The sequence below is a fragment of the Pseudomonas lini genome (genome assembly GCF_964063345.1).
Lineage (GTDB): Bacteria > Pseudomonadota > Gammaproteobacteria > Pseudomonadales > Pseudomonadaceae > Aquipseudomonas > Aquipseudomonas lini_B.
The window spans coordinates 4301086-4762458 of record NZ_OZ061318.1 but is presented as its reverse complement, the minus strand read 5'-3'; the positions used below and the strand labels follow the sequence as shown (position 1 = coordinate 4762458).

Annotated in this window: 422 protein-coding genes, 7 tRNA genes, 3 rRNA genes and 6 pseudogenes (2 of these 438 cut by a window edge); 176 read left to right on the top strand and 262 right to left on the bottom strand. The window is 58.6% G+C overall.

Annotation, left to right across the window (positions count from 1 at the left end):
- The 5 genes in view from AB3226_RS21545 to AB3226_RS21525 are tightly spaced (at most 9 nt apart) and all read right to left on the bottom strand, a layout consistent with a single transcriptional unit that may run on beyond the window.
- On the bottom strand, positions 1 to 229 hold the 5' end (the start) of the coding sequence (locus tag AB3226_RS21545) for an aspartate aminotransferase family protein (RefSeq protein WP_367374532.1). The gene continues 1112 nt to the left of window position 1, outside the view; 229 of the gene's 1341 nt are visible here — the first part of the coding sequence; its start codon is at positions 227 to 229; its stop codon lies off the left edge, out of view.
- Positions 207 to 1334, bottom strand: a complete 1128-nt coding sequence (locus AB3226_RS21540) for an aminotransferase class III-fold pyridoxal phosphate-dependent enzyme (protein WP_367374531.1) — start codon at positions 1332 to 1334, stop codon at positions 207 to 209. Before AB3226_RS21540 ends, AB3226_RS21545 begins: the two co-directional genes overlap by 23 nt.
- 9 nt (positions 1335 to 1343) lie before the next feature.
- Positions 1344 to 2225 carry a TauD/TfdA family dioxygenase gene (locus tag AB3226_RS21535; protein ID WP_367374530.1) on the bottom strand — a complete coding sequence of 294 codons (882 nt, stop codon included), beginning with the start codon at positions 2223 to 2225 and terminating at the stop codon, positions 1344 to 1346.
- On the bottom strand, positions 2200 to 3768 hold the full coding sequence (locus AB3226_RS21530) for an AMP-binding protein (RefSeq protein WP_367374529.1): 1569 nt from the start codon (positions 3766 to 3768) through the stop codon (positions 2200 to 2202). The genes AB3226_RS21535 and AB3226_RS21530 overlap by 26 nt, the downstream gene beginning before the upstream one ends.
- The gene (locus AB3226_RS21525) at positions 3765 to 4382 is read right to left on the bottom strand and encodes a thermostable hemolysin (RefSeq protein ID WP_367374528.1); all 618 of its coding nucleotides are present in this window, start codon (positions 4380 to 4382) and stop codon (positions 3765 to 3767) included. The genes AB3226_RS21530 and AB3226_RS21525 overlap by 4 nt, the downstream gene beginning before the upstream one ends.
- A gap of 172 nt (positions 4383 to 4554) precedes the next feature.
- On the opposite strand from AB3226_RS21525, the gene AB3226_RS21520 reads away from it, so the two are divergent.
- Together AB3226_RS21520 and AB3226_RS21515 are read left to right on the top strand one after the other, a co-directional pair.
- Positions 4555 to 5490 (top strand): LysR substrate-binding domain-containing protein, encoded by a 936-nt coding sequence (locus AB3226_RS21520; protein ID WP_367374527.1) that lies wholly within the window; start codon positions 4555 to 4557, stop codon positions 5488 to 5490.
- Between the two features lie 329 nt (positions 5491 to 5819).
- Positions 5820 to 6734, top strand: a complete 915-nt coding sequence (locus AB3226_RS21515; protein WP_367374526.1) for a LysR family transcriptional regulator — start codon at positions 5820 to 5822, stop codon at positions 6732 to 6734.
- A gap of 17 nt (positions 6735 to 6751) precedes the next feature.
- On the opposite strand, the gene AB3226_RS21510 is transcribed toward AB3226_RS21515, so the two are convergent.
- From AB3226_RS21510 to AB3226_RS21500, 3 genes are all read right to left on the bottom strand, one after another.
- Positions 6752 to 7117 carry a 5-carboxymethyl-2-hydroxymuconate Delta-isomerase gene (locus tag AB3226_RS21510; protein WP_123721939.1) on the bottom strand — a complete coding sequence of 122 codons (366 nt, stop codon included), beginning with the start codon at positions 7115 to 7117 and terminating at the stop codon, positions 6752 to 6754.
- Between the two features lie 60 nt (positions 7118 to 7177).
- Entirely contained in the window at positions 7178 to 8104 is a 927-nt protein-coding gene (locus AB3226_RS21505) for a LysR family transcriptional regulator (protein ID WP_367374525.1), read from the bottom strand.
- A 151-nt stretch (positions 8105 to 8255) separates the two neighbouring features.
- On the bottom strand, positions 8256 to 8447 hold the full coding sequence (locus AB3226_RS21500) for a YegP family protein (RefSeq protein ID WP_367374524.1): 192 nt from the start codon (positions 8445 to 8447) through the stop codon (positions 8256 to 8258).
- Positions 8448 to 8897: 450 nt separating this feature from the next.
- Here AB3226_RS21500 and AB3226_RS21495 point away from each other — a divergent pair, with 450 nt between their 5' ends.
- Positions 8898 to 9491, top strand: a complete 594-nt coding sequence (locus tag AB3226_RS21495) for a hypothetical protein (RefSeq protein ID WP_367374523.1) — start codon at positions 8898 to 8900, stop codon at positions 9489 to 9491.
- A 530-nt stretch (positions 9492 to 10021) separates the two neighbouring features.
- A complete protein-coding gene (locus AB3226_RS21490) occupies positions 10022 to 10489 on the top strand; it encodes a hypothetical protein (protein WP_367374522.1) in 468 nt (155 codons plus the stop codon).
- A gap of 84 nt (positions 10490 to 10573) precedes the next feature.
- On the opposite strand, the pseudogene AB3226_RS21485 reads toward AB3226_RS21490, so the two are convergent.
- From AB3226_RS21485 to dapA, 15 genes and pseudogenes are all read right to left on the bottom strand, one after another.
- Positions 10574 to 11125: pseudogene (locus AB3226_RS21485) on the bottom strand (IS66 family transposase); the annotation flags it as partial.
- Positions 11126 to 11271: 146 nt separating this feature from the next.
- A complete protein-coding gene (locus AB3226_RS21480; RefSeq protein WP_367374521.1) occupies positions 11272 to 11787 on the bottom strand; it encodes a hypothetical protein in 516 nt (171 codons plus the stop codon).
- A gap of 169 nt (positions 11788 to 11956) precedes the next feature.
- The gene (locus tag AB3226_RS21475) at positions 11957 to 12532 is read right to left on the bottom strand and encodes a hypothetical protein (RefSeq protein WP_367374520.1); all 576 of its coding nucleotides are present in this window, start codon (positions 12530 to 12532) and stop codon (positions 11957 to 11959) included.
- A gap of 244 nt (positions 12533 to 12776) precedes the next feature.
- Positions 12777 to 13199, bottom strand: coding sequence for an RDD family protein (locus tag AB3226_RS21470; protein WP_367374519.1), 423 nt, complete (start codon positions 13197 to 13199; stop codon positions 12777 to 12779).
- A 35-nt stretch (positions 13200 to 13234) separates the two neighbouring features.
- Positions 13235 to 13789, bottom strand: a complete 555-nt coding sequence (locus AB3226_RS21465; protein WP_367374518.1) for a hypothetical protein — start codon at positions 13787 to 13789, stop codon at positions 13235 to 13237.
- A gap of 347 nt (positions 13790 to 14136) precedes the next feature.
- Entirely contained in the window at positions 14137 to 14433 is a 297-nt protein-coding gene (locus AB3226_RS21460) for a hypothetical protein (protein ID WP_367374517.1), read from the bottom strand.
- Position 14434: 1 nt separating this feature from the next.
- Positions 14435 to 16237 carry a VENN motif pre-toxin domain-containing protein gene (locus AB3226_RS21455; RefSeq protein WP_367374516.1) on the bottom strand — a complete coding sequence of 601 codons (1803 nt, stop codon included), beginning with the start codon at positions 16235 to 16237 and terminating at the stop codon, positions 14435 to 14437.
- A 109-nt stretch (positions 16238 to 16346) separates the two neighbouring features.
- A complete protein-coding gene (locus AB3226_RS21450; RefSeq protein WP_367374515.1) occupies positions 16347 to 17162 on the bottom strand; it encodes a hypothetical protein in 816 nt (271 codons plus the stop codon).
- Between the two features lie 4 nt (positions 17163 to 17166).
- Positions 17167 to 26004 carry a hemagglutinin repeat-containing protein gene (locus AB3226_RS21445; protein WP_367374514.1) on the bottom strand — a complete coding sequence of 2946 codons (8838 nt, stop codon included), beginning with the start codon at positions 26002 to 26004 and terminating at the stop codon, positions 17167 to 17169.
- A gap of 25 nt (positions 26005 to 26029) precedes the next feature.
- On the bottom strand, positions 26030 to 27736 hold the full coding sequence (locus tag AB3226_RS21440) for a ShlB/FhaC/HecB family hemolysin secretion/activation protein (protein WP_367374513.1): 1707 nt from the start codon (positions 27734 to 27736) through the stop codon (positions 26030 to 26032).
- Positions 27737 to 28253: 517 nt separating this feature from the next.
- A tRNA-Ser gene (locus AB3226_RS21435) sits at positions 28254 to 28343 on the bottom strand.
- 83 nt (positions 28344 to 28426) lie between these two features.
- Positions 28427 to 29140: a phosphoribosylaminoimidazolesuccinocarboxamide synthase gene (gene purC / locus AB3226_RS21430; protein WP_007898671.1), complete on the bottom strand. Its 714-nt coding sequence runs from the start codon at positions 29138 to 29140 to the stop codon at positions 28427 to 28429.
- Between the two features lie 28 nt (positions 29141 to 29168).
- Positions 29169 to 29927 carry an MBL fold metallo-hydrolase gene (locus AB3226_RS21425; protein WP_038979338.1) on the bottom strand — a complete coding sequence of 253 codons (759 nt, stop codon included), beginning with the start codon at positions 29925 to 29927 and terminating at the stop codon, positions 29169 to 29171.
- A 4-nt stretch (positions 29928 to 29931) separates the two neighbouring features.
- Positions 29932 to 31047: an outer membrane protein assembly factor BamC gene (bamC, locus tag AB3226_RS21420; RefSeq protein WP_367374512.1), complete on the bottom strand. Its 1116-nt coding sequence runs from the start codon at positions 31045 to 31047 to the stop codon at positions 29932 to 29934.
- A 17-nt stretch (positions 31048 to 31064) separates the two neighbouring features.
- A complete protein-coding gene (gene dapA, locus AB3226_RS21415; protein ID WP_367374511.1) occupies positions 31065 to 31943 on the bottom strand; it encodes a 4-hydroxy-tetrahydrodipicolinate synthase in 879 nt (292 codons plus the stop codon).
- Between the two features lie 326 nt (positions 31944 to 32269).
- Here dapA and AB3226_RS21410 point away from each other — a divergent pair, with 326 nt between their 5' ends.
- The gene (locus tag AB3226_RS21410) at positions 32270 to 32830 is read left to right on the top strand and encodes a glycine cleavage system protein R (protein ID WP_367374510.1); all 561 of its coding nucleotides are present in this window, start codon (positions 32270 to 32272) and stop codon (positions 32828 to 32830) included.
- A 10-nt stretch (positions 32831 to 32840) separates the two neighbouring features.
- The gene (locus AB3226_RS21405; RefSeq protein ID WP_367374509.1) at positions 32841 to 33314 is read left to right on the top strand and encodes a peroxiredoxin; all 474 of its coding nucleotides are present in this window, start codon (positions 32841 to 32843) and stop codon (positions 33312 to 33314) included.
- Positions 33315 to 33438: 124 nt separating this feature from the next.
- Here the strand turns inward: AB3226_RS21405 and AB3226_RS21400 are convergent, their stop codons facing one another.
- Both AB3226_RS21400 and AB3226_RS21395 read right to left on the bottom strand, forming a co-directional pair.
- Positions 33439 to 34509 carry an AI-2E family transporter gene (locus tag AB3226_RS21400; protein ID WP_123360414.1) on the bottom strand — a complete coding sequence of 357 codons (1071 nt, stop codon included), beginning with the start codon at positions 34507 to 34509 and terminating at the stop codon, positions 33439 to 33441.
- Between the two features lie 31 nt (positions 34510 to 34540).
- Positions 34541 to 34780, bottom strand: a complete 240-nt coding sequence (locus AB3226_RS21395; RefSeq protein WP_007898654.1) for a sulfurtransferase TusA family protein — start codon at positions 34778 to 34780, stop codon at positions 34541 to 34543.
- A gap of 98 nt (positions 34781 to 34878) precedes the next feature.
- Between AB3226_RS21395 and AB3226_RS21390 the strand changes: the two genes are divergently transcribed.
- Positions 34879 to 36312: a M48 family metalloprotease gene (locus AB3226_RS21390; protein WP_123721944.1), complete on the top strand. Its 1434-nt coding sequence runs from the start codon at positions 34879 to 34881 to the stop codon at positions 36310 to 36312.
- Between the two features lie 89 nt (positions 36313 to 36401).
- On the opposite strand, the gene AB3226_RS21385 is transcribed toward AB3226_RS21390, so the two are convergent.
- Positions 36402 to 37832 (bottom strand): DegQ family serine endoprotease, encoded by a 1431-nt coding sequence (locus AB3226_RS21385; protein ID WP_367374508.1) that lies wholly within the window; start codon positions 37830 to 37832, stop codon positions 36402 to 36404.
- Positions 37833 to 37866: 34 nt separating this feature from the next.
- Here AB3226_RS21385 and AB3226_RS21380 point away from each other — a divergent pair, with 34 nt between their 5' ends.
- The gene (locus tag AB3226_RS21380) at positions 37867 to 38061 is read left to right on the top strand and encodes a hypothetical protein (protein WP_367374507.1); all 195 of its coding nucleotides are present in this window, start codon (positions 37867 to 37869) and stop codon (positions 38059 to 38061) included.
- An 18-nt stretch (positions 38062 to 38079) separates the two neighbouring features.
- On the opposite strand, the gene AB3226_RS21375 is transcribed toward AB3226_RS21380, so the two are convergent.
- From AB3226_RS21375 to rpoE, 3 genes are read right to left on the bottom strand one after another with little or no spacing between them, the layout of a single operon-like run.
- Positions 38080 to 39042, bottom strand: a complete 963-nt coding sequence (locus tag AB3226_RS21375) for a MucB/RseB C-terminal domain-containing protein (RefSeq protein ID WP_367374506.1) — start codon at positions 39040 to 39042, stop codon at positions 38080 to 38082.
- A gap of 8 nt (positions 39043 to 39050) precedes the next feature.
- Positions 39051 to 39638 carry a sigma-E factor negative regulatory protein gene (locus AB3226_RS21370; RefSeq protein ID WP_038979331.1) on the bottom strand — a complete coding sequence of 196 codons (588 nt, stop codon included), beginning with the start codon at positions 39636 to 39638 and terminating at the stop codon, positions 39051 to 39053.
- A 30-nt stretch (positions 39639 to 39668) separates the two neighbouring features.
- The gene (rpoE, locus tag AB3226_RS21365; RefSeq protein WP_003172477.1) at positions 39669 to 40250 is read right to left on the bottom strand and encodes an RNA polymerase sigma factor RpoE; all 582 of its coding nucleotides are present in this window, start codon (positions 40248 to 40250) and stop codon (positions 39669 to 39671) included.
- A gap of 557 nt (positions 40251 to 40807) precedes the next feature.
- Between rpoE and nadB the strand changes: the two genes are divergently transcribed.
- A complete protein-coding gene (nadB, locus tag AB3226_RS21360) occupies positions 40808 to 42424 on the top strand; it encodes an L-aspartate oxidase (RefSeq protein ID WP_367374505.1) in 1617 nt (538 codons plus the stop codon).
- Here nadB and AB3226_RS21355 read toward each other — a convergent pair.
- Positions 42393 to 42845: a protein YgfX gene (locus AB3226_RS21355; protein ID WP_367374504.1), complete on the bottom strand. Its 453-nt coding sequence runs from the start codon at positions 42843 to 42845 to the stop codon at positions 42393 to 42395. The genes nadB and AB3226_RS21355 overlap by 32 nt on opposite strands.
- Complete coding sequence (locus AB3226_RS21350; RefSeq protein WP_217856610.1) at positions 42829 to 43083, bottom strand: succinate dehydrogenase assembly factor 2; 255 nt, start codon at positions 43081 to 43083, stop codon at positions 42829 to 42831. The genes AB3226_RS21355 and AB3226_RS21350 overlap by 17 nt, the downstream gene beginning before the upstream one ends.
- A gap of 148 nt (positions 43084 to 43231) precedes the next feature.
- Here AB3226_RS21350 and AB3226_RS21345 point away from each other — a divergent pair, with 148 nt between their 5' ends.
- Positions 43232 to 44173, top strand: a complete 942-nt coding sequence (locus AB3226_RS21345) for a folate-binding protein YgfZ (protein WP_367374503.1) — start codon at positions 43232 to 43234, stop codon at positions 44171 to 44173.
- Positions 44174 to 44208: 35 nt separating this feature from the next.
- A complete protein-coding gene (locus AB3226_RS21340) occupies positions 44209 to 45030 on the top strand; it encodes an HDOD domain-containing protein (RefSeq protein ID WP_367374502.1) in 822 nt (273 codons plus the stop codon).
- Positions 45031 to 45206: 176 nt separating this feature from the next.
- On the opposite strand, the gene AB3226_RS21335 is transcribed toward AB3226_RS21340, so the two are convergent.
- Together AB3226_RS21335 and AB3226_RS21330 are read right to left on the bottom strand one after the other, a co-directional pair.
- On the bottom strand, positions 45207 to 46595 hold the full coding sequence (locus AB3226_RS21335; protein ID WP_367374501.1) for a sensor histidine kinase: 1389 nt from the start codon (positions 46593 to 46595) through the stop codon (positions 45207 to 45209).
- Positions 46588 to 47259: a response regulator gene (locus AB3226_RS21330; RefSeq protein ID WP_007898613.1), complete on the bottom strand. Its 672-nt coding sequence runs from the start codon at positions 47257 to 47259 to the stop codon at positions 46588 to 46590. The genes AB3226_RS21335 and AB3226_RS21330 overlap by 8 nt, the downstream gene beginning before the upstream one ends.
- A 234-nt stretch (positions 47260 to 47493) precedes the next feature.
- Between AB3226_RS21330 and AB3226_RS21325 the strand changes: the two genes are divergently transcribed.
- The 5 genes from AB3226_RS21325 to AB3226_RS21305 all read left to right on the top strand — a co-directional run bounded on the left by AB3226_RS21325 (position 47494) and on the right by AB3226_RS21305 (position 52869).
- Positions 47494 to 48786 carry an OprD family porin gene (locus tag AB3226_RS21325; RefSeq protein ID WP_367374500.1) on the top strand — a complete coding sequence of 431 codons (1293 nt, stop codon included), beginning with the start codon at positions 47494 to 47496 and terminating at the stop codon, positions 48784 to 48786.
- Positions 48787 to 48867: 81 nt separating this feature from the next.
- On the top strand, positions 48868 to 49803 hold the full coding sequence (locus AB3226_RS21320; protein ID WP_367375826.1) for a Bug family tripartite tricarboxylate transporter substrate binding protein: 936 nt from the start codon (positions 48868 to 48870) through the stop codon (positions 49801 to 49803).
- A gap of 58 nt (positions 49804 to 49861) precedes the next feature.
- Positions 49862 to 50320, top strand: a complete 459-nt coding sequence (locus AB3226_RS21315) for a tripartite tricarboxylate transporter TctB family protein (RefSeq protein ID WP_367374499.1) — start codon at positions 49862 to 49864, stop codon at positions 50318 to 50320.
- Position 50321: 1 nt separating this feature from the next.
- Positions 50322 to 51836: a tripartite tricarboxylate transporter permease gene (locus tag AB3226_RS21310; RefSeq protein ID WP_367374498.1), complete on the top strand. Its 1515-nt coding sequence runs from the start codon at positions 50322 to 50324 to the stop codon at positions 51834 to 51836.
- Positions 51829 to 52869 carry an AbrB family transcriptional regulator gene (locus tag AB3226_RS21305; protein ID WP_367374497.1) on the top strand — a complete coding sequence of 347 codons (1041 nt, stop codon included), beginning with the start codon at positions 51829 to 51831 and terminating at the stop codon, positions 52867 to 52869. Before AB3226_RS21310 ends, AB3226_RS21305 begins: the two co-directional genes overlap by 8 nt.
- Positions 52870 to 52971: 102 nt before the next feature.
- Here AB3226_RS21305 and ung read toward each other — a convergent pair whose 3' ends face one another.
- Positions 52972 to 53664, bottom strand: coding sequence for a uracil-DNA glycosylase (gene ung, locus AB3226_RS21300; RefSeq protein ID WP_008074486.1), 693 nt, complete (start codon positions 53662 to 53664; stop codon positions 52972 to 52974).
- Positions 53665 to 53796: 132 nt separating this feature from the next.
- Here ung and AB3226_RS21295 point away from each other — a divergent pair, with 132 nt between their 5' ends.
- Positions 53797 to 54909 carry an enoyl-CoA hydratase/isomerase family protein gene (locus tag AB3226_RS21295; RefSeq protein WP_367374496.1) on the top strand — a complete coding sequence of 371 codons (1113 nt, stop codon included), beginning with the start codon at positions 53797 to 53799 and terminating at the stop codon, positions 54907 to 54909.
- A 53-nt stretch (positions 54910 to 54962) separates the two neighbouring features.
- On the opposite strand, the gene AB3226_RS21290 is transcribed toward AB3226_RS21295, so the two are convergent.
- Positions 54963 to 55418 (bottom strand): hypothetical protein, encoded by a 456-nt coding sequence (locus AB3226_RS21290; protein ID WP_367374495.1) that lies wholly within the window; start codon positions 55416 to 55418, stop codon positions 54963 to 54965.
- Between the two features lie 211 nt (positions 55419 to 55629).
- Positions 55630 to 55866 (bottom strand): hypothetical protein, encoded by a 237-nt coding sequence (locus AB3226_RS21285; protein WP_367374494.1) that lies wholly within the window; start codon positions 55864 to 55866, stop codon positions 55630 to 55632.
- A gap of 202 nt (positions 55867 to 56068) precedes the next feature.
- Here AB3226_RS21285 and AB3226_RS21280 point away from each other — a divergent pair, with 202 nt between their 5' ends.
- The 6 genes from AB3226_RS21280 (at position 56069) to AB3226_RS21255 (ending at position 61139) form a co-directional block, all read left to right on the top strand.
- The gene (locus tag AB3226_RS21280; protein ID WP_367374493.1) at positions 56069 to 56287 is read left to right on the top strand and encodes a cysteine-rich CWC family protein; all 219 of its coding nucleotides are present in this window, start codon (positions 56069 to 56071) and stop codon (positions 56285 to 56287) included.
- A 45-nt stretch (positions 56288 to 56332) separates the two neighbouring features.
- Positions 56333 to 57025: a pseudouridine synthase gene (locus AB3226_RS21275; RefSeq protein ID WP_367374492.1), complete on the top strand. Its 693-nt coding sequence runs from the start codon at positions 56333 to 56335 to the stop codon at positions 57023 to 57025.
- A 316-nt stretch (positions 57026 to 57341) separates the two neighbouring features.
- Positions 57342 to 58226: an alpha/beta fold hydrolase gene (locus AB3226_RS21270; protein ID WP_367374491.1), complete on the top strand. Its 885-nt coding sequence runs from the start codon at positions 57342 to 57344 to the stop codon at positions 58224 to 58226.
- Between the two features lie 181 nt (positions 58227 to 58407).
- Positions 58408 to 58481: transfer RNA gene (locus AB3226_RS21265), tRNA-Gly, on the top strand.
- Positions 58482 to 58808: 327 nt separating this feature from the next.
- Positions 58809 to 60353, top strand: a complete 1545-nt coding sequence (locus AB3226_RS21260) for a Fic family protein (protein ID WP_367374490.1) — start codon at positions 58809 to 58811, stop codon at positions 60351 to 60353.
- 225 nt (positions 60354 to 60578) lie between these two features.
- The gene (locus AB3226_RS21255; protein WP_367374489.1) at positions 60579 to 61139 is read left to right on the top strand and encodes a magnesium transporter; all 561 of its coding nucleotides are present in this window, start codon (positions 60579 to 60581) and stop codon (positions 61137 to 61139) included.
- A 31-nt stretch (positions 61140 to 61170) separates the two neighbouring features.
- On the opposite strand, the gene AB3226_RS21250 is transcribed toward AB3226_RS21255, so the two are convergent.
- Genes AB3226_RS21250 through AB3226_RS21230 form a run of 5 tightly spaced genes read right to left on the bottom strand, consistent with a single transcriptional unit; the run spans position 61171 to position 66200 of the window.
- Positions 61171 to 61488, bottom strand: a complete 318-nt coding sequence (locus tag AB3226_RS21250; RefSeq protein WP_123499130.1) for a cytochrome C oxidase subunit IV family protein — start codon at positions 61486 to 61488, stop codon at positions 61171 to 61173.
- Positions 61489 to 61501: 13 nt separating this feature from the next.
- Entirely contained in the window at positions 61502 to 62215 is a 714-nt protein-coding gene (locus AB3226_RS21245; protein WP_367374488.1) for a heme-copper oxidase subunit III family protein, read from the bottom strand.
- Between the two features lie 6 nt (positions 62216 to 62221).
- The gene (locus AB3226_RS21240; protein ID WP_367374487.1) at positions 62222 to 62911 is read right to left on the bottom strand and encodes a cytochrome c oxidase subunit 3; all 690 of its coding nucleotides are present in this window, start codon (positions 62909 to 62911) and stop codon (positions 62222 to 62224) included.
- Positions 62908 to 64683 (bottom strand): cytochrome c oxidase subunit I, encoded by a 1776-nt coding sequence (gene ctaD, locus AB3226_RS21235; protein ID WP_367375825.1) that lies wholly within the window; start codon positions 64681 to 64683, stop codon positions 62908 to 62910. Before ctaD ends, AB3226_RS21240 begins: the two co-directional genes overlap by 4 nt.
- Before the next feature lie 50 nt (positions 64684 to 64733).
- Positions 64734 to 66200 carry a c-type cytochrome gene (locus AB3226_RS21230; protein WP_367374486.1) on the bottom strand — a complete coding sequence of 489 codons (1467 nt, stop codon included), beginning with the start codon at positions 66198 to 66200 and terminating at the stop codon, positions 64734 to 64736.
- Positions 66201 to 66599: 399 nt separating this feature from the next.
- On the opposite strand from AB3226_RS21230, the gene AB3226_RS21225 reads away from it, so the two are divergent.
- A complete protein-coding gene (locus AB3226_RS21225; protein WP_367374485.1) occupies positions 66600 to 66935 on the top strand; it encodes a hypothetical protein in 336 nt (111 codons plus the stop codon).
- 276 nt (positions 66936 to 67211) lie between these two features.
- Here AB3226_RS21225 and tam read toward each other — a convergent pair whose 3' ends face one another.
- Entirely contained in the window at positions 67212 to 67982 is a 771-nt protein-coding gene (tam, locus tag AB3226_RS21220; RefSeq protein ID WP_367374484.1) for a trans-aconitate 2-methyltransferase, read from the bottom strand.
- Positions 67983 to 68052: 70 nt separating this feature from the next.
- Positions 68053 to 68382, bottom strand: coding sequence for a YXWGXW repeat-containing protein (locus AB3226_RS21215; RefSeq protein ID WP_123721976.1), 330 nt, complete (start codon positions 68380 to 68382; stop codon positions 68053 to 68055).
- A 445-nt stretch (positions 68383 to 68827) separates the two neighbouring features.
- Between AB3226_RS21215 and AB3226_RS21210 the strand changes: the two genes are divergently transcribed.
- Complete coding sequence (locus tag AB3226_RS21210) at positions 68828 to 69331, top strand: inclusion body family protein (protein WP_367374483.1); 504 nt, start codon at positions 68828 to 68830, stop codon at positions 69329 to 69331.
- A gap of 124 nt (positions 69332 to 69455) precedes the next feature.
- Positions 69456 to 69995 carry an AidA/PixA family protein gene (locus AB3226_RS21205; RefSeq protein WP_367375824.1) on the top strand — a complete coding sequence of 180 codons (540 nt, stop codon included), beginning with the start codon at positions 69456 to 69458 and terminating at the stop codon, positions 69993 to 69995.
- Positions 69996 to 70057: 62 nt separating this feature from the next.
- On the opposite strand, the gene AB3226_RS21200 is transcribed toward AB3226_RS21205, so the two are convergent.
- Complete coding sequence (locus AB3226_RS21200; protein ID WP_123360466.1) at positions 70058 to 71143, bottom strand: type I restriction endonuclease; 1086 nt, start codon at positions 71141 to 71143, stop codon at positions 70058 to 70060.
- A 175-nt stretch (positions 71144 to 71318) separates the two neighbouring features.
- The gene (locus AB3226_RS21195; RefSeq protein ID WP_367374482.1) at positions 71319 to 71465 is read right to left on the bottom strand and encodes a hypothetical protein; all 147 of its coding nucleotides are present in this window, start codon (positions 71463 to 71465) and stop codon (positions 71319 to 71321) included.
- A 195-nt stretch (positions 71466 to 71660) separates the two neighbouring features.
- Here AB3226_RS21195 and AB3226_RS21190 point away from each other — a divergent pair, with 195 nt between their 5' ends.
- Positions 71661 to 72059, top strand: coding sequence for a low affinity iron permease family protein (locus tag AB3226_RS21190; RefSeq protein ID WP_367374481.1), 399 nt, complete (start codon positions 71661 to 71663; stop codon positions 72057 to 72059).
- A 55-nt stretch (positions 72060 to 72114) separates the two neighbouring features.
- On the opposite strand, the gene AB3226_RS21185 is transcribed toward AB3226_RS21190, so the two are convergent.
- From AB3226_RS21185 to AB3226_RS21145, 9 genes are all read right to left on the bottom strand, one after another.
- The gene (locus tag AB3226_RS21185; protein WP_367374480.1) at positions 72115 to 72618 is read right to left on the bottom strand and encodes a DUF4142 domain-containing protein; all 504 of its coding nucleotides are present in this window, start codon (positions 72616 to 72618) and stop codon (positions 72115 to 72117) included.
- 73 nt (positions 72619 to 72691) lie between these two features.
- The gene (locus tag AB3226_RS21180) at positions 72692 to 72847 is read right to left on the bottom strand and encodes a KGG domain-containing protein (protein ID WP_008014777.1); all 156 of its coding nucleotides are present in this window, start codon (positions 72845 to 72847) and stop codon (positions 72692 to 72694) included.
- 110 nt (positions 72848 to 72957) lie between these two features.
- Positions 72958 to 74307 carry a diguanylate cyclase domain-containing protein gene (locus tag AB3226_RS21175; protein WP_367374479.1) on the bottom strand — a complete coding sequence of 450 codons (1350 nt, stop codon included), beginning with the start codon at positions 74305 to 74307 and terminating at the stop codon, positions 72958 to 72960.
- A gap of 103 nt (positions 74308 to 74410) precedes the next feature.
- Positions 74411 to 75049 (bottom strand): LysE family translocator, encoded by a 639-nt coding sequence (locus tag AB3226_RS21170; protein ID WP_052964797.1) that lies wholly within the window; start codon positions 75047 to 75049, stop codon positions 74411 to 74413.
- Between the two features lie 64 nt (positions 75050 to 75113).
- Positions 75114 to 75530, bottom strand: a complete 417-nt coding sequence (fos, locus tag AB3226_RS21165; RefSeq protein ID WP_367374478.1) for a fosfomycin resistance glutathione transferase — start codon at positions 75528 to 75530, stop codon at positions 75114 to 75116.
- 212 nt (positions 75531 to 75742) lie between these two features.
- Positions 75743 to 77074: an MFS transporter gene (locus AB3226_RS21160; RefSeq protein ID WP_367374477.1), complete on the bottom strand. Its 1332-nt coding sequence runs from the start codon at positions 77072 to 77074 to the stop codon at positions 75743 to 75745.
- A 185-nt stretch (positions 77075 to 77259) separates the two neighbouring features.
- On the bottom strand, positions 77260 to 78186 hold the full coding sequence (locus AB3226_RS21155) for a hydroxymethylglutaryl-CoA lyase (RefSeq protein WP_367374476.1): 927 nt from the start codon (positions 78184 to 78186) through the stop codon (positions 77260 to 77262).
- Entirely contained in the window at positions 78183 to 79376 is a 1194-nt protein-coding gene (locus tag AB3226_RS21150; protein ID WP_367374475.1) for a CaiB/BaiF CoA transferase family protein, read from the bottom strand. The genes AB3226_RS21155 and AB3226_RS21150 overlap by 4 nt, the downstream gene beginning before the upstream one ends.
- 235 nt (positions 79377 to 79611) lie before the next feature.
- Complete coding sequence (locus tag AB3226_RS21145) at positions 79612 to 80520, bottom strand: LysR family transcriptional regulator (protein ID WP_367374474.1); 909 nt, start codon at positions 80518 to 80520, stop codon at positions 79612 to 79614.
- 159 nt (positions 80521 to 80679) lie between these two features.
- Here AB3226_RS21145 and AB3226_RS21140 point away from each other — a divergent pair.
- Positions 80680 to 80835, top strand: a pseudogene (locus AB3226_RS21140) (2-amino-3-ketobutyrate CoA ligase); the annotation flags it as partial.
- Between the two features lie 17 nt (positions 80836 to 80852).
- Entirely contained in the window at positions 80853 to 82019 is a 1167-nt protein-coding gene (locus tag AB3226_RS21135) for a multidrug effflux MFS transporter (protein WP_367374473.1), read from the top strand.
- On the opposite strand, the gene yiaY is transcribed toward AB3226_RS21135, so the two are convergent.
- Positions 82016 to 83164 (bottom strand): L-threonine dehydrogenase, encoded by a 1149-nt coding sequence (gene yiaY, locus AB3226_RS21130; RefSeq protein WP_367374472.1) that lies wholly within the window; start codon positions 83162 to 83164, stop codon positions 82016 to 82018. The genes AB3226_RS21135 and yiaY overlap by 4 nt on opposite strands.
- 156 nt (positions 83165 to 83320) lie before the next feature.
- Here yiaY and AB3226_RS21125 point away from each other — a divergent pair, with 156 nt between their 5' ends.
- Positions 83321 to 84340 (top strand): DUF4917 family protein, encoded by a 1020-nt coding sequence (locus AB3226_RS21125; protein WP_367374471.1) that lies wholly within the window; start codon positions 83321 to 83323, stop codon positions 84338 to 84340.
- 222 nt (positions 84341 to 84562) lie between these two features.
- Here AB3226_RS21125 and AB3226_RS21120 read toward each other — a convergent pair whose 3' ends face one another.
- The 3 genes from AB3226_RS21120 to AB3226_RS21110 form a co-directional block, all read right to left on the bottom strand.
- The gene (locus tag AB3226_RS21120) at positions 84563 to 84907 is read right to left on the bottom strand and encodes a YegP family protein (protein ID WP_367374470.1); all 345 of its coding nucleotides are present in this window, start codon (positions 84905 to 84907) and stop codon (positions 84563 to 84565) included.
- A 231-nt stretch (positions 84908 to 85138) separates the two neighbouring features.
- Positions 85139 to 85444: a ribbon-helix-helix domain-containing protein gene (locus AB3226_RS21115; RefSeq protein ID WP_367374469.1), complete on the bottom strand. Its 306-nt coding sequence runs from the start codon at positions 85442 to 85444 to the stop codon at positions 85139 to 85141.
- Between the two features lie 14 nt (positions 85445 to 85458).
- On the bottom strand, positions 85459 to 86040 hold the full coding sequence (locus AB3226_RS21110) for a DJ-1/PfpI family protein (RefSeq protein WP_095051422.1): 582 nt from the start codon (positions 86038 to 86040) through the stop codon (positions 85459 to 85461).
- 305 nt (positions 86041 to 86345) lie between these two features.
- On the opposite strand from AB3226_RS21110, the gene AB3226_RS21105 reads away from it, so the two are divergent.
- Positions 86346 to 87266 (top strand): DMT family transporter, encoded by a 921-nt coding sequence (locus tag AB3226_RS21105; RefSeq protein ID WP_367374468.1) that lies wholly within the window; start codon positions 86346 to 86348, stop codon positions 87264 to 87266.
- A gap of 59 nt (positions 87267 to 87325) precedes the next feature.
- On the opposite strand, the gene AB3226_RS21100 is transcribed toward AB3226_RS21105, so the two are convergent.
- The 4 genes from AB3226_RS21100 to AB3226_RS21085 form a co-directional block, all read right to left on the bottom strand.
- A complete protein-coding gene (locus AB3226_RS21100; RefSeq protein WP_367374467.1) occupies positions 87326 to 88540 on the bottom strand; it encodes an SAM-dependent methyltransferase in 1215 nt (404 codons plus the stop codon).
- A 268-nt stretch (positions 88541 to 88808) separates the two neighbouring features.
- Positions 88809 to 89426, bottom strand: coding sequence for a TPM domain-containing protein (locus AB3226_RS21095; RefSeq protein WP_367374466.1), 618 nt, complete (start codon positions 89424 to 89426; stop codon positions 88809 to 88811).
- Positions 89427 to 89472: 46 nt separating this feature from the next.
- The gene (locus AB3226_RS21090) at positions 89473 to 90222 is read right to left on the bottom strand and encodes a YgcG family protein (protein WP_367374465.1); all 750 of its coding nucleotides are present in this window, start codon (positions 90220 to 90222) and stop codon (positions 89473 to 89475) included.
- 43 nt (positions 90223 to 90265) lie between these two features.
- Entirely contained in the window at positions 90266 to 90877 is a 612-nt protein-coding gene (locus tag AB3226_RS21085) for a LemA family protein (protein ID WP_367374464.1), read from the bottom strand.
- Positions 90878 to 91115: 238 nt separating this feature from the next.
- Between AB3226_RS21085 and bglX the strand changes: the two genes are divergently transcribed.
- Complete coding sequence (bglX, locus tag AB3226_RS21080; protein ID WP_367374463.1) at positions 91116 to 93407, top strand: beta-glucosidase BglX; 2292 nt, start codon at positions 91116 to 91118, stop codon at positions 93405 to 93407.
- Between the two features lie 131 nt (positions 93408 to 93538).
- Here bglX and AB3226_RS21075 read toward each other — a convergent pair whose 3' ends face one another.
- From AB3226_RS21075 to AB3226_RS21055, 5 genes are all read right to left on the bottom strand, one after another.
- The gene (locus AB3226_RS21075) at positions 93539 to 94696 is read right to left on the bottom strand and encodes a phosphatidylserine/phosphatidylglycerophosphate/cardiolipin synthase family protein (protein WP_367374462.1); all 1158 of its coding nucleotides are present in this window, start codon (positions 94694 to 94696) and stop codon (positions 93539 to 93541) included.
- 1 nt (position 94697) lies between these two features.
- A complete protein-coding gene (locus AB3226_RS21070) occupies positions 94698 to 95288 on the bottom strand; it encodes a YceI family protein (RefSeq protein WP_367374461.1) in 591 nt (196 codons plus the stop codon).
- A gap of 232 nt (positions 95289 to 95520) precedes the next feature.
- Positions 95521 to 95850 (bottom strand): amidase, encoded by a 330-nt coding sequence (locus AB3226_RS21065; protein ID WP_367374460.1) that lies wholly within the window; start codon positions 95848 to 95850, stop codon positions 95521 to 95523.
- Complete coding sequence (locus AB3226_RS21060) at positions 95847 to 96941, bottom strand: serine hydrolase domain-containing protein (protein WP_367374459.1); 1095 nt, start codon at positions 96939 to 96941, stop codon at positions 95847 to 95849. The genes AB3226_RS21065 and AB3226_RS21060 overlap by 4 nt, the downstream gene beginning before the upstream one ends.
- 185 nt (positions 96942 to 97126) lie before the next feature.
- Positions 97127 to 98008 carry an acyl-CoA dehydrogenase gene (locus tag AB3226_RS21055; protein ID WP_367374458.1) on the bottom strand — a complete coding sequence of 294 codons (882 nt, stop codon included), beginning with the start codon at positions 98006 to 98008 and terminating at the stop codon, positions 97127 to 97129.
- A 154-nt stretch (positions 98009 to 98162) separates the two neighbouring features.
- On the opposite strand from AB3226_RS21055, the gene olsB reads away from it, so the two are divergent.
- Both olsB and AB3226_RS21045 read left to right on the top strand, forming a co-directional pair.
- Complete coding sequence (olsB, locus tag AB3226_RS21050; protein WP_367374457.1) at positions 98163 to 98918, top strand: L-ornithine N(alpha)-acyltransferase; 756 nt, start codon at positions 98163 to 98165, stop codon at positions 98916 to 98918.
- A complete protein-coding gene (locus tag AB3226_RS21045) occupies positions 98918 to 99709 on the top strand; it encodes a lysophospholipid acyltransferase family protein (RefSeq protein WP_367374456.1) in 792 nt (263 codons plus the stop codon). Before olsB ends, AB3226_RS21045 begins: the two co-directional genes overlap by 1 nt.
- A gap of 106 nt (positions 99710 to 99815) precedes the next feature.
- On the opposite strand, the gene AB3226_RS21040 is transcribed toward AB3226_RS21045, so the two are convergent.
- Complete coding sequence (locus AB3226_RS21040; RefSeq protein ID WP_367374455.1) at positions 99816 to 100394, bottom strand: ACP phosphodiesterase; 579 nt, start codon at positions 100392 to 100394, stop codon at positions 99816 to 99818.
- A 154-nt stretch (positions 100395 to 100548) separates the two neighbouring features.
- Between AB3226_RS21040 and AB3226_RS21035 the strand changes: the two genes are divergently transcribed.
- From AB3226_RS21035 to AB3226_RS21025, 3 genes are read left to right on the top strand one after another with little or no spacing between them, the layout of a single operon-like run.
- Complete coding sequence (locus AB3226_RS21035) at positions 100549 to 100869, top strand: helix-turn-helix transcriptional regulator (protein ID WP_007903797.1); 321 nt, start codon at positions 100549 to 100551, stop codon at positions 100867 to 100869.
- A gap of 2 nt (positions 100870 to 100871) precedes the next feature.
- Positions 100872 to 102038, top strand: a complete 1167-nt coding sequence (locus AB3226_RS21030; RefSeq protein WP_367374454.1) for an MFS transporter — start codon at positions 100872 to 100874, stop codon at positions 102036 to 102038.
- A gap of 22 nt (positions 102039 to 102060) precedes the next feature.
- Complete coding sequence (locus AB3226_RS21025; RefSeq protein WP_367374453.1) at positions 102061 to 103110, top strand: alkene reductase; 1050 nt, start codon at positions 102061 to 102063, stop codon at positions 103108 to 103110.
- A gap of 124 nt (positions 103111 to 103234) precedes the next feature.
- Here the strand turns inward: AB3226_RS21025 and AB3226_RS21020 are convergent, their stop codons facing one another.
- Both AB3226_RS21020 and emhR read right to left on the bottom strand, forming a co-directional pair.
- Positions 103235 to 104119: a DMT family transporter gene (locus tag AB3226_RS21020; RefSeq protein WP_367374452.1), complete on the bottom strand. Its 885-nt coding sequence runs from the start codon at positions 104117 to 104119 to the stop codon at positions 103235 to 103237.
- Between the two features lie 163 nt (positions 104120 to 104282).
- Positions 104283 to 104915 carry an efflux system transcriptional repressor EmhR gene (gene emhR, locus AB3226_RS21015; protein ID WP_038979269.1) on the bottom strand — a complete coding sequence of 211 codons (633 nt, stop codon included), beginning with the start codon at positions 104913 to 104915 and terminating at the stop codon, positions 104283 to 104285.
- A 266-nt stretch (positions 104916 to 105181) separates the two neighbouring features.
- Here emhR and emhA point away from each other — a divergent pair, with 266 nt between their 5' ends.
- The 4 genes from emhA to AB3226_RS20995 all read left to right on the top strand — a co-directional run bounded on the left by emhA (position 105182) and on the right by AB3226_RS20995 (position 113072).
- Entirely contained in the window at positions 105182 to 106339 is a 1158-nt protein-coding gene (gene emhA, locus AB3226_RS21010) for an efflux RND transporter periplasmic adaptor subunit EmhA (protein WP_367374451.1), read from the top strand.
- Positions 106340 to 106342: 3 nt separating this feature from the next.
- A complete protein-coding gene (gene emhB, locus AB3226_RS21005) occupies positions 106343 to 109504 on the top strand; it encodes an efflux RND transporter permease subunit EmhB (protein ID WP_367374450.1) in 3162 nt (1053 codons plus the stop codon).
- The gene (gene emhC, locus AB3226_RS21000; RefSeq protein WP_367374449.1) at positions 109504 to 110964 is read left to right on the top strand and encodes an efflux RND transporter outer membrane subunit EmhC; all 1461 of its coding nucleotides are present in this window, start codon (positions 109504 to 109506) and stop codon (positions 110962 to 110964) included. Before emhB ends, emhC begins: the two co-directional genes overlap by 1 nt.
- Before the next feature lie 851 nt (positions 110965 to 111815).
- Complete coding sequence (locus tag AB3226_RS20995) at positions 111816 to 113072, top strand: OprD family porin (RefSeq protein ID WP_367374448.1); 1257 nt, start codon at positions 111816 to 111818, stop codon at positions 113070 to 113072.
- 332 nt (positions 113073 to 113404) lie between these two features.
- Here AB3226_RS20995 and pcaC read toward each other — a convergent pair whose 3' ends face one another.
- The 11 genes from pcaC to pcaR all read right to left on the bottom strand — a co-directional run bounded on the left by pcaC (position 113405) and on the right by pcaR (position 124428).
- Positions 113405 to 113797: a 4-carboxymuconolactone decarboxylase gene (gene pcaC, locus AB3226_RS20990; RefSeq protein ID WP_008147336.1), complete on the bottom strand. Its 393-nt coding sequence runs from the start codon at positions 113795 to 113797 to the stop codon at positions 113405 to 113407.
- A 10-nt stretch (positions 113798 to 113807) separates the two neighbouring features.
- Positions 113808 to 114614 (bottom strand): 3-oxoadipate enol-lactonase, encoded by an 807-nt coding sequence (gene pcaD / locus AB3226_RS20985; protein ID WP_367374447.1) that lies wholly within the window; start codon positions 114612 to 114614, stop codon positions 113808 to 113810.
- 11 nt (positions 114615 to 114625) lie between these two features.
- Positions 114626 to 115990: a 3-carboxy-cis,cis-muconate cycloisomerase gene (locus AB3226_RS20980; protein WP_367374446.1), complete on the bottom strand. Its 1365-nt coding sequence runs from the start codon at positions 115988 to 115990 to the stop codon at positions 114626 to 114628.
- Between the two features lie 45 nt (positions 115991 to 116035).
- Positions 116036 to 117331, bottom strand: coding sequence for an MFS family transporter (locus AB3226_RS20975; protein ID WP_367374445.1), 1296 nt, complete (start codon positions 117329 to 117331; stop codon positions 116036 to 116038).
- A 186-nt stretch (positions 117332 to 117517) separates the two neighbouring features.
- A complete protein-coding gene (pcaG, locus tag AB3226_RS20970; RefSeq protein WP_367374444.1) occupies positions 117518 to 118084 on the bottom strand; it encodes a protocatechuate 3,4-dioxygenase subunit alpha in 567 nt (188 codons plus the stop codon).
- A 1-nt stretch (position 118085) separates the two neighbouring features.
- A complete protein-coding gene (gene pcaH, locus AB3226_RS20965) occupies positions 118086 to 118790 on the bottom strand; it encodes a protocatechuate 3,4-dioxygenase subunit beta (protein WP_367374443.1) in 705 nt (234 codons plus the stop codon).
- Between the two features lie 37 nt (positions 118791 to 118827).
- Positions 118828 to 120033: a 3-oxoadipyl-CoA thiolase gene (gene pcaF, locus AB3226_RS20960; protein WP_367375823.1), complete on the bottom strand. Its 1206-nt coding sequence runs from the start codon at positions 120031 to 120033 to the stop codon at positions 118828 to 118830.
- Entirely contained in the window at positions 120030 to 120809 is a 780-nt protein-coding gene (locus AB3226_RS20955) for a CoA-transferase subunit beta (RefSeq protein ID WP_008005876.1), read from the bottom strand. Before AB3226_RS20955 ends, pcaF begins: the two co-directional genes overlap by 4 nt.
- The gene (locus tag AB3226_RS20950) at positions 120809 to 121666 is read right to left on the bottom strand and encodes a CoA transferase subunit A (protein ID WP_367374442.1); all 858 of its coding nucleotides are present in this window, start codon (positions 121664 to 121666) and stop codon (positions 120809 to 120811) included. Before AB3226_RS20950 ends, AB3226_RS20955 begins: the two co-directional genes overlap by 1 nt.
- A gap of 285 nt (positions 121667 to 121951) precedes the next feature.
- Positions 121952 to 123298 (bottom strand): MFS transporter, encoded by a 1347-nt coding sequence (locus tag AB3226_RS20945; RefSeq protein WP_367374441.1) that lies wholly within the window; start codon positions 123296 to 123298, stop codon positions 121952 to 121954.
- Positions 123299 to 123585: 287 nt separating this feature from the next.
- Positions 123586 to 124428 (bottom strand): pca regulon transcriptional regulator PcaR, encoded by an 843-nt coding sequence (gene pcaR, locus AB3226_RS20940; RefSeq protein ID WP_007903845.1) that lies wholly within the window; start codon positions 124426 to 124428, stop codon positions 123586 to 123588.
- Positions 124429 to 125097: 669 nt separating this feature from the next.
- On the opposite strand from pcaR, the gene AB3226_RS20935 reads away from it, so the two are divergent.
- The gene (locus AB3226_RS20935; RefSeq protein WP_007903846.1) at positions 125098 to 125298 is read left to right on the top strand and encodes a hypothetical protein; all 201 of its coding nucleotides are present in this window, start codon (positions 125098 to 125100) and stop codon (positions 125296 to 125298) included.
- 377 nt (positions 125299 to 125675) lie between these two features.
- Positions 125676 to 127151, top strand: a complete 1476-nt coding sequence (locus tag AB3226_RS20930; protein ID WP_367374440.1) for an inorganic phosphate transporter — start codon at positions 125676 to 125678, stop codon at positions 127149 to 127151.
- Between the two features lie 271 nt (positions 127152 to 127422).
- Here the strand turns inward: AB3226_RS20930 and ccoM are convergent, their stop codons facing one another.
- The 3 genes from ccoM to AB3226_RS20915 all read right to left on the bottom strand — a co-directional run bounded on the left by ccoM (position 127423) and on the right by AB3226_RS20915 (position 128285).
- Positions 127423 to 127533 carry a cytochrome c oxidase subunit CcoM gene (gene ccoM / locus AB3226_RS20925; protein ID WP_277397045.1) on the bottom strand — a complete coding sequence of 37 codons (111 nt, stop codon included), beginning with the start codon at positions 127531 to 127533 and terminating at the stop codon, positions 127423 to 127425.
- Between the two features lie 144 nt (positions 127534 to 127677).
- Positions 127678 to 127839 (bottom strand): hypothetical protein, encoded by a 162-nt coding sequence (locus tag AB3226_RS20920; protein ID WP_007906621.1) that lies wholly within the window; start codon positions 127837 to 127839, stop codon positions 127678 to 127680.
- A gap of 104 nt (positions 127840 to 127943) precedes the next feature.
- Positions 127944 to 128285 carry a hypothetical protein gene (locus AB3226_RS20915; protein WP_052966937.1) on the bottom strand — a complete coding sequence of 114 codons (342 nt, stop codon included), beginning with the start codon at positions 128283 to 128285 and terminating at the stop codon, positions 127944 to 127946.
- 229 nt (positions 128286 to 128514) lie between these two features.
- On the opposite strand from AB3226_RS20915, the gene rapA reads away from it, so the two are divergent.
- Positions 128515 to 131361, top strand: coding sequence for an RNA polymerase-associated protein RapA (gene rapA / locus AB3226_RS20910; protein WP_367374439.1), 2847 nt, complete (start codon positions 128515 to 128517; stop codon positions 131359 to 131361).
- Between the two features lie 183 nt (positions 131362 to 131544).
- Here rapA and AB3226_RS20905 read toward each other — a convergent pair whose 3' ends face one another.
- The gene (locus AB3226_RS20905) at positions 131545 to 132894 is read right to left on the bottom strand and encodes a spinster family MFS transporter (RefSeq protein ID WP_367374438.1); all 1350 of its coding nucleotides are present in this window, start codon (positions 132892 to 132894) and stop codon (positions 131545 to 131547) included.
- Between the two features lie 286 nt (positions 132895 to 133180).
- Between AB3226_RS20905 and AB3226_RS20900 the strand changes: the two genes are divergently transcribed.
- Positions 133181 to 135463, top strand: coding sequence for a putative bifunctional diguanylate cyclase/phosphodiesterase (locus AB3226_RS20900; RefSeq protein WP_367374437.1), 2283 nt, complete (start codon positions 133181 to 133183; stop codon positions 135461 to 135463).
- On the opposite strand, the gene AB3226_RS20895 is transcribed toward AB3226_RS20900, so the two are convergent.
- Positions 135354 to 136250, bottom strand: a complete 897-nt coding sequence (locus AB3226_RS20895; RefSeq protein ID WP_367374436.1) for an NAD(P)-dependent oxidoreductase — start codon at positions 136248 to 136250, stop codon at positions 135354 to 135356. The genes AB3226_RS20900 and AB3226_RS20895 overlap by 110 nt on opposite strands.
- A 196-nt stretch (positions 136251 to 136446) precedes the next feature.
- Between AB3226_RS20895 and AB3226_RS20890 the strand changes: the two genes are divergently transcribed.
- Entirely contained in the window at positions 136447 to 138642 is a 2196-nt protein-coding gene (locus AB3226_RS20890; protein WP_367374435.1) for a hypothetical protein, read from the top strand.
- Between the two features lie 296 nt (positions 138643 to 138938).
- Here AB3226_RS20890 and AB3226_RS20885 read toward each other — a convergent pair whose 3' ends face one another.
- On the bottom strand, positions 138939 to 139244 hold the full coding sequence (locus AB3226_RS20885; protein ID WP_367374434.1) for a DUF2288 domain-containing protein: 306 nt from the start codon (positions 139242 to 139244) through the stop codon (positions 138939 to 138941).
- Between the two features lie 350 nt (positions 139245 to 139594).
- On the opposite strand from AB3226_RS20885, the gene AB3226_RS20880 reads away from it, so the two are divergent.
- The 9 genes from AB3226_RS20880 (at position 139595) to AB3226_RS20840 (ending at position 147230) form a co-directional block, all read left to right on the top strand.
- Positions 139595 to 140722: a branched-chain amino acid ABC transporter substrate-binding protein gene (locus AB3226_RS20880; protein WP_367374433.1), complete on the top strand. Its 1128-nt coding sequence runs from the start codon at positions 139595 to 139597 to the stop codon at positions 140720 to 140722.
- A gap of 232 nt (positions 140723 to 140954) precedes the next feature.
- Positions 140955 to 141878, top strand: coding sequence for a high-affinity branched-chain amino acid ABC transporter permease LivH (gene livH / locus AB3226_RS20875; RefSeq protein WP_008005854.1), 924 nt, complete (start codon positions 140955 to 140957; stop codon positions 141876 to 141878).
- A complete protein-coding gene (locus AB3226_RS20870; RefSeq protein WP_367374432.1) occupies positions 141875 to 143143 on the top strand; it encodes a high-affinity branched-chain amino acid ABC transporter permease LivM in 1269 nt (422 codons plus the stop codon). The genes livH and AB3226_RS20870 overlap by 4 nt, the downstream gene beginning before the upstream one ends.
- Positions 143140 to 143907, top strand: a complete 768-nt coding sequence (gene livG / locus AB3226_RS20865; RefSeq protein WP_367374431.1) for a high-affinity branched-chain amino acid ABC transporter ATP-binding protein LivG — start codon at positions 143140 to 143142, stop codon at positions 143905 to 143907. The genes AB3226_RS20870 and livG overlap by 4 nt, the downstream gene beginning before the upstream one ends.
- On the top strand, positions 143908 to 144609 hold the full coding sequence (locus AB3226_RS20860) for an ABC transporter ATP-binding protein (protein WP_367374430.1): 702 nt from the start codon (positions 143908 to 143910) through the stop codon (positions 144607 to 144609).
- Positions 144610 to 144795: 186 nt separating this feature from the next.
- The gene (locus tag AB3226_RS20855) at positions 144796 to 145101 is read left to right on the top strand and encodes a DUF2282 domain-containing protein (protein WP_367374429.1); all 306 of its coding nucleotides are present in this window, start codon (positions 144796 to 144798) and stop codon (positions 145099 to 145101) included.
- A 25-nt stretch (positions 145102 to 145126) separates the two neighbouring features.
- The gene (locus AB3226_RS20850; protein WP_367374428.1) at positions 145127 to 145981 is read left to right on the top strand and encodes a DUF692 domain-containing protein; all 855 of its coding nucleotides are present in this window, start codon (positions 145127 to 145129) and stop codon (positions 145979 to 145981) included.
- Positions 145978 to 146739 (top strand): DUF2063 domain-containing protein, encoded by a 762-nt coding sequence (locus AB3226_RS20845; RefSeq protein WP_367374427.1) that lies wholly within the window; start codon positions 145978 to 145980, stop codon positions 146737 to 146739. Before AB3226_RS20850 ends, AB3226_RS20845 begins: the two co-directional genes overlap by 4 nt.
- Complete coding sequence (locus AB3226_RS20840; protein ID WP_367374426.1) at positions 146736 to 147230, top strand: DoxX family protein; 495 nt, start codon at positions 146736 to 146738, stop codon at positions 147228 to 147230. The genes AB3226_RS20845 and AB3226_RS20840 overlap by 4 nt, the downstream gene beginning before the upstream one ends.
- A 153-nt stretch (positions 147231 to 147383) precedes the next feature.
- On the opposite strand, the gene AB3226_RS20835 is transcribed toward AB3226_RS20840, so the two are convergent.
- The gene (locus AB3226_RS20835) at positions 147384 to 148298 is read right to left on the bottom strand and encodes a LysR family transcriptional regulator (RefSeq protein ID WP_367374425.1); all 915 of its coding nucleotides are present in this window, start codon (positions 148296 to 148298) and stop codon (positions 147384 to 147386) included.
- 105 nt (positions 148299 to 148403) lie between these two features.
- Here AB3226_RS20835 and AB3226_RS20830 point away from each other — a divergent pair, with 105 nt between their 5' ends.
- Positions 148404 to 149003: a short chain dehydrogenase gene (locus AB3226_RS20830; RefSeq protein WP_007906681.1), complete on the top strand. Its 600-nt coding sequence runs from the start codon at positions 148404 to 148406 to the stop codon at positions 149001 to 149003.
- A 16-nt stretch (positions 149004 to 149019) separates the two neighbouring features.
- Here the strand turns inward: AB3226_RS20830 and AB3226_RS20825 are convergent, their stop codons facing one another.
- Positions 149020 to 150120: an acyltransferase family protein gene (locus AB3226_RS20825; protein WP_367374424.1), complete on the bottom strand. Its 1101-nt coding sequence runs from the start codon at positions 150118 to 150120 to the stop codon at positions 149020 to 149022.
- A gap of 134 nt (positions 150121 to 150254) precedes the next feature.
- Between AB3226_RS20825 and AB3226_RS20820 the strand changes: the two genes are divergently transcribed.
- Both AB3226_RS20820 and AB3226_RS20815 read left to right on the top strand, forming a co-directional pair.
- Positions 150255 to 150917, top strand: a complete 663-nt coding sequence (locus AB3226_RS20820; protein WP_367374423.1) for a COG3650 family protein — start codon at positions 150255 to 150257, stop codon at positions 150915 to 150917.
- A gap of 95 nt (positions 150918 to 151012) precedes the next feature.
- Positions 151013 to 152626, top strand: coding sequence for an NAD(P)/FAD-dependent oxidoreductase (locus AB3226_RS20815; RefSeq protein WP_367374422.1), 1614 nt, complete (start codon positions 151013 to 151015; stop codon positions 152624 to 152626).
- A 144-nt stretch (positions 152627 to 152770) separates the two neighbouring features.
- Here AB3226_RS20815 and AB3226_RS20810 read toward each other — a convergent pair whose 3' ends face one another.
- Positions 152771 to 153868, bottom strand: a complete 1098-nt coding sequence (locus AB3226_RS20810) for a PLP-dependent cysteine synthase family protein (protein ID WP_367375822.1) — start codon at positions 153866 to 153868, stop codon at positions 152771 to 152773.
- A 247-nt stretch (positions 153869 to 154115) separates the two neighbouring features.
- Between AB3226_RS20810 and nhaA the strand changes: the two genes are divergently transcribed.
- From nhaA to AB3226_RS20790, 4 genes and pseudogenes are all read left to right on the top strand, one after another.
- Positions 154116 to 155324: a Na+/H+ antiporter NhaA gene (nhaA, locus tag AB3226_RS20805; protein WP_367374421.1), complete on the top strand. Its 1209-nt coding sequence runs from the start codon at positions 154116 to 154118 to the stop codon at positions 155322 to 155324.
- Between the two features lie 100 nt (positions 155325 to 155424).
- Positions 155425 to 156648, top strand: a pseudogene (locus tag AB3226_RS20800) (colicin E3/pyocin S6 family cytotoxin).
- Between the two features lie 7 nt (positions 156649 to 156655).
- Positions 156656 to 156910, top strand: coding sequence for a colicin E3-like toxin immunity protein (locus AB3226_RS20795; protein ID WP_367374420.1), 255 nt, complete (start codon positions 156656 to 156658; stop codon positions 156908 to 156910).
- A gap of 116 nt (positions 156911 to 157026) precedes the next feature.
- A complete protein-coding gene (locus tag AB3226_RS20790) occupies positions 157027 to 157272 on the top strand; it encodes a pyocin S6 family toxin immunity protein (protein ID WP_367374419.1) in 246 nt (81 codons plus the stop codon).
- Positions 157273 to 157360: 88 nt separating this feature from the next.
- Here the strand turns inward: AB3226_RS20790 and AB3226_RS20785 are convergent, their stop codons facing one another.
- Complete coding sequence (locus tag AB3226_RS20785) at positions 157361 to 157825, bottom strand: glycine zipper 2TM domain-containing protein (protein WP_123360562.1); 465 nt, start codon at positions 157823 to 157825, stop codon at positions 157361 to 157363.
- Positions 157826 to 157993: 168 nt separating this feature from the next.
- On the opposite strand from AB3226_RS20785, the gene AB3226_RS20780 reads away from it, so the two are divergent.
- Positions 157994 to 158230, top strand: a complete 237-nt coding sequence (locus tag AB3226_RS20780) for a hypothetical protein (protein WP_052966960.1) — start codon at positions 157994 to 157996, stop codon at positions 158228 to 158230.
- Between the two features lie 5 nt (positions 158231 to 158235).
- On the opposite strand, the gene pdxH is transcribed toward AB3226_RS20780, so the two are convergent.
- The 5 genes from pdxH to dinG form a co-directional block, all read right to left on the bottom strand.
- Positions 158236 to 158883 (bottom strand): pyridoxamine 5'-phosphate oxidase, encoded by a 648-nt coding sequence (gene pdxH, locus AB3226_RS20775; protein WP_367374418.1) that lies wholly within the window; start codon positions 158881 to 158883, stop codon positions 158236 to 158238.
- Between the two features lie 24 nt (positions 158884 to 158907).
- Positions 158908 to 160005, bottom strand: a complete 1098-nt coding sequence (locus AB3226_RS20770) for an OmpA family protein (protein ID WP_367374417.1) — start codon at positions 160003 to 160005, stop codon at positions 158908 to 158910.
- A 112-nt stretch (positions 160006 to 160117) separates the two neighbouring features.
- Positions 160118 to 161263 (bottom strand): serine hydrolase domain-containing protein, encoded by a 1146-nt coding sequence (locus AB3226_RS20765; RefSeq protein WP_367374416.1) that lies wholly within the window; start codon positions 161261 to 161263, stop codon positions 160118 to 160120.
- A gap of 235 nt (positions 161264 to 161498) precedes the next feature.
- Positions 161499 to 164021 (bottom strand): beta-galactosidase, encoded by a 2523-nt coding sequence (locus AB3226_RS20760; RefSeq protein WP_367374415.1) that lies wholly within the window; start codon positions 164019 to 164021, stop codon positions 161499 to 161501.
- A 96-nt stretch (positions 164022 to 164117) separates the two neighbouring features.
- Positions 164118 to 166262 (bottom strand): ATP-dependent DNA helicase DinG, encoded by a 2145-nt coding sequence (gene dinG / locus AB3226_RS20755; RefSeq protein WP_008005800.1) that lies wholly within the window; start codon positions 166260 to 166262, stop codon positions 164118 to 164120.
- Between the two features lie 86 nt (positions 166263 to 166348).
- Between dinG and AB3226_RS20750 the strand changes: the two genes are divergently transcribed.
- The gene (locus AB3226_RS20750; protein WP_367374414.1) at positions 166349 to 166807 is read left to right on the top strand and encodes a CopD family protein; all 459 of its coding nucleotides are present in this window, start codon (positions 166349 to 166351) and stop codon (positions 166805 to 166807) included.
- A gap of 110 nt (positions 166808 to 166917) precedes the next feature.
- On the opposite strand, the gene AB3226_RS20745 is transcribed toward AB3226_RS20750, so the two are convergent.
- The 4 genes from AB3226_RS20745 to AB3226_RS20730 form a co-directional block, all read right to left on the bottom strand.
- On the bottom strand, positions 166918 to 167676 hold the full coding sequence (locus tag AB3226_RS20745; protein WP_367374413.1) for a collagen-like protein: 759 nt from the start codon (positions 167674 to 167676) through the stop codon (positions 166918 to 166920).
- On the bottom strand, positions 167669 to 167947 hold the full coding sequence (locus AB3226_RS20740) for a DUF1145 domain-containing protein (protein WP_367374412.1): 279 nt from the start codon (positions 167945 to 167947) through the stop codon (positions 167669 to 167671). Before AB3226_RS20740 ends, AB3226_RS20745 begins: the two co-directional genes overlap by 8 nt.
- Positions 167948 to 168095: 148 nt before the next feature.
- Complete coding sequence (locus tag AB3226_RS20735; protein ID WP_367374411.1) at positions 168096 to 168809, bottom strand: OmpA family protein; 714 nt, start codon at positions 168807 to 168809, stop codon at positions 168096 to 168098.
- 90 nt (positions 168810 to 168899) lie between these two features.
- The gene (locus AB3226_RS20730; RefSeq protein WP_367374410.1) at positions 168900 to 169595 is read right to left on the bottom strand and encodes an OmpA family protein; all 696 of its coding nucleotides are present in this window, start codon (positions 169593 to 169595) and stop codon (positions 168900 to 168902) included.
- Between the two features lie 199 nt (positions 169596 to 169794).
- On the opposite strand from AB3226_RS20730, the gene AB3226_RS20725 reads away from it, so the two are divergent.
- The 4 genes from AB3226_RS20725 (at position 169795) to AB3226_RS20710 (ending at position 171594) form a co-directional block, all read left to right on the top strand.
- On the top strand, positions 169795 to 170292 hold the full coding sequence (locus tag AB3226_RS20725) for a DUF6231 family protein (protein WP_367374409.1): 498 nt from the start codon (positions 169795 to 169797) through the stop codon (positions 170290 to 170292).
- A 4-nt stretch (positions 170293 to 170296) separates the two neighbouring features.
- Positions 170297 to 170773: a YchJ family protein gene (locus AB3226_RS20720; protein WP_367374408.1), complete on the top strand. Its 477-nt coding sequence runs from the start codon at positions 170297 to 170299 to the stop codon at positions 170771 to 170773.
- 114 nt (positions 170774 to 170887) lie between these two features.
- Positions 170888 to 171379, top strand: a complete 492-nt coding sequence (locus AB3226_RS20715; RefSeq protein ID WP_367374407.1) for an LEA type 2 family protein — start codon at positions 170888 to 170890, stop codon at positions 171377 to 171379.
- Between the two features lie 5 nt (positions 171380 to 171384).
- Entirely contained in the window at positions 171385 to 171594 is a 210-nt protein-coding gene (locus AB3226_RS20710; RefSeq protein WP_007906737.1) for an SEC-C metal-binding domain-containing protein, read from the top strand.
- 178 nt (positions 171595 to 171772) lie between these two features.
- On the opposite strand, the gene AB3226_RS20705 is transcribed toward AB3226_RS20710, so the two are convergent.
- A complete protein-coding gene (locus tag AB3226_RS20705; RefSeq protein ID WP_367374406.1) occupies positions 171773 to 172330 on the bottom strand; it encodes a cysteine hydrolase family protein in 558 nt (185 codons plus the stop codon).
- Positions 172331 to 172715: 385 nt separating this feature from the next.
- On the opposite strand from AB3226_RS20705, the gene AB3226_RS20700 reads away from it, so the two are divergent.
- The 8 genes from AB3226_RS20700 (at position 172716) to AB3226_RS20665 (ending at position 182723) form a co-directional block, all read left to right on the top strand.
- On the top strand, positions 172716 to 175166 hold the full coding sequence (locus AB3226_RS20700; protein ID WP_367374405.1) for a penicillin acylase family protein: 2451 nt from the start codon (positions 172716 to 172718) through the stop codon (positions 175164 to 175166).
- Between the two features lie 342 nt (positions 175167 to 175508).
- Complete coding sequence (locus tag AB3226_RS20695; RefSeq protein WP_367374404.1) at positions 175509 to 176540, top strand: ligase-associated DNA damage response exonuclease; 1032 nt, start codon at positions 175509 to 175511, stop codon at positions 176538 to 176540.
- Positions 176537 to 178225 carry an ATP-dependent DNA ligase gene (locus AB3226_RS20690; protein ID WP_367374403.1) on the top strand — a complete coding sequence of 563 codons (1689 nt, stop codon included), beginning with the start codon at positions 176537 to 176539 and terminating at the stop codon, positions 178223 to 178225. Before AB3226_RS20695 ends, AB3226_RS20690 begins: the two co-directional genes overlap by 4 nt.
- A gap of 314 nt (positions 178226 to 178539) precedes the next feature.
- Positions 178540 to 179322, top strand: coding sequence for a transporter substrate-binding domain-containing protein (locus tag AB3226_RS20685; protein ID WP_367374402.1), 783 nt, complete (start codon positions 178540 to 178542; stop codon positions 179320 to 179322).
- 56 nt (positions 179323 to 179378) lie between these two features.
- Positions 179379 to 180107 (top strand): ABC transporter permease, encoded by a 729-nt coding sequence (locus tag AB3226_RS20680; RefSeq protein ID WP_367374401.1) that lies wholly within the window; start codon positions 179379 to 179381, stop codon positions 180105 to 180107.
- Positions 180104 to 180814, top strand: a complete 711-nt coding sequence (locus AB3226_RS20675; protein WP_367374400.1) for an ABC transporter permease — start codon at positions 180104 to 180106, stop codon at positions 180812 to 180814. Before AB3226_RS20680 ends, AB3226_RS20675 begins: the two co-directional genes overlap by 4 nt.
- Positions 180815 to 180826: 12 nt before the next feature.
- A complete protein-coding gene (locus AB3226_RS20670) occupies positions 180827 to 181945 on the top strand; it encodes a succinylglutamate desuccinylase/aspartoacylase family protein (RefSeq protein WP_367374399.1) in 1119 nt (372 codons plus the stop codon).
- 13 nt (positions 181946 to 181958) lie between these two features.
- A complete protein-coding gene (locus tag AB3226_RS20665) occupies positions 181959 to 182723 on the top strand; it encodes an ABC transporter ATP-binding protein (protein ID WP_253553416.1) in 765 nt (254 codons plus the stop codon).
- 453 nt (positions 182724 to 183176) lie between these two features.
- Here AB3226_RS20665 and AB3226_RS20660 read toward each other — a convergent pair whose 3' ends face one another.
- Both AB3226_RS20660 and dcd read right to left on the bottom strand, forming a co-directional pair.
- Positions 183177 to 183386: a hypothetical protein gene (locus AB3226_RS20660; RefSeq protein WP_008060697.1), complete on the bottom strand. Its 210-nt coding sequence runs from the start codon at positions 183384 to 183386 to the stop codon at positions 183177 to 183179.
- Between the two features lie 107 nt (positions 183387 to 183493).
- Positions 183494 to 184060 (bottom strand): dCTP deaminase, encoded by a 567-nt coding sequence (dcd, locus tag AB3226_RS20655; protein WP_007904652.1) that lies wholly within the window; start codon positions 184058 to 184060, stop codon positions 183494 to 183496.
- A gap of 354 nt (positions 184061 to 184414) precedes the next feature.
- Here dcd and AB3226_RS20650 point away from each other — a divergent pair, with 354 nt between their 5' ends.
- Both AB3226_RS20650 and AB3226_RS20645 read left to right on the top strand, forming a co-directional pair.
- A complete protein-coding gene (locus AB3226_RS20650) occupies positions 184415 to 184624 on the top strand; it encodes a cold-shock protein (RefSeq protein WP_002554837.1) in 210 nt (69 codons plus the stop codon).
- 132 nt (positions 184625 to 184756) lie between these two features.
- Positions 184757 to 186190: a toxin-antitoxin system YwqK family antitoxin gene (locus AB3226_RS20645; RefSeq protein WP_367374398.1), complete on the top strand. Its 1434-nt coding sequence runs from the start codon at positions 184757 to 184759 to the stop codon at positions 186188 to 186190.
- 146 nt (positions 186191 to 186336) lie between these two features.
- Here AB3226_RS20645 and AB3226_RS20640 read toward each other — a convergent pair whose 3' ends face one another.
- Positions 186337 to 187344, bottom strand: a complete 1008-nt coding sequence (locus AB3226_RS20640) for a DUF481 domain-containing protein (protein WP_367374397.1) — start codon at positions 187342 to 187344, stop codon at positions 186337 to 186339.
- A gap of 166 nt (positions 187345 to 187510) precedes the next feature.
- On the opposite strand from AB3226_RS20640, the gene AB3226_RS20635 reads away from it, so the two are divergent.
- The 4 genes from AB3226_RS20635 to AB3226_RS20620 all read left to right on the top strand — a co-directional run bounded on the left by AB3226_RS20635 (position 187511) and on the right by AB3226_RS20620 (position 192298).
- Positions 187511 to 187864, top strand: coding sequence for an MGMT family protein (locus AB3226_RS20635; protein ID WP_367374396.1), 354 nt, complete (start codon positions 187511 to 187513; stop codon positions 187862 to 187864).
- Between the two features lie 44 nt (positions 187865 to 187908).
- A complete protein-coding gene (locus AB3226_RS20630; protein WP_367374395.1) occupies positions 187909 to 189468 on the top strand; it encodes an AmpG family muropeptide MFS transporter in 1560 nt (519 codons plus the stop codon).
- 143 nt (positions 189469 to 189611) lie between these two features.
- A complete protein-coding gene (locus tag AB3226_RS20625; protein ID WP_367374394.1) occupies positions 189612 to 191327 on the top strand; it encodes a proline--tRNA ligase in 1716 nt (571 codons plus the stop codon).
- 17 nt (positions 191328 to 191344) lie between these two features.
- Positions 191345 to 192298 (top strand): hypothetical protein, encoded by a 954-nt coding sequence (locus AB3226_RS20620; RefSeq protein ID WP_367374393.1) that lies wholly within the window; start codon positions 191345 to 191347, stop codon positions 192296 to 192298.
- Between the two features lie 100 nt (positions 192299 to 192398).
- On the opposite strand, the gene dinB is transcribed toward AB3226_RS20620, so the two are convergent.
- On the bottom strand, positions 192399 to 193460 hold the full coding sequence (gene dinB, locus AB3226_RS20615; RefSeq protein ID WP_367374392.1) for a DNA polymerase IV: 1062 nt from the start codon (positions 193458 to 193460) through the stop codon (positions 192399 to 192401).
- 301 nt (positions 193461 to 193761) lie between these two features.
- Here dinB and AB3226_RS20610 point away from each other — a divergent pair.
- The 5 genes from AB3226_RS20610 to AB3226_RS20590 all read left to right on the top strand — a co-directional run bounded on the left by AB3226_RS20610 (position 193762) and on the right by AB3226_RS20590 (position 199343).
- Positions 193762 to 193838: transfer RNA gene (locus AB3226_RS20610), tRNA-Met, on the top strand.
- A 221-nt stretch (positions 193839 to 194059) separates the two neighbouring features.
- Positions 194060 to 194136, top strand: a tRNA-Met gene (locus AB3226_RS20605).
- Positions 194137 to 194413: 277 nt separating this feature from the next.
- A complete protein-coding gene (gene mprF / locus AB3226_RS20600) occupies positions 194414 to 197056 on the top strand; it encodes a bifunctional lysylphosphatidylglycerol flippase/synthetase MprF (RefSeq protein ID WP_367374391.1) in 2643 nt (880 codons plus the stop codon).
- Positions 197056 to 198354 carry an AcvB/VirJ family lysyl-phosphatidylglycerol hydrolase gene (locus tag AB3226_RS20595; RefSeq protein ID WP_367374390.1) on the top strand — a complete coding sequence of 433 codons (1299 nt, stop codon included), beginning with the start codon at positions 197056 to 197058 and terminating at the stop codon, positions 198352 to 198354. Before mprF ends, AB3226_RS20595 begins: the two co-directional genes overlap by 1 nt.
- A 677-nt stretch (positions 198355 to 199031) precedes the next feature.
- Positions 199032 to 199343 (top strand): DUF3077 domain-containing protein, encoded by a 312-nt coding sequence (locus AB3226_RS20590; RefSeq protein ID WP_367374389.1) that lies wholly within the window; start codon positions 199032 to 199034, stop codon positions 199341 to 199343.
- A gap of 209 nt (positions 199344 to 199552) precedes the next feature.
- On the opposite strand, the gene AB3226_RS20585 is transcribed toward AB3226_RS20590, so the two are convergent.
- Entirely contained in the window at positions 199553 to 201454 is a 1902-nt protein-coding gene (locus AB3226_RS20585; protein WP_367374388.1) for a potassium transporter Kup, read from the bottom strand.
- Between the two features lie 360 nt (positions 201455 to 201814).
- Here AB3226_RS20585 and rimO point away from each other — a divergent pair, with 360 nt between their 5' ends.
- From rimO to tsaA, 6 genes are all read left to right on the top strand, one after another.
- Positions 201815 to 203152 carry a 30S ribosomal protein S12 methylthiotransferase RimO gene (gene rimO, locus AB3226_RS20580; RefSeq protein WP_367374387.1) on the top strand — a complete coding sequence of 446 codons (1338 nt, stop codon included), beginning with the start codon at positions 201815 to 201817 and terminating at the stop codon, positions 203150 to 203152.
- A gap of 112 nt (positions 203153 to 203264) precedes the next feature.
- Entirely contained in the window at positions 203265 to 203738 is a 474-nt protein-coding gene (locus AB3226_RS20575; protein WP_367374386.1) for a GNAT family N-acetyltransferase, read from the top strand.
- 208 nt (positions 203739 to 203946) lie between these two features.
- On the top strand, positions 203947 to 204657 hold the full coding sequence (locus AB3226_RS20570; RefSeq protein ID WP_123719810.1) for an rRNA pseudouridine synthase: 711 nt from the start codon (positions 203947 to 203949) through the stop codon (positions 204655 to 204657).
- Between the two features lie 75 nt (positions 204658 to 204732).
- Positions 204733 to 205203 carry a DUF1456 family protein gene (locus AB3226_RS20565; protein WP_008010137.1) on the top strand — a complete coding sequence of 157 codons (471 nt, stop codon included), beginning with the start codon at positions 204733 to 204735 and terminating at the stop codon, positions 205201 to 205203.
- A 194-nt stretch (positions 205204 to 205397) separates the two neighbouring features.
- On the top strand, positions 205398 to 206168 hold the full coding sequence (locus AB3226_RS20560) for an SDR family oxidoreductase (protein WP_367374385.1): 771 nt from the start codon (positions 205398 to 205400) through the stop codon (positions 206166 to 206168).
- A gap of 285 nt (positions 206169 to 206453) precedes the next feature.
- The gene (tsaA, locus tag AB3226_RS20555; protein WP_367374384.1) at positions 206454 to 207155 is read left to right on the top strand and encodes a tRNA (N6-threonylcarbamoyladenosine(37)-N6)-methyltransferase TrmO; all 702 of its coding nucleotides are present in this window, start codon (positions 206454 to 206456) and stop codon (positions 207153 to 207155) included.
- Between the two features lie 187 nt (positions 207156 to 207342).
- Here the strand turns inward: tsaA and fpr are convergent, their stop codons facing one another.
- Entirely contained in the window at positions 207343 to 208122 is a 780-nt protein-coding gene (gene fpr, locus AB3226_RS20550) for a ferredoxin-NADP reductase (protein ID WP_003443014.1), read from the bottom strand.
- 121 nt (positions 208123 to 208243) lie between these two features.
- Here fpr and AB3226_RS20545 point away from each other — a divergent pair, with 121 nt between their 5' ends.
- A complete protein-coding gene (locus tag AB3226_RS20545; RefSeq protein WP_007907288.1) occupies positions 208244 to 209170 on the top strand; it encodes a LysR family transcriptional regulator in 927 nt (308 codons plus the stop codon).
- On the opposite strand, the gene AB3226_RS20540 is transcribed toward AB3226_RS20545, so the two are convergent.
- The 3 genes from AB3226_RS20540 to AB3226_RS20530 all read right to left on the bottom strand — a co-directional run bounded on the left by AB3226_RS20540 (position 209167) and on the right by AB3226_RS20530 (position 211237).
- Positions 209167 to 209529 carry a diacylglycerol kinase gene (locus tag AB3226_RS20540; protein ID WP_367374383.1) on the bottom strand — a complete coding sequence of 121 codons (363 nt, stop codon included), beginning with the start codon at positions 209527 to 209529 and terminating at the stop codon, positions 209167 to 209169. The genes AB3226_RS20545 and AB3226_RS20540 overlap by 4 nt on opposite strands.
- A gap of 74 nt (positions 209530 to 209603) precedes the next feature.
- Positions 209604 to 210254, bottom strand: coding sequence for a response regulator transcription factor ErdR (gene erdR, locus AB3226_RS20535; protein ID WP_052966391.1), 651 nt, complete (start codon positions 210252 to 210254; stop codon positions 209604 to 209606).
- A gap of 239 nt (positions 210255 to 210493) precedes the next feature.
- On the bottom strand, positions 210494 to 211237 hold the full coding sequence (locus AB3226_RS20530) for a tRNA-uridine aminocarboxypropyltransferase (protein WP_367374382.1): 744 nt from the start codon (positions 211235 to 211237) through the stop codon (positions 210494 to 210496).
- A gap of 189 nt (positions 211238 to 211426) precedes the next feature.
- Between AB3226_RS20530 and AB3226_RS20525 the strand changes: the two genes are divergently transcribed.
- On the top strand, positions 211427 to 211852 hold the full coding sequence (locus AB3226_RS20525; RefSeq protein ID WP_367374381.1) for a PA3611 family quorum-sensing-regulated virulence factor: 426 nt from the start codon (positions 211427 to 211429) through the stop codon (positions 211850 to 211852).
- Here AB3226_RS20525 and AB3226_RS20520 read toward each other — a convergent pair whose 3' ends face one another.
- Entirely contained in the window at positions 211853 to 212047 is a 195-nt protein-coding gene (locus AB3226_RS20520; RefSeq protein ID WP_007907277.1) for a hypothetical protein, read from the bottom strand.
- Between the two features lie 489 nt (positions 212048 to 212536).
- On the opposite strand from AB3226_RS20520, the gene AB3226_RS20515 reads away from it, so the two are divergent.
- On the top strand, positions 212537 to 213655 hold the full coding sequence (locus tag AB3226_RS20515) for a TIGR00730 family Rossman fold protein (RefSeq protein ID WP_367374380.1): 1119 nt from the start codon (positions 212537 to 212539) through the stop codon (positions 213653 to 213655).
- Positions 213656 to 213698: 43 nt separating this feature from the next.
- On the opposite strand, the gene recX is transcribed toward AB3226_RS20515, so the two are convergent.
- The 32 genes from recX to AB3226_RS20355 all read right to left on the bottom strand — a co-directional run bounded on the left by recX (position 213699) and on the right by AB3226_RS20355 (position 239784).
- Entirely contained in the window at positions 213699 to 214166 is a 468-nt protein-coding gene (gene recX / locus AB3226_RS20510) for a recombination regulator RecX (RefSeq protein ID WP_008010154.1), read from the bottom strand.
- Between the two features lie 8 nt (positions 214167 to 214174).
- On the bottom strand, positions 214175 to 215227 hold the full coding sequence (gene recA, locus AB3226_RS20505) for a recombinase RecA (RefSeq protein WP_007907270.1): 1053 nt from the start codon (positions 215225 to 215227) through the stop codon (positions 214175 to 214177).
- Positions 215228 to 215310: 83 nt separating this feature from the next.
- A complete protein-coding gene (locus AB3226_RS20500) occupies positions 215311 to 215811 on the bottom strand; it encodes a CinA family protein (RefSeq protein WP_367374379.1) in 501 nt (166 codons plus the stop codon).
- 80 nt (positions 215812 to 215891) lie between these two features.
- Entirely contained in the window at positions 215892 to 216410 is a 519-nt protein-coding gene (locus tag AB3226_RS20495; protein ID WP_367374378.1) for a lysis system i-spanin subunit Rz, read from the bottom strand.
- Entirely contained in the window at positions 216392 to 216955 is a 564-nt protein-coding gene (locus AB3226_RS20490) for a glycoside hydrolase family 19 protein (protein WP_367374377.1), read from the bottom strand. Before AB3226_RS20490 ends, AB3226_RS20495 begins: the two co-directional genes overlap by 19 nt.
- Before the next feature lie 20 nt (positions 216956 to 216975).
- The gene (locus AB3226_RS20485; RefSeq protein WP_367374376.1) at positions 216976 to 217578 is read right to left on the bottom strand and encodes a tail fiber assembly protein; all 603 of its coding nucleotides are present in this window, start codon (positions 217576 to 217578) and stop codon (positions 216976 to 216978) included.
- Positions 217579 to 217585: 7 nt separating this feature from the next.
- On the bottom strand, positions 217586 to 218659 hold the full coding sequence (locus tag AB3226_RS20480; protein WP_367374375.1) for a phage tail protein: 1074 nt from the start codon (positions 218657 to 218659) through the stop codon (positions 217586 to 217588).
- Between the two features lie 132 nt (positions 218660 to 218791).
- Positions 218792 to 219304 (bottom strand): phage tail protein, encoded by a 513-nt coding sequence (locus tag AB3226_RS20475; RefSeq protein ID WP_367374374.1) that lies wholly within the window; start codon positions 219302 to 219304, stop codon positions 218792 to 218794.
- Complete coding sequence (locus tag AB3226_RS20470) at positions 219301 to 220449, bottom strand: phage tail protein (RefSeq protein ID WP_367374373.1); 1149 nt, start codon at positions 220447 to 220449, stop codon at positions 219301 to 219303. The genes AB3226_RS20475 and AB3226_RS20470 overlap by 4 nt, the downstream gene beginning before the upstream one ends.
- Positions 220450 to 220460: 11 nt before the next feature.
- Positions 220461 to 221060 (bottom strand): YmfQ family protein, encoded by a 600-nt coding sequence (locus AB3226_RS20465; protein ID WP_007907236.1) that lies wholly within the window; start codon positions 221058 to 221060, stop codon positions 220461 to 220463.
- The gene (locus tag AB3226_RS20460; RefSeq protein WP_367374372.1) at positions 221048 to 222091 is read right to left on the bottom strand and encodes a baseplate J/gp47 family protein; all 1044 of its coding nucleotides are present in this window, start codon (positions 222089 to 222091) and stop codon (positions 221048 to 221050) included. Before AB3226_RS20460 ends, AB3226_RS20465 begins: the two co-directional genes overlap by 13 nt.
- Entirely contained in the window at positions 222081 to 222479 is a 399-nt protein-coding gene (locus AB3226_RS20455) for a phage GP46 family protein (RefSeq protein ID WP_038979177.1), read from the bottom strand. The genes AB3226_RS20460 and AB3226_RS20455 overlap by 11 nt, the downstream gene beginning before the upstream one ends.
- Complete coding sequence (locus AB3226_RS20450; protein ID WP_367374371.1) at positions 222479 to 222988, bottom strand: phage baseplate assembly protein V; 510 nt, start codon at positions 222986 to 222988, stop codon at positions 222479 to 222481. Before AB3226_RS20450 ends, AB3226_RS20455 begins: the two co-directional genes overlap by 1 nt.
- 185 nt (positions 222989 to 223173) lie before the next feature.
- Positions 223174 to 224217, bottom strand: coding sequence for a phage baseplate assembly protein (locus tag AB3226_RS20445; protein WP_367374370.1), 1044 nt, complete (start codon positions 224215 to 224217; stop codon positions 223174 to 223176).
- Positions 224218 to 224220: 3 nt separating this feature from the next.
- Positions 224221 to 225459 carry a DNA circularization protein gene (locus AB3226_RS20440; RefSeq protein ID WP_367374369.1) on the bottom strand — a complete coding sequence of 413 codons (1239 nt, stop codon included), beginning with the start codon at positions 225457 to 225459 and terminating at the stop codon, positions 224221 to 224223.
- Positions 225446 to 226945 (bottom strand): phage tail protein, encoded by a 1500-nt coding sequence (locus AB3226_RS20435; RefSeq protein WP_367374368.1) that lies wholly within the window; start codon positions 226943 to 226945, stop codon positions 225446 to 225448. Before AB3226_RS20435 ends, AB3226_RS20440 begins: the two co-directional genes overlap by 14 nt.
- Before the next feature lie 127 nt (positions 226946 to 227072).
- Complete coding sequence (locus tag AB3226_RS20430) at positions 227073 to 227369, bottom strand: phage tail assembly protein (RefSeq protein WP_038979172.1); 297 nt, start codon at positions 227367 to 227369, stop codon at positions 227073 to 227075.
- Positions 227366 to 227713, bottom strand: a complete 348-nt coding sequence (locus AB3226_RS20425) for a phage tail tube protein (protein ID WP_007907215.1) — start codon at positions 227711 to 227713, stop codon at positions 227366 to 227368. Before AB3226_RS20425 ends, AB3226_RS20430 begins: the two co-directional genes overlap by 4 nt.
- Positions 227714 to 227780: 67 nt before the next feature.
- Positions 227781 to 229277, bottom strand: a complete 1497-nt coding sequence (locus AB3226_RS20420; protein ID WP_367374367.1) for a phage tail sheath subtilisin-like domain-containing protein — start codon at positions 229275 to 229277, stop codon at positions 227781 to 227783.
- Entirely contained in the window at positions 229277 to 229459 is a 183-nt protein-coding gene (locus AB3226_RS20415) for a DUF2635 domain-containing protein (protein ID WP_007907211.1), read from the bottom strand. The genes AB3226_RS20420 and AB3226_RS20415 overlap by 1 nt, the downstream gene beginning before the upstream one ends.
- The gene (locus AB3226_RS20410) at positions 229456 to 230040 is read right to left on the bottom strand and encodes a hypothetical protein (RefSeq protein WP_367374366.1); all 585 of its coding nucleotides are present in this window, start codon (positions 230038 to 230040) and stop codon (positions 229456 to 229458) included. Before AB3226_RS20410 ends, AB3226_RS20415 begins: the two co-directional genes overlap by 4 nt.
- 128 nt (positions 230041 to 230168) lie before the next feature.
- Positions 230169 to 230516: a phage holin family protein gene (locus AB3226_RS20405; RefSeq protein ID WP_038979169.1), complete on the bottom strand. Its 348-nt coding sequence runs from the start codon at positions 230514 to 230516 to the stop codon at positions 230169 to 230171.
- A 123-nt stretch (positions 230517 to 230639) separates the two neighbouring features.
- Complete coding sequence (locus AB3226_RS20400) at positions 230640 to 231200, bottom strand: DUF642 domain-containing protein (RefSeq protein WP_367374365.1); 561 nt, start codon at positions 231198 to 231200, stop codon at positions 230640 to 230642.
- Between the two features lie 7 nt (positions 231201 to 231207).
- Positions 231208 to 231396 carry a Com family DNA-binding transcriptional regulator gene (locus AB3226_RS20395; protein ID WP_367374364.1) on the bottom strand — a complete coding sequence of 63 codons (189 nt, stop codon included), beginning with the start codon at positions 231394 to 231396 and terminating at the stop codon, positions 231208 to 231210.
- Between the two features lie 541 nt (positions 231397 to 231937).
- Entirely contained in the window at positions 231938 to 232672 is a 735-nt protein-coding gene (locus AB3226_RS20390; RefSeq protein WP_367375821.1) for a helix-turn-helix transcriptional regulator, read from the bottom strand.
- A 221-nt stretch (positions 232673 to 232893) separates the two neighbouring features.
- Positions 232894 to 234681: a hypothetical protein gene (locus tag AB3226_RS20385; protein ID WP_367374363.1), complete on the bottom strand. Its 1788-nt coding sequence runs from the start codon at positions 234679 to 234681 to the stop codon at positions 232894 to 232896.
- Between the two features lie 139 nt (positions 234682 to 234820).
- Positions 234821 to 235633 carry a glycosyltransferase family 2 protein gene (locus AB3226_RS20380; protein ID WP_367374362.1) on the bottom strand — a complete coding sequence of 271 codons (813 nt, stop codon included), beginning with the start codon at positions 235631 to 235633 and terminating at the stop codon, positions 234821 to 234823.
- An 11-nt stretch (positions 235634 to 235644) separates the two neighbouring features.
- Entirely contained in the window at positions 235645 to 236001 is a 357-nt protein-coding gene (locus AB3226_RS20375; RefSeq protein ID WP_367374361.1) for a multidrug transporter, read from the bottom strand.
- A complete protein-coding gene (locus AB3226_RS20370) occupies positions 235998 to 236834 on the bottom strand; it encodes a sugar phosphate isomerase/epimerase family protein (RefSeq protein ID WP_367374360.1) in 837 nt (278 codons plus the stop codon). The genes AB3226_RS20375 and AB3226_RS20370 overlap by 4 nt, the downstream gene beginning before the upstream one ends.
- Positions 236831 to 237610 (bottom strand): pyridine nucleotide transhydrogenase, encoded by a 780-nt coding sequence (locus AB3226_RS20365; RefSeq protein WP_367374359.1) that lies wholly within the window; start codon positions 237608 to 237610, stop codon positions 236831 to 236833. The genes AB3226_RS20370 and AB3226_RS20365 overlap by 4 nt, the downstream gene beginning before the upstream one ends.
- A complete protein-coding gene (locus AB3226_RS20360) occupies positions 237611 to 238768 on the bottom strand; it encodes an NAD(P)/FAD-dependent oxidoreductase (RefSeq protein ID WP_367374358.1) in 1158 nt (385 codons plus the stop codon). It abuts the gene before it with no gap.
- The gene (locus tag AB3226_RS20355) at positions 238768 to 239784 is read right to left on the bottom strand and encodes a glycosyltransferase family 2 protein (protein WP_367374357.1); all 1017 of its coding nucleotides are present in this window, start codon (positions 239782 to 239784) and stop codon (positions 238768 to 238770) included. The genes AB3226_RS20360 and AB3226_RS20355 overlap by 1 nt, the downstream gene beginning before the upstream one ends.
- 319 nt (positions 239785 to 240103) lie before the next feature.
- Between AB3226_RS20355 and mutS the strand changes: the two genes are divergently transcribed.
- Positions 240104 to 242671, top strand: coding sequence for a DNA mismatch repair protein MutS (mutS, locus tag AB3226_RS20350; protein ID WP_367375820.1), 2568 nt, complete (start codon positions 240104 to 240106; stop codon positions 242669 to 242671).
- A 142-nt stretch (positions 242672 to 242813) separates the two neighbouring features.
- On the top strand, positions 242814 to 243137 hold the full coding sequence (fdxA, locus tag AB3226_RS20345) for a ferredoxin FdxA (RefSeq protein ID WP_003222178.1): 324 nt from the start codon (positions 242814 to 242816) through the stop codon (positions 243135 to 243137).
- A gap of 483 nt (positions 243138 to 243620) precedes the next feature.
- Here the strand turns inward: fdxA and rpoS are convergent, their stop codons facing one another.
- The 8 genes from rpoS to AB3226_RS20305 form a co-directional block, all read right to left on the bottom strand.
- Positions 243621 to 244628: an RNA polymerase sigma factor RpoS gene (gene rpoS, locus AB3226_RS20340; protein ID WP_007907200.1), complete on the bottom strand. Its 1008-nt coding sequence runs from the start codon at positions 244626 to 244628 to the stop codon at positions 243621 to 243623.
- 106 nt (positions 244629 to 244734) lie between these two features.
- Positions 244735 to 245592, bottom strand: coding sequence for a peptidoglycan DD-metalloendopeptidase family protein (locus AB3226_RS20335; RefSeq protein WP_367374356.1), 858 nt, complete (start codon positions 245590 to 245592; stop codon positions 244735 to 244737).
- Between the two features lie 211 nt (positions 245593 to 245803).
- Positions 245804 to 246439, bottom strand: a complete 636-nt coding sequence (locus tag AB3226_RS20330) for a protein-L-isoaspartate(D-aspartate) O-methyltransferase (protein ID WP_177318845.1) — start codon at positions 246437 to 246439, stop codon at positions 245804 to 245806.
- A 41-nt stretch (positions 246440 to 246480) separates the two neighbouring features.
- On the bottom strand, positions 246481 to 247230 hold the full coding sequence (gene surE / locus AB3226_RS20325) for a 5'/3'-nucleotidase SurE (RefSeq protein WP_367374355.1): 750 nt from the start codon (positions 247228 to 247230) through the stop codon (positions 246481 to 246483).
- A complete protein-coding gene (truD, locus tag AB3226_RS20320; protein ID WP_367374354.1) occupies positions 247218 to 248276 on the bottom strand; it encodes a tRNA pseudouridine(13) synthase TruD in 1059 nt (352 codons plus the stop codon). The genes surE and truD overlap by 13 nt, the downstream gene beginning before the upstream one ends.
- Positions 248273 to 248746 carry a 2-C-methyl-D-erythritol 2,4-cyclodiphosphate synthase gene (ispF, locus tag AB3226_RS20315; RefSeq protein WP_038979164.1) on the bottom strand — a complete coding sequence of 158 codons (474 nt, stop codon included), beginning with the start codon at positions 248744 to 248746 and terminating at the stop codon, positions 248273 to 248275. Before ispF ends, truD begins: the two co-directional genes overlap by 4 nt.
- Before the next feature lie 43 nt (positions 248747 to 248789).
- Complete coding sequence (gene fghA / locus AB3226_RS20310) at positions 248790 to 249635, bottom strand: S-formylglutathione hydrolase (RefSeq protein WP_367374353.1); 846 nt, start codon at positions 249633 to 249635, stop codon at positions 248790 to 248792.
- A gap of 8 nt (positions 249636 to 249643) precedes the next feature.
- Complete coding sequence (locus AB3226_RS20305) at positions 249644 to 250756, bottom strand: S-(hydroxymethyl)glutathione dehydrogenase/class III alcohol dehydrogenase (protein ID WP_367374352.1); 1113 nt, start codon at positions 250754 to 250756, stop codon at positions 249644 to 249646.
- 106 nt (positions 250757 to 250862) lie between these two features.
- Here AB3226_RS20305 and AB3226_RS20300 point away from each other — a divergent pair, with 106 nt between their 5' ends.
- Entirely contained in the window at positions 250863 to 251759 is an 897-nt protein-coding gene (locus AB3226_RS20300) for a LysR substrate-binding domain-containing protein (RefSeq protein ID WP_305423195.1), read from the top strand.
- Between the two features lie 164 nt (positions 251760 to 251923).
- Here AB3226_RS20300 and ispD read toward each other — a convergent pair whose 3' ends face one another.
- From ispD to rpsB, 23 genes are all read right to left on the bottom strand, one after another.
- Entirely contained in the window at positions 251924 to 252631 is a 708-nt protein-coding gene (gene ispD, locus AB3226_RS20295) for a 2-C-methyl-D-erythritol 4-phosphate cytidylyltransferase (RefSeq protein WP_367374351.1), read from the bottom strand.
- Positions 252628 to 252906, bottom strand: a complete 279-nt coding sequence (ftsB, locus tag AB3226_RS20290) for a cell division protein FtsB (protein ID WP_192344221.1) — start codon at positions 252904 to 252906, stop codon at positions 252628 to 252630. Before ftsB ends, ispD begins: the two co-directional genes overlap by 4 nt.
- Positions 252907 to 253148: 242 nt before the next feature.
- Positions 253149 to 254438, bottom strand: coding sequence for a phosphopyruvate hydratase (eno, locus tag AB3226_RS20285; protein WP_030127977.1), 1290 nt, complete (start codon positions 254436 to 254438; stop codon positions 253149 to 253151).
- Between the two features lie 156 nt (positions 254439 to 254594).
- Complete coding sequence (gene kdsA / locus AB3226_RS20280) at positions 254595 to 255440, bottom strand: 3-deoxy-8-phosphooctulonate synthase (RefSeq protein WP_367374350.1); 846 nt, start codon at positions 255438 to 255440, stop codon at positions 254595 to 254597.
- A 5-nt stretch (positions 255441 to 255445) separates the two neighbouring features.
- Entirely contained in the window at positions 255446 to 257077 is a 1632-nt protein-coding gene (locus AB3226_RS20275; protein ID WP_030127979.1) for a CTP synthase, read from the bottom strand.
- A 274-nt stretch (positions 257078 to 257351) separates the two neighbouring features.
- Positions 257352 to 258680, bottom strand: a complete 1329-nt coding sequence (gene tilS / locus AB3226_RS20270) for a tRNA lysidine(34) synthetase TilS (protein ID WP_367374349.1) — start codon at positions 258678 to 258680, stop codon at positions 257352 to 257354.
- An 86-nt stretch (positions 258681 to 258766) separates the two neighbouring features.
- The gene (locus AB3226_RS20265; RefSeq protein WP_038979157.1) at positions 258767 to 259714 is read right to left on the bottom strand and encodes an acetyl-CoA carboxylase carboxyltransferase subunit alpha; all 948 of its coding nucleotides are present in this window, start codon (positions 259712 to 259714) and stop codon (positions 258767 to 258769) included.
- Positions 259715 to 259866: 152 nt separating this feature from the next.
- Positions 259867 to 263388, bottom strand: coding sequence for a DNA polymerase III subunit alpha (gene dnaE / locus AB3226_RS20260; protein WP_367374348.1), 3522 nt, complete (start codon positions 263386 to 263388; stop codon positions 259867 to 259869).
- Positions 263389 to 263471: 83 nt separating this feature from the next.
- Positions 263472 to 264113: a ribonuclease HII gene (rnhB, locus tag AB3226_RS20255; protein ID WP_008072671.1), complete on the bottom strand. Its 642-nt coding sequence runs from the start codon at positions 264111 to 264113 to the stop codon at positions 263472 to 263474.
- The gene (gene lpxB / locus AB3226_RS20250) at positions 264113 to 265240 is read right to left on the bottom strand and encodes a lipid-A-disaccharide synthase (protein ID WP_367374347.1); all 1128 of its coding nucleotides are present in this window, start codon (positions 265238 to 265240) and stop codon (positions 264113 to 264115) included. Before lpxB ends, rnhB begins: the two co-directional genes overlap by 1 nt.
- 2 nt (positions 265241 to 265242) lie before the next feature.
- A complete protein-coding gene (lpxA, locus tag AB3226_RS20245; protein WP_008010226.1) occupies positions 265243 to 266019 on the bottom strand; it encodes an acyl-ACP--UDP-N-acetylglucosamine O-acyltransferase in 777 nt (258 codons plus the stop codon).
- Positions 266016 to 266456, bottom strand: a complete 441-nt coding sequence (gene fabZ, locus AB3226_RS20240) for a 3-hydroxyacyl-ACP dehydratase FabZ (RefSeq protein WP_007907157.1) — start codon at positions 266454 to 266456, stop codon at positions 266016 to 266018. The genes lpxA and fabZ overlap by 4 nt, the downstream gene beginning before the upstream one ends.
- Before the next feature lie 109 nt (positions 266457 to 266565).
- The gene (gene lpxD, locus AB3226_RS20235; RefSeq protein WP_367374346.1) at positions 266566 to 267621 is read right to left on the bottom strand and encodes a UDP-3-O-(3-hydroxymyristoyl)glucosamine N-acyltransferase; all 1056 of its coding nucleotides are present in this window, start codon (positions 267619 to 267621) and stop codon (positions 266566 to 266568) included.
- Positions 267622 to 267624: 3 nt separating this feature from the next.
- The gene (locus tag AB3226_RS20230; protein WP_007907155.1) at positions 267625 to 268128 is read right to left on the bottom strand and encodes an OmpH family outer membrane protein; all 504 of its coding nucleotides are present in this window, start codon (positions 268126 to 268128) and stop codon (positions 267625 to 267627) included.
- A gap of 45 nt (positions 268129 to 268173) precedes the next feature.
- Entirely contained in the window at positions 268174 to 270564 is a 2391-nt protein-coding gene (gene bamA / locus AB3226_RS20225; protein WP_030127987.1) for an outer membrane protein assembly factor BamA, read from the bottom strand.
- Between the two features lie 72 nt (positions 270565 to 270636).
- Entirely contained in the window at positions 270637 to 271989 is a 1353-nt protein-coding gene (gene rseP, locus AB3226_RS20220) for an RIP metalloprotease RseP (RefSeq protein WP_367374345.1), read from the bottom strand.
- A gap of 50 nt (positions 271990 to 272039) precedes the next feature.
- Entirely contained in the window at positions 272040 to 273230 is a 1191-nt protein-coding gene (ispC, locus tag AB3226_RS20215; RefSeq protein WP_367374344.1) for a 1-deoxy-D-xylulose-5-phosphate reductoisomerase, read from the bottom strand.
- Entirely contained in the window at positions 273227 to 274030 is an 804-nt protein-coding gene (locus tag AB3226_RS20210) for a phosphatidate cytidylyltransferase (protein WP_367374343.1), read from the bottom strand. Before AB3226_RS20210 ends, ispC begins: the two co-directional genes overlap by 4 nt.
- Positions 274030 to 274785 carry a polyprenyl diphosphate synthase gene (uppS, locus tag AB3226_RS20205; protein WP_367374342.1) on the bottom strand — a complete coding sequence of 252 codons (756 nt, stop codon included), beginning with the start codon at positions 274783 to 274785 and terminating at the stop codon, positions 274030 to 274032. The genes AB3226_RS20210 and uppS overlap by 1 nt, the downstream gene beginning before the upstream one ends.
- A gap of 13 nt (positions 274786 to 274798) precedes the next feature.
- Positions 274799 to 275356, bottom strand: coding sequence for a ribosome recycling factor (frr, locus tag AB3226_RS20200; protein ID WP_007907979.1), 558 nt, complete (start codon positions 275354 to 275356; stop codon positions 274799 to 274801).
- Positions 275353 to 276096: a UMP kinase gene (gene pyrH / locus AB3226_RS20195; protein WP_003172271.1), complete on the bottom strand. Its 744-nt coding sequence runs from the start codon at positions 276094 to 276096 to the stop codon at positions 275353 to 275355. Before pyrH ends, frr begins: the two co-directional genes overlap by 4 nt.
- A gap of 210 nt (positions 276097 to 276306) precedes the next feature.
- Positions 276307 to 277170: a translation elongation factor Ts gene (gene tsf, locus AB3226_RS20190; RefSeq protein WP_367374341.1), complete on the bottom strand. Its 864-nt coding sequence runs from the start codon at positions 277168 to 277170 to the stop codon at positions 276307 to 276309.
- A 193-nt stretch (positions 277171 to 277363) separates the two neighbouring features.
- Positions 277364 to 278101: a 30S ribosomal protein S2 gene (rpsB, locus tag AB3226_RS20185; RefSeq protein ID WP_007907989.1), complete on the bottom strand. Its 738-nt coding sequence runs from the start codon at positions 278099 to 278101 to the stop codon at positions 277364 to 277366.
- A gap of 373 nt (positions 278102 to 278474) precedes the next feature.
- Here rpsB and map point away from each other — a divergent pair, with 373 nt between their 5' ends.
- The 9 genes from map to AB3226_RS20140 all read left to right on the top strand — a co-directional run bounded on the left by map (position 278475) and on the right by AB3226_RS20140 (position 288497).
- Positions 278475 to 279257, top strand: coding sequence for a type I methionyl aminopeptidase (gene map / locus AB3226_RS20180; RefSeq protein WP_030127993.1), 783 nt, complete (start codon positions 278475 to 278477; stop codon positions 279255 to 279257).
- Positions 279258 to 279302: 45 nt separating this feature from the next.
- Positions 279303 to 282005 (top strand): [protein-PII] uridylyltransferase, encoded by a 2703-nt coding sequence (locus AB3226_RS20175; RefSeq protein WP_367374340.1) that lies wholly within the window; start codon positions 279303 to 279305, stop codon positions 282003 to 282005.
- Positions 282006 to 282216: 211 nt separating this feature from the next.
- Complete coding sequence (gene dapC / locus AB3226_RS20170; RefSeq protein WP_367374339.1) at positions 282217 to 283416, top strand: succinyldiaminopimelate transaminase; 1200 nt, start codon at positions 282217 to 282219, stop codon at positions 283414 to 283416.
- A 166-nt stretch (positions 283417 to 283582) separates the two neighbouring features.
- The gene (locus tag AB3226_RS20165; protein ID WP_367374338.1) at positions 283583 to 284314 is read left to right on the top strand and encodes a M12 family metallopeptidase; all 732 of its coding nucleotides are present in this window, start codon (positions 283583 to 283585) and stop codon (positions 284312 to 284314) included.
- 352 nt (positions 284315 to 284666) lie between these two features.
- Positions 284667 to 285167, top strand: coding sequence for a hypothetical protein (locus tag AB3226_RS20160; protein WP_367374337.1), 501 nt, complete (start codon positions 284667 to 284669; stop codon positions 285165 to 285167).
- Between the two features lie 147 nt (positions 285168 to 285314).
- Entirely contained in the window at positions 285315 to 285677 is a 363-nt protein-coding gene (locus AB3226_RS20155; RefSeq protein WP_201059898.1) for an ArsC family reductase, read from the top strand.
- A 34-nt stretch (positions 285678 to 285711) separates the two neighbouring features.
- Positions 285712 to 286746 (top strand): 2,3,4,5-tetrahydropyridine-2,6-dicarboxylate N-succinyltransferase, encoded by a 1035-nt coding sequence (dapD, locus tag AB3226_RS20150; RefSeq protein ID WP_367374336.1) that lies wholly within the window; start codon positions 285712 to 285714, stop codon positions 286744 to 286746.
- A gap of 144 nt (positions 286747 to 286890) precedes the next feature.
- Positions 286891 to 288096 (top strand): aminotransferase class V-fold PLP-dependent enzyme, encoded by a 1206-nt coding sequence (locus AB3226_RS20145; protein WP_367374335.1) that lies wholly within the window; start codon positions 286891 to 286893, stop codon positions 288094 to 288096.
- The gene (locus AB3226_RS20140; protein ID WP_367374334.1) at positions 288093 to 288497 is read left to right on the top strand and encodes a SufE family protein; all 405 of its coding nucleotides are present in this window, start codon (positions 288093 to 288095) and stop codon (positions 288495 to 288497) included. Before AB3226_RS20145 ends, AB3226_RS20140 begins: the two co-directional genes overlap by 4 nt.
- A 125-nt stretch (positions 288498 to 288622) precedes the next feature.
- Here AB3226_RS20140 and tcdA read toward each other — a convergent pair whose 3' ends face one another.
- Complete coding sequence (tcdA, locus tag AB3226_RS20135) at positions 288623 to 289432, bottom strand: tRNA cyclic N6-threonylcarbamoyladenosine(37) synthase TcdA (protein ID WP_187326390.1); 810 nt, start codon at positions 289430 to 289432, stop codon at positions 288623 to 288625.
- Positions 289433 to 289719: 287 nt separating this feature from the next.
- On the opposite strand from tcdA, the gene AB3226_RS20130 reads away from it, so the two are divergent.
- The 4 genes from AB3226_RS20130 (at position 289720) to AB3226_RS20115 (ending at position 294953) form a co-directional block, all read left to right on the top strand.
- Complete coding sequence (locus AB3226_RS20130) at positions 289720 to 292311, top strand: glycosyltransferase (RefSeq protein WP_367374333.1); 2592 nt, start codon at positions 289720 to 289722, stop codon at positions 292309 to 292311.
- A 219-nt stretch (positions 292312 to 292530) separates the two neighbouring features.
- The gene (gene dapE / locus AB3226_RS20125) at positions 292531 to 293682 is read left to right on the top strand and encodes a succinyl-diaminopimelate desuccinylase (protein WP_367374332.1); all 1152 of its coding nucleotides are present in this window, start codon (positions 292531 to 292533) and stop codon (positions 293680 to 293682) included.
- The gene (locus AB3226_RS20120) at positions 293682 to 294491 is read left to right on the top strand and encodes a putative RNA methyltransferase (RefSeq protein WP_367374331.1); all 810 of its coding nucleotides are present in this window, start codon (positions 293682 to 293684) and stop codon (positions 294489 to 294491) included. Before dapE ends, AB3226_RS20120 begins: the two co-directional genes overlap by 1 nt.
- Positions 294492 to 294575: 84 nt before the next feature.
- Entirely contained in the window at positions 294576 to 294953 is a 378-nt protein-coding gene (locus tag AB3226_RS20115) for a hypothetical protein (protein ID WP_007897129.1), read from the top strand.
- 135 nt (positions 294954 to 295088) lie between these two features.
- On the opposite strand, the gene AB3226_RS20110 is transcribed toward AB3226_RS20115, so the two are convergent.
- Positions 295089 to 295298, bottom strand: coding sequence for a cold-shock protein (locus AB3226_RS20110; RefSeq protein ID WP_010462862.1), 210 nt, complete (start codon positions 295296 to 295298; stop codon positions 295089 to 295091).
- 165 nt (positions 295299 to 295463) lie between these two features.
- Between AB3226_RS20110 and plsB the strand changes: the two genes are divergently transcribed.
- From plsB to AB3226_RS20090, 4 genes are all read left to right on the top strand, one after another.
- Positions 295464 to 297962: a glycerol-3-phosphate 1-O-acyltransferase PlsB gene (plsB, locus tag AB3226_RS20105; RefSeq protein WP_367374330.1), complete on the top strand. Its 2499-nt coding sequence runs from the start codon at positions 295464 to 295466 to the stop codon at positions 297960 to 297962.
- 97 nt (positions 297963 to 298059) lie between these two features.
- The gene (locus tag AB3226_RS20100) at positions 298060 to 298746 is read left to right on the top strand and encodes a hypothetical protein (protein ID WP_367374329.1); all 687 of its coding nucleotides are present in this window, start codon (positions 298060 to 298062) and stop codon (positions 298744 to 298746) included.
- A 51-nt stretch (positions 298747 to 298797) separates the two neighbouring features.
- Positions 298798 to 299196, top strand: a complete 399-nt coding sequence (locus tag AB3226_RS20095) for a YbaY family lipoprotein (RefSeq protein WP_123719863.1) — start codon at positions 298798 to 298800, stop codon at positions 299194 to 299196.
- Positions 299197 to 299251: 55 nt separating this feature from the next.
- Positions 299252 to 299941, top strand: a complete 690-nt coding sequence (locus AB3226_RS20090; RefSeq protein ID WP_367374328.1) for a DUF4197 domain-containing protein — start codon at positions 299252 to 299254, stop codon at positions 299939 to 299941.
- A gap of 69 nt (positions 299942 to 300010) precedes the next feature.
- Here AB3226_RS20090 and AB3226_RS20085 read toward each other — a convergent pair whose 3' ends face one another.
- From AB3226_RS20085 to AB3226_RS20075, 3 genes are all read right to left on the bottom strand, one after another.
- Positions 300011 to 300394: a DUF6124 family protein gene (locus AB3226_RS20085; protein WP_367374327.1), complete on the bottom strand. Its 384-nt coding sequence runs from the start codon at positions 300392 to 300394 to the stop codon at positions 300011 to 300013.
- 801 nt (positions 300395 to 301195) lie between these two features.
- Complete coding sequence (locus tag AB3226_RS20080; RefSeq protein ID WP_367374326.1) at positions 301196 to 304267, bottom strand: efflux RND transporter permease subunit; 3072 nt, start codon at positions 304265 to 304267, stop codon at positions 301196 to 301198.
- A gap of 6 nt (positions 304268 to 304273) precedes the next feature.
- Positions 304274 to 305374 (bottom strand): efflux RND transporter periplasmic adaptor subunit, encoded by a 1101-nt coding sequence (locus AB3226_RS20075; protein WP_367374325.1) that lies wholly within the window; start codon positions 305372 to 305374, stop codon positions 304274 to 304276.
- 93 nt (positions 305375 to 305467) lie between these two features.
- Between AB3226_RS20075 and AB3226_RS20070 the strand changes: the two genes are divergently transcribed.
- A complete protein-coding gene (locus AB3226_RS20070; RefSeq protein ID WP_367374324.1) occupies positions 305468 to 306112 on the top strand; it encodes a TetR/AcrR family transcriptional regulator in 645 nt (214 codons plus the stop codon).
- Between the two features lie 133 nt (positions 306113 to 306245).
- Here the strand turns inward: AB3226_RS20070 and AB3226_RS20065 are convergent, their stop codons facing one another.
- Entirely contained in the window at positions 306246 to 307025 is a 780-nt protein-coding gene (locus tag AB3226_RS20065; protein ID WP_177319038.1) for a class I SAM-dependent methyltransferase, read from the bottom strand.
- 96 nt (positions 307026 to 307121) lie between these two features.
- Here AB3226_RS20065 and AB3226_RS20060 point away from each other — a divergent pair, with 96 nt between their 5' ends.
- Positions 307122 to 307742: an energy transducer TonB gene (locus AB3226_RS20060; RefSeq protein WP_367374323.1), complete on the top strand. Its 621-nt coding sequence runs from the start codon at positions 307122 to 307124 to the stop codon at positions 307740 to 307742.
- Between the two features lie 3 nt (positions 307743 to 307745).
- On the opposite strand, the gene AB3226_RS20055 is transcribed toward AB3226_RS20060, so the two are convergent.
- From AB3226_RS20055 to ppc, 7 genes are all read right to left on the bottom strand, one after another.
- A complete protein-coding gene (locus tag AB3226_RS20055; protein ID WP_367374322.1) occupies positions 307746 to 308441 on the bottom strand; it encodes an extensin family protein in 696 nt (231 codons plus the stop codon).
- Between the two features lie 2 nt (positions 308442 to 308443).
- Positions 308444 to 309265, bottom strand: a complete 822-nt coding sequence (locus AB3226_RS20050; RefSeq protein WP_367374321.1) for an oxaloacetate decarboxylase — start codon at positions 309263 to 309265, stop codon at positions 308444 to 308446.
- A 141-nt stretch (positions 309266 to 309406) separates the two neighbouring features.
- On the bottom strand, positions 309407 to 310267 hold the full coding sequence (locus tag AB3226_RS20045) for a DUF72 domain-containing protein (protein WP_367374320.1): 861 nt from the start codon (positions 310265 to 310267) through the stop codon (positions 309407 to 309409).
- Positions 310267 to 310572 carry a hypothetical protein gene (locus AB3226_RS20040; RefSeq protein WP_123719873.1) on the bottom strand — a complete coding sequence of 102 codons (306 nt, stop codon included), beginning with the start codon at positions 310570 to 310572 and terminating at the stop codon, positions 310267 to 310269. The genes AB3226_RS20045 and AB3226_RS20040 overlap by 1 nt, the downstream gene beginning before the upstream one ends.
- Positions 310573 to 310804: 232 nt before the next feature.
- On the bottom strand, positions 310805 to 311479 hold the full coding sequence (gene tsaB / locus AB3226_RS20035; protein ID WP_367374319.1) for a tRNA (adenosine(37)-N6)-threonylcarbamoyltransferase complex dimerization subunit type 1 TsaB: 675 nt from the start codon (positions 311477 to 311479) through the stop codon (positions 310805 to 310807).
- Positions 311480 to 311572: 93 nt separating this feature from the next.
- Positions 311573 to 312220: an adenylate kinase gene (adk, locus tag AB3226_RS20030; RefSeq protein ID WP_007906266.1), complete on the bottom strand. Its 648-nt coding sequence runs from the start codon at positions 312218 to 312220 to the stop codon at positions 311573 to 311575.
- 289 nt (positions 312221 to 312509) lie between these two features.
- Positions 312510 to 315140 (bottom strand): phosphoenolpyruvate carboxylase, encoded by a 2631-nt coding sequence (ppc, locus tag AB3226_RS20025; protein ID WP_367374318.1) that lies wholly within the window; start codon positions 315138 to 315140, stop codon positions 312510 to 312512.
- Between the two features lie 285 nt (positions 315141 to 315425).
- Between ppc and AB3226_RS20020 the strand changes: the two genes are divergently transcribed.
- From AB3226_RS20020 to AB3226_RS20010, 3 genes are all read left to right on the top strand, one after another.
- On the top strand, positions 315426 to 315752 hold the full coding sequence (locus tag AB3226_RS20020) for a hypothetical protein (RefSeq protein ID WP_038979122.1): 327 nt from the start codon (positions 315426 to 315428) through the stop codon (positions 315750 to 315752).
- A 392-nt stretch (positions 315753 to 316144) separates the two neighbouring features.
- Positions 316145 to 316558, top strand: coding sequence for a DUF4398 domain-containing protein (locus AB3226_RS20015; protein WP_052967474.1), 414 nt, complete (start codon positions 316145 to 316147; stop codon positions 316556 to 316558).
- 56 nt (positions 316559 to 316614) lie between these two features.
- Complete coding sequence (locus AB3226_RS20010) at positions 316615 to 317403, top strand: OmpA family protein (RefSeq protein WP_367374317.1); 789 nt, start codon at positions 316615 to 316617, stop codon at positions 317401 to 317403.
- A 252-nt stretch (positions 317404 to 317655) separates the two neighbouring features.
- Here the strand turns inward: AB3226_RS20010 and AB3226_RS20005 are convergent, their stop codons facing one another.
- The 15 genes from AB3226_RS20005 to AB3226_RS19935 form a co-directional block, all read right to left on the bottom strand.
- Complete coding sequence (locus AB3226_RS20005) at positions 317656 to 317985, bottom strand: hypothetical protein (RefSeq protein WP_367374316.1); 330 nt, start codon at positions 317983 to 317985, stop codon at positions 317656 to 317658.
- On the bottom strand, positions 317982 to 318896 hold the full coding sequence (locus tag AB3226_RS20000) for an alpha/beta hydrolase (protein WP_367374315.1): 915 nt from the start codon (positions 318894 to 318896) through the stop codon (positions 317982 to 317984). The genes AB3226_RS20005 and AB3226_RS20000 overlap by 4 nt, the downstream gene beginning before the upstream one ends.
- Before the next feature lie 163 nt (positions 318897 to 319059).
- Complete coding sequence (locus AB3226_RS19995; RefSeq protein ID WP_367374314.1) at positions 319060 to 320337, bottom strand: flavohemoglobin expression-modulating QEGLA motif protein; 1278 nt, start codon at positions 320335 to 320337, stop codon at positions 319060 to 319062.
- Between the two features lie 36 nt (positions 320338 to 320373).
- The gene (locus tag AB3226_RS19990; RefSeq protein ID WP_367374313.1) at positions 320374 to 320928 is read right to left on the bottom strand and encodes a hypothetical protein; all 555 of its coding nucleotides are present in this window, start codon (positions 320926 to 320928) and stop codon (positions 320374 to 320376) included.
- Between the two features lie 160 nt (positions 320929 to 321088).
- Positions 321089 to 321805, bottom strand: coding sequence for a TetR/AcrR family transcriptional regulator (locus tag AB3226_RS19985; RefSeq protein WP_367374312.1), 717 nt, complete (start codon positions 321803 to 321805; stop codon positions 321089 to 321091).
- Positions 321806 to 321908: 103 nt separating this feature from the next.
- The gene (gene lysS / locus AB3226_RS19980) at positions 321909 to 323411 is read right to left on the bottom strand and encodes a lysine--tRNA ligase (protein ID WP_367374311.1); all 1503 of its coding nucleotides are present in this window, start codon (positions 323409 to 323411) and stop codon (positions 321909 to 321911) included.
- Positions 323412 to 323522: 111 nt separating this feature from the next.
- A protein-coding gene (gene prfB, locus AB3226_RS19975) for a peptide chain release factor 2 (RefSeq protein ID WP_095920368.1) occupies positions 323523 to 324618 on the bottom strand; the annotation gives its coding sequence in 2 pieces (ribosomal slippage) (positions 323523 to 324545 and positions 324547 to 324618; 1095 coding nt in all).
- Between the two features lie 106 nt (positions 324619 to 324724).
- Positions 324725 to 325726, bottom strand: a complete 1002-nt coding sequence (locus AB3226_RS19970) for a diguanylate cyclase domain-containing protein (protein WP_367374310.1) — start codon at positions 325724 to 325726, stop codon at positions 324725 to 324727.
- A gap of 48 nt (positions 325727 to 325774) precedes the next feature.
- A complete protein-coding gene (locus AB3226_RS19965; protein ID WP_367374309.1) occupies positions 325775 to 326785 on the bottom strand; it encodes a chemotaxis response regulator protein-glutamate methylesterase in 1011 nt (336 codons plus the stop codon).
- Positions 326782 to 329070 carry a hybrid sensor histidine kinase/response regulator gene (locus AB3226_RS19960; RefSeq protein ID WP_367374308.1) on the bottom strand — a complete coding sequence of 763 codons (2289 nt, stop codon included), beginning with the start codon at positions 329068 to 329070 and terminating at the stop codon, positions 326782 to 326784. The genes AB3226_RS19965 and AB3226_RS19960 overlap by 4 nt, the downstream gene beginning before the upstream one ends.
- On the bottom strand, positions 329067 to 329750 hold the full coding sequence (locus tag AB3226_RS19955) for a chemotaxis protein CheW (RefSeq protein ID WP_367374307.1): 684 nt from the start codon (positions 329748 to 329750) through the stop codon (positions 329067 to 329069). Before AB3226_RS19955 ends, AB3226_RS19960 begins: the two co-directional genes overlap by 4 nt.
- On the bottom strand, positions 329747 to 331030 hold the full coding sequence (locus tag AB3226_RS19950; protein ID WP_367374306.1) for a CheR family methyltransferase: 1284 nt from the start codon (positions 331028 to 331030) through the stop codon (positions 329747 to 329749). Before AB3226_RS19950 ends, AB3226_RS19955 begins: the two co-directional genes overlap by 4 nt.
- On the bottom strand, positions 331027 to 331563 hold the full coding sequence (locus AB3226_RS19945) for a chemotaxis protein CheW (protein WP_123360665.1): 537 nt from the start codon (positions 331561 to 331563) through the stop codon (positions 331027 to 331029). Before AB3226_RS19945 ends, AB3226_RS19950 begins: the two co-directional genes overlap by 4 nt.
- Positions 331563 to 333185, bottom strand: a complete 1623-nt coding sequence (locus tag AB3226_RS19940) for a methyl-accepting chemotaxis protein (protein ID WP_367374305.1) — start codon at positions 333183 to 333185, stop codon at positions 331563 to 331565. Before AB3226_RS19940 ends, AB3226_RS19945 begins: the two co-directional genes overlap by 1 nt.
- A 381-nt stretch (positions 333186 to 333566) precedes the next feature.
- On the bottom strand, positions 333567 to 334289 hold the full coding sequence (locus tag AB3226_RS19935) for a tellurite resistance TerB family protein (protein WP_367374304.1): 723 nt from the start codon (positions 334287 to 334289) through the stop codon (positions 333567 to 333569).
- A gap of 324 nt (positions 334290 to 334613) precedes the next feature.
- Here AB3226_RS19935 and ydcS point away from each other — a divergent pair, with 324 nt between their 5' ends.
- The 5 genes from ydcS (at position 334614) to AB3226_RS19910 (ending at position 340399) form a co-directional block, all read left to right on the top strand.
- Positions 334614 to 335765, top strand: a complete 1152-nt coding sequence (gene ydcS / locus AB3226_RS19930; RefSeq protein ID WP_367374303.1) for a putative ABC transporter substrate-binding protein YdcS — start codon at positions 334614 to 334616, stop codon at positions 335763 to 335765.
- A 233-nt stretch (positions 335766 to 335998) separates the two neighbouring features.
- Positions 335999 to 337036: an ABC transporter ATP-binding protein gene (locus tag AB3226_RS19925; RefSeq protein WP_367374302.1), complete on the top strand. Its 1038-nt coding sequence runs from the start codon at positions 335999 to 336001 to the stop codon at positions 337034 to 337036.
- 1 nt (position 337037) lies between these two features.
- Complete coding sequence (locus tag AB3226_RS19920) at positions 337038 to 337985, top strand: ABC transporter permease (RefSeq protein ID WP_367374301.1); 948 nt, start codon at positions 337038 to 337040, stop codon at positions 337983 to 337985.
- The gene (locus tag AB3226_RS19915; RefSeq protein ID WP_048393715.1) at positions 337975 to 338799 is read left to right on the top strand and encodes an ABC transporter permease; all 825 of its coding nucleotides are present in this window, start codon (positions 337975 to 337977) and stop codon (positions 338797 to 338799) included. The genes AB3226_RS19920 and AB3226_RS19915 overlap by 11 nt, the downstream gene beginning before the upstream one ends.
- A 175-nt stretch (positions 338800 to 338974) precedes the next feature.
- Positions 338975 to 340399 carry a gamma-aminobutyraldehyde dehydrogenase gene (locus AB3226_RS19910; protein WP_367374300.1) on the top strand — a complete coding sequence of 475 codons (1425 nt, stop codon included), beginning with the start codon at positions 338975 to 338977 and terminating at the stop codon, positions 340397 to 340399.
- 187 nt (positions 340400 to 340586) lie between these two features.
- Here the strand turns inward: AB3226_RS19910 and AB3226_RS19905 are convergent, their stop codons facing one another.
- A complete protein-coding gene (locus AB3226_RS19905) occupies positions 340587 to 341213 on the bottom strand; it encodes an RloB family protein (RefSeq protein WP_367374299.1) in 627 nt (208 codons plus the stop codon).
- Between the two features lie 3 nt (positions 341214 to 341216).
- Positions 341217 to 342470: an ATP/GTP-binding protein gene (locus AB3226_RS19900; RefSeq protein WP_367374298.1), complete on the bottom strand. Its 1254-nt coding sequence runs from the start codon at positions 342468 to 342470 to the stop codon at positions 341217 to 341219.
- A gap of 501 nt (positions 342471 to 342971) precedes the next feature.
- Between AB3226_RS19900 and AB3226_RS19895 the strand changes: the two genes are divergently transcribed.
- On the top strand, positions 342972 to 343451 hold the full coding sequence (locus AB3226_RS19895) for a Bro-N domain-containing protein (RefSeq protein ID WP_367374297.1): 480 nt from the start codon (positions 342972 to 342974) through the stop codon (positions 343449 to 343451).
- A gap of 71 nt (positions 343452 to 343522) precedes the next feature.
- Here AB3226_RS19895 and AB3226_RS19890 read toward each other — a convergent pair whose 3' ends face one another.
- Positions 343523 to 343708, bottom strand: a complete 186-nt coding sequence (locus AB3226_RS19890; protein ID WP_123360676.1) for a hypothetical protein — start codon at positions 343706 to 343708, stop codon at positions 343523 to 343525.
- A 410-nt stretch (positions 343709 to 344118) separates the two neighbouring features.
- On the opposite strand from AB3226_RS19890, the gene AB3226_RS19885 reads away from it, so the two are divergent.
- Positions 344119 to 345744, top strand: coding sequence for a glucan biosynthesis protein D (locus AB3226_RS19885; protein ID WP_367374296.1), 1626 nt, complete (start codon positions 344119 to 344121; stop codon positions 345742 to 345744).
- A 205-nt stretch (positions 345745 to 345949) separates the two neighbouring features.
- Here AB3226_RS19885 and AB3226_RS19880 read toward each other — a convergent pair whose 3' ends face one another.
- The 3 genes from AB3226_RS19880 to AB3226_RS19870 form a co-directional block, all read right to left on the bottom strand.
- Positions 345950 to 347056 (bottom strand): NADH:flavin oxidoreductase/NADH oxidase, encoded by a 1107-nt coding sequence (locus AB3226_RS19880; RefSeq protein ID WP_367374295.1) that lies wholly within the window; start codon positions 347054 to 347056, stop codon positions 345950 to 345952.
- Positions 347057 to 347324: 268 nt separating this feature from the next.
- Complete coding sequence (gene recJ, locus AB3226_RS19875; protein WP_367374294.1) at positions 347325 to 349034, bottom strand: single-stranded-DNA-specific exonuclease RecJ; 1710 nt, start codon at positions 349032 to 349034, stop codon at positions 347325 to 347327.
- Between the two features lie 66 nt (positions 349035 to 349100).
- Positions 349101 to 349643 carry a YaeQ family protein gene (locus AB3226_RS19870; RefSeq protein WP_007897614.1) on the bottom strand — a complete coding sequence of 181 codons (543 nt, stop codon included), beginning with the start codon at positions 349641 to 349643 and terminating at the stop codon, positions 349101 to 349103.
- A 147-nt stretch (positions 349644 to 349790) separates the two neighbouring features.
- Between AB3226_RS19870 and AB3226_RS19865 the strand changes: the two genes are divergently transcribed.
- Positions 349791 to 350990, top strand: a complete 1200-nt coding sequence (locus AB3226_RS19865; protein ID WP_367374293.1) for a CaiB/BaiF CoA transferase family protein — start codon at positions 349791 to 349793, stop codon at positions 350988 to 350990.
- Positions 350971 to 351897, top strand: a complete 927-nt coding sequence (locus tag AB3226_RS19860; RefSeq protein WP_367374292.1) for a TIGR02285 family protein — start codon at positions 350971 to 350973, stop codon at positions 351895 to 351897. Before AB3226_RS19865 ends, AB3226_RS19860 begins: the two co-directional genes overlap by 20 nt.
- Before the next feature lie 170 nt (positions 351898 to 352067).
- Here the strand turns inward: AB3226_RS19860 and AB3226_RS19855 are convergent, their stop codons facing one another.
- The 13 genes from AB3226_RS19855 to queA all read right to left on the bottom strand — a co-directional run bounded on the left by AB3226_RS19855 (position 352068) and on the right by queA (position 367081).
- Positions 352068 to 352355: a DUF3509 domain-containing protein gene (locus AB3226_RS19855; RefSeq protein ID WP_367374291.1), complete on the bottom strand. Its 288-nt coding sequence runs from the start codon at positions 352353 to 352355 to the stop codon at positions 352068 to 352070.
- 236 nt (positions 352356 to 352591) lie between these two features.
- Entirely contained in the window at positions 352592 to 353947 is a 1356-nt protein-coding gene (locus AB3226_RS19850; RefSeq protein WP_367374290.1) for a transporter substrate-binding domain-containing protein, read from the bottom strand.
- A 133-nt stretch (positions 353948 to 354080) separates the two neighbouring features.
- Complete coding sequence (gene thrC, locus AB3226_RS19845; protein ID WP_367374289.1) at positions 354081 to 355505, bottom strand: threonine synthase; 1425 nt, start codon at positions 355503 to 355505, stop codon at positions 354081 to 354083.
- Positions 355506 to 355571: 66 nt separating this feature from the next.
- The gene (locus AB3226_RS19840; RefSeq protein WP_052964768.1) at positions 355572 to 356876 is read right to left on the bottom strand and encodes a homoserine dehydrogenase; all 1305 of its coding nucleotides are present in this window, start codon (positions 356874 to 356876) and stop codon (positions 355572 to 355574) included.
- A 133-nt stretch (positions 356877 to 357009) separates the two neighbouring features.
- Complete coding sequence (gene dsbC / locus AB3226_RS19835; RefSeq protein WP_123719896.1) at positions 357010 to 357741, bottom strand: bifunctional protein-disulfide isomerase/oxidoreductase DsbC; 732 nt, start codon at positions 357739 to 357741, stop codon at positions 357010 to 357012.
- A gap of 282 nt (positions 357742 to 358023) precedes the next feature.
- Positions 358024 to 358920, bottom strand: coding sequence for a site-specific tyrosine recombinase XerD (gene xerD, locus AB3226_RS19830; RefSeq protein WP_019651849.1), 897 nt, complete (start codon positions 358918 to 358920; stop codon positions 358024 to 358026).
- 152 nt (positions 358921 to 359072) lie between these two features.
- A complete protein-coding gene (gene ltrA / locus AB3226_RS19825; protein ID WP_367372100.1) occupies positions 359073 to 360494 on the bottom strand; it encodes a group II intron reverse transcriptase/maturase in 1422 nt (473 codons plus the stop codon).
- A 481-nt stretch (positions 360495 to 360975) separates the two neighbouring features.
- Positions 360976 to 361530, bottom strand: a complete 555-nt coding sequence (locus tag AB3226_RS19820; protein ID WP_038979087.1) for a glycine zipper 2TM domain-containing protein — start codon at positions 361528 to 361530, stop codon at positions 360976 to 360978.
- A 121-nt stretch (positions 361531 to 361651) separates the two neighbouring features.
- A complete protein-coding gene (gene secF / locus AB3226_RS19815; RefSeq protein WP_367374288.1) occupies positions 361652 to 362566 on the bottom strand; it encodes a protein translocase subunit SecF in 915 nt (304 codons plus the stop codon).
- Between the two features lie 9 nt (positions 362567 to 362575).
- Entirely contained in the window at positions 362576 to 364444 is a 1869-nt protein-coding gene (gene secD / locus AB3226_RS19810; RefSeq protein WP_367374287.1) for a protein translocase subunit SecD, read from the bottom strand.
- Between the two features lie 63 nt (positions 364445 to 364507).
- Complete coding sequence (gene yajC / locus AB3226_RS19805; RefSeq protein ID WP_008014002.1) at positions 364508 to 364843, bottom strand: preprotein translocase subunit YajC; 336 nt, start codon at positions 364841 to 364843, stop codon at positions 364508 to 364510.
- Between the two features lie 43 nt (positions 364844 to 364886).
- A complete protein-coding gene (gene tgt, locus AB3226_RS19800) occupies positions 364887 to 366002 on the bottom strand; it encodes a tRNA guanosine(34) transglycosylase Tgt (RefSeq protein ID WP_162130630.1) in 1116 nt (371 codons plus the stop codon).
- 14 nt (positions 366003 to 366016) lie between these two features.
- Entirely contained in the window at positions 366017 to 367081 is a 1065-nt protein-coding gene (queA, locus tag AB3226_RS19795; RefSeq protein ID WP_367374286.1) for a tRNA preQ1(34) S-adenosylmethionine ribosyltransferase-isomerase QueA, read from the bottom strand.
- A gap of 107 nt (positions 367082 to 367188) precedes the next feature.
- Here queA and AB3226_RS19790 point away from each other — a divergent pair.
- Together AB3226_RS19790 and AB3226_RS19785 are read left to right on the top strand one after the other, a co-directional pair.
- Positions 367189 to 367273: transfer RNA gene (locus AB3226_RS19790), tRNA-Leu, on the top strand.
- A 164-nt stretch (positions 367274 to 367437) separates the two neighbouring features.
- A complete protein-coding gene (locus AB3226_RS19785) occupies positions 367438 to 367767 on the top strand; it encodes a hypothetical protein (RefSeq protein ID WP_367374285.1) in 330 nt (109 codons plus the stop codon).
- A gap of 100 nt (positions 367768 to 367867) precedes the next feature.
- On the opposite strand, the gene AB3226_RS19780 is transcribed toward AB3226_RS19785, so the two are convergent.
- Both AB3226_RS19780 and AB3226_RS19775 read right to left on the bottom strand, forming a co-directional pair.
- A complete protein-coding gene (locus AB3226_RS19780; protein ID WP_367374284.1) occupies positions 367868 to 369277 on the bottom strand; it encodes an SH3 domain-containing protein in 1410 nt (469 codons plus the stop codon).
- Positions 369278 to 369888: 611 nt separating this feature from the next.
- Positions 369889 to 370004 (bottom strand): annotated as a pseudogene (locus AB3226_RS19775) (PH domain-containing protein); the annotation flags it as partial.
- A 126-nt stretch (positions 370005 to 370130) separates the two neighbouring features.
- Between AB3226_RS19775 and AB3226_RS19770 the strand changes: the two are divergent.
- From AB3226_RS19770 to AB3226_RS19750, 5 genes are all read left to right on the top strand, one after another.
- A complete protein-coding gene (locus tag AB3226_RS19770; protein ID WP_367374283.1) occupies positions 370131 to 370508 on the top strand; it encodes a hypothetical protein in 378 nt (125 codons plus the stop codon).
- Positions 370509 to 370845: 337 nt separating this feature from the next.
- The gene (locus AB3226_RS19765; RefSeq protein ID WP_258620220.1) at positions 370846 to 371322 is read left to right on the top strand and encodes a formate dehydrogenase subunit gamma; all 477 of its coding nucleotides are present in this window, start codon (positions 370846 to 370848) and stop codon (positions 371320 to 371322) included.
- Positions 371319 to 372881, top strand: a complete 1563-nt coding sequence (locus AB3226_RS19760; protein WP_367374282.1) for a formate dehydrogenase beta subunit — start codon at positions 371319 to 371321, stop codon at positions 372879 to 372881. Before AB3226_RS19765 ends, AB3226_RS19760 begins: the two co-directional genes overlap by 4 nt.
- Complete coding sequence (gene fdhF, locus AB3226_RS19755) at positions 372878 to 375766, top strand: formate dehydrogenase subunit alpha (RefSeq protein ID WP_367374281.1); 2889 nt, start codon at positions 372878 to 372880, stop codon at positions 375764 to 375766. Before AB3226_RS19760 ends, fdhF begins: the two co-directional genes overlap by 4 nt.
- Entirely contained in the window at positions 375763 to 375984 is a 222-nt protein-coding gene (locus AB3226_RS19750; protein ID WP_367374280.1) for a formate dehydrogenase subunit delta, read from the top strand. Before fdhF ends, AB3226_RS19750 begins: the two co-directional genes overlap by 4 nt.
- 176 nt (positions 375985 to 376160) lie before the next feature.
- On the opposite strand, the gene AB3226_RS19745 is transcribed toward AB3226_RS19750, so the two are convergent.
- Both AB3226_RS19745 and AB3226_RS19740 read right to left on the bottom strand, forming a co-directional pair.
- The gene (locus AB3226_RS19745) at positions 376161 to 377513 is read right to left on the bottom strand and encodes an ATP-binding protein (protein WP_367374279.1); all 1353 of its coding nucleotides are present in this window, start codon (positions 377511 to 377513) and stop codon (positions 376161 to 376163) included.
- On the bottom strand, positions 377510 to 378220 hold the full coding sequence (locus AB3226_RS19740) for a response regulator (protein ID WP_367374278.1): 711 nt from the start codon (positions 378218 to 378220) through the stop codon (positions 377510 to 377512). The genes AB3226_RS19745 and AB3226_RS19740 overlap by 4 nt, the downstream gene beginning before the upstream one ends.
- A gap of 166 nt (positions 378221 to 378386) precedes the next feature.
- Between AB3226_RS19740 and AB3226_RS19735 the strand changes: the two genes are divergently transcribed.
- Together AB3226_RS19735 and AB3226_RS19730 are read left to right on the top strand one after the other, a co-directional pair.
- On the top strand, positions 378387 to 379178 hold the full coding sequence (locus AB3226_RS19735; RefSeq protein ID WP_367374277.1) for a VacJ family lipoprotein: 792 nt from the start codon (positions 378387 to 378389) through the stop codon (positions 379176 to 379178).
- A complete protein-coding gene (locus AB3226_RS19730) occupies positions 379168 to 379437 on the top strand; it encodes a hypothetical protein (protein WP_367374276.1) in 270 nt (89 codons plus the stop codon). Before AB3226_RS19735 ends, AB3226_RS19730 begins: the two co-directional genes overlap by 11 nt.
- 404 nt (positions 379438 to 379841) lie before the next feature.
- Here the strand turns inward: AB3226_RS19730 and rrf are convergent.
- The 5 genes from rrf to AB3226_RS19705 all read right to left on the bottom strand — a co-directional run bounded on the left by rrf (position 379842) and on the right by AB3226_RS19705 (position 385050).
- A 5S ribosomal RNA gene (gene rrf / locus AB3226_RS19725) occupies positions 379842 to 379957 on the bottom strand.
- Between the two features lie 161 nt (positions 379958 to 380118).
- Positions 380119 to 383010, bottom strand: a 23S ribosomal RNA gene (locus AB3226_RS19720).
- A gap of 236 nt (positions 383011 to 383246) precedes the next feature.
- A tRNA-Ala gene (locus AB3226_RS19715) sits at positions 383247 to 383322 on the bottom strand.
- 30 nt (positions 383323 to 383352) lie between these two features.
- Positions 383353 to 383429: transfer RNA gene (locus tag AB3226_RS19710), tRNA-Ile, on the bottom strand.
- An 82-nt stretch (positions 383430 to 383511) separates the two neighbouring features.
- Positions 383512 to 385050: ribosomal RNA gene (locus AB3226_RS19705) — 16S ribosomal RNA — on the bottom strand.
- Together the 16S, 23S and 5S rRNA genes with 2 tRNA genes alongside form the textbook arrangement of a ribosomal RNA operon.
- 708 nt (positions 385051 to 385758) lie before the next feature.
- On the opposite strand from AB3226_RS19705, the gene AB3226_RS19700 reads away from it, so the two are divergent.
- Both AB3226_RS19700 and AB3226_RS19695 read left to right on the top strand, forming a co-directional pair.
- Positions 385759 to 387696 carry an alkaline phosphatase D family protein gene (locus AB3226_RS19700; protein ID WP_367374275.1) on the top strand — a complete coding sequence of 646 codons (1938 nt, stop codon included), beginning with the start codon at positions 385759 to 385761 and terminating at the stop codon, positions 387694 to 387696.
- A gap of 16 nt (positions 387697 to 387712) precedes the next feature.
- Entirely contained in the window at positions 387713 to 388240 is a 528-nt protein-coding gene (locus AB3226_RS19695) for an adenylate kinase (protein WP_367374274.1), read from the top strand.
- A gap of 88 nt (positions 388241 to 388328) precedes the next feature.
- Here AB3226_RS19695 and AB3226_RS19690 read toward each other — a convergent pair whose 3' ends face one another.
- Positions 388329 to 389504, bottom strand: a complete 1176-nt coding sequence (locus tag AB3226_RS19690) for an aspartate aminotransferase family protein (protein ID WP_367374273.1) — start codon at positions 389502 to 389504, stop codon at positions 388329 to 388331.
- 102 nt (positions 389505 to 389606) lie between these two features.
- Between AB3226_RS19690 and AB3226_RS19685 the strand changes: the two genes are divergently transcribed.
- From AB3226_RS19685 to AB3226_RS19675, 3 genes are all read left to right on the top strand, one after another.
- Positions 389607 to 390512, top strand: a complete 906-nt coding sequence (locus AB3226_RS19685; protein WP_367374272.1) for a LysR family transcriptional regulator — start codon at positions 389607 to 389609, stop codon at positions 390510 to 390512.
- 75 nt (positions 390513 to 390587) lie between these two features.
- Complete coding sequence (locus AB3226_RS19680; protein WP_367374271.1) at positions 390588 to 391598, top strand: diguanylate cyclase domain-containing protein; 1011 nt, start codon at positions 390588 to 390590, stop codon at positions 391596 to 391598.
- A 12-nt stretch (positions 391599 to 391610) separates the two neighbouring features.
- Complete coding sequence (locus AB3226_RS19675; RefSeq protein WP_367374270.1) at positions 391611 to 392003, top strand: GNAT family N-acetyltransferase; 393 nt, start codon at positions 391611 to 391613, stop codon at positions 392001 to 392003.
- Positions 392004 to 392011: 8 nt separating this feature from the next.
- Here AB3226_RS19675 and msrA read toward each other — a convergent pair whose 3' ends face one another.
- The 3 genes from msrA to msrB are packed head-to-tail and all read right to left on the bottom strand — an operon-like array spanning position 392012 to position 395093.
- Positions 392012 to 392719 (bottom strand): peptide-methionine (S)-S-oxide reductase MsrA, encoded by a 708-nt coding sequence (gene msrA / locus AB3226_RS19670; protein ID WP_367374269.1) that lies wholly within the window; start codon positions 392717 to 392719, stop codon positions 392012 to 392014.
- 27 nt (positions 392720 to 392746) lie between these two features.
- Positions 392747 to 394534, bottom strand: coding sequence for a cytochrome c biogenesis protein DipZ (locus tag AB3226_RS19665; protein WP_367374268.1), 1788 nt, complete (start codon positions 394532 to 394534; stop codon positions 392747 to 392749).
- Positions 394535 to 394577: 43 nt separating this feature from the next.
- Positions 394578 to 395093, bottom strand: coding sequence for a peptide-methionine (R)-S-oxide reductase MsrB (gene msrB / locus AB3226_RS19660; RefSeq protein WP_367374267.1), 516 nt, complete (start codon positions 395091 to 395093; stop codon positions 394578 to 394580).
- A gap of 153 nt (positions 395094 to 395246) precedes the next feature.
- On the opposite strand from msrB, the gene AB3226_RS19655 reads away from it, so the two are divergent.
- From AB3226_RS19655 to AB3226_RS19645, 3 genes are all read left to right on the top strand, one after another.
- Complete coding sequence (locus AB3226_RS19655; protein WP_367374266.1) at positions 395247 to 395963, top strand: response regulator transcription factor; 717 nt, start codon at positions 395247 to 395249, stop codon at positions 395961 to 395963.
- Positions 395960 to 397486 (top strand): sensor histidine kinase, encoded by a 1527-nt coding sequence (locus AB3226_RS19650; protein WP_367374265.1) that lies wholly within the window; start codon positions 395960 to 395962, stop codon positions 397484 to 397486. Before AB3226_RS19655 ends, AB3226_RS19650 begins: the two co-directional genes overlap by 4 nt.
- A 137-nt stretch (positions 397487 to 397623) precedes the next feature.
- A complete protein-coding gene (locus tag AB3226_RS19645; protein ID WP_367374264.1) occupies positions 397624 to 398328 on the top strand; it encodes a hypothetical protein in 705 nt (234 codons plus the stop codon).
- A 275-nt stretch (positions 398329 to 398603) separates the two neighbouring features.
- Here AB3226_RS19645 and cyoE read toward each other — a convergent pair whose 3' ends face one another.
- From cyoE to AB3226_RS19585, 12 genes and pseudogenes are all read right to left on the bottom strand, one after another.
- On the bottom strand, positions 398604 to 399491 hold the full coding sequence (cyoE, locus tag AB3226_RS19640) for a heme o synthase (RefSeq protein WP_095055612.1): 888 nt from the start codon (positions 399489 to 399491) through the stop codon (positions 398604 to 398606).
- 11 nt (positions 399492 to 399502) lie between these two features.
- Positions 399503 to 399838, bottom strand: coding sequence for a cytochrome o ubiquinol oxidase subunit IV (gene cyoD, locus AB3226_RS19635; RefSeq protein ID WP_008025399.1), 336 nt, complete (start codon positions 399836 to 399838; stop codon positions 399503 to 399505).
- Complete coding sequence (locus tag AB3226_RS19630) at positions 399839 to 400465, bottom strand: cytochrome o ubiquinol oxidase subunit III (protein WP_367374263.1); 627 nt, start codon at positions 400463 to 400465, stop codon at positions 399839 to 399841.
- A 3-nt stretch (positions 400466 to 400468) separates the two neighbouring features.
- Entirely contained in the window at positions 400469 to 402499 is a 2031-nt protein-coding gene (gene cyoB / locus AB3226_RS19625) for a cytochrome o ubiquinol oxidase subunit I (protein WP_123358547.1), read from the bottom strand.
- A 3-nt stretch (positions 402500 to 402502) separates the two neighbouring features.
- A complete protein-coding gene (gene cyoA / locus AB3226_RS19620; protein ID WP_367374262.1) occupies positions 402503 to 403447 on the bottom strand; it encodes a ubiquinol oxidase subunit II in 945 nt (314 codons plus the stop codon).
- An 828-nt stretch (positions 403448 to 404275) separates the two neighbouring features.
- Positions 404276 to 404785 (bottom strand): disulfide bond formation protein B, encoded by a 510-nt coding sequence (locus AB3226_RS19615; protein ID WP_367374261.1) that lies wholly within the window; start codon positions 404783 to 404785, stop codon positions 404276 to 404278.
- A gap of 25 nt (positions 404786 to 404810) precedes the next feature.
- Positions 404811 to 404947, bottom strand: a pseudogene (locus AB3226_RS19610) (ester cyclase); the annotation flags it as partial.
- Positions 404948 to 405082: 135 nt separating this feature from the next.
- Positions 405083 to 405535: a molybdopterin synthase catalytic subunit MoaE gene (gene moaE, locus AB3226_RS19605; protein ID WP_367374260.1), complete on the bottom strand. Its 453-nt coding sequence runs from the start codon at positions 405533 to 405535 to the stop codon at positions 405083 to 405085.
- 3 nt (positions 405536 to 405538) lie between these two features.
- Entirely contained in the window at positions 405539 to 405781 is a 243-nt protein-coding gene (gene moaD, locus AB3226_RS19600) for a molybdopterin converting factor subunit 1 (RefSeq protein WP_123719936.1), read from the bottom strand.
- Positions 405778 to 406251 carry a cyclic pyranopterin monophosphate synthase MoaC gene (moaC, locus tag AB3226_RS19595; protein ID WP_367374259.1) on the bottom strand — a complete coding sequence of 158 codons (474 nt, stop codon included), beginning with the start codon at positions 406249 to 406251 and terminating at the stop codon, positions 405778 to 405780. The genes moaD and moaC overlap by 4 nt, the downstream gene beginning before the upstream one ends.
- A 232-nt stretch (positions 406252 to 406483) precedes the next feature.
- Positions 406484 to 407878, bottom strand: a complete 1395-nt coding sequence (locus AB3226_RS19590) for a PhoH family protein (RefSeq protein WP_367374258.1) — start codon at positions 407876 to 407878, stop codon at positions 406484 to 406486.
- A gap of 337 nt (positions 407879 to 408215) precedes the next feature.
- Positions 408216 to 409340: a polysaccharide deacetylase family protein gene (locus AB3226_RS19585; RefSeq protein WP_367374257.1), complete on the bottom strand. Its 1125-nt coding sequence runs from the start codon at positions 409338 to 409340 to the stop codon at positions 408216 to 408218.
- Positions 409341 to 409601: 261 nt separating this feature from the next.
- On the opposite strand from AB3226_RS19585, the gene yaaA reads away from it, so the two are divergent.
- The 13 genes from yaaA to AB3226_RS19520 all read left to right on the top strand — a co-directional run bounded on the left by yaaA (position 409602) and on the right by AB3226_RS19520 (position 427954).
- On the top strand, positions 409602 to 410381 hold the full coding sequence (gene yaaA, locus AB3226_RS19580) for a peroxide stress protein YaaA (RefSeq protein WP_367374256.1): 780 nt from the start codon (positions 409602 to 409604) through the stop codon (positions 410379 to 410381).
- Positions 410382 to 411200: 819 nt separating this feature from the next.
- On the top strand, positions 411201 to 412517 hold the full coding sequence (locus tag AB3226_RS19575) for a nucleotide sugar dehydrogenase (protein WP_123358540.1): 1317 nt from the start codon (positions 411201 to 411203) through the stop codon (positions 412515 to 412517).
- Between the two features lie 200 nt (positions 412518 to 412717).
- Entirely contained in the window at positions 412718 to 414202 is a 1485-nt protein-coding gene (alg8, locus tag AB3226_RS19570; RefSeq protein ID WP_367375819.1) for a mannuronan synthase, read from the top strand.
- A gap of 35 nt (positions 414203 to 414237) precedes the next feature.
- Positions 414238 to 415407 (top strand): PilZ domain-containing protein, encoded by a 1170-nt coding sequence (locus tag AB3226_RS19565; protein WP_367374255.1) that lies wholly within the window; start codon positions 414238 to 414240, stop codon positions 415405 to 415407.
- Positions 415408 to 415422: 15 nt separating this feature from the next.
- Positions 415423 to 416928 (top strand): alginate biosynthesis TPR repeat lipoprotein AlgK, encoded by a 1506-nt coding sequence (gene algK / locus AB3226_RS19560; protein ID WP_367374254.1) that lies wholly within the window; start codon positions 415423 to 415425, stop codon positions 416926 to 416928.
- Complete coding sequence (locus AB3226_RS19555; protein WP_367374253.1) at positions 416925 to 418412, top strand: alginate export family protein; 1488 nt, start codon at positions 416925 to 416927, stop codon at positions 418410 to 418412. Before algK ends, AB3226_RS19555 begins: the two co-directional genes overlap by 4 nt.
- 26 nt (positions 418413 to 418438) lie before the next feature.
- On the top strand, positions 418439 to 420028 hold the full coding sequence (algG, locus tag AB3226_RS19550; protein WP_367374252.1) for a mannuronan 5-epimerase AlgG: 1590 nt from the start codon (positions 418439 to 418441) through the stop codon (positions 420026 to 420028).
- A 10-nt stretch (positions 420029 to 420038) separates the two neighbouring features.
- Entirely contained in the window at positions 420039 to 421502 is a 1464-nt protein-coding gene (locus AB3226_RS19545) for an alginate O-acetyltransferase (RefSeq protein WP_367374251.1), read from the top strand.
- An 11-nt stretch (positions 421503 to 421513) separates the two neighbouring features.
- Positions 421514 to 422644 (top strand): mannuronate-specific alginate lyase, encoded by a 1131-nt coding sequence (locus tag AB3226_RS19540; RefSeq protein WP_367374250.1) that lies wholly within the window; start codon positions 421514 to 421516, stop codon positions 422642 to 422644.
- 212 nt (positions 422645 to 422856) lie between these two features.
- Entirely contained in the window at positions 422857 to 424422 is a 1566-nt protein-coding gene (locus AB3226_RS19535) for an MBOAT family protein (RefSeq protein WP_192346116.1), read from the top strand.
- Between the two features lie 11 nt (positions 424423 to 424433).
- Positions 424434 to 425609: an alginate O-acetyltransferase gene (locus tag AB3226_RS19530; protein ID WP_367374249.1), complete on the top strand. Its 1176-nt coding sequence runs from the start codon at positions 424434 to 424436 to the stop codon at positions 425607 to 425609.
- A 14-nt stretch (positions 425610 to 425623) separates the two neighbouring features.
- Positions 425624 to 426277 (top strand): alginate O-acetyltransferase AlgF, encoded by a 654-nt coding sequence (locus tag AB3226_RS19525; protein ID WP_367374248.1) that lies wholly within the window; start codon positions 425624 to 425626, stop codon positions 426275 to 426277.
- A 225-nt stretch (positions 426278 to 426502) separates the two neighbouring features.
- The gene (locus AB3226_RS19520) at positions 426503 to 427954 is read left to right on the top strand and encodes a mannose-1-phosphate guanylyltransferase/mannose-6-phosphate isomerase (protein ID WP_367374247.1); all 1452 of its coding nucleotides are present in this window, start codon (positions 426503 to 426505) and stop codon (positions 427952 to 427954) included.
- A gap of 82 nt (positions 427955 to 428036) precedes the next feature.
- On the opposite strand, the gene AB3226_RS19515 is transcribed toward AB3226_RS19520, so the two are convergent.
- Positions 428037 to 430769 (bottom strand): RHS repeat domain-containing protein, encoded by a 2733-nt coding sequence (locus AB3226_RS19515; protein ID WP_367374246.1) that lies wholly within the window; start codon positions 430767 to 430769, stop codon positions 428037 to 428039.
- Positions 430770 to 430943: 174 nt separating this feature from the next.
- On the opposite strand from AB3226_RS19515, the gene AB3226_RS19510 reads away from it, so the two are divergent.
- The 3 genes from AB3226_RS19510 (at position 430944) to AB3226_RS19500 (ending at position 432781) form a co-directional block, all read left to right on the top strand.
- The gene (locus tag AB3226_RS19510) at positions 430944 to 431408 is read left to right on the top strand and encodes a multidrug transporter (protein ID WP_367374245.1); all 465 of its coding nucleotides are present in this window, start codon (positions 430944 to 430946) and stop codon (positions 431406 to 431408) included.
- Between the two features lie 30 nt (positions 431409 to 431438).
- On the top strand, positions 431439 to 432263 hold the full coding sequence (locus AB3226_RS19505) for an SDR family oxidoreductase (RefSeq protein ID WP_367374244.1): 825 nt from the start codon (positions 431439 to 431441) through the stop codon (positions 432261 to 432263).
- 119 nt (positions 432264 to 432382) lie between these two features.
- Entirely contained in the window at positions 432383 to 432781 is a 399-nt protein-coding gene (locus AB3226_RS19500; protein ID WP_367374243.1) for a DUF4440 domain-containing protein, read from the top strand.
- 147 nt (positions 432782 to 432928) lie between these two features.
- Here AB3226_RS19500 and AB3226_RS19495 read toward each other — a convergent pair whose 3' ends face one another.
- The 4 genes from AB3226_RS19495 to AB3226_RS19480 all read right to left on the bottom strand — a co-directional run bounded on the left by AB3226_RS19495 (position 432929) and on the right by AB3226_RS19480 (position 437863).
- Positions 432929 to 433792: an efflux RND transporter periplasmic adaptor subunit gene (locus AB3226_RS19495; RefSeq protein ID WP_367374242.1), complete on the bottom strand. Its 864-nt coding sequence runs from the start codon at positions 433790 to 433792 to the stop codon at positions 432929 to 432931.
- 10 nt (positions 433793 to 433802) lie between these two features.
- Positions 433803 to 434003, bottom strand: coding sequence for a DUF1656 domain-containing protein (locus AB3226_RS19490; protein ID WP_367374241.1), 201 nt, complete (start codon positions 434001 to 434003; stop codon positions 433803 to 433805).
- Positions 433993 to 436209 (bottom strand): FUSC family protein, encoded by a 2217-nt coding sequence (locus tag AB3226_RS19485; RefSeq protein WP_367374240.1) that lies wholly within the window; start codon positions 436207 to 436209, stop codon positions 433993 to 433995. The genes AB3226_RS19490 and AB3226_RS19485 overlap by 11 nt, the downstream gene beginning before the upstream one ends.
- Positions 436210 to 436363: 154 nt before the next feature.
- A complete protein-coding gene (locus AB3226_RS19480; RefSeq protein WP_367374239.1) occupies positions 436364 to 437863 on the bottom strand; it encodes an efflux transporter outer membrane subunit in 1500 nt (499 codons plus the stop codon).
- Between the two features lie 362 nt (positions 437864 to 438225).
- Between AB3226_RS19480 and AB3226_RS19475 the strand changes: the two genes are divergently transcribed.
- The 4 genes from AB3226_RS19475 (at position 438226) to AB3226_RS19460 (ending at position 441674) form a co-directional block, all read left to right on the top strand.
- Complete coding sequence (locus tag AB3226_RS19475) at positions 438226 to 439194, top strand: LysR family transcriptional regulator (protein ID WP_038979032.1); 969 nt, start codon at positions 438226 to 438228, stop codon at positions 439192 to 439194.
- A 334-nt stretch (positions 439195 to 439528) separates the two neighbouring features.
- On the top strand, positions 439529 to 439792 hold the full coding sequence (locus tag AB3226_RS19470; RefSeq protein WP_367374238.1) for a DUF6124 family protein: 264 nt from the start codon (positions 439529 to 439531) through the stop codon (positions 439790 to 439792).
- A gap of 255 nt (positions 439793 to 440047) precedes the next feature.
- Complete coding sequence (locus tag AB3226_RS19465) at positions 440048 to 441022, top strand: D-glycerate dehydrogenase (protein WP_063341505.1); 975 nt, start codon at positions 440048 to 440050, stop codon at positions 441020 to 441022.
- Between the two features lie 142 nt (positions 441023 to 441164).
- Positions 441165 to 441674: a DUF2165 family protein gene (locus AB3226_RS19460; protein ID WP_367374237.1), complete on the top strand. Its 510-nt coding sequence runs from the start codon at positions 441165 to 441167 to the stop codon at positions 441672 to 441674.
- Between the two features lie 27 nt (positions 441675 to 441701).
- Here the strand turns inward: AB3226_RS19460 and AB3226_RS19455 are convergent, their stop codons facing one another.
- Positions 441702 to 442604: a DMT family transporter gene (locus tag AB3226_RS19455; protein WP_367374236.1), complete on the bottom strand. Its 903-nt coding sequence runs from the start codon at positions 442602 to 442604 to the stop codon at positions 441702 to 441704.
- A gap of 295 nt (positions 442605 to 442899) precedes the next feature.
- On the opposite strand from AB3226_RS19455, the gene AB3226_RS19450 reads away from it, so the two are divergent.
- The 4 genes from AB3226_RS19450 (at position 442900) to fecA (ending at position 448081) form a co-directional block, all read left to right on the top strand.
- Positions 442900 to 443784 carry a helix-turn-helix transcriptional regulator gene (locus AB3226_RS19450; RefSeq protein ID WP_367374235.1) on the top strand — a complete coding sequence of 295 codons (885 nt, stop codon included), beginning with the start codon at positions 442900 to 442902 and terminating at the stop codon, positions 443782 to 443784.
- Between the two features lie 271 nt (positions 443785 to 444055).
- Positions 444056 to 444544: a sigma-70 family RNA polymerase sigma factor gene (locus tag AB3226_RS19445; RefSeq protein WP_367374234.1), complete on the top strand. Its 489-nt coding sequence runs from the start codon at positions 444056 to 444058 to the stop codon at positions 444542 to 444544.
- A complete protein-coding gene (locus AB3226_RS19440; protein WP_367374233.1) occupies positions 444541 to 445479 on the top strand; it encodes a FecR domain-containing protein in 939 nt (312 codons plus the stop codon). The genes AB3226_RS19445 and AB3226_RS19440 overlap by 4 nt, the downstream gene beginning before the upstream one ends.
- A 268-nt stretch (positions 445480 to 445747) precedes the next feature.
- Positions 445748 to 448081 carry a TonB-dependent Fe(3+) dicitrate receptor FecA gene (gene fecA, locus AB3226_RS19435; RefSeq protein WP_367374232.1) on the top strand — a complete coding sequence of 778 codons (2334 nt, stop codon included), beginning with the start codon at positions 445748 to 445750 and terminating at the stop codon, positions 448079 to 448081.
- 415 nt (positions 448082 to 448496) lie between these two features.
- On the opposite strand, the gene AB3226_RS19430 is transcribed toward fecA, so the two are convergent.
- On the bottom strand, positions 448497 to 448904 hold the full coding sequence (locus AB3226_RS19430) for an HPF/RaiA family ribosome-associated protein (RefSeq protein ID WP_008070486.1): 408 nt from the start codon (positions 448902 to 448904) through the stop codon (positions 448497 to 448499).
- A 214-nt stretch (positions 448905 to 449118) separates the two neighbouring features.
- Entirely contained in the window at positions 449119 to 450066 is a 948-nt protein-coding gene (locus AB3226_RS19425; protein WP_367374231.1) for a LysR substrate-binding domain-containing protein, read from the bottom strand.
- A 135-nt stretch (positions 450067 to 450201) separates the two neighbouring features.
- Between AB3226_RS19425 and AB3226_RS19420 the strand changes: the two genes are divergently transcribed.
- Together AB3226_RS19420 and AB3226_RS19415 are read left to right on the top strand one after the other, a co-directional pair.
- Positions 450202 to 451578, top strand: a complete 1377-nt coding sequence (locus AB3226_RS19420; RefSeq protein ID WP_367374230.1) for an L-serine ammonia-lyase — start codon at positions 450202 to 450204, stop codon at positions 451576 to 451578.
- A gap of 63 nt (positions 451579 to 451641) precedes the next feature.
- Complete coding sequence (locus tag AB3226_RS19415) at positions 451642 to 452943, top strand: serine/threonine transporter (RefSeq protein WP_367374229.1); 1302 nt, start codon at positions 451642 to 451644, stop codon at positions 452941 to 452943.
- Here the strand turns inward: AB3226_RS19415 and AB3226_RS19410 are convergent.
- Positions 452925 to 453086, bottom strand: coding sequence for a hypothetical protein (locus AB3226_RS19410; RefSeq protein ID WP_367374228.1), 162 nt, complete (start codon positions 453084 to 453086; stop codon positions 452925 to 452927). The two genes, AB3226_RS19415 and AB3226_RS19410, sit on opposite strands and share 19 nt — an antisense overlap.
- Positions 453087 to 453232: 146 nt before the next feature.
- Between AB3226_RS19410 and AB3226_RS19405 the strand changes: the two genes are divergently transcribed.
- The gene (locus AB3226_RS19405) at positions 453233 to 453550 is read left to right on the top strand and encodes a DUF3509 domain-containing protein (protein WP_367374227.1); all 318 of its coding nucleotides are present in this window, start codon (positions 453233 to 453235) and stop codon (positions 453548 to 453550) included.
- Here AB3226_RS19405 and AB3226_RS19400 read toward each other — a convergent pair.
- Positions 453547 to 454047 carry a phosphate-starvation-inducible protein PsiE gene (locus tag AB3226_RS19400; protein WP_367374226.1) on the bottom strand — a complete coding sequence of 167 codons (501 nt, stop codon included), beginning with the start codon at positions 454045 to 454047 and terminating at the stop codon, positions 453547 to 453549. The genes AB3226_RS19405 and AB3226_RS19400 overlap by 4 nt on opposite strands.
- 359 nt (positions 454048 to 454406) lie before the next feature.
- Here AB3226_RS19400 and AB3226_RS19395 point away from each other — a divergent pair.
- Positions 454407 to 454646 (top strand): annotated as a pseudogene (locus AB3226_RS19395) (YebG family protein); the annotation flags it as partial.
- A 174-nt stretch (positions 454647 to 454820) separates the two neighbouring features.
- Here the strand turns inward: AB3226_RS19395 and AB3226_RS19390 are convergent.
- The 4 genes from AB3226_RS19390 to AB3226_RS19375 form a co-directional block, all read right to left on the bottom strand.
- Positions 454821 to 455930 carry a dihydrolipoamide acetyltransferase family protein gene (locus AB3226_RS19390; RefSeq protein ID WP_367374225.1) on the bottom strand — a complete coding sequence of 370 codons (1110 nt, stop codon included), beginning with the start codon at positions 455928 to 455930 and terminating at the stop codon, positions 454821 to 454823.
- A gap of 14 nt (positions 455931 to 455944) precedes the next feature.
- The gene (locus tag AB3226_RS19385) at positions 455945 to 456931 is read right to left on the bottom strand and encodes an alpha-ketoacid dehydrogenase subunit beta (protein WP_367374224.1); all 987 of its coding nucleotides are present in this window, start codon (positions 456929 to 456931) and stop codon (positions 455945 to 455947) included.
- Positions 456924 to 458018: a pyruvate dehydrogenase (acetyl-transferring) E1 component subunit alpha gene (pdhA, locus tag AB3226_RS19380; RefSeq protein WP_367374223.1), complete on the bottom strand. Its 1095-nt coding sequence runs from the start codon at positions 458016 to 458018 to the stop codon at positions 456924 to 456926. Before pdhA ends, AB3226_RS19385 begins: the two co-directional genes overlap by 8 nt.
- 122 nt (positions 458019 to 458140) lie before the next feature.
- Positions 458141 to 459160 carry a Glu/Leu/Phe/Val dehydrogenase dimerization domain-containing protein gene (locus tag AB3226_RS19375; protein WP_367374222.1) on the bottom strand — a complete coding sequence of 340 codons (1020 nt, stop codon included), beginning with the start codon at positions 459158 to 459160 and terminating at the stop codon, positions 458141 to 458143.
- 183 nt (positions 459161 to 459343) lie between these two features.
- Between AB3226_RS19375 and AB3226_RS19370 the strand changes: the two genes are divergently transcribed.
- The gene (locus tag AB3226_RS19370; RefSeq protein WP_367374221.1) at positions 459344 to 460147 is read left to right on the top strand and encodes a SirB1 family protein; all 804 of its coding nucleotides are present in this window, start codon (positions 459344 to 459346) and stop codon (positions 460145 to 460147) included.
- Positions 460148 to 460259: 112 nt separating this feature from the next.
- On the opposite strand, the gene maiA is transcribed toward AB3226_RS19370, so the two are convergent.
- Positions 460260 to 460895 (bottom strand): maleylacetoacetate isomerase, encoded by a 636-nt coding sequence (gene maiA / locus AB3226_RS19365; RefSeq protein WP_367374220.1) that lies wholly within the window; start codon positions 460893 to 460895, stop codon positions 460260 to 460262.
- A gap of 12 nt (positions 460896 to 460907) precedes the next feature.
- Positions 460908 to 461373, bottom strand: partial view of a fumarylacetoacetase gene (gene fahA / locus AB3226_RS19360; protein ID WP_367374219.1) — the 3' end only. 839 nt of this gene lie beyond the right edge of the window; the window shows 466 of its 1305 coding nt (coding positions 840-1305); its start codon lies beyond the right edge, outside the window — the gene reads right to left on this strand; the stop codon is at positions 460908 to 460910.

Here is a 461373-nt window from a genome sequence, read left to right as displayed (position 1 = left end):
ACTGGGTCTGTACCTGCTCACGCACCATCGCATTGCGATGACCGACGATAAACACCCCATAGCTGCATGCACAGTCGATAAAGCGCTTGCCGGCATGGTCGGTGACATAGATGCCATCGGCTTCCTTTTCGACGCTGGTTTTACCCAAGCGATAGAGCTTGGCCGCCGAGGCACTCCAATGCCGCTGGCAATCATCCAGCAGTTGTTCATGCGATAGGGTTAAAGACATGGCTCAAAATCTCCTTGATGATCCGGGATGCGCGCTGGATGTGTTCGGCTCGTGCGGTGATCGGGCAACGCAGAATCAACTCGCGGCCACGGGGTGCACTGACATAGACGCCACGCTGATAAAGCTCCTCGCACAATTCGGCGGGTTTAAGGTCGTCTGGCAGCGGCAGGCTGACCCAGGCACCGCAGGCGACAGCGCCGAATGAGGCGAGCGCTTGCGCCAGAATCTGGCCATTACTGAGGCACTGCCTGGGGAGGTCATGTGCCTGCACATAATCCAGTGCCGCCATGGCGGCCACACAAGCCATCGGGTTGCCGGCGGTGGTACTGCCATGTTTCGCCGGGCTGCTGCGTCCATAGACCTGATACGCCATCTGTTCGCTGCAGGTATAGGTGCCGATAGGAATCGCGCTGCCGCCCAGTGGGCCGCCCAACACCACAATGTCCGGGGTATTGCGATAACGCTGGAAACCAAACAGCGTGCCCAGGCTCCCCAGACAACTTTGCACATCAACCGCGATGACCGGCACCGACGCATTGGCCGCCGCGACATACAAGTGATCGAGTAGCACCTGCTCTATCAGGCGCAAGCGACCGTCTCCATCAATCACGGTGCTGGTGTGGCAAACCGCGAAGCAATCGTTCCAGTTCACTTTATCCAGGTCGCGGACATGCCTGATCGCCACGAGCTCGAAGCCCAGGAAACGCTGCATTTCCAGATAGCCTTGCGGCGTGCTGAGGCAACGTCCATAACTCAGCGAGCCATAGTCGCCGCCCTGGACAACGACAATGGTTTTACCCTTGGGCTTGAGGCCTTTGCACAGCTTCAAGGCGCCTTCGAATGCTTCATCGCCGGAGCTGCACACATAAGAGCTGACCAGCGGCTGCGGTAGCAACTCGGCCAAGCGACGGCACAAAGCGATCAGTGGGTCGGACATCAGCACCCGATTGGACAGCCCCATGCTTTGCGCCTGAAGGCTGACCGCCTCGATCACCGCTGGCACCTGAAAGCCAAACCCGCCGGCCAGATCGATTATCTGGCGACCGTCACCGTCGATATACGTCTCGTACTGACCAGAAATGATCTGTTTGTTATGGGTCTTCATAAATAGGTCTCAGCGGTAGCTCAGGGCATTGAAGATACGGCGGCGCTCGTCAACGATGGCCTCACGACCATGCATGACCCGACGGTTGTCGATCATCACCATGTCATGGTCACGCCAGCCGACGGGGTAGGTGTATTGCGCGGAAACCTCGGCGATTTCGTGCAGGAACTCGCCGGGAATGGGCTGCCCGGACGACGTATCGATCACCGGCACTTCATAGTTGAAGGACGGCCCGAGAATGCTGTTGGCAAACGCTGGGCGCTGGCTGAATTCGGAGACCAGAATCGCCGGGGTACTGAAGGCGTAATGAATCGAATCATCAAACGCATTGAAGGAGATCTGTGTCTGCGGATCGTCGCCGATGATCTGCATCAGATCTTCGATCCCGACCGCCGCCGGGTCCGAGAGCGCAGGCGAATAGTGGCAAACCAGCCGGCGCCATTTGTCGCCGGCAACGGTGCGGCTGTAGCGAATCGGGTTGTTCTCGAAAAATGTACGGCAGGCGGGTGACAGCTTCGCCAGTACTTTCTCACCGTCGCACAAGGTGGTTTGCGAGCCTGTGCGCGGTGCTTCCTGGCAATAGAACCAGGTGATGTCCGGCCAGAACGGCGAGTTACCATTCTCGCAATGCAGACCGATCGCCTGGCGGCCCGCATCCACCAGCTGCGCGGCTCCACCGACCATGACCCGAGCCGGGTCGAGGCTCAGCCGCGAGCTGTTCTGCTTCACATAGGCGCTGAAATCCTCGGCATTGTGGATGCAGTTACGTAACACGACGACACCGTAATGCCCCAGCAAGTCGTACAGCTCGGCCTTGCCCAGGCTTGCGAAATGGCGCGGTTCAATAATGGATACGTCGGGGTTTTCACAGTGATAGGCAGGTGTGTTCATCAGATGCATTCCCTTGCAGATTGGCGAAAACAGTAGCGATATCGGCGCGTTTGGGACGGCCGGTGACGGTATAGAGTTGTTCGAGCAATGGATCGTCCTTGGTCAACAACCACAGGCGGCTCGGTCGCTCGATATCGGAAAAGCGCCGGGCTGACCAACTGGCCAGCTCATCGCGATCCGGTGCCGACTCAACACACAACAATGCCACCAGACCATGAGCCTCATCGAAAAACACAGCGGCATCGCGCACACCGGGATATTCGCGGTACTCCAACTCGACCTGCTCCGGGCTGACGTTGCGGCCATTGGGCAGGCAGATCACATTTTTCTTGCGACCGCGAACATAGAGAAAGCCATCAGCATCCAGCTCCCCCAGATCCCCGGTGTCCATCCAGCCATCGTCGGACATCGAACAGGCGCTCGGGTCTTTGCCCGAGTAGCCGCTGAACAACGAACTGCTCTTGACCTCAATGGTCTGGTCAGCGCCGATGCGCACCTGAACATGCGGCAACGGCCTGCCCACACTGCCCAGACGTTGGTGCTGCACGGTATTCATACTGACGACCGAGGCGTTCTCGGAGAGCCCGTAACCCTGGAACACCGGGATACCGTCCTCGGCGAGGGCATGCAGGATATCGATGCTGACGGCCGCGCCGCCGCAAGTGATATGCACCCCCGAATGCAGGTAACGAGACAGGCGCTCACCCTGCGCTCCACCTTCGGTCAAGAGTTCGTGAAAGCGATTGAGCATCACCGGTGGTACCGTCAAGGCCGTCGGTTCGACCCGCAGAATCCATTCGATCAAACGCTGCGGTGACGTTCCCGGCTCCCCCAGCAGCGCCTCGCCTTCAGGCAGAAAATGTACGATCCCACCGGCCAGCAGCGGTAAATACGCGGCAGTCACTTGCTCCAGCAGCAGGCTCAATGGCACCAGTGACAGGTAGCTGCGATGGGCATCGACCGGCATCCACTGGCGCAGTGAAGCCAACACCGCCCCCACCGCCGCCGTGCTCAGGCGCACGCCCTTGGGTCGGCTGGTAGTCCCAGAGGTATGAATGATTTTGCAGATCCAGGCGCTATCGCCGTCCGGCTCTCGCAACAACGGCTGCTCCAGGGCAGGTTCGCCGATACGTCTGAGGCGGCTGTCGGGAAAGTCCAGCATCCACCGTTCAGCCAGCGTCCGCTCGCCCGCGGCATCCACCAGAAATCCGTCACAACGCTCGGCAAGGTGCTCGGCCTGGGACTGACTGAATGCCAGCGGCAAAGGCAGTGCGGTAATTCCGGCAAACAGGCAAGCCAGATCGGCAATCAGCCAGTCACTGCTGTTACGCGTCGCAATTCCCAGTACAACGTGGTCGCCGTGAGCCGCCGTGGAGAAACGTCGCTGCAGTTCTGCCGCCAGATTCAGCGCCCGGGACTCCAGCTCACCATAGGTCATGACAGCGGCGTGTTCCAGGCCGCTCGGAGCACAATCGATAGCACAGACCTTCTGGCGATTGACCTGCAACGCAAGCCGCAAATCGGCAATGAAACGACCGCTCATGACTGCGCCCTCGCCGGCAAATTGCTCGGCAACTGAGTGAACAAAGTACCGAGGGTCATAGCGGCGAATCGCGAACGTTTCGGGTCCACACGGATAAAACCGGTGACGGGTAATTTCGAGTAGTAGGTACCCCAGTTCTTGCCACCATCGTCGGCCAGACGCTGAGGGTCCGCCGTGAGTAGTGGTTCGAAATCGATCTGGCAGCTTTCCATCATTTTCCGGACCCGGGGTGTAACGGTGCAGAGCAAATATTGAGCCCCCATGCACCAGGACAACAGCGGAACCATGTTGACCATGATCATTCCGGCCGTCAGATGATGAGAAATCAAACTGCCTATCTCAGCAATAACTGACCGATCAATCATCTTTTCAAAACGCTGGGACAGAATCGTTTCTATCGGTTGCGACAGGTATTGCTCCGAGAACAGTGTGCGGTCATCCGCAAAAGTTATACCGGCGCAAGAAAGAATCCGTTCCTCACTGTCCTGGGTGACCGCAAAATACTGCGGGCTCGGTTCTACGGATGCCTTATAAGAGCTGCGAAACTTTTCTTTCACAACTTCAGTCGCCTGCATCCATAACGGCGTTTGACTTTCCGTGACGCGTACCAACACTTCGCCCTCCTATCCCTGCTCAGGGTTCTCTGTAAGTGAAATGAGAATATATGAGGAAATTTCCGACAGACTATTTAAAAAACCAATTGCTTCCACTAATATATAAATAAACAACCCTGTCACAAAACACGACGTAAAGTGACACACATGGATTTTCACCGAGAAGGATTTTATGCTTAATAGCAATCTGCTAAGAAAACTGGATATGCAGGATCTTATGGTTTTCGTGGCTGTGTATGAACAAAGAAGCGTCACCGAGGTCTCCGAAACCCTTTGCGTCAGCCAGTCCACGGTGAGTTACTGCCTGAAAAAGCTGCGCACGAGTTTCGACGACGAGCTCTTCATCAATACCCGCAATGGCATGTGGCCAACACACAAGGCCGCCACGATGTACAGCCATGTTCTCAAAATCCTGAAATCCATAAACATATGCCATTCCGGATTCCACTCATTCGACCCAGCGCAAAAAGAGATCACCTTTAACATTTGCGCCCCTGAATATTTTGAACTTCTGATACTGCCAAACTTATTAAAACGTTTTATCGGCAGTAGCTTTCCGGTCATTGTAAACATCCAGAAATTCCACAGAGATATTCCTAATGAAGAACTTATGGATGGCCGCTTCGATCTGGTTATTTGTTTCGGCCCCAACTTTCATCACGGCGCTAAAAACCTGAAATCACAAGTACTGCTGGAAGATGACCTGGTCTGCGTCGTCGATAAAAACTTCGCGCCTCCAGAGGGCGAGTTCAGCCTGGACACCTTTGTCGCACGCCAGCATATCTTCCCGACACCATGGACTTCAGACACCAATATGGTGGATGGCTGGCTCAGCAAATGGGACTACACCCGCCAAATTGTGGCACGGGCCAATAGTTACGTTGCGGCACTCAACATGATCCCCGGGACCGATTTCGTTCTCACTCTGCCTCGGCGCATCCAGATGCTGATCAGTAATGAAGCCAGATTCAGCCACTGCAAACCGCCGACGGGTTTACCGAACTTCACGCTGGACATGTTATGGAGCGAGAAACCAGGTCAAGACAGCGCCAATAACTGGTTTCGCGAACAAATTGTCAGCGTGTGTGCACAAGACGGCTTTCTGTAATAAGAATTACTAACATATAGCTTTACTGGACCCGACCGCAGCCAAGTGTCCGGGTGTAACTTCAGCGCTTGGGTGGTGGGTATTCAGTGCCTGGCAGCTGATACCGATCACTTTCAAGCCGTGCGCGCTGATCCAGAAAATCCCGGAAAGCCCCTCCGGGCCAGAACTCGCTGGGCGATTGAGTGCTCAGGTCGTGTTACCTACACGTTGTGTCCCACATCTGACAATGAAGCTTCCTACAAGGCATTCTCCTGGCACTATCGTTCCGTTATCCTTTTATGGATAGATCTCGTTCAAAACAGAACAGGGAGTTCATCGAGATGGGGCAGATGCTTAACAGCAATTTACTTAGAAAGCTCGATATGCAGGACCTCATGGTGTTCGTCGCCGTGTATGAACAAAGCAGCGTCACCGCCGTCTCCGAAACCCTCGGGGTCAGCCAGTCCACCGTCAGCTATTCGCTGAAAAAGCTGCGCACCGGCTTCGAAGATGATTTGTTCATCAACACCCGATCAGGAATGCGTCCAACCTACAAAGCCACCACCATACACGAGCATGTGCTGAAGATTCTGGAAGGCATCAACTTCTGCCATTCCGGAGCTCAAGCCTTTGATCCGACTCTAAAAGCAGTCACCTTCAACATTTGCGTATCGGAATACTTCGAACTGCTGGTATTGCCGCGGCTGTTGAGGAACTTCGACTTCGCCAACCTGCCAGTGATCGTCAATGTGCAAAAACTCGATACCGCCCTGCCCGTCGATGAACTGCGCGAGGGCAGCCTCGATCTGGTGATCTGCTTCGGTTCCGATTCTCAACACAGCCACACTGGCTTCAAATCCCGCAGGCTGGTTGAAGACGAGCTGGTTTACGTCTTCGATAAACGCGCAACACCGCCGCAATTGCGCCCAAGTTTGCGATCGTTCATGGAACATCGTCACGTGCTCCCTCCGCACAGGACTTTCGACACCCATAGAGTCGATCACAAACGACAGCTTATCGAGCGATCCAACAGCTACAGAGCAGCCCTCAAGATGATCACCGGCACCGACCTCATCCTGACGCTACCGCGGCGCATTCAAACGCTGCTGGCCAATGAGGCGGTATTCAGTCATTGCGAAGCACCGAATGGCTTGCCAGCACTTACTCTCGACATGCAATGGAGCGAAGCCAGCGATCAGAACAGCGCCAATACCTGGCTTCGCGAGCAAGTGATCAAAGCCTGTGGGGAACAAGGTTTGCTCTGAATCCGAAACCTGGCCTGTCAGAGGCCAATGGCAGTCTTGGTGTAGGACTCACGATCAATATCCAGAATTTCCGCACACAACTGCACTTCTACGTTGGCCGGCCATTCGCACAAGTCCTGCAACACTGCCAACAGGCTTTGCGACAACTGCTTCTTGATCTCCGCCGAACGCCCGCTCAACAGTGCCAGCTTGATATGCACAAAAGCCCGCTCGCCCAGTGCGGTGCCAACCTTGAAGCTTTCGACCTTCACTGCACGACTTTTGATATCGAACTCGGCCGCAAACTGACCGGAAGCCATCAACGCATTGTTGAGTCGCATTAACGCCACGTCGGCATTCAGTTCGGGCAAGTTGGCGGTGTATTCCATGTGCAGGTGAGGCATAGAGGGGCTCCTGAAGATTGGCAGAAAGGTTGTACATATAACACAGCGCCGCTGCCCTACTCACTGGGACAGCGGAAGAATCGGACGCTCACTCATGAACGCCTCCAGTCTCGAGCGCAGCCAGCGTTCGGCCGGATCGTTATCGACATGACTGAGCCAGACCATGGAAAGGTCCAGAGTTGGCGTCTTGAACGGAAACGGCTCCTTGAACAACTGACCGGACGCGGCCATCGCTTCGGCCGTGTAATCGGGCAGGCTGGCGATCAGATCGGTGCCGGCGAGCAAGGCTGGCAACGAGCTGTATTGCGGGACAGACAACACTACCTGGCGCGTACGACCGATCTCTGCCAGCCACTCATCGGCATAGCCACTGACATTGGCGGTGTGAGATACCAACACATGCGGCCGCGAACAATATTCATCGAGGGTCAGCGGTGTATCTGATGCATCTGCACGCAAAATACTGGGCTGGATGTGTCGCAGCAATTTGCGCTTGGCGTTGGCCGGCAGGCCGCGGGTCTGGCTGATACCAACGGTGATATCACCAGAGGCCAGCAGGTCAGGAATGCGCCAGTAGTCGACATGCTGGACCACGAACACCACCTTCGGCGCTTCCTGGCGCAAAGCCCGCAGCAGCGGCGGCAACAGGCCGAACTCGACATCGTCCGACAGCCCGATGCGAAAAGTCATGGTACTGCTGAGTGGATCGAAATCGTGGGTCAGGCTCAAGGCCACCGACAGCGAATCCAGCGCCGGTGACAAGTGCTGAATAATTTCCTCGGCCCGCGCCGTCGGCTCCATACGGTGGCCAACCCGAATAAACAGCGGATCATTGAACATCGTCCGCAAACGATTCAACGCCGCACTGATGGTCGGCTGACCGAGGAACAGCTTCTCCGCCACCCGCGTGACGTTGCGTTCGAGCATCAACGTCTCGAACACCACCATCAGGTTGATGTCGGCCTTGCGCAGTTCGTTGCGATTCATCCCTTGCACCCCGGTCCCCAAGACTTGGGGGACAGTTTAGGGAGGTGTCGTAATCGGCGTCTATGCAGGCTGGCAAATGACCTGATCGATAAAAACAGGGAGCCCGAAAAAACGAAGCTGCTCCGACTGAGCAGCTTCACCGCCCTGGAGCTTATATCTCCTTGACCGGGGTCTGATCATGAGTCCCTTTGATCAAACTGATGGCGTGCACGCAATCAGACTTGTTGAGGTAAGCCTCCCCACTGGCAATCGTTTCATGATTCCCCGCCCGCAAACGCCAGCGCCATTGGCCCTTGCCAGTTTGTGCGATACCACGGGTTTGCCTGTAAATCTCAAAATACATTGATCGCTCCTTGCGACTGCTGATTACGACAGATCAGTGATCTGCGAAACCAGAGTAGATGAGGAATTTCTGAGGCAATGGCTTTCAATGTGAGGGGATATTTCGAAGAAAAAACCTTTATTCGCGGGACGATCAATAGATACGGGGGGCGGTAATTAAAGAGACTCGTCGGAGTCAGTTTTCCCGTGAATATGCATATTTTTCTTACGCTGCTATGCCGATACATCCGACACTGGAAGCAAGCGTGGGCTTGGGCGAGCGCGCTGTGTAGTACATGAAAACGGGCGACTATAAGGTCGCCCGATTCACGCTCCAATAGAGACAGTGCCGCTAATACCCTCCGTGGAAGGATCCCGGATTGACTCGCATCGCCCCAGCCATTGGTTCTCTGGATATACTGGGCCTGCTTCACAAGCCCAAATATCCACCCACATTCAGTTCATGGATCGAATGAAAAAACATCTCACTCTTCCGTTAGCAATGACTCTCGCTTTTGTAATGACCGGTTGTGGCAGCCGCCAAGTGAGTGTTCAACCCTCCTCCAAGCCGGTGGCCCCACTGGCATCGGATGAGCATCATGCAAGCCTTACCTTCCGCACCCTCGGCGGCGCAGGTGATCATCCGGTCAGCTATTCCCTGGGGGCTGCCGACGCGAGTGAGTACGCCATGTCTTCCGCTGGCGAGCCTGTCTACGATGCAAATTACTTCCAGCGCATACCGGGTTACCTGAAGAAAATAGCAGGTGGCACAGACAGTATTGATAAGTTGGTAGAGGCCGAAAAAACCCTGAAAGTGAATGCGGCGGTGAAAAGGCAGATAGCCACCCTCAACGGTATTCCCATGCATTCATTGTTCGGCTACTCCATAACGCCACAGCCAGCCCCACTGCTATTCACACCGAAACCGCATAAGAACTACCTCGTTGAAACGGTGATCGCGGATAACTACATCATGAAGGTTTATGAGATTTCCACGACGGGTGAGCGCCAAGAGGTGAGTGTGACTGTTGGTGCTGATGGAGACCTGACCCAACCTGCCGATTGAAATCTAACTCAGAGAGAAAGGGTACATAGGACAAACGGGGGTAGGCCATATTTTATCGAAGAGGCAATGCCACTTACTCAAAAAAACCTGGTCTGCCCCCGCCTCTCATTTTTGTAAAGGAGTAGTGTGATGTTTCCACGATATTTCCGCTGGATTTCGGTATTGGGTGCTCTCGCAGCCCTAGCAGTGTTCATATTTTTCGGCCTTCGAGTGTTTACCAGTCAGGCGCCAGCTACGGATCTAATCCGACCAGTAATTGCGGTTATCGTATTTGCTTGGGCTTTCACTCAATCGACCAAACCCTAACTGGGCTTGATCTCGCCGCCAGATGAAAGAGGAATAGATTTGAACGGCACTTAGTTAGTGAAGTCAGTTCAGGCCTGGGCAGACAGCTCACGCAGTGCTCGCCCTGATAACCACCCCGGATTGGCCGAGTGCTCCCCCGGGGTATTGTGTCAGGCTATGCCGTTTTCACCCGTAGCTCCTAGTTTCGCTAGGGGCTTTTTCATGCTCAGGACGAGTCATTCAAGATGTTGATGAAGCTGGCGCCGAAGAAGCGGCGCAACCCGCGTAATTTCTATCTGGGTATCGCTGCGGTGGTACTGATTGCCGGGATTGGACGCTATTTCGCGCTCAAGGCCGAGCAGGAGAAGGTGGCCCAACAGGCGCTGCTGGTCGAGCGCCTCGCCCAGTTGAACGCGACCCTGCCAAAGCAACTGGATGCAATTACCACCCTTGAGTACGTCGGTTTGACGTACGGTGACACGATCTTCTACCGCTACAGGATCGACTTAGCAGCGAGCAGCCTCTCCGAGGAACGCAAGGTCAGCATGGAGGCGAGAATACGCCGTGATCTGGAGCAACTGGCCTGCAAGGAACCGCAGTTGCTGGCGATGATGCGCAGGTTCAAGTTTCACCAGGAGCATTACTACCTGGCCAGGAACAGCACACTCTTTTCCATTGAGCTTCACCCTGAACAGTTGAGCTGCCCAGGATGATGCAGATAAGGTGGGCGCCGTCGCTCGTTCATCGCCTCAGGCCATTCCCTAGACCGCAAGCGTCCAGCCAATCGTCTCGCATGACTAGGCCGGCATCCACTTATGCGGCAGCAGTTGATCAATCTCACTTGCCTGCTGTGTCGGCAGACGAGTCAAAACGTCCTTGATGTAAGCATACGGATCAAGCCCATTCATACGCGCCGACTGGATCAAGCTCATGATCGCAGCGGCCCGTTTGCCACTGCGCAGCGATCCAGCAAATAACCAGTTCGAGCGTCTAAGTGCCCATGGTCGGATCTGGTTTTCGACTGGATTGTTGTCGATGGGCACAGCTCCATCTTCTAGGTAGCGCGTCAGCGCTACCCAGCGTTTAAGGGTGTAATCTAAGGCTTTGGCCGTCGCTGATCCGTTGGGAACAAGATCGCACTGGGTCAACATCCAATCGTGCAGGGCTTTCACTAACGGCGCCGCTTTTTCTTGCCGTATCCGCAAGCGATCCTCATCACTCATGTCCCGCGCTTGGCGTTCAACTTTGGACAAACCGCCAATCGAGTGCAGCGCCTGTTCTGCCAACTGACTTTTATTCGCCACGTGCTGATCGAAAAACTTGCGCCGGGCGTGGGTCATGCAGCCGACTTAAAAAAGACTAAAAAAGGGGACAGATTTATTTAAGAACTGAGCAAACAAATAAATCTGTCCCCCTTTTCACTTCACCTATTAAATCCCCCCTTTCTCGACTTGTCCCTTTATCCACTATTTTTAGGTTCGGCAGGCTGTTGCGTCTATGCCGGTGCGCTGTAAGAAACATCTGCCGAGTCGCGCCAAACTCCATTCGCAAAGCTCACTGGCCGCTGTGGGTAACAAACCAGCAGCCCTTCGACGAACTGACAAAAAGACAAGTCAAGTCGCGTTATCCAACGCATATTGTCGATTTCCAACAGTCGCCAGTTGTCTCCGCTGTCGAAACCGAAAGCAGTCCCGGTGCTATCCCAGCCGAACAGCCACACCTCTCCCTTCGCGCCCGGCTCATAGGGCCCGTCTTTATAAATCCCATCATCACCGAAGTAGTCTGCCGCAGCAGGACGCAACATCGGTAGCATCGTCAAAAGCGGCAGCGCGCAGTCGTCCTCCTTGATTTCACCGTGCCCCCGCTCCTGCATAAAAGCAAAGTACTCCTCGGGAGCCGCCGGCCACCGACGCCGCATCGTACTCACTTCCCCTGAAGAAACAGGAGTCAGCCGCCCCAATAGCGCGCATCCCAGTGCATTAAAGGTTTCTAAATTTTCGTACATGTTCATGGTAGCCTCGGGGGTGCTGCGGAAACGCTGTGTAGTTGGACTTGATGGGGCATGGACGTCGCCTTGGTGAGCACTTCCACCCGGAACCGGATGCAAATTTCACCACTGGTTAGATCCCCTTTTTTCCCATATCGGTGGCTCTAGTTTCTTTTGGACCACCGGACTAGAATCAATTTATTGCCAAATCACTTATCATTTTCATCCAGCAATCATAAGTTTCTCGGAGCCGACTACCGACTCTAGAGCCGTCAGCGATACCCCAAGCAAACGCATTGGCGACCCTCACAGGATTGGTTGGAATAATACTTGGACCGGCTACTACAGGCTGCCCGTAATCAGCAAGTTTTTTACTGCCCTTTAATTGCATCCAACTTAGTGACGGGTGATTTCTAATTGCGACCTCTCCATAGTACATACCAACTTTTACTGCCAAAGTTTTTTCCTCATCGGCCAAGTCCCTGGCGTCAAGACTTATCTGACCTACTGTCGAGCATGTTACTCCCTCTGAACTCAAATCTCTTTTTTGAATTTTCGTTGCAAACCACTCACCCAGTACATCCAACGATTCCGGCGAGAAGTCTGCGTTCCAGCTTTCAAATCCGCGGGTCTGCCAAACAGCCTGAATCAACTCATCCAAACAGTAAGGCAGGTTTAATACAAATCCGCCATAAAAATCACGCAGCTCTTTTTTAGTCATCGACGCAAAAGCTGTGGTGACCGGGGTATAAGTTGTTGTGAAACTCATAGTTAATGCACCTCTACCTTAATACCTGCGTAGGAAAGTGTCTTTAGCAACGCGGGCGCCGGGCCAACACGACCTGTAACAGGACTCATTAGAAAAACGAAAAAACGGGGACAGACAACGTTTTCCATAATAAATCGCATAAAAAACGTGATCTGCCCCCACCTACCTTTAAGAATGGACACCCAAAGAAAGTTAAATAAGTGCCATTCGAATCCGTCCCCTTCTCTCGCTACAGCAGTCGCCCTTACTTGGATCGGATCACAATCGTAGATGCAAGCATGTCGCCAAGTCGTTTCCGCGAGCCAAAGAAAATAAATATCCAATCTAAGATATTCAGAAACGGCGTGGTGATGTTGCGCATAAAAGATTGGTAGAGGCTACAGTTAAGGTGGCTGCGCTCATCGATTACAGACATCCCCAACAGCTTCTTACCCAGGCTTTGACCGTTCGGCATTGCATCGGAAAACAAGTAATATGCCGCAGCAGAGCCTAAAGCCAGAAAGGCGACCACGTTGGGTGAAGAACCAACAAACTCAGCTGTTCGCCCTACGAGGAAGAACAGAAAAAAAGTGACCAGAGAGTCAATCATTTGCCCTCCCCACCGATGCCCCAAGCCCGCTAGGTTACTGGGCTTCCGATACTCGCTCTGAGTATTGCTGATTTCCATGTGTTATCAATCCTTTGGTATATAGCGGGATAGGCCTAACGCACGCTCGCCACAGGAATACGCTCCTGCGGCTGGGTGACATCGTAGACATGCTGTTCACAACGATCACCCACAAACTGAAACTCCACCAGATAGACCTTGCTTCGTTCCGGTGTAAAAGTGCTTCTGATCGGACCACAGCGGTACCCAGTCCCGATGCTCTCGCCGCTGGCGTAGCCCGACACCTCAAACGGCTGATCAGGGTCAGCTTGTACTTCCAACTGCGGGAAGTGTTTCAAGGTAGCGCTGTGAACCGTTTCGTTGACCTTGGCAATCCAGCCAAACACCTTGCCCCGGCCGGTATCCACTACGGTTCCCTGCAGATCCATACGCTGGTCAGGATCGGCTGCGCGTCTGATCGAGAACTCCACCGGATAGGTGGCACCCGACGCTTTCATGATGACCTTGGCGTGCTGGGCATCAACGGTCACTTTGTTTTGGTGCAGTTGGATGCCGTCGTTGAGCACGGTGGGGGAAGAGTCTCTGACGTGGGATTTACAGCCTGGTAATGTCAGAATTAAGACCAACATTAGTAGTGAGGTTTTTTTCATGAAAAACTCCAAGTAGATAAATTAAAAACAACTTTTTTCTGCCCCCTCTCATGCCCAGGAACAGATCCAGATAAATTATTCAAAGCTCACTCAAGTCGCACATAGAAACAAAGTCAACAAAAAAGTGGACAGATCTATTTATATGCTTCGAAAACAGGCGCCAGCGCCGTTTACGCTTCGAAAATAATTTTGTCCCCTTTTTCGTTCTTGGAAAAAAATGGGACAGATTTATTTAAGAACTGAGCAAACAAATAAATCTGTCTCCTTTTTCGCGCGTTGCGAGCCGAGGTACATCAACAGGCGCAGGTTCTGGAGTAGATTTGTGGGGATCCCTCAGGGTCTGCCCCCTATTTCCACCTAAAAACCTCGTTAGAATTCACGTGATGATAAATTCTTTCCATAATTTCATCCAATACATCCCCTTCGAGCTGCCGATCTTCTATCATCCGAAAATCCATCATCAGATGATCTTTCACGTTTTTCATCCCTTTACTATCTTTCGCCCTTAAGATATTTCTAACTTTATTAAGATAGACATAACAAGTATTTGTATCCTCCCCCAGTTGATCTAGAGCCAAAAATAGCTCATCGACCATTTCAGAAAGCTGTGAAATTAATTCCTGATTAGTATCTGAAAACACCATTTTATTTACCCCGACTCACTTGATCTTGAAACGCAGCCTTAAATTCATCAAGTGTATAAACCACACCTGTTTTCCCATCTCTAACAGACTTAACCCAATCCATAGGATAATTTCTAGGTAGCAATACTTGATCCGCCCCACCTCGATACTTTGGCGTCAAACTAGATGACGGCTGCTGACCAACGGCGCCAATATTTAGCTTCTGACCAGCTGGTATTTCTATTTCGGCCTCAAATCGACTACTACTCCACTTAGGATAAACAGCAGTCTCTTGTCGCCCAGCATTTTTAACAGTAGAAGCAAACCCACCATCCAACTTGGCTTGAGCTGCCCCTCCACCAAACTTCCTATACAAAATAACTGACTCAGTTGTTTCAGCCGTAACATACTGGCCATTTCGGAATGTTTCAATCGTACCCGGTCGTAATTTTTCTGTTTCCAGCAGCCTGACCTTGTCATCAATTAGGGTGCCGATTGAAGGACGCACTAAATTGTTGTTTTGAACAAGATACCCACCCTGCGCCGCACTCGCCTGGCCTGTTCCTTTTGCACCCCTAGCTACCCCGGACCCCGCAACGTTTAGCGTCCCCATCACAATATTGCCAGCTGCCGCCCACGCGTCTCCTTTATAGGCCTGTACCCCACCATACGCGATCTGAAGCGCTCCGCTTTCGGCGGAGAGCAGGCGGATACCCGCACCCAAACTGCCGCTCATCACATACAGTGCAGGAGTCCCAACATCAGCGAGCTCTTGGTAGTTCTGGTTGATACGCAGCGTGCCAAGTGAACCGAGATACAGCTGCTCATTTTGACCCAACGGACGATTCATCTGATCAGAGATCCCGCCCGGGTACAGCCTATCCAATGAAGCCTGCTTATCCGCACTGTAGCTCGCATAAGCAACGGTATCGCTTTGCTTTAACGGCACTCTTCGTGTCATCGCATTGATTTTTGCTTGCGCCGCTTCTGGGCCATAAGCATCTATCAGGGCGTAGGCATACTCCTGCAGGTAGGCGTTGAGCTGTGCCTTGTCAGCATCGGACATCGTGTCACTGTGCCGACGATAACGTTCCATCAGCGCATTTGAAATGTGATCCAACTTATCCAGTTCGACCAGCTTCTTGGCAACCGAGACGCGGGTATCTCCGCTTAACCTTTGCTGCCGTAGTTGATCCAGCAACGTCTGATCAGCAGGGCTCAGGAAATTGTTTTCTACCGCATTTTTCCCGACCTGAGCCGACGCCACGGCAGACAGAGCATCCTTGCCTGTGACTGCTCCGCCAACGCCGGCAGCCAATGTAGCTAATGCAGAAATGGTTTGTTTCTGCTCTTGCGTCAGCTCTTCGTCGCTGAGTCCGCCATAGAGTTCTTCTCTGATAAGGCGTGCTGTTACCTCGGCAGCGACCGCGCCAGTCGCCCCCGCTAAAGCAGAATTGCCACCTGCTCTCGCGATTACTGCACCTAGAACCGCATGAGCCATCAAGTTGGCTGTTGCGTCCCCATCGGTCATGTCCTTGACCGTTTGCGCCAGATAGGGCGCCGCCGCCCCCCCTATAGCGCCGCCAATATTTCCACCGATTAATCCTTGAACGATTGCGGACACCGCCTGGCTGGCTTTTTGGAAACTGCTGCCAACGCCATAGTCACTCTGAACCTGTTTGGCGACTTGCTCGCGGCTCGGATCAGCAACTCCGTTGTCGAGTAACTTCTGGCGCGCCGCCTTAAAGGCCTCACTATTCTGATCTTTCGCCTCGTCGATCTTAGCCGCCGCGACTGCATCTCCAACTCCCTTCACCAACTCCACCGAGCTCCGTGAGAAAAGTGGACAGACCACGCGCTATAGAAAAATTTCATTTATGAAAATAACGTAACCCACCCCACCTCCCGTCTCTTTTCTCAGGGTTTCAGCGCACTCAATAACTTCCAGCACTATCATCAGCAAACGATAGCCAAGACGCAGCAACACAACCGAAAACCTCATCGCTGGTGCGAGCTTGCAGTTCTATAATCGCCCGTCTTGCATCAGCAATTAACCAGCCCGTCGAGTTCAATGTCAGCCAGGCATAGTCCAAACGACCCGCCGACATAAAACTTTCGAATAGCGTCGTTTTTACCTGAGCAGGATCAAACCAGCCAGGCAAATTCGCGCTCTCTGGCATTCGCATATTCTTATTGAGAACCTCAAAGGAACAGCTAGTTTCCCACCAGTTCCCTCTGGAAAACTCACTGGGAAAGTCTCCCATATATGGATTGCCGTCATAGGAAATACAGTCAAGAGGGGTTAATGTTCTAAACAGCTCTGCCTTGGGAAACCCCTTTGGATCGTCACCTGTTTTCAGAGAGACCGCATCAAGTTCCGATAAGCTTTCAAGCCCTACCCTCGCCGCAAACTGTTCAAGATCTAACGTCACCCCATCATCCAAACTGATCGCCATCATCGCGATTACTCCAAACAATTGTGAAGGAGTTCTGGCGATCTCAGTCGTCATGCGATCGGAGCTTACGAACATCTTTACAAAACAAGGCTCCCGCTCCACGAACCAGTGCTTCCAATATCCAATATAGGTAGGACGAGAGCCGTCACTCCAGATTGGGACCAGCGCAGGTGGAAAACCAAACCATTGAGCAGGTGCCTCTAGAGTGCAAATAGGTGACCTGATTCTTCCGGCAGCACACGCTACCACTGCATCCGACAGACTGAGAGCTTTAAGCGCGGTTTCAAAGTTCATGTTCTTACCGTTTTGGTGCCAGAGGAGTGGACCATTCAGGAATTTCTATTCTGTGCAAAGGTGAGATGGGGCCAACCCAAATATTGGTGGTCTCGCTAGTTTGCTGGTGGATCAGAAGGTGGGCCTCGCGTGAAGGTACGGGCACCAAGTGTCGGGGGTCAACGATCTGTGTTGGGAAATCCGTTTTGCCGAAATTCCAGTGATGAACTTGTGCGATTTCTTGTCCGGCATTGCGGGCGGATTTAACAAAGCGGCTATTAACGGCACTGAATGCATCCTCCAGTATTTGCTGGCTGGGATTTTGTCCGCTGGCAAGGGTATCAAGGTATCGCGTATATCCATTAGGACGGCTGGCGCTAGCAGCGGAACGCATCGCATCGTTCCACATCTTAAGCGATTGAGGGTCGTCCGCAACGGTTGAAAAGCCAAAACTTTGGGGGGTGAGGCGGACTACCACCTCATCACTGGCAACCGTTCCACTCCCGGTTTTCCCTAAAGCGCTCCCCAACATCTCTGAGGTGATTTTTTTCCCCGTCTGCGTTTCAATCACCATCAAAGCGCGAGCATCACTCAGCTGCTCCGCACTTAACTTGGCAGCACCTCCCACCACAAGCCCCGCGGGCAAGGCCTCACTGGCGGCCATTTCCGCTAGCCACACTGTCGTTTCGTTGGCGCACAAAACTGGGTTAGCCGAGCAAGCCCGAGCAGCAGCTTGAGCGACGGCGATTACTTCAGGTGTCGCGACGGCACCGACCGTCGCAGCTAACATGGCACCGGAAACAAGCACACCACCTTCTGCCGTCTGTTTCGCAATGTCGGCTTTACAAGCGCTGTCACACCCCTTTACGTCAGCAAGCCAGAACCCAAGATCGCCACCAGCCATCATGCCCATAGCATTGTTCTCGACGGCATTTCTGGCCGCTCCGGCGCCTGCTACGGCATTCGCAGAATCCCCTCCAACGAGCCCTCCTGCCAAGCCACCGGCCATCGTCGAAAGCGCCGAAATCATTTCCTTATCAGCTTCACTCAGTTGATCACGGCTTTTCCCTGGAAAAAGCTTATTAGCAATCAACTCACCGAGGCTTGCTCCTGCTGCCCCTGCAAGCGCCGAACCCTGCTGAGTTTTAGCCAATACAGCACCCAGCACGGCATGCGCCATCAAGTTCGCAGCGTCATCTCCTTCTGTCAGCTGTTTCACAGCCTGAGCCAGGTAAGGCGCTGCGCCCCCACCCACGGCAGCTCCAATATCTCCACTGAGGATACCCTGGACAATCCCAGTTACTGCCTGGCTGGCTTTTTGGAAACTGCTGCCAACGCCATAGTCACTCTGAACCTGTTTGGCGACTTGCTCGCGGCTCGGATCAGCAACTCCGTTGTCGAGCAACTTCTGGCGTGCCGCCTTAAAGGCCTCACTATTCTGATCTTTCGCCTCGTCGATCTTAGCCGTCGCGACCGCGTCCCCTACTCCTTTCACCAATTCGATCGAGCTTTTCACCAGCTCGACGCGCTCGTTCATCGCCTCTTCGTCAGGCTTGTCCAGATGCTCGTTGGCATTTTTCGTATCGCGATTCAGGCCGACAGTATCCTGAGCTCCCTCTGGATTACGGACGATGATCGTGCCTTCGCTCACCGCACTGCGTGTGTGGCTCTTGTCGGATTCGCTTAGAGCGATACCGTACAAGCCGCCCACCGAGGCGGTTGCGCCAGCGCCACCGTAACTGGCCGATACGCTGATACCTGCAGACTGAGCCTCGATTTCGCTGACGTTCTTGATATCGCGCGCGATGAGCCGGTCAGTGATCAACAGGTTTTTGTCCGCCGAGGCGTCGCTGGCAATCACACCACCTTCCAAGGTGGTGGTTTTGCCGACATCGACGGTGTAGCCACCCGTTCCGGCGAAGAGACCGGTCTGGTCCGTGACGCCTTTGTATTCGCTGTTCATGTTGCCGGCAGCCAGGTTGGCTGAAGCAGCGACAGGTGTGCCATAGCAGATCGGTGGGATGCAGATGCTGGCACCGAAACCGCCGCTACCCTGCTTGCTCTTCTGATCCTGGGTGTCCTGACGGGAAATGATGTTGAGGTTGCCATCGATCAGCGCGTTGATTTCATCAGCGCGAACCTGAGCGCCCGCCAGCGTCGTGTCACCACCGCTGCGCAGCAACAGCGAACCGGTCTCTACCGTACTGTTGACCTGCGTGACGGAACTGCCGTTACCCATACCTTTTGCGAGTTGGGCACCGAGGTCCAGGGTGAAGCCGTTCTGCTGGCCAATGTTGAAGCTGGCGCCAATAGCGGTTCTGTTGTTGCTGTTATGATTGGACCACTCAGCGGTGTTTTGCGCGCTCTCCAGGATGATGTTGTTGTTGGCAAGCAACGACATGTTGGCCGCTTTGAGGCTGCTGCCGATGACGTGCAAATCACCATCGTTTTCCGCCGCGTTGCCATTGGCAATGATGGACAAGTTAGTACCTGCATTGAGGGTACTTTGCTTGGCGGTCTGGCTGGTGTAGTCGCTGGTGCTTTTGCTGTGGGTATTGGCCAGCTCGGTGCCGATTTTGATCAGCGAGCCATTGCTTGCGGTGCCGCCCTGTTTGTCGGCGAAGCCGGTTTTTTGGGCATTGGCGTCTGAAGCCATTCCCCCGAGGTTGTACGCCGCGAGGGCGGCCTGGGCCAGTTTCACAGCCTTGAGCCGAGGATCATCCGCATCCTTTGCGGCCTCGACCGACGAGCGAATGGTTTTAGCCGTATCGATGATCGCACCACCGATGACGCGACCTACGGCCAAGCTGTTGGCTTTATCAACGGTGCCTTGCGTTGCCGTTTCCATGCCCGCAGCGATGGTGACGTTCGAGCCGCGCAGGCTCATGTCCTTGGTGCTGACCAAGTCACTGGCGATGACATTGAGGTCTGCACCGGCGACGAGGCTGACGTTGCCTTTACTAGAGCCAATGGTGCTGCCGGTCAGGGTGGTTTGCGATGCCGTGCCGTTGTGTTTCTGGTCGCTGATCGACAGGTGCTGGTTGCCCGTGATGTCGTCAAGACCCAGGTTGTTACCCGTCAATACGCCCGTAAAGTCGCGGTTTTTCTCCTTGTGCATTTGAGTGCGGGAGAAGGTGTTTTCTGCCGCGTCGATGGTCAAGTCGCGTCCCGCACGCACTGCCAGGTCGTTGGTGCTGACCAAAGCCGAGCCGGTGACGGTGGCATCGCGTTTGGCGCTGACGGCGATGGTGTCGCCAGAGATCAGGCTACCCACGGCGGTGGTCTGAGTTTCAGCCAACTGATCCTGGACCTTGCTCGACTTGAACCCACCCCAACTACTCTTGCTTTGGCTGCGCTCATGGCGCGCGCTATTGGAGTCGGTAACCGCGACGATTTCCACGTCATTGCCGGCACCCAATCCGACGCTGCCTTTTTCGGAAGAGACATCGCTGCCCTTGATCACCAGATCATTGCCGGCGGTCAGTACGTTGTTGCCTCCGGACGTGACCGAGCTGGCAACGTTGGTGACAGAGCTTGTTTCGTCGAGACGGAACTTCTTCCCGGAAGAAGACTTCTTGGTCTTGCTATAGAAGCTGTAATCCGAATCCTCAGCCGATTGCAGCAGCAGATTCGAACCCGCTACCAGATAAGCCTCATCCCCAGCGTTTACCCGGCTCGCAATCAGCCCCAGATCCTTCCCCGCACTCAACGCCACATTCCCACCTGCCGTCACGACAGTGGAAACCTGGTTCACATGATCCTCCTGAGCCTTGACCTTCTTGCTCTTGCCATACGAATGCTGTTCATCCGCCGCCGACGCCAGGGTCAGGTCGCCGACAGCGCTCATGCCCACATCACGCTTGGCCTCGATCTGGCTAGCAACCACCTTGAGGTCGCCGCCCGCAGTGGCCTGAAGATCCCGCCCAGCAGTAACGCTGGAGCCATGCTGAGTGATGTTCGAATCGCGATGATTGGCGCCCCGAGTGTTGCTGTCCGATTGCTCGGCGGCAGTGATCTTCAGGCCCCGGGCAGCGCGTAATGTGGTGTCGTTACCGCTCTTGAGCACACCACCGGTGTTGGCGATGTCCCGCCCCGCGCCCAGCGTCAGGTCATTGCTGGCCTCGATCCGCGCCGCGTTGTCGGTAAAGTCGCGTTGTTCGGTCTTGTAGCCGGTGCTGCTGGCGTGGCGGGTGATGGTGCGTTCATTGCTCACGTCACCGGCCAGGGCGACGACGTTGACATCCCGCCCAGCAATAATGCCGCCGGCCCGGTTAGTGAGGTTATTGCTCGCCAGCGCCTCAAGCCGATTGCCCGCTTCCAGCAAGCCGCTGTTAACCAGACTGTCGCCAGCCGTGGCCCTCAGGTTGCTGGAGGCGCGCAGGGTGCCAACGTTGTTCAGGTTTTTACCGGCGATCAGGCTCACATCGGCGCCCTGGATCAACGCGCCATTGGCCGCCAGGCGGTGATTGGCCTGGGCCATGTACAACACCGGTACCAGAACCTGTTCGTTGTTCACGGTCCGGGTTTCCATCCAGACGATATCGTGGGTCAGGGCCGCGACCTGTTCGGCGGTCAGACTGACGCCCAGGGACAGGTGGAGGGCGTCCTTGCTGGCGATGGCGTTGTTCATCAGGTACTTGAACATGCCGTCGTCGGAGGTCTGGCCGTCGAGGAAACGTTGGCCGGTGCGGGCGATCACCGCCTGTTGGATCAGGCGTTGTTCGTAGAAGCCATCCCCCAGGCGCTTGGCGGCGAGGTCCGGATCGTAGCCCAGGTTTGTCAGCAGGTAATCCGAGCTCATGAACCGGCGCATGTCGGTCAGCGCCGGGTTGGTCTCGATCAGGTACTTGTGCGGATTGGACCTGATCGACCTGTCAGCCAGCCCGCGCACCTGCAGCAGGCCGGCGCCCTGGGTCGGCGTGGTCGAGCCGTCGCCGCTCATACGGAACAGGCCGTTTTGCCCGGTTGGCAAGTCAAAACCCGGCAAGGCCAGCGGATCGACCTGCTGTTGGGTCAGGTTCGGGGCTAGCTGCCGATTGACGCTGATGCGGGTCGAGAAGGCATTGTCGGACTGGGTGTCGGTACGCGGCCCGGCGCCGACGTAGTTGTAGCCGCCACGCACGACGCGGTTGTCGACGTTGCCCTGGGTGCGGATATCGACCGCGCCGCCAGCCTGGATAATGGCCGCGTAGGTCTGGCTATCGGTGGAGGCCGTTTGAGTGCGAAGCGAAGGGATTTCGCGCTCGGTCATGCCGATGAAGCGGCTCATCGCCGCTTCGAGGCCGCCCAGGTCGTTGGCGTTGTAACCGGGGCTCTGCAGCCAGTATTTGTTGGTGAAGTCATTCGCGGCGGCGCGCCAGCCACCCGGGCTGCGCGTGCGCTCAGAACGGAAGGTACGCGAGGTTTCGATCTCGCCGGTCTCAATGCCGATGTTGTTCAGGCTGACCAGATTGGCGGTCAATGCACCGCCGACGCCGATGCTGCTGCTCCGGTTGGTCAGGGTGTCGCCCTGGATATCCAGGTTGCCGCCGGTGGTGACGCTGGAGGCCGCGCTGGCCGCGGTGACTTCGAACTTGTCGCGCTGGACGATCTGCCAGACGTGGTTTTCCTTGCCACCGCTGCAATCACCGGCATTGACCCCTTCGATACAGGCCACTTCCCTAATCGAGGCGGTGTAGATGCCCGCGTCGTGGGTGGTCAAGACCTCGCGGACGTTGTCGATGGTGCTGGCCGCCAGACGCATATTGCCGTCGCTTTGCAGCGAGCCGGAACTGTTGAGGATGCTGCGGGCACGGGTGCCGAGGCCGTCGCGATCAATGCTCAGATCACCCAGGCTGTAGATATCGGCATAACGATTAGTCAGGCTATCGACACGCAGGCTTGTATTGCCGCCACTGAAAATCAATCCGCGCTGGTTGAGCAGGGCGCCGGTCGATACGCCCAGTGCCTCGGCACTGCCCAGCGTGCCGTAGTTGTTAATCGCTGCGGCGCCGATGCTCATGTCGGCCGCCGAGGTCAGGCGTCCGTAGTTGTTGAGTACACCATCGACCCGGACGGTCGTGGTGCCCCCGCCAGCGATACTGCCGTTTTTTTCCAGATTGATCAGCGCGGCCTTGAGCCCCAGGGTACCGAGACTGCTCAAGCGGCCGCTGCCTGCATATTCGCCGGTCAGTTGCAGGTCGATGGCTCCATCGCTGCCGATCAGTCCGTCGACACGCCAATCGATACCACGGCCCACCATGCTGTCAGTACTGAGCAACTTGCCCGTGGCAGTCTGGGTCAAGTGGTCGACATCCACGACCAGGTGTCCGGCCTGGATCTCGGTGCTGTTTGTCCAGCTGTCGGCCTTCACGTTCAAGTTGCCGTAGGTCACCAGACGGCCACCGGCCTTCCCCAGGTTGGCCTGGCTGATGCCAAACAATCCCAGGCCGGTGTGCAACAGCTTGCCGCCCACGTTCTGGATGCTGCCGGTGTCCAGGCCCACATCCTGGCTGGCGGTTTCCAGGGTGCCATCACTGTTATCGAACAGGCCACCGATGTTGAACGTCGTAGTGCTGTTCTTGCCCAGTGTGCGCAGTTGGCCTTTATGGTTGCTCAGACTGGCGGCGAGAATATCCAGGCTGTCCTGGCTTTCGATAATGCCCGCGTTGTTGTTCAGTGCGCCCGAAAGGTCAAAGTCGATGCGATTGGCACTGACCTGCCCGCCGCTGCTGTTGTCCATATCCCGGCCAATGACCCGGACCTTGCCCGTGGCATATATACCGCCGTTGCGATTATTGATATCCGCAGCCGCGTTGCTGATCACGACATCGCCGGCTTGTGCGGCCAGGCGCCCGCCGTCGTTGAACAGCCCAGCCAAGGCTTTGATGTTCAGTCCTTGAGCCTGGATCGTGCCGCCCTGACGGTTCACGTCATAGCCGTTTTTCAGCACACCCGTGGCCCGCGCCTCCAGCGCGGCCTTGACGCTGGACAGCACGCCACCCCGGTTGTCCAGGTTGGTCGCGAAGACATTCAGGTTGGCGTCCCGGGCGATGATGCTGCCGCCCTGGTTATCGATATCGCCCGATACATCCACGGTTACCAGGCCCTTGCCTTGCAGCGTGCCCCTGGCGTTGTCCAGGCTGGCGGCATGGAGCTCGACGCCGGCACTGCGGCTGGCGATCAGGCCCTTGTCGGCGTTGTTTACCTTGCCTGTCGCCGTGACCAGCAGCTTGCCATTGGCAGCTACAGTGCCTTTGTTGCTGTTGTCCAGGCTGCCAGTGCGCACGCTCATGACGCCTTGGCTGGACAACTCGCCGCCCTGGTTATTGATTACGCCCTTGTTGGTGATGTCGAGATTTTTGCCGGCCATGACCAGGCCGGTCAGGTTGTCCAGGCTGCCGAGGATCAGGGTCGCGCTGTTCAGGCTGGATAATTCGCCTGCATTGTTTTCCAGATGGCCCAGGTTGGCAGTCAGAATGCCCTGGCTATTGATCAGGCCACCTTGGGCGTTCAGTACCTGGTTGGCGTTCAGATGCAGTTCGGTGTTGCCAAGAATTCGGCCTTTGTTGCGGTTATCCACAACGTTGGCTGTGACCATGGTCTTGCGCTGCCCACTGAGCGTACCGCCCTGGTTGTTCAGCGCAGCGGTGGTCGTGACATTCAGGTCGCGACTGGCAACCACCGTTTTGCCGCCGTTATTCAGCTGTTTTGCAGTAAGAGTGATATCGCCCGATGTGTTGCGGCTGTTGTCGGCATTGACCCCGGCTTCGATGATGCCGTTGTTGCTCAGCGTGCCGCCGCTGTCCAGGCGAATGCTGTCGCGCGCCACCAGGTTGTTGTGGCTGGTCAGGTCGCCTTGGGTCTGGACGTGCAGGGTGGTGCCGGCATAGACCGGTCCCCGGGCGTCGAGGCTAGCGGCTTTGACGTTAATGGCACCGGCAGTAGTAGCAGTCTCGGCCAAACTCAAATGACCGTTGGCATCCAGCTGGATATCACCGCCACTGGCGACCATCTTGCCATCGAGTTTTACGCCGACCCCCGCCTCCGTGCCCACCAGTTTGATCGACCCGGCGTACATGCCACCGAGAGCCGAAGAGTCGATGGCCAACCCCGGTTTGGCGCTGCCGTCATCGGGGCGTGCGGTCGTGTTGAGGGTGTCGGCGTTGACGTCGTTACGCCCGGCGATGATGGTCAGATTCTTGGCCTGGATCTCGGCGTTGATCCTGGCGCTGCGGGTGATGATTTCGAAGCGGTCGACGTTGCTGGCGTTCAGCCCGTCGCCTTCGATGGCGATGCTACCCTGATCGACCTGAAAGCGATCCAGCCGACCGTTATCCAGCACCGGTTTGCCGGTGGTCAACGTGACTCGCGGGGTGTTGATGAAGCCGCAACCGTTGCAGCTGATGCCGTACGGGTTGGCGACGATCACTCGCGCCGATTGCCCCGCGACTTCGGTATAACCGCGCAACTGGCTGGGATTGCCGCCATTGACTTCGTTGAGGATGGTTTGCGCGGCGGTGCCGTTGAGGTTCCGGTTACCGAGGATGATCCCGCCCAGTTGTGTGGGCTGGGCGGCGTTAGTGGCGTTGTTGAGGATCACGCCGTTGTTGCCAACGTTGTAATCCTTGAACTGGTTGTGGGACAGGCCACTGCCGTTGGGCTTGGCGATGTTGACGATGGGCACGCCATTGCCGGCCTGGCCGAGGCTGGTGCCCGGCGCGCTGACCACGATGCCGTCCGCCTGGGCCCACATCGGTTGCCAGAACATGACATTGGCCAACAGGAACGCAAGGCCGCGCTTGGGCATGCCCCAGAAGTGCTCGCGTTTTTTGACCGCAGCAGAGGGCTGGCCAGCGAGGAAGGCGTAGTGGCGAACGTCCATGATCGAATCTCGTTTAAAGCAGAATTTAGAGGAAGAAATCCACGCGGAAGTAGATCGGCGCTTCGCGCTCGCTCAGGGCATCCGGGCGTTCCAGGGAATGGGCGAAAGTGACGCTGGCGCTCAGGTGCTCACCACGGGCAAACAACTCCAGCGAGTTGCTCGACATGCGCCCGTGCTGATCGCCGTTGTAGCGATCGCCACGAATCACGCCCTGGTCGTAACCGAGGCTGGTGCCGTATTCGGCGAACACCGGGCGTAGCCATTCCAGTGTCACGGGACGGCTCCAGCGCAGATCATTGCGCCAGTAGCCACCGCTGTCGCCGGACAAGGACTGGTCCTTGTAACCACGGATCGACGATTGCCCGCCCAAGCTCATGCGCTGCGGGCTGAACAGCACGTCTTCGCTGCGCTGGCCGGTCATCAGGCTGCTGAAACTGAAGGACTCGCCACCCAGCACAAAGGGCTGCAGATAGCTGAGGGTGGCGGTGTATTTGCGATAGCGCGCATCCGGCAGCCCAGGCCCCGGCTCGTGATCGCCCTGGGCGTCAAGAGCACCGATGCCGTTTTGCAGGCCCAGGTCGAGGTTGACGAAGGCATTGCCAACCCGTCGCCCATGGTTGATGCCGAACTGCGCCTCGCTGATGCGATTGCTGCTTTCAGCGAGTTTGCTGTCTTCAATGAAGTTGTTGGTGCGCAGGTAAGCCAGCCCGGTGTTGAGCGAGGTTTTGCTCACCGAATCGCGATGGATCACCCGCTCCAGGCGCAACTGATGGTTCTGGCTATCACCGCTCTGCTTGAAATTGAAGCCGTTGGCCTGGCCCAGCGCCCGGTACTCGCTCTGGCTGTAGGTGTAGCTCAGGTTCCACCAGCCAAAGGGCAGGTTGTAATAGAGCATGCCATTGCGCGAGGTTTTCTGATGGTCGCTGATGGCATCGTGGCCGCCGCGCAAGGCCAATTGATCGGCCAGGCCCAAGGGACTGTCCCAGTCGAAGGCGGTGCCCCATTGCTGCTCGCCAGTACTCTTCTGGCCATCGTTATGCCGCGACAAGCCGACGCGCCAGGGTTTCTGCGGGGTGTTTTTGACCAGCACTTCGCTGCCACCGATGTTCTGCCCCGGCGTCAGCTCCATCTGCGCATCGTTGGATGGCAAACGGTTCAGTTGATCGACCATCTGTTCGATCTCCCGCAGGTTGACCAAGTCGCCGGCCTTACCGGGAAACGCCATCGCTAACTCGCGGTCCGACAGTTTGCTGTTTTCGGCGCCTTTCAAGCCTTCGAGTCGCCCTTCCACTACCAGCACACTCAAATGCCCGCCGGACAAATCCTGCTGCGGTAGATAAGCGCGGCTGGTGACCAGGTCTTTTTCGAGATAGTGGTTGGTGATGACCTTGAGCAACTGGTTAAGCTGCGGCACGCCCAGGCACTGGTTGAGAAAGGGCTTGAGCAGGCGTTGACGCTCGCCCTCGGACAGGGCATCGGCGCCCTTGAGCTCAATGGTCTTGATCGGGAAGCAACGGCTGTCGGTAGGGGCCGTCGGCTGGGTAGGCTTCGCCTCCTTGCCGGGCAGGTCCTTGAGCTCCTCAAGACGTCGGCGCTGTTCTTCGAGCAGGCGGTCCTGACGCTCACGGATCAGGTCCGTGTCACCGGGGGTTGGCGCAGCATAGGCGAGCGTTAGCGGAGAGAGGCACAGCAAAGCCAGGCACAACCTCGCCCAATGGGCGGGTGAGAACATGTTCGATCCCTCGATACGGAAATGACAGCAAGCTCGCGAGCGGACGAATAGCCATATACCGGCTTACTCCCACCAAACACTCACGTTGCTGATGCGCAAAACTACGCGCACACCAGACCCCGCATATCGTTTTCGGTTCAAGAGAGCGGAAACTTTCTTACAAAAAAAAGAGACGTATCTCACAGGACGCGTCTGAAATTACGACAGAAACGACTTTTCAGACTGAACAAGGCCGATCTTTTCACGGCGGCTGAGCTGCCGCTCCAGGCGTGACATTTGAATTGGTGGCAGGGATGTAGAAGGGATGATTTCAAAACGCAAGAAGGTTCTGCTGCGATCACGGTCGTACACGAATACCCAAGAGCCCGCCATCAAGCGGGCCTTTCTGTACCTGATTTGCTCATGCCAACAGTGCCGTATCGCCTCAAAACAGCATGGCTTGAGTAGTACAATCGAGTAGTACAACCGGAAAACAAAAAGCCCCGTAGCTTATTCAGCTACGGGGCTTTTCTATGTATGGCGGAGAGATAGGGATTCGAACCCTAGGTACCGGTGAAGGTACAACGGATTTCGAATCCGTCCCATTCGGCCACTCTGGCATCTCTCCAACGGCGCGCATCATAACAACACTTTTGCCGGAAGCGAACCCCCTAAGCGAAATTTTTCCGTGCTATCAGATGCTTGCGTCGATTACAGCGGTACGCCCAGACGGTTGGCGACTTCTTCGTAGGCTTCGATGACGTCACCGAGGCCCTGACGGAAGCGGTCCTTGTCCATTTTCTTGCCGGTGGCCTTGTCCCACAGACGGCAGCCGTCCGGGCTGAACTCGTCGCCCAGGACGATGGAGCCGTCGGAGAACACGCCGAATTCCAGTTTGAAGTCGACCAGCAGCAGGCCAGCGTCGTCGAACAGTTTGCTCAGGACTTCGTTGACCTTGAGCGACAGTTCTTTCATGCGAACCAGTTGCTCGGCGGTGCCCCAACCGAATGCCACGACGTGGGATTCGTTGATGAACGGGTCGCCCTTGGCGTCGTCCTTCAGGAACAGTTCGAAGGTGTAAGGGTTGAGCTTCATGCCTTCTTCGACGCCCAGACGCTTGACCAGGCTGCCGGCGGCGTAGTTACGCACGACGCACTCGACCGGGATCATGTCGAGTTTCTTCACCAGGCATTCGTTGTCGCCCAGCAGTTTGTCGAATTGAGTCGGCACGCCGGCTGCTTCGAGTTTCTGCATGATGAAGGCGTTGAACTTGTTGTTCACCATGCCTTTGCGGTCGAGCTGCTCGATGCGCTTGCCGTCGAACGCCGAGGTGTCGTTGCGAAACAGCAGGATCAAGCGGTCAGCGTCATCGGTCTTGTAAACCGATTTGGCTTTGCCGCGGTAGAGTTCTTCACGTTTTTCCATGATGGGCTCCGCTTGCTAAGTAGGTGGGCTAGGCGATGTGTCGCCAGTCGAGCCCTGAATCTTGATCGGCCAGTTGCAGCCAGTCCGGGTCGCACCCGAGGGTGTCGACAAAACATTGCCGGGCCAGCTGCGGCAGGTTGTTCTTGCTGCTCAGATGGGCCAGGACCAGATGTTGCAGGCCCTGCCAGCCCAACTCGGCCACCAGGAATGCCGCCTGATGGTTGTTCAAATGTCCCAATTCACCGCCCACCCGCTGCTTGAGAAAGTACGGGTAATGACCGCGAGCCAGCATGTCACGGCAATGGTTGGACTCGATCATCAATGCATCGAGATCCCGGTAGCCATCCAGCACCGTGTTGCAATACGAGCCCAGGTCGGTCAACAGGCCGAAACGCCGCTGACCGTCGCTGAAGACATACTGCGTCGGCTCCTGCGCATCATGCGCCACGGCAATGACGCCGATGCTCAGGTTGCCGATTTGCAGTTGCTCGCCGCCAGCCAGAAAGCCTGCGGGTTCAATCGGTTTGCGCATCCCGCGCAGGGTCCCGCGACTGAGGTAGACAGGCAGATTGTAACGCCGAGACAGCAAACCCACGCCATGCACATGGTCGGCATGTTCGTGGGTCACGAGTATCGCGCTCAGCTGCGAAGGGTTCACACCCAGTCGCAGCAGGCGTTTTTCGGTTTCCCGCAGGGAGAAACCACAATCCACCAGTACATACGTGTCATCGCTGGCTATCAGCGTGCCGTTCCCTTGGCTACCGCTGCCGAGAACGGCAAAACGCATGTGATCAGCCCAGGTTGTCCTGAATCACGCTCAACACCTTACGCGCCACATCAGCTGGCGCCACGGTGTTGATGTTTTTCTCGACGGTGACTTGGACGTTCTCGCCAACCTTGCTCAGGCGAACCTGATAACGCTCGGCGCGAGCTTCAACTTCTTCCTTGCTCGGCGCGCTGCCGAACAGGCTGCTGAAGAAGCCAGGCTTCTCGTCTTTCTTCTCGGCTTTTTCGGCGAGGTTGATGTAGTACAGGCCCAGGCTGCGGTTGATGTCTTCAACACGCCATTCGCCTTGCTCCAGCGCACGACCGACACTCGACCAGGCACGATCCAGATCGGAACCGACGTTGAGCACCGGGTTGCCGCTGCCATCTTCGGTCAGGCTGACACGACTTGGCGTATCGAAATCACGAGAGGCCAGCATGGAGACCGAACCGCCCTTCTCCGAGGTGCGGCTCATGCTCGCGAGCATGTCGTCGACCAGTGCTGCGTCCAGGCCGGTGTTGACCGAACGATTGGTGAAATCCACATTGGCGGTGCTGCCGGCAGGACGCTCGGCGCTGACCACGTAGACTTCACTGGTGTTGCGCTGCACGCCCGGCTCGATACGCACCCGCACACGGCTTTCACTGTCGGCGCCGACACCGGCCGCGCTCAGACGCTTGGCCATTGCTGCGGACAGTTCGTCGGAATGCTGCCAGGTGGTGGTGAATTCACCGGTTTGCGGGCGTTGCTCATCCAGACGGAAACCGTTGTCCTGGAAGAACTGCACGGCCACGGGCCAGACTTCGGCCGGCGGGGTCTGAGCCAGGATCGAACGCGAGTCGCCGCTCTTTTGCAGAGAGTAGGCACTGGCGTCAGCCGATGCCGACAGCGGTTGTGGACGAGGCACGATGTATTCGCCCTTGGCGGTGTCGTCGGCCACGTTGCGCGGGATCGGCAACAGCGGATCCAGACGCTTGGCGGTGCTGACCTCTGGTGGCAGTTGCATCGGTGCAGTCTGTTGCGCTTCCAGGTAATCGCTACCACGGTCACGGAAGTAACCTTCCGGGCCCCAGATCCATCCGCAGCCACTGGTGCTGGAGATAATCAAGGCAAGTGCGGAAAGTCCGGCCATTCGCTTCATGCGTAGTACTTCCTCAATTAAACCAGGACGCCGGACTGGCGCATGGCCTGTCGCAGCGGTTCGTGACAGGCAGCACTGAGCCAGGTGAGCGGCAGACGGATACCGTCCGGCATCAAGCCCATTTCATGCAGAGCCCATTTCACGGGGATAGGGTTGGATTCGATAAACAGGGTTTTATTGAGCGGCATCAGCTTTTCGTGGATCGCTCGGGCTTTGACGGCATCGCCGGCCATGGCCGCGGCGCACAGGTCGCTCATGGCACGCGGTGCGACGTTGGCGGTCACCGAAATGTTGCCCTTGCCACCCAGCAGCATCAGCTCGACCGCAGTTGCGTCGTCGCCGGAATAAACCAGGAAGTCGCTGCTCACGCCGGCCAGGATGTCCTTGGCGCGCTGCAGGTCACCCGTGGCTTCCTTGATGCCGATAATGTTTTTCACGGTCGACAGGCGGATCACCGTCTCGGCCTGCATGTCGCATGCGGTACGGCCCGGCACATTGTAGAGAATCTGCGGGATGTCGACGGCTTCGGCGATGGCCTTGAAGTGCAAGTACAGGCCTTCTTGCGTCGGCTTGTTGTAATAAGGGGTTACCAGCAGGCACGCGTCGGCGCCGGCGTTCTTCGCGTTGGTCGTCAGTTCGATCGCTTCGCGCGTCGAATTGGCGCCCGTACCGGCGATTACCGGAATACGCCCTGCAACCTGGGCAACCACGCGACGAATCACTTCGATGTGCTCGTTCACGTCAAGCGTGGCCGACTCACCTGTAGTGCCGACCGCCACGATGGCGTTGGTGCCCTCTTGCAGGTGGAAGTCCACCAGTTTGCTCAGGCTGTCCCAGTCGAGACGACCCTGTGCATCCATGGGTGTGACCAGTGCCACCATACTGCCCGCAATCATGCAACCGCTCCTGCCGGAAAAAGAGAGCGGTAATGGTACTGGCGCCAAGATGCTTGTACAAGCGAAGTACTGCGCTGCCGCCATTCCCCTTGGCGCTGCTTTTCGCTACCCTTCAGACTTTGATCGGTACTGATAAGCTCGTACGCCGTGTTCCAGCCTCCATTTTCGGCATCACAAGCCCCGATCCAGCGTTGCCACCCCTCGCTCCTGCCATACTGGAGCATGTTGCAACCTTCGGCCGGGTTTTCTGAATTCGCATCCGCAGGCTCGTCCCGGTAAAAAAAGCCCATAAAGGTATCGACCGCTCATCGCTTTAGGAATGCTGCATGTCCACCCCCACAGTTCGCGAACAATTCCTTGTCATCAGTGCCCTCGGCGCCAACCCCATGGAGCTGACTAACGTCCTGTGCCGCGCCAGCCATGAAAACCGCTGCGCCGTGGTCACCTCTCGGCTGACGCGCCATGGCGAATGCAGTGCGTTGATCCTTGAAATCTCGGGCAGCTGGGACGCCCTGGCGCGCCTCGAAGGCAGCCTGCCAGTGCTGGCCAAACGGCACGCCTTCACCGTTAACGTGGTCCGCAGCGGTGCCCTGGAGAACCGTCCCCAGGCCCTGCCGTACGTTGCCTACGTCAGCTCGGCCTACCGCCCGGACATCATCAACGAGCTGTGCCAGTTCTTCATGGATCACAACGTCGAGCTGGAAAACCTGACCTGCGACACCTACCAGGCTCCACAGACCGGCGGCACCATGCTTAACGCCACGTTCACCGTGACCTTGCCGGCCGGCACCCAGATCAGCTGGTTGCGTGACCAGTTCCTGGATTTCGCCGATGCCATGAACCTGGACGCACTGATTGAACCGTGGCGCCCACAAAACCCAATGTAAGGAAGCTTTCATGGCCGTAGCCATCGACCAACCGGTTGCCGACTTCGAAGCACCCGCCACCAGCGGGCAATCCGTCAGCCTCGCGGGCCTCAAAGGCAAGCAAGTGGTGATTTACTTCTATCCGAAGGACAGCACGCCGGGCTGCACCACCCAGGGTCAGGGTTTTCGTGATCAGCTTGAAGCCTTTAAAGCTGCCAACACCGAAGTCTTCGGCGTGTCTCGCGACAGCCTGAAATCCCACGAAAACTTCAAGGCCAAGCAGTCGTTTACCTTCGAACTGATCAGTGACAAGGAAGAAGCGCTGTGCCAGCTGTTCGACGTGATCAAACTGAAAAAGCTCTACGGCAAGGAATATATGGGCGTTGATCGCAGCACGTTCCTGATCGACAAGAACGGCGTGCTGCGTCAGGAATGGCGCGGCGTGAAGGTGCCGGGGCATGTGGATGCGGTTTTGGCTGCGGCTCAGGCCCTCAATAAAGCCTGATTCATCTAGCCCGTTCGGACGCCATCGCGAGCAGGCTCGCGCCCACAGGATTTGCGCAAACCCTGTGGGACCGAGCCTGCTCGGGATGAGGCCATCAGCCTCACCGCATAACGAGCACTGACCATTAAAGCAGCGGCGCCACCATCGGCTCCTTGCGCGGCCAGGCATCCAGCACAGCCTTGAACAGCGTCGCCAGGGGAATCGCAAAGAACACACCCCAGAAACCCCACAACCCGCCAAACAACAGCACCGCGCAAATGATCGCCACCGGATGCAGGTTGACCGCTTCCGAGAACAGCAGCGGCACCAGCACGTTGCCATCAAGTGTCTGGATGATCCCGTAGACCGCCATCAAATAGATGAACTGATCGCTCCAGCCCCACTGGAACAGCGCAATCAGCAGCACTGGCACGGTCACCACCACCGCCCCGACGTAAGGCACCACCACCGAAACACCCACCAGCAACGCCAGCAGCGCCGAATAGTTGAGCCCCAGGGCCACGAACGCAATGTAAGTCACGCCACCGCAAATGAAGATTTCGATGACCTTGCCGCGAATGTAATTGGCGATCTGCCGATTCATTTCCTGGGCGACCCGGGTGATCAGCGCCCGCTCGCGCGGCAGATAACCTCGCACCCACTGGCCGATCATCTCCCGGTCCTTGAGAAAGAAGAACACCAGGATCGGCACCAGCACCAGGTAGATCATGATGTTCACCAGCAGCGGCAGACTCGACAACGAGAATGTCAGCGCCCACTGACCGAATTTGCCGATCTCGCCCCGCGCCACTTCGATCGCCTGCAGCACTTGCTCGTCCGACACCAGGTGCGGATAGCGCTCGGGCAGCAACAACAGCAGTGACTGCCACTTGGCGAGCATGCCGGGCAACTCGTTGAACAGCGTGATCAGTTGATGCCAGAGCAGTGGCACCACGATGATGATAAAGACCAGCAACAACCCCATGAATAACGCGAAGACCAGCCCCACGGCCACGCCACCCGGCACGCGTAGGCGTTCGAGGGTCACCACCAGCCCCTGCATCAGATACGCCAGCACCATACCGGCCAGTACCGGCGCGAGCATTCCACCCAGGGTGAGCACCGCGGTAAATGCCAGAAACAGCAGCACCGCCAGCACCACGGCCTCTTCATCCGAGAAGTAGCGCTGAATCCAGTCGCGTAACACCTTGAACATCAATAATCCTTAGAAACGAACGCAGCAGGTTTCAGGCTTTTTTCAACCAATAGCGGTAAACGCCCGCCTCATCTTCTTCACGAAGCAGCGTATGACCGGCCAATCGGGCAAAGGTGCGAAAGTCGCGCTGGGAACCTGCATCGGTAGCGATTACCTTGAGTACCGCACCGCTGGCCAGTCGGTTGAGTTCCAGTTTGGCCTTCAGCAACGGCAACGGACAATTCAGACCGCTGGCGTCCAGTTCGGCGTCGTGAGTTACAGCATCAGTCATCGAATCACTCCGGGGCAGGGGGTTAAGCCGCTTAGAATATCTGGTCCCAAGCGTAGTGTCCGGCTACAGTAAGGTCTTTGTCGACTAAGGCTTTGTGCATGACTTTTTTGCGCCCTACCCTGCTGACGCTCGCTTGCCTGCTCGCCTCACCGGGCTTCGCCGACGACTTGCCGTCACTCGGTGACGCCAGTTCTGCCATCGTCTCGCCGCAACAGGAACACCAACTGGGCCGTGCGTGGCTGGCGCTGTTGCGCAGCCAGGTGTCGCAGCTCAACGATCCGCAACTCAAGGATTACGTCGAATCCAGCGTCTACCGGCTGGTGGAGACCAGCCAGGTCAATGACCGGCGCCTGGAATTCATCCTGATCAACAGCCCGCAGCTCAACGCTTTTGCTGCGCCAGGCGGGATCGTCGGCGTCAATGGTGGCTTGTTCCTCAATGCCCAGACCGAAGGTGAATATGCCTCGGTACTGGCCCACGAACTGGCTCACTTGTCGCAGCGTCACTTCGCCCGCGGTGTCGAAGCGTCGCAACGCATGCAAGTGCCCATGATGGCTGCGCTGCTGGCCGGCATCGTGATTGCCGCGGCCGGTGCAGGCGATGCCGGGATCGCGGCCATTGCCGGTACTCAGGCGGCGGCGATTCAGGAACAACGACGCTTCTCGCGCCAGAACGAACAGGAAGCCGACCGTATCGGCATCATGAATCTGGAAAAGGCCGGTTACGATCCGCGTTCGATGCCGACCATGTTCGAACGGCTGATGCGCCAGTACCGCTTCGACGCCAAGCCACCGGAATTCCTGCTGACTCACCCGGTGACCGAATCGCGGATCGCCGACACCCGCAACCGCGCCGAACAGGCCAAACCGGGCGGTATTGAAGACAGCATGCGTTACCAGCTGATTCGGGCACGCGTGCAGCTGATCTATGAAGAAACCCCAGGCCTGGGCGCCAAGCGCTTCCGGGCCCAACTCGATGAAAACCCGAAAAATGACGTCGCGCGCTATGGCCTCGCGATCGCCCAGATCAAGGGCGGCCAGCTGAATGAGGCTCGGGAGAACCTCAAGCTGCTGCTGGCCAAATCACCGAACGAGATCATCTACAACCTGGCGCAGGTCGATCTCGACATCACCAATAATCGTCTGCCCGATGCTCAATCACGGGTCGACCGGATGCTCACTCAATATCCCGGCAACTACCCGCTGAATCAGGTGCGTGTCGATCTGCTGCTCAAGCAGAATCGAGCCGCCGAAGCGGAAAAAGCGCTGGAGAACCTGCTCAAGAGCCGACCCGATGATCCGGACGTCTGGTACATGGTGGCCGAGACTCGCGGTCTGTCGGGCAACATCATCGGCCTGCATCAGGCGCGCGCGGAGTACTTTGCGCTGGTCGGCGACTATCGCCAGGCGATCCAGCAACTGGACTTCGCCAAACGCAAGGCTGGCAGCAACTTCCCGCTGTCATCGCGCATCGACGCACGGCAACGTGAGTTGATGGAGCAGGAACGTATGGTCAAGGACATGATGGGCTGACGCCTTCAGAAAAAAGCACAAACACAAAAAATCCAGGTACAAAAAAACCGCCTCTTTCGAGGCGGTTTTTTATTCAGCCGACAACCGGTTTATTCAGCCAGTTTGAAGGTGATGAAGCTGGCGCGACCTTGACGCAGAACCCGCATCGACACCGAGCGGTTCTTCGGCAGCGCCTTGGCAATGTCCGTGAACTCCTTGGAGGAGCCGATCGCCTGGTTGTTCAGGTGAGTAATCACATCGCCCGGCTGCAAGCCGATCAAGGCAGCAGGACCGTCCTGAACTTCCTTGATAACCACACCACCCTTGAGGTCGAGGGTTTTCTTCTGCTCCTCGGTCAGCTCGGCCACGGAAACACCCAGGCGATTGCTGCTGCGCTCGACGCTGGATTTAGGCAGGGCTTCCAACTCTTTGCCTTCTTCGGGGATAGCCCCGACGGTCAACTCAACGTTCTTGCGCTTGCCTTCGCGGATCACTTCAAGATCGGCTTTCGCGCCAGCCTTCAGCGCGCCCACCAGATGCGGCAGATCGGCGGACATGACGATCGGTTGACCGTTCATGCTGAGGATCACGTCGCCCACTTGCAGGCCACCCTTGGCAGCCGGACCGTCATCCTGGATCTGAGCCACCAGCGCACCGGCCGGCTTCTCGAGACCGAACGACTCGGCCAGATCCTTGTTCACTTCCTGGATCACTACGCCCAACCAGCCACGGCTGACTTTACCGCCGCTTTTCAGCTGATTGGAAACGTCCATCGCCACATCGATAGGGATTGCGAAGGACACGCCCATGAAGCCGCCGGAGCGGGTGTAGATCTGCGAGTTGATGCCGACCACTTCACCGGCCAGGTTGAACAGCGGACCACCGGAGTTGCCCGGGTTGATCGGCACGTCGGTCTGGATGAACGGCACATAGTTTTCGTTCGGCAGGCTGCGGCCGATGGCGCTGACAATACCTTGGGTCACCGTGTGATCAAAGCCGAACGGCGAACCGATGGCCACGACCCACTGACCGGCTTTCAGGTCTTGCGACTTGCCAAGCTTCAGAACCGGCAGGTCCTTGCCTTCGATTTTCAGCAAAGCGACGTCAGAGCGCGGATCGGTACCGATCAGCTTGGCCTTCAACTCACTGCGATCGGCGAGGCGCACGAGAATCTCGTCCGCATCGGCAATCACATGGTTGTTAGTCAGGATGTAGCCGTCGGACGAAATGATAAAGCCCGAGCCCAGGGATTGCGCTTCACGCTGACGATCGCCACGAGGGGAACGTGGCTGCTGCGGCATGCCCCGCTCAAAGAATTCGCGCAGCATTGGCGGCAAACCTTCAAGGTCAGGCATTTGCTCGCTGGACACCTTACGGTCCGGCAGCTTCTGGGTAGTACTGATGTTAACCACCGCGGGCGAGGCTTGCTCGACCAACTGCGTGAAATCAGGCAACTCGACCGCTTGCGCAGCGACCGCCTGACCGAGCACCAGCACGGTGGCAAAAATGGAGAGATAAGACTTCAAGCGTGGTATCGACATACGGCTCCCGTTACGACGAGCATGGTTAAGCGATATGGAGCAAGGAACACCGGAAACGATACGCCGGTATTTTTGTTCCGGGAACAACAAACAAGGCCAGAGCCGAGGGGTTCTGACCTATAAAAAATTTTGGGGATATTTGCAAATGAAAATGCTCGGCAAAACATTTCGAGGCGTCAATGGCGGGATAGGCATTGCTGACCTCCCGCACAATCAAAAGCCCGATTGAGGAGCATGGCTGATCAGCTCACTGCTTGCTGGTAGCCGCGGCATCGTTGCGCATGGACAGCGCAATCCGTTCGGCGGTGCCAATCGGTATTTCACCGACCACGGTCACCATCATCTCGCCTTGCGGAGTAGTCAATCGCCGGGAGACAGCAACGGTCGGCCCCAACTGGGTGCGCGTGTCAGTGACTGTTGCGCCATTCAACGGCTCAAGGAACACCGAGAATCGGGCCAGACCGTCGTCGAACATCAGACTGTTGACCTGGGCTTTGGTCTCCGGGTCCTTGTGAGAGGTACTGCTGGTCAGCTCGAAACCTGGCGGCAACCAGTCGGAATGCCAGACCTGCGCAGTTTTGACGGCGGAAGCCTTATCACTGTCGAGGGTAACGGGTTTGCAATCAGAACCGGCCTGCAAATCGCTGTCGGAAGGCACCTCGACAGTATCCAGTCGGGTGAACTGGAACCGCTCCAGCAGTTGCCCTTTGTCATTGAGCAACAATGACTTCAACGGCAAACCGGTTTCCTTGTCCAGATGCAATTCAAAACCGTAGCGATGCTGATCGCGAGGCGTCAACGACACAATCACTGCCGCACGCCCGGCCACACGCGACTTGCCAATGACGGCAAGGTCGTACCAATTCTTTAGCTTTTGTGGATCGAGTGCACGAGCGGTGGAGTTGGGTGAGTCCCCCAGCCCTGCTATCAGGGTGCCGCTCACGCATTGAGTATGCCCATCAATGCGCACGACTTCCTGTGCCGAGCCGTCGAGCTGGAGTAAACGCTCGCGGACCTTGCCATCCTGGACGCGATGCCAGATGTTATGGGTAGAGAAACTACCGTTACGCTCGTAGACGAAAGTACCGTGAAAGCTCTGCGTTTGCTCGGCCTGTCCCAGACGCTTCAGCCAGTCCTGGGCTTCATCGGCGTGGGCTGGAACAACAAACCAGCCACTGAGCAGAAGCGTAAGTAGAGGTATGGCGCGCATGATCCTCCTTAGCGATTTTCCAGGCTTGCTGCACGAGCGTAAGGCAGAGCGCTCTCAGTACCTTTCAGTGCAGCCTGTTGAGCATGTTGGCGCAAGTAGCCTGGCAGACGCTGATCGTGCCAGCCTGGTTGACCTTGCAATACGCCGTTGGCCATAGGGCCAGTGGCTTCCGAACTCTCATTGTAGCCTGCCAATACAGCGGGGCCCTTGACCTGAGGAGCGGCCAGACCCGGTTGACTGGATTGCTGAGCCAACTCGACACCGGCGATCTCGTCCTGGTTGTACAGACGAACACCCGCCAGCACGGCAACGGTCACCGAAGCAGCGACTGCCAGACGACCCAGGCTGCGCCATGGACCGCGAGAGGCTTTTGCCGGTACGGCTTCGTCAGCCAGCGCAGCAGAGACTGCCGCAGCGATGTCCAGACGAGGAAGCAACAAATCCTTGTGCATAACTGCCCGAGCGATCTGGTAACGAGCCCAGGTATCGCGGGTTTCAACATCGTCGAAGGCATTCAACACCCGACGCAATTCCAATTCGTCCGCTTCGTTATCCATCACTGCGGACAGCGATTCCTGCAGGGCTTCACGACTCATGGCGTTCCTCTCTTGGCTGTCGCCGCTGTCTCAGTTTTCCTGCAACAACGGCTGCAGGGCTTTATCGATGGCCTCCCGAGCGCGGAAAATCCGGGAGCGCACGGTACCCACCGGACACTGCATGACGCTGGCAATGTCCTCGTAACTCAGACCATCGAATTCACGTAAAGTTAAAGCCGTACGCAAATCTTCTGGCAGTTGCTGAATGGTTCGATGGACGGTGCCTTCGATCTCATCCCGCAGCAATGCACGTTCTGGCGACTCGAGATCCTTGAGGCCATGATCGCCATCGTAGAACTCTGCATCCTCGGAGCTGACATCGCTATCCGGCGGCCGGCGGCCGCGTGAAACCAGATAGTTTTTCGCCGTGTTGATGGCGATGCGGTAAAGCCACGTATAAAACGCGCTGTCTCCGCGAAAATTACCAAGTGCACGGTATGCCTTGATAAAGGCTTCCTGTGCGACATCCTGGGCTTCATGGGTGTCGTGCACGAACCGCACGATCAACCCGAGAATTTTGTGCTGGTATTTCAGCACTAGCAGATCGAACGCTCGCTTGTCGCCGCGTTGAACGCGCTCGACCAGCTGCTGATCCTCTTCCTGGGTTAGCATGAACACTCCTCGATAAGCTCGAAGGAGGCTTGCATTACTGAACGACCAGACTTGCAAACATAGACTCGGGCTTTTCGCAAAAGTTCTCCCCCTTCAAGCAAGTTTCCTGCGCGCTCTGATTTGGCACGCACGAAAAGCGCAGCGCGGGATAACCCGGCTGCGCGAATAATCTTGTCATCGGATTCGTCAGCAAGGACCCAACCGCAAGTCCCGCACCGAAGCCGACACTGTCCCTTGTTTCAGGCAACCTTCTATTGATCTTGAGCCTTTGGCAAAAGTTCCATATTTATAGCTGCCCGAAACCGACATTGTGCAACTGTGAAGAGAAAAAGACTGTTAAATCCACGATACAGTCACCTTGTCGCCGAAGCCCTCAAAAAAACTTCCGACGAAGCGTCCAGCCTTTTCCGTCACAGTAGTTTCACAATGCCATGCTGGCCCGGCTATTGTGCCGATCCCCCCCTCTATATACTAGTGGGCTGTGTGGCTGTCTTGACTCGCCGATCCAGCTGTCTTGCGCCAACCCCGTCCCGGGTCGCTTTGAGCGGAATCCTGAAATGAGCCAACAGTTTCAACACGATGTTCTGGTAATTGGCAGCGGCGCTGCCGGCTTGAGCCTTGCGCTGACCTTGCCCGGTCATTTGCGCATCGCCGTATTGAGCAAAGGCGACCTCGCCAATGGCTCAACCTTCTGGGCCCAGGGCGGTGTCGCTGCCGTTCTGGATGACACCGACACTGTCGAATCCCACGTCGATGACACCCTCAATGCCGGTGGTGGCCTGTGCCATGAAGACGCGGTGCGCTTTACGGTCGAGCACAGCAGAGAGGCTATCCAATGGCTGATCGACCAAGGCGTACCCTTTACCCGCGATGAACAGTCGGGCACCGAAGACGGTGGCTTCGAGTTTCACCTGACCCGCGAAGGCGGTCATAGCCACCGGCGCATCATCCATGCCGCCGACGCGACGGGCGCGGCGATCTTCAGAACCCTGCTCGATCAGGCCAAACAGCGTCCCAACATCGAACTGCTGGAGCAGCGAGTCGCGGTCGACCTGATCACCGAAAAGCGCCTCGGCCTTGAAGGCGATCGTTGCCTCGGCGCCTATGTGCTCAACCGTAGCACCGGTGAAGTCGATACCTACGGCGCGCGCTTCGTGATCCTTGCCTCGGGCGGCGCGGCAAAAGTCTACCTCTATACCAGCAACCCCGACGGCGCCTGCGGTGATGGCATTGCCATGGCTTGGCGTTCGGGCTGCCGGGTGGCGAACCTGGAATTCAACCAGTTCCATCCCACCTGCCTTTATCACCCGCAAGCCAAGAGTTTCCTGATCACCGAAGCCCTGCGCGGCGAAGGTGGCCACCTGAAGCTGCCCAATGGCGAACGCTTCATGCAGCGCTTCGACCCACGGGCCGAGCTGGCACCACGGGACATCGTCGCCCGCGCCATCGACCATGAGATGAAGCGCTTGGGTATCGACTGCGTCTACCTGGACATCAGCCACAAACCCGAAGACTTCATCAAGACGCACTTCCCGACGGTCTATGAACGCTGCCTGGAATTCTCCATCGACATCACCAAACAACCGATCCCGGTGGTGCCAGCGGCGCACTACACCTGCGGCGGCGTGATGGTCGATCAGCGGGGCCGCACCGACGTGCCGGGCCTGTATGCAATTGGTGAAACCAGCTTCACCGGCCTGCATGGCGCCAACCGCATGGCCAGCAACTCGCTGCTGGAATGTTTCGTTTACGCCCGTTCGGCTGCAGCGGACATTCTTGAGCAGTTGCCAGACGTGTCGATTCCGACCGCCCTGCCCGTTTGGGATGCGAGCCAGGTTACTGATTCTGACGAAGACGTGATCATTGCGCACAACTGGGACGAACTGCGGCGATTCATGTGGGACTACGTCGGCATCGTGCGCACCAACAAGCGTTTGCAACGGGCTCAGCACCGGGTGCGTCTGTTGCTGGACGAAATCGACGAGTTCTACAGTAATTACAAGGTCAGTCGGGATTTGATCGAGCTGCGTAACCTGGCGCAGGTAGCCGAGCTGATGATTCAGTCAGCCATGGAGCGCAAGGAAAGTCGCGGCCTGCATTACACCCTCGATTACCCGAACATGCTGCCGGTCGCCCTGGACACTATTCTGGTGCCGCCCACCTACGCCGACTGAACTTGAGCCGAACCCGCAGGCGTCGGTGCACATCCGCCGCCTGCGAATCGCGCGGCACACAGATCGACTTGACCCGCCGCTCATCGCGCAGACGAAACCGCAGTACCACAATCAATGGCAACGCCAGACTGTCCGGTCGCAGTTGCACGGGCTGCCAACCCACCGCTTGATTCCACAACTGCCAACCATCGGCATCGCGACGCAAGCCGCGAAACGCCTGCGGGTGTGTCAGCAGAATCTGTCGCGGCAATGCCCAGACGCCATGAGCCAGACAGCAAAAAGCGCCGAGCAAACTGGCCCAGACCGGTGGGGAAAGAAGAAACAACGAACCCAGCGCGAATAGCTGAGCCAAAAGATACGCCGCCAGCAACTGCCGTGAGGCATGCCAGCGGCATTCGAACGCGTTACTTGGGCTGGACACGATCCAGGATCATGCGAACCATGCGCTGCAGCTCCGGATCTTCCGATTCAGCACGTTCCATGAACCAGCCGAACATGTCCTGATCCTCACACGTCAGCAGACGGACGTACAGATCACGATCCACCTGGTTGAGGTGCGGATAAACCTCTTTCACAAACGGCACCAGCAACACGTCAAGCTCAAGCATGCCGCGGCGACTGTGCCAGTAGAGGCGATTCAGTTCAACTTGTTCGACCATGGAGCGCTCCTCAAATAGGCGGCAAGTATACAGCCCCGGGCCTGCTCGAACAGTCGGCTTTGGTCGCCCCCGACGAACCTTTGTGAACTACCCATTTCATGGGCGCCCCCTTATGATGTCCCTTGGACTCTTTACCCTGCGATGACCCATGGCCGATTCTGCTTTTTTCTGCACCCTGTCTCACGAAGGCGTTCTCGCGGTACGCGGCGCGGATGCCGGCAAATTCCTGCAAGGCCAATTGACTTGCAACCTTGATTATCTGAGCGATACCCGGGCCAGCCTTGGCGCGCGTTGCACGCAAAAAGGCCGGATGCAGTCGAGTTTCCGCATTCTGCTGGAAGGCGACGGTGTACTCATGGCGATGGCCAGCGAACTGCTGGAGCCGCAACTGGCGGACCTGAAAAAGTACGCGGTGTTCTCCAAATCGAAACTGACCGATGAAAGTACCAGCTGGGTTCGCTTTGGCCTTGAGCATGGCGATGCGGCTCTGACCAGCCTGGGCCTGGAACTACCGGCAGAAACCGACAGCGTGGTGCGCAATGACGGCCTGATCGCCCTTCGCGTGTCGCCTGACCGCGCTGAACTCTGGGTTCGCGCCGATCAAGCCGACACCATCAAAGGCAAGCTGTCCGCTCTGTTGGCCGAAGGTGAATTGAATCAATGGCTGCTGGGCCAGATCCGCGCCGGGATCGGTCAGGTCATGCCGAGCACTCGCGAGCTGTTCATCCCGCAGATGCTCAATCTGCAAGCCGTCGGTGGTGTGAGCTTCAAGAAAGGTTGCTACACCGGCCAGGAAATCGTCGCGCGCATGCAGTACCTGGGCAAACTAAAGCGCCGGTTGTATCGCCTGCAACTGGAGGCCAGCGAATTACCGGAGCCCGGCACCCAATTGTTCTCCCCGACCCACGGCAGTTCGATCGGTGAAGTGGTGCTGGCCGCCCGCGCCGGGCAAAACATTGAACTCCTTGCGGTGCTGCAAGCCGAAGCGGCAGAAGATGGCAACCTGCACCTTGGCGCACTTGAAGGTCCTGGCCTGCATCTGCTCGACCTGCCTTACCAACTGGATCGTGATCGCGAAATCCAGCGTTAACAGCAGCACTTGTCGCAATACCCTAGAGAAAAGAAATGATCGAGCTGGCGGATAAGGTCCAACAGGATTTGGTTGAGGCCATCGATAACGATGACCTGGTTCTGCCAACGTTACCGGAAGTGGCCCTGCAGATTCGCAAGGCCGCTGAAGACCCGGAAATCAGTGTCAGCACACTGAGCAAAGTGATTGGCCGCGATACCGCGTTGTCGGCGCGCCTGATCAAAGTGGTCAATAGCCCATTGCTGCGCGCAACCCAGGAAGTGACTGACCTGCACACGGCCATCACCCGGCTGGGCGTCAATTACAGTAGCAACCTGGCCATTGGCCTGGTGATGGAACAGATCTTCAATGCCCGTTCCGAAGTGGTGGAACAGAAAATGCGCGAAGTCTGGCGCAAAAGCCTGGAAATCGCCGGCGTCAGTTACGCGTTGTGCCGCAGTTATACGCAACTCAAGCCTGATCAGGCGGCGCTCGGCGGTCTGGTGCATCAGATTGGCGTGCTGCCGATTCTGACCTACGCCGAAGATCACTACGAATTGCTGTCTGACCCGATCAGCCTCAACCATGTGATCGACCGGATTCATCCGCTACTCGGCGATAAATTGCTCAGGGTCTGGGAATTTCCGGAAATGCTGGTGCAAGTGCCGGGGCGGTATCTGGATTTCAAGCGGCAATCGGAACGGGTCGATTATGTCGATCTGGTGCAAGTGGCCAGCCTGTATTGCCACAAGGACACCGATCATCCACTGGCTCGTATTGATCCATCCAGCGTACCGGCCTTCAAGAAGCTGGGGATCGATCCGGAGAACGAGGCGATGTGCAAAGATCTGGAAGAGTCGCGCTCGATGTTTTACTGATTGTGAACACAAGCAACTGTGGCGAGGGAGCTTGCTCCCGCTCGACTGCGCAGCAATCGTAAACCCGATAAATAGGGTTTAACTGAAATACTGCGGCGTATGGTTTTGGGGCTGCTTCGCCGCCCAGCGGGAGCAAGCTCCCTCGCCACAAAAGCCTCTGTGCCACAGGGTTGTCGTCACTCTCCCGCGATAAAACTCACCCGCACCTTCAGCCCCGCCTGCTCGCCATCGTGCAGGCTGATCTGCGCCAGGTGGGCGCGGCAGATCTCGCCGACGATGGCCAACCCCAGTCCCGATCCAGCCACCTGCTGGTTACGCCGATAAAAACGCTCGAACACCCGCTCCCGTTCTTCAAGAGGAATCCCCGGGCCATCGTCTTCGACCTCCAGCACCGCCGGCGCCATGACCCGCAGGATCACATTGCCGCCCGGTGGCGTGTGGGCCAGCGCGTTGTCCACCAGGTTGCTCAACAGTTCATTCAACAACGTCGGTTCGCCGCGCAGCCACACCGGTTCGTCAGCTTCCAGCGCCAACGCCACGCCACGTGCATGGGCCAGCGGCGCCATGGCCATACCCAGTTCCCGGGCCAACTGACTGAGGTCGAGCAATTGTGCACCGCCCTCGGCGATTGCCCGGGCACCATTCTCGACCCGTGCCAGTGAGAGCAATTGATTGGCCAGGTGAGTCAGGCGATCTGTGTTCTGGGCGGCGGTTTCAAGGGTGTTGCGCCAGGTTTCAGGTTCGTTCGACCGCATGCCCAGTTCGAGTCGTGCCTTGAGCGCCGCCAACGGGGTACGCAATTCGTGGGCGGCGTCGGCGATGAACTGCGCCTGACGCTCGAACTGCCCGCGCAAACGTTCGGTAAAGTGATTGAGCGCACGCACCAGCGGCCCCAACTCATGCTGCACTTCTACCAACGGCAAGGGCCGCAAGTCATCGGGCTGACGCTCTTCCACCGCCGTGCGCAAGCGCTCCAACGGGCGTAGCGCCGCACTGACCGCAAACCACACCATCAGCAACGCACCGATCGCCAACATGCCCAGACGCAACAAAGTGTCAGCCATCAGGCTGCGAGCCATGCGGACCCGCGCCTCATCGGTTTCCGCCACGCGGATTTCCGCCATGCCGTTCATGTTCGGCTCGCTGACCGCTTTGAGCAGGCTGACCACTCGCACATTCTGGCCTTGATAACTGGCGTTATAGAAACGCGCCAGCGCCGGATAATCATCGGTACGTGGCGTTCCCGGCGGCGGCGGTGGCAGGTTTTCGTAGCCCGAAATCAGCTTCTGATTGATGTCATTAACCAGGTAAAAAATCCGTCCGGCACTGTCGTAGGCGAACGTATCGAGGGCCACGTAAGGCACGTTGGCACTGAGGCTGCCATCGCGCTGGGACAGGCCCGCGGCGATGGTCCGCGCCGAAGCCAGCAAGGTCCGGTCATACGCGGTGTCGGCAGCTTCGCGGCCGTTCCAGTACGCGCTCAAACCACTGGCGAGCATCAACACCACCAGCAACAGCGCGAGGTTCCACAGCAACCGCCAACGCAGGCTGCTGAGCTTATGCATCGCGACTTTCCAGCAGGTAGCCAAGGCCGCGGAAGGTCACGATGGCTACTGGTTGACCATCGAGTTTCTTGCGCAAGCGGTGAACGTAGATTTCGATGGCATCGGGACTCGCCTCCTCGTCCAGGCCGAAAACCTGGGCGGCTAGTTGCTCCTTGCTCATCACCCGACCGGGACGGGCGATCAGGGCTTCGAGCACCGCCTGCTCGCGGGAAGTCAGGGTCAGCAATTCTTCGCCGAGGGTGAAGCGCCGGGTGTCCAGGTCATAGGCCAGCACACCACAACGCTGCTGGCGTTCACCGCCGAGCACACTGCGGCGCAGCAAGGCTTTGACCCGGGCCTCGAGCTCTGTCAGCTCGAAGGGTTTGGCCAGGTAATCGTCAGCCCCAAGGTTCAGGCCATGGACCCGATCCTTGACGTCGCTGCGGGCAGTCAGCATCAGCACCGGCAGGTTCTTGCCCCGGGCCCGCAGGCGCGCCAGCACTTCGAAGCCATCCATGCGCGGCAAGCCGACATCGAGGATCGCCACGGCGTATTCCTCGCTGCTCAAGGCCAGGTCGGCCGCCACACCGTCGTGCAGCACATCCACGGTCAGGCCGGTGCTCTTGAGCGCCTGAGCGACACTTTCGGCAAGCTGCAGGTGGTCTTCGACGAGCAGAACACGCATGGATCTTTACCTCATTCAGGGATGGTCGACGCCATTCTTTGGCGCGGAGTTTACAGCCGCATCCGTCGCTGTGAAGCCCGAAAACCGCGAAAGTAAGCTGAAAGGTTAGCGAAAGGTTGGCCAGTTAGAGTCCAGCCACGGACAGTTTCGACTGCCGTTGCTAGTGCCCATAGCAGTACGAGAAACGCCTCGAAGCGTTTTCGCCAATAAGAACAATAAACGGAGTACGTCACCATGCTGTCGATGCAGCTTCAGGCTCGCCCGCCTGCGCGTTTTTCCCGCCTCAGCCACACCGCCCTTGCCAGTGCCGCCGCCCTCGCCGGCTTTTCGCCGTTGAGCCAGGCTGCCTTCTTCGAAGACAGTACGGCAACCTTCGAAACCCGCAACATGTATTTCAACCGCGACTTTCGCGACGGCACCAGCGCCCAGCAATCCAAGCGGGACGAATGGGCCCAGGGGTTCATGCTCAATCTGCAATCGGGTTACACCGACGGCACCGTGGGGTTCGGTGTCGATGCGTTGGGCATGCTGGGGGTAAAACTCGATTCAAGTCCGGATCGCACCGGCACCGGTTTGTTGCCGACCCATGACGACGGTCGCGCGGCGGATGAGTATTCCAAGCTCGGCCTGACCGGCAAAGTGAAAATCTCCGCCACGGAGCTGAAAATCGGCAGCCTGATTCCGGAATTGCCGATCCTCAAGCCCAACGACGGGCGCATCCTGCCGCAGACCTTTGAAGGCGGCCTGCTGACCTCCAAAGAGATCAAGAACCTGACCTTCACCGGCGGGCGCCTGGAGAAATCCAAGGACCGCGACAGCACCGACTTCGAGGACATCGCCCTCAACAACAAGAACAGCCGCTTCGCCGGCACCGTGGCCGGCAAGCACTTTGACTTTGGCGGCGTAGACTACAAGTTCACCGACAAGATCACCGGCAGTTACCACTTCGCCCAACTCGATGAAGTCTACAACCAGCACTTCCTCGGCGTTGTCGCGTCGCAACCGTTCGGTCCCGGCACATTCGGCACCGACCTGCGACTGGCCATCAGTGACGACGAGGGCGCAACCCGTGGCGGTCCAATCGATAACAAATCCCTGAACGGTCTGGTGAGCTACGCCTTGAACGGGCATAAACTCAGCGCCGGCTATCAACACATGTCCGGTGACAGCGCTTTTCCCTACGTCGACGGCAGCGATCCGTACCTGGTCAACTTCGTGCAGATCAATGACTTTGCCGGCGCCGAAGAACACTCCTGGCAGGCACGTTACGATTACGATTTCTCCAAACTCGGCATTCCCGGCCTGAGCTTCATGAGCCGTTACGTAAGCGGTGACAACATCAAGCTCAAGAACGGTGATGAAGGCAAGGAGTGGGAACGCAACACCGAGATCAAATACGTCGTACAAAGCGGCACCCTGAAAGATGTCGCCGTACGCCTGCGCAATGCCACCTACCGTTCCAACTACTCTGCTCGCGATGCCGATGAAGTGCGTCTGCTGGTGAGCTATAGCGTTGCCCTTTGGTAATTCAGTACGTCCATAACAAAAACTCTTAAGGAGACTTGAATGAACTTATCACTGCGTAAAGTTGCTCTGGCTACCGGCATCATGCTGTTTGCCAGCCAATTGATGGCCGAACCCAAACGCCCGGAATGCATCGCCCCGGCCTCGCCGGGCGGCGGTTTCGACCTCACCTGCAAATTGGCGCAAAGCGCGCTGGTGAACGAAAAACTGCTGACCAAACCGATGCGCGTGACCTACATGCCCGGCGGTGTCGGCGCGGTGGCGTACAACGCGGTGGTCGCTCAGCGCCCGGCCGATGCCGGCACGCTGGTGGCGTGGTCCAGCGGTTCGCTGCTGAACCTGGCGCAAGGCAAGTTCGGTCGCTTCGATGAAACCAACGTCCGCTGGCTTGCCGCCGTCGGCACAAGCTATGGCGCCATCGCGGTGAAAAGCGATTCGCCTTACAAGACCCTGGACGACCTGGTTCAAGCGCTGAAGAAAGATCCGAGCAAAGTGGTGATCGGTTCCGGCGGCACCGTCGGCAGCCAGGACTGGATGCAAACCGCACTGATCGCCAAGGCAGCCGGGATCAACCCACGCGACCTGCGTTATGTCGCCCTCGAAGGCGGCGGTGAAATTGCCACTGCCCTGCTCGGTGGCCACATCCAGGTCGGCAGCACCGACATCTCCGACTCCATGCCACACATCCAGAGTGGCGACATGCGCCTGCTCGCGGTGTTCTCCGAGAAGCGTCTGGACGAGCCGGAAATGAAAGACATTCCGACCGCTAAAGAGCAAGGCTACGACATCGTCTGGCCAGTGGTTCGCGGTTTCTACCTTGGGCCAAAAGTCAGCGACGAAGACTACGCCTGGTGGAAAAACGCCTTCGACAAACTGCTGGCCTCCGAGGATTTCGCCAAGCTGCGCGATCAGCGTGAACTGTTCCCGTTCGCCATGACCGGCCCGGAGCTGGACACCTACGTGAAGAAGCAGGTCGCGGACTACAAAGTGCTGGCCAAAGAGTTCGGCCTGATCCAGTGATCGCCTCTGTCTAGCGGCCACGACCCCGGTTCTCGGGGTCGTGGCCCAGGAGTTCCTCATGCTCATACAACGCATTTTCGCTTCGGTGCTGTTGCTGGCCTGTATCGGCCTGGCGCTGATGGCGTGGCCGTATCAAGCGGCTTTTTCCTACGAACCGGTCGGGCCTCGGGCCTTCCCTCTGCTGATGCTCGGCCTGATGGGCCTGGCGTTGCTGTACATGGTGTTTCGACCGGCGCCGATCGTGCACAGCGACGATGACCCGAAACTGGACCGCGAAACCCTGACCAAAATCGGCATCTGCGTGCTGCTGTTGCTGGTGTTCGCCGGGACCTTCGAACCTCTGGGTTTCATCGTCGCCAGCATTCTGATCGGAGTCCCGATGGCACGCCTGTATGGCGGCCGCTGGCTACCCAGCGCGGTGATCATCAGCCTGATGGCTATCGGTCTTTATCTGCTGTTCGACAAGTTGATGGACGTGCCACTGCCGCTGGGCGTGCTCGACGTTCTGGAGAACTGACATGGATACTCTTGGCTATTTGGGTCAGGGCTTCGGCGTCGCGCTGAGCCCGTACAACCTGGTGACCGCGCTGTGCGGCACCCTGATCGGCACCGTCGTCGGGCTGTTGCCGGGGCTGGGTCCGATCAACGGCGTGGCGTTGCTGATTCCCATCGCGTTCGCCCTCGGCCTGCCACCGGAGTCGGCGCTGATCCTGCTGGCGGCGGTGTACCTGGGTTGCGAGTACGGCGGCCGGATCAGCTCGATCCTGCTGAACATTCCGGGCGAAGCCTCCACCGTCATGACCACCCTCGACGGTTACCCGATGGCCCGCAAAGGCCTGGCCGGTGTAGCGCTGTCGCTGTCAGCGTGGAGTTCGTTCATCGGTGCATTCATCGCAACGTGCGGCATGGTGCTGTTCGCCCCGCTGCTGGCGAAATGGGCGATTGCCTTCGGACCGGCGGAGTATTTCGTGCTGATGGTGTTTGCGATTGTCTGTCTCGGCGGCATGGCCGGCGACCGACCGCTCAAGACCTTCATTGCGGCGCTGATCGGTCTGTTTCTGTCGAGCGTCGGGATCGACGCCAACAGCGGCGTGTACCGTTTCACCGGGGATAACATTCACCTGACGGACGGCATTCAGTTCGTCGTACTGGTATTGGGTCTGTTCTCCATCAGCGAAATCCTCCTGCTGCTGGAAAAAACCCACCGCGGTCAGGAAGCGGTGAAAGCCACCGGGCGCATGATGTTTAACTTCAAGGAAGCTTCGGCGGTGTTCGTAGTGAACATCCGTTGCGGTTTGCTGGGCTTCATCATGGGCGTGTTGCCGGGTGCCGGTGCGACGTTGGCCAGCGCTGTGGCCTACATGACCGAGAAACGTATCGCCGGCGCCAAGGGCACGTTCGGACAAGGCGACATGCGCGGCCTCGCGGCTCCGGAAACCGCCATCGGTGGCGCCGCCTGCGGTGCACTGGTGCCGATGCTGACCCTCGGCGTTCCAGGTTCGGGTACCACGGCGGTGATGATCGGCGCACTGTCGCTGTACAACATCACTCCGGGCCCGCTGTTGTTCCAGCAACAACCGGACATCGTCTGGGGCCTGATCGCGTCGTTGTTCGTCGCCAACGTGATGCTGGTGATCCTCAACATTCCGATGATCCGCATCTTTACCCGCATCCTCGCCGTGCCAAACTGGGCGTTGGTGCCGGTGATCGCGATCATCACCGGGATCGGTGTCTACGCGGTGCATGCCACCACGTTCGACCTGTTCCTGATGATCGGCATCGGTATTTTCGGCTACATCCTGCGCAAGCTGGACTTCCCGTTGTCGCCGGTACTGCTGGGTTTCATCCTTGGTGGTCTGATGGAGCAAAACCTGCGTCGCGCGCTGTCGATTTCCAACGGTGCGCTGGAAATCCTCTGGTCGAGCCCGATCACGTTCGGTTGCTGGGTACTGACTGCAATCATGCTGCTGATGCCGCTGCTGCGCATCTGGCGCAAACGTTCGGTCGCCCGGCGCGCTATCGTCGATGTCTGATCGGCCCCCCTTCAAAAGCTGGTGGGGAACCCCGCTGGTCGGTCTGCTGGGCGGTTACCTCGCCAGCCAGATCGGCTGGCCATTGCCGTGGATGGTCGGCTCGTTGCTGGCGATCATCCTGGTGCGCTGTTTGACTCCCTGGCAATTGGCGGAAATCCCTGGCGGCCGCAAGTGCGGCCAGTGGATCGTCGGCATCGGCATCGGTCTGCATTTCACCCCGGTGGTGATGGAACAGGTGCTGAGCCACTTCGGTTTGATCTTCTTCGGTGCGTTGGTCACCAGCCTGTCCGCAGTGGTCGGGGTCTGGTTGATGCGGCGCACCGGGGAAGATCGCGCCACCGCATTCTTTTCCAGCATGCCCGGCGGCTCCGGGGAGATGGTCAACCTCGGCGCCCGCAACGGCGCGGTGCTCAGCCGTGTCGCGGCGGGGCAGAGTTTGCGGGTGTTGGTGGTGGTGCTGTGTGTGCCGGCGGCGTTCAAGTATCTGTTAGGCGACGGTGCGCCGGTCTTGCATCCAACGACCGTCGACTGGTGGTGGCTGGCCATTCTGTTCCCGGCGGGCGCCCTTGCCGCCTGGATCTGGGAGCGGCTGCGACAACCCAATCCCTGGCTGTTCGGACCGTTGCTGGTGAGTGCGACGGTGAGCATTGCTTGGGACCTGCACATCGGTCTGCCCAACGGCGGCAGTCAGATTGGCCAGTGGCTGATTGGCAGCGGGTTGGGGTGTCACTTCAATCGGCAGTTCTTCCGCCGGGCGCCGTCGTTCATGGGCCGAACCCTGCTCGGCACGGCGTTAACCATGTTGATCGCAACCTTGGCGGCATTGGGGTTGAGTGCGCTGACCCGTCTGGATCTGCGTTCGCTGACCTTGGGCATGATGCCCGGTGGAATTGCCGAGATGAGCCTGACGGCGGAGACCCTGCAATTGTCGGTGCCGCTGGTGACGGCGATGCAGGTGATGCGGTTGTTGTTTGTATTGTTTCTGGCGGAGCCGTTGTTTCGGTATTGGAACCGGGGGCCAGATTCTCCCTGATAGACCGAGTCGCTTTCATCGCGGGCAAGCCCGCTCCCACAGGGTCCGCGTAGTCCTTGTGGGAGCGGGCTTGCCCGCGATGGGGCCTTCACGGTCAACGCATCAAACCGACGGCAATCGCCACTCGATCGGCGTCTCGCCATTCTGCTCCAGAAACTTGTTCGCCCGGCTGAAGTGCCCGCAGCCGAGGAAGCCGCGATAAGCGGACAACGGCGACGGGTGGACCGAGGTCAGCACCAGGTGTTTGGTGGCGTCGATGAGTTTCTGCTTGCTCTGGGCATGCGCACCCCATAGCAGGAACACCAAATGTGGCTGATGTTCGCTGACCACTTCGATAATCCGGTCGGTAAAATATTGCCAGCCCTTGCCCGCATGGGCGTTGGCATTCGCGCGTTCCACGGTCATGGTGGTGTTGAGCATCAACACGCCCTGCTCTGCCCAACTCTGCAGGTAGCCATGGTTGGGAATATCGATGTTCAGGTCGCGCTTCAACTCTTTATAGATGTTCACCAGCGACGGCGGTGCCGGAACCCCTGGTTGCACCGAGAAGCACAACCCATGGGCCTGGCCCGGGCCGTGGTAAGGGTCTTGACCAAGGATGACCACTTTGACCTTGTCCAGCGGCGTGGAATTGAGCGCGTTGAAAATCATCGGTCCGGGTGGATAGATCTCTTTGCCCGCCGCGCGTTCCTGTTGCAGGAATGTGCGCAACTCTGCCATGTAAGGCTGGTCGAATTCGGCACGCAGTGCCTCCTTCCAGCTCGGTTCGAGTTTGATACGGTCGTCAGCAGTCATGGTTACATCCGGCAAAAACAATGGGGCGAACCCTAGGAAAGCTGACCATGCTTGTCAATTGATCTGACGCAGATCCGGCACTTTCCTATGGAGCGATCATACTGAACGCTCAATTTCCCGATCGAGGTCACGATGAATCTGCACTTCGAAGAACTCACCGGCACCGACGGCGCACGCATCGGCATCGCCAGCCTGGATGCCGAAAAGTCCCTCAACGCTCTCTCCTTGCCGATGATCAATGCCCTGCGCGATCAACTGGACGTCTGGGCCAAGGAGCCACAGATCGTTTGCGTGCTGCTGCGCGGCAATGGCGCCAAGGCTTTTTGCGCCGGCGGTGAAGTACGCAGCCTGGTGGAGGCGTGTCGCGCCCACCCCGGCGAAGTGCCGCCCTTGGCTGCAAACTTCTTTGCGGCAGAATATCGCCTCGACTTCAACCTGCACACCTACCCCAAACCGCTGATCTGCTGGGGTCATGGGTACGTGCTGGGTGGCGGCATGGGGCTGCTGCAAGGGGCGAGCATTCGGATTGTCACGCCGAGCAGCCGGTTGGCGATGCCGGAGATCGGCATCGGCTTGTACCCGGACGTCGGCGCCAGTTGGTTTCTGTCGCGGTTGCCCGGCAAGCTCGGATTGTTTCTCGGCCTGACCGGCGCCCAGATGAACGGTCGTGATGCAATCGATCTGGACCTCGCCGACCGCTTCCTGCGCGATGATCAACAGCATGAGCTGCTCGAAGGTTTGCTGCAATTGAACTGGCAGGAACAGACAGCCATGCAGCTCAACAGCCTGCTCAAGGCCTTGCAGCAGGAAGCGATCACGCAACTGCCCGAAGCGCAGTGGCTGCCTCGACGCGAGCAGATCGACGAACTATTGGATGTCAGCGACGTTCAATGCGCCTGGAAGGCCATCAGTGCGCTGCACGATCATTCTGATCCGCTGCTTGTTCGTGCCGCCAAAACCATGACTGAAGGCTCGCCCCTGACCGCCCATCTGGTGTGGGAACAGATCGATCGCGCCCGGCATCTATCGTTGGCTCAAGTCTTTCAGATGGAATACACCATCAGTCTCAACTGCTGCCGTCATCCGGAGTTCAGCGAAGGCGTGCGAGCGCGGTTGATCGACAAGGACCAGAAACCTCACTGGCACTGGCCAGACATCAACAATGTGCCGGAGGCGGCGGTGGAGGCGCATTTCCATAAGGTCTGGGAAGGCCGGCATCCTCTGGCTGACCTGTCGGAGTACTGAGTTTCGGGCACAAAAAAAGCGGCGCTTCATGCGCCGCTTTTTTATTGGGTGGTTTATCGGCGGTGGCCTCGGCCATCGTTATCGCCGCGACCGCGGTGATCACCCCATCCGCCACGCTGATCCCGCCCACTGTGGCCTCGATAGTTATCATTGCGGCCGCCTCGGTTATGGCTGTCCCAACCACCGCGGTCATGACGGTCCCATCCGCGATTCTGGTAGCCGCGGTAGTCGTAATAGCGAGGTGCCGATTGATAAACCCGCGGTTGGTGGTAATAACGCGGCGTTGGCTGGTAATACCGTGCAGGCGGTGAGTAATACCTGCGCGGGGCCGAGTAGTAACCACCATCGGAGTAGTAAGACCTGCCGCCGGAGTAATACGGCGCTGGGGACGTGTAGACCTCGGAACGGTAGTAGCTGTCTCCTCCATCGGAATAGGGTACGCACGCACCAAGAAACAATCCCGATAGAGCAATCAGCAGAATTTGGTGGAGCTTTTTTTGACAGAGCATGGCGGCCTCCTGGACCGCGAGTGAGCCATACCAGCGACGCTGGCAGGCGACAGTCAATTGTTCACAACTGTCGAAAGATCAGACAGTGAAATCGGAATCTGGTGCGTTCCTGCAACACTCTGAAACAAGTAGCCGATGAAAGGTTTTTCATCTACCCAGAAGAAAACGGCGCGCTCGTGAGGCCGGGCGCGCCGTTGTCTTCGTGAGTTGGTTAACGGTGTCCGCGATGGTGGCCACCATGGTAATGACGGGGCCCACTGAAATAATAGTAGCGATAGCCCCCGTAAAAACGCGGACCGCCGTAGTAGTAAGGAGAGTAGTTATAGCCGGGATAGTAATAAGGTGCCGGATAAACATCGGCACCACCTGCGTAGTAATAGCAGCCGGACAAGCCCAAACCAAAAAACACACAGAGCAGTATTCGACGGAGCTTTTTCTGACAAAGCATGGCGGCCTCCTGGAAGACCCGCAAACAACAGTCGGCACAGGCCGGCTGACACCTGTTTTGACTTTCAAACCGGCACCGAGTGCCAGATAGCACCTGGCCTTCAGATCAGCGGCCAGCTCAAGCTGGCTTGCGCATGGCTGCCAGCCGACCGATCATGCGCGGTCTCGGGCCAACAAACCGGCCGTAACCGAATTGCTCCTTCATGAATAAACCTGATCTCTGCCCGGCTTGCGGTGCCTCCAACGACTGCAGCCTGGCTGACCCGCGAACCGTCGATTGTGCCTGCTGGTGCTACGGCGTCAGCATCGATCCGGCGGTGCTCCAGGCACTGCCAGTCGAACTGCGCAACAAGTCCTGCCTGTGCCCGGCCTGCGCCCAGGTCGAGATGCAGTTGCAAGCAGCCGCTTGGCCGATCACGTAAGATGCGCGGCGCTCTTCCATCGAATCCTCCCACCGAAGCCTAGCCATGCGCGTTGACCGCTTCCTCAGCAACCTGCCTCGCTTCAACCGTAAGCAGGTACGCCTGTTGCTGGTAGAAAAGCGCGTCAGGGTCGACGGAGAAGTCGTCAGCGACCCTCACGCCGAGGTACTTGAGTTCAGCCGCGTGGAAGTCGACGACGAGGTGCTGCAAGTTGGCAAACCGGCCCGCTACTTCATGCTGCACAAACCACCCGGTTGCGTCAGTGCCACCCGCGACCCGCAACACCCGACGGTGCTCGAACTGATCGATGAACCGGATAAGGAAGACCTGCACATCGCCGGCCGTCTGGATTTCAACACCACCGGCCTGATGCTGATCACCAACGATGGCAGCTGGTCGCGACGCCTGACGCAACCGCAGACCAAACTGCCCAAGATCTACCACGTCGAGACGGAGCAGGACATCACTGCCGAATACGCGATCACCTTTGCCAAAGGGCTGTATTTCGCCTTCGAAGACCTCACCACACAACCTGCCGAACTGGTCGTACTCGGGCCAAAATCTGCGCGCCTGAGCATCGTCGAGGGCCGCTATCATCAGGTTAAACGGATGTTCGGCCACTTCGACAACAAGGTGTTGCGCCTGCACCGCGAACGCATGGGACCGCTGGTGCTCGACGACACGTTGAAGCCCGGCGAGTACCGGCCGTTGAGCAGCGATGAGATCCGATTGATCTAAGCAGGCGACCGCTCAGCAGAAGTCGCTAAAAATTTTACGAAAGATACTTGCGCGATGACGTGACCCCTGCTTGAATCAGGACGTCGGCGCGAAATGTGACCGGCGAGTCACCAAAACTACTCTAAGAAACTTTTTGCCGGCAGAGAACCCTCAGGTTCCGCCTTCCCCCGGCAAACTGCCCGCTTATAACAATACCCGTCGACCGGCCAGTAATGGATCGACATGGGCCTTCAAAAATTCCAGGCGTATGCCTACCTGTCACAAAGCTCGTGCAATCTGATTTGCGCGCATACCCGCTTGCCAGGAGTCTTATGTCATGAGGCCAGAAATCGCTGTGCTGGATATACAGGGTCAGTATCGGGTCTACACGGAGTTCTATCGCGCAGACGCCGCAGAGAAGACCATCATTCTGGTCAACGGCTCGATGTCCACGACTGCGTCGTTTGCACAGACCGTGAAAAACCTTTACCCAGAGTTCAATGTGGTGTGCTACGACCAGCCCTATGCGGGCAAGTCCAAGGCTCACAACCTGCATGAAAAAATGCTCACCAAGGAAATCGAAGGGCAGATCCTCCTTGAGCTGATCGACCACTTCGCCGCCGAACACGTGCTGTCGTTTTCCTTTGGTGGCGCCGCCACTCTCGTCGCCCTCGCCCAGCGGCCACGGCGCATCGAAAAGGCCGTGATCAGCTCGTTCTCGCCGGTGGTCAACGAGCACATGCTCGACTACCTCGAGCGCGGTGTCGATTATCTCGGCAGCCGGGACGGTAACCGGGTCGGTGACTTGGTGAACAGCACCATCGGCAAACACCTGCCCTCGCTGTTCAAGCGTTTCAACTACCGTCACGTCAGTTCGTTGGCCGAACATGAATACGGGCAGATGCATTTTCACATCAGCGACGTGCTCAACAGCGATCGTCAGTGCTACCTGAACGCGGCGAAGAAAATCAACGTGCCGGTGCTGTTCATGAACGGCGAATGGGACGAGTACACCGCCGCCGACGATGCCAAGCTGTTCGCCGGCCACGTGCAGCACAGCACCTTCAGCACCCTGCAGGCCACCGGCCACTTTCTCGACATGGAGCACAAAGCCGCCTGCCGAGACAGCCGCAACGCACTGCTGGGTTTCCTGAAACCGGCGCAACACGAAAGCCGGCCGCGTTACCAGTACGTCCAGGACCACCATGCATTGGCAATCTGAAACAGAGTCATCGCGAGCAAGCCCCGCCCTACATCGTTGAACGCACTCCTGTAGGAGCGAGGCTTGCCCGCGAATGACCGCTACGCGGTCGATGCTTTCGTTTCACCCGTGCTAAAGCCATCGCGCGCAAAGAAAAACTTCATTTTCACGCGCACATCTGGTACAAAGTCAGCCGCTCTGAGCGGGTGTCGTATAATGGCATTACTCCAGCTTCCCAAGCTGATAACGAGGGTTCGATTCCCTTCACCCGCTCCAATCGAATTTTTGTCTCACGTCAGTTTTTGACGGGGGATGCAGGAATAAAAAAACCGGCCTCAATGGCCGGTTTTTTTGTGTCTGGGGTTTGGTGGAATCGGGCTCTAAAACATCCCCAAATTTTCGTCCATTATTCGCTGATCGATGAGTAAGTGCTCTCGGGCGTTAACGACTACCCTGAAGTCCGTTAGCGTTTTTTTCGAAAAGCACGGATTTATTATCAAATTTCATCAAGCGTTAATGTTTTCACATCTATGAAAATTAGCGTTTTCGCATATGATCGATCTTCTGTTAGCGTTTTTCTTGCCCCAGTAAAGGATTTCGTCAATGCAAGTCGGTTTCAAGACACTCGCAAACCGTTACGACATCGCACTGGCACAGCCTCTACGAGTCGACTCGATGATCGGCACTATACGTGTCAGTCGCGAAAGTGACGGAAATGTGGAGAACCGGTATCCGGCAAGCTATCGGCCCGCAGACGATTTCGCAGGACATTTCGAATTCGGCCTCAAGTACGAAGAGATCCATCTCGAGTTCTTCGCCCGCCTGTTTGCGGCCATAGGTCCGCAGCCAGTCGAAGACTGGTGTCGACGGGAGCCATTCGGCCAGTACGCCCGTCGCACGGGATTCCTCTACGAATGGCTGACAGGGCAACGTCTGGATGTGCCAGACGTGACCAATGGCGGCTATGTTGATGTACTTTCGTCAAAAGATTACCTGACGCGTCGCGATGCACTGAGAACGCGACGTTGGCGAATCAATAACAATCTGCCGGGGACGGCTGGGTTCTGCCCCTTGGTTCGTCGTACGGCGCCAGTGCAGGACGCTCTGCAATTCGATCTGCGCGAGGCATTGGATGAATTGGATCAGGCCTTTGGCCCCGACATCCTGATGCGTACCGCCAGCTGGCTGACGCTCAAGGAATCGCGCGCGAGCTTTCTCATTGAAAAGGAAGCCGACCAGGCCGATCGTATCCAGCGGTTTGCCCATGTCATTGCCCAGTACTGCGGACATATTGAAGACCCGTTGAGCGACGATAGCCTGCATTCCCTGCAAGCAGGCATTCTGGGGCGCGACGCCATTGGACTGGGCTTGCGGCGCTCCCCTGTGTTTGTGGGGCAGGCCACGATGCGCGAGGACATCGTGCATTACATTGCCCCCCATTTCGCGGATCTTGCGCTGCTATTGGCAGGACTCAACGAGTTTGAGGTCGCAACGCGTGGTGCGGAATCAGTGGCACGTGCCGCTGTGTTGGCATTTGGCTTCGTGTACATCCATCCCATGCGCGATGGCAATGGCCGGATTCACCGCTTCCTTATTAACGACACCCTGATTCGAGATAACGCAGTGCCCGACGGCGTAATACTGCCGGTGTCAGCCACAATCACGAGTTCGATCGACTTCAGGGCCGGCTACGACCGTACGCTCGAAGTGTTCTCGCGACCGTTCATGCGACGTTACGCTGCGGCCTATAGGTTCGGCGAACTCGTGACCTATGAGGACGGGACTCGCAGCAACTTCATTTTCGATGAATACGAGGACGCGTGTTTTGCCTGGCGGTATCCCGATCTGACCGAACATGTCCTGTACACCGCACGCGTCGTCGAGCACACGATTCGAAAGGAAATGGCGGATGAAGCCAGAGTACTGGTGATCTTTCAGCGAGCTCAGGAGCAGCTGAAAGAGGTACTGGAAATGCCAGACCTGGATGCGAACCGCATCATCCGTTCCATCAAGGAGAACGGCTGGGTGGTGTCCGGCAAGCTAAAGAAAGGGTACCCGCAGCTTGAAGATGAGCGCATGGCGGGACGCGTCGTGGAGGCCGTGCGTTCTGCGTTTGAGGATCGAGAGATGGGTGCAGGCGAAGAGTAATTCTTCGGCGGCTTCGGATAAGCCTTTGATCCCCCGTTTTTCACACCCCTAATGCTGCCGCTGAATCTTGACACTGACAATCCTGCATGCTAGCGAATGCTATACTTCCAACGAATTGCATAAAGTGTGCAACGTTCCCCATGGACAAAGATACCGACTGCAAATCTCAGTTAAAGGCTGCCGGACAGAGGAGGTCTACAGCCAACACGAGATGGGAGGTGTGGCATGAATCGGCACTATTACATCAGTGACAATCTCGACGATCTCGAAGCCGTTGAAAATGAACTGGAAGCCAACGGCATCAATACCGAACAAATTCATGTGCTCAGTGAACAAGTGGCTGATGTTGAAGAACATCACCTCCACGAGGTTAACTCGTTAATGAAACAGGATGTTGTTCACTCTGGCGAGATAGGTGCGTTGGTCGGCGTGCCACTCGCGGCGCTGGTCCTTGGCGGCGCCTATTGGATGGGCTGGACCGAATCCGCCGCAGGGTGGGTGCCTTTTATCTTCCTGGCCATTGTTATATTTGGCTTCTGCATCTGGGAAGGCGGTTTTTTTGGTATCCAGGTGCCGAATGCTCACTTCCGCAATTTTAAACAGATGGTAGAAGAGGGAAAACATATCTTCTTCGTGGATGTTGAACCGAATCAGGAATCGGTATTGGACCGGGTAATCGAACATCATCCAGCGCTGACGATCGCCGGCACGGGAACGGCAGCTCCCCACTGGACAGTGGCCTGGCAGCACAAATGGCATCAGTTCAAGCGAGTGATATCGGGTTAACCCTGAAGACTCATGGCCATTCGGAAGCGGCTTATTGGCCGAAGGAAATGACCCGGCTGAGGAAAACATAGTCTGCCTCGGTGGCCATCAGTCCGACGAGCACCAGTAAACATAAAGGTGGCAACAGTATGGCGTAGACCATGGCCAACCGTTCCCAGGCCATATGCATGAAGATGGAGACAATCAAACCTGCCTTCAACAACATGAAAGTGATAATCAGGGACCACCGAAGGTAGCCATGGAAGTGGAAATAGTCGACAAGGTACGACAGCGTGCTGAGGACGAATAACAGCCCCCAGATTTTCAGGTACAAACTGATTGGATGTTGCTGACCCTGAGCATGTGCCATCACCCGTGCTCCTCTACCATAAATAGAAGAAAGCAAAAATAAACACCCACACCAAATCCACGAAGTGCCAGTAAAGCCCGGCTATCTCGACGTTCTGATAATTGCCGGAGCGTTCATAATCTCCCCGCAATACTTTCATCGCCACAATGCTGAGGTAGATGGCTCCGATTGACACATGCAGTCCGTGGAAACCGGTAATCATGAAAAAGCTGGCACCAAACTGCGCCGCCCCCATGGGGTTCCCCCAGGGACGCACTCCTTCCGCGATGAGCTTGGTCCATTCAAATGCCTGCATGCCGACGAAGGTCACTCCCAAGGCAGCGGTCGCCAGCATCAGGGCAGTAGTTTTCGCGCGATCACGGCGATAGGCGAAATTAACGGCCATGGCCATGGTGCCGCTGCTACTGATCAGCACAAAGGTCATGATGGCGATCAGAATAAGCGGGATTTCTCTGCCGCCGATCGTCAATGCGAACACTTCACTGGGGTTCGGCCAAGCGGTGGTGATGGTCATGCGTACCGACATGTAGCCGGTTAAAAAACAGGTGAATATAAACGTATCGCTGAGCAGGAATATCCACATCATCGCCTTGCCCCAAGGGACCTGCTTGAAGACCTCTCTATCTGAGGACCAGTCGCTGGCGATGCCCTGCCATCCCGGTGCAGGCGATGAGTCTGGTGGATTGGATGAACTGGATTCGCCTGGGGCAAGTGGGTGCGATGCCATGGCTTTTTACCTCAGGCCGCAGAATCTGGCGATGGCTTCATAGGTCTCCGGCGTGCTGGCCAGCAAAGCGAATAGCACGAACCAAAGACCCAGTAAGTAGTGCCAATAGGTGGTACAGAGCTCTACGCTGACGCTGAGTTGCGCCAACGGCACGCGACGCAGGAATTTAGCGACGATTATGCTCCAGGCTATCAGCCCGCCCAGCAGGTGGAGCCCATGCAGGCCGGTCAACAAGTAGAAGAAACTGTTGGCCGGATTGCTGGCGACAAAGTAGCCCCAGGCGACAAACTGCTGCCAGACCCAGAATTGCCCCACCAGAAAGGCAATGGCAAATACGCCCCCCAATGCAAAACCAATGACCGTAGCGTCCGGTCGAGCCTGCCGGGCGGCCATACGCGACCACTGCAGTGCGATGCAACTCAATACCAGAAAAGCCGAATTCAGCCATAACTGCCGGAGACTGGCTAACGGCGCCAAGGGGTCTGTCAGGGGGAGCCAGTCGGCCATTTGTGAACGGGCAATAAAGGCGATCAGGAAGAGAAAGAATAACGAACTCACCACGACCAGAAACAAGCGCAGGCCCACTCTTGCGATTTGGCTTCTATCAGCCTCGGTGGCCTGAATACCCCCAGGGTCGCGACTCCAACTGCCACCGGGGTCAGCACCGTCGGCGTTTCTCAATAGCAGCCTTTTCATGTTTTAACGTCCGCTATCTTGGTTCCGGCACTCAGTTGCCGCATCTGCTCCAGCTCCTCGGCGGAGACGGTTTGCGGAACGAAATCCTGTTCTATCCCCGGCACACTGTAGTCATAGGCCCAGCGATGCACGACCGGCAGCTTCGCTCCCCAGTTACCGTGTACCGGCGGGGTGTTCGGCGTTTGCCATTCCAGACTGGCCGCGCCCCACGGGTTACTGCCTGCGGGCTTGCCCTTGAATGCACTCCAGGCCAGGTTGAACAGGAACAGCAGCTGGGAAACGCCGACGGTCAATGCGATCACCGTAATGAAGGCATTCAACTCTTGCGCCGACTGCGGGATGAACGCGTAGTTTTCATAGGCGTAGTAACGGCGTGGCATGCCCTGGAAACCCAGATAGTGCATGGGGAAAAAGATGGCGTAGGTACCCAGAAAGGTAATCCAGAAATGCAACTTGCCCAGGGTGTCATTCAACAGGCGCCCGGTGACTTTCGGGAACCAATGATAGATGCCGCCGAACACCACCAATACAGGTGCGACCCCCATGACCATATGAAAATGGGCTACGACGAAATAGGTGTCCGAGAGCGGAATATCCACGATCACATTGCCGAGAAACAACCCGGTCAGACCGCCGACCAGGAAGGTGACGATAAAGGCCAGGGCAAACAGCATCGGCACGGTCAGATGGATATCGCCCCGCCACAGGGTCAGCACCCAGTTGTAGACTTTCAGTGCGGTCGGCACCGCGATGATCAAGGTGGTGACGGCGAAGAAAAAGCCAAAGTACGGGTTCATTCCGCTGACATACATATGGTGTGCCCAGACCACAAAGCTGAGTACGCCAATCGCAATAATGGCCCACACCATCATTCGGTAGCCGAAGATATTTTTACGTGCATGCGTGCTGATCAAGTCGGAGACCAGGCCAAACGCAGGCAGAGCAACGATGTAGACCTCCGGGTGGCCGAAGAACCAGAACAGGTGCTGGAATAATATTGGGCTACCACCCTGGTGATCGATCTGCTGCCCCAGCGAGATCATCGCCGGCATAAAGAAGCTGGTGCCCAACAGCTTGTCAAACAGCATCATGACCGCACTGACGAACAATGCCGGGAAGGCCAGCAAGGCCATAATCGAGGCCATGAAGATTCCCCATACGGAGAGCGGCATGCGAAACAATGTCATGCCGTGCGTGCGTGCCTGCAACACCGTGGTGACGTAGTTCAACCCGCCCATCGTGGCTGCAACAATAAAAATCGCCAGGGAGACGAGCATCAGGACGATGCCCCACTCGACCCCCGGTGTCCCCTGAGAAATGGACTGTGGCGGATAGAGCGTCCAGCCCGAACCAGTGGGGCCGCCGGGGACAAAGAAACTGGAGAGCAACACCACTACCGCTAGCAGGTAGAACCAGTAACTCAGCATGTTGACATAGGGGAAGACCATGTCGCGGGCCCCCACCATCAGCGGGATCAGATAGTTGCCAAAGCCACCCAGAAACAAGGCCGTCAGCAAGTAAATGACCATGATCATGCCGTGCATGGTCATCGCCTGATAGTAAGCACTGGCGTCCATGAACTCCAAAGCGCCGGGGAAGCCAATCTGTATGCGCATCAAGCCAGACAACACCACGGCGATAACGCCCACGAAAATAGCCGTCAAGGAATATTGAATGGCTATGACCTTGTGGTCCTGACTCCAGATATATTTGGTCAGGAAGCTTTTGGGTTCGTGTAGTGCTTCTGTTTCGGCTTGCTCCGCATAGGCCATCACGTCATCCTCCTGTTCGAAGTTTCGGTGCATTCCTGGCTGCTTTACGGCTACTTCCCTGGCTCCGCCTTGCTCGCATCAGCGTCGGCATTCGCTTTGGATTTGATAAAAGCGATCAGTGCGTTCAACTCCTGATCAGTCGGAGCCAAGGCCGGCATGACGGCTGCATAGCCTTTGACGATTTTGGCGCCGGGATTAAGAACCGAATCCTTTATATAGCCCTCATCGACCTTGATACTCGTACCGTCGGCCAGGGTTTCTGTCTTGCCATACAGACCCTGCCAGCTGGGGCCGACACTCTTGCTACCATCGACACTGTGGCAGGCCAGACAGCCGAGCGACTCGGCCAGCCGCTGCCCCTGCGTCGCCAAGTCGTCACCTCTGTCCAGTTTTTCGCTGGCAGAAGGTTCTTGCTGCGCGGCACCCAGTGATTTGATCAGGGCGACGACAGCACCCAGTTCATCTTCAGTGAGAGTATAGGCCACCATGACCGGCGGGTAGCCCTGTACCAGTCGGGCCTTCGGATCGAGGATCGACTCTTTCAGGTAGGCCTCATCGACCTGCACACTGGTGCCATCGGCAAACTGTTCAGTGCGGCCGTACAACCCCTTCCATCCCGGGCCGAGACTGCTACTGCCATCCTGGCTATGGCAGGCACCGCAGCCGTATTTCTCGGCCAACAAGCGACCTTTTTCCACCACGCTGTCCTGACTGGGTTTGGCTGCTGTCGTTAATGTCTGCGCAAAAGTCGGTTGGCTGTTCAGCCATTGATCGAAGGCGCCCCGCTCTTCCACGATCATCTGGCCGCGCATGTTGTAATGACCTACACCACAATATTCAGCGCAAAGGATTTCATACTTCCCGGTTTTAGTCGGCGTAAACCAAAAGTACGACACCATCCCCGGCACCATGTCCATCTTGCTGCGAATTTGCGGGATATAGAAGTTGTGCAGCACATCTTTAGAGCGCAGTAAAACTTTCACTGGCTGATCAAGCGGAAGGCGAACTTCATTGTTTTTTATAAGTACATCGTCCTGACCCACAGGATCCCTGGGATCAAGGCCGAGGGGATTGGCGGCATCAACAAACTTGATATCCGACTTGCCCAGCTTCCCGTCCTGGCCGGGAAAACGAAAGGCCCACTGCCACTGCTGGGCGACCACTTCAAGTTCATAAGCATTTTTCGGCACCCGGATGAAATCACTGTAAACCACCAGACCTGGCGCCAACATCGCGGCAATACCTATCGAGGTCACGATAATCAACCATGTTTCCAGTTTTTTATTTTCTGGCTGATAGTGCGCCCTGGAGCCCTCCTTGTGACGATAACGCATCACGGCCACCGCCATAAATACCGTGATGGCGATGAAAAATATTCCGCTAATGATCAGGGTGATGAACAGGGTGGTGTCTATTGACCCCCAGTTGGAAGCTGCCGGAGTCGCATGCCAAGGCGCTAGTATATGGAACAACACTGATGCAATAACGATTAGTATCAAGATAATTGCTATTGCCATTTTCTCTTCATCCTATTCCTGTTGTTCACTGGTTATGCAAACGCATCGCCACTGACGTCCAAGCAGGGCAGACAAGTACCATCCATTCCGACGGTAAAGTCAGCGAGAAGTATAGTGCATGGACGGAACAAGCGCATTTTCTGAAAAACCTGCTGGCCAGATATTCCAATTCGAACATTAAGTTAATCGTTTAAAGCTATTCGCTACATATAACTATGGATATTCAGCATTACGTCTCTGGGGACTAAATGGGCGTAGCGAATTGACGCGGGTACAGCAAGCGAGGCTGGGTTGCCTATACTCAATTCTGATGACGGGATGGCAGAACTGGCCAGAAGCGGATGGCTTGAGAAGAGACAAGAGCTATAGAGTCCAGCAGTCCACGACGGAGGTTTCGTCATGAGTAACCTGACGATCGAAGGCTGGTGCAAACCCAGCGGCGCCCCAAAGTCCACCCCGGTGGGTGAGATCAGCTTTGATGTTGATGGCCCCCTCCATCTGCGTCTGGAGCAAGCTGAAGAACGCTTACAGAAAACCCATGAGCGTGAAGCCATGGTTGATGTCGACATGAGCTCAATGGAGTTGGTCTTGCCAGAGGGATACGACCCCTTGTCCGACTGCCAAATGCGCGTCTACTTGCAGCACGGGCGCGGTCAGTTCCATTTGGTCGGGCATCGAGCGAGCGATGGAAGCTTGGTCTATACCAATGCGGTTTTGATTGATCAGCTGCTTTAGAAGCTATTACGTGATGCTCGGCATCGGTGAAAATTCACCTTTTCCCTTCGCCTGCTCTGCTCAATTTCAGTCTCACGTCAGGGGGAATGCAGAAATCAAGAAACCAAACCGCTTTTCATAGGAGCCAGGCTTGCCAGCGAAAGCGCTCTCAAGGACGCGTTCGCCGGCAAGCCTGGCTCCTACATGTCCGAGCGGCCCTTAAACTGACTGGCATTGATCCGAAGTAGAAGGTTGGTCAACCAAAGGGACAAACGACCACGCATGTCCCTTTGTAGGTCAACGCGTCGCCACCATGAACAACCGCGGAAACGGCAACAGCACTGAACCATCGCTCTGCGCCGGATAGGCCTGCCCGATCGCCGTCAGATACTGCTTGAGATACTGCACCCGCTCCGCTTCATTCAGCGGCTCAAGGAAAGGCCGTAAACCGCTGCCCTTGAACCACTCGACCACGCCCGATGCGCCGTCCGCGAGCGAATGATAGTAAGTGGTGCGCCATACATCGACGCGGGTGCAGTGGGCACGCAGCATCGAGTAGTAACCACCCGCATCCTCCATTTCCGTTCGCAGGCCAGCCGCTCTTGCCAGTTTTTCCGCCCAAGGGCCGTTCGCTGCAACCTCGCGCATCAACCTGTGCGACGGTTCGTTGAGGTTGTCGGGCATCTGAATCGCCAGGCTACCACCGGGGGCAAGCCTGGCCACCAATGACGGCAACAACCGGGCGTGATCGGGCAGCCACTGCAACACCGCGTTAGCGAAAATCACGTCGAACGGGCCGGTCTCGTTCCAGGTATCAATGTCAGCAATGTCGAAACGCAGGTGAGGCAAGCGCTTGCGAGCGGCCTCGACCATATTGGGTGAACTGTCCACCCCACGCACCGCGGCATTGGGAAAGCGCTGCACCAGCAACTCGGTGGAATTACCCGGGCCGCAACCGATGTCGATTGCCGATTGGACGTCCATTGTGGGGATGGCGGCCAGCAAGTCACGCGCCGGGCGCGTGCGCTCATCTTCAAACGCTACGTATTGTTTGGCGGACCAACTCATATCGCTCTCCTGTCGGTGCATGGTCGTAGCCAGAGGCAGACAACCGGTTCGCTACGATACATTGACCGCGTCAGTTAACCCACGCCCCCACCCGCCAATGCCAGCCATCGTTACGTTGCTCCCAGTGCGGATGCACATAACGATACCCCGGCCGTTCCGGGACCCAATGGCCATGAACCGCGACATAACGCCCACCTTCCCAACGCCAGTACCCCCTGGACCAGAGATAACCCGGCCGCCCCGCAGGCTCTACCTCAACAACGCGTTCCGGTGGCGGCTGCGGTGCGATGATCTCAACATATTCACGCTGCACCGGACGCCGGTCATGAACAACCCGTTCCTGCACACAACCCGCTGCGGTAACCACCACCGCCAGCAACACCATGTAACGTAACAACATGCCGCCTCCTCAGGCTTGAAAGCCAAATCGAGTGAACCAGCAAAAAAACAGCCCCCTTTTCCAACCATGCTCCTGCCTGGTTCATTACTCTTTTAACAGGCCTTGTCTGTCTATTACCTGAACCCGGATCACTTGACGATTGAAAAACACAGGGGATCTGAATGAGCCTTTTCTTATCGCAAAACCATTGAAAGCCATAACCAAAACGACCGTTCGTCGACCGACCAGCAAAGCAGTTTTGACAGTATAAAAATGGCATCTATAGTCCTATCGCGGCCTGTTGGAAGGAACCCGACTCGTCATTTCAAGGCAAGGAGCAAGGCCAGCTCATACCCCGTGATCGAGTGGGTTCCCCAGTAGTGTGTTCGCAACGGCCGCAAGGCAAACAAGCGTTGTCGTGCCTGGCAGGTAGCCAGGTAATCACTATGTTCAAAGGAGCTTTACTATGTCTCGAGTCACGGATGTACTTGTTTCCATCGACACCGAAACCATTCTGAAGAACTACCCGAACATCAGCACAAACCCTGCTGCGCCGACGATGATCGACGTCAATCATGTGTACATGGTGACCAATCAGAACAACGTGGTGAGCGGCCAGGCCGGTGGCGAGCTCAACTTGAAAGCCCAGGTAGGCGATTTGATTCGCTGGCGTGAAACCAGCCTGTCGCTGGGCTTCGAGCAAGCAGTGATTTTCTACAAGTTCGTCGGCAACGCAGGCAACGAGTTGATCTCTACGCCCACGCCACGCAAGGCTACCGCCTCCTTTGCAGTCCCGAACACCAGCAATCCGTCGGTGCCCAGCTGCCAGAAGGTCGATAACCACTACTGGTCTTCGGAAACCCTTGCCTGCGGCAGCGTGACCTATCACTTCCAGTTTCTGATCGTGAATCGCGACTGCCAGATCATCGGCTGCTGCACATGGGATCCGTTCATTACCATCCGTAACTGATGCTGGGCCGGGCCCCTTGGTAACGAGGGGCCTACCGAGCTCGTTGCCGCCTCGGCTGGAACAGGATGTCTCGCTTGAACCGAAGCGGTTACCGTTTTGCGTCAACATCATGAAAGGATCCATGATGACTTCCGAACCGATTACCTCCCCTTCGGCGGGCGCCGTGATAGCCAGTAGTGTGCTTCTGATTGTCGATGCCGAATCGTTGCTTTCACACTATCCGCAACCCAGTCTTGAATTGCAGAACCCGACTGTGATTGAAGATGGTTTCATCTTCCCCGTGACTAGTAGCACGACGACACAAAGTACTGAAAATGACAGTAAAATAACGCTGACAGCCAGCAACGGAAAGATCTTCCATATCCGCGGTAGAACCGTCAGCCTGCTGGCCGAACATACGGTGGTATTTCACGACCTGACGGTGGACGATGCCGGGGCCCTTTCGCCGCCCAAACTGATAGTTCACAGCGGCCAGACAGTCCCCGCGCCCGACCCCGCCAACCCGACCCAGCCTGGCAGCCACAGCGCCGATGATCATTATTGGGAGTGTTCGCAACTGAGCACGGGCGTGACAGCCTGCGAACTGAACTTCATGCTGATCAACCAGCGCTGTGAAGTGTTGGGGTACTTCAGCTGGAAGACTGAGGTGACGTTGTCGGCATGAATAGATATGTAAAAAACCGGCCTCAAGGGGCCGGTTCTTTGTATGCCGTTTACCCAACACGGTCAGTCGTAGTACCCAACTGTCTTCTTCAAGTGATCCGAATAATCGTAAATCTCATCAACCGAGCCAATCGGATGCCGCGTTTCATTTTTTTCTTCGTCAAAAATCCCAATGTACTTTTGTGAACGATTGAAATGAAGGCGACAAATCGGCTTGCGATTATTGTCATCAAGCAAGATCCCAAAATAGCTTTGCGTATCGCGCTGCACTATCCGTTTTGCGTCTACAACCGAACGAACCACCGCACGGACAATGTGATAACCCTCCAATTCTTCCAGGGTCGTCAGCACTTTATCCTCTGATTCGTCACGCTGATCTGTCGGATCACTGCCGCCGGCAGGAACCGATCTCGATGCCAGCGCAGGCTGAATGGCACCACTCATAGCTGATTTGAGTCGGTCATTGATCTGATCATTGAGAAACTGCACGACTGCTTTCCTCGTCAGCTCGTGGAACTGCTCACGGACTTTCTGAGTTATGACCCCGTCGTACACTCGGGAGGCGAAGACTTTTACAAAGTCGTCATCAGGTTTGATGACCTGCGAAGCAATGACCTTTTTGATCTGACTGACATATTTCAGCTCACCTGCAGCATTGATGATCGAATCCACGTCGAATGCAGACTTGGTGAGCTTGATCAGTTCGGGGACGGAGTACTCATCGATGTCCAGAAGATCGAGTTCAAGAAACGGTTTCTCATCCATCTTGTTGGGCGCATCCAGGTCGGTGAAAAATTTATAGACCTGGCCGTTGGTGAGAATAGAGATTCGTGCGCTGGTGACATGAAAATAGCGAAATAGCTGGGAGGCGTGATTGATGTGTAGCGACTCGCCTATTTTTTTGCACTCGATGAGAATCTGTACCTCTCCTTCCTTCATGATTGCGTAGTCAATTTTTTCTCCTTTTTTCGTTCCAATATCGCAAACGAATTCTGGAGTCACTTCACTTGGATCAAAGACATCGTAGCCCAGCACCGTACTGATGAAGGGCATGACGAAAGCATTCTTGGTCGCCTCCTCCGTCTGAATTGCAGCGCTTTGCAAACGAACCTTGGCGGCTAGGCTCGCTAACTTCTCAAAGAATTCCATGAGTGACCTCTTACTTGGTTTCGATCCGTGTGTTTGCATGCTGGCAAATTGACTACCATTTGATACTAGACACAAACCGGCACAAAGAAAGATTCCAATCAAAGATTCCCGACGCAGCAAGGCATAAGCCACATTTCTATGAAGAGCGCGAGCGATTAACTCACAGGACAGTCATTCACTGCTTATCCGCCCCCTTCTCCTGCATCTGCACCGAAGACTTGGTGCCATCAGTGTTGTCTTTGGTCTCGTTATCCGAGTTATCGAAACAGCCCTGCAACGCCATCAGGCAACAACAAAGGTAAAACGTGCGAGCGAGGTTCATGCTGTTCTCCAGTTCAGGGGCTTGAAGTAGTGACCCATGTCGGTGGAAATGGTTGCGACTTTCTCGGCCCCGAACGATGAGCGCTGACAGAGGCTTCAGCGCACCGGCTTTTCATCCCGCAGGCAATATTCAGCAGAATTTTCGTCATGCCCGTGCTGTCTGAAAATCAGGCGCATCCCTATAAGGAGCACGGCAATGAAATTCGCAAAAATTGCACAGAAACTCTCCCTGTGGGCCGGCCTGCCCCGGACATTTCTGGGGGCGATCATTCTGATTATCCTGTGGGGTTTGAGCGGGCCGATTTTTCATTTCAACGATACCTGGCAGCTAATCATCAACACGTCGACCACCATCATCACCTTCCTGATGGTGTTCCTGATCCAGAACACCCAGAACCGCGACACGGACATTTTGCACTTGAAGATCGATGAGTTATTGCGAGTAACGAAAGAAGCGCAGAACGCTATGCTGGGGCTCGAATCGCTGGATCTCAAACAGTTGGAAGAATTGAGAAAGAAATATCGCCAACTCGGCGAGGGCGAGAAGATTCCCCTGGACGGCACTGTTGTCCCGGAAACAAAGAAACAGGATTGATGAATGTTGATCCATGCCTCGCGGGTGACCGGCGACGTCACCCGCGCCATGAGTGCTAGCGACTGGCTTGCAGGGCCCTGGCCATTTGCAGATGGTTTTGCAGTTTGGGCAGGGTTTCTTCGGCGAACGCTTTGATTTGCGGCACGTCCGTGGTCTGCGCTTGTTGTTGAAGCTGCTCGATGGTTTCTTGGGTGGTTTTCACCTGACTGGCGGCGTACGCCTGATCGAAGGACGCATCGTCCTTCACCTCCGGCATCAAGGCTTTGGCCTTGTCCATCACCTCTTCGCGTGGCGCGACCGGTAAATCGAGTTGCTTGGCAATTTTCGCCAGATGCTGGTTGGCGGTGGTGAGGTCGTTGATTACCACGATGGTGTAATCCTTGACCTCCTTGGACTCGGTTTTCTGGTGCGCCAGGCGACTGGCTTCGATGTCGGCCATGCCTTTGGCCGACGCCTCGTTGATGAATTCGGCGGCTGACTGGGCAAAGGCACTGTTGGCAAACAGACCCAGCAACGTGACAAAACTGGCATTGCGTAAACGGGTGGCCATCCGGCTCATGGTCGCGCCCTCCTTCTTTGAAAATTCAAACGGGAGCTTGCGCCCCCGTCTTTTAATAAAACCACCGTCACTATTACCGGGATTTCTGACCACCTTTGCGGCCCATGCCGCCTTTCGCGGAGTCTTTATCAACGGTCGTCGTGGTGGTTTTCCCACCTTTGCGACCGGCTTCAGACGCCTTCGTTCGATCATGGGCACTACCCGGACTCGGATTTTTTGAAGTTGGCATGGTTTTCATCCTCTTGATGATGATCACAGCGAGCAGCCGCCCGCATAGAATAAGAATTTCCATCGTCAAAAAGGTTTAGAAAAACTGGCAACGCTGCGACGAACGGACTTTCAGGCCTCGAAGCGCAGGTGCTGTTGGCGTTTGGCGCTGTACATCGCCTCATCGGCATGCCTGAACAACTGATTTTCTTCGGTCCCATGTTCGGGGTAGCGCGCAACGCCGATGCTCGGTTGAATATTCAGGTTATGCCCATCCAGGCGCAGGGGCTGAACCAGTACCTGGCGGATTTTACCCGCCACTTTCTCGGCGTCTTCCGCGGCGTGGAGGCTGTGCAACAACACGACAAATTCATCACCGCCGATACGCGCCACAGTGTCGGTTTCGCGCACGCAGCCCTTGATTCGATTGGCGACCGCTTGCAGCAGCATGTCGCCGACCGCATGACCGTGGGTATCGTTGACTTGCTTGAAGCGGTCAAGGTCGACGTAGAGCAACGCCATTCGACCGGAATCTTCCCGGGCCAGCGCCAGTGAGGCCTTGAGGCGTTCGCGCAGTAATTCGCGATTGGGCAACTGAGTCAGTTGGTCGTACTGGGCCATGCGCTGGAGCCGGGCATGCAATTGCTTGCGCTCGATAGCGGTCGCGACCTGAGCGCAAACATACTGCAGCAGTTCCTTGTCTTGCTCGGTGTAACGCTCGCCGCCCGGTACGCTTTTAACGATCAGCGCGCCAATGGTGCCGTTCTGCGAACTCAATGGCACGCCCAGCCAGCAGGGCGAATCCTGGCCCGCGACCAGCGCCGCAAATCCCGCCGGCGGATTGTCCTGATCCGGGGTCAGCAGAATCGGCAAGCCGCTGCGAATCACTTCACTGCAAAGACGCCCGGTCACCGTCCCGGGCTCCTCGGGTTGCGGTTCACAGTCGTCGACGTGATAGGGAAAATTCAGCTGCGCGCAGTGCTCGTCATACAGCGCCACAGAGAAATTCAACGCTGGGAGCCATTCGCCGATGATCGAATGGATGCGTTTGAACAGCGCCAGCAGATCTTCCGCCGCGTGGGCTGCTTCGGAGATTGCGTACAGCGCCGCTTGCCGGGACTCGGCCTGTTTGCGCTCGGTGATGTCGCGCGCCACGGCAATGCGCAGCTGATCGACCTCCGACCAGCGCGCCGACCAAAGAATATGCACCACCCGGCCGTCCTTGCGCAGGTAACGATTTTCAAAGTTGAGCTTGGGCTCGCCCTCCATGATCTCCCGCGCGGCGTCGAGGGTGCGCTGTCGGTCGGCGGGATGCACCAGGTCGATCATCGGCTGACCGATCAGCTCGTCGGGGGTGTAACCGAAAATACGCTCGCAGGCCGCGCTGACAAATACGAAGCGACCTTGTTTGTCCACCGCACAGACGGCGTCCAGCAAGAGGTCGATGTAGCTCGCCAGTGGGGCGGAATTTCTGCTTTCCATGATGCCGAGAGCGTGTCCGGACAATGCAACATTGAACAACCCTCCCTGACCGGTCATACGCCCGAGCGATGACTGTGCAGCTGACGCTTCCCTGCGATCAGCCTCAAGCCTTGTTCGTCACCAGCCCCGGCAGCGCATGCACCAGGGCATTGATGGCAAAACCGATGAACATTACCCCGCACAACCGGGTAATCGCCAGTTCATGGCGCTGATACAACGTGCGCACCTGACGCGCACCGACGATGCCTATGAGGATAGCGTAGGCCATAAGGCCACCAATGAAGCTCAAGACGATCAACCATGGCAGCATCGACCAATGCAGCAATTCTGCACGGCTGGACAGCAGCGCAGTAAAGGTCGCCACCGCCACCGGATATGCCTTGGGGTTGGTCAAACCGAACATGATGCCGTGCCAGAACGGCTGCCGCGCCGGGCCTTGAGGAGCTTCGGCACTGCCGCGGCGAGCCCGAACCGCCCGCAGGCCCAGCCAGAACAGGTACAGCCCACTGAATACGCCCAGCACATCGAACGCGGTGCTGCCGATTTCCCGCGCACCGACAATCGCGATCAGCGCCGTACTGCACCAGACCACGTCGCCCAGCAAATGCCCGCACAGAAACCCCGCTCCGGCCCGCCGCCCGCGCGCCGCGCCGATGCCAAACACCGCCAGCACACCCGGCCCCGGCGTGATGCCATAAATGAAGCCCGAGGCAAGAACGGCCATTAGCAGCGATGGAGTCATGGGAATTCCTGTTGAAACGCCGGATGAATGGACGCAAGTCTATCCCAGGACCTCGAGCATCGACTTAACGATCGTCGAAGAACTTCATCCCCGCATACGGCCGTTGCCGACACGCCGCTAGCCGCGACGCCATATCCCCGACATGCGCCTCAAGCTTGTGCCCGTCCGGATCAAGAAAATAGAACGACGAGCCTTCGCTGCGGTTGTCCCGCCATTCCTGCACGTTGGCAGATCGCAGGCGTTCGACGAACAACGGGAAGTCCGTAGCGCCAATACTGAAGGCGTAATGGGTGTAGTCAGCGGCGGGCGTGGATTCGCGTAGCGGATCGAGAGAAAGGCACAGCCACAGACCGGGTAATGAGAGATAGGCGCCGGTGTCCCACGTGGTTTCTAGCTGGAGTTGCAGCAGATCTTGATAGAACGCCACGCTGCGGTTCAGGTCGGTGACGGCGAGGGTCAGGTGGTTGAGGCCGGTTAGCATGGGTTAAGTAACCTTTGAGGCTGGGTCCGACCGGAGCGTACAACTTAAACGTCCTTGAGCGTATAGCCGCTGGGGGTTTGTTGGCTGTGAGTCAGTCATCGCGAGCAGGCTCGCTCCCACAAGGGTTGGCGTCGGACACAAATCCTGTGCCCGACGCAGTCAATATGGGAGCGAGCCTGCTCGCGATGGCGTCCGGTCCGGCACCGCAGATTTCAGAACTTATCGAGCGTACGCAGCTTCTGCGGCAACCCCCACAGCAACAACGCAGCGGCGATCAGCGCGGCAACGCCGATGACGTACAGGGCCGGGGTGGTGCTGCCGGTCAGGTCCTTGATTCGCCCGACCATGACCGGGCTGACGATCCCACCGAACTGGCCGAGGGTGTTGATCACCGCGATCCCGCCAGCGGCACCTGCGCCCGCACCGGCCAGCAGTTTTGGCGGCAGGGTCCAGAAGCTGGGGATCGAGGCGATGATTCCGGCACCGAGCAACCCCAGAGCGACAATCAGGAAAGTCGTGTGGTTAGCGAAGATCCCTGCGCTGAAGAACCCCACCGCGCCCACCGCCACCAGACCTGCAACAAACTTACGCCGCTCGCCGGTGGCATCGGACAACCGCCCGATCACCACCATGCTGATGGCGCCGCAGATGTAGGGGATGGCGGTCAACAAACCGATCATCACCGGACTCTCGGTGCCGGCACTGCGGATCAGTTGCGGTGCCCAGAAATTCAGGCCGTAAGACGCTACTTGAATCAGAAAGTAGATCAACCCCAGCATCAGGAAACCTGGAATTCGCAGCGCAGCCAGCAAGGAACCTCCGCTCTTGTGGGGTTCGTGGTGAGCGATACGGCTGGCGAGCAGTGTCTTCTCCGACGACGTCAGCCAATGGGCGTCTTCGATGCGGTCCTTGAGCAAGGTCAGCACCAACAAACCGAGGCCGATGCAAGGCACGCCACCGAGCAGAAACAGCCAATGCCAGCCGCGCATATCAAGGACGCCATCCAGGTGTTGCAGCACCAGCCCGGAGAACGGTGCGCCAACCAGCCCGGCAAACGCCGACGCGAGAAACAGCATCGAGGTGATGCGCCCGCGGTAGTGCTGCGGGAACCACAGCGTCAGGTAGTACAGCACGCCCGGCGCGAAACCCGCTTCCATCGCACCGATCACAAAGCGCAGAGCGTAGAACTGCCATTCGCTGTTGACGAAGACCATGGCCGCGGTGGCGATACCCCAAGACATCATGATCCGGGCGATCCAGCGCCGCGCCCCGACCTTGTAGAGCATCATGTTGCTCGGCACTTCGAAGATCACGTAACCGACCACAAACAGCCCGGCGCCGAGGCCATAAGCGGTGTCGCTCAGGCTCAGGTCGGTCTGCAACTGGAACTTGGCAAAGCTGATGTTGATGCGGTCGAAAAACGCGAACAGATAGCAAACCATGATCAGCGGCATCAGTCGCCAGGCGACTTTGCGGACCAGGGCTTTTTCGGCATCGTGGCTAACGGACGGGCTCGCGCCCGCCTCCAGTACATTGAGGCTCATAGTATTTCTCCAGATGGACTTCACGAGGGAGTCCCGATTGTTTTTGTTGTCTGGTTGAGATGGTCTTGTGGACGCTTTTTTGTGGGAGCGGGCTTGCCCGCGATTGCGGTGCACCAGTCGACATCTCTCTTGGATGTGACTCAGTCATCGCGGGCAAGCCCGCTCCCACAGGATTCGTGATGGATTCAGGAAGGTGTCGGGTGCAGGTCGCAATTGCGTCCGGCCTTGGCAAGTTGCCCGGGCACTTCGTGGCCCAACAACTCCGGTAACCCTCGGGACAACTTCAGCAACAACGGCAGATCGATGCCGGTGTGAATACCGATTTCATCGCACAGGTTGACCAGGTCTTCAGTGCAGATATTGCCCGAAGCACCCGGCGCAAACGGGCAACCGCCAAGACCGCCGAGGGCCGCGTCGAAGCGTCGGGCACCGGCCTCGTAGGCGGCCAGTACGTTGCACAGACCGAGGCCGCGAGTGTTGTGAAAATGCAGGGTCAGATCCGCCGGCGAAACCCCCTGCAAGACTCTGCGCACCAGCCGATCGACCTGACGTGGATTAGCCATGCCGGTGGTGTCGGCCAAGGTAATGCCTTGGATCCCGAGTTCTTGATAGGCGTCGACGATCTGCAGCACTCGGTCCTCATCGATCCTGCCTTCGAACGGGCAACCGAAGGTCGTGGCGATGCTGCCGTTGAGCCGCACCTGCGTGCCGCGAACGAATTCGACGATTTCGCCAAACGCCGCCAATGACGCCTCGCAGCTCATCCGCATATTCGCCAGGTTGTGGGTCTGGCTGGCGGACATCACCAGGTTCAGCTCATCAGCCCCCGAGTCCAACGCTCGTTGTGCGCCTTTGAGGTTGGGGATCAATGCGACATAGATCACGCCCGGCCGTCGTGCGATGCCCTTGAACACTTGCTCGCCATCACGCAGCGCTGGAATGGCCTTGGGCGAAACGAACGAGCCTGCTTCGATACGGCTGAACCCCGCCAGCGACAACTGATCGATCAGCGCAATCTTGTCGACGGTTTCGACCCAGGTCGGCTCGATCTGCAAGCCGTCACGAGGGGAGACTTCCTGAACGATCAGCGTCTCGGAATAATCGGTAATCATTGCACCACCCCCTCAGCTTTCAGCCGTTCGATGTCCTGGTCAGTCAGGCCCAGCCCCGCGAGGATGCCGTCGGTGTGCTGACCCAGACTCGGTCCCGACCAGTTCACGCCGCCGGGGGTCTCGGACATTTTCGGCACGATGCCCGGCATCTTCACCGTGGCGCCGCCGGGCAGTTTGGCGCTGAGCAACATGCCCCGTGCCTGGTAATGCGGATCGGCAACAATGTCGGCTACCGAGTAGATGCGTCCGGCCGGGACTTCCGCAGCTTCCAGTGCAAACAACACCTCATCGATGGGCAGGCTGCTGGTCCAGTGAGTGATGGCGGCGTCGAGCACATTACTTTTGGCGGCTCGGCCATCGTTATGCGCAAACTCCGGCGCTTCGGCCAGATCGACCCGACCGATCACCGCCATCAGGCGCTTATAGATCGGGTCACTGTTGCCGGCGATCACCACATAGGCACCGTCAGCCGTCAGGTAAGTATTGGACGGCGCGATGCCCGGCAATGCCCCGCCGCTGCGCTCACGAACATGGCCCAGCATGTCGTATTCCGGCACCAGACTTTCCATCACGTTGAACACGCTTTCGGCCAAAGACACATCCACCACTTGCCCGCCACCCTGCCCGGTCTTGACTCGCAGCAGCGACATCAAGGCGCCGATCACCGCATGCAGCGAAGCCAGCGAATCGCCGAGGCTGACACCAACCCGAGCCGGCGGTGAACCGGGGGTGCCGGTGGTGTAGCGAATCCCGCCCATGGCCTCGCCGATTGCACCGAAACCCGGACGATCACGGTACGGGCCGGTCTGGCCATAACCGGAAATACGCACCAGCGTCAGATTGGGATTGAGGGCATGCAACACGTCCCAGCCCAAGCCAAGTTTTTCCAGGGTACCGGGGCGCAGGTTTTCGATCAGCACATCGGCGTCGGTCGCCAGTAGCTTGACCAGTTCGATGCCTTCGGGGGATTTCAGATTCAGCGCCAGGGACTTCTTGTTTCGCGATTGCAGGTACCACCACAGCGAAGTGCCTTCGTGCAGCTTGCGCCATTTGCGCAGGGGATCGCCCTGGCCCATGGCTTCAATCTTGATTACTTCGGCGCCGAACTCGGCGAGTATGCGCGCCGCGAACGGCGCGGCGATCAGGGTGCCGATCTCGATCACTTTGATTGCACTCAAGGGGGCAGTCATCGCGTGGGTACCTCTTGTTCTTGGAATATGAGCCAAGGCTAGAGGACCGAGGGGCAAGGAATCCAATCTTCAGTTGGCAACGACCATTCGCGAAACGCGAATGCATGGCGAGTTCACCACGACCTAAGGTCAGCCATCGCGGGCAAGCCCGCTCCCACAGGGATTTGTGAACGCCGCAGATCAATGTGGGAGCGGGCTTGCCCGCGATGAGGCCCGCACATCCAATCGAGAATGTTCAGACCACCCCGCGCAACTGCTCAAACAACATCCGGCTCACCGGCGACAGTCTCGCTTCATCACGCACCACCAGAATCAATGCACGATCCGACCAGTCATCCGTCAGCGGCACCGCGTGCAAACCCAACGCCCGGCCAAACAGTTCGTAAGCCTTTTGCGGCAGGATGCCGATGCCCATGTTGGCCTGGACCATCCGGCACATGGCGTCGAACCCCGGCACATGAATCCGCAGCCTCAGCACCTTCCCAGCCTTGCGCGCGGCCGCATGGGTGCGCATGTTGATGGAACTGGCGGCATGCAAGCCGACATAATCGCTGCCCAGCGTGTCGGCAAACGCCAGGGTCGAACGACTCGCCAGCGGATGATCGGCCGGCATCAGCACCATCAGTTTGTCCCGGCGATAAAGAACACTGTGCAGACCTTTGACGTCACTGTCGCTGGAGCAAATCCCGAGGTCCGCCACGCCATCGAGCACGCCCTGAATCACCCCACTGCTGGGGCGTTCTTCGAGGTCGGTCTTGACCTGCGGATGGCGCTCGGAAAAGTCTCTCAAGTCTTCAGGCAGGAACTGAATGATCGCCGACAGGTTGGCAAGCATCCGCACATAACCCCGTACACCATGGCTATGCTCGCCCAGTTCGAGGCCCATTTTCTCGACGTTGAACAGCATCTGCCGGGCGTGGTGCAGCAGGGTTTCTCCGGCCGGCGTCAGGGTCATGCCCTTGGCCTGGCGCACGAACAGGCTGATACCAAACGCCTCCTCCAACTCCATCAAGCGCTTGCTGGCCGCCGACACCGCGATCGCTTCGCGAGCGGCGGCACGGGTCAAGGTGCCCTCTTCATGGACGGCCACGAACAGTTGGAGAGTGATCAGGTCGAGGCGGCGGATCAGGCTTTTTTGCAGCATGGGAGGGCTCGATGATTTCGGTTCGACTGAGTCGGCAGGATAGCCCGGTTTCGTTTCGTCCCCGCCATCCAATTGCCCGACAACACTTCAGGGCAGTTCACCGCACTCTGGAATTGCGTCGCGTTGAAGGAAAAGCTTTACGTTAATATCCGCCAGGTTTTTTTCACTTCGGCAGTGTTTTCCCCGATGGTCGCACAAGGCAAGGCAGCCATCAGAATCATGTTACGCGCCGACATGGAGACGACGCTGATACGCCATTTCTGCGAACTCATCAGCGAGCTTTTACGCACTCACGGCCGGGACATCGGCAGCTGAAACTCAGGGAAGATCAAATGAAGAGCAGCACCACCCTCCTCATCACCTGCTGCACGGTTTTTCTCGCTCAATTGGGTATGAGCATTTATCTGTCGGCGCTGCCGGAAATTGCCCGGGATTTAACCGCCGATGCTTCGCAGGTTTCATGGGGGCTGGCGGTGTATCTGATCGGCATGGCGTTGCCGATGCTGTTCTGGGGCAGCCTCGGTCAGCGCATTGGCCGCAAACCGGTGCTGCTCGCGGCACTCGGTATCTATGGGGTGGGTAACCTGGCCCTGCCCCTGGGCCAGACGCTTGAATCGTTCCTGATTTTTCGACTGATTCAGGGTGTAGGCGCCAGCGGAATTTCGGTCATGGCCCGGGTGCTGATCCGCGACAGTTTTCGCGGCGACCTGCTGGCCAAGGCATTGTCCTGGATATCGATTTCCTTTGTGGTGGCGCTGGGTATCGGCCAATACCTGGGGTCGATTATCCAAGTGGCGCTGGGTTGGCCGATGATCTTCTACTTGTTGGGTGGCGTGAGCCTGTTGATGGCGGTGGTGGTGGCGCGGGTCACGTTCCCGGTGCTGGCAGCAGAAAACACACTGTCATCCGCCTGGACGAGTTACTGGCACATTCTGGGTCATCGGGCCTTCCTGTTGCCGGCCCTTGTCGGCGGCTTGGGGTACGGGGTGATCGTCGCATTCAACACCGCGGCGCCGTTGATTCTGCAAGGCCCCTTCAACTGGTCGTCAGTGGAATACGGATTGTTGGGTTGGCCAATCAGCGCGGCCTATTTTCTCGGGGCTGTGGCGGTCAATCGCTTTGTGTTGCGCATCGGTCAGCGCCAGCTGATCACAGCAGGCGTTGGGCTGGTACTGGCCGGCAGCGCAGTCATGTTGCTGGGTAGCATCGCCGGTACGTCGATAGCGCTGCTGTTCTGGTTGCCCTATTGTTTTGCGGTGTTTGGCCAATCGCTGAATTACCCGATCAGCCTGTCCCTGGCCAACGAAGGTTCGCCAGTCGGCGGCGCTTATGCGATGGCATTGAGCGGTTTCATTCACCAACTGATGGCCGCCATTATCGGCGGTATCGCCAGCCTGATAGCGAGCCAGCAGGCATGGCCATTGTCGCTGTTATGCACCTTGCTGGCCGTGGGCGCGCTGCTTTGCGTAATGTTCGCGCCCGGCCGTCGAACCACTTAAAACGCGCTGCGGAAAATCTCCTCGATCTGCCGCTGATCTGCCTTCCGTGGATTGGTCAGTCCACAGGCGTCTTTCATGGCATTGCTGGCAAGCACCGGGATGTCGTTGAGCTTGGCACCGAGCTCGCGCAAACCGCCGGGAATCTCCACATCCCTGGCCAGGTTGCGAATGGCCGCGATCGCTGCCTGAGCGCCCTCCTCCGGGCTGAACCCGCGAACGTCGGCGCCCATCGCGCGGGCAACATCGGTCAGGCGGTCGGCGCACACCAGCGCGTTGAAACTTTGCACATGAGGCAGCAGCACCGCGTTGCACACACCATGGGGCAAGTCGTAGAACCCACCTAACTGGTGAGCCATCGCGTGAACGTAGCCAAGGGACGCGTTGTTGAACGCCATACCCGCCATGAATTGCGCGTAAGCCATGTTTTCCCGCGCGACCATGTCACTGCCGTCGCGTACGGCCAGGCGCAGGTTATTGCTGATTAACGTGATGGCTTTCAGTGCACAGGCATCGGTAATCGGATTGGCCGCCGTGGAGACGTAGGCTTCGATGGCGTGGGTCAGAGCGTCCATGCCAGTGGCGGCAGTCAGGCCCTTGGGCATGGCGACCATCAGCGCCGGATCGTTGACTGACAGCAGTGGCGTGACGTTGCGATCGACGATGGCCATTTTCACGTGACGGGATTCGTCGGTGATGATGCAAAAACGGGTCATTTCGCTGGCAGTGCCGGCGGTGGTGTTGATCGCGATCAGCGGCAGTTGCGGTTTGGCCGACTGATCGACACCTTCATAGTCACGAATCGTCCCACCGTTTGTGGCGCACAAGGCGATGCCCTTGGCGCAGTCGTGAGGCGAACCGCCGCCCAGAGACACCACGAAATCACAGCGACTTTCCTTGAGCAGGCCCAGGCCAAGTTCGACATTGGCGATGCTCGGATTCGGCTTCGCGCCGTCGAAGATCACCGAGTCGATGTCCTGGATCGCCAGTTTCTCGGCAATCATCGTCGCCACGCCAGCCTTGGCCAATCCGGTGTCGGTGACGATCAGCGCCTTGCGAAAACCATACTTGCGAATGGCGTCCATGGCTTCGTCGAGGCAACCGGTGCCCATGATGTTCACAGCGGGGATGAAAAACGTACTGCTCATGCGCGAGTCTCCTGGCTGAAGCCGAATCAACAGCACCGATCCGGCGGGTGCGCACAGGATCGACCCATTAGTCGTGCGGTAACTTGATCTGGCTCAAGGCCGGGGCGTGATAAAGTCGCCGTCCATCAGACCTTTTGCTTTGAGACAACGAACGCAATGACCGATTTCCAGGATGTCGATGCCCAACTTGAAGACTGGAACGCCTTGCGCACCACCGCCTCTTTCGGCGGCCTGCTGGTGGGTAACGGTGCCAGTCGTGCGGTATGGGACGACTTCGGCTATGACTCGCTGTTCGAAAACGCCCGCACGGTCGAAGAGAAGCCTCTGAGCCAATCCGAACTGAGCGTGTTCGACGCGATGCAGACGCGCAGTTTCGAACAAGTGCTTGGGGCGCTGAAAACCACCAGCCGGGTCAACAAGGCGTTGGCCGTCAGCTCTGCCGCGCCGCGCAATCGCTATTACGCGATCAAGGAAGCGCTGATCAACACCGTGCATGCGGTGCACATCCCTTGGCGGTTGGTGGTGCCCTCGACGCTGGCGACGATCAATCAGGAGCTGGGCAGCTATCGAACGGTGTTCACCACCAATTATGACTTGCTCAACTATTGGGCGGTCCAGCACCGGCCTGACGCTATTACCGATCTGTTTCAGGGCACCGAACCGCGTTTTGATCTGAGTCTCACCGCAACAGATAAAACCCGGCTGCTGTATCTGCACGGCGGCCTGCATCTGGTGCGTAATCAGGACGGTACGGCGCGTAAATTGATGTCGACCGAGGGTACGTTGCTGGGCAGTTTCGCCATCAACAATACGATCAAGACCCTCGACGATGTACCGCTGTTCGTCAATGAAGGTCCGACCCAGGACAAGCTCAAGACCATTCGCAGCTCGGATTACCTGTCGTTTTGCTACGACCAGTTACTGGGCCATGGCGATGGGTTGTGCATCTTCGGTCACGCCCTTGGCGAGCAGGACAGTCACATCATTCATGCATTGCGCCAGGCAAAGCCGAAGACAGTGGCGATCTCGATTTACCCGCGCAGCAAGGCATTCATCCAGCATCAGAAGCGGCATTACGCGAAGGTGTTTGAGGGGACGGGGGTAGAGCTGCGTTTTTTTGATTCGAAGACGCATGCGCTCGGTAGCCCCAAGCTGACCGTACCGGTCGAAGTTTAGTAGCGCCGAGGCCGGCCCCTTCGCGGGCAAGTCGAATCGTCGCACCGCCGCTCCCACAGGGATTTGTAAACGCCGCCGAACCTATGTGGGAGTGGGCTTGCTCGCGAAGGGGACTTAACATTCAACGAAGATGCTGAATGTCAGACCGCTTTCGCGAGCAAGTCGAATCGTCGCACCGCCACTCCCACACTGGCTTTGTATTGGACTTATCAAGCGGTGTGTTTAGAGTACCGGCAAGGTTTTGTCCTTGATCACCGTGGTCGGGCCGTTGGCTTTAACGCTGGCGATGCCTTTATCCCTCGCGGCATCCGATGAGTAGGATTCGCTGCTGCCGATGACCTGATGGTTGGCAGCCTTGAGGTTGAAGTAAGGATGACCGTCCTTGGTGGTTTTTTTCTCGTAGCGTTCGTCCAGCGGGCTGTTGGCCTGAACCGAGGCGATACCGCTATCGGCCGCACCGCGAGAGGTATACAGCTCACTGGTCAGAATGGTTTCGGCATTGGCCGCTTTCAATACAAACCTGAATTGACCGTTGCTGGTTTTGCTCACTTCGTACCATCCAGACATGCTTTTTCTCCTTGGCGATTGAGAGGATCCGCGCTTCAGAGTAAAGACCAAGTCAGGATTTCTGTCGCCTGTACCGGCCCCTTCGCGGGCGAGCCTCGCTCCTACAGGTTTTGGGACGATCGCGAATTCGCGGTCAATGGATTGGGCCGGTCGCAAAACTGCGGTCAACCGAAATCCTGTAGGAGCGAGGCTTGCCCGCGAAGAGGCCGGTAAGGTCTAAACAAAACCGTTCTACTTCACCATCGCCCGCACCACCGACAACTCCGGCGCCTGCACCCGACGCTGACTCAGGTAGCGCATGCAGCTGACCCGCAAGAACGAGGCGAAATTCACCACTTCGCCGCGGTAGTCCATCACCTCTTCATACAGCTTGGCGATCAACTGATTGGTGGTCATGCCGTCGACCTCGGCGATTTCGCTGAGGATGTCCCAGAACTGATTCTCCAGCCGCAGGGTGGTCACCACCCCGCAGATGCGCAGCGAGCGGGAACGCGACTCGTAGAGAATCGGATCGGCCTTGACGTAGAGCTCGCACATGGAAACGTCCCTCGTTACAGCGTGATTTTGGTGCCAAGCAACCCGAGGAAACCGGCCAGCCAGCTCGGGTGTGCCGGCCAGGCCGGTGCAGTGGCCAGATTGCCTTGAACGTGACCTTCCGTCACCGGGATATCGATGAACGTACCGCCAGCCAGGCGCACTTCCGGAGCACATGCTGGATAGGCGCTGCACTCGCGACCTTCAAGAATGCCTGCCGCCGCCAACAGTTGCGCACCGTGACACACGGCGGCGATCGGTTTGCCGGCCTTGTCGAACGCTCGCACCAGGTCCAGGACTTTTTCGTTCAGGCGCAGGTACTCCGGCGCACGACCGCCCGGCACCAGCAGCGCGTCGTAGTCCGCGGCGTCTACCTTGGCGAAATCGAAGTTCAGGGCAAACAGGTGACCGGGTTTTTCGCTGTAGGTCTGGTCGCCTTCGAAGTCATGGATCGCTGTGCGCACGGTCTGGCCGGCGGTTTTGTCCGGGCAAACGGCGTGTACCGTATGGCCGACCATCAGCAGCGCCTGGAACGGCACCATCACTTCGTAGTCTTCGACGTAATCGCCGACCAGCATCAGAATTTTTTTAGCCGCCATGGGGAGGACTCCTCTGGAAAATGCGTGGGCATGCAGGAGTATTCAAGGTAGTCCTTATCCGGCGGGGTGGGTAATAACCAGTTACTACCTGATGGACCGCGTTATCGTTCATCGCGGGCAAGCCACGCTCCCACAGGTCCTGTATCGATCTTGCGGTCAGTGCAAAACCTGTGGGAGCGTGGCTTGCCCGCGATGGCGTCCTCAAACTGTACGGATAACTCTGCGCCTATCTGTAACAGAGCAACGCCTGCGGTTTATGGCTAGATAAAGAAACTTCCCGCCATCCTGAATTCTGGTCACCCATCATGTCCTCGCGCGAAAACACTGGCATGGCCCTCGGCCTGCTCGGCGTCGTTATCTTCAGCCTGACCCTGCCCTTCACACGGATCGTCGTGCAGGAACTTCATCCGCTGCTCAACGGCCTTGGCCGGGCGCTGTTCGCGGCGATTCCGGCAGCGCTTTTATTGCTGTGGCACCGTGAAAAATGGCCTACGTGGAAACAGGTCAAGGGCCTGACGCTGGTGATCGCCGGGGTCATCCTCGGCTTCCCGGTGCTGTCGGCCTGGGCCATGCAGACGCTACCCGCCTCCCATGGCGCACTGGTCAACGGCTTGCAACCGCTGTGTGTGGCGCTGTATGCCGCATGGCTGTCCCATGAGCGTCCGTCAAAAGCCTTCTGGGCCTGCGCCGCGTTGGGCAGTGCGTTGGTGCTCGGTTATGCGCTGATCAGCGGCGCGGGCAGTATTCAGGCCGGTGATTTGCTGATGCTCGGCGCGATTGCCGTGGGTGGGTTGGGTTATGCCGAAGGTGGCCGGTTGGCCAAGGAGATGGGCGGCTGGCAGGTGATCTGCTGGGCGCTGGTGTTGTCGACGCCGCTGCTGATCGGGCCGGTGGTGTATCTGGCGCTGCAACATCAGGGCGAGATTTCAGCCAAAACCTGGTGGGCGTTTAGTTACGTCTCGCTGTTTTCGCAGTTCATCGGGTTCTTTGCCTGGTACGCCGGGTTGGCCATGGGCGGCATTGCCCGGGTCAGTCAGATCCAGCTGCTGCAGATCTTCTTCACCATCGCGTTTTCGGCGTTGTTCTTCGGTGAACATGTCGAGCCGATTACCTGGCTGTTTGCGGCCGGGGTGATCGTGACGGTGATGTTGGGGCGCAAGACCGCAATCAAACCAAATGTGGGAGCGGCGGTGCGGCGATCCGACTTGCTCGCGAAGGGGGCTTAATATTCAACGAAGATGTTGAATGTCAAACCGCTTTCGCGAGCAAGCCCGCTCCCACAGGTTTAGAGAAGGCCGTCAGCCCGTAGCAGGGTTTCCAGGCAATGTTCGCTGATGTGGTAGAAGTCCTTCAGTTCCTGAATCTTCACCAACAGCTGAGCCGGGTCCACCGGCTCGGCGCGTTTGACCGCCAGGATCATCTTGTTCTTGTTGGTGTGGTCCAGTGAGATGAACTCAAAGACCTTGGTCTCGTAACCACAGGCTTCCAGGAACAGTGCACGCAAACTGTCGGTAACCATTTCCGCCTGCTGGCCCAAGTGCAGGCCGTATTGCAACATCGGCTTGAGCAGCGCCGGGCTCTGGATCTGCAGGCGGATCTGTTTGTGGCAGCACGGCGAGCACATGATGATCGAAGCGCCGGAACGAATGCCGGTGTGAATTGCATAGTCGGTGGCGATGTCGCAGGCATGCAGGGCGATCATCACGTCCAGCTCGCTCGGCGCGACGCTGCGCACGTCACCGCATTTGAACACCAGCCCCGGATGCTCCAGCTTCGCAGCGGCGGTGTTGCACAGGTTGACCATGTCTTCGCGCAGCTCGACGCCAGTCACTTCGCCTTCGGCCTTCAAGGTGTTGCGCAAGTAGTCGTGGATCGCGAACGTCAGGTAGCCCTTGCCCGAACCGAAATCCGCCACCCGCACCGGTTTGTCCAGCGCCAGCGGCGACGAGGTCAGCGCATGGCTGAAGACTTCGATGAACTTGTTGATCTGCTTCCACTTGCGTGACATCGCCGGGATCAGCTCATGCTGCGCGTTGGTCACGCCAAGGTCTTTGAGAAACGGCCGGCTCAGGTCAAGGAAACGGTTCTTCTCGCGGTTGTGCTCGGCGGACGGCACTTCACGCAATTGCTGAGGTTTGCTCTTGAACAGCGAAGATTTGCCCTTTTTGCTGTATTCGAGCTGGGCTTCGTCGGTCAATGACAGTAAATGCGCGTTTTTGAACGAGGCCGGCAACAGTGCGGCGATGGTCGCCACACCGTCGGCAAGCGGCAGGTTTTTGGTGATGTCGCGGGTCTTGTAGCGGTAGACGAAGGACAGGCATGGCTGATCCTTGACCGTCAGTTGCTTGATGATCAGCCGCTGCAAATCCGCCTCTATACCGACGTACTTGGCCAGCACCAGTTTGATGAAGGCGTTCTGGTCGAGGCTGGTTTGCAGCAGGTCGATGAACTGGGCGTGGTGATCCGGCGCGAGGCTGGCGGGAGTGGCGGTGACAGACATGGAAAAAACGGCCTCGGGCGGTGCGAATCGGGAATGGTGGGTATTTTAGGGGGGATGGAGTTCAGGAACACTGTTATTTGCCAAACGGCAAATATTCTGTGGCGAGGGAGCTTGCTCCCGCTCGGCTGCGCAGCAGTCGCAAAGCAGACAACGTGGTTTATCTGACAGGGTGCGTTTACCGATTTTGGGGCTGCTTCGCAGCCCAGCGGGAGCAAGCTCCCTCGCCACAAAAGCATGTAGGAGCTGCCGAAGGCTGCGATCTTTTGATTTAGCTCAACACCACCAACCGATTCGGCAATTCATTGCGCACATGGGTCACCGGCACATGCACCTTGAGCAACTCGCCGCACGCCTCGATGCACGTCACAAACCCCTGCAATGTCTGCCCCTGTTTCACCTGCTGCGTAAACGCCGCCACAATCGCGTCCCAGTTTTTGTTGTCCAGCCGTTTGGAAATCCCTTCATCCACCAGAATCTCCACATAGCGCTCGGCCTCGGAGACGAAAATCAGCATGCCGGTGCTGCCCACCGTGTGGTGCAGGTTTTGCTCCAGGAACTGCCGGCGCGCCAGGTTCGACGCGCGCCAATGACGCACCGAGCGCGGGATCAGGCGCGTGGTGACTTTCGGAATCCGGAACGCCAGGCACAACACGATGAAACTGAGCCATTGCACCAGCAACAGGCTGTGCAGGGTCAGCCAGCCCGTCAGGTAATGCACGATACCCGGCACCACCAGCGCCAGCAGACTGGCCCAGAGCAGCGGGATATACGCGTAATCGTCGGCGCGGGCCGCCAGCACCGTCACCAGTTCGGCGTCGGTGTCGCGCTCGACCCGGGCAATTGCCTCGGCGACTTTGCGTTGTTCGTGTTCAGTCAGTAATGCCATGTTTATGAATGCCTGCTCGCTATTGTTGTTTTTACCTGCAGTGTTATCACCAGCCGCCCGATGAACCGCCGCCCCCGAAACTGCCCCCGCCGCCGCTGAAGCCCCCGCCGCCACCGCCGCCAAAACCTCCGCCGCCGAAACCGCCTCCCGAGCCGCCACGGCCTCCTCCGCTTGGCAGAATACCGAACATCTGGCCGATGAAGATCGTCAGGATAAACAGCAACACCAGAAACACGAACAACCCCGGGTGCCGCCCAACGAAATCGCTCTCCTGATCACCACGCGGTTCATACACCGTCGACGGTTCATCCAGCGGATTGCCGCCCAGCACCACCAGCATCGCCGCGACGCCATCGCTGATGCCTTTACTGAAGTTGCCGGCCTTGAATGCGGGCGTGATCACCTGATTGATGATCACCGAACTTTGCGCATCGGTCAGGCGACCTTCCAGGCCATAACCGACTTCGATCCGCAGCTTGCGCTCGGCACGCGCGACGATCAGCAACGCACCGTTGTTCTTGTCCTTCTGGCCGATGCCCCAGTAGCGTCCCAGCTGATAACCGAAATCCGCGATGTCGGTGCCCTGCAAGTCCGGCAACGTCACCACCACCAATTGCTCGCCGGTGGTTTTTTCATGGGCGTTAAGCTGCTGAACAAGCTGCTCGCGCACCGCAGGCTCGATCATCTGGGCGTTGTCCACCACCCGCCCGGTCAATTCCGGGAACTTCAACTCGGCCTGGGCCGTCAGGGCAAACACCCAGAACATCAGCACCAGGCCCACTTTCAACACGCGCATTGGCAACCTCATCCTTGGTGACGCTTCAAGCCCGTTCCGGCGCTTACTGGAACTTCACTTCAGGCGCTTTTTCGGCGCCGGGGCTGGTGGCCTCGAAGGTTTCGCGGATTGGCAGATCGCTGTACATCACGGTGTGCCACAGGCGACCGGGAAAGGTGCGAAGCTCGGTATTGTATTTCTGCACCGCCAGGATGAAGTCGCGACGCGCCACGGCGATGCGGTTCTCGGTGCCTTCAAGTTGCGATTGCAGCGCCAGGAAGTTCTGGTTGGCCTTGAGGTCCGGGTAGCGCTCGGACACCACCATCAACCGACTCAACGCGCCGGTCAGCTGATTCTGCGCCTGCTCGTATTGTTTGAGTTTTTCCGGATTGTCCAGCGTGCTGGCATCCACCTGAATCGACGTCGCCTTGGCGCGGGCTTCGATCACCGCAGTCAGGGTTTCTTGCTCATGCCGGGCATAACCCTTGACGGTTTCCACTAGATTGGGAATCAGGTCGGCGCGACGCTGGTACTGGTTCTGCACCTGGCCCCAGGCGCCCTTGGCTTGTTCGTCCAGGGTCGGGATATTGTTGATGCCGCAGCCGGCCAGCAGTGCTGTCAGCCACATCAAGGCTGCAACCTGCAGGCTCGACCGATAGTGATGTCGTACATTCATCGGGTTGATGCTCCCTTGCTTATTCCGTTGATGAAACAACCTGCGAACCCTGAACCCGGCTCTTGGGGCATAATCTGCGCCGCTACTGGATTGCATCGAGCCAATGGGCTAAAAGATGGCCCTGCGCAGACACACTGCGCAAGTGTCTCTGCATTTACCTGAACAACAATAGTCGCTCCCAAAATTTTGGCTGACCGGCGTGTATTCACTGCCGTTTTGGCTTATGAGAAAACCATTCATGAAGAAGCTGTGTTTGCTGGGCCTGTTCGTCAGCCTGGCCAGTCATACCGTATTGGCCGCCACGACGCCCGCACCTATAGAGAACAAGGACGCCTTCATCAGCCACCTGATGAAGCAAATGACCCTCGATGAAAAGATCGGCCAGTTACGCCTGATCAGCATCGGCCCGGAAATGCCGCGGGAGATGATCCGCAAGGAGATCGCTGCCGGCAATATCGGCGGCACCTTCAACTCGATCACTCGCGCCGAAAACCGTCCGATGCAGGACGCGGCCATGCGCAGCCGGTTGAAGATCCCGATGTTCTTCGCCTATGACGTGATCCACGGCCACCGCACCATTTTCCCGATTCCGCTGGCCCTGGCCTCGAGCTGGGACATGGACGCCATCGGTCGCTCCGGGCGCATTGCCGCCCAGGAAGCGGCGGCTGACAGCCTCGACATCACCTTCGCGCCAATGGTCGATATCTCCCGCGATCCACGCTGGGGCCGCACGTCCGAAGGCTTCGGCGAAGACACCTACCTGGTTTCGCGGATCGCCGGTGTAATGGTCAAGGCCTTCCAGGGCACCGGCGCGAACGCGGCCGACAGCATCATGGCCAGCGTCAAGCATTTTGCCTTGTACGGCGCGGTCGAGGGCGGTCGCGACTACAACGTCGTCGACATGAGCCCGGTCAAGATGTACCAGGATTACCTGCCACCGTACCGCGCCGCCATTGACGCCGGTGCCGGCGGGGTGATGGTTGCGTTGAACTCGATCAACGGCGTGCCGGCCACCGCCAACACCTGGCTGATGAACGACCTGCTGCGCAAGGAATGGGGCTTCAAAGGCCTGGCGGTCAGTGATCACGGGGCGATTTTCGAGCTGATCAAGCACGGTGTCGCCGCTGACGGTCGCGAAGCCGCGAAGCTGGCAATCAAGGCCGGCATCGACATGAGCATGAACGACACCCTCTATGGCAAGGAATTGCCAGGGCTGTTGAAGGCCGGTGAGATCGAACAGAAAGACATCGACAACGCCGTGCGCGAAGTGCTCGCCGCCAAGTACGACATGGGCCTGTTCAAGGACCCGTACCTGCGCATCGGCAAGGCCGAGGATGACCCGGCCGACACCTACGCCGAAAGCCGCCTGCACCGCGCCGAGGCCCGTGATGTAGCACGCCGCAGCCTGGTGTTGCTGAAGAACCAGGGCGACACCCTGCCGCTGAAGAAAACCGCGAAAATCGCTTTGGTCGGTCCACTGGCCAAGGCGCCGATCGACATGATGGGCAGTTGGGCCGCTGCTGGCCGTCCCGAGCAATCGGTGACCTTGTTCGACGGCATGACCAGTGCGCTTGGCGCGCAGTCGACGCTGATCTATGCCCGTGGCGCGAACATCACCAGCGACAAGAAAATCCTCGATTACCTGAACTTCCTCAACTTCGACGCGCCGGAAGTGGTGGATGATCCGCGCTCGGCCAATGTGTTGATCGATGAAGCGGTCAAGGCTGCCAAGCAAGCGGACGTGGTGGTGGCAGCGGTGGGCGAATCCCGTGGCATGTCCCACGAATCGTCGAGCCGCACCGACCTGAACATCCCGGCTGCCCAGCGCGAGCTGATCAAGGCGTTGAAAGCCACCGGCAAACCGCTGGTGCTGGTGTTGATGAATGGCCGTCCGCTGTCGATTCTCGAAGAGAACGAGCAGGCTGACGCGATTCTGGAAACCTGGTTCAGCGGCACCGAAGGCGGCAACGCTATCGCTGACGTGCTGTTCGGCGACTACAACCCGTCGGGCAAACTGCCGATCACCGTCCCGCGCTCGGTGGGTCAGATTCCGACCTACTACAACCACCTGAGCATTGGCCGGCCGTTCACTCCGGGCAAACCGGGCAACTACACCTCGCAGTATTTCGAAGACACCACCGGGCCGCTGTTCCCGTTCGGCTTCGGCCTGAGCTACACCCAGTTCAGCCTGACTGATATGGCGCTGTCGTCGACCACACTGAACAAGACCGGCAAGCTCGACGCCAGCGTCGTGGTGAAGAACACCGGCAAGCGTGACGGCGAAACCGTGGTGCAGCTGTACATCCAGGACGTGACCGGTTCGATGATCCGCCCGGTCAAGGAACTGAAGAACTTCCAGAAAGTATTGGTCAAGGCCGGCGAACAGAAAGTCGTGCACTTCACCATCACCGAGGATGACCTGAAGTTCTACAACGCCCAACTCAAGTACGCCGCGGAACCGGGCAAGTTCAACGTGCAGATCGGCCTGGACTCCCAGGACGTGACGCAGCAGAGCTTTGAGTTGCTGTAATCCCTCAACCACTGCATGTACCTGTGGGAGCGGGCTTGCCCGCGATGAGGCCATAACATTCAACATCTATGTCGAATGTGAGGCCGCCATCGCGGGCAAGCCCGCTCCCACAGTGTTTTGTAGTGTGACGACTATCCTCGCCGATCCAGCAAGTTCACCACCAGTCGATCCACCCATCCCCATACCCTCTGCTTGACCCGCCGCCACAACGGTCGGCGCTTCCATGCTTCGAGGCTGACTTCCTGGCTCAAGGCAAAATCATTCTCGAAACTCGCCGCCACCGCCCGGGTCAGTCCGGGGTCCAGCGCTTCGAGGTTGGCTTCCAGATTGAAACGCAAATTCCAGTGATCGAAGTTGCACGAACCAATGCTCACCCAGTCATCGACCAACACCATTTTCAGGTGCAAGAAACACGGCTGGTATTCGAAGATTTTCACCCCGGCCCTGAGCAGACGCGGGTAGTAGCGATGTCCGGCGTAGCGCACCGACGGGTGATCGGTGCGCGGCCCGGTCAGCAGCAGGCGCACATCCAGGCCACGAGCCGCCGCCCGGCGCAGTGAGCGACGGACTTTCCAGGTCGGCAGGAAATACGGCGTGGCCAGCCAGATTCGGCGTTGGCCACTGTTCAGCGCGCGAACCAGCGACTGCAAAATATCGCGGTGTTGGCGGGCGTCGGCATAGGCGACCCGGCCCATGCCCTCGCCCATGGCCGGCACTCGCGGCAAGCGCGGCAAACCGAAGTGCGCAGTGGGTTTCCAGGCACGCCGATGGCGGTTGGCGATCCATTGGCGGTCGAACAGCAACTGCCAGTCGAGTACCAGCGGGCCGTTGATTTCCACCATCACTTCGTGCCATTCGCTGGTGTCTTCGCCTGGCGTCCAGAACTCATCGGTGACCCCGGTGCCGCCGACTACCGCCAGGCATTGATCCACGAGCAACAGCTTGCGGTGATCGCGATAAAAGTTGCCCACCCAACGGCGCCAGCTCAGGCGATTGTAGAAACGCAACTCGACACCGGCGGCCATCAAGCGCTTACGCAAGGTCAGGGTAAAGGCCAGGCTGCCGTAGTCATCGAACAGGCAGCGCACCCGCACGCCGCGTTCGGCAGCCTGGACCAGCGCCTGAACCATGGCCTCGGCGCAGGCGCCCGCCTCCACCAGGTACAGTTCCAGTTCGACTTGTTCTTCGGCGCGGGCAATGGCCACCAGCATTCGCGGAAAAAACTGCGGGCCGTCGATCAGCAGTTCAAAGCGATTGCCTTCACGCCACGGGAAAATTGCGCCGCGCATCTCAGCGCGCCGTGAAAATCAGCACCGCACCCACCGGCACCGACAGACTGATGGCCGACAAACCGGCCACCTTGCGCAAGCTTTCCAGGCCCGGGGCCAGGTCGAAATCCTCAGCGCTGATCACCAAAGGCTCAAGGGTCACCACTTGAAAGCGCCGGTCATCCAATCGGGTCGCCAGCAGTTCGGCGTTGTATTGGTGTTGTTTGCCGTGCAGGTTGACGGTCAGCGGCAAACGCAGCTCCAGTTGCGCACCCGGCGCCAGGTCGTTGATCGGCCGCAGATCGATTTGCGTGGTGATCAGCGCTTCGGGAAACGTCTGGATCTCGAACAGCTCCTTGCGCATGCGTTCGTCGCGCAACGGAATGCCGCTGTTGACCGACTCCATTTCAACCTCCACCTGCGCCAGGCCCTTGGGATCGACCTTGCCGTGCAGCACCAGAAAGCGCTGCACTTCGGAGATGTTGGCGTTTTTAGTGCTGATGAACGACAGCCGCGAGGACTCGCCATCCAGATACCAATTGGCCTGGGCCGACACGGTGACACCGGCCAGCAGCAGGAAAGCGAGGGTTTTGCAGAAGGACCGCTTGAACATAGAAACTCGGGGGCAGATAAACCTGAGCGAACCTTAACCGCCCTGAGGCAGGTTGCAAACTTTCTGTTACTGCGACCCAACTTTGTGGCGAGGAAGCTTGCTCCCGCTGGAGTGCGAAGCGCTCCCAAAATCAGACGATGAGTTCTTCCAGTCAGACCTCGGCCGCTGGCATTACGACTGCTTCGCAGCCGAGCGGGAGCAAGCTCCCTCGCCACAAAAAAACTGACCACTGTCAGGGTTGCAGGCGACAGCCTTGGCGTTCACCAACCCAAACAGCGCTGTTGCTACGCCCCATACCACCAACCGTCACCCGCTTGTTCGCGGCGTCATCGACGAACCCGCTGGTGGGCAAATACTGCTTCACATAACTCTGGCAATACTCGGCCGAATTATTCATCACATAACGGCACGAGCAGTATTCCTTGGCGGTGTAGGCGCTGATGATGTCCGGGAAAGCCCATAGCGCCACCCGCTCCTGCCAGGTCCAGCCAAGCAAGGCGATCAGCAGCACCAGCAACAGCGTGCTGAACGGTCGACGGCGAATAAAACGGTGATGGCTCATGGCTGCACCTTCATGGCAAACGCCTTGAGCGCACGTTTGAGCAATTCGTTGTGCCGATAACTCCCATCGCGATCATCGCCATAGCGCACGATCACCAGCTTCTCGCTGGGAATCACGTACATCGCCTGGCCCCAATGGCCCAGCGCGGCGAAGGTGTCGGCAGGTGCATCGGGCCAAGGCTGTGTCGCGTCACCTACCGCGCGATTGAGCCACCAATGCCCGCCGGGCACTGCTTCATCCTGGTTGGCTTGATAGCGGGCGAAAGGCTCACGACTGAAGTCGACCCAATCCTTGGGCAGCAATTGCCGCTCACGCCAACGACCGTCACGCGCCATTAACAGGCCGACCCGCGCCAGATCCCGGGCGGTGAGGTAGGCATAGGACGATGCGACAAACGTCCCCGTGGCATCCGTTTCCCACACCGCACTGCGAATCCCCAAGGGTTCGAACAGCGCAGTCCATGGATAATCAGGATAACGGGCTGGGCCGACGATGGTTTTAAGCGCAGCGGACAGCAGGTTGCTGTCGCCGCCGGAGTAGCGGAATGCCTGACCGGGTTTGGCGTACTCGTCGTGGTCGGCAGTGAACGCGGCCATGTCGCGGTGACCACGGGTGTAAAGCATGGCCACCACCGAGGACTTCAATGGTGCGTATTCGTAGTCTTCCTGCCAGTCCAGACCCGAGGCCCAGTGCAGCAGATCGGCCATGGTCATGGCGGGGTGTTTTTCCAGCGGTGGATAGAACTTCACCGCCGGGTCCTGCAGTTTGAACAGCCCTTCGCCATAGGCGACGCCGAGTACCGTGGCCATCAGGCTTTTGCTGATCGACCAGGTCAGGTGCAGCGTTTGGGCAGTGGTCGGGCCGGCGTAGCGTTCGTAGACGAGTTGGCCGTCGCGGATCACCAGCAAGGCATCGGTGCGAATGCCTTGGTGAGTGGCATCGTCGCGGGGTGGGAAGGCGTAGTTTTCCAGGGCCTGAAGTGTCGGGCCGGTGACTTTCGGGCCGGGCGACCATTGCTCGGCCGGCCAGTTTTCAGCGTGGGCCGCGAGGCTGAGCAACAGCATGACAATCAGGGACAAGCCTTTGAACATGGGGGGCGCTCGGAGGGATGAACCTGCAGAGCCTAGTCGAGGTTGATGACAGTTCTGGGATTTGCGTCGCCCATTAGGCCGCCATCGCGGGCAAGCCCGCTCCCACAAGGATCTCTGGTGTGCAAATATTGTGTACGGCGCAGATCATGTGGGAGCGGGCTTGCCCGCGAAGGGTCCCTCCAACCTTACAACAATCCCGCCAACGCCTTGGCCAACCGCTTGCCCCGCGCCCCTGCCGCCAGGTCCATTACGGCCTGATCGCGCTGCCACATCGCCGCCCATTCTGGCGGGCCATCGGCCAGGGCCTGATTCACTTCAGTCTTGAGCCCATCGAACTGCGCAAACAACCCGCCCAGCAACACATGCCCGGCCGGATTGTTCGGCGCCTGGCGGCTGACTTCCGCACATCCGGCCAGCAGCGCCAGCAAGCGCAGTTGCAAGGTTTGCGGCCAGTCGCTGTCTTGACCCACGCCGTACATCCAGGCGGTCATGGCGCTCAGCACATAGATGTCTTCCAGAGTGCGGAACGGTCTGACGTATGCGTCCCAGCCATCCCCCGCCAGCAATTCACACAGTGCGTTGTCGAGAAACAGCCGGCCGTGGCCTATGTCTGGCATCAGTGGCATCGGCGCGAGCTTTTCCAGACGCACACCCGGTTCGCCGGGGTAAACCACCGCAAGGTTCAAGCGCGGCACTTCGCCGGGTTCTTCACTGCGAGCAGCGACCAATAGCCAGTCGGCGGCATCGCCGGCGGTGACGAAATCCTTGCGCCCGCTCAGGCGCAAATCGCGCAGCCGGGTCTGCATGTCTGCCACTCGCAAGCTGCGCTGCTCAGTCGCGCACAACGCGCCGAGGCTCAGCGGCGCGCTCGGCCAGAGCATGCGCAACGCCGCCTGATAACCCACCAGAAACGCCAGCCCCGGTGTCGCCATCAGCCGTCCACCGACCACCGCCAATTCGAACGGCGACACCGCTCCCAACTGTTGCAACAAGGCTGCAAAGCCTTCGCCCAGGTCCGGGTTGGCGGGCAGACGATCGCGGCGTTTCAACAGGGTTTGCCAGGGCATAAGAGGCTCCTTGTGGGCTGTCATATAAGCATCACCAAAGCTTCATGGCGATGACACCGGGGCTACATAGCCTGACTTTGCACAACACGGCTGCATAAAGAAAGTCGATCGGCTGCAACCCAAGACGGGTGGCCAGCCCGTACGGAGACTCACAATGACTCAGATCGCCCGCATCAGCGACACCGGCAATGAACGCCGCCTGCAAGCCGAACGCCTGGTGGGCGCCGAGGCGTTGCAGGAAGCCCAGGCCTTGCGCTTCAACGTGTTCAGCGGCGAATTCAACGCCAGGCTGAAAGGCGCGGAGCTGGGTCTGGACATGGATGACTACGATGTTCACTGCGCCCACATCGGCGTGCGTGACTTGAACACCGGGCGCCTGGTGGCGACCACCCGTTTGCTCGACCACACAGCCGCCAGCAGCCTTGGCAAGTTCTATAGCGAAGAAGAATTCAGCCTGCATGGCCTGGTCCATTTGAAAGGTCCGATCCTGGAAATCGGTCGCACCTGCGTCGACCCGGCCTACCGCAACGGCGGCACTATCGCCGTGCTCTGGGGTGAACTGGCCGAAGTGCTGAACCAGGGCAGCTACAGCTATTTGATGGGGTGCGCGAGCATTCCGATGCAGGACGGCGGCATTCAGGCCCACGCGATCATGCAGCGCCTGCGCGAACGCTACTTGTGCACCGAACACCTGCGCGCCGAGCCGAAAAAACCACTACCAACGCTGGATATTCCGTCCAACGTCATCGCCGAAATGCCGCCGCTGCTCAAGGCCTACATGCGCCTGGGCGCGAAAATCTGTGGCGAGCCCTGCTGGGACGAAGACTTCCAGGTGGCCGACGTGTTCATCCTGCTCAAGCGCGACGAGCTCTGCCCGCGTTATGCCAAGCACTTCAAGGCGGCTGTGTAATGAGCCGCTTGCGGGTGTACGCGCGAATTGCGCGAGTGCTTTTGGTGGTGACGTTGGGCTTGAGCATGGCCAGTGTGTTCGGATTATTCGAGCGACTGGGGATTGCCCATTCGATGGTCCGTCGCCAGCGCTGGTCGCGGTTTTTCATGGCGCGGCTGAGCAATGCCCTGCCCTTTCGTGTGACCGTGCACGGTGAATTGCCGAAGGCGCCGATGCTCTGGGTCAGCAATCACGTGTCCTGGACCGACATTCCGCTGCTGGGCATGCTCACGCCGCTGTCGTTCCTGTCCAAGGCCGAAGTGCGCACCTGGCCGGTGGCGGGCTGGTTGGCGGCCAAGGCCGGCAGCCTGTTTATCCGTCGCGGGTCGGGCGACAGCCAGTTGATCCGTAAACAAATGACCCGTCATCTGGAGCAGGAACATCCGCTGCTGATGTTCCCGGAAGGCACCACCACCGATGGCCGCTCACTGCGTACGTTTCATGGTCGTTTGCTGTCAGCGGCGATCGATTCCGAAGTGGCGCTGCAACCGGTAGCGATTCGTTATCTGCGCGATGGCGAACTCGATGCCCTGGCACCGTTCATTGGCGATGATGATTTGCTGTCGCACCTGATGCGCTTGTTCGCCAATGATCGGGGTGAGGTGGAAATTCATCTGCTCAAACCGATCGAGTGCCAGGACCGGGAACGCGCGGCGCTGGCGTTCGAAGCGCAGCAGGCGGTGCAGAAGGCGTTGTTTGGGGCGATTCCGGAAATGCAGCAAATCCCGATGCGCCCGGCTATTGCTGCTTAATCACAAATCCCTGTGGGAGCGGGCTTGCCCGCGATTGCGGTATGTCATTCAACATTACCGTTGAATGTTAAGCCGCCATCGCGGGCAAGCCCGCTCCTACAGTTATTTATGTAGCTGGGTAGTTTTGGGCAAAGTCCTGCAACTCGGGATAGAACAACCGGAAATCCTCGCTCAACGGTTCATACAATCGTCGCAATTCCTGCATCGCCCCGGCTAACTCCTCCGGCCGGGTCAATCTGCGCGAAATCCCCCGCAGTACCTGCTCCAGTACCGCGAATTCCCGGTAAGACCCCAACCAGTCATTGGCCACCATGTGCGGCGCAATCATCGCCAAGCGCTCCGGCAATTGCGACTCGGTGGACAGCACCCTGTACACGTCCGAAGTGAACTGCTCCAGTGGCTGATCCGAGTAAAGCGTCCAGTCCCGCGCCAGGCAGTGGTCGAAAAACACATCGAGCACGATCCCGGCGTAACGCCTGCGCGTGAGGGAAAACCGCGACAAGGCGATGTCCACCAGCGGATGACGGTCGGTAAACACGTCGATGCTGCGATGCAACTGAATGGCCGCTTCAATCTCCGGATCGAACTGCCCTTGCAGCCGCCCTTTGACGAAATCGCCATACAGACTGCCGAGCATTTGACCGGGGCGCTGGCCACCGAGGTGCAGATGTGCGAGATAGTTCATGCGCGCAGCTTAACACTGCGACATCCATATCGTTATAACCCGATATACCGATTTACACGGCCATCAGACCAAAATCATATTGGTATATCGCGAAGTACCGATTTAAAGTTCGCCTCATCGCGATATAGCGTTTTACTCATCACGAGCCCAAACCATGACCATCGACCTCGACGAAATAATAAAAGCGCTGGCACACCCAGTACGCCGAGACATCCTCATCTGGCTGAAAGACCCCAAGGTCCAGTTCCCGGAACAGCTCCACAACCATGAGTACGGCATTTGCGCCGGACAGATCGATCAACGCTGCGGCCTATCGCAGTCGACCGTGTCCGCCCATTTGGCGACCTTGCAACGGGCGGGACTGATCAGCAGCCAGAAGGCCGGTCAATGGCACTTCTTCAAACGCAACGAGGACGTGATTCAGGCGTTCCTCGATGCCATCGACAAGGAGCTCCGCGCTCCGACAAGGAACTGACAATGCCCCTCTCGCTACTCATTCTGGCTTTGAGCGCCTTCGCCATCGGCACCACCGAGTTCGTCATCATGGGCCTGTTGCCCGAGGTGGCGGCCGATCTCGGTGTGTCGATCCCCGGCGCCGGCTGGCTGGTGACCGGTTACGCCCTGGGCGTGGCCATCGGTGCACCGTTCATGGCACTGGCCACCGCCAGACTGCCGCGCAAGGCCGCATTGGTAGCGTTGATGGGCATCTTCATCATCGGCAATCTGCTCTGCGCCCTGGCCAGTGACTACAACGTTTTGATGTTTGCCCGTGTGGTCACCGCGCTGTGTCATGGCGCCTTCTTCGGCATCGGTTCGGTGGTAGCGGCAGGTCTGGTGCCGGCCAACAAACGTGCATCGGCCGTGGCTTTGATGTTCACCGGCCTGACCCTGGCCAATGTCCTCGGCGTGCCGCTGGGCACCGCGCTCGGTCAGGAAGCCGGTTGGCGTTCAACCTTCTGGGCGGTGACCGTGATTGGTGTGATTGCGCTGATCGGCCTGATCCGCTTCCTGCCGGCCAAGCGCGATGAAGAGAAACTCGACATGCGCGCCGAACTGCGCGCCCTCAAAGGCGCCGGCATCTGGCTGTCGTTGAGCATGACCGCATTGTTCGCCGCCTCGGTCTTCACCTTGTTCACCTATGTCGCCCCGCTGTTGGGCGAGGTCACCGGCGTCTCGCCACGCGGCGTGACCTGGACCTTGATGCTCATCGGCCTGGGCCTGACGGTCGGCAACATCATCGGCGGCAAGCTGGCAGACAAAAGCATGGCTGCGACGCTGATCGGTGTGTTCATCACCATGGCGGTCGTGTCCACCGTACTGACCTGGACCAGCATTGCCGTGATTCCAACCGAAATCACCCTGTTCCTCTGGGCCACCGCGTGCTTCGCCGCCGTACCCGCCCTGCAAGTGAACGTTGTGACCTACGGCAAAGCGGCTCCGAACCTGGTGTCGACCCTGAACATCGGCGCTTTCAACGTCGGCAACGCACTCGGGGCGTGGGTCGGCGGCAGCGTCATCGCCCACGGCTTCGGTCTCACCAGCGTGCCGCTCGCGGCAGCCGCACTGGCGGTACTCGCCCTGCTGGTGACCCTGATTACTTTCCGTCAGAGCGGCAATGCCGAACTGGCCCCTGCTACTAACTGATCTTTAACGAGGGTTGTATTTCATGACGACTATTTTCGATCCGATCAAACTGGGCGACCTCGAGTTGGCCAACCGCATCATCATGGCGCCGCTGACCCGTTGCCGCGCCGACGAAGGCCGTGTGCCGAACGCGCTGATGGCCGAGTACTACGTGCAACGCGCCTCTGCCGGCCTGATCCTCAGCGAAGCGACGTCGGTCACGCCAATCGGCGTGGGCTATCCGGACACTCCCGGTATCTGGTCCAACGATCAGGTGCGCGGCTGGAGCAACGTGACCAAGGCAATCCACGGCGCGGGCGGCAAAATCTTCCTGCAACTGTGGCACGTGGGCCGGATTTCCCACCCCTTGTACCTGAACGGCGAAGCACCGGTCGCGCCGAGTGCTATCCAGCCTAAGGGTCATGTCAGCCTGGTACGTCCATTGGCCGACTTCCCAACTCCGCGCGCCCTGGAAACCGCTGAAATCGCCGACATCATCGACGCTTACCGCGTGGGTGCCGAGAACGCCAAGGCTGCCGGTTTCGACGGTGTGGAAATCCACGGCGCCAACGGCTACCTGCTCGACCAGTTCCTGCAAAGCAGCACCAACCAGCGCACCGACAACTACGGCGGCTCCCTGGAAAACCGTGCGCGCCTGTTGCTGGAGGTGACCGACGTCGCCATTGAAATCTGGGGCGCAGGCCGCGTAGGTGTGCACCTGTCACCACGCGCGGATCTCCATGACATGGGCGACGAAAACCTGTCCGAAACCTTCACCTATGTCGCTCGCGAATTGGGCAAGCGTGGTATCGCCTTCATCTGCTCGCGCGAGAAAGAAGCCGGCGACAGCCTCGGCCCACAACTGAAGGAAGCCTTCGGCGGCCCATACATCGCCAACGAACGCTTCACCAAGGACAGCGCCAATGAGTGGCTGGCCAGCGGCAAGGCTGACGCGGTGGCGTTCGGTGTACCGTTCATCGCCAACCCAGATCTGCCGGCGCGTTTGAAGGCTGATGCGCCGTTGAACGAGGCGCGTCCGGAATTGTTCTATGCGAAGGGGCCGGTCGGTTACATCGACTACCCCGCGCTGTAAACGTCCGCCGTTGAAACGCAAAAGCCCCGACTCGAAAGAGCCGGGGCTTTTGCGTATGGAAGATCAAAGGATCGCAGCCTTCGGCAGCTCCTACAGGGGGACGCCATTCGAATCCAGACGTTTGTCAGCGCTTGCGCTGTCCCCAGGCGACCGCAAGACCGCTGAGGCAAATCACCGTGATACCGATCACGCCAAAGCTGTCCGGGGTATGGTCGAAGATCAAATACCCATATATCCCGGCAAACAGAATCTGCCCGTAACTGAAAGGGGCCAGCATCGCCGGCGCCGCATGGCGGAAGGCCTGGGTCAGCAACATGTGACCAAGCATGCCGCAGGTGCCCAGGCCAATCATGAACAGGCCATGCAGCACCGTCGGCGTGCTCCAGAAGAACGGCAACAGCGCAGTCATGATCAGGCTATTGAGAATGCCGGTGAGAAAGTTGCTGGTGGTCGGGCTGTCGATACCGCTGAGCAAGCGGGTGAGCAATTGATAGAAGCCAAAACACAGCGCCGAACACAGCGGCAGCAGAATCGCCGGGGTGAACAGCGCACCGCCGGGCCGCACGACGATCAACACGCCGACAAATCCACCCAGCACCGCCAGCCACTGATTGCGGGTTACCCGCTCATGCAGCAACGGTACGGACAGCGCGGTCACCAATAAAGGAGCAAGAAAGGTGACGGCGGTGGCTTCAGCCAAGGGGATGTAACGCAGGCCGGTAGTGAAAAACAGGCTGGTGCCGATCAGGCATAGGGCGCGTAATAACTGCAAACCCGGACGCTTGGTGCGCACTACCACCGAAAAACCACTGCGAGGCACGAAAATCACCAGCATCAACAAGGTGTGCACCACGTAGCGTGCCCAAACCACCATAACAATCGGATAGAACCCGGACAGGTACTTGGACAACGTGTCGTGACTGGCGAACAACAAAACCGCCAGGCAGATCAGCGCGATACCCTTTATCGGCTGCTCGGCGCCCTTGTAGCCCGGGTTGTTAACATTCATTCACAGACTCGACACAATATTCCTACAAAATACGTAGCTCGCTATCTATCAACCTGGCAAACGTACGTATATAAAAGCACCCCATTACAGAAAGGCGAGCGAAGCAGGGACATTGCCCCCGCTTCAAGTCTTGACACAAACGGATCCAATTACGCATTTTGTTTCAATTGCGCAGGCTCGGACTCAAGCGCAGCATATCCAACCCTGTATCGACGCAACGCTCGGCTTCGGTGTGCAGTTGAAAACTGTCGGGAGCCAGCAGCCACTGATACAGGATGCCATCGATATACGCATGCAGGCTGATGGCCGCGCGGGCAGTGTCGAGGTTTTCCGGCAACTGCCCGCGATTCACCGCATTACTCAGGGCCAGAGCAATTCGCACATTGCAATCGAGACTGGCCGTTCGGCGCTGCTGGCGCAGATCGCACATTTCATCGGTGAACTCGCACTTATGAAACAGAATCTCGTTGATGCGTCGGGTTTTCGGGTCCAGGGCAACTTGATGAAACAGATGAATCAGCAGCTTGCGCATGCAGCCCAGCGGATCGAGTTCATCTTCGCTTTCACTGGCCTTGGCCATTTCATCCAGCGGCTCATGCAAGGTATCGAGCATCGCCTGCACCAGATCCGCCTTGTTACTGAAATGCCAGTAGATAGCCCCACGAGTCACACCGGCCAGGGTAGCGATGTCCGCCAGCGTCGTGCGGGCCACGCCCCTCTCGTAAAAGGCTTTTTCCGCCGCTTCGAGTATCTGGCTTCGGGTTTCTTGAGCTTCCTCTTTGGTACGACGGACCATGGCAGTAAAACCTCAATCAGGGGTGCGTCAGCGATGTCTGAATATCAGCTGAATAAAAGTGGGGCGAGCGCTCTTGGGCTTCGTCTCCGGCCTACAATTCCAACCTTTGAACGGCTTTTGTAACCGGGTGGGTACACCGCCAAGGCCTTTACAAACAACCATGAACGTAAGTATATTCCTTAGCAAGCTACTTATCCACCCGGCAAAAATTTTTTACCCTTCCACATTTCTTGTGCGCAATTTGCGCGCCTGACCCGAGGATCTTCATGCAATTCAAGCCAGCTGTTACCGCTCTGGTTACTGCCGTCGCCCTGGCATCGCTGCTCAGCGGATGTAAAAAGGAAGAGGCGGCACCTGCCGCACCCACCCCTCAGGTCGGCGTCGTAACCCTGCAACCACAAGCCTTCACCCTGACATCCGAACTTCCGGGGCGCACCAGTGCGTTCCGCATCGCCGAAGTTCGCCCACAGGTCAACGGCATCATTCTCAAGCGACTGTTCAAGGAAGGCGGCGACGTCAAGGCCGGTCAGCAGCTCTATCAGATCGACCCATCGGTCTATGACGCCACCCTGAAAAGCGCCGAAGCCAACCTGCGTTCGACCAAGTCGATCTCCGACCGCTACAAGCAACTGGTCGACGAACAGGCTGTCAGCCGTCAGGAATACGACACCGCGCTGGCCAACCGCCTGCAATCGGAAGCGTCCCTGCAGACCGCCCAGATCAACGTGCGCTACACCAAGGTTTACGCACCGATCTCCGGTCGCATCGGCCGCTCGTCGGTGACCGAAGGCGCGCTGGTCAGCAGTGGCCAGACCGACGCGATGGCCGTCATCCAGCAACTGGACCCGATCTACGTCGACGTCACTCAGTCTTCGGTGGAGCTGCTTGAGCTGCGCCGCGAACTGGAAAGCGGTCGTCTGCAAAAGGCTGGCGATAATGCCGCCGCGGTCAAGCTGACTCTCGAAGACGGCAGCCAGTACAAGGTGGACGGCAAGCTTGAGTTCTCCGAAGTTTCGGTTGACCAGACCACCGGTTCCGTGACCCTGCGTGCCGTGTTCCCGAACCCTGATCACACTTTGCTGCCGGGCATGTTCGTTCACGCCCAGTTGCAGGCCGGTGTGGACAGCGCGGCGATTCTGGCCCCGCAACAAGGCGTGACCCGCGACCTCAAAGGCTCTCCGACCGCGCTGGTCGTCGGTCCGGACAACAAGGTCGAACTGCGTCAGCTCAAGGCCAGCCGCACTGTCGGTAACCAATGGCTGATTGAAGACGGTCTGAAGGCAGGCGATCGCGTAATCACCGAAGGGCTGCAATTCGTCAGACCTGGCGTTGAAGTGAAAGCCACTGAAGCCACTAACGTTGGCGCAAAGAGCCCGGCCCCCGCACAGGCAGCTAACACAGCTGTCGGCGGCAAAGGGGAGTAAACCATGTCGAAATTTTTTATCGACCGTCCGATTTTCGCCTGGGTGATTGCCCTGGTGATTATGCTGGTCGGGGCTCTATCGATCCTCAAACTGCCGATCAACCAATACCCGAGCATTGCGCCTCCAGCCATTGCCATCTCGGTGACCTACCCAGGCGCGTCTGCACAAACCGTGCAAGACACCGTGGTGCAGGTGATCGAGCAACAGCTCAACGGTATCGACAACCTGCGTTATGTCTCGTCGGAAAGTAACTCCGACGGCAACATGACCATTACCGCGACCTTCGAGCAGGGCACCAGCTCCGATACCGCGCAGGTTCAGGTCCAGAACAAGCTGAACCTGGCCACCCCGCTGCTGCCGCAAGAAGTGCAGCAACAGGGTATCCGCGTGACCAAGTCGGTGAAGAACTTCCTGATGGTCATCGGCGTGGTATCGCGCGACGGCAGCATGACCAAGGACGACCTGTCCAACTACATCGTGTCGAACATGCAGGACCCGATCTCGCGCACAGCCGGTGTCGGTGACTTCCAGGTCTTCGGTGCCCAGTATGCAATGCGGATCTGGCTCGACCCGGCCAAGTTGAACAACTACAACCTGACCCCGGTAGATGTGAAAACCGCCATCGCGGCGCAGAACGTCCAGGTATCGTCCGGTCAACTCGGCGGCTTGCCTGCCCTGCCCGGCCAGCAACTGAACGCTACGATCATCGGCAAGACCCGTCTGCAGACTGCCGAGCAGTTCAAGGCGATTCTGTTGAAGGTCAACAAGGACGGCTCGCAAGTGCGTGTCGGCGACGTTGCGGAAGTCGGTCTGGGCGGTGAAAACTACTCGATCAGCGCCCAGTTCAACGGCGCCCCGGCCTCCGGTCTGGCGGTGAAACTGGCCAACGGCGCCAACGCCCTCGACACCGCAAAAGCCCTGCGCAATACCATTGACACCCTCAAGCCCTTCTTCCCGGAAGGGATGGAAGTGGTGTTCCCGTACGACACCACCCCGGTGGTGACCGAGTCTATCAAGGGTGTGGTTGAAACCCTGGTCGAAGCGATCGTGCTGGTGTTCCTGGTGATGTTCCTGTTCCTGCAAAACTTCCGCGCCACCGTCATCACCACGATGACCGTGCCGGTGGTATTGCTGGGTACGTTCGGGATCCTCGCGGCGTTCGGTTTCAGCATCAACACCCTGACCATGTTCGGTATGGTGTTGGCCATCGGCTTGCTGGTGGACGATGCCATCGTCGTGGTGGAAAACGTCGAACGGGTCATGAGCGAAGAAGGCTTGTCACCCAAGGAGGCCACCAAGAAATCCATGGGGCAGATCCAGGGTGCCCTGGTCGGTATCGCCCTGGTTCTGTCGGCGGTACTGCTGCCGATGGCGTTCTTCAGTGGCTCCACCGGTGTGATCTACAAGCAGTTCTCGATCACCATCGTTTCGGCCATGGCCTTGTCGGTATTGGTGGCGTTGATCTTCACCCCGGCGCTCTGCGCGACCATGCTCAAGGCGATTCCGAAAGGTGAGCACGGCACGCCGAAACGTGGCTTCTTCGGCTGGTTCAACCGCAGCTTCGACCGTGGCGTCAAAAGCTACGAGCGCGGTGTGGGCAACATGCTCGCGCACAAGGCTCCGTACCTGCTGGCGTACCTGATCATCGTGGTTGGCATGATCTGGCTGTTCACCCGTATTCCAACGGCGTTCCTGCCGGAAGAAGACCAGGGCGTACTGTTTGCTCAAGTGCAGACCCCGGCCGGTTCCAGCTCCCAGCGCACGCAAGTGGTCGTGGACGAAATGCGCGAATTCCTGCTGCGTCCGAGCAAGGAAGGCGGCGAAGGCGACGCGGTGGCCTCGGTGTTTACCGTGACCGGCTTCAACTTCGCCGGCCGAGGTCAGAGTTCGGGTATGGCGTTCATCATGCTCAAACCATGGGAAGAACGTAACGCCGACAACAGCGTGTTCAAACTGGCGGCCCGTGCCCAACAGCACTTCTTTACCTTCCGCGACGCCATGGTGTTTGCCTTCGCGCCACCGGCGGTACTGGAACTGGGGAACGCCACCGGTTTCGACGTGTTCCTGCAGGACCGCGCCGGTATCGGTCACGAAAAGCTGATGGCGGCACGCAATCAGTTCCTCGGCATGGCAGCGCAAAGCAAGGTCCTGTCGCAAGTCCGCCCTAACGGCCTGAACGACGAGCCGCAATACCAGCTGGAAATCGACGACGAGAAGGCCAGCGCCCTGGGCGTGACCCTCACCGACATCAACAACACCCTGTCGATTGCCCTGGGCAGTAGCTATGTGAACGACTTCATCGACCGCGGTCGAGTGAAGAAGGTTTACATACAAGGCCTGCCTGGCGCTCGCATGAGCCCCGAAGACCTGAAGAAGTGGTACGTGCGCAACAGCGCCGGCACCATGGTTCCGTTCTCGACGTTCGCCAAGGGTGAGTGGATCTACGGTTCGCCGAAACTGGCCCGTTACAACGGCGTAGAAGCGATGGAAATCCTCGGTGCCCCGGCGCCAGGTTATTCCACCGGTGAAGCGATGGCCGAAGTCGAAGCCCTGGCGAAGAAACTGCCGGCCGGTGTCGGTATTTCCTGGACCGGTCTGTCCTACGAGGAACGTTTGTCCGGCTCGCAAGCACCAGCGTTGTACGCCTTGTCGCTGCTGATGGTGTTCCTGTGTCTGGCGGCGCTGTATGAAAGCTGGTCGATCCCGATCGCGGTGATGCTGGTGGTGCCGCTGGGGATTATCGGTGCACTGATGGCGACCAGCTTGCGCGGTCTGTCCAACGACGTGTACTTCCAGGTGGGGCTGTTGACCACGATCGGTCTGGCGGCGAAAAACGCCATTCTGATCGTCGAGTTCGCCAAGGAACTGCATGAGCAAGGACGTAGCCTGCGCGATGCAGCAATCGAAGCCTGCCGGATGCGTCTGCGACCGATCATCATGACCTCGCTCGCGTTCGTGCTCGGTGTGGTTCCACTGGCCATTTCCACGGGCGCAGGTTCGGGTAGCCAACATGCGATCGGTACCGGGGTGATTGGCGGTATGATCACAGCCACTGTGCTGGCGATCTTCTGGGTTCCATTGTTCTTCGTCACTGTGTCGTCCATGGGCCAGCGCAAAGTCGCCGACCAGGATGACGCCATTGAACCTTCTAAAGAGGCTGGCTAATGAGCAAGTCGCTACTCTCCATCGCAGTCGCCGCCTTCGTGCTGAGCGGCTGCTCGCTGATACCCGATTATCAGCAGCCTGAAGCCCCGGTGGCGGGCCAATACCCGCAAGGCCCGGCGTATTCGCCGGCCCAGGCGCCTAACCAGGCCGCCGCCGAACAGGGCTGGAAGCAGTTTTTCCACGACCCGGCGCTGCAACAGATGATTCAGACCGCGCTGGAGAACAACCGTGACCTGCGCGTCGCGGCGCTGAACATCGACGCTTATGCGGCTCAATACCGCATCCAGCGCGCCGATCTGTTCCCGGCCGTTTCGGCCAACGGCAGCGGCAGCCGTCAGCGAGTTCCGGCACGGGCCTCGCAAACCGGTGAAGCGGCCATCAGCAGTTCCTACTCGGCCACCGTCGGCATCAGTGCCTATGAACTCGACCTGTTCGGTCGGGTTCGCAGCCTGAGCGAAGAAGCCCTGCAGAAGTACTTCGCCACTGAAGAAGCACGCCGCAGTACGCAGATCAGCCTGGTGGCCAGCGTGGCCAATGCCTACCTGACCTGGCAGGCTGACAAGGAACTGCTGAAACTCACCCAGGAAACCCTTGGGGCCTTCGAAGAGAGCTACAAGCTCACCTCGCGCAGCAACGAAGTGGGTGTAGCCTCGGCGCTGGATCTGGCCCAGTCGCGTACCTCGGTGGAAAACGCCCGCGCACAACAGGCCAAATACACCCGTCAGGTCGCTCAGGATGAAAACAGCCTGGTGCTGCTGCTCGGCACCGGTATCCCGGCCAATCTGCAAGCGGCCAAGCCACTGTCGGACGACCTGCTGAGCGAAGTGCCGGCCGGTCTGCCGTCGGACTTGCTGCAACGTCGTCCGGATATCCTTCAGGCCGAGTACAACCTCAAGGCTGCCAACGCCAACATCGGCGCGGCACGGGCTGCGTTCTTCCCGAGCATCAGCCTGACCGCCAATGCCGGCTCCCTGAGCCCGGACCTGTCCGGTCTGTTCAAGGGCGGTTCGGGCACTTGGTTGTTCCAGCCGCAAATCAACCTGCCGATCTTCAACGCCGGCAGCCTGCGCGCCAGCCTGGATTACTCCAAGATCCAGAAAGACATCGGCGTGGCGAACTACGAGAAGTCCATTCAAACGGCCTTCCAGGAAGTCGCCGATGGCCTGGCCGCACGCCAGACTTACACCGAGCAATTGCAGGCCCAGCGTGACTTCGTCAGCGCCAACCAGGACTACTACCGTCTGGCCGAGCGTCGCTACCGCATCGGTGTCGACAGCAACCTGACCTTCCTCGATGCCCAGCGTCAGCTGTTCAGTGCCCAACAAGCGCTGATCACCGACCGTCTGGCGCAGCTGGTCAGCGCGGTCAATCTGTACAAGGCGTTGGGTGGTGGCTGGAATGAACAGACGGCGAAGAACGAGCCGTTGAAAGAAGAAGCGCCGAAGATGAAGTTGTTCTGATAGCGCGGTAAACACGAAGCCCACCGATTGGTGGGCTTTTTGTTGGCCATCGGAAAAGTTGTATTGGCCATGCTGTCCCAATCGCGGGCAAGCCCGCTCCCACAGGTTCAGCGGGAGCCCACAAATTTTGTGTTCGATACGGACACCACTCCTACAGACTCAGCGGGGACTCACAGAATCTGGGTTCGACACGGACACTGTAGGGCCCATTCCTACAGGCTCAGCGAGGCCCACAGAATCTGGGTTCGACACGGACACTGTAGGGCCCATTCCTACAGGCTCAGCGAGGCCCACAGAATCTGGGTTCGATACGGACACTGTAGGGCCCATTCCTACAGACTCAGCGGGGACTCACAGAATCTGGGTTCGACACGGACACTGTAGGGCCCATTCCTACAGGCTCAGCGAGGCCCACAGAATCTGGGTTCGATACGGACACTGTAGGGCCCATTCCTACAGGCTCAGCGAGGCCCACAGAATCTGGGTTCGACACGGACACTGTAGGGCCCATTCCTACAGGCTCAGCGAGGCCCACAGAATCTGGGTTCGATACGGACACTGTGGGAGCGGGCTTGCCCGCGATGGGGACGGTCCCGACACCACAAAGTCCGGATCAATCTTACGTTCGATAATCGCCCAGAACCCGCCCTCCCCCGATTGAACCATTTAGTCCGTTTCCCTCACCATCTGTCGTACAAAACCAATAACAACAGGTTCGACACCATGCCCCCGCGCCCTGCCCTGTCTGGCTGACTTCTCCCCCGCTTTTCTGAATTCGAATCTTTTGTCTGCAACCCGAACGTTGCGGCATCGCCCTGTTTCACCTCCAGGAATTAGAGAGACCCGAGCCCATGACGCCTTCCACGCAGTATTTCTTTCCCAGCCTGATCGCCATCGCCCTAGCCGGCGCGGCCCTGCCCGCCATGGCCGAGGAAGCCGGTTTTGTCGAAGGTACCAAGGTCAACCTGAACCTGCGCAATTTCTACATCAACCGTAACTTCACCAACCCGACCAAGAACCAGGGCAAGGCAGAAGAGTGGACGCAAAGCTTCATCCTGGACGCTAAATCCGGGCTCACCCAAGGCACCGTCGGGTTCGGCATGGACGTGCTGGGTTTGTATTCGGTCAAGCTCGACGGAGGCAAAGGCACTGGTGGTACGCAGTTGTTGCCGCTGGACCACGATGGTCGCCCGGCGGATAACTTCGGTCGCACCAACGTGGCGTTCAAGGCCAAGCTGTCCCAGACCGAAGTGAAGGTCGGCGAATGGATGCCGGTATTGCCGATCCTGCGTTCGGACGACGGTCGCTCGCTGCCGCAAACCTTCCGTGGCGGCCAGATCACCTCGAAGGAAATCGACGGCCTGACCCTCTACGGCGGTCAGTTCCGCGCCAACAGCCCGCGCGACGACAGCAGCATGAATGACATGTCGATGACCGGCAAAGCGGCGTTCACCTCAGACCGCTTCAACTTCCAGGGCGGCGAATACGCCTTCAACGGCAAGCGCACTCAAATCGGCCTATGGAACGCTGAACTCAAGGACATCTACAGCCAGCAATACGTCAACCTGATCCACACCCAACCGCTGGGCGACTGGACATTCGGCGCCAATTTGGGGTTTTTCTACGGCAAGGATGACGGCAGCGCCCGGGCGGGTGAGTTGGACAACAAGACCTGGTCGGGCCTGTTCTCGGCCAAATATGGCGGCAACACCTTCTACGTCGGCCTGCAAAAACTTACCGGCGACAGTGCCTGGATGCGGGTCAATGGCACCAGCGGCGGCACCCTGGCCAACGACAGCTACAACGCCAGCTACGACAACGCGAAGGAAAAATCCTGGCAACTGCGCCACGACTACAACTTCGCCGCCCTTGGCGTGCCAGGCCTGACCCTGATGAACCGCTACATCAGCGGCGACAACGTACACACCGCAACCACCACCGACGGCAAGGAATGGGGCCGCGAAAGCGAACTGGGCTACACAGTGCAGAGCGGCACGCTCAAAGACCTCAACGTCAAGTGGCGCAACTCGACCATTCGCCGCGACTTCAGCAACAACGAGTTCGACGAGAACCGGTTGATCGTCAGCTATCCGATCAGCCTGCTGTAAACACAGACCAAATGTGGGAGCGGGCTTGCCCGCGATGGCAATCTTCCAATCACATCAATATTGAATGCACTGCCGCCATCGCGGGCAAGCCCGGCTCCCACAGGGATCTTCGGTGAACACAAAATTGGCGTTCATGCCGGACAACTGTGGGAGGGGGCTTGCCCGCGATGGCAATCTTCCAATCACATCAATATTGAATGCTCTGCCGCCATCGCGGGCAAGCCCGGCTCCCACAGGGATCTTCGGTGAACACAAAATTAGCGTCACGCCGCACACCTGTAGGAGCGAGGCTTGCCCGCGAAGGCGTCAGCTCAGGCAACAACTTTCGCGGATCACTCCCGGGACTCAACCCCCAACTCATCCCACACCGATTCAGCCAGGTGGAAGGTCGCGTTGGCCGCCGGGATGCCGCAGTAGATCGCGCTCTGCATGATCACTTCCTTGATCTCGCCGCGGGTCACACCGTTGTTGGCGGCGGCGCGCAGGTGCAGTTTGAGTTCTTCGTTGCGGTTCATGCCGATCAGCATGGCGATGGTGATCAGGCTGCGGGTGTGGCGCGGCAGGCCCGGGCGGGTCCAGATATCGCCCCAGGCGTGGCGGGTGATCATCTCCTGGAACTCCGAGTTGAATTCGGTCAGCGCGTTCAGGCTGCGGTCGACATGGGCGTCGCCGAGGACTGCACGGCGGACTTTCAGCCCTTCGTCGTAACGTTGTTTCTCATCCACGAAAGAACCCTCAATGAGCCGACAGAAACGCCAGCACCCGCTTGCTGAACGCAGCGCCGGCCTGGACGTTGGACAGGTGCGCGGCGTAGAACTCGGCGTACTCGGCTCCTTGCACATGCTCCTGAATGAATCGCCCACCGGACGGCGGCGTCACCGCATCTTCAGTGCCGGCGATCACCAGCAGCGGCACCTGAATCGAGGACAACTGATCGCGGAAATCGGCATCACGTACCGCCGCGCAATTGGCCGCGTAACCTTCAGGCGAAGTCGCCGCGAGCATGTCGGTAATCCGCTTCACCACTGCCGGATTAGCCTCGGAAAAATCCGCGGTAAACCAGCGCGCAATCGATGCATCGCGCAGGGCAACCATTGCCGCCGCGCCGTCACGCAGCACAGTTTCGATCCGTGGATTCCACACCGACGGATCGCCGATTTTCGCCGCTGTGTTGCACACGATCAGTGTGTTCAAACGTTGACCGGCATTGATCCCCAGCCACTGACCGATCAACCCGCCCATGGACAGTCCACAGAAATGTGCGCGTTCGATGTGCAAGGCATCCAGCAGCGCCAGCACGTCGCGGCCCAGTTGCTCGATGCTGTACGGCCCCGGCGTCACCAACGATTGGCCGTGACCACGGGTATCAAAACGCAGCACGCGAAAATGCTCGGTGAGCGCCGGGATCTGCGCGTCCCACATATGCAAGTCGGTGCCCAGTGAGTTGGACAGCACCAGCACCGGCGCCTCGACCGGGCCATCGAGTTGCGGCCCTTGAATTAGGTAGTGCAGTTCGCCCTCGGCGAGTTGTACGAATGCCACAGCAGTCTCCTTCAAGCGGTCAACGCAAAATGTTCAGCCACCGCTCGCTCGACCCAAGTATGGGCCTGACCGAGGTAATGGGCGGGGTCCAGCAGACGATCGAGTTCAGCGTCCGACAGCTCGGCAGTCACCTGCGGCTCGTCGCCGAGTACCGCGCGCAGATGACGTTGTTCGGCCACTGCGCGCTTGCAGCATTGCTCCAGCAGATGGTGCGCGGTGTCGCGACCGACTCGTTGCGCCAGCACGATGCTCACGGCTTCGGCCAGCACCAGGCCCTGGGTCAGGTCGAGGTTGCGCGTCATTCGGTCGGCGTCCACTTCCAGTCCGTCGGCCACCTGCAGCGCTTGCTGCAGGCTGCCTGACACCAAACAGCAGATCTCCGGCAGGGTTTCCCATTCGGCATGCCACAGGCCCAGACTGCGTTCGTGCTCCTGCGGCATGGCGCTGAACAAGGTCGAGAGCAAACCCGGCACCCGCGTCGCCGCGCCGATCAGCACCGCTGCGCCCACCGGGTTGCGTTTGTGCGGCATGGTCGAGGAACCGCCCTTGCCCGGCGCCGACGGCTCGAACACTTCGCCGGCCTCGGTCTGCATCAACAGGCTGATATCGCGGCCGAGTTTGCCGAGGCTGCCGGCGATCAATCCAAGCACCGCGCCGAACTCCACCAGACGATCACGCTGGGTGTGCCAGGGTTGATCCGGCAAGGTCAGTTGCAGTTCTGCGGCCAAGGCTTCGGCAATCGGCATCGCCTGCTCGCCGAGGGCCGCGAGGGTGCCGGAGGCGCCACCGAATTGCAGCACCAGCAGGCGCGGTTTGAGCTCCAGCAGGCGCTGACGGCTGCGCGTCACCGCCCCCAACCAACCGGCGATTTTCATGCCGAGGGTGACGGGCGTCGCGTGTTGCAACCAGGTGCGCCCGGCCAACGGCGTGGCGACGTAACGCCAGGCCTGGGTCGCGAGGGTTTCCCCCAGTTGCGCCAGATCAGCTTCGATCAGTTCCAGCGCGCGGCGCATTTGCAGCACCAGGCCGGTGTCCATTACATCCTGGCTGGTCGCGCCCAGATGCACGTAACGCTCGGCTTCGGCATCGCTCTTGGCGATCTGCTTGCCCAATGCCTTGACCAGTGGAATCGCCGAATTCCCTGCCGTGGCAATCGCCTCACCAAGCGCGACGAAGTCGTAATGCTCAGCCCGACATGCCGCTTCGATAGACGCGACAGCCGTCTGCGGAATCAGCCCGACCCGCGCCTCGGCCCGAGCCAGTGCTGCTTCGAAATCAAGCATGGCCTGAACCCGGCCCTGATCGCAGAACACCTCACGCATGTCGCGTGCGGTGAAGTAGGCATCGAACAATTGATTGCCCGGTCGCTGGTTCATAAACAGTCCTTGCAGGCGCGGGCCGGTCAGGCCCCCGCGTAAAGATCAAAGGTCGTTTTGCAAATACTTCGCCTGTTTCGGCAGACGCAGGCTGAACAGGAACGCGACCGCCATCATCACCGTCACGTACCAATAGAACGAGTTTTCCATGCCGCCGGCTTTGAGACTCAGCGCCACATACTCCGCCGAACCGCCGAAGATTGCATTGGCCACCGCATACGCCAGGCCGACGCCCAAGGCGCGCACCTCTGGCGGGAACATTTCGGCTTTCACCAGACCGCTGATAGAGGTGTAGAAACTCACGATCGCCAGCGCCAGTGTAATCAGGACAAAGGCCAGGAACGGACTGCTGACACTTTTCAGGCTCAACAGGATCGGTACGGTGAACAACGTCCCGAGGGCGCCGAACCACAGCATCGAATTGCGCCGGCCGATCTTGTCGGCGAGCATGCCGAAGAACGGTTGCATGCACATATATAGGAACAGCGCGCCGGTCATGATGTAGCTCGCGGTCTTGGCGTGCATGCCGGCGGTATTCACCAGGTACTTCTGCATGTACGTGGTGAAGGTGTAGAAAATCAGCGAACCACCGGCGGTATAACCCAGCACGGTAATGAAGGCAGCCTTGTGATCGCGGAACAGCGCACGGATGCTGCCGGCGTCCTTGTTTTCACGCATTTCCTTGCTACTGGTTTCCTTGAGCGCACGACGCAGGAACAACGAAATCAACGCAGCGGCCGCACCGACCATGAACGGAATTCGCCAGCCATAGGCACGCAATTCATCCTCGCTGAGGAACTGTTGCAGGATCACCACCAGCGACACCGCCAGCAGCTGCCCGCCAATCAGCGTGACGTACTGGAATGAGGCAAAGAAACCGCGCTGGCCCTTGAGGGCCACTTCGCTCATGTAGGTCGCGGTGGTGCCGTACTCGCCGCCCACCGACAAGCCCTGCAGCAAGCGCGCGAACAACAGCATGATCGGCGCCCAGACCCCGATGCTGTCGTAGGTCGGCAGGCAGGCGATGAGCAACGACCCGAAGCACATCATCAGAATCGAGATCAACATCGAATTCTTGCGCCCGTGTTTGTCCGCCACTCGACCGAAGATCCAGCCGCCGATAGGCCGCATCAGAAACCCGGCAGCGAATACGCCCGCCGTGTTCACCAGCTGCACCGTGGGGTTGTCGGAGGGGAAAAACGCCGGGGCGAAATAGATTGCGCAGAACGCGTAAACGTAAAAGTCGAACCATTCAACCAGGTTGCCGGACGAGGCGCCGACAATCGCAAAGATCCTTTTGTTGCGTTCTTCACTGGTGTAGAGAGCTGTGAGGGTTGTCATCGTTCTTCACTCTTTTGGGGACCGTGAGAGTCTAGACACATTTAGCAACAATCCCGTTCCACAATTGGCAATGCTATCCCTGTGGGAGCGGGCTTGCCCGCGATGACTGAGTCATATCCAGCATTAATGGTGACTGACCCAACGCTATCGCGGGCAAGCCCGCTCCCACAGGTTTGCGGCGCTCAATCAATAATCAAAAAACACCGTCTCCGCATCCGTCCCTTGCAGAATCACATTCCACTGATAAACACCCGCAGCATCCTGCTTCGCCAGCAAGGTCCCACGGCGTTCGGCAGGTACGCACTCCAGCAGTGGGTCCGCCACGTTGGCCGGTTCGCCGCCAAAGTAAATCCGCGTCAGCAAGTGCTTCACCAACCCGCGAGCAAACACCAGCACCACCAAATGCGGCGCCTGGGTCGTGCCTTTCAAGCCTTCCACTGTGCCCGGTTTGATCGTGGTAAAGCGGAAGCGCCCTTGCGCATCCACCGGCACCCGGCCAAACCCTTCAAAGTTCGGGTCCAGGGGTTTGTCTTGATCGTCTTCGGGGTGGTCGTACTTGCCGGCGGCGTTGGCCTGCCACACTTCCAGCATGGCGTCGTTGACGAAGTCGCCATTGCCATCGACGACTTGCCCGGTGATCGCCACGCGCTCGCCGCGGGTCTGCGCAACGGTCAGGTCTTCGCGGTTCAGCCAGGTCAGGCCGATGTGGTAATACGGCCCGACGGTGTGGGACGTGGTCGCGTTCAGCGTCATCTTATTTCTCCATCGGCGTGGCATCGCGGCCGCGCAAGACGATGTCCCAGCGATAACCGAGGGCGTAGGAAGGGATGGTTTTTTCCAGGTCGAAACGGGCGATCAGGCGCTCTTTGGCACTCGTATCAGGCACGCAGTTGTAGATCGGGTCGTAGGCCAGCAACGGGTCGCCCGGAAAATACATCTGGGTCACCAGGCGCGTGAGAATACTCGGCCCGAACAGTGAGAAATGGATGTGCGCCGGGCGCCAGGCGTTGTGATGGTTACCCCACGGATAGGCGCCAGGCTTGATGGTCTGGAACTGATACCAGCCATCGGCGTCGGTCACGGTGCGGCCAGTGCCGGTGAAGTTCGGGTCCAGCGGCGCATCGTGCAGGTCGCGCGCGTGGTTGTAACGACCAGCGGCGTTGGCCTGCCAGATCTCCACCAGAATCCCCGCCACCGGCAGACCGTTTTCATCCAGCACACGGCCGTGAATGATGATCCGTTCGCCCAATGGCTCACCCGAGTGCTGGACGGTCAGGTCGCTGTCCTGCTCCTGGATGCGCTCGGCGCCAATGGTCGGGCCGGTGATTTCCGACAGCGAATGAGGCAAAAACACCAACGGCTTGGACGGCGAGCGGAGGTTGGTGGATTGATAGGCCGGGTGCAGGTACTCCGGCTGGGTGCCCTCTTGCGGGCGGCGGTAACCAGGCTTGTCAGTCATGAAGCATTCCTCAGTTCTTATTAGTCACTGCTACGCGTCAGACGCGCTCGATCGCCAAGGCCAGACCTTGGCCGACACCGACGCACATGGTCGCCAGACCTTTCTTGCCACCGGTCTTTTCCAATTGATGCAGCGCGGTCAGTACCAAGCGTGCGCCGCTCATGCCCAGCGGATGGCCCAAGGCAATGGCGCCACCGTTCGGGTTGACCTGGGCCGCGTCATCCGCCAATCCCAGTTCACGCAGCACGGCCAAGCCTTGGCTGGCGAAGGCTTCGTTGAGCTCGATCACGTCGAAATCGCTGACCGCCAGGCCCAGGCGCTCGGTCAATTTACGCACCGCCGGCACCGGGCCGATGCCCATCACCCTAGGTGCGACACCGGCACTCGACATGCCCAGCACTTTGGCGCGGGCGGTCAGGCCGTGTTTTTTTACGGCGTCGCCGGAGGCCAGAATCAACGCCGCCGCACCGTCGTTCACACCCGAGGCATTGCCGGCGGTAACGGTTTTGTCCGGGCCATTGACCGGTTTGAGTTTGGCCAGGGTTTCCAATGTCGTGTCAGCGCGGGGATGCTCGTCTTGTGTAACGACACTTTCACCCTTCTTGTGGGCAATGCGCACTTCGACGATTTCTTCGGCAAAAAAACCTGCGGCTTGCGCGGCCGCTGTGCGTTGCTGACTGCGCAGGGCGAAAGCATCCTGATCGGCGCGGGAAACCTGGTAGTCGTCGGCCACGTTATCGGCGGTCTGCGGCATCGCGTCCACGCCGTACTGGGCTTTCATCAACGGGTTAATGAAGCGCCAGCCAATGGTGGTGTCTTCGAGCTTCATGTTGCGCGAGAACGCCGCATCGGCCTTGCCCATCACGAACGGTGCGCGAGACATCGACTCGACGCCGCCGGCAATCGCCAACTCCATCTCGCCACTGGCGATGGCCCGGAACGCCGTGCCGATCGCATCCATGCCCGAAGCGCAAAGACGGTTGAGGGTGACCCCGGGAATGGTTTCCGGCAGGCCCGCCAGCAGCAACGCCATGCGTGCCACGTTGCGGTTGTCTTCGCCGGCCTGGTTGGCGCAACCGAGGAACACCTCGTCCACCGCACTCCAGTCCACTGACGGGTTGCGCGCCATCAGCGCCTTGATCGGCACGGCGGCCAAGTCGTCGGCGCGAACCGCCGACAGGCCACCGCCGAAACGGCCGATGGGGGTGCGAATGGCGTCACAGATATAAACGTCACGCATCAGGCTTCTCCGGGTGCTTGGCCGTGGGCCGCAGCGGTGCGGGCTTCCAGATCGCGCAGTGCGGTCAGCTCGACATCGGTTGGCTCGGCAGTGTTTTCTACCTGATCAGCGAAGCGAATCGCCCAACCGGTGGCGGCAATCACTTGCTCGCGAGTCACGCCTGGGTGCAGCGCGGTGACCACGAATTCATGGGTATCCGCTTCGGGCTCCATGATGCACAGGTCGGTAATGATGCCGACGGGACCGGCACCCGGCAGGCCGAGACGCTTACGCGAATCACCGCCTTCGCCATGACCGACCGAGGTGATGAAGTCGAGTTTGTCGACAAAGGAACGCGCCGACTGCTTGAGGATGATCAGCACACTCTTGGCGGAACCGGCGATCTCCGGCGCGCCACCGGCACCCGGCAGGCGAACTTTCGGCTGATGGTAGTCGCCCACCACCGTGGTGTTGATGTTGCCGAAGCGGTCGACTTGCGCGGCGCCGAGAAAACCGACGTCGATGCGCCCGCCCTGCAACCAGTAGCGAAAAATCTCACCGGTCGGGACGACAGTGTCGGCGGTTTCCGCCAGTTCACCGTCACCGATCGACAGCGGCAGTACGCTGGGCTTGGCACCGATCGGACCCGATTCATAGATCAGGACTACATCTGGCGAGGAAGTCAGACGTGCCAGGTTGGCGGCTTTCGACGGCAGGCCGATGCCGACGAAGCACACCGAACCGTTTTTCAGACGGCGGGCGGCGGCGACGGTCATCATTTCATTGGTGGTGTAAGTCATTACTTGGCCTCCGAAGCGGCGGCCAGTTTGGCCTGGAACTCGCTGAAGTCAGCGCTACCGTGGATGTACTCGTTGATCCACGCGGTGAAGGTTTCACGGTCGCGGGCAATCGGGTCCCAGGCTTGATAGAAGCGATTGTCCCGTTCGGTGTAACCGTGGGCGTAGGACGGATGCGCGCCACCCGGTACATGGCAGACCGCGCTCAAGGCCCAGGTCGGCAGCACGCAAGCGTTCATCGGTGCGTTGAGGTCGTCGACGATTTCTTCAACAGTGACGATGCAGCGCTTGGCGGCCAGCGCCGCTTCTTTCTGCACGCCGAGAATGCCCCAGAGCAGTACGTTGCCTTTGCGATCGGCTTTCTGCGCGTGAATCACAGTGATGTCCGGGCGCACCGACGGCACCGCCGCCAGCACTTCGCCGGTGAACGGGCACGTGACGGTTTTGATCAGCGGGTTGACCTTTGGCAGGTCGGAGCCGGCGTAGGCACGCAGCACCGCGAACGGTAAGCCCGAAGCGCCCGCGACGTAGGCATTGGCCAGGTCAGCGTGGCTGTGTTCTTCGATTTCCAGCGCATGCGGCCACTGCCTTTCGACCGCGTCACGCAGACGGTGCAGCGAGCCCACGCCTGGGTTACCGCCCCAGGAGAAAATCAGCTTGCGAGCACAACCGGCACCAATCAACTGGTCATAGATCAAGTCGGGCGTCATCCGCACCAGGGTCAGATCTTTCTTGCCCTGACGGATGATTTCATGACCGGCCGCCGTAGGAATCAGGTGAGTAAAGCCTTCGAGCGCGACGGTATCGCCGTCGTTGACGAACTGCTTTACCGCGTCATGCAGCGAAAGGATTTCAGCCATGGGGCAGGCTCCCGTTTTGTTATGAACCGACAGTGGTAGAAAAAGGCGCGAGGTTCAGCGCCGGAATGACTGAAGAGTAAGCCCCTGGAAAACGCCAAACAATCCGATAATCGACTGAGTGTTCGTTTATCGAACAGATTGTTGTCTCCCTACCGATCCCTAAAAGCATCGCGGGCAAGCCCGCTCCCACAGGTTGATGCGCAATCCTTGTGGGAGCGGCGGTGCGGCGATCCGACTTGCCCGCGAAGAGGCCATCAGACTCGCTAAAGAATCTGAAATCCGTCCTCAGGTCGCATCTGCATGGCTGACCATGCCCTTGATCACCACCGCAGTAGTCGCCAACGCAGCCGGAATCACCAGCGCCGTCAGCACCTGTTCGAAATTCCAGCCCAGACCCAGCAACGTTGCGCCCATCCATGCACCGAGGATCGCGCCGAAGCGGCCAATCCCGAGCATCCACGACACACCGGTCGCCCGCCCTTGAGTCGGGTAGAACCGCGCCGCCAGCGACGGCATCGCCGATTGCGCGCCGTTGACACACATCCCGGCCACCAGTACCAAGGTCGCCAGCAATGTGATGTTGCCCAGGCTCTGCCCTACCGCGTAGGCAAACACCCCGGCGAACAAGTAGAAAATGCCGATGACCTTGTGCGGATTGAACCGGTCCATCGCCCAGCCCACACCCACTGCGCTCAACACCCCACCGAACTGGAACAGCGCACCAATGAATGCGGCCTGCTCCATGCTCGCGCCGCTGTCGCGCATCAGCGTCGGCAGCCAACTGGTCAGCAGGTAAACGATCACCAGGCCCATGAAGTACGTCAGCCACAGCAACAACGTGCCGGTGCTGTAAGTGCCGGAGAAGATCACCGCAAACACATTGCGCGCCTTCACGGTTTTCTGTTCCGGCACGCTGAAGCTCGAAGCCTGGGCCACCACCGTCGGGTCGATCGGCGCCAGGGCCTTGCGCACTTTGTCCGTGCCGCGATTGCGCACCACCAGATAGCGTGCCGATTCCGGCAACCAGAACAGCAAGACGACGGCGAGGATCAACGGCAGAACCCCGCCGATCATCAACAGACTGTGCCAGCCGAAGGCCGGGATCAGTTTGGCCGAGATGAATCCGCCCCCGGCCATGCCAAGGTTGAAGCCACAAAACATGCTGGTCACCAGCAGGGATTTCTTGCGCTCCGGGGTGTATTCGGACAGCAGCGTGGTGGCATTCGGCATGCCGGCACCCAGGCCCAGGCCGGTGAGGAAACGCAGTACCAGCAGCTGATCGACGTTGGTGCTGTAGGCCGACGCCAGGCTGAAAGCGCCGAACAACAGCACCGCGCCCACCAGTACGACTTTTCGTCCGAAGCGGTCAGCCAAAGGGCCGGAACCCAAGGCGCCGAAGACCATGCCGATCAACGCCGCACTCATCACCGGGCCGAGACTGGCGCGATCGATGCCCCAGTCCTGGGACAGTGCAGGCGCGATAAAACCCATGGCCGCGGTGTCGAGGCCATCGAGGAAAACAATCAGGAAACATAGAATCACCACCCGCCATTGGTAGCGCGAAATGGGTTGAGCGTTGATGAAGGACTGCACGTCGAGGCAGTTTCCTACGGCAGACTGAGGCTGGTTCATTATTTTTATTCCACGCAAAGAACGCAGTCGAACAAGTGCCAGTCAGGGCTGACGCGGTCACTGGAAAAGGAGGTCGGGATCAGGCGTTCCGGTTTCGGCAGCTAAACCGGTGGGAACAGCGACAGTCGGGAAACGTGCGCATGACGATGCCTCTTCTCATTATTATTGGGGCGGATCCGGCGGCTGACTGAAGGCCAACAGTGCCGGATGACGCTGCCGCGACATTAATGATCCAAGGGAAAGAGCGTCAATTCGATAAACGCGACTCTGTGCGTTTATCGAACAGCTTAGGCGAAGAGTTGCGCGCTCAGGTCACGACTGGCGCTTAGCAGACCGGGCAGGAAACGCTGTTCCAGCTCGCTGCGACTGACCCGGCCGGCGTGGGTGCTGACGTTTAACGCCGCCACCACTTGCCCGGAAGCGTCGTACACCGGAACGGCAATCGAGCGCAGGCCCTGCTCCAGTTCCTGATCAACGATGCACCAGCCTTGTTGCCGTACCTCTTGCAGGCATTCGAGCAACGCCTCGGGGGTATGCAACGTGCGACTGGTCTTGGCTTGCAGCTCTGCATGGTCGAGATATTCGCGCAGTGACGTGTCGTCCAGCGCGGCGAGAAGAATCCTGCCCATGGACGTGCAATAGGCCGGTAAACGTCCACCCACCGAGAGGTCTACGGAAATCAGTCGCTGGGTGGTCGCCGAGCGCGCAATGTACAAAATGTCATCGCCTTCCAGCGTGGCCATGTTGCAGGCCTCATGCAGTTGCTCGCTCATGCGGTCCAGGTACGGCTGGGCAGAAACCGCCAATGGCGTCGACGACAAATAGGCATGGCCCAGGGTCAGTACTTTGGGCAGCAGCGAATAGGTACGTCCGTCGGTGGTGGCGTAGCCGAGCTTTATCAGGGTATGCAGGCAACGTCGCACTGCGGCGCGGGGAATTTCCGTGCGATGGCTGATCTGCGCAATGGTCAGGTGCCGCTTGCGCTCCTGGAACGCTTGCACCACCGCCAGACCACGGGCCAGGGAGGTCATGAAATCCGGGTCACCGGTCAGGGCCTGGATTCGCTTGGCGGGCGAGGCAACGATCGGCGGTGCCACTGAAGCGAAGGAATTGCGCATTTGATCGTTCATATCAGTTGTTTCCCACACGGATCAGCGACTATTACAAGCGGCTCCCGGTCTGACACACAAGCCACCGGCCACCAAGATTGGGCGATTATCGAACCGCAGGCCGATAATCGCAATCGATGGTTGCTTAGGGTGAGCCATACTGCTTTCACTCCTCATGCAATACGATTGTTATTTTTGGTCACTACTTTAAAGAAGCACAGGTGTACTAATTCATTCGGCTTAATGGCGCCAGAAAGTCAGCACTGTAACTGGCATCACCTGCACCGTAGTTACCAGTAAAAGTTTGCGAGTAACAAAACAATCACACACGAGGAACTACTTTTAACTCTCAAGAGATAGTGTTCTTCGGATCGACCGCTATAATGCATCTCAGTGGCGAGCGGTTTTTTACGTGCCGATTCTGCCAACCGGCAGCGCAATATCCATTGCCGCTGTCCGCAGCAAGCGCCTGACGCTCATTTCATATGCACCGCCAACGCGCTCGCTGAAACAGGAGACTGATGCTACGTCAGCTGTTTTTCTCTGGTGCCGTGGCCGCCTGCAACAAGGACGAATTGATTGCTCCGAGGGAACGATGCCGTGTCAGGCATTGTCCCTTCAACGAGCGTGGTCAATAAATCGATGCAGCGCGTTTCACCAGAATTAATCTCAACTCAATCAGGTAGCACTGTGACGAAAGACGAACTGCGCGCGGAACTTGAGCGCCAGGAACAACGTTACAAGGAAGTTTACGGCGGGGAAGTCACCACCTACGCCGCTCAGCCCGAACCCGAACGCAAACCCTGGCGTAAACGCGCCACCGTTCAGGACCAGGCCTTCTCCCAGGAATTGCAGAAGATGGAAAAGGAACTCAAAGCCGAAGAGCCATGACCGCCTCGGCCTGATCCTTTCAAGAGCCTGCGTCTGCACCCGTTAAAAGCGGGTTGTGTCGATGATGCTTTTCGCGCCCGCTACAAGCGGGCAGCGGTCCCCCTCATCCGTTGGATGAGGCAAATGGCTCCTGTCTGACCCTTTTCTCAGATATTTCACACAAGCGTTCAAGCCTCTCGCCCCGACGGGAGAAACCCTTGTGGCTGCGGCCTTTCCAAGTAAATTCAATGACTTGTAGAACCCCGAAAAAACCTGGGGCGCGGGGGATTGCCACAAATTAATTCGTTGAAGAATGTTACCGATGAGCAGCAAGTGCATCGATTTGCAGTCTTTTCTGGCATAATCGCGCCCCCTTACGACCGGGTCAGAAAACCTTCATGATCGATTTATTCAGCGGACTGGATGCTTGGGTGCTTGTGAGCCTCTTGCTCGCCCTGGCCTTTGTCCTCGCGTTCGAGTTCATCAACGGCTTTCATGACACCGCAAACGCGGTGGCCACTGTTATCTACACCAAAGCCATGCCGCCTCATCTGGCGGTGTTCTTTTCCGGTGTGTTCAACTTCCTCGGCGTGCTGCTGGGCGGTGTGGGCGTGGCATATGCCATCGTCCATTTGCTGCCGGTAGAACTGCTGATCAATGTGAACACCGGTCACGGACTGGCCATGGTGTTCTCGTTGCTCGCCGCCGCCATCACCTGGAACCTGGGCACTTGGTACTTCGGTATCCCCGCCTCCAGCTCCCACACGCTGATTGGTTCGATCCTCGGTGTCGGCCTGGCCAACGCCCTGATCAACGATATTCCGTTGGCCGATGGCGTGAACTGGCAGAAGGCGATCGATATCGGTGCGTCCCTGGTGTTCTCGCCGATGGCTGGCTTCCTGGTCGCTGCCCTGGTGCTGATCGGCCTTAAATGGTGGCGTCCGCTGTCCAAGATGCACAAGACCCCGGAACAGCGCCGCAAGATCGACGACAAGAAACACCCGCCGTTCTGGAACCGTCTGGTGCTGGTGATTTCGGCGATGGCAGTCAGCTTCGTGCACGGCTCGAACGATGGCCAGAAAGGTATCGGCCTGATCATGCTCGTGCTGATCGGTATCGTGCCGGCGCAGTTCGTTCTCGACCTGAACAGCACCACCTACCAGATCGAGCGGACTCGCGATGCGACCCTGCACCTGAGCCAGTTCTACAAGCGCAATGCCGATACGCTGGGTGAATTCCTGGCCTTGGGCAAAAGCGTGGAAGGTGATCTGCCAGAAAAATTCCGTTGCAACCCGCAACAGACCGAGCCGACCATCTCCGCCCTGCTAGACACTCTCAAAGGCGTAGCCGACTACCACTCGCTGCCGTCGGAAAGCCGCATTGAAGTGCGTCGTTACCTGCTCTGCCTGGACGACACGGCGAAGAAAGTCAGTAAGTTGCCTGGCCTCGCAGCCCGTGAAAAGGCAGACCTGGACAAGCTGCGCAAAGACCTGACCACCACCACCGAATACGCCCCGTTCTGGGTGATTCTGGCGGTCGCACTGGCACTGGGGCTGGGTACCATGGTGGGCTGGAAACGCGTGGTACTGACCATTGGCGAGAAGATCGGCAAGCAAGGCATGACCTATGCCCAAGGCATGTCGGCGCAGATCACCACAGCGTGCATGATCGGTCTGGCCAACATCTTCAGCCTGCCGGTTTCCACCACCCACGTCCTGTCTTCAGGCGTGGCCGGTACCATGGTCGCCAACAAAAGCGGCCTGCAAGGCGGCACCGTCAGAACCATCCTGCTGGCCTGGGTCTTGACCCTGCCCGCCACCGTGGCCCTGTCGGCCGGCCTGTTCTGGCTGGCGTCGAAGGCACTGGGTAGCTGATACACCGCTACTGAAAAAGGCGCGTTCCGTGAGGTTCGCGCCTTTTTTATTGCCGCAATTTTAGCTACACAACCGATCGACTGTGGGAGCGAGCCTGCTCGCGATAGCGGCTAATCAGTCAACATTTTCATCGCGCCGGACACTGTCATCGCGAGCAGGCTCGCTCCCACACTGGTTCTGCGCACTCTGATAGAAAACTACAGACAAAAAAAAGGGCGACCGAAGTCGCCCAAAATGCCTTGCGTGCTCATTGCTCCAGAAAGACCTACGGTTATTTCCGCTTATGCGAATCCTTCCAGATAAAAAATCCAAACCCTGCAAAAAACAGAACCATGAGGCCGACTGTCAGCACTCCGGCGATCACCACGTTGTCGAAAAACATGACTAGCCTCCTGCACTTGCCGTGTTGCGATGGGGCTAAGTTAACCAATCGGGCAGGAGAGAAAATTGACCGGGATCAATGCCGCCCGAGACAGGCGTAAAAGGAAGGGAAATAACTGACCTGCATCAACCGATGCAGGGTGTTTCAACGCTTTTTCGGTTTGTTCTTCGGCTTTTTCTTCGCTTTGCCCAACGGCATCGCCTGCTCGAACGCCTGGCGCACTTCGTTCAGGCGCTTTTCATTAAGGTCATGAACCCGCTTGGCGCGTTCGGTGTTGAGGTCGATCAGCTTGTCATCTTGGCTCATGGCGTTCAGTGCATCGCTTGGAAATGAATTCAACTGCCGGTAAAGGCGACAGGATTACGCGAATAATGCGGTCTGGCGCGGGCGCTTACCAGTCATCCGACACTTCAGATTTCAATATCGACCCACAATCCCTGACGTGGCTGATCCTCCATCAACGGCACCACCGGTACGGTGTTGTCAGCATTGAGCTCATTACCGGGAATCGCCAGGTGCTCTTCGGGATCTTCATCGGCCTCACGACGGCGCCGTTCCCGTTCCTGCTGCCGACGCTGTTCCTCGCGCAGTTGCAGGCCTGCCTCTTCCGGATCGCGCTTTTGCAGGTCGATGGTGCTTTCGTTGGAGCTTTCCTGCACCGGCACCACGGGCGGAATATCCGGGCGCTGGCGAATCGGATCCTGCTGTGAAGTGATCGGTACGGCGCTCAAGGGGAGCATCGGTGGCAGCATATTATTAGTCTCCTGTCAGCAGGCTGTCGGCTGCGGGAATGGCGACTTGAGCCATCGGTCGCAAACTTGTAATCCACTTGGCACCGTAGGAGCTGGCGCAGCCTGCGATCTTTTGATCTTCATCTCCCGAAAAGTTCGCATCCGCCCTCAGCGCGCGCATGTAATCCTTTGGTCCTGAAGGCTCATTCCGTTAAGATAGCCCGCTTTTTCAAGGTGGGAGTCAGGCAGCATGGCGCAGCAGTATCAACCGGGGCAACGCTGGATCAGTGACAGCGAAGCCGAGCTGGGTTTGGGCACCGTTCTGGCACAGGACGGCCGCTTGTTGACCGTGCTCTACCCGGCCACTGGCGAGACCCGCCAGTACGCGCTACGGAATGCGCCCCTCACCCGCGTGCGGTTTTCGCCGGGTGACAGCATCACTCACTTCGAAGGCTGGAAACTGACCGTCCAGGAAGTCGACGACGTCGATGGCCTGCTGGTCTACCACGGCCTCAACGCGCAGAACGAAGTGGTCACCCTGCCGGAAACCCAACTGTCGAACTTCATTCAGTTCCGTCTGGCCAGCGACCGTTTGTTCGCCGGACAGATCGACCCGCTCGCCTGGTTCTCCCTGCGCTACAACACCCTGGAACACACCAGCCGCCAGTTGCAATCCTCCCTTTGGGGCCTGGGCGGCGTGCGGGCGCAACCGATCGCGCACCAATTGCACATCGCCCGTGAAGTCGCCGACCGCATCGCGCCACGCGTTCTGCTGGCAGACGAAGTGGGCCTGGGCAAGACCATCGAAGCCGGTCTGGTGATCCATCGCCAACTGCTCTCGGGCCGCGCCAATCGCGTGTTGATCCTGGTGCCGGAAAACCTCCAACACCAGTGGCTGGTGGAGATGCGCCGCCGCTTCAACCTGCAAGTCGCGCTGTTCGACGAAGAACGCTTCATCGAAAGCGATGCCGCCAACCCGTTCGAAGACACCCAGCTTGCACTGGTTGCGCTCGAATGGCTGGTGGACGACGAAAAGGCCCAGGACGCGTTGTTCGCGGCCGGCTGGGATTTGCTGGTGGTCGACGAAGCGCACCACTTGGTGTGGCACGAAGACCAGGTCAGCCCTCAGTACTCACTGGTGGAGCAACTGGCCGAAGTCATTCCCGGCGTATTGCTGCTGACCGCGACCCCGGAACAACTGGGCCAGGACAGTCACTTCGCCCGTCTGCGCCTGCTCGACCCGAACCGTTTCCATGACCTGCACGCCTTCCGCGCCGAGAGCGAAAACTATCGCCCGGTGGCCGAAGCCGTTCAGGAGTTGCTGGACAAAGGGCGCCTGTCGCCTGAAGCGCACAAGACCATTCACGGTTTCCTCGGCAACGAAGGCGAAGCCCTGCTGACCGCCGTCAATGATGGCGACACCGAAGCCAGCGCCCGTCTGGTCCGCGAATTGCTGGACCGTCACGGCACCGGCCGCGTGCTGTTCCGTAACACCCGCGCCGCCGTGCAGGGTTTCCCGGAGCGCAAACTGCACCCGTACCCGCTGCCGTGCCCGGCCGAATACCTCGAACTGCCATTGGGCGATCACGCCGAGCTGTACCCGGAAGTCAGCTTCCAGGCCCAGCCGGATGCCAACGAAGAAGAGCGCTGGTGGAAATTCGACCCGCGTGTCGAGTGGCTGATCGACACCCTGAAAATGCTCAAGCGCACCAAAGTGCTGGTGATCTGCGCCCACGCCGAAACCGCCATGGACCTGGAAGACGCCTTGCGCGTACGTTCCGGCATTCCCGCCACGGTCTTCCACGAAGGCATGAACATCCTCGAGCGTGACCGCGCCGCCGCCTACTTCGCCGACGAAGAATTCGGCGCTCAGGTGCTGATCTGCTCGGAAATCGGCAGTGAAGGTCGCAACTTCCAGTTCTCGCACCATCTGGTGCTGTTCGATCTGCCGTCGCACCCGGACCTGCTGGAGCAGCGTATCGGTCGTCTCGACCGGATCGGTCAGAAGCACATCATCGAACTGCACGTGCCGTACCTGGAAACCAGCCCGCAAGAACGGCTGTACCAGTGGTACCACGAAGCGCTGAACGCGTTCCTCAATACCTGCCCGACCGGCAACGCCTTGCAGCATCAGTTCGGCCCGCGCCTGCTGCCGCTGCTGGAAACCGCCGACGATGGTGAGTGGCAAGCGCTGATCGACGAAGCCCGCGCCGAACGTGAACGTCTGGAAGCTGAACTGCACACCGGACGCGACCGCTTGCTGGAACTCAACTCCGGCGGCGCTGGCGAAGGTGATGCGCTGGTCGAGGACATCTTCGAACAAGATGATCAGTTCGCCCTGCCGATCTACATGGAAACCCTGTTTGACGCCTTCGGCATCGACAGCGAAGACCATTCGGAAAACGCGCTAATCCTCAAGCCAAGCGAAAAAATGCTCGACGCCAGCTTCCCGCTGGGCGACGACGAAGGCGTAACCATCACCTACGACCGCAACCAGGCGTTGTCTCGCGAAGACATGCAATTCATCACCTGGGAACACCCGATGGTTCAGGGCGGCATGGACCTGGTCCTGTCTGGCTCGATGGGCAACACCGCCGTGGCGCTGATCAAGAACAAGGCGCTGAAACCGGGCACCGTGCTGCTGGAACTGCTCTACGTCAGCGAAGTGGTTGCCCCGCGTTCGCTGCAACTGGGCCGTTACCTGCCGCCGGCCGCCCTGCGCTGCCTGCTCGACGCCAACGGCAATGATCTGTCGACCCGAGTGTCGTTCGAAACCCTGAACGATCAACTGGAAAGCGTGCCCCGCGCCAGCGCCAACAAGTTCATCCAGGCCCAGCGCGATCAGCTGACGCCACGGATCAACGCCGGCGAAGAGAAGATCACCCCGCGTCACGCCGAGCGCGTGGCCGAGGCGCAACGTCGTCTGGCGGCGGATACCGACGAAGAACTGGCACGCCTGACCGCGTTGCAAGCGGTCAACCCGACCGTGCGCGACAGCGAACTGGTTGCCCTGCGCAAGCAACGCGAGCAAGGCCTGGCCATGCTCGACAAGGCTGCGCTGCGACTGGAAGCGATTCGGGTGTTGGTGGCGGGTTAACAACCCTCCTCCACCGCTATAAAAGAAGGCCCGCAGCGATGCGGGCCTTTTTTTGTCTGCTTGATTGTTGCGGTGTTCTGAGGGCCTCATCGCGGGCAAGCCCGCTCCCACAATGATCTCGGTTGCTCACAAAGTTTATATTCACCCGAAGCCCTGTGGGAGCGGGCTTGCCCGCGATGGCGGTTAAGCAGTCGCCGCAGCCCCCACAGGCTCAACCACCGCCACCAACCCTTCCTTCATCCGCTTCGCATCCCTTACAAAACACCGCGAGGCCAAAAACAGAAACACCATCGTAAAGAACAATGCCACCGGGATCAGATACATCGCGTCATGCAGGCCGACAGCCTTGTACGCCTCGTTCATCTGTTCGGCCCCCGCCGAGAGCATCGCGCTATGGGCAAAGTGATCCGACAATCCGCCCACCACCACCGGCCCCAATCCGCCACCCAACAAATACAGACCGGCAAAAAACAACGCCATCGCCGTGGCCCGCAGGCGCGGTTCGACCACGTCCTGGATCGCCGTGTACACGCAGGTATAGAAGTTGTAGGCGAACAACCAACCCAAGCTGAACACCGCAACAAATACCCCGATCTCAATGCGTCCAGCGTGCAGCGCCCAGGCGGTGCACACGGTCGAAATGATCAGGCTGAACGCCGCGAACAGCAGCCGCCCATTGGCCACACGCTGGTGAATCTTGTCGGCTATCCAGCCGCCAAGCGTCAGGCCGAACAACCCGGTCACCCCGACGATCACCCCGGTGGCCACTGCTGCGTCCTGCAACGGCATCAGGAAATAGCGCTGCAGCATCGGCACCAGAAACGAGTTGCAGGCATAAGTGGCGAAGTTGAAGCACAGCCCCGCCATCACCAGCCACAGGAAAGTCGGCACCGCCAGCACTCGACGGATCGGCCGGTCTACGCGCTCCTGAGACACTTGCACGCTTTCCGCCGCACCGCGTTTCGGCTCCTTAATGAAGAACATGAAGACCGCCAGGATCAGCCCCGGCACTGCCGCGATAAAGAACGGCGCGCGCCAGCTGTCGAACGCCTTGACCATCCAGCCGATGGTGAAAAACGCCAGCAGTAACCCCAGCGGCAGGCCAAGCATGAAAATCCCCATGGCCCGCGCCCTACGATGAGCCGGGAATAAATCGCCGATCAGCGAGTTGGCGGCCGGTGCATAACTGGCTTCACCGATGCCGATGCCCATGCGCACGATCAGAAAACTCCAGAAACTGCCCACCAGCCCGTTGACCGCAGTCAGCCCGCTCCAGGCTGCCAGCCCCCAACCCATCAACTTGCTGCGCGAACCGGTATCGGCCAATCGCCCCAGGGGCAGGCCGGCAATGGCGTAAACGATGGTGAATGCGGTCCCGATGATCCCCAGTTGAAAGTCGCTGAGGTGCCATTCCATGCGGATCGGCTCGATGATGATGGCTGGAATGGTGCGGTCGAAGAAATTGAACAGGTTGGCCAGGAACAGCAGGAACAGAATGCGCCAGGCATTCGCCGCTTGGGTCGAGTTCTGCATGGGTCCGTCTCTTTATTGTTATTGGGGCTTCACTGCCAACGCATCGAGCCCGGAACCGTCAATCTAGTCAGGCCCGCCAGCGCTGTCTGTAATTATTCGTAATCCTGATACCCCTCTATGGCCACCCATGCGGGCCATGAAACAATTTATTTCCAATCGTTCTAAAAGCCATTCCAAAAACATTGGCACTAATATGCCACCACCTCTTGCGCTCCATGCAAGGCCTCTATACTGCAAGCATTCGCCAGCGTACATGGCGCAGGATGATTCAGAGATGGGGCATGCTATGGAGTGGCTTGGTTTGCATTTCATGACCGGGCTACCGGAGAGCGGGCAGGTCATACTCAATTGCACCCATAACCCTTTTCTGGTGTTGCTGGCTTATCTGGTCGCTTGTGCGGCTGGCTTCGCCACGCTGGACATGACCGAGCGGGTCGGTCATGTGGAAAAATCCGCCTCCCAACGACTCTGGCGCTGGGTCGGTGCCGGGTGCCTGGCAGGCGGTATCTGGGCCATGCATTTCATCAGCATGCTGGCGTTCCAGGCGCCGATCGAAATCCATTACCACCTGCCCACTACCCTGCTCTCGCTGTTGTTCGCCCTGACCGCCTCGTGGCTGGCCATGCACACCCTCAGCCATCCTCAGCTGAATTTCTGGCAATACCTGCGGGCCGCGGTGTGGATCGGCCTGGGCATCGCAACCATGCATTACGTGGGCATGGCCGCCCTGCGATCGAATGCGATGGCCTACTACCAACCCGTGCTGTTCGTGCTTTCCATTGTGATCGCCATCGGTGCCAGCCTGGCCGCCCTGTTGATTTCCAGTCACCTGCGCGATGGCGCCGGCGTGTTTCATCAATTGCTCAAATACACCGCCAGCCTGGTGCTCGGGGCCGGCATCGTCAGCATGCATTTCACCGGCATGGCGGCATTCAACCTGGTGCTGCCCGCTGGCAGCCTTCAGCCGCTGCCCAGCGACAATAATCACCTGCAACTGGGGTTGACGGTGGCGGTGATGACGCTGCTGATCATCGGCAGCAGCATCAGCGCTGCCCTGGCAGACAAAAAGCTGCAACACAAGGAGCATGACCTGCAGCGGGTCAACGCTCTGCTCAGTCAACTGGATCAGGCACGCATGTCGCTGCAACAAGTGGCGCACTACGACCCCCTGACCAACCTGATCAACCGCCGAGGCTTCAACCAGATCTTCGCCGAGAAACTCATTGAGAAAACCAACGAAGGCGGCATGCTGGCGGTGATGTTCCTCGACATCGACCACTTCAAGCGAATCAATGACAGCCTCGGCCATGACGCCGGCGACGAATTGCTCAAAGTCCTGGCCGGCCACATCAAGGCTTCGGTACGCAGTCACGAAGACGTGGTGGCGCGCTTCGGAGGCGACGAATTCTGCATCCTCATCACCCTGTACGACCGTGAAGAAGCGCGGCAAATGGCCCAGCGCATCATGCTGAAAATGAAGGAGCCCATCGAGTTGTCCGGACGGCGCATGGTCATGACCACCAGCATCGGCATCAGCCTGTTTCCGGAAGACGGCAAGACCTGTGAAGAACTGCTGAAAAACGCCGACCTGGCGCTGTACCAGTCCAAAGACTGCGGTCGCAATGCCCTGCATTTTTTCAGTTCAAACCTGAAAACCCGCGCCACCCTGGAGTTGCAACTCGAAGAGGAATTGCGCCACGCCCTGCGCGAAAACACCGGGTTGATGCTGTATTACCAACCCATCTATGACCTGAGAATCGGCCAGGTCACCAAACTTGAAGCACTGATTCGCTGGCAGCATCCGGTTCACGGATTGCTCACGCCGGATCGGTTCATCGCCATTGCCGAAGCCAATGGCCTGATCGCCGACCTGGACAACTGGGTGCTGCGCAAGGCCTGCGAGGACTTGGGCGAACTGTCCCGACACGATTGCGAAGAACTCAAAATCGCGGTGAATTGCTCGCCCCTGAACCTGGCGCGAGAAGAACTGGCCAATGAAATCGAACACGCCCTGCACGCCTTCGGGGTGGCGCCACACCGGCTGGAACTGGAAGTCACCGAGAATGCGTTGATGGGCAATATCAGCAACACCCTGGTATTGCTGCGGCAGATTCGCGCCCTCGGAGTCTCGTTGTCGATCGATGACTTCGGCACCGGCTATTCATCCCTGGCCTACCTCAGGCGCCTGCCATTAAACACGTTGAAGATCGACCGCTCGTTCATTCAGGACATCCCCAAGGCCACCCAGGACATGGAAATCGTCCAGGCCATCATCGTCATGGCCCACACCCTGCATTTACAGGTCGTCACTGAAGGCGTTGAAACCTTCGAGCAATACGACTTTCTTGAACGCCACGGCTGCGATTTCGTTCAGGGCTACCTGCTCAGTCGTCCGGTGCCGCTGGCCGAGTTGCGTCCGGTGCTGGCCGAAATCAATCAGCGCAAGCACATGCACACCGTCAATCCTCTGAGTCTGGCTCGCGGTATAGCTGCACTAGCGTCGACGGATCCTTTTCCAGGAACCCCTGCCCCCCATGGAGGCGCATCAGTTGTGCGGCCAATCCGCTGATCGGTGTGGCCGAGCCTTGTTCGCGGGAGAATTTCACGGCGGTGTCGAGGTCCTTGAGCAGCGTGCGCACGTGCCATTTCACCGGTTCGAAACGGCTTTCGGCCATTTGCGGCGCGAGAATCTGCAAGGGTTTTGAATCGGCAAAACCACCGGCCAACGCTTCGGCGATCAGGCGTGCGTCGACCCCGGAACGCTCGGCCAGGGCCACCACTTCGGCAATGACCAAGGCATTGCAGGCCACGATCATCTGATTGCAGGCCTTGGTCACCTGCCCCGCACCGACGGCGCCCATGTGGGTCACGCGCAGGCCAAGGGTCAACAACACCGGCCGCACGCGCTCAAGGTCTGCCGCTTCGCCACCGACCATGATCGCCAGGCTGCCGGCCTCGGCACCGACCACCCCGCCGGACACTGGCGCATCGAGCCAACTCATACCGGTTTTACTGGCCAATGCGCTTGCCATTTCCCGCGTCGCGGTGGGTTCCAGGCTGGAAAAATCCACCAGCAACTGGCCGCTTTTCGCCCCCTCGGCAACGCCTGCCGGGCCAAACACCACCTCACGTACAACGGCAGTGTCAGCCAGACACAGCATCACCACATCAGCGTGCTGACACAATTCGGCCGGTGTCGCCACTTGCCGTGCTCCGGCCTCGACCAGCGCTACGCACTTGTCGGGGTTGCGGTTCCACACCGTCAGCGGATAACCCGCCGCCAACAGGCGTCGGCACATTGGCAAACCCATCAGGCCGATACCGGCAAACCCCAGCGAAGGTAACGCTGCCATCATTTAGCCTCTTTTTGATTAAAGATCATCGAATATTGGCCGATTCATCATGATTAAGGAAAGGATTCCCCCAGCGATGCTCAGGCCCAAGCCCTGACGCTTGGGCCACATTCGCGCTGCAAAAAGACGCGAGATCTCATTCCGTGATGACTCGATGACACTTGTCGCCGAGCCGACCAGTCCAGGTATATGGCGCACAATGACTTCTAAAAACAATCCGGCCACCGCGGTATCCGACCTGACCCTGAGCCCCGCGGCGAACAGCCCCTCATCGTCGAAGCCATTGACCCCGTCGCGTCCGCTGGCGACTCAGCAATACCTGTACTTCACCGAAACCAATACCGACCGCATTCTCGATAACCTCGACGGCCTGCGCGACATGGTGTTCCCGCGCCCGCCCCATCTGGAAGGCGACAGCGAACAACACAGCGATCAGGAATTCCCGTCGGTGTGCCTGATCGGCCTGGGCCGCTGCGGTTCGAACATCGCGCTGGACGTGGCGGAACTGGTGTACAACGCCCGCAAGTTCTACCTCAACGAATTCAACAACGAAGACCGCCTGTCGCCGGAAAAACGCTACGCCGAAAAGGGCTACAGCCCGGCGCAGTGGATCCGCAACAACCTGCGCCTGGGGTCGAACAAGGCCAGCAAACCGGTGTTCCTGGTCGAGCCGCTGGTGATGCTCGGCGACCTGGACAAAGACATCGCCGGCCGCATCCGTTTCTCGCGCAAGGGCGAAAAAAGCGGCTTTTTGCGCGACTACAGCAAAATGAAAATCATGGACTTGTCGGAAGTCCACGCCGGTGGCGCCGGTAACGCGCCGATCCTCGGCCAGTACCTGGCCAAGATCATCCTGAACAAGGACACCCAGCGGTTCTCCAGCCCTGACTGGAAGATGATTCACTCGTACCTGATCGACAGCTGCGGGATCAAGGCCAACCAGTCGCGCCTGTATTTCTCGATCTTCAGCGCTGGCGGCGGTACCGGTTCGGGCATGGCCTCGGAGTTCGGCCTGGCCCAGCAGCACTCGTACATGAACAAGACGTTCGACACCAAACCGATGGACGAGCACGACAGCAAGAGCGGTCATTCCTTCGTCTTCGAGCCGATCTTCACCAGCGGCATTTGCGTACTGCCGAACATTTCCGATCACCGCAGCGAAATGTCCGAGGCGCTGCACATCAACGCCGGCCGTCTGCTGTGCAAATATCTGTCGGAAGAGTGGGACTTCTCCTACAACTTCGCCAATGAAGACAGCAGCGAAGCCAGCGTCATGGGCCGTATCCGCCCATGGAACGCGATGATGCTGATCTCCAACGACATCATGCGTTATGCCGAAGAAAGCGATGACGGCAACATCCAGAACATTGATGTCAATGCCATGGAAAAGCATGCCAACCAGTACATCTCACAGCAGATCTTCAACATTCTGACGGCGCAGGCGGTCACCACCGACTACGACCAGAACTATTTCCGTCGCGCCGGCATCGACATCGGCGAAACCATTCGGCTAGACGCCAACGACCTGTTCATGAGCCTGGCCGGCCCGGTGGCGATTGCCTACGCCGAATCCGTGGTGCCGGAAACTCCGCCGCCGAGCAGCGACAAGTTCAAAGTGTTCGAGAAAGAGCCACAGCGCCTGAACATCGACGATCTGTTCTTCCGTTCGATCGACCTGCCGCACTTCAACAAGGTCACCCAGGCGATCGAAGGCATCAGCCTGTTGCCGATCGAGTCCAAGCGCTATCGCGCCTCGCTTGAGCAGTACAAGAATTCCGGCTATGACGCAGCCGCGTTGCACGACCTGCACTTCTTCAAGAATTGCTCGTCGGTGGTGTCGATTGTGTCCTTGCCCAAAGACTACAAGCTGTCCTACATGGACCTGAACCGGTTGAAGACGCATCTCAACAGCCTGTTCCCCAACACCACGCTCAAGCGTTATGCGCTAGTGATCGGCGCCTCGGCCAACCTGTCGCTAACCACCCTGATTGCCAAGAGCCCGTGCCTGTCGGACGACTTTCTGACCCTGATCGTCGCCTTCATCAAGCGCTGCTTCGCGAAAAACCCGTATCGCTTCGACGAGACACTGGATAACTCGATCCTGGACTTCATCATCCATGAAGACTTCGACGAAGACCGCATCGACGAACTGCTCAACGAATTCGAAAACCCGGCGAAGATCCTCGATACCAACTGGTACGCGATCAAACCGATGTACGAGAAGAAGTACCGTGAGCTGATCAACGACAAGGACAAGTTTGTCTCGATCAATGACATCCGCCTCTCTCGGGATTGCGTGAAGAAGGCGATCAAGTATCTGCGCGAGATTTACCGTCACCGGATTGGCAAGACCAAGGTTATTTCTTTGAATAACCATACGGGTAAGACCGCTTAAACCGCACTGACCCCAATCGCGGGCAAGCCCGCTCCCACAAGGACTGCGTACTCTTTGAAAAAACGCAGTACCTGTGGGAGCGGGCTTGCCCGCGATGGCGGCGTAAAATTCACCACAAATCCCAACATCCAGAAACAATTAAGCAGCCCATCGGCTGCTCAATAAACTGTTCCCGTTACGTTTACGTCACCCTCGCCAAGACCCTTCTGTGGCCTTTCTCTACGGCAACATGCCATCACGCTACTCGCCTACACACTTTTAACTGGCAAACCAGCGCACCAATCAAGTGCAAGCATTCAGCTCGTCGCCCTTTCCTGGATCAGAATCCACGGCGAAACCACCACGGCCCACAGCTCCGGATCGCGTTCGAAAAGATCCAGCGCCCGCGTTTCAGACAGCTTGGCGACCTTGTCGGCGGCCAGCCAGGCAGCGACTTTCTCGCCTTCATCGGTTGCCACTGCTTCTGCCGCAGCGATCAAATCCAGGCCTGGAGCGACCCACAATAGGGCACCCCGGGCGAAGAACGGCTCCAACTCTTTCCAGGTAATAGATGCGGTCTCACCAAGCAGCTTGGCATAGAGGGTGCTAGGTTCTTGAGTCATGGGTTTCTGTCCGCAAAGAAAATCGACGTGAATGATAACGTCGGTATTGCGCCAGAAAAACCCGGATGCAATTGCGTTACCGATTGAAAAACGTAGGAAAGCCAAGGAATGCTGCTGAATCAAGTATTAGCCAGCTAACATCCCGCCGTGATTCTGTCTTTTTCTTTCAATAAAGCGACACCCTCAGGTTTTGCCCCCTGGCGCCAGCTTCCCAGGCTAACAATCGGCGCTCTACACTGTACCGGTACAGTTGCCGGGGGCATTTTCCGGAGGATATCGACGATATCTGACCCGGTTCTGCTGCTACGGCGCCAGGACTATAAAAACTACAACAGTAAGAGTGGAGCACTATGACTAAGGCTACTAAGCAGATTTCAAAACTGTTTGCCGCTATGGTTCTGGCCGGGGTTGCCAGCCATTCGTTCGCCGCTGACACCATCAAGATCGGCATCGCCGGCCCTAAAACCGGCCCTGTAGCCCAATACGGCGACATGCAGTTCAGTGGCTCCAAAATGGCCATCGAACAAATCAACGCCAAGGGCGGCATCGATGGCAAGAAGCTTGAAGCCGTTGAATACGACGATGCCTGCGATCCAAAACAAGCGGTTGCTGTCGCGAACAAAGTCGTCAACGACGGCGTCAAGTTCGTGGTTGGTCACCTGTGCTCCAGCTCCACTCAACCGGCGTCCGACATCTACGAAGATGAAGGCGTGATCATGATCACCCCGGCTGCCACCAGCCCGGACATCACTTCCCGTGGTTATAAAATGGTGTTCCGCACCATCGGTCTGGACAGCGCCCAGGGCCCTGCCGCTGGTAACTACATCGCCGACCACGTCAAACCAAAAATCGTTGCCGTGCTGCACGACAAACAGCAATACGGTGAAGGCATCGCCAGCGCCGTGAAGAAAACCCTGGAAGGCAAAGGCATCAAGGTTGCCGTGTTCGAAGGCATCAACGCCGGCGACAAAGACTTCTCTTCGATGGTCTCCAAGCTCAAGCAAGCCAACGTCGACTTCGTCTACTACGGCGGCTACCACCCGGAGCTGGGTCTGCTTCTGCGTCAATCCCAGGAAAAAGGCCTGAAAGCCAAGTTCATGGGTCCGGAAGGCGTGGGCAACGACTCCATTTCGCAGATCGCCAAGGAAGCTTCCGAAGGCCTGCTGGTGACCCTGCCGAAATCCTTCGACCAGGATCCGGCCAACATCGCCCTGGCTGACGCGTTCAAAGCCAAGAAAGAAGACCCGAGCGGTCCGTTCGTGTTCCCGTCCTACTCGGCTGTGCAAGTCATCGCCGAAGGCATCAAGGCCGCCAAGAGCGAAGACACCGCCAAAGTGGCTGAAGCCATCCACAAAGGCACGTTCAAAACCCCGACCGGCGACCTGTCTTTCGACGAAAAGGGCGACCTGAAGGACTTCAAATTCGTGGTTTACCAGTGGCACTTCGGCAAACCTAAAACTGAAGTTTCGCCTCAGTAAGGCCTTGCCTGACTGACTGCCAATAAAGCCCACGGCGTGCCGTGGGCTTTGTTTTACGAACGTATTGGGCCGCGCTGGCGTGATCCGCCAGTCTCCCCACCTGAAAATCTCAAAACCGTCATCAGCGGTTCGCTGGCAAACCTCGAATTCGAAGTGGATGCAGATCCATGGGGCTCGAGCGGGAAAATGACTCCACCAGTGAAATGCGTATCAGGTTTTTAGGAGCGCTGTAATGCCTGACATCTATCACTTTTTCCAACAGCTGGTTAATGGTCTGACCATTGGCAGCACGTATGCCCTGATCGCCATCGGCTATACGATGGTTTACGGCATCATTGGAATGATCAACTTCGCCCACGGCGAGGTGTACATGATTGGCTCTTACGTGGCGTTCATCGCCATCGCCGGGCTGGCTATGCTGGGACTCGAGAGTGTCCCGTTATTGATGACCGCGGCTTTCATCGCGACCATCGTCGTTACCAGTGCCTACGGTTACAGCATCGAACGGATTGCCTACCGCCCCCTGCGCGGCAGCAACCGTCTGATCCCGCTGATCTCCGCCATCGGCATGTCGATCTTCCTGCAGAACACGGTTCTGCTGGCGCAAGACTCCAAGGACAAATCCATCTCCAACCTGATTCCCGGCAATTTCGCCATTGGGCCAGGTGGCGCACATGAAGTGCTGATTTCCTACATGCAAATCGTGGTGTTCGTGGTGACCCTGGTCGCCATGCTCGGCCTGACGCTGTTCATCTCCCGTTCTCGTCTGGGTCGCGCCTGCCGCGCCTGTGCCGAAGACATCAAGATGGCCAACCTCCTGGGTATCAACACCAACAACATCATCGCCCTGACCTTCGTCATCGGTGCCGCACTGGCGGCCATCGCGGCCGTGCTGCTGAGCATGCAATACGGCGTGATCAACCCGAACGCCGGTTTCCTGGTCGGCCTCAAGGCCTTCACCGCAGCCGTATTGGGCGGTATCGGCAGCATCCCCGGCGCGATGCTCGGCGGGCTGGTGCTTGGGGTGGCGGAAGCCTTTGGTGCCGATATCTTCGGCGACCAGTACAAGGACGTCGTGGCGTTCGGTCTATTGGTCCTGGTGTTGTTGTTCCGGCCAACCGGCCTGTTGGGCCGTCCGGAGGTTGAAAAAGTATGACTAGGAATCTTAAACAGGCGTTGTTCAGCGCCTTGCTGGTGTGGGCTGTTGCCTACCCGGTACTCGGTCTGAAACTGACTATTGTCGGCATCAACCTCGAAGTCCATGGCACCAGTACTGCAACGCTGATCACCATCGCCGTATGCTCGGTGCTGATGTTCCTGCGGGTGCTGTTCGACCAGCAAATCAGTTCGGCCTGGAAAGCCTCGCCCAACCTGCCGGTGATGCCGGCCAAGGCCAGTACCTTCCTGACCCTGCCGACCACCCAGCGCTGGATCATCATTGCGCTGATCATCGGTGCACTGGTGTGGCCGTTCTTCGGCTCCCGCGGGGCGGTGGACATCGCTACCCTGGTGCTGATCTACGTGATGCTCGGCCTGGGCCTGAACATCGTGGTCGGCCTGGCCGGCCTGCTCGACCTCGGTTACGTCGGTTTCTACGCCGTAGGCGCCTACAGCTACGCGCTGCTGTCGCACTACTATGGCCTGAGCTTCTGGATCTGCCTGCCGATCGCCGGGATGATGGCGGCCACGTTTGGCTTCCTGCTCGGCTTCCCGGTACTGCGTTTGCGCGGTGACTACCTGGCCATCGTGACCCTGGGTTTCGGTGAAATCATCCGGCTGTTCCTGCGTAACCTGACCGACCTCACCGGCGGCCCGAACGGCATCAGCAACATTCCCAAGCCAACGCTTTTCGGACTGACCTTCGATAGAACTGCCGCAGACGGACTGCAGACCTTCCACGAGTACTTCGGCCTGACCTACAACCCGGTAAACAAGGTGATCTTCCTTTACCTGATCGCGGTGTTGTTGTCGCTGTTCGCCCTGTTCGTCATCAACCGTCTGCTGCGCATGCCCCTGGGCCGTGCCTGGGAAGCGCTGCGTGAAGACGAAATCGCCTGCCGTGCGCTGGGTCTCAATCCTACGATCATCAAGCTGTCGGCCTTCACCCTCGGTGCTGCGTTCGCCGGTTTCGCCGGTAGCTTCTTCGCCGCGCGCCAAGGCCTGGTGACACCTGAATCCTTCACCTTCATCGAATCGGCGACCATCCTCGCCATCGTGGTGTTGGGCGGCATGGGCTCGCAACTGGGCGTTGTGCTCGCCGCTACGGTGATGATCCTGTTACCGGAAATGATGCGTGAGTTCAGTGAATATCGCATGTTGATGTTCGGCGCCTTGATGGTGCTGATGATGATCTGGCGTCCTCAAGGTCTGCTGCCGATGCAACGCCCCGAACTTAAATTAAGAGCGGAGCTGCGCAAATGAGCCGTGAGATCCTGAAAGTAGAAAATCTGAGCATGCGCTTCGGCGGCTTGCTCGCGGTCAACGGCGTAGCCCTGAGCGTGAAGGAAAAACAGGTCGTGGCACTGATCGGCCCCAACGGCGCCGGCAAGACCACCGTGTTCAACTGCCTGACCGGTTTCTACAAACCGAGCGGCGGCAGCATCCTGCTGGACGGCGAAGCGATCGAAGGCTTGCCCGGCCACAAGATCGCCCTCAAAGGCGTGGTACGTACCTTCCAGAACGTGCGGCTGTTCAAGGACATGACCGCGGTCGAGAACCTCTTGATCGCCCAGCACCGTCACCTGAACACCAACTTCCTGGCTGGCCTGTTCAAGACCCCGGGGTTCCGCAAGAGTGAGCGCGAGGCCATGGAGTTCGCCGAGTATTGGCTGGACAAGGTCAACCTCAAGGCGTTCGCCAACCGTCCGGCCGGCACGCTGGCCTACGGTCAGCAACGTCGCCTGGAAATCGCTCGCTGCATGATGACCCGCCCACGGATCATCATGCTCGACGAACCGGCCGCCGGCCTGAACCCGAAGGAAACCGAAGACCTCAAGGCGCTGATCGGCATGCTGCGTGAAGAGCACAACGTCACCGTGCTGCTGATCGAACACGACATGAAACTGGTCATGAGCATTTCCGACCACATCGTCGTGATCAACCAGGGCACGCCTCTGGCCAACGGCACGCCGGAACAGATCCGCGACAATCCTGAAGTGATCAAAGCCTACCTGGGGGAAGCGTAAATGCTGCAGTTCGAAAACGTTTCCACCTTCTACGGCAAGATCCAGGCACTGCACAGCGTCAACGTCGAAGTCCGCCAGGGCGAGATTGTGACCCTGATTGGCGCCAACGGTGCCGGCAAGTCGACCTTGCTGATGACCCTCTGCGGTTCGCCGCGAGCCCACAGCGGCAGCATCCGCTACATGGGCGAAGAGCTCGTCGGCCAGGACTCGTCGCAGATCATGCGTAAAAGCATCGCCGTGGTCCCGGAAGGTCGTCGGGTGTTTGCCCGTCTGACCGTGGAAGAGAACCTCGCCATGGGCGGATTCTTCACCGACAAGGGCGACTATCAGGAACAGATGGACAAGGTCCTCGGACTTTTCCCACGCCTGAAAGAGCGCTTCGCCCAGCGCGGCGGCACCATGTCGGGCGGTGAACAGCAAATGCTCGCCATCGGCCGTGCACTGATGAGCAAGCCCAAGCTGTTGCTGCTTGACGAGCCATCGCTGGGCCTGGCACCGATCATCATCCAGCAGATCTTCGACATCATCGAACAACTGCGCAAGGACGGTGTAACGGTGTTTCTGGTGGAGCAAAACGCCAACCAGGCCCTGAAAATCGCTGACCGTGCCTACGTGCTGGAAAACGGCCGGGTGGTGATGACAGGGACAGGTGAAGCGCTGTTGACCGACCCGAAAGTGCGCGAAGCGTATCTTGGTGGTTGAGCCTTGGCGGTAAACAAAAAAACGGCCTTCGCGGCCGTTTTTTTATGCCTGGCACAAACCTGATAACAATGAAGTATTTTTTTGAGTTTTTTTCGTTGAGGCTGTAACGCATCACCCTGTCGTTTCTCTAGAGCAGTAAGCAAGCACAAACGCTTGCCAATCCAAGCTCAATTTCGGAGAAACATCATGACTGCTACCACCCGCACCCTGTCCGCCACCGCCCTGGTTCTGGCCCTCGGTTCTGCCCTGAGCATTGCCGCTGTCTCCACTGCCCATGCCGCTGACGCCAACATGGAAAAATGCTTCGGCGTGGCCATGAAAGGCAAGAACGATTGCGCCGCAGGCGCTGGCACTACTTGCGCCGGTACCGCAAAAACCGACTACCAGGCCAATGCCTGGAAACTCGTCCCTAAAGGCACCTGCGCCACCACGATGAGCAAAACCTCGCCAACCGGTTTCGGCCAGATGGAAGCCTACAAAGCCAAGTCGTAATCAGAACCCAGCCTGAGTGTCGACCATGAACCATTCATCTTCCGGGCTCCCGCCCCGCTCCGGGCTGGGGCTCAAGACCGAGCACTTTCGTGAAGTGCTCGGTGCACAACCGGACATCGGTTTCTTCGAAGTCCACGCCGAAAACTACATGGTTGCCGGCGGCCCGTTTCATCATTTTCTGGGGTTGATCCGCGAGCAATATCCGCTGTCGTTGCACGGCGTTGGCCTGTCCATTGGTGCCGACGGTCCGCTGGATAGTCAGCACCTGCAAAGGCTTGCCGTACTGATCGAACGCTATCAACCCCAATCCTTTTCCGAACACCTGGCCTGGTCCAGCCATGGCCCGGTGTTTCTCAATGACCTGCTGCCCCTGGCCTACGATGCGCCGACGCTGAACCGCGTCTGCGAGCACATCGATCAGGTGCAGAGCACCCTCAAACGTCCGATGTTGCTGGAGAACCCGGCGACGTATCTGGCGTTTCAGCGCTCGACAATCGATGAAGCCGACTTCATCAGCGAAGTCATTCACCGCACTGGCTGCGGCCTGCTGCTGGACGTCAACAACGTCTACGTCTCCTGCATCAATCATCAAAGAGATCCACTGGCCTACATCGACGCGCTGCCGCTGCATGCGGTGGGAGAGATTCATCTGGCCGGGTTCGCCGAAGATACGGACAGCCTCGGCGACCGTCTGCTGATCGACGATCACGGCGCGCCCATCGATCACGCGGTGTGGGCGCTGTACAGGCAGGTGCTGGAGCGAATTGGCCCGATCGCCACGTTGATCGAGCGCGATAACCAGTTACCGGCCTTCAGCGTGCTGCATGCCGAAGCCCGTCAGGCCGATGAGTTGCTGCATTACGCGGGGGGCCGGCAATGAGCACTCAAGCCGCGTTTGCCGCCGCCCTGCTCGATCCGCAACGGCCCTGCCCCGATGGTTTGCTCAGTGCCAATGGCGCCGATCCCGCCAGCCGTTTCGCGGTGTATCGCAACAATGTGCAGAGTTCGCTGATCAATGCCCTGGCCGACAGTTACCCCGTGGTTTCGCAGTTGGTGGGCGATGAATTCTTTCGGGCGATGGCCGGGCTGTATGTGCAGCGTTGCCCGCCTCAAGGCCCACTCATCAACGATTACGGCAAGGACTTCGCCGAGTTCATCGACAGCTTTGAACCGGCAGCCAGCGTGCCTTATCTGGCCGATATGGCACGGCTGGAGCGCTTGCGCGTTCAGGCCTATCACGCCGCCGACGCGCAGCCCCTGAGCCATGAGCAGATCGCTGCCGCGCTGTCGGACCCGCAGGCGCTGAGCGAGCTGACGGTGGGGTTTCATCCCTCCCTGAATCTACTGACTTCAGCCTTCACCGTGGTTGCGATCTGGGCGGCGCATCAACAGGACGCGACGCTGGCCGGAATCGACCTCGACCACGGGCAAAACGCGCTGGTGTTGCGCAATGGTCTGGAGGTTGAGGTTTTCGCCATCGACCACGGCGCCAGTACCTTCATTCAGCACCTGCAAAACGGCCAATCCTTGACCCAAGCGTTAGAGACAGCGCCCGCCTTCGACCTCAGCCAAACCCTGGCGCTGCTGATCAGCCACAACGTCATCACCCATTTTCACCACAATCAGGTATCGCCATGAACACCCATCGGAACCCCATCGCCCGCGTCATCGCGCTGCTGGAAAAAATCCCCCACAGCCTGATCGCCTTTATCGCGCGCTTTTCCATTGCCGCGGTGTTCTGGAAGTCCGGGCAAACCAAGGTGGAAGGTCTGGCCATTGACTTGATCGACGGCACCTTTCAACTCGGCGTACCAAGGCTGGCGGACTCGACTATTGCGTTGTTCCAGAGCGAATATCACCTGCCACTGCTCTCCCCGGAACTGGCGGCGCACCTGGCGGCCTTCGCCGAGCATTTCTTTCCAGTGCTGATTCTGATCGGCTTCGCCACACGTTTTTCGGCGGTGGCACTGCTGGGTATGACGCTGACTATTCAGCTGTTCGTGTACCCAGATGCCTATCCGACTCACGGCACCTGGGCGGCGGTGTTGCTGTACTTGATGGCGACCGGGCCGGGCAAGTTGTCGATTGATCATCTGATTGCCAAGCGTTACGCCCACTCCAGACAATGAAGCCCCACTGTGTGAGCGAGCTTCTGTGGCGAGGGGGCTTGCCCCCGTTGGGTCGCGAAGCGGCCCCAAAAGCTTTGCGACTGCTTCGCAGCCGAACGGGGGCAAGCCCCCTCGCCACAGAAGCCCGCTCCCACAGGGTTGCGTGGTGAGACGCTATCGTTGAAGCCGATCCAATGCCTCGCCGCTACGCTTGAACCAACCCATCAAATAATCCGCCAGCACTTGGGTGCGTTTCGGCAAACCACCCTGATACGGGTGCACCAGGTACATCGGCATGCTGCGAGTCTGATAATCGCGCAGGAGCCATCTCAAACGCCCGTCAGCCAATTCCTCTTGCAACAAATAGGACGGCAAACGCGCAATGCCCGCATCCGCCAGCGCGGCTTTCTTCAAGAGGTTGTAATGGTTGCTGGCGAACGGCCCCGACACCCGCACCCGCAGTAACTCGTGCTGTTGGTGATAGAGCCATTCTTCGCGACCGCTGTAATGGCTGTTGAGCAGGCAGCGGTGTTCCGCCAGGGCCTGAGGCGTCAGTGGTTCACCGAATCGCTCAAGGTACGCAGGGCTGGCGCAGGTCATCTCGTGCCAGGCCAACAGCGGTCGGGCGACCAGGCGTTCATCGTTGGCCACTTCCGAACGGATCGCCAGGTCGAAACCGTCCCGGGACAGGTCGCGGTAGTGATTGTTGAGCTCCAGTTCGATCTGCACCTCGGGGTACTGCCGGGAAAACTCCAGCAGTGCGCCGTCAAAGAAGCTTTCCCCCAATGACACCGGAACCGTCATCCGCACCGGGCCAGCCATGTCGTCTTTCAATCGCGCCAAGGCCTGACGCGCTCGCTCGACATGAATCACCAGCGCCTGGGCTTGCGGCAACAGCGCCGCGCCCGCTGCCGTCAGACTCAAACGTCGAGTGGTGCGTTGCAGCAACACCACCGAAAAACGCATCTCCAGCAGGCTGATGCGCTTGGACAATTGGCCTTTGCTGCAACCCAATTGCTGGGCTGCCAAGGTGAAACTGCCTGCTTCAATCAACACCGCAAACGCCGCCAGGTCATCCATCTCGCTCATGGATTGTTTCCATTTGAAAACCAAAGGTTGCCTATTAGCACGCTTATCAATGGAAAAAACCACTCTAAACTTGAATTTCAATCCAACCCATTCAGGTACAGCACGATGAAAATTCTTTTGATTGGCGCCTCTGGCACCGTCGGCTCGGCGATTGACCATGAACTGTCCCAGCGCCACGAAATCATCCGTATCGGCCGTAAAAGCGGTGAGTTTCAGGTCGACATCAGTGACAGTGCCTCGATCCGCAAATTGTTCCAACAGACCGGCAACTTCGATGCGTTGATCTGCGCCGCTGGCAGCGTCAACTTCGTGCCGCTGGCGACCATGACCGAACAAGACTTCGAGCTCGGCTTGCGGGATAAGCTGATGGGTCAGGTCAACCTGCTGCTGATCGGCCGGGAATTCGCCAATGACGGTGCATCATTCACCTTCACCACCGGCATCCTCAGCCACGATCCGATTCGTACCGGCAGCTCGGCCTCCCTGGTCAACGGCGCCCTCGACAGCTTCGTCCGCGCTGCAGCGATCGAACTGCCGCGTGGCTTGCGCATCAACTCGGTCAGCCCGAACGTGCTGGTGGAAGCCATGGGTAGCTACGCCCCGTACTTCCGTGGTTTCAAACCGGTTCCCGCCGCCGAAGTGGCGCTGGCCTACGCCAAAAGCGTAGAAGGCTTACAGACCGGCCAGACTTACCGCGTCGGCTAAACACCCTTTTGCGACGTTACTGGCGAGCGATTTCGCCGCTCGCCAGGCGCTCGCGCCCGAACTGTCTCAGCCACTGCTGCATCGGTCGTTCGAACAAGCGATGGCACAACAGACTGGTCCCGATCAGTACCGCGAAGAACAGCAGCAACGTCCACGGCTGATAAAAGACGCTACGCCCCGGGAAGAATTTATCGGCAAGCAGCGCGGCGATGATTTGCAGGGGGAAGTGCAGCAAATAAGAGGCATAGCTGATATCGCCCAACCAAGCCAAGCGCCGGGCGGCCGGTTCCAGCAACTGATGACAGGCTGCAATGGCCATGATCGTCAGTGGAAACAACAGCGCAAACTTGATCAACGGCTGATCGGCGCCGAACAGCCACCACCCGGTTACACAACCTATCGCCAAACTACTTCCTGCCCAACGGGCGGGTGCCCGTTGCAGCAACCACGTCACCAATAGGTAGCCAATGCCACCGCAGAAAAAACTGAACACTCCCAAGGTGATTTTGTAGTGCGATGGAAACAGGTAAGCGGCCACAGCGATCGATAAAACGCTGATCAATGCTGGATGGGGCGAATAACGCCACAGCAGGAAGAAAGCGGCGTACAGCATCGCTTCAATAGAGATGGACCAAGCCGGGCCGTTGAATGACCAGCCTTGCTCCAATCCCCACGCAGGGGCGAGAAGAACATTCAACACGCCGTGATAGAGATCGTTGAACGGATAAACAAAAGCGTTTCCCGTATACCGCGTGTAGACCATCTGCAACAGCGCAACGCTGACGAATGTTGCCAGATGCAATGGATAGATACGGCTGAAACGCTCGATGAAAAACTGTTTTCCAGTCAGCTCCCGCTGCGCCACCGCATGACCGAATAGCCAAAAAAAGATGAACCCGGACAGGCTGAAAAACAACGCAACCGCATCGCCACCGTGCCGATAAAACAATGAGAACGCATTGTAAAAAGGTTGCTGTTCAATCTGCAGTGGACCCGGTAACGCCCCTTGAAAAAAGAAGTGCTGCCAATGCCAGAACACTACTGCCAATGCCGCGATACCGCGCAGTGCATCCAGTGCATACAGACGTTTGGGGAAAATAGACAGGTGTTGGTTCATGCAAAATGGAGCCCGATCCTGGACAAGTGCGCCACTATGCTGTGACGCACCTGGCAACTCAATCCCTTGCACACAAGCCTTGTGATCACAGGCTTGCCTGAGTAACGTGGCGACACTTGTCTGGAGACTAAAAGATGCGTGTTGCCCGTTCCATGGTGCTTGTTGCCCTGCTTCCGCTGTTCGCCGCCTGCCAGTTGCTGGATGGCCCGCGCGAAAGTGCCTCCCATGTGGGCCAGACCCGTATGCAAGGCCAGTTGACGGCGGCCGACGGCAAGTTACTGTTTCAGCCGTGTAATGAGCAGCGCAGTTATGTGGTCAACGACACCGGCGGCACCAGCGTCCTGCAAGAGGCCGCAACCCTGGCCGATGATCAGGGCAAGTTGTTTGCCGACGTACGTGGCCGGATCGCCAATGGTGCCGATAGCCGGCTCGATCTGGGGCAGCTATACCGCGTCGAGCGCTCAGGTACGGCGTGCGACGATCCCAATTTCAAACTGCTGATACTGCGTGCCGCCGGCCATGGTCCTGAATGGAACGTCAAAGTCAGTGGCAAAGGCATGGTCATCGACCGCGCCGGTCAGCCACCCTTGGCCCTGCCGTACGTTGAAGAGCAACTGGGCGATGGTCGCTTCAACCTCAGCACCGAAGCCAATAACCAGCGCATCGAGCTCTGGGTCGCGCCGCAACGCTGCGTCGACAGCAGCAGCGGCAGCGTGCAGCACATGAGCGCCGAGCTGCGCATCGATGGCCAGGTGCAACGCGGCTGTGGGTATTTCGGCGGATCGCGTAACGACTGATCGTTTTAGCCTCACGGGAATCATTCTTTGGGGCTTATAATCGCGGGCTTCACACGCCTTGGCGCAGTTGTGCGCCCCGCGAACCGGATCCCGTCATGTTACGAATCACCGAACTCAAGTTGCCGATCGACCATCCCGAAGAAGACCTGCGCCCTGCCATCGTGCTGCGCCTGGGCATCGCCAGTGATGACCTGCTCGATTTCACCTTGTTCAAGCGCAGCTACGATGCGCGCAAAAAGTCCTCCGAACTGTGCTTCATCTACACCATCGACCTCAACGTTCGCGATGAGGCGTCGGTACTGCACACATTCGCCGATGACCGTAACGTCAACGTGGCGCCGGATGTCAGCTACAAAGTAGTCGGCCAGGCGCCGGCTGATCTTGAGCAACGTCCTGTCGTCGTGGGTTTCGGCCCATGCGGAATCTTCGCCGGCCTGCTGCTGGCGCAGATGGGCTTCAAGCCGATCATTCTCGAACGTGGCACCGAAGTGCGTCAGCGCACCAAGGACACCTGGGGCCTGTGGCGCAAAAGCGTGCTCAACCCCGAATCCAACGTGCAATTCGGTGAAGGCGGCGCGGGTACGTTCTCCGACGGCAAGCTCTACAGCCAGATCAAGGACCCGAAATTCATCGGTCGCAAAGTCTTGCACGAGTTCGTCAAGGCCGGCGCGCCGGAAGAAATCCTCTACGTCAGCAAACCGCACATTGGTACATTCCGTCTGACCGGTGTTGTGGAAAACATGCGTGAGCAGATTCGCGCCATGGGCGGCGAAGTGCGCTTCCAGCAACGCGTCACTGACGTCTTGATCGAGGACGGCCAACTGGTCGGCGTCGAGCTCAATGGCGGCGAGCAGATCCATTCGAAACACGTAATTCTGGCCCTCGGCCACAGCGCGCGGGACACCTTCCGCATGCTCCACGGCCGTGGCGTGTACATGGAGGCCAAGCCGTTTTCGGTGGGTTTCCGCATCGAGCACCCACAATCGCTGATCGACCGCGCGCGCCTGGGCAAATACGCCGGGCACCCGAAACTCGGCGCTGCCGATTACAAACTGGTGCACCACGCCAGCAACGGTCGTTCGGTCTACAGCTTCTGCATGTGCCCGGGCGGCACCGTAGTGGCGGCGACCTCCGAGCCGAACCGCGTGGTCACCAACGGCATGAGCCAGTACTCGCGTAACGAGCGCAACGCCAACTCCGGGATCGTCGTCGGGATCACCCCGGAAGTCGATTATCCAGGTGGCCCACTGGCTGGCATCGAGTTGCAGGAACGCCTGGAATCCCACGCCTTTGTGTTGGGCGGCAGCAACTATGAAGCACCGGCACAATTGGTCGGTGACTTCATTGCAGGCAAACCGTCGACCGAATTGGGCAGCGTCGAGCCGTCCTACAAACCGGGCGTTGCCTTGGGCGATCTGGCCCTGGCCTTGCCGGCATTCGCCATCGAAGCGATACGCGAAGCCTTGCCAGCGTTCGAGAAGCAGATTCGTGGCTACTCGCTGCACGACGCGGTGTTGACCGGGATCGAGACGCGCACATCATCGCCGCTGCGGATTACCCGTAACGAGTCGATGCAGAGTCTGAACGTGAAGGGCTTGTTCCCGGCCGGTGAAGGCGCGGGTTATGCGGGCGGGATTCTGTCGGCGGGCGTCGACGGGATTCGGATTGCAGAAGCTGTGGCCCGTGACATCCTTGGCCTAGAGGCCTGACACGAAATCACCGAAATAACACAAAACCTGTGGGAGCCGGGCTTGCCCGCGATAGCGGTGGATCAGTCAACATTTCTGTTGAATGTGAATTCGCCATCGCGGGCAAGCCCGGCTCCCACAAGGGTCTTCAGCGTCTGAAAGATCTTAGATATTGGCGCGCAACACGCTGGCCGGCAGCGGCTCGCCGCGCTCGACACTCGCCGCCACGGCATCCAGCAAACCACTCAACTCATACCCTTGGGCCTTGAGCCAGGCCTGATCGTAATAGGTGGTGGCATAGCGCTCGCCGCCATCGCACAGAATCGCCACGATCGACCCCGACTCCCCCGCCGCCACCATCTGCTGGGCTGCCACCAAGGCACCGATCAGGTTGGTCCCGCTCGATCCGCCAACCCGTCGCCCCAAATGCTGCGCCAGGTAATGCATGGCCGCCAGCGACAACGCATCCGGCACTTTGACCATCGCATCGATCACCTTGGGCAGGAACGACGCTTCCACTCGCGGCCGACCAATGCCTTCAATCCGTGACCCGCAATCCAGACGCAGGCTGGCATCGCCGGTCTGGTAATAATCGAAGAACACCGAACGCTCCGCATCGGCGCACAGCACGCGGGTGCAATGCTGGCGATAGCGCACGTAACGGCCGAGCGTCGCGGTGGTGCCGCCGGTGCCGGGGCTGGAAATCAGCCAGCTCGGTTCCGGGTGCTGCTCGAAACGCATCTGCTGGAAGATCGATTCGGCGATGTTGTTGTTCGCCCGCCAGTCGGTGGCGCGTTCGGCGTAGGTGAACTGGTCGATGAAGTGCCCGTCATGTTCGCGAGCCAGGCGTTCGGACTCGGCGTAGATCTGCGTCGGATCGTCCACCAAATGACTCTTGCCACCGTAGAAAGCGATCTGCGCGATCTTTTCCTTGGACGTGGTCGCGGGCATCACCGCAATGAACGGCAACCCCAGCAAGCGGGCGAAGTACGCCTCGGAAATCGCCGTCGAACCGCTGGAGGCTTCGATCACTGGCGCACCGGGTTTGAGCCAGCCGTTACACAGGGCGTAGAGGAACAACGAGCGCGCCAGCCGATGTTTCAGGCTACCGGTGGGATGGCTCGACTCATCCTTGAAATACAACTCGATGCCCGGCAACCCCGGCAGAGGCAAGGGGATCAGGTGGGTATCAGCGCTGCGCTGGAAGTCGGCCTCGATGATCCGGATGGCTTCGCGGGCCCACTGTCGGTTGTCGCTCATGATGGTTTTCTCGTTGAATCAGGCAAGAGTCGGCCTTGTCGCAAGGCTCAGCCCACAAGCTTAGGAAAGAACCTACATCATGCACAGATACAGCTGAGGTCCAATACGTCCGGCAACTGCTAGGCTCAGGCCTTTGCTGACCGTCCGCGTTGTAACGACATATAACAAAAAAGAATATAACTTTTGTTTTAACAACTAACGGTACGGGTTAGGGTGTGCCACCTTTTGAATTCATCGATGGAGAGCGACCTTGCCTCTGCGTAGCACGTTCACGCGTTTCTTTCAGTTGGAAGCTGCCAGCGGTCTGTTATTGATCGCCGCGGCCGCTCTCGCCCTGATCATAAACAATTCATCGCTGTCGTGGCTCTATAGCGGCCTGCTGGACACCCCCGTGGTGGCTCAGATCGGCGCGCTGAAAATCGCCAAACCGCTGCTGCTGTGGATCAACGATGGCCTGATGGCCCTGTTCTTCCTGCTGATCGGGCTGGAAGTGAAGCGCGAAGTCCTCGACGGCCAACTGTCGAAACCATCGCAGATCGTCCTGCCCGGCGCGGCGGCGATTGGCGGCATGGTGGTGCCGGCGCTGATTTACTGGTTCCTCAATCGCGACAACCCGTCCGCCTTGGGTGGCTGGGCCATTCCGACCGCCACCGACATCGCCTTCGCCCTCGGCGTACTGGCCCTGCTGGGCAAACGCGTGCCGGTATCGCTGAAACTGTTCCTGATGACCCTGGCGATCATCGACGACCTGGGCGCGATCATCATCATCGCGATCTTCTATTCCGGCGCGTTGTCGACCTTATCCCTCGCGTTGGCTGCGGCCTGCATCGCGGCCTTGGTCGGGATGAATCGACTCGGCGTGGTCAAGCTTGGGCCGTACATGATCATCGGGCTGATCCTCTGGGTCTGCGTGCTCAAGAGCGGCGTGCACGCCACGCTGGCCGGCGTGACGCTGGCCTTCTGCATTCCACTGCGCACGAAAAACGCTGAACCTTCGCCGCTGCTGACCCTGGAACATGCCCTGCACCCGTGGGTGGCCTACGGCATCCTGCCGCTGTTTGCCTTCGCCAACGCCGGCCTGTCACTGAGCGGCGTGACCGTCGAAAGCTTCACTCACGACGTGCCGATGGGCATCGCCGTCGGCCTGCTGCTGGGCAAGATGGTCGGCGTGTTCGGCCTGACCTGGCTGGCGGTGAAAATCGGCATCGCTACCCTGCCCCAAGGCGCCAACTGGGGCCAGGTACTGGGTGTGGCGATCCTCTGCGGCATCGGTTTCACCATGAGCCTGTTCGTCGGCTCCCTGGCCTTCGTGCCCGGCAGCAGTGAATACGCCGGGATGGATCGAATGGGGATTCTGACCGGCTCGATACTGGCGGCATTGATCGGTTATGCGGTGACGGCGGCGGCGAGTCGCAAGAGCACTGCACCTGTTTTCCTGAGCGAAAAAGAACACTCTTAACGACATTCAGGATTCGTCCTACAGCCACGATTAGCCACGTTCGTTAACGTCGCGCAACCCTCTTTCGGGGGTTGCCGATGGACGAGCGAAAGGACAATCAGTGGTTGGCAACAAGGACATCCCGCGGGTTAAAAACCCACCATCAGGCGACGGGCATCACGTCACCCACCGCTACATGACGGCCACCGAACTGGCCGAGCGCGACGCCAGGTAAAACGCCTACGACGCCATGCTGGCGAGGCAGCAGGCCTTCGAAGACAGCCTTCAGGTCACGGCAAAAAAGGACGACGTTGTCCGCGTGGGATGCGTGTTCGCCAAGTCCTGCAAACTGCCCGATGCAATCATCGACTACACGAATCCCTCCAGCGTTGTTCCGACTGACAGCCTGAAAGACTACGGCGAACTGGTTCTGCTTGGTGCTCGTGAGGCCGATGAAAGTGGCGTCGTACCGCTGAAGAAAATCAGTGGCACGGCCATTCCAGCAGGTTTCGGCAGCTTTGCTTTGACCGGCTCAGCGTTCGCCGCACTGCCCGCAGTTGCAGCCAGTACCGCTGCGGCCACCCTGGCAGGTTTGGTGGCCCTGGTCATACCGTCGAGCCTTGGCGACAGCTCGCTCTACACCGAAGACCAACTGCGCGCCCTTAAACAGGCCCGCACTCGCGTTCGCCTGCGTGTCGAGCAACAGGCTGACGGCAGTCTGAAGGGATACGGGTTCTATACCGGCAAAAACCGTGACTGGGAGATGGTCGATGTCGCGCAATTCACCTTGCGTGGCAGTCAGCAGGTGGCTGATCTTGGGGATGGTGTTGAACTGATCTGGACACCGGCCGAGGACGGTTCAAACATCCTCGGCATCCCCGCGCTGGAAGCCGCACCGCAAGCGCCGCATATTTGGGTTTATCCGCCGACGAAGGCGGCTGACAACATCATCGTGAACCCGGTATATCCGCCGGAGTACAAGGATTTCATTCTTGTGTTTCCGGCGGATTCGGGGGTGTTGCCGGTTTATATTGTGGTGAGTAATGCTGGAAGACGAATTCCTAACCCCGATCACGACTATCACTCTGCACCTGAAACAGAGGAAATCACTGGCTTCTCGGGTTTGAAAGAAGCAAAAAAGAAAACCCCACGACAAGGGGGCGGTGGACTTCGAGAGCGTTGGATTGATGCCAAAGGTCGAACAATTTATGAATGGGACTCTTTGCATGGGGAGCTGGAAGCTTATCGGGCAAGCGATGGGAGCCATCTAGGCTCGTTCGACCATACAACAGGCGAGCAAATAGATCCGCCCAAGAAAAACCGCAGCATTAAAAAGTACTTGTGAGGATGGCATGGGACTGAAAGTCAGATTGGATTGGTATGACAAGGAAACGGAAATAGCGGAAGGAAAGGAGTACTCCGCAGACCTTGGCGACGATGGTTCAATCATCGAAGCATTAGGTTTGATGGGAGAAAGCGAGATCTATGATGGAGGATTTGATGTTTTAGCGTCTTGGGTGCCGGAGCTTCAATCTCTGTTCAACCATCAAATTGATATCACCGCTTTTGACTACCAAGTTGCGTTTCGATATCGGCAAGTATGGTGAGATCCAAGGCCGATATTTTCCAGAACCTAGCCCCATAACGCACCGACGCAGTAGGCCAAGACTGTCAGTGACATACCTGAGAGGCGCATATCGATAAAGTAATGATGGGGAAGAGAATGATATTTATCGCAATCTCCGGTTTCTTCGACGAACCGAACCCGGACGATTCATTGCAATACAAAAAGGATGTGTCGCAGGCCTTAGAGGGAGTGGTGCTTAATGTCATGGGCTGGTCAACCTTGTGGGATGTACCCATGGGCGAGCACAAATTATCCACTACTCAATCCAGCACAATTATGGAACTGGTTGGCGACTCTTTCAGAGACGACTTGGTGTACTACATGGGACTTTGCCAAGACTAACGATTGAATCTGACGTAACTGAAAGCAGCAGATACAAAAAAACCCGACCAGTCACCTGATCGGGGTTTTCTTTTACCCTTCGCTCCGCTTAGTGCGCAACGCGGCTCGTACCACCCACAGTGGAGATCCGCACCCGCTCACCCACGCGGAACACTTCGTTTGGCTGAACTTCCTGCACGTAGGCGCGCATGCTGCCATCGTCTTCGCGCACGGTGATTTCAACACCTTGAGTGCGGGTCAGGCCTTCTTCGGCAGCCGAGCCCATCAGGCCGCCGGCGACAGCGCCGATGACTGCCGCGACGATGCTGCCGCGACCGCCGCCGATGGCGCTACCGCCGACACCGCCCACGACTGCACCGGCGGCGCCGCCGATTGGGGTTTTGGTGCCTTCGATTTTCACTGGGCGCAGGGCTTCGATGGTACCCATGCGAATCGTCTGCACACGACGCGCTTCGTCACGGGAGTAGGAGTCACCGGTCAAGCTCGATTGGCAGCCAGTGAGCAACATCGCCATCGTGGAAAAGGAAGCAACCAGCAGAACAGACTTACGCATAGCATCAAACTCCATAGGACAGGTATCCATTAAACTCCGCAGCTTGACGCCTGTCACGGCATCGCCCGGATAAAATTGGTTTCATTCAGGCCAAGTACAGGCGCTTTCTCGAACCCACACACAGTAGCGTCAAATTACAAAATCTGCGCCACCGACCCAAGGATTTTCATGGATTACTTCATCATTGTCGTCACGACCGTCGCCGGCTTGTACTTCCATTGGTGGCTGTACGTGCGGATCAAACGCTGGATGGACCGCGATCTGGCGTTGTCACTGGCGGGTAAAGACCAACAGAAAAGAGCGTTTATGCTCCAGCAACTGGCGAACGCTCAAACGCAGAAGATCAAGCGGCGGGACCTGCCGCAGTGGCTTGAGGCCGCTGCGGCAGGGTATCCCGATCGGTAGGCTGTTTATGGCGCCAGGCGTTCACGAACCCATTCGGCGGCCTGCAAGCGGTAGTTGAGGCGATCGTGCAGACGGCTCGCACGGCCCTGCCAGAATTCGATGCGCTCGGGTAGCAAGCGATAACCGCCCCAGTGCTCGGGGCAGTGAGGCTGAGTATCGCTGAAACGTTGCTCGGTGTTCTTGAGCAGCGCTTCCAGTTCGCCGCGATCAGCAATCACCCGGCTCTGGGGCGAGGCCCAGGCACCGAGACGGCTGCCCAGAGGACGAACCTGATAGTAGGCGTCGGACTCTTCAGGCGTGACCTTCACCACCCGCCCTTCGATGCGTACCTGACGCTCCAGGGCTGGCCAGAAGAACGTCATGGCCGCAAATGGATTGGCTGCCAGTTGCTGACCCTTGTCGCTTTCGTAGTTGGTGAAGAAGGTGAAGCCCTGCTCGTCCAAACCCTTGAGCAGCAGGATGCGGCAATGCGGCCGACCGTCCTGATCGACGGTGGCCAGCGTCATGGCATTCGCCTCCACCGGTACCTGCTCGGTTTTCACCGCATCGGCAAACCACTGATGGAACAGCGCGAACGGCTCGTCCGGGGCTTGCGCCTCGGTCAGGCCATCTCGGGTGTAGTCGCGACGCATATCTGCCAAGGGCCGGGTCATGGCGCATTCCTTTTGGTTAACGAATCACTTCTTTGTGTCATCGGCGACAGCGACTTTTTTGGTGTCGACAGCTGCTTTGGCAGGCGCAGTCTTTTTCGCGACGGCTTTTTTGGCTGGAGCCTTGGCGGCCGCTTTCTTGGCCGGTGCCTTTTTCGTCGCCGGCACAGCCGCTTTCTTCGCAGCAGGAGCCGGGGTCACAGGCTTGGCCACTGGCTTGATGTCTTGCGCAGCGACCATAGTTTTCATCGGTGCGGGAGCCGGCATGTTGTACTTGCTCAGCAACGCGACCATGGTGTTTGCCGGCGTCACCAACAGCTCGACGCGACGGTTCAAGGCACGACCTTCGGAACTGTCGTTGGCGGCACGCGGAGCCTCACCACCCATGCCGCGCAGCATCAGGCGATCACGCTGCAGACCGCTGAGACGGAAGATCGCCGCCACTGCCTGGGCGCGCTCCTGGCTCAGCTTCACGTTGGCCGGTGCGGCGCCCGACGTATCACTGTGACCGAGTACCAACACAGCAGTCTTTGGATCGACTTCGAGGATTTTCGCGACACGGGTGAACGGGCCGAGGGTCACCGGCAGCAGCATGGCCGGACGATCAGGGTTGAACGAGCCTTCTACCGGTGCCGTGACGACCAGCACGTTTTCACGGCGCTCGAGCTTCAGGTTGCTGTCCTTGATCGCCTCGCGCAGGCGCGGTTCGTAGTCGTCGAGCCAGGCCTGGGTTACTTTCGGATCGGGCATCGGCACGGCTTTAGCGGTGCTCTGCTCCTTGCCGCCGAACGGCCACCACCAATTGCCACCGGCATCGGCTTCAGCCTTGGCCACAGCGACCGGTTTGGCTTCAGGTTTAACCTCAGGCTTCACGTCGGGCTTGGCGACCTTGCCGGCGCCATCATCGGAACCGAACGGCCAGTACCAAGGGGATGCACTGTCAGCCTTGGCGACGGGTGCTGTTGCAGCAGGTTTCAGCGGGGCCGGGGCCGGCGCTTTGGTCGCAACCTTGTCGGAAGAGCCGAACGGCCACCAGCTGCCGCCGTCTGCATCATTTTGTGGGGTTTGTGCGCAACCGGTGATAGCGAAGCACAGGGCCAGGGCGAGAGTTTTATTGGATGACATTGGATATCCACAAAATGAAGTAATGAAAAATCAGACCGGGTTGCCCCGGATAAACAGCGCTTTGAAACCACAAAGGCTTTCGGGTTCCGGCCCTGGCCCCCTTAAGCGTGATTTACAGACAAGTGGCCAGTACTCGCACAAGCTGTTGGGCTCGTGGATCCATCAAGACGTACGGCCCCAGGGTATTTGTCACAAAGCCGAAGGCCACATCGTATTCTGGGTCAGCAAAACCGATGGAGCCGCCGGCGCCGGGGTGACCGAACGCCCGTGGGCCGAGGCCGTAGGTGGCGTTGGGTACGTCCGGTTGATCGAGCATGCAACCCAGGCCGAAGCGGGTCCGGGTCAATAAAGTCTTGTCTTCGCCGATGCTGTGTTCGCGGGTCAGCTCGTCGAGCATTTCGCTTTCCAGCAAGCTGCCGTCGAGCAGACCGGCGTAGAACCCGGCCAGGCTGCGGGCATTGCCGTGGCCATTGGCGGCGGGCTGCTGCATGCGCCGCCATTCCGGTTTGTTGGTACTGGTCATTATAGACGGCGGGTTGGTGAAGGCCCGCGTGCTCATGGCTGTCGGCTCGCGCATGGTCACTTGCAGCAAGCGCTGGGCCGCGGCATCTCCAAGGTTGCCCTTGCTACGGGCAATATGCGCCACGCGATGGAACTCTTTGTCGGCGAGGCCAACGTGGAAGTCCAGCCCCAAAGGCTTCGCGACCCGTGCCACGATGGATTCACCCGGCCCACGTCCGTCGGCGCGACGCAGCAACTCACCGACCAGCCAACCATAGGTGATCGCCGCATAACCGTGACCTTCACCCGGCGTCCACCATGGCGCTTCGGCGGCCAGGGCATCGACCATGGTCTGCCAGTCATAAAGTGCTTCAGGGGCCAGCAACTCGCGCAGCGCAGGCAGGCCTGCCTGATGGCAGAGCAAGTGGCGCAGGGTCACGGATTCTTTGCCGGCGGCAGCAAACTCGGGCCAGTAGCGGGCGACCGGGGCATCCAGTTGCAGCTTGCCTTCGGCCACCAGTTGCAGCGCGGTCACGGCGGTGAAGGTCTTGGTGCAGGAAAACAGGTTGGCAATGGTGTCGCTGTGCCAGGCTTCGGTGCCGTCCTTGTCGGCGGTACCGCCCCAAAGGTCGAGAACGGTTTCCCCGCCAATGCGGATGCACAACGCCGCGCCACGCTCCTGAGGATCGTCGAACAGCGCCGCAAAAGCTTCGCGCACCGCTTCGAACTTAAGCTCGTAATGACCCTGAATCTGCACCCACAACTCTCCCGGATAAACACTCTACAAAGTGGCCCGCATTGTTCCAGCCCTTGAGGGTTTTGGGAACAGGGTCGGGCCGGGCGGTCGCGCCCATAGAATTAGTCAGAAACCCATGTGGCGAGGGAGCTTGCTCCCGTTGGGCTGCGCAGCGGTCCCCCTTATCTTCAAAAAGAATGGGACTGCTACGCAGTCCAACGGGAGCAAGCTCCCTCGCCACAGGGGATATCAGTGCTTAATGACCATTACCCGAATGCCCACCCGCATGACCGGCGCCCTGCTCCGCACCTTTGTCGGCAGCGCCTTGCTTGCCGCCCTCGCCCTCATGGTTCTCGGTGGCTTTTTCCGCCTCGGCTTTGGCCTTCTCGGCCTCTTTGCCGAGTTGATCGACAGTCAGCAAGTTGCTTTTGCGCACCGTGTCGACAAAGCCCTGGAATGGCAGGTCAGTAATACCCACCAACCCGAAGTGACCGTTCTCGCCGTCCAGCAGGCGACCCGTCACCGGTTGATCGAGGTACTGGAACCAGTGCACCCCGACAATTGACGGTTCGCTCATCGCCTGTTTAAGGAAATTGGCGTAGGCCGGGCCGCGGTCTTCTTCTTTCGCCAGTTGCGTCACGCCACCCCAGAACGGGCCGCGATCCTTTGATCCGAAGTTGAATTCGGTGATCAGTACCGGCTTGTCCAGGCTGCGCAGTCTGGCGAAGTCGTAACCGTCCTGAGGTTGCAGGGTGTACATATTGAAGCTCAGTACGTCGCAGTATTGCGCGCAGGACTCGACGGTTTCTGGGGTGCTGACGGCAAAGCGGCCGCCCAGCAACAACTGGTTCGGCGCATGCCATTTGAGCGAATCGGAGACGGTTTTGAAGTAGGTATCTGCGAACACTTTCTGGAAGTATTTGAAGTCGGCTTCGATTTCCGGGTATTCGGCGCTCGGCTGCGGCGGTACGAAGCCCGGGTCTTCCATCAATTCCCAGGCCGGCAGATCAATGCCCCAGGCTTTGGAAAGGCCCGCCTGGTTGCGGTACTTATCACGCAGCTGTTTGAGGAAGGCACGTTTGGCCGGCACATCGGTGGTCATTTTCAAAGTGCCATAGGCCAGCGCGTAACGGGCCTTCGGATCATCGCCGGGACCGGCCCAGCCCAGTTCATTGTCGGCGAAGTAACCGATCAGCCACGGATCGTCGCGATGGTCGCGGGCAGCGATGGCCACGGCCCGCTCGGTGGCCATGGCGAAACGCGGATCGAACGGGTCGGGCATGCCGCCCCACCAATCGGTACCGGTGCTGATGCTGGCGTAATCACCGACGATCGACAGCGGCAAGGTGTACGGCACTCGGTCAGCGTTGCCCAACACCGGTGCACTCCAGTTGCCGAGGGTGTTGAAACCCCAGGCTTGCAGGCGATCGAGGGTATGACTGGCCCAGCGTTGTTCGTCGAAAACCACTTTGCAGGGTTCGGCGGTCGTTTGCTCGGCGGCTTTTTCGACTGACGCTTCAACGGCGCCGGTCTTGGCCGCGTCGGCAACACCAGCCGCGGATTCGGTTGCCGCAGGAGCGGCTGATTGTTCGGTGGCCTTATCGGCCGTCGCCTCGACCGCATCGGCCTTGGCCGCTTCGGCGACACCGGCCTTGGTATCGCTGCCCGGCACGCAAGGTTTGCCATACAGACGCTGCAGGTTGGCGCCATAGAAATCGTACCAGCGACCGGCGTTGTAGGCTCGGCCCTGATCGGCGCCATTGCCGCCACGGTTGTCGCCTTCGCCATAATAGCTGGCAAGGGGCTCGTCGGGTTTGGGCAGGGACTCGAACATCCACTCGCGACCGGCGACGTAGGTCTGGTTGACGCTTGGGGTCACGCTATTGATGCCGAGGGAATAGAACGGATGCCCTTCCGGGGTCACCAGATACCAGCGGCCGTCACGCTTTTCAGTGCGGAAAAAGCCGCTGGCCTTGAACGCCGGGCCTTTGGTCCAGCCGCCGAACTTGTCCAGCGAGGCCTTCTCGCGCTCGGCCAACCAGGTTTTCAGTTGTTGCTGTTCTTTGGCCGCCGCGGACTTCAGTTGCTCGTCGCTGCTGACCTTCTCCGGCCACTTTGCCCGAGTCGATTGGCCATAGGCATCCACCAGAGCGCCATAAGCGGCCTTGGTGACCGCCTCGCCATCCTGCACGCCGAAGCGCTCGAGCAGGATGCTTTGGGCGACTTTCGGCTGATCCATCGACAAGGTCACCGACACCACCTGGCTGCGGTCCAGCTCACCGGCGCTGCTGGCCAGCAATACACGCTGGCCTTCGAAATTGATCGGCATCGGCGGGCCGGCTTTCATCCCCTGGCTCAGCGGCGAACTGGCGACCAAAGGCACCAGCAGGGTTTGCGCAGGGCCGGCCGGCAGATCGACGCGACTGATCAGGGTCTTGCCGTCATTGCTCTGAATTTTCACGTACAGGGTCACGGCCCAGTTCATCGCGCTCTGGATCCGCAGGCTCATGACACCCGACTGCGACCAGTCCCAGGCACCGGTCTGCGGCGTCAGGCGCAACGTCGGCTGGGCGACCGGATTGAAGGTCACGCGGCGCAGCACTTCACCTTCGGCCGTTTGCTCCGCGTTCGATTGCGGCAGGCTGGCGTCCTGGGTCGCCACCTGGACCACGTCGGCGGGACGCACAAAGTTGAACAGCGTTTGCTGCCCGGCAGGGGCCGCCAGCAAAGGGGCTGCGAACATCAAGGCAAAAACAGCGGGCAACGAACGGCGAATCATAGGAACGTGGTTCTCTCAAGCGACCATCAATGGGCCAGTGGAAAAGCGGTGGCAGTGAGATAGACAACGCGGTGGGCTTATTTGCCCACCGGTGCATCAGGAAATTTCACGACGGAATGGCGGCAATGCATTGAGAATAGCTTTGCCGTAGCGCTGCGTGACCAGACGACGGTCGAGCAAGGTGATGGTGCCGCGGTCTTCTTCGGTCCGCAGCAAGCGACCGCAGGCCTGGACCAGCTTCAGCGAGGCATCCGGCACGGAGATTTCCATGAACGGATTGCCGCCGCGAGCCTCGATCCATTCCGCCAGCGCCGCTTCGACAGGATCGTCGGGTACCGAGAACGGAATCTTGGCGATCACCACGTGCTCGCAATAGGCACCAGGCAAATCCACGCCTTCAGCAAAACTCGCCAAGCCGAACAACACACTGGAATCCCCGCCATCAACCCGCGCCTTGTGCTTGTTCAGGGTTTCCTGTTTCGACAGGTTGCCTTGAATGAACACTTGCTTGCGCCAGTCGCGGTCCAGACCGTCGAATACGTCCTGCATCTGCTTGCGAGACGAGAACAGCACCAGGGTGCCTCGTGAACCTTCTACCAGTTGCGGCAGGTCGCGGATGATCGCCGCGGTGTGCGCCGGCGCGTCACGCGGGTCGGCTTTCAGGTCCGGCACCCGCAGCACGCCGGCGTCGGCGTGATGGAACGGGCTCGGCACCACGGCGGTCACGGCTGTTTTAGGCAGGCCGGCGCGCATGCGGAAGCGGTCGAAAGTGCCGAGGGCGGTGAGGGTCGCCGATGTCACCAGCGCCCCATAAGCTACGTTCCACAGATTGCGCCGGAGCATGTCCGCCGCGAGGATCGGGCTGGCATTGACCTCGATGTCGAACAGCGAACCACTTTCGGCCAGGGTCAGCCAACGGGCCATGGGCGGGTTGTCTTCCGGGTCTTCGACGGTGAAGGCGGTCCACAACTCCCAGTTGCCCGAAGATCGGGACAACAGGCTGCCGAACAGCGGATACCACTCTTCGGCCTGATTACTGGCGATGCCGATGTTGACCTCGCCGTCCATGCCTTCCTTGAGCAGTTCGGTGAGCCGGGTGAACAGGTCGGTCAGGCGGGCAAAGCCCTTCTTCAGCTCAATGCCCATTTCGCGCATGTGCTCGGGAATCACCCCGCCGACGAAACGGTGACGTGGCCGCTCGCGACCTTCGACGTCTTCGCCGGGCTTGAAGTCGGCGGCTTGCTCGCAGGCACTGAACATGAACTGCTGCTGGGTCTTGATCTCCCGAGCCAGCTCCGGCACCTGCTCGATCAATTTGCCCAGATCGCCCGGCAGCGGGTGTTGGGCCAACAATTTGGTGAGGTTCTTGGCGGTGGTTTCCAGCCAGTCGGCGGTGGAACGCAGACGCGTGTAGTGAGCGAAGTGACCGATAGCCTTGTCCGGCAGGTGATGGCCTTCGTCAAACACGTAGATGGTGTCACGCGGATCGGGCAGAACCGCGCCGCCGCCCAGGGCCAGGTCGGCCAGGACCATGTCATGGTTGGTGACAATCACGTCGACCTTGCCCATGCCTTCACGAGCCTTGTAGAAGGCGCACTGGCCGAAGTTCGGGCAATGACGGTTGGTGCACTGGCTGTGATCGGTGGTCAGGCGCGCCCAATCGGCGTCTTCCAGCGCCGTCGACCAACTGTCGCGATCGCCGTCCCACTTATTGCCGGCGAGCTTCTCGATCATGCTGGTGAACAGCTTCTGGCTGGCCTCATCGACCTCGATCTTGAAGCCTTCTTCTTCGAACAACTGCGCGGTGGCAGTCTGCGCGTGACCTTCCTGGAGCAACATGTCGAGCTTGGACAGGCACATATAGCGCCCGCGGCCCTTGGCCAGGGCGAAGCTGAAATTCAGCCCGCTGTTGCGCATCAGGTCGGGCAAATCCTTGTAGACGATCTGTTCTTGCAGGGCCACGGTGGCCGTGGCGATCACCAGACGCTTGCCAGCGGCTTTTGCGGTCGGGATGGCCGCCAGGCTGTAGGCCACGGTTTTGCCGGTACCGGTGCCGGCTTCCACCGCGACAATCGCGGGGTCGCCACTGCGCCGGCCTTCGTCGTCGGTGTCGATGGCACCGAGGACCTTGGCAATTTCGGCAATCATCAGGCGTTGACCGTAGCGCGGCTTGAGGCTCTTGGCTTCGAGAAAACGCGAGTAGGCGCCCTGGATCGTGGTTTTGAGTTCGGTGCTGATCATCAAAAAAGGCTGGATAAATTTTCAGTGGTTCGGATCGGCCGCTATCATACCCCGCTAATCAATCCCGCGCAGAACGGAGTACCTCAATGACACCTTTTGGCATCGTTTATACCCTGCATGTCCTGGCCGCCCTGGTGTGGGTCGGCGGCATGTTTTTCGCCTGGATGGTCTTGCGCCCCGCGGCGATGAAGGCGCTGGAAGGCCCTGCCCGGTTGAAGCTGTGGGTGGAAGTGTTTCAAGGTTTTTTCCGCTGGGTCTGGATTGCGGTGGTGCTTTTGCCGATCAGCGGCGTGGGCATGATTCATCTGCAGTTCGCCGGATTTGAAGCGGCGCCGCGGTATGTGCAGGTGATGATGGGATTGTATGTGGTGATGACGGCGCTGTTTATCCGGATTCAGGCGTTGTTGCTGCCGGAACTGCGCACGGCGGTGGCGGCTCAGGATTGGCCGACGGGCGCGGCGGTGCTGGGTAAAATTCGGCGCCTGGTGGGGATTAACCTGATGGTGGGGTTGGTGCTGGTGGCGATTGCTGCGGCTCGGCCGTGATCGTTCCCACGCTCTGCGTGGGAATGCCTCAAGGGACGCTCCGCGTCCAGTGACGCGGAGCGTCACGGCCTGCGTTCCCACGCAGAGCGTGGGAACCATCGCTTGAGGGCTTATAACCGCTGAATCGTCACCGAACCCGCCACTCCCGCAGGCCCAGGCTGACCATCGGCACCGGCGTGACCACTCTTGCCGCCGTCGGCTTTATAAACAAAGCAGCCCTTGGATTTGCCGCCCGCTCCCGGTTTGCCACCTGGTCCTGCCGCGCCACCCACCCCACCGGCAATCTCGACCTTGATCTGTTGCGCAGGGTAATCACGCGGCACTTCCAGTCGAACCAACGCCCCTGGCGCACCCGGCTGGCCATCGCTGCCATTACTGCCATCGGCGCCGCGACCGGCCTGGCCCCAGGTACAACCCGGTGCTTGACCGTTGGCCCCATCAAGGCCGACAAAACCTGGAGCGCCCGCGCCACCGCGAGCGTCTACCGACAATTGCGGCGCGTTCAACGCTTTGATCTGCAGATCCAGATTGCGCCCGGAACGAGCGGCCTTGAGGTAAGTCCCCGGCGCGCCTCGCGCAGTGATCTGGCTGCCTTCGGCCAACTCGGCACGACTGACCTTCAACACCAGGGCTTGCTCGCTCGGCACGATGGCGATCCGCGCATCACGTCCCAGGTGCAGCTCGCCGACCGTCACTTCGGTCACGTTCGAGGGAATCAGCAAGGTGCCGTAATCGGCAACTTCCAGCCGTTCCAGTTGCAAGGTACTGGCGGTGTTGGGCAAGCGCATCAGCGAGTTGGTTTCGACGCTCACCACCTGCGCGCAGGCCAATGGGCTGATAAGTGCAGCGAGCAGACAGAGTTTACGCATGGGAGGCCTTCGAAGCGGCCGGGGCCGGAATGGTTTGCAGGTGGAAAACGCCGAAAAAAACAATCTTCAGGCGATCACGCCAAGGGTGGGCTCGACCTTTGAGGCTGCGGTTGCAGAACACCAGCTCCAGAAGATGGAGCCCTGCCAACACGCAGCCCGCCAGATTGACCAACAGGTGCAGCGGATGAACAAACGGTATGAGCAGGTTGACTAGCGCCACCAACCAGAACAGCAGGGTCAGTAACTTCCCCAGCCCCCAAAACACCTTCATACGCTCCTCCGTTGAGAATTATTCTTTGCACGCACAGTAACGGCTTACGCGCGCGATAAGCCAGAGGGCAGCAAAAAATTCTTCTCGAAGGTCGCGAATTGGCCGTCGGACAAGCCTGAATCGTCATCCGACGGCTCTATCACATGGCTCAGCGATTGATATGCAACTCCACGCGACGGTTTTGCGCCCGCCCTTCTTCCGTGTCGTTATCGGCTATCGGTTGGCTTTCGCCCCGGCCTTCGCTGGTGAGTTTGTTCGGCGCCAGCCCCTGGCTCAACAGGTAGGCCGCCACGCTGCTGGCACGCCGTTCCGACAGTTTCTGGTTATAGGTGTCCGAACCCTGGCTGTCGGTATGACCGATAACTTTAACGCTCACCACATCGGCGCTCTGCAACTTGGCCATCAACGAATCCAGCTGACTGCGCGCTTCGGGCATCAGGTCGGATTGGTTGTAGGCGAACAGCACGTTGCCGTTCAGGGTGATGACTTCCGATACCGGTGGTTCAACTGGTTTCACGCTGGCCGGGTATTGCGGCAGCGGACAACCGTGATGTTCGACAGGCGTATCGGCGGGTGTATCGGGGCAGCGATCACGTCGATCGAAGACGCCATCATCATCTTCATCGCCATCCTGGGCGTAACAGATCAGGCCGCCGGTCAAGATCCCGAGCGCCGCTCCACCCGCTGCCCAGCCACTGCTTTCAATTGCGCCCAAACCGCCGCCGACCAGTCCGCCTATGACACTGCAGATCGGCCAGGTACGTTGATTGAGGGGGGCAGTGCCATCGCTGTGAGTCGCACAACCGGTCAGAAGACTGCCAAGCAGCAGAACCGGCAAGACGGTCCTTGTAAGAACGCTCATTGTGAATGCTCCTGTGTCACCGGCCCATACCGGTCACACAGGAGTAAAGACCCGCATCCGCGACTGTACAAGCCGCGGAGCACAAGGGATCTAGCGGTTGATTTTGATTTCCGTGCGACGATTCAACGCACGGCCGTCCGCAGTTTTGTTATCGGCCACCGGCTGGCTTTCACCGGCACCGGTCACAGTCACGAAACTGCTGCGTGGCACGCCTTGGGAAATCAAGTATTCCACCACCGAATGGGCGCGTCTATCCGACAGTTTCTGGTTGTAGGCATCACTGCCGACGCTATCGGTATGACCGGTCACGGTCAGTTGGGCGCTGGAGGATTCCTGTTTCAGGCGCGTGGCAATGGTGTTGAGTACGTCTTTATCGGCAGGGGTGAGCTTGGCCGAGTCGAACTGGAAGTGCACATCACGGATAACGATGACTTCTTCCTTGACCACCGCCGTCTCTTCGACCACCGGCGCAGGCGCTGGTGGAGGGCAGCCGTCGGCATCGACCCGCACGCCTTTAGGTGTACCCGGGCACTTGTCGCGGCTGTCCAGCACACCATCGCCGTCTTCATCGCCATCGCCGTGCACCCAGCAATAGGCCGCTGCCGTGCCGCCGACCAGCAGCGCGCCATACCCCGCCCATGCCGAGCTTTCGGTCGCGCCGAGCCCTGCACCGATGACACCGCCGACCGCCGCACAGGTCGGCCAGTCGGTTTTCTGTAAACCTGCGCAACCAGTCAACACACTGGTTAGCAGAACCAAGGGTAATGCTGTCCGAATTATGCTCATCTAGTTCTTCTCCTGAGGGATCGGCTTAAAACCGATTCTAGGGAGTAAAGACCCGACTTTTAATCTCCGCCAGCAATAGGCCATTGCTGTTTGGCCCCCTGTTCATGGAAGATCGGTGCTTTTTGGCTAATCCGCTAGACAGGAACTAGGCTCGGACGTCTGGGCAGGCTAGTCTTGGCGATCTGATTGAGGATCTTCGATGATTGCAGGTATCTCTTCGCGCACGCCCCAACAGGCGTTGGCCGCTTTGCTTGATCGTTACGCCCCCGCGCGACTGTTGCTGATTGGCGCCAGCGAATTCCCCGCGCTCGAAGCGTTCAAAACCGCGCACCCGGATAGCATCGTCGCCTTTGCGACGCCCGGGCCATTGCCGGCCGAGCTGGCGGCGCAACGGTTTGATCTGGCGCTGGTGGTCGATTGTCTCGAACATTTGCCCAAGCGCGACGGCCTCAATCTGCTCGGAGGCATACGCAACCTCAATGCCAGTCGCATTGCGGTGCTGGCCGACTTGCCGGCCAGCGGTTGGCAGGAGACGGACTTTTTTTCCCTGGCGCTGCAAGCCAGTGAACGCTTCCAGCGCGACGATCAAGTGCTGACCCTGTTTACCTATGATCTGCTTGACTATAAACAGGTGCCCGACTGGCTCAACTCGCGCTTCTGGGCCAACCCGGAAAACTTCGGGAAATATTGGTGGTAACGCAATGAGTACATCTATTTGCCCTTGCGGCAGCGGCACGTTGCTCGATGCCTGCTGCGGCCATTACCACGCCGGCCACCCCGCCCCCAGCGCCGAAGTCTTGATGCGTTCGCGCTACAGCGCCTATGTATTGGGGCTGATCGACTATCTGGTGACGACCACCCTGCCCGCACAACAGGCCGGCCTGGATCGCCAGTCGATCAGCGACTGGAGCGCCCAAAGCACCTGGCTGGGTCTGGAGGTGGAAAGCGCCGAGGTCTTTGGCGGACAACCGGAGCACGCTTTCGTCACTTTCACCGCTCGCTGGCACGACAGCAGCGGCGAACACAGTCACCGCGAACGTTCGTCATTCGTGCAGAACGCCGGCCGCTGGTATTTCATCGACCCTACCGTGTCACTCAAGGCGGGACGCAATGACGCGTGCCCGTGCGCCAGCGGGCAGAAGTTCAAGAAGTGTTGCGCGAGTTATTTCGGCGCTTGAGTTGACCAACAGTAAAAAGATCGCAGCCTTGGGCAGCGTCCACAGGCGCGTAGGAGCTGCCGAAGGCTGCGATCTTTTTAAGGCTAGACTGGGTCTCAAGGGAGATACCTCACCATGACCCGTCAACGGCGCGCATTACAGCTGCTCACCCTGCTCCTGTTTCTGGGGCTCGGCGGTTGTGCATCGTGGTTCGACTTCGACAACGACCTCCCGGAGCCGCAAGTGCACTTGGTCAAGGTCGAGGTGGTACGGGCCAAATTGCTGGAGCAGAAGTTCCTGCTGCACTTTCGCGTCGACAATCCCAATGACCAAGACCTGACGGTGCGCGCCCTGGAATATCGCATTCACCTCGGGGACATCCTGCTGACCGAAGGCGAGCACGAACATTGGTTCACGATCGGCCCCAAGCGCAGTGCCTATTTCAAGGTACCGATTCGCACCAACCTGTGGCCGAAAGTCCGGGATCTGGTGAAATTGCTGAAAAAACCCGACCAACCCATTCCCTATCGTCTGGAAGGTGAACTGGAAACCGGTTTATTCATCGCGCACTACGTGCACCTGGCGCGCAATGGCGTGATAATCGCCGCCGATTTAATTCCGGAGTGACCCCGATGACCCAGCAACCTCATGTCCATGGCCCTGACTGCAACCACGATCATGACCATCACGACCACCATGATCACGACCATGGCCATGTCCACGGTCCGAACTGCGGCCACGCCCACCAGGAACCGGTGCGTAACGCCCTGAAAGACGTCGGCCGCAACGACCCTTGCCCATGCGGCAACGGCAAGAAATTCAAGAAGTGCCACGGCGCTTGATGCTTCGGGCGGATATCATTTTCGCCTGTTGAATCGCCTTCGCGAGCAAGCCCGCTCCCACAGGGATCTTTTGTGAACCACAAAATTGTGAACACCACCGATCAACTGTGGGAGCAACTGTCTTGATGGTCTTTATTTTGAAGGCATATTGATAGACAGCCGAACTCCCACAGGTTTTTTAGTCGGCCTGCAGAATTTTTGCGGTACTGACGACCGTCGCATATTCGCCATGCAAATTACCCAGCGACATCGCATGCACTTCCTCGGCTGAATGGGCATTACCGAAAAAGTCCGCCTTGTCGAAGGTAAAGCACGCATCCTGCGCAACCCACGTTTCAAACCCCAGATTCCCGGCCGTTCGCGCCGTCGACTCCACCGAGTTGTGGGTCGCCACACCCACGATGATCAACTGATCGATCCCCGCCTCGCGCAAACGTGCCTCCAGCCCCGTCGAACAAAAGGCATCCGGCACCTGCTTCTGAATCAGCCACTCACCCATCGATGGTTGAAAACGCTCCTGAAACTCCACCCCCGATTGCTGTGGCCAGAACACCGAATCCTCTGAGCGGGACAGATGCTGCACATGAATCACCGGCCGCCCGGTTCGGCGCCAATGCTCCAGCAATTCCAGGATGCGCTCTTCGGCTTGAGGGTTGTTTCGACGACCCAGTTTGGGATGCAGGATGCCTTTTTGTTGATCGATGATGATCAGCGCCGCGTCTGTCTTGAGCTCCATGCCGACTTCTCTCCTGCTGGGGCATTGAATTTCCCGCACTTCAGCATCACCTCTTCCTACTGGCAAGCCATCAAACGCAAACAGGACGACCTGATGCTCGCGGTCGCTGTCCGTACCTGACGATGCCTCTTGATTTGGAGCACTTCATTAATCCGCCTAAACCCTGAGGCCCTGCACTCTGATCGTTCCCATGCTCCGCGTGGGAATGCTTCAACGGACGCTCCGCGTTCGGCTCTGGATGTGACGCAGAGCGTCACGGGCTGCATTCCCACGCAGAGCGTGGGAACGATCAATAAAGAAATAACCCCGCCGCCGCTTGCGCGACCATCTCCTGCTCACTAACGTAGCGCCTTTATCGCGTCACTACCCCCGCAGGAGCTTTGCCATGGCCTCGCCAGCCCTTACATATTTTCTTCCCCGGTTCGGCGTTGCCGCAGCAGTGGCCAGTGTTTTGAGCCTGACTGGTTGTCAGACCTGGAACACCCAGGACACCCTCCCGCCAGCCTCCGGCGTGCAACCGCTCAAAGGCTTGGCGCAGAACGTTTCGGTTCGGCGCAATTCCATGGGCATGCCGCTGATAGAGAGCAACAGCTTCCACGATGCGCTGTTCACCCTCGGCTACGTGCATGCCAGCGACCGCATCAGCCAAATGGTCACTCTGCGTTTGCTCGCCCAGGGCCGTCTGGCGGAGATGTCCGGTTCGGATCTGCTCGATGCCGACCGCTACATGCGTGCAGTCAATCTGAAGAAAAACGCGGGTGAGCTGTACAAGGCCTCCTCGCCACGCCTCAAGCGTTTCTTCGAAGTCTATGCCCGTGGGGTCAACGCCTACCTGTTCCGCTATCGCGACAAACTGCCTGCGGACCTTGCGGCCACCGGCTACAAGCCTGAGTACTGGAAACCGGAAGATTCGGCGCTGATTTTCTGCCTGCTGAATTTCAGTCAATCGGCGAACCTGCCGGAAGAAATTTCCTCATTGATGCTGGCCCAGACGGTCAGTACCGACAAGCTGGCGTGGCTTGCGCCGTCCGCCCCTGACGAAAAACTGCCGGTCGCTGAAGCCGAAAAACTTCAGGGCATCAAACTCAACGGGCAAATCCCGGGGCTGAGCGAAATCAGCAAGGCTACCGCTCGCCTATCGGATCTGAACCTGTTGGGCGCCACGTCTTCGAACAACTGGGCGATCGCCCCGCAACGCAGCCGCAGCGGTAAAAGCTTGTTGGCCAGCGATAGCCATGGGCCGCTGGGCGTGCCGTCGCTGTTCAGTTACGTGCAGATTCGCGCGCCGAAATACCAGGCCTCCGGCGTGACCATTGCCGGGTTACCCATGGTACTCGGTGGTTTCAACGGCAAAGTGGCGTGGAGCATGACCACGGTCATGGGCGACAACCAGGACCTGTTCCTGGAAAAAATCAAACGTCAGGGAAACGGCCTTTCCTACGAAGTGGGCGGCAAATGGCAGCCGGCGATCGTGCGCAACGAAACCTACTTCGTCAAAGGCCAGCGGCCGATTCGCGAAGCGGTGTACGAAACCCGCCACGGGCCGCTGCTCAATAGCGCCCAAGGCAGCGCACTGGCGAATGGTTTCGGCCTGGCCTTGCAGACGCCGAACTTCACCGACGACAAAACCCTGGACGCCTTTTTCGACCTGTCCCGAGCGCAAAGCGTCGAGAAGGCCTCGGACGCCAGCCGTGAAATACGCGCCATCGCCCTGAATCTGGTGTTTGCCGATGCCAGCAATATCGGCTGGCAAGTCACCGGGCGCTACCCGAACCGTCGCGAAGGCGAAGGCTTGCTGCCGTCGCCGGGCTGGGAAGGTCGCTACGACTGGGACGGTTACGCCGACCCGATGCTCCATCCGTATGACCAGGACCCGGCTCAAGGCTGGCTCGGCACCGCCAACCAGCGGGTCATTCCCCATGGCTATGGCATGCAGCTGTCCAATTCCTGGTCGGCGCCGGAGCGCGGTGAACGCATGGCCGAACTGGCGGGCGTGGGCAAACACGACACGCGTAGCCTGATCGCCATGCAATACGACCAGACCACCACCTTCGCTGCCAAGCTGAAGAAGGTGTTTGAAGCGCCGGGCATGGCTCAGCCGCTCAAACAGGCCATTGAAGCGCTGCCGGAGGCTGATCGCGCCAAGGCTCGCGAGGCTTACACGCGCTTGATGGCTTTCGACGGAAAACTCAGCCCGACCTCCGCCGACGCGGCGATCTACGAGTTGTTCCTGCAGGAAAGCACTCAGCAGATTTTCCTCGACGAACTCGGCCCGGAAAGCAGCCCGGCGTGGAAAGCCTTTATCGGCAACGGCAAGTTGTCCTACGCAGCTCAGGCCGATCATCTGCTGAGCCGTGAGGACAGTCCGTTCTGGGATGACCTGCGCACTGCGCAGAAAGAAGACAAACCGACGATTCTCGCCCGTAGCCTGGCGGCCGCGATCAGCGCGGGTGACAGCCAGTTGGGTGGCGATCACAAAGCCTGGCAGTGGGGCAAACTGCATCGCTACGAGTGGAAGAACGCCAGCGGTCAGACCGTGCGCGGTCCGTTGGCAGCCGGCGGCGACCACACCACACTCAACACCGCCGCGTTCACCTGGGGTCAGGACTTCAACACCACGCTGGCGCCGGCCATGCGCTTTATCGTCGATTTCGGCCAGGCCGAACCGCTGATGGGCCAGAACGGTACCGGCCAATCCGGCAACCCGGCCAGCCCGCACTATCTCGACAGCGTCGATCCATGGCTCAAGGGGCAATACATGAGCCTGCCGATGCAGCCGCAGAACTTTGACAAGGTGTACGGCAAGACGCGGTTGACGCTGACGCCTGGCAAGTAACCTCGAGTGGGACCGGACCTGCTCGCGAAAGCATGCTGCCGGTCCCATTGATGCTGAAAATCCATTGTGGCGAGGGAGCTTGCTCCCGCTCGGCTGCGAAGCAGTCGCAAAACAGACGCCGGTGTTCTACCTGGATTCCCTTGGCGGCAGATTCGGGGCCGCTGCGCGCCCCAACGGGAGCAAGCTCCCTCGCCACAAGTGCGATGTTCCTCTCTAAAAACCTTCACTGGCCTGCTCGCGAAAGCGGCCTGATTAACGCCTCCATTCTTCCTCGAAAATAAATAGAACTTCTCGCTTCGCGAAAACCTCCTAGCTAACAGGCCTCTCCATTTGGGTAACAATATGGACCTTGTTATCGCTCGTCCTGAAGGTTTGTACTGCCCGCCCGGTGATTTCTATATCGACCCATGGCAGCCGGTCGAACGCTCGGTAATCACCCACGCCCACAGCGACCATGCTCGCCGTGGCAATCAACATTATCTGGCGGCGGCACCGGGTGCAGGCATTCTGCGCGCGCGTCTGGGCCAGGACATCAACCTGCAAACGCTGCCCTATGGCGAGCCATTGTTGCACCGAGGGGTAAAACTGAGTTTTCACCCCGCGGGCCACGTGCTCGGCTCGGCCCAAGTGCGTTTGGAATATGGCGGGGAAGTCTGGGTCGCCTCGGGGGATTACAAAACCGAACCCGACGGCACCTGTGCGCCGTTCGAACCGGTGCGTTGCCACACGTTCATCACGGAATCGACGTTCGGCCTGCCGATTTACCGCTGGCAACCCCAGGCGCAGGTCTTTGCCGAGATCAATCAGTGGTGGCAGACCAACGCCGCAGCCGACAAAACCAGCGTGCTGTTCTGCTATTCCTTCGGCAAGGCTCAGCGGATTCTCCACGGCATCGATGCCAGCCTCGGCCCCATTCTGGTACATGGCGCGGTTGAACCCATCAATCGGATTTATCGCGAGAGCGGCATTTACTTACCGCCAACGATCTATTCCGGCGAAGTAAAAAAACATGACCCGATGATGCGCAAGGCCTTGGTCCTCGCGCCCCCTTCTGCGGGTGCCAGCCCTTGGGTACGGCGTTTCGGTGACTACAGCGATGGCTTCGCCAGCGGTTGGATGCGCTTGCGCGGTACACGGCGGCGGCGCGGCGTGGACCGCGGTTTCGTGCTGTCCGATCATGCCGACTGGCCCGGCCTGCTGTGGGCCATCGAACAAACCGCAGCCGAACGCGTGATCGTTACCCACGGTTCGATCGGGGTGCTGGTGCGCCATCTGCGCGAACAAGGCCTCGATGCCATGAGTTTCAGCACCGAATATGGCGATGATGAAGACACCGCAGTCCTCGAATCGGAGCGCGCCGAGGTGCTGGCATGAAAGCCTTCGCCGACTTGTATGCCGAACTCGATGCCACCACCTCGAGCAACGCCAAACTGACGGCGATGCAGAACTATTTCGCCCAAGCCGCGCCCGAAGATGCCGCCTGGGCGGTGTACTTTCTGTCCGGTGGTCGACCTCGGCAATTGGTGCCGGTACGAATGCTGCGGGAAATGGCTACAGCGTTTTCCGGGCTCTCGCCCTGGTTGTTCGAAGAAAGTTATCAGGCCGTCGGTGATCTGGCGGAAACCATCTCGCTGGTGTTGCCCGAAACGCACCACACCTCTACCGACGGGCTGGCGGTGTGGATTGAAAACAAACTGCTGCCGCTGCGTAATGCGCCTCCGCTGACCCTCGCCGAATGCTTGCCTGCCCTGTGGGCGCAACTGGATCGCCAGAGTCTGATGCTGTGCATCAAATTGATCACTGGCAGTTTGCGTGTCGGTGTCTCCAAATTGCTGGTCACCCGCGCGCTGGCGGCGATGGCCGGGCTCGACAGCAAGCGCGTGGCCCAGCGGCTGGTGGGTTATACCGATCTATCCAACCGCCCAAGCGCCGCCAGTTACCTGAAGCTGATCGCCCCCGAATCACCCAATGAGCATGCCCAACGGGGTGGCCAGCCGTACCCGTTTTTCCTCGCCCATGCATTGTCGCATCCGGTCGAGCAGTTCGAAGCCGTGCTCGGCCCGGCCAGTCAATGGCAAGTGGAATGGAAGTGGGACGGCATCCGCGCTCAAGTGGTCAAGCGCGATGGACGCTTGTGGATCTGGTCGCGAGGTGAAGAGCTGATGAGCGAACGCTTCCCCGAACTGGAGAGCCTGGTTCGTGACCTACCCGATGGCACGGTGATCGACGGTGAAATTGTCGCCTGGAAAGCCGTGCAACCGGGCATTGAGGACGCTTTCGACGCGCAATCGCCATCGTCACCTTCTGTGCTGCCTTTCGCCCTGTTGCAACAACGGATCGGCCGCAAAATGCTGAGCAAAAAAATTCTCGATGAGGTGCCCGTGGTCATCCAGGCCTATGACCTGCTGGAATGGCAGGGTGAGGATTGGCGCAACCGGACTCAAGCCACGCGCCGCGCTCAGCTGGAACAACTCATCAATTCCTGCGCAAACCCGGTGTTACTGAGCTCGCCCGTGCTGACCGGTGAAGACTGGTTCGACCTCGCCCGCCAACGAGAGGCCTCTCGCAAATTGGGCGTCGAAGGCATGATGCTCAAGGCCCGCGATGCGCTGTATGGCGTCGGGCGGACCAAGGACATGGGTGTGTGGTGGAAATGGAAAGTCGACCCGTTCAGCGTTGATGCAGTGCTGGTCCATGCCCAGCAAGGCCATGGCCGCCGGGCCAGTCTCTACACCGATTACACCTTCGCTGTGTGGGACGGCCCGCCCTCTGCCCGCGAGCGAACGCTGGTGCCTTTCGCCAAGGCCTACTCCGGATTGACTGACGAAGAAATGCGTCAGGTCGATAGCATCGTGCGCAAGACCACGGTGGAAAAATTCGGAGCGGTCAGTAGTGTGAAGCCGACTTTGGTATTTGAGCTGGGGTTCGAAGGTATCGCCCTGTCGAAACGGCACAAGAGCGGGATTGCGGTGCGGTTTCCGAGGATGCTGCGTTGGCGGCACGACAAATCGGTGGAGGAAGCTGACAGCATGGCGACGTTGCAGGATTTGTTGGGCTAACCCCACCTCTGTGGCGAGGGAGCTTGCTCCCGTTCGACTGCGTAGCAGTCGCAAATCTGACAACAGCGGGACCGCTTCGCGATCCAACGGGAGCAAGCTCCCTCGCCACAGGTGTCAATCCGAACCGAATCGGTGCAGCAAATAATGCGCGCCCGTTTTCGTGCATAGATCGCGCTTTGCCACTTCTTGTATTACCTTTTAAACGCTTGTTCGGGACTCTGGTTCGGAAATTGCTACTTTTAATAGGTCTTACGCTTTCCAGTAACAGTACTTCTGCGCCACAAGCGCTCATATTGGTTCTTAGGGATTGAATAATGAAAAAAGCATTGCTGACCCTTTCTGCACTGGCGTTGTGCATGGCTGCCGGCTCCGCGCTGGCCAAGGAATACAAAGAATTGCGTTTTGGCGTTGACCCTTCCTACGCGCCGTTCGAGTCCAAAGCAGCCGACGGCAGCCTGGTAGGCTTCGACATCGATCTGGGCAATGCGATCTGCGCCGAGCTGAAGGTCAAGTGCAAATGGGTCGAAAGCGATTTCGACGGTATGATTCCGGGCTTGAAAGCCAATAAATTCGACGGTGTGATCTCATCGATGACCGTCACCCCGGCCCGCGAAAAAGTCATCGACTTCTCCAGCGAGCTGTTCTCCGGCCCCACCGCTTACGTGTTCAAGAAAGGTTCCGGCCTGAGCGAAGACGTCGCTTCGTTGAAGGGCAAAACCGTCGGTTACGAGCAAGGCACCATTCAGGAAGCCTACGCCAAGGCCGTGCTGGACAAAGCCGGCGTGAAAACCCAGGCCTATCAGAACCAGGATCAGGTGTATTCCGACCTGACTTCCGGCCGTCTCGACGCAGCCATCCAGGACATGTTGCAAGCCGAGCTGGGCTTCCTGAAGTCGCCAAAAGGCGCCGATTACGAAGTCAGCAAGCCAGTCGACAGCGAATTGCTGCCCGCTAAAACAGCGATCGGTATCTCGAAAGGTAACAAAGACCTCAAGGCACTTTTGGATAAAGGTATCAAAGCGTTACACGACGATGGCACCTACGCCACCATTCAGAAGAAACACTTTGGCGATCTGAATCTGTACAGCGGCAAATAATGCCCGGCGCCCATCTCGCGATGGGCGCTTTTTTCACCCGATCAGGTTGCTGATTTATGTTCGAAAACCTCTTACAAAACCTGGGGCTCTCAGCCTTCAGCCTCCAGGGCTTCGGCCCGTTGCTGATGGAAGGCACCTGGATGACCATCAAATTATCGGTGTTGTCGCTGTTGGTGGCCGTGTTGCTCGGCCTGCTGGGCGCCAGTGCCAAGCTGTCAAAAGTCAAACTGCTGCGGGTACCGGCCCAGCTCTACACCACGCTGATTCGCGGGGTGCCGGACCTGGTGTTGATGCTGCTGATTTTCTACAGCCTGCAAACCTGGCTGACCTCGTTTACCGATTTCATGGAATGGGAATACATCGAGATCAACCCGTTCAGCGCCGGGGTCATCACCCTGGGCTTCATTTATGGCGCGTATTTCACCGAAACCTTCCGTGGCGCGATCCTCGCCGTACCGCGGGGCCAGGTCGAAGCCGCCACCGCCTATGGCCTCAAACGCGGTCAGCGTTTTCGTATCGTGGTGTTCCCGCAAATGATGCGCTTCGCCTTGCCCGGCATTGGCAACAACTGGATGGTGATGCTCAAGGCCACTGCGCTGGTTTCGATCATCGGCCTCGCCGATCTGGTCAAGGCTGCGCAGGACGCCGGTAAAAGCACTTATCAACTGTTCTACTTCCTGGTGCTTGCCGCATTGATTTACCTGCTGATCACCAGTGCGTCCAATTTTGTCCTGCGCTGGCTCGAACGCCGCTACGCCGCCGGTTCCCGGGAGGCGGTACGATGATCGAACTCTTGCAGGAATACTGGAAACCCTTCCTTTATACCGACGGCTACAACATCACTGGCCTGGCCATGACCATGTGGCTGCTCAGCGCGTCGATCTTCATCGGTTTTCTGGTGTCGATCCCGCTGTCCATCGCCAGGGTTTCGCCCAAGGTCTACGTCCGCTGGCCGGTGCAGTTTTACACCTATCTGTTTCGGGGCACGCCGCTCTACATTCAGCTGCTGATTTGTTACACCGGCATCTACAGCCTGGCCGCCGTGCGTGCTCAGCCAGTCCTCGATGCGTTTTTTCGCGATGCGATGAACTGCACGATCCTGGCTTTCGCCCTGAACACTTGCGCCTATACCACGGAGATCTTCGCCGGGGCGATTCGCAGCATGGCCCACGGTGAAGTCGAAGCGGCCAAGGCCTACGGCCTGTCAGGCTGGAAGCTCTATGCCTACATCATCATGCCGTCGGCCCTGCGTCGCTCGTTGCCTTATTACAGCAACGAAGTGATTCTGATGCTGCATTCGACGACCGTGGCGTTCACCGCGACCATCCCGGATGTATTGAAAGTCGCTCGCGACGCGAACTCTGCGACCTTCCTGACCTTCCAGTCGTTCGGCATCGCCGCGCTGATCTACCTGACCGTTACCTTTGCGCTGGTCGGCCTGTTCCGTCTCGCCGAACGCCGATGGCTGGCCTTCCTCGGGCCGACTCACTAGGACAACTCGTACATGCGCCACCAGATTCATGACCTGCTGGCCCCACTGCCGGGGACCGTGCGACAGATTCACAGCTTCCACTTCGGCCCGCCGTCGGCCAAAGGCAAGATTTACATTCAGTCCTCCCTGCATGCCGATGAACTGCCCGGCATGTTGGTGGCCTGGCACCTCAAGCAACGTCTGGCGGAGCTGGAAGCCGCCGGCCGGCTGCGCAGCGAAATCGTGCTGGTGCCCGTGGCCAACCCGGTCGGCCTGGAACAAGTGTTGATGGACGTTCCACTGGGCCGCTACGAGCTGGAAAGCGGGCAGAACTTCAATCGCTGGTTCGTCGATTTGAGTGAAGAAGTCGGCAACGAGATCGAAGGCCTGCTCGGCGACGATCCGCAACATAACCTCGAACTGATCCGCGACAGCCTGCGCAAGGCGTTGGCGCGGCAGACCGCAGCCACGCAACTGCAATCCCAGCGCTTGACCCTGCAACGGCTGGCCTGTGATGCGGACATGGTGCTGGACCTGCATTGCGATTTCGAAGCCGTGGCGCACCTTTACACCACGCCCGAGGCTTGGCCGCAGGTCGAGCCGCTGGCGCGCTACATCGGTTCCGAAGCCAGCCTGCTGGCCACCGACTCTGGCGGCCAGTCGTTTGATGAATGCTTCACCCTGCTCTGGTGGCAGTTGAAAGAGCGTTTCGGCGAGCATTTCGAGATTCCGCTGGGCAGTTTTTCGGTGACCGTCGAATTGCGCGGCCAGGGCGACGTCAATCACCCGCTGGCCAGCCTCGATTGCCAGGCGCTGATCGATTATCTGATTCATTTCGGCGCGATTGCCGGTGAGCCGGCGCCATTACCCGAACTGCCCTACCCGGCCACACCGTTGGCCGGCGTCGAACCGGTGGCGACGTCGGTGGGTGGGCTGCTGGTGTTCACCGCCCTGCCCGGGGAATACCTGGAGGCCGGGCAACTGATCGCCGAAGTGATCGACCCGATCAATGATCGTGTCACCCCTGTTCATTGCACCGCCGCCGGGCTGATGTACGCCCGTTCGTTGCGGCGCATGGCCACTGCCGGCATGGTGATCGCCCACGTCGCGGGCACCGAAGCCTATCGCAGCGGCTACCTACTTTCGCCTTGAGGATGCATGCCCCATGTACAAACTGACCATTGAAGGCCTGCATAAAAGCTATGGCGATCATCAGGTGCTCAAAGGCGTTTCGCTCAAGGCCAAAACCGGCGACGTCATCAGCCTGATCGGCGCCAGCGGCTCAGGTAAAAGCACCTTTTTGCGCTGCATCAACTTTCTCGAACAGCCCAATGACGGCGCCATGACCATGGACGGCCAGCCGATCCGCATGATCCATGACCGTCATGGAATGCGCGTCGCCGATGAGGATGAATTGCAGCGAATCCGCACGCGCCTGGCCATGGTGTTCCAGCACTTCAACCTGTGGAGCCATATGACGGTGTTGGAAAACATCACCATGGCCCCGCGCCGGGTGCTCGGTTGCAGCAAGAAAGAGGCCGAAGACCGTGCCCGACGTTACCTCGACAAGGTAGGGCTGGCGGCACGCGTGGCGGATCAATACCCGGCGTTCCTTTCAGGCGGCCAGCAACAACGGGTAGCCATTGCCCGAGCGCTGGCCATGGAACCGGAAGTCATGCTGTTCGACGAACCGACCTCGGCGCTCGACCCGGAGCTGGTGGGCGAAGTGCTCAAAGTCATCCAGGGCCTGGCCGAAGAAGGCCGGACCATGATCATGGTCACCCACGAAATGAGCTTCGCCCGCAAGGTGTCGAGCCAGGTGCTGTTTCTGCACCAGGGATTGGTGGAAGAAGAAGGTGCGCCGGAGGATGTATTGGGCAATCCGAAGAGCGAGCGACTCAAGCAGTTCCTCAGCGGCAACCTCAAGTAACCCACCGTCCTGTAGGAGCGAGCGGTGCGGCGATCCGACTTGCCCGCGAAGATGTCGGCACATCCAGCATCGATGTGACTGAAAGACCGCTTTCGCGGGCAAGCCCGCTCCCACAGTTTTTTGTGTCGTTCGCAGCCTGCATGAACAATATCGAACCCTGTGGGAGCCGGGCTTGCCCGCGAAGACGTCAGCACATCCAGCATCGATGTGACTGAAAGACCGCTTTCGCGGGCAAGCCCGCTCCCACAGTTTTTTGTGTCGTTCGCAGCCTGCATGAACAACATCGAACCCTGTGGGAGCCGGGCTTGCCCGCGAAGACGTCAGCACATCCAGCATCAATGTCACGGACAGACCGCTTTCGCGGGCGATCTTTGTCATAGACGAACGAAATATGGCCAGTCAGCTGAAATCTTTTACAGATATCAGCTGACTGGCCATTCATTCGACAGGGGTTCAGGCGACTGGCGCGGGTGGTGGTTCGTCCGGAAGAGTCGGCTCTCCGGGTTCTGTCGGTTGTTCGTTGGGGGTATCGGGATCAGGCTGGCCAGGGATCCCCCCTGCCATGCTGACGGGCGGATGTGCCAACAAGGACCAGGCCAGCACGCCAACCTGATTGGGTTCAAGCCTTGCCAGTTCGGCACTTATTCGCGGATCGATCTTCATGAAGCACTCCTGAGCGATGGCCCGATCCGCCTTGCGCGAATCGGAGCAGTACATTCCATAGAGTGTACGCCCGCTCAGGAATTCCAACGGTTTGTCAGACGGCTGACTCAGGTACGCGGCAGGGTCACGCCACGCTGGCCCTGGTACTTGCCGCCACGGTCCTTGTAGGAGACCTCACATTCTTCGTCCGACTCAAGGAACAACATCTGCGCCACGCCTTCGTTCGCGTAGATTTTCGCCGGCAGATTGGTGGTGTTGGAGAACTCCAGGGTCACGTGACCTTCCCACTCAGGCTCGAGCGGCGTGACGTTGACGATGATGCCGCAACGCGCGTAGGTGCTTTTACCCAGGCAAATGGTCAATACGTTACGCGGGATGCGGAAGTATTCGACGGTGCTGGCCAGAGCGAAGGAGTTCGGCGGAATGATGCACACGTCGCTGTGAATGTCGACGAAGCTGCCAGCATCGAAGTTTTTCGGGTCGACGATCGCCGAGTTGATGTTGGTAAACACCTTGAAGTGATTGGTGCAACGCACATCGTAGCCGTAGCTGGACACGCCGTAGGAGATCACACGGCTATCGTCGCTGCCGCGCACCTGGCGCTCGACGAAAGGCTCGATCATGCCGTGCTCTTGCGCCATGCGGCGAATCCACTTGTCCGATTTGATGCTCATGGCGGGTGTCCTGAATAGCGAGGTGGAAAAATTCTGTCCGGCATCTTACCGGGCAGGCGCTCCGGGTTCAAAGTCCGGGAAACAATTCTCACCGATCGCCCGTAAATCCCGGGCCTTGATCGCTATTCGATGCACCGTCAGTCACGAAAACAGAGAAACCTTCGCAAGAACCATTGGCACGTTCCGGAAAAAGGGTTAAGGTGGCGCCACTGTGCTGCTTGTGTCACTGAGAATCTCTACACGATATGTTGAATTTCGATCCAACCATCTACAAGAATTTTTCCTGCTCTTTGCACTCAGTCTCGGCCAGGGTTCTTCCTGCGTCGCAGTTATCTTTGTTCAAGGAGTTACACCATGTCTAATCGCCAAACCGGTACCGTTAAGTGGTTCAACGATGAAAAAGGCTTCGGCTTCATCACTCCACAATCCGGTGACGACCTGTTCGTTCACTTCAAAGCTATCCAATCCGACGGCTTCAAAAGCCTGAAAGAAGGCCAACAGGTTTCTTTCATCGCTACCCGCGGTCAGAAAGGCATGCAAGCTGAAGAAGTTCAAGTTATCTAACTTGTAACTGCTTTAGTAAAAAGCCCCGCCCTTAAAAGCGGGGCTTTTTTGTGCCTGAATGTTTTGCACCGCCCTATCCCCGCTTCACCTCTATATGATTCGCGCCCTGGAAAATCACATGGAAGAAGCAGGATGCAATTCATCTCCTGGAAGTCATTCAGTGCTGTGCTCGTAATTCTCACGCACTCCCTCACAACCCAAGCAGAAACGCAACCCGACCACCCGACCGTGATCGTCGACATGAACCCTCGAGCAACATATTTGGCGAAGGGCGCCGAAGTAAATGGTCACGCCCCTATTCAGCTAAGAGCAGCGGCACTTTTGACGCTTTCAACTCCTCATGCTTGCGGGAGCAATGAGGTTTACATGACCCCCGAGTCTGCGGGCATCCCCAATGATTCGTTTCGCCGAGCCCTCGACGAAATCCAGCAACTAATCGATCAGAAAATCCCCCTTCTACTTACGCATTCGGCCTGCGAACGCAAACGAGCGTTTCTCGAGAAGGTGCGCCCCTGCACGCCTGAAGCATGCGGTGAACTCATGGCATCTCTTGTGGATGGAAAACAATACCTGGATCGCGATTTTTCACCCATAGGTCAAGGGCAAGCGTCTTACTACCTGAAGATGCCAATGGACTACGACAGCAAACACAAGGCATGGGCAGCACAGATCTTCTATGTCGAAACCCAAACTCCGAGTCATGAATACTTCGTCGATGCCGAGGATTTTGTTTCAGGCAAGGCAGTCCATGCCTACAGAAGCTATTACCGAAGCGGCAAGCTCCGCCGAAGCTATCAGCATGACGCTAATGGCATGCGCCAAGGCAAGGCACTGACGTATTCTGAGAACCTCACCGTAATCAAACGCGAAAACTATCTAAACAACGAGCTGGAAGGCTGGCAGACCGTTTACCACGACAATGGCAAGATTGCTGAGGCCTATAACTGGTACAAGGGCAAGCGAGTGGATGGTGAGTACCTTGAGTACGATGAAAATGGCGCACTCATCGGGCGTACCAACTATCGAGACAATGTTTTGGACGGCCCCGCTTTGAGCTACCACCCAAACGGACAGCTTAAAAGCAGCACTATTTTCGTTGCAGGCAAAGCTCAAGGTCCAAGCCCTCATTACTTTGAAAACGGTGCCATCGAAACCACCCGAAACAATCTGGACGGCAGCCCTGATGGTTGGCTGATCGTCTACTTCCTCAGTGGCAAAACGAAAGAAAAGGCGCTTTATCAGAATGGAACTCGGCGTAGCTATGCCAGCTGGAACGAGCAAGGCGTGCAAACCGTACAATGGCAGCGGGATGAACAACACCGCGAACAAGGCGACTTCAAAAAATGGTATGGCACAGGCCAACTCAAGGATCACAAGATCTACAAGGACGGAAAGCTTGAGGGCACCGCTCTTACCTGGTACGAAAGTGGCCAGATGAATTCGTCAGTGGAATACAAGAACGGTCTTGAGCAGGGCATCGGCCGTTTCTGGACACAGGACGGCCGCCTGAGTACGGAATGCCACTACGATACAGGTGTCCGCCAAGGCGAATGCACTAGCCTTTAACTGAAGACGCGGACACGTCCTCAAAAGCTTTTTTTGTGCGATGTGTTTTGCATGACAAAAAAGATCGCAGCCTTCGACAGCCTCTACAGGACATCAATCCCGTGCAGGAGCTGCCAAAGGCTGCGATCTTTTGATTTTTCAGAGTGTTACCAAGCCACGCCAAACCCTGCGGTGTATCGGGTTTTGCTCAGGTCAGCCTCATCGCTTCCACTGATGATATCTCTCTCGGCCTTCAGGTTCAGCGACGCCCAATCGGTAACCTTGTAGCGCAGGCCGACCTCGGCATCGAGGGCGTAATCCGCCACGCCCGACAACGGTTTTCCGACCTCACCATTAGTGAAGAACTCGACCTTCTTGCCGACCAGATAACGGTTGTAGTCCCACTTCATCGCCAAGGAATAGAAGTTTTCCTTGCGACCGCTGGAATACTCATAATCCGTGTTGTTCAGCAGCGAACCCAAGGAAAAGGCGCCCAGCTCATCATCCCAGAATTGATAACCGGGGCCGGTACCGATGGTGCGCTGACGGGAAAGCTCTTCGACCTTGTCGCGCTTATAGTTCAAACGACCTTGCCAGAACCACTTCTCGGTGAGGAATCGGTCGAGAGAATATTCGGCACGCCAGTTATCAGTAGTAACGACGTCATCCTGGAACTCTCGGTTGTATTCACCTTCCGCCGTATGACGCCACCGACCGTGACGCGCGCTGGTTTTGAAGCCCACGTCATAATCATCGGTATCTTTTTCGGCCCGCCGATAATCCAGCGCCATGTCGACATTACCTTTCCACACCAAATCCTCGACCACCGGCTTGGGCTTGAGCATCTGCTGGATACTGGCCAGCTCCACCGTTTTGGGTGCGTCGCCATTGGCCAGAGTGACCTTGCCGTCTTCCGCCGCGTGCAGCGACTTGGCCACCTCGCCGCTGTAGGCATCCTGCTTGACCAGCATATGCTGATCGCTTTCCAGGGTTTTGACCTCTTTCCAGTCAATCGGAACCGCCCCGGCATACTGGGTCTGGATCAACAGCTTGCCACCGTCGAAGAGCGTGATTTTACCGCTCAATTTGTCACCGTTCTTCAACCAGACGGTATCGGCAAGCAAGGGAGTGGAAGCACTGACGACAGCAAGGCACAGCAAGGTTCTGGACAACATAAGCGAATCGAAGGCTCAACTTTGCGAAAAAAAGTCGGCATTATCCTTACGAATAAGCCCCTGACAAGGACTGACCCGACTATTTCTATTGAGTTCATTTCTCAATAGGCGATCCAGGATTTACTCTACAGACGGTCAATGCGCATTTTTTCAGGAAGCCCGGGACGTGACCGATTCAACCTCTGAAACCGAAAGCGCGGCGCAAATCCGACGCACGGCGCTCTACCTGACCCTGGCACAAGTGCCCGAGGGCAAAGTCGTGAGCTATGGCCAACTGGCCGAGCTCGCGGGACTGGGTCGTGCTGCCCGCTGGGTCGGGCGAACACTGAGCCAACTGCCCGGCGACACCAAATTGCCCTGGCACCGCGTGCTGGGTGCCGGCGGACGACTCAGCCTGCCCGTGGGCAGCCCCTCGGGGGATGAACAACGGGCCCGATTGCGCATGGAAGGCATCAGTATCCTGAACAATCGTGTTGATATTCAGCGCCATGGCTGGCGCCCGGTAGAGCACAGCGGTTAGAGTGCGCGCTTTGTTTCCGTAATTCTTGAGGCAGACTCCAGCCCATGCCCCGTAAAACCTGGCGCGCCGCGCTCGCCGCCTATGCCAGCCCCTCGACGCTCGTGCTGTTGCTGCTTGGTTTCGCCGCCGGCCTGCCCTACATGCTGGTGTTTTCGACGCTTTCAGTCTGGCTGCGCGAGGCCGGTGTTGCCCGCGAAACCATCGGCTATGCAAGCCTGATCGGCCTGGCCTACGCCTTTAAATGGGTCTGGTCCCCGCTGCTCGACCAATGGCGCCTGCCACTGCTCGGCAAGCTCGGTCGACGACGCTCCTGGCTGGTATTGTCCCAGGCGCTGGTGATCCTCGGCCTCATCGGCATGGGTTTCTGCGACCCGCAGAAGCATCTGTCCTGGCTGATCGCTATTGCAGTGGTCGTCGCCTTCGCCTCCGCGACGCAAGACATCGCCGTCGACGCCTATCGCCTGGAAATCGCTGAAGACAGCCGTCAAGCAGCGCTCGCCGCCAGCTACATGTCCGGTTATCGGATTGCCGCACTGCTGGCCACCGCCGGCGCCCTGTTCTTCGCCGAAGGCTTCGGCTCCACCGGTTTCAACTATAAGCATTCGGCATGGGCCGGCACTTACCTGCTGTTTGGCGCGCTGATGGTCCCGGCACTGCTGACGTCCCTCTTCATGCGTGAACCGCCAGTGCCGTTGCGAACTCAACTTCAGGCCGGACGCTATAGCTTTGCGCATCAATTGGCGTCAGTGTTCGTGCTGATCGTGCTGCTGGTGTCCGTACCGGCCATGTTCACCCAGCTCTACAACACTGACTTCGCCAGCGTACTGTTCGAAGGCGTCAGCGTGCTCGACCTGCTGCTCGAAGACCGCGCGTTCCTACGGGCGATTCTCTATATCACGCTTACTGGCCTGTGCTTGTCGGCCATGGGCCGCCGTGGCCTGGCGCCGGTGCTGACGCCGGTCAACGACTTTATCCTGCGTTATCGCTGGCAAGCCCTGCTGCTGCTCGGGCTGATCGCCACCTATCGGATGTCTGATACGGTCATGGGCGTCATGGCTAACGTGTTTTACATCGACCAGGGATTCACCAAGGATCAGATTGCCAGCGTCAGCAAGATTTTCGGCTTGATCATGACGCTGGTCGGCGCCGGCATGGGCGGCCTGCTGATCGTGCGCTTCGGCATTCTGCCGATCCTGTTCATTGGCGGCGTTGCATCGGCCGGCACTAACTTGCTGTTCCTGATGCTCACGGACATGGGGGCCAATCTGCAGATGCTGATTGTCACCATTTCTCTGGATAACTTCAGCTCGGGCCTGGCGACTTCGGCATTTGTCGCTTACCTGTCGAGCCTGACCAATCTCAAATTCTCCGCCACCCAGTACGCCCTGCTCAGCTCGATCATGCTCCTGCTACCTCGCCTGATCGGCGGCTACTCAGGGGTCATGGTGGAGAAGTTCGGCTATCACAATTTCTTCCTGATCACCGCCCTGCTGGGCGTCCCGACCCTGCTGTTGATCGCCTTGCACTGGTTCCAGGAAAACCGCCGCGCCGGCCCGACACCGACGCCCGAACCGGCTCAAACCCAGGTCGCGGAAGAGTCGTAGGCTTTTTTCCGCAGGAAGCATCGTAGAGGGCGGGCAGATTCTCGCCCTCTACGACACAGCCGGCCGCACTCCTGTACGCCAGCAGATCTCGCCCGTACAATGTTCCGTCATTTCTCGTCATCAGCAACCGACAACGGCCAACCATGCGCACCAGTCAATTTTTGCTCGCCACACAGAAAGAAACGCCTTCCGACGCGGTCGTCATCAGCCATCAGCTGATGTTGCGCGCCGGCATGATCCGCAAACTCGCCTCGGGCCTGTACACCTGGCTGCCCATGGGCTTGCGAGTGATGCGCAAGGTCGAAGCCATCGTGCGTGAAGAAATGAACGCCGCCGGCTCTCTCGAAGTGTTGATGCCGAGCACGCAACCGGCTGAGCTGTGGCAGGAATCCGGTCGCTGGGAAGAATACGGCCCGGAATTGCTGCGCTTCAAGGATCGCCACGGTCGCGACTTCTGCGCCGGCCCGACTCACGAAGAAGTCATCACCGACCTGATGCGTAACGAATTGAGCAGCTACAAACAGTTGCCGATCAACCTGTACCAGATCCAGACCAAATTCCGTGACGAAATCCGCCCACGCTTCGGTTTGATGCGCGGCCGCGAATTCATCATGAAGGACGCCTATTCGTTCCACGCTGATCAGCCTTCGCTGCAGATCACCTACGATCGCATGCACCAGGCGTACTGCAACGTGTTCACCCGTCTGGGCCTGAAGTTCCGTCCGGTTGAAGCCGACAACGGCTCGATCGGTGGTGCCGGCTCCCACGAGTTCCACGTACTGGCCGAATCCGGCGAAGACGATATCGTTTTCAGCAATGGTTCCGACTACGCGGCGAACATCGAGAAAGCCGAAGCCGTGCCACGTGAAACCTCCCGCGCCGCACCAAGCGAAGAGCTGCGCCTGGTCGACACGCCGAACGCCAAGACCATTGCGCAACTGGTCGAAGGCTTCAACCTGCCGATCGAAAAAACCATCAAGACGCTGGTGGTGCACGCTGAAGAGCAAGGCAAGCTGATTGCCCTGATCATCCGTGGCGACCACGAGCTGAACGAAATCAAGGCCGCCAACCAGCCTGGCGTTGCCAGCCCGCTGGTCATGGCTTCCGAAGCCGAACTGCGCGACGCCATTGGCGCCGGCGCCGGCTCTCTTGGCCCGTTGAACCTGCCACTGCCGATCATCATCGACCGTTCCGTCGAGCTGATGAGCGACTTCGGCATCGGTGCCAACATCGACGACAAGCACTACTTCGGCGTGAACTGGGAGCGTGATCTGCCGGTTCCGACCGTCGCCGACCTGCGCAACGTCGTGGCCGGTGATCCGAGCCCTGACGGCAAAGGCACCCTGGAAATCAAGCGCGGCATCGAAGTCGGGCACATCTTCCAGCTGGGCAACAAGTACAGCAAAGCGATGAAGTGCGAAGTGCTGGGCGAGAACGGCAAGCCGGTCACCCTGGAAATGGGCTGCTATGGCATTGGTGTGTCTCGCGTGGTGGCTGCCGCCATCGAACAGAACAACGACGAGAACGGGATTATCTGGAGCGACGCTCTGGCTCCGTTCCAGGTTGCCCTGGTTCCGCTGCGCTACGAAACCGAACAGGTTCGCGAAGCCACCGACAAGCTCTACGCAGAACTGACTGCCGCCGGCTTCGAAGTGCTGCTGGACGACCGCGACAAGAAAACCAGCCCGGGCATCAAGTTCGCCGACATGGAACTGATCGGCATTCCACACCGGATCGTGGTCAGTGACCGCGGCCTCGCCGACGGCAATCTGGAATACAAGAGCCGCACAGAGGCCGAGGCGCAAGCGCTGCCGGTCGCTGACGTGTTGTCTTTCCTCCAGGCCCGTATCCGCCGCTGACACCAGATAGAGACGTCATGTTCAAGCGAAACACCTTAGGCCTCGGTAGCGCCGCCCTGTGCGGCGCGCTGCTGGTCAGCGGCTGTGCCAATCAGATGTCACAACGCAGCGAGCACGAGGAACGGATCGAGCGCAAATTGCTCGATCACAGCCTGCAGATCGATGTCGGCGAGCCCAAGGTGCTTGAGCTGCCGCAACGTCGGGTGAAAATCCACGAGCAGAAAACCTTCGAAGTCACCGAGTTCGAAGTCACGCGCCGCTATGATCGCTATACGCCTTACCAACCCTGGAGGGAGGTCTACGAGATCCCGCTGGGCGTGGTGGCGGTGGTGGCCGGCGTCGGTGCGAATGTGGTCAACGTGTTCGCCCTCGGCAATCTGCCGGACAGCGTGACGAAGGACTGGCTCAGCTATGGTTTCGCCGGGCTCAATCCGTTCATGAACGCGCAGTCCCATGGTCGGGCGCAACAGAACCTGGCAGGTATCGACGAAGTCCAGCGCGATAAGCGCACGGAATACTCGAGCCTGCCGTGGAGCGAGCGCCCGGTGCAGGTCAAGGCTGGCAAGAACACCTTTGAACTGAGCACCGACCGTAACGGGGTGTTGCGCCTGAACCTGCTGGACAGCCCGTTCGCCGAACATGACCTCAATCATCTGGGCAAGCTGCAGATCAGTGTCCAGGACAACAAGGACGATGTGCACACCGACTCGTCTTTGGCGATCAGCAGCACTTTGCGCAGTAAGCTGCTCGAAGCGCACGGGCTGATTTACGACGACCTCGAAGACGACGAAGTGAGCCAGTGGGTACACCGGGTCAAACGTCTGTCGGAACTGGGTCTGGAGGAAGAAGCCAGCGAGCTGGAACAGAGTCTGATCGAACTGACCCGCAACGATCCCGAGTTGCAGACCGAATTCCTCAAGTCGCTGACCAAGGATGCCGGGCGACTGGTGGCGGATCCGGGGCCGAATTAAACGCTTAAAAGCATCGCGGGCAAGCCCGCTCCCACAAGGACGATGCAGTACCTGTGGGAGCGGGCTTGCCCGCGATGACGCCATTACATTCACTGCAAAACTACCGCTCAAACAACTCCATCTGCTCAAACCCGCCCCGCAAATCCTCGAGCCTCACCCCAATCCCCAACAACCGCACCGGTTTCCCACCACGGTTAAAGGCTTGGGTCAGCAGCAACTGATAACTCCCCAGATCCCGCCCTGCCCCGGCCTGCTCCAAAGTAGTCTGGGTAAAATCGTGAAATTTCACTTTGACGAACGGCTTGCCCGGTCGATAGCTGCTGTCGATCCGCGCCATGCGGCCATGCAGGGATTCCAGCAACTCGGGCAATTTATCCAGACAACTCACCAGATCCGGCAGGTCCACATCGTAGGTGTTTTCGACGCTGATCGACTGCCGTCGACTGTCGTTGTGCACCAACCGCTCATCAATCCCACGGGCCAGGCTCCAGAGTCGCTCGCCGAAGCTGCCGAATTCGCGCACCAGCGCCAACTTGTCCCATTCGCGCAAATGCGAGCAATCGACGATGCCGAGCCTGCCGAGTTTGTCGGCGGTCACTTTGCCAACCCCGTGCAGCTTGCTCACCGGCAAACCACTGACGAAATCTTCCACCTGATCCGGTGTGATCACGAACAAGCCGTTAGGCTTCTTCCAGTCACTGGCGATTTTGGCGAGAAACTTGTTCGGCGCCACACCGGCCGACACGGTGATGTGCAATTGATTGGATACCCGGCGACGAATGTCCTGGGCGATTCGCGTGGCGCTGCCGCCGAAATGCGCGCTGTCCGACACGTCGAGGTAGGCCTCATCCAGGGAAAGCGGCTCGATCAGGTCGGTGTAATCGCGAAAGATCGTATGAATTTCCTTCGACGCTTCTCGATAGGCATCCATGCGCGGCTTGACGATGGTCAGGTCCGGACAGAGTTTCAAGGCATGCCCGGACGACATGGCCGAGCGTACGCCATAAGCCCGCGCTTCATAGTTACAGGTGGCAATCACCCCACGCCGATCCGCCGAGCCGCCCACCGCCAATGGCTTGCCGGCCAGGCGCGGGTCGTCACGCATCTCGATGGCGGCGTAAAAACAGTCACAATCGACGTGGATGATTTTTCGCTGCGTCATATAAAAGCAGTGTTCATGGCGAAGAAATGATGTGTGGATGAGTCGTATCGGCAGTATCTCACTGGCACCTGTATATAGCACCAGTAGTCTGAATGTTCTTTTTCCTTTGTAGGAAAAGCACCGCAGGAATTTATTTTCTCAATCGAAAGAGTCCTTCCGATAGAGCCAGAAGCCTTACCCTGACTGCGTTTCAGAGCGATCAGCCATTGCTTTTTTCACCTAAACGATTGAACAGGAACAGGTTTTACCGAGATTGAAGGTTGACAGCCCTGCGATCCTCTGTAGAATGCCGACACACAGACGCGGGATGGAGCAGTCTGGTAGCTCGTCGGGCTCATAACCCGAAGGTCGTCGGTTCAAATCCGGCTCCCGCAACCAAACATCAAAAAAGGCTACTCGAAAGAGTGGCCTTTTTTGTGCGCGCCTGTTTTATAAAAAATCAGCGTTCCATGCCTTACGGCACAGAAACAAGAAATCGTTCTGATTCCGAAACTTAGGTCTTCCCTGCGACCGTTCACCGTCGTTTTACATTTATTTGAGCCATACTGGGATTAACGGTTGACACTCCGGCGTTCGCCTGTAGAATGCCGCCACACAGACGCGGGATGGAGCAGTCTGGTAGCTCGTCGGGCTCATAACCCGAAGGTCGTCGGTTCAAATCCGGCTCCCGCAACCAAACATCAAAAAAGGCTACTCGAAAGAGTGGCCTTTTTTGTATCTGTTGAAAAAGTCCTTTCGCAACAATGATCTGTCACTGTGTAGCGAGCCGTTCGGGATCGCCAGACTGTGAGTTCAGTCCAGGCTGAACCACAGACAAAAACCTCTACGACTGATGACGCGCCATCACCCATACCCAGTGAGAGGCGTTAATATTTGTCATTATTTTTTCCTACAGGGATTGGTAACTTGGCTGGATACCTCCATCCTGTCGCGCACAATCCAAGAGGTGATTGATGCGCGCCAACTCGTCTGATTCACAAGACACCGTCACAGCGACACAACCGATCAAAGCCGAGCGTCTGCGCTTGCTGGATCGAATCAGCAAATATCGCCAACCCATCGGTCTGGCGGTCACTTTGCTGTTGTTCGCCATTGCGCTGATTGCCTGTCGTCATCTGCTGAGCGAACTCGATCTGTACGCGCTGCACGACTCGATTCTGGACGTGCCGAAACCGGCCTTGCTGGGTGCGCTCGGCGCGACCGTCATCGGCTTCATCATTCTGCTGGGTTACGAATGGTCGGCCAGCCGTTATGCAGGCGTGACGCTGGCGCCGCGAATATTGGCATTGGGCGGCTTCACCGCGTTTGCCATTGGCAATGCTATCGGCCTTTCGCTGCTGTCAGGCGGCTCGGTTCGCTACCGTTTATATGCACGTCATGGTGTGGGGGCTTCAGAAGTCGCGCACATGACCTTGTTTGCCAGCCTCTCGCTCGGCTGCGCCCTTCCGCCCCTGGCCGCCCTCGCCACCCTCAGCAACCTGTCCGCCGCCTCCGTGGCCCTGGGTTTCTCCGAGACGTTGCTGGGTGCGATTGCAGTGATCGTGCTGCTGCTCTCCACGGTGTTGGCCATCGGCATCTATCGCCGTCGCTTGCCGGAACAGCCTTACCCCGACAACCTGATGGTCAAGGTCGGCCGCCGCACCTTGCGCCTGCCGGGTCGCCGCCTGACGCTCCTGCAATTGGTCATCACCGCTCTGGACGTGGCCGCCGCCGCGACGGTGCTCTATCTGTTGCTGCCGGAAGCACCGCCCTTCGGTGCGTTCCTGCTGGTCTATCTATTGGCCTTGGCCGCTGGAGTGCTCAGCCACGTACCGGGCGGTGTCGGGGTATTCGAAGCGATTTTGCTCGCGGCCTTCGCCGATAAACTCGGTGCCGCGCCACTGGCCGCCGCACTGCTGCTCTACCGCCTGATTTATGTGGTGTTGCCGCTGCTGGTGGCTTGCGTACTGCTGCTGATCAATGAAGGCCAGCGCCTGTTTCAATCGCGCCAGTCCTTGCGTGCTGCATCTGGCATGGCCGCGCCGATTCTGGCGGTGCTGGTGTTCCTGTCCGGCGTGGTGCTGCTGTTTTCCGGCGTGACGCCAGAAATCGATACCCGCCTTGAACACATTGGCTTTCTGATTCCGCATCGTTTGGTCGACGCCTCGCACTTCGGCGCCAGCCTGGTGGGCGTGCTCTGCCTGCTGCTGGCTCAGGGGCTGCGTCGCCGTCTGTCAGCCGCATGGATGCTGACCACCATTCTGTTGTTGGTCGGCGCCCTGCTCTCTCTGCTTAAAGGCTTCGACTGGGAAGAGGCTTGCCTGATGACCCTGACGGCGAGTTTGCTGGGGGTTTTCCGACGTTCGTTCTATCGCCCCAGTCGCCTGACTGAAGTGCCGTTTTCACCGCTGTATCTAGTGTCCAGCCTCTGCGTGCTCGGCGCGTCGATCTGGTTGCTGCTGTTCGCCTATCAGGACGTTCCCTACAGCCATCAACTCTGGTGGCAGTTCACCCTCGACGCCGATGCCCCGCGAGGCCTGCGCTCGCTGCTCGGCGCGGCAGTCCTGCTGGTGGTGGTGTCCCTGACCTGGCTGCTGCGCACCGCGCGCCCGGTGATCCATCTGCCAGCGCCCGATGAGTTGGACCGCGCGGTAAACATTCTCATGGCCTCGTCCCAACCGGATGGCGGCCTGGCCCTGACCGGTGACAAGGCGCTGCTGTTTCACCCCAACGACGAAGCGTTTCTGATGTACGCCCGCCGTGGTCGCAGCCTGGTGGCGTTGTATGACCCGATCGGCCCGACCCAGCAACGGGCGGAAATGATCTGGCAGTTCCGCGATCTCTGCGATATCCACCACGCCCGCCCCGTGTTCTATCAAGTACGCGCCGAGAATCTGCCGTATTACATGGACATCGGCCTGACCGCGATCAAGCTCGGCGAAGAAGCCCGGGTCGATCTGCATCGCTTTGATCTCGAAGCCAAGGGCAAAGAGATGAAGGACCTGCGCTACACCTGGAACCGTGGCACTCGTGATGGCCTGTCGCTGGAAATCCATGAGCCTGGGCAAGCGCCGATGGACGAGCTCAGGGTGATTTCCGATGCCTGGCTGACCGGCAAGAACGTGCGCGAGAAAGGCTTCTCGCTCGGGCGTTTCAGTGATGATTATCTCAAGCACTTCCGTGTCGCGGTGATTCGTTTCGAAGGGCGCCCGGTGGCGTTCGCCAACTTGCTCGAGACCTATGGCCATGAACTGGCTAGCCTCGACCTGATGCGCGCGCACCCCGACGCCCCCAAGCTGACCATGGAGTTCATGATGGTCGGCCTGATTCAACATTATAAAAATCATGGATACGCGCGCTTCAGCCTGGGCATGGTGCCGTTGTCGGGGTTGCAACCCCGGCGCGGCGCACCACTGACCCAGCGCCTGGGCTCGATGGTATTCCGCCGTGGTGAGCAGCTGTACAACTTCCAAGGTTTGCGCCGCTTCAAAGACAAGTTCCAGCCCGACTGGGAACCCCGTTATATGGCCGTGCCCGCCGGACTCGATCCGCTGGTGGCCCTGGCCGACACTGCCGCCCTGATTGCGGGTGGCTTGACTGGATTGGTGAAACGCTGATGATTCAACGCTCCCTGCGGTACGTACTGGCCACACTGGTAGTGCTGGCCCTGATTGTCGGTGGCGGTTACTGGTACCTGAAACGCCCGGCACCGGAACCGACCCTCGAACGGCTGACGCCGGCCGATGGCGCCGCGATGACCCGTGTCATCCCCGGCAACACGCCGAAGGCTCAGGTGCTGGTGGCGGTCAATGAAGACCAGAAACTCAATGACAAGCAATTGACCACCCTGAGCCGCAGCGCCTCGGCGCAGATCGTCCAGGTGATTCTGCCCAAAGACTGCCTGCTGCAAAGCCGCGCCCTGCAAGCGGGTCTGCGCGAACTGAAAGGCCCGGCCACTCTGGTCAGCGGCATCGGCCCTGGCGCCGTGCTGGCATGGCGCTGGCTGGCCGAGCAGAAGGACGACAAGGCCCAGGCCATTTCGGTTGACCTGGCCCTGGAAAAACCCGAGGGATGCACTCACCTGCTGCCAAAAAGCGCCGCCCACGGCCACTGGCTCGTGGCATGGAACGACAACCCGGACGACACCAGCGCCGGCTTCGTGCGTGACCAGCCCAATGCCGAAACCAGCATCAGTGACTACGACATCAACCTGCCGCAAGTGCTGAACAACGAACTGCGCAAGATCCTCGTCGGTGGCGATAAAGCCGCCGGCGGCTTGCAGATTCCGGTGGTTGAAGTGCCGGCCGGCCAAGCCAAGGATACCGTCACCCTGTTCCTCTCCGGCGACGGCGGCTGGCGCGACCTGGACCGCGACGTAGCGGGCGAGATGGCGAAGATCGGCTACCCGGTGGTGGGCATCGACACCCTGCGCTACTACTGGCAGCACAAGAGCCCGGAACAAAGCGCGCTGGACCTGACCGAGCTGATGCAGCACTACCGGCAGAAATGGGGCACCAAGCGCTTCATCCTGACCGGTTATTCGTTTGGCGCGGATGTATTGCCCGCCATCTACAACCGCCTGCCGGAAGCCGAACAGCAGCGGATCGACGCAATCATCCTGCTGGCCTTCGCCCGCACCGGCAGCTTCGAAATCGAAGTCGAAGGCTGGCTCGGCAACGCCGGCAAAGAAGCCGCCACCGGCCCGGAAATGGCCAAGCTGCCGCCGGCAAAAGTGGTATGCATCTACGGTGAAGAAGAAGTCGACGAAAGCGGCTGCACCGACAAGACCGCCGTGGGCGAAGCGATGAAACTGCCTGGCGGCCATCACTTCGACGAGAACTACCCGGCGTTGGCGCAGCGGTTGGTAGATGTGATCGAGAAGCGTCAAGCGAAGGAGACGGCGGCTCAGGAGTGATCTGAGCTGCGCGCACAAAAAAGCCCCCGCAGCCTTATGGTTGCGGGGGCTTTTTCATAGGTACGCAATTTACCATGCACCACAGATCCCTGTGGGAGCGGGCTTGCCCGCGATGGCGGTATGTCTGCCACATCAATGTCGGATCTGCCGCCGTCATCGCGGGCAAGCCCGCTCCCACAGGATTCTTCGTTGGATTGAGATGTAACTCTGTCCGCTGTCCTAGGACAAAGGACACTCGCTAACCCAGGCCAAAAGGACAATCAATTCGATTTATCGCTGGGAAGACAACTTCTCAGACACTCCTTAGATCTGTGAAATCGCTTGTTTAATTCCGGCACGGCGATTTCGGATGACTCTCACAAACCTTGTAGGCAAACTCCGAATCTCGTGTTTGGGCACTTTGCCGCCTTGTAGCGTTTTTCTTCGACGGGATACTCTCCGGACGTCGCTGACCATTCAGCGATCGGGCTTGGTAACCCGGTGGAATAAGGCGCAACAGCGCACCCGACACGATTGCAGGCGTTTTTTGGCCTGCGATCCTGTGTTATGGCAGCTGTGCGTGGGACGCTTTCGAGCGTGCCGGTTTCCTTGATTCCCCGGTTTACCAACCTGCGCTCAGCTGCCACCCATTCGCTTGGTATCGGATGCGGCAGCTTCTTAAATCAAGGAAGTTGACCATGAACAACCAATCAGAACTAAAAACCATCGGCCTCACCCCGCTCATCTACTGCTCGGATCAGGCGTTGTTCAACGTCCGCGCCGGCGTCCCTATTGTTGATGCATTGTCACAAGCCTCCGACCTGCTGTTCCTCGCCAAATCATTTACCGAGGATGCAGCCTACATAAAAGACACCGACCGCCACGCCTGGGCCGCGCATTATTTGACGGCTATGTCCAAGGCAGTGATTGATGATGTGGTGAAGGTGCTGACACCGCGACCTGCCCGGACAAAGACCCAGTCTGAAGAAGAGCGACCTGAAAACAAGTAAACGCACATTCCAGCAGACACTCAAATTCCCTGTGGGAGCGGGCTTGCCCGCGATGACGGCCGCAGATCCAACATTGATGTGGCAGACACACCGCTATCGCGGGCAAGCCCGCTCCCACAGGGTTCTTCGTTGGATTGGGGATTGGGATCAAATGCCGGTCAATAAAAAGCCCCCGCTACCTTCATGGCAACGGGGGCTTTTCATGTGGCTTACATCTCGACTTGCGTACCCAGCTCAATCACCCGGTTCAGCGGCAAATTGAAGAATCGCAGGTTACCGTTGGCATTCTTCAACATGAAGGCGAACAACAACTCGCGCCAACGGGCCATGCCTTCGAGTTTGGAAGCGATGACCGTCTCGCGGCTGAGGAAGTAGGTCGTGCGCATCGGACTGAAATTCAGGTCATCCAGATGGCACAGTTTCAAGGCCTCAGGCACGTCCGGCTCGTCGGTGAAGCCGAAGTGCAGGATCACCCGGAAGAACCCTTCGCCGTAGGAATCGACATCGAAACGCCGTTGTGGCGGGACGCGCGGGATGTCTTCGTACACCACCGTCAGCAGCACCACTTGCTCGTGCAGCACCTGGTTATGCAGCAGATTGTGCAACAGCGCGTGAGGCACGGCATCCGGGCGAGCGGTAAGGAACACGGCGGTGCCCTGAACCCGATGCGGCGGTTGCACGCGGATACTGCTGATGAAGATCGGCAGCGGTAACCCGCCTTCGTCCAGTCGTTCCACCAGCAATTGCTTGCCGCGTTTCCAGGTGGTCATCAACACGAACAGCGCGATACCGGCAATTACCGGGAACGCACCGCCCTGAATGATTTTCGGCACGTTGGCAGCGAAGTAAAGACCGTCCACCAACAGGAAACCCAGCAACACCGGCACCGCGAGGATCGGTGGCCACTTCCACAACAGCAACATCACCGCCGACACCAGAATGGTGGTCATCAACATGGTGCCGGTCACGGCTACGCCGTAGGCCGAAGCCAACGCGCCGGAGGACTCGAAGCCCAGTACCAACAGGATCACGCCAACCATCAGCGCCCAGTTCACAGCGCCAATATAGATCTGGCCCTGCTCGGCACTGGATGTGTGCTGAATGTGCATGCGCGGAATGTAGCCGAGCTGGATCGCCTGACGGGTCAGGGAGAACGCACCGGAGATGACCGCCTGCGAAGCAATCACCGTGGCCATGGTCGACAATCCCACCAACGGGATCAACGCCCAGCTTGGCGCCAGCAGATAGAACGGGTTACGGGCGGCTTCCGGATCACCGAGCAGCAATGCGCCCTGGCCGAAGTAGTTCAGCACCAGGGCTGGCAGAACCAGAATGAACCAGGCCCGGGCGATCGGCTTGCGACCGAAGTGGCCCATGTCGGCGTACAACGCCTCGGCGCCGGTCAATGCCAGCACCACGGCGCCAAGAATCGTGACCCCCATGCCCGGGTGGACCATGAAGAAACGTACGCCCCACACCGGATTCATCGCCTGCAACACTTCCGGGTGCTGGCTGATGCCATACACGCCCAGTGCGCCCAGCACCAGAAACCAGGTGACCATGATCGGCCCGAACAGAATGCCGATCCGCGCCGTACCGTGGCTCTGAATCAGGAACAACGCCACCAGCACGATCAACGACAGCGGCACCACCCAATGGTCGATACCCTCGAATGCCAGCCCAAGGCCTTCAATGGCCGAGAGAACGGAAATCGCCGGGGTGATCATGCTGTCGCCATAGAACAGCGCCGCGCCGATCAGCCCGCAGACCACCAGCAACGTGCGCAACTTTGCATGCCCCGCCGCTGCTCGTCGGGCCAGCGCGGTCAAGGCCATGATCCCGCCCTCGCCCTGGTTGTCGGCACGCAGCACGAACATCATGTATTTGATCGAGACGACCCAGATCAGCGACCAGAAGATCAGCGCCAGAATGCCCAGCACGCCGTCATGGTTGACGGGCACGCCATAGCCACCGGAAAACACTTCTTTGAGGGTGTACAGCGGGCTCGTGCCGATATCGCCATAAACCACCCCGACCGCCGCGACCAGCATGCCGATCGGCTTCGCCGCCGAATGCTCGGCACCCGCCGCCTGACTACTTGCCTGACCCATCCACCACTCCTACTACCAGACCCGAATTTCTTTGAAAGAGCACTATGCTTTGCCGTGCAGCATGCGCTGTTTTACGTGTTGTTACAGACGTTTTATTGACTATAGGAAATCGGTAAAGCGTAACGGCGCGAAGCATAGCGCAGCACTCGTCGTATTTCCCTGCATAAAGCTGGTCAAGTGCGCCGCCCATCGCTAGAATTGCGCACTTTTTGATCAGAGGCGCAGAAAACGTCCTTTCTCGCGAGTCACTGCTATTTTTTGACGAGTCAAAAAGCAGCGTATTCACGAGACAGAACGTAAGCGCCCGTCTGTCGCCTTGCCGTTCTCGGCTGGAGGCGTCCCAAAACACCGAGGTTAGACATGTCCACCACTCCTGCGCCGGCCAATCCAAAGGTTGGCTTCGTTTCCCTGGGTTGCCCGAAAGCACTGGTCGACTCTGAGCGCATCCTTACCCAGCTGCGCATGGAAGGCTATGACGTTGTGTCCACTTATCAGGACGCCGACGTCGTGGTGGTCAACACCTGCGGCTTCATCGACTCGGCCAAGGCTGAGTCCCTGGAAGTGATCGGCGAAGCCATCAAGGAAAACGGCAAGGTCATCGTGACCGGCTGCATGGGCGTCGAAGAAGGCAACATCCGCAACGTGCACCCAAGCGTGCTGGCCGTGACCGGTCCGCAGCAGTACGAGCAAGTGGTCAACGCCGTGCACGATGTTGTGCCACCGCGTAAGGATCACAACCCGTTGATCGACCTGGTGCCGCCGCAAGGGATCAAACTGACCCCGCGCCACTACGCCTACCTGAAGATTTCCGAAGGCTGCAACCACAGCTGTAGCTTCTGCATCATCCCGTCGATGCGCGGCAAGCTGGTCAGCCGTCCGGTCGGTGATGTGCTCGACGAGGCCCAGCGCCTGGTCAAATCCGGCGTCAAAGAGCTGCTGGTGATTTCCCAGGACACCAGCGCCTACGGCGTCGACGTGAAATACCGCACCGGCTTCTGGAACGGCGCGCCGGTGAAAACCCGCATGACCGAACTTTGCGAAGCCCTGAGCACTCTCGGTGTCTGGGTGCGTCTGCACTACGTTTACCCGTACCCGCACGTTGACGAGCTGATTCCGCTGATGGCCGCCGGGAAAATCCTGCCGTACCTGGACATCCCGTTCCAGCACGCCAGCCCGAAAGTCCTGAAAGCCATGAAACGCCCGGCCTTCGAAGACAAGACCCTGGCGCGGATCAAGAACTGGCGCGAAATCTGCCCGGACCTGATCATCCGTTCGACCTTCATCGTCGGCTTCCCCGGCGAAACCGAAGAAGACTTCCAGTACCTGCTGAACTGGCTGACCGAAGCGCAACTTGATCGCGTTGGCTGCTTCCAGTACTCGCCGGTCGAAGGCGCACCGGCCAACCTGCTGGACGCGGCCATCGTGCCGGACGACGTCAAGCAAGACCGTTGGGACCGCTTCATGGCTCACCAACAGGCCATCAGCTCGGCGCGCCTGCAAATGCGCATCGGCCGTGAAATCGAAGTGCTGGTCGATGAAGTCGACGAGCAAGGCGCCGTTGGCCGCTGCTTCTTCGATGCCCCGGAAATCGACGGTAACGTGTTCATCGACAACGGCAGCAACTTGAAGCCGGGCGACAAAGTCTGGTGCAAAGTGACCGACGCCGACGAATACGACCTGTGGGCTGAACAGATCTAAACGCAAAAAATACAAAAAGCCCTGCTCTCTTGACGAGATGCGGGGCTTTTTTACGTCTATCGTTTTGTGAGAGAAAGAACTCGCGTCATCCACGCAAGAGAGGCAAGCAGGCATGCGCCAACACTCGGTCATTCACACACCGAAACAGAGCGACTACGAAGAACTCACCCAAGTGTGGGAAGCCTCGGTGCGCGCTACCCATGACTTTCTGCCCGACAGCTACATCGACCTGCTGAAGAACCTGGTGCTGACCCGCTACCTCGACGCGGTGATGCTGATCTGCACCAAAGACTCGCGCCAGCGTATCACCGGGTTCGCCGGCGTCGCGGCGGGCAAGATCGAAATGCTCTTCATCGACCCGGCGCATCGCGGCAAGGGACTGGGCAAGCAATTGCTGCGCTATGCCATGGAACACCTGAACGCCGATGAACTGGACGTCAACGAGCAAAACCCGCAGGCCTTGGGGTTTTACTTCAAACAGGGCTTTGAGGTGATCGGTCGCTCCGAGCATGACGGTATGGGCCAGCCCTATCCGTTGCTGCACATGCGTTTGCGCCAGTCTCAACAACTAACGCGTAATGGTTAATGGCTGACCCAACATAGAACACTGTGGGAGCTGGCTTGCCTGCGATGCAGACGACGCGGTCTGTCTGTCAGGTCGCAGCGATACCATCGCAGCGGTGCGGCGATCCGACAAGCCAGCTCCCACAAAAAGCCACACAGTGCAAATGGAGCCGGGATTAACCGGCGCCAGGCAGGTACAATGCCCACCCCTTTTTTGTTACGGCCCTGTCATGACTGACCCGATTCGTCTCTCCAAACGCCTCATCGAACTCGTCGGCTGTTCCCGTCGGGAGGCTGAGCTGTTCATCGAGGGCGGCTGGGTCACCGTGGACGGCGAAGTCATCGACGAGCCGCAGTTCAAGGTCGACACCCAAAAAGTCGAGCTCGACCCAGAGGCCAAGGCCACTGCGCCGGAGCCGGTGACCATCCTGTTCAACGTCCCTGCGGGCATGGACGCGGACACAGCCATGGCGACCATCAGCGCCGAGACCCTGAGCGAAGAACACCGCTACGGCAAACGTCCGCTCAAGGGCCACTTCCTGCGCCTGACCGCCAGCACCGATCTGCAGGCCAATGCCAGCGGTCTGTTGGTGTTCACCCAGGACTGGAAAATCCTGCGCAAACTCACTGCAGACTCCGCCAAGATCGAGCAAGAGTATGTGGTCGAAGTTGAAGGCGACATGGTGGCTCACGGCCTCAACCGCCTGAATCACGGCCTGACGTACAAGGGCAAGGAACTGCCGCCGGTCAAAGCCAGCTGGCAGAACGAAAACCGCCTGCGTTTTGCGATGAAGAACCCACAACCGGGCGTGATCGCCCTGTTTTGCCAGGCCGTGGGCCTGAAGGTCGTCGCCATCCGCCGTATCCGCATTGGCGGCGTGTCCATCGGCAAAGTGCCGTTGGGGCAATGGCGCTATCTGTCCGGCAAAGAGAAGTTCTAAGACTTCTCACGCCGCCATACATTTCGGCGCCGCTGTTTATGCGGCGCCCACTGCTGAATATCAGGATTGCACACCATGATTCATAACGACGTACTGCGCAGCGTGCGCTACATGCTCGACATCAGCGACAAGAAAGTCATCGAGATCATCAAGCTCGGCGGCATGGACGTGTCCATGGAAGACCTGCTGACGTACCTCGACAAGAAAGAGGAAGACGAGGAAGGCTTCGTACGCTGCCCGGACGAGGTCATGGCGCATTTCCTCGATGGCCTGGTGATCTTCAAGCGTGGCAAGGATGAAAGCCGTCCGCCGCAGCCGATCGAAGTGCCGGTGACCAACAACATCATCCTGAAGAAGCTGCGTGTGGCCTTCGAGCTGAAAGAGGACGACATGCACGCGATCCTCAAGGCGGCCGAGTTCCCGGTGTCCAAGCCTGAGCTGAGCGCGCTGTTCCGCAAGTTCGGCCACACCAACTACCGCACCTGCGGCGACCAGTTGCTGCGCAACTTCCTCAAGGGCCTGACCCTGCGCGTTCGCCCGCAGTAAATCGCCCACGAACCTGTAGGAGCACAGCTTGCTGGCGAAGGCGATCTTGAAAACGCCTTCGCCAGCAAGCTGCGCTCCTACAAGGACGGTGGCAGTTCAAGGCTGTATAGACCCTCATTCCTCGCAAAAATAGTGGCTCCGCTTCTGGCGGCTGACGACTAGGGTGTATTGACCCTCAGCTCTCAGGACTCGCCATGCATCCCTACTTTTCCCTGCAAGGCCGCACCGCTCTGGTGACCGGCGGCACCCGTGGTATCGGCAAAATGATCGCCAAGGCTTATGTCGAGGCTGGCGCCACTGTGTACGTGTGTGCCCGCGATGCCGACGCCTGCCAGCAAACTGCCTTTGAGCTGAGTGCCTTCGGGGTTTGTCACGCGGTAGCTGCCAACCTGGCCCATGAAGAAGGCGTCCAGCAATTGGCTGCGCACCTGAGTGAGCAGATCGGTCAGCTGGATATTCTGGTGAACAACGCCGGCACCACTTGGGGTGCGCCGCTGGAAAGTTACCCCGTCAAGGGCTGGGAAAAGGTCATGCAGCTCAACGTGACCTCGGTGTTCAACTGCATCCAGCAATTTCTGCCGCTGCTGCGCAAGGCCGGGTCCGAAGCGAATCCGGCGCGGATCATCAATATTGGTTCGGTGGCCGGGATTTCGTCCTTTGGCGAACAGGCCTATGCGTACGGCCCGAGCAAGGCAGCCCTGCATCAACTGTCGCGAATTCTGGCGCGGGAACTGGTGAGCCAGCACATCAACGTCAATGTGATCGCGCCGGGGCGTTTTCCGAGCAAGATGACTCAGCATATTGGCAATGATGAGCAGGCGTTGGCGGACGATACGGCGTTGATTCCGATGAAGCGTTGGGGGCGGGAGGAAGAGATGGCTGCCTTGGCGATCAGTATGGCGAGTACGGCCGGGGCGTATATGACCGGGAATATTATTCCTTTGGATGGTGGGTTTAGTCTCTGAGATTGGTGGTGCGGCCATCGCGGGCAAGCCACGCTCCCACAGGTTTTATGTCGTATACAAAATCAGTGTTCGCTCGAGAACCCTGTGGGAGCGTGGCTTGCCCGCGATGACGGACTAACAGACGCCACCGATCTCCCACAGGTCTTGTGTCGTATACAAAATTTGTGTTCGCTCGAGAACCCTGTGGGAGCGTGGCTTGCCCGCGATGACGGACTAACAGACGCCACCGATCTCGCGACCGCTCGGGTTATCATGCCCGCCTCAACTCCGCCTCGACCCCAAACCATGACCTACAGCGTTTCCCCCATCGGCTTCGTGCGCTCCTGTTTCAAGGAGAAGTTCGCCATTCCGCGCCAGCCACAACTGGCCCCGGCCGCTCGAGGCGTGCTGGAACTGGTGGCGCCGTTCGATCAGGGTGATGCGGTGCAGGGACTGGAGCAGGTCAGCCATGTCTGGCTGCTGTTCCTGTTCCATCAGGCCCTGGAAGAAAAGCCACGCCTGAAAGTCCGCCCTCCGCGTCTGGGTGGCAATAAATCCATGGGCGTATTTGCCACTCGGGCGACGCACCGACCCAATGGCATCGGTCAATCGGTGGTCAAACTGGACAAAGTCGAAGCCAATCGGCTGTGGATCTCCGGCATCGACCTACTCGACGGCACGCCGATTCTCGACATCAAACCTTACGTGCCTTACGCGGACATCATCGACACGGCGTCCAACAGCATCGCCAGCGCCCCGCCACTGCTGATTCCCGTGCAGTGGACAGACTCAGCACTGCAACAGGCTCACGACCACGCTCAGCGGCTAGATGAGCCCTTGGTCGAGTTGATCGAGCAATGCCTGGCACAAGACCCACGCCCGGCGTATCAGATTCCTGCACCGGAAAGGGAATACGGCGCGCAGTTCTGGGATGTGGACGTGCGCTGGCATTACCCCACGCCCGACCTGATCCGCGTCCTCGAAGTCATTCCCGTCTCCAACACGTAGGAAATTTCATCCGGCATAAAAAAGCCCGCGCAGCCTTAAGGCTACGCGGGCTTTTTATGGTCTACACCAAACCAATGTGGGAGCGAGCCTGCTCGCGATGGCGGCGTAACATTCAACAATGACGTTGACTGACAGTCCGCTATCGCGAGCAGGCTCGCTCCCACAGGTAGAGCAGTGCAGCGGTTTCTTACTTCTCGACGAACGCACGCTCGATCAGGTAATCACCCGGCTCGCGCATCCGCGGCGAAACTTTCAGGCCGAAGCTGTTCAACACTTCGCTGGTCTCGTCGAGCATGCTCGGGCTGCCGCACAGCATGGCGCGGTCATCCTGCGGGTTGATCGGTGGCAAACCGATGTCGCTGAACAGCTTGCCGCTGCGCATCAGGTCGGTCAGGCGGCCTTCGTTCTCGAACGGCTCGCGGGTCACGGTCGGGTAGTAGATCAACTTGTCACGCAGCGCCTCGCCGAAGAACTCGTTCTGCGGCAAGTGCTCGGTGATGAACTCGCGGTAAGCGACTTCATTGACGTAACGCACGCCGTGGCACAGGATCACTTTTTCGAAACGCTCGTAGGTTTCCGGGTCCTGGATGACGCTCATGAACGGCGCCAGACCGGTACCGGTGCTGAGCAGGTACAAATGTTTGCCAGGCTTCAAGTCATCCAGCACCAACGTGCCGGTAGGCTTCTTGCTGATGATGATCTCGTCGCCTTCCTTCAGATGCTGCAGCTGGGAAGTCAGCGGGCCATCAGGCACCTTGATGCTGAAGAACTCGAGATGCTCTTCCCAGTTCGGGCTGGCAATCGAGTAAGCACGCATAAGCGGGCGGCCGTTGGGCTGTTGCAGGCCGATCATCACGAACTGACCGTTCTCGAAGCGCAGGCCCGGATCGCGGGTGCACTTGAAGCTGAACAGAGTGTCGTTCCAGTGGTGAACACTGAGGACACGCTCGTGGTTCATGTTGCTCATGTACGTGGGACTCCTGGAGATTTGCCTGCGCCAATGATGTGCGCAATTGCAGCGCATTCTAATGGCAGCGACAATATCTGTTAACTGGATTATTAAGATAAGGGTTATCGGTTATATCGATATGCGATTTACTCTCCGTCAACTTCAAGTATTCGTCGCCGTCGCCCAGCAGGAAAGCGTATCCCGTGCTGCATTGACGCTCAACCTCTCACAATCGGCGGCGAGCACCTCAATCACCGAGCTAGAGCGCCAGTGCAGCTGTCAGCTGTTCGATCGCGCCGGCAAACGGCTGAGCCTCAACGCCCTCGGCAAACAGCTGTTGCCGCAGGCGGTGGCCCTGCTCGATCAGGCCAAGGAGATCGAAGACTTGCTCAACGGCAAGTCCGGTTTCGGCTCTTTGGCGGTCGGCGCGACCCTGACCATCGGCAATTACCTGGCAACCCTGCTGATCGGCAGCTTCATGCAGCGCCATCCGGAAAGCCAAGTGAAGCTGCACGTGCAGAACACTGCCAACATCGTGCAACAAGTCGCGCATTATGAAATTGATCTGGGTCTAATCGAAGGCGACTGCAGCCATCCGGACATCGAAGTGCAGAGTTGGGTCGAAGATGAGCTGGTGGTGTTCTGTGCGCCTCAGCATCCGCTAGCCAAACGTGGCATCGCGACCATGGAGGAGCTGAGTCATGAGGCGTGGATTCTCCGCGAACAAGGTTCGGGCACACGGCTGACGTTCGACCAGGCCATGCGACACCATCGCAGCGCGCTGAACATTCGCCTGGAGCTGGAACACACCGAAGCGATCAAGCGCGCGGTGGAATCAGGCTTGGGGATTGGCTGCATTTCGCGCCTGGCGCTGCGCGATGCGTTCCGCCGCGGCAGCCTGGTGCCGGTAGAAACACCGGATCTGGACTTGGCGCGGCAGTTCTATTTCATCTGGCACAAACAGAAATATCAGACATCGGCGATGCGCGAATTCCTCGAACTGTGCCGCGCGTTCACCGCCGGGGTTCAGCGCAGCGACGAGATCGTCCTGCCCACCATCGCTTAAAGCAGGATCACTGCCCACACCAGCGCGATCATGCTCAACGCCACGAATTGAGCAGCGCTGCCCATGTCCTTGGCGTTCTTGGACAGTGGATGCAACTCAAGGGAAATGCGGTCGATGGCCGCTTCCACCGCCGAATTGAGCAACTCGACGATCAAGGCCAACAGGCAGACTGCAATCAGCAGCGCCTGCTCGACGCGGCTGACGCTCAGGAAAAACGACAGCGGTATCAGGATGACGTTAAGCAGCACCAGTTGCCGGAAAGCCGCTTCACCGGTGAAAGCCGCGCGCAGGCCATCCAGTGAGTAGCCGGAGGCGTTGAGGATGCGTTTGAGGCCGGTCTGGCCTTTGAAAGGTGACATAAAGTGGGCAACTGACAAAAAAGGAGTGGGAAAGCTAGATCAAGCAAAGTCAAAAAAGCGTGAACATGTAGCACTTAGTGGCTCGAAATTGACTCAAGTTGTTGCAAGAGCAGCGCTGCCTGAGTCCGGGTCCGCACATTCAGCTTGCGGAAAATGGCCGTGACGTGGGCCTTGATCGTCGCTTCGGAAACACTCAACTCGTAAGCAATCTGCTTGTTCAGCAAACCTTCACAGACCATGGTCAACACACGGAACTGCTGAGGTGTCAGGCTGGCAAGGCCTTCGCTGGCAGCTTTGGCTTCGGCGGAAACGCTGACCGCTTCGAAGGCCTGGGGCGGCCAGAAAACGTCGCCATCGAGCACCGCGCGTACGGCTTTCTGAATGACGCTCAAATCACTGGACTTGGGAATGAAACCGCTGGCGCCGAATTCACGGGATTTCACCATGATCGACGCTTCTTCCTGAGCCGACACCATCACCACCGGAATCTGCGGGTACTGCCCACGCAACAGCACCAACCCGGAAAAACCGTATGCCCCCGGCATGTTCAGGTCCAGCAATACCAGATCCCAGTCGGCCTTTTCGTCCAGGCGGGTTTCCAGCTCGGCAATGCTCGCCACTTCCACCAGACGGACATCCGGGCCCAGACCCAGGGTCAACGCTTGATGCAGGGCGCTACGAAAAAGAGGGTGGTCATCGGCAATCAGGATTTCGTATGTGGCCATTTTTCAAATGATCCTGTTTTTTTATGGGACGCCTGATGCATTTCAGGCCTCGCCAAAACAACTCGAGGTGCAGCCACGCAGCAGCACCAACAGGGCACGTTCAACGCCAATTACGTAAAAAAGCAGCGTTTCAAACCTTGGCCGCGCCCTAATCGGCGCCAAGCATGCCCAGCGAAGCCGGGGTGGTCAAGTTGCGTGGCCCCGCCAGCGAGCCTGGTTCTTTGCAGTATGGGCGATGCTCAGCAGATGACGGGCGCCGCGTGCTGTACAAAGGGCATCAGCTCGGCGTGGGCCGGTGTTGCAACATTCATATCCAGCTGATGTTTAGCGTCCAGGTAATGCTGGCTGAACACATCAAAATAAGCGTCCAGTGCCGATGCAGCGTCTGTATCACCGGCAAGATCGAGGCACAGCGCCGCCACTTCGGCCGTGCACAGGTGCTCGCTGCGAGTGGACCTGCGCAATCGGTACCGTGAAAGCTTCTCAGGAAGCAGGCTCAGAATCGGCAACGCATCAAAATAGGGGCTTTTCCGGAAAATCTTCCGGGCTTCGGTCCAGGTGGCGTCCAGCAGAATAAACAGTGGGCGCCTGGTGCTATCGACCTCGACGCTGTGGGTAACTCGCTCAGGCTCGACGTATTCGCCCGGAAACACCAGATAGGGTTGCCATTGTGGGTCGGCCAACAGCGCCAGCAGTTGTTCATCGACTTCCGTGCGCGACCAAATGAATGCATGGTTGTCGCGCACCACATCGGCAATCAGCCAACCGGTGTTGCTTGGTTTAAACACTTCTTTATTGGTCATGATCAGGCACACGCCGCTACGGGTGTCGACCTGCGGACGCCAGGCGCATAGGCAGTGGCTCTCGATTACACGGCAGGCACGGCAACGGGTTGCCCGCCAGCCGCGGGCCTGAATCGGTTTGATGCCCTCTTCCTCTCGCTGATCACGCAAGCGGGCTACGGCGTTGGGGGCGTGGTTCATCGTGAGCAACACCGGCAGACAGGAAAACTCGACACAAACGGCACTCGGCAAGGCAATAAAGGCCAGCAGTTTACCAGAGCGGCCAGCGCAAGCCTGTACCGACCAGACCACCTCCCCTATAATTCGCCGCCACTGAACGCACAGTCACGTGGCTGGTCGAACCACCAGTCACTGAACCAGGAGAGTTTCATGCTGCGCCTTATCGTTCCCACCGCTGCCATTCTGCTGGCGTCGTCCTTCAACGCTCAGGCTGCATCCTTGAGTGAGCAGAATCTGAATAGAGAGCTGCGAAACGTCGCCGTACAAAGCAGCGTCGGCACTCCACGGGCGATCAACGAAGATCTTCTGGATCAGGGTTATACCGTCGAAGGCAATCAGCTGATCAATCACCTGAGCGTTCAGAGCAGCCACGCCGACAAGATGCGCGCCGATCCGAAAGCCGTGTACTTCCAGCTTGGCGCCTCCGTCTGCAGAAACGAGGGGTTCCGCAAGCTGATGGCCAAGGGTGCGATCATGCGTTACGACTTTACCGAAGTGAAGACCAATCGCCCGGTCGGCTCCGCAAGCTTCCAGGAATCAGATTGCCCGAAAGCCACACCGACCAAGAAAAAGTAATCAACGGGAATTGGCGCGCCGCTGTTCATCCTCGGCGCGCAGTTCTGCCAACAGCGCCTGCAAGTAGCGCGAACGTCGCTCCCCGCCCTCCAGACGCCGGCAGCACTCCTCTTCGAGACTCAAATGATTGGTCTCGGCTGATAATTTCAGCAATCGATACAGTTGCGCATCGATCTCCAGAGTGACTCTGGGCATGGTTTCCCGCCTCCTTGCACGCATTGATCGTCGTTGATCACGCGATAAATCCCTGAATTGCTTGATCGTTGCGTCCTGCCATTGACGCAAAGCTGTCGTGTCACGCCTGTAACTTAGTAAATCAGAGCGCAGGACAGATGGCTTGCGTTCAGACGAGCGGTGAAAGCACCTTGCAAATGGTCAATAAGCGATTGCCAGGAAAGACTTTGCGGCGCAATGATCAGGCAGCGCAAATCGTTGCGAGGGTCTAAATTCATAGTGTTCACGTTGATTTTTTTCAGGGCAGAAAAGGGGCTGCCCATTGCGTGTCTTATTGTGCGAACGTTTCTTTCATTCAAGGGATAAGCAGAGCCCGTATGGATGGCTCGATTGCAACCGAGTCAGATGGAGCGCCCAGGCAAGGGCTTGGGCAGACAGCGACACAAGGGGTGTCGCGGCGCCGACGATTGTTTTGTCGGGCCAAGGGTTCTGTGCAGAAGGAGAAGTTGAATGCCTTACCAACCGAATGACCTCCTGAGCCGTCATTTTCAAGAAAGCGGCCACGACCTCACCAGCAAGGTCGAAGAACAACTCAACCTGGTTTCACCCAACAGCCCCAACATCCCGATTTACCGCGACATGATCCTGACTGTGCTGCGCATGGCCCAGGAAGATCACAACCGCTGGAATGCCAAGATCACCCTGCAAGCCCTGCGCGAACTCGAGCATGCCTTCCGTGTGCTGGAGCAGTTCAAGGGACGACGCAAAGTCACCGTTTTCGGGTCGGCCCGCACGCCGATAGAACACCCACTGTATGGTTTGGCCCGAGAACTTGGCGCCGCTCTGGCGCGCTCGGACATGATGGTCATCACCGGTGCCGGCGGCGGCATCATGGCGGCGGCCCACGAAGGTGCCGGCCTGGAACACAGCCTGGGATTCAATATCACCCTGCCCTTCGAGCAACATGCCAATCCCACGGTCAATGGCACTGGTAATCTGCTGCCCTTCCACTTTTTCTTTACCCGCAAGCTGTTCTTCGTCAAGGAGGCCGATGCGCTGGTGCTGTGCCCAGGCGGTTTCGGTACGCTGGATGAAGCGCTGGAAGTACTGACCCTGATTCAGACTGGCAAAAGCCCATTGGTGCCCGTGGTGCTACTGGATGCGCCGGGCGGCAAGTTCTGGCAAGGCGCGCTGGACTTCATTCACCAGCAACTGGAGGAAAATCGTTACATCCTGCCAACCGACATGAAGCTGTTGAGTCTGGTCTACAGTGCCGAAGAGGCAGTGGAGCAGATCAATCAGTTCTACAGCAACTTCCACTCCAGCCGCTGGCTCAAGCATCAGTTCGTGATTCGCATGAACCACAAACTCAGCGACCGGGCGCTTGAACACATGCAGGAGGCATTCGCCGACCTGTGCCTGAGCGATCATTTCCATCAGCACGCCTACAGCGGTGAGGAGCACGACGAAGCGCAGTTCAGCCATCTGGCGCGACTGGCCTTCACCTTCAACGCCCGTGATCATGGCCGTCTGCGGGAGTTGGTGGATTACATCAACCTGCCGGAAAACTGGGCCCAATCCAAACCCCAGGCGCAACAACGCACACGGGAACCGTCCAAGGTAACGTGAGGCAAAAAAAAACGGCCCACTATCGAAATAGCGAGCCGTTCATTCAATCGTCCATCCCTCGGCCGCTGAACAAGCGGCTGATCATTTCCATGGAATATCCCCGATAACTCAGGAACCTGCCCTGTTTGGCACGTTCCCGGGCGTCTATCGGTAAATGCCCGGAAAATTTGCGCCGCCAGGTGTCTTCCAGTTGTTCCTGCCAGTTGATACCGCTCTCGCGTAACGCCAGTTCGATGTCGGTACGTTGCAGGCCACGCTGGCTCAACTCTTCACGAATTCGCAAAGGGCCATAACCGGAACGGGCACGGTAGGAAACAAAGCTCTCGAGGTAACGGGACTCGGACAACAGGCCCTCTTCCGTCAAGCGGTCGAGTGCTGTGTCGATCATTTCAGGGAGGGCGCCGCGCTGACGCAGTTTACGCGTCAGCTCGACTCGACCGTGCTCGCGTCGCGCGAGCAGGTCCATTGCGGTTCGCCGCACCGCGACGAGTGTATCGAGTACGGCGGTCATCGGATCAATCAGATATCAGCGTCAGCCAGGTCATCAGCCGTCTCTTTGACTGGCGATGCTTTGACGTCCGGCGCTGGAGTCAACAGCTTGTCGCGCAGTTGCTTCTCAAGTTTCGCGGCGATCTCCGGGTTGTCCGCCAGGAACTTGGCCGAGTTGGCCTTGCCCTGACCGATCTTGGTGCCTTCGTAGGCATACCATGCACCGGATTTCTCGACGAAACCGTGCAGAACACCCAGGTCGATCATCTCACCGTTGAGGTAGATGCCCTTGCCGTAAAGAATCTGGAACTCGGCCTGACGGAACGGCGAAGCCACCTTGTTCTTCACGACTTTGACGCGGGTTTCGCTACCGACGACTTCATCACCTTCTTTCACCGCACCAGTACGGCGGATGTCCAGACGAACCGATGCGTAGAACTTCAGCGCGTTACCACCAGTGGTGGTTTCCGGGCTGCCGAACATCACGCCGATTTTCATACGGATCTGGTTGATGAAGATCACCAGGCAGTTGGCGTTCTTGATGTTACCGGTGATTTTACGCAGCGCCTGGGACATCAGACGGGCTTGCAGGCCAACGTGCATGTCGCCCATTTCGCCTTCGATTTCAGCCTTTGGCACCAGAGCGGCCACGGAGTCGACGATGATCACGTCAACCGCGTTGGAACGCACCAGCATGTCGGTGATTTCCAGGGCCTGCTCGCCGGTGTCCGGTTGGGAAACCAGCAGGTCATCGACGTTGACGCCCAATTTACCGGCGTACTCAGGGTCGAGGGCGTGTTCGGCGTCGACGAATGCGCAGGTCGCGCCGGCTTTTTGAGCCTGGGCGATCACCGACAGTGTCAGCGTGGTTTTACCGGAGGATTCAGGACCGTAGATCTCAACGATACGGCCTTTTGGCAGACCGCCAATGCCGAGCGCGATGTCCAGACCCAGAGAGCCAGTGGAAATAGCCGGGATCGCCTGACGGTCCTGATCGCCCATACGCATTACGGCACCCTTGCCGAATTGACGTTCGATCTGACCCAGGGCCGCAGCCAAGGCTTTCTTCTTGTTGTCGTCCATTAAAGTCCTCACGTAATCAATAAGGCCTGACGGCCAACACCTGTATAAGTAGCCAGTATTATTCCACAGCGTTTCAGGATCGCCTACCCCTGATTTGAGATTTCTCCAGTGGCATGCCGCAGCAGCCCCTCTAGCGCGGCCTTCACCGTTTGTCGGCGGACCTCGTCACGGTTACCGGGAAAGTACTGCACCTCGCTGAACATCTGCTCACCGACGCCCCAGGCCAGCCATACCGTGCCCACAGGCTTGCTCGGCGAACCGCCATCCGGCCCGGCTACACCGCTGACCGCCACGGCAAAACGCGCCCGGCTTTTTTCCTGCGCACCGCGAACCATGGCCTCGACCACCTCGCGACTGACCGCCCCGACAGTTGGAAACAACTCAGCCGGGACGTCCAATTGCTGGGTTTTCTGGCGGTTGGAGTACGTGACATAACCGGCCTCGAACCACGCTGAACTCCCCGGTATTCGGGTGATCGCCTCGGCAATCCCGCCACCGGTACAGGATTCGGCGGTGGTGACGTGGGCATTAAGAACCTGCAAGCGTCTGCCAAGTTCAGCGGCCAGCTGAGTGATATCTTTCACGGCTCTCTCCTGATCGAGCGGAATGAGGCCTACCGTACACGAGCCGATCACGCTTGCAAGGTTCAGGATCGATCAAAATGTTAGCGAGCGAGGGCTCTGACATAGGCCTGACACGCCTGCAGGGCAATCAGTCCGATATGGCCTGCGTTGGTGATGGCGATAATTCGTTGAGCATGCGCCGGGTCAAGTCGGGCTCGCGGGGCGCCATGATCCACGCCGCCGGTGCCGGAGGCGGCTGGCACTGCACAGGCTGAGGCAGCGTCATTGGCATCGAGGAGGACTGACAAGCGCACATCAGCAGTGGCAAGACGATCGCGCAGGCGACCTTGATCACGTTCGGCATCGCTAAGCGCTCGATAATGGGTTTGTTCACTGGCCGACAGCCGCTGCTCCAGAGTCAGACGCTTGTCCTGCTCGGCCTGTTGCTGGGTCGCGTCGGTCAGAATCAGTTGATTAAGGGTCTCGGCGTGCAGCCTGGCCTGCTCCGCCAGTTGCCGGCCGTAGCGCCAATCCTGAAACTGCCAGGCCAATGCCGCCGAACAACCGGCCAACACCAGCAGACCGATCAGTCGCCAGCCGATCAGACCGACGCCTGGCACAGCACCGCCCTCGCCCGCGCCCAGAGTTCCAGTCGATCCTGCAAACCGTTCAACCCGCCGTTGATACGGCGGGTAATGCTGTTGAACTGATCGCGGTCAGCCAGTTCATTCAAGCTGTTCTGCTCCCAGAACCATGCCGCTGATTCGGCCGCCCATTGGGGCTGCTCCAGCAGTTCAGGCAGAGACAGCAGACGTTCATCGCCAAACAGGCCGAGACTGCATTGCCGGTAGTTGTTGCGGCCGGTGATCTGGATCAGGCCACGGCCACGGTATTTTTGACCGTCGCCGTCGGGTTCTGGAGTGTTGCCTAAACGGGTGGCCAGGGTGCCGGTGTCGTATTTGCTCAGGTATTGAGTACTGCCCAGTTCACGTACGTACTGCAACTGCCCCGATTCGTGACCGACTTGCGCGAGGAAGGCGGCGATGCGTTTGGGGGTGTTGATGTTGCGGTGAGACATGGCGGTGTTCAGGGCGGAAATGAAAACGCCCGCTTGGGAGCGGGCGTTGGGCATTATTTTAAGTAGCTGCCATTCTGTTAGCGGCATAATTTGACCTCTACTTATTTTTATTTGGTGCGAAAAAGCGAGAGCAACGACTTCGTCGGCTCCTTGGGTTCAGCAATCGCCAATATCGGCCACTCCACCTCAAAGGGAAAACCGACTTGTTGTTCGATGCGACTCAACGCAACGCAATAGCGTTTCCAGCCCTGCAGTGTCGATTGCTCTTGTTGCGTGGCATCGCCCAGGTCGACTGCATATTGCAGCGGAGCAATGCGCAACACGGCATCGCGTAAATAACTATCTCGATCCGCCAAAACCATTGCTGCTTCACTGTCACGTTTTGCCGATTCATCAAACTGCCAAGCACCGTCGCCCCATACATGAAATGCACCAGGCCAGACCTGCTCTGTCAGTCCCGCCGGTAGCTCACCTAACGCCACCCACTGTTCACTGGCGCCTGTGTCGACCCGATAAACAGTGCCTCTCCTGTCAGGCACCTGCGTCACCTCCCCCTCAACCAAAGCCCATATGAAACCAACAGCAGGTGTTTCCAAAACATCAACAAATGCAATGGAGTTGCTGGGTTGCAATGCACCTAATCCCGGTATGACTGGAAACACTACAGGCCCAATCAATGCCTGAACATCATCAATCAGATAATTAACCATAGCGCCCTCAAATAACCTTGATCCGACCTGGATAGGCGATGTTCAGTGGGCGGGTCTCATTGGAAGAGCGACCACCGATCATTCCTTCAACAACCACCCATCGATTAGTCGAAGCCCCTGCATTCACTCCAATCTCAGCAATGTTTGCATTCATCTGGTTACCTGAATTGAGGGTTGTGCTAGTCGTACCTTTGCTTTGATTGAGCAGAGCATGACCATGCTCCTGCAATGTGTCGGTCTCTCTGGAACCTGCAACTCGACCAGGATTCACTCCACGACTTTCATCAAGTACACGCAAAAACTCTCCACGCCCTTCTGGCCCTCTAAAGGTGGAAACACCATCCCCACTGGTCCAGCCGCCTTCATATCCAACGCGCGCAGACTCCGTTCTTAACATGCCGGACTGTTGAGCATGATCCCATAGCCAGGGCCATTCATTACGGTAGAGTACGGTCCCGTTCAAGGCCCCATATCCTCCGGGGCTGAACAATGTGGTTGTTTCAAAGACCGGTCGTCCAAGCGCCGTGTTATCAAAACGTCCTACTGGCCACCAACTGCCGGAAGCATCACTGCGCAGGTGCCACCAATCGCCCGCGCCCATCAATACCAAAAACGGATAACCCGTAGCACGCAGATGGGTATGAAACTTAATGGTGTCGGTGCCTGAACACTGAACGAGCAAACGGCTACCACTGTTATCCAGCCGTCGAATGATGACATCACGAATACCCAGAGTCGCATCGACAGCTGGAAGTGTAAGCGTGATGGTTTCCGAAGCCCCACTCACAAGAATAAGGCCCAAGTCTTCAGAGGTCAGTACTTTTGACGCCGTAAAATTTTTCACCAGCGACAACATTGGACTTGCCTTGGTCATCATTAACTTAATAGCTTTGAGCAACTGATTATTATCAGCCTCAGCGGGGGTCAACCCAACCGAACTGATAACACTCAATATTTCTTGAGTAACACCGTTACCCCACACTGAAGGGACCAACGATCCCGGCGTGCCAGCGATGGGATCCTCATCCACAAACATGCCATTGACCAACCCTATGTTTGGTACGCTTTTTGGATAATCCACACGTTCATCCTCCCTCGAAAATAACAAATGCCCCTACTGGCGCGGCAGTTGATACGGCGAGGTTCAAGATTGTTTCGAATAAGAAAGGCCCACTGAGGAGTAGGCCGAGGGAATTGCGCATTGACACGAGCTCTAAGCAACACTCGCAACGGTTTGGCGGATCGCCGCTATCGCCTCTTCGCTGGCGTTTCGGGCCAAGTCGATCTTGCCTTTGACCGTCTGCGCCTTGATCTGCTCTTTGGCCTTGAGGCGCAGGACGCGCAGGGCCAGCAACGCTTCATGGAGTTGTGTAGCTTTAACCAGGATCTGGTCCGCCGCCTGTTTGGCTGTGCGGCCTTTAACGACCCATGCGGAGACGGCCATCGGCACGTCTTTTTTCGGGTAGCCCGCGTCCTTATAGGTTTGGGCGTCGACGGCGGCTTGGGCATACTCAATGGCTTTGAGTGGATCACCGGCCAGAGCAATGCGTGCTTTGTCTGCAGCCGCATCGACTTTGGCGCACAGGCGCTCGGTTTCCTGTTGTTCCAGCTGGGCGACTTTCACGGCGTCCAGAACCCATTTTTCACCGTCCCAGTCATGGACGGCAGAAGGCTGTGCGGGACGCAGGCCGTCCTCGAACTGATGAAGCTCTTGAATAACGTTCATCGAATCAACTCCCAGGAAAGACTGACATTGACTGCCGCCGCGAAGTTGACCGCGATTCCAGTGGCGTAATCAGACACGGGGTGGTTCTTGATCCCCATACTGAACAGCAATTCATCGCTGGCGGCGCTGGTCGAACCGAGCATGTGTTCGGCCTGGTAGGACTGCCACAGCGAACGTACTTGGTTATGGTCAAAACTGGCCGTCAGGGTCGTGACCGTGACGTCGTTGACAAAGTTGTTGGTGAAGATCACGCACGGCATCGGGTTCGTCCAACCACCATCGTGATTGGAACTGGTGGTCACCGCCGGAGAGAGGTAGCAGTAGTTGCCACCAACCCAACCTGTAGGCGCAAACGACACCGAGGAAATTTCCGTCGCCGAGGGCGTCGGGTTACCGACAATCAGGCGTGCCGCACGGGCATGGGGATCCAGAGGCAGGTAAACCACACCGTTGCCGTTGACGGTTTGCGTCCACGCCAACCGGTTGCGGTTGTAGATCGGTCTGATAACCGGAACGGCCCCCGGTGCTCCCGTCATCACCCAGGCAATACAGATATCCAGCGGCGTGGACTGAAAACCGCCCCCCGCCCCGCCATTGACAGTGCCCTTTAAACCTTCGGGCGGGGCGTCATAGATTGTTCCGCGCTGAATGTAGAACGTCAGCACACCACCGATCACCTGCGCCCGCAGAAAGTAGCTGGCGCTCGGCAACAAATCACTGCTCCACGCTTGTGTGGTAAACGTCCGCGCTCTGCCCAATTGCCCCGCGACGACTTCCTGGCCAATGCTGACCAACACCCCCGCCGGAATCGACACCCGGCCGCCGTTGGTCGAAACTGCCGTCGGGGTCACCGCCAAACGCCCATCCGCCGTCGCCACAGTGGCCGGCGGCAGCGAGCCGATCGGCAATGCCGAATCCAGATTCCAACCCTTGGCCGATACGCTCTGAATGGCTTGCAGCAACTGATCGTACTTCGTCTCGTCCGGGGTCAGATCCCCGGCCTTGATGACGTTCACAATCTCCTGCGTCACGCCATTTCCCCAATCCGCCGGAATCAACGATCCCGGCGTCCCGGTCAGCGGGTTTTCATCCACAAACTTCCCATTCACCAACCCGGCGCTGGGCACACTTTTCGGATAATCCATCCCTCTACTCCCTAGTCATAATTGATGTGCACCTTGGTATGCGCCGGTGCGCTGCGGTGGATCAGGCATTCCAGTGCCGAGCCCGGGTTCACGCCAAACCGCTCGCCCCAGTAACTGGCGCCAAAACGTCGTCCCAGCAGCAATCGCCCACCGGTATTGAGCGTCCACATGAACTGCGCTTCCCACGTGCCCCAGTGCGCCGCACCGAAACGCGAGCGTCCCATGCGCGGGGCTTCCAGTTCGGTGATAGTGGCGTTCGGGTAACCTTGGCTTTTGGCGATTTCGAGGTAGTAGCCGACGGCCTGGCTGCCAACCGCGAGCAGGCGGCGACGTACCGCGAGGCGACGGTCATCGAACAGTGGCGTAGCGCCGAGGCACGGGTCGGGCAGGTTCATCACCCGCTCCCAGTCCGGCACCAGTTCGCTGACGCCGGCCGGGTCCATTTCGTTGAGCAGGTCGGCGGCGCGGGCGTCGAGGCGGGCCAGTTCCTGAGCGACGCCTTCGAGGACTTCTTCGAGTTCCGGCACCCGTTCAGGGTCCCAGGCCGGGCCGCTGGGCAGCAGGCTGCGCAGTTGCGCGTGGTATTGCGCGGCGGTTCTTATACCCCCCATACGCAACCTCCGAAGGTCAGCAGCTCATTGCGCTCGGTTTTGACATCCGCGACAGGCGAGGTGAGGACGTGGTCGTTTTCGCCGCTGGTGCTGCTGATCGCTTCACGGATGTGACTGATCAACAATTTCTGGCCGAGGTCGGCTTCACGGTTATGCAGGTCTCGCAGCTGCGCTTCGACGGCGGCGCGTATGGCGGTGGTGTCGGGTGTCAGCGTCAGGTGATAGACCACCGGCACCTGAACCGGCCGCTGCACATGCACCTCGGCGGTGACCGGGCGCAGAGGCTCGATGTAGGCCTGGACTTCGGCCAGTTGTTCGTCGTTCGGCACCGGTTGCGGGTCATCGTCACGCATGATGAACAGGCTGACCGTGCCCGGCCCCAACAAACCGCCACGGCACCAGGCGCGAGTCACGCCCGAGCATTCGAGGGCCCAGGTTTCATAGTCTTGCGCCGAACCGCCGTGAGGGATGATGCGGTAGGAGCGGATCACCCGCGCACGCAGCGACTCCAAGCTTTCCCGCGCCACACCGCCGCTAAGCCCCGGCGCCAGCACGGTAAAGCTATTGCCGACGATACCCGCAATCGGTTGCACCGGAATCAGCGCCAGACCGGCCTCGGCATTGCCCAGGCTGCCGGCCTCGAGCGCGGCGATGGTGGTGCTGTTGAGGCCGTTGCTGGTGGTGCGCGCGGCGGTGACTTTGTAGGTGCGACCGTCGCTCGATTGCAGCAGGGTGTCGACATCCAGCACGGCACCGGCGCTGGCGCTGAAGCTGACGCTGCCGCTGGCCGCTTGTGCGGGTTTGCGCGGCTGGTTCAGACGCAGTGCGGCGATCCGTTCCAGGGTCGATTCATCGGCCTTGTCCGGGAGGATCTGCTCGGCGATCCAGTCCAGGTAGCCATACAGGCCATAGGCGGCGCCACCGAGGGTACGGGCCAGCACTTGCGCATCGGACTGGCGCAGCGAATCGCTGGCCAGGTCGCTTTGGGTGCGCTTGATCAGCACCGGCAGCGAAGGGGTTTCAAACGGCATAGATCACCTGCCAACTGTTATCAGGGTTGATGTCCAGGCGCTCGCCATCGGCCAGGGTCAGGACCGTGCGCAGGTTCAGGCGCTGGGCGTCGAGGCGTTCGCTGATGATGTCGATGGCGCTGCAATGGCCGTCGTCGATCAGCCATTGCAGGGCTTCGCGGGCATAGAATTCGGCGTCCATCTGGGTTTGCCGGGTCAGCTTGACCCGGCGCAACAGCCACAGCCGCGAACCGATGCGGTCGTCGGCCACCGTAGGAAAAGTGTCGCCCCACCAGCCGAAACGTTCTTCGTCATCGAGGGCATCGTCATCGGCGGCGCGGCGCCAGGTGAACAAGCTGATCAGCACTGAGCGGGTCAGCGCGGCATGCAGGTTTTGGCTGATGAACATCATTGCCCTCCTGCCGGTACGCCGGTCTGGCCATTGCCCGCTTGAACGCCGACATGCACGTGTTTGATCTGGCTGATGCCGCCGGCAATCTGATCGCCTTGGGAGACGATTTTTCCGGTCTGGGTCAGGGTGGGTGTGTCGATGTTCACGGCACTGCTGGCGCGGATGTTCAGGGTGGCGGTTTCGATGTCGATGATCCGCCCGCGCTTGAAGTGAATTTTGTCGCCTTCGTCGGTGTAGATCGCCACTTCGCCAGCGGCCAGGGACTGGAGGCGATAGCGACGGTCGGCGACCACCAGCACGATGGCGTGGGAGCGATCACCGCCCAGAAAGGTGGCGATACCTTCGGCGCCGGCCAGCGGATTGCTGGTGAAACCGTAGGGTTCGAAGTGCTCCATGTCATCGTTCACTTCGCCGGCGGTGAGGCGCATTTGCAGCGATTGAAGCTTGGTGGTCGAGTTGGCGAGCACGACAGTGCCGCGCGCCAGGAGGCGTGTCAGTAGGCTCATGGGTTGTTCTCAAGAGTCGGCGAAACACAGACAAACCTGTGGGAGCGGGCTTGCCCGCGATGGCGGTATGTCAGGCAAAGGAGTGTTGCAGCGAACACCGCTTTCGCGGGCAAGCCCGCCCCCACAGGATTCGGCATTGTTCACAGCATTGGCATTCCAAATGCCATTCAGGGTAAGTGTCGGGCTCAGGTTTTCTTCGGGGGCTCGGGATTGGCGTCGAAGGTATGCGGCGGTGCAACTTGCAGGGTGGTCACCGAGCCTTGCGCCGATAGCGAGTAGGTCACCTTGGAGATCAGCATGTCGTCATCGAACCCCAGCACCGGATCCTTGACCCTGACCTGCGTGTTATGACGCCACAGATCGCCGTTCGATTGTCGCCAGCCCTGCACCTGATAGGTGGTGGCCTTGGCCTTGCCCACGCGGGTGGCGCTTTCCCAGTTGGCCCGTTGCAAGGCGAGATCGGGATTGATCTGCATGCCTTCGTTGATCACCGTGACCCGCCGACGCTTGTAGCTCAGGTCGGCGGACACCGATTCAACCTCGCTGACCGCTGCCCCGCTCTTCTTGTCCGTGCCCTTGTGCTGGCCAATTACCCGGTATTCGGAGAACACCTGGCTGTAATCCATTGGCGCGTTGGCCGACAGAATATTTTTGCCCAACTCCAGCGCATCGCTGGCCCGGCCACCACTGCCAGGCCGGGCCAGCACCAACCGGCCCTGGGCATCATCGGTAGAAAATACCCGGAACAATGTCAGCAAGCGGTCGATGGATTGAAACACCGTTTCCCCCGGCACAAGGGTGTGACTGCTGAGCCGCGCGGTCTCGGGAATTTCGCTGACCACAAAGACCTTGTAGGTGATCGCCAGCGCTTCGACGATGCTCAACAGCGATTGCTCATGCCATTGGTTCGGGCGATTGGTCGCGGCGCAATCCACCAGATCCTGGGTGCAAGAACTGCCTTCGATGTTCAGGCTGATCTGCCGTCCGTCGTAACTGATCGGGGCCTTGAACACATACCCGGTCAGCACCAGATCCTGGCCGATGCGCACTTCACAGGCGTCACCGGGCTGAATCCGTTTGTCCACGGTCTGCCCCGGCCATTGCCAGGTGATGTTGAGTTTGAAGGTGCGGAACTGGCGCTCCAGATCCGCGGTGATTTCCACGCTTTTCCAGCCACCGTATTCCAGGCCGCCGACGGTCAGGGTGACGCGGTTATCCATGTCGTTCATGGTTCACTCCCCGGAAACTTTCACATCGTTCGGCGGCAGGAACAACGGATGGGCAACACCGTTGCGTTGAGTCACTTCCGTGACCCGCGTGGCATCGGCAAATTGCCGATAGGCCACGACGACGGCAGGCAAGCTCTCCTGAAAGGATTTACTGACCAGCCGCACGCCGGACGACGCCACCGCTTTGAGGTGCGCATTCAAGTTCTGCTTCAGATCGTTGATGGCCTGATAGTGCGCGGGGCTGGCCTTGTTCAGTGCCAGTTGGATCGCTTCGTTCAACTCCTTTTGCAACAACTGCAAATCGTCGGTGACCGGCACTTCCTGACGAGTGACCGGCTGCAGCGTCTGATGATCCAGCGACGGCTGTGACGTCAGTTTCACCGGCGTCGACGCCACAGGCATCGAAGCGACCCATTGCGCCACTTTCACCAGCAGCGTGTCCTGCACCAGATCGGCCATGGCTTGCGCCGCCGCCGTGGTGTCCTTGCCGGTAGTGAGCTTCGGTGCATCGGCCTTGCGGATGGCTTCGAGCTGCTGGGAAACGTTGGCAATCACGCCACGATAGCCCTCCTTCGCGAAGTCCCTGAGCGATTTGACATCGCCGAGCAATCCCTTGAATTCCGCCGCCACTTCCTTGGGCAATTCCTTGATCGCTTTGACCAGCTCGCTAATCTGCCGGTACTCCTCGATCAACGGTTTGAGCTGTTCCTGGATCACTTCATAGACCCCGGTCAGGCTGTTGCGCAGATTGGCGATGCCGATCCGCGCGGCCTTGATCAGGGTCATGGCCTGTTCGAAACGCGCCACCGCCGAGCCCAGCAGCGTGTCCGCCGACAACAGCAGCACCTTTTGCGTGTTGACCGTGGCCGTCGGAAATTGCAGCGGCTGATCGGGGTAGAACTTCAGGGCAAAGGTCACCAGCCCGCCGTCCTGACGGGTCTGGGTCATGTCGCATTCACCGACCTTCACTTGCATCCGCCCCAACCACGGATGGACCAGTTCACCACTGCCCTGCTCCAGTGCCTTGAGCAATTTGTCGCGCTGCTCCAGGCAATCGGCGCCGACAATGAATGCCGTCAGATCATGGATCTTCGCCTGCTGGCCAAGGCCCTCGAAAAACGGCTGATCGCGTTGTGGATACTCGTGCAACTGGCCCTTGTGGCCGACCGGAGTTTTCGCCTGATCGATCCAAAAACCGACACCGCGAAAGGATGCCGGCAACAAACGGTCACGCCAGTTCATTGGAACCTCCCAGAGACAACGAGCGATAGCCGATGCGCGAATTGAGCGACAGCCCCGGTTGATTGGTTTGCGGTTGATCGGTGCGCAGCCCGGCCGGCGCGTTTTCGAAGCGTACGGTCAGGCCGCCTTCGAGTTGCGTGCGGTTATTGGCGGCGGTTTGCTGGATCAGGGTGCTGGAGTTTTGTGTCAGAGAACCGGGCTGCATCGGCGACTTGAGCGGCAAACTGCCGGGAGCCGTCAGCGCGCTTGAGGGTGACTCGGAAACGTCACCAAAGAACGCCGCTGCTGGCGCAAATTCACCCTTGCCTTCGGCATTGGTTTTCTTTTGCACCTCGGTGAAGCCTTCGACCTTGCCAGTAATTTGGGCGATAAAGCCACCAAAGCTACCGCCGAGCATCTCCTGGATCGGCGCCAGAATGGCCCGGAGCTTTTCCGCTTTTTCACTGAAAAACTGAACCACCGATGCCCACGTTTCGCTCAATGCGTCCAAGGGCGACCAAGTGAACAGGCCGCCGAGGTAGGAAAAGAATTCCTGCGCCCCAAGCTTGATTGACTCCCAGTAGCCCGAAAATATGGCAGGCACCTGATCCCATGCAGCGGCAATCGCGTCCAGCGGCACCCAGTCGAACAGGCTGCGCAGTTTCTCCTTTACCGGCACGGTCAGTGCCATGAGCAGATCCCAGATGGCGGCAAACAAACCGACAACGCCCCCCCAGTTGTTCAGGATCATTCCGTAAGGCGTCCAGGCAAACCACGCTTTAAGGAAATCGAATCCCGCACTCACGACTGCTTTCACTCGATCAAAAATATCCGAGAAAACGCCGCTGATCGGCGCCCAATAACTGACAACCTTTTGCCAGAGCCCGGCGAAAAACGTCGAAATCGGTTCCCAGTTGGCAATGATCAAACCGGCAGCTACGGCAATGCCCATGGCAATCAGCATGATCGGATTGGTCTTGAGCACCATGCTCATCAGATCGAACACTTGAGTCGCGCCGGTCACGGCGGTTTGCATCGCCGAGAACGCGATGGCACCTGCCGCCAGCCCTTCGACCAGCTTCGGGTTGTCATCGAGCAGGCTGCCAAACCCAACCAACAAAGGTTGAAGACCTGCCGTTACCGTAGCGACGGCAGGCTGCAAGGCCGTGTTGGCCGCGACCGACACCTGCTCCATCGATCGACTGAACACATTCATGTTTTGTGTAGCGCTTGCCGGCGCCTTCGGCAAATCAACGCTTTCGGCCGATTCGCTGACCTCGGTCAATTTGCCTTTGAACGCGTCGGACGCCTTGATCGCATCCACGAACGGCGTAATCACGCTACCGCCCTTGAACAAACCGCTGATATCCAGCTTGCCGAGGCCGGTCTGCTCCAGGTTTTTCTTGAAGCCCTCGACTTTTGCCCGCAGGGCGCCGAGTTTGGGTGACAGTTCGTCGATACCCGTGAGCAGCACCGACGTCTTCTCTTTCGTTTCTGTGTCTGCCATCACTGCACCTGCATCGCATTGATCCGTTGCGCGTGCTCCAGCGATTCGCGGAGCACATCCAGTGGCCTGGCCACCATCTGTTCGGGGTCAACCTTCCAGAACCAGGCCAGGTCATAGGCGACTGCGATCAGGTCGGTGATGGCTCCGACGCCGCACTCATGAAAAAACTCGCGACGGCCCAACTCAGCGCGTTGAGGTCAGCCAGATCCAGCTGGTTGACCGACGACGGCGGGATGCCGGCGCACACGGCGATGTATTTGGCCGCGACGTCCATGTCGAGGCTGACCTCTTCGCTCTTGTCGATCTTGTACGGCAGCGCCTTGATCGCCCGCACTTCCTGCACCGTCGGACGGCGCAGGTTGAGTTCGGTCAAGGGCTCGCCGTGGGCTTCGATCGCAACGTGAAGCTTCACGGCGTTGCTCATTGCCAGGTCCCCTTGATGCCTTCGAATTTCAGTTCGATGGTGGCGTCGTCGCCTTTCGATACCGGTTCTTCCACCAGGTAGGCGCCGGCCAGTACGTAGACTTTGCCGTTGCTGAATTCGCAGGTGACGGTCATGTCAGTGCCGGCGATCAGTTGTTTGAGCGGGAAGTCCGCGGTGTGCAGCGCCGTCACTTTGAACGACGGCGCAATGTCGGTTTCCTTGTAGAAGCCCGGCACGACGGTTTCCCGTTTAACGGCCATCAATGGCGCTTCGCAGCCGCCGTTGATGGTCAGTTGAGCGCCGTCCACTTTGACGTAGCAGGTTCCCGCAATCAGTTGACCCATGGTGTTTCTCCCTTCAAATAAAAAGCCCACGCGAGGTGGGCTGAATTCACGCAGTCAAAGGCCGCGATCAGGCTGCGTCGTCGTACTGCAGACGGAACTGGTTGAGCAGCGCAAACACGCGCAGGCCGTTGATGTAATCCGGCGGGAACAGCACGTTGACCCGGCTCGGGTCCTGAACATCGCGCTCGACGATCAGGTGTTCAGCGAACAGCTCGGCGTTTTCCACGTGGCCTTCCAGTTCGAGCTTGGCGTACTGGGCGATCAGCTCACCGCGAATGGTGCTCGGGGTGACGATGGGCTGGCCGGCACCGAAACGGGTGCCGTCGGAGGCCAGTTTGTGGCGACCGTATTTGCTGGTGATCACGCTTTGCAGGCGACGCACGATGAACGCCGACTGGTGCATGGTTTCGCTGTCCAGGTAAGAGTTATCTGCCTGGCCGTAGGCGTTCTTCTGATAGGTGGTGATCGAACGCTGAATGCGTACGTAGCCGCCTTCGTAGTACGCGGTGGCGATGCCGTAGTTGAGCAGCGACTGACGCTCGGTCAGGGTGAAACGCTCGCTCGCCGGTGCCGGGTCGAGACCTGGCAGGCTGCCGCTTTGAGTCGGACGGCTGGCGTCGGCAGAGATGAACACCGAGGTGCGCGCAGCCAGTGCAGCAGCCTGCACCCAGAACGGTTGCGGTACGCCCGGTTCCAGCGCCTGAATGGTCATGTGCTGGTCGTTACGCGCTTGCCCTGCCGCCACCAGCGTACCGATGGTGCCGCGCTTGGCGCTGTAGACGTGACCGAACAATTGCTTGGCCCAGGACCAACGACCGGTGCTGTCATCCATGACGGCTTGCCAGGCGTTGAGAGTCGACAGATCCGACCACGGCATGCAGATGAACTCGAACGGTTCATCGCCCAGTGCCGCCACGGCGGCCACTTGATCCGGCACACCAGCGCCGCCGGTCATGGCAGTGATGGCCGAGGTCAGGCCTGCCGGGGTTTCTTCGCCGTTGCTCTTGCCCAGGCGATTGAATTGCAGACTGATGTCGTTGCCGCTGTCGCCAGTCCATTTGGCGCTCAGGGTGAGCACACCTTCGACCGCTGCAGCGCTGACCGGCAGATCCGCAGCAGCATTGATTTTCAGTGCCAGGGCCGTGGCCGCTTGCGCCGCAGTGGCACCGTTGACGATGGCCGCCTGAACACGAACGCCGCCGACGTACAGGTTGAGCACACCGCTTTGAGTCGCCGCACCGGTCAGGGTCAGCACACCTTTGGCAATGCTGCCTTCAGTGTTGTGCAGCGGCAGGCACCAGATCTCGCCGATCGGGTCGGTCTTGCGCCAGGTTTCATACATCGAGGCGAGCATCGAGCCTTGACCGCCAATGCTTTTGGCCAGCGCCACGCTGGACACCAACACCAGTTTGCCGACGTCGGCCGGCGCGATGTTGTCGTTGACCTGAGCAACGATCAGGCGGCGCATGGCCGACGACGCGCTATTGGCGGCCGAGTTGTCCATTTCGGCGTAGAACAGCGGAACACGAATGTCCGCGGGGATGTTGCTGAATCCGATTGCCATTATTTGGCTCCCTGTGGTTTCGCCGCTTTCACGGCTTTGGTAGTGATATCGCCATCGGCCAGACGTCGACGCCACCAGGCGTTGTCCGGCACTTCACGGCCCTCGAGGGGCAACAGATCGCCCGCTTCCGGGTCCGGCACGACACGGCCCGGGGCCGGCAGCACGGTGATGCGTTTGCTCATGGGGTTACGTCTCCAGAGAAAGTCAGTTCCAGGCGCCCGTCGGGGCCTGGGCGTTGCAGATTGGGGTCCGCCGGATCGATCGCATCGACCCGCACGGTGACCCCGGTAAAGGACGACAAGCCGTCCAGTTCACGCTCGTGCCAGCTCTCCGCCGGCTGACCCGGCAAATTGCGACCAAGCTGGAATTCGGCAAAAAAGCGCAGGCGATACAGCACGCGGCTGCTATTGATGGAAACCAGTTCGCCGCCGTCGTACTCGATGGCCTCGTAGTCGCTGCCGGGCTTGAAACCCACCAGTGCGCGCCAGAGTTCGGCGCGTAGGTCATGCAACAGATCCAGCGCTTTTGTAGCGTCCGTGGTGTCGAGTACCAGCGTCACTTCGAAGCGGTCGCGGATCGGTTGCAGCATCAGGTTTTGCGCGACGCTCTTGCTTGCCAGATCGGCGATCGGCACCACATAGGCGCAAGGTGTTTGCAGCGAGGTATTGGCTTGCAGCGTGGCGAGGTCGATGCCGGCGGCCACTCGATTGGCCAGGGTTGGGCATTGCTCACGCAGCTGCGTGATCAGGGCTGTGATCTTCATGATTCTTCACCGGGCAATAAAAAACCCGCAGCGGCGGGTTTGAGTGAACGGTACTGGCCGTGGGAAACCCGCGTCCTTGCGGGTCAGTGCGGTATGCACTGTGGATGATGCTCCTTGAAATTAAGGGCTCAATGATCCTGAGACGTATCGCGCGGTGGAACCTCACAAACACCAATCCGCTTGGCCGCCCAGCGTTCATAAAGCCCGATGGCCACGTCCGCCCCGGCCATTGCCGTCAGGCAGCCAAACGCACCGGCGGCCCAGATCGACACGCCGGCGGCGTACAGCAGCATGATGGCCGAGACCCCGCAGATCATGCAGGCCCCGGAACGCAGCGCCAGACGCCGCAGCAGCGACCAGCCACGGGCGCCCTCCTTGTCGGCGCGCCACATTTCGCCGGACACCCCGCCCACCAGGGCGAGGACGATGACCAGCCAGATCGGCATGTCCAGCAACGCTTGTTGCTCGTTTGTCATGTCACGCCTCCTGGGGGTGATTGATGAGTGATTGGGTGGTGTGTTTCGGATGCAGCCCTGATGATTAACAGTCGTCGCTCAAGCACAGAGAAACGACTGCCAGTTCTGTTGATGTCAGGGGTTTTAAATAGGCTCAACGATTACGTTGTCGATGAAGGCAAAGTTGGCGTACGGGTTCTGCTCGTTGGAGAAGGCCAGGGTCGTTTGAGCCGTGGTAGCAGTGAAGTCGTAAGTGATGGTGCTCCACTCGACTGTTACACCGTTAGCGGACGGGGTGTTGAAGGTGACGGTTTGCCCAGCCACTTTCACCTGGATGACACCGTCGCCGGAGCGACCGGCGTAGCGCGAATTACCCGCGCTGAAGGTCAATCGGTACTGGGCGCCGACCGTGGTGGCAAAGTTCTGTTGAATGCCGCCGCCGTTTTCATAAACGTAGTTGGCCAGGTCGACAATCGCAACGCCATCCGCGGCGGTCGTATTGAAGTACTCGACACCGGACAGAAACGTCGTCCAACCCGTGATGAAGTTGGCTTGCTCCGTGGTATCCAGTGGGCAACTACCACCGCAACCTGGCTGTTCAAAGCTGCCGTTGACCAAAAGATTGGCGGCAACAGCGTTGCCCCCAGCGCCGAGCAGAGCAGAGGACAGCAACAGCGGGGCAACGTATTTCTTGAAACTGTTCATGGTTCACCTATTGAGTTAACTGAGTTGATTGCGCTGCTGATGCAACGCTCACGTCGCTCACAGGCGACCGCTCGAGGCTCGTGGCCTTCACATGATTCAGCGTCCCGCATCGGGAACATTTGATCTGGAGCTCGGTGTACTCACCCATTCGGGCGAGCAGTCTTTTGCAATATCCACATCTGCAATCTTTCAACATCTGCAATGCCTTTTGATTTCTGCCGGAGCCTTCCTGTTGCTCCGGCGATGCCGAGACGAGGCTTGATGTGCCTGACGGTAGGTAGGCATTCCAAAAAGCCCGGTATTGGCCGGGCTTTTCAGTAATGCGGTCCTTCGCCTTCCTTTAATCCTGTGTATAAAAAAGGAAGCTGACCTTTCGGCGCTACTGGCGCGGTACGGATCCATTCAAATTGTTTTTCCGACCGCGGTCCCTGCCCGCCGGATAACTGCTTCTGGTGCTTTACGCTGCACACCCGGGTCAGTTGCCAACCCTCTGAACCGTTGAGGCCGGTTCATCGCTGCCTTTGTGGTGGAACTAAAGAGCTTCGTTTCGAGCCGCTTTGTTGAGTGGCTTGAGACAAAGAATATGCATGGATGCATATACAGTCAATGCATAAATGCATTTATTTATGCATTGAAAATGCACGGACGCATGAAAGCCCCACAGACAAAGGCGTTGGCGGTTTTTGGCAGGCGAAAAAAACCCGCCGGGCAGCGGGTTTTATCTGACAGCGGTGAGGTTAACGGGCGTACATGCCCCACCAGAAGACGTGACCGAGGATGACAATCTGCTCTTCCTGGATTTCCTGGAAGCTGTAGTCCTCGTCCGGATGTTCATCGCGATTGAAGCTGCGCAGACGAATCCCTGTCGGCAGGCGATAAAGCTGTTTCACCCGCAACTGGCCGTTGTGGTTGATGGCGTACAGGTCGCCGTCGACGATGTCGCCAATCCCGCATTTGCCGGCATTCACCCCGACCGTGGCGCCATCGCGCAGCACCGGCAACATGCTGTTGCCGCGCACGGTGACGCATTTGGCCTGGTCGAACTGCACACCGTTGTGGCGCAAGCTGCGTTTGCCGAAGCGCAGGCTAGAGCGCTCGCTTTCTTCGATGACGAATCTTCCTGATCCAGCAGCCAATTCAACCTCGCGAAGAAAGGGGACCGACACCTCGTCGTCATCGACTGGCGTATCGTCGTCCCACAGGCTTATGTCCTTGAGTTCCGAATGCGACTCATCGCGCCCGGCGCTGGCGGCGTGCACGACATCCGCACGGCCACGCAACTGATCGGTGCTCACGGCGAAGTATTCGGCAATCTTCGAAATATGCTTATCCGAAGGATCGACGATCTTCCCGCTGAGGATCCGCGAGAGAGTTGATTGAGGCACGCCGGTGCGACGGTGAAGCTCCGTGGGGGAGATCCCGTGCTGATCGAGCAGCGCTCTTAAGACGGTAGAAACATTGCGTTTTTGCATAACGTGCATAGTGCTTGATCTTTTTTCGGAAGACAAATGCTGATTTGCATAATACGAGCATGGGTCGTACATCGGGGGCATTCATGCCTGTGAGGTGCGGATCGCCCACCCACCGCGAAAAGTCGCACAGCACTACAACGCTCATACAGTGAACCATGGCCCCTATCCAGCAGGGCCATGCAGCGTGTATCGCTGAAGATGCGTAAGAGCCTTCCGACTTTCTATTTTTCAATCAGAGTTGCATTGCAGTACTCTGTTCCATTTTTATTTACTTTATATACGTGACCATTGATCACATCGAATAGCTGCCCATTACGTTTCCAGAACCCTTCAGGAGCATCGTCAGCGTATACAAAATCAAACTTGCACAGCACCTTCCTAAATAGCTCGATATTTTTGGCGTTATCCACAGTGCTTTGATTTATGAAAGCTGTACCACTATACGATGCGTAGCGTAACGGCAAGGTTTTCAACCTAAAGATAAAGTATCCAAAACTCGAATTTTTGCCATCGACATATAAAATACGCTCGACCCCAGCTGTGTACTTTTTCAACTGATCCGCTTTCACCCTATACTCTTCGTGAAGAGGAACAGGTAATCTTTTCTCCTTAACAAAAAACACATTTAACGAGGGAGCAGTGACGAAGGCTGCACCAATCATAAACACCGCTATCAGTAGGCAACGTATTACGGAAAGCTCATCTCTAACGACGAAATATTGAAGTAGAAATGTCGCAAACAACACCACTATAAAATATCTGGAGAACGAGTAAATATCATTGAACCATCCCGAGGCAACAGCCACATACGACAGAAACAATAGATACGAAACAACAGTGAACAACAGAAAGATAAATGTCAGTGCCATTTCATTTTTGGCGCTAACTCTATTGTACGTCAGCATCAAAGCAGCACCTGCAGTGATACAGATAAACAACCACAAGGGTATGCCAGAAGCCAGGTAAGGCAGCGGATAGGCTGGCGGCAAGAAGGTAGCGTGTGGAAACAGATTTGTCAGTACATGGTGCAACCCGACGGACACATTTTCTGCAAGGCCGGGTCCGCCAAACATGATCGACGGCCCTGCGAATCCGCCGCCCAGGTCATAAGCAGCAACGTAAATTTCCCATGACAGATAAGTTGATAATACAACCCCCAGAAGCACCAACGAGCGAGCGAACATCGCCTTGATCGGAAGTTTCTCGACAAATCGACGCATGCAAACGTAATAAACCCAGACAAATGCACCGAGTATTAGACCGACATGTTTAAGGAGTACCACACCGATAACTGCAAGCAGCATGATCCTGAAACTGTCGTTATCATTTTTCTGGGCGAAGCGCAGGGCAAACAAAAAGACAAGGGACTGCAAAGGATCAATTAACAACGTCAGGGTGAGCGCCTGAAAGAAGGCCAAATACGCGAAGAACACAATGCCAATAGTGATACCCCATTTGGCACGAGATTCAGAATAAGAGACACAGTAGATCGTCGAAAGACCGAAGAGCCAAGTGATAAAATAAGATGAACTTACTCCGCTCCCACTCAAAAACACCTCTGCAAAATATCTCAGCAGCGATATTCCAGGAATGTAGTTGGGAAATACTAGAATTTCTTTATTCGTCGGGAGGTTATTCGTGAGAGTGAGATACTCCACTTCGGCCCCCCAATGGGAAAACTCATCCCAAACCCAATACTCCGCCCCCCAGGATAGAATCAAGGCTAGCGCAAATAACACAGCCAATTCACAGCCTTGACGCAATATCGAAAACCGATTTTGTTTTCCAGTCACAAGTGCCCACGCACCTAGACATCCTCCAATTACCGCGCAACCAATAACGATCTTTACCCCGAGATCGAGTTGTTGCACGCATCCGAAGATATAGAGAATGACCATTGCAAATACGAATGAACCCGGATGCTCGGCGCGATATCTTGAAGAAACAACCCTTGAGACAAAGGCTACAAGCCCAAGAAAAACAAAGAATATCAATAGTATATTTAGCACCAATACCTCTCATAAAAAATCTACAATAAATTGGGAGTACGAGAAGACTAGATATTGCTCGGAGACGTTACTGAAAATTCATCTCGCTAAACAACGGCGCCATTGGGCGCCGCTTTTTCTTGCAAGACTGGATGTCGAATTATGTGGGATTGAACCCGCCCCGACACGCCTTAAACAGTATCTCCAACACCGACAGATTGCCCTTGAAGGCGCTGATCTTCGTCGGTACCTCGCCTTTGGGGTAGCGCCGCACTGTCGGCAACTCCACACAGCGGTAACCCAGCTTTGGCGCGCGATAAGACAGATACGCCAGCAACTCGTAAGTCATGAACACATCGCGAAAAATCGCTACCTTCGGATCCAGCAACAGCTTTCGGCTGTATGCGCGGAATCCTTGGGTGGTGTCGGTCCATTTGAAACCGGAAGTCAGACTCAACATCGGTGCGTGAATGAAGCGAATTGCAAAGTCCCGCGATGCAGGGGTGTTTTCCGCGACGCCACCGTCCACGAAGCGCGAGGCCTGGACAAAGTCGACACCCTGCTGGAGAGCCTCGATAAAACGCGGGATGGCATCAGGATCGTCCTTGTCGTTGCCGTCGATGGTGACAATGCCCTCGTAACCCTGATCCAGGGCAAATGCATAGGCGCAGCGCAATTGTGCACTGAGCTTGCCTGGGCCGGTCTTCACCAGCAGGCCACGAACACCAACCTGTTGCAGCGCATCCAACACCAGAGAGCCATCGGTGCTGCCGCCATCGACAATAATGATGTCGGCGTGGGAGGCGATGCCCAGTGCAGCCATCCTGGCCAGCAGGTTCTTGATCCGTTCACCTTCGTTAATCAGCGGAATGACCGCGCAAAAGGCATGCTGACGGCCCAGCCACAGCGGTGTATCAAAGGCAGGTACCTGCCAGGTGCTGCGTACGACAGGGTCAATTACAGAAGACGTCATTTTGTGTTCCATCAGGCCACGCGCGCCGTAATCAGCGCTACGCCGGAAATTACCAATAAAATCCCCGCCCCTGTCGTCCAGTGGAAGGGTTCACGAAAAACAAGGACGGAGGACAGAGCGACGGCCGCCACAGCGCCCGCCGTCAACACAGGGTGTGCAACGTTCAGTGGCAGACGAGCGAGTGCCGCGGCATAGAGCAGGAACGCTGTGCCATAAAGACCCAGTCCCAGCCAGAACGGCCAGTTGTTCAACGCACTCATCGGGTCGGCAGGCGACGGAAACCGACGAGGCGGTGTCATGGCAATCTTGATCAGCACACTGGCTGAGGCGTTGGACAAGATGCCCAGGATCAGAATCATCCACTTCATTGAACAATCCCCTCATCTTGAACGCCGTAGAACTGAATGGCTTTGGCCAACGCACGTTCAATCGAGACGATATGCGGCTCGTTGGCCGTGGCGACCATTTCGATGGACACCACATGCTCCGGCAGATAGCGCTGCACGGCAGCGCTCATACTCCCGTGTTCGGTGCCACCGTCACCCAACGGCACCAGGTTCGGTTCACTGGCATGCACATGGCCGATCAGCTCGGCACTATCTTCCAACAGCGTCAGAGGGTTTTCATCGTTGATGGCCAGCGCACCGGTATCGAATTGCATTCGGATGGCGGGATGAGCAACCTGGCGCACCACATGCGCAGTTTCAGGACTGGTGGTCATGAAGTTCGCGCCGTAGCAGACCGGGTTCGGTTCCAGGCAAATGAAGACACCATTGTCTTGGGCGACATCGCCCAACTTCCGGAAAAACCTCACTGCTGCGTCCAGAGCCTGCTGATCATTCAGGCCGGTTCGATCGCGATTTTTCGGCGAACCGAATACCAGCCGCGTGGCCCCCAGTTCCCCGGCAATCCGGCAGATTGCGCTCAGGTGTCGCAACAGCGCGGTCTGACTTTCATCGGAGCCAAACACGTTCAGTCCGGTGGTGCCGAACAGCAATGACTGCATGCCGGTGATTTCGATCCCACGCTCAGCCCACCAGCTTTTGACCCGTGCGATGTCTTGGGCGCTAGCATCTGCTGGTACGGGAAAGTATTTGCCTGGCGCAATATCGATGGCATCGACGCCATAGCGTTGCAGCAATTCGGCCACCGCTTGATCTTCAGCGACGTCCCAGGCGATGTTGGAAATAGCCAGCCTCATGGATTCACGACCGCACATGGCTCGGATTGCGCATAGGCCCTGACCGCCTGCAGGGTTTCACGGGCGCTGTACTGATAGCGACCGGATGCCCCAAATACCGACGCATGGCGCGTTTGCATGTCGTAGAACCCGATCGGGTTACCCAATGTGGTGTTGAACGTCTGACCGAACCCGCCCAGCGAAACATCCGCCACGCTGATCGGCGCTGCGGTGAGGTGCACCAGCTTCAGTCCGGCGTGCAGTGCCAATTGGATGTCATACCAGAGATTGACCATCGGATAGAACTGAAACACGCCACGGCTATCGATCGCCTGCAGATTGTTGTCATTCAGGAAGTCGAAGATCACGTTCTTGCGCAGGCCCGGGCCTACCAGCCCTGGAAGGCGAACGATCAAGTGCTCGGGGAAATGCGCCTCGACGAACTTCTCCAGCAAACGACGGTGCAAACCATAAGCGTGCAACCCAGCCTCATCCACAGGCGTGTCTTCATCGACGTCCACCGCTTTCTTGAACACATCGACTGTGCTGATGAGGATGAACCGGCGACAAGTGAGTGTCTTCAGGTGGGCGATCAAACCTTCGATTTTCAATCGATCGGCTTCAGGTTCACGGTTGGCGATCCACTTCTGCGCAGGCGCACCAGCACATACCACCGTATCGAACGATTGCCCTTCAATATCGGCGATGTTGGTCGAACGATAAAGCGACTCGAACTGCGCTTGCTTGAGTAGCGTCCCTCCCACAAAACCCGAGAAACCTATCAATGCATTGTTCATTTATTGCTCCTGGCTGTTCCCCAGCTGACTCATTGGAAATTCTTCCGAATCGAGCTTTTCCAGAACATCGTAAACATTGTCGATTTTTCCGCCCAACACCGAATAACAACCCGGCAGCTCGGCATGTTTCTCAAACAGAATGGGCCGACCATCGTCACTCTCATTCTTCACCAGCACGGTTTTGATTTCGAACAGCGACTCCACATAGCGCGCATCGAGCATCGCGGGGATGTAGCGACCGACGTCGCGAATCATCCGATCCACACGGCTGACACGGTCGTATTGCGCCAGTTTTCGGTAGGGATCGAGACCCTGCTGGTCATTCCAGTGCAAATGCGGGGTATAGCGGACATGGGACAATGTATGCAGACCGCGAGCCGGGAATGGCATCATCGAAAAAAATGGCCCATCCATCACTGTTACCCCCAAGTCGTCCAGAGCCGGAGGCATCTGCATCAGTGCCATCTCGGTGATCTCCTGCTTCAGACCGGTGCTGACGCCGGGGAAATCTCCCGTCAGCTGATTGAGGCCGCTGTAACTGCAGTTGAATACATACCGGCTGGACAACTGCTCCAGGATACCGTCGCGTCTCTGAACCGTGACGTTCAGCGCTGCGTCAGCGGATCTCGAAATCGCCGTCACTCGGGTCTGATAACGAATCTGCACCCCGCTCTCGCTGAGTTCACGCTCAGCCCAGGCGGCCAGTTTCGTGCTGTCGAACGCGTGCTCCTCAACCAGAAACACTTCTTCGATCAGACGGGGGTCAAACAGTGCACGCAAGCCTGGGTCCGCTACCTGGATCTCGGCACCGATGTTCCGGCAAAACCGCTCGAACTGCCGAGCCGTGCATTTCGAGTTGCGGCGGGCGATGGCGTAGAGCTTGGTGAGGTCAGTCTTGACCGCCTCTGGCCAGTCGCGGACAAAACGGGGCAAATTGACCCGGCTGCGATAGGCCGTGGTAAAGCTACGCGGGTAGTGAAAACCGTTATGCACCCGCGCCTGATTATTGTAGGAGGCGCGCGTCATTAGCTGCGGTTCCCGCTCCACGAGCACTACACGCTTGAGGCCACGTTGCCTGGCCAGGTAAACAGCGATGACAGCACCGTAAAACCCGCCGCCGATCACCACCACATCCTGATCGGGATGCCGGTTCTGCATCAGGAAGCCCTGTCACTGACGACCGTGGCCGGCTTTGAACTCACCTCTTCGATATTCAGTTTCTCCAGACGGGTCATGCGCGCACTGGTGAATTCCTGACCCACATGGTATCTGGGCCCCTCATTTGACAGGCTGGCCATGTTCAGGATGTACTCGCCCAACACCAGTAGCACCAGAGAGATAAGGAAAAACATCCCTGACTGCTGCAACGAAACACTGATCCAGCCCGGTGCCACATCGGTTTTCAACAGACCGACGGCGACCACATAAACGCAATAGACCAGATTGGCCACGGCCCCGAACAGCGACAGCGTTGTTACCAGACGCATCGGCGCTCGGGTGGTCGAGACCAGCAGGCGCATGCCACGGTCGATGCTCTCACCCAAGCGTTTCTTCGGGCACGCTTTGGGCATCGAGCTGTAACTCAGGTAGGCACGGGAAAACCCACCGGTAGCCGGCAAATGACGATAAGTGACCGTCGGCTGCGGGTGCTGAAGAATGAAATTGATCACGCTTTTACTGAGGATGCGGTAGAACGGGGCCTCTTTGGCGAGGTGCACACCGTTGAACCAGTTATAAAGCCCATGAAACAGCGTGAACGCCGAGCGGTACGCCAGACTCTGCACCGGTTTCTGCTCATTGTTGGCAAACACCACGTCGGCACCTCTGACCGCCTGATCCAGCATTTCAGGCAAGAAGCCGATGTCATCCGCCAACGGATCGATGACCGCCACGAAATCCCCTAGCGCATTCTCCATTCCGACCCAAGAGGCCGCGTCGGCGTCTACTTCCTGAGTCAGGGCATACACCTGCAGATTGGCCAGTCCCTGTTCACCGGTCAAACGTTTCATGACGGCAACACTGTCGTCGTCCGAGGCGTTGTCGACGATGATCAGCTCATAATCACTGACAATCTGGCCGATAACAGACGCGGCATCCGTGAGGATTTTCTCGATCGAGAGCGCTTGATTGCGCACGACGAAAACCACGGATAGGAAACAGGGATAAAAATCCATTTAAAGTTCACTTCAATGCTTAAAGGAGTAATTAAAAAAGATCGCGCAGCATGATACACCGCTTAGGTTCGATCCAGGCACCTCTGCCGCTCACCCCACTACTTTCGCAATACCGTCGAGACGCCGCCGCAAGCGCAAATGCTCAGGCATCATAGAAAAGCCCCCAACGCTGCCGGCTCCCGACTCACAATCACCAGGCATGTTAACCTTGCGTCATGTGCTGACCCCGCGAGGCTATAGAGTCGCAATTTGCGAATCGAAACGCCCATTTCCGCCCAAGACTTTGATATTTATCCATAAGCCACTGATGAATAAAGCAATTTCAGATTTATCCAGCCACACGCCAATGATGCAGCAGTACTGGCGCCTGAAGAACCAGCACCCTGACCAGCTGATGTTCTATCGCATGGGCGACTTCTACGAGATCTTCTATGAAGACGCGAAGAAGGCCGCCAAGTTGCTGGACATCACCCTGACGGCTCGTGGGCAATCGGCGGGTCAGGCGATTCCGATGTGTGGGATTCCTTACCACGCCGCGGAAGGTTACCTGGCGAAACTGGTGAAGCTCGGCGAGTCGGTGGTGATTTGTGAGCAGGTCGGCGACCCGGCCACCAGCAAAGGCCCGGTGGATCGTCAGGTGGTGCGGATCATCACCCCCGGCACGGTCAGCGATGAAGCGCTGCTGGATGAGCGTCGGGACAACCTGATCGCGGCGGTGCTGGGTGACGAGCGTCTGTTCGGTCTGGCGGTGCTGGACATCACCAGCGGCAACTTCACTGTGCTGGAGATCAAAGGCTGGGAAAACCTGCTGGCGGAACTGGAGCGGGTCAATCCGGTAGAGCTGATGATCCCGGACGACTGGCCGAAAGACCTGCCGGCGGAAAAGCGCCGTGGGGTTCGTCGCCGTGCGCCGTGGGATTTCGAGCGCGACTCGGCGTTGAAAAGTCTTTGCCAGCAGTTTTCCACCCAGGACCTGAAAGGTTTCGGCTGCGAGAACCTGACCCTGGCGATCGGCGCTGCTGGCTGCCTGCTCAGCTACGCCAAGGAAACCCAGCGCACCGCCCTGCCGCACTTGCGCAGCCTGCGTCATGAACGCCTGGACGACACTGTGGTGCTGGACGGCGCGAGCCGTCGCAACCTGGAACTGGACACCAACCTGGCCGGCGGTCGCGACAACACCTTGCAATCGGTGGTCGATCGCTGCCAGACCGCCATGGGCAGCCGCTTGCTGACTCGCTGGCTGAACCGTCCGCTGCGGGATTTGACCGTACTGCTGGCGCGCCAGACTTCGATTACCTGCCTGCTCGATGGTTACCGCTTCGAGAAACTGCAACCGCAGCTCAAGGAAATCGGTGACATCGAGCGGATTCTGGCGCGGATCGGCCTGCGCAATGCCCGTCCTCGTGACTTGGCGCGTCTGCGCGATGCCCTCGGTGCACTGCCAGAGTTGCAGGTAGCGATGGCCGAGCTTGAGGCTCCGCACATCATTCAACTGGCGACGACCACCAGCACCTATCCGGAACTGGCGGCGCTGCTGGAAAAAGCCATTATCGACAACCCGCCCGCCGTCATCCGTGACGGTGGCGTGTTGAAAACCGGTTACGACGCCGAGTTGGACGATCTGCAATCGCTCAGCGAAAACGCCGGGCAGTTCCTGATCGATCTCGAAGCGCGTGAAAAGGCCCGCACCGGTCTGTCGCACTTGAAGGTCGGCTACAACCGGATTCACGGTTACTTCATCGAGTTGCCGAGCAAGCAGGCTGAATCGGCGCCTGCGGACTATATTCGCCGGCAGACCCTCAAAGGTGCCGAGCGCTTCATCACGCCAGAACTGAAGGCGTTCGAAGACAAGGCACTGTCAGCCAAGAGCCGCGCCCTGGCTCGCGAGAAAATGCTCTACGAAGCGCTGCTCGAAGACTTGATCGCCCAATTGCCGCCCTTGCAAGACACGGCCGCCGCACTGGCCGAGCTGGACGTGCTGAGCAACCTCGCCGAGCGCGCACTGAATCTGGACCTGAACTGCCCGCGTTTCGTCAGCGAGCCGTGCATGCGCATCACCCAGGGTCGCCATCCGGTGGTCGAGCAAGTACTCACCACGCCGTTCGTGGCGAACGACCTTAGCCTCGACGACAGCACCCGCATGCTGGTGATCACCGGTCCGAACATGGGCGGTAAATCCACCTACATGCGTCAGACCGCATTGATCGTACTGCTGGCGCATATCGGCAGTTTCGTGCCGGCGGCCAGTTGCGAATTGTCCTTGGTAGACCGAATCTTCACCCGGATCGGTTCCAGCGATGACCTGGCGGGTGGACGATCGACCTTCATGGTCGAAATGAGCGAAACCGCGAACATCCTGCACAACGCCACCGAACGCAGCTTGGTGCTGATGGACGAAGTCGGTCGCGGCACCAGCACCTTCGACGGTCTGTCCCTGGCCTGGGCCGCGGCAGAGCGCTTGGCGCAACTGCGGGCCTACACATTGTTCGCCACACATTATTTCGAGCTGACAGTGCTGCCGGAAGCCCAGCCGCTGGTGGCCAACGTGCACCTCAATGCCACTGAGCACAACGAACGCATCGTGTTCCTGCACCACGTGTTGCCTGGGCCTGCCAGCCAGAGCTATGGCCTGGCGGTTGCGCAGTTGGCTGGTGTGCCGAGCGAAGTAATCGTGCGTGCTCGCGAGCATCTGAGCCGACTGGAATCTACAGCGTTGCCTCATGAAGTTCCAAAGCCAACCAAAGGTAAACCGGCCGCGCCGCAGCAGAGCGACATGTTCGCCAGCCTGCCGCATCCGGTACTGGATGAACTGGCCAAACTTGATCTGGATGACATGACACCGCGTCGTGCACTCGAAATGCTCTATACATTAAAGACACGGATCTAACGCACTTGCCTGCAAGCTGTTAGAATCTCGCGCGGTTTGGGATGCTGCAGGCTAATAGCCTGGCCTGCAGACTATCGCTCCCGAACCTGGCGACCCCGTCCTGAAGGGGCTCCGCTGCCGCCGCCTGAGGAGAGAATTAGAAATGACCTTCGTCGTCACCGACAACTGCATCAAGTGCAAGTACACCGACTGCGTAGAAGTCTGTCCGGTGGACTGCTTTTACGAAGGCCCGAACTTCCTGGTGATTCACCCGGATGAGTGCATCGACTGCGCACTGTGCGAACCCGAATGCCCTGCCGTGGCCATCTTCTCCGAAGATGAAGTTCCGGAAGATATGCAGGAATTCATTCAGCTGAACGTTGAGTTGGCTGAAATCTGGCCGAACATTACCGAGAAGAAAGAATCGTTGCCTGATGCCGAAGAGTGGGATGGCGTCAAAGGCAAGATCAAAGACCTCGAACGCTGATCAAAGCGCGTTCCCGAAAAGGCCCCTTGTGGGCCTTTTTGCTTTTCTGCAGGCAAAAAAAGGGGCGGTATGACCCGCCCACATTTTTTCCCTATTCCTTGTGTTCCTTTTCATCGTCCTGATGAACCGCTTCCTGCGATGTCCGTTCCCCTCTTCCTTGAAGGGCGTGTCTTTCCGTCGACACAGTTCAGATACTAGAGAATTCCCCACTAAGAGCAATCGGCCTCTGTCGCTGAAATCGCCTGTCACACGTTGTTAATCTAAAAAAATAACCATATAGATCAATAAGATAAACGAACACAGCAAGTTAAATAGACAACTACCAGGGTGTAAAAATAACGAACACTTACGAAAGAGTAAGCAAAGACTTACAACACGAGACTACAAACCTGAGGTGGTGCAAAAAACAACGCACCTCTCATATTTCCGGCAACAAAAAGCCCCAAACCAGTTGGGGCTTTCTGTACCGGCTGAACGAGTTGCTTATTGGAACAGCGACTCGCTCGACAGGCCATTTTTCTCGAGAATCTCCCGAAGACGCTTGAGGCCTTCAACCTGGATTTGCCTGACCCGCTCCCGGGTCAAGCCGATTTCCAGGCCTACATCTTCAAGTGTGCTGCTCTCGTGACCTCGCAAGCCGAAGCGGCGTACGACCACCTCGCGTTGCTTGTCGGTCAGCTCCGAGAGCCACTGATCGATGCTCTGTGACAGGTCGTCGTCCTGCAACAGTTCGCATGGATCGGTCGGGCGGTCGTCGGTAAGAGTGTCCAGCAGGGTTTTATCCGAATCAGGACCCAGCGAGACGTCGACCGAAGAAACCCGCTCGTTCAGGCCGAGCATGCGCTTGACCTCGCCTACCGGTTTCTCCAGCAGGTTGGCGATTTCTTCGGGTGAGGGTTCGTGATCGAGCTTTTGAGTCAGCTCTCGTGCAGCCCGCAAGTACACGTTGAGCTCTTTGACCACATGGATCGGCAACCGGATGGTCCGGGTCTGATTCATGATCGCGCGCTCGATGGTCTGACGAATCCACCAGGTGGCGTAGGTCGAAAAGCGGAATCCACGTTCGGGATCGAACTTTTCTACTGCCCGGATCAGGCCGAGGTTGCCCTCTTCGATCAGGTCCAGCAGCGACAGCCCACGATTGACGTAACGTCGGGCGATTTTCACCACCAGCCGCAGGTTGCTTTCAATCATGCGCTTGCGTCCGGCCGGATCGCCACTTTGCGACAAGCGCGCAAAATGAACTTCTTCTTCCGGGGAGAGCAATGGGGAAAAGCCGATTTCGTTGAGGTACAGCTGCGTGGCATCGAGTGCCCGTGTGTAGTCGATGTACTTGTGTTGCTTAAGCGAAGCGGAGTGTTTGGATTTGGCACGAACGGAAGGTGGTGCATCCCCTTCATCATTCGACATCGAATCCGTGGCGATGCCGGTCTCCATCAGGAGAACCTCATCGTCGATGTCAAACTCCGGCACTTCTTTACTGAGAGCCATTGTTATAGTCCTTTGGTGAGTTCGACCTCAAGCTCAAGCGGCGCCTTGATCCCTGGCAACGCTGGAGCCTGTTCCCTCTACGTGACGGAACAGGCTGGCTAACAAATCAACGACGTGGCAGGAATTGCAGCGGATCTACAGGCTTACCTTGTCGGCGAATCTCAAAATGCAGTTTCACCCGGTCTGTACCCGTTGACCCCATTTCGGCAATTGTCTGTCCGACTTTGACCTGCTGCCCCTCCCGAACCAACAGCCTGCGGTTATGTCCGTAGGCACTGACGTAGGTATCGCTGTGTTTGATGATGACTAATTCGCCGTAGCCCCTTAAGCCACTCCCGGCGTATACCACCGTCCCATCAGACGCAGCTAAAACAGGCTGTCCCAAATCTCCGGCGATATCAATTCCTTTATTCAAACTACCGTTTGAAGAGAATTTACCGATCAGAATGCCATTAGAAGGCCACCCCCAGCCCGTCGGGGCCGGACCGGCAGGAGGCAATGGAGCGGGTGCCGGCTTGTTGGCGACGGACGGTGCAAGCACTGTTGTACTGGTCGTCGCGCCATTTGCCTGGCGCCGAATGACGGTGGTTTTACTCGACGACGAAGGTGAGGAACTGGACGAACTCACCACCGCCGTCGGCGCTGAACCGCTACGACCGTCGAAGCGAATTGTCTGACCCGGATGGATCGTGTAAGGCGTAGGAATGTTGTTCCGAGCCGCGAGGGCTTTGTAGTCCCAACCATAGCGAAAGGCGATGGAGAACAAGGTGTCCTTGGGTCGGACAACGTACTGGCCGGTGGTCACGGCCGGACGCTGGGCGACCGCGTTGTTACGATCGACGACGTTCGCACTACCTGATTTGGTGCTGGAACATCCGACCAGCAAGGTACTCAAGACAAGGCCAGTCACCAGACGCTGAAAGCTCGTTATACCCATTCGCTGCGCAATGACTGTGAGACTCACCCGCCGCTCCCTTTGTGGTGGCTGAAAATATGGATTGCCGTGCTCCGGCACAAAATGTCGCAAGTATAACGGGCCGAACAGGCTTTACCTTTAATGAAGCGGATTCGCTTCGCGCACACGTTTGCTGTCTGACGATGAATTCCGTTTAACCAATCGATGCCGCTGTAAGACCGGGGCAATCGAAGAGAATTCAGCGTGCTTAAACAAATGCTCAGGCCAACGGCCCATTGAGCAATGGCACAAAACGCACCGCCCCCAGAACACGCCTGGAAAAGCCCTGTTCTTCACGGATGATCAACATCAATTGTTGAACTTCACCGGAGCCGACCGGAATCACCAATCGCCCACCCGGTGCCAACTGATCGAGCAATGCCTGAGGCACGTCTGTGGCCACGGCGGTGACGATGATGCCGTTGTATGGCGCCAGTGCCGGCCAGCCTTCCCAACCATCGCCCCAGCGAAATACCACGTTGCGCAGGTTCAGCTCCACCAGGCGCTCCTTGGCCCGGTCTTGCAGCACCTTGATGCGCTCCACGGAAAAAACCCGCTCGACCAATTGCGACAGCACTGCCGTCTGGTAACCCGACCCGGTGCCGATTTCCATCACCTTGTCCAACGGACCGGCTTCCAGCAGCAGCTCGCTCATGCGCGCCACCATATAAGGCTGGGAAATGGTCTGGTTATGCCCGATCGGCAGCGCCGTATCTTCATAGGCGCGATGGGCCAGCGCCTCATCGACGAACAGATGACGCGGTGTGCGGCGGATGACTTCCAGCACCTTGGCGTTGGATATTCCCTCTTCATAGAGGCGCTGAATCAGACGTTCACGGGTCCGTTGCGAGGTCATCCCGATACCGCGATGCAGAATATGGTCTTGTTCACGAGCCATTAACGCAGCCCCTCCAGCCAGCCATCGAGACTTCTGAAGGCATCATTAAAGGTGCGATCCAGTTGCAGTGGCGTGATTGAAACGTAGCCTTGCATCACCGCGTGGAAATCGGTGCCCGGGCCGCCATCTTCAGCGTCACCCGCCGCGGCGATCCAGTAACCGGATTTACCACGCGGGTCGACCACTTTCATCGGTGCCGCGGCGCGGGCGCGATGGCCAAGGCGAGTCAGCTGGATACCGCGGATGTGCTCCAGCGGCAAGTTGGGAATGTTCACGTTCAGTACCGTGCGCGGTGGCAGTTCAAGGTCCGCGTGAGCCTCTACCAGTTTGCGCGCAAAATAAGCGGCTGTGGGAAGGTTCTCTACTTGCCGTGAGACGAACGAAAAGGCAAACGAAGGACGCCCAAGGAAACGTCCCTCGAGGGCCGCCGCTACGGTGCCGGAATACAGCACGTCATCCCCCAGGTTGGCCCCCAGGTTGATACCGGAAACCACCATGTCCGGCTCAAATTCCAGCAAGCCGTTAAGGCCCAGGTGCACGCAGTCGGTGGGTGTGCCGTTGAGGCTGATAAAGCCGTTGGCCAGGGTTTGCGGGTGCAACGGACGGTCGAGCGTCAGCGAGCTGCTGGCGCCACTTTTGTCCTGGTCCGGGGCGATAACCACGCATTCGGTGTAATCCGCCAGCGCAGCATAAAGCGCGGCGAGACCGGGTGCGGTTACCCCATCGTCGTTAGAAATCAGAATACGCATGGGCTGTCCGTCTGCCCCACCGGCACCAGATCGACGAGTTCGCGCACCAATACGGTGGCGAAGCATCCGGCCGGCAGGACGAATTCCAGTTGCAGAATGTCAGGCTCGGGATAATGCCACGTCAACGCACCAATGGGCAGCCGCAGGATGCGACGTTCGTGGCTCATTCCGGCGTTAATCAACCAATCGCGCAGATCCACTTCGCGCGCAGCGATTGCCTGCTCCAGTTCATGGACAGCGCCTGACGTCGGCGAGTCACCTTCGCCCCACTGCGGGCCGGTGGGGTGCAGGTCGAGAATCGCCAAGCGCGGGTCGCTGCATTCGGCAACACCTGCCGGGAAAAAACTGCGGCTGTCGGTGAACGCCAGCAGATCGCCCACTTGAGCGCGCTGCCAGGTGCCATCGGCAACGCGCGCCGCCAACACTTGGTTGAACAGAAAACTGCGAGCGGTGGAGAGCAGCCGCGAACGCACATTGCGTTGCTCCGGCAGGGCTTTGCGCGCCGCCCAGGCACGGGCGTCGACCACGTTGCCGCCATCAAAGCCGAAACGCTGGGCGCCGAAATAATTGGGAATACCTTGCTTGGCGATCAGCTGCAGACGCGCTTCGATCGCCGCCTTGTCACCGGCGAACTGGGTCAAGCGCAAGGTGAAGCCGTTGGCCGAGTGGGCACCGCGCTGCAGTTTGCGTTTATGCCGACCGGTCTTGAGGATTTTCAGCGTGTCGTTTTCCGCCGCCGACAGATCAGGATCGGCCTTGCCCGGCAGTTGCACGCTGAACCACTGGCGCGTCAGCGCCTGACGGTCCTTGAGGCCGGCATAGCTGACGGTGCGCAACGGCACACCCGCCGCCTTGGCAATGCGCCGTGCCGCTTCTTCGGTATTCAGACCGCGCTTTTCCACCCAGATCCACAGGTGCTCGCCATCACCACTGAGGGGGATATCAAGCACTTCATCGACCTGAAAATCTTCTGCTGTGGCTTTCAGTACAGCGGTACCGAGAGACTCACCATAGGCCCGCGGGCCGAGCAATTGCAGTTCGTTCATGCGCGCAGCAACAGAGCAACGGAGTGCACGGCAATGCCTTCTTCGCGACCGACAAAGCCGAGCTTTTCGGTGGTGGTAGCTTTCACGTTCACTTGATCCAACTCAACTTGAAGATCCGCGGCAATCAGCGCGCGCATCGATTCGATATGCGGGGCCATTTTCGGGGCCTGGGCAACAATGGTGTTATCGACGTTGCCGACTTTCCAGCCTTTGGCATGGATCAGTGCGACGACGTGACGCAACAGCACGCGGCTGTCGGCGCCCTTGAATTGCGGGTCGGTGTCCGGAAAATGCTTGCCGATATCACCCAGCGCGGCAGCACCGAGCAAGGCATCGCTCAAGGCGTGCAGCAGGACATCACCGTCGGAATGGGCGAGCAGCCCGAAGCTGTGTGCAATCCGCACGCCGCCCAGTGTGATGAAATCGCCTTCAGCGAAACGGTGCACATCGTAGCCGTGGCCAATACGCATAAAAAAACGCCCCGATTTTTGTCAGGGCGTGATTCTACCTGCATTAGGCGCCTAGAGCGCGCGCATGATGTTGCAGGTGGTCGTCAATGAAGCTAGCGATGAAGAAATAACTGTGGTCGTAGCCCGGTTGCAGACGCAACGTCAGCGGATGACCCGCCAGTTTGGCGGCCTGTTGCAAGGCTTCAGGCTTGAGCTGGGTGGCCAGGAAATCATCGCGATCACCCTGATCCACCAGCAGCGGCAGCTTCTCGTCAGCCTCGGCGATCAATGCACAGGCATCCCATTCGCGCCACTTCGAACGGTCTTCGCCCAAGTAACGGGAAAAGGCTTTCTGGCCCCAAGGGCAATCAATCGGATTGTTGATCGGCGAGAACGCCGACACCGACAGATAACGCCCCGGATTGCGCAACGCGCAAACCAGCGCGCCGTGGCCGCCCATGGAGTGACCACTGATGCCACGCTTGTCCGACGTCGGGAAATGCGCTTCGACCAATGCCGGCAATTCCTGCACGACATAGTCATGCATCCGATAGTGCCGGGACCACGGTTCCTGCGTGGCATTCAGATAAAACCCGGCACCTAGGCCGAAGTCCCAGGCGCCGTCCGGATCACCCGGCACATCAGGACCGCGAGGGCTGGTATCCGGTGCGACGATGATCAGCCCCAGCTCGGCGGCCATGCGCATGGCGCCGGCCTTTTGCATGAAGTTCTCGTCGGTGCAGGTCAGGCCGGACAACCAGTACAGCACCGGCAGTTTACCGCCCTGCTCCGCTTGCGGTGGCAGGTACACGGCAAACACCATGTCGCAACCGAGCACGTCGGAGCGGTGCCGATAGCGCTTGTGCCAGCCGCCGAAGCTTTTCTGACAGGAGATATTTTCCAGGCTCATGACCGACCTCAGAAATGGATGACGGTACGGATGCTTTTTCCTTCATGCATCAGTTCAAACGCCTTGTTGATATCTTCCAGGCCCATTGTGTGAGTAATGAAGGTATCCAGCGGGATCTCGCCGGTCTGGGCCATTTCGACATAGCTTGGCAACTCGGTACGCCCGCGCACACCACCGAACGCCGAACCACGCCAGACTCGACCGGTCACCAGTTGGAACGGACGGGTCGAGATTTCCTGACCGGCGCCGGCCACGCCAATGATCACCGACTCACCCCAACCTTTGTGGCAGCACTCAAGTGCAGCACGCATCAATTGGACGTTGCCGATGCATTCGAAAGAAAAGTCGACACCGCCATCGGTCATGTCGACGATCACTTCCTGAATCGGACGATCGAAGTCTTTCGGGTTTACACAATCGGTAGCGCCCAATTGCTTGGCAATCTCGAACTTGGCCGGGTTGATGTCGATGGCGATGATCCGCCCTGCCTTGGCTTTGACCGCGCCAATCACAGCCGACAAACCGATACCGCCCAAGCCGAAGATAGCCACGGTGTCACCCGGTTTGACTTTGGCGGTGTTGATTACCGCGCCGATGCCAGTGGTGACGCCACAGCCCAGCAGGCAGACTTTTTCCAGCGGTGCTTCTTTAGGAATTTTGGCGACGGAGATTTCCGGCAGCACGGTGTACTCGGAAAAAGTCGAGGTGCCCATGTAGTGGAAAATCGTTTCGCCCTTGTAGGAAAAACGCGAAGTGCCATCCGGCATCAGGCCTTTACCCTGCGTCGCACGAATCGCCTGGCAGAGGTTGGTTTTGCCCGACAGACAGAATTTGCACTTGCCGCATTCCGGGGTGTACAGCGGGATTACATGGTCGCCGACGGCGACCGAGGTCACGCCCTCGCCGATCGCTTCGACCACCGCGCCACCTTCGTGACCCAGGATCGACGGGAAGATGCCTTCCGGATCAGCGCCCGAAAGAGTGTAGGCATCGGTATGGCAGACACCGGAGGCGACGACGCGCAGCAGGACTTCACCCGCCTTGGGCATGGCGACATCGACTTCAACGATCTCGAGGGGTTTCTTGGCCTCGAAGGCAACGGCGGCGCGCGACTTGATCATGCTGGCTCTCCAGTGAATAAAAACAAGACTAGGAGTGTAATACAGCGGCATACGATGAATAATCAGGACAAAAGCAAAACATTATTGCCATACAGGGATAATCCTGATGTCCGAAAACCGCTGGGAAGGCATCGATGAGTTCGTCGCCGTCGCCGAATGCAGCCAATTCACCGCCGCGGCCGAACGCCTTGGGGTGTCTTCCTCTCACATCAGTCGCCAAATCGTACGACTGGAAGAGCGCCTGCAAACCCGCTTGCTCTATCGCAGCACCCGCCGGGTCACGCTGACCGAGGCCGGGCAAACCTTTTTGCAGCATTGCCAGCGTTTGCAGGACGGTCGCGAAGAAGCGTTGCGCGCTGTCGGCGACCTGACCAGCGAACCCAAGGGCATGCTGCGCATGACCTGCGCCGTGGCCTACGGCGAACGATTCATCGTGCCACTGGTGACTCGCTTCATGGGGTTGTATCCGCAACTGCGCGTCGACATCGAACTGAGTAACCGCCCGCTCGACCTGGTGCATGAAGGGTTGGACCTGGCCATCCGCCTCGGCCGTCTGCAGGATTCAAGATTGGTCGCCACACGTCTGGCACCACGACGCATGTACCTGTGCGCCTCGCCGTCCTACCTGGAAAGGTATGGTCGCCCACACAGCTTGTCGGAATTGAGTCGCCATAACTGCCTCATCGGTAGCTCGGATATCTGGCAACTGGAACAGAACGGGCGGGAATTTTCCCAGCGAGTGCAGGGAAACTGGCGCTGCAACAGTGGGCAGGCAGTGCTGGATGCCGCGCTACAAGGGGTTGGGTTGTGTCAGTTACCGGATTACTACGTGCTGGAATACCTGAAAAACGGCGAATTGATTTCGCTGCTGGAAGCCCATCAACCGCCAAACACAGCGGTTTGGGCGCTTTATCCACAGCAACGGCATCTGTCGCCGAAAGTGCGCAAGTTGGTGGATTACTTGAAGGAAGGGTTGGCCGAACGGCCGGAATATCGAAGCTAGGAGCTTACCGGCGTGTCAGCGAGATGTCGGTCGTCTGAACTACCGCTATCGCGAGCAAGCTCGCTCCCACAGTGAGCGGGGTCGACCACAAATCTTGTAAACACCATAGAGCCCTGTGGGAGCGAGCCTGCTCGCGATTGAGGGCAACGCAGAAACAAAGCCAATCAGCGGCGGTTAGCCCAACGCTGGCGCAACCATTCAAGGTCTTCGGGGCGAGTGACTTTGATGTTATCGGATCGCCCCTCAATCAAGCGCGGCGCCTGGCCCGACCACTCCATGGCCGAGGCTTCATCGGTGACGACAACGTCCGCCACCAGACTGTCCGCCAACGCTCGATGCAATGCGCCAAGGCGAAACATTTGCGGCGTATACGCCTGCCAGATCACGCTGCGATCCACTGTTTCCAGCACGCGCCCATGCTGGTCGACCCGCTTGAGAGTGTCCCGCGCAGGCACCGCCAACAGACCGCCGACCGGATCGTCAGCGAGTTCACTGAGCAATTTATCAAGATCATCACGCGCCAGATTCGGTCGTGCGGCATCATGAACCAACACCCAATCCTCATCGCCAGCGCCTTGGGCATGCAGATGCAGCAAGGCATTGAGCACCGACCCGGAGCGCTCGGCGCCACCTTCAACCCGCTGAATACGCGGATCGGCAGCACACGCCAGGTTCGGCCAGTAAGGATCGTCGATTGCAAGACTGACCACCAACCCCTTCAAGGCAGGATGATCGAGGAAACAGCCGAGGCTGTGTTCGAGAATAGTGCGCCCGCCCAGTTGCAAGTATTGCTTGGGACGGTCCGCGGCCATACGGGCACCGACGCCCGCGGCAGGAATCACGGCCCAGAAGGCCGGTAACGACTCAGTCATTGGGCCAACTGGTAAAGGGTTTCACCGTCCTTGACCATGCCCAACTCATGGCGAGCCCGCTCTTCAACGGTCTCCATGCCTTTTTTCAATTCGCTGACTTCGGCGTCCATCACCCGATTGCGTTCCAGCAAAGACTCGTTCTCGGCGTGTTGATCCGCAATCTGCTGCTTCAACTCCGCCACTTGCGCCAGACTGCCATTACCCACCCACAGGCGGTACTGCAGGCCAGCCAGCAGCAAGAGCAAGACGAGGAACAACCAATTGGGACTGCGCATCGAATATCAGGTATCCAGTGAAAAAAGACAGCCATGCCAAAACTTTGAAGCTTCTGATAGCACGAAGCCTGGAAGAACCAGGCTTGTGCTCTTAAGGCATCAGATTAGTGGCAAATCCATCGCTGCTGCGATTTTTCCGACACAATCCGGTGTCTTTTTACTATCTCATGCCCTGCCTCACCAATACGCTGCTCTTTGACACCGTCAAAAAGAAGCAGTAATGGCGAGTCGGGGCACCTTACTCAGCCGCGGAATTCGCTACGGCCGTTGTACTTGGCTTTGCCATTCAACTGCTCTTCGATACGCAGCAGTTGGTTGTACTTGGAAACGCGGTCGGAACGGCACAGGGAGCCGGTCTTGATCTGGCCAGCCGCAGTGCCCACAGCCAGGTCGGCAATGGTCGAATCTTCGGTTTCGCCGGAGCGGTGCGAGATTACGGCGGTGTAACCAGCGGCCTTGGCCATCTGGATCGCTTCCAGGGTTTCGGTCAGGGTGCCGATCTGGTTGAACTTGATCAGGATCGAGTTGGCGATCTTTTTATCGATGCCTTCTTTCAGGATCTTGGTGTTGGTCACGAACAGGTCGTCGCCTACCAGCTGAGTCTTCTCGCCGATCTTGTCGGTGAGGATTTTCCAGCCAGCCCAGTCGGACTCGTCCAGACCGTCTTCGATGGAGATGATCGGGTAACGCTCGGTCAGACCTTTCAGGTAATCAGCGAAACCTTCAGCGGTGAACACCTGGCCTTCGCCGGACAGGTTGTACTTGCCGTCTTCGTAGAATTCGCTGGCTGCGCAGTCCAGAGCCAGAGTCACGTCGGTGCCCAGCTTGTAACCGGCATTGGCCACGGCTTCGGAGATCACTTTCAAAGCGTCTTCGTTGGAGGCCAGGTTCGGCGCGAAACCACCTTCGTCACCAACGGCAGTGCTCAGGCCACGAGCCTTCAGAACGGCTTTGAGGTGATGGAAAATCTCGGTGCCCATGCGCAGACCTTCCGAGAAAGACTTGGCGCCTACTGGCTGAACCATGAATTCCTGGATGTCGACGTTGTTATCGGCGTGCTCGCCACCGTTGATGATGTTCATCATCGGAACCGGCATCGAGTAAACACCCGGGGTACCGTTCAGGTTAGCGATGTGAGCGTACAGCGGCAGGTCCTGGTCCTGTGCTGCTGCCTTGGCCGCGGCCAGGGAAACGGCGAGGATCGCGTTGGCGCCCAGGGTCGCTTTGTTTTCGGTGCCGTCCAGCTTGATCATCGCGTGATCCAGCGCTTTCTGGTCGCTTGGGTCTGCACCCAGCAACAGGTCGCGGATCGGACCGTTGATGTTGCCGACGGCTTTCAGAACGCCTTTGCCCAGGTAACGACTCTTGTCGCCATCACGCAGCTCGAGTGCTTCACGCGAGCCAGTGGAAGCACCGGATGGCGCGCAAGCGCTGCCGATGATGCCGTTATCGAGAAGCACGTCTGCTTCCACAGTGGGATTGCCACGGGAGTCGAGAACTTCACGACCTTTGATGTCGACGATTTTTGCCATTGTTGTAAACACTCCAAAGTTGACGAAAACGACGCAGCTGATGGAAATCTTTTATCGTCGGCAAGCGACAGGCAACAGGCAAGCTTGCGGACGACAAGGCTCAAGCCCGAGGGCCTGAGCATTAAATCGTGCGGTACTTTACCGGAGAATTGAGGTTTACGCGGTTTCTACCGTCGGAAAACTCTTCACCAGTTCGTCCAGTGCTTTGAGCTGGGCCAGGAATGGTTCCAGTTTGTCCAGACGCAAGGCGCAAGGGCCGTCACATTTGGCATTGTCCGGGTCCGGGTGCGCTTCGAGAAACAGACCGGCCAGCGACTGGCTCATGCCGGCCTTGGCCAGGTCGGTGACTTGGGCACGACGACCACCAGCAGAATCGGAGCGACCGCCGGGCATTTGCAGCGCGTGGGTCACGTCGAAGAACACCGGGTATTCGAACTGCTTCATGACGCCGAAGCCAAGCATGTCAACGACCAGGTTGTTATAGCCGAAGCTCGAACCACGTTCGCAGAGGATCAACTGATCGTTACCGGCTTCTACGCATTTGTTCAGGATATGTTTCATTTCCTGAGGCGCAAGGAACTGGGCTTTCTTGATGTTGATCACCGCGCCAGTCTTGGCCATCGCAACCACGAGGTCGGTCTGGCGCGACAGGAAGGCCGGCAACTGGATGATGTCGCAGACTTCAGCGACAACCGCGGCCTGATCAGGCTCGTGGACGTCGGTGATGACCGGCACGCCGAAGGCTTGCTTGATGTCCTGGAAAATCCGCATGCCCTCTTCCAGGCCGGGGCCACGGTAGGAGGTCACGGAAGAACGGTTCGCCTTGTCGAAACTGGCCTTGAACACGTAAGGGATACCGAGTTTTTCGGTGACCTTTACGTACTCTTCGCAGACCTGCATCGCCATGTCGCGGCTTTCCAGCACGTTCATGCCACCGAACAGCACCATCGGCTTGTCGTTGGCGATCTCGATGTTGCCTACGCGGATGATTTTCTGCGCCATCAGGTTTACGCCTTCTTCTGGTGTTGGGCCAAAGCGGCTTTAACGAAGCCGCTGAACAACGGATGACCGTCGCGTGGCGTCGAGGTGAACTCAGGGTGGAACTGGCAAGCAACGAACCATGGATGATCCGGCGCTTCGACCACTTCAACCAGCGCGCCATCACCGGAACGACCGGAGATTTTCAGACCGGCCTCGATGATTTGCGGCAGCAGGTTGTTATTCACTTCGTAACGATGACGGTGACGCTCGACGATCACGTCCTTGGCGTAGCAGTCGTGCACCAGGGAACCTGGCTCAAGCAGGCAATCCTGAGCACCGAGGCGCATGGTGCCGCCCAGATCGGAGGTTTCGGTACGGGTTTCGACTGCGCCGGTGGCATCTTCCCACTCGGTGATCAGACCCACGACCGGGTGACCGCTGGTGCGATCGAACTCGGTGGAGTTGGCGTCTTTCCAGCCCATGACGTTACGAGCGAACTCGATAACGGCCACTTGCATGCCCAGGCAGATACCCAGGTATGGAACCTTGTTTTCGCGAGCGTATTGAACGGCAGTGATCTTGCCTTCAACGCCACGCAGACCGAAGCCACCCGGCACCAGAATCGCGTCGACGCCTTCCAGCAGCGCGGTGCCCTGGTTTTCGATGTCTTCGGAATCGATGTAGCGCAGGTTGACCTTGGTGCGGTTGCTGATGCCGGCGTGACTCATCGCTTCGATCAGCGACTTGTAGGCGTCCAGCAGTTCCATGTACTTGCCGACCATGGCGATGGTGACTTCGTGCTCCGGGTTCAGCTTGGCATCAACCACCGCTTCCCACTCGGACAGATCGGCGCTGTCGCATTGCAAGCCGAAACGCTCGACAACGAAATCATCCAGGCCCTGGGAGTGCAGAATGCCCGGGATCTTGTAGATGGTATCGGCGTCTTCCAGCGCGATCACCGCACGTTCTTCAACGTTGGTGAACTGGGCGATCTTGCGACGCGAAGAGATGTCGATCGGGTGATCGGAGCGGCATACCAACACGTCAGGCTGCAGGCCGATGGAACGCAATTCCTTGACCGAGTGCTGAGTCGGCTTGGTTTTGGTTTCGCCGGCGGTGGCGATGTACGGCACCAGCGTCAGGTGCATCAGCATCGCGCGCTTGGCGCCGACTTCGAAACGCAATTGACGGATCGCTTCGAGGAACGGTTGCGATTCGATGTCACCCACGGTGCCACCGATCTCGACCATGGCCACGTCGGCATCACCGGCGCCCTTGATGATCCGGCGCTTGATTTCGTCGGTGATGTGCGGGATCACCTGGATGGTTGCGCCCAGGTAATCACCACGGCGCTCTTTGCGCAGGACGTGTTCGTAGACACGGCCGGTGGTGAAGTTGTTGTTCTGGGTCATGGTCGTGCGGATGAACCGCTCGTAGTGGCCCAGGTCCAGGTCGGTCTCGGCGCCGTCGTGGGTGACGAACACTTCACCGTGCTGGAACGGGCTCATGGTGCCCGGGTCAACGTTGATGTACGGGTCCAGCTTCAGCATGGTGACCTTAAGTCCCCGCGCCTCCAGGATGGCCGCCAATGAAGCCGAGGCAATGCCTTTCCCCAATGAAGAAACAACACCGCCCGTGACGAATATGTAGCGCGTCATGAAAAACCCTAGAAGTCTGCGTTAAAGCGGTCCGAGCCGCCGGGGAAAGCGAAGGAAGGCCGAAGCCCCCGATCACCTGCATTAATCACAGTGCACCTTTCAAAAAAACCGCCGCGTTGGGACAGACCGGTGGATGAAACACCGGTAGGTTGCTCGCTACACATTTTTTGGAATCGCCCAGCAAAGACTGCTTGGTAATCGGCAACTCCTGCGATTCAGGCGAATCCACAGAAGTTGTATCAAGAAGGGAGCGTAGTCTACCGGAAAGCCCCTTTCAGCTCAAACCTTGATCTTCGATCGGCGGCTGCCAATGCAAATACCAGCCACCTTGCTCATCGCCATTTAGCCCCCGCAGGTTCGCCACCGCCAGCAATTGCTGGCCTCTGTAGACCAGCGGCAATCTGCCACGGGCGAAGCCCGGCACACCGCTTTCGTTGAGCAAACGCTTCAGGTCACGGTGGCCACGATCGGGCAGGTTCATCACCTCGCCTCCCTCACGATAGCGGATCTGCAGTGGGCCATCGGGGGGCTGACCGGTCAACGTAACTACGCCGTTATCCGGCAACGCCAGTAATACCGAGGGATCAGCCCAAGACACCAGGGATGGCGGAGTGCGCAGCCAACCACCAGACAACCACCAGAGACGCCCGCCCGCGCGATGCAATTCACCCGCCGCGAGTCGCCAGACCGGACGCGCATCGCCGGTCGCATCGCGCAAATTCTCCCAACCCGACCAATGGTCACTGTCCGGCAAAGTCGTCAACGGTTTGAGCCAGTGACTTAGCGCGTTGCGCTGGCGCGCATCAGACAGTTTTTCCAGTGGCGCCAGCTCCAGCGACGGCAAACCCAGCCAATCGAAATCGCTGACCGTGGTGGCGTGGGCCAGATCGATTTGCGCCAATTCGTCGAGCAGTCCCTGCGCTTCGCTCAGATGCGCAGCGCTGCGGGCCATGGTCGCCACCGCTTGCGGCCAGCGGGCGGTCAACACGGGGAACACCTGATGGCGCAAGTAATTGCGTGAGAACTGTCGGTTCTGGTTTGACGGATCCTCGATCCAGCCCAACTGATATTCAGTCGCGTAGGCTTCAAGCTCGGCGCGAGTGACGTCAAGCAAGGGGCGCAGCAGATGCCCCCGACCCAAAGGACGCTCGCCCGGCATCCCCGACAAGCCTCTCACCCCTGCCCCACGCATCAGCCGAAACAGCAGGGTTTCTGCCTGATCGTCACGGTGTTGGCCAGTGAGCAGCACTTCACCGGCATGAGTCGCCGCGTTGAAAGCGCCATAACGCGCATCCCGCGCCGCACGCTCAAGGCTGGCGCCCGATTCAACCTGAACACGCACGACCTCTAACGGCACTCCCAGCGCATCACAGACCGACTGACAATGTTCCGGCCACGCATCAGCCGCAGCCTGGAGGCCGTGGTGGACATGGATGGCGCTCAGCGCCGGCAGGGATTGGGTTTTCGCAAGGTGCGCGAGAAGGTGCAGCAGGACGGTGGAGTCGAGACCACCGGAGAACGCGATGCGCCAAGTTGTAGCGGTGCGCCAAGGCGTGAGATTGCGCAGGAGCCTGGTAGGCAAATCAGTCGTGGGCTGACTCATATCGATCACTTCGCACAAATCAAATGTGGGAGCGGGCTTGCTCGCTCCCACATTGGTTATCCAGCATTTGCCGAAGCAGCGTCAGATCAGAGACCGTAGCTCATCAGTCGATCGTAACGGCGCTTGAGCAGCGCCTCGTTATCGAACTTCTTCAGCATCGCCAGTTGCGAACTCAGTTCGGCGCGGATCGAGGCAGCCGCGGCGGCCGGATCACGATGAGCGCCGCCCAATGGCTCGCCGATCACTTTATCGACAATGCCCAGGCCCTTCAGACGCTCGGCGGTGATGCCCATGGCTTCAGCGGCATCCGGGGCTTTCTCGGAAGTTTTCCACAGAATCGAAGCGCAACCTTCCGGCGAAATCACCGCGTAGGTCGAGTATTGCAGCATGTTCAACTGATCGCAGACGCCAATCGCCAGTGCACCACCGGAACCACCCTCACCGATCACGGTGGCGATGATTGGGGTTTTCAGGCGAGCCATGACACGCAGGTTCCAGGCAATTGCTTCGCTCTGGTTGCGCTCTTCGGCGTCGATGCCCGGGTAAGCACCCGGGGTGTCGATGAAGGTCAGGATCGGCATCTTGAAGCGCTCGGCCATTTCCATCAGACGGCACGCCTTGCGGTAGCCTTCCGGACGCGGCATGCCGAAGTTGCGGCGAACCTTCTCGCGCACTTCGCGGCCTTTCTGGTGACCGATGATCATCACCGGCTGGTCGTCCAGACGGGCAATGCCGCCAACGATGGCTGCGTCGTCGGAGAAGTGACGGTCGCCGTGCAGTTCGTCGAACTCGGTGAAGATGTGTTCGATGTAGTCCAGGGTATACGGACGTTTCGGATGACGCGCCAGACGTGCGATCTGCCAGCTGGTCAGCTTGCCGAAGATGTCTTCGGTCAGCGTGCTGCTCTTGTCCTGCAGGCGGGAGATCTCATCGCCGATATTCAGCGAATTGTCATTACCGACCAAGCGCAACTCTTCGATCTTGGCTTGCAGGTCGGCGATCGGCTGTTCGAAATCTAGAAAATTCGGGTTCATAGGCGTCCGTCTTGGGTCGACCTTCCAAAAGAGCTTGGGCCGGCCGGTTGTCTATTCGCGCCCTACCTTAAGGGACAGGCGCGTTCAGGTCGAGATTAAAAATTTGGGTCGGGATCAGGCGCGTTCCAATGGTAAGGAATGCCGCCTGACCGTCAACGGTATTGGAGGAAGACGTTGTCTCGCCCGAACTGGTCACGCAAGGCTTGAATCAAGGCATCCGCCGGGTCGATCCGCCAAGTCTCGCCGAACTGCAACAAGGCCTTCGCATCGGGACTGGTGTACTCCATGGTGATCGGGCACGCGCCGCGGTGGCGCTTGAACAGTTCACCCAGCCAGCGTAGCTGATCACCCTTCAAATCCTTGGTGTGCAATTTCAGGCGCAGGCTTTCGGCCAGGTTGGTGCGCGCATCTTCCATGCTCATCACCCGCTTGACCCGCAGCCGCAGGCCACCAGAGAAGTCGTCGTTGCTGACTTCGCCTTCGACCACCACCATCGCGTCGGTCTGCAACAGCGACTGCGCGGAATGGAAGGCGTCGGCGAACAACGAAGCTTCGATCCGGCCGGAGCGGTCGTCGAGGGTGATGAACCCCATCTTGTCGCCCTTTTTGTTCTTCATCACTCGCAGGGCGATGATCATGCCCGCGACCGTCTGGGTATCGCGAGCCGGCTTCAGGTCGATGATGCGCTGACGGGCGAAGCGACGAATCTCGCCTTCGTACTCGTCAATCGGGTGACCGGTCAGGTACAGGCCGAGGGTGTCTTTCTCCCCTTTCAGGCGCTCCTTGAGGGTCAGTTCCTTGGCCTTGCGATGATTGGCGTAGACGTCGGCGTCTTCCTCGACGAACAGGCCGCCAAACAGATCGGCGTGGCCACTGTCGTGGGTGCGAGCGGTTTGTTCGGCAGCCTTGATCGCCCCTTCCATCGCGTTCAACAAGACCGCGCGATTCTGGTCGATGCTGGCTTGATAGGCTTTTGGTTCGTCATGGAAATACGGGCCCAGACGATCCAGCGCGCCGCTACGGATCAAACCGTCCAGGGTGCGCTTGTTGATCCGTTTGAGATCGACACGGGCGCAGAAATCGAACAGATCCTTGAACGGTCCGTCCTGACGCGCCTCGGTGATCGCTTCCACCGGCCCTTCGCCCACACCCTTGATTGCGCCGAGACCATAAATAATGCGGCCTTCGTCATTCACCGTGAACTTGAATTCCGAAGTATTCACATCCGGCGCGTCGAGACGCAGCTTCATGGTGCGAATTTCTTCGATCAAGGTCACGACCTTGTCGGTGTTGTGCATATCCGCCGACAGTACCGCGGCCATGAACGGCGCCGGGTAGTGAGTTTTCAGCCACGCGGTCTGGTACGACACCAGGCCATACGCAGCGGAGTGGGATTTGTTGAAGCCATAACCGGCGAACTTTTCTACCAGGTCAAAGATGTTACCGGCCAGGTCGGCGTCGATATTGTTGGTGGTGCAACCTTCAATGAAACCGCCACGTTGCTTGGCCATTTCTTCGGGTTTTTTCTTACCCATGGCTCGACGCAGCATGTCTGCACCGCCAAGGGTGTAACCGGCCATGACCTGGGCAATCTGCATCACCTGTTCCTGATACAGGATGATGCCGTAAGTCGGCGCCAGGACTGGCTTGAGGCCTTCGTACTGGTAATCCGAGTGCGGGTACGCGAGTTCCGCGCGACCGTGCTTACGGTTGATAAAGTCGTCAACCATGCCTGATTGCAACGGGCCCGGACGGAACAGGGCCACCAGTGCGATCAAGTCTTCCAGGCAGTCGGGCTTGAGCTTTTTGATCAGCTCTTTCATGCCGCGCGACTCGAGCTGGAACACCGCGGTGGTTTCAGCTTTTTGCAGCAGCGTGTAGGTCGGTTTGTCGTCCAGCGGGATAAAGGCGATATCCAGCGGCGGCTCGTTGACCTTGGCGCGATCGCGGTTGATGGTTTTCAGCGCCCAGTCGATAACCGTCAGGGTCCGCAGCCCCAGGAAGTCGAACTTCACCAGACCGGCAGCCTCCACGTCATCCTTGTCGAACTGGGTTACCAGGCCATCGCCCGCTTCGTCGCAATAAATCGGCGAGAAGTCGGTCAGCTTGGTCGGCGCGATTACCACACCACCGGCGTGCTTGCCGACGTTACGCACAACGCCTTCGAGCTTGCGCGCCATCTCCCAGATTTCCGCAGCCTCTTCATCGACCTTGATGAAGTCGCGCAGTATTTCTTCCTGCTCGTAAGCTTTTTCCAGGGTCATGCCGACTTCGAACGGAATCATCTTCGACAGACGATCCGCCAAGCCGTAGGACTTGCCCTGCACCCGCGCCACGTCACGGACCACCGCTTTCGCCGCCATGGAACCGAAGGTGATGATCTGGCTCACCGCGTTACGGCCGTATTTCTCGGCCACGTAATCGATCACCCGGTCACGGCCGTCCATGCAGAAGTCGACGTCGAAGTCGGGCATGGATACCCGTTCCGGGTTAAGGAAACGTTCGAACAGCAGGTCATATTCCAGCGGGTCGAGGTCGGTGATCTTTTGCACATAGGCCACCAGCGACCCGGCACCCGACCCACGACCCGGACCTACCGGCACGCCGTTGCTCTTGGCCCACTGGATAAAGTCCATCACGATCAGGAAGTAACCGGGGAAGCCCATCTGGATGATGATATCCAGCTCGAAATTCAACCGGTCGACGTAGACCTGGCGCTTGGCTTCGTAGTCTTCAGTGGAGTCCTTGGGCAGCAGAACGCTGAGGCGTTCTTCCAGACCGTCGAAGGAAACCTTGCGGAAGTACTCATCGATGGTCATGCCATCGGGAATCGGGAAGTTGGGCAGGAAGTGCTTGCCCAGTTTCACGTCGATGTTGCAGCGCTTGGCGATCTCGACGGTGTTTTCCAGCGCCTCGGGCAGGTCGCTGAACAGCTCGGCCATTTCTTCGGCGCTTTTAAGGTATTGCTGATCGCTGTAATTCTTCGAACGCCGCGGATCGTCGAGAGCGCGGCCCTCACCGATGCAAACGCGGGTTTCGTGGGCTTCGAAGTCTTCCTGCTTGATGAAGCGCACGTCGTTGGTCGCCACCAGCGGCGCGCCGATTTTCGCCGCCAGCGCCACGGCGCCGTGCAGTTGCTCTTCGTCATTGGGGCGGCTGGTGCGCTGGACTTCCAGATAGAAGCGATCCGGGAACACCGCCATCCACTCGCGTGCCAGGGTTTCGGCTTCGTCGGGGTTGCCGCTGAGCATGGCCAGACCGATCTCGCCCTCTTTCGCCGCCGACAGCATGATCAAGCCTTCGCTGGCTTCAGCCACCCACTCGCGCTCGATGATGACCGAGCCATTGCGCTGGCCGTCGATGAAGCCGCGAGAGATCAGTTCGGTCAGGTTGCGATAGCCCACGGCGTTCATCGCCAGCAGGCTGATCCGGCTCAAGGCGTTGTCCGGATCCTTGTTCGACAGCCACAGGTCGGCGCCGCAGATCGGCTTGATCCCCGCACCCATGGCAGCTTTATAGAATTTGACCAGGGAACACATGTTGTTCTGGTCGGTGACCGCCACGGCAGGCATGTTCATGCCGACCAAGGTCTTGACCAGCGGTTTGATCCGCACCAGACCGTCGACCAGGGAATATTCAGTGTGCAGGCGTAGATGAACGAATGAAGCCGGCATAGTGATCCTGTCTAGAAACTAGAAACGTAAAGACGACAAGGCCCGGATTGTACCGGGCCTTGAGTAAAACATCAGCCTTGCGACTAACTACCGATCAGGTTTTCCCGCGCTTCATACGCCAAGCGTACCGGGGCGAACGAGCGGCGATGAATTGGGGTCGGCCCCAAGCGGGCCAGCGCTTCCAGATGAACGGGTGTCGGGTAGCCTTTATGGCCTCCGATCCCGTAACCCGGATAAATCAGTTCGAATGCCGCCATTTCTCGATCACGGCTGACCTTGGCCAAAATCGATGCCGCGGCAATGGCCGGCACCTTGCCATCGCCCTGGATCACCGCTTCCGCACGCATCGAGAGTTTAGGGCAGCGGTTGCCGTCGATCATCGCCAGTTTCGGCTGAATGTGCAGCCCCTCGACGGCACGCTGCATGGCCAGCATGGTGGCGTGAAGAATGTTCAGTTCGTCGATTTCTTCTACTTCAGCGCGAGCGACATACCAGCTCAGGGCCTTTTCGCAGATTTCGTCGTAAAGCGCATCACGGCGAGCTTCGGTGAGCTTTTTCGAATCGTTGAGGCCCAGGATGGGGCGGCTCGGATCGAGGATCACTGCCGCCGTCACCACTGCACCACACAGCGGGCCGCGACCGACTTCATCGACACCCGCCACCAGATCTTCAAGTTCATCGACTAGCATAAAATCCAGGCCCAGCTGCTTGCTTGCTTTGCTCATTATGCTCTGCCAATCAGGTTCAGTACCGCATCCGCTGCCTGATTGGAGGCGTCCAAGCGCAGGGTTCGGTGGATTTCGTCAAAGCCTCGGGTCTGCTCCTGGCCACCTTCGATCAGTGGCGACAGGGTCTGGGCCAAGGCCTCAACCGTCGCATCGTCCTGCAACAACTCCGGCACCAGCAGGCGCTGGGCCAGCAGATTTGGCAAGGAGACGTAAGGACTTTTCACCATCCGTTTGAGAATCCAGAACGTCAGCGGTGCCAAGCGATAAGCGACCACCATCGGCCGCTTGTACAACAATGCTTCCAGCGTAGCCGTGCCCGAAGCGATCAACACGGCGTCGCAAGCAGCCAGGGCCAGATGGGATTTGCCGTCGAGCAAGGTCAGCGGCAAATCGCGACCGGCCAGCAGCTCTTCAAGCTGGGCCCGGCGCTGCGGGCTCGCGCATGGCATAACGAACCGTACGCCAGGACGCATAGCCCGCAGCCGCTGGGCGGTGTCGAGGAATAACGCACCAAGGCGCCCAACCTCACCACCCCGGCTACCCGGCATCAGGGCGACCAGCGGCCCGTCCGGCAAGCCAAGTTCGGCCCGCGCTGCGGCGCGATCAGCCTCAAGCGGAATCGCATCGGCCAGGGAATGGCCGACAAACCGCACCGGCACACCCTTCTCTTCATAAAACTTGGCTTCGAACGGGAACAGCGTCAGCATCAGGTCGCAACCTTCGCGAATCTTCAGCACCCGCTTCTGCCGCCAGGCCCAGACCGACGGGCTGACGTAATGCACGGTCTTGATCCCGGCCTGACGCAGCTTGAGTTCGATATTGAGGTTGAAGTCCGGGGCATCGATACCGATGAACACGTCCGGCTTCTCGGCGATCAGGTCCGCGACCAGTTTCTTGCGACGTGCCAACAGCTCGCGCAAACGACCCAGCACTTCCACCAGGCCCATGACAGAAAGGCGTTCCATCGGGAAATACGACGTCAGGCCTTCGGCCTGCATCAGCGGACCGCCGACACCGATGAACTCGACCGCCGGGTGCTGAGCTTTGAGCGCGCGCATGAGGCCCGCACCCAGAATGTCACCGGAAGCCTCTCCCGCCACCAGCGCAATACGCAGATTGGCCATGGTTAACGGGTGATGCCGCGGGTCGAAGACTGGATGGAATCACGGAACACCGCGACTTCCGGGAACTGAAGCGAAGGTTCGGCCAGCTCGGCGAGCGCCTGTTCGACTGTCAGGCCCTGGCGGTAAACCACCTTATAGGCACGACGCAGGGCGTGGATCGCATCTTCGCTGAAACCGCGACGGCGCAGGCCTTCGAAGTTCATGCTGCGGGCTTCGGCGGGGTTGCCGAATACCGTGACGTAGGCGGGAACGTCCTTGCCAATGGCAGTGCCCATGCCGGAAAAGCTGTGGGCGCCAATGTGGCAATACTGGTGAACCAGGGTAAAACCGGACAGGATCGCCCAGTCTTCAACGTGCACATGGCCCGCCAACGCGGTGTTGTTGACCAGAATGCAGTGATTGCCGATAACGCTGTCGTGACCGATGTGGGCATAGGCCATGATCAGGTTGTGATCGCCCAGGGTCGTTTCAGAACGGTCCTGAATGGTCCCACGGTGAATCGTCACGCCTTCACGGATGACGTTGTGGTCACCGATGACCAGACGGGTTTCTTCGCCCTTGTATTTCAAATCGGGCGTGTCCTCGCCTACCGAAGAAAACTGGTAGATGCGGTTGTGCTTACCGATTCGGGTCGGGCCCTTGAGAATCACATGCGGCCCGATCACTGTCCCCTCGCCGATTTCCACACCTGCGCCGATGATCGACCAAGGGCCGACTTCGACGTCGTCGGCCAGAATGGCCGTCGGATCGATGATTGCGCGAGGGTCAATCAAACTCATAGTTTGCGTTCCGCGCAGATGATTTCAGCGGAGCAGACTGGCTTGCCGTCGACCGAAGCCTGGCACTCGAACTTCCAGATCTGACGCTTGCAGCTCAGAAACTTGGCTTCAAGGATCAGCTGATCGCCTGGCAGCACGGGCTGGCGGAAGCGCAGCTTATCGGAGCCGACGAAGTAATAAAGCGTGCCGTCGGCAGGTTTCACGTCGAGCATTTTGAAACCAAGGATCCCGGCAGCCTGAGCCATCGCTTCGATGATCAATACGCCCGGCATGATTGGATGCGCAGGGAAGTGACCATTGAAGAACGGTTCGTTGATGCTGACATTCTTGTAGGCGCGAATGCGCTTGCCTTCCACATCCAGATCCACGACCCGGTCCACCAGCAGGAACGGGTAACGGTGAGGCAGGTATTCGCGAATCTCGTTGATGTCCATCATTTCGGGGGGAAGCCTATGTAAAGATTGGGAGCGCGCGACTGACGCGCACTCCTCTAGCAAATCAAGGGAGGCAGTCTAGCGGCTGTGCACACTTGATATGGAAATGGTATCAGCCATCTGATGAAGCATTACCGTCAGGGGTCACGTCCCCTACACGCTTTTCCAGCTGTCGCAGACGTCGCGCGATGTCATCGAGCTGACGGATACGTGCCGCGCTTTTGCGCCATTCGGCTGCCGGTTGCATCGCCGTACCGGAAGAATAGGAACCTGGCTCGGTAATCGAGTGGGTCACCATGGTCATCCCGGTCAGGAAAACGTTGTCGCAAATTTCGATATGCCCCACCAGCCCTACGCCACCGGCGAGCATGCAATGCTTGCCGATTTTGGTGCTGCCGGAGATCCCCACACACGCGGCCATAGCGGTGTGGTCACCGACCTGGACGTTGTGGGCAATCTGAATCTGGTTATCGAGCTTCACACCATTACCAATGACGGTATCGGCCAGTGCGCCGCGATCGATAGCAGTATTTACGCCGATTTCCACGTCATCGCCGATCGAAACACCGCCGATCTGGGCGATTTTCTGCCAGACACCTTTCTCGTTGGCAAAACCGAAGCCTTCACCGCCGAGCACGGCACCGGATTGAATCACCACCCGTTTGCCGACGCGCACATCGTGATACAGCGTGACCCGCGGGGCCAACCAGCCGCCCTCGCCGATTTCGCAGCGCGCACCGATGAAGCAATGAGCCCCAACGGTTACACCTGCGCCAATACGCGCTGCACTTTCGATCACCGCAAAAGCACCGATGCTTGCTGCCGGGTCGACCACTGCGTCCGCTGCCACCACCGCTGTCGGATGAATACCGGCAGGCGCCTTGGGCTTGGGATCGAACAGGTGGGAAACGCGCGCGTAGGCCAGATACGGATCTGGCACCACCAATGCATCACCGGCAAAACCTTCAGCGTCAGCGGCCTTCAGCAACACGGCTGCGGCCCGACTCTCAGCCAGGTACTTACGGTATTGAGGATTTGCCAGAAAGCTCAACTGAGCTGGGCCAGCCTCTTGCAAAGTGGCTAGCCCAGTAATTTCTTTCTTCGGGTCGCCACGTAAGGTGGCGCCGAGGAACTCGGCCAACTGGCCGAGCTTTATAGTCGCTGTCATGGGTTACTTCAGCTGATTCATGCGCTCGATAACCTGGCGAGTGATGTCGTACTGAGGCTTGACATCAATCACTGCGCCACGCTCGAAGACCAGGTCAAAAGCACCTTTCTTGATGACTTCTTCCACAGCGCTGTCCAGTTTCGGCTTGAGCTGTTTCAGCATTTCACGGTCGGCAACGGCTTTGGCTTCGTTCAGCTCCTTGGACTGGAACTGGAAATCACGGGCCTTTTGCTTGAACTCAAGCTCCAGACGCTCACGCTCGCCTTGCTGCATTTTATCGCCACCGGCCATCAGACGGTCCTGGATACCCTTGGCGCTGCTTTCCAGGCTCTTGAGCTTGGTCAGTTGCGGGCCGAACTTCTTCTCGGCATCCACGGCGTATTTTTTCGCCGCGTCGGATTCCAGCAGTGCCATCTGATAGTTCAGAACAGCGATTTTCATGTCGGCAAAAGCCGGACCTGCTACCAGGACGGTTGCCAGGAGAACCAATTGAGTCAACTTACGCACGATGCACTCCTACAAAATCCATTGTCGTTATCTTGGGTCAGACGCTTAGAACGTCTGGCCGAGGGAGAATTGGAACACTTGAGTCTCAGCGTCATCCGGTTTCTTGACCGGCATTGCCAGTGCGAAGCTCAAAGGACCCAGTGCGGTGACCCAGGTCACGCCGACACCGACAGAACTGGCCATGTTGCTCAGGCTGATGTCGTTGCACGCTGTTTGAGACGTTGAACCGACATTCGCATTTGTCGTTTTTTCGCACTTGGAGTCGAATACGTTACCCACATCCCAGAATACCGAAGTACGCAGGGAACGCTGATCCTTGACGAATGGCAGCGGGAACAGCACTTCGACACCACCCTGGATCAGCACGTTACCACCGAATGGCAGCGGATCCTGGTCCGGGTCGCGGGTCGTACCGGCGTTCCCCGTCACAGCTGCGCCGCGGCTAGGGGTACTGCGAGGACCAAGGGTACTGTCCTTGAAGCCACGAACCGAGTTGAAACCACCAGCATAGTAGTTTTCATAGAACGGCAAGCCGTCGGTCGAACCGTAACCATCGCCATAGCCCAGCTCGGTGTGCAGGCGCATGGTGTAGTTTTCGGTCAATGGCTGGAACAGCTGGCCACGATAATCGAGCTTGAAGAACGACAGGTCACTGCCAGGCGTCGTCGCTTCAAGAGTCAGGCTCTGGGAATGACCACGGGTCGCCAGTACGCCCTTGTTCAGGGTGGACTCGGACCAACCGGCCGAAGCCTTGAAGTTCAGGTAGCTATCGCCTTCACGGTTAACGAAGTCGAAAATCTCGTCAACGGTGTACTGGCCGGTCTTGATGTCGTCCTGCTGTGCCGACAGACCGAAGGTCAGACGCGAAGTCTCGCTGATCGGGTAGCCCACATTCACGCCTGCACCCAGGCTATCTACCGCATAGCTGGTGAGGTCGGCATCAAGCTCGTCGTAGTCGGTGGTGCGGTAGAACGCGTTGTAACCCAGGCTCACACCGTCAGCAGTCCAGTAGGGGTCGACATAACCGAAGTTATAGCGGCTCTGGTATTCACTGCGGGTCAAACCGATGCTGACCTTGTTACCGGTACCCAGGAAGTTGTTCTGGGTGATCGAACCACCGAGGATCAGGCCGGCGCTCTGGGCGAAACCGACGCTGGCGGTAATCGAACCGGACGCCTGCTCTTCAACGCTGTAGTTCACGTCAACCTGGTCATCGACACCGGGCACGGCCGGCGTTTCGACGTTGACTTCCTTGAAGAAGCCCAGACGTTCCAGACGCGTCTTGGACTGGTCGATCAGGTAAGTCGAAGCCCAACCGCCTTCCATCTGACGCATTTCACGGCGCAGCACTTCGTCTTCGGACTTGGTATTGCCACGGAAGTTGATGCGGTTCACGTAAGCACGCTTGCCCGGATCGACAGCGAAGGTGATATCGACCGTGTGATCGTCATCGTGAGGCTGAGGCACGCCGTTGACGTTGGCGAAGGTGTAACCCTCGTTACCCAGGCGACGGGTGATCAGTTCGGACGTGGTGGTCATCAGCTTGCGTGAGAACACCTGGCCCTTCTGGACCAGCAGCAGCGACTTGACCTGGTCTTCAGGCACTTTCAGGTCGCCACTGAGCTTGACGTCACGAACGGTGTACTTCTCGCCTTCGTTGACGTTGACGGTGATGTAGACGTGTTTCTTGTCCGGGGTGATGGACACCTGGGTCGAAGCGATATCCATGTTGATATAGCCGCGATCCAGATAGTAGGAACGCAGACGCTCCAGGTCACCGGAGAGCTTTTCACGGGCGTACTTGTCATCGTTCTTGAAGAACGACAGCCAGTTGCTGGTCTTGAGTTCGAACAGATCGATCAGGTCTTCATCAGGAAAAACCGTGTTACCCACCACGTTGATGTGCTGGATAGCTGCAACGGTGCCTTCGTTGATGTTGACCTTCAGGCCCACGCGGTTACGCGGCTGTGGCACCACTTCGGTATCGACGGTGGCCGAGTAACGGCCCTGAGCGACGTATTGACGCTGCAGCTCGTTACGCACACCTTCAAGGGTGGCGCGCTGGAAGATCTCGCCTTCGGCCAGACCGGATTGTTTGAGGCCCTTCATCAGGTCTTCAGTGGAGATCGCCTTGTTGCCTTCGATCTCGATACTGGCGACCGACGGACGCTCGACTACAGTGATGACGAGTACATTGCCATCGCGACCCAGTTGGATATCTTGAAAGAACCCGGTTTTGAACAGCGCACGAGTGGATTCCACCAGGCGACGATCATCCGCCTGTTCGCCGACGTTCAACGGCAAGGCACCAAAGACGCTACCCGCGGAGACCCGCTGGAGGCCATTGACGCGAATATCAGAGATAGTGAAGGACTCGGCGTGAACTTCGGCGATCATCAATACGGTGAGAACCGCAGTTAGCAGCAGACGTTTCATGAAGTCCTTTCTTATTCCAACTGGCAATAAAAACTGCCGCAAAATGCGGCAGATTCGCAATTCAGCGAAGCGTTACAGTCGACCCAGATCATTGACCAGAGCAAGTAACATCACCCCGACCACCAAACTGATACCGATCTGTATCCCCCAACCTTGCACCCGATCCGACAAGGGACGACCACGCGCCCACTCGATCAGATAAAACAACAAATGCCCCCCATCCAGTACAGGAATGGGCAACAAATTCAGAACCCCCAGGCTAATACTCAGATAAGCAAGGAAATTCAGGAAATCAGCGACGCCCGACTGGGCAGAAGCGCCCGCCACTTTAGCAATGGTTATCGGTCCACTCAAGTTTTTTACCGAGAGCTCACCGAACAACATTTTCTTGAGCGAATCGAGGGTCAGTACGCTCATGGTCCAAGTGCGTCGGGCACCCTCGCCAATCGCAGCCACCGGACCGTAACTAACTTCGCGAATCATCTCTGGTGGCCAATCGACCGCTTTCACCCCGGCGCCCAGATAACCACTGGGTGACTTGCTCTCGCCGCGAGCGGCCAACGTCACAGGGAGGTCGATTTGAGCACCATCGCGCTCGACGCGCAGCATGATTTTGGTATCCGGATGCATACGGACGATGTCGACTACCTGCTGCCAGTCGTCCAGCGCCTTGCCATCAAGGGCCAACAAGCGGTCACCCGGCTTCAGGCCCGCAGCCTTCGCCGGCCCTTTCGGATCAAATTCGGCCAGGACTGGTGGCAACGCCGGACGCCAAGGACGAATACCCAGCGAGCGAATCGGATCTGGCTCCTCGGCACCCTTGAGCCACTTGTCCAGCACCAGCTCACGAGGGGAGTCCACCGTGGTGCCCTGTTCGCGGACCAGCAATTGAAGGGAACCGCTCTCACCCAGACGACGGATCAGCTGCAGGTTCACCGCGGCCCAGCCGGAGGTTGGCTCACCATCGATGGCCATGATTTCCTGACCCGGGCTCAAACCTGCCTTGGAGGCAATACTGCCGGACTCGACCGCACCGATAACCGGCCGCACCTGCTCGCTGCCCAGCATTGCCAGTGCCCAGAAAAACACCATTGCCAATAGAAAGTTGGCGATCGGGCCGGCCGCGACGATGGCGATGCGCTGACGGACAGATTTGCGATTGAAGGATTGATCGACCTGATCGGCCGGGACCTCACCTTCGCGCTCGTCGAGCATCTTCACGTAGCCACCCAACGGGATGGCGGCGATCACAAACTCAGTGCCTTTGCTGTCGTGCCAGCGCAGCAGCGGCATGCCGAAGCCTACGGAGAAACGCAGCACTTTGACCCCACAGCGACGCGCGACCCAGAAATGGCCGAATTCGTGGAAGGTGACCAGCACGCCCAGCGCTACCAGGGTGCCGACAATCATATAGAGCGCGCTCATGTATTTTCTCCGCAACTATCAGTGCTGCATGGGGCAACGTACTGCAGCACTTATCGCCCGTGACGGCTCAACCATTGCCCGGCCAGTACCCGTGCTTTCGCATCAGCCGTAAACACTGCCTCGAGATCATCCACCACAACCACAGGCTCGAGGCTCAACACTTCCTCGATAATACTCGCGATTTCCAGGTAGCGAACCCGTCCGTCGAGAAAGGCCGCCACAGCCACTTCATTCGCGGCATTGAGCATGGCCGGCGCGCTGTTGCCAGCCTCGGCGGCTTGTCGTGCAAGTCGCAGGCAAGGGAAACGCTCTTCATCGGGCGCCTGGAAATCCAGGCGAGCGATGGCAAACAGGTCCAGCGGCGCAACACCCGAGTCGATTCGCTCTGGCCATGCCAAGGCATTGGCAATCGGCGTGCGCATGTCCGGATTGCCTAACTGCGCCAGTACCGAACCATCGATGTAGTCGACCAGCGAATGAATCACGCTCTGCGGGTGAATCACCACTTCGACCTGGGACGGCGTGGCATCGAACAGCCAGCAGGCCTCGATCAGCTCGAGCCCTTTGTTCATCATGCTGGCCGAATCCACCGAAATCTTGCGCCCCATGGACCAATTCGGATGCGCACACGCTTGCTCGGGGGAAACATGCGCCAGTTCGGCCATTGGCGTCTGCCGGAACGGGCCGCCAGAGGCTGTCAGTAAAATCCGACGCACACCGACCGCGCCAAGCCCACGAGCGAAATCCTGTGGCATGCACTGGAAAATCGCGTTGTGCTCGCTGTCGATCGGCAGCAGCACTGAACCGCTTTTGCGCACGGCCTGCATGAACAGCGCACCGGACATCACCAGTGCTTCTTTATTGGCCAGAAGAATTTTCTTGCCGGCCTCGACCGCCGCCAGGGTCGGACGCAAGCCCGCCGCACCGACAATGGCCGCCATCACGGCATCGACTTCCGGATCGGAGGCGACCTGACACAAGCCCTCCTCTCCCACCAGAACGCGGGTCGACAGACCGGCCGCGCGCAAATCGTCCTGCAAGCCCCGGGCAGCGCCAGATTCCGGCACGACGGCGAAGCGCGGCGAGTGACGCACACACAGCGCCAGCAACTCACTCAAACGAGTGAAGCCGCTCAAGGCGAAAACCTGATAACGCTCGGGATGACGAGCAATGACGTCGAGGGTACTCAGACCAATCGAACCGGTCGCTCCCAGCACGGTAATCTGTTGTGGGCGGCTCATGCGGCCATCCACAGCAGCACAGCGAATACCGGAATCGCCGCCGTCAGACTATCGATGCGGTCCAGCACACCGCCGTGGCCGGGCAGCAGATTACTGCTGTCCTTGATCCCCGACTGGCGCTTGAACATGCTTTCGGTGAGATCGCCCACGACTGAAATGAAGACGATAATTGCGGCACCGAACAGCCCCATCAGCATCTGAGCGAAACTCCAGTCCCGCACAAAACCGACGAATGCTGTAATTACCAGACTCAGCAGCAAGCCGCCGTACACCCCTTCCCAGCTCTTGCCAGGGCTGACCTGTGGCGCCAGCTTGCGTTTGCCGAAGGCCCGACCGGAAAAGTACGCACCGATATCGGCCCCCCAGACCAGCACCATCACCGCCATGATCAGCCAATTGCCCAAGGGCTCTTGCTTGATCAACACCAGGCCTTGCCAGGCCGGTAACAGAATCAACAAACCGATTACCAGTTTGCAGGCTGCGCTGGCCCAGTGTTCACTGGACTGTGGATAGGTCAATACCAGATAGGTGGCCACGCCCCACCAGAGCACTGAGGCGCCCAACACCCAAGGCGCGAGCCCCGGCACGATATGCATGACAAACAGCGCCAACGCGACCACAGCCGCATAGGCAACGCGAATCGACTGAGCCGCGAAACCTGCCAAACGCGCCCACTCCCACGCTCCGAGCGTCACCACCAGCCCGATGAACAGCGCAAAACCGGACCCTTCGAGCAGGAAAAACCCGCACAGGGCAATCGGCAGCAGAATCAGCGCCGTGATGATTCGTTGTTTAAGCATTAAACCCGGGCTCCAGCCTCGACCTGCTCGCTCGTTTTACCGAAGCGACGCTGGCGAGAAGCGAAATCGGCCAGCGCATTGCGCATGGCGTCGTGTTTGAAGTCCGGCCAGAACAGGTCGGAGAAGTACAACTCGGCGTAAGCCAGCTGCCACAGCAGGAAGTTGCTGATGCGATGCTCGCCACCGGTACGGATGCACAAGTCCGGCAACGGCAGGTCACCGGTTGCCAGACACGTTTGCAACAGCTCAGGGGTAATGTCCTCCGGACGCAGGTGCCCGGCCTGAACTTCCCGTGCCAGACGCTGCGCTGCTTGCGCAATGTCCCACTGACCGCCGTAATTGGCAGCAATCTGCAGGACAAAGCGGTTGGCACCGACAGTCATCGCCTCGGCTTCGCGCATGGCGGCCTGAAGCTCCGGGTGAAAACGCGAACGATCGCCAATGATGCGCAAACTGATGTTGTTGTCGTTGAGGCGCTTGGCCTCGCGACGCAACGCCCTGAAAAACAAATCCATCAAGGCACTGACCTCATCGGCCGGACGCTGCCAGTTCTCGCTGGAGAAGGCGAACAAGGTCAGTACTTCGACCTTGGCCTCGGCACACACCTCGATTACCGCACGAACCGCATCCACCCCCGCTTTATGCCCGGCGACACCCGGCATAAAGCGTTTTTTCGCCCAGCGATTATTACCATCCATGATGATCGCGACATGGCGCGGCACCGCGGGCGGTGCAGTCTGCTTTGTCTTATCCATTAAAACGTGACCCTTATACGGCCATCAGGTCTTTTTCTTTCTGCGCCAAATTCGCGTCGATTTCAGCCACGTATTTTTTGGTCAGATCATCAATTTCGCCAGTGGCGCGACGCTCTTCGTCTTCGCTGATTTCCTTTTCCTTGACCAGATCCTTGAGCTGGCTGTTCGCATCACGACGGATGTTGCGCACTGCAACACGTGCATCTTCAGCGACATCACGCGCCTGCTTGGTGAAGCCCTTGCGGGTTTCTTCGGTCAGGGCCGGCATGGAGATCAGCAGCAACTCACCGAGGTTGGTCGGGTTGAGGTTCAGACCCGCGCTACCGATGGCTTTGTCGACGGCACCCAGCATGTTGCGCTCAAAGGCAACCACTTGCAGGGTACGGGCGTCTTTAACGGTGATGTTCGCCACTTGCTTGATCGGAGTGTCGGAGCCGTAGTACGGAACCATCACACCTTCCAGAATGCTTGGGTGCGCCTGGCCCGTACGAATACGACCGAAGTTATGCGCCAGCGATTCCACGGATTTTTTCATGCGCTCTTGAGCGTCTTTCTTGATTTCGTTGATCATTGTTGGCCTTCCTCGATCAGGGTCCCTTCAGCGCCGCCATGTACGATATTCAGCAGGGCGCCGGGCTTGTTCATGTTAAATACGCGCAGCGGCATCTTGTGGTCGCGGCACAGGCAAATAGCCGTCAAATCCATTACACCCAGCTTGCGATCCAGTACTTCATCATAAGTCAGATGATCGAACTTCTCGGCATGCGGGTCTTTGAATGGATCAGCCGTGTAAACGCCATCGACCTTGGTTGCCTTGAGCACCACGTCAGCGTCGATTTCGATTGCACGCAAGCAGGCTGCCGAATCCGTGGTGAAGAACGGATTACCGGTACCGGCCGCAAAAATCACGACTTCCTTGGCGTTCAGATGGCGCATGGCTTTGCGGCGATCGTAGTGATCGGTCACACCAACCATGGAAATGGCCGACATCACGATGGCCGAGATATTGGCACGTTCCAGCGCATCGCGCATCGCCAAGGCGTTCATCACAGTGGCCAGCATGCCCATGTGGTCGCCAGTCACCCGATCCATGCCCGCAGCGCTGAGCGCCGCGCCGCGGAACAGGTTGCCACCACCGATCACCAGACCGACCTGAACACCGATGCCGACCAGTTGGCCAACTTCCAGCGCCATGCGATCCAGAACTTTGGGGTCGATCCCGAACTCTTCCGAGCCCATCAGGGCCTCGCCGCTAAGCTTGAGTAGAATGCGTTTATAGCGAGCCTGATAACCACTGCCCTGCTGAGCCATTGCGAATCTCTCCTGCGGCGTATTTTAAAAATTCTTTGCGAGCTGTTTACAGCTGGCGTTCACTCTAGCTTGGCACTGCTTCAGCGCCATCGGAACATGGCTTTGTAAGCCAGTTCCAAAAGGAAACCAATTAAAATTGGCAACCCCATCTGAAAAGAGGCTGCGCGCGTGAGCGGGCAGCCTCTTCAGGGCGACAGTTAAAAAACCGTCTTATTGCTTGGCGGCAGCCAGCTGGGCAGCAACTTCTTCAGCGAAGTTGTCGACCGGCTTCTCGATGCCTTCGCCTACTTTGAAGTAGGTGAAAGAAACGATTTCAGCACCGGCTTTCTTGGCCAGTTCGCCGACCTTGATTTCAGGGTTCTTGACGAACGCCTGCTCAACCAGGCTCGCTTCAGCCAGGAACTTGCTGATACGACCTTTGACCATGTTTTCAACGATGTTTTCTGGCTTGCCAGCGATCTTGTCAGCGTTGAGGGTCAGGAACACGCCTTTCTCGCGCTCGACCGCTTCAGCGGAAACTTCCGATGGCAGCAGGAATTCAGGGTTGGTGGCCGCTACGTGCATAGCGATGTCCTTGGCCAGCTCAACGTTGCCGCCTTTAAGAACAACCGCGACACCGATCTTGTTGCCGTGCAGGTAACCACCAACAACATCACCTTCAACGCGCGCCAGGCGACGGATGTTGACGTTTTCGCCAACCTTGCCGACCAGAACCAGACGATCGGCTTCTTGAGCTTCGATCAGCGGAGCGACGTCAGTCAGTTTGTCGGTGAACGCTTTTTCAACGCTTGCAGCAACAAATGCCTTGAAGTCGTCTTGCAGGGCCAGGAAGTCGGTCTGCGAGTTCACTTCCAGCAGAACGGCGGATTTACCGTCTTCTTTAAGAGCGATCGCGCCTTCAGCGGCAACGTTGCCTGCTTTCTTGGCAGCCTTGATGGCGCCAGAAGCACGCATGTCATCAATGGCTTTTTCGATGTCGCCGCCAGCCTTGGTCAAGGCCTTTTTGCAGTCCATCATGCCTTCGCCGGTACGCTCGCGCAGTTCTTTGACCAACGCTGCAGTAATCTCTGCCATTTCAAAATTCCTCTTGGATAGGTTTTCAACCATTCCACCCGATCGAACGGGCGTTCAATTCTTCCCGAACCACCCTTTGTTAGCCGCTGCACGTTACAAATGCTGTAGCTGCGCTGCTCACAAATGGTTTTCGAGGTGGCAAAAAGGGGGCCAAGCCCCCTTTTTGCTTACTGAGTCAACGCCAGGGCGTCAGTTACTCAGCTGCAGCTGCCGGAGCTTCTTCAACGAACTGCTCGGTGCCGCCAGCAACATGGTTGCGACCGCGGATTACAGCGTCAGCCATCGAACCCATGTACAGCTGGATAGCGCGGATTGCGTCATCGTTGCCTGGGATGATGTAGTCAACGCCTTCCGGGCTGCTGTTGGTATCGACTACGCCGATAACCGGGATGCCCAGCTTGTTGGCTTCGGTGATCGCGATGCGCTCGTGATCAACGTCGATAACGAACAGAGCGTCTGGCAGACCGCCCATGTCCTTGATACCACCCAGGGAACGATCCAGCTTCTCAAGATCGCGAGTGCGCATCAGCGCTTCTTTCTTGGTCAGCTTGGCGAAAGTACCGTCTTCGGCTTGCACTTCAAGGTCACGCAGACGCTTGATGGAAGCACGGATGGTTTTGAAGTTGGTCAGCATGCCGCCCAACCAGCGGTGGTCGACGTACGGCGAACCGCAACGTGCTGCTTCTTCAGCAACGATCTTGCCAGCGGAACGCTTGGTGCCGACGAACAGGATCTTGTTTTTGCCCTGGGCCAGACGCTCTACGAAAGTCAGAGCTTCGTTGAACATTGGCAGGGTTTTTTCAAGGTTGATAATGTGAATCTTGTTACGCGCGCCGAAAATGTATTTACCCATTTTCGGGTTCCAGTAACGGGTCTGGTGACCGAAGTGCACACCGGCCTTCAGCATATCGCGCATGTTGACTTGGGACATGATAGTTCCTTAATAAGTCGGGTTTGGCCTCCACGTATCCCAATGACCAACCAGCAGCATCAGCTGAAGGCACCCAGGTCATCGTGTCGACACGTGTGTGGATTTAAGCCTTCCAGGGTATCCCCGGAAAGCGGCGCATTTTATATCACAAGGCAGAAAAAAACGGAACCCGGATTCTGAAAACCTTGGGAATGCTTTTGGCCCCCGCCTTGGAATCCCCCCAGAATGCGCCATCCTATAGAGAGAAGCGATGCACAGAGGCTCAGATTTGCGCTGATCGTCTGATAGAATCGTGTTTTTCAGGGCCGCGACAATTATTCGCGCAATGCCCATTTCGTTTTAGAAGGCGCCATTGAGCGCAGAGAGAGCCTGTATGACCGTCACCCTCAAAACCCCAGAGGACATCGCAAAAATGCGGATCGCCGGCAAATTGGCCGCCGATGTGCTGGAAATGATTGCCGATTATGTCAAGCCGGGTGTCACCACCGAAGAGCTGGACCGCATCTGCCACGACTACATCGTCAATGAGCAGAAAGCCATCCCTGCCCCGCTCAACTACAAGGGCTTCCCGAAGTCGATCTGCACTTCGATCAACCATGTGGTCTGCCACGGCATCCCGAACGAGAAGCCGCTTAAAGATGGCGACACCGTGAATATCGACGTGACTGTGATCAAGGACGGTTACCACGGCGACACCAGCCGCATGTTCCACGTTGGTACCGTGCCGGTCTGGGCCGAGCGTCTGTCCCAGGTGACTCAGGAATGCATGTACAAGGCCATCGAACTGGTCAAGCCCGGCTGCCGCCTGGGCGATATCGGTGAAGTGATCCAGAAGCACGCGGAAAAGAACGGCTTCTCGGTGGTTCGTGAGTTCTGCGGCCACGGCATCGGCAAGGTGTTCCACGAAGAACCGCAAATTCTGCACTACGGCCGCGCCGGCACCGGCATGGAACTGAAAGCCGGCATGACCTTCACCATCGAACCGATGATCAACCAGGGCAAGGCCGACACCAAGGTGCTGGGCGACGGCTGGACCGCCATTACCAAGGACCGCAAGCTGTCGGCACAGTGGGAACATACCTTGCTGGTAACCGAAACCGGTTACGAGATCTTCACTTTGCGCAGCGACGATACCATCGCGCGCGTTTCGGCCTGATCTCGCCCGCTCCGTTCCCAGCTTTATAGAAAGGAAAGCCAATCGATGCCGCAGGTGGATCCCGAACTCTTCGACCGCGGCCAGTTCCAGGCTGAACTGGCCCTGAAGGCAAGCCCTATTGCTGCCTTCAAGAAGGCGATCCGTCAGGCCCGCGAGGCGCTCGACGAGCGGTTTCGCAGTGGCCGGGACATTCGTCGGCTGATCGAGGATCGCGCCTGGTTTATCGACAACATCCTGCAACAGGCCTGGGAACAGTTTAACTGGAGCGAAGACGCCGATATCGCCCTGGTGGCAGTCGGCGGCTACGGTCGCGGCGAGTTGCACCCCTATTCCGACATCGATCTGCTGATTTTGCTGGACAGCGCCGATCACGAAATTTTTCGTGATTCCATCGAGCGTTTTCTGACGTTGCTGTGGGACATCGGCCTGGAAGTCGGCCAGAGCGTTCGTTCGGTGGACGAATGCGCCGTCGAGGCCCGTGCCGACCTGACGGTCGTCACCAACCTGATGGAAAGCCGCACCATCTGCGGCCCCGAGCGCCTGCGCCAGCGCATGCTGGATGTCACCAGCACCGCGCACATGTGGCCGAGCAAGGAGTTCTTCCTGGCCAAGCGCGCCGAGCAAAAGGCCCGTCACCACAAGTACAACGACACCGAATACAACCTGGAACCCAACGTCAAAGGTTCGCCCGGTGGCCTTCGGGATATTCAGACGATTCTCTGGGTTGCCCGTCGTCAGTACGGCACCCTGAACCTGCGAGCCCTGGCGGGCGAAGGCTTCCTGGTGGAGAGCGAAAACGCCCTGCTGGCCTCGTCCCAGGAGTTTTTGTGGAAAGTACGTTACGCCCTGCACATGCTCGCCGGCCGCTCCGAAGACCGCTTGCTGTTCGATCACCAGCGCTCGATTGCCGGGCTGCTGGGTTTCGCAGGCCATGATGCCAAGCAAGCCATCGAAAACTTCATGCAGCAGTACTACCGGGTGGTCATGAGCATTGCCCAGCTCAGTGACCTGATCATCCAGCACTTCGAAGAAGTGATCCTGGCCCCCGAAGACGAAGCACCGCCGCAACCGATCAACTCAAGGTTCCAGCTGCACGACGGCTACATCGAGGCACGCAACGACAACGTGTTCCGCCGTACGCCATTCGCCATGCTCGAGATTTTTGTGCTGATGGCCCAGCAACCGGAGATCAAAGGCGTACGTGCCGATACCATCCGCCTGTTGCGCGAGAACCGTCATTTGATCGATGACGATTTCCGCAACGATATTCGTAATACCAGCCTGTTCATCGAACTGTTCAAGTGCAAGATCGGCATCCACCGCAATCTGCGACGCATGAACCGTTACGGCATCCTTGGGCGCTATCTGCCGGAGTTCGGTTTCATTGTCGGGCAGATGCAGCATGACCTGTTTCACATCTATACGGTCGACGCGCACACCCTGAACCTGATCAAGCACCTGCGTAAGCTGCAGTACACGCAGGTGTCGGAAAAATTCCCGTTGGCCAGCAAGCTCATGGCCAAACTGCCCAAACCCGAACTGATTTACCTGGCCGGCTTGTATCACGACATCGGCAAGGGCCGGCATGGCGATCATTCGGAAATCGGCGCCGTGGATGCTGAAGCCTTTTGCCAGCGCCACCAGTTGCCGATCTGGGACAGCCGCCTGATCGTCTGGCTGGTGCAGAACCACTTGGTGATGTCGACCACGGCCCAGCGCAAGGACCTGTCCGATCCGCACGTAATCCATGATTTCGCGCAGACTGTCGGCGATGAAACCCGCCTCGATTATCTGTACGTGTTGACCGTGGCGGACATCAACGCGACCAATCCGACGCTATGGAACTCCTGGCGAGCGAGCCTGTTGCGCCAGCTCTACACCGAGACCAAGCGCGCCTTGCGTCGAGGCCTTGAAAACCCGGTGGATCGCGAAGAGCAGATTCGCCAGACCCAAAGCGCTGCGCTGGACATCCTGGTACGCGGCGGCAACGATCCGGACGATGTCGAGCAGTTGTGGGCGCAATTGGGCGATGACTATTTCCTGCGCCACACCGCCGGCGATGTGGCCTGGCACACTGATGCGATCCTGCAGCAGCCGGCCGACGGCGGCCCGCTGGTGCTGATCAAGGAAACCACCCAGCGCGAGTTCGAGGGCGGTACGCAGATTTTCATCTATGCACCGGACCAGCACGACTTCTTCGCCGTGACCGTGGCGGCGATGGACCAGCTCAATCTGAACATTCACGACGCCCGGGTCATCACCTCCAGCAGCCAGTTCACCCTCGATACCTATATCGTGCTCGACACCGATGGCGATTCGATCGGCGACAACCCGGCGCGAGTCAAGCAGATCCGCGAAGGCCTGACTGAGGCCTTGCGCAATCCGGACAACTACCCAACGATTATTCAGCGTCGGGTGCCGCGCCAGCTCAAGCATTTCGCGTTTGCGCCACAGGTGACGATCCACAACGACGCTCAGCGTCCGGTGACGGTGCTGGAGCTCAGCGCCCCGGATCGCCCCGGCCTGTTGGCGCGGATCGGCACGATCTTCCTCGAGTTCGACCTGTCGCTGCAGAACGCCAAGATCGCTACCTTGGGCGAGCGCGTGGAAGACGTGTTCTTCATCACCGACGCGAACAATCAGCCACTGTCCGACCCGTTGTTGTGCAGCCGCTTGCAGGACGCAATCGTCGAACAGTTGAGCGTCAGCCAGGAACCCGATACCAAACTGTCGCGCATCAGCTTTTGAATTAACTCATTTTCCCCTGTTGGAACAAGCAAACTCCAATGCGAATTGGGCAAGTGGAACCCGGGTGGGAGCGAGCCTGCTCGCGATAGCGATGGATCAGCACACATTGATGCTGAATCTACTGCCCTCATCGCGAGCAGGCTCGCTCCCACAGGTTTCTTGCCCTGACTGAGATTGGAGCAAGGCTGCTCCTACATTGAACGAGGCCCCCATGAACAACGCTCTGAACCAGTTGCAACCCTACCCGTTCGAAAAGCTCCGCGCCCTGCTCGGCAGCGTCACGCCAAACCCGGATAAGCGCGCCATCGCGCTGTCCATCGGCGAGCCGAAACATCGTTCGCCGAGCTTCGTCGCCGAAGCGCTGGCGAGCAATCTGGATCAGATGGCCGTGTACCCGACCACCCTCGGCATCCCGGCCCTGCGTGAAGCCATTGCCGCCTGGTGCGAACGTCGCTTCAGCGTCCCGAACGGCTGGCTCGACCCGGCGCGCAACGTACTGCCGGTCAACGGCACCCGTGAAGCGCTGTTCGCCTTCACCCAGACCGTGGTCAACCGTGGCGACGATGCGCTGGTGGTCAGCCCGAACCCGTTCTATCAGATCTACGAAGGTGCGGCGTTCCTCGCCGGCGCCAAGCCGCATTACCTGCCGTGCCTGGACGAAAACGGCTTCAACCCGGACTTTGACGCCGTTTCGCCAGACATCTGGAAGCGCTGCCAAATCCTGTTCCTGTGCTCGCCAGGCAACCCGACCGGCGCACTGATTCCGGTCGACACCCTGAAGAAGCTGATCGCTCTGGCCGATGAATACGACTTCGTGATCGCGGCCGACGAGTGCTACAGCGAACTGTACTTCGACGAACAAACCCCACCGCCGGGCCTGCTCAGCGCGTGCGTGGAACTGGGCCGCAAGGACTTCAAGCGTTGCGTGGTGTTCCACAGCCTGTCCAAGCGCTCCAACCTGCCAGGCCTGCGTTCGGGCTTTGTGGCCGGTGACGCGGATATTCTCAAAGGCTTTCTGCTCTATCGCACCTACCATGGCTGCGCGATGCCGGTTCAGACTCAACTGGCCAGCGTTGCCGCATGGAATGACGAAGTGCATGTACGCGCCAACCGTGCGCTGTATCGCGAGAAGTACGATGCAGTACTGGAGATTCTCGGCCCGGTGATGGATGTGCAGCGCCCGGACGGTGGTTTTTACCTGTGGCCGAACGTGGCGGGAGATGATGCTGCGTTCTGTCGCGATCTGTTCGAACAGGAACATGTGACCGTGGTGCCGGGCTCTTACTTGTCCCGCGAAGTCGATGGCGTCAACCCGGGCGCCGGGCGTGTGCGCATGGCGCTGGTCGCGCCGCTGGCCGAATGTGTGGAAGCGGCCAAGAGAATTCGCGAGTTTATTACCCGCAACAAGTAAATATCCCAGCCCGCACTGCGCAACACAGTGCGGGCACTCTTATATAGCCAGTTACATTTCGCCCACAATTAAAGTTCACCACACTGCAGAGTTCCCTTACTCTCATGCAGCACATAACTGTGTGCACGCATAAATCCTTACATCCACTTCATGGAAGAAGTAACGAATGAACTGCATTGAAAACTGTTCTCTTATCCAATGGCCTGATGATCAGCAATCCTACGATGCTGCCGTTAACGAAAACCCCGCAAACGCAAACTCCTCCAGCCGTACTCGCGGCAAGCGCTCGCTGATCAATTACTCAAAACTGTGGGCTAACGGACGGACGCTCAAAATCGCCTTTATCGACGGCCCCGATGATGAGCACAAACAGAAGATCATCGACGCTGCCAGCCAGTGGCTGTCCTATATCAATCTGAGCTTCGATTTTGTCGATGGACTTGAAGGTGATATCCGGATTGCGACAAAAAACAACGTCAACAGCTCAATGCTGGGCACCGATGCGCTGTTGATTCATCCGGACTGGCAGACCATGGACCTGGGGGTCAAACCTGAACATGAAGATTTCGACGTGATCGTGACTCATGAGTTTGGACATGCCTTAGGCGCCATGCATGAACACCAACACCCTGAGGCTAATATCCCTTGGGATAAACCGAAAGTGTATGCGTTCTACCAGAATCGAGAAATGAATCCGCTGACCATAGAACAAGTCGACAGGAACCTGTTTCAGCCCTTCGATACAATCGAAGCGATTTATACGCCGTACGACAGAAAGTCGATCATGCACCATCCAGTGGCGAACACCCTGACATTGGGGGATTGGGAAATTCCAATCAACCGCAAGATCAGCAGAAAAGACAAGCGCTTGATGAAACTGCTCTATCCCAAGCGCTAAAACTTCATTCATTTGTAACGATCGAGAACAGGGGTATCGTCATTTAAGTCAACGGACGAGCACTGCCGCTATCAAAACGACTACAAGCACACATAAGCAAATCAATCATGAACATTAGTACTCCCTGTAAAATGATCCGCGCAATTGATGAACTCGCCTCTTACGACGCAGCTATCCTGGAAAACCCCGACAACGCCCAACGCTCTTCCACAGGCCGACGCTCCAAGCGTGCGATTGGCACCTGGAGCAAATTCTGGGGTAACGGCCGGACGTTAAGAATCGCGTTCGTGGATACTCAACTCAAACGAAAAGGCTTGCCATCGAAGCGTTGATCAAGCAATGGCAACGCTCTGTGAACCTGCAGTTCGAATTTATTGACCAAGGCGAAAGCGAGATCAGGATTTCAACCTCCAGCGCGACAAACGACTGCGCAGTAGGAACTGATGCGTTGTTGTACGAACAACATGTACCGACGCTGAATTTTAATATTGAAATCGACCATCCAGAATTCGAAGCAACCGTACTGCATGAGTTCGGTCACGCGTTGGGTCTGCAGCACGAGCAGCAGCATCCAAAAGCGAACATTCCCTGGGATAAACCGAAGGTTTACGAGTTTTATAAAACCCACTATGAGTGGACCGAGGAAGACACTGATCTTAACGTCCTGACGCCCTTTGGAGGCAGCGACCATCTATGGGGCAGCTACGACAAGGATTCGATCATGCACTACCCAGTCCCGAACGAGCTGACGACAGAGGATTGGGAAGTGGGTATCAACACCAAAATCAGCATGCTGGACAGGCGAGCCATGCGCAAAGCCTACCCAAAATATCGACCGAATGACGCTGATTGAGTCCAGCGAACGCAAGGGCTGAGCATTTGCACCGCAATCCCTGTGGGAGAGAGCTTGCTCGCTCCCACAGGGTTTTGCGTTTTAACTGAACGGTCATGGCATAATCCGTCACCTTTTATTTTCAGCACCTGCAAGGGGGGCAATTCCTTGACCGCTTCAAGCAAAACGTTGCACCTTTTCGGCATCAAAGCCTGCGACACCATGAAAAAGGCGCGCACCTGGCTCGATGAACACGCTGTCAGCTATGACTTCCATGATTACAAAACGGTCGGAATCGACCGTGAACACCTGAGCCAATGGTGCGACGAGCATGGCTGGCAAGTGGTGTTGAACCGTGCAGGCACGACCTTTCGCAAGCTCGACGACGAACGCAAAGCCGATCTCGACCAGCCGAAAGCCATTGAACTGATGCTCGCACAACCCTCGATGATCAAGCGCCCGGTGCTCGATCTCGGTGACCGAACCCTGATTGGCTTCAAGCCAGATATCTACGCGGCAGCGCTCAAGTAAGGCAGCCCGTTTCATTTTGTTAGAGGTATCAAACATGTCCACTACCCTGTTCAGCCTGGCCTTTGGTGTCGGCACTCAAAACCGTCAAGGCGCATGGCTGGAAGTGTTTTACGCGCAGCCACTGCTCAACCCGTCGGCCGAACTGGTCGCTGCCATTGCGCCGGTTTTGGGTTACACCGACGGCAATCAGGCCATCGCCTTCAGCACTGCTCAAGCTTCGCAATTGGCCGAAGCGCTGAAAAGCGTCGACGCTGCCCAGGCTGCATTGCTGACCCGTCTGGCCGAGAGCCACAAGCCACTGGTCGCCACTATTTTGGCCGAAGACGCTCAGCTGACTTCCACGCCTGAGGCTTACCTCAAGCTGCATTTGCTGTCTCATCGTCTGGTCAAGCCGCATGGCCTGAACCTGGCCGGCGTGTTCCCGCTGCTGCCAAACGTGGCCTGGACCAGCCAGGGCGCGATCGACCTGACTGAACTGGCCGAGCATCAACTGGAAGCCCGTCTGCGCGGCGAGTTGCTGGAAGTATTCTCGGTGGACAAGTTCCCGAAAATGACCGACTACGTGGTACCGGCCGGCGTGCGTATCGCTGACGCGGCGCGTATTCGTCTGGGCGCTTATGTCGGCGAAGGCACCACCGTGATGCACGAAGGTTTCGTCAACTTCAACGCCGGCACCGAAGGCCCGGGCATGATCGAAGGCCGTGTATCGGCAGGCGTCTTCGTCGGCAAGGGTTCGGACCTGGGCGGCGGCTGCTCGACCATGGGCACCCTGTCGGGCGGCGGCAACATCGTGATCAAGGTCGGCGAAGGCTGCCTGATCGGCGCCAACGCCGGTATCGGTATCCCGTTGGGCGACCGCAACACTGTTGAGTCGGGTCTGTACGTGACGGCCGGCACCAAGGTTGCGCTGCTGGACGAGCACAACAAACTGGTCAAAGTCGTTAAGGCCCGTGAACTGGCCGGTCAGCCTGACCTGCTGTTCCGTCGCAATTCGGAGACCGGTGCCGTGGAGTGCAAAACCCACAAATCGGCCATCGAACTGAACGAAGCGCTGCACGCTCACAACTAAGCAGAGCGTCACACGATCACCTGTGTGTAGGAGCGAGGCTTGCCCGCGAAGCTTTTGGCGATCTCAAATGCCCCTTCGCGAGCAAGCTCTGCTCCTACACAGGTCAGGCGTTCCACCCGCCCATGTTCACCAGGGCCCGATAGCATGATGATTCCCTCTCCTTGGCGCGCCGATTTTCCGGCCATCGCCGCACTGCAACGGCAAGACCAGACTTATCTGGACAACGCCGCCACCACGCAAAAACCTCAAGCCCTGCTGGATGCCCTGGCGCATTACTACGCCAATGGCGCGGCCAACGTGCATCGGGCGCAACACTTGCCCGGCGCCCATGCCACCCAGGCGTTCGAGGACAGCCGCAGCAAAGTTGCGCAATGGCTCAATACCGGCGATTGCGGGCAGATCATCTTTACTCACGGCGCGACGTCCGCGCTGAACCTCCTGGCCTATGGCCTGGAACACGTATTCAATCCGGGCGATGAAATTGTCATCAGTGCTCTGGAGCACCACGCCAACCTGTTGCCATGGCAGCAACTGGCCCACCGTCGCGACTTGAAGCTGGCGATCCTGCCGCTGGATGTCGACGGTTTGATTGACCTTGAAGCCGCCGCTCGCCTGATCGGCCCGCGCACCCGCCTACTGGCGGTCAGTCAGCTGTCCAACGTGCTCGGCGCCTGGCAACCGTTGCCCGCGTTACTGGCGATGGCCAAGGCGCACAACGCGTTGACCGTGGTCGACGGCGCTCAAGGCGTGGTCCACGGCCGGCATGACGTGCAGGCGCTGGGCTGCGACTTCTATGTGTTTTCCAGCCACAAGCTCTACGGCCCGGATGGCCTGGGTGTGCTGTTCGGTCGTCATGCAGCGCTCGAGCAACTGCGTCCGTGGCAGTTCGGCGGCGAAATGGTGCTGGATGCCAACTACCACGACGCACGCTTTCGTCCTGCTCCACTGGGGTTCGAGGCGGGTACGCCGCCGATTTCCAGCGTGATTGGCCTGGGGGCGACCCTGGATTATCTGGCCAGGCTGGATCAGGACGCCGTGTCCGCCCACGAAGCCACGCTGCATGACTATTTGCTCAAAGGCCTTGAGGCGCGCAATGGCATTCGTCTGCTGGGCAAGCCGCAACTGGCACTGGCCAGTTTTGTCGTCGAGGGTGTGCATAACTCTGATCTGGCGCATTTGCTGACCGAACAGGGAATCGCCGTTCGCGCCGGTCATCATTGCGCCATGCCATTGCTCAAAAGCTTTGAACTGGCCGGGGCGATTCGGGTGTCATTGGCGTTGTACAACGATTCGGAAGACCTTGAGCGCTTTTTTGAAGCGCTGGATCAGGCACTGGAGTTGTTGCGATGACCTTGCCCGCCGATGCCGTCATGGCGCTGGATACTTTTCAGAAGACTGCGAGTTGGGAACAGCGGGCGCGGTTGCTGATGCAATGGGGCGACCGCCTGCCGGCGTTGAGCGATGTGGATAAAGTCGAGGCCAACCGCGTGCATGGCTGTGAAAGCCAGGTCTGGCTGGTCGGTACGCTGCAGGATGGTCATTGGCAGTTCAGCGCCAGCAGCGATGCACGGCTGATTCGCGGGTTGGTGGCGCTGCTGCTGGCGCGGGTCAACGGTTTGTCCGCGTCTGAGCTGCAGCAGGTGGATTTGCCGGATTGGTTCAATCAGCTAGGACTGTCGCGGCAGTTGTCGTCATCGCGCAGTAATGGCCTCAACGCCGTGCTACAGCGGATGAATGAGTTGGCTGGTTAATCGCCTTAACTGATCGTTCCCACGCTCCGCGTGGGAATGCCTCCACGGACGCTCCGCGTTCGGCTGTGAAGGGACGCAGAGCGTCCCGGGCTGCATTCCCACGCAGAGCGTGGGAACGATCGGTGTCAGGCAGGCTTGACCCGATCCGCCGGGCGTCGAACCCCGGCCACAATCTTATCCACAGCCTTGGTCGCCGCGACCATGCCGAACGTCGCTGTCACCATCATCACCGCGCCAAAACCCCCAGCGCAGTCGAGCTTCACGCCATCCCCGACAAAACTCTTCTGCAAGCAAATGCTGCCATCCGGTTTCGGGTAGCGCAGTTGCTCGGTGGAAAACACGCAGGGCACGCTGTAGTGCCGGGTCACGGTGCGGGAGAAGCCGTAGTCGCGGCGAAGCGTGGAGCGCACTTTCGACGCCAGCGGATCGTTGAACGTGCGATTCAGGTCGCAGACCTGGATCAGTGTCGGGTCGATCTGCCCGCCCGCGCCACCGGTGGTGATGATCTGAATCTTGCGTCGCTTGCACCAGGCGATCAGCGCGGCTTTGGCGTTGACGCTGTCGATGCAATCGATCACACAGTCGATGTTCGGCGTGATGTACTCGGCCATGGTTTCACGGGTGACGAAGTCCGCCACTGCATGCACCGTGCAATCCGGGTTGATCCCGCGCAGACGCTCGGCCATCACCTCGACCTTGGGCTTGCCGACGGTGCTGTCCAGCGCATGTAGCTGACGGTTGACGTTGCTGACACAGACGTCATCCAGGTCAAACAGCGAAATCTCGCCCACGCCACACCGGGCAACAGCTTCCGCCGCCCAGGAACCGACGCCACCGACGCCGACGATCGCCACATGGGCCGCGCGCAAACGCTCAAGGCCTTCGATGCCATACAAGCGGGCGATGCCAGCAAACCGCGGATCTTCTGTACTCATGACCATTACCCCAAAAACCGGCGCGCATTATAGGGCCGTCGGCGACCAAGAACATCTTTGCGCTATGAACGGCAGTCTGGACGGCTTCAATTGACTACAAATTTATTGGAATTGGGTGATACCGCACCGGTCAAAGAACTTAAGTCGACTTGGATTGCCCAACGTCCGGCATTTCCCTGTCCGCTGTACGGTCAGTGAACGCCCGGTGTAGGATGCGCGCCCCCGCCTCATGGCAGCCGGCCGCCGACCGTTACTTCGTTCAGTAGCCCCTGGAACCTGAAATAGCTATGTCATCGCGTAAATTTGGACTCAACCTGGTCGTGGTTCTTGCAATCGCCGCCTTGTTCACCGGTTTCTGGGCGCTGGTCAATCGCCCGGTCACCGCCCCCAACTGGCCTGAACAGATCTCCGGCTTTTCGTACTCGCCGTTTCAACAAGGCCAGTACCCGCAAAAAGCCCAGTGGCCGACCGACGATGAAATGCGTCGCGATCTGGAGATCATGAGCAAGCTGACGGACAACATCCGCACCTACTCGGTCGACGGCACCCTGGAGAACATCCCCAAACTGGCGGAAGAATTCGGCCTGCGGGTGACCCTGGGGATCTGGATCAGCCCGGATGAAGAGCGCAACGAGCGCGAGATCACCCGCGCCATCGAAATCGCCAATACCTCGCGCAGCGTGGTTCGTGTGATTGTCGGTAACGAGGCGATCTTCCGTAAGGAAATCACTGCAGCAGAGCTAAGCCTGATCCTGGATCGCGTCCGCGCGGCCGTCAAGGTTCCAGTCACCACCTCCGAACAGTGGCACGTCTGGGAAGAAAACCCGAGCCTGGCCAAGCACGTCGACCTGATCGCGGCTCACATTCTGCCCTACTGGGAATTCGTTCCGGTGGACAAGGCCGGTCAGTTCGTTCTCGACCGCGCCCGTGACCTGAAAAAAATGTTCCCGAAAAAACCGCTACTGCTCTCCGAGGTCGGCTGGCCGAGCAACGGCCGCATGCGCGGTGGCGCCGATGCGTCGCCGGCGGACCAGGCGATTTACCTGCGCACGTTGGTCAACAAGCTCAACCGTCAGGGTTTCAACTACTTCGTGATCGAAGCATTCGACCAACCGTGGAAGGCCAGTGACGAAGGTTCGGTGGGCGCGTATTGGGGCGTGTTCAACGCCGCGCGTCAGCAGAAATTCAACTTCGAAGGCCCGGTCGTCGCGATCCCGCAATGGCGCGTATTGGCTATCGGCTCGGTAGTGCTGGCATTGCTGTCGCTGACCCTGCTGATGATCGACGGCTCGGCCCTGCGTCAACGCGGCCGCACCTTCCTGACCTTTATCGCGTTCCTGTGCGGTTCGGTGCTGGTGTGGATCGGTTATGACTACAGCCAGCAATACAGCACCTGGTTCAGCCTGACGGTGGGCTTCTTGCTCGCCCTCGGTGCACTCGGGGTGTTTATCGTGCTGCTGACCGAGGCCCACGAACTGGCCGAAGCGGTCTGGACCCACAAACGCCGGCGTGAATTCCTGCCAGTGGTGGGCGATTCGGACTACCGACCGAAAGTGTCGATACACGTACCTTGCTACAACGAGCCGCCGGAGATGGTCAAACAGACCCTCAACGCCCTGGCCAACCTCGACTATCCGGACTTCGAAGTCCTGATCATCGACAACAACACCAAAGACCCGGCGGTCTGGGAACCGGTGCGCGATTATTGCGAAACCCTCGGCCCGCGCTTCAAGTTCTTCCACGTGGCACCGCTGGCCGGTTTCAAGGGTGGCGCGCTGAATTACCTGATTCCGCACACCGCCAAAGATGCCGAAGTGATTGCGGTGATCGACTCGGACTACTGTGTAGACCCGAACTGGCTCAAGCACATGGTGCCGCACTTCGCCGATCCGAAAATCGCCGTGGTGCAGTCGCCACAGGATTACCGCGACCAGAACGAAAGCACCTTCAAGAAGCTCTGCTACGCGGAATACAAAGGCTTCTTCCACATCGGCATGGTCACCCGCAACGACCGTGACGCGATCATCCAGCACGGCACCATGACCATGACCCGACGCTCGGTGCTCGAGGAACTGGGCTGGGCCGACTGGTGCATCTGTGAAGACGCCGAGTTGGGTCTGCGCGTGTTCGAAAAAGGTCTGTCGGCGGCGTATTACCACGACAGTTACGGCAAAGGCCTGATGCCCGATACCTTTATCGACTTCAAGAAGCAGCGTTTTCGCTGGGCCTACGGAGCGATTCAGATCATCAAGCGTCACACCGCCAGCTTGCTGCGCGGCAAGGACACCGAACTGACCCGTGGCCAGCGTTACCACTTCCTCGCGGGCTGGTTGCCGTGGGTGGCGGACGGCATGAACATCTTCTTCACCGTCGGCGCGCTGTTGTGGTCGGCGGCGATGATCATCGTGCCGCAACGGGTCGATCCACCGCTGCTGATATTTGCGATCCCGCCGTTGGCGCTGTTCGTGTTCAAGGTCGGCAAGATCATCTTCCTCTACCGTCGTGCGGTCGGGGTCAACCTCAAGGATGCGTTCTGCGCGGCATTGGCAGGGCTGGCGTTGTCGCACACCATCGCCAAAGCGGTGCTGTACGGTTTCTTCACCAGCAGCATTCCGTTCTTCCGTACCCCGAAAAACGCCGATAACCACGGCTTCTGGGTAGCCATTTCGGAAGCGCGCGAAGAGGTATTCATCATGCTGCTGTTGTGGGGCGCGGCGCTGGGGATCTTCCTGGTGCAGGGCCTGCCGAGCAACGACATGCGCTTCTGGGTGACTATGTTGCTGGTGCAGTCGCTGCCGTATCTGGCGGCGCTGATCATGGCGTTCCTGTCGTCGCTGCCCAAACCGGTAGCCGAAGTCGCGACCGCACCGGCTGTCTAAATCAGTACAGATGCACTAAACGGCGGCCAATGGCCGCCGTTTTGCTTTAAGATAACCGCCATTTTGCAGGCCTTGGCCGGGCACGTACCAACGGCCGAACGCCATACCTGTGGGAGCGGGCTTGCTCGCGAAGCTTTTGGCGTCAGTGATGGCCCCTTCGCGAGCAAGCCCGCTCCCACATTTAGCCCGCGCCCATATTTCATGTTTTCGGAGCTTTCCATGACGGCCCACGCCGACCTTTCGCCGACCCTTCAACTCGCCATCGACCTGATCCGCCGTCCGTCCGTGACGCCGATCGACGCCGATTGCCAGAAGCAGATGATGCAGCGCCTGGGCGATGCCGGTTTCAAACTGGAACCGATGCGCATTGAAGATGTGGATAACTTCTGGGCGACCCACGGTAAACACGACGGCCCGGTGCTGTGCTTCGCCGGCCACACCGACGTGGTCCCGACCGGTCCGGTAACCGCCTGGCAGATCGATCCGTTCAACGCGGTGATCGATGAGCACGGCATGCTCTGCGGCCGTGGCGCGGCAGACATGAAAGGCAGCCTCGCGGCCATGACCGTAGCCGCTGAGCGCTTCGTCGCCGACTACCCGGACCACAAGGGCAAGGTCGCTTTCCTGATCACCAGCGACGAAGAAGGCCCGGCGCACCACGGCACCAAGGCTGTGATCGAACGCCTCGCCGCCCGTAAAGAACGTCTGGACTGGTGCATCGTCGGCGAACCGTCGAGCACTACCCTGGTGGGTGACGTGGTCAAGAATGGCCGTCGCGGCTCCCTCGGCGCCAAATTGACCGTGCGCGGCGTGCAAGGTCACGTGGCGTATCCGCACCTGGCGAAGAACCCGATCCACCTCGCCGCCCCGGCGCTGGCCGAACTGGCCGCCGAGCACTGGGACCACGGCAACGATTTCTTCCCGCCGACCAGTTTCCAGATTTCCAACGTGAATTCCGGCACCGGCGCGACCAATGTGATTCCGGGTGATCTGGTGGCGGTGTTCAACTTCCGCTTCTCCACCGAATCCACCGTCGAAGGCCTGCAAAAGCGCGTCGCCGATATTCTCGACAAGCATGGTCTGGACTGGCACATCGACTGGGCGCTGTCCGGCCTGCCGTTCCTCACCGAACCGGGCGCCCTGCTCGACGCGGTATCGGCGAGCATCAAGGACATCACCGGTCGCGAGACCAAGGCGTCCACTAGCGGCGGTACTTCCGACGGGCGCTTCATCGCGACCATGGGTACTCAGGTTGTCGAATTGGGCCCGGTCAACGCGACGATCCACCAGGTCAACGAGCGCGTGCTGGCGGCCGATCTCGATGTGCTGACCGAAATCTACTACCAGACCCTGATCAAGTTGCTCGCCTGATGCTTGCGTGTCCGATCTGCAGCGAACCGCTGAACGCGGTGGACAACGGCGTGGCTTGCCCCGCCGGGCATCGTTTCGACCGTGCGCGGCAGGGTTACTTGAACCTGTTGCCGGTGCAGCATAAAAATAGCCGCGACCCTGGGGATAACTTGGCGATGGTCGAAGCCCGTCGCGACTTTTTGAACGCCGGCCATTACGCGCCGGTGGCCAAGCGTCTGGCGCAACTGGCAGCGCAATACGCGCCCCAGCGCTGGCTGGACATCGGTTGTGGCGAGGGTTATTACACCGCGCAAATCGCCGAAGCCTTGCCTAACGCCGATGGCTATGCGCTGGACATTTCCCGGGAAGCGGTCAAACGCGCCTGCAAACGCAACCCTGCGCTGACCTGGTTGATCGCCAGCATGGCGCGGGTGCCGTTGGCCTCAGGCAGTTGCCAGTTTCTCGCCAGCGTTTTCAGCCCGCTGGACTGGGAAGAAGCCAAACGCCTGCTCAGCCCCGGCGGCGGCTTGATGAAAGTCGGGCCGACCAGCGGCCATCTGATGGAATTGCGCGAGCGGCTGTACGACGAAGTGCGCGAGTACACCGACGACAAGCATTTGGCGTTGGTGCCAGAAGGCATGGCGCTGCAGCACAGCGAAACCCTGGAGTTCAAACTGACGCTGGTTAACGGTCAGGATCGCGCGAACCTGTTGGCCATGACACCCCACGGCTGGCGCGCGAGTGCCGAACGCCGGGCGGCAGTCATCGAACAGGTCGAGCCGTTCGAGGTCACTGTTTCGATGCGCTACGATTACTTCGTGCTTCAATAATTTCTTAATTTTTTGGTCTTGAGCAATGGCTTGAGGCCGGCTAAATCCGCGAATGGATTTTTCAGACCCGCAGTGAGGACATCCATGCGCCAACCCGATATCGAGATTTACCTGAAAGACGCCGACGTCGACTACAAGGCCATCGCAGCCTGGCTCGGCGCGGCTTTAGGCCCGTGCACCGATTGGGTTCAGAAAGGCCAGACCTACAAGTGCAAGGCGGGCAACGTGCCGGTTACCTGGCTGCCGAAGGCCGTCGGCAAATGGAACAGCCTGTACCTGGAAAGCGACCAGACCCCATGGGAAGACGACATCGCCTGCGCCCGCGCAGCCTTTGCCGCGCTGAACGTCGAAGTGCGTTGTGCGCCAGGCAGTTGGGTCGAGGAAGAAGGTGAAGAGACGGCGGATCGCTGGATGCGCATCAGCGCCGATGGTGAAGAAGAAATCACCTGGAAAACTGCATAAGAGCCGTACAACGGACCTGTGGGAGCGGGCTTGCCCGCGATTGCGGTTTGTCAGTCACATCATTGTTGGATGTGCCGCCGTCATCGCGGGCAAGCCACGCTCCCACAGGGTGTTGGGTGACTTGAAGGGTTGTGTTTACAACCCCACCACATCCTCAGCCTGCAAGCCCTTCTCCCCCGTCACCACTGCATACTCAACCTGCTGACCTTCAGCCAGCGAGCGGTGCCCCTCGCCGCGGATCGCGCGGTAGTGCACGAACACGTCCACCCCGTCCTCGCGCTGAATGAAGCCATAGCCCTTGGCGTCGTTGAACCACTTCACATTGCCGGTTTCGCGCGTTGCCATGTCTCGGTACCTCTTCTTTTTATTTTGAACGGCCGAGTATATGACAGCCATCAAAACTCTCAACTCAAGTTTACTTAGGCGCTTTTTTGCCGATTTTCGACGAATACGGCACACTATCGGCCGCCCAAGCAATTGCTCGGTTTTTTTCACTCACGCAGAAGCCGTATGACCCGCTCCCCGTTCCGCCGTCTTGTGTTTGGCACCCTGCGCCGACTGCTGTACCTCTGGGTTCGCTCGGAGACGATCAACCAGTCGTCGTTCACCCTTAACCTCGACCGCAGTCGGCCGGTGTTCTACGTCCTGCAAAATCCTTCATTGACCGACCTCGCCGTGGTCGATACCGAGTGCAGCAAAGCCGGCCTGCCGCGCCCGGTGTTGTCGGTATCGGTGGGTGCGTTGGTGGAGCCCGCCGCGTTCTTTTACCTGACGCCGGAGCCCGACTGGCTCGGCCGTCAGGACAAGCGCGGTGCGCCACCGACCCTGACCCGCCTGGTCAGCGCCCTGAGCCAGAACGCCGCCGAAGACGCGCAGATCATTCCGGTCAGCGTGTTCTGGGGCCAGTCGCCGGACAGCGAATCGAGCCCGTGGAAACTGTTGTTCGCCGACAGTTGGGCGGTCACCGGGCGTTTGCGTCGGCTGCTGAGCATCATGATTCTGGGGCGCAAGACCCGGGTGCAGTTCTCGGCGCCGATTCATCTGCGTGAACTGATCGATCACAACAAAGGCCACGAACGCACCGTGCGCATGGCCCAGCGGATTCTGCGGGTGCACTTTCGCAACCTGAAAGCCGCGGTGATCGGCCCGGACATTTCCCACCGCCGCAATCTGGTCAAAGGCCTGCTCAATCAGCCCTTGGTCAAACAGGCGATCCTCGACGAAGCCGAGCGCGAGAACATCTCGCCGGAAAAAGCCAAGGCCCAGGCCCTGCGCTACGGCAACGAGATCGCCTCGGACTACACCTACACCGCGATCCGCTTTCTGGAAGTGGTGCTGAGCTGGTTCTGGAACAAGATCTACGACGGGATCAAGGTCAACCACATCGAAGGTGTGCAGAAAGTCGCCCAGGGTCACGAAGTGATCTACGTGCCGTGCCACCGCAGCCACATCGACTATTTGCTGCTCTCATATCTACTGTTCCGCAACGGCCTGACCCCGCCGCACATCGCCGCCGGGATCAACCTCAACATGCCGGTGATCGGCAGCCTGCTACGGCGTGGCGGCGCGTTCTTCATGCGCCGTACCTTCAAAGGCAACCCGCTCTACACCTCGGTGTTCAACGAATACCTGCATACCCTGTTCACCAAAGGCTTCCCGGTCGAGTACTTCGTCGAGGGCGGCCGTTCGCGCACCGGGCGCATGCTGCAACCGAAAACCGGGATGCTCGCAATCACTCTGCGCAGCTTCCTGCGTTCGTCACGCATGCCGATCGTCTTCGTGCCGGTGTACATCGGCTATGAGCGCGTGCTGGAAGGACGCACCTACCTCGGCGAATTGCGTGGCGCGAGCAAGAAGAAAGAATCGATCTTCGACATCTTCAAAGTCATCGGCGCGCTCAAACAGCGCTTCGGTCAGGTTGCGGTCAACTTCGGTGAGCCGATCAAACTGGCGGAATTCCTCGACAGCGAACAGCCAGACTGGCGCCAACAGGAACTTGGCCCGCAGTTCAAACCGGCCTGGCTCAACGAAACCACCAACCGCCTGGGCGAGAAAGTCGCGCAGCATTTGAATGAGGCGGCGGCGATCAACCCGGTGAATCTGGTGGCCCTGGCGCTGCTGTCCACCAGCCGTCTGGCCCTGGACGATCGCGCCATGGCGCGGGTCCTCGATCTGTATCTGGCGCTGTTGCGCAAGGTTCCCTACTCATCGCACACCACGCTGCCGGAGGGCGACGGTCGGGCGCTGATCGAGCACGTGAAGGACATGGACCTGCTGTCCGAGCAAAGCGATGCGCTGGGCAAAATTCTGTACCTGGACGAACAAAACGCCGTCCTGATGACTTACTACCGCAACAACGTGCTGCACATCTTCGCGTTGCCAGCGCTGCTCGCCAGCTTCTTCCAGAGCGCCTCGCGCATGAGCCGCGAGCAGATCCTGCGCTACACCCGCGCGCTGTATCCGTACTTGCAAGCGGAGCTGTTCATTCGCTGGTCCATGGATGAACTGGACGCCGTGATCGACCAATGGCTGGAAGCGTTCGTCGAGCAAGGTCTGCTGCGATTTGAAAACGATGTCTACTTGCGTCCGGCGCCAAGCTCGCGGCATTTTGTGCTGCTGACGCTGTTGTCCAAGAGCATCGCCCAGACGTTGCAGCGCTTTTACATGACCGTGTCGTTGCTGATCAACAGCGGCCAGAACAGCATCAGCGCCGAAGAGCTCGAAGATCTGTGCACGGTCATGGCCCAACGCCTGTCGATCCTCCACGGCCTGAACGCCCCGGAGTTCTTCGACAAGAGCCTGTTCCGTCACTTCATCCAGACAATGTTGGACCTCGACGTGCTGCGCCGCGACGAAGCCGGGAAGTTGAGCTACCACGAATTGTTAGGCGAACTGGCCGAAGGCGCAGCCAAACGGGTATTGCCGGCGGAGATTCGTTTGTCGATCCGTCAGGTGGCGCTGCATCGCAGTGAAGATGCGGCAGAAACCGGTGCACTTACCGAAGTCTGAAACTTGCAGACAACTAACCGGAAGACACGGATGTTTTCCGGTTACTTGATTCATGAATTAATAGGCTTTTCTAACCGATCACGATAAGGACATCGCGATGAGCCTCTTAAATGATACGAACCCTCATGTCACTGTAACTTTCAGCCTGCCTCCAGACTTTGTCGCTGCCGATGATGGCGAGCGCGAAACCGTTATCAGCGTCCAGACTGCCAACTCAACGCCTCCGATAAAAGTGCTGGACTGGCACCATCCTTCAATTGCCGATGGCCAATGGAATTTTTCATTCCCGCACCTCTACAGCAATATCGGCGTCAAGTATCAGATCAACATCCAGATGTTCCACAATCGACGGGCGTTACTGCTGGAACAGGATTACTTCGTTATCGTGAATCGCACGCCCCATCGCCAGACCTTGCACTTGAGCCCGATCGGGCTGTTGTATATCGAAGCTCAAGAGCCTGCGGCCTTCGCGACAGAACAGGCAGTGACTATCAGTCTGCATGAAAGCGAGCAACCTGAAGTTCAACTGGTTCGCGTCAGCCACGATGAACAAACCGCCACTTCGTTTTACCTGAAGTACGATCCGGATAGCGTATTACCCGGCAAACGTTACGCACTGACCGGCATCGAAAACCGTTACCACCAACGTATTAGCGTGTCTCCAAGCCAGGTCGAACTTGCACCGGCATCGTACTTATCACATTCAAGTCGATTACAGACGCTTAACCAGTGGCTGCCCCGGTCATTACGTTTGTTCACGGACGCTCTTGGCAAAATCCGCTAAATTCCTTTGAGCGCCGGGCTTCTTCCGGCGCTTATGTCATAGAGGCTCCCAATGAAAAAACTCTCACTCGTCCTGCTGACTACCCTGCTCGGTGCCTGCCAGTCGACACAACCGACCGCCAACGCCAGCCTCGACGGCGAAGTGTTCTATCTGCAACGCATTGCTCTGCCACCGAGCGCGACTTTGAGCGTCAGCTTGCAAGATGTGTCCCTGGCCGACGCACCGGCGGTAGTGCTCGACGAACAGAAGGGCCCGGTCAAAGGCCAGGTGCCGTTGCCGTTCCATTTGAGCTACGATCCGGCGCAGGTCAAACCCGGCCATCGCTATTCGGTTAGCGCCCGTATCGAAGTGGACGGCAAGCTGATGTTTATCACCACTGAAAATCACGCCGTGCAACTGGATGGCAAAGATCCGCAACCCCTGAAAATCCGCGTGGACGCCGCCCGCTAGTTCTATTTTCTAAACCTTTTTTTCTGAGCCTTTTTTTCTGAATAAGGAAGCCGCCATGCTCCGCCCTACCCTTCGCTTCGCCGGCCTGTGCGCAGGCTTGATAATCTGCGCCAACGCCCTGGCAGGCTCTCTCAGTGACCTGTCGCAACAAGACGCCTCCGGCGGTCTCAAGGACGCCCTGACCCAAGGCGCGCAACTGGCCGTCAAACAACTCGGCACACCCGGCGGCTTCAGCAACAACCCGGAGGTGAAGATCGAACTGCCAGGCAAGCTGGGTAAGGTCGCCAAGAAAATGAAACAGTTCGGCATGGGCGATCAGGTCGATCAACTGGAAACCAGCATGAACAAAGCGGCTGAAACGGCCGTGACGCAGGCTCAGCCGATCCTGGTGGATGCGGTGAAGAAGATGACCGTGGAAGATGCCAAGGGGATCCTCAGCGGCGGCAAGGACTCGGCGACGCAGTACCTGAGCAAAACCAGCCGCGAACAGATCCGCACCAAGTTCCTGCCGATCGTCAAACAAGCCACTGACCAGGTCGGCCTGGCCCAGCAATACAACTCGTTCGCCGGGCAAGCGGCGACTCTGGGTGTGCTGGATGCGAAAAATGCCAACATCGAAAGCTACGTGACCGAGCAGGCGTTGAACGGTTTGTTCGAGATGATTGGCAAGCAGGAAGAAACCATTCGCCAGAACCCTGCGGCGGCGGCGACCAGTTTGGCGAAGAAGGTGTTTGGTACGTTGTAATTTTCCAAGTGCTGCTCATCACGAAAAGCCCGCTGACCTTTGAAGGTTCAGCGGGCTTTTTCTTTTGCGCTACTGTTGCGGATCCAGATTATCCAGCACGCGATTTACCGACAACTCCGCTAGTGAAATCATCTGTTGAATCCCCAGCACCAAGTTGCACGTGGGGCCGGTCAGGTCGAAGGCTAACTCACTGGCCATGACATTGGCCGTGGCAAGGGTTTCACAGGCATGAGCCAGGAGAGTTTCCGAATCGACGTTTGGACCGATGACGAAAATCGTACTGGGACGACGATCGGCTTTGGCCTTTTTTTCGGCCGCAGGGGCGAGATAATGATCGAGCGCGCGGATCGCCGCGTCGTGGAGTTTCCTGGAATTGAGGAAAGCGTAGGGGGAAACGGAATCAGTTTCTATTTCTGGTTCTGCTTCGGGGGGATTTGGACTGTCTTTGATCATTGTGTAGCTCCTGAAGTAATGGAGCTGCCACCGATCGCTGCGAAGCGAATTTAAGGTGGCAGCTGTACGCAGGTTCGCAGACCGGGACTTCAGGAACCCGGCATACCCGAAGGTATCCCGCGCACAGCCGCCATAACACAGGCATAAAAAGCGCCCGCTTTCGGATGGTGGACGCTGTGCGTCTGAAGTTTAACCGGGCTGCGAAACCCGGTCGCTGCTTTTTGCAGCGACGATCCAAGGCTAGAGGTCGCGCTTCCGACAGACAACCTGAAAAACTTGTCGGATGTTTCCTTTATGTTTGATCGTTTATAAACAATGCCTGGAGCGATGAGCTATCAGGTGCATCCGCAGAAACTGGTTGGCTGTCAGGCCGCCTTCGCGAGCAAGCCCGCTCCCACAGTGGAGCGGCGTACACCCGCCCCTCACCACTCAACAGGCCGAGCGTTAGCTCGCCTGCAGCTTTTGATCTGGCTTTTGATCTTGATCCACCCGCCCCTTCGGGAGGCTGAGCGCAGGTGTTCATCTGGGGATTGGCGCGCAGCGCCGTTCGACGCAGTCGAACCCATCGCATGTAGGTTGAAGCGAAGCCAACCGTAGGGCGATGCCCCCAGATGGATACCGGAGCGAAGGAACGCCGAGCCTCAGCGAGGGGCCGGACGCTTGGGGCGAGACCTTTTGGTTCCTTTTGGGGCGTTTGCCAAAAGGGACTCGACGTAAGGTCGAAACCGTAAGTGGCCGTTACCGCAGAAATGGATATGTACTCGGTCACCCACAACATGGTCGGCCCGAAGGCCGCCAAGATCACGCCGAGTCTTTTTTGATTCGGAACCAAGCCGCATACAACGCCGGCAAAAACAGCAACGTCAACGCCGTCGCCACAATCAGCCCGCCCATGATCGCCACCGCCATCGGCCCGAAAAACACACTGCGCGACAATGGAATCATCGCCAACACCGCCGCCAACGCCGTCAGCACAATCGGTCGGAACCGCCGTACCGTCGCCTCGATAATCGCTTGCCAAGGCTTAAGCCCGGCAGCGATATCCTGCTCAATCTGATCCACCAGAATCACCGAGTTACGCATGATCATCCCGGACAAGGCGATCGTCCCGAGCATCGCCACAAAACCGAACGGCTGACGGAACACCATCAGAAACAGCGTCACACCAATCAGCCCCAGTGGCGCCGTCAGAAACACCATCACCGTGCGCGAGAAACTGCGCAGTTGCAGCATCAGCAACGTCAGCACCACCACGATGAATAACGGCACACCGGCCTTCACCGAGTTCTGCCCGCGGGCCGAGTCTTCCACCGTACCGCCGACGTCCAGCAGATAGCCGTCTGGCAATTCGGCGCGAATCGGATCGAGGGTCGGCATGATTTGCTGCACCAGCGTCGCCGGCTGTTCCTTGCCATAGATGTCGGCGCGAACCGTCACGTTGGGCAGACGGTTACGGTGCCAGATGATGCCTTCTTCGAAGCCATATTCCAGCGTTGCAATCTGCGACAGCGCCACACTGCGACCATTGTCAGTCGGCACCGCCAGACTTGGCAGCAACCCCAGCTCGGTGCGCTCATGCACCGTGCCGCGCAGCAGGATCTCGATCAACTCGTTGTCTTCGCGGTACTGGCTGACGCTGGCACCGGTCAGCGAGCTTCGCAGGAAACCGGAGAGGTTCGCAGTGCTCACCCCCAGCGCCCGCGCGCGGTCCTGATCGACGTTCAGGTAAACGACTTTGCTCGGCTCTTCCCAGTCCAGATGCACGTTGACCACGTGTGGGTTTTCGCGAACCTTGGCCGCTACTTTACGGGCCAATGCGCGGACTTCCTCGATGTGCTCACCGGTTACCCGGAACTGTACCGGATAGCCAACTGGCGGGCCGTTCTCCAACCGCGTGACCCGCGAGCGCAAGGCCGGGAATTGTTCGTTGAGGGTTTCGATCAGCCAGGTTCGCAGGGTTTCGCGTTCCTCGATGGTCTTGGCCAGGACGACAAACTGGGCGAAGCTCGCTGCCGGAAGCTGCTGATCCAGCGGCAGGTAGAAACGCGGCGAACCGGTGCCAACATACGCCACGTAGTTGTCGATCCCGGCGTGATCCTTGAGCAGGCCTTCGAGGCGTTTGACCTCATCGCTGGTGTTGCTCAAGGACGCCCCTTCGGCCAGCTTCAGATCGACCATCAACTCCAGTCGCCCCGAAGCCGGGAAGAACTGCTGCGGCACGAAACGGAACAGCACCACTGACGCGACAAACATCACGACGGTCAGGACGATCACCGTTTTGCGCCGGCGCACGCACCATTCCACCAGCCGTCTGACACGCTGATAGAACGGTGTGCCATAAGGGTCGGGTTGGCCGTTGCCGATGCCATGCTTGGCTGCATGAATTTTCGCCAGATCGGGCAGGAGTTTTTCCCCCAGATAAGGCACAAAGACTACGGCGGCAATCCACGATGCCACCAACGCGATGGTCACCACCTGGAAGATCGAACGGGTGTATTCGCCGGTGCCCGATTGCGCGGTGGCAATCGGCAGGAATCCGGCGGCGGTGATCAATGTACCAGTGAGCATCGGGAACGCGGTACTGGTCCAGGCATAGCTGGCGGCTTTGACCCGGTCGAAGCCCTGCTCCATTTTGATCGCCATCATTTCCACAGCGATGATCGCGTCGTCCACCAGCAACCCCAGCGCCAGCACCAGCGCGCCGAGGGAAATCTTGTGCAGACCAATGCCAAGGTAGTACATGCAGGCGAAAGTCATCGCCAACACCAGTGGAATCGCCAGCGCCACGACCATGCCGGTGCGCACACCGAGGGAGAAGAAGCTCACCAACAGAACGATTGCCAGAGCCTCCACCAGCACCTGAACAAACTCGCCGACACCGGTTTTCACCGCAGCGGGTTGATCGGACACTTTGCGCAGCTGCATGCCAGCCGGGAGATTTTTCTGGATTCGGGCGAATTCGACTTCCAGCGCTTTACCCAGAATCAGAATGTCGCCACCGCCCTTCATGGCCACCGCCAAGCCGATGGCGTCTTCAGCCATGAAGCGCATGCGCGGCGCCGGTGGATCGTTGAAGCCACGACGAACGTTCGCCACATCGCCAATGCGGAATGTGCGATCTTCGACGCGGATCGGAAAGTTCTTGATCTCATCGACCGTCTGAAAATTCCCCGAGACCCGTAGCTGCAAACGCTCGCTGGTGGTTTCGAAGAAACCTGCGGTGGACATCGCGTTCTGCTCTTCAAGCGCCTGCTGCACCGTCGCCAACGGCAACCCGAGGGTGGCCAGTTTGACGTTGGAGAGCTCGATCCAGATCTTCTCGTCCTGCAGCCCGATCAGATCGACCTTGCCCACATCCTTGACCCGTTGCAGTTGAATCTGGACACGGTCGGCGTAGTCCTTGAGCACCGCGTAATCAAAACCTTCGCCGGTCAGGGCGTAGATGTTGCCGAATGTGGTGCCGAACTCATCGTTGAAGAAGGGCCCCTGGATGCCCGGAGGCAAAGTGTGGCGAATGTCGCTGACCTTCTTGCGGACCTGATACCAGAGCTCCGGAATTTCCACCGAGTGCATCGAATCCCGAGCAATAAACGTGACCTGTGACTCACCCGGCCGGGAAAATGAAGCGATCCGGTCGTACTCGCCGGTTTCCATCAGTTTCTTTTCAATGCGCTCGGTAACCTGGCGCGATACTTCCTCGGCCGTGGCGCCAGGCCAGTTGGTGCGAATCACCATGGCCTTGAAGGTGAACGGCGGGTCTTCACTTTGGCCGAGCTTGGTGTAGGACAACGCGCCGACGACGGCCAGCAAGAGCATCAGGAACAGTACGATCTGGCGGTTACGCAGCGCCCATTCGGAAAGATTGAAACCCATCGGGGATTACTCCTTGTGCGCCAGATTGACCACGCGGTTGGAGCGATCCACCGGGCGCACTTGCTGCCCGTCGTGAAGCACATGAACACCGGCCGCCACCACCCAGTCGCTGGCGTTCAGGCCTTCGAGCACCGGCACGGTTTTCTCGCCGAATGCACCGACCCGCACCGGGACTTTTTTCAAGGTGTTGTTGCCGCCGACCACCCACACATAAGTGGCACCGTTTTCCGCAGTGACCGCCGATAATGGAACCGACAACGCCACTACTTCGGCGGTCTGGATGAACACCCGGGCGCTCTGGCCCAATTCGGCGGGAACCTTGCCGGCGGTAAAAGCGATACGGGCGGCGAAGGTGCGGGATTTCGGATCGGCCGCAGGCGACAGTTCACGGATGCGTCCGGGGAAACGTTGATCGGGTTGGGTCCAGAGTTCCACCGAGACCGGTTGGCCAACCTTGAAGCGACCGAAGCTCTGCTCCGGGAGGCTGATCAACACTTCACGCTCGCCATCGGTGGCGAGGGTAAACACGGTTTGCCCGGCCGCGACCACTTGCCCGACTTCAACCGCACGTTTGGCCACCACGCCATCCTGCGGCGCACGCAGCACCGCGTAACTGGCCTGATTGGTCGAAACGTTGAATTCGGCTTTGATTTGCTTGAGGCGTGCTTCACCGGAGCGGTAGAGATTTTCCGCATTGTCGTACTGCGAACGGCTGACCATCTGCCGCTCCATCAGGGTCTTGTAGCGATCACGCTCGGCGCGCACCAGGCTCAGGTTGGCTTCGGCGGCCGCGACCTGGGCACGGGTGGCTTCCAGTTGCAGGCGCACGTCCTGAGGATCGAGTTCCGCCAAGGGCTGGTCAGCCTTGACCCGCTGGCCTTCCTCGACCAATCGTCGGCTGACCTTGCCGCCAATGCGAAAGGCCAGATCCGGCTCATAGCGCGCACGAACTTCACCGGGATAACTTTCCATGGCCTGAGCCGAAGGCTCTGGCTGTACGACCATGGCCGGGCGGACGGTGACTTGAGGCGCCTCTTCATGGCCACACGCAGACAATAAAAAAGCCAGACTGACCGGCAATGCGAGGGACAAGGCATAGCGGAACATGGTGAAGGACCTTTCGCTAATGGTGCTTGGAATAATTATACTGACCAGTATGTTATTAATAGCAAACTCACCAGTCCAGTATTAAAGCGAAGAATGTCTAACAATCTTTCAACACCCAGCGGTCCAGGCCGTCCCAAGGATCTGGCCAAGCGCCAGGCAATCCTCGACGCGGCGAAAATCCTGTTTCTGAGTAAGGGCTACGCCAACACCAGCATGGATGCCGTGGCGGCCGAGGCCGGCGTGTCGAAGCTGACGGTTTACAGCCATTTCAACGACAAAGAGACGCTGTTTGCCGCCGCGGTGATGGCCAAGTGCGAGGAGCAACTGCCAACGCTGTTTTTTGAATTGCCGGACGGCATTGCCGTGGAAACCGTGCTGCTGAACATCGCGCGCGGTTTTCATCAGCTGATCAACAGCGACGAATCGGTGAACCTGCACCGGCTGATGATGACGTTGGGCAGCCAGGACCCGAAACTCTCGGCGATATTCTTCGAAGCCGGACCAGAGCGCATGTTGCACGGCATGGAGCGGTTGCTGACCAAGGTCGATCAGAGCGGCGCGTTGAGCATCGATAAACCGCGCAATGCGGCTGAGCATTTCTTTTGCCTGCTCAAGGGCGCGGGGAATTTCCGGTTGCTGTACGGCTGCGGCGAACCGGTGACCGGGGATGCGGCTGAAGCCCATGTGCGGGAAGTGGTGGAGTTGTTTATGCGGGCTTATCGGCCGGAGTCGGTCTGATCGATTTGTAGTGTGTGGGCCGACGCTATCGCGGGCAAGCCCGCTCCCACAGGTTCCGAGGGTGTTCTCGGATATTGTGCCCAACACAAAACCTGTGGGAGCGAGGCTTGCCCGCGATGGGCGCGACACGGTCTTAAGGCTTGAGCGCTTTCTTCGGATAGATGTCGTATCGGCTGGACTTGCCATCCAGCGCATGACTCGGCTTCGGCCCGTCGATGCACGGCGCCTTGCGCGGACGCTTGACCACCACCCGATGACTGGCCAGAGCCAACGCCGCTTCGAGCAGGGCCGGCGCATCCGGGTCATCGCCTACCAGCGGCCGGAACAGGCGCATTTCCTTCTTCACCAACGCGGTTTTCTCGCGATGGGGAAACATCGGATCGAGGTAGATCACCTGCGGCGGCTCGCCTTCCCAGTTGCGCATCACCTCGATCGAATTGCCCTTGAGCAAACGCATCCGCGCCACAATCGGCGCCACGTCGAAATCTTCCGCGCCGCGCGCCAGGCCATCTTCCAGCAACGCGCCGATCAGCGGCTGGCGCTCGATCAGGCTCATCTCGCAGCCCAGGCTAGCCAGCACGAACGCGTCTTTTCCCAGCCCCGCTGTGGCGTCCAGCACGCGCGGGCGCACACCCTGGGCGATGCCGACCGCTTTGGCGATCATCTGACCGCTGCCGCCACCGTACAACCGACGATGGGCCGCGCCGCCCTCGACAAAATCCACCCGCACCGGTCCCGGAGCGTCCGGCCCGAGCTGCTGCAACTGCAACCCCTGCTCACCCACCTGCAAGGCAAACTCGCCGTCATCCACCTGCAACGGCAACCCCAGGCGCTCGGCCCATTGCTCGGCCTGTGGCTGAAAGGTCGTGCCCAAGGCCTCGACATGGATGCGGCAGGCCGCAGGTTGCTCAATCATGGGAAAACACGCTCAAAAAATTAATGATCGGCAAAAACGGCCGATAACCAAACTATCGAGCATTTTGCCAGAGCTGAGCGTCGACCGAGAGAAATGTCAGACATTCAACGCACATCGATAGGTTACATCTCGCCCCACGGCGATTTTGGCCTGCGAAATTCCCAAGCACTGAGCGGCGTCAGTCACCTGTGGCAGGATTTTTTTGCCCAGGCCTTGGCCGATCAGTCGGGCGATGTCGTGCCGGAGTCTCTCAACTTTGCGCCGGTCGATCTCGACAGCCCGGTCGAACCGACCGTCGGCAGCGAGCTGCTGGCGCACATCATTTCCCAGCGCGAATGTGATGTGATTGAAACACCCGTCCGCCCGCCAGAGCCGCTATTCCTGCCGATTGCCGAGTTCGAAATGGACCTGGCCGACAAACCGTTCCCACCGTTCCCGCCTGAAGAAATCGTCTCGCAACAGAAACAACAGGACTTCGACAGCGGCTGGGTACGCCCGATCGTGCTCACCGCAGGTCAACCGCTGCCAGAGCCTGGCACCGCAGCGCAACCGCGTCCGCTGCACTTGCCGATCGCCGAGTTCGAACTCGATCTGCTGGACAAGCCGTTCCCACCGTTCTCGCCCGAAGAACTGGTGGAGCAACAGAAACAATTCGATTTCGATAACGGCTGGGCACGCCCGATCGTTCTGCAGAACCTGCGCATCGCCGCATAACCCTCAGCGACACCGCCACCACGGCCCGACATCCACATGAAAGTGATTGCGATGGGCGGCGTTGTAGTCCGGGCTCAATACCACACTGAACATGTCGCAAGCGCCGTCGCGGACCTGACGGAGAAATCGCGCGTCCTGATTATCCTTCGGCCAATCCTTGAGCACGCTGATGAGGCGGCCGTCCGCCAGCCGGAATCCGCTGATATCCAGCGCATCGGCCGTGGCATGCTGGCTGCGTCTGCCGTTTTCGCGGTTGTAGACGTTGCGACAGGCAAAGCTGCCGAGATGGTCGACCCGTTTCACAGCCTGCCCGTAGACAGCCTGAGCCGCCGGTTGCAGGGCGTGGCGCTCGAACAAGGCGAACGCTACCGCCAGGCTGCAACTGGCGAGGAAACTGCTGCTCAGCGCCGCCTCGCCACTTTGCACACGCAAGGTGTTGGTCAACGGGCAGGCCGCGTCCGGGCTGTCGGCCTGACGGCTTACACGTAACCCGGAGCTGCTCAGGGCCTGGTCGCATAACTGCGGATCATCGCGCAGACGCATCAGTTTGTAGCGGGTCAGCAGGTTCGGTTCGGCCTTCACGTCCAGCGGCGCCCACGGGTTCCATTGCGGAGGAATGGCTACCCAGCCGCGCCAGACGCTCAACCCGGCAGCGCCGATGATCAATAGCACCAGCAACAGCCCCCAGCGAAACCGCATCGTCAGCCTTTGAACAATTGATTAGCCTTCTGGAACGGCATCGACCGGGAGGTAAAACCGAAGGTCCCGTGTTGCTGGATTTCCTCGGCGGCGCGCAAGAACTCGCCATACGCCGCCAAGGCCAGGGCCGAACCGACGCTGATGCGTTTGACACCCATTTCACTCAACTGCTCGACCGTCAGCTTGAGCCCACCGGACATCAACACATTGACCGGTTTCGGCGCCACGGCACGGACCACCGCCAAGACCTCTTCAGCGCTGCGCAGGCCCGGTGCGTAAAGCACGTCGGCCCCCGCCTCGGCAAATGCCTGCAAGCGGCGAATGGTATCGTCGAGGTCAGGATTGCCGTGCAGAAAGTTCTCGGCACGCGCCGTCAGCACGAAGGGAAAAGGCAAGCTGCGAGCTGCGGCTACGGCAGCTTCAATACGCGCCACGGCATGCTCGAAGCAGTAGATCGGACCGTCCTCACGCCCGGTGGCATCTTCGATCGAACCGCCGACGGCACCAGCCTTGGCGGCACGCACAATACTTTGAGCGCAGTCGGCGGGGGCGTCAGCAAATCCGTTTTCGAGATCCACCGCCACCGGCAGATCAGTGGCCGCGACAATCGCTTCAACGTTCGCCAGGGTCTCGTCGAGCGTCAGTCCACCATCGGGACGGCCCCGGGAAAAGGCGTAACCGGCACTGGTGGTCGCCAGCGCCTCGAAGCCAAGGCTGGCGAGCATTTTCGCCGAGCCGGCGTCCCAGGGGTTGGGAATGACAAAAGCGCCCTCGCGTTCGTGTAATGCTTTGAACGCCTGGGCTCGAAGGGTTTGCGCATCCATTGGCAGACTCCTGAAAAGGGTAAAGAACCCAATGCCGAATAAACCGCTTTTCGTAGGAGCCAGGCTTGCCGGCGAAGGCAATTTTAAGGACGCCTTCGCCGGCAAGCCTGGCTCCTACGGGCATTAGGGAACGAGGCCGCTTCAGAGCAAGCCAAGTTGCTCGGCGGCGGGTTCTCTGTATAGCTCAGGCAGCGGCGGCAAGCCAGGCAAACGCAGCATCAGTTGTGCGTGAAAACGTTGGGCGAGTTTTGCGGCCAGCAGGTTATCGGCGGTGTGCAGGAAGATATAGGGCGTGCGGCCCTCTTCGATCCAGACAGCGATTTTCTCGACCCACGGCACCAGGAACGGATCGTTGGCTTCCAACTGCGGATGGCCGATGAAACGCACCTGTGGGAATTGAGTAAATGCAGCAGGTCGAGGCGGCACCCTGGGCTTTTTCGATTGGGCGTGGAGCACCGAAGAATCGGTCGAGATGCAGCTGAACAGCGCTCGCGGATCGAGGCAGATACGCTCGACACCGCGGTCCAGCAACAGGCGATTGAGCATCCGCTCGGCATCGCCCTTGGCGAAGAACTCATCGTGCCGCACTTCGACCGCCAAAGGCCGGTCCACCGCGTCGATAAAACCGGCCAACTCAGACAAGCGTTGAGGGGTGAAGCTTTTGGACAATTGTAGCCAGAGGGGAGAAACCCGTTCACCCAGAGGGCTGAGCAATTGCACAAAGGTTTCGGCAGCAGTCAGTTGCTCGCGCAAGTCACCGCTGTGGCTGATGTCGCCGGGGAACTTGGCGGTAAAGCGAAAGTGTTCAGGCATGGTTTCGGCCCAGCGCTGCACGGTGGCGGCAGAGGGGCTGGCGTAGAAGGTCGTATTACCTTCCACGGCGTTGAACACTTGAGAATAAAGATTGAGAAACTCGGCGGGCCTGGCGTCTTGTGGATACAAGTAATCGCGCCAGGCGTTTTCACTCCAGGACGGGCAGCCGAGGTAGTAAGGCTGCAACATCAGATGTACAGGTCGAGACCCAGTACATCCGCATCCCAATCGACAAAAGTGGCGGTGCTCAGGTAGCTGGCCAGTGCCATCGCCACGCTTTTGCTCATGGCGCGGTGATAAATCATGTCTTGTTGACGAGCGGGGAGATTGCTCAGGCGTTGCGCTGAGGCTTTGGCGGCGCGGGCGGCCAATTGCTCTTCGGTAGGGAATTCCAGCTCGCCGTCGATATCGACGTAGTCGTCATCCGCCACAGGGCCTTTGCGGGGCTTGCGCTTGATGGGGTAGGACTGGGAGGAAACGCCGTCTATACGCATGAGTACATGTCCGGTATCAGTGATGGCAGCTTAGTGGCACATAGCCCACTTCGCAAACTGCCGAGTGATAACTAGAACACAGAAAAGCGAAAAGGTTTAAAAGCGCAGGAGAGAAAATGACGATTGGCGCTGGCTGGTAGACCGCCATCGCGGGCAAGCCCGCTCCCACAGGATCTCCGCTAACCCTGTGGGAGCGGGCTTGCCCGCGATTGGACCCGCTCGGTCTGGGAAGTTAACGCGCTTTCGGCGTCGCAACTTTATCGCGCAGATACACTGGTTGCGCCTCATCAGCCACGATCGCTTCACCGCGTTCCCAGGCAAAACGGGCCAGGGTCAGCAGGTCTTCGGCGTGGGGCAGCATGCCCGCATCTTGCCCGCTCAAGTTGACGGCAATGCGCTCGGAATATCCCCAACCGGTGCCCGCGCCGAACCACTCGCCGCTGGCATCGGCCGGCAACGCAGCGGCTTCCGGTGGCAATACCGCTTCGTTGCCCACCAACCGCATCTCCCCCGCCGTTTCGCGGTAGCAACCCCAATACACCTCATCCATGCGCGCATCGATGGCCGCCGCGACCTGGCTGACGCCGTGTTCGCGATAGGCCCGCTGGGCGAGTACGGCGAGATTGGAGACCGGCAACACCGGACGATCCAGCGCAAACGCCAAGCCCTGGACCACGCCGATGGCGATCCGCACACCGGTGAACGCGCCCGGCCCACAGCCGAACGCAATGGCATCGACCGCTTGCAGCGTGGTTCCGGCATCGGCCAGCAGTTGCTGGATCATCGGCAGTAGCTTCTGCGCATGCAGGCGCGGGATCACCTCGTAATGACTCGTGACTTTGCCGTCATGCAGCAAAGCAACGGAGCAAGCTTCAGTCGCGGTGTCCAGGGCCAGCAAGGTGCTCATCGATGTTTCCGTAAGAGAGATCAGAAAAAGTGCGCCAGTATAAACAACTACGGCCCGCAAGCGGGCCGTAGAAGATGAAGCCGATCAGACTTTTCAGCTCAGTGCTTCAAGCACCTTGCCGGTGATCACTTCAACCGAGCCAACACCCGGGATATGGCTGTATTTCGGCTTGCCCTGCGCAGAGGCCAGACCTTGGTAGAACTCCACCAGTGGTTTGGTCTGGGAGTGGTAGACCGACAGGCGATGACGCACGGTTTCTTCGGTGTCGTCCTTGCGCTGCACCAGCTCTTCGCCGGTGATGTCGTCTTTGCCGGCGATTTTTGGCGGGTTGTAGACGGTGTGGTACACGCGGCCGCTGGCCTCGTGAACGCGACGACCGGCGATACGCTGAACGATTTCTTCGTCATCGACGGCGATTTCGACCACGTTGTCCAGTTCCACACCAGCTTCTACCAGCGCTTCAGCTTGCGGAATGGTGCGCGGGAAACCGTCGAACAGGAAACCGTTGGCACAGTCAGGCTGCGCGATACGGTCCTTGACCAAGGCGATGATCAAATCGTCGGAGACCAGACCACCGGCATCCATGATGCCTTTGGCTTTAACACCCAGCTCGGTACCGGCTTTTACAGCAGCACGCAGCATGTCGCCGGTGGAGATTTGCGGGATACCGAATTTCTCGGTGATGAACTTAGCCTGAGTACCTTTACCGGCCCCGGGAGCTCCCAGCAGAATGACGCGCATCGATGTGCTCCTCAATTTTTTATATAGATAACGTCAGATTCGCCTCGTGGGGCCAATCTCAAAAATAGGATCGCGACCGCCCAAACGGCCAAAGGCTGATCAAGATACACAGCAGGCCCTGCCCACACAAGCCGCCGAAAGTCGGAGAAACCCGCATCTGACGAGCCCCTGCGAAGGGGTAACCCAAGTCGCAACCCCATCATTAACTGTCGCGTGACAGACCTTTTCGACCGCTCGCCAGCTGGCACTCGACGCTCGCGCCGGGTGCCTGTCCCCGACGACAAAAACCTTAGCCGGTATTTCGCAAACCGGCGGCGATCCCCGCCACAGACACCAGTAACGCCTGTTCTACCGGGCTGCCCTGGGCCACATCCTGTTGCCGCGAACGTGCCAACAGTTCGGCCTGCAATAGATGCAGCGGGTCGAGATAAGTGTTGCGCAGGCGGATGAATTCAAGGGTGGCTGGGCTATGTGCCAGTAGCTGCGACTGACCGGTCAACCCCAGGACCACCGCACACGCCTGCGACAATAGGTCGCGTAAATGCGCACCCAAAGGAAGCAGTTCCGGCTCGACCAGGCGCTCATCGTAAGATTGGGCGATATCAGCGTCGGCCTTGGCCAGCACCATTTCCAGCATATCGATGCGGGTACGGAAGAACGGCCACTGCTCGCGCATCTGCCCCAGCAGCTCACCCTCGCCACGCTCCAGCGCCTTGCTCAGCGCTGCTTCCCAGCCCAACCAGGCCGGCAACATCAGGCGCGTCTGGGTCCAGCCGAAGATCCACGGAATGGCGCGCAGGCTTTCAATCCCACCTGCGCGACGCTTGGCCGGGCGGCTACCCAAAGGCAAACGCCCCAACTCCTGCTCCGGGGTGGACTGGCGGAAATACTCGACAAACTGCGGGTTTTCCCGCACCACAGCGCGGTAAGCCTTGACGCCATCGGCGGCCAATTCGTCCATCAGGTGGCGCCATGCAGGCTCAGGCGGAGGCGGCGGCAGCAAGGTCGCTTCCAATACCGCCGCCAGGTACAGATTGAGGTTTTGCTCGGCGATGTCCGGCAGGCCGAATTTGAAACGAATCATTTCCCCCTGCTCGGTGGTGCGAAAACGCCCCGCCACCGACCCCGGCGGCTGCGACAGAATCGCCGCGTGCGCCGGGCCACCGCCACGGCCCACGGTGCCACCGCGACCGTGGAACAACAGCAGTTCTACTTGCTGTTCGCGGCAGATGTCGACCAAGCGCTCCTGCGCCCGATACTGCGCCCAGGCCGCAGCGGTGGTGCCAGCGTCCTTGGCCGAATCGGAATAACCGATCATCACTTCCTGCGGCCCTTGCAGGCGCGAGCGATAGCCCGGCAGCAGCAAGAGTTTTTCAATCACCGGGCCGGCGTTATCGAGGTCAGCGAGGGTTTCGAACAGCGGCACCACACGCATCGGCCGCAAAACACCGGACTCTTTAAGCAGCAATTGCACAGCCAGCACGTCGGAAGCGGCACCCGCCATGGAAATCACATACGAGCCGAGGGAAGCCGCCGGTGCCGCGGCGACTTCCCGGCACGTCGCCAGCACTTCGGCGGTGTCGGCAGACGGCTTGAAGTACGCCGGCAGCAACGGCCGGCGATTGTTCAGTTCGCGCATCAGGAAAGCGATGCGTTCTTCCTCGCTCCAATCTTCATAGCGGCCCAGGCCGAGGTAATCGGTGATTTCGGTCATGGCTGCCGTGTGGCGCGACGAGTCCTGTCGCACATCGAGGCGCACCAGAAACAGCCCGAACGTCACCGCACGGCGCAGGCAATCGAGCAACGGGCCGTCGGCAATGACGCCCATGCCACATTCATGCAGCGAGTGGTAGCACAGCTCCAGCGGATCCAGCAGGTCGCGGTTGTTTTGCAGCACATCGGCCGACGCTGGCGTGTTTGCCGTCAGGGATGCGTGGGCCCAATTACGGGTCGCGCGTAGACGTTCACGCAGTTGTTTGAGTACTGCGCGGTAAGGCTCGGCGTTGTCGCCGGCCTTGGCTTTCAGCTCGTCACTGGCCTGCTGCATCGACAACTCGGCGGCGAGGTGATCAACATCGCGCAGATACAAATCGGCGGCCATCCAGCGCGCCAGCAGCAACACTTCGCGGGTCACGGCTGCGGTGACGTTGGGGTTGCCGTCGCGGTCGCCGCCCATCCATGAGGCAAAACGAATCGGCGCAGCCTCCAGTGGCAAGTGCAGGCCGGTGGCGGCATGCAGGGCCTGATCGGCCTTGCGCAAATAATTGGGAATCGCCTGCCACAGCGAATGCTCGATCACCGCAAAGCCCCACTTGGCTTCGTCCACCGGTGTCGGGCGGGTACGGCGGATTTCTTCGGTGTGCCAGGCTTCGGCGATCAGGCGCTGTAACTTCGTCTTGATCTGCTCGCGCTCGGCGCTGGTCAGGTCACGGTGGTCCTGAGCGGCCAGTTGCGCGGCGATCGCGTCGTACTTCTGAATCAGCGTGCGACGCGCCACTTCGGTGGGGTGCGCGGTCAATACCAGCTCGATTTCCAGCCGCCCCAATTGCCGCGCCAGGGACTCGGCATCATGCCCGGCAGTCAGCAGACGAGCGAGCAGTTCCGGCAATACCCGGGCCTCGAACGGCGCGGGCTGCGACTCTTCACGGCGGTGAATCAGCTGATATTGCTCGGCGATATTGGCCAGGTTGAGGAACTGGTTGAACGCCCGCGCCACCGGCAGCAACTCGTCTTCGCTCAACTGGTTGAGGCTGGCGCTGAGTTCGGCGTCCATCGAACCGCGACGGTCGGCCTTGGCGCCTTTGCGGATCTGCTCGATCTTGTCGAGAAAGTCGTCCCCGTACTGCTCACGAATGGTATTGCCCAACAGCTCACCCAACAGGTGAACGTCCTCGCGCAAGCGTGCATCAATATCGGTCATCAGCAATTCTCCAGCGAAAATCCGGGGCGGCTATGCTCAATGTGTAGGATGTGTAGGAGCCAGGCTTGCCGACGAAGGCGCACTAAAGGACGCCTTCGCCGGCAAGCCTGGCTCCTACACATAGCTCTGTCATAGAGAGTGCCGTCGTAAAGCGCTTCTTACAAGCGGACGACCAAGGGACTTTAACTGAAGCTAGTCTCAACAATAAGCCGTACAAGGGCTTACCGCCGGCCACCGCCGGACACTCAACCGGCCTGCCACGAGCAGGTGCGTCATGAGGTCATTATGAAAATCCGCGAGCTCGCCAAGCACTGGGAAGAAAACGCCAAGGGTCGCCTGACCGACTCGGGCTACACGATTCGTCTGGACGTGGAGGCCGCCGCACGGCTGGCGGCGATTATCGAGATGTACCCCAAACGGCACCCCGAAGAACTGCTCGGCGAGTTGATCGGCGCCGCCCTGGAAGAACTCGAAGCGAGTTTTCCGTACGTGAAAGGGTCAACGGTAGTAGCCACCGACGAAGAAGGCGACCCGCTGTACGAAGACGTCGGTCCGACCCCGCGTTTTCTCGCCTTGTCCCGTCGTCATTTGCATGATCTATCGACCGATTGACAAGCAAAAACACTGATCCAACCCATATAAAATTGTGGGAGCGAGCTTGCTCGCGATAGCTGTCGGTCAGCCACCATTGATGTCGACTGTGCTGACGCTATCGCGAGCAAGCTCGCTCCCACAAGGGTCGCATTCCTCCTTAAAAATGATGCACTCCTGAGCCTATGAAAGCCCAGAGATACCACTGCACATCGCTAAAGTTCCCGTCCTAGAGCCTTGTCCGCTCGATCAGGTTTTTTTCGGGCGAAAAGCCATCTTCTCTGAACTTTTGAAAAACACTTTGGGTCAACCCAGTAACCACGCCTGGGACGGCCGTTTCAAAAAGCACTCTGGAATTGAAGGTTGCGGCTCCTTGCCCAGGATGGATTCAGATGTTTTTCAGGAGTTATCCAATGGAGTTGAAGACCATGAAGACCAGCACTGCCCCATCCTCGTTCACCCACCTGCGCGGTCTCAAACTGGCGGCCCTTGCCATCGGCAGCAGCTTCGTTCTGGCCGGTTGCGCCGGTAACCCGCCGAGCGAGCAATACGCGGTGACCCAATCGGCCGTGAACAACGCCGTCAGCGCCGGCGGTACCGAATTCGCCGCCGTGGAAATGAAGGCCGCTCAAGACAAGCTCAAACAAGCCGAAATCGCCATGCACGACAAGAAGTATGACGAAGCCAGAATGCTGGCCGAGCAAGCCGAGTGGGACGCCCGTGTCGCCGAGCGCAAGGCCCAGGCGATGAAAGCCGAACAAGCTGTGAAGGACTCCCAGAAAGGTGTTCAGGAACTGCGTCAGGAAAGTCAGCGCACCGTGCAGTAAGCGCGCATCCCGATTTTCAGACCTGAAACTCTTATCGATAGAAAGGACGAACCATTATGCGCAAACAATTGATGATCCCCGCCCTCCTGGCCGCAAGCGTTGCACTGGCTGCCTGCTCCACACCGCCCAACGCGAACCTGGAACAAGCCCGTACCAACTACTCCGGCCTTCAAGCCAACCCGCAAGCGAGCAAAGTTGCGGCGCTGGAAACCAAAGATGCCAGCGAATACCTGGACAAGGCCGACAAGGCTTATCTGGACCGGGAAGACCAGGCCAAGGTCGACCAACTGGCTTACCTGACCAATCAGCGTGTTGAAGTGGCCAAGCAGACCATCGCCCTGCGCACCGCTGAAAACAACCTGAAAAATGCAGCGGCACAACGGGCCCAGGCTCGTCTGGATGCCCGCGACCAGCAGATCAAACAGCTGCAAGACAGCTTGAACGCCAAACAGACCGATCGCGGCACGTTGGTGACATTTGGTGATGTGCTGTTCGCCACCAACAAGGCGGACCTGAAGTCCAACGGTTTGGTGAACATCAACAAACTGGCGCAGTTCCTCCAGGAAAACCCGGACCGTAAAGCGATCGTCGAAGGCTACACCGACAGCACCGGCTCGGAGTCGTACAACCAATCGCTGTCCGAGCGTCGTGCGACCTCGGTGCAAGTGGCCCTGATCAAGATGGGTGTAGACCCTGCACGCATCGTGGCCCAGGGTTATGGCAAGGAATACCCGGTGGCGGAGAACTCCAGTGTTTCGGGCCGCGCGATGAACCGTCGGGTGGAAGTGACCATTTCCAATGACAACCAGCCGGTCGTACCGCGTTCGGCGATCAGCGCCAAGTAAACTGGCCACGCTGAAACTTAAAAGCCCCGCCTGAGTCGATCAGGCGGGGCTTTTAATTGGCTGAATACTCGCTCCGTGAGTAAACACCCTGTGGCGAGGGGGCTTGCCCCCGTTGGGGCGCGTAGCGGCCCTAAAACCCGCATTCGCGTTTTGTCAGGTATATCTGGTGGGATGGTCTCACGACTGCTTCGCAGCCGAACGGGGGCAAGCCCCCTCGCCACAGGGGTTCATCGTTGCCAATGGATGTGGAGGTTATTGCTCGAGTTTTTGCGGGGTTTCCTGGCCCATGCAGCGCACGGCTTTTTTCTTGCCGTTGATCAGCACGCCGGTCAGGCCTTTCTGTTCGGTGTCGAACAGCACCAGCACGCCATCGATGCACTGGGCCACTTGCGGGGCTGGTTCCAGGGAAACTTTATAGTCTTCGCCCGGCACGGTCTTGAGCATGGTGAAGTCGCTGAGCAGCAGCGCATCTTCGGGTTTGGCAAAGTGCAGGTAGCCGTACCACCACAGGGCGCCAACGGTGCCGAGGATGCTGCAAATACCGGTGATGATCAGCGGGATGGCGTTACGTTCTTCACTCATTGCGGACTCTCTGGTGGTTCATCTTCAGAATTCGGGGGTGCCGGATAATTCGGGACTTCACCCAGGCGGCGCAAGCCGTTGAAATGCTGCGGGTCTTCGAGGTAGCGCAACATGACCTTTTGCCAGACCGGGTCGGCGAAGGTTTGCACATGACCGCCCCGGGTCAATTGCAGCACTCGCGGCGGCGGCGCAGCTTGATACAGTCGGATGCCGTTGGAAAGGGGCACCAGCTGATCATCGATACTGTGATAGATCAGTTTCGGTACGCCGTTGAGCTGCGTCATGGAATGGATCGCGCTGTCGCCGTCCGGCACCAACCAGGACAACGGCACCTGGAACGGCCAGGTCATCCATGACGTGCTCAGGGCGAAACGCCCGACATCGCGGTAGCTGGCAGGTACGCCATCGAGCACAAAAGCCTTGAGTTGCCGCTGGCGCTCGGGATGCTGGGCCAGGAAATGCACGGCCATCGAACCGCCAAGGCTCTGACCGAGAAGGATCAGCGGCTTGCCCTTGACCTCCGGGGCCTGGTCGAGCCATTTGAAAGCGGCGTCGATGTCCTGATAGATCGCCGGCAACGCCGGTTTACCTTCGGACAAGCCGTACCCGCGATAGTCCACCAGCAACACTTGATAGCCCTGCTCCGGCAACCACCAGCTCCCACCCAAATGCCACGCCAGGTTGCCGCCGTTGCCGTGCAAATGCAGCACGGTGCCTTTGACCTCGACACCTTTTTTCGCCGGCAGCCACCAGCCATGCAGCTTAAGGCCGTCGGCGGTGGTCAGGGTGACATCGCGGAATTCGAGTTTGGCTTTTTCCGGGGTGAACGGCTGGCCGGGCTCGGGATAGAACAGCAGAGAGTCGCAACCGCCGAGGGCCAGGAGCAAGCAAAAGATGCCGAGGATTCTCATCCGGTGAAGCCTCGCGAAAAATGGGGGTTGAAACACGATCCTGTGATAAATGACTTACCTGTGGGAGCGGGCTTGCCCGCGATGGCGGCTTAGCATTCAACATTAATGTTGACTGTGACATCGCTATCGCGGGCAAGCCCGCTCCCACAGGGGGATTCGTTGCTCACAGGATATTGGAATAATCCGCTTCGATCCGGTCCAGGCTCAGGTGGTTGAGGAAGTTGGAGAAGCACATCCAGGCCGATAGCGCGTTCATGTCACGGAATTGGTCGGGCAGGTACTTGGGCGGCACGACCAGGCCTTCGTCCACCAATTGGCGCAAGGTCCGCATGTCTTCCAGCGTGGTCTTGCCGCAAAACAATAGCGGTATCTGCTCCAATTTGCCTTTACGCACGGCCAACTGAATGTAGTTGTAAACCATGATAAAGCCCTTGAGGTAGGACAAGTCTTTGGTAAATGGCAGACCGGTCGGCACCGAGCCACGGAAAACCCGACTCGCGTTGCCGTAGCTTTCGGCCATTTCGAAGCCTTGCTCACAGAAGAAATCGTAGATCTGCAAGAAGTCCGCGCCCTCCTCCACCATATGAATGGCACGAGTGCGATTGGTCAGTTTGCGCAGGCGGCTCGGATAGGAGGCGAAGGTGATGATTTCCATCAGGATCGCCAGGCCTTCCTGCGTCACAGTGGACGACGGCGGGCCTTTGGACAGGAAGGTGCAGATCGGCTGATTCAGGCCGTTGAGCGTGGTGCCCACATGCACCAGCCCTTCGTGGACTTCCAGCGCACGCACGTCGCGGTCGTTGAACATCGCGTCGGCGCGGATCTTGATGTAGTCGGCGCCAGCCGCCGCATCGGCGACGATCCCGTCGGACTCGAATACCCGAATGGTTTCCTCGTTTTCGCCAAACACCTTGTTCAACCGATGTTGCAGCAGGTCGACGGCTTCCTTGGCGGTGAGGACTTTCGGTTCGTCCTTGAGGTCGCCACGGCCATCGATGTTGTTCAGGTAATCGGAAAGCATCAGGCCCAGGTCGGCCAGGGTCGGGTCACCGGCGTGAAACGCATCGGACGCCGCGCCATACAATTCCTGGGAAATCAGCCCGAAATCCTCGGTGCCGCGCGCCTCAAGCATGCGTATCACCATGCGGTATTCCTTGCACATGCGGCGCATGATCTGCCCGACCGGGTTGAACTGGCCGAGCTGGCGGGTGATGTCGCGTTCGATGTTCTGGAATTCCAGCTTCACTTTGCTGGAATCAAATGCCAGCGGTCGATTGAGGTAATAGTCGCGGTCCACGGCCGGCATTTCCTTGCCCTTGCCTTTGAAGAACCCCTTGCGAATGCTGTCGTCCCACTTGACCGCATCCAGAACGCGAATCGGCGTCTGCGCCAGCACTATGCGATCGGACAAAATGCGTATCGTCTGCTGGTATTCGTCCACCCGAAACTCCTGTAGTAAAACCGTTACGTGCTGGGTTTATTTGGTTTTGGCCAGGCGCTGGTAGCGCACCGCTTCGACGAAAACATCGGAATTGGCCGGATCATCGAGGTAGGCGAACACCTGATCCAGGCTGTTGTTGATCAACACCCCGTCGCCGTCATCGGTCCGGAAGCCTTGGCCACTGAGGGCTTCTTGGCCCATGGCCTGTTTGATCTGCTCGAGGTCGAGGTTATAGACCACCAGTTCATGCTTATCGTTGAGCTCGAAACCGGTGATGGTGAAGTTCCCGCCGAACTGCGCCGGCACTTTCGCCGACAGGTACCAGCGATTGCCATGGCGCGACACAGTGAAGGGATAGGCTTCACGCTCATTGGGCTTGGCCTTGAAGTAGCTGATCGCCTGATAGCGATTGTCACCAATACGTGTCAACTCCAGGTTCATCGGCTCGCCCCAGGCATTGGTGCTGGTCCATTTACCGAGCAGCCCTTTGGGCGCGGGCTCGCTGGCGGGCAGCGGTTCCTTGAAGGTCACCAGACAGCCACTGAGCAGCAGGATCGACAAGGCGATCACAATGACGCGCCAGGCTTTCATTCAACACTCCCTATCGATACACGATGACTTTTGCGCGTTGATCGTTCCCACGCTCTGCGTGGGAATGCATCCGGTGACGCTCTGCGTCACGTCGGTAAGGGACGCGGAGCGTCCCGGGCGGCATTCCCACGCAGAGCGTGGGAACGATCGGAGTCCAGGGTTACACCGACGCCAGCACCAAATGCATATAGCGGTTGAGGATGCCGAGCATTTCCTCTTCGGCAACAGGCTCGGCGTCGTTGAGCAGGCCCTGATATTCCATCCGTCCGATAATCGCAGTCAACACTTTGGCATCCTGTTGTGGCTCACGGGAACCCAATACTTCAAAAAGTTGGCAGGTGCCCTGCAGGAGAATTTGCTGATGGGAGCGCACCAACAACGCCAGACGCGGGTTGAGCAAGGCTTCCTGGCGGAAGGCTTGTTCGGCCATCAAGTGCTCGCGGCGATTGATCAATTGCCGATGAACATAGTCAGCCATCAGCCGTGCGATATCGTCCGCCAGTTGTGAGCGGGACTCGGGGGTGCCATCGCCACTGACAACCATCTCGCGCAACAGGCCTTCGTTGCTGGCCCACAACCGGGCCATGAACGCCGCGCTACGTTCCACGTATTGGGCGAAGGTATCGGTGAGCAGGTCATCGATGTCCTTGAAATAGTACGTGGTGGCCGACAGCGGCACACAGGCCTCGGCGGCTACTGCACGGTGTCGCACGGCCCGCACGCCATCGCGCACGACAATGCGCATCGCAGCGTCGAGAATGTCCTGTCGACGCTGTTCACTGCCCTGTCGGCTGGCTTTGCGGCCCTGGTACTGAACACTTTCAGCGACCGCAGTGGCGATACCCGCTGCACCTTCTTGAGCAATTGCACGATTCACGACAGGTATTCCTCTCTAAACGTCAAAAGTAACCAATTGATACGTTTGTACCAGACAGGCAATAAAAAGCCGCCTGTTATAGGCGGCTTTTTAATTGAAACACTTACGCTTGTGGCCGCATGTGCGGGAACAGGATCACGTCCCGGATCGACGGTGAGTTGGTCAGCAACATCACCAGACGGTCGATGCCGATCCCTTCACCGGCCGTCGGCGGCATGCCGTACTCCAGCGCGCGAACGAAGTCGGCGTCGTAGTGCATGGCTTCGTCGTCGCCGGCGTCCTTGTCGGCCACCTGCGCCATGAAGCGCTCAGCCTGGTCTTCCGCGTCGTTCAATTCGGAGTAGGCGTTGGCGATTTCACGGCCGCCGATGAACAGTTCGAAACGGTCGGTGACATTCGGGTTGTCGTCGTTACGACGGGCCAGCGGCGACACTTCGAACGGATACTGAGTGATGAAGTGCGGCTGTTCCAGCTTGTGCTCGACCAGTTCTTCGAAAATCATCACCTGCAGTTTGCCCAGACCTTCAAAGCCCAGCACCTTGGCGCCGGCCTTCTTGGCGATGGTGCGGGCCTTATCGATGTCAGTCAGGTCGTCAGCGGTCAGCTCAGGGTTGTACTTGAGGATCGAATCAAACACCGACAGACGCACGAACGGCTCGCCGAAGTGGAACACCTTGTCGCCGTAAGGCACGTCGGTGCTGCCCAGAACCAGTTGAGCCAGTTCGCGGAACAGCTCTTCGGTCAGGTCCATGTTGTCTTCGTAGTCGGCGTAAGCCTGGTAGAACTCCAACATGGTGAATTCAGGGTTGTGACGCGTCGAAACGCCTTCGTTACGGAAGTTGCGGTTGATCTCGAAGACTTTTTCGAAACCGCCGACTACCAAGCGCTTGAGGTACAGTTCAGGCGCGATACGCAGGAACATTTCCATGTCCAGCGCGTTGTGGTGAGTCTCGAACGGCTTGGCCGCCGCGCCGCCTGGAATGGTTTGCAGCATCGGCGTTTCCACTTCCAGGAAGTCACGCTTCATCAGGAAGCTGCGGATGTGCGCAATCACTTGCGAACGAACGCGGAAGGTCTGGCGAACCTCTTCGTTGACGATCAGGTCGACGTAACGCTGACGGTAACGCTGTTCGGTGTCGGTCAGGCCGTGGTGCTTGTCCGGCAGCGGACGCAGGGATTTGGTCAGCAGACGCACGCTGGTCATTTCGACGTACAGGTCGCCTTTGCCGGAACGGGCCAGGGTGCCTTCGGCTGCAATGATGTCGCCCATGTCCCAGGTTTTCACCGCGGCCAGGGTGTCTTCGGACAGGGTTTTACGGTTGACGTAAACCTGAATCCGCCCGGTCATGTCCTGAATCACCATGAACGAGCCACGGTTGAGCATGATGCGACCCGCCACCTTGACCGGGATCGCAGCCTCTGCCAGCTCTTCCTTGGTCTTGTCCGCGTACTGTTTCTGCAAATCTTCGCAGTAATTGTCGCGGCGGAAGTCGTTGGGGAAGGCATTGCCCTTGGCGCGCTCGGCAGCAAGCTTTTCCTTGCGCAGGGCGATCAGGGAGTTTTCTTCCTGTTGCAGGGCTTGCGGATCGAGTTGTAGGTCGCTCATGTCTTTAAATATTCCATCACAGGTTCGTTGCCCCCAGCCTTCGGCTGGGGATCGCGGGCAAGCCCGCTCCCACAGGATCGCGGTGAATCAGCTGATCACTGTATGCATGTCTTACAAGCCTTGTTTGAGGCTGGCCACCAGGTATTCGTCGATGTCGCCGTCGAGCACCTTGTCGCAGTCGCTGCGTTCGATGTTGGTACGCAGATCCTTGATCCGCGAGGCATCGAGCACGTACGAACGGATCTGGTGACCCCAGCCGATATCCGACTTGGTGTCTTCCAGGGCCTGGGAAGCGGCGTTGCGCTTCTGCACTTCCTGCTCATACAAACGCGCCCGCAACATTTTCATCGCGGTGTCTTTGTTCGCATGCTGGGAACGTTCGTTCTGGCAGCTGACCACGGTGTTGGTCGGTACGTGAGTAATCCGTACGGCCGAGTCGGTGGTGTTAACGTGCTGACCACCGGCCCCGGAGGAGCGGTAGGTGTCGATGCGCAGGTCCGATGGGTTGATGTCGATTTCGATGTTGTCATCGATTTCCGGCGACACGAACACGGCCGAGAACGAGGTGTGACGACGGTTGCCGGAGTCGAACGGGCTCTTGCGCACCAAGCGGTGCACGCCGATTTCGGTTCGCAGCCAGCCAAAGGCGTATTCGCCCTTGATGTGCACGGTAGCGCCTTTGATACCGGCGACTTCACCGGCCGACAGCTCCATGATGGTCGCGTCGAAACCGCGTTTGTCGGCCCAGCGCAGGTACATGCGCAGCAGGATGTTGGCCCAGTCCTGAGCCTCGGTACCGCCGGAGCCGGCCTGGATGTCCAGGTAGGCGTTGTTGGCGTCCATCTCACCGCTGAACATGCGACGGAATTCAAGTTTTTCCAGGGACTCGCGCAGACGCTCGACTTCGGCAGCGACGTCATCGACGGCGGCCTGGTCTTCTTCTTCGGCAGACATCAGCAGCAGGTCTTTGGCATCGGCCAGGCCGCTGTGCATTTCGTCGAGGGTTTCGACGATCTGAGCCAGCAGCGACCGCTCGCGGCCCAGCTCCTGAGCGTACGACGGGTTGTTCCAGACAGACGGATCTTCAAGCTCGCGATTGACTTCAGTCAGACGCTCATGCTTTTGATCGTAGTCAAAGATACCCCCGAATAGTTTCGGAGCGCTCGGACAGGTCCTTGATACTGTTAAGGATCGGGTTGATTTCCATGGCGGGCAGCACTCGTTGGCGAACTTTTGAAAGCCGGCGAGTATACCGTAATCAGGCTGTCAAGGCAGCCCGCCTGGCGGCTTTAGCGGCGAATGAACCTGATGGTTCATTCAATCCCCACCTGATTACGCCCATTGTTCTTCGCCAGATACAGCCCCTTGTCCGCCGCCAAGATCAATTGCCGGCAATCGCTGCCCGGCTGCGGGGTCATGGTCGACAGGCCGATGCTGATGGTCAGGCTCGAACCTTCGGTCGGGGATATGTGCGGAATTTTCAAAGCAGCGACAGTCAGGCGCAGTTTTTCCGCCACCATCCGCGCACCACCCGGTGAGGTGTTGGGCAGGACCAGGACGAACTCTTCGCCGCCGTAACGGGCCGGCAAGTCCGACGGTCTGGAGCTGGCGTCGCGAATCGCCGTGGCGACTTTGCGCAGCGCCTCGTCGCCTTCGAGGTGTCCAAAGCTGTCGTTGTAGGACTTGAAGTAATCGACGTCGATCATCAGCAACGACAGTTGGGTCTGGTCCCGCAGCGAGCGCCGCCACTCCAGCTCCAGGTATTCGTCGAAATGCCGGCGGTTCGACAGCCCGGTCAGGCCGTCGGAGTTCATCAAGCGTTGCAGCACCAGATTGGTATCGAGCAACTGCTGCTGGCTGACCCGCAGCGCGCGATACGCCGCGTCACGCTGCAGCAGGGTCATGTAGGAGCGCGAGTGATAGCGGATGCGCGCCACCAGTTCGATGTTGTCCGGCAGCTTGACCAGGTAATCATTGGCGCCGGCGGCAAACGCCGCGCTCTTGATCAGTGGGTCTTCCTTGGTCGACAGGACAATGATCGGAATGTCCTTGGTCGCGGGGTGATTACGGTATTCGCGCACCAGGCTCAGGCCGTCGAGGCCGGGCATGACCAGATCCTGAAGGATCACCGTCGGCTTGATGCGGATCGCTTGGGCGATGGCCTGGTGCGGGTCGGCACAGAAATGGAAGTCGATGTTTTCTTCGTTCGACAAACCACGCCGCACTGCCTCGCCGATCATCGCCTGATCGTCCACCAACAACACCATGGCGGCGTTTTCATCGGTTTTGAAGTCGTCGAGCTGTAAGTCATTCATGTGCGGTCACCTGAGTACTGCTTTGGCCACGATTGCTGCTAATGATAGTCATTTTGAGAAGATTTCCAGCAATCGTGGCGCTATCTTGTCCAGTGGGCGAATTTCCACAGCCGCGTTAAGGGTCGCGGCCGCCTTCGGCATGCCGTACACCGCACTGCTTTGTTGATCCTGGGCGATGGTCAGGTAGCCCTGCTGGCGCATGAGTTTAAGCCCCTGCGCGCCGTCGCGCCCCATACCGGTCAGCAGAACGCCCACGGCGTCACCGCTCCAATAACTGGCCACACTCTCGAAAAACACATTGATCGAAGGCCGATAGATCTCGTTGACCGGTTCGGCGGTATAGGCCAGCGTGCCGTTTTTCAGCAAGCGAATATGATGGTTGGTCCCGGCCAGCAGAACCGTGCCGCTTTGCGGCGGTTCGCCTTCCTGGGCCAGGCGCACGTCCAGGCCACTGGCGCTGGCCAGCCATTCGGCCATGCCGGCGGCGAACACCTGATCCACATGCTGGACCAGCACGATGGCCGCCGAAAAATCTCGAGGCAGGCCTTTGAGCAGCACTTCCAGCGCCGCCGGCCCGCCAGCGGATGAACCGATGGCCACCAAATGCTGGCGCGAGGACGAGTGGCGGTGTGAGCTCGGTGCCGATCGCACCCGATTGCTCTTGTCGCCGATCAGCCAGCCAATGTTCATGATCTTGCGCAGCAGCGGTGCGGCGGCTTCCTGAGGATTGCCACCCCCGATAGCCGGGGTATCAACCACATCCAGCGCGCCGTAGCCCATGGCTTCGAACACCCGGTGCACGTTCTGCTCGCGGTCGACGGTGACAATGACAATCGCGCACGGGGTCTCGGCCATGATCCGCCGGGTCGCTTCCACACCGTCCATCAACGGCATGATCAAATCCATCAGGATCAGATCCGGGGTGTATTCGGCGCAACGTTGCACCGCCTCTGCCCCATTACCGGCGACCCAGACCACCTCGTGCGCCGGTTCGAACGCCAAAGCGCGGCGCAAGGCCTCTACCGCCATGGGCATGTCGTTGACGATAGCGATTTTCATGCCCGCGCGCCTCCAATGAGCTCAACCACTGCATCCAGCAAAGCGTCATCATGAAAACTCGCTTTGGCTAGATAATAGTCGGCTCCGGCGTCCAGTCCACGGCGGCGATCTTCTTCGCGGTCCTTGTAGGACACCACCATCACCGGCAGGGATTGCAGGCGGTTATCGCGGCGCAATAAAGACACCAGCTCGATGCCATCCATGCGTGGCATGTCGATGTCGGTGATCAGCAGATCGAAATCCTCCGAACGCAGGGCGTTCCAGCCATCCATACCGTCCACCGCCACGGCGACGTCGTAACCGCGATTGAGCAGTAATTTGCGCTGCAACTCACGAACAGTCAGCGAGTCATCCACCACCAGAATCCGTTTACGCGCCGCTTCGACGGCCTGATTGGCATGCCGGGCAATGCGCTCCAAACGCCCGGTATTGAGCAATTTATCCACCGAACGCAGCATGTCTTCGACGTCGACGATTAGCACCACCGAGCCGTCGTCGAGCAAGGCGCCGGCAGAAATGTCCTGCACCTTGCCCAGGCGCTCGTCCAGCGGCAGCACCACCAGCGTCCGCTCGCCGATAAACCGCTCGACCGCCACTCCGTAGATCGCCTCGCGTTCGCGGATGACCACGACTTTGAGGGTCTGCGTGCTGTTCTGGCTCGCCGGGCGATTTAACAGCTGACTGGCGGCGACCAGCCCGACATGCCGGCCTTCGTGCCAGAAGTGCTGCCGCCCTTCGACCTGCACGATGTCCGCAGGCTCCAGGTCGCACATGCGCTCGATGTGCGCCAGCGGGAAGGCATACGCCTCGTCACCGACTTCCACCACCAGGCTGCGCACCACCGACAGGGTCAGCGGCACTTCGAGATGAAAGCGGCTGCCCGCGCCCGCCGTCTGCTCCAGCACCACGGCGCCGCGCAATTGGCGAACCATGTGCTGAACCGCATCCAGGCCAACGCCGCGCCCGGAAACTTCAGTAACGGAGTCGCGCAGGCTGAAACCCGGCAGAAACAGGAACGTCAGCAGCTCCTCTTCGCTCAACTGAGCGGCGGTCTCGGCTGGGGATAACTGCCGCTCGACGATATTGCGGCGCAGTTTTTCCAGATCGACGCCATTGCCATCATCGCTGAGCTCCAACACCAGCAGACCGGCTTGATGGGACGCGCGCAGACGGATAAGGCCTTCCTCCGGTTTACCGGCCAATAGCCGTTGTTCCCGGGTTTCGATGCCGTGATCCACCGCATTGCGCAGCAGGTGCGTCAGCGGCGCTTCGAGTTTTTCCAGAACGTCGCGATCGACTTGAGTCTTGTCGCCCTCGATCTCCAGCCGCACCTGCTTACCGAGGTTGCGGCCGAGATCGCGAACCATGCGCACTTGTCCACTCAGCACGTCGGCGAACGGCCGCATGCGACAGGCCAGCGCCGTGTCATACAACACCTGTGCGCGCTGACTGGCGTGCCAGGCGAACTCATCGAGCTCGGCGTTTTTTTCCGCGAGCAATCGCTGGGACTCCGCCAGTAATCGACGGGCATCGCCCAAGGCTTCCAGGGCTTCGAGGCTCAAGGCATGGTCCTTGAGATGGACGTTGAGGTTTTCCAGCGCCCGCAGGCCGTTGTTCTGCATGCGTTTAAGGCGCTGCATGGTGGCCAGGTGCGGCTTGAGCCGCTGGGTTTCCACCAAGGATTTACTGGACAAATCGAGCAGGCTGTTCAAGCGCTCGGCCGTGACGCGTAATACACGTTCGCCACTTTCGGTGGTGCGTTTAGCCATGGGCGCCGGCTCGCCGGGCGCTGCCGGGGAGGCTTCGGTGGCGGCCGGCATGGGCGGCTCAACCTTGGGCGTCGGCGGTTCCAGCTGAAGTTCTGCCATCGACGGCGTCATGGGGGCCGTGGCCGCCATGTGATCAAGCAGCCGTCCCATCAAGACAACGTAAGCGTCGATATCCGCAGGCGCCGGAGCGTTGCCCGGCGTCGCAATCCGCATCAGCAGATCGGTGCCTTGCAACAATGCATCAATGTGTTCGGGCCGCAGGTACAGGCGCCCTTCCTGGGCGCTGACCAGGTAATCTTCCATCACATGAGCGACGCTGACCCCGGCATCGACACCGACAATCCGCGCCGCGCCCTTGAGCGAATGGGCCGCGCGCATGCACGACTCAAGGTAGTCGGCCTGGGTCGGATCGCGCTCAAGCGCCAACAGGCCTGCGCTCAGCACCAGGGTCTGGGCCTCGGCTTCCAGGCTGAAGAGTTCCAGCAAAGAGGCGTCACGCATCTGCTCGGGGGTCATGTGAGGCTCCGGGTCACGGCGGACAGCAGCTGTTCTTCATCCAGCCAACGCAGGCTGCGACCTTTGAATTGCAAAACGCCACGGGTGTATTTGGCGCTGGCCTGGGTGCCGGACTGAGACGCCGCTTCGAGAATGCGCTCGTCGATGGCATGAATCCCATCGACCTCGTCCACCGGCACCACCACTGGCCCGCCGTGAGCGGCAATGATCAGCATCCGCGGCATCACCCGCGCGCCGGACGCCACGCCACTGGTGGCGTCGAGCCCCAGCAGTTCCACCAGCGACAGGCACGCCACCAAGGCACCGCGCACATTCGCCACACCGAGCAATGCTCGGGAGCGCTGATGCGGCAACGAGTGAATCGCCTGCAGCGGCGCCACTTCGACCAGGCTGCGAGTGGCCAGGCCCAGCCATTCTTCGCCGAGGCGAAACATCAGCAGCGAGCGGGTTTTCACATCGCTCCCAGCCACTGTGGAGACTTGCTCGCGGTCGTCCTGCTGTAAGGCATAGCGGTCGAGCAAGCGCGTGGCGGCAGCCGAATACACCGCGCAATTGCGGCAATGAATGTGCTCGCTCAGCAGCGGGCAGGACTTGTCGCCGTGGATACCGATGCGGTTCCAGCAGTCATCGATGGCCTGGGCATCTTCATGGGTGACGCTCAAGGTGTCGGCGGCGTTCATCGTTTACGCTCACTGTCAGCGGCGCGCTCGCTGCGGGCGGCGCGGGCCTGTAATCGTCTGGCACCGGCCGTGTCGCCCTGGGACTGCAGCAAGGCGGCCAGGTGCATCAATGCGTCGGGGTGTTGCGGTTCGAGGTACAACGCCTTGCGATAAAAACCCTGGGCCTCGAGCGCGCTGCCGGCGACATCGCTGAGCAGCCCCAGCCAATAGAAGACCTGTGCTACCGGCTCGTGATTGCGCAAATAACTGTCGCACGCGGCGCGGGCCTCAGCGCTTTTGCCTTCATTGGCTAGCGCGGCGATGTTCGCCAGTAGCGTGCTGGCGTCCGAAGGAATGGATTTCGAAGGGTTGGCGGCGACCTGAGGCATCGGCACGATCGTCGCGAAAGGCCGACTGCGCACTGGTGGCGGTGTCACGCTGCGCACCGGTTGTTGCACCGGAAGCGGCAGCGGCGTCGGCACGAAGGTCGCCAGCGGTTCCGGCGTACTTTGACGACTGAAGGCAAACGACTGCGGGATGCCGATCGAGCGCATGCCGAAACGCCCCAGCAGACTGCCCTCCGCCGGGCCGATAAACAGCACGCCATCGACGTGGGTCAGGCGCTTGAGTACATCGAACACTTGCTGCTGGGTCGTCTGATCGAAATAGATCAGCAAATTGCGACAGAACACGAAGTCATAGGGTGGCTCACTGGCCAGCAAGGCCGGATCGAGCAAATTGCCGACCTGCAAACGCACCTGCTCAAGCACGCGCCCGCTGAGACGATAGTGGTCGTTTTCAGCCGTGAAATGCCGCTCGCGAAAGTCGATGTCCTGGCCACGAAACGAATTTTTGCCGTACAGCGCCAGCCTGGCCTTTTCCACCGACAGCGGACTGACATCCATGCCGTCGACCTTGAACTGGTGCGGCGCCAGCCCGCTATCGAGCAGGGCCATGGCGATGGAGTACGGCTCTTCGCCGGTGGAACACGGCAGGCTGAGAATCCGCAGGGCGCGCATGTTATTGATCGCCGCCAGCCGCTTGGCCGCCAGTTTCGCCAGCGTGGCAAAGGATTCCGGATAACGGAAAAACCAGGTCTCGGGGACGATCACCGCTTCGATCAGCGCCTGTTGTTCGTCGCGCGAGCCCAGCAGGATGTGCCAGTACTCATCGGCCGTCGGCACCCTGACGGCGGTGATACGCTGGCGCACCGCGCGTTCGATGAGCGCCGGGCCGACCGAGCCCACATCGAGGCCGATGCGTTCTTTGAGGAAATCGAAAAACCTTTGATCGCTGCTCATCCCTGCTCCTCAAACTGCGCCAGGTCCAGCGGCGGCGAGGGAAACAACAAGGCGCGGACCTGCTCGTCCAGCAAATCGGCAACCCGCACCCATTGCAGTAAACCCTGGGCATCTTCGCGCACCGGCCCGAGATACGGCGCCTGGCGATTGTCCAGGCCATAAGGCTGAAAGTCCGCCGGGTTGCAGCGCAGCGTGTCGGTGGCCTGTTCCAGAATCAGCCCCAGCAATTGCGCAGGCGTCGCCTCATCCGGCCGATAGTGCACCAGCACCAGCCGCGTGCTGGTGCGAGCCTGAGCCGGTTGGCCGAACGTCAGGGCGCTGAGGTCGATCACCGGCACCACCGCGCCGCGATAGGCGAACACGCCGGCCACCCAGTCCGGCGCCCGGGGAATCGGTTTCAACGGCAGTTGCGGCAGCACTTCGGCCACCTCGATGGCCTGCAGGGCGTAACGCTCGTTGCCGATGCGGAACACCAGAAACAACGATTGTTTCACTGGCATCACCGCGCCGCGTTTGACCGCGAGTTCACTCATCAGACTTTGAATCGCGAGACGCCGCCACGCAGCCCCACGGCCACCTGGCTCAGCTCATCGATGGCGAAACTGGCCTGACGCAGAGACTCGACGGTCTGGCTGCTGGCATCGCCCAACTGCACCAACGCGTGGTTGATTTGCTCGGCGCCGGTGGCCTGGGCCTGCATGCCTTCATTGACCATCAACACCCGTGGTGCCAGCGCTTGAACCTGATGGATGATCTGCGACAGCTGCTCGCCCACCGACTGCACTTCGGACATGCCACGACGCACTTCTTCGGAGAACTTGTCCATGCCCATGACCCCGGCGGACACCGCCGACTGGATCTCGCGCACCATCTGCTCGATGTCGTAGGTGGCCACAGCGGTCTGGTCCGCCAGACGCCGCACTTCGGTGGCGACCACGGCAAACCCGCGACCGTACTCACCGGCCTTCTCGGCTTCGATCGCGGCGTTCAGGGACAGCAGGTTGGTTTGGTCGGCGACTTTGACGATGGTCACCACCACTTGATTGATGTTGCCGGCCTTCTCATTGAGGATCGCCAGTTTGGCGTTCACCAGATCCGCCGCGCCCATCACCGAGTGCATGGTGTCTTCCATGCGCGCCAAGCCTTGTTGACCGGAGCCGGCAAGCACCGATGCCTGATCGGCGGCGGTGGAGACTTCGGTCATGGTCCGCACCAGGTCCCGCGACGTGGCGGCGATTTCCCGCGATGTCGCACCGATTTCGGTAGTGGTGGCAGCGGTTTCGGTGGCCGTGGCCTGCTGCTGCTTGGATGTCGCGGCGATTTCCGTGACCGACGTGGTGACCTGCACCGAGGAGCGCTGGGCCTGGGACACCAGCGAGGTGAGCTCAGTCATCATGTCGTTGAAGCCGGTTTCCACCGCGCCGAACTCATCCTTGCGATCCAGATCCAGGCGACTGCTGAGATCGCCGGTGCGCATGATTTCGAGGATCTCCACGATGCGATTCATCGGCGCCATGATCGCGCGCATCAGCAGCAGGCCACAGAGGCCGGCGACGAGAATCGCCACCAGCAAAGAGACACCCATGCTGATTTTTGCGGCCGTCACCGCATCACTGATGGCTAGCGTGGATTGTTCAGCCAGGGCGTGATTATTTTCAAGAAGGCTGCTCAACTGCTTGCGCCCATTGGCCCATGCCGGCGCGAGCTTTTGCTCCAGGGCAAGACGCGCTGCCTCGTACTCTTTGCGCTGATAGAGGTCGAGGACATTGCTCATTTCTTGATTGTAGAGCCGATGACGCACTTCGAACTCCTCGAAGAGGGCAAGATCGTCCGGTGTGAAAATAGTCTTGCGGTAGTTGGCCATCTGCTCGTCCAAGCGCTCTTCGAAGCTCTTGTACATGGCCTGGTCGGCGGCGGTTATTTCGCGATGGCCGGAAAGGCCGACAAGCTGCTGGGTCAGGTTAAAACTGTCGACCCAGGCCCCGCGGATCATCGAACTGAAATACACCCCGGGAACCGCATCGGTGCGAACCCTGTCCGCGCCAGCGTCAATCTTCATCAGCCGGGAAAAAGACACCACGACCATCAACAGCATGATCGCGATAATCACCGCAAAGCTCGCCAAAATGCGTTGGCGCAACGTCCAGTTCTTCACAGTCAGTCCTCGGGGCGGTTCAAATGCTGCGGAGTATAGCTGAGGGTGTTTCATTTATAAGACGGGAGGTGCGCCAAATCTTGTTCTGGGAGGGGAATGGCGGGATGAGTAATGAGGGCTTTGCTGGGTTGGCTGAAGACGCCTTCGCGAGCAGGCTCGCTCCCACAGTGGGCCGAGTTGTCCAAATGGACGCGGTCCGATGTGGGAGCGAGCCTGCTCGCGATAGCGTCCATCCAGTGAAAATCTGTTGCCTGACACACCGCTTTCGCGGGCAAGCCTCGCTCCTACAGGTCAGCGTCGACGACATTAGTCGTGTTCGACAATTCACTGTAGGAGCGAGCGTGCGGCGATCCGACTTGCCCGCGAAGTCGGTCTTAAGACTTACACCGAAGCCTGCCGCACCTGCTTCTCCAACTCTGCCTTCAACCCCGGTTCCAGCTTCAACTGCCGCGCCAGCTCATCGAGGTAGGACTTCTCCATGAAGTTCTCCTCATCCACCAGCATCACACTGGCGATGTACATTTCAGCGGCCATTTCCGGGGTGCTGGCGGCGCGGGCGACGTCGGTCGGGTCCAGCGGTTTGTTGAGTTCGGCGTGCAGCCAGTGTTGCAGCTCCTGATCATTGTCGAGCTTGCTGAACTCGCCTTCGATCAATTGACGTTCACGCTCATCGACATGACCGTCAGCCTTGGCCGCGGCCACCAACGCCTTGAGGATCGCCTGGCTGTGTTGCTCGACCTGGGCCGCCGGCAAGCGGTCGATCGTTTGCGGCTCGGTTGTGGCTGCGGTGCCCTGCTGGGCCTGCCAGTTGCCGTATGCCTTGTAGGCAATCACGCCCAATGCGGCGAGGCCGCCGTAGGTCAGGGCCTTGCCGCCAACACTGCGAGCCTTTTTGCTGCCCAGCAACAGGCCCATGGCGCCCGCCGCCAACGCACCGCCGCCGGCACCTGAGAGCAAACTGCCGAGGCCGCCGGAACTACCGCTGCCGCCGAGCAAACCGCCCAAACCACCGCTGGACGCCTTGTTCTGGGTGCCACCAGCCTTGTTCTGCAACAGATCCTGACCGGATTTGAGTAGTTGATCGAGCAATCCACGAGTGTTCATTTTGCTGCCTCCACGAATTCGGGTTAACCGGATCTTTAAGGCCACCAGCCTAGATCGAAAGTGCCCGCCGTCTCTCGATGAGAGTGCTTCCAGATGTTGCTCAACTGTCAGGCAAACCGGCGGAAACGCATCCACACAATCTATTTCATCGAATGCAGCCTTTGAGATTTGTCGACCGTGAAACCGCGCACTAGGCTGGATAAATCCATAAGAAAGCCCGGCCTCAATCTGCCTCTCACAAAGCGCACTAAGCTAATAACAAGCCACTCACGGCGCATCACCCCGTTCACTGCCCCGACCATAATTTAAAGAAGAGGGTTCACCATGCTTGTGCACAAGACCGCACTGCTCAGTGCAATCACCACGGCGCTACTGGCCAGCACCAGCCTGCAGGCCGCCGAACCGCTGAAAGCCGTCGGCGCCGGCGAAGGTCAGCTGGATATCGTCGCCTGGCCTGGCTATATCGAACGGGGTGAAACCGACAAGGCCTACGACTGGGTCAGCGCTTTCGAGAAGGAAACCGGCTGTAAGGTCAACGTCAAGACGGCCGGCACGTCCGATGAAATGGTCACCCTGATGACCAAGGGCGGTTACGACCTGGTGACGGCGTCCGGCGATGCCTCTCTGCGCCTGATCGCCGGCAAACGTGTGCAGCCGATCAACACCGCACTGATCCCCAACTGGAAGAATCTCGACCCGCGCCTGAAGGATGCACCGTGGTACGTGGTCAACAAGCAGACTTACGGCACCCCCTATCAATGGGGCCCGAATGTGCTGATGTACAACACCAAGGTGTTCACGCAACCGCCGACCAGTTGGGGCGTGCTGTTCGAAGAGCAGAAGCTGTCCGACGGCAAATCCAACAAGGGCCGCGTGCAAGCGTATGACGGCCCGATCTACATCGCCGACGCGGCGCTGTACCTGAAAACCGCCAAGCCGGAACTGGGCATCACGGATCCGTACCTGCTCGACGAAAAACAATACAAGGCCGTTCTCGACTTGCTGCGCGCCCAGCAAAAGTTGATCCACCGCTACTGGCACGACACCACCGTGCAGATGAGTGATTTCAAGAACGAAGGCGTGGTGGCTTCCAGCTCCTGGCCCTATCAGGTCAACGGCTTGATGAACGAGAAACAGCCCATCGCCTCGACCATCCCGAAAGAAGGTGCCACCGGGTGGGCCGACACCACCATGTTGCACGCCGAGGCCAAGCACCCGAACTGCGCTTACAAGTGGATGGACTGGTCGCTGCAACCGAAAGTCCAGGGTGATGTGGCGGCGTGGTTTGGTTCGTTGCCGGCGGTTCCAGCGGCGTGTAAGGCAAGCGAACTGCTGGGCGCCGAGGGTTGCAAGACCAACGGTTTCGACCAGTTCGACAAGATCGCCTTCTGGAAAACCCCGCAGGCTGAAGGCGGCAAGTTCGTGCCTTACAGCCGCTGGACCCAGGATTACATTGCGATTATGGGCGGTCGCTAGTCTGCGGAGTGAATGACGCAGATCCCTGTGGGAGCCGGGCTTGCCCGCGATAGCGGTGTGTCAGGTAGCAGAGATGTTGTCTGACACTCCGCTATCGCAGGCAAGCCAGCTCCCACATTGGATCACCGCTGTTGCCACTACCGAGTTCGACTTTACAGACAACCGATACCTCGTTTTTAGAAGTCCAGGCAAGGGCCGCTGTGACGACCCTCGCCTTTTCGGAGCTCCGCACCATGACGCTTGCAGTCCAGTTCAGCAACGTTTCCCGTCAGTTCGGCGAAGTGAAGGCCGTTGACCGGGTTTCCATCGATATCCAGGACGGCGAGTTCTTTTCCCTGCTGGGCCCTTCCGGCTCGGGCAAAACCACTTGCCTGCGCCTGATCGCCGGTTTCGAGCAACCGAGCACTGGCTCCATCCGTATTCATGGCGCCGAAGCCGCCGGGCTGCCGCCGTATCAGCGCGACGTGAACACCGTGTTCCAGGATTACGCGCTGTTCCCGCACATGAACGTACTCGACAACGTCGCCTACGGTTTGAAAGTCAAAGGCGTCGGCAAGTCCGAACGCCAAAAACGCGCCGAAGAAGCCCTCGACATGGTCGCTCTCGGCGGTTACGGCGAGCGCAAACCGGTGCAACTCTCCGGTGGCCAGCGTCAGCGTGTAGCCCTGGCCCGCGCATTGGTCAATCGCCCTCGCGTGTTGCTGCTCGACGAGCCCTTGGGCGCCCTCGATCTGAAACTGCGCGAGCAAATGCAAGGCGAGCTGAAGAAGCTGCAACGCCAGCTCGGCATTACCTTTATCTTCGTCACCCACGACCAGACCGAAGCACTGTCGATGTCCGACCGCGTGGCGGTATTCAATAAGGGCCGCATCGAACAGGTCGACACACCGCGCAACCTGTACATGAAACCGGCGACCACGTTCGTCGCCGAATTCGTCGGCACGTCCAACGTGATTCGCGGCGATCTGGCGCAGCAGTTGAGCGGCAATCCACAGCCGTTTTCGATCCGCCCGGAACACGTGCGTTTCGCCGAAGGCCCGCTGGCCAGCCATGAAATCGAAGTCAGCGGCCTGCTGCACGACATCCAGTACCAAGGCAGCGCCACCCGTTATGAACTGAAACTGGAAAACGGCCAGACGCTGAACATCAGCCAGGCCAACGTCCAGTGGCTAGACGTCAGCGCGCAACATCAGACCGGGCAGCGCATCAGCGCTCGTTGGGCGCGCGAGGCGATGATCCCGCTGCACGACAATGTTGTGGGCGGGGTGTGAGATGAACGGCGTGGCCGCTCCTCAACACCCCGCCAGCGGCTCGCCGTTGCGCCGGTTTTCGAACTTGTTATACCGCCGGCCGAACCTGTATCTGTCGCTGCTGCTGGTGCCGCCGTTACTGTGGTTCGGTGCGATCTACCTCGGCTCGCTGTTGACGTTGTTGTGGCAAGGCTTCTACACCTTCGATGACTTCACCATGGCGGTCACGCCCGACCTGACCCTGGCGAATTTCACCGCACTGTTCCAGCCGTCGAACTTCGACATCATCCTGCGCACGCTGAGCATGGCCATCGTCGTGTCGATCGCCAGTGCAATCGTGGCGTTCCCGATCGCCTACTACATGGCGCGCTACACCAGCGGCAAGACCAAGGCGTTTTTCTACATCGCGGTGATGATGCCAATGTGGGCCAGTTACATCGTCAAGGCCTACGCCTGGACCTTGCTGCTGGCCAAGGGCGGCGTGGCCCAGTGGTTCGTTCAGCACCTGGGGCTGGAGCCAGTGTTGCAGTTAGTGCTCGGAATTCCGGGCGTTGGCGGCAGCACCTTGTCGACCTCGCATCTGGGGCGGTTCATGGTGTTCGTCTACATCTGGCTGCCGTTCATGATCCTGCCGATTCAGGCTTCACTGGAACGCCTGCCGCCGTCCTTGCTGCAAGCCTCGGCGGACCTCGGGGCCAAGCCGCGCCAGACCTTCATGCAAGTGATTCTGCCGCTGTCGATTCCGGGCATCGCGGCCGGTTCGATCTTCACGTTTTCGTTGACCTTGGGCGACTTCATCGTGCCGCAACTGGTGGGCCCGCCGGGCTACTTCATCGGCAGCATGGTCTACGCCCAGCAAGGAGCGATCGGCAATATGCCGATGGCGGCCGCCTTCACCTTGGTGCCGATCGTACTGATCGCCATTTACCTGTCCATCGTCAAACGTCTGGGGGCTTTCGATGCGCTCTGATGCTTCATCTCAAGATCGGGCATCCCTGGGCCTGCGCATCGCCGCCTGGGGCGGGTTGATGTTCTTGCACTTCCCGATCCTGATCATCTTCCTCTACGCCTTCAACACCGAAGACGCGGCGTTCAGCTTTCCGCCCAAGGGCTTCACCCTGAAGTGGATCGGCGTGGCGTTCTCCCGGCCGGACGTGCTGGAAGCGATCAAGTTGTCGTTGCAAATCGCGGCCGTCGCGACGCTGATTGCGATGGTCCTCGGCACCCTTGCGTCGGCGGCGTTGTACCGGCGGGACTTCTTCGGCAAGCAAGGCATCTCGCTGATGCTGATCCTGCCGATTGCCCTGCCCGGGATCATCACCGGGATCGCGCTGTTGGCGACTTTCAAAACGCTGGGGATCGAACCGGGGATGTTCACCATCATCGTCGGCCATGCGACCTTCTGCGTGGTGATCGTCTACAACAACGTCATCGCCCGCTTGCGCCGCACGTCATACAGTTTGATCGAAGCCTCGATGGACCTCGGCGCCGACGGTTGGCAGACCTTCCGCTACATCGTCCTGCCAAACCTCGGCTCGGCGTTGCTCGCTGGCGGCATGCTGGCGTTCGCCCTGTCGTTCGACGAAATCATCGTCACCACCTTCACCGCCGGTCATGAACGCACCTTGCCGTTGTGGCTGCTCAACCAGCTCAGCCGCCCACGGGACGTGCCGGTAACCAACGTCGTCGCGATGCTGGTGATGATGGTGACCATGCTGCCGATCCTCGGCGCCTATTACCTGACCCGGGGTGGCGAAAGCGTTGCGGGCAGTGGCGGGAAATAACGGACAACTGATTCTCAATGCGGGAACCGGATCCTGTGGGAGCGGGCGTGCCCGCGATAGCGATTTTACAGTCGACATTTCTGTTGAATGTCAGCCAGTCATCGCGGGCAAGCCCGCTCCCACAGGGGGCCGGTTTCAGCAGGAAAACAAAAGCAGCTTCGATGAGGACATAGCCATGCAAACCAAACTCTTGATCAACGGCCAACTCGTCAATGGCGACGGCCCCGCCCAAGCCGTGTTCAACCCAGCCCTCGGCCGTGTGCTGGTAGAAATAAACGAAGCCAGCGAAGCCCAGGTCGATGCCGCCGTGCGAGCCGCCGATACCGCCTTCGAAACCTGGTCGCAAACCACGCCGAAAGAGCGCTCACTGCTGCTGCTCAAACTTGCCGACATCATCGAAGCCCATGGCGAAGAGCTGGCCAAACTGGAGTCGGACAACTGCGGCAAACCCTACAGCGCCGCGCTGAACGATGAGATCCCAGCGATTGCCGACGTGTTCCGTTTCTTCGCCGGCGCCAGCCGTTGCATGAGCGGCGCACTGGGAGGGGAATACCTGCCCGGCCACACCTCAATGATCCGCCGCGACCCGGTGGGCGTGATTGCCTCGATCGCGCCGTGGAACTACCCGCTGATGATGGTCGCCTGGAAAATCGCCCCGGCCCTGGCCGCCGGTAATACCGTGGTGCTCAAGCCGTCGGAACAAACCCCACTGACCGCCCTGCGCCTGGCAGAACTGGCGTCGGAAATCTTCCCGGCTGGCGTGCTTAACCTGGTGTTCGGTCGTGGTCCTACGGTCGGCAGCCCACTGGTCACTCACCCGAAGGTACGCATGGTGTCGCTGACCGGTTCCATCGCCACCGGTTCGAACATCATTTCCAGCACCGCTGGCAACGTCAAACGCATGCACATGGAACTCGGCGGCAAGGCGCCGGTGATCATCTTCGACGATGCCGACATCGACGCCGCCGTGGAAGGCATTCGCACCTTCGGTTTCTACAACGCCGGCCAGGATTGCACCGCCGCCTGCCGTATTTATGCGCAAGCAGGCATTTACGACCAGTTCGTCGAGAAGCTCGGTGCGGCCGTCAGCAGTATCAAGTACGGCTTGCAGGACGATCCCTCGACGGAACTGGGTCCTCTGATCAGCGCGCAACATCGCGACCGCGTGACCGGATTGGTCGAGCGCGCCATGGCACAACCGCACATTCGTTTGATCACTGGCGGTAAAGCGGTGGAAGGCAACGGCTTCTTCTTTGAACCGACGGTGCTGGCGGACGTGCAACAGGACGACGAGATCGTGCGCCGCGAAGTGTTCGGGCCGGTAGTGTCGGTCACCAAGTTCACCGATGAAGCGCAAGCACTGGCCTGGGCCAACGATTCAGACTACGGCCTGGCGTCATCCGTCTGGACCACGGACGTCGGCCGCGCGCATCGTCTGTCTGCACGCCTGCAGTACGGCTGCACGTGGGTGAATACCCACTTCATGCTGGTCAGCGAAATGCCTCACGGCGGTCAGAAACTATCCGGTTATGGGAAAGACATGTCGATGTATGGGCTGGAGGACTACACCGTTGTGCGGCATGTGATGTTCAAGCATTAAAAGCTTCGCTCCTACAGGAACTGCACTGAACCTGTGGGAGCGTGGCTTGCCCGCGATGGCGTCGCCGCACAATCAAGGAAGGCATCGATAACGCGCACCGCCAGATTCCACGCCAAAAACCAGAATAAATTGAACCGATCTAACACCATCAACCCTGCTCACATCTCTGTGGGCAGGGTTGATGGCGTTAGATCGGCTGAGGCTTGGAGAGGGTTTCGAATTCATCCATCAGCAGATGGATTTCGGTACTGGGATTGGGTTCGCCGCTGATGGCGACGTCTTCGAGAATCTTGGGTGCCAACGCTCTGGCTTTCTGAAAAGGCTCACCCAATAGCTGAGCAAAATAGCTGATGTCTTTGCCCTTCTGGTACTTATCCATGTTCGGCTTTTCTCTGAGGCTCTTGGCTACCAAGTCGCCGGGAGAGTTTTTCCCAACAGATCTAAATGGCTTTCGATTGAAGCCGAAGTGCAAAAGAAGCCAAAACTCAAAACAGGGAAACGATGCTATGACTTTGATTTTCGGATGAGGCCTCGCCAGATCTATCGCTCTCTCAAAACATTGATGCGTATCGCGATCCAATGCACAAAACACTCTGTCGAAACGTTTCTGACGGGCAATGGCTCTTTCTACTATTCCGCTCGGGTGCGTGACACCGCAGTGGGCAATTTCTACCTGAGCTTTGGCGCGAAAATGAAAGGCGGCCTCCTCCAGATACCGTTTTCCTGACTTGCTATCTTCACAGAGAACCAGCACTTGGGGCTGAGGCTTGAATCTTGATTTCTTCCGATCAAATGATTTTGTCGAGTGCTGCATTGATCACCCCCGCCTGATCAGCGGCAAACCGCGGTAACGGCCTTCAAAGTAGCGTTTCTCGACATCCTCACCCTCTCGCCCTTCAAAATCGTGAACGGAAAAAACACTGGTTGCACCATTGGCACCGCGCTCAGTGATCCAGAATTGATCACGCCGCAGAATTTTTGCATTCATTAGATGAGTATCGTGTGTCGTAAATATCAGCTGAGTATCCAATCCGCTATCGAGATGTTTCCCGATCAGATCAGCAACTATTTCAGGATGGAGGCTGCTGTCCAACTCATCGACAGACAGTATCCCGCTTCCATCTGCGCGATTGATCATGAACCAGGGCAGCCAAAAGCCAATCAGGTTTTTTGTACCTCCGGACTCTTCTGAAAAATCGAATTCTGCTGTTCCCAAGAGACTTGTATGTGTCAGGGTTACTTTGTCTTTTTGGGCCGCAGCGAAGAATTCTTTAAGCGTGAGCTTTTTCTTGGTCGCAACAGCATCTGCATCCTCAGTATTGAGTTGAATAGCAGACACCGGAATATCCACGGCCCTTAAGAACTCCTTTAAATCGACTGTGTAGTCCGAGGCAACCTGCAAAAACCTGATGGAGGCGGCAGACAGCCCCATCATATTGTTCTGCTCAATGACAAGAAGACCGGTTTGAAACCAGGTAAACGGCGCTCGCAACTGAGTCAGTTCTTCGCTGCTGTTCGCAACGGCCTGCGAAATAAATAATAGCTTCGGGCTCGTCAGGCGCCGCCAGGCATTGTGGACATCTTTCCCCCCCTCAAGACTTGAACCAAAAACATACTGCTCTCCCTCATCACCAAAACGACGTTCATACAGCAGTGTTTCTTTCCCTTTGGGATAGGAAACCAGCTGCTCCGTGATTATCCGTTGTGAAGTAATGCGCAGGACAAACCGATATCGGAGCCCTTTTTGAATGAAGTTGTACTCAAAAAAACTGGGCTCGTTCTTGAGCTGCGGATCAAAACGAAACGGTGAAACCGGCAGCGGTTCATCATTTGAGGAGGGGGTCGTTGCGAGCAGGCGTCCCATGATCCCCATCGCCTGGATAAGGGAAGACTTACCGGACGCGTTTGGCCCGTAAATCGCCGCTACCTTCAACAAGTCCGGTAGTTTTTCGCCACTCACGGAAGGTTTGAATACATTGCGCTTTTTACTCAGGCGTGGGGTCGCAACCATGGATAGGGTTTGCGCCTCACGGAAGGAGCGATAATTGGAAACCGAAAATTCGATCAACATGTAGAAATCCTGCACTTAATTCCTGAAAGCAGAATAAATATAGGAAAAACCATTCATTTGGCGCTGTCTCCCTGCACCTCGTGCAAAAACAGGAAATTCCTACAGACGGGGCCTTCAAGTAAAGGCAACGATTCCTACAACAAGTGTCGCCAGAGTAGACTTGGCGCCGCGAGCACCTGAACGATAGGCTTCACCTCGTCGCTGCCAAATCAGCGACCCGGGGTCGAAGCCGGAACAAATCAAAACGGTGCTTACACGCCCCCCATAGAACTATGGCTGTTTCATGCCTTCAGTTCTGCTTTATGGCGGGCCGTGTGGCGCGGGCCTTCCGGCTTCCGTTTTGATTGGAAGTGTCCCGACTTCGAACGCCACTCGGTTCGCCACCCAATCTGTCGAAGGATTGGTGGCGACTTTCCCAATCAAAACGGAAGTCACCTTAATGTCTAAGCAGGCTCGAAATTCGTCCAGAACAGCCCTATGCCGTCTTCTGGAAGGCAGGTCATGACCCATCCTCATTTCATCCCTACCGTCTTCACCCGCCACAACCGATTCCTCCACGCCATCATGCAAGCTAACCAAGCCTGGTTCTGCGTCCAAGACCTTGGTCGCTTAATGGGCCGACCGCTGGACCAACGACTCACCCTGAAGCTCGATCCTGACCAACGCCAATATGTCTGGCTGCTGAAAAACGGCAAAACGGTCGAATCACTGATGGTCAGCGAATCAGGGATGTATGCCCTGCTCGTTCATCATTTCGTACCGGAAAACCGAAACCTGCGCCAGTGGCTGAGCAACGAGGTCATGCCCATGTTGCGTGATTCGAACGCGACATCGATGGAAAACATCCCGAGCCTGAGTTCGTTGCAGTGGGCCGGGATCTCTGTACCGCTGCTGCATTGGCAGCAACAGGCCTGGATCAAATGGCGCGACATGCCTGATCTGATGCAAGCACAGCGACCATTCACGATTGGTAGCCGTTGAGCTGATGCACAAGGGGACGGACTTTTACCGTCCGTCCCCTTGGTTTTCCAACACTACTCAATCCCCTACCGTTAAAACCGCGAAACACTCCTCATCGCATCCACCAGATACCGCATCGCAATCCGGTCACTCTCCGACAGCTCGCGATACCGCTCCACCAACTTCAACTCCTCCGAACTGAGCCGACGCCTTCGCCGACCGATGGCCAGGCAAGGGAAGATTCCTAATATTTCAGTGATGCCTTGTACTTTCGACATGGACGATGTCCTTCTATACGTCAGAGAAAACTTCAAAACCGCATCGCCCTATCACTTTCAGCGGTCACCTTGTGCCTGCCGAACCCACCGGCCTGAAGGGCCGAAACCGGTCATGCCTCATAGAATAGAAATTAAATCGGCGCTGAAAAGCGTTTTTAGAGTAATTAGTCGAAAAAAGCAGATATGCCCTATAAATCAGAAAGTGCTGTGAGAAACGTTACCTGAAATGTCTTGTTTCATTGCCGCGCTGTCGCGGTGCCATCAATCATTTTTGCTCTGCAACCGAACGGTTTAAAGTATTTGGCATCTCTTTAAGGTCCGTTGCGTTTGGCCAAGGCATGTCCGAACCGATATTTCTGATCCAGCACGTGCCAGGAACGGCGCGGGATTGTTCACGACAGGTTGTACTTATGCACCGCAGGAATTTGCTCAAAGCCTCAATGGCCATCGCGGCTTACACCGGTCTCTCGGCCACCGGCTTATTGGCGACACACGCCTGGGCTGGCAGCAGCACCGCTGATGGCGACGCTGTGGCGTTCGACTTCGAAGCGCTGAAGAGCCAGGCCAAACAGCTCGCCGGCAAGCCTTATCAGGACACCAAACAGGTGCTGCCGCCGACCCTGGCGACCATGACGCCGCAGAACTTCAACGCGATCCGCTACGATGGCAATCACTCGCTGTGGAAGGACTTGAAAGGTCAACTGGACGTGCAGTTTTTCCACGTCGGCATGGGTTTCAAGCAGCCAGTGCGCATGTACAGCGTCGATCCCAAGACTCGACTGGCGCGCGAGGTGCATTTCCGCCCGTCGCTGTTCAACTATGAAAAAACCACCGTCGACACTAAACAGCTCAAGGCCGATCTGGGCTTTTCCGGATTCAAGCTGTTCAAGGCCCCGGAGCTGGATCAGCACGACGTGCTGTCGTTCCTCGGCGCCAGCTATTTCCGCGCGGTAGATGCCACCGGCCAGTACGGTTTGTCGGCTCGCGGCCTGGCGATCGATACGTACGCCAAGAAGCGCGAAGAATTCCCGGACTTCACCAAGTTCTGGTTCGAAACACCGGACAAGGACAGCACCCGCTTCGTGGTTTATGCCTTGCTCGATTCGCCGAGCGCCACTGGCGCCTACCGTTTTGACATCGATTGCCAGGCCGAGCGTGTGGTGATGGAGGTCGACGCCCACGTCAATGCCCGCACCGCCATCGAGCAACTGGGCATCGCGCCGATGACCAGCATGTTCAGCTGCGGCACCCATGAGCGGCGCATGTGCGACACGATTCACCCGCAAATCCACGACTCCGATCGCCTGGCCATGTGGCGCGGCAATGGCGAGTGGATCTGCCGCCCGCTGAATAACCCGGGCACCCTGCAATTCAATGCCTTCGCCGACACCGATCCGAAAGGCTTTGGCTTGGTGCAGACCGATCACGAGTTCGCCAATTATCAGGACACCGTCGACTGGTACAGCAAGCGCCCGAGTCTGTGGGTAGAACCTACAACCGCGTGGGGCGAAGGCTCTATCGATTTGCTGGAAATTCCTACAACCGGTGAAACCCTGGATAACATCGTCGCGTTCTGGACGCCGAAAAAACCGGTCGCGGCCGGGGACTCCCTCAATTACGGCTACAAGCTCTATTGGAGCTCCCTACCACCGGTGAGCACGCCGCTGGCGCGGGTCCACGCGACCCGTTCGGGCATGGGCGGTTTCATTGAGGGCTGGGCGCCGGGCGAGCATTACCCGCAGGTCTGGGCGCGACGCTTTGCCGTGGACTTCACCGGCGGCGGTCTGGACCGCTTGCCCGAAGGCGCGGCGATCGAGCCGGTGGTGACCTGCTCGAACGGCGAAGTGAAGGACTTCAACGTGCTGGTGCTGGATGACATCAAGGGCTACCGCATTACTTTTGACTGGTACCCGACCAATGACAGCGTGGCGCCGGTGGAGCTGCGGTTGTTCATTCGCACTAATGACCGGACGTTGAGTGAAACCTGGTTGTACCAGTATTTCCCGCCGGCGCCTGATAAGCGTAAGTACACCTGACGGTAAGTGGGTGCCTGAACCGGCCCCTTCGCGGGCAAGCCCGCTCCCACAGTGATGGGGCTGTTCACAAAATTTGTGTACGCCGCCGATCCTTGTGGGGGCGGGCTTGCCCGCGAAGGCGGCAGGACAGCCGATAAACCTCTCGACACAAAAATGCAAAAGCCCCGGTCAACACGACCGGGGCTTTTTGGTTTTACAGCGGCATTCAGTCACGCAAATCCGATTCATGAATCGGCTGGTCACGATGGGTTGCCCGATGATATTGCGCCGGCCAGATAGCCTTGTTCCCGCCCAGATCGTCATCGGCATGCAGCGGCCAATACGGATCACGCAACAACTCGCGCGCGAGGAAGATGATGTCGGCCTGACAGGTACGCAGAATGTGCTCGGCCTGAGCCGGTTCGGTGATCATTCCTACGGTGCCGGTGGCAATGCCTGACTCCTTGCGTACGCGCTCGGCGAAACGGGTCTGGTAACCGGGGCCTGTAGGAATCTCGGCGTTTACCGCCGTACCGCCCGATGAGACATCGATCAGGTCCACGCCCAGATCTTTGAGGCGTCGCGCCAACTCTACGGTTTCATCAGGGTTCCAGCCATCCTCCACCCAATCGGTGGCGGACACCCGCACAAACACCGGTAATTCTTCTGGCCACACCGCACGCACCGCTTCGGTAACTTGCAACACCAGCCGAATTCGATTCTCGAACGAGCCGCCGAACTGATCGCGTCGCTGATTGCTCAGGGGTGAGAGAAATTGGTGCAACAGGTAACCGTGGGCGGCGTGTACTTCGACCACTTTGAAACCGGCGGTCAGTGCCCGTTTGGCCGAATCGACGAAGGCCTGAATAACGTCGGCGATCTCGCCCTCATCGAGCTGTTTCGGTGGTGTGTGCTGAGGGTCGTAAGCGATCGGCGAAGGGCCGACCGGGATCCAGCCGCCGTCTTCCGGCTTGACGCTGCCATGCTTGCCGAGCCACGGCCGATGCGTGCTGGCCTTGCGCCCGGCGTGGGCCAACTGAATGCCGGCAACAGCGCCCTGGGCGGCGATAAAGCGGGTAATACGTTGCAAGGGTTCGATCTGCTCATCGTTCCACAGACCGAGGTCCTGGGCGGTGATGCGCCCGTCGGCGGTGACCGCCGTGGCTTCGGTAAATACCAGCCCCGCCCCGCCGATGGCACGGCTACCGAGGTGGACAAGATGCCAGTCATTGGCCAGCCCATCCACGCTGGAATACTGGCACATCGGTGACACCGCAATGCGGTTAAGCAAGGTCAATTGACGAAGGGTATAGGGTTCAAGCAGCAGACTCATGGGGCACCTCTCGAATCAGTGGGCAGGCTCCAGGGTTCTGTTTGAATAGTCGACGAGTGACAGGAAAAAGGTGCAGCACCCGCCCCCGCGGGCAAAAAATTCGACAAAACGTCACAAGGATAATCAAGCAGTGCTTAGAGCCTAGTCGACATCGGGGGATCAGGGAGGGTTCAGAGAGATTCGGTGTGAGGGAAATCGCTTTCGCGGGCAAGCCCGCTCCCACAGGGTTTGCGCAAATCCTGTGGGAGCGGGCTTGCCCGCGAAGGGCTTAACGCGGTTCGATGTGGGCAATCATCAACTGAACGGTCTCGTTCCCACGGAACTCGTTGAGGTCGAGTTTGTAGGCCAATTCGACCCACTTGATGGTCGGATTCGGCCAGATATCACGGTCGATACCGAAGGCAATGCCGTCCAGCTTCACCGAACCGCATTCACTTCTCAGCACCACTTTCAGGTGCCGTTCACCCACAACACGCTGCTCGACCAACTGGAACACCCCGTGAAACAGCGGCTCCGGAAAGTGTTGCCCCCATGGCCCGGCGTGGCGCAGGGCGCGGGCCAGTTCCAGGTGAAACTCTTCGACAGCCAAAGTGCCGTCCGACAGCAGGCGCCCGGTCAAATCTTCTTCGCGCATTTGCCTACGCACTTCGGCGTCAAAGGCCTCGGCAAACAACGGAAAATTCGCCTCTGGCAACGTCAGGCCGGCCGCCATGGCGTGGCCGCCGTATTTGCTGATCAGGTTCGGATGCTGCGCCGCGACCACGCTCAAGGCGTCGCGAATATGAAAACCCTGAACCGAACGCCCCGAGCCCTTGAGCATCCCGTCACCTGCATCGGCAAAGGCAATAGTCGGACGGAAATAGCGCTCTTTCATACGCGACGCGAGGATTCCGATGACGCCCTGGTGCCACTCGGGATCGAACAGGCACAGGCCGAACGGCATCGATTCCACTGGCAAATCCTTGAGCTGGGCCAGCGCCTCACGCTGCATGCCTTGCTCGATGGATTTGCGGTCCTGGTTCATGCCATCCAGCTGAGCGGCCATTTCACGGGCAGCGCCCGCGTCTTCGGTGAGCAGGCATTCGATGCCCAGGCTCATGTCATCCAGACGCCCCGCCGCGTTCAGGCGCGGGCCAACAATGAAACCCAGATCGGTAGAGGTAATGCGCGAATGATCACGTTTGGCCACTTCAAGGATCGCCTTGATCCCCGGCCGCGCGCGCCCGGCGCGAATCCGCTCCAGGCCCTGATGCACCAGAATCCGGTTGTTGGCATCCAGCGGCACTACGTCGGCGACGCTGCCCAGCGCCACCAGGTCCAGCAGTTCGCCAATGTTCGGCTGCGGCTTGCTCTCGTACCAGCCCAGGCTGCGCAAGCGCGCGCGCAGGGCCATCAGCACATAGAAGATCACCCCGACACCGGCCAGGGCTTTGCTCGGAAACTCGCAACCCGGCTGGTTCGGATTGACGATGGCATCGGCCAACGGCAGTTCATCGCCGGGCAAGTGGTGATCGGTGACCAGCACCTTGAGCCCGGCCTTTTTCGCCGCTGCCACGCCTTCGACGCTGGAGATGCCGTTGTCCACGGTGATCAGCAGTTGTGGCTCGCGGGTCAGCGCCACTTCGACGATCTCCGGCGTCAGGCCATAGCCGTACTCGAACCGGTTCGGCACCAGATAATCGACATGCGCCGCGCCCAACAGGCGCAACCCCAGCATGCCCACGGTACTGGCCGTCGCACCATCGGCGTCGAAGTCGCCGACGATCAGAATCCGCTGACGTTGCTCGAGGGCCGTCACCAGCAAATCCACCGCCGCATCGATGCCTTTGAGCTGCTGATACGGAATCAGCCGCGCCAGGCTCTTGTCCAGTTCAGCCTCGGACTGCACGCCACGCGCCGCGTAAAGGCGGGTCAGCAGCGGTGGAATATCACCGAGGAATGGCAGGGTGTCGGGCAACAGGCGAGGTTCGATGCGCATGGGGTGACAGGTGCTTCTCTTGAATACGTAGGATAAAACCGGGTAACGCGGTTCAACGGCGAATAATCAGCCGCGTTCGCCGCTCAGCCATTGCAACTGGACTTCGTGCTGACCACGGTCGTCGGTGACGAAAATCGTTCCTTCGCTGATCATCACATCCCACTTGATAACGCGCGGCATGTCCTTGGCCAGGGTTTCCAGCACTTCCTGAGGCACAGCGGCGATGTGAACGTTTTTCAGGTTTTTGATCGCCGGGATCACTTTGGTTTCCCAGACACGCAGGCTGCCGTAAGCCAGCAGGCTGGTGCGCTCGGTGCGGCGCGAGCACCAGGTCAGGCGATCGGCGTCTGGCTGGCCGACTTCGATCCAGTGCAGGACACGATCATCCAGGCTCTTTTCCCACAGCGCTGGCTCATCCACGTCTGACAGACCGCGACCGAAGGACAGCTGCTCGTTGTACCAGAAGGCGTAGGCCAGCAGCCGCACGGTCATGCGCTCTTCGGTTTCCGAAGGGTGACGGGCGATGGTCTGCTTCACGCTCTCGTAGACGCTGCGGTCGAGGTCGGTGAGGTTCAGTTCAAACTTGTAGGTCGTGGACGGCTGGGCCATGAACGGGCTTCTTGATACGAGGAAAGGCGGCAAGTCTAACCGATGCAACAGGCAATCAACGAATTGAAGGCGATCAACTTTGGGCTATGGACGTCGGCCTATGTTAAAACTCTGCATCCGCTCAGCCTTTGTCCTACAGGATTCAGCATGCCGTTTTCCAACAAACCGCTCTCCGGTCTGAAAGTCATCGAATTGGGTACGTTGATTGCCGGGCCGTTTGCCTCGCGTATTTGCGGCGAGTTCGGCGCCGAAGTGATCAAGATCGAGTCCCCGGATGGCGGTGACCCGTTGCGCAAATGGCGCAAGTTATATGAAGGCACTTCGCTGTGGTGGTTCGTTCAGGCGCGGAACAAGAAGTCTTTGACCCTGAACCTGAAACACCCGGACGGCCTGGCGATTCTGAAACAGCTGCTCAGCGAAGCCGACATCCTGATCGAGAATTTTCGCCCCGGCGTGCTGGAAAAGCTCGGCCTGGGCTGGGAAGTCTTGCACGCACTGAACCCGAAACTGGTGATGGTGCGGCTCTCAGGCTTTGGCCAGACCGGGCCGATGAAAGATCAGCCGGGCTTCGGTGCGGTCGGTGAATCGATGGGCGGCCTGCGTTACATCACCGGCTTCGAGGACCGGCCGCCGGTGCGCACCGGGATTTCCATCGGTGATTCGATTGCCGCGCTCTGGGGCGTGATCGGCGCACTGATGGCTTTGCGTCATCGCGAGGTCAACGGCGGCTTGGGCCAAGTGGTGGACGTGGCGCTGTACGAAGCAATCTTCGCCATGATGGAAAGCATGGTCCCGGAGTTCGACGTGTTCGGCTTCATCCGCGAACGTACCGGCAACATCATGCCGGGCATCACGCCCTCCTCCATTCACACCAGCGCCGACGGCAAACATGTGCAGATCGGCGCCAACGGCGATGCGATCTTCAAGCGTTTCATGCTGATCATCGGTCGCGAAGACCTGGCCAACGATCCTGTGCTGGCCAGCAACGACGGACGCGATAGCCGTCGCGACGAGATTTACGGGGTGATCGATCGCTGGGTCAACTCTCTGCCGCTGGACGCGGTGATCCAGCAATTGAATCAGGCCGACGTTCCCGCCAGCCGGATCTTCAGTGCTGAAGACATGTTCAGCGATCCGCAGTACCTGGCCCGGGAAATGTTCTTGCAAGCCAAGCTTCCCGACGGCAAGGACTTCAAGATGCCCGGCATTGTGCCAAAACTCTCTGAAACACCCGGCAGCTCCGAATGGGTCGGGCCGCAGCTGGGTGAACACAATGCGCAAGTACTCCACGACCTTGGCTACGACTCGGCACAGATCACACGGTTGCGTGAAGACGGGGCCATCTAAGCTGAAGCGCCTACTTTCATCAGCCCTTAATCACGTGTGCCGATGGCGTGCACTGGTGATTTTCGGGCTGATGTCAGGGCTGATACCACCGGCCCTGGCGCAACCTAAAGAGCATTTGTTCTGGCTGCTGCGCGATCTGCCGCCCGTGACGATCTTCGAAGGTCCGAAAAAAGGTCAGGGGGTTATCGATCAACTGATGCCGTTGTTGATCGCCGGCATGCCGCAATACGAACACACCCTGATGCGGGTCAATCGCGCCCGTGGCGTGCAAATGCTCCATGAAAAATCCTTTACCTGCGACCCTTCGCTGATCTGGAGCGAGGAGCGCGAACAATGGATCGCCTTTTCCATTCCGGCTTTCCGGGCGGTTAGCAATGGGCTGGTGATTCGACGTGAGGATCGGTCGGTGCTGGAGCCCTTTCTCATTGGCGATGAAGTCGATTTGGCAGCACTGTTGGCCAGCCGTCGAGAGAAAGTCGGTGTAGTGGCCGAGCGCCGTTACGGTCAGTTCCTCGACACGCTGCTGCAACAGGCGCCGCCCGGCGTGCTGGCGCCTCACTACGGCAACAACGCCCTCGGCAGTCTGTTGCAGATGCAGCGCCTGGGTCGTTTGCAGGTGGTCTTGGGTTACTGGCCGGAAATCCGCTATCAGGCTCGTCAGGAAAATATTACCGATGAGCAATTAGAGTTTTATCCGATCAAAGGCACGGGCAAATACTTGTCCGGGTACATCGGTTGCTCGAATACGCCCCAGGGGCGACAGGCAATCAGTGAAATCAATAAGCTATTGCGCGCCCTGCCCCGCGAGCGCCTGGACCCGCTGTACGCCGACTGGCTCGATCCGCAAAGACGCAAGGACTACCTGGAAGAAACCAGGGCCTTTTTCGAGCGTCAGGCCGCGCAGTGACAAATCGCGGGCAAAAAGAAACCCCGAGAAGTGGGGAGACGACTCGGGGTTAAACGTGGCCTACATAAAGACCAGTAGCAACAAGCTACAAGCACCGGAGCACAATGCTTGATCCTGCTGTTACATGGTCTGACTGACCTTGGCGCAGGAAGGTTCCCACAAAAAACAATTCAATTTCGGCTGGCCAGGATCTTGTCCTGAGCAGCATTGCGCAACGCCGCGATGACACAGGGCTCCAGGCGTCCTTCAGCGATCAGCACGTCGCGGTGCAGCCCGTCGACGACATCCGTCAGCAGACGTTTATCGGTTAACTGGACCTGATTGAACGTCCGTTCGACCACGATAGTGCCGCTCGTACTCTTCAGTGTCACCAGGCATTCGCCATGGGCACCTGATGGGGTCAACTTGACCTGATACGGGCTCAGAGCCTCACCGAGCAATAGACTGATACTTTCCATCTCGATCACCACTCAATAGTCCGAAAACAAAGTGCCTGGGGCGTGTCCACAGTAAATGACCACAGGCCCGAGAAGAAAGTTCTGGATTCCAACGGCAGGCGCACCGGCGCCTCTGGTAGTTAGAGCATGCACGGTAAAGATGACAGTAAAAAAACAGCTGATTCACGCTTAATGCCAGTCAGTTAAGTGAAGGCCAAGACCTGTGGCGTCCTTGTTTCACTGACTGGCATTACCCTTCACACCTGCCTTGTACGCTTGTCGATATCGCTCCATCCGCCCAGCAGTCCTCGCAATTGACCGTCCGCACTGTAGAACGGCACCGTCCACTGGTAGATGTCCCTGACGCCATCCTTGAACATCAACTGACGCTCGCTGAAGCGGGTCTTGCGAGTACCGAGCTGAATCATGAACTCGGCGTGCAGCTGTTCGGCGGTCTCTTTGGGCAAGACATCGAGTTCGATCAGTTGTCGCCCCTGAACCTGGTCGAAACGGGTCGACAAGCGCTCCTCATAACTTTTGTTGCACATGATCAGACGCCCTTCCAGATCACGCACGAACATCGGATCGGGCATGGCGTCTATCAATGCGTGCTGGAATGCGAGCTGGTCATTAAGGTCTTTTTCGGCGCCTCGCCGTTGCTCGATCAGCGCAGCGAGCCGACGGTTCCAAAGCAACGAAAGCAGGCCGAACAGGCTAGCGATGAACACTCCCCAGCAACCCCACTGAGTTATCCGTTGCCAAGCCGAGGGCGCATGTACAGGCGCAATTCCGTTCAGCCATTTCAACCGCATGGCGCGTAGCTCGGCGGGTGGAAATGCCTCCAGCGCCTTGTTGAGGATGCTCAACAACTGCGGCTGTCCTTTGCGGACCGCCAAATGGTCAGCCTCCCATTTGCCCTCCATCGCATGCCCTACCTTGAGCCGGCCCAAGGGATAAAGCTGCGCTCCGATTTCGTTCTCAATGGTGGCGTAGGCCTCGCCACTTTCCACCAGCGCCCGGGCTTCAGCGTAGGTTTTGACCGACCGCAGCTCGATCGCCGGGTAGTCACGACGAATCGTGCTCTCCAAGGCGTGCCGGGCGGGCAACACCAGAACTCTTTTCGACAGTTGCTCCAAAGACTGTAACGCTGGTGTGCCGGCCAGTCCCACGAGTACCCAACCCGCTCCGCCGAACGCATGGCTGAAATCCAGAAACACTTTGCGCTCGTCATTTACCGCCAGTGTCGTGCTCATGTCCGCCGCCCCGCTCTCCAGGCGCTTGAGCATTTGATCGGAAGAAAACGACTCTTCATGGATGAACCGCAGCCCGGTCATGGCGCTGATTCGGTCGAGCAGATCGTTGTTCAAACCGCTCCAGTGACCGCGCTCATCCTTGAACAGGTACAACGGATACTGTGTTGACGCGACGATAACCATCGGATGCTCAGCAATCCATTGCTGCTCCTGAGCGTCCAGCTCAATGCGCGCGATGGCGGCTGATTCCCTGGATTCATGCGTCGCCAATTGTGCGGCCGTTACCCATTGCCCCAAGCCCAGGGCGCCCAGCAAAAACATCCAGCACACGGCTGGTCTAAACCCTCTAAAAAACAGCATTGCCACTTCCTTGGTGATCGTCTCGCCCGTCCTTCATGGGCGGCTCTTCTTTTACGAAACCCGACAAGTGTGGCATGCAGAAATGAGAAAGCCCGTCAGGAGACGGGCTTCAAAATGTGACAGCTTTTACCGGTTACAGCGGCTTGCCGCGGTTGCCATGCTGACTGACAAAGGCCTGCACGGCTTTCAGGTCGTTCGGCAATACGGTGCAACGCTCATCTCGCTCAAACAAATCAGAAAGATGTGCAGGTAGTTCGAGCGCTTTTCCTACGCCAGCTTTTTCCACTGCGTCCGGGAATTTGACCGGATGGGCCGTGCCGAGGATCACCATCGGGATATCCAGGCTGCGACGGCATTCGCGCGCGGCCTTCACGCCGATGGCAGTGTGCGGATCCAGCAGCTCGCCGGTTTGCTCGAAGACTTCGGCAATGGTTTCGCACGTTTGGGCGTCGTCCACGGCTAGCGAATCGAACAGTTTGCGTGCCTCGGTCCAGCGTTCTTCTTCGACACTGAAACCGCCGCCCTGCTTGAAGGTGTCCATCAAGCCGGCAATCGCCGCGCCGTTGCGACCGTGCAGGTCGAACAGCAGGCGTTCGAAGTTCGACGAGACCATGATGTCCATGGACGGCGACAGCGTGGCGTGCAGGGTTTCCTTGACGTACTGATTGCCGCTCATGAAGCGGTGCAGGATGTCGTTGCGGTTGGTGGCGACGATCAACTGGTTGATCGGCAGGCCCATGTTGCGCGCCAGGTAACCGGCGAAGATATCGCCGAAGTTGCCGGTCGGCACCGAGAACGACACCGAACGCGCCGGGCCGCCCAATTGCAGGGCTGCGTGGAAGTAGTAAACGATCTGGGCCATGATCCGCGCCCAGTTGATCGAGTTCACCGCCACCAGGCGCGTGCCCTTGAGGAAGCTCTGGTCGGCGAAGCTGGCCTTGACCATTTCCTGGCAGTCATCGAAGTTGCCTTCGATGGCGATGTTATGGATGTTCTCACCGAAGATGGTGGTCATCTGGCGACGCTGCACTTCGGACACACGGTTGTGCGGGTGCAGGATGAAGATGTCGACGTTTTCGCAGTGCTTGCAACCTTCGATCGCCGCCGAACCGGTGTCGCCGGAGGTAGCGCCAACAATCACCACGCGCTCGCCGCGCTTTTCCAGCACGTAGTCGAGCAGACGCCCCAGCAGTTGCAGGGCGAAGTCCTTGAACGCCAGGGTCGGGCCGTGAAACAGCTCCAGTACCCATTCGTTGCCATTCAGCTGACGCAGTGGTGCCACGGCGTTGTGGGAAAACACGCCCTGCTCTGATGAAGAATAGGTTTCTTCAAGAATTTTTTTGAAATCGGCATCCGGAATACTGCCGCCAACGAATGGGCGCATCACCCGGAAGGCCAGCTCGTGATACGGCAGGCCGGCCCAGGAAGCGATTTCTTCCTGGGTGAAACGTGGCAGGTTTTCCGGGACGTACAGACCGCCGTCGGTGGCGAGACCGGCCAGCAGGACGTCTTCGAAATTCAGGGCCGGTGCCTGGCCGCGGGTACTGATATAACGCATGACTGGCTCCAATAGACAGTGTTCGCAATGCCGGGCCCGCGTGCGAGCCCGGTGAACGATAACGGCTTAGTTCAGGTGCTCGACGCGGATCCGTACGACCGGGCCGACCACGCCTTCCAAGGCTTCCAGGGCGGTGATCGCGTCGTTCATGTGCTGTTCCAGCACACGGTGCGTCAGCAGGATCATTGGCACCAGACCGTCATGCTCTTCGACTTCTTTCTGCATGATCGATTCGATGTTGATGCCGCGCTCCGACAGGATGCTCGCCACCTGAGCCAACACACCCGGATGGTCCTTGGCCTGAATGCGCAGGTAGTAGGCGCTTTCGCAGGCTTCGATCGGCAGGATCGGATGAGCCGATAGCGAATCCGGCTGGAAGGCCAGGTGCGGTACGCGGTTTTCCGGGTCGGAGGTCATGGCGCGAACCACGTCCACCAAGTCGGCGATCACCGACGAAGCCGTCGGCTCCATGCCGGCGCCGGCGCCGTAGAACAGGGTCGAACCGGCAGCATCGCCGTTGACCATCACCGCGTTCATCACGCCGTTGACGTTGGCGATCAAGCGATCGGCCGGGATCAGCGTCGGGTGCACACGCAGCTCGATGCCGGCCGCGGTGCTGCGCGCCACGCCCAGGTGCTTGATGCGATAGCCCAGCGCTTCGGCGTAGTTCACGTCAGCGGTGGTCAGCTTGGTGATGCCTTCGGTGTAAGCCTTATCGAATTGCAGCGGAATGCCGAACGCGATGGACGCCAGGATCGTCAGCTTGTGGGCTGCGTCGATGCCTTCGACGTCGAAAGTCGGATCGGCTTCGGCGTAACCCAGGGCTTGCGCCTCGGCGAGTACGTCTTCGAAGGTGCGACCCTTCTCACGCATTTCGGTGAGGATGAAGTTGCCGGTGCCGTTGATGATCCCGGCTACCCAGTTGATGCGGTTGGCGGACAAACCTTCACGGATCGCCTTGATCACTGGAATGCCGCCGGCCACGGCCGCTTCGAACGCCACGATGACGCCCTTCTCGCGAGCCTTGGCGAAAATTTCATTACCGTGAACGGCAATCAGTGCCTTGTTCGCGGTGACCACATGCTTGCCATTCTCGATGGCCTTGAGTACCAGCTCGCGGGCAACGGTGTAGCCGCCCATCAGCTCTATAACGATGTCGATCTCAGGGTTCGTGGCCACTTCGAACACATCGTTGGTAATCGCAATACCGGTCGTCTGGAACTGAGGCTTTGGCGTGCGCATGGCAATTTGTGCCACTTCGATTCCACGCCCGGCACGACGAGCAATTTCCTCGGCGTTGCGCTGAAGTACGTTGAAGGTACCGCCACCGACGGTCCCTAACCCACAGATGCCTACTTTGACCGGTTTCACTGTGAACTCCCCATAAAACGGCCGACTCAAGGCCGGCCGTGAAAACAGCCGCATACCCGCGGCTCTCTATTAATGGCCCGACAATATTGCCGCCGAACCATGATCGTCAAAGGCTGACCATGACGATGCGAAATTATTTCGCGCCCAGTGCCAGTTTGGCGACTTGTGGCGCAGGCTGGTAGCCCGGAATGACCTGTCCGTCGGCCAAAACGATGGCCGGTGTACCGTTCACGCCAATCGACTGACCGAGGGCGAACTGTTTGGAAACCGGGTTCTCGCACTTGGCGGCCTTGATTTCCTTGCCATCGACCATTTTGTCCATGGCGGCTTTCTTGTCCTTGGAACACCACACCGCTTGCAGTTGTTCGTCACCCGGCGAGCCAAGGCCCTGGCGCGGGAATGCAACATAACGCACTTCGATACCCAGTTTGTTCAGCTCCGGCACTTCGGCGTGCAGCTTATGGCAGTACGGGCAAGTAGTGTCGGTGAAGACAGTGATGTGCGACTTGGTTTCGCCGATAGCCGGGTAGACCACGGTTTCAGCCACTGGAATGTTGTTGATCAGTTTGGAAATGCCCAGGCGCTCGGTCTTCTCGGTCAGGTTGACCGGTTTGCCGTCCTTGAGCTGGAACATGTAGCCCTGAACAACGTACTGGCCGTCGGCGCTGGCGTAAAGCACGCGGCTGCCCTTGAGTTTGACTTCGTACAGACCTGGCAACGGGCTGGCGGTGATGGTTTCGACCGGCACGTCGAGATTGAGGTTTTCCAGGCTTTTACGAATGGCTTTGTCGGCCGCGTCATCGGCGACGGCAAAGGTGCTGACCAACGCAATGGCTGCGGCGGCGAAAATCTGGGTCAGACGCATGAGAACTCCTGAAGGCGGACAAATGGGACGATCAGAACACCCGTGCCGAAACACCGGGTCATAACCGCCCATCGTACAAACCGGCAAAGCCTACCACATAAGGCCCCTGTGGCGAGGGGGCTTGCCCCCGTTCGGCTGCGCAGCAGTCGTCAATCCTCACGCTTCGATCCATATATCGGATAGAGATCGCCAAAGAGGGGCTGCTTCGCAACCCATCGGGGCGGTGCGGCGTTCTGACAACCCCCCTCACCACAGGTCAGCATTTCCATTACAGGAGCTGCGCTAGCCGCGCGGGTGATGTTTGGCATGCAGGTCCTGCAAGCGTGCGCGGGCGACGTGAGTATAGATCTGGGTAGTCGAAAGATCGCTGTGGCCGAGCAGCATTTGCACCACTCGAAGGTCGGCACCGTGGTTGAGCAGGTGCGTGGCGAAGGCATGACGCAGAGTATGCGGCGACAGCGACTTGCCGATCCCGGCGACCTTGGCCTGGTGCTTGATGCGATGCCAGAAGGTCTGGCGGGTCATCTGTTCGCCGCGAAGGCTGGGGAACAGCACATCGCTGGGACGTCCGCCCAGCAACTCGCCACGAGCGTCGCGCATGTAGCGCTCGACCCAGACAATCGCCTCCTCGCCCATCGGCACCAGCCGCTCCTTGCTGCCCTTGCCCATCACCCGTAGCACGCCCTGGCGCAGGTTGACCTGTTCCAGCGTCAGGCTGATCAGCTCCGTCACCCGCAAGCCACAGGCATAAAGCACCTCAAGCATGGCGCGATCACGCTGACCGATAGCTTCGCTCAGGTCTGGCGCGGCCAACAGCGCTTCCACATCGGCTTCCGACAAGGATTTAGGCAACGGCCTACCCAGTTGCGGCATATCGACGCGCAAGGTCGGATCGACAGCGATCAGCTTTTCCCGCAGCAAATAGCGATAGAAGCCACGCACACCAGAGAGAAATCGCGCAGTAGAACGGGGTTTGTAGTTTTGCTCCAGGCGCCAGGCCAAGTGATCGAGGATCAACTCGCGCCCGGCGTTGATCAGCTCCAGACCCTTCTCCTGCAACCAGCCGTTGAACAAGGCCAAGTCACTGCGATAGGCATCGCGGGTGTTATCGGAAAGGCCTTTTTCCAGCCACAGGGCGTCGAGGAACTGGTCTATCAGGGGATGATCGATGGCAGGCATGGGGTCTCAGACAGGCAGGCGTAAGGCCGCGGAAAATGAAGAGTCTTTCATAGCACGTTGGCGCTGACACATAAAATTGAGATCGAGTAGGAGGCGGATTTACATCCGCCGTCCTCTCACACCACCGTACGTACGGATCCGTATACGGCGGTTCAAGCTATGCGGCTAAGCCGGTTTATCGTATCCAGTACCGAGACCAACCCAAGTTGATCCCATAGCTTCTTCGGCAGCGCCTGATTCATATGAGATGCTCCCGAGCTCCACCATGGGCCTCGGCCATTGAAGGCTGATTTGCAGGCGCGAGCTTCGCTAAGCCCCAGGCGCATCAAGTTACGTGCCCTCGTTGAGGGCCGCTTCCATTGACGCCAGACGACGCAGCGAAGTTTGCGCCGCACCCAGCCGTCAATTTCCTCAAGTGGCCGTTTGCTCTGACTGAGCTTGAAGTAGCCTGCCCACCCGCGCAGTACAGGGTTTATCCGTTCGATGACATTCGCCATCTTGTGGCCCCGCGCCCCGCGCAGCAGGTCTCTTAACCGGTCGCGCAAGCGACCCAGACTCATCGTCGCCACTCTCAGCCTCGGTTGCTGATGCCAGCTCATCCCATAACCCAGATAGTCGCAGACCCAAGGCCGTGCTACGTGGCTCTTTTCCCGGTTCAGCGTCAGTTTCAGGCGCTGATTCAGGAAACGCTCAACACCGGCCATCACCCGTGTGCCAGCTCGCTGGCTGCGCACATAGATGTTCGCGTCGTCGGCATAACGCACGAAGCGATGGCCTCGCCGTTCAAGTTCGCGGTCGAGTTCGTTGAGCAGGATGTTCGACAGCAACGGCGAGAGCGGGCCGCCTTGCGGCGTCCCTTCCTGCCGTCGGCTGACGAGTCCGCCCGACATCGTTCCCGCTTCGAGGTAACGACGGATCAGCGTGAGCACACGCTTGTCTTCGATTTGACGCGCCACGTAGGCCATCAGGACATCGTGGTTGACCCGATCAAAGAACTTCTCGAGATCAAGTTCCACGCACCAGCGGTGACCCGCTGCCACGTGGCCGCGAGCGGTTTCGATGGCTTGGTGAGCGCTTCTACCCCGACGAAAGCCGTAGCTGTAGTCCGAGAACAGAGGATCGAAGATTGGCGTGAGCTGTTGCAGCAGTGCCTGTTGGATCAAGCGATCCACGACGCTGGGAATACCCAGTTGCCGTGTTCCACCTTTGGGTTTGGGGATGTCAACGGCGCGTACACCCTGCGGGTGATACTCGCCGGCCAGCAACCTCACCTTGAGGGTCGGCCAGTACTGTTTCACGTAGTCCGCCAAGTCGTCGACCGTCATGCCATCGGCACCCGGTGCGCCCTTGTTGCTGACCACACGTTGATACGCACGCCTAAGGTTGACCGGTGCAAGCACCCGCTCCATCAGCGTGTCCGGCTCCGCGTTCGTCCACGTCACAGACGCCGCCGATACCTGTGCGCTGTCAGCCGTCATCCTCGGATACTGTCCGGGACTCGGAGTAACAGTCTTCTCTTGGAGAACTTTCTGCATTTCGGTATTCAACGAGACTTTGACGCCTACTGGCGGCATAACTTGTTCAGCCCTTGGTGACGGGGTTATTCGCCACTTACTACGGCCTCGGCTGACTTCTGCACGTTCATCCCGTCGCCTCTCGACGCTCGGTAGCACTGTGGCAAACGTGCAGATCTCCCAGGGTAATTCGCGCGACCTTCCTGCTTATGCCTGTCGGATCTACGTCGCAGCGTCCCGTGCAAGTATTGGGCTTTAGGGAAACACGCCCCTTTACCCCGCTGCGCCGCCTCTATCCGCTTGCTGTTCGTCAGGCCAGCATTTTGCCTCGGGCTTCCTTCAGATTCGCGGTCACCCGCGACACCCTTGCCTCTGGCTAACACTTCCCCTTGCCGGGTGTGTAGAGGACTTTCACCTCCAAGTCACCAGCGAGGCCACCACAGCCAAGCTGGTTGCGCTTGCGCGCAACGCGCCATGCCTGGCGCACGCACAAAAAAAGCATCCCCTGCGGGATGCTTCTTTTTTGCGTGAGGCGCTCAGCTTATTGTTGAGCCGGTTCGTTCTGCCCCAGGATCAACTTGCCTTCCTTGTCGACCGGAATCTGGTTGCCCGGATCGCGATCCATCCGCACTTTGCCTTCCTTGCCATCCAGCGAATAACGAACGTCGTAGCCTACAACCTTGTCGCTGATGTCATTCACGGTGTTACAGCGGGTTTGAGTGGTGGTGTAGGTATCACGCTCCTGCATGCCTTCCTGCACCTTGTTACCCGCATAACCGCCGCCGACCGCACCGGCCACTGTGGCGATTTTCTTGCCTGTGCCGCCGCCGATCTGGTTGCCCAACAGGCCACCCGCCAGCGCGCCGACCACCGTACCGGCGATCTGGTGTTGATCTTTTACCGGCGCTTGCCGGGTTACTGCAACGTCCTTGCATACTTCACGTGGCGTCTTGATTTGTGTCTTGACCGGTTCAACGGCTAGAACTTGCGCATACTCAGGGCCGCTTTTTTTGACCAGGCTGTAGGTGGCAACAGCACCCCCGGCCGTCACACCAACAGCACCCAATACTGCACCAACCAGCATCGACTTGTTCACATGAACCTCCTGACCATCACATGCGGGACATGCCCGCGCTTCTCCCAGCCTTGGAGCATAAAAAAAGGCGCGAGTTCAATACTCGCGCCTTCTCGGCTTACAGCTGGAAAAGTGATAACCGTTATGGACGGTCGTCGACTTCCGTCTCGACCGCCGCAGCAGGAATCAGGTCCTCGCTGCTCAGGTTCAGCCAGATCAGCACCACGTTCGCGATGTAGATCGACGAGTAAGTACCCGCCAGAACACCGATGAACAGGGCAATGGAGAAGCCGAACAGGTTGTCGCCACCGAAGAACAACAGGGCCGCGATCGCCAGCAAAGTGGAGATCGACGTCGCCATGGTCCGCAGCAGGGTTTGCGTGGTCGAGATGTTGATGTTCTCGATCAGGCTGGCCTTGCGCAGTACCCGGAAGTTCTCACGAACCCGGTCGAATACCACGATGGTGTCGTTGAGCGAGTAACCGATGATCGCCAGCACCGCCGCCAGTACCGTCAGGTCGAAGGTGATCTGGAAGAACGACAGGATACCGATGGTCACGATCACGTCGTGGATCAAGGATACGATCGCACCGACCGCAAACTTCCACTGAAAGCGGAAAGCCAGGTAGATCAAAATGCCGCCCAGCGCCATCAGCATGCCGAGGCCGCCCTGATCGCGCAGCTCTTCACCGACCTGAGGGCCGACGAATTCGACGCGCTTGACCACCGCAGGGTTGTCGCCACCGACCTTCTGCAAGGCCTCGGCCACCTGATGACCCAGCTGCGGGTCTTCACCTGGCATACGCACCAGCAAATCGGTAGTCGCACCGAAGCTCTGTACGATCGCCTCGTGATAACCCGATGTAACCAGCTGCTCACGCACTTTGGTGACATCGGCCGGACGCTCGTAGGTCAGCTCGATGAGCGTACCGCCGGTGAAGTCCAGGCCCCAGTTCATGCCCTTGGTGGCGACACTGAACAATGCCAATGCCGTGAGGAACAATGTGACGCCGAACGCGAAGTTGCGAACGCCCATGAAGTTGATTGTACGTAACATGGCAGCCCCTTAAATCCACAACTTCTTGAAGTCACGACCGCCGAAGATCAGGTTGACCATCGCGCGGGTCACCATGATGGCCGTGAACATCGAGGTAAAGATCCCGAGGGACATGGTCACTGCGAAGCCTTTGACCGGGCCGGTGCCCATGGCAAAGAGAATCCCGCCGACCAACAAGGTTGTCAGGTTGGCGTCGAGAATCGCGGTGAATGCCCGGCCGAAGCCTTCGTTGATTGCCCGTTGCACAGTCATGCCCGCCGCGATCTCTTCACGTATCCGCGAGAAGATCAGAACGTTGGCGTCGACCGCCATACCCATGGTCAACACGATACCGGCGATACCCGGCAGGGTCAGCGTTGCACCCAGCAGCGACATCAAAGCCAGCAGCATCACCATGTTCACCGTCAACGCGACGGTGGCGATGAGGCCGAAGAAGCGGTAGATAGCCATGATGAACAGCGAGACAAACAGCATGCCCCACAGCGATGCATCGATACCTTTGGTGATGTTGTCAGCACCCAGGCTTGGGCCGATAGTGCGCTCTTCAGCGAAGTACATCGGTGCCGCCAGACCACCGGCACGCAGCAGCAGCGCCAGCTCGGACGATTCGCCCTGGCCGTTCAGGCCAGTGATGCGGAACTGGGCACCCAGCGGCGACTGGATGGTCGCCAGGCTGATGATCTTCTTCTCTTCTTTAAACGTCTGAACCGGTACGTCTTTCTCGACGCCGTTGATCACTTGCTTGGTGTAAGTGGTGACCGGACGTTGTTCGATGAAGATCACCGCCATGCTGCGACCGACGTTGCTGCGAGTCGCACGACTCATCAGCTCGCCACCGTGGCCATCCAGACGGATGTTCACTTCTGGCGTGCCGTGCTCGCCGAAGCCAGCCTTGGCGTCAGTTACCTGGTCACCGGTGATGATCAGGCCACGTTCGATCTGCGCCGCAGGACGATTGCCTTCACGGAACTCGAACGACTCGGAAGTGGCTTTCGAAGCGCCAGGCTCAGCCGCCAGACGGAACTCAAGGTTGGCCGTCTTGCCGAGGATACGCTTGGCTTCTGCAGTGTCTTGCACGCCCGGCAGCTCAACCACGATGCGGTTGGCGCCCTGGCGCTGAACGATAGGTTCGGCAACACCCAGCTCGTTGACGCGGTTACGTACCGTGGTCAGGTTCTGCTTGATGGAGTATTCGCGGATTTCCGCCAGCTTGGCCGGGGTCATCGCCAGACGCAGTACCGGTTGACCATTGAGGTCGGCCGGAACAATGTCGAAATCGTTGAAGTTCTTGCGAATCAGCGCACGCGCTTCTTCACGGGCTGCTTCATCAGTGAAGCCCAGCTGAATGGCACCACCCAGTTGCGGCAGGCTGCGATAGCGCAGACGCTCTTTGCGCAACAGGCTCTTGACGTCGCCTTCGTAGACTTTCAGGCGTGCGTCGAGGGCTTTGTCCATGTCCACTTCCAGCAGGAAGTGCACACCACCGGACAAGTCCAGACCCAGCTTCATCGGGTGCGCGCCAAAGCTGCGCAGCCATTGCGGAGTGGTTTGTGCCAGGTTCAGTGCAACGACGTAGTCATCACCCAATGCCTTGCGCACGACGTCTTTGGCTGGCAGCTGATCTTCAGCCTTGGTCAGACGGATCAGGCCGCCCTTGCCGCCCGCAGCCAAAGTGGCCGCCTTGACGTTGATCCCGGATTCCTTGAGCGCGGTGCTCACACGATCCAGATCAGCCTGAGTAACCTGCAGTGCAGTGCTTGCACCGCTGACCTGAATGGCCGGGTCATCAGGGTATAGATTGGGAGCGGAATAAATCAGACCGATCGCCAGCACCGCCAGGATCAGAATGTATTTCCACAGAGGGTATTTGTTCAGCATCACGCCGCCCGCTTATGACGCGGGGCGCCTTGCGCGCCCCGTCGATTGAGTAGAAGTTGAAACTTAGATCGCTTTGAGCGTGCCTTTTGGCAGCGTGGCGGCGATGGCGCCTTTCTGGAATTTCATTTCGACGGTGTCGGAGACTTCCAGAACAACGAAGTCGTCGGAGACTTTGGTGATCTTGCCGGCGATACCACCGGTGGTCACAACTTCGTCACCTTTTTGCAGGCTGCCCAGCAGGTTTTTCTGCTCTTTGGCGCGCTTGGCCTGTGGACGCCAGATCATCAGGTAGAAGATGACCAGGAAACCGACCAGGAAAATCCACTCAAAGCCGCCGCCCATTGGGCCTGCCGCAGGTGCAGCAGCGTCAGCCATGGCATTAGAGATAAAAAAGCTCATTTAGCACTCCAGTTGCAAATGTTGAATCTTGGGGTCAGAAAACTCAGTCCAAAGGCGGAACAGGTAACCCGCGTTTGGCGTAGAAGGCATCGACAAAGGCGGCCAATGTACCCTGTTGAATAGCCTCGCGCAAACCAGCCATAAGCACCTGGTAATGGCGCAAATTGTGGATGGTATTCAACATGCTACCCAGCATTTCGCCGCACTTGTCCAGATGGTGCAGATAAGCACGGGAGAAGTTCTGGCAGGTATAGCAATCGCAGGTCGGATCCAGCGGCGAATCATCATGGCGATGGAACGCGTTACGGATCTTCAGCACGCCTGTATCAATGAACAGATGCCCATTGCGGGCATTACGGGTTGGCATCACGCAATCGAACATGTCCACACCGCGGCGCACACCCTCAACCAGATCTTCCGGTTTGCCAACGCCCATAAGGTAACGAGGTTTGTCAGCCGGCATCTGGCCCGGCAGGTAATCCAGCACCTTGATCATCTCGTGCTTGGGCTCGCCCACCGACAGACCGCCGATGGCCAGGCCGTCAAAGCCGATCTTGTCGAGGCCTTCCAGGGAGCGCATGCGCAAATCCTGGTGCATACCGCCCTGAACGATGCCGAACAGCGCCGCCGTGTTATCGCCATGGGCGTTTTTCGAACGCTGGGCCCAACGCAACGACAGTTCCATCGATACACGAGCGACATCTTCGTCGGCCGGGTACGGGGTGCATTCGTCAAAAATCATCACGATGTCGGAGCCCAGATCGCGCTGGACCTGCATCGACTCTTCCGGGCCCATGAATACTTTGGCACCGTCGACCGGAGAAGCGAAGGTCACGCCCTCCTCCTTGATCTTGCGCATCGCGCCCAGGCTGAACACCTGAAAACCGCCGGAGTCGGTCAGAATCGGACCTTTCCATTGCATGAAATCGTGCAGATCGCCGTGCTTCTTGATCACTTCGGTGCCAGGACGCAGCCACAAGTGGAAGGTGTTACCCAGAATGATTTCCGCGCCGGTGGCGGTAATGTCCCGCGGCAACATGCCCTTGACCGTGCCGTAGGTGCCCACCGGCATGAAGGCCGGGGTCTCGACGGTACCGCGCGGGAAGGTCAAGCGACCGCGACGAGCCTTGCCATCGGTGGCAAGTAGCTCAAAAGACATGCGACTGGTGCGACTCATTCTGTTTCCTCTGGGCCTGTTTCTTTAGGGGCGGTAGGCGCGGGATTACGGGTGATAAACATCGCATCACCGTAGCTGAAAAAGCGGTATTCGTTGTCGACGGCGGCTTTATAGGCGGCCATAGTCTCGGGATAACCGGCGAACGCCGAAACCAGCATCAACAGCGTGGATTCAGGCAAATGAAAGTTGGTGACCAAGGCATCGACCACATGAAACGGCCGGCCCGGGTAGATAAAGATGTCGGTATCGCCACTAAACGGCTTGAGCACGCCATCGCGCGCGGCACTTTCCAGAGAACGCACGCTGGTAGTCCCCACCGCCACCACGCGACCACCGCGAGCGCGGCAGGCTTCGACTGCATCGACCACGTCCTGACCGACTTCCAGCCACTCGCTGTGCATGTGGTGATCTTCAAGCTTCTCGACCCGCACCGGCTGGAACGTGCCGGCACCAACGTGCAAGGTCACGAACGCAGTCTCGATGCCCTTGGCAGCAATCGCCTCCATCAGCGGCTGATCGAAATGCAGCCCCGCCGTCGGCGCCGCCACCGCGCCCAGGCGCTCGGCGTAGACCGTCTGATAACGCTCGCGGTCCGAGCCTTCATCCGGGCGGTCTATATAAGGCGGCAACGGCATGTGCCCGACGCGGTCAAGCAGCGGCAACACCTCTTCGGCGAACCCCAACTCGAACAACGCATCGTGGCGCGCCAGCATTTCGGCTTCGCCACCGCCGTCGATCAGGATCTTCGAACCCGGCTTCGGCGACTTGCTGGAACGCACATGCGCCAGCACGCGATGACTGTCGAGCACCCGCTCCACCAGAATTTCCAGCTTGCCGCCGGAAGCCTTCTGGCCAAACAGCCGCGCCGGAATCACCCGGGTATTGTTGAACACCATCAAATCGCCCGGGCGCAAATGCTCAAGCAAATCAGTGAATTGACGGTGTGCCAGGGCGCCGCTGACCCCGTCCAGGGTCAACAGACGACTACCGCGACGCTCGGCCAAAGGATGGCGAGCAATCAGCGAATCAGGGAGCTCAAAAGTAAAGTCAGCAACGCGCATGATGGGGTTCGTCTAGCAGGGCCGGGAAGTCTAGCGGAAATATCAAAAATTCTCCATGTACCTGATTGACCAACGGTTATCTCATCTCTATACTTCGCCGCCATTGAGCCCTGATGGCGGAATTGGTAGACGCGGCGGATTCAAAATCCGTTTTCGCAAGAAGTGGGAGTTCGAGTCTCCCTCGGGGCACCAAAATTAAGAAAGGTCTTGCTTTGCAAGGCCTTTTTTTTCGCCTGCAAGAAAGTACCTGACACCTACCGTCCCGTGTAGGAGCTGCCGAAGGCTGCGATCTTTTGATCTTGCTTTCCAACGCCACAACCCGAAACCGCTCGGCTAACGAATCAAGGATTCACACAATGGAATTGCCACTGGAAACCGTTGCCCTTTTCGCCTTCAAGCTGGCTTATGAGACGGAAGGTGAAAGCCCGATTCTGCGGGATGATCCGATCATGAGTGATTATGAGCGGGAGGTTTTTGGGTTGTTGGTGCGGCGGGGGGATGTTGAGGGGATTCAGTTTAGAGTGGCGCATTGTGCGGGTTTGGCGATGGAAGCTTTAGGCGGTGTTGATACGCCGCTGGGGCGTGAGCTGTATCGGTTATCTGCTGATTTCAGCAATGCACGGACGATGGAGCAGCTTGAAGCTCCGCTCAATACGCTCAAGAATTACTTGAAAGATATTCAGTGAATGAAGGGGACGGCCTAAAATCGGTAATGCCTGATAGGCGCACAGACGCAGGGGCCACGCCTTGACTGGAAACCGACTAATGGGTGCCCCCTTTTCTCGATCACTTCGAAGCCGATCGGACAAACTTCCTTGAGACCCACCCTTCGATTTCTAGCCCCTCATGCTTATAGATAACGAGTAACCAATCTCGGTTATCCGAATCGATTACTTCAAGAGTCGCGAACTTAGGAAGGGTTAAAATGACATCCCCTTTCATACTTGGTCCCTCGCGGAGGTTTACCCCTTCTGCCTTCGTCAAACGAAAGCTGTTCTTTAACTCTGCGGGCATATTGCACAAAGCATTACGCACGACCTTACGCGCCTGAGCTAGAGATTCGAATGTCTGGAGGCGCTGCTGCATATCGCATACTGATTCACGAAAGTCCTTCCACTTTGCCATTTCAGAATAGAAGGTATGCAGGGCGGCAAGAAACAAAATCAAAAAAGCCATTGCTTGGACAGTGAGTCTTTGAGTAGTGCTGTCGTCCTGCAGCGACTGAACAATTTCGGCCTCAACGTCCCTTGAACTCGAGCGAGCTTCAGCAATATCTAATTCAGCATGGCCTAGACCATCGAAAATCGTAGAACTCTCGCCTGCGCGCTCGTACTGCTCAATCAAAGATTCAATTTTTTTCGGGTTGGTTGATACCAGTAAATTGAAAATTGGAGACGACTGAAGAGTCTCATAACTCCCTAAAATTGATCCCAAAGAAGCAGACGATTGGTTCATATCTACTACCGCCATCATCGCTTTGAGCGAGTCCGATGGCTGTAACATTTTCTCCACAGCGGCCAATGCTGCTTGATACTTACGCGTGGGAGCCAGTACCTTTTCCACAGCGTCCATTTCTGCCTGATATTTACGTACGGGAGCCAGCCATTTCTCAACCGCCTCCATTGCAGCTTGGTATTTGCGCGTAGGAGCCAACACCTGCTCCATCGCATCCAGCGCTGCTTGGTATTTACGTGCGGGAGCCAACACCTTTTCTACCGCTTCCATCGCAGCCTGATACTTTCGCGTAGGAGCCAACCCTTTCTCCATCGCGTCCAGCGCTGCCTGGTATTTGCGTGCAGGTGCAAGCACCTTTTCAACCGCGTCTAAGGTTGCTTGATACTGACGAGTTGGGATCAACGCCTTCTCTATCGCATCCAGCGCGGTTTGATAGTTACGAGATGGGTGGAGCTCTTTTTCTGCCAGAGCCTTTGTGGCTTGACCCGCCACTGTTGTCCAAGCCAGTTTCTCCATTGAACCACCCACCCTTTGAAGTTCTGACGCTTGATAGCGTTTTTCGGCAGCCGGCGTAATGGCCTCGGTTGCTTGAAAAGCGGGAACTGGCGGATCAGTCTTATTGCGCACTGTCGGATCTGTGGGTAGTAAGACGGCAGTCGCTTCTGATAACGGTTGCAAGCTTCCAAGCACCTTCAGCTGCTCATCCGCAGGTTGCTGCTTACTACCTTCCTCGCGCGTCATCAAAGCGCTCCCGAAAGACTGAAAGAATTAGAAATCGCAGAGCCAAAGAGAGCTGTGCTGATGCGAAGCTTCCGCAGTATATGCAAGGTTGAGCGAAACAGTTCGCTACGCAGTAGCAAGCAAGCTGTATCCATTTGTTTAGAATACCTCTGCGGACCTATGGAACACTCCTGACTCCCTCGGGCACAAAAATTAAAATAAGTCCTGCTTTGCAAGGCCTTTTTTCGTCTGTAGAAAAGCGAACCGCCCCGCCGCCCCGTCCGAAGACGTCCCACGCACAGCTGCCATAACTCACGCTTGCTGGCATAAAAAAAGCGCCGGCAATCGTGATGGGGGCGCTGTAAGGTGCTGACGCGTGACCGTACTCCCACTCCCACACCTAACCGGACAGCGGCGAAGTCTGAAGGGTAGTGGCTGATAAATGGGGATGACTCTCACGCCCAGTAAGGTATGAAGCCTGTGGGAGCCAACTGCTTGCGATGACGGCAGTGCATTCAGCATTGATGTTGGCTGACCTGGCGCTTTCGCGGGCAAGCCCGCTCCCACAGGGATTGCGCTTAACGGACAGGCATTATTAGCCCCGAGATTGTCGGGGTTTTCGATCACTCAGCTCACAGCAAATGCTGAGAAATCAGCGTCGAAATTTCCACCATCGAAGTCCTGCCGGTGAATTCAAAAACTTCACCTTCCCCTACGATGAAAAACAAATCTCCAACTCGGAATCCAACCCACATCAAACAACAATGCCCTTCAGCACTGAGCCATCAGTTTGATATCGTGCCTCCATCGCCTCATCTCATCAAGGATGCCCAATGGCGGTTTCAGGGGCATGGTTAACAAGGAAAAGGATTGAATGCAGCTAATCGGCATGTTGGTGTTCTTCGCTGCGACAGTGGGGATGTGGATTGGGGTGGTGAGGAACCGTGGCACCATGAATCTGTGGCTCGCTAATCTGGCAGGTGCCGTGGGTAGTTTTATTGTCGGGATTGCGGTGCTGATTCTGTTCAACAGATGGTTTGTCCCCGGAGGAAACTCGGCACGGGGCGTTGTATTCATGTTCTATACGTTGATGGCGGTTTTAGGGGCCTTTGTCGGAACCTGGCTTCTGGTTATCGCCAGGCTCAAGCAGTCTGAATACCCCGTCGTCCGTCATTTGATCGCCGGAGCGTGCAGTGCGTTGGGGGCACTGACCACGGTGGTGTTGTGGGTGATGATCCTTCCCGCCAAGTAAGTGCTTTGCCCCCCTCTCATCGAGCTCCAGGATGACTTGAAAGATACTCAGTGAGCGAACGCCTCGGCCTGCGCTCTTCTAGACTTAACAGGTAGTCGTAGACAGAATCGAACACGTCGCTTTGGTGCAGATGAATCAAAGGCAGCGTGGCAAGCTGCCTGTTATGCCCTGAAGAGGTGTGGCAAAGACCGCACCGGGCCCAACAAGATGCCCGCTCAGGGTGCCTGGCCAACGGCCTGAAAATGCCACGATACCGTGACGTGGTGTGACTGCCGCAGCCGACACTTTCGGACAACTGACATCCGCCTGGTTTGTCCGTGATCGTGAGGAATGCTGTATGCCTGATGAGATGTTGCACCTGCCTATGGTCAACAGCCTGCTGGAGCGCCACAAACGCTCCCCCGGCGCACTGTTGCCCATCCTTCATGAGATTCAGGAGGGCATCGGTTATATCCCCGATGCCGCCATTCCCGAGATTGCCCACGCCCTCAACCTGAGCCAGGCCGAGGTTCGCGGGGTGATCAGCTTCTACCATGACTTCCGCACCGCGCCGCCGGCCCGGCATATTCTGCGTCTGTGCCGGGCTGAGTCCTGCCAGAGCCGCGGCGCCGAGCAGCTCGCGGCGCAATTGCGCGAACGCCTGCAACTGGACGATCACGGCAGCAGCGCCGACGGCAGTATCAGTTTGCGCCCGGTGTATTGCCTTGGTGCCTGCGCCTGTTCGCCCGCGCTGGAGCTGGATGGCCGGGTGCATGCGCGGCTCAGTGCCGAGCGTCTGGATGCCTTGCTCGATGCTTGCCGGGAGGACGCATGATGCCGCGCCTCTATTTACCCTGTGATTCCCTGGCCCGCGCCGTGGGCGCCGATGAGGTGGCTGTGGCCCTTGCCACTCAGGCCCGGGAACGCAATCTGCCGCTGGACCTGCAACGCACCAGTTCTCGCGGCCTGTACTGGCTGGAACCGCTGCTGGAAGTGGACAGCCCGCAAGGCCGTATCGGCTTCGGCCCGCTGACGGCTGCCGATGTGCCGTCCGTACTCGATGTGCTGCAAGGCGAGTCGTCCGACCATCCACTGGCCTTGGGGCTGGTGGAAGAGTTGCCGTATTTGAAGACTCAACAACGCCTGCTGTTTGCCCGAGCCGGCATTACCCAGCCGCTGTCCCTGGAGGATTACCGGGCTCACGGCGGCTTCGAGGGCTTGACCCAGGCCATCGCCTTGGGCGGCGAGCAGACCGCGACTGCCGTGTTCGATTCAGGCCTGCGTGGCCGTGGCGGCGCGGCCTTCCCCGCCGGGATCAAATGGCGCACGGTGCGCGCCACCCAGGCTGCGCAGAAATACATTGTGTGCAACGCCGACGAAGGCGACTCCGGCACCTTCGCCGACCGGATGTTGATGGAAGGCGACCCTTTCCTGCTGATCGAAGGCATGGCCATTGCCGGTATCACCGTTGGGGCCACCTACGGCTACATCTATGTGCGTTCGGAATATCCCGATGCCGTGGCCACGCTGCGTGCAGCGTTGAACATCGCCCGAGACGCCGGTTACCTCGGCGCCAATGTCGGCGGCAGTGGCCAGGCCTTCGATATGGAAGTGCGAGTCGGTGCCGGCGCTTATATCTGCGGTGAGGAAACCGCGCTGCTGGACTCGCTCGAAGGCAAGCGCGGGATCGTTCGCGCCAAGCCACCGATCCCTGCTTTGCAGGGGCTTTTCGGTCTGCCGACCCTGGTGCACAACGTGCTGACGCTGGCCTCGGTGCCGCTGATTCTGGCCAAGGGCGCGCAGTTCTATCGCGATTACGGCATGGGCCGCTCCCTGGGTACCATGCCCTTCCAGCTGGCAGGCAATATTCGTCACGGCGGGCTGGTGGAACGGGCCTTTGGCCTGACCCTGCGCGAACTGGTGGAAGACTACGGCGGTGGTACTGCCAGTGGCCGGCCGCTGAAGGCTGCCCAAGTTGGCGGCCCCCTCGGCGCTTGGGTGCCGCCCGCGCAATTCGATACTCCGCTGGATTACGAAGCCTTTGTCGCCATCGGCGCCATGCTCGGTCACGGTGGCGTGGTGGTGGCTGACGACACCCTGGACATGGCCCGCATGGCACGCTTCGCGATGCAGTTCTGCGCCGAGGAATCCTGTGGCAAATGCACCCCCTGCCGCATCGGCTCGACCCGGGGCGTGGAGGTGATCGACCGTCTGCTGGCAGCACCTGACCAGAACAGTCGTGATGAACAGGTGATCATCCTCAAGGACCTGTGCGACACCCTGCAATACGGTTCGCTGTGCGCGTTGGGCGGCATGACCTCCTATCCGGTGACCAGCGCCCTCAAGTACTTCCCCGCCGACTTCGGTCTGCAGTCCTCGGAGGCCGACCAATGATCACTCTCTTCGACCCGAATACAGATATCGATTTGGGAACCCCGGCCCGCGAAAGCCAGGTGCAGGTCACCGTGAACATCGACGGCCGCAGCATCAGCGTGCCCGAAGGTACCTCCGTAATGCGCGCCGCAGCATTACTGGGCACCACCATCCCCAAACTGTGTGCCACCGACAGTCTGGAAGCCTTCGGCTCCTGCCGCATGTGCCTGGTGGAGATCGATGGCATGCGCGGCTACCCCGCCTCCTGCACCACGCCGGTCAGCGAAGGCATGAGCGTGCACACCCAGACGCCGAAGCTCGCCACCCTGCGCCGCAATGTCATGGAGTTGTACATCTCCGATCACCCGCTGGACTGCCTGACCTGCTCGGCCAACGGTAACTGCGAACTGCAAACCGTCGCCGGTCAGGTCGGCCTGCGAGAAGTGCGTTACGGCTATGAAGGCGACAACCATCTGACCGATGTGAAGGACACTTCAAACCCCTATTTTGATTACGATCCGAGCAAGTGCATCGTCTGCAACCGCTGCGTGCGCGCCTGCGAAGAAACCCAGGGTACGTTTGCTCTGACCATTACCGGGCGCGGTTTCGAATCCCGAGTCGCGGCCGCCGGTGGCGATAACTTCCTCGACTCGGAATGCGTGTCCTGCGGCGCCTGTGTGCAAGCCTGCCCTACCGCGACCCTGATGGAAAAAAGCGTGGTCGAACTGGGTCAACCTGAACGCAGTGTGATCACCACGTGTGCCTATTGCGGTGTGGGCTGCTCGTTCCGCGCCGAGATGAAAGGCGACCAACTGGTACGCATGGTTCCGGACAAGAACGGTCAGGCCAACCACGGGCACTCTTGCGTCAAAGGGCGCTTTGCCTGGGGCTACGCCACCCACCCGGATCGCATCACCAAGCCGATGATCCGCAAGCACATCAACGACCCTTGGCAGGAAGTCAGCTGGGATGAAGCGGTGACCTACGCCGCCAGCGAATTCCGCCGGCTGCAGCAAAAATACGGCCGCGACTCCATTGGTGGCATCACCTCCAGCCGCTGCACCAACGAAGAAACCTACCTGGTGCAAAAACTGGTGCGCGCCGCTTTCGGCAACAACAACGTCGACACCTGTGCACGGGTCTGCCACTCGCCGACCGGCTATGGCCTGAAACAAACCTTGGGCGAGTCCGCCGGCACCCAGAGTTTCGACTCGGTGATGCAGGCCGATGTGATCCTGGTGATGGGCGCCAACCCAAGCGACGCTCACCCGGTGTTCGCCTCCCAGCTCAAACGCCGCCTGCGTGAAGGCGCGAGGTTGATCGTCATCGACCCACGACGTATTGATCTGGTGGACTCGGTGCATGCCCGCGCCGAATTGCACCTGGCCCTGCGCCCGGGCACCAACGTCGCCATGCTCAACGCCCTGGCCCACGTCATCGTCACCGAAGGCTTGCTCAACCAGACGTTCATCGACGCCCGTTGCGAGGGCAGCGATTTCGCTCGCTGGAGCGAGTTCGTCAGCCGCGCGGAAAACTCGCCAGAAGCCCTCGGCTCCATTTGCGGCGTAGACCCTGCCGACATCCGTGCCGCCGCCCGCCTATATGCCACCGGCGGCAATGCAGCGATTTACTATGGCCTGGGCGTCACCGAGCACAGCCAAGGCAGCACCGCTGTCATGGGCATCGCCAACCTCGCCATGGCCACTGGCAACATCGGCCGCGAAGGCGTTGGGGTGAATCCGCTGCGTGGGCAAAATAACGTTCAAGGGTCCTGTGACATGGGTTCCTTCCCCCACGAGCTGCCCGGCTACCGGCATGTCTCCAACGAAACGGTACGGGCGCAATTCGAACAAGCCTGGAATGTCACCTTGCAACCCGACCCGGGCTTGCGCATCCCCAATATGTTCGAGGCAGCCCTGGGCGGCAGTTTCAAGGGTTTGTATTGCCAGGGCGAAGACATCGCCCAGAGCGACCCCAATACTCAGCACGTCACTGCGGCTCTATCGGCCATGGAGTGCATCGTGGTGCAGGACATTTTCCTCAACGAAACCGCCAAGTTCGCCCACGTGTTCCTGCCTGGCGCCTCATTCCTGGAAAAGGACGGCACCTTCACCAATGCCGAGCGACGCATCTCCCGGGTGCGCAAAGTCATGGAGCCCCTGGGTGGCAAGGCCGACTGGGAAGGCACAGTGGCCCTGGCCAATGCATTGGGTTACCCGATGAGTTACCAGCACCCGTCAGAAATCATGGATGAAATCGCCAGCCTGACGCCGACCTTCACCAACGTCAGCTACACCGAACTGGAGCGCCACGGCAGCCTGCAATGGCCGTGCAACGCCGCGGCGCCGGACGGCACGCCGACCATGCACATCGAGGAATTCGTGCGCGGCAAGGGGCGCTTCATGCTCACCGGCTACGTGCCCACCGAAGAAAAGGTCAACAGTCGTTATCCCCTTCTGCTGACCACCGGGCGCATCCTCAGCCAGTACAACGTCGGCGCCCAGACCCGGCGTACCGACAACGTTGCCTGGCACGACGAAGACCGCCTGGAAATCCACCCGACCGACGCCGAAAGTCGTGGCATCAATGAAGGTGACTGGGTCGGCATCGGCAGCCGCGCCGGACAGACCGTACTGCGTGCGCGAGTCTCCGAACGGGTAGCCCCAGGCGTGGTGTACACCACCTTCCACTTCCCTGAATCGGGGGCCAACGTCATTACCACCGACAACTCCGACTGGGCCACCAACTGTCCGGAATACAAGGTCACCGCCGTGGAAGTCAGCCGCGTCTACCACCCTTCCGAGTGGCAAAAACGCTATCAGGCATTCAGCGACGAACAACAACGTCTGCTCGACGAACGCCGCCAGGCACGCACCGCCGGAACAAAAGCCGAGGTACGCCGATGAGCACTGACAACCTGATCAAAATGGCCAACCAGATCGCCCAGTACTTCGCCAGCGAACCGGACCAGCAACAGGCCGTACTCGGCGTGCGTAATCACCTGCAGATGTACTGGACGCCCGGCATGCGCAAGGAGTTGCTGGCCTGGCAGACGGCGCATCAAGGGGCAGATATGCACCCACTGGCGCAGGCTGCCGTCAGTGGGGCGGGCTGGGAGGCTTAGGTTTACACGATCCTTGGGGAGGATTGCCCCTTGGCCTGTTGACTGATAACTGTGGCGAGGGAGCTTGCTCCCGTTGGACTGCGCAGTAGCCCTTTCTTTGGGGCCGCTTCGCAACCCAGCGGGAGCAAGCTCCCTCGCCACAGGTTTTTGATCATTTCGAGGCGAGTCTTTCGGGATTAATGCACCGGCAACACCACCAACGCCTCCAACCCGCCCATCGACCGATTACGCAGGGTCAGCTCGCCTCCGTGCTCCAGCACAATCGCCCGCGCCGCCGATAACCCCAAACCAACACCCCCTGTGCTTTTGTTCCGCGAGCCTTCCATTCGGAAGAACGGCACAAACACTTGCTCAAGGCAGGCATCTGGAATGCCCGGCCCACGATCCAGCACTTTGATCCGCACCGGGCCAGCGCTCGGGATCAGTTCAATCCCCGGCTCACCGCCGTACTTGATAGCGTTGTCGAGCAAGTTGGTCATCGCCCGTTTAAGCCCCAACGGACGCCCGAAGTACACCAACCGCAGCGGCCCGCTGAACGTAATGTCGACGCCCTGATCTCGATAATCATCAAGCAACGTTTGCAGCAGTTCCGCCAGATCAAACTGGGTCGCCGGTTCAAGCCGCGCATCATCACGAAAGAACTCCAGCGCCGAGTTGATCATTGCCTGCATTTCATCCACGTCACGAAACAGCCGTTGCTGTTGCTCGCTGTCTTCGATGAATTCGCCACGCAAGCGCATCCTCGTCAAAGGAGCGCGCAGGTCGTGGGAGATGGCGGCGAGCATTTGCGTGCGGTCGCGGATGAAGTGTTGCAGCTGCGCCTGCATGGCGTTGAACGCGAGAATGGCCTGGCGGATTTCGTGGGGGCCGAGCGGTTCGATCGGCGGTGCGCGGAAGTCCACGCCGAAGCGGCGGGCGCCTTCGGCGAAGCGCTGCAAAGGTGTGGCGAGACGTCGGGTGGCGATCAGCGCGACCATGGCGGTGGAGATCAGCACCAACAGGATGACGATCAGGTAGCGTGGCGCTTCGTCGAGCCCCCAGCTGCGCGAGGGCGCGGAGAACATCAGCCATGATGAATCCGATAGCTCGATCAGCAGCGCGTAATGCGCGTCCGCCGTGTGCTCCGTCCAGTCGGCCGGCTCATAGGCTTCGATGCGCCGGTCAGGGGCTCTGAGCATCGGCTGAAGGATGGCCGAGCCGATGTCAGACTTCGGATCGTCCACTGTCGGCAGATTGAGATCGTGCCGGTCAGAGTGCCAAGTGACAGTGAAGCCGCTCTCGTTGGCTGCTTGCGCCAATGGGTTGCGCAGTGACGCCGGGGCGGCCTCGATGATGCGGGTGATGGCGGCGGCTTTTTCCAGCAAGCCGATTTCGGTCAGTGGCGGGCGCGCCCATACGCCGGCCAATTGGATAAACAGCCCGTTGAGCGCCAGTGAAATGAGCATGGCCAGGATGATCGTCAACGCGATCCAGCGCGCCACAGTATCTTGCGGCCAGTCTCGAGCGCGAATCCGCTTCAGCCAGCTCATCGTCGCGTCACGCTGGGTGTGAACAGGTAACCGCCGTTGCGCACGGTGCGAATCATTGCCGGGCGCTTGGTGTCGGACTCGAGTTTGCGTCGCAGTCGGCTGACCTGAACGTCGATACTGCGATCGAACGCCTCATGACAATGTCCGCGCGCCAGGTCCAGCAATTGCTCGCGGGTGAGAATGCGTTGGGGGTGTTCGACGAAGACCAGCAGCAGGTCAAACTCACCGGCCGACAGCGGGATCATCACGTTGTCCGGCGAGCGCAACTCACGGCGGGTGACGTCCAGATGCCAGTCAGCGAAATCAATCAGCGGCCGTGGCCGTTCCTGCGATACCGGACGGCGCTCGTCCACTCGGCGCTGCACAGCACGCACTCGGGCCAGCAGTTCACGGGCGTCGAAGGGTTTGGTCAGATAATCATCAGCGCCCAGCTCCAGGCCGACCACCCGATCACTGAGTTCGCCCATGGCCGTTAGCATGATCACCGGTATTGCGTGTCGAATCCGCAGTTGCTGACACAGGATCAGCCCGCTGTCGCCGGGCAACATCACGTCCAGAATGATCAGGTCCGGAGCCTGGCGCTCTATGGCCGACCACAGCGACGCACCGTCTGTGGCGACCTCGACGCTGTAGCCGTGCTGCACGAAGAATTTTTTCAGTAGATCAAGGACTTCAAGGTCGTCGTCCACAATTAAAAGGCTGTTCACCGAAGGTCACTTAAGGGGCGAATGGAACCGCCATCTAAAACCATTCATGGCCGCGCGTCATATATTTCAACTCTGCAATAAAACGTCAGCACCGCAATAAACCAGACATCTTGGCGCAAGGATTGGAGCTCAGCATCACGGCGAATTCCTCCTGAGACTTGCGTCCATGTTGCCTTTCAAGTGTGCTCCCTGGCTGGCCCGCAACACCTCAATTGCCGTGTTGGCCGCAGGGCTGACGGGTTGCAGCAGCCAGCCGCCGTCCACCACCAACGTGGCTTGCGCCGACGTCACCTATTCGGTGTACGACCCGGTGGAACCGTTCAATCGCGGAGTTTTTGCTTTCAATCGGACGGTCGACGACTACGCCCTGGCGCCGGTTGCTCGCGGCTACCGCTACACGCCGGATTTTTTCCAGACCGGTGTGCATAACTTTGTGGCGAACTTCGGTGAGCCCAAGGTCTTTATCAATGACCTGCTGCAAGGCAACCCGATGCGCTCGGTCAATACCTTGGGGCGTTTCGCGCTCAACACCACGGTAGGGATAGTGGGCTTGATCGACGTCTCCGGCATGGCCGGTATCCCGCGCCACGACTCGGACTTCGGCCAGACCTTTGGCGTGTGGGGCATCGGCAACGGTCCGATCATTGAGTTGCCATTGCTCGGGACCTCCAACAGTCGCGACGCCGCCGGCCGCGTGCTCGGCTTTGTAGTCGATCCGTTCGGCAGCAATAGCGATACCGTGGAGACGCTGTCCACTATCAGCACTGTCGGTGACATCGTCGATGGTCGGGCAGAAGGCTTACCGCTGACCGACAGCCTGCAAAAATTGCCGGACTATTACAGCGCGTTGCGTAATGTGGTGGCCGAACATCGCGCTGCTTACGTGGCCGATGGCAAACAAGGCTCGCCAGAGAACACCACTCCTAAATGCACAGGAGCACCGGCCGATGGGTTCTGAAAGCAATCGCCTGACTCTGCAGCAACGGGTGATCCGGGACGACACGGCCAATCTGCATCTGCACTGCCGGGAAATCACCCTGCGCCTGTCACCGGACTGTCGCCAACTAGTGCTCAGCCGCTACACCGAACATTACGGCCCGGCGCTGGTACGCTGGATAGAGCGCAGCCATACGGTGTCGGTGACCGAGTTGTTTCGCTGGCTCGTGGCCAATGGTGAGATGGGGGTCATGAGAGAGGGTAGCCAGTCGCAGCCTTGATACAGGGTGATGATACGGAGGATGAAAGTCCTCCAGTCATCATCCCGCCCGAAGCCTACAGCGGAACCGAAACAAATCTGTTTCCCCTCGCACAGTTGCTGCAGCCCTTACCGGCAATCACGCTCGCATATAGACCCCAAGCGCTGATGCCGGACTTGAGGGTCACATTCACGCGTCTATAATCCCACCTTGATTCGTCGACCGCGGCAAGCTCTTGGGCCGTGATCTCGAAAAGGTGCCGGCGATCTCGTCCGACAGGTCGCCACTCTCCTGCATGATGGGATGATGGGGTTTCCCACTCATGGCCGTGGTGAGACTTGCCGTTCCGATAATGCTGTACGAACTTTCCTGCGGACAAAACAAAACCCCTACCTGCATACGCAGATAGGGGTTTCGGAATTTAATCTTGACGATGACCTACTCTCACATGGGGAAACCCCACACTACCATCGGCGATGCATCGTTTCACTGCTGAGTTCGGGATGGGATCAGGTGGTTCCAATGCTCTATGGTCGTCAAGAAATTCGGTAGCCAGGTCGTTCTCTCTTGCGAGATCACGCTCCAGCGAATGGGTATGTGATAGATCTGGTGTTTCGTGAGTGTCACAAACTTTCGGTTCGTTTCGTCTTCACACACCGCAATCTGGCGCCTCTTCAGGTCAGCAAATTGCTTGGGTGTTATATGGTCAAGCCTCACGGGCAATTAGTATTGGTTAGCTCAACGCCTCACAGCGCTTACACACCCAACCTATCAACGTCGTAGTCTTCGACGGCCCTTCAGGGGACTCAAGGTCCCAGTGAGATCTCATCTTGAGGCTAGTTTCCCGCTTAGATGCTTTCAGCGGTTATCTATTCCGAACATAGCTACCCGGCAATGCCACTGGCGTGACAACCGGAACACCAGAGGTTCGTCCACTCCGGTCCTCTCGTACTAGGAGCAGCCCCTCTCAAATCTCAAACGTCCACGGCAGATAGGGACCGAACTGTCTCACGACGTTCTAAACCCAGCTCGCGTACCACTTTAAATGGCGAACAGCCATACCCTTGGGACCGGCTTCAGCCCCAGGATGTGATGAGCCGACATCGAGGTGCCAAACACCGCCGTCGATATGAACTCTTGGGCGGTATCAGCCTGTTATCCCCGGAGTACCTTTTATCCGTTGAGCGATGGCCCTTCCATACAGAACCACCGGATCACTAAGACCTACTTTCGTACCTGCTCGACGTGTCTGTCTCGCAGTCAAGCGCGCTTTTGCCTTTATACTCTACGACCGATTTCCGACCGGTCTGAGCGCACCTTCGTACTCCTCCGTTACTCTTTAGGAGGAGACCGCCCCAGTCAAACTACCCACCATACACTGTCCTCGATCCGGATAACGGACCTGAGTTAGAACCTCAAAGTTGCCAGGGTGGTATTTCAAGGTTGGCTCCACGCGAACTGGCGTCCACGCTTCAAAGCCTCCCACCTATCCTACACAAGCAAATTCAAAGTCCAGTGCAAAGCTATAGTAAAGGTTCACGGGGTCTTTCCGTCTAGCCGCGGATACACTGCATCTTCACAGCGATTTCAATTTCACTGAGTCTCGGGTGGAGACAGCGCCGCCATCGTTACGCCATTCGTGCAGGTCGGAACTTACCCGACAAGGAATTTCGCTACCTTAGGACCGTTATAGTTACGGCCGCCGTTTACCGGGGCTTCGATCAAGAGCTTCGCGTTAGCTAACCCCATCAATTAACCTTCCGGCACCGGGCAGGCGTCACACCCTATACGTCCACTTTCGTGTTTGCAGAGTGCTGTGTTTTTAATAAACAGTCGCAGCGGCCTGGTATCTTCGACCGGCGTGGGCTTACGCAGTAAATGCTTCACCCTCACCGGCGCACCTTCTCCCGAAGTTACGGTGCCATTTTGCCTAGTTCCTTCACCCGAGTTCTCTCAAGCGCCTTGGTATTCTCTACCCAACCACCTGTGTCGGTTTGGGGTACGGTTCCTGGTTACCTGAAGCTTAGAAGCTTTTCTTGGAAGCATGGCATCAACCACTTCGTGTACTAAAAGTACACTCGTCATCAGCTCTCGGCCTTAGAATCCCGGATTTACCTAAGATTCCAGCCTACCACCTTAAACTTGGACAACCAACGCCAAGCTGGCCTAGCCTTCTCCGTCCCTCCATCGCAATAACCAGAAGTACAGGAATATTAACCTGTTTTCCATCGACTACGCTTTTCAGCCTCGCCTTAGGGACCGACTAACCCTGCGTCGATTAACGTTGCGCAGGAAACCTTGGTCTTTCGGCGTGGGTGTTTTTCACACCCATTGTCGTTACTCATGTCAGCATTCGCACTTCTGATACCTCCAGCAAGCTTCTCAACTCACCTTCACAGGCTTACAGAACGCTCCTCTACCGCATCACCTAAGTGATACCCGTAGCTTCGGTGTATGGTTTGAGCCCCGTTACATCTTCCGCGCAGGCCGACTCGACTAGTGAGCTATTACGCTTTCTTTAAAGGGTGGCTGCTTCTAAGCCAACCTCCTAGCTGTCTAAGCCTTCCCACATCGTTTCCCACTTAACCATAACTTTGGGACCTTAGCTGACGGTCTGGGTTGTTTCCCTTTTCACGACGGACGTTAGCACCCGCCGTGTGTCTCCCATGCTCGGCACTTGTAGGTATTCGGAGTTTGCATCGGTTTGGTAAGTCGGGATGACCCCCTAGCCGAAACAGTGCTCTACCCCCTACAGTGATACATGAGGCGCTACCTAAATAGCTTTCGAGGAGAACCAGCTATCTCCGAGCTTGATTAGCCTTTCACTCCGATCCACAGGTCATCCGCTAACTTTTCAACGGTAGTCGGTTCGGTCCTCCAGTTAGTGTTACCCAACCTTCAACCTGCCCATGGATAGATCGCCCGGTTTCGGGTCTATTCCCAGCGACTAGACGCCCTATTAAGACTCGCTTTCGCTACGCCTCCCCTATTCGGTTAAGCTCGCCACTGAAAATAAGTCGCTGACCCATTATACAAAAGGTACGCAGTCACCCAACAAAGTGGGCTCCCACTGCTTGTACGCATACGGTTTCAGGATCTATTTCACTCCCCTCTCCGGGGTTCTTTTCGCCTTTCCCTCACGGTACTAGTTCACTATCGGTCAGTCAGTAGTATTTAGCCTTGGAGGATGGTCCCCCCATATTCAGACAAAGTTTCTCGTGCTCCGTCCTACTCGATTTCATGACCAAGAGATTTTCGCGTACAGGGCTATCACCCACTATGGCCGCACTTTCCAGAGCGTTCCGCTAATCTCAAAGCCACTTAAGGGCTAGTCCCCGTTCGCTCGCCACTACTAAGGGAATCTCGGTTGATTTCTTTTCCTCAGGGTACTTAGATGTTTCAGTTCCCCTGGTTCGCTTCTTAAGCCTATGTATTCAGCTTAAGATACCTAACTTATGTTAGGTGGGTTCCCCCATTCAGACATCTCCGGATCAAAGTCTGTTTGCCGACTCCCCGAAGCTTTTCGCAGGCTACCACGTCTTTCATCGCCTCTGACTGCCAAGGCATCCACCGTATGCGCTTCTTCACTTGACCATATAACCCCAAGCAATCTGGTTATACTGTGAAGACGACATTCGCCGAAAATTCGCGATTAAACTCACAAATTTTACCTTAGCCTGATCCGTTACCAGTGAAAGTAACGTTCAGTCTATCTTTCTATCACATACCCAAATTTTTAAAGAACGATCTAATCAAAGACTAGAAATCAACATTCATCACCGTCTTGGTGGAATGCTCATTTCTAAGCTTTCAACAAACAGAAGCAGTAGTGGTGGAGCCAAACGGGATCGAACCGTTGACCTCCTGCGTGCAAGGCAGGCGCTCTCCCAGCTGAGCTATGGCCCCGTATTTCTACAGGCGTTTCCCACACAAAATTGGTGGGTCTGGGCAGATTCGAACTGCCGACCTCACCCTTATCAGGGGTGCGCTCTAACCAACTGAGCTACAGACCCAATTTCGGGCTGCTTCTTATCGTCTTCTTCAATGAATCAAGCAATTCGTGTGGGAACTTATGGAGCAGCTGATGTCGTCGATTAAGGAGGTGATCCAGCCGCAGGTTCCCCTACGGCTACCTTGTTACGACTTCACCCCAGTCATGAATCACACCGTGGTAACCGTCCTCCCGAAGGTTAGACTAGCTACTTCTGGTGCAACCCACTCCCATGGTGTGACGGGCGGTGTGTACAAGGCCCGGGAACGTATTCACCGCGACATTCTGATTCGCGATTACTAGCGATTCCGACTTCACGCAGTCGAGTTGCAGACTGCGATCCGGACTACGATCGGTTTTCTGGGATTAGCTCCACCTCGCGGCTTGGCAACCCTCTGTACCGACCATTGTAGCACGTGTGTAGCCCAGGCCGTAAGGGCCATGATGACTTGACGTCATCCCCACCTTCCTCCGGTTTGTCACCGGCAGTCTCCTTAGAGTGCCCACCATGACGTGCTGGTAACTAAGGACAAGGGTTGCGCTCGTTACGGGACTTAACCCAACATCTCACGACACGAGCTGACGACAGCCATGCAGCACCTGTCTCAATGTTCCCGAAGGCACCAATCCATCTCTGGAAAGTTCATTGGATGTCAAGGCCTGGTAAGGTTCTTCGCGTTGCTTCGAATTAAACCACATGCTCCACCGCTTGTGCGGGCCCCCGTCAATTCATTTGAGTTTTAACCTTGCGGCCGTACTCCCCAGGCGGTCAACTTAATGCGTTAGCTGCGCCACTAAGAGCTCAAGGCTCCCAACGGCTAGTTGACATCGTTTACGGCGTGGACTACCAGGGTATCTAATCCTGTTTGCTCCCCACGCTTTCGCACCTCAGTGTCAGTATCAGTCCAGGTGGTCGCCTTCGCCACTGGTGTTCCTTCCTATATCTACGCATTTCACCGCTACACAGGAAATTCCACCACCCTCTACCATACTCTAGCTCGTCAGTTTTGAATGCAGTTCCCAGGTTGAGCCCGGGGATTTCACATCCAACTTAACGAACCACCTACGCGCGCTTTACGCCCAGTAATTCCGATTAACGCTTGCACCCTCTGTATTACCGCGGCTGCTGGCACAGAGTTAGCCGGTGCTTATTCTGTCGGTAACGTCAAAACAATTACGTATTAGGTAACTGCCCTTCCTCCCAACTTAAAGTGCTTTACAATCCGAAGACCTTCTTCACACACGCGGCATGGCTGGATCAGGCTTTCGCCCATTGTCCAATATTCCCCACTGCTGCCTCCCGTAGGAGTCTGGACCGTGTCTCAGTTCCAGTGTGACTGATCATCCTCTCAGACCAGTTACGGATCGTCGCCTTGGTGAGCCATTACCTCACCAACTAGCTAATCCGACCTAGGCTCATCTGATAGCGCAAGGCCCGAAGGTCCCCTGCTTTCTCCCGTAGGACGTATGCGGTATTAGCGTCCGTTTCCGAGCGTTATCCCCCACTACCAGGCAGATTCCTAGGCATTACTCACCCGTCCGCCGCTCGCCACCAGGTACAAGTACCCGTGCTGCCGCTCGACTTGCATGTGTTAGGCCTGCCGCCAGCGTTCAATCTGAGCCATGATCAAACTCTTCAGTTCAAACATCTTTGGGTTTTTAAGAAACCCTAAACTTGGCTCAGCAATCGTTGGTTACATCTTTGATTTCTCGCGGAGTAACTTGTGATGCTGATAATCTTGTTGACTATCAGTCTGACTCCACAAGCACCCACACGAATTGCTTGATTCAGTTGTTAAAGAGCGGTTGGTTAAGATCTTTCGTCTAAACCGAGGCGCGCATTCTACAGCAGCCTCTGTTGCTGTCAAGCGGTTATTTTCAGAAGTTTTCAAAGTTTCGCTTGGAAATCTTTAACAACTTCAACCACTTGCGCTTCCGATCTCTCGTTAGCGGGAGGCGAATTCTACAGCGTTACTCGCTGCTGTCAACACCTCTTTTTCTCCGCTTTCGACCGAGATGATCGAACCGTCAATAAGGCGAAAACACACTGCCTTACCAACTCCTTCTGGCTTCGATGAACTGAAGCGTAACCGCTGTCGAAAACTGCGTAACTCTTTGTTTACCAAGGAGTTTTCCGTTTCGACTGCGCCGGAAGTGGGGCGAATTATAGACTTCCAGAATCTGCCGTCAACCCCTAATTATGCTTTTCTATCAATAACTTGCGCAAAGCCGGAAAACAGCGCATTCCCCCTTCTATATAGGAGAACTCACCAGAATATACCGCTGCCTTGGCTTGCCCTCCCACTGCGCTATCATCGCCCGCCTCTCTGCACCAAGAGTCTTGAACCCGGATGCCCGTATCTTTGCCATTGCCCGCCGATCCCCCCCCTTTGCCATCGGTCCTCGTCGGCCCGCTATTACGGCGCCTGGAACCCACGAGGCTGGTGCTGTGGCTGGTGGGGTCGCGTGCGCTGGCGCTGACGCTACGCTTGCAAGGAGTCGACATCCGGCTAGATGCGGATCAATGCACGATCATCCCGGTCGGAACTCATGCCTTCATTCATTTGATAGATGTGCCACTGGATACCGCCCTGCCCTGCGACACGTTGATTGAGTACGACCTGCTGATCATCGAAGCGGATGGCACGCCGTCGGGCATCGCCGAGTGGGCACCGCATCTGCTGTATGGCGAAGCGCATTGCCCGAATTTCGTGCTGCGCTCGCGCATCAATCAGTTGCTGCATGGTTCTTGTCGTAAACCTCACCATCAGGCGGCCGATGGTTTGCTGTGCGTCGATCGGTTGCTGGAGTCCGAGCCGGACGCTTGCAAGCGCCCCGCGCTATTAATGATGAGCGGCGATCAGGTGTATGCGGATGATGTCGCGGGGCCAATGTTGCGGGCCATTCATGCCTTGATCGAGCGTCTGGGGCTGTTCGACGAACACCTCGAGGGTGCGGTGGTCAGCGATAGCGCCAAACTCTACGAACACCCAGCCAGCTACTACCATCGTGCGGATTTGTTACCGGCGCTTGAAAGCAACGAAACCCTGCGCGAACGATTTTTCGGTGGAGCGCGTAAGCCGATTTTTACCAGTAGCAGCGCCGACAATCATCTGGTGACCTTCGCCGAGGTCATGGCCATGTACCTATTAGTATGGTCGCCAACGTCCTGGACACTGATCGCGCCACAACCACCGGCGCTCACGCCCGAACGACGCAAGCGCTATGCCCTGGAGCAGACGCGCATCGATGCGTTCAAGAAAGGGCTGGGTGGTGTTGGGCGGGCGATGGCGCACCTGCCGTGCCTGATGATTTTCGATGACCACGATATTACCGATGACTGGAATCTTTCCGCGCAATGGGAGGAAACGGCCTACGGCCATCCTTTCTCCAAGCGCATTATCGGCAACGCGCTGCTCGCTTATATGTTGTGTCAGGGTTGGGGTAACAACCCGGATGCATTTGGCAGCATGCTGGAAAAAACCCGTCTATTGAGTGCCACGGGGCAAGACCATTACCTCGACAGCAACGTCCAGGACGGTCTGATCGATGAGCTGCTGAGTTTTCAGAAGTGGCATTACGTGCTGTCCACTCGCCCGGCGCTGGTGGTGCTCGACACCCGAACCCGGCGCTGGCGCAGCGAGATGAACCTCAAGCAACCGTCGGGTCTGCTGGACTGGGAAGCCCTCAGTGAACTGCAGCAGGAATTGCTCGATCATCCCTCGGCAATCATCGTTTCGCCCGCGCCGATCTTCGGGGTCAAACTGATCGAAACTGTGCAGCGTGTGTTCAGCTGGTGCGGTTATCCGCTGCTGGTAGACGCCGAAAACTGGATGGCCCATCGCGGCGCGGGCCAAGTGATCCTGAACATTTTCCGACACTCCCGTACTCCCGGAAACTACGTGGTGCTGTCCGGCGATGTGCATTATTCCTTCGTCTACGAAGTATTGATCCGACACCGCAAGGCCGGCCCGCGAATCTGGCAGATCACCAGCAGCGGCATCAAAAACGAATTCCCGCCCGCCCTGCTCGAATGGTTCGACCGCCTCAACCGCTGGCTCTACTCGCCCCGCTCGCCCCTCAATTGGCTGACCAAGCGCCGGCGCATGCGCATTGTCCCGCACATTCCCGAACACGCCGAAGCCGGGGAGCGGCTGTGGAACTCGGCAGGGATCGGCCAAGTGTTCTTCAATGAAAAGGGCCAGCCGCAGGATATTTATCAATTCAATGCGGATGGATCGCCGAAGACGCGGATGATTGCGCCTGAAATTTCCGAAGCGGTTGAATGACTTTGCCCGAGTTGCCATGAGCAATTACTACTTGCACAGCATGAACCTCACCCGAACCCTGATCATCGGCAACTCCGGCTCGGGCAAGAGTTGGCTGGCCAAACGATTGGCCGAGCACCTGCAAGTGCCCTGGATCGATCTCGACCTGATTCATTGGATATCCGATGAACACAGCATCGCTCGTCCCCGCGCCGAGGCATTGGGAATGGCGCGTGTGGCGGCGAGCAAAAATCGTTGGGTTATCGAGGGTGTGTATGGCTGGATGGTCAGCGAACTTGTGGAACAGGCGACGGCGCTGATCTGGCTGTGTCTGTTGGACGAAGACTGCGTCAGTCATATTCGCCAGCGAGAAGCGAACCGGGACGATAGTGACGAGTTACTGATAGCGTTACAGGACTGGGCGGGTAGTTACCGTACTCGCGAAGGGTCCAGTGGATTTGCCGCGCATCAGCGTTTGTTCGAAGGGTTTAGCGGTTCGAAACTTCAACTGATGAATCGGGATGAAGTCACGACTTTCGTCGGTACGATGCAACAAACCGACTGATCGTTCCTGATTCCACTGACGCAGACGCCGATTCTATAGGAGCTGCCGAAGGCTGCTCCTATAGGGGAATGCACTCATCCAATAGAAGTCAGGCTGCGCTCACTGCCCGACCAACTCCTCTGACAATCATCTCCACTTCCCGCTCATCAATCGTCAGCGGCGGCAAAAGTCGAATGGTTTTGCCCCGTGTCACGTTGATCAGCAAGCCGTGATCGCGGGCTGCTATCAGGGTCAGGTCGCGAATCGGTTGTTTGAGTTCAATGCCGATCATCAAACCCTGGCCGCGAATCGCCAGGACGTTGGGGTCATCGGCCAATTCGATATGCAATCTCGCGAGTAGACGTTCGCCCTGAAGTCTGGCGTTTTCCAGCAGGCCTTGTTCCTCAACGATCTCCAGCACAGTGCACCCCACCCGGCACGCCAACGGATTGCCGCCGAACGTGCTGCCGTGGCTGCCGGGGGTAAACAGGTCTGCTGCTTTACCCCGGGCCAGACAGGCACCAATAGGGATGCCGTTGCCCAGGCCTTTGGCCAGGGTCATGACGTCCGGGATGATGCCTTCATGCTGGAACGCAAACCACTGGCCGGTGCGGCCGATTCCAGTCTGGATTTCATCGAGCATCAGCAGCCAGGCGTGCCGGTTGCAAAGTTCGCGCACCGCTTTGAGATAACCGGGCGGCGCCATTTGCACACCGCTTTCGCCCTGAATCGGCTCCATCAGGATCGCCACGATACGCCGGCCGTGGGCTTGTTGCACCGCCTCCAACGCAGCGAGGTCGCCGAACGGCACTTTAATGAAATCCCCCGGCAACTCGTTAAAGCCCAGACGCACCGCCGGGCCGTCACTGGCGGACAAGGTGCCAAGAGTACGACCGTGAAAGGCGTTTTCCATGACCACCACCAGCGGCTGCTCGATGCCTTTGTGCCAACCATAAAGCCGCGCGAGTTTCAGCGCGGTTTCATTGGCTTCGGCGCCGGAGTTGTTGAAGAACGCACGTTCCATGCCGGAAAGCCGAACCAGTTTCTGCGCCAGTCTCTGTTGCCAGTCGATGCTGTACAGGTTGGAGGTGTGCAACAGCAGCCCGGCCTGCTCGCTGATGGCCGCCACAATTCGCGGATGGGAATGGCCGACGTTGGTCACAGCCACACCCGCCACCGCGTCCAGATATTCGCGACCGGCCTGATCCCACAGGCGCGTGCCCAGGCCTTTGCTGAAACTCAGGGCCAAGGGTTGGTAGGTGCTCATCAGGCAGGCGGCAGTCATGACATCAAACTCCATTAATAGTCGGTGTTTTTGCAGTATGGTTAGCCACCTGAGCTGGATAAACAGTGCAACACTTCAATCATTTTAAAGCTGAGCTTGATAATGGATTTGTTCCAGGCAATGACCGTTTACGTAAGAGTGGTGGAAGCCGGCAGCATGACCGCCGCCGCTTTGCAGTGCGAAATGTCGACGACCATGGTCGGCAATCATCTTCGGGCCCTGGAGCAACGTCTGGGTGTGCGCCTGCTCAACCGTACGACACGGCGTCAGCGGCTGACGGAATTCGGCACGGCGTACTATCAGCGTTGTCTTGAAGTGTTGGGGCTGGTGGCCGATTCCGAACGCCTGGCCGAACAGACCCTGGACGAACCGAGCGGCACTCTGCGCATCACTGCCCCGCTGACCTTCGGCACTGAACGGCTGGCACCGGCCTTGAGCGAATTCGCGCTGCGCTGTCCGCAGGTCAAACTCGACGTCGTGTTGACCAACCAGCGCCTGGATCTGCTCGACAATGGTTTCGATGTGGCGATTCGCTTGGGCACTACCGAGATGTCCAACATGATCGCCCGCCCGCTCATCGACTACACAATGACTCTGTGCGCTTCGAAGGACTATCTGGCGCGCCGAGGCACTCCGGAAAAACCTACCGACCTGCAACACCATGACTGCCTGGCCTTCGCCTACCCGGCCGGAGATGACTGGCACTCGGTAGCAAAACTATGGCGCCTGAGGGGACCCGAAGGCGAAGTCATGGTGGAGGTCAGCGGACCGATGCTGATCAACAGCTCGGCGGGGCTGCATCAAGCGGCGCGAACCGGGATGGGCATCGTGATGGTGCCGGATGCCTTGGTGGAGCAGGACCTTCAGGACGGAAAACTGGTGGCCTTGATGCAGGACTACCAATTGCCGAGTCGGCCAATGAACCTGGTGTACGCCCAGGACCGCTACCGTTTGCCGAAATTGCGCAGCTTCGTCGACTTTGCGCTGCAGAGGTGGGGCAAGCACTAGCCGGGGCAATACCCCATGAACTAATCTCCTCGACTGGCGAGTCACGTTGATATCAGTTCGGCAGGGAGACCGATGATGGGTGAGGCATCGAATATCGAGCCGTTGAAGTTCAATCTGTCAGATTTTAACGAAGGCATGTTGCACACCATTCTGGAACTGGTCAGCGATGGCATCTGGGACTGGAATGCCAACACTGGGTTCGTCTACCGCAACCCCGGGTGGTACGAGATGCTCGGCTATCCGCCTCATTCCCTGGATAACAACGTGCTGACCTGGGAAAACGTGATCCATCCCGACGATTATTCACGAGTCATGGCGCTGTTTGATGACTACCTGAAGCAGCGTGCACCCGGCTATCAAGCCGAGTATCGCTGCCGCATGCGGGATGGCACTTACACCTGGATCGAAGATCGCGGCTACGTGCTGGCACGTAATGCTGACGGTTCGGTGGCACGAATGGTCGGCGCGCATCGCAGTATCGAAGACAAGAAACGCTTGTTCGAAGAAATGGAACGGCGCAATCAATCCCTCGAAGCTATCGTCGAAGAACGCACCCGGGAGTTGTCTCGAGTCAATCAACAGTTGCAGATTCAACTCGAAGAGAATCGCAAACTGGCGGAAACCGATGTGCTCACCTCCATCGCTAATCGCTATCGGCTGGAAAAAGCCCTGCCCCAGGAATGCGACCGCGCCCAACGCTTTCGTCAGCCCCTGTCGCTGATCGCCATGGACATCGATGATTTCAAGAACATCAACGATCATTACGGCCATGCCCTGGGTGATGCGGCGTTGGTGCAGGTGATCGAGAGCGTTAAGCACTACGTGCGTGAAGGTGATTTGTTGGCCCGTTGGGGAGGCGACGAATTCATCATGATCTTGCCTAATACCTTGTTGGCCGACGCCAGGGCGCTCGCTGAAAGAATCCGCCATGGCCTTTCGAGCCTGCTGCCGGTCGGGGACTATCAAGTGACCATGAGTTTTGGTGTGGTGCAACGCTTTGAAGAAGAACAACAGACCGGGCTGCTGGCAAGAGCTGATCAGGCGCTGTATCGGTCGAAGATTGCGGGCAAGAATGTGATTTCATGATGAGTACCTCCCGTGCTTATCCGTAATGTGCAGCCCTCGGACGTGGAGTCTGTGCGACTTTTTCTTGGCGAGAATGGGTGGGCTCACCGCACCGGCTCATCTGAGTATTTCACTCAGTTGATCGCTAACTCCCAATGTACAGCTCTTGCGATAAAGGACTCCCACATCGTCGGGTTTGCCCGGGGTATCACCGACGGTTTATCCAACGGTTATCTGTCGATGGTTGTCGTGTGCAGGCAAACTCGACGTGAAGGCATCGGTCGCGCGCTGGTTGAGCATGTCATGGGCGACAACACAGCCATTACCTGGGTTCTGCGTGCAGGCCGCGAAGGTGCTTCGGATTTCTTTTCAAAGCTGGGCTTTGAAACGTCGACCATTACCATGGAACGCTCACGCTTGAAGTAGCCAATGCACTATTGACCGGTCTTTACTAACACCGGCTTCGCCTGATACCTATCCGGATACAGCTGCTTGAACTGCGCCACCTTCGGCAGGTCATTGATCACGATGTAGGGATACGTCGGGTGCTCGGTCAGGAAGTCCTGATGCTCCTCCTCCGCCGGGTAAAAGCCGTTGTAGGTTTCCAATTTGGTAACGATGGGTTTGTTGAACGAATGGGCGGCGTCGAGTTGTGCGATATATGCCTGGGCGACGCGTTGCTGTTCAGCGCTTTTCAGGAAAAGCGCCGATCGATACTGGGTGCCGCGATCCGGCCCCTGGCGGTTGAGTTCGGTGGGATTGTGAGCCACCGAGAAATAGATCTGCAACAGATTGCCATAGCTGACTTGAGCGGGATCGAAGGTGACTTCGACAGCCTCCGCATGACCGGTATCGCCATTGCTGACCCGCTCATACTGAGCGGTGTCGGCTGAGCCGCCCGCGTAACCGGAGACAGCATTCTTCACCCCTTTGACGTGTTGAAATACCCCTTGGACGCCCCAGAAGCAACCGCCGGCAAAAACCGCCGTCTCGCTGTGAGCCTGAGTGTTCTCATCGAGGGTTGGTGGCGGAATGATGACTGCCTCTTCGGTGCCTCCGAACGAGAACGCTGCACACTGACCGATAACACTGGCGGCGGCCAATCCCAGCAGGGTGCGACGCCAGTTAAATAGAGTTTTCATGAGCTGCCTCCTGAGCGAATGGGGCTATCAACCAAACGTAAATGCGTACGCCGACACACCGGGATCGAGAAACTCAATGCTGAATGTCCGGTCCTTTACACCTGCGGTCTGGCGTACCAGTTGATACAACCGCTGCTCGGTGACGCTGCCGTTGCCATCGGGCGCCACGTCAACACCGTGGGCATCACCTGGGGGCTTACCGTCAATCAACACTTTGAAACGCACCGGTTTACCGTCAGCACCGGGGCCCAGTACCAGATGCAAATCGCGAGCGTGGAAGCGGTAGACGATACGACTGGCCGGAGCGTTTGAAACGGCCCGCTCCGGACCGACAGTCCATTGACCGTCCAGACTCCAATCATTGAGGGCCAGTTGCAACGGTGGGCTGTAGGCCTCCACCTTGTCCGGCACCAGATCGGTTTCAGCGACGAAATGCTCCGCCCGTCGGTAGCCGACATAGGTTTCCGGCGATCGCACTTCATTCATGTTCGGGGCGAACTGGACACCCTCGGCACGAGCATTGATTAGCCCGTCCTCGACTTTCGCAGCGCCCGCCTCACGCAGCAGTTGCTGAATCACTCGCTCCGATTCGGCGTACTTGCCTTCACCAAAGTGGTGATAACGAATGCGCCCCTGAGCATCGGCAAAATAGTGGGCTGGCCAGTATTGGTTGTTGAAAGCACGCCAGACCTTGTAGTCGTTATCGATTGCCACCGGATAAGTGATGCCCAGGTCTTTCATGGCTTTGGTGACATTGCCTACATCACGTTCGAAGGCAAACTCGGGCGTATGGACACCGATTACCACCAAACCCTGATCGCGATACTTCTCGGCCCAGGCCTTCACATACGGCAGGGTGCGCAGGCAGTTGATGCAGGAGTAAGTCCAGAAATCCACCAGCACAACCTTACCCTTCAAGGCCTGGGCGGTGAGAGGGGGTGAATTGAGCCATTGCACAGCGCCGTCCAGCGATGGAAGGTTGCCTTCAATCGGCAATTCGCCCGGTATCTTGGCGGTCATTTTCATGCTGCCGGCGGGTTGATCGCCGCCCCGTGGAATCTGCGACATCATTGCCCCTCTGTCGGTCGGCAACTTATCGGCCAATCGGCTGACCAATGCCTGCTCGATGCCGCCGGTGGAGGCTGTCGAGACCCGCGCCAGAATCCCGGTATCCAGCCCCAAGGCGATCGCCACTACACCCGCCAGCATCGCGACTCCCAAGCCTCGACGCAGCCACTCGCCTGCGCCTATCGAGCGCTTCATCGCGGCGAAGACTTTACCGCCCAGCAGCAGTGCCGCGGCGAGAGAGGTGGCGGCACCGGCCGCGTAAGCCAGTAGCAACAGTGTGGTGGCGATGTTTGCCCCTTGCAGCGCCGCGCCAGTCAACAGCAGGCCCAGAATCGGCCCGGCGCAGGGCGCCCAGAGCAGGCCCGTGGCGACACCGATCAGCAACGAAGCGGCGGGACGCGGCCGGGTATCGGCAGCCGCGGCTTCCGACAGCCGACCGCCGGCCGCCACCAGTGGACGTGTCAGGCGCTCGGCCAACCGAGGCAGCAACAGCGTCAGCCCGAACAGTGCAACGAACAGCAACGCGAGCCAGCGACCGTACTGATTGACTTGCACCACCCAGCCGCCGCCCACCGCCGCCAACGAGGCGACGAGCGCGAAGGTCAGCGCCATCCCCGCCAGCAGCGGCAAGCCACTCTTCATAAATGGCTGCCCGGTGCGAGCGAAGATAAAGGGCAATACCGGCAGAATGCACGGGCTGACGATCGTCAGCACACCACCGAGATAAGCGAGGACCAGAAGCCACATAACGTCGACCTGCGTGAAGTGAGTGAAAGGAAGTGCCCATGGATTACGCCTGTGGCTTGAAAGTCAGCGCCAGGCCGTTCATGCAGTAGCGCAGACCGGTGGGCTTTGGCCCGTCTTCGAAAACATGACCCAAGTGACCGCCGCAACGACGGCAGTGGACCTCTTCGCGCAGCACGCCGAAGGAGCGGTCCTGACGGGTGGCCACCGCGTTGTCCAGTGGCGCCCAGAAACTCGGCCATCCAGTGCGGCTGTCGAACTTGGTGTCGGAAGAAAACAACGGCAGATCACAACCGGCGCAGGCAAAAACGCCCTCCCGATGCTCGTTGTTCAGCGGGCTGCTGTAGGCCCGTTCGGTGCCCTCTTCGCGCAGGATCTCGTACTGCTCGGCGCTGAGTTTGGCGCGCCATTCGCTATCGCTGTGAGTCACTTCAAAAACCTCCATCGCGCGGGCCTCGTCGACCAGCGCAAGGCTTGCGGAAAATTTTGGCAATACACCAATCACCAGGGCTGCAGCCCCCAGCCCGCCGCTCGCTACAAGAAACTGTCGCCGTGAAAACATGGGCCTTCTCCAAAATTCCAGATGCCTTGCATGGAACACAGCCTAGGCTTGAGTTGATCGCCAAATCCTCACGAGGAGTTAAACAATTCGTGATAACTCAGCCTCAGGAAAACCCGCACAATGTGTTCATTGCGTCACAAAGGATTGAGCTCCATGGAACAGACCAAACGCGTCCTGGTGGTCGAGGACGACCTGCATATCGCAGACCTTATCTGCCTGCATCTTCGCGATGAGCAGTTCGAAGTGGTGCACTGCGCCGACGGCGATGAGGGCATGCGACTGCTGCAGCAAGGAAGCTGGGATGCGCTGATCCTCGACCTGATGCTGCCCGGCGTCGACGGCCTGGAAATCTGCCGCCGCGCCCGGGCCATGGCTCGCTACACACCGATCATCATCACCAGTGCGCGCTCCAGCGAAGTCCATCGAATTCTGGGGCTGGAACTCGGTGCCGACGACTACTTGGCCAAACCCTTTTCCATTCTAGAACTGGTGGCACGGGTCAAGGCACTGCTGCGACGAGTCGACGCCATGGCCCGTAACCTGAAAATGGACGCTGGCAGCCTGATCAGCGATGGCCTGTCCATCGACCCGATCACACGTGAAGTATCCCTCGATGGCCGTCGTCTTGACCTCACGCCGCGGGAGTTCGATCTGCTGTACTTCTTCGTCCGCCAGCCCGGCAAGGTCTTCTCGCGCATGGACCTGCTCAACGCGGTGTGGGGCTATAGCCATGAAGGCTACGAACACACGGTCAACACCCACATCAACCGCCTGCGGGCCAAGATCGAGACCGATCCGGCGCAACCGGCGCGCATCCTCACGGTGTGGGGTCGTGGTTACAAATTCGCGACGAGCGGAGAACAGCCATGAGGTTGACCCTGACCCAACGCCTGTCCCTGGTGTTCGCCGTGCTGTTGCTGGTGTGCTGCGGCACCTCGGCATGGATGCAGGTGCGCTCCAACCACATGCATGAACTGGAAGTGGTGCAAGGATTGTCGCGAGATCTGGCGCAACACATCGCCCACGACACTGTGCTGATGGACCGCAATGGCCCGATGCCCAATGCCGTGCGCGAATTGTTCAGCCAGCTGATGCTGGTCAACCCCAGTGTCGAGGTCTATCTGCTGGACACCGGGGGCCGAATTGTCGGCAGCGCCGCACCCGAAGGTCGGATTCGCCGAGAACGGGTCGATCTGGCGCCGATCCAGCGTTTGCTCAAAGGCGAGACCCTACCGATTCTCGGCGACGATCCGCGCAGCATCGACGGCAATAAGGTTTTCAGCGCCGCGCCATTGCGGGTCAACGGTCAACCGGTCGGCTATCTCTATGTGGTGTTGCTCAGCGAAGAGCATGACCGCTTCGCCGAACGCGGCGCCACCAGCGCAGCGCTCAATACCGCTTTGTTGTCCATTGGGCTGGTGGCGTTGCTGTGCCTGATTGCCGGCCTCACCGCATTTGCCTTGATCACCCGGCCATTGCGCCGCTTGACCGAAAAAGTCAGTCAGTTCGATATCAACGGCGTTCCGTCGGAGCCGCCCGCCTTGCCCGAGCCAGAGTCGGTAGAAAAAGCCGCCAGCCACGATGAAATTGCCGTACTCGACGCCGCCTTCCGACAGATGCAAGCGCGCCTCGGCGAACAATGGCGCTCGCTGACCCGCCAGGATCAGGAGCGTCGCGAACTGGTGGCGAACATCTCCCACGACCTGCGCACACCGCTGGCCTCGTTGCACGGTTACCTGGAAACCCTGTCGCTCAAGGACGCCACGTTGTCCCCCGCCGACCGCCGCCGCTATCTGGGGATCGCCCTGGATCAAAGCCGCAAGGTCGGCGGCCTGGCGCAATCATTGTTGGAACTGGTGCGGCTGGAGCACGGTTTCGTGCAACCGGTGCCGGAGCGCTTCTCCCTGACCGATCTGGTGCAGGACATCTTTCAGAAATTCGAGCTCAGCGCCGAAGCGCGCCAGATTGAACTCAAGGCCAGCTTCGCCCCCAACGTCGCGGTGGCCTGCGCCGACCTGGGGCTGATCGAGCGGGTGCTGACCAACCTGTTCGACAACGCGCTGCGTCATACGCCTCAAGGTGGAGAGATCGAACTCAGCCTCCGACCTCAGGGGGCTTTTATCGAAGTGACCGTCAGCGACACCGGCCCCGGCATCGCACCCGAGCTGCGCGAAGGTCTGTTCCTGCGTCCGTTCAACATTGGCGGCGCACGACGCGATGGCGGACTGGGGCTGAGGATCGTGCATCGGATCCTGCAATTGCACGGTCGCGAGATCGAGCTGATCGATGTGCCCGGACGCGGCGCGACCTTTCGCTTCTCCTTGCCGGTGGATGAGCAAACGGCAGAACAATGTGTGGTTCGCTCAATGAATATAAATTCGATGGGGAAATAGTCGACAGCGCTGGCAAAAATGCTGACCAGCCGCCTGTTCATCCGTGACAACGCAGCCTCGGTCCAATAGATTAGGCGGCCTGAAAAGGCCTCGTGCTTTCTCGCCTCAATCCAAGTTAAAGAAGTAGTGAAATTTCAATGTCCGATTCCAATACCGCTGAATCCGTAGTCACCTTGTCGTCCAAAGCGGAATACGAAAACTCCATCAATCTTTCACAGCATGTGCCTCAGGCCAAGACCATCAGCGAGATGGTTCTGGACGCTTTTCAATCCACCCGGGAAAGCGACCAGATCCGCGAGCTGCGCGCCGCGATTCGCCAGGCTCATGACAGCTTCGACGACGACAAAGCCTACGATTTGATGGGCGAACTCAAGCAACTGAAAGACGCCGAAGCAGCCGACATCGCCGCCCTGGAAGATCTGAGCAGCAAATTCTCGATCAGCCGCATTCTGTCCAGCTTCAAGGACGACCCGGCGTTCCAGGAAATCGTTTATGGTCTGGCGCTGAAGGTACTGAACCAGACTCACCAGGCCATCAGCAACCCGAGCAGCGGCAAGAGCAAAGCGGCTCGCGCCAAGAAAGAAGTCGAAGTGTTCACCATCAGCAAGGATGGCATCAGCGTCACCCTGCCCCTGCGCACCCCGCGCTCGCGCCTGAGCGTTGACCGTGAAGCCCTGGAATTCCTGGGCTTCACTTTCGTCGGCGAAGGCGATGAAGCGGAGCTGGAAAGCGAAACCTTCCTGGACAATGCCGGGGCCGAACAATCGGTCAACCGCAAGAACATCATCACCGCGCTTCAGCAACAAACCGCGTTCGACGGCTACAGCATCGCCGCGCAGTAACGCTAAACGCTGCACATAAAAATCCCCGCCATCAGAGCGGGGATTTTTATTTGCTGTTCGCCTATTAACTTTTTTCTGATACACCGCAGCGTAACCATCGCGAGCAGGCTCGCTCCCACAGGGGTTCAGCGTCGAGCACAAAAGTGGCGAAAACACCGACCCAGTGTGGGAGTGAACCTGCTCGCGATAGGGGCGACACGGTCCGTCAAAAAGAACCCAATAAAAAGCCCCGCCATTCTCTCGAAGGCGGGGCTTTTCTTTACAGCATCCGAAGCTTAAGGCGCGTAAGTCAGCAACAGCTCACTCGGCACTTTAAAATCCAGCGACATCATCACGCTCAACGCAGTAATGGTGAAGATCGAGAACACGAACAGCTTGCGTGCCCAGACCGTGTCATCCACTGCCTTGTATCCGGTCCAGGCCATGTACAACCAGTACATGCCCATGGCCGCGGCGACGGCGAGGTAGCTCATGCCGGCGTAGCCGCTGAAGGTCAGCATCAAGGTCGCTACGAGGAACGCCAGGATGTAGAGCAGGATGTGCTTCTTGGCCACTTGAATCCCGCGCTTCACCGGCAACACCGGAATCGATGCGGCCAGGTAATCGTTGAAGCGGAAGATTGCGATGGCGTAGGAATGCGGCATCTGCCACAGGCTGAACATCACCAGCAGCGTCAGTGCGGCCATGTCGAAGCTGTTAGTCACAGCCACGTAGCCAATCACCGGCGGCATCGCCCCCGACAGACTGCCCACCAGCGTGCCGTGAACCGACTTGCGCTTGAGGTACAGGCTGTAGAAGCCGACGTAGATGACAAAACCGATCACCGCGAACAGTGCAGCCAACGGGTTGGCCACCTTGTACAACAGTGCAACGCCGAAAACACCAAGGATGGTCGCAAAAGCCAGGGCCAGTTTCAGGGAGATCAAGCCCTGGACCAGCACCCGGTTCTTGGTGCGTTCCATCTTCAAGTCGATGTCGCGGTCGATGCAGTTGTTGAACACGCAACCGGAGGCCACCACCAGGGAAGTGCCGATCATGGCGGCCAGGAAGATGGCCAGATCGACATGCCCTTTGGAGGCCAGGAAAAATCCGCCTGCCACTGAAAGCACGTTACCGAAAATGATCCCCGGTTTGGTGATTTGGATAAAGTGCTTCAAGGACATCCGGACTTACCTCAGTGCGCCATCATGTTGGTGTGGATGCTGAACATGATCCACAGCGACAGGCCTACCAACAGGACGATTACGATCGCGGCGAAAACAAACGCAATGACGTTGTTACGCTGCGCCGCCGAACGGTCCAGGTGGAGGAAGTACACCAGGTGCACCAGCACCTGGATGACTGCGAAGGCCAGTACGATCCACAGGGTCAGGGCTTTCGGCAGCGACGGGTACATCACCAGGCCGAAAGGAATGACGGTCAGGATCACCGACAGGATGAAACCGATAGCGTAGGACTTGACGCTGCCGTGGCCGGCGTCGTGGCTATCGTGGGAATGAGCGTTAGCCATTTACATAGTCCCCATCAGATAAACAACGGTGAATACGCAGATCCACACCACGTCCAGGAAGTGCCAGAACAGACTCAGGCAGCTCAGACGGGTCTTGTTGGTCGCCGTCAGGCCGTTTTTCTGCACCTGGTACATCATGATCGCCATCCAGATCAGACCGCTGGTCACGTGCAGACCATGGGTGCCGACCAGGGTGAAGAACCCGGACAGGAAGCCGCTGCGGCTAGGGCCGAAGCCTTCGGAGATCAGTACATGGAACTCGTTGATCTCCATGCCGATGAAGCCGGCACCGAACATGAAGGTCAGGGCCAGCCAGCCCAGGACCTGGTTCTTCTTGCCCTTGAACAACGCCAGCATGGCGAAGCCGTAGGTGATCGAACTGAACAGCAGCAGAGCGGTTTCGCCCAGTACGTATGGCAGTTCGAAGATGTCGTGGCCCGACGGGCCACCTGCTACGTTGTTAACCAGTACCGCGTACGCCGCGAAGATCGACGCAAACAGGATGCAGTCGGTCATCAGGTAGAGCCAGAAACCGAATACGGTCATCTCGCCCGAGTCGTGGTGATGGTCATCATGCCCATGTCCATCGACATGGGTGTGTCCAGCATTGGTCACTAAGTTCGACATGGTTTAAGCCTGTTCCAACGAGGTTTCAACACGGGTGGCGGTGGCTGGAACTTTCCCGGCCGCTACCAGACGCTTGTGCTGCTCGGCTTCGATGCGCTCGATCACGTCGACCGGCACCATATAGCCCTGATCATCACGTGCAGCATGGATCACGAAGTAACCCACGGTGCCGACCAGGCTAACGATGGCCAGCCACCAGATGTGCCAGATCATCGCGAAACCGAACACGGTCAACAGAGCACCCATGACCACACCGGTCGCGGTGTTGTTTGGCATGTGGATCGGCTCGTAACGGGCCGGAGCCTGGTACGCGGTACCGTTTTCCTTGGCTTCGGTGAACGGGTCGATGGTTTCCGCTTTTGGCAGCACGGCAAAGTTGTAGAACGGTGGTGGCGACGAGGTCGACCATTCCAGCGTGTGGGCATTCCACGGGTCGCCGTGTTCGCACATGTTCTCTGGCTTGTTGCGATCACGCACGCTGACGTACAGCTGGATCAGCTGGCAGGCGATACCGAAGGCAATCATCACCGCACCGAACATAGCGACGTACAAGTACGGCACCCACTCAGGGTTGGTGGTGGCGTTCAGACGACGGGTCATGCCCATGAAGCCCAGTACGTAGAGCGGCATGAATGCGACGAAGAAGCCGGTGATCCAGAACCAGAACGCTGCCTTGCCCCAACCTTCGTGCAGCTTGAAGCCGAACGCTTTCGGGAAGTAGAAGGCGAAACCTGCGATGTAACCGAATACCGCGCCGCCGATGATCACGTTATGGAAGTGCGCGATCACGAACAGGCTGTTGTGCAGAACGAAGTCAGCACCCGGGATGGCCAGCAGTACGCCGGTCATGCCGCCGATGGCGAAGGTCACCATGAAGCCCAGGGTCCACAGCACCTGGCTGGTGAAACGCAGACGGCCCTGGTAGATGGTGAACAGCCAGTTGAATAGCTTCACCCCCGTCGGGATCGAAATCAGCATCGTCGCCAGACCGAAGAAGGCGTTGACGCTGGCACCCGACCCCATGGTGAAGAAGTGGTGCAGCCAAACCATGAAGCCGAGGATCGAGATCGCGCCCGATGCGTAGACCATCGAGTGGTGGCCGAACAGACGCTTGCCGGTGAAGGTCGAGATGACTTCGGAGAAGATCCCGAACGCCGGCAGAATCAGGATGTAAACCTCGGGGTGACCCCAGGCCCAGAACAGGTTGACGTACATCATCGGATTGCCACCAAGTTCATTGGTGAAAATGTGGAAATCCATGTAACGGTCAAGCGTCAGCAGTGCCAGGGTAGCGGTCAGGATCGGGAACGAGGCCACGATCAGGACGTTGGCCCAGGTGCAGGTCCAGGTGAAGATCGGCATGTCCATCAGCTTCATGCCCGGGGTACGCATTTTCAGCACGGTAGCCAGGAAGTTGACCCCCGTCAGCGTCGTACCCAGCCCGGATAGCTGTAGCGCCCAGATGTAGTAATCCATCCCCACGCCCGGGCTGTATTGCAGGCCCGACAGCGGCGGATAGGCAACCCAGCCGGTCTTGGCGAATTCGCCAACGCCCAGGGACAGGTTGATCAGCACTACGCCGGAAACCAGCAGCCAGAAGCTCAGGGAGTTCAGGAACGGGTAGGCAACGTCACGCGCGCCGATCTGCAGCGGCACTGCAAGGTTCATCAGGCCGGTGAAGAATGGCATCGCCATGAAGATGATCATGATCACACCGTGAGCGGTGAAGATCTGGTCATAGTGTTCAGGCGGCAGGTAGCCAGGCGAACCCTCGGTGGCCATGGCCAACTGGGTACGCATCATGATGGCGTCGGCAAAACCGCGCAGCAGCATGACCATGGCGACGATGATGTACATCACGCCGATTTTCTTGTGGTCGACCGAGGTCAGCCACTCGGTCCACAAATAAGTCCACTTCTTGAAGTAGGTGATTGCAGCGAACAGCGCCAGACCACCGAGCGCGATCATGGCGATGGTTATCATCACGATCGGTTCGTGGAACGGGACCGCTTCCCAACTTAATTTACCAAACATCGTTTACTCCTCTGCCCCGGCAGCTGAATGCGAACTCATGTCCATCCCTTCCATATGGGCCACTTCTTTGTCTTTCTTCTCGTGATGCATCGGCTTGCCTGGTTTCATGCCTTCGTACTTGTCGACGATGGTCTGGAACAGGTTCGGCGTGAACGAGGAGTAGAGCTCGACTGGGTTGTTCTGGCTTTGCTTGGCAAGGGCTTCGTATTCAGCTTTTTCAAGCTGTTTAGGTGCCTTTTTGACTTCGCTTACCCAGGCATCGAAATCTTCCTGAGAGGTGGCGATAGCTTTGAACTTCATACCGGTGAAACCCGCGCCGCTGTAGTTGGCGGAGATACCGTCCATCTCAGCGTTCTGGTTGGCGATCAGGTGCAGTTTGGTCTGCATGCCCGCCATCGCGTAGATCTGGCCGCCCAGAGCAGGGATGAAGAACGAGTTCATCACGGCGTCGGAAGTGATCTTGAAGTTGATCGGTGTGTGCGCCGGGAACACGATCTTGTTGACCGTGGCGATGCCTTGTTCCGGGTAGATGAACAGCCACTTCCAGTCCAGCGCGACCACTTCAATGGTGATTGGCTTGACGTCGGATTCCAGCGGCTTGTAAGGGTCAAGCGCGTGGGTCGACTTGTAGGTGACGTACCCCAGGGCAATGATGATCAGTACCGGAATAGTCCACACCGCGATTTCGATCTTGGTGGAGTGAGACCATTTTGGCGTGTAGACGGCGTCCTTGTTGGAAGCGCGGTACTTCCAGGCGAACGCGAAGGTCATGAAGATGACCGGCACGACGACCAACAGCATCAGCAGCGTTGCGGTGATGATCAGGTTTCGCTCATCCAGGCCGACCTGGCCCTTGGGGTCGAGCAAGGTCATGTTGCAGCCTCCCAGCAACAACGTGCCGAGCAGCGGCAATAAGCCTAGTAGTCTGGGGTACCTGTTTTTACTCATCTCACGACCTCTAAAGCAGCTTGCGCAATGCAGTTGGGTTTTGATCGCCAACACTTCACCCTGCCAAGGGTTGGCATTTTTCTTGGATTGAATAAGGGCCTGCCCGTCGCGCGTCAGACGCTGTTCGACAATTGCTGGGCCTGCGGTGAGTTCTTATTCGAATTCGTGGTCAAGGGCCTTGTTACAGACCAATTCCATTTGGTGCGGATAGTCGGAAGGCACCGACACCTGGGAGTCGCATGAAGCCATCAGGCCTCTCGACACCCTAGTTCTGCTCATGCACCTGAGTAAGGGTGAGCAGTGCCGGGAATTCAGTGCGGGCGATTGTAGATATGTAACGATTCATAAACCATGTCTCATCCCGAAATAATTTTTATCCGATCCAGCAACAATCATTAACGGCTTTTGCAAAAGTGCGCCATGGTATCGAAATCCATTCTCAACAAAAACACCAAAAAATGTAGGTCTACCACACGAAGTTCAGACAGTTTCCAAGGCTCTGTGCTCGCCTTCGACCCAGCTCTACCCCCTATGTGACAAGGACTTTGGCAATTCGCCAGGCCCTGTTAAAACTGCCTGTTTCGACTGACGAGCGCTGAAAGCGACAGTGCCTGGAAGAGCTGGTTTTTAGTGCGAAGCGACGCCCTGAATCAGCGATTTGAAATGCCTTGCGACACTCAAGCTGTGACAACATGTCGCACACGTGTCACACCCTTTCTTGTCGAGCATCAAGGTCTTTTTACCTGACCTGCGAATATGCAAAACGCCCCGGCCTCTCAACGAGAACCGGGGCGTTTTTTGTTTCCTGCAACGGTACGGCGTAAAGCCTCAGCGCAGCGCTTTGCGATTACGCGAAGTGAGCAGCGGCACCAGCACCACGATCAGCACGAACGACAGCAGCGCCCACTGTGCCAGGGACAAGCCGAGGATCGGCGGGTACGGCGTGGAGCAAAAACCGTCGACCTGGAAGCCCAGCGGGAAGATCTTCGCCAGCGGCAGACCATCGACGATTGGTTGCAGCACATCAATGCCGCAACTGACCGCAGGATAAAACTGGGTGTAGACGTGATGCCCGGCCACTCCTGCGCCCGCAATGGCGCAGATCACCACCAACACCTCGAACAGCGTGACGCTGCGGCGGGTGCGCATCGCCGCGCCGATAAAGGCAAACAGCGCAACCAGCAACAATGCGTAGCGTTGCAGGATGCACAGCGGGCATGGCGCCTCGCCCAGAGCCACTTGCATGTACAGCGCGCCACCGATCAGCGCCAGGCAAATAATGCCCAGCAACACCAGATAGCGCCGTTCACGTCCCAACCGCATCGTTTCCTCGCTCATCGCGTTTCCCTTTTGTGTCCGTGGATCAGCTCGTCGGCCGCTGCGCTTGCAGCTGCTGCATCAAGCTGATGTTGTCTTCTTCGATATGCCAACTGGCGGCAATGCGACCGTTGTCGATCTGATATCGGCTGCCCGGAAGTCTACACGGCAGCATTGGCCTTCGGGCGGGGTCTTGCCGATGAACCTCTTCGACAAGACCGCCTTGGCCAACGTCGGGAATAAACGATAAACCGGTTAAGAACGGATTAACTTTCTAGCGTTTTTCAAGCATCGAGCCCGTGAAGACGGATCGATTGCTTACTGCTTCCAGCGATCTGCCGCCGCATGATCGCTGTCACGCCCTTCCACCCAACGCGGCCCATCACCGGTGTTTTCTTTCTTCCAGAACGGCGCGCGGGTTTTCAGGTAGTCCATGACAAAGGCACAGGCATCGAACGCCGCCTGACGGTGGGCGCTGGCGGCGCCGACGAAGACGATCGGCTCGCCCGGCTCCAGCGCGCCGATGCGGTGCAACACTTCCAGCTTCAACAGCGGCCAGCGCTGCTCGGCCTCCACGGCAATTTTGCCCAGGGCTTTTTCGGTCATGCCCGGGTAGTGCTCAAGAAACATCCCGGCGACGTCTAGGCCGTCATTGAAGTCGCGCACGTAGCCGACAAAACTCACCACCGCACCGACGCCCACATTGGCTGCGTGCATGGCGTTGACTTCAGCGCCCGGGTCGAACGGCGTGGGCTGCACACGAATCGCCATGGTTCAGCCCCCGGTCACGGTTGGAAAAAACGCCACTTCATCGCCATCGCTCACCGGTTCGTCGAGCTGGCAGAGGTCTTCGTTGCGGGCGCACATCAGGTTCTGTTCGCTCAGTACCTCGGCGCCGTCACGTTGAGCGAGCAGCGCGCGCACATCGTCGACCGTGGAAAAATCACCTTCGACCTTCACCGAGTCCACGCCGAGCGCTTCACGGTAACGGGCGAAAAACTTCACAGTAACGTTCATGGTTGATCCGCCCGAAAATGGCCGCTCTTGCCGCCGAGTTTCTCCAGCAGCCGCACGCTCTCGATGGTCATGCCACGATCCACGGCCTTGCACATGTCATAAATGGTCAGCGCCGCGACACTGGCGGCAGTCAGCGCTTCCATTTCGACGCCGGTCTGCCCGGACAACTTGCAGCACGCCACGATGCGCACGGTGTCATCGCCTTCGGCACTGAGTTCGACCTTGACGCCGGTAAGCATCAACGGGTGGCACAGAGGAATCAGATCGCTGGTTTTCTTCGCCGCCTGGATGCCGGCGATCCGCGCCACGGCGAACACGTCACCCTTGGGATGGCCGCCAGCAACGATCATTTGCAGGGTTTCGGGCAGCATGCGCACCAGCGCTTGGGCCGTCGCTTCACGGAACGTCACGGTTTTTTCAGTGACGTCGACCATATGGGCGCGACCTTGGGAATCGAGATGAGTCAGCACAGGGATACTCCTGATCAGGAGCACCGATTGTAAACCTGTGGGTCAATTGTCCGCACGTTTGATTATGCGTTTACCCAGAACCCTGTGGGAGCGTGGCTTGCCCGCGATGGCATCAGCGCGGCGTACCTGTTACACCGCAGTGTCTGCATCGCGGGCAAGCCTCGCTCCCACAGGTTATGTATTGGGCATAAAAAAACCGGGCGACCATCAGGCCGCCCGGTTCTGTTGAGGGTTACAGATGCGATTCGGCGTATTCGGCCAGAATCGAGCGTGGCACCCCTTGCAGGGTGATGTGCACACCGTTGGGGAAGTCCTTGAAGCGCTCGGTCAAGTACGTCAGCCCGGAGCTGGTCGCGGACAGGTAAGGGGTATCGATCTGCGCCAGGTTGCCCAGGCACACCACTTTGGAACCGGCGCCGGCACGGGTGATGATGGTTTTCATCTGGTGCGGCGTGAGGTTCTGGCATTCATCGATCAGGATCAGGCTCTGCTGGAAGCTGCGGCCTCGAATGTAGTTGAGGGATTTGAACTGCAACGGCACTTTGCTGAGGATGTAGTCGACGCTGCCATGGGTGTTTTCGTCGTCCATGTGCAGGGCTTCGAGGTTGTCGGTGATGGCGCCGAGCCAAGGCTCCATTTTTTCCGCTTCGGTGCCGGGCAGGAAGCCGATCTCCTGGTCCAGGCCCTGCACGCTACGTGTCGCGATGATCCGGCGATAGCGTTTGCTGACCATGGTCTGCTCGATGGCCGCCGCCAGTGCGAGGATGGTTTTACCCGAACCCGCAGCCCCGGTCAGGTTGACCAGGTGGATATCCGGATCGAGTAAGGCGTACAGCGCCAGGCTTTGATAGATGTCACGCGGTTTCAGGCCCCAGGCTTCCTGGTGCAACAGGGGTTCCTGATGCAGGTCGAGAATCAGCAGTTTGTCTTCCTGGATCTCCTTGATCCAGCCGACAAAACCCTGTTCGTCGATGATGAACTCGTTGACGTGCACCGCCGGCAGGTTGTCGATCAACTGCACTTGGTGCCAGGTGCGGCCATGATCCTGACGGGTGTCGACATTCCTCACACGGTCCCAGAAGGAGCCGGTCATGTTGTGATAACCGTTGGGCAGCAGCGACACGTCGTCAACCAGTTGGTCGGTGCTGTAGTCCTCGGCCGCAATCCCGCAAGCCCGGGCCTTGAGGCGCATGTTGATGTCTTTGGTGACCAGCACCACGGGCAGCTTTGGTTCGCGCGCGTGCAGGTCGATCAACTGGTTGATGATGATGTTGTCGTTCAGGTGCTCGGGCAGAATGAGGTTCGGCTCAGTGCGCTTGCTCATCAGAATTGACAGCAAACCCTTGGGCCCACTCTTGCCGCGCTGGATCGGTACGCCGAGTTCGACGTCTTCGGGGCTGGCATCGCCCAAAGTCTTGTCGATCAGGCGAATCGCCTGACGGCATTCCGCGGCAACGCTGTGATGCCCGCTCTTGAGCTTGTCCAGCTCTTCAAGCACGGTCATCGGGATGGCGACGTGGTGTTCTTCGAAATTAAGCAGGGCGTTTGGATCGTGAATCAATACGTTGGTATCGAGTACATAAAGGATTGGCTGGTTGGAAGAAGGGCTACGTCCGTGATCATCCATACTCGGTCACCTTTGTGGGAGCCAGTCGACGCAGTACCATGACAGTGCTGCGCCTCGAAGTGGCCACCGAATTCACCTGCGAGGAGTCAAGTGAACTGCACACAAACTGGGGTCTTGGGAGACGCCACCTGTGTTGCAGGTTTCGGCGGTCTGTCTTCGTAATACTCCAAAACATGTGACAGAAAAAAGTACTTTGACGTTTTTTTGAAGTTTATTTTTCAGAGTGACGAATAGCCCTTGGCGTGCAGGCAATGTGCCGTTAAAGTCGGAAGTCCGCCTGCACCGATTTCTCTCCAAAAATCGCCCTTCCCCCAATGTTTACGGCCTTTTGCAGTTTTCAGCGAAACGCGTCCTGACAGTCTGCCCAACCGATCCCGCTTGGCGCCGTCTGCGTAATGAGCCAGGGCATCGCCGTTTTCAGCGCATCCTGCTTCACATTGAAATTGATCACCCCGTGCCGCCACAGCAGCATCAGGGTTAACACTCGTTGTGCGCTCTGGCTGCCCTTGAGCTTGCCGGCGCCGTCCTGGGCATCGATGTCCCACAACGCCACCTGCAAGCCCTGAGACGTGAAGAAGCCTTCAGCATCGGACCGGCGCTGGCCATCGGGCGGGCGAAACAACGGCACGTAATTCTCCGGCAGCTTGCTTTTGACCAGCTCGGTGCTGCGTCGCACCGAGTCCTGCCAGTCTTGCCAATGGCTGTGGGAGCGGAACTCCCAGCCTTGCACGCCCACGCATTGCTGCGAATAAGTCCCTTGCAGGCTGGCCACCGAACGCTCGGCCAGACGGGCCTGAATGTCCTTGCCGAGGACGAAGAACGTAGCGCTCATGTTCGATTTGCGCAGGTACTCGGTGACCCAGGCCGTGTTATCTGGCGTGGCATTGGCGGCGCTGTCGAAGGTCAGTAGAAATAGCCGGTCATGCATGGCATCGCCATTGCGCTCATAGTCGCCAAAACGATCGACTTCGCTGCTGGTCTGCGGAAACAGCGCGGCCTTGCGCAACTGCTCGTCCAGGTATTGCGCGTGGAACAACCGGCTCGGTTCGGCCCACTTGATGTAATAGCTGTCGTCGCTCACCTGAAACTTCGCCGCTTGCTCGCGCAAGGTGGCCATGTCCTCGACCAGGAAACAGAAGGAGGCATCCTGATCGCAACTCTGCTGGGCGAAGTTGTAATTGGTCAGCAAACGCTGCCACAGGCGTTGGCGCATCTGGTTGACCGACTCCAGATTGAGGGTGCGCAGGCCCAGGCGTTGAGCCAGGCTCGCTTCATCCAGCGATTCACTGGCCAGCAGAACGCGGGCAAACATGAGGATTTCGGCCCGCGAGGCGACGTCAAACAACGTCGGGCTGCTGAGCTGCTCAGGCCAGGTGCTGCGATCAAGCGTCGCCACATCGCCCGGCGCCGCCATGGCGCCGAAGCTCAAGAGCCAGGCCGAGAATAGAAAAACGATACGCAATGGGATGTCTCCATAACAAAACCCGCGCGGCACTATAGCCGATCGCCGGCCCCATGATCGTTCCCACGCTCTGCGTGGGAATGCAGCCCGGGACGCTCCGCGTCCCTGCCGAAGCGGACGCGGAGCGTCCATTGAGGCATTCCCACGCAGAGCGTGGGAACGATCAGGGTGTGCCCACCACCGATCACCTATGGACTTGATAGCTGGAGTCAACCAAGACAACCCCCTAGAATCGCCGCCACGATTAAAGGAGACGACTTCATGCTGATGGTGATTTCCCCCGCCAAGACCCTCGATTACGAAACACCGCCGGCGACCCAGCGTTTCACTCAGCCGCAATACCTTGACCATTCCCAGGAGCTGATCCTGCAACTGCGCGATCTGACGCCGGCGCAGATCAGTGAGCTGATGCACGTCTCCGACAAGATCGGCGGTCTCAATGCCGCGCGTTTCGGCAGCTGGACTCCGGCCTTCACCCCAGCCAACGCCAAGCAGGCCTTGCTGGCATTCAAGGGCGATGTGTACACCGGCCTGAATGCACAAACTTTCAGCGAAGCCGACTTCGATTACGCCCAACAGCACCTGCGCATGCTCTCCGGGCTGTATGGCCTGCTGCGCCCTCTGGACCTGATGCAGCCCTATCGGCTGGAAATGGGCACCAAACTGGCCAATGCCCGGGGCAAGGACCTGTACGCTTTCTGGGGCACGCGGATCAGCGAATGGCTGAACGAAGCGTTAGCCGATCAGGGCGACGACGTGCTGTTGAACCTGGCCTCCAACGAGTACTTCTCGGCGGTCAAACGCAGTGCTTTGAACGCGCGCATCATCAATACCGAGTTCAAGGATCTGAAGAACGGCCAGTACAAAATCATCAGCTTCTACGCGAAAAAGGCCCGCGGGATGATGAGTCGCTTCGTCATTGAAGAACGCATCAATGACCCGGTCACCCTCAAGCAGTTCGACGTTCAGGGCTATCGCTACAGTAGCGAGCAGTCTAAACCGGACAATCTGGTGTTCCTGCGCGATCACGCACCGGAGTAATGGAGCCTGCACTAAGTCAGCGCACGACACCCATTACTTCGTCGTGCGCGCCCTCTTTGATCGTCGAACAATCCCCTCCTTTTCGCCGCTTTATTGGCGCCAATATTCAAGCACTTCATTTTCTAACTTTAGTTTCACTCGACATTGGTCATTTTTTTCAGTAGTGGCACTGAAAATTTTTACTCGTAGTGGCAAAAAAGTATCCAACGCAATAATCACCCCATATATAAAGGGCCAAACGGCAAGTGCTATCAATATGAAAGCAGTGCCATCTTTTTCAATATTTCAAGAAATTTCAGCATTCGCGATGGGCGGACAGGAACTATGTCCAAATGCGCCGCTCATACCACCGGTAACGATTCTCTCCGTGAATGTGCGAGATAACTTACACAGACAAGAGATCCATGTAGCGAAGTTGTCACACTTACTTTGGCTTACTGATCACTTATTTGGGCAACACATGAAGGACAGGAGATAACGCACCATTACTATCCCCTACAAGGCCACGGCTGCGCCCCTATAAACGTGCTCACCTGAGCACCCAACCGCTTGATTTACGGGCTTTCGGGCCTGGCATTGAGCGCGCAAGACCTTTGCACGGAAGTCTTCAGAGAAGAGGATCGGCTGCATAACAGGGCACGTCATAAGAATAAGGCCTGGCTGCGCACATCTTGAGTGCACTTATTTAGACACTCGCAACTTAGCATGCCTGTACACGGCACTGTGGCGCCTTTAAGTCGCACTTGCGAGTGCACTATGACCGCTGAACACCATTAACTCCGGCCATGTAATGGCTTGATAAATACAGAGGTAATTGCGATGCGCATCAGCATATTTGGTTTGGGTTACGTCGGCGCAGTATGTGCCGGTTGCCTGTCTGCACGGGGCCATGACGTCGTTGGCGTCGATGTTGCCAAAGACAAAATCGATATGATCAACGCCGGTAAATCGCCGATCGTTGAACCGGGTCTGGGCGAGCTTCTGCAGAAGGGTATCGAGACGGGCAAATTGCGCGGCACGACCAACTTCGCCGAGGCGATTCGCGACACCGACCTGTCGATGATCTGCGTCGGTACGCCGAGCAAGAAGAACGGCGACCTGGAACTGAACTACATCGAAGCCGTGTGCCGCGAGATCGGTTTTGTCCTGCGTGACAAGACCACCCGCCACACCATCGTGGTTCGCAGCACCGTCCTGCCGGGCACCGTGGCAAACGTGGTGATCCCGATCCTCGAAGACTGCTCGGGCAAAAAGGCCGGCGTCGATTTCGGCGTGGCGGTCAACCCTGAGTTCCTGCGTGAAAGCACCGCGATCGCCGATTACGACCTGCCGCCAATGACCGTTATCGGTGAGTTCGACAAGGCTTCGGGTGACGTTCTGCAATCGCTGTACGAAGAGCTCGACGCGCCGATCATCCGCAAGGACATCGCCGTTGCCGAGATGATCAAGTACACCTGCAACGTGTGGCACGCCACCAAGGTGACCTTCGCCAACGAGATCGGCAACATCGCCAAAGCCGTCGGTGTCGACGGTCGTGAAGTGATGGAAGTGGTCTGCCAAGACAAGACACTGAACCTGTCCCAGTACTACATGCGCCCAGGCTTTGCGTTCGGCGGCTCTTGCCTGCCTAAAGACGTCCGAGCCCTGACCTACCGCGCCGGTTCCCTGGACGTGGAAGCACCACTGCTCAACTCGCTGATGCGCAGTAACGTGTCCCAGGTGCAGAACGCGTTCGACATCGTCTCCAGCCACGACAAACGCAAAGTCGCCCTACTGGGGCTGAGCTTCAAGGCCGGCACCGACGACCTGCGCGAAAGCCCGCTGGTTGATCTGGCGGAAATGCTGATCGGCAAGGGCTACGACCTGAGCATCTACGACAGCAACGTCGAATACGCCCGCGTTCACGGTGCGAACAAGGATTACATCGAGTCGAAGATCCCTCACGTCTCGTCCTTGCTCAACTCCGACTTCGACGACGTGATCGCAAACTCCGACGTGATCATCCTCGGCAACCGTGACGAGAAATTCCGCGCTCTGGCGCAGGAAGCTCCACACGGCAAGCAAGTGGTCGACCTGGTTGGCTTCATGTCCAAAGCCACCAGCGTGAGTGGCCGGACTGAAGGTATCTGCTGGTAACGCTGCATCCGTGTAGGAGCTGGCGAAGCCTGCGATCTGTTGATGTTCAGCGATCTCACTGACGCCAAAAGATCGCAGCCTGCGGCAGCTCCTACCGGGATTTCTGGCGTCATCCAAAGCGGGTGTCGCCAGTTTTCACAGGCCTGCCTTAACCCCATCGGGCCACCCCACAGGCTCGCCCGAGATCGAGACGGATGCAGATTATGCACAGGCTAAAGAACGGCCTACTTCAGGCCGCCGGTTGGCTGTTTTACCTAAGTTTACTGATGGGCATCGCCACGGCGCTGCCTACGTCCACGTTCGACTCCGAGTCGAAGGACTTCATCTTCCTGATCGGTATCGTCGGTATCTGGCGTTACTCGATGGGTGCCACGCACTTTCTGCGCGGCATGCTGTTTCTGTACGTGGTCTACCCGCACCTGCGGCGCAAAGTGCGCAAGCTGGGCAAAGCGGCAGACCCGTCCCATGTATTTCTGATGGTCACCAGCTTTCGTATCGACGCGCTGACCACCGCTCAGGTCTACAGCTCGGTAATCCGCGAGGCCATCGACTGCGAACTGCCGACCACCGTGGTCTGCTCCATCGTGGAAATGTCCGATGAGCTGCTGGTCAAGAGCCTCTGGAAACGCATGAACCCACCGCCACGGGTCAAGCTCGACTTCGTGCGCATTCCCGGCACCGGCAAACGCGATGGCCTGGCCTACGGTTTCCGCGCCATCTCGCGCCACCTGCCGGACGACCGCGCCGTGGTTGCCGTGATCGATGGCGACACCGTGCTGGCCGAAGGCGTTGTGCTCAAGACCGTGCCGTGGTTCCAGCTGTTCGGCAATGTCGGCGGCCTGACCACCAACGAGTTCTGCGAAGTGCGCGGCGGCTACATCATGAGCGAATGGCACAAACTGCGATTCGCCCAGCGCCACATCAACATGTGCTCCATGGCCTTGTCCAAGCGCGTGTTGACCATGACCGGCCGGATGTCGGTATTCCGCGCCTCCGTGGTCACCAACCCGGACTTCATCGCCGATGTGGAAAGCGACTCGCTGCAACACTGGCGCCTGGGCCGCTTCAAGTTCCTGACCGGCGACGACAAGTCGAGCTGGTTCAGCTTGATGCGTCTGGGCTACGACACGTTTTACGTGCCCGATGCCGCGATCCATACCGTGGAACACCCGCCGGAAAAGAGCTTCATCAAGGCCAGCCGCAAACTGATGTTCCGTTGGTACGGCAACAACCTGCGGCAGAATTCCCGCGCCCTGGGTCTGGGGATGAAACGCCTCGGCCTGTTCACCTCGGTGGTGCTGTTCGATCAACGTGTATCGATGTGGACGTCCTTGCTGGGCCTGACCGTGGCAATCCTCGCCACCTTCAAGTACGGCAGCGCGTTCATCCTGGTTTACCTGCTGTGGATCGGCATCACCCGCCTGATCCTTACAGTGCTGCTGTCCTGTTCCGGTCACCGGATCGGCCCGGCCTACCCGGCGATTCTCTATTACAACCAGATCGTCGGCGCGCTGGTGAAGATCTACGTGTTCTTCCGCCTCGATCAACAGTCCTGGACTCGCCAGCCCACTTCTCTGACCCGTGATCTCGCCAGCTTTCAACGTTGGTTCAACACTTGGTCGTCTCGGACCATGACCTTCTCCGCCGGCAGCATTTTTGTCGCCGTGCTGCTGATGATGGTCTGACCGAACTCGCCTGAATTAACTAGGAAATCGCCCATATGAATACCGCCGTCAACTCCAACGTAGTGCACGAATCCGAAGCCCAGCGCCAACACGCCCGCGTGAAAATCCCGGCCAAGCTGCGTTTCTTCGGTCCAGACCGGACTCCGGTTGAAGCCCGACTCATCGACCTTTCCGCTGGCGGCCTGGCGTTCAACGCCGGTCAGCTGCCGCTGAAGGTCGGCGATGTGCACAAGGCCCGCCTGCAATTCGTGATCGATAACCTCGGCCTGGCCATGGACGTGGAATTGCAAATCCGCTCCGTGGATCGCCAGACCGGTCGTATCGGTTGCCAGTTCCAGAACCTGGAACCCCGTGACATTTCCACCCTGCGCCACCTGATCACCTCGCACCTGGCCGGCGACATCGTCAGCGTGGGTGAAATGCTGGCGACCCTGCAGCGCGACAACTTCACCAAGGCGCGCAAGGTCAAGGATGGCGGCCACGGCATGACTTCGCTCGGCCGTCTGAAAGCGGTGACCTTCAGCGCCGGTATCTTCGTGGTCGGCCTGGTGGCGTTCGGTTTCATTTTCAAATCGGTGTACGGCATGTACTTCGTCAGCCACGCCCAGGCCGGCCTGGTCAGCGTGCAGGGCATGAACATCACCATGCCGCGCGACGGCACCGTGCAGAGCCTGATCAAGGCTGACGGCGTTGCCGCCAAAGGCGCTCCGTTGGCGACCTTCAGCACCAGCATGCTCGACGTGCTCAAGGGCCATCTGGACGAAGACCAACTGCAACCGTCCAAGGTTGAAGAACTGTTCGGCAAGCAAATGACCGGCACCCTGACTTCGCCGTGCGATTGCACCGTGTCTCAGCAATTGGTGGCTAACGGTCAGTACGCCAGCAAAGGCGACGTGATCTTCCAACTGGTACCGCGCAATACCGAAGCCAACGTTGAAGCACGCTTCTCCTATCGCCAGTTCGGCGACGTGCGTCCAGGCACCACGGTCAGCTTCCAGATCGCCGGTGAAGACCAAACCCGTACCGGCAAGATCGTCAGCAGCACCAGCCTGAAAAGCGCCGACCTGTCGTCCGACATCCGCGTGCAGATCAAACCTGACGAGCCACTGGACAGCGCCTTCGCCGGTCGCCCGGTGGAAGTGAACAGCACTCGTGGCCCGAACCTGAACTGGCTGATCAACAAAGCCATGGCCGCCGGTCTTTAAACAGAGGACATGCCCGTGACGATCATCAGTCTCCTGAAAACACCGCGAATCCTGTGGGAGCGGGCTTGCCCGCGATTGGATCAACGCGGTCTTTCTGAAGCACCGAGCCGCCTGAATCGCGGGCAAGCCCGCTCCCACAGTGGTTATGTGGTGTGCTCGCTGGCTTTGGCCATCAGCCTGGCCGGTTGCGCCGGCCTGCCCGACCAGCGTCTGGCCAATGAAGCCCTCAAGCGTGGCGACACCACGCTGGCGGCGCAGAACTACCAGCAACTGGCAGACTTGGGTTACAGCGAAGCTCAGGTCGGCCTGGCCGATCTGCAGGTCGACAGCCGTGACCCGGCGCAAATCAAAAAGGCCGAGGCGACTTACCGCGCCGCGGCCAGCGTCTCGCCGCGAGCTCAGGCTCGCCTGGGTCGTCTGCTGGTGGCCAAACCCGGCGCCACCGAAGCCGAACATCACGAAGCCGAAGCGCTGTTGAAGAAAGCCTCGGCCAATGGCGAAGGCAACACCCTGATCCCGCTGGCGATGCTGTACCTGCAATACCCGCACAGTTTCCCGAACGTCAACGCACAGCAGCAGATCAGCCAATGGCGCACCGAAGGCAAACCGGAAGCGGGTCTGGCGCAAGTGCTGCTCTATCGCACCCAGGGCACTTACGACCAGCATCTGGATGACGTGGAAAAGATCTGCAAAGCAGCGTTGAACACCACCGACATCTGCTACGTCGAACTGGCCACGGTCTATCAGAAACGCGGCCAACCCGAGCAACAGGCAGAACTGATCAAGCAGATGCAGGCGGGTCACAGCCGTGGCGTTGTCACTGCGCAACGGGTAGACAGCGTGGCTCGCGTACTGGGCGATGCAAGCCTGGGCAAGACCGACGAGAAAACCGCGCAGTCGCTGCTCGAAGGCATCGCTCCTGGCTACCCGGCGTCCTGGGTCAGCCTCGCGCAACTGCTCTACGACTTCCCTGAACTGGGCGACGTCGACACCATGATGAAGTACCTGGACAACGGCCGCGCCGCCGACCAGCCGCGTGCCGAACTGTTGCTGGGCAAGCTCTACTTCGAAGGAAAAATGGTGCCGGCCGACGCCAAGGTCGCCGAAGAGCACTTCAAGAAAGCCGTCGGCCGTGAAGTTGCCGCCGATTACTACCTCGGCCAGATTTACCGTCGTGGTTACCTGGGCAAGGTCTATCCGCAGAAAGCCCTGGATCACCTGTTGACCGCTGCGCGTAACGGCCAGAACAGCGCCGATTTCGCCATTGCCCAACTGTTCTCCCAAGGCAAGGGCACCCGGCCAGACCCGGTCAACGCTTATGTCTTCAGCCAATTGGCGAAGGCTCAAAACACCCCACAAGCCAATGAGCTTGCGCAAACAATCGAGACGCAACTGCCGCCTGACCGGCTGGCCGAGGCCCAACGCCTGCTGAAACAAGAGCAGGCCATTCGTAGCGCCGTGAGTTCGGACACGCTGGAACTGCACGCCCTGCAAGAAGAAGACGGCGAGGAATCCCTATGAAGCTTAATCCATTCGTGAAGGCCGGTATTGGCCTGACATTCGCCCTGCTGTGGTCGTGCCCGACCCTGGCAGCCCTGACCGAAGACAAAAATTTCGGTCTCGAAGTCAAAGTTACCGGCCAGTCCGAAGACGACCGTGACCTGGGCACTGCCAGTGGCGGCGACGTTAACGGCGTTGGCCTCGACCTGCGTCCATGGGTATACGGCGAAAGCGGCGCGTGGAGCGCCTACGCCATGGGCCAGGCCGTGACGTCCACCGACATTATCGAAACGGACACCCTGCAGCAGTCCGACAGTGACGGTACCCAGACCACCGACAACGGTGATCGCAAAACCAAGAAGAACTACTTGGCGATGCGCGAGTTCTGGGTCGGCTACAGCGGCCTCACGCCCTACCCTGGCGAGATCCTCAAGCTCGGTCGCCAACGCCTGCGCAACGACGACGGCCAATGGCGCGACACCAACATCGAAGCCCTGAACTGGACCTTCGACACCACCCTGTTGCGCGCCAACGTCGGTGTCGCCGAACGTTTCAGCGAATACCGCACCGACTTGAAAGAGCTGGCGCCCAAGGACAAGGATCGCCTGCACGTTTTCGGCGACGTTGCCACTCAATGGTCGCCGGGCAACTGGGTCGGCATTCGCGGTCATCACACCCATGATGACGGCAAGCTCGACTACCCGGAGCCGGGCGTGGCCGGCGATTCGCTGGATAAAAAACAGAACGGCGACATCAGCTGGCTCGGCCTCACCGCCGACAGCGATGCCTACAACTGGCGCAACACCAACACCGTCAATTACTGGGGCAGCATCACCGGCATGAGCGGCGACACCGACACGGTCAACCCGCTGAACGCCGATGGCACGCGCCCGACCGAAGCCAAACGCGGTGAAGACCTCAATGGCTGGGCCACCGACATTGGCGTGCGTCTGCGCCTCGATCCGCAGTGGCAAGTCGGTGCGGCGTATGCCCGTGCCAGTGCCGAGTACGAACAGACCGGTCTGGAAAGCAACCGCTCGAACTACACCGGTACACGCTCGCGGGTTCACCGTTTCGGCGAAGCCTTCCGTGGCGAAATGAACAACATGCAAACCGCGACCCTGTTCGGCTCGTGGATGCTCAACGACGAATACGACGCCAGCCTGATTTACCACAAATTCTGGCGCGTCGACGGCAACAAGCCGGTGGGCAGCAACGGCATCAATGCGGTTGAGAACAACACCGACGACGTGACCGGCGCGATCCTCTCCAGCACTTCCCTGCCGCTGGAAGATGGCAGCAAAGACCTCGGTCAGGAAATGGACGTAGTCGTCACCAAGTACTTCAAGCAAGGCCTGCTGCCGGCTTCGTTGAGCCAGTCGGTCGATGAGCCTTCGGCCCTGGTGCGGTTCCGTGGCGGTGTGTTCAAGCCTGGCGATGCGTATGGCAAAGGCGTCGACTCCTACATGCACCGCGCGTTTGTCGACGTGGTCTGGCGCTTCTGATGCAAACCGCGAAGGGAGTGCCCGACATGAACAGTGCCAAGAAAGGCTCGATCAGCCTGCTGGCAGGCGCGCTGCTGCTCGCCAGCGCAGCCGCCTTCGCCACCGTCGAACCGGCCAAGCCTGTGCAACAGGGCAAATCGGCGACCATAGCCAAAGGGCTGCAACAGGCCAAGACCTACACCGTCAGCAGCGCGCCAACCGCGCCGCTGGAGCTGGCCAAGCCGAAACTGCCGGACACCTCTGGCTACACCAGCGACGCCATCGCCGCAAAAATCGTGCGCACCAAACCCGGCAAAATCAGCGTACGCCGGATGATGCAGGAAGACGCCCTGAAGGACTTCATCGGCGGCGACAACAAGATGGCCGAGTGGGTGGTGCGTCAGCATGGCATCCCGCAGGCGATCTTCGTTGACGACGGCTACATGAACCTCAAGGACCTGGCGAAGAAGCTGCCCAAGCAGTACTTCAGCGAAACCTCGCCGGGCGTGTTCCTGGCGAAGTTGCCGATCGTGGTGGGTAACAAGGGCATTCTGGAAATCGACAAACAGACCCAGGAATTGCGTCTGTCCCAAGAGGCCGGTTCGTTCCTGGTCAACGACGGCCAGCTGTTCGTGCGTGATACCAGAATCACTGGCTGGAGCGAGAAGGCAAACGGCCCGGCGGCCTTCAAGTCGCCCAAGGAGTTCCGTCCGTTCCTGCTGTCCTGGGGTGGCACCGAGACCTACATTGCCAACAGCAAGATCGCCAGTTTCGGTTACGCCAACAGTAAGTCCTACGGCGTGAGTATTTCCCAATACACGCCGAACATGGCCAAGGTGCTCAAGCGCCCTGAACCGACCGGCTGGATTGTCGGCTCCGAGTTCTCGGACATGTGGTACGGCTTCTACTGCTACGAAACCCGCGACTTCGTGGTCAAGGGCAACACCTACAAAGACAACATCGTCTACGGCATCGACCCGCATGACCGGTCGCATGGTCTGATCATCGCCGACAACACGGTGTTCGGTACGAAGAAGAAGCACGGGATCATTATTTCCCGTGAGGTCAACGACAGCTTCATCTTCAACAACCGCAGCTACGACAACAAGTTGTCGGGCTTGGTGATCGACCGTAACAGTGTGAACAACCTGATCGCCTACAACGAGATCTACAAGAACCACACCGACGGCATCACCCTCTACGAGAGTGCCGACAACCTGTTGTGGGGCAACAAGGTAATCAGCAACCGACGCCACGGCATCCGTATTCGTAACAGCGTGAACATTCGCCTGTATGAAAACGTCGCGATGGCCAACGGCCTGACCGGTGTCTACGGGCACATCAAAGACCTGACCGACACCGACCGGGACATCAAGCTCGACCCGTTCGACGCCCAGGTGTCGCTGATCGTGGTCGGCGGTGAACTGGCCGCCAATGGCAGCGGACCGCTGTCGATCGACTCGCCGCTGAGCGTGGAGCTGTATCGCGTGTCGATGCTCGCGCCGACCAAATCCAGCGGCATCAGCTTCTCGGGGATCCTCGGCGAGCGCCAGGACGAAATTCTCGACCTGCTGGTGCGCCAGCAGAAAGCCGTGCTGATCGACCCAGTCGAACGCCAGACCAAAATGCAGGACTGAGGATAATTTTATGCACCCACACTTGATCAAATTACTCAGCCTGTCGGCCCTGACCGCGGGTATTCTCGCGGCCAGCGGCGGTGTTCGCGCCGATGACGCCACCGGTGGCGTAAGCCCACCGAAATTCAAGGCCGATGATTGCTGCAATCTCTGCCCGGAAGCCCACGACCCGAAAAACTACACCACCCGCTATCAGCAGAACTTCACCACGCTGGTGCAGGCGCAGGGCGATTGGCTGTTCCGTACGCAAGAAGACTTGCGCACCGAGTTCGACACCACACCCGCTGGCTACAAACGCATGAAGCAACTGCACGATGCGTTCAAGAGCAAAGGCGTGGAACTGGTCATCGTTTACCAGCCGACCCGTGGCCTGGTGAACCGCAACAAGCTGAACCCGGCAGAGAAGGCGAGCTACGATTTCGACAAGGCGCTGAAGAATTACAAAACCATGCTCGGGCGTTTCGCGCAGATGGGTTACGTAGTCCCGGACCTGTCGCCGCTGACCAACGAATCGCTGCCCGATACCCTGCCGGCTCACGATTTCTACTTCCGCGGCGACCAACACTGGACGCCGTATGGCGCCCAGCGCACAGCGAAAATTGTCGCCGAGAAGGTCAAGCAATTGCCGGCCTTTGCCGACGTTCCCAAGCGTGAATTCGAGACCCATAAGTCGGGTCGCATGGGCAAGACCGGAACGTTACACAACATGGCTGGTCAACTCTGTGGCACCAGCTACGCGATCCAGTACATGGATCAGTTCACCACCGAGCCAAAAGGCGAAGCGGGCGATGGCGATCTGTTCAGTGATTCCGGCAATCCGGAAATCACCCTGGTCGGCACCAGCCACAGTGGCAAGAACTACAACTTCGCCGGTTTCCTCGAAGAGGCCATCGGCGCCGACATCCTCAACGTGGCATTCCCCGGTGGTGGCCTGGAAGGTTCGATGCTGCAGTACCTGGGCAGCGAAGAGTTCCAGACCAAACCGCCGAAAATCCTCATCTGGGAATTCTCGCCGCTTTATCGCCTCGATCAGGAAACCATCTACCGCCAAATGATGGCGCTGCTGGACAACGGTTGCGAAGGCAAAGATGCACAGATGAGCGCCAGCGCCACGCTGAAACCGGGCAAAAACGAATTGATGGTCAACAGCAAGAACCTGGACCTGCGCAACAGCAGTCACCAGGTCGATATCCGCTTCGCCGACACCTCGGTGAAAACCTTGCAAGCCACCCTCTGGTACATGAATGGGCGCCACGAGGACATCAAGATCGACAAACCGGAAACCTCCGATACCGACGGGCGTTTCGCCTTCGAGTTGCGCACGGACGAAGACTGGGCCTCGCAGAATCTGCTGGCCGTCGAAGTCCAGGGACCTGAAAAACCAGGTACCACGCCTCAGAAAGTCGAAGCGAAAATCTGCAAACGCAACGTGTTCTCCGGCGCCGAGCAGCGTACCGCTCAAGCCGGGCAATGAGGCTACCTCTTATGAACTGCATGCAAACCCGAACGCTGAAAAAGTTACTCGCGCCCTCCCTGCTGACGCTGGCGATGTTCGCCGGCGCCACCCAGGCCGCCGCGCCACTTCGCCCGCCCCAGGGTTACTTTGCACCCATTGAAAAAGTCAAAACCGGCGACAAGAGTGAAGGCTGCGACGCGATGCCGACGCCTTACACCGGCGCCCTGCAATTTCGCAGCAAATACGAAGGCTCCGACAAGGCCCGTTCGACCCTGAACGAGGCATCGGAAAAAGCTTTCCGCGACACCACCGCCGACATTACCAAGATCGAGCGCGCCACCAGCAAGCGGGTGATGCAGTTCATGCGTGATGGTCGTCCGGAACAACTGGAATGCACCCTCACCTGGCTGACTGCCTGGGCCAAGGCCGACGCGTTGATGTCCAAGGACTTCAACCACACCGGCAAGTCCATGCGCAAATGGGCGTTGGGCAGCATGGCTTCATCCTATGTTCGCCTGAAGTTCTCTGACTCGCATCCGCTGGCTACCCACCAGGAAGAAGCGCAAGTGATTGAAGCCTGGTTCAGCAAAATGGCTGATCAGGTGGTCAGCGATTGGGACAACCTGCCGCTCGAGCAAACCAACAACCACTCGTACTGGGCAGCCTGGTCGGTGATGGCCACGTCGGTCGCCACCAACCGGCGCGACCTGTTCGATTGGGCCGTCAAGGAATACAAGGTCGGCGTCAATCAGGTCGACGCCCAAGGCTTCCTGCCCAACGAACTCAAGCGCCAGCAACGCGCCCTCGCCTATCACAACTATGCCCTGCCGCCACTGGCGATGATCGCCAGTTTCGCTCAGGTCAACGGTGTCGATTTGCGCCAGGAAAACAACGGCGCCTTGAAACGCCTGGGCGATCGCGTGCTCGCGGGGGTGAAAGACCCGGATGAATTCGAGGAGAAGAACGGCAAGGATCAGGACATGACCGACCTCAAGGTCGACTCGAAATTCGCCTGGCTCGAACCGTTCTGCTCGCTCTACACCTGCACGCCGGATGTGCTGGCGCAGAAACACAAGATGCAGCCGTTCAAGACCTTCCGCCTCGGCGGGGATTTGACCAAGGTCTACGACCCGGCCAGCGAGAAAGGCAAAGGTTCCTAGGAACAATACAAAACCCTGTGGGAGCGGGCTTGCCCGCGATTGCAATCTGACATTCAGCATTGATGTCGACTGACCCACTGCTATCGCGGGCAAGCCCGCTCCCACAGGGTAGGTGTCGAGTTTGAGTTTTGTGAGTTAGCCCTCCGGTTTTCGGTGGGGGGTTTGGGGGGGCCGTTGGCCCTTGACTGTTGGTTAAACATGGAGAGATCGGGATGGTATTTTCATCCAACGTGTTCCTGTTTCTGTTCTTGCCGATCTTTCTCGGCATGTACTACTTGAGCGGAATACGCTATCGCAACTTGCTGCTGCTGATCGCCAGCTACGTGTTCTACGCCTGGTGGCGTGTGGACTTCCTTGCGCTGTTCGCAGCCGTCACGCTGTGGAACTACTGGATCGGCCTGAAAGTCGGTGCGGCAGGCGTTCGGACCAAACCGGCCCAGCGCTGGTTGCTCCTGGGCGTGGGCGTCGACCTGTGCATCCTCGGCTACTTCAAGTACGCCAATTTCGGCGTGGACAGCATCAACGCGATGATGACCTCGGTCGGTCTTTCGCCGTTCATCCTGACCCACGTGCTGTTGCCGATCGGGATCTCGTTCTACATCTTCGAGTCCATCAGCTACATCATCGACGTCTACCGCGGTGATACCCCGGCGACCCGCAACCTGATCGACTTTGCCGCATTCGTGGCGATCTTCCCGCACTTGATCGCAGGTCCTGTGCTGCGTTTCCGTGACCTGGCCGACCAGTTCAACAACCGCACCCACACCCTCGACAAGTTCTCCGAAGGTGCCACGCGGTTCATGCAGGGCTTCATCAAGAAGGTCTTCATCGCCGACACCCTGGCGGTGGTGGCCGACCATTGCTTCGCCTTGCAGAACCCGACCACGGGCGACGCCTGGCTCGGCGCCCTGGCCTACACCGCGCAGCTGTACTTCGACTTCTCCGGCTACAGCGACATGGCGATTGGTCTGGGCTTGATGATGGGTTTCCGTTTCATGGAAAACTTCAAACAGCCGTACATCAGCCAGTCGATCACCGAGTTCTGGCGTCGCTGGCACATCAGCCTGTCGACCTGGTTGCGTGACTATCTGTACATCACCCTCGGCGGTAACCGTAAAGGTACGCTGATGACCTATCGCAACCTGTTCCTGACCATGCTGCTCGGTGGTCTGTGGCACGGCGCGAACATCACCTACATCGTCTGGGGTGCCTGGCACGGCATGTGGCTGGCGATCGAAAAAGCTCTGGGCCTGAACACCTCGCCGCGCAGCATCAACCCGATCCGTTGGGCGCTGACCTTCCTGCTCGTCGTCATGGGCTGGGTGATCTTCCGCTCGGAAAACCTGCACGTTGCCGGTCGCATGTATGGCGCGATGTTCAGCTTCGGCGAATGGTCGCTGTCGGAACTCAATCAGGCCAGCCTCACCGGTCTGCAAGTGGCAACCCTGGTGGTGGCGTACGTCACTCTGGCGTTCTTCGGCATCCGTGATTTCTACACCAACCGGCCACCGGTCAAAACCAAGCCTGCCGTCAACGTCGAGGCCGATGGCCCTGCCGCGGCTACGCCTGGAATGATCAAAGCCGTACCGGGTGACAACCCGGCCAGCATCCACGAACCGGGTTACACCGTCGGCGTTGAAGCGACTGTGCAACCGGCCTACTGGACCGCTGACTGGTCCCGTTACGTGATGCGCGCCCTGGTACTGCTGCTGTTCATCGCCTCGATTCTCAAACTCTCGGCGCAAAGCTTCTCGCCGTTCCTTTACTTCCAGTTCTGAGGGATCTGACTATGACCCGCTCATTACGCATCTTCTACATCGCCCTGTTCCTGGTGACCTTGCTGGTCCTGGGCGTGTGGTCGGTACGCAGCTTCTTCGGCTTCAGTACCAACGCCGATGCAACCGTGCTCAACGGTCGCTGGACCAAAGCCGTCGAGACGCACTACGACGACGAGTTCCCGATCAAGCGCCTGGGCACCAATCTTTGGGCCGCGCTGGATTTCAAACTGTTCAACGAAGGTCGTCCGGGCGTAGTGCTCGGTCGCGATCAGTGGCTCTACAGCGATGAAGAGTTCCACCCGATCGTCAACGAAGAGTTGAACCTGCAAGGCAACTACGCGCTGGTCGAAGGCGTGCGCCAGACCCTGAAAAAGCAAGGCGTGCAACTGGTGATGGCGATTGTCCCAGCCAAGACACGTCTGTACCCGGAACACCTGGGTGAAGTGAAGCCGGCGAGTATCCACGCCAATCTGTACAAGGACTTCCACGCTCGTGTGGCGGCCGACAAGATCCTCGCCCCTGACCTGCTCGGCCCGCTGCAAAAGGCCAAGCAAGACGGTCAGCAAGTGTTCCTGCGCACCGACACTCACTGGACCCCGGAAGGCGCGCAAATCGCTGCCCAGACCCTGGCCAAAACCATTGCCGACAAGGCTCCGCTCAGCGGCGAACCGCAAAACTTCGTCACCGAACCTGCGGAGAAGGTGACGCACAAGGGCGACCTGCGGTTGTTCCTGCCGCTGGACCCGCTGTTCGAAAACCTGATGCCGGCGCAAGAACCATTGCAGAAGCGCAACACCGTGGCGGCGCAAGATCAGCCTGCCGGTGACGACGCCCTGTTCGCCAACACTGAAGTGCCAGTGGCCCTCATCGGCACCAGCTACAGCGCCAACCCGAACTGGAACTTCGTCGGTGCGCTGAAAGAAGCGTTGCACAGCGACGTGGTCAATTACGCCGAAGACGGCCATGGCCCGATTCTGCCGATGCTCAGCTACCTGAAAAGCGATGCTTTCAAGAACAGCCCGCCACAAGTGCTGATCTGGGAGTTCCCTGAACGATATCTGCCTGTGAACAACGAAATCGGTGACGCCGACCCGCAGTGGGTCGCAGAGCTTAAACAAGCCGGCGCACGCCAACAAAACGTAGCTGCAAACACTAAATCCGAGACGCCCGACCGGGCGCAAAACTGAAAGAGAGGTACACCATGACTTTCACTACTACTCCTCGCCGTCTCGCCAAGACCTTCGCCCTCGTCGCTGGCATGAGCGTGTTGTCGATGTCCGCCTTCGCTGGCGACGCCGCACTCTACGGCCCGACCGCACCGAAAGGCTCCAGCTTCGTGCGTGTCTACAACGCCGGTAACGCTGAAGTCAGCGCCACTGTCGGCACCACCAACCTGAGCGAAGTCGCGCCGCTGTCCAGCACCGACTTCAGCTTCATGCCGGGCGGTGACTACAGCGCCAAGGTCGGCAGCCAGAGCCTGCCAGTGAAACTGGCCGGCGACCACTATTACACCCTGGTCAACAACGCCAGCGGCGCGCCACAACTGATCGAAGAGCCGCCGTTCAAGAACAAGCAGAAATCCCTGGTTCGCGTACAGAACCTCAGCGACAAGGCCCTGACCCTGAAAACCGCCGACGGCAAGACCGAAGTGGTCCCGTCCGTGGCGGCCAAGGGCCGTGGCGAGCGTGAAATCAACCCGGTGAAAGTCAGCCTGGCACTGTACGACGGCGCCACCAAAGTCGGCGACGTGAAACCGGTTGCCCTGGAACGAGGCGAAGCGGCGGTGCTGTACGTCACTGGCAGCGGCAGCAGCCTGTCGCCAGTCTGGGTAAAACGCCCGGTTTCGACGCGCTAACACATTTGCCGGATTGACCCATATCCCTGTGGGAGCCGGGCTTGCCCGCGATGCAGACGACTCGGTGAAACAGATACACCGAGGTGATGCCATCGCAGCGATGCGGCGTCCCGACAAGCCAGCTCCCACAGAGGACCGAGGCGTCAATTCGGACACGGAACAAGAACAAGAGTGAAACGACAGAACGCAGTAGCTCTAACCAATCGATTTTGAAGGAGTAACAACATGATTCCGGTGATCTTGTCAGGTGGTAGCGGCTCACGTCTTTGGCCGCTTTCGCGTAAGCAATTCCCCAAGCAATTCCTCGCCCTGACCGGCGAACAAACGCTGTTCCAGCAAACCCTGGAACGCCTGGTGTTCGAAGGCATGGACACCCCGATCGTGGTCTGCAACAAGGAACACCGTTTCATCGTCAACGAGCAGCTGAGCGCCCGCAACCTGGACGTGCAGCGCGTGCTGATGGAACCCTTCGGGCGCAACACTTCGCCAGCAGTGGCCCTGACCGCGATGATGCTGGTCAATGAAGGTCGCGACGAGTTGATGCTGGTGCTGCCGGCCGACCACGTGCTGGAAGACCAAAAAGCCCTGCAACGCGCCCTGGCCCTGGCCACTGTGGCGGCCGAGCGTGGCGAGATGGTGCTGTTCGGCGTGCCGGCGACCAAACCGGAAACCGGTTACGGCTACATCAAATCCACCAACGATGCCCTGCTGCCGGAAGGCGTCAGCCGTGTCTCGCACTTCGTCGAAAAACCCGACGTGAAACGCGCCACCGAATTCGTCCAGTCCGGTGGTTACTTCTGGAACAGCGGCATGTTCCTGTTCCGTGCCAGCCGCTTCCTCGAAGAGCTGAAAAAACACGATCCGGACATCTACGACACCTGCGTACTGACGCTGGAACGTAGCACACAAGATGCCGACACCGTCGACATCGACCCTGCCACCTTCGCCTGCTGCCCGGACAACTCCATCGACTATTCGGTGATGGAAAAAACCCAGCGCGCCTGCGTAGTGCCACTGACCGCAGGCTGGAGCGATGTCGGTTGCTGGTCGTCGCTGTGGGAAGTCAATGCAAAAGACGCCAACGGCAACGTCACCAAAGGCGACGTAGTCATCCAGGACAGCAAAAACTGCATGATCCACGGCAACGGCAAACTGGTGTCGGTGATCGGCCTGGAAAACATTGTGGTCGTCGAAACCAAAGACGCCATGATGATCGCCCACAAGGACAAGGTCCAAGGCGTCAAACAGATGGTCAACACCCTCAACGAGCAGGGCCGCAGCGAAACCCAGAACCACTGCGAAGTCTATCGTCCGTGGGGCTCCTACGACTCGGTCGACATGGGCGGCCGCTTCCAGGTCAAGCGCATCTCGGTCAAGCCGGGCGCGTGCCTGTCGCTGCAAATGCACCACCACCGCGCCGAACACTGGATCGTGGTCAGCGGCACTGCTGAAGTGACCTGCGACGAAAACGTGTTCCTGCTGACTGAAAACCAGTCGACCTACATCCCGATCGCCTCGGTTCACCGTCTGCGCAACCCGGGCAAGATTCCACTCGAGATCATCGAAGTGCAATCGGGCAGCTACCTGGGTGAAGACGATATCGAGCGGTTTGAAGATATCTACGGTCGCTCTACCCCGATCGAACGCGGCGTGTCGGTGAAAACCATCGCGCAGTGATTGACCGGTAAAACAAGAAGCCCCCGTCCAGCCCGCTGCGTCCGTATCCGCAGTGAGTTGGGGGGGGCTTTTTTACCCACGGTCATGCAGCCTTGCGAATCGCGGTCGTTGGTTTTTTATGCCAGGTACTGACTTTTACTGATCCTGGTATTTTGATTTCAAGCGTTCCGTGAAACTTATTGTCGATACTGTCCAGCATTGCTCGTGAATCCATTCTTCCCACCTGCACCGCACTGATTCCCGAATTGCCTAACAACAACGCCTTCAACTCTTTCAGTCGGCCTTTAACCATTGGCACCGCCCCCAGATCCGAAGAGTGTTTTGGATCGAGTACATCGGGCGAAGCAAAAAACTCTACGTTATCGAAATCTTTGCCCAAGGCTGCCTCCAGTGCCTTGTCATCCTCAAGATCGTATTCGGCAAAATGTGTCTTGTTCGCGAGAAACCTGCGCTCATTCACCTCTCCGTTTATAGCCAAAAGGAAGAACGTAAAACCCATGTTTCCAGCCTTGGTCCAATCCTTCTCACTGGTATTGCCACCTTTTCCGCCCAACGTCATCAAATTACTGTTGACCAGGGAAAAGTTTGACTTGATAGCTACATGGGACGGGGTATCCCCCGGACTACTTGGATTGGACGAATAGTGTCGTAAGGTAAACCGCAGGGTCTTGGTCTTTTCAAGCACCACAGGTGATGCCTGTGTTGTTTTGAACTTCAGTTTGCCCTCGGTTATTTCGTTCATCATTGTGTAGGGAGCCACTCTGTCCGTATCACTGTAATTGGCCTTGAATGATTCAAATATCTCGATCGCAGTGCGTACTGCCGACTTGGACTTCGATTCCTCCCCCTGCTCGTCAAAAAACATCAGCGGGTTATTGCGCACCATCCGGAAAAGATTGAGGCCATCCGCCTCCCACCCTGCCGGATCTGGGTTGATCCATCGCTGCAACCACGGGATGTAATAGCGATACCCATAGTAATAAAGCCCCGTCGCATCCCGTTCCTTCCCCGAGTAACGAATGATCTTGTAACTCGCTTCAATCATGTCAGTGCCGGCAAACCACGCCGTCGCGCCAAAGGGATAGTAGGTTTCCTGGCTGATAATTCGCGCGTCGTCTGCCAGCTCCAGCGTGCAGGAGTTCAGGTGATCAACCAGACTGTAGCGGTATTGATCGTTGGTAATACCGGACGGTGGAGTTGTTTCCCAATGCAGCACACGCACGCTATTGAGTCCCGCTTGGGCGGTGATGACCTGCAGTACTTCCCCAGTGCCGTTATCGGTGCGCAGTTCCAGCCCCGGCAAGTAACGCACTTCAGCCACCACGGTGCGGGCATTGGTATTCAGCGAGCGAATCTTACGCACTCTCTGCCCACCGCCATCGTAGATGTAGGACTCCCGATCATTACTCCCGGAGACGCGTTCTACCGGGCTGACCGAGTGCAATTGATTACGCAGATCCCACGTCAGAAACCGTCCCTGATCCAGCTCCAGCAAATTGCCGTTGGCGTCGAACGTTGCGGCGATTTCTTCTTCCGTGGGTGGCACGCCGTTGCGCCAGGGCAGACAGCGATTGCTGTAGCGGGCGGCCTTCAGGTCATGCCCTGGGCTTTGTGCGCCAACGTGGGTCAGCTTCAACAGATTGCCGCCTTCGTCATAGCGGTAGGTCTGCCGATAGTTGCTGACCGCCGCCGGATCAGTGCGGCCGACCGACTCGGGCCCTTGATTGGGACCGCCCGCCTCCCAACCAGAAGCCTCGATCAACTGGTAGAGGCTGTCGTAGACAAAGCGACTGACCGGATCGATACGCTGGTTGGCGAAGTAACGCACCGGCAGCGCCTTGTCCTCGATACTGAGAACGTTGCCCATGCGGTCATAGTCGTAGATCAGATGCTGCAACAACTGGGTACTCACATCCTGCGCCCGCCGTTCTATCAATAATCCGTCTTCAACTCGGTAGACCAGGGTGGTTTTCGCAGCATTACCGGCGGTTTCGTGCACAACTTGCCCCTCGGCGTTGTACTGGATATCGCTGACCAGCGTTTGCCAGGCGGTCAGTCCCTGAAGTTGCAAACGCGCCTCACGCAAGCGACCGTCAAGGGTCAGGCTGAAGGCCTGACTATTTCCCTTGGCATCGACCTGTTCCAACACATCACCTAGCGGGCCGAAACTCCACGTCGAGACAGCCCCCTCCCCCGGCTCAAGCAGCTGCTGGCGATCGGCTTCCAACTCCGGCCAGTCAGGGGCAACAGGGTCCAGCGTGAAGTGACGAGCTTGCCTCCCGCATTGGCCGGTGATCGAAAATGCCTCGAACAGCACCGTCCCGGCGGTATCGTCATGACGGATCAACTGCCCGCATTGATTCTGGTCACCATGATCAGGACCGCCATAGGTCATGCGTTCAACGGACCTTCGCGGCTCAGTTGCGCCCTGCTCGATCATTGCCACAGGACGAAGCAGGTCGTCGTATTCAACCTCACGTCGCGTGCCTCGGCTGTCCCATGCCAGCAAAACCTCGTCGTCCAAACCGGGCAGGCTCAGTTGCAACCCAGCATCGACGCTGACGGTACAAAGCGCATTCCCGGACAGCGAATGCACGGTCGTTGAATTGGCGGGAGTCAGAGGATCTTCATCCTGCAATGCCCAAAGCCGCGGATCCCACTGCTTTACCGGGTGACCTGCAGCATCATGGGCAGTGCGATTGATGCGTGCTTCGCTGGGTAAGTTTTCGACGGCGCGCCAATAGTCCACCGAACGGATCAATAAGCCACGCGGGTCGACGACGGACAATTTTGGCGTTTTGTGGTGCATTCCCATCGTCAAGACCTGCGTATGTCCTGTTTGCCAATCGGTATCTAACTGTTCGTGGACATGCCTGGCTACTATCAGAAATGACAGTACCGACCAACGGCCATCGATCTTGCTCCACGAATGTCCATTCCCGCGCCCCTTCGGTAGGATGGTGTCTATGAGTTCAAGGAGCGTTCACACATGTTCATCGGCGTCCTGCTGGTCATCACCTGGCTGATCCTGCTGCTGCGCTACCCGTCCAAGGCCGTGCCGGTTTCCATGGCCGCCGCTGTCGGATTGGGCCTGGTGGCGACGTGGGTGTTCTGGCTGGACAACCGCGAGGTCAAGCAACTGGCGCGCCTTGAGCTGCGCATCGTCTATGCCCCGGAGCACTGCCCGGCGGATCGCCCCTTGCAACTGACGATGAACAACGGCAATGACGTACCGTTGACCGAACTGCGCTGGCGAATCGCCGCTTATGCACCGGGCGATACGGTCAATCTGGCCGACAATCAATACGCCGCGCCGCGTTATCGCGGCCCCGGTGAATTGCAGGCCGGCGGCAATTGGGAAGACTGCTTGCCAATGCCGCCCCTGCGCCCCGGTTATCGCCCGCAAACTCTGGAGTTTCGCGCCGAGCGCTTGCAGGGTAGCTTCTCCGACTGATCCTCTTTTTTTTTGCACAAGGACCGCGCCATGCCCGTTGCGTTGATTACCGGTTGTTCCAGCGGCATTGGCCGCGCCCTCGCCGACGCTTTCAAAAGTGCCGGTTACGAAGTCTGGGCCAGCGCCCGCAAGGCTGAAGACGTAGCCGCTCTAACCGCTGCCGGTTTCACCGCCGTGCAACTGGACGTGAACGATGGCCCGGCTCTCGAACAATTGAGTGAGCGGATCAATCAGCAGTGCGGCGGTCTTGATGTGCTGATCAACAATGCCGGTTATGGCGCTATGGGGCCGCTGCTCGATGGCGGTGTGCCGGCCATGCAGCGGCAATTCGAAACCAACGTATTTGCGATCGTTGGCGTCACTCGCGCGATGTTCCCGGTACTGCGTCGCGCCAGGGGCCTGGTGGTGAACATCGGCAGCGTGTCCGGAGTTCTGGTCACGCCGTTTGCCGGTGCCTACTGCGCCTCGAAAGCTGCGGTGCATGCCTTGAGCGATGCGTTGCGCATGGAATTGGCACCGTTCGGTGTGCGGGTCATGGAAGTTCAGCCGGGGGCGATCGCGTCCAGCTTCGCGAAAAATGCCGGCAACAAAGCTGAGCAACTGATCACCGAACAATCGCCGTGGTGGCCGCTGCGTGAAGGCATTCGTGCACGGGCCAAGGCGTCTCAGGACAAGCCGACGCCGGCCAGTGAATTTGCCGCTGGTTTATTGAAGGCCGTGCAGCAGAATAAACCGCCGCGTCTGGTGCGTTTGGGTAATGGCAGCCGGGCCTTGCCGATGATGGCGGGCTTGTTGCCGAAAGGGTTGTTGGAGTCGGGGTTGATGAAGCGGTTCGGGTTGCGCGGGCAACTCTGAGACCGGGTTGACGCCATCGCGGGCAAGCCCGCTCCCACAGGTTGCGCGGTGCTCTCTGTGGGAGCGGGCTTGCCCGCGAAGACGTCAGACCAGACGCTTAAGAATTTCAGGAATTAAACATGACCGACTACACCGAATACTTTGACGAAGTGATCCAGGCTCACATAGCCATCGAGCAATGGTTGGCCGAGGAGCGAGACGAGTCCGAGCTTGAGCAATTGCTGACGCGTTTTTCGCCGCAGTTTTCCATGATCTCGCCGTTGGGCCGGGTGCTGGATTTCGAGGCGTTGAATGAATTGTTTCTGCTGGCGGGCGGGAAGAAGCTCGGGTTCAGGATTGAGCTCAGCGAGTTGCGAGGTGTCGCGCTGTACGACAGTGGCGCAGTGGTGAGTTACCGCGAGCAGCAGACCGATGCGACGGGGCTGCATTCTGATCGGCGATCCTCGGTTGTGTTCGAGAAACAGGCCGATGGCAAGGTGGTTTGGCGGCATTTGCATGAGACGTTTTGTCAGGGCTGAAACCGTTCCTTTGTGGCGAGGGGGCTTGCCCCCGTTGGGCTGCGCAGCAGCCCCAAAACCTGTAACCCCGTTCTTCCAGATGCACCGCATGCTCTGGTTTTGCGCCGGCTTCGCCGCCGAGCGGGGGCAAGCCCCCTCGCCACAGGGTTATTCGCCACTTTCTTGTTTCACCACAACAGTGCAAGTAATCCCCGCCGCCAACAGCACGCCCTCTGGCACTTCATCAATGTGAATCCGCACCGGCACCCGCTGCGCCAGGCGCACCCAGTTGAAGGTCGGGTTCACGTCGGCGATCAGCTCGCGGCTTTGCGGGTTGTCGCGGTCATAGATGCCGCGAGAAATGCTTTCCACATGGCCCTTGAGTACTTCGCCGCTCATCAATTGCATATCGGCTTTATCGCCCACGCGCACATGGGGCAATTTGGTTTCTTCGAAGAAGCCATAAACCCAGAACGAGTTCATATCGACCACTGCCATTTTTGCTTCGCCGATGCGTGCGTAGTCACCACGATGGACGTTGAGGTTGGTCACATAGCCGTCCACCGCCGCGCGCACTTCGGTGCGTTTTAGGTTCAGCTCCGCCGCTTCCAGTTGCGCCTGGGCGTGTTGGTAATCGGCCAGGGCCGAGTCGGCGATGTTGGTGGCGTCGTCGCGGTTTTCCCTGGAGATCACCAGGTTGTCGAGGTCTGCGCGGCGATGGGCGTTGACCTTGCGCATCTCCCACGTGGCTTTGCGCGAAGCCACCAGCGACTGCGCCTGTTTCACCGCGATGCGGTAATGCTCGGGGTCGATGCGCATCAGCAAATCGCCCTTTTTCACTGGCTGGTTGTCGCGCACCGGCACGTCCACCACTTCACCGGTAACGTCGGCGGCGACGTTGATGATGTCGGCGCGTACCCGGCCGTCGCGGGTCCAGGGTGTGTTCATGTAATGCACCCACAGGGTCCGGCCGATCCACAGGGCAAGGGCCAACACCAGCAGGGTCGCGAGCAGGCTGAAAAGCTTTTTCATCACGGTGTTCTCAACGGTAAACAGTCAGCGCCAGGGCGCCGAACAGACAGGTAAACAGACTCAGACGCAGCAGCGCCGGGTGCCAGAAAAAGCGGTACAGGTCGAACCCGCAAAGGAACCGATCCAGCGCCCAGGCCAGCGCCGCCGCAATGAAAAACATCAGGGTCATGGTCGGCATGTACACGCCGTGGAAAGCGATTTCACGAGGCATGTTCAAGTCCTTGGGGCTTGGTGATGGCGATGGCGATGGCGATGGCATTGGTGTAGCTGGCGAGCGGTGATTGCGGGTCCAACAGCGAAGTGCGGATGAAGTGCAGGTAGCTCTTCACCCGGCGCAAGGCGGAGGTATCGAAGTGCGGTGCGAACGGTTCGTCGGTGGCTTGCACGCGGCCGATCGCATGGTCAACTGCGACCAGCGCACGCTGCAGATTGCTGTGGCTGGGTTGCAGAAACAGCCGCACCAACGAACGCCCCATCACCCGGATTGACTGGCGCCAAGGTTGGGATTCGGCATAGGCCGGATGCACCGGCAGAATCGCCTGTTCCTTGCGCAATTCGATAATCGCGTGGCCGACTTCCAGCACCACGAACATCCAGCGCAGCAAGTCCCGTTGCACCTGCGGCTGTCCCGCTGCGAGGCCATAGGCCTGATGCAAAAGATCGCGGGTACGGCTTTCGAAACTCGACGCCAGCCCCTTGAGTTTGCCGCTGATGGCGTACACCACTTGCCCGCGCAAATCCTGCTCCAACCGCCGCCATAACCAGCGGCTGTTGGGCGGCAAAATGATCGCCCCGGCCGCCGCGCATACCAGCATGCCCAGGATCATCGCGATGTAGTCGTTGATGAAGGCGTAAGGGTTGTAAACCGTGAGGTTGTCCGGCACCGAACCGGTGCTGAAGAAGATCAGCAACCCCAGGCCGACCCCGGCGTATTGCGGCCGTGAAGTGAGGAACGCCCCGACCACGATCACCGGCGCGAGCATTACGCACAGCAATGGAAAACCGTCTATCCAGGGGAAGATGAAAAACATCTCGACGAAGCCGATCAGCGCCCCCAGCAACGTCCCGCAGGCCATCTGAAACGCCATGCGTTTGGGGTTCGGTGTCGCCGCTGAAAGGCCAACGGTGGCGGCAGCGATCAGGGTCATGGTCGCCCCACTCGGCCACGCGGTGGCCATCCAATAACTGCCGAGCAGCACGAGGATGAATGCTGCGCGAATGCCTGATGCCGCTGAAGCTAGCCAGTTGGTTTGCGGGGTGAAGGGCTCGTCCCAACGTTCACGTTGGTGGCTGTGATCGGCCAGCGACGCGTGGGTCTGTGCATAACTGTGCAGGTCGTCGACGAAGCGATAAAGCAGCTCGTAGGCGGTGTGAAAATCCAGTTGCTCGGCGTCGCTCGGATCACTCTCCTGAAAGGTCGCCCGCAGGCTGCGAACGCGCGCCGGCAAGTTTTCCTTATAGGTCGCCAAAGCGGTGGCCAAGCATGCAGCGTCGGGGCTGGTCAAGGCGCGGCCGCTGAAGCCGTCGAGCACTTCGGCCAGCTCCTGTAACCCCGGTTTGATCGCCGCGACAACGTGATCGGTTCCGCTGCTGCGCAGGCGTTCGAGCAATTGATGCAGGGCATTGAAGCGCGTGGTGATGCCCATGAATTCGCTGTTCAAACGACTGAGCCGCCCGTTGCGCCGACGCATGTGCGGGTCTTCGAACACCGTGACGCTGCGCAGCCCTTCCAGGCCCACCGCCTCGGCGATAAACCGCACGTTGTTCGCTTCAAACGCCTCGCGCCGGCTGCGACCGCGCAAGCCATCGGTGACGAACAAGGCAAATACGCCGAAGCGCTGATACAAGGCATTGCGCATCGCGGCGCTGGCGGTTTGCGGCAGGATCGCGGCGCTCACCAGCGTCGAGCAGAGAATCCCCAGGGAGATTTCCAATACGCGCCAGACTGCCGCCATGAACGCGCCGTCGGGATGAGCCAATGCAGGCAGCCCGACCATCGCCGCCGTATAACCGGCGAGCACAAATCCATAAGCGCGGAAGTTGCGATAACGCGCCGCGCCGGCCGAGCAGAGGCCGACCCAGATCGCCAGCGAGCCGAGGAACAGTTCGGTGTTCTGCGCAAACAAGGCAATCAACGCGACCATCACCGCCGAGCCGGCCAATGTGCCAAGGAAGCGATAGAAGCTCTTGGCGAACACCTGGCCGCTTTGCGGTTGCATGACGATGAACACGGTGATCATCGCGGTGCGCGGTTGCGGCAACTCCAGACGCATGGCCAGCCACAGGGTCAGGAACGCGGCGAACAGCACCTTGAAAATGTACACCCAGGTCACGCCATCGCTGCGTGCCCAGTCGAAGAAGCCCCGGCGCCATTCAAGGGAATACAGCCAGCGCAAAGGTGCGGGCAAGGGAGTCATGAAATTTTGCTCATTGAAATTCGGTGAAGACGCAGAACCTGTGGGAGCGGCGGTGCGGCGATCCGACTTGCCCGCGATGGCGGTGTGTCAGGCGCCATCAATGTCGGATGTGATGACGCCATCGCGGGCAAGCCCGCTCCCACAGGGTTAGTGTTCAACGCAAAAGAACCGGGGTTTTCGGGGGGTGGGTTTTCTCGGCACTCGGCACGTCGTTGCCAGCGCCGAGGCCACCGCCCAAAGCAGTCACCAATTGCGCATGAGCACTCAAGCGCGCAGCCTGAACCTGCTGCTGCACCTGTTGCTGCTTGAACAACAAGGTCTGCGCATTGAGCACGTTGAGGTAATCGGTGAGCCCGCGCTGATAGGCGATCATCGCGATGTCGTAGGTCTTCTGCGCCGTGGCCACCGACTCGGCGGCGAAGGCTTGTTGCTTGTCCATCGACTCGCGGCGGATCAGCTGGTCGGAGATGTTCTTCAGCGCGTTGACCAGCGTCTGGTTGTACTTCGCCACCGCGATGTCATAACCCGCCGAGGCCTCGCCCAGCTCCGCACGCAAGCGGCCACCGTCGAAGATCGGCAACGAAAACGCCGGGCCGACGCTGTAGTTGAGCTTCTTGCCGGTCAAAAACTCCAGCGCCCCGCCGCCGGTGGCCATGTAGCCGAGACTGCCGACCAGATCGACGTTGGGGTAGAAACCGGCATGGGCAACATCGATACCTCGCGCCTGCGCCGCCACTTGCCAGCGACTGGCAACCACGTCCGGGCGTTGACCGAGCAATTGCGCCGGCAAAGACGATGGCAACTTCAGCGCCGCGCCCAACGACAGCGTCGGCCGTTGCAACTGCGCGCCCTCCCCCGGCCCCTTACCGGCCAGCGCGGCGAGTTGGTTGCGGCTTAGAGCAATTTCCTCATCCAGCGCATCGATTTGCCGATGGGTTTCCGGCAATGGTGTTTCGGCCTGGCTGACGTCGAAATGGGTGCCGATGCCGCCATCCAGACGTTTCTGTGCCAGGTCGAGAATTTGCTGTTGCTGCTTCAAGGTCGCCGCGACGATGTCCCGTTGCGCGTAATGCAAAGAGAGCTCGATGTAGGCGCGCACGACGTTGTTCTGCAATTCAAGCTGCGCCTGCCGTGCTTCGGTGGCGCTCATATGGGCCATGTCCACGGCGCGTTCGGTGGCGTTGCTTTCGCGGCCCCAGAGGTCGAGGGCATAGCTGAAGCCCAGCGCGGCGTTGTTGTCCCAAGTGGTGGTGTTGGCCAACTCGCCGGGGCCGTAGAACTGATCGGTGGGCCAGTTGTGGCGCTTGAGCGTGGATTGGCCATTGATCTGCAACGACTCGGCGGACTCGGCAATGCCAGCCATGGACCGCGCCTGACGCACTCGCGCCGCAGCCATGGCCATGCTCGGGCTGCCTTGCAGGGCGAGGTCGATCCAGCGGTTCAGTTGCGGGTCGCCGTAGGCTTGCCACCATTGGGTGGTGGGCCAATGAGCGTCTTGCGCGGCGCTCTGAATGGCTTCATCGGTGGCCAGTGAATCAGCCTCCAGTGCCTTGCCCTGCGGGGCAATACCTGCGGTGCCGATGCAGCCGCTGATTGCCAGGGTTAAAGCCAAAACACTGAGCGTCTTGAGCGCTCTGTTGATGCGACGCGGCACTGCTGCGATTTCCTGAGATGGGAGAGGTACGGAGAACGTGTGGGAACGGGCCTTTTTGTGGCGAGGGGGCTTGCCCCCGTTCGACTGCGAAGCAGTCGCAAATCCATTGAGCGAGGTGTGTCTGCAAACCTCGGTCGCAAGTTTTAGGGTCGCTTCGCGTCCCAACGGGGGCAAGCCCCCTCGCCACACAAGCCCATGCCTACGGAGGCGCAATTCTAGGGGTGGGCCTTGTTGGCGATAAGCCGGGATTCTTGTGAATCTTTGTTACCGTTAACGCGATAATCCCTTGCTCGCGTCTTTAGTCGCCTGTAAAGAATCAGCAACTTCGTGTCACAATTTGCCATCGCACTCGAGAGCACCCCATGGACACTTTGCAAAACATGCGCGCCTTCAGTTACGTGGCCGAGGCCGGCAGCTTCACCGCCGCCGCCGTGCAACTCGACACCACCACGGCCAACGTCTCGCGCGCGGTCTCCAACCTGGAAGCCCACCTGCAAACCCGTCTGCTCAACCGCACCACCCGCCGCATCGCCCTGACCGAGGCCGGCAAACGCTACCTGTTGCGCTGCGAGCAAATCCTGGCCTACGTCGAAGAAGCCGAAGCCGAGGCCAGCGACGCCCACGCCCGCCCGGCCGGGCAACTCAAGGTGCACACCATGACCGGCATCGGTCAGCACTTCGTGATCGACGCCATCGCCCGCTACCGCAAAACCCACCCGGACGTGACCTTCGACCTGACCATGGCCAACCGCGTGCCGGATCTGCTGGACGAGGGCTACGACGTGTCCATCGTGCTCGCCAGCGAACTGCCAGACTCGGGCTTCGTCTCCCAACGTTTGGGCATCACCTACAGCATCGTTTGTGCATCGCCCGCCTATGTAAAAGCCAACGGCTGCGCGCACAAACCTAGCGATTTGCTCAACCACGCCTGCCTGCGCCTGGTGAGCCCGGTGATACCGCTGGAAAAATGGACCTTCGACGGCCCTGAAGGCCAGGAAATGGTCACCATCAATAGCTCGCCGTTTTTGGTGAACTCCGCTGATGCTATGAAGACTGCAATCACCAGCGGCATGGGGGTTGGCGTTTTGCCGGTGTATGCGGCGATTGAAGGGCTGCGCAACGGCACGCTGGTGCGGGTGATGCCGAATTACCGTTCGCAGGAACTGAATCTGTATGCGATTTATCCGTCGCGGCAGTATCTGGATGCGAAGATCAAGACGTGGGTGGAGTACTTGCGCGGGTCGTTGCCGGAGATATTGGCGGCGCATCAGGCGGAATTGGCGGCGTATGAATTGAGTGGGAGTCTGGGTGGGGTTCGGGTGGCGAATTGAGCTACAGACGGTCCTACAAATCGCCGAAATTCAGGGATGTTTCCGACATGTTTTGACGGTTGGTGTGTGGGACGGGAGATGGGTAGGCTCTGGGGGTCGCTGACGCATCAGCGATCAGGTCTGGAAAACCTGACATCCTTTACACACACCTCATGGCATACTGCGGCGCTTTTTTGTGCACGTAATTCCTTGTTATGGCGGCTGTGCGCGGGAGACCTTCGGGTCTGCCGGTTTGGAAGGTGTCCGGTTTTTCCAGTCCGCGCGCAGTTGCCACCTTTTCGTCTGGAAAACGGAAGGTGGCGACCCTAATACACCGTCCATAGGAATAGCCCTCATGTTTAAGCCAACACCGAATCCGCCCCACACCCCCAGCCATCTGTTCATCGTCGCCCCCAACGCCAATACCGAAAACCTGTTGGCCTACGCCTGCGAATCCCTCGCCTCGGCCAGCGTCATGGCCAGTGACTTCGCCGGGTTTCTCGAAGGCACTCATCGCAACACCATGCTCGGCATCCAGCAGGTCATCATGCTGGCCGAGCTGGCGGTGAACCGGGTGCTGGATAACGTCGACATACCTAAGCCTGCGCCACACAGCTGATCCTGTAGGAGCGACCTGTGGCGAGGGGGCTTGTCGGAACGCCGCATCGCCCCGTTGGGCTGCGAAGTGGCCCCAAAATCTCTGATATACCAAAGATCTTGTGAGTGCTACGCACTCAAACGGGGGCGAGCCCCCTCGCCACCGGTTCGCTCCTACAGTTTTGGATGGCGTATACCCGGCGGTCCGAGACTCGCAAAATGTCCGGGAAGAATGTTAGCGTGCTTGGCATTCTCCAAGCCCGACGAGCCGCCTCCAATGAAAAAAACCGTCCTCGCCTTCAGCCGTATCACCCCACCGATGATCGAACGTCTGCAACAAGACTTCGACGTGATCGTGCCGAACCCGAAAAACGGCGACATCAACGCCCAATTCAATGAAGCCTTGCCACACGCCCACGGTCTGATCGGCGTCGGTCGCAAACTCGGTCGCGCGCAACTGGAAAACGCCAGCAAACTGGAAGTGGTCTCCAGCGTCTCGGTCGGCTACGACAATTACGACCTCGCCTACTTCAACGAACGCGGGATCATGCTCACCAACACCCCCGACGTCCTCACCGAAAGCACCGCCGACCTGGCCTTCGCCTTGCTCATGAGCAGCGCCCGCCGCGTCGCCGAGCTGGACGCCTGGACCAAGGCTGGCCAATGGCAAGCCACCGTCGGCGCGCCATTGTTCGGCAGCGATGTGCATGGCAAAACGTTGGGCATCGTCGGTATGGGCAACATCGGCGCGGCCATCGCCCGTCGCGGTCGGCTGGGCTTCAACATGCCGATTATCTACAGTGGCAACAGCCGCAAGACCGAACTGGAACAGGAGCTCGGTGCGCAATTCCGCAGCCTCGACCAACTACTGGCCGAAGCCGATTTCGTCTGCCTGGTGGTGCCGCTCAGCGAAAAAACCAGACACCTGATCAGCCACCGTGAACTGGCGCTGATGAAACCGAGCGCCATTCTGGTGAACATCGCCCGCGGCCCGGTCGTGGACGAACCGGCGTTGATCGAGGCGCTGCAAAACAACCGCATTCGCGGCGCCGGGCTGGACGTCTACGAGAAAGAACCGCTGGCCGAGTCGCCATTGTTTCAACTGAAAAACGCTGTGACCTTGCCGCACATCGGCTCCGCGACTCACGAAACCCGTGAAGCCATGGCCAACCGTGCCTTGGCCAACTTGCGCAGCGCCTTGTTGGGTGAGCGGCCGCAAGATCTGGTGAATCCGCAAGTGTGGAAAGGCTAACTAAAACGGGCAGGCGTTTTTAAACGGCTGCCCGCTCGCTACACAACTTGCAATTCAGTCCACTGACGAAAAAAAATTAAGCGCTATAGACTCTCCATTACTGACTCGACCCTACGAATAATTTTTATGGAGCGCGCTTAATTTGAACAGCCTTACAACCGCTAAAACCATCAGAATCAGCAAAATACTACTGATGGCTTACATAAGTTTTTTCGGCTTGCTCGTGATGTATAGCAACTTTACAGATTACGCTACCAACTACGAATATGTCGGCCACGTCCTGAGCATGGACACGGCCTATAATAGCGAAAAAACCAACTATCGGGCCATCACCTCGCCCATCCTTCACCACCGGATTTACTGGCTTATCATCACCCTGGAAGTAACTTATACCGTTTATTGCCTGATGGGCACTTACCACCTCTATCGAAAACTGAATGCTTCAGCCAAAGAGTTTCACGAAGCAAAAAAATTCTCGATTATCGGTTTAATGATCGGCCTGTTCATCTATTACGTCTGCCTGCAGGTTATCGGCGTCGAATGGTTCAACATGGATAAATCACAGGCATGGAATGCCAAGGACTGGGCCCGGCATATTGTTGATTTTACGCTGCCACTATTGATGTATGTGGCATTGAGGATTGAGCGCTAAGTAATACGCGCTCAATCTTTAAAAACCTCAGGCCAATTTGCCATTCCCCTGCACCATCGACGCCTTGGGCTTACGGAACACCAGCACATTCCCCAACATCACCAGCACCAGCCCCGCCAGTGCCGGCGCCGTCCATTGATAGCCTTCGACAAACGCCGACACATTCAGCGCCACCACCGGAAACAGTACGGTGCAATACGCCGCCCGCTCCGGCCCCATGCGCCCGACCAGTGTCAGGTAAGCGGTAAAGCCGATCACCGAGCCGGGAATCACCAGGTACAGCAACGACCCGATGTAGCGGGCATTCCATTCCATGTCGAACGGGATGCCTTTGACCAGGCACCACGCCGACAACATCGCCGCACCGTAAGCCATGCCCCAGGCATTGGTGGTCAGGGGTTTCAGGCCCGCCTTCTGTTGCAAACTCGACAGCATGTTGCCGGCCGAGAAACACAAGGTGCCGAGCAATGCCAGACCCAACCCGAGCAAGGTTTCGGGGCTGGCGGTATGACCGGCCAGCTCCGGCCAGAACAGCAGGCCAAGCCCGAGCAAGCCCAACGCGCCGCCCATCAGCACGTTACGGGCAATTTTCTGGCCGAAGAACACCCGCGCATTGAAGGCGTTCCACAAGGTGGCGGTGGAAAAGACCACGGCAACCAGACCGCTGGGGATCCACTGGCTGGCGGTGAGGAAGCACATGAAATTGATGCAGAACAGGCACAGCCCCTGCGCCAGGCAAATCAAATGCCCGCGACGGTTCATCGGTTGCAGGCGCCGGCTGAGCAGCAACAGCGCGAACAGTACCAACGCGGCGAGGCCGAAGCGATAGACGATCGACACCGGAATCGCCACCACGCCCAGTTGCCATTTCAAGGCGATCCAGGTGGTGCCCCAGATCAGCACGGTCAGTAGATACAGCGAAAGGTTCATGGCGACAGCTCCGGATGGGCAATGCTGTTCACTTTGTGGCGAGCGAGCTTGCTCCGGGCGGCGTTCCGACGCTTGGCTGCGTAGCGGCCCCAAGCCTGGCAAATTTCGCCAGTTTTGTGAGCGCTGCGCACTCAAGCGCGAGCAAGCTCCCTCGCCACAGTGCATTGCCTGATTAGGGGTCCAGTGTGCTGCGCCAATCGTGGGCGCACTTGCATAAACTTGCGCTTTTGTCAGCCGGCGGGCTGGCAGGTCAACGTCTACGGAGTAGGATGCAAAGCGTTGGAGAGAACCGATCATGGCCGCACCAGTGTCACTCGATACCCTGCAAGTCTTTCAAGCGCTTAACCGCTCGCCCAATGCTCGCTTGGAGCACAGCGCCGAGCTCGGTGACGGCATGGCTGCAGCTTTGTGGAACAACCACCATGACGCTCAGGACTACGAAGCGCCAAGTCATCACACTTTGTCTTGCTACATCGCCGGCGGCACCGGGACCTTTCGCCGCGACCAGCCAGGTAACAAGGGCGGCCCGGACAAGCTGTGCATTCTGCCGGCCGATCATCAGTCAGGCTGGGTGATCAATGGCGATATTCGCCTGGCCCACCTGTATTTCAGCCCCGAACAATTTGCCCTTGGCTGCGTCACGCTGCTGGATCGTGAACCCCGGGAATTGCAGTTGCGCGAGCGCACGTTCCTCGAAGACCCGCAGCAAGCCCGGCGCTTTCGACAGTTGATCGCCCTCAACTGGGATGAACCCGGCGAACGCCTGCTCACCAGCAGCCTGGCCCACGAAATGCTCAACCATGCCCTGCTCAGCCAGGTCGGCGTGCGTCAGGGCTTGCGCCTCAAAGGTGGATTGGCAGCGCATCAACGGCGCCAGCTGGTGGAGTTCATCGACCATCAAATGGCCGAAGCCATCAGCCTCGGGCAGTTGGCGGCATTGTGTGCGTTGTCTGAATATCATTTTGCGCGGATGTTTCGTGTGAGCTTCGGTTTGCCACCGCATCAGTATGTGTTGGCTCGGCGACTGAGCCGCGCGCGAGAGTTGTTGCGCGGGACGTCGCAGCCGCTGGGGGATATTGCGTTGGCTTGTGGGTTTGCCAGTGCGAGTCATTTCACCAACCGGTTTCGCCAGGCGTTGGGTGGCACGCCCGGGGAATATCGGCAGGCGTTTTTGCGGTAGCGCTGCAGTCGAGTGGATTTTCGGTGCCTGTGCGGCCGCCTTCGCGAGCAAGCCCGCTCCCACAGGTGACCGCGTTCTCTCAGAGGAATGCGGTTGAATGTGGGAGCGGCGGTGCGGCGATCCGACTTGCTCGCGAAGAACGATGACGCGGTCTCCGGATCATCGGATCAGAGAAACCAACCAAGAGCCGATTGCCGGATCCAGGCCCCACCCCTACAATGCGAACAATTCTTGTTCTCTAACGTATCGAAATGCGTCCGGAGCGGTTCCGTTGTCGTCAGCCTCTACCGTCGAAGTCCTTTATCACGCCCATCACAACTGGCTCACCGGTTGGCTGCGACGCAAACTCGGCTGCCCTGACAGCGCCGCGGATCTGGCCCAGGACACGTTCATTCGAGTGCTGACGGCACGGGAAACGCCCCAGATCATCGAACCGCGGGCGTTCCTCACCACCATCGCCAAGCGTGTGCTGTTCAATCATTACCGCCGTCAGGATCTGGAGCGCGCCTACCTCGATGCGCTGGCGCAGATGCCGGAAATCGTCGCGCCGTCGGAGGAAGATCGGGCGATCATTCTGCAGACGCTGATGGAGCTCGACCAGTTGCTCGACGGTTTGCCGCGCCTGGTCAAACGCGCCTTTCTGCTGGCTCAGCTCGATGGTTTGACTTATCCACAGATCGCCGCCGAACTGGGCATTTCCATTGCCACCGTCAAACGGCACCTGAACAAAGCGGCGATGCGCTGCTACTTCGCACTATGAACAACCCAGCGGATTTCTCCTCTCAAGTGGCCGGGCAGGCCGTGCACTGGTGGATGGAAGTCCAGCAAGGACCGTTAACCCCGCGCCAGCAAATTGCCTGGCAGCAATGGCTCGATGCTCACGGTGAACATCGACGGGCCTGGGAACATATTCAGCGGGTCAATCAACGCTTGCGCGGTTTGTCTTCACCGCTGGCCCACGCCGCCCTCAACGCACCGAAATCCGCCGGCCGTCGTCAGGCGTTGAAGCTATTGCTGATTCTCGGCGCAGGTTGCGCGGTCACCTGGGGCATGCGTGAGCACAATCCGTTGACGCCGTTGCTGGCCGACTACCGCAGCCCGATCGGCCAGCGACGCAAAGTGTCGCTCGGTGATGGCAACCAAGTTCAGCTCAATACCGCCAGCTCGGTCGATGTGCGAGTCGAAAGTCAGCAGCGGCTGATCCGCTTGCTGGAAGGCGAAATGCTGCTGACCGCCGCCCAGGCGTTTGAAATACAGACCGCACAAGGCCTGTTGAAAACCCAAGGTGGGCGGCTGAACGTGCGACAGTTTTCCGATCACACTCACGTGGCGGTGTTCGAAGGCAGCGTCGAATTGACGCCCGATGGCGGGTCGCCACGGATGCTGCAAACCGCCCGGAAGTTGAGCTTCGGCACACGCGGCATCAGCGCTCCTCTGCCATTGGACGCCAATAGCGGCGCCTGGGCCGACGGCATGCTGGTGGCTGCGCACATGCGCCTGGGGGATTTCCTCGATGAACTCGGTCGCTATCGCCGGGGGCAGCTCAATTGCGCGACGAATGTTGCCGACCTGCTGATTTCCGGGACTTATCCACTGGACGACAGCGAGCGGATTCTTGATCTGCTGGAAATCAGTTTGCCGGTGAAGGTGAGGCGTTTTACCCGGTATTGGGTGACGGTCGAGGCACGGGCCTGAATCTTGATCAACGCACATAACCTGTGGCGAGGGAGCTTGCTCCCGCTCGGCTGCGAAGCAGTCGTAACCCGATGCACGCAATCTTTATGAAAGACCACAGCGGAAAGTTTGGGGCTGCTTCGCAACCCAGCGGGAGCAAGCTCCCTCGCCACAAAAGCCAACCTGCGTCATCCCAGAAAAAATATTCATCCAGCGTGAGCCGTTTTTCAGATCTGGCGTGACAGAGAAGGAAAGCCCCCTTGATTCAACCTTCTCAGGATCGCCCTCCATGCAACCCACCCGTCTCACACCGATGGTTCGCACCTTGCGCCAACTCTTGCTGGGCGCCAGCCTGAGCTTCGGCACTCTGCCATTGGTGCATGCCGCTGATGCCAAGCCGTACCACATCGCGCCGTCCTCGCTGGAGAACGCACTCAACCAGTTTGGTCGTGAAGCCGGCGTGCTGATCTCCTTTGGCTCGCAAGTTACCAGCGGTGTGCAAAGTCGCGGCCTGGAAGGCAACTACACCCCTTCGCAGGGCTTGAACGCATTGCTCGAAGGCACCGGCCTGCAAGCCCGCGCCGAGGGCAACAATGCCTTCAGCCTGCAACCGGCGGGTGATGCGGCGCTGGAGCTGGACACCTCTAAAGTAGTCGGCGACTGGCTCGGCGATGCGGCGCAAACCAACGTCTTCGAACACCCCGGCGCTCGCGATGTAATCCGCCGCGAAGAATTCGAACGCCAAGGCGCGACTCAGGCCAGGGACGTGCTCAACCGCATCCCGGGGGTCAATGCGCCAGACAACAACGGCACCGGCAGCCATGACATGGCACTTAACTTCGGCATTCGCGGGCTCAACCCTCGGCTGGCTTCCCGCTCCACGGTATTGATGGATGGTATTCCGGTGCCCTTCGCACCTTATGGTCAGCCACAGTTGTCGTTTGCGCCGATCAGCATGGGTAACATGGACGCGGTCGACGTGGTGCGCGGCGGCGGTGCGGTGCGCTACGGGCCGCAGAACGTCGGCGGTGTGGTCAACTTCGTGACTCGCGCCATTCCCGATGAGCCGACGGTCAAGGGCGGCTTCCAGACCGAAACCAGTCCATCGTCCAGCCATGACGGCTTCAAAACCACCGGCAACTTGCTGGCCGGCGGCACGGCCGATAACGGTCTGGGCGGTGCGATTCTGTACTCGGGCACCCGTGGTGGCGACTGGCGCGAACACAGCGACACTGAAATCGACGACCTGATCCTCAAAGGCAAATACCAGCTCGATGACGCCAACAGTTTCAACGCCATGGCCCAGTACTACGAAGGCAACGCGGACATGCCCGGCGGGCTGAACGTCGCCGATTACGATGCTGACCCGTATCAGTCGACCCGCCCGAAAGACCAGTTCTGGGGCCGCCGCACGATGTTCAACTTCGGCTATCGCTATCAGGAAGATCGCCGCGAGTTCACCGCCAATACCTTCTTCACCAAAACCCTGCGCAGCGGTTATCTGGATCAGGGCACGTTCCTCTCGCTGTCGCCACGCGAGTATTGGGTACGTGGCCTGGAAACCCGTTTCGCCCAAGGCTTCGATCTCGGCCAGACCAGCCATGAAGTCGGCATCGGCTATCGCTACATCAACGAGGCCGGCCACGAACTGCGCTACCGCACGCCGATAGCCAGCAACGAATACCCAACCACCAACAGCCGCAACGACCGCGATACCCGGGGCGGCACCGAGGCCAACGCGTTCTTTGTCGATGACCGAATCGACATCGGCAAGTGGACGATTACTCCGGGCATCCGCTACGAAATGATCGAGTCGCAGCAAACCAACAACCTGACCAACGTGAAATACAAGGGTGACTACAACACCGCCCTGCCGGCGTTGAATGTGCTCTATCACCTGACCGACAGCTGGAACCTCTACGCCAATACCGAAGGATCGTTCGGCACCGTGCAGTACAGCCAGATGCCTAACCGGGTGACCAGCGGCGAAGTCAAACCAGAGAAGGCGCGCACCTGGGAGCTGGGCACCCGTTACGACAACGGCGCGTTGCGGGCAGAGATTGGTGCGTTCCTGATCAACTTCGACAACCAATATGAAAGCAATCAAACCAACGACTCGGTGATCGCACGAGGCGAAACACGTCATCAAGGCATTGAAACCAGCATCAATTACGCCCTCGACGACTTGAGCCCGGCGCTGGCCGGTTTCGATGTGTACGCGACTTACGCCTATGTGGACGCAACCATCCGCGAAGACGGGCCGAACAAGGGCAATCGTGTACCGTTCTCCTCGAAACACAAAGGCACGGTTGGCGTGGGTTATACCGAAGGCGCGTGGAAACTGAACCTGGACAGCAGCTATCAGAGTGATCAGTTCGCTGACAACACCAACACCTCGGCCGAAAGCGCCGATGGCAACACCGGAAAGATTCCAGGCTATATGTTGTTCAGCAGCCGCGCGGCGTATGACTTTGGGCCGAAGCTGTCGGACCTGAATGTGGCGGTGGGGATGAAGAACATCCTCAACCACCAGTACTTCACCCGCTCGTTCGATGACAACAACAAGGGCAAGTACGTGGGAGAACCGCGGACGGTGTATGTGCAGACTTCGGTCGCGTTTTGATTACTGAGCCAGGGGCTGAGGTCTGACACTTTGTGGCGAGGGAGCTTGCTCCCGCTCGGCTGCGAAGCAGTCGTGAAACCTGCTAACGAGATTTGCCTGACACACCGCACTGGCTAATGCCAGTCAGTTAAGCGAGCAAGCCGCTTTTCGTAGGAGCCAGGCTTGCCGGCGAAGGCGTCCTTAAGTGCGCTTTCGCCGACAAGTCGGATCGCCGCACCGCTGGCTCCTACAGGTCCGATTTATCCTCACTGGTTGGTTATGGGCCGCTTCGCACCCCAGCGGGAGCAAGCTCCCTCGCCACAGGTTTTCATGGAACCACAGGAGCCGGCGAATACCAGAAACAAGAACGGGCCTGCATAAGCAGGCCCGTTTTTTAGGTGGAGAGAACGTGGGAAGGTAAAAAGTGAATCAGGCCTCAGCCATTTTGTGCAGCCTGTTCGTTCTCGAGAAACTCGTCTTCCAGCAGCGCATCGGCCGTAGGCCTTTCGAACGGCACCACAGCGGCACGTGGTTTGCCCCGCAGTTTGCCGAACAGATGTTCAAGCGCATGTTCGAGTTTTTCGGCCGCACCGTCGATCGCCAGTTCCAGGTTAGCGGCTTTATGAGTGACAGAAATCGGTTGGTGGCCTTTTGGCCGCGCTTCCAGCTGGCAGCGCATATCGTGGGGACCGGGCTTGTCGCCGTTCTCGTCCCGCAGGTGGACCTCGACGCGGGTCAGGTCCTCTTCATAACGTTCGAGCGTGCTCTCAATGGTAGTTCGTACCCACTCCTCCAGTCGGATGCTGCTTTGAATATGGTTATCGCTATTGACTTGGATTTGCATAGTTCTTCCCTTATTTCAGCTAGCTCGCGAGAGGCCGGTCAGCTAGCCCCTTGGGCGTCATCACCGTGACCTCTTGGTTACACAATCGGTGTGTACGCTGGATAATTCAACCCCTAAAAAAAGATAAATATTCATACGCAAAAAAAGCCGGACAACGGGTAAAAGCGCTGTTAATGTCGGGAGTTCGGTCGCCCCTGCTTGATGTCTTGGCGGCTCACATCTGCCGCTCTGCCAGCGGATGCAGACTACGAAATATCCCCGCCTCTTCCACCAGCCAGTCATGCACCGCGCGTACGCCCGGATGACTCAGCGCGCCCGGCGCATAGAGCAGCACGTATCGCTTGTGATTAGGCACCGCCAGGCCAAATGGCACGATCAACGTCCCGCGCTCCAGTTCATCGTTGAGCAGCGTTCGCCGCGCAATCGCCACGCCCATCCCGGCAATCGCCGCTTCGATGGTCAGATGATTGCGATTGAAGGTATGCCCGCGCCGCACATCCGCGCCCTCGAAGCCAATGGCGTTGAGATAAAACTCCCATTCCGCGTACTCGTAACTGCCGCGCCAGGCGGTGATGTCGTGCAGCAACGGAAAATGCACCAGGTCTGCCGGGCCGTGCAGTGGCGGCCGGCCGCGAAGCAGGCTCGGGGCACACACCGGAAAGATCTGCTCATCCAACAAGGCTGTGGATAACAATCCGGGATAACTGCCGTCGTTCAGGTCAATCGCCAGATCGAAATAGCCTTCGTGCAACGGAACACTGCTGTCCTCGGCCACCAGCCGCAACTGAATATCCGGAAAGCGCTGTTGCAAACGCGGCAGGCGCGGGGTCAGCCATTTGCTCAGGAACGATGGAATCGAGCGTAATCGCAAAATCCCGCTGATCATTCCCGCATCCAGTCGTCGCAATTCCGCATCGATGCTGCCGTAGGCTTCGTTGACGGTGATAGCCAATCGCTGGCCTTCGGCGCTCAATTCCACGCCCCGGGCGCGACGATGAAACAGGCGAAAACCCAGCCGCTCTTCCAGTTGGCGAATTTGCTGACTGACCGCCCCCGGCGTGATGTGCAGTTCTTCGGCGCAACGGGTGAAGGACAAGTGCCGCGCGGCACACGAAAACACGTGCAGCCAGACGTAGGTCTGGGCGTGCAATTGGCGACTCATTGTTTAGTCCTGCTAAAGGCTGTCTTAGGAAGTTTCGTTGGTCACGTAGGACCGAGGTTGGCAGTATCGCCGACATTGCGCTTGTCCTACAGAAATGGCAGCGATTTCTCTTCCATTGCTTGTATAGGCTTTAGCATGGCTATCAGTGTTTTCGATCTCTTCAAAGTCGGCATCGGTCCGTCCAGTTCCCACACCGTCGGCCCGATGCGCGCCGCCGCGACCTTCGCCCAAGCACTGATTGACCAGGATTTACTGGCCGACGTACGGCGGGTAGAAATCCGTCTCTACGGCTCCCTTTCGGCCACTGGCGTCGGCCATGCAACCGACCGTGCCTGCGTCATGGGCCTGATGGGCGAATGGCCAGACAGCATTGAGCCGAACTCCATCGACAGCCGAATCCAAACTTTGCATGAAACCGGCGAACTGAGTCTGGCCGGTAAATCGACCATTGCCTTCAACTGGCAGCGCGATCTGCTGCTGCTCGACGAGAGCCTGCCCTACCACCCCAACGCCATGTCTCTGACAGCCTTTGGCGAAACCGGTGAACTGTTCGAGCAAACGTACTACTCGGTGGGCGGTGGTTTCATCATCGAAGCAGCCGAAGCCGAGTCCGGCATTGCGCCGACCAGCGATGTAGTGCTGCCCTACGACTTTTCCAGCGCCGCCGAATTGCTCAAGCTCTGCAACCAGCACGGTCTGCGGGTTTCCGAGCTGATGATGGCCAACGAACGGGCCTGGCGCAGCGACGCCGAAATCCGCCAGGGCTTGCTGCATATCTGGTCGGTGATGCGCGAGTGCGTCGAGCAAGGTTTGCGTCACGAAGGCATCCTGCCTGGCGGTTTGAATGTTCCGCGTCGCGCTGCGAAATTGCACCGCAGTCTGTTGGAAATTGGCAAACCGAATGTCATCAGCTCCACCCTGTCAGCCATGGAGTGGGTCAACCTGTTCGCCCTCGCCGTGAACGAAGAAAACGCGGCCGGCGGACGCATGGTGACCGCGCCTACAAACGGGGCGGCGGGGATCATTCCCGCCGTGCTGCACTACTACATGAAATTCAACCCGGACGCGTCGGACGATGATGTCGTGGCGTTCTTTTTGGGCGCTGCGGCCGTAGGCATTCTCTGCAAGAAAAACGCCTCGATCTCCGGCGCCGAAGTCGGCTGCCAGGGTGAAGTCGGTTCCGCCTGCGCCATGGCCGCCGCCGGCCTGGCCGACATACTCGGAGCGACTCCCGAGCAACTGGAAAACGCCGCCGAAATCGGCCTGGAACACAACCTCGGCCTGACCTGCGACCCCGTTGGCGGTCTGGTGCAGGTGCCGTGCATCGAGCGCAACGCAATCGCTGCGGTGAAGGCAATCAACGCCACGCAAATGGCCCTGCGCGGTGACGGCAAACACTTCATTTCCCTGGACCGGGTAATCCGCACCATGCGCGATACCGGCGCCGACATGCACGACAAATACAAAGAAACTTCACGGGGCGGCCTGGCTGTTAGCTGGGTGGAATGTTGAAGAACATTTCCTGACAGCCCGCAATACGTGAGCCCGAGCAAGAATAATAACGAGGCAAAAACGATGAGCGATGTACGTACACCTGCTGCCGATAATCCCGCTGTAGACCTGACACGCAATAGCGAAATAACCCACAAAGGCTGGAGTAAACACGACACCACCTGGATGCTTGGCCTCTATGGCACGGCGATTGGCGCCGGCACGTTGTTCCTGCCGATCAATGCCGGTGTCGGTGGTTTCTGGCCGCTGCTGCTCCTGGCGGTACTGGCCTTCCCGATGACCTTCTTCGCCCACCGTGGCCTGACACGCTTCGTGTTGTCCGGCCGTTCCGGGGACATTACTGAAGTAGTGGAAGAACACTTCGGCGTCGGCGCCGGCAAGCTGATCACGCTGCTGTATTTCTTCGCGATTTTCCCGATTCTGCTGGTGTACAGCGTGGCGCTGACCAACACCCTGAGCAGCCTCATGGAGCACCAGTTGCACATGACACCGCCACCTCGGGCGATCCTGTCGCTGGGGTTGATTCTCGGCTTGATGGCCATCGTCCGTTGCGGTCAGAGCGTCATCGTCAAATGCATGAGCGTGCTGGTTTACCCGTTCGTCGCAGCGTTGCTGCTGCTCGGCGTCAGCCTGATCCCGAACTGGAACGGCGCGTTCTTCGCCACTGCCAGCGAAGGCATGCCACTGCCGCTGTTCTTCAAGACCTTGTGGCTGGCGATCCCGGTGATGGTGTTCTCGTTCAACCATTCGCCGATCATCTCCGCCTTCGCCGTCGATCAGAAACAGCGTTACGGCGAGCAAGCCGAACGCAAGAGCAGCGGCATTCTCGCGATCGCTCACGTCATGATGGTCGTCACGGTGATGTTCTTCTGCTTCAGCTGCGTGCTGGCGTTGTCCCCGGCTGATTTGGCCGCTGCAAAGGCGCAGAACATTTCGATCCTGTCGTACCTGGCCAACCACTTCCAGACGCCGGTCATCGCTTACGCCGCGCCGTTGATTGCGCTGGTGGCGATCACCAAATCCTTCCTCGGCCATTACATCGGCGCCAGCGAAGGCTTTCAGGGCCTGATCGTGAAAAGCCTGCGTGGCCGTGGTCGCGTCATGTCCAGCAGTTGGCTGAACCGCGTCACTGCGCTGTTCATGATCCTCAGCTGCTGGGCCGTCGCGACCTTCAACCCGAGCATCTTGGGCATGATCGAAACCCTCGGTGGGCCGATCATCGCGTGCCTGTTGTTCCTGATGCCGATGTACGCCATCCGCCGCGTGCCGGCCTTGCGCCAGTACTCGAATCAGGCCTCGAACGTGTTCGTGGTGTTGATCGGTTTGATTGCACTGTCTGCGATCATCTACTCGTTCATGCCCTGAAACGGGCAGGCAAAAAGAAGGCGGGCCAGAGTGCCCGCCATTTTTTTGCCGTGTTCATTGTTCGACAATTTTTCCGGCATGTCCCTTGCTACATCACTGTAGGAGCTGCCGAAGGCTGCGATCTTTTGATCTTCAGCGAACATTAAGATCAAAAGATCGCAGACTGCGGCAGCTCCTACAAAAGCGATGATGGCGATATGGCTATGGAATGGCCGATGGTCTGGTGTTGCGAACTAATCCCGATCATGGCCGGTCAACAACTGCACGTTCAATCAGGCGGTGACGCATCATGGACAACCCCTTTCAACTCATTACCGATGCCTTTGCACCGGATTATCAAGTCAACCTGAGCATTCAGGGGCTGGACGGCAGCATCATGCTGACCCTCTCTAAAAGCGGCCGCGTGGTGGCCAAGCGAATGATCAGCGCCGAACAGCGCAATGACCCCAAGCGCCTCAAACGCCTGGTGCAAAGCATCCAATTCGGCATCGCCATCGAACAGGGCCACAGCGCCGTGGCCATCCTCGAAGCCATGACCGACGGCGACAGTCGCAACCCGCCGCCGCCCTCGGTCAAATCCCGGCCTCGACCTTCAATGGGGCTTTAAAGCTCGCCCTTCTCCACTTCCGGATGCTCACCGGAACCCGCACCGATCTTGCGTTGCGGGTGTTCGATCTTCACCGAAGGAAATTGCGACGAGGCGTAACGCACCACCAGAATCGCAAACGCCAGCAACAGAATCCCGCCGCACAGGTAGATGATCCCCAGGTCTGGCGGATTGTGATGCGAGACGTTGGAGATCAGCAGCCGCGTCAGCGCAGTGATCGCCACGTAAATCAGGAAGCGCACCGGCATGTGGTTGGTCTTGAAGTAAATCCCGACCATCGCCCCCAGTTCCAGGTAGATGAACAGCAGCAAGATGTCATCGATCTTGATGTGCCCTTGTTCGAGCATCCCGAGGAATTCCATCACTGCCGCCCACGCGGTCACCGCACCGATGGCGAACAGTGCCAGGTAGTGGAAGGTCTCGACGAACAGGTTGCCCAGGGACTCGGCCAATTGATGCACGTTTTGCCGCAGGTTCTCGGCCCAGTTGATTTTCACGATGATGGTTCCTTAGCTCGGTTCGAGCGGATGATGCGGGTTGGACGTGACGGTTGTTCTGCATGCAGAAAAAAGGCCAGATGCTGTTGGGTGAGATGATGGCTGCGTGATATGAGACACGTTGGCGGTGGTTGGACGGACGCCATCGCGGGCAAGCCCGCTCCCACAGGGTTCAGCGGTGATCCTTGTGGGAGCGGGCTTGCCCGCGAATGGAGCGACACGGTTCACCTGACAAACGCCGATTACGGTCTACATTAAAAAGCCACTACCCAAAGCGCAGGGATTCGCTTATCCTTTTCGCTGTATATAAATACAGTTGTCGAAACAGACAACTAATGTGAAGGCATGTGAGGTGGTGAATGGCCGTCGAAGTGGTATACCGCAGCAGCCGAGATCTGGAGCGCTTGTTCATGGATAAAGCCGAAGCTGACCGTCATGACAAAATGCTCGAACTGGCCGAATTGCTGGCTGAAGTGTTGCAAAAAGCCGTTCCGTCCCTGACCGAACAGCAAGTGGAAGAAGCCGGGATCTACATGGCGAAGAACCGTGATGTATTCGCCAAGGCATTCAAGAGCCAGCCGGACGCACTGTCCGAACTGCTGAATGCACCCGCCGAAGCCACTGAACCTGTTGAAGCAGCTGCACCTGTTGAAGTAGCGGACGCTGAGCCGACCAAGCCAGCCAAAGCCGCCAAGACACCAAAGTAAGCAATGCCCGAATTGAATAGGCCCTGAGTCAAATGGCTCAGGGCCTTTTTCATGCCTGCTGGAAATCTAAACCTCGGGTTGTTCCAGCGCCTCGACCAGCGCCTTGAAGAATCGCGCCGCCTCGCCACCGGTGACCACGCGATGATCGAAGGTCAGGGACAGCGGCAGGATTGGATGCACCATCACTGCTCCGTCGACCGCCACCGGTTCATCGCGGATCGCCCCGGCAGCGAGGATCGCCACTTGCGGCGGCACCACCACCGGGTTGGCGTAGCGGCCGAACAAGGTGCCGAAGTTCGACAGGGTCAGGGTCGCCCCCATCATTTCCTTAGGCGGGATCGAGCGCGCCTGCACGTCGGCCCGCAAACGCATCACACCTTCTTTCAAATCCGCTGCCGTGCGCTGACCGACATCGCGCAGCACCGGTACGAACAAACCGTCCGGCGTATCCACGGCAATGCCCAGATCGAGTCGTTCGTGTTGCTTGAGCGCCAGGGTTTTGCCATCGAAGGCGCTGTTGAGTACCGGTTCCACGGTGCAGGCTGCCGCCATCGCCTTGGCCAGACGAATCAGCGGTTCTCGCGCCTGGCCCCAGCGATGCAGGTCGGCATCACCGAAAATCGTCACCGGCACCACTTCGGCATGGGACCTGGCCATGTTCAGCGCCATGCTGCGTCGCACACCGCGCAGCTTCTCGCCGCCGAAGCGTTCGCGTTCTGTCTGGGCCGAGTTTTCTACGTCGCTGCGGGTGATCTGGCCGTCCTGGCCGGAGCCGACCAAGGCGCTCAGTTCAACACCGAGCTGCCGAGCCAGTTGACGCACTGCCGGCGTGGCACGGTTCGCCAGATGCTCACGAGTCGAAGGCGCAGCGCCGATAAAAAAGGCATCCTCCTGATTCGTGCCGCCGCCCTCAAGCCGTCCCACCACGGTGCCCGCATCCGCTTCGCCTTCGTAACCGAGCAAAGGCTCACCCACATGAAGAATGTCGCCCTCGCCACCGAATGTTTTCGCCACCACGCCGTCGTAGGGCGCGGGAATGTCCACCAGCGCCTTGGCGGTTTCCACCGACACCAGCAGTTGGTCGGCCTTGACGGTATCGCCGACCCTGACGTGCCAGCGGACAATTTCCGCCTCCTGCAAGCCTTCGCCCAGATCCGGCAGTTTGAAATATTTCATCGCAACCTCCTCTGTCAGGCGTGCTGCAGCACAATGTCGCAAGCGTGAAGAATGTCTTCGACGCTGGGCATGTACAGCGATTCCAGTCGATACAGCGGCGGCGGGATGTCGGGCGCGGTGACTCGCTGGATCGGTGCCTGCAACTCCAGAAATACCCGTTCGTAGAGGCTGGCGGCGATTTCCGCGCCAACCCCGCAGGAGCGTGGCGCTTCATGCACGATCACGCAGCGACCGGTCTTGCGCACCGAGGCTTGCATCGTGTCGAGGTCCAGAGGTTTGATACTGGCGACATCGATCACTTCCGCCGAGACGCCCTGCTCGGCCAGTTGCGTGGCGGCTTGCAGGGTTTCCATCACGCTGGCGCCCCAACTGATCAAGGTAAGGTCGCTGCCTTCACGCAGGGTGAAACAGCTGTCCAGCGGCAGGCGCTTGCCGTCATCCAGCAGCGGTTGCGGGTTCATTCGATAGAGTCGGGTTGGTTCAAGAAATATCACCGGATCCGGGTCGTCGATGGCCGCGAGCAGCAAGCCATAGGCCCGGGCCGGCGAGGACGGGATCACCACCCGCAGCCCCGGAATATGCGCAAACAGGGCTTCGGTGCTTTCGCTGTGATGTTCCGGCGCGCGAATTCCTGCGCCCATCGGCGTGCGCATCACCATCGGGCAGGTGATCCGCCCGCGCGTGCGGTTGCGCATGCGGCTGGCGTGGGACACCAGGTGCTCCATGGTGGCGTAGATGAAACCCATGAACTGGATTTCCACCACCGGTTTCAGGCCTTGGGCCGCCATGCCCACCACCAGTCCGCCGAGCATGGTTTCGGCCAGCGGCGAGTCGATCACCCGCTTGAAACCAAAGCTGTCGCGCAGGCCCAGCGTGGCGCGGAACACGCCACCGTTCACCCCGACATCTTCACCGAGGACGATAACGTTTTCGTCTTCACTCATGGCCCGATGCAACGCCAGATTCACCGCTTCCAGCAGCGTCACCTTACCGTTACTCATGGCCCGAACCTCCCGTCCGGCGCGCCACCCGTTCGAGAAACTCTTCACGCTGCTCGGCCAAAGCTTGTGGCCACTGCGCGTAGACATGATCGATCACCGATTCCGGTGCCTGCAGGCCCGCCGCTTCGAAGTTATCCACAGCCCCCTGCACCAAGCCTTGGCATTCGCTGATCAGCGCCTGTTCACGGCCTTCGTCCCACACGCCCTGCCCGGCCATGAAGCGTTGCAACCGCTTGATCGGCTCTTCGAGCCAGGCCTGCTTGACCTCGTCCGCCGACCGGTAGCGCGTGGCATCGTCGGCCGTGGTGTGATCGCCGAGGCGATAGCTCAGGCATTCGAGCAGCACCGGGCCTTTACCGTGGCGCGCCCGTTCGAGGGCTGCTTGCACGCGGTCGTAAACGGCGAGCATGTCATTGCCGTCGACTTGCTCGCCGTGGAACCCGGCGCCAATGGCTTTCTGCGCCAGGGTCGGGGCGCCACACTGGATTCGTCGCGGTACCGAGATCGCCCATTGGTTGTTGTTGATTACAAACACCACCGGCAACTGCCAGGCGCCAGCAACATTGAGGGCTTCGAGGAAATCACCTTTGCTGGTTCCGCCGTCGCCGCAAGTGGTGACCGCGACCCGATGCTCGCCGCGGATTTTGAAGGCGCTGGCAACGCCGCAGGCATGCAGGGCCTGGGTGGCGATCGGCACGCAGATCGGAAAATCCTCAGCGACCGCCGGCTCGGCAAAGTCGCTGCCACGCTCATCGCCGCCCCAGTACAAGAGGATTTCTTCCATGCGCACGCCGCGCATCAATTGCACAGCGGTGTCGCGGTAATACGGGATCAGGACGTCTTCGGCGTGCATCAGGCTGCCGACCGCGACGCCAATGGCTTCCTGGCCCAGGGTCGGCGCGTAGGTGCCGATGCGTCCGGTGCGTTGCAGGGCGACAGCTTTCTGATCGAAAAGGCGGGTCAGGACCATCTGCCGATACAGGCGCGTCAGCAGATTGAAGTCGTCGGCCCAGGTGGGAAGATTGCCGAGTAACTGGCCGTCAGGGGATAGAAATCGGGTGTAAGGCAGCTCAACCTTGTGAAGCATCACAGGGCTCCTGGCACGCGGAGTCGGCGTGCAATTGTCAGGCCCTGCGTTTGTGGCGCAGGGCTTGGGGAGCAATGGCCGGATAGGCTCTCACTCCTTTCAAACTTTTCACCAGTACAGCGTCACCGGTACAACACTTTCTCCGCCAACTCATCCGCCACCCGGGCCGGGGAACGTTTCTCCGCTTGGGCATGGGCGAAGACTTCGGTCAGCCGTGAACTGATTTTCGACAGGTGCGCGGTGATGGTTGTCAGTTCTTCCCCGCGGTGTTTGAGCGACACGTAGATCAGCCCGCCGGCATTGATCACATAATCGGGCGCATACAAAATGCCCCGGCGTTCCAGTTGATCGGCGATTTCCAGATGGATCAGTTGGTTGTTTGCCGAACCGGCGACCGCCGAGCAGCGCAGTTGCGACACACTGTTGCTGTTAAGCACACCGCCCAGGCCGCAGGGCGCGAGTATGTCGCACGGTGTGCTGAGCAGCGCATCGTTGGCAATCGGATGAGCGCCCAACTGCTCCATGGCCAGCTGCACTTTGCCGTGATCGATGTCGCTGACCAGCAACTCGGCACCGGCCGCGTGTAGCTGTTCGGCCAAGGCATAACCGACGTTGCCCAGGCCTTGAATGGCGACGCGCAATCCTTCGAGATTATCGCTGCCCAATCTCGCCATCGCGGTGCTGCGAATACCGGCAAATACGCCCATGGCGGCGTGTGGTGCAGGGTCGCCTGCGGCAGTGGTGCTGGTGACGAATTGCGTCTGTTGGGCGATGCAATCCATGTCCGCCACTGAGGTGCCGGCGTCGATGGCGGTGATGTAGCGACCGTCGAGTTCGTTAATGCAGCGCCCGAAGGCTTCAAATAGCGCGGCGCGGTTTTCCACATGGGCCGGGCGAACAATCACCGCAACGCCACCGCCCTGAGCCAGGCCGGCCAGGGCCGCCTTGTAACTCATGCCTTGGGCGAGGCGCACGGCATCCTCGATCGCGGATTCATCGCTGGGGTAAGCAAGGTAACGACACCCGCCCAGGGCAGGTCCCAGACGGCTGTTGTGGATGGCAATCACCGCCTTCAACCCGGTGACCGGATCGACGCTCAGGTGCAGCGATTCAAGGCGAGTGCTTTGCATGAGAGCGAACATCGTAGGGCTCCCGAATCACTTCTTGTAGTCGCCAGTATAGGCTTGCGCACAAAAATTGCAGAAGCGCACCGGAATAAGCGGCGTCGCTTTGAACGCTTTCGGACATAACCTGTTACTGCCTGTGTGCAGTACTGGACGAAAACCTGTGACGGGGCTAAAACGAGGCATTCCCCGGAGATTTTGATGACCCCGCGCCAACGTTTTTTCGATTGTCTGCAACGATCACCGCCCGCGCTGTTCGAGGCGGCGCTGTGGATGGCCGTCGAACACGATAAGGAGCTGAATCCCGAGGCCGTGCTGGCGGACTTCAAGGACCTGCAACAACGGGTCAGCTATGGGTTGCCGATGCTGCCGGTGAGTGAATTGGCGCAACCGTTGTTGCGGCGAATGAATGACCTGGGGTTCGCCCAGGACGACTCCACGCCCTTGCGCCCGCAAGTGGCGTTACTCAATAAAGTACTGGAACGTCGGCGCGGCCAGCCGTTGGCACTGGGCCTGATTGCGCTGGAACTGGCCAGAAGGCTGGAGATTCCCATGGTCGGGGTCAACTTTCCCGGGCATTTCCTGCTGCGGGTGCAAGGCTCCGATCATCTGCTCGACCCGTGCGGTGGGCGACGGCTGTACCCCAATGATTGTCGCGAACTGCTGCAACGTCAGTACGGCCCGAACATGAAGCTTGGCGCCGAGCATTTGCTGACCGCCGAACCGGCGCAGATGCTGCAACGGCTGTCGCGTAACCTGCGCCAGCTGTACCTCACCAACGATGATTACATCGACGCCTTGATCGACGCCGAGCGCGTGCTGGAATTGGGCAACGCCAGCGCCTCCGACTATCTGGCCCGGGCCAGCCTCTATCAACGACTGGATTGCCCGAATGCCGAGCGCTTTGACCTGGAGCATGCGCTGCTGCTCAGTGACGATCCGATCCAGCGGATTCGCCTGACTGAACGGCTCGGGCATTTGCCGCCCAACTCAGTGGTTCACTGATCTCATGTGGGAGCGGGCTTGCTCGCGAAGAAGGCACCGCGGTATTTCTGACGCACCGCGTTATCGTTCTTCGCGAGCAAGCCCGCTCCCACATTGGGTCTGTGTGAAGCCATTAAGGGGTATCGGGCTGGTTCGCCGGATGGGCCAGGAAGAAGGATGGATGTGTCGCCGCCAGCGCCGCCACCCGACGAATTCGCGGGTAGGCGTCCAGCGAAATATTGAAGCGCTCGGCTGCATACAGCTGCGGGATCAAATAGACGTCCGCCAGCCCCGGTTGATCGCCAAAGCAGTAACCGGTGTCACCGATCATTTGCTCCACCGTCGCCAACCCTTGGCTGATCCAGTGACCAATCCACTCCACCACCTGCGGCTCATCGTGCCCCAACTGCCGAAGCTTGTTGAGCACGCTGACGTTGTGCAGCGGATGCACATCGCACCCGATCACCGCCGCCACGCCACGCTCATGGGCGCGGGCGGCGAGGTCTTTGGACAGCAATGGCACCTGTGGATAACGTTCCTCCAGGTACTCAATGATCGCCGGTGACTGGATCAGCAACTCGCCTTCATCGGTGCGCAAGGCTGGCACCCGGCCTTGCGGATTGATGCCCAGATACGTCGGTTGCCGATGTTCGCCACCTTGCGGCGCGATCAGGTTGACCGGCAGCGCCTGGTAATCCAGCCCCTTCAACGCCAGCGCGATACGCACCCGGTAAGACGAGGTCGAACGGTAGTAGGTATAGAGTTCCATGACTCGATCCTCTTAGCGCGCAGGCAACACTTTGCCACGGCATTCACCGAAACCGATGGAAGCAAAACCCTCGCGGCTGCAACGCGCGCGCAGAATGATTTCGTCGCCGTCCTCAAGGAATTTACGCACCTCGCCCGACGCCAGTTCGATCGGCTTTTTACCGCCCTCGGTGATTTCCAGCAGGCTGCCGAATTGACCGTTTTCAGGACCGGACAACGTGCCCGAACCGAACAGATCACCGGCCTGCAACTGGCAGCCGTTGACGCTGTGGTGCGCAACCAGTTGTGCAACAGTCCAGTACATGTGTTGGGTGTTGCTGAGGGTCAGGCGATGGGCCGGCAGATTTTGCTCGCGCATCGATTCGGTCAGCAGCAGCACTTCGAGTTCGATGTCGAAGGCACCGCCGGCCTGATCACGTTTGTCGAACAGGTACGGCAGCGGCTGCGGATCGCCTTCCGGGCGCGCAGGCTGCGCACGG

Coding starts and splice junctions, on each gene's coding strand:
- AB3226_RS19415 (WP_367374229.1), top strand. CDS start 451,642: ATGAGCGATGTACGTACACCTGCTGCCGATAATCCCGCTGTAGACCTG.
- AB3226_RS20830 (WP_007906681.1), top strand. CDS start 148,404: ATGAAAATTCTTTTGATTGGCGCCTCTGGCACCGTCGGCTCGGCGATT.
- AB3226_RS21445 (WP_367374514.1), bottom strand. CDS start 26,004: ATGGACGTTCGCCACTACGCCTTCCTCGCTGGCCAGCCCTCTGCTGCG.
- AB3226_RS20880 (WP_367374433.1), top strand. CDS start 139,595: ATGACTAAGGCTACTAAGCAGATTTCAAAACTGTTTGCCGCTATGGTT.
- yiaY (WP_367374472.1), bottom strand. CDS start 83,164: ATGAGCAGTACGTTTTTCATCCCCGCTGTGAACATCATGGGCACCGGT.
- AB3226_RS21305 (WP_367374497.1), top strand. CDS start 51,829: ATGTCTGATCGGCCCCCCTTCAAAAGCTGGTGGGGAACCCCGCTGGTC.
- AB3226_RS20020 (WP_038979122.1), top strand. CDS start 315,426: ATGAAAATCCGCGAGCTCGCCAAGCACTGGGAAGAAAACGCCAAGGGT.
- AB3226_RS19770 (WP_367374283.1), top strand. CDS start 370,131: ATGCAGCTAATCGGCATGTTGGTGTTCTTCGCTGCGACAGTGGGGATG.
- AB3226_RS19385 (WP_367374224.1), bottom strand. CDS start 456,931: ATGAGTAACGGTAAGGTGACGCTGCTGGAAGCGGTGAATCTGGCGTTG.
- algG (WP_367374252.1), top strand. CDS start 418,439: ATGAACAGTGCCAAGAAAGGCTCGATCAGCCTGCTGGCAGGCGCGCTG.
- AB3226_RS20595 (WP_367374390.1), top strand. CDS start 197,056: ATGATTCAACGCTCCCTGCGGTACGTACTGGCCACACTGGTAGTGCTG.
- AB3226_RS20995 (WP_367374448.1), top strand. CDS start 111,816: ATGACGCCTTCCACGCAGTATTTCTTTCCCAGCCTGATCGCCATCGCC.
- AB3226_RS21400 (WP_123360414.1), bottom strand. CDS start 34,509: ATGTTCAAGGTGTTACGCGACTGGATTCAGCGCTACTTCTCGGATGAA.
- AB3226_RS20855 (WP_367374429.1), top strand. CDS start 144,796: ATGACTGCTACCACCCGCACCCTGTCCGCCACCGCCCTGGTTCTGGCC.
- AB3226_RS20760 (WP_367374415.1), bottom strand. CDS start 164,021: ATGATTCGCCGTTCGTTGCCCGCTGTTTTTGCCTTGATGTTCGCAGCC.
- AB3226_RS21100 (WP_367374467.1), bottom strand. CDS start 88,540: ATGTCTGTCACCGCCACTCCCGCCAGCCTCGCGCCGGATCACCACGCC.
- AB3226_RS19430 (WP_008070486.1), bottom strand. CDS start 448,904: ATGCAAATCCAAGTCAATAGCGATAACCATATTCAAAGCAGCATCCGA.
- AB3226_RS21095 (WP_367374466.1), bottom strand. CDS start 89,426: ATGGCATTACTGACTGAACACGAACAACGCAAAGTCGCCGAGGCAATT.
- AB3226_RS21440 (WP_367374513.1), bottom strand. CDS start 27,736: ATGTTCTCACCCGCCCATTGGGCGAGGTTGTGCCTGGCTTTGCTGTGC.
- AB3226_RS21495 (WP_367374523.1), top strand. CDS start 8,898: ATGAAAAAACATCTCACTCTTCCGTTAGCAATGACTCTCGCTTTTGTA.
- AB3226_RS21190 (WP_367374481.1), top strand. CDS start 71,661: ATGAAATTCGCAAAAATTGCACAGAAACTCTCCCTGTGGGCCGGCCTG.
- erdR (WP_052966391.1), bottom strand. CDS start 210,254: ATGGCCACATACGAAATCCTGATTGCCGATGACCACCCTCTTTTTCGT.
- AB3226_RS21030 (WP_367374454.1), top strand. CDS start 100,872: ATGCCCCTCTCGCTACTCATTCTGGCTTTGAGCGCCTTCGCCATCGGC.
- AB3226_RS20825 (WP_367374424.1), bottom strand. CDS start 150,120: ATGAACCAACACCTGTCTATTTTCCCCAAACGTCTGTATGCACTGGAT.
- AB3226_RS21370 (WP_038979331.1), bottom strand. CDS start 39,638: ATGAGTCGTGAAGCCCTGCAGGAATCGCTGTCCGCAGTGATGGATAAC.
- AB3226_RS20895 (WP_367374436.1), bottom strand. CDS start 136,250: ATGATGGCAGCGTTACCTTCGCTGGGGTTTGCCGGTATCGGCCTGATG.
- pyrH (WP_003172271.1), bottom strand. CDS start 276,096: ATGGCTCAGCAGGGCAGTGGTTATCAGGCTCGCTATAAACGCATTCTA.
- AB3226_RS21155 (WP_367374476.1), bottom strand. CDS start 78,186: ATGATTACCGATTATTCCGAGACGCTGATCGTTCAGGAAGTCTCCCCT.
- AB3226_RS19510 (WP_367374245.1), top strand. CDS start 430,944: ATGTTCATCGGCGTCCTGCTGGTCATCACCTGGCTGATCCTGCTGCTG.
- AB3226_RS19615 (WP_367374261.1), bottom strand. CDS start 404,785: ATGAGCGAGGAAACGATGCGGTTGGGACGTGAACGGCGCTATCTGGTG.
- AB3226_RS21065 (WP_367374460.1), bottom strand. CDS start 95,850: ATGAGCCATCACCGTTTTATTCGCCGTCGACCGTTCAGCACGCTGTTG.
- AB3226_RS20905 (WP_367374438.1), bottom strand. CDS start 132,894: ATGCAGAACTCGACCCAAGCGGCGAATGCCTGGCGCATTCTGTTCCTG.
- AB3226_RS19935 (WP_367374304.1), bottom strand. CDS start 334,289: ATGAACACTCGTGGATTGCTCGATCAACTACTCAAATCCGGTCAGGAT.
- AB3226_RS19950 (WP_367374306.1), bottom strand. CDS start 331,030: ATGAGCAGCGATCAAAGGTTTTTCGATTTCCTCAAAGAACGCATCGGC.
- emhC (WP_367374449.1), top strand. CDS start 109,504: ATGAGCAAGTCGCTACTCTCCATCGCAGTCGCCGCCTTCGTGCTGAGC.
- AB3226_RS20745 (WP_367374413.1), bottom strand. CDS start 167,676: ATGCGTAAACTCTGTCTGCTCGCTGCACTTATCAGCCCATTGGCCTGC.
- AB3226_RS19630 (WP_367374263.1), bottom strand. CDS start 400,465: ATGTCGAACTTAGTGACCAATGCTGGACACACCCATGTCGATGGACAT.
- bglX (WP_367374463.1), top strand. CDS start 91,116: ATGAAGAAGCTGTGTTTGCTGGGCCTGTTCGTCAGCCTGGCCAGTCAT.
- rpsB (WP_007907989.1), bottom strand. CDS start 278,101: ATGTCCCAAGTCAACATGCGCGATATGCTGAAGGCCGGTGTGCACTTC.
- AB3226_RS19785 (WP_367374285.1), top strand. CDS start 367,438: ATGGAATTGCCACTGGAAACCGTTGCCCTTTTCGCCTTCAAGCTGGCT.
- AB3226_RS20365 (WP_367374359.1), bottom strand. CDS start 237,610: ATGAACAATGCATTGATAGGTTTCTCGGGTTTTGTGGGAGGGACGCTA.
- AB3226_RS20665 (WP_253553416.1), top strand. CDS start 181,959: ATGTACAAACTGACCATTGAAGGCCTGCATAAAAGCTATGGCGATCAT.
- AB3226_RS19540 (WP_367374250.1), top strand. CDS start 421,514: ATGAACTGCATGCAAACCCGAACGCTGAAAAAGTTACTCGCGCCCTCC.
- thrC (WP_367374289.1), bottom strand. CDS start 355,505: ATGCGTTATATCAGTACCCGCGGCCAGGCACCGGCCCTGAATTTCGAA.
- AB3226_RS20085 (WP_367374327.1), bottom strand. CDS start 300,394: ATGATCAAAGACAGTCCAAATCCCCCCGAAGCAGAACCAGAAATAGAA.
- dinB (WP_367374392.1), bottom strand. CDS start 193,460: ATGACGCAGCGAAAAATCATCCACGTCGATTGTGACTGTTTTTACGCC.
- AB3226_RS21475 (WP_367374520.1), bottom strand. CDS start 12,532: ATGAGTTTCACAACAACTTATACCCCGGTCACCACAGCTTTTGCGTCG.
- AB3226_RS19970 (WP_367374310.1), bottom strand. CDS start 325,726: ATGAATGACTTACAGCTCGACGACTTCAAAACCGATGAAAACGCCGCC.
- dapD (WP_367374336.1), top strand. CDS start 285,712: ATGTCCACTACCCTGTTCAGCCTGGCCTTTGGTGTCGGCACTCAAAAC.
- AB3226_RS19920 (WP_367374301.1), top strand. CDS start 337,038: ATGAACGGCGTGGCCGCTCCTCAACACCCCGCCAGCGGCTCGCCGTTG.
- AB3226_RS20450 (WP_367374371.1), bottom strand. CDS start 222,988: ATGAGCCTACTGACACGCCTCCTGGCGCGCGGCACTGTCGTGCTCGCC.
- AB3226_RS21245 (WP_367374488.1), bottom strand. CDS start 62,215: ATGGCATCGCACCCACTTGCCCCAGGCGAATCCAGTTCATCCAATCCA.
- AB3226_RS20820 (WP_367374423.1), top strand. CDS start 150,255: ATGCGTGTTGCCCGTTCCATGGTGCTTGTTGCCCTGCTTCCGCTGTTC.
- AB3226_RS20005 (WP_367374316.1), bottom strand. CDS start 317,985: ATGAGTGAAGAACGTAACGCCATCCCGCTGATCATCACCGGTATTTGC.
- AB3226_RS20980 (WP_367374446.1), bottom strand. CDS start 115,990: ATGAACCAGCGACCGGGCAATCAATTGTTCGATGCCTACTTCACCGCA.
- AB3226_RS19490 (WP_367374241.1), bottom strand. CDS start 434,003: ATGCCTCGTGAAATCGCTTTCCACGGCGTGTACATGCCGACCATGACC.
- AB3226_RS20565 (WP_008010137.1), top strand. CDS start 204,733: ATGATTCATAACGACGTACTGCGCAGCGTGCGCTACATGCTCGACATC.
- AB3226_RS21260 (WP_367374490.1), top strand. CDS start 58,809: ATGCAAGTCGGTTTCAAGACACTCGCAAACCGTTACGACATCGCACTG.
- recJ (WP_367374294.1), bottom strand. CDS start 349,034: ATGCGCATCGAACCTCGCCTGTTGCCCGACACCCTGCCATTCCTCGGT.
- ltrA (WP_367372100.1), bottom strand. CDS start 360,494: ATGCCGCCAGTAGGCGTCAAAGTCTCGTTGAATACCGAAATGCAGAAA.
- AB3226_RS21425 (WP_038979338.1), bottom strand. CDS start 29,927: ATGCGTTTTGCCGTTCTCGGCAGCGGTAGCCAAGGGAACGGCACGCTG.
- AB3226_RS21110 (WP_095051422.1), bottom strand. CDS start 86,040: ATGGCGGCTAAAAAAATTCTGATGCTGGTCGGCGATTACGTCGAAGAC.
- AB3226_RS20670 (WP_367374399.1), top strand. CDS start 180,827: ATGCGCCACCAGATTCATGACCTGCTGGCCCCACTGCCGGGGACCGTG.
- AB3226_RS20575 (WP_367374386.1), top strand. CDS start 203,265: ATGCGCCAACACTCGGTCATTCACACACCGAAACAGAGCGACTACGAA.
- lpxD (WP_367374346.1), bottom strand. CDS start 267,621: ATGACAGCGACTATAAAGCTCGGCCAGTTGGCCGAGTTCCTCGGCGCC.
- AB3226_RS20790 (WP_367374419.1), top strand. CDS start 157,027: ATGATATTTATCGCAATCTCCGGTTTCTTCGACGAACCGAACCCGGAC.
- AB3226_RS21135 (WP_367374473.1), top strand. CDS start 80,853: ATGAAGAGCAGCACCACCCTCCTCATCACCTGCTGCACGGTTTTTCTC.
- AB3226_RS21125 (WP_367374471.1), top strand. CDS start 83,321: ATGACCGATTTCCAGGATGTCGATGCCCAACTTGAAGACTGGAACGCC.
- dsbC (WP_123719896.1), bottom strand. CDS start 357,741: ATGCGTCTGACCCAGATTTTCGCCGCCGCAGCCATTGCGTTGGTCAGC.
- AB3226_RS20795 (WP_367374420.1), top strand. CDS start 156,656: ATGGGACTGAAAGTCAGATTGGATTGGTATGACAAGGAAACGGAAATA.
- AB3226_RS20735 (WP_367374411.1), bottom strand. CDS start 168,809: ATGAGCGTTCTTACAAGGACCGTCTTGCCGGTTCTGCTGCTTGGCAGT.
- AB3226_RS19515 (WP_367374246.1), bottom strand. CDS start 430,769: ATGGGAATGCACCACAAAACGCCAAAATTGTCCGTCGTCGACCCGCGT.
- AB3226_RS21320 (WP_367375826.1), top strand. CDS start 48,868: ATGCTGTTTGCCAGCCAATTGATGGCCGAACCCAAACGCCCGGAATGC.
- AB3226_RS20525 (WP_367374381.1), top strand. CDS start 211,427: ATGCTGCGCCTTATCGTTCCCACCGCTGCCATTCTGCTGGCGTCGTCC.
- AB3226_RS20630 (WP_367374395.1), top strand. CDS start 187,909: ATGCCCCGTAAAACCTGGCGCGCCGCGCTCGCCGCCTATGCCAGCCCC.
- AB3226_RS21085 (WP_367374464.1), bottom strand. CDS start 90,877: ATGAATGTACGACATCACTATCGGTCGAGCCTGCAGGTTGCAGCCTTG.
- AB3226_RS21490 (WP_367374522.1), top strand. CDS start 10,022: ATGTTGATGAAGCTGGCGCCGAAGAAGCGGCGCAACCCGCGTAATTTC.
- AB3226_RS19655 (WP_367374266.1), top strand. CDS start 395,247: ATGGAACAGACCAAACGCGTCCTGGTGGTCGAGGACGACCTGCATATC.
- dnaE (WP_367374348.1), bottom strand. CDS start 263,388: ATGCCGGCTTCATTCGTTCATCTACGCCTGCACACTGAATATTCCCTG.
- AB3226_RS19440 (WP_367374233.1), top strand. CDS start 444,541: ATGAACAACCCAGCGGATTTCTCCTCTCAAGTGGCCGGGCAGGCCGTG.
- xerD (WP_019651849.1), bottom strand. CDS start 358,920: ATGCCTGCCATCGATCATCCCCTGATAGACCAGTTCCTCGACGCCCTG.
- fecA (WP_367374232.1), top strand. CDS start 445,748: ATGCAACCCACCCGTCTCACACCGATGGTTCGCACCTTGCGCCAACTC.
- AB3226_RS20370 (WP_367374360.1), bottom strand. CDS start 236,834: ATGAGGCTGGCTATTTCCAACATCGCCTGGGACGTCGCTGAAGATCAA.
- AB3226_RS21270 (WP_367374491.1), top strand. CDS start 57,342: ATGAGGCCAGAAATCGCTGTGCTGGATATACAGGGTCAGTATCGGGTC.
- fos (WP_367374478.1), bottom strand. CDS start 75,530: ATGCTAACCGGCCTCAACCACCTGACCCTCGCCGTCACCGACCTGAAC.
- AB3226_RS20780 (WP_052966960.1), top strand. CDS start 157,994: ATGGATTACTTCATCATTGTCGTCACGACCGTCGCCGGCTTGTACTTC.
- AB3226_RS20645 (WP_367374398.1), top strand. CDS start 184,757: ATGCAATTCATCTCCTGGAAGTCATTCAGTGCTGTGCTCGTAATTCTC.
- AB3226_RS21535 (WP_367374530.1), bottom strand. CDS start 2,225: ATGAACACACCTGCCTATCACTGTGAAAACCCCGACGTATCCATTATT.
- AB3226_RS19680 (WP_367374271.1), top strand. CDS start 390,588: ATGGGTGAGGCATCGAATATCGAGCCGTTGAAGTTCAATCTGTCAGAT.
- AB3226_RS19910 (WP_367374300.1), top strand. CDS start 338,975: ATGCAAACCAAACTCTTGATCAACGGCCAACTCGTCAATGGCGACGGC.
- recA (WP_007907270.1), bottom strand. CDS start 215,227: ATGGACGACAACAAGAAGAAAGCCTTGGCTGCGGCCCTGGGTCAGATC.
- tgt (WP_162130630.1), bottom strand. CDS start 366,002: ATGTCTTTTGAGCTACTTGCCACCGATGGCAAGGCTCGTCGCGGTCGC.
- AB3226_RS21340 (WP_367374502.1), top strand. CDS start 44,209: ATGATCGAGCTGGCGGATAAGGTCCAACAGGATTTGGTTGAGGCCATC.
- AB3226_RS19765 (WP_258620220.1), top strand. CDS start 370,846: ATGCCTGATGAGATGTTGCACCTGCCTATGGTCAACAGCCTGCTGGAG.
- AB3226_RS20120 (WP_367374331.1), top strand. CDS start 293,682: ATGCTTGCGTGTCCGATCTGCAGCGAACCGCTGAACGCGGTGGACAAC.
- AB3226_RS19885 (WP_367374296.1), top strand. CDS start 344,119: ATGCACCGCAGGAATTTGCTCAAAGCCTCAATGGCCATCGCGGCTTAC.
- AB3226_RS20975 (WP_367374445.1), bottom strand. CDS start 117,331: ATGACAACCCTCACAGCTCTCTACACCAGTGAAGAACGCAACAAAAGG.
- ftsB (WP_192344221.1), bottom strand. CDS start 252,906: ATGCGCAGTCCCAATTGGTTGTTCCTCGTCTTGCTCTTGCTGCTGGCT.
- AB3226_RS19880 (WP_367374295.1), bottom strand. CDS start 347,056: ATGAGTCTGCTGCTTGAACCCTATACCCTTCGTCAATTGACCTTGCTT.
- tsf (WP_367374341.1), bottom strand. CDS start 277,170: ATGGCAGAGATTACTGCAGCGTTGGTCAAAGAACTGCGCGAGCGTACC.
- AB3226_RS21200 (WP_123360466.1), bottom strand. CDS start 71,143: ATGGAATTCTTTGAGAAGTTAGCGAGCCTAGCCGCCAAGGTTCGTTTG.
- AB3226_RS20455 (WP_038979177.1), bottom strand. CDS start 222,479: ATGTTCATCAGCCAAAACCTGCATGCCGCGCTGACCCGCTCAGTGCTG.
- AB3226_RS20930 (WP_367374440.1), top strand. CDS start 125,676: ATGATCGATTTATTCAGCGGACTGGATGCTTGGGTGCTTGTGAGCCTC.
- recX (WP_008010154.1), bottom strand. CDS start 214,166: ATGACCGCCGTACTCGATACACTCGTCGCGGTGCGGCGAACCGCAATG.
- AB3226_RS19650 (WP_367374265.1), top strand. CDS start 395,960: ATGAGGTTGACCCTGACCCAACGCCTGTCCCTGGTGTTCGCCGTGCTG.
- AB3226_RS20650 (WP_002554837.1), top strand. CDS start 184,415: ATGTCTAATCGCCAAACCGGTACCGTTAAGTGGTTCAACGATGAAAAA.
- AB3226_RS20540 (WP_367374383.1), bottom strand. CDS start 209,529: ATGTCACCTTTCAAAGGCCAGACCGGCCTCAAACGCATCCTCAACGCC.
- plsB (WP_367374330.1), top strand. CDS start 295,464: ATGACCCGCTCCCCGTTCCGCCGTCTTGTGTTTGGCACCCTGCGCCGA.
- AB3226_RS20945 (WP_367374441.1), bottom strand. CDS start 123,298: ATGAACCAGCCTCAGTCTGCCGTAGGAAACTGCCTCGACGTGCAGTCC.
- AB3226_RS19405 (WP_367374227.1), top strand. CDS start 453,233: ATGGACAACCCCTTTCAACTCATTACCGATGCCTTTGCACCGGATTAT.
- AB3226_RS20570 (WP_123719810.1), top strand. CDS start 203,947: ATGACTGACCCGATTCGTCTCTCCAAACGCCTCATCGAACTCGTCGGC.
- AB3226_RS19895 (WP_367374297.1), top strand. CDS start 342,972: ATGACCCATCCTCATTTCATCCCTACCGTCTTCACCCGCCACAACCGA.
- AB3226_RS20445 (WP_367374370.1), bottom strand. CDS start 224,217: ATGAACGACATGGATAACCGCGTCACCCTGACCGTCGGCGGCCTGGAA.
- AB3226_RS19495 (WP_367374242.1), bottom strand. CDS start 433,792: ATGAAAAAGCTTTTCAGCCTGCTCGCGACCCTGCTGGTGTTGGCCCTT.
- AB3226_RS20740 (WP_367374412.1), bottom strand. CDS start 167,947: ATGAAGGTGTTTTGGGGGCTGGGGAAGTTACTGACCCTGCTGTTCTGG.
- AB3226_RS20725 (WP_367374409.1), top strand. CDS start 169,795: ATGATTGCAGGTATCTCTTCGCGCACGCCCCAACAGGCGTTGGCCGCT.
- AB3226_RS19945 (WP_123360665.1), bottom strand. CDS start 331,563: ATGAGTGAACTCGCGGTCAAACGCGGCGCGGTGATGCCAGTGAAACAA.
- AB3226_RS20145 (WP_367374335.1), top strand. CDS start 286,891: ATGATGATTCCCTCTCCTTGGCGCGCCGATTTTCCGGCCATCGCCGCA.
- AB3226_RS21480 (WP_367374521.1), bottom strand. CDS start 11,787: ATGAACATGTACGAAAATTTAGAAACCTTTAATGCACTGGGATGCGCG.
- AB3226_RS20115 (WP_007897129.1), top strand. CDS start 294,576: ATGCGCCAACCCGATATCGAGATTTACCTGAAAGACGCCGACGTCGAC.
- AB3226_RS20915 (WP_052966937.1), bottom strand. CDS start 128,285: ATGCTGCCACCGATGCTCCCCTTGAGCGCCGTACCGATCACTTCACAG.
- ispC (WP_367374344.1), bottom strand. CDS start 273,230: ATGAGCCGCCCACAACAGATTACCGTGCTGGGAGCGACCGGTTCGATT.
- AB3226_RS20330 (WP_177318845.1), bottom strand. CDS start 246,439: ATGACCTCGCAACGGACCCGTGAACGTCTGATTCAGCGCCTCTATGAA.
- AB3226_RS19850 (WP_367374290.1), bottom strand. CDS start 353,947: ATGCTGTTTTTTAGAGGGTTTAGACCAGCCGTGTGCTGGATGTTTTTG.
- AB3226_RS21390 (WP_123721944.1), top strand. CDS start 34,879: ATGACTTTTTTGCGCCCTACCCTGCTGACGCTCGCTTGCCTGCTCGCC.
- AB3226_RS19960 (WP_367374308.1), bottom strand. CDS start 329,070: ATGACCCCCGAGCAGATGCGTGACGCCTCTTTGCTGGAACTCTTCAGC.
- fpr (WP_003443014.1), bottom strand. CDS start 208,122: ATGAGCAACATGAACCACGAGCGTGTCCTCAGTGTTCACCACTGGAAC.
- AB3226_RS21405 (WP_367374509.1), top strand. CDS start 32,841: ATGGCCGTAGCCATCGACCAACCGGTTGCCGACTTCGAAGCACCCGCC.
- AB3226_RS20060 (WP_367374323.1), top strand. CDS start 307,122: ATGTCAGACATTCAACGCACATCGATAGGTTACATCTCGCCCCACGGC.
- AB3226_RS21465 (WP_367374518.1), bottom strand. CDS start 13,789: ATGAAAAAAACCTCACTACTAATGTTGGTCTTAATTCTGACATTACCA.
- AB3226_RS21035 (WP_007903797.1), top strand. CDS start 100,549: ATGACCATCGACCTCGACGAAATAATAAAAGCGCTGGCACACCCAGTA.
- AB3226_RS19520 (WP_367374247.1), top strand. CDS start 426,503: ATGATTCCGGTGATCTTGTCAGGTGGTAGCGGCTCACGTCTTTGGCCG.
- AB3226_RS20015 (WP_052967474.1), top strand. CDS start 316,145: ATGGAGTTGAAGACCATGAAGACCAGCACTGCCCCATCCTCGTTCACC.
- AB3226_RS19780 (WP_367374284.1), bottom strand. CDS start 369,277: ATGACGCGCGAGGAAGGTAGTAAGCAGCAACCTGCGGATGAGCAGCTG.
- AB3226_RS19905 (WP_367374299.1), bottom strand. CDS start 341,213: ATGCAGCACTCGACAAAATCATTTGATCGGAAGAAATCAAGATTCAAG.
- AB3226_RS20695 (WP_367374404.1), top strand. CDS start 175,509: ATGGACCTTGTTATCGCTCGTCCTGAAGGTTTGTACTGCCCGCCCGGT.
- AB3226_RS19735 (WP_367374277.1), top strand. CDS start 378,387: ATGTTGCCTTTCAAGTGTGCTCCCTGGCTGGCCCGCAACACCTCAATT.
- AB3226_RS20955 (WP_008005876.1), bottom strand. CDS start 120,809: ATGACTTACACCACCAATGAAATGATGACCGTCGCCGCCGCCCGCCGT.
- AB3226_RS19475 (WP_038979032.1), top strand. CDS start 438,226: ATGGACACTTTGCAAAACATGCGCGCCTTCAGTTACGTGGCCGAGGCC.
- AB3226_RS21115 (WP_367374469.1), bottom strand. CDS start 85,444: ATGTGCGAGCTCTACGTCAAGGCCGATCCGATTCTCTACGAGTCGCGT.
- ccoM (WP_277397045.1), bottom strand. CDS start 127,533: ATGTTTTTCGACAACGTGGTGATCGCCGGAGTGCTGACAGTCGGCCTC.
- map (WP_030127993.1), top strand. CDS start 278,475: ATGACCGTCACCCTCAAAACCCCAGAGGACATCGCAAAAATGCGGATC.
- pcaH (WP_367374443.1), bottom strand. CDS start 118,790: ATGACTGACAAGCCTGGTTACCGCCGCCCGCAAGAGGGCACCCAGCCG.
- rpoS (WP_007907200.1), bottom strand. CDS start 244,628: ATGGCTCTCAGTAAAGAAGTGCCGGAGTTTGACATCGACGATGAGGTT.
- AB3226_RS20515 (WP_367374380.1), top strand. CDS start 212,537: ATGCCTTACCAACCGAATGACCTCCTGAGCCGTCATTTTCAAGAAAGC.
- msrB (WP_367374267.1), bottom strand. CDS start 395,093: ATGTTTTCACGGCGACAGTTTCTTGTAGCGAGCGGCGGGCTGGGGGCT.
- cyoA (WP_367374262.1), bottom strand. CDS start 403,447: ATGAGTAAAAACAGGTACCCCAGACTACTAGGCTTATTGCCGCTGCTC.
- AB3226_RS21410 (WP_367374510.1), top strand. CDS start 32,270: ATGTCCACCCCCACAGTTCGCGAACAATTCCTTGTCATCAGTGCCCTC.
- moaD (WP_123719936.1), bottom strand. CDS start 405,781: ATGAACGTTACTGTGAAGTTTTTCGCCCGTTACCGTGAAGCGCTCGGC.
- AB3226_RS21345 (WP_367374503.1), top strand. CDS start 43,232: ATGGCCGATTCTGCTTTTTTCTGCACCCTGTCTCACGAAGGCGTTCTC.
- AB3226_RS21280 (WP_367374493.1), top strand. CDS start 56,069: ATGAATAAACCTGATCTCTGCCCGGCTTGCGGTGCCTCCAACGACTGC.
- AB3226_RS19750 (WP_367374280.1), top strand. CDS start 375,763: ATGAGCACTGACAACCTGATCAAAATGGCCAACCAGATCGCCCAGTAC.
- AB3226_RS21185 (WP_367374480.1), bottom strand. CDS start 72,618: ATGAGCCGGATGGCCACCCGTTTACGCAATGCCAGTTTTGTCACGTTG.
- nadB (WP_367374505.1), top strand. CDS start 40,808: ATGAGCCAACAGTTTCAACACGATGTTCTGGTAATTGGCAGCGGCGCT.
- AB3226_RS20530 (WP_367374382.1), bottom strand. CDS start 211,237: ATGAACCACGCCCCCAACGCCGTAGCCCGCTTGCGTGATCAGCGAGAG.
- AB3226_RS19865 (WP_367374293.1), top strand. CDS start 349,791: ATGCCGTTTTCCAACAAACCGCTCTCCGGTCTGAAAGTCATCGAATTG.
- AB3226_RS21520 (WP_367374527.1), top strand. CDS start 4,555: ATGCTTAATAGCAATCTGCTAAGAAAACTGGATATGCAGGATCTTATG.
- AB3226_RS21215 (WP_123721976.1), bottom strand. CDS start 68,382: ATGTTGTTACGTTACATGGTGTTGCTGGCGGTGGTGGTTACCGCAGCG.
- AB3226_RS20620 (WP_367374393.1), top strand. CDS start 191,345: ATGTTCAAGCGAAACACCTTAGGCCTCGGTAGCGCCGCCCTGTGCGGC.
- AB3226_RS20680 (WP_367374401.1), top strand. CDS start 179,379: ATGTTCGAAAACCTCTTACAAAACCTGGGGCTCTCAGCCTTCAGCCTC.
- AB3226_RS19900 (WP_367374298.1), bottom strand. CDS start 342,470: ATGTTGATCGAATTTTCGGTTTCCAATTATCGCTCCTTCCGTGAGGCG.
- AB3226_RS20075 (WP_367374325.1), bottom strand. CDS start 305,374: ATGTTCCGCTATGCCTTGTCCCTCGCATTGCCGGTCAGTCTGGCTTTT.
- ung (WP_008074486.1), bottom strand. CDS start 53,664: ATGACTGCTGACGACCGTATCAAACTCGAACCGAGCTGGAAGGAGGCA.
- AB3226_RS21150 (WP_367374475.1), bottom strand. CDS start 79,376: ATGACTGCCCCCTTGAGTGCAATCAAAGTGATCGAGATCGGCACCCTG.
- lpxB (WP_367374347.1), bottom strand. CDS start 265,240: ATGGCCAATCTGCGTATTGCGCTGGTGGCGGGAGAGGCTTCCGGTGAC.
- tcdA (WP_187326390.1), bottom strand. CDS start 289,432: ATGAGTACAGAAGATCCGCGGTTTGCTGGCATCGCCCGCTTGTATGGC.
- AB3226_RS20050 (WP_367374321.1), bottom strand. CDS start 309,265: ATGGATGCGCAAACCCTTCGAGCCCAGGCGTTCAAAGCATTACACGAA.
- pcaG (WP_367374444.1), bottom strand. CDS start 118,084: ATGACGCTGAACGCGACCACGTCCCACACCGTCGGGCCGTATTACCAC.
- AB3226_RS19375 (WP_367374222.1), bottom strand. CDS start 459,160: ATGTTCGCTCTCATGCAAAGCACTCGCCTTGAATCGCTGCACCTGAGC.
- AB3226_RS20690 (WP_367374403.1), top strand. CDS start 176,537: ATGAAAGCCTTCGCCGACTTGTATGCCGAACTCGATGCCACCACCTCG.
- AB3226_RS19535 (WP_192346116.1), top strand. CDS start 422,857: ATGGTATTTTCATCCAACGTGTTCCTGTTTCTGTTCTTGCCGATCTTT.
- AB3226_RS21105 (WP_367374468.1), top strand. CDS start 86,346: ATGTCCTCGCGCGAAAACACTGGCATGGCCCTCGGCCTGCTCGGCGTC.
- AB3226_RS20870 (WP_367374432.1), top strand. CDS start 141,875: ATGACTAGGAATCTTAAACAGGCGTTGTTCAGCGCCTTGCTGGTGTGG.
- eno (WP_030127977.1), bottom strand. CDS start 254,438: ATGGCAAAAATCGTCGACATCAAAGGTCGTGAAGTTCTCGACTCCCGT.
- AB3226_RS20460 (WP_367374372.1), bottom strand. CDS start 222,091: ATGCCGTTTGAAACCCCTTCGCTGCCGGTGCTGATCAAGCGCACCCAA.
- AB3226_RS20300 (WP_305423195.1), top strand. CDS start 250,863: ATGTCCGAAAACCGCTGGGAAGGCATCGATGAGTTCGTCGCCGTCGCC.
- dapA (WP_367374511.1), bottom strand. CDS start 31,943: ATGATTGCGGGCAGTATGGTGGCACTGGTCACACCCATGGATGCACAG.
- AB3226_RS20560 (WP_367374385.1), top strand. CDS start 205,398: ATGCATCCCTACTTTTCCCTGCAAGGCCGCACCGCTCTGGTGACCGGC.
- AB3226_RS21540 (WP_367374531.1), bottom strand. CDS start 1,334: ATGAAGACCCATAACAAACAGATCATTTCTGGTCAGTACGAGACGTAT.
- tsaB (WP_367374319.1), bottom strand. CDS start 311,479: ATGAGCACCTTGCTGGCCCTGGACACCGCGACTGAAGCTTGCTCCGTT.
- AB3226_RS21025 (WP_367374453.1), top strand. CDS start 102,061: ATGACGACTATTTTCGATCCGATCAAACTGGGCGACCTCGAGTTGGCC.
- AB3226_RS20465 (WP_007907236.1), bottom strand. CDS start 221,060: ATGGGGGGTATAAGAACCGCCGCGCAATACCACGCGCAACTGCGCAGC.
- AB3226_RS21170 (WP_052964797.1), bottom strand. CDS start 75,049: ATGACTCCATCGCTGCTAATGGCCGTTCTTGCCTCGGGCTTCATTTAT.
- AB3226_RS20415 (WP_007907211.1), bottom strand. CDS start 229,459: ATGAGCAAACGCATCACCGTGCTGCCGGCCCCGGGCCGTGTCGTGCCG.
- AB3226_RS21055 (WP_367374458.1), bottom strand. CDS start 98,008: ATGCCCTGGCAAACCCTGTTGAAACGCCGCGATCGTCTGCCCGCCAAC.
- msrA (WP_367374269.1), bottom strand. CDS start 392,719: ATGAAAACTCTATTTAACTGGCGTCGCACCCTGCTGGGATTGGCCGCC.
- AB3226_RS20100 (WP_367374329.1), top strand. CDS start 298,060: ATGAGCCTCTTAAATGATACGAACCCTCATGTCACTGTAACTTTCAGC.
- AB3226_RS21075 (WP_367374462.1), bottom strand. CDS start 94,696: ATGCGCGGCGCAATTTTCCCGTGGCGTGAAGGCAATCGCTTTGAACTG.
- AB3226_RS19545 (WP_367374251.1), top strand. CDS start 420,039: ATGCACCCACACTTGATCAAATTACTCAGCCTGTCGGCCCTGACCGCG.
- AB3226_RS20000 (WP_367374315.1), bottom strand. CDS start 318,896: ATGAGAATCCTCGGCATCTTTTGCTTGCTCCTGGCCCTCGGCGGTTGC.
- AB3226_RS20860 (WP_367374430.1), top strand. CDS start 143,908: ATGCTGCAGTTCGAAAACGTTTCCACCTTCTACGGCAAGATCCAGGCA.
- AB3226_RS19370 (WP_367374221.1), top strand. CDS start 459,344: ATGACCCCGCGCCAACGTTTTTTCGATTGTCTGCAACGATCACCGCCC.
- AB3226_RS20845 (WP_367374427.1), top strand. CDS start 145,978: ATGAGCACTCAAGCCGCGTTTGCCGCCGCCCTGCTCGATCCGCAACGG.
- AB3226_RS20410 (WP_367374366.1), bottom strand. CDS start 230,040: ATGAAGATCACAGCCCTGATCACGCAGCTGCGTGAGCAATGCCCAACC.
- fabZ (WP_007907157.1), bottom strand. CDS start 266,456: ATGATGGACATCAACGAGATTCGCGAATACCTGCCTCACCGTTACCCG.
- AB3226_RS21395 (WP_007898654.1), bottom strand. CDS start 34,780: ATGACTGATGCTGTAACTCACGACGCCGAACTGGACGCCAGCGGTCTG.
- AB3226_RS19555 (WP_367374253.1), top strand. CDS start 416,925: ATGAAGCTTAATCCATTCGTGAAGGCCGGTATTGGCCTGACATTCGCC.
- AB3226_RS20175 (WP_367374340.1), top strand. CDS start 279,303: ATGCCGCAGGTGGATCCCGAACTCTTCGACCGCGGCCAGTTCCAGGCT.
- AB3226_RS20355 (WP_367374357.1), bottom strand. CDS start 239,784: ATGGATTTTTATCCCTGTTTCCTATCCGTGGTTTTCGTCGTGCGCAAT.
- emhA (WP_367374451.1), top strand. CDS start 105,182: ATGCAATTCAAGCCAGCTGTTACCGCTCTGGTTACTGCCGTCGCCCTG.
- AB3226_RS19685 (WP_367374272.1), top strand. CDS start 389,607: ATGGATTTGTTCCAGGCAATGACCGTTTACGTAAGAGTGGTGGAAGCC.
- AB3226_RS20840 (WP_367374426.1), top strand. CDS start 146,736: ATGAACACCCATCGGAACCCCATCGCCCGCGTCATCGCGCTGCTGGAA.
- AB3226_RS19870 (WP_007897614.1), bottom strand. CDS start 349,643: ATGGCCCAGCCGTCCACGACCTACAAGTTTGAACTGAACCTCACCGAC.
- AB3226_RS20080 (WP_367374326.1), bottom strand. CDS start 304,267: ATGGGTTTCAATCTTTCCGAATGGGCGCTGCGTAACCGCCAGATCGTA.
- AB3226_RS20070 (WP_367374324.1), top strand. CDS start 305,468: ATGTCTAACAATCTTTCAACACCCAGCGGTCCAGGCCGTCCCAAGGAT.
- AB3226_RS19990 (WP_367374313.1), bottom strand. CDS start 320,928: ATGAAAGCCTGGCGCGTCATTGTGATCGCCTTGTCGATCCTGCTGCTC.
- AB3226_RS20010 (WP_367374317.1), top strand. CDS start 316,615: ATGCGCAAACAATTGATGATCCCCGCCCTCCTGGCCGCAAGCGTTGCA.
- AB3226_RS20700 (WP_367374405.1), top strand. CDS start 172,716: ATGGCCTCGCCAGCCCTTACATATTTTCTTCCCCGGTTCGGCGTTGCC.
- AB3226_RS21285 (WP_367374494.1), bottom strand. CDS start 55,866: ATGCTTTGTCAGAAAAAGCTCCGTCGAATACTGCTCTGTGTGTTTTTT.
- AB3226_RS20055 (WP_367374322.1), bottom strand. CDS start 308,441: ATGCGGTTTCGCTGGGGGCTGTTGCTGGTGCTATTGATCATCGGCGCT.
- AB3226_RS20400 (WP_367374365.1), bottom strand. CDS start 231,200: ATGAACAGTTTCAAGAAATACGTTGCCCCGCTGTTGCTGTCCTCTGCT.
- pcaR (WP_007903845.1), bottom strand. CDS start 124,428: ATGAACGATCAAATGCGCAATTCCTTCGCTTCAGTGGCACCGCCGATC.
- AB3226_RS20770 (WP_367374417.1), bottom strand. CDS start 160,005: ATGTCATCCAATAAAACTCTCGCCCTGGCCCTGTGCTTCGCTATCACC.
- AB3226_RS19410 (WP_367374228.1), bottom strand. CDS start 453,086: ATGTTCGCTGAAGATCAAAAGATCGCAGCCTTCGGCAGCTCCTACAGT.
- AB3226_RS21515 (WP_367374526.1), top strand. CDS start 5,820: ATGCTTAACAGCAATTTACTTAGAAAGCTCGATATGCAGGACCTCATG.
- dapC (WP_367374339.1), top strand. CDS start 282,217: ATGAACAACGCTCTGAACCAGTTGCAACCCTACCCGTTCGAAAAGCTC.
- yajC (WP_008014002.1), bottom strand. CDS start 364,843: ATGAGCTTTTTTATCTCTAATGCCATGGCTGACGCTGCTGCACCTGCG.
- AB3226_RS19965 (WP_367374309.1), bottom strand. CDS start 326,785: ATGAAAATCGCTATCGTCAACGACATGCCCATGGCGGTAGAGGCCTTG.
- AB3226_RS20890 (WP_367374435.1), top strand. CDS start 136,447: ATGACTTCTAAAAACAATCCGGCCACCGCGGTATCCGACCTGACCCTG.
- pdxH (WP_367374418.1), bottom strand. CDS start 158,883: ATGACCCGGCCCTTGGCAGATATGCGTCGCGACTACACCCGAGATGGC.
- AB3226_RS21310 (WP_367374498.1), top strand. CDS start 50,322: ATGGATACTCTTGGCTATTTGGGTCAGGGCTTCGGCGTCGCGCTGAGC.
- dcd (WP_007904652.1), bottom strand. CDS start 184,060: ATGAGCATCAAATCGGACAAGTGGATTCGCCGCATGGCGCAAGAGCAC.
- AB3226_RS21060 (WP_367374459.1), bottom strand. CDS start 96,941: ATGTTCAAAGGCTTGTCCCTGATTGTCATGCTGTTGCTCAGCCTCGCG.
- AB3226_RS21230 (WP_367374486.1), bottom strand. CDS start 66,200: ATGGCAATAGCAATTATCTTGATACTAATCGTTATTGCATCAGTGTTG.
- AB3226_RS21040 (WP_367374455.1), bottom strand. CDS start 100,394: ATGAACTATCTCGCACATCTGCACCTCGGTGGCCAGCGCCCCGGTCAA.
- AB3226_RS20950 (WP_367374442.1), bottom strand. CDS start 121,666: ATGGCTGAAATCCTTTCGCTGCATGACGCGGTAAAGCAGTTCGTCAAC.
- AB3226_RS19455 (WP_367374236.1), bottom strand. CDS start 442,604: ATGAACCTTTCGCTGTATCTACTGACCGTGCTGATCTGGGGCACCACC.
- uppS (WP_367374342.1), bottom strand. CDS start 274,785: ATGGATAAGACAAAGCAGACTGCACCGCCCGCGGTGCCGCGCCATGTC.
- tsaA (WP_367374384.1), top strand. CDS start 206,454: ATGACCTACAGCGTTTCCCCCATCGGCTTCGTGCGCTCCTGTTTCAAG.
- AB3226_RS21275 (WP_367374492.1), top strand. CDS start 56,333: ATGCGCGTTGACCGCTTCCTCAGCAACCTGCCTCGCTTCAACCGTAAG.
- AB3226_RS20815 (WP_367374422.1), top strand. CDS start 151,013: ATGTTACGAATCACCGAACTCAAGTTGCCGATCGACCATCCCGAAGAA.
- AB3226_RS21225 (WP_367374485.1), top strand. CDS start 66,600: ATGAGTAACCTGACGATCGAAGGCTGGTGCAAACCCAGCGGCGCCCCA.
- AB3226_RS19645 (WP_367374264.1), top strand. CDS start 397,624: ATGTCCGATTCCAATACCGCTGAATCCGTAGTCACCTTGTCGTCCAAA.
- cyoD (WP_008025399.1), bottom strand. CDS start 399,838: ATGGCTAACGCTCATTCCCACGATAGCCACGACGCCGGCCACGGCAGC.
- AB3226_RS20380 (WP_367374362.1), bottom strand. CDS start 235,633: ATGACGTCTTCTGTAATTGACCCTGTCGTACGCAGCACCTGGCAGGTA.
- AB3226_RS20045 (WP_367374320.1), bottom strand. CDS start 310,267: ATGTTGCAGCCTTACTACCTCGGCTGCCCGTCCTGGAGTGAAAACGCC.
- AB3226_RS20140 (WP_367374334.1), top strand. CDS start 288,093: ATGACCTTGCCCGCCGATGCCGTCATGGCGCTGGATACTTTTCAGAAG.
- AB3226_RS19390 (WP_367374225.1), bottom strand. CDS start 455,930: ATGAAATATTTCAAACTGCCGGATCTGGGCGAAGGCTTGCAGGAGGCG.
- AB3226_RS19530 (WP_367374249.1), top strand. CDS start 424,434: ATGACCCGCTCATTACGCATCTTCTACATCGCCCTGTTCCTGGTGACC.
- pdhA (WP_367374223.1), bottom strand. CDS start 458,018: ATGCTTCACAAGGTTGAGCTGCCTTACACCCGATTTCTATCCCCTGAC.
- AB3226_RS21290 (WP_367374495.1), bottom strand. CDS start 55,418: ATGCTCTGTCAAAAAAAGCTCCACCAAATTCTGCTGATTGCTCTATCG.
- AB3226_RS21175 (WP_367374479.1), bottom strand. CDS start 74,307: ATGGAAAGCAGAAATTCCGCCCCACTGGCGAGCTACATCGACCTCTTG.
- AB3226_RS20470 (WP_367374373.1), bottom strand. CDS start 220,449: ATGGATTATCCGAAAAGTGTGCCCAGCGCCGGGTTGGTGAATGGGAAG.
- AB3226_RS21205 (WP_367375824.1), top strand. CDS start 69,456: ATGACTTCCGAACCGATTACCTCCCCTTCGGCGGGCGCCGTGATAGCC.
- AB3226_RS20750 (WP_367374414.1), top strand. CDS start 166,349: ATGACACCTTTTGGCATCGTTTATACCCTGCATGTCCTGGCCGCCCTG.
- AB3226_RS19425 (WP_367374231.1), bottom strand. CDS start 450,066: ATGAGTCGCCAATTGCACGCCCAGACCTACGTCTGGCTGCACGTGTTT.
- AB3226_RS20705 (WP_367374406.1), bottom strand. CDS start 172,330: ATGGAGCTCAAGACAGACGCGGCGCTGATCATCATCGATCAACAAAAA.
- ctaD (WP_367375825.1), bottom strand. CDS start 64,683: ATGGCCTATGCGGAGCAAGCCGAAACAGAAGCACTACACGAACCCAAA.
- lpxA (WP_008010226.1), bottom strand. CDS start 266,019: ATGAGTTTGATTGACCCTCGCGCAATCATCGATCCGACGGCCATTCTG.
- AB3226_RS20435 (WP_367374368.1), bottom strand. CDS start 226,945: ATGGCAGACACAGAAACGAAAGAGAAGACGTCGGTGCTGCTCACGGGT.
- AB3226_RS21375 (WP_367374506.1), bottom strand. CDS start 39,042: ATGCGCGCCATACCTCTACTTACGCTTCTGCTCAGTGGCTGGTTTGTT.
- AB3226_RS20640 (WP_367374397.1), bottom strand. CDS start 187,344: ATGTTGTCCAGAACCTTGCTGTGCCTTGCTGTCGTCAGTGCTTCCACT.
- AB3226_RS21530 (WP_367374529.1), bottom strand. CDS start 3,768: ATGAGCGGTCGTTTCATTGCCGATTTGCGGCTTGCGTTGCAGGTCAAT.
- AB3226_RS21250 (WP_123499130.1), bottom strand. CDS start 61,488: ATGGCACATGCTCAGGGTCAGCAACATCCAATCAGTTTGTACCTGAAA.
- AB3226_RS20405 (WP_038979169.1), bottom strand. CDS start 230,516: ATGACAAACGAGCAACAAGCGTTGCTGGACATGCCGATCTGGCTGGTC.
- AB3226_RS20730 (WP_367374410.1), bottom strand. CDS start 169,595: ATGAGCATAATTCGGACAGCATTACCCTTGGTTCTGCTAACCAGTGTG.
- AB3226_RS20360 (WP_367374358.1), bottom strand. CDS start 238,768: ATGCAGAACCGGCATCCCGATCAGGATGTGGTGGTGATCGGCGGCGGG.
- yaaA (WP_367374256.1), top strand. CDS start 409,602: ATGCTGATGGTGATTTCCCCCGCCAAGACCCTCGATTACGAAACACCG.
- frr (WP_007907979.1), bottom strand. CDS start 275,356: ATGATCAACGAAATCAAGAAAGACGCTCAAGAGCGCATGAAAAAATCC.
- surE (WP_367374355.1), bottom strand. CDS start 247,230: ATGCGTATTCTGATTTCTAACGACGATGGGGTAACCGCACCCGGTCTC.
- tam (WP_367374484.1), bottom strand. CDS start 67,982: ATGAGTTGGTCCGCCAAACAATACGTAGCGTTTGAAGATGAGCGCACG.
- AB3226_RS20625 (WP_367374394.1), top strand. CDS start 189,612: ATGCGCACCAGTCAATTTTTGCTCGCCACACAGAAAGAAACGCCTTCC.
- AB3226_RS21450 (WP_367374515.1), bottom strand. CDS start 17,162: ATGAACTTTGAAACCGCGCTTAAAGCTCTCAGTCTGTCGGATGCAGTG.
- AB3226_RS20305 (WP_367374352.1), bottom strand. CDS start 250,756: ATGATCAAGTCGCGCGCCGCCGTTGCCTTCGAGGCCAAGAAACCCCTC.
- AB3226_RS19745 (WP_367374279.1), bottom strand. CDS start 377,513: ATGAGCTGGCTGAAGCGGATTCGCGCTCGAGACTGGCCGCAAGATACT.
- AB3226_RS21045 (WP_367374456.1), top strand. CDS start 98,918: ATGAGCCGCTTGCGGGTGTACGCGCGAATTGCGCGAGTGCTTTTGGTG.
- AB3226_RS19470 (WP_367374238.1), top strand. CDS start 439,529: ATGTTTAAGCCAACACCGAATCCGCCCCACACCCCCAGCCATCTGTTC.
- moaE (WP_367374260.1), bottom strand. CDS start 405,535: ATGGCGATTCGTGTGCAGCCCACGCCGTTCGACCCGGGCGCTGAAGTC.
- AB3226_RS20475 (WP_367374374.1), bottom strand. CDS start 219,304: ATGAACGTTATTCAAGAGCTTCATCAGTTCGAGGACGGCCTGCGTCCC.
- AB3226_RS19505 (WP_367374244.1), top strand. CDS start 431,439: ATGCCCGTTGCGTTGATTACCGGTTGTTCCAGCGGCATTGGCCGCGCC.
- AB3226_RS20720 (WP_367374408.1), top strand. CDS start 170,297: ATGAGTACATCTATTTGCCCTTGCGGCAGCGGCACGTTGCTCGATGCC.
- AB3226_RS20590 (WP_367374389.1), top strand. CDS start 199,032: ATGAACAACCAATCAGAACTAAAAACCATCGGCCTCACCCCGCTCATC.
- AB3226_RS19855 (WP_367374291.1), bottom strand. CDS start 352,355: ATGGAAAGTATCAGTCTATTGCTCGGTGAGGCTCTGAGCCCGTATCAG.
- rpoE (WP_003172477.1), bottom strand. CDS start 40,250: ATGCTAACCCAGGAAGAGGATCAGCAGCTGGTCGAGCGCGTTCAACGC.
- AB3226_RS20585 (WP_367374388.1), bottom strand. CDS start 201,454: ATGGGTCAGGCAAGTAGTCAGGCGGCGGGTGCCGAGCATTCGGCGGCG.
- AB3226_RS21315 (WP_367374499.1), top strand. CDS start 49,862: ATGCTCATACAACGCATTTTCGCTTCGGTGCTGTTGCTGGCCTGTATC.
- secF (WP_367374288.1), bottom strand. CDS start 362,566: ATGTTACGTACAATCAACTTCATGGGCGTTCGCAACTTCGCGTTCGGC.
- AB3226_RS19690 (WP_367374273.1), bottom strand. CDS start 389,504: ATGACTGCCGCCTGCCTGATGAGCACCTACCAACCCTTGGCCCTGAGT.
- queA (WP_367374286.1), bottom strand. CDS start 367,081: ATGCGCGTTGCTGACTTTACTTTTGAGCTCCCTGATTCGCTGATTGCT.
- dapE (WP_367374332.1), top strand. CDS start 292,531: ATGACGGCCCACGCCGACCTTTCGCCGACCCTTCAACTCGCCATCGAC.
- mprF (WP_367374391.1), top strand. CDS start 194,414: ATGCGCGCCAACTCGTCTGATTCACAAGACACCGTCACAGCGACACAA.
- secD (WP_367374287.1), bottom strand. CDS start 364,444: ATGCTGAACAAATACCCTCTGTGGAAATACATTCTGATCCTGGCGGTG.
- AB3226_RS19730 (WP_367374276.1), top strand. CDS start 379,168: ATGGGTTCTGAAAGCAATCGCCTGACTCTGCAGCAACGGGTGATCCGG.
- AB3226_RS20675 (WP_367374400.1), top strand. CDS start 180,104: ATGATCGAACTCTTGCAGGAATACTGGAAACCCTTCCTTTATACCGAC.
- AB3226_RS20110 (WP_010462862.1), bottom strand. CDS start 295,298: ATGGCAACGCGCGAAACCGGCAATGTGAAGTGGTTCAACGACGCCAAG.
- rapA (WP_367374439.1), top strand. CDS start 128,515: ATGGCGCAGCAGTATCAACCGGGGCAACGCTGGATCAGTGACAGCGAA.
- AB3226_RS20545 (WP_007907288.1), top strand. CDS start 208,244: ATGCGATTTACTCTCCGTCAACTTCAAGTATTCGTCGCCGTCGCCCAG.
- AB3226_RS20265 (WP_038979157.1), bottom strand. CDS start 259,714: ATGAACCCGAATTTTCTAGATTTCGAACAGCCGATCGCCGACCTGCAA.
- AB3226_RS20885 (WP_367374434.1), bottom strand. CDS start 139,244: ATGACTCAAGAACCTAGCACCCTCTATGCCAAGCTGCTTGGTGAGACC.
- rseP (WP_367374345.1), bottom strand. CDS start 271,989: ATGAGCGCGCTCTATATGATTGTCGGCACCCTGGTAGCGCTGGGCGTG.
- AB3226_RS20685 (WP_367374402.1), top strand. CDS start 178,540: ATGAAAAAAGCATTGCTGACCCTTTCTGCACTGGCGTTGTGCATGGCT.
- AB3226_RS19565 (WP_367374255.1), top strand. CDS start 414,238: ATGAATACCGCCGTCAACTCCAACGTAGTGCACGAATCCGAAGCCCAG.
- AB3226_RS19700 (WP_367374275.1), top strand. CDS start 385,759: ATGCCCGTATCTTTGCCATTGCCCGCCGATCCCCCCCCTTTGCCATCG.
- AB3226_RS21510 (WP_123721939.1), bottom strand. CDS start 7,117: ATGCCTCACCTGCACATGGAATACACCGCCAACTTGCCCGAACTGAAT.
- AB3226_RS20440 (WP_367374369.1), bottom strand. CDS start 225,459: ATGAACTGGCGTGACCGTTTGTTGCCGGCATCCTTTCGCGGTGTCGGT.
- AB3226_RS21330 (WP_007898613.1), bottom strand. CDS start 47,259: ATGCGTGTTCTGCTCGTCGAAGACCACCTGCAGCTTGCCGAAAGTGTC.
- ydcS (WP_367374303.1), top strand. CDS start 334,614: ATGCTTGTGCACAAGACCGCACTGCTCAGTGCAATCACCACGGCGCTA.
- AB3226_RS21470 (WP_367374519.1), bottom strand. CDS start 13,199: ATGGAAATCAGCAATACTCAGAGCGAGTATCGGAAGCCCAGTAACCTA.
- AB3226_RS20090 (WP_367374328.1), top strand. CDS start 299,252: ATGCTCCGCCCTACCCTTCGCTTCGCCGGCCTGTGCGCAGGCTTGATA.
- AB3226_RS21145 (WP_367374474.1), bottom strand. CDS start 80,520: ATGCTGCAAAAAAGCCTGATCCGCCGCCTCGACCTGATCACTCTCCAA.
- AB3226_RS21070 (WP_367374461.1), bottom strand. CDS start 95,288: ATGTTCAAGCGGTCCTTCTGCAAAACCCTCGCTTTCCTGCTGCTGGCC.
- purC (WP_007898671.1), bottom strand. CDS start 29,140: ATGGAAAAACGTGAAGAACTCTACCGCGGCAAAGCCAAATCGGTTTAC.
- AB3226_RS20660 (WP_008060697.1), bottom strand. CDS start 183,386: ATGAAGATCGATCCGCGAATAAGTGCCGAACTGGCAAGGCTTGAACCC.
- AB3226_RS20395 (WP_367374364.1), bottom strand. CDS start 231,396: ATGTTGAAAGATTGCAGATGTGGATATTGCAAAAGACTGCTCGCCCGA.
- ppc (WP_367374318.1), bottom strand. CDS start 315,140: ATGACCGATATTGATGCACGCTTGCGCGAGGACGTTCACCTGTTGGGT.
- AB3226_RS21195 (WP_367374482.1), bottom strand. CDS start 71,465: ATGAACCTCGCTCGCACGTTTTACCTTTGTTGTTGCCTGATGGCGTTG.
- truD (WP_367374354.1), bottom strand. CDS start 248,276: ATGAACGAACTGCAATTGCTCGGCCCGCGGGCCTATGGTGAGTCTCTC.
- AB3226_RS20900 (WP_367374437.1), top strand. CDS start 133,181: ATGGAGTGGCTTGGTTTGCATTTCATGACCGGGCTACCGGAGAGCGGG.
- AB3226_RS21325 (WP_367374500.1), top strand. CDS start 47,494: ATGCTGTCGATGCAGCTTCAGGCTCGCCCGCCTGCGCGTTTTTCCCGC.
- AB3226_RS19465 (WP_063341505.1), top strand. CDS start 440,048: ATGAAAAAAACCGTCCTCGCCTTCAGCCGTATCACCCCACCGATGATC.
- lysS (WP_367374311.1), bottom strand. CDS start 323,411: ATGAGCGACCTACAACTCGATCCGCAAGCCCTGCAACAGGAAGAAAAC.
- AB3226_RS21120 (WP_367374470.1), bottom strand. CDS start 84,907: ATGTCTGGATGGTACGAAGTGAGCAAAACCAGCAACGGTCAATTCAGG.
- bamC (WP_367374512.1), bottom strand. CDS start 31,047: ATGAAGCGAATGGCCGGACTTTCCGCACTTGCCTTGATTATCTCCAGC.
- ispF (WP_038979164.1), bottom strand. CDS start 248,746: ATGCGTATTGGCCACGGCTACGATGTGCACCGTTTCGCTGAAGGCGAT.
- olsB (WP_367374457.1), top strand. CDS start 98,163: ATGACTCAGATCGCCCGCATCAGCGACACCGGCAATGAACGCCGCCTG.
- rnhB (WP_008072671.1), bottom strand. CDS start 264,113: ATGAGCAAAGCAAGCAAGCAGCTGGGCCTGGATTTTATGCTAGTCGAT.
- AB3226_RS21160 (WP_367374477.1), bottom strand. CDS start 77,074: ATGAGCCTCAATGTACTGGAGGCGGGCGCGAGCCCGTCCGTTAGCCAC.
- AB3226_RS19575 (WP_123358540.1), top strand. CDS start 411,201: ATGCGCATCAGCATATTTGGTTTGGGTTACGTCGGCGCAGTATGTGCC.
- AB3226_RS21335 (WP_367374501.1), bottom strand. CDS start 46,595: ATGCATAAGCTCAGCAGCCTGCGTTGGCGGTTGCTGTGGAACCTCGCG.
- dinG (WP_008005800.1), bottom strand. CDS start 166,262: ATGATCAGCACCGAACTCAAAACCACGATCCAGGGCGCCTACTCGCGT.
- AB3226_RS19695 (WP_367374274.1), top strand. CDS start 387,713: ATGAGCAATTACTACTTGCACAGCATGAACCTCACCCGAACCCTGATC.
- AB3226_RS20490 (WP_367374377.1), bottom strand. CDS start 216,955: ATGCCGCTAACAGAATGGCAGCTACTTAAAATAATGCCCAACGCCCGC.
- AB3226_RS19955 (WP_367374307.1), bottom strand. CDS start 329,750: ATGAACGCCGCCGACACCTTGAGCGTCACCCATGAAGATGCCCAGGCC.
- ispD (WP_367374351.1), bottom strand. CDS start 252,631: ATGACTGAGTCGTTACCGGCCTTCTGGGCCGTGATTCCTGCCGCGGGC.
- livH (WP_008005854.1), top strand. CDS start 140,955: ATGCCTGACATCTATCACTTTTTCCAACAGCTGGTTAATGGTCTGACC.
- AB3226_RS20095 (WP_123719863.1), top strand. CDS start 298,798: ATGAAAAAACTCTCACTCGTCCTGCTGACTACCCTGCTCGGTGCCTGC.
- AB3226_RS20390 (WP_367375821.1), bottom strand. CDS start 232,672: ATGCAAAAACGCAATGTTTCTACCGTCTTAAGAGCGCTGCTCGATCAG.
- AB3226_RS21350 (WP_217856610.1), bottom strand. CDS start 43,083: ATGGTCGAACAAGTTGAACTGAATCGCCTCTACTGGCACAGTCGCCGC.
- AB3226_RS19450 (WP_367374235.1), top strand. CDS start 442,900: ATGGCCGCACCAGTGTCACTCGATACCCTGCAAGTCTTTCAAGCGCTT.
- AB3226_RS20715 (WP_367374407.1), top strand. CDS start 170,888: ATGACCCGTCAACGGCGCGCATTACAGCTGCTCACCCTGCTCCTGTTT.
- AB3226_RS21500 (WP_367374524.1), bottom strand. CDS start 8,447: ATGTATTTTGAGATTTACAGGCAAACCCGTGGTATCGCACAAACTGGC.
- fdxA (WP_003222178.1), top strand. CDS start 242,814: ATGACCTTCGTCGTCACCGACAACTGCATCAAGTGCAAGTACACCGAC.
- livG (WP_367374431.1), top strand. CDS start 143,140: ATGAGCCGTGAGATCCTGAAAGTAGAAAATCTGAGCATGCGCTTCGGC.
- AB3226_RS19760 (WP_367374282.1), top strand. CDS start 371,319: ATGATGCCGCGCCTCTATTTACCCTGTGATTCCCTGGCCCGCGCCGTG.
- AB3226_RS20420 (WP_367374367.1), bottom strand. CDS start 229,277: ATGGCAATCGGATTCAGCAACATCCCCGCGGACATTCGTGTTCCGCTG.
- AB3226_RS20485 (WP_367374376.1), bottom strand. CDS start 217,578: ATGGTTAATTATCTGATTGATGATGTTCAGGCATTGATTGGGCCTGTA.
- AB3226_RS20430 (WP_038979172.1), bottom strand. CDS start 227,369: ATGAGCAACGCCGTGAAGCTTCACGTTGCGATCGAAGCCCACGGCGAG.
- fdhF (WP_367374281.1), top strand. CDS start 372,878: ATGATCACTCTCTTCGACCCGAATACAGATATCGATTTGGGAACCCCG.
- AB3226_RS19485 (WP_367374240.1), bottom strand. CDS start 436,209: ATGACTCCCTTGCCCGCACCTTTGCGCTGGCTGTATTCCCTTGAATGG.
- AB3226_RS21240 (WP_367374487.1), bottom strand. CDS start 62,911: ATGAAAAGGCTGCTATTGAGAAACGCCGACGGTGCTGACCCCGGTGGC.
- emhB (WP_367374450.1), top strand. CDS start 106,343: ATGTCGAAATTTTTTATCGACCGTCCGATTTTCGCCTGGGTGATTGCC.
- AB3226_RS19890 (WP_123360676.1), bottom strand. CDS start 343,708: ATGTCGAAAGTACAAGGCATCACTGAAATATTAGGAATCTTCCCTTGC.
- rimO (WP_367374387.1), top strand. CDS start 201,815: ATGTCCACCACTCCTGCGCCGGCCAATCCAAAGGTTGGCTTCGTTTCC.
- AB3226_RS20425 (WP_007907215.1), bottom strand. CDS start 227,713: ATGGGTCAACTGATTGCGGGAACCTGCTACGTCAAAGTGGACGGCGCT.
- AB3226_RS20785 (WP_123360562.1), bottom strand. CDS start 157,825: ATGCGTAAGTCTGTTCTGCTGGTTGCTTCCTTTTCCACGATGGCGATG.
- maiA (WP_367374220.1), bottom strand. CDS start 460,895: ATGGAACTCTATACCTACTACCGTTCGACCTCGTCTTACCGGGTGCGT.
- AB3226_RS19590 (WP_367374258.1), bottom strand. CDS start 407,878: ATGGATGATCACGGACGTAGCCCTTCTTCCAACCAGCCAATCCTTTAT.
- AB3226_RS21255 (WP_367374489.1), top strand. CDS start 60,579: ATGAATCGGCACTATTACATCAGTGACAATCTCGACGATCTCGAAGCC.
- AB3226_RS20210 (WP_367374343.1), bottom strand. CDS start 274,030: ATGCTTAAACAACGAATCATCACGGCGCTGATTCTGCTGCCGATTGCC.
- AB3226_RS20850 (WP_367374428.1), top strand. CDS start 145,127: ATGAACCATTCATCTTCCGGGCTCCCGCCCCGCTCCGGGCTGGGGCTC.
- AB3226_RS21385 (WP_367374508.1), bottom strand. CDS start 37,832: ATGTCGATACCACGCTTGAAGTCTTATCTCTCCATTTTTGCCACCGTG.
- cyoB (WP_123358547.1), bottom strand. CDS start 402,499: ATGTTTGGTAAATTAAGTTGGGAAGCGGTCCCGTTCCACGAACCGATC.
- AB3226_RS19665 (WP_367374268.1), bottom strand. CDS start 394,534: ATGTGGCTTCTGGTCCTCGCTTATCTCGGTGGTGTGCTGACGATCGTC.
- fghA (WP_367374353.1), bottom strand. CDS start 249,635: ATGAGCCTGGAAAATATCTCCTGTCAGAAAAGCTTCGGCGGCTGGCAC.
- tilS (WP_367374349.1), bottom strand. CDS start 258,680: ATGAGTCAGCCCACGACTGATTTGCCTACCAGGCTCCTGCGCAATCTC.
- AB3226_RS19525 (WP_367374248.1), top strand. CDS start 425,624: ATGACTTTCACTACTACTCCTCGCCGTCTCGCCAAGACCTTCGCCCTC.
- AB3226_RS21180 (WP_008014777.1), bottom strand. CDS start 72,847: ATGCCAACTTCAAAAAATCCGAGTCCGGGTAGTGCCCATGATCGAACG.
- AB3226_RS20710 (WP_007906737.1), top strand. CDS start 171,385: ATGACCCAGCAACCTCATGTCCATGGCCCTGACTGCAACCACGATCAT.
- AB3226_RS21295 (WP_367374496.1), top strand. CDS start 53,797: ATGAATCTGCACTTCGAAGAACTCACCGGCACCGACGGCGCACGCATC.
- AB3226_RS20275 (WP_030127979.1), bottom strand. CDS start 257,077: ATGACGCGCTACATATTCGTCACGGGCGGTGTTGTTTCTTCATTGGGG.
- AB3226_RS19915 (WP_048393715.1), top strand. CDS start 337,975: ATGCGCTCTGATGCTTCATCTCAAGATCGGGCATCCCTGGGCCTGCGC.
- AB3226_RS21090 (WP_367374465.1), bottom strand. CDS start 90,222: ATGCGCGTGTTGAAAGTGGGCCTGGTGCTGATGTTCTGGGTGTTTGCC.
- emhR (WP_038979269.1), bottom strand. CDS start 104,915: ATGGTCCGTCGTACCAAAGAGGAAGCTCAAGAAACCCGAAGCCAGATA.
- AB3226_RS20920 (WP_007906621.1), bottom strand. CDS start 127,839: ATGAGCCAAGATGACAAGCTGATCGACCTCAACACCGAACGCGCCAAG.
- AB3226_RS21380 (WP_367374507.1), top strand. CDS start 37,867: ATGGAGCAAGGAACACCGGAAACGATACGCCGGTATTTTTGTTCCGGG.
- kdsA (WP_367374350.1), bottom strand. CDS start 255,440: ATGGCGCAGAAAATCATCCGCGTAGGCAACATCGAGATCGCCAACGAC.
- AB3226_RS21505 (WP_367374525.1), bottom strand. CDS start 8,104: ATGAATCGCAACGAACTGCGCAAGGCCGACATCAACCTGATGGTGGTG.
- AB3226_RS19925 (WP_367374302.1), top strand. CDS start 335,999: ATGACGCTTGCAGTCCAGTTCAGCAACGTTTCCCGTCAGTTCGGCGAA.
- AB3226_RS20130 (WP_367374333.1), top strand. CDS start 289,720: ATGTCATCGCGTAAATTTGGACTCAACCTGGTCGTGGTTCTTGCAATC.
- AB3226_RS20835 (WP_367374425.1), bottom strand. CDS start 148,298: ATGAGCGAGATGGATGACCTGGCGGCGTTTGCGGTGTTGATTGAAGCA.
- AB3226_RS20040 (WP_123719873.1), bottom strand. CDS start 310,572: ATGCGTATAGACGGCGTTTCCTCCCAGTCCTACCCCATCAAGCGCAAG.
- cyoE (WP_095055612.1), bottom strand. CDS start 399,491: ATGTCCTTGAAGCACTTTATCCAAATCACCAAACCGGGGATCATTTTC.
- AB3226_RS20375 (WP_367374361.1), bottom strand. CDS start 236,001: ATGAAGTGGATGATTCTGATCCTGGGCATCTTGTCCAACGCCTCAGCC.
- AB3226_RS21460 (WP_367374517.1), bottom strand. CDS start 14,433: ATGGTGTTTTCAGATACTAATCAGGAATTAATTTCACAGCTTTCTGAA.
- AB3226_RS21210 (WP_367374483.1), top strand. CDS start 68,828: ATGTCTCGAGTCACGGATGTACTTGTTTCCATCGACACCGAAACCATT.
- AB3226_RS21020 (WP_367374452.1), bottom strand. CDS start 104,119: ATGAATGTTAACAACCCGGGCTACAAGGGCGCCGAGCAGCCGATAAAG.
- AB3226_RS20165 (WP_367374338.1), top strand. CDS start 283,583: ATGAACTGCATTGAAAACTGTTCTCTTATCCAATGGCCTGATGATCAG.
- AB3226_RS19420 (WP_367374230.1), top strand. CDS start 450,202: ATGGCTATCAGTGTTTTCGATCTCTTCAAAGTCGGCATCGGTCCGTCC.
- AB3226_RS19500 (WP_367374243.1), top strand. CDS start 432,383: ATGACCGACTACACCGAATACTTTGACGAAGTGATCCAGGCTCACATA.
- AB3226_RS20520 (WP_007907277.1), bottom strand. CDS start 212,047: ATGCCCAGAGTCACTCTGGAGATCGATGCGCAACTGTATCGATTGCTG.
- adk (WP_007906266.1), bottom strand. CDS start 312,220: ATGCGCGTCATTCTGCTGGGAGCTCCCGGGGCCGGTAAAGGTACTCAG.
- bamA (WP_030127987.1), bottom strand. CDS start 270,564: ATGAAACGTCTGCTGCTAACTGCGGTTCTCACCGTATTGATGATCGCC.